Source organism: Variovorax nivicola (assembly GCF_051216475.1).
GTDB lineage: Bacteria > Pseudomonadota > Gammaproteobacteria > Burkholderiales > Burkholderiaceae_C > Variovorax.
This window is the reverse complement of sequence record NZ_JBPJZK010000001.1, coordinates 110903-559521: the sequence shown is the minus strand read 5'-3', so window position 1 is coordinate 559521 and position 448619 is coordinate 110903. Positions and strand designations below refer to the sequence as shown.

The window sequence follows — 448619 nt, the reverse complement described above, 5'->3', positions numbered from 1 at the left end:
TTCTCACCGAATTGCGGCCGACACCGCTGCCTGATCCGTACTGGGTGTGCCGCAGCGAAACCGTCGCGCGTGAGCTGGGCCTGCCGCCTGATTGGCATTCGTCGAACGCCACGCTGTCTGCCCTGACCGGCAGCCTGCCTATCACCGGCACCCGCCCCTTCGCCACGGTGTACAGCGGCCACCAGTTCGGCGTGTGGGCCGGCCAGCTCGGCGACGGGCGCGCCATCATGATCGGCGAGACCGAAGGCGGGCTCGAAGTGCAACTGAAGGGCGCGGGCCGCACGCCCTACTCGCGCGGCGGCGATGGCCGTGCGGTGCTGCGCTCCAGCATCCGCGAATTTCTTTGCAGCGAGGCCATGCACGGCCTCGGCATCCCGACCACCCGCGCGCTGTGCGTGACCGGCTCCGACGCCCGCGTGTACCGCGAGGAGCCGGAAAGTTCGGCCGTCGTGACCCGCGTGGCACCGAGCTTCATTCGATTCGGCCACTTCGAGCACTTCGCGGCCAACCAGCGCGAAGACGAGCTGCGCGCGCTGGCCGACTACGTCATCGATCACTACTACCCGGCGTGCCGCACCACCGACCGCTTCAACGGCAACGCGTACGCCGCCTTCCTCGAAGCCGTGAGCGAGCGCACCGCCGCCCTGCTCGCCCAATGGCAGGCCGTGGGCTTCTGCCACGGGGTGATGAACACCGACAACATGAGCATCCTCGGGCTCACCATCGACTACGGACCCTTCCAGTTCCTCGATGGCTTCGACCCGCGCCATATCTGCAACCACAGCGACACCAGCGGGCGCTACGCCTTCAACCAGCAGCCCAACGTCGCCTACTGGAACCTGTTCTGCCTGGCGCAGGCGCTGCTTCCGCTGATCGGCGACCAGGAAGTCGCGGTGGCCGCGCTGGAGTCGTACAAGACGGTGTTCCCGAACGAGTTCGAAGGCCGCATGCGCGCCAAGCTGGGCCTGGCCGAGGCGGCCGAAGGCGATCGCGCGCTGATCGAGGGCGTGCTCAAGCTGCTGGCCGCAGGCAAGGTCGACTACACGATCTTCTGGCGCCGGCTCTCCAACTATGTGGCCGACGGCAACGTCGAGCCGGTGCGCGATCTGTTCCTGGACCGCGAGGGTTTCGATGCGTGGCTGCTAGCGTTTTCGGAGCGCCATGCGCCCACTGGGCGCGCGCAAGCCGCCGATCTGATGCTCAAATCGAATCCCAAATTCGTGCTGCGGAACCACCTGGGACAGCAAGCCATCGAAGCAAGTCAGCAAAAGGACCACTCGGCTGTGGCAACCTTGCTGGCTGTGCTCCAGTCCCCATTTGAAGAACATTCCGACGCCGACGCACTGGCCGGCTTCCCGCCCGACTGGGCCTCCACGATCGAAATCAGCTGCTCATCATGACCACTCCCGTACAGAAAACCGACGCCGAATGGAAAGCCCTGCTCGCTGAAAAAGGCGCCGAGCCCGCCGCCTTCGAGGTAACGCGCCATGCCGCCACCGAACGCCCCTTCACCGGCAAGTACGAAGCTCACTGGGACGACGGCACGTATCACTGCGTGTGCTGCGGCGCCAAGCTGTTCGAGTCGACGACCAAGTTCGACGCGGGCTGCGGCTGGCCCAGCTTCTCGGAAGAAGCCGTGCCCGGCGCCATCCGCAACATCGTCGACCGTTCGCATGGCATGGTGCGCACCGAGAACGTCTGCGCCAATTGCGGCGCCCACCTGGGCCACGTGTTCCCCGACGGCCCCACCGAAACCGGCCTGCGCTACTGCATGAACTCGGCGTCGCTCGACTTCCAGAAAAAATGAAACTGCTCCTCGACTTCTTCCCGATCCTGCTGTTCTTCGGCGCCTACAAGCTCGGCGACATCTACACCGCCACCGGCGTGCTGATGGCCGCCACTGTCGTGCAGATGGCGATCATCTACGCCACCGAGCGCAAGCTGCAGGCCATGCAGAAGGCCACGCTGGTGCTGATCCTGCTGTTCGGCACGCTCACGCTGGCACTGCACGACGACCGCTTCATCAAGTGGAAGCCAACCGTGCTGTACGGCGCGATGGCCATTGCGCTGGCCGTGGCCCTCTGGGCGCTGAAGAAGAACTTCCTGAAGATGCTGCTGGGCTCGCAGCTCGAGCTGCCCGACCGCATCTGGAGCCGGCTCAATGTGGCGTGGATCGGTTACTGCCTGTTCATGGCCATCGTCAACGGCTACGTGGCGGCGTACTTCACGACCGAGGCCTGGGTCAACTTCAAGCTCTGGGGCTATGTGTTTCCCATCGTCTTCCTGGTGGCGCAAGGCCTGTACATCGCGCCGCACCTGAAGAACGAAGACAAGCCGACGGCATGACGGGCATGACGATGAGCACCGCACTGCTGCCCACGGCCGCCGACATCGAAGCCGCGCTGCGCGAGGCCCTTGCCCCCACGCAGCTCGAAGTGATCGACGAGAGCGCCGCCCACGCGGGCCATTCGGGTGCCAACGCGGAAGGCCGCGGCACCCATTTCCGCGTGCGCATCGCCTCCCCTCTGTTCGAAGGGAAGCCCCGCGTGGCGCGGCATCGGCTTGTGTATGATGGCCTCCAGGTTTTTATCGCACAGGGTCTGCACGCCATCGCCATCGAGGTGCTCTGAGTCGTCCACTGGATCGCACGCCGCGTTTGCACCGGCCGTTGCTCCCCTTCTTTTCTTCCCTATCCCTGCTTTCTTTCCCGCGCCTTTTCCTACACGCGCATTTCCTTTCCAGCTCGATATTCATTCCATGAAAAAACAAATCTTGCAGGCCGTCGCGGCCGCAGTGCTGCTCGGTGCCACGTCCATGGCGGCTCTGGCGCAGAACGCAGCCATCGTGAACGGCAAGCCGGTGCCCAAGGCCCGCATGGACGTTCTGGCCCAGCAACTGGCAGCCGCAGGCCGCCCGGTGACGCCTGAAATGCAGAGCCAGTTGCGCGAGGAAATCGTGGCGCGCGAAGTGTTCATGCAGGAAGCGCAAAAGCAGGGCCTGGACGCCAACGACGACTACAAGAACCAGCTCGAACTCGCCCGCCAGGCCATCCTGATCCGCGCGCTGTTCGAGAACTACCGCAAGACCAACCCGGTCTCGGACGCCGACGTGAAGGCCGAGTACGACAAGTTCGTGGCGGCCAACGGCGGCAAGGAATACAAGGCCCGCCACATCCTGGTCGAGACCGAAGACCAGGCCAAGAAGATCATGGCCGACCTGAAGAAGGGCGCCAAGTTCGAAGACATCGCCAAGAAGCAGAGCAAGGACCCGGGTTCGGGCGCCAACGGCGGCGACCTCGACTGGGCCAACCCCGCGAGCTTCGTGCCCGAGTTCTCGGAAGCGATGATCAAGCTCAAGAAGGGCGAAACCACCCCCGCCCCGGTCAAGACCCAGTTCGGTTATCACATCATCCGCGTCGACGACATCCGCCAGGCCCAACTGCCGAAGCTGGAAGAAGTGAAGCCGCAGATCACGCAGCAGCTGCAGCAGCAGCGCCTGCAAAAGTACCAAGAGGATCTGCGCGCCAAGGCCAAGGTCGAGTAACTCGATCCAGGCAAAAGAAAAGCGGCCTTCGGGCCGCTTTTTTGTGGGCGTTCAGATCGCCCAGGTGCCGAAGTTGTCGCCCGGTCCATCGAGCGCCGCGAACGCCCGCCATGCCTTCTCGGCATCCACGCCCTGCACCGCCCGGCCCAACGCGTCGAGCGTGCGGTAGATCTTCTTCGACGCGCCGAAGTGCGCAGCGTTGAGCGCCTCCAGCTGCGGAAGCAGTGTCTGCAGAATCTCCGTGCGCGCGGACGAAGCCGCCGCCTCGTCCTCGCGCCATGCGAGCAGCAGCTTTCGGATCAGGTCCTCGACACGCGACGCTTCCAGCACATGCCGGCTTCGCGGGTGATCGAGGTCGAGCACCGTTTGGTCCTCAGCCCACCCAGCGGCGCGCGTTGCGCCAGATCTGCATCCACGGGCTCAGATCGCTCTTGTCGCCCGAGGTCCAGCTCATCTGGATGTTGCGGAACACGCGCTCCGGGTGCGGCATTACCGCGGTGAAGCGGCCGTCCGGCGTGGTCACCGAAGTCAGGCCGTTGGCGCTGCCGTTGGGGTTGAACGGGTACTGCTCGGTCGGCTGGCCGAAGTTGTCCACGAAGCGCATCGCGCCGATGGCCTTGGCGGCGTCGCCGCGGTGCTTGAAGTTGGCATAGCCCTCGCCGTGCGCCACCGCGATCGGCAGGCGGCTGCCGGCCATGCCCTCGAAGAAGATGCTCGGCGACTCGAGCACCTCGACCATCGACAGCCGCGCCTCGAAGCGCTCGCTCTGGTTGGTGGTGAAGCGCGGCCAGGCTTCGGCGCCCGGGATGATGTCGGCCAGTTCGGCGAACATCTGGCAGCCGTTGCACACGCCCAGGCCGAAGGTGTCGGCGCGGCCGAAGAAAGTCTTGAACTGCTCAGCCAGCTTCGGGTTGAAGGTGATGCTGCGCGCCCAGCCGATGCCGGCGCCCAGCGTGTCGCCGTAGCTGAAGCCGCCGCAGGCGACCACGCCCTTGAAGTTGGCAAGGTCCGCCCTGCCCGCCTGCAGGTCGGTCATGTGCACGTCGAAGGCCTCGAAGCCGGCTTCGGTGAAGGCGTAGGCCATCTCGACGTGCGAGTTGACACCCTGCTCGCGCAGGATGGCGACCTTGGGGCGCGACTGCAGGATGGCCGGTGCGGCAGGCTGCGCATTCGGCAGAAACACGTGCATGCCCGGATCGTTCGGCACGCCGGCTGCGGCGTGTTCTGCGTCGGCGCAAGCGGGGTTGTCGCGCTCGCGGGCGATCTTCCAGCTGACCGCGTCCCACACCTGCTGCAGATCGTGCAGGCTCGCGCTGAACACCGACTTGGCATCGCGCCAGACTTCGACCTTGCCCTTGCCCGCATCCATGGGGGAGCTGGCGGGCCGGGTCTTGCCGACGAAGTGGCTGTGCGTGCTGAGGCCGTGGGCGCGCAGCACCTGCATGACGTCGTTGCGCTCGGCGGTGCGCACCTGCAGCACCATGCCCAGCTCTTCGTTGAACAGCGCCTTGAGCGTGAGTTCTTCGCGCCGCGCGCTGACCTGCTGCGCCCAGTTCTTGGCGTCGCCGGTTTCCATGCGGCTGTCGGAGATGCCGTCGCCTTCAGTGACGAGCATGTCGACGTTCAGCGCCACACCGACGTGGCCGGCAAAGGCCATTTCGCAGGCGGTGGCGAACAGGCCGCCGTCGCTGCGGTCGTGCATCGCGAGGATCTTGCCGTCGGCGCGCAGCGCGTTCACGGCATTGACCAGCGCGACGAGTTGCGCCGGATCGTCGAGGTCGGGCACGGTGTCGCCGCTCTGGCCCAGCGTCTGCGCCAGGATGCTGCCGGCCATGCGGTGCTTGCCCTGGCCCAGGTCGATCAGCACCAGCGTGGTGTCGGCCTCTTCGGCGTCGAGTTGCGGTGTGAGCGTGCCGCGCACGTCGGCCAGAGAGGCGAAGGCGGTAACGATCAGGCTCACGGGCGACGTGACCTTCTTGGCTTCGGCGCCGTCCTTCCATTGCGTGCGCATCGACAGCGAATCCTTGCCGACCGGAATCGACACGCCCAGCGCCGGACACAGTTCCAGGCCCACGGCCTTGACGGTTTCGTACAGCGCGGCGTCTTCGCCGGGCTCGCCGCAGGCGGCCATCCAGTTGGCCGACAGCTTGACGCGCGAGAGTTCGATCGGTGCGGCCAGCAGATTGGTGATGGCTTCAGCCACGGCCATGCGGCCCGAGGCCGGCGCGTCGAGCGCGGCCAGCGGCGTGCGCTCGCCCATGCTCATGGCTTCGCCGGCAAAGCCCTTGTAGTCGGCCAGCGTCACGGCGCAGTCGGCCACGGGCACCTGCCACGGGCCGACCATCTGGTCGCGGTGGCTCAGGCCGCCCACGGTGCGGTCGCCGATGGTGATGAGGAAGCGCTTGGAGGCCACAGTCGGATTCGCGAGCACGTCGATGGCGGCCTTCTGCAGGTCGACGCCCGTGAGGTCGAGCGGCTTGAAGCTGCGCGCCACGGTCTTCACGTCGCGGTGCATCTTCGGCGGCTTGCCGAGCAGCACGTCCATCGGCATGTCGACGGGCTGCACCTGCGCGCCCTCGTCGGCCACCAGCAGCTGGCGTTCTTCGGTCGCCACGCCGACCACCGAGAACGGGCAGCGCTCGCGCTCGCAGAAGGCCTTGAACTGGTCGAGCGATTCCGGTGCGATGGCCAGCACGTAGCGCTCCTGGCTTTCGTTGCACCAGATTTCCTTCGGCGCCATGCCCGACTCTTCGAGCGGCACTGCGCGCAGATCAAAACGCGCGCCGCGGCCGGCGTCGTTGGTCAACTCGGGGAAGGCGTTGCTCAGGCCGCCCGCGCCCACGTCGTGGATCGCCAGAATGGGGTTGGCCGCGCCCTGCTGCCAGCAGTGGTTGATGACCTCTTGCGCGCGGCGTTCGATTTCGGGGTTGCCGCGCTGCACCGAGTCGAAGTCGAGCTCGGCTGCGTTGGCGCCGGTGGCCATCGAGCTGGCGGCGCTGCCGCCCATGCCGATGCGCATGCCGGGGCCGCCGAGCTGAATCAGCAGCGAGCCGGCGGGAAAGCGGATCTTTTTGGTCTGCGTGGCGTCGATGCTGCCCAGGCCGCCCGCGATCATGATGGGCTTGTGGTAGCCGCGCTGCACGGTGTCGAGGTCGCTCGCCACGGCCTGCTCGTACTCGCGGAAGTAGCCCAGCAGGTTGGGACGGCCGAATTCGTTGTTGAACGCGGCGCCGCCCAACGGGCCCTCGGTCATGATCTGCAGCGGGCTGGCAATGTGCTCGGGCTTGCCGTAGTGGCCCTCTTCAGGCCACAGCTTGGACACGGTGAAACCGGTCAGGCCGGCCTTGGGCTTGGAGCCGCGGCCGGTTGCGCCTTCGTCGCGAATCTCGCCGCCCGCGCCGGTCGAAGCGCCCGGGAACGGCGAAATTGCGGTCGGGTGGTTGTGCGTCTCGACCTTCATCAGCACATGGCTCAGGGCGCTATCTTTTTGATAGCTCTGCGAGCCGCTGGCGGGAATGAAGCGCTCGATGGTCGCGCCTTCCATCACCGAGGCGTTGTCGGCGTAGGCGATGACCGTGTGCTGCGGGTTCTGCTTCTCGGTGTGGCGGATCATCGAGAACAGGCTCTGGGGCTGTGCCTTGCCGTCGATGGTGAAGTCGGCGTTGAAGATCTTGTGGCGGCAGTGCTCGCTGTTGGCCTGCGCGAACATCATCAGTTCGACGTCGCTGGGGTTGCGACCCAGGCGGGTGAAGGCATCCACCAGGTAGTCGATTTCGTCCTCGGCCAGCGCCAGGCCGAAGCCGGTGTTGGCTGCCACCAGCGCCGTACGGCCGCCGGCCAGCACATCGACCTGCGCCATCGGCTGGGCAGGCAGTTCGCTGAACAGGCTGGCCGCCTGATCGACGGTGGCCAGCACCGATTCGGTCATGCGGTCGTGCAGCGGGCCGGCCACGGCGGCCAGCGTGTCGCCTTCGAGCACGGGGGCCTTGCCGATCAGCGGGGCCTTGAGCTTCAGGTGGTACTGGGTGACGCGCTCGACCCGGCGCAAGGCCAGGCCGCAGTTGTGGGCAATGTCGGTGGCCTTGGAGGCCCAGGGCGACACGGTGCCCAGACGGGGCGTGACCACCACCGAGGTGCCCACCTTGGCCGGCGCCTCGAAGGGCTCGCCGTAGGTCAGCAGCGCCGCAAAGCGCTCGCGGCCGGCCGAATCCAGCGCCGCATCGGTGACCACGAGGTGCACGAAACGGGCCGAGATGCCCTCGATGCGCGGCTCGATGGCCTGGAGCTTCGGCAGCAGCTGGCGTGCGCGGAAGTCGCTGAGCGCGCTGCCGCCCTCGAACATGGTTACGACGGGAAGGGCTTGAGGTGCGGGCTGCGTCACGGTCGATGGGGCCTCGGGGGCCGCGTTGGAAATCAAGGAATCGAGGCAGATGGCCGCTGACTGGGGCCATCCGCGTTAGCCGCGAATTTTAGCTTGCCGAATGGGATAATTCGGGGATGAGCATTAACTACAAAGACGCTGCGGGCATCGAAGCCATGCGGGTCGCCTGCCGCCTGGCTTCCGAGGTGCTGGACTACCTCACGCCCCTCATCAAGCCCGGCATCACGACCAACGATGTCGACCGGCTCGCCGCCGAGTACATGGTCAAGCAGGGCACCACATCGGCCACGGTGGGCTACATGGGCGCAAGCAGCGTCCCGTACCCGAAGTCGCTCTGCACCTCGGTGAACCACGTGGTGTGCCACGGCATTCCCAATGACAAGCCCCTGAAGAAGGGCGACATCATGAACGTCGACGTGACCGTCATCAAGGACGGCTGGTTCGGCGACAACAGCCGCATGTACGTGATAGGCGACACCTCCATTGCCGCCAAGCGCCTGTGCAGCATCACCTTCGAAGCCATGTGGCACGGCATCCTGCAGGTGCGCCCCGGCGCGCACCTGGGCGACGTGGGCCACGCGATCCAGAAGTTCGCCGAGGGCCAGGGCTTCTCGGTGGTGCGCGAGTTCTGCGGCCACGGCGTGGGCCAACGCTTCCACGAAGAACCCCAGGTGCTGCACTACGGCCGCCCGGGGACCATGGAAGAACTCAAGCCCGGCATGATCTTCACCATCGAACCGATGATCAACGCCGGCAAGCGCGACGTGAAGGAAGACTTCAAGGGCGGTCAGTACGACGGCTGGACCATCGTCACGCGCGACCATTCGCTGTCGGCCCAGTGGGAGCACACGGTGCTCGTCACCGAGACCGGCTACGAGGTGCTGACGCTCTCCGCAGGCAGCCCGCCGCTGCCCTCCTTCGTCACCTCGACCAAGACCTGACGCGGCAACGCGTCTCCCCGCCGTGATCGAAGCAGCCAACATCGACGTGGCGACGCTGCGCGAAGCCTATCGCGCGAAAAAGCTCGCCCTGTTCGACACCCTGCGCTTCGCGCGCGCCCCCACCCGCAGCGTGCACACGGTGCTGCGCCAGCTCTCGGCACTGGCCGACGAAACGCTCTGCACGCTGTGGCGTGACGCCGGCTTCGGTGACTCGTTCTCGCTGGCTGCGGTGGGTGGTTTCGGGCGCGGCGAGCTGTTTCCGTATTCCGACGTCGACGTGCTGCTGCTGTTGCCGCCCGAAGGCCACGAAAGCGAAGTCGACCCGGCCCGCATCGAGGCTTTCATCGGCCATTGCTGGGACGCGGGCCTCGAAATCGGCTCCAGCGTGCGCACTGTCGATGAATGCCTGGCCGAGGCCGAGAAAGACGTCACCGTCCAGACCTCGCTGCTCGAAGCGCGGCTGATCGCAGGCGACAAGAAGCTCTTCACGGCCTTTCGCCGCCGCTTCACCCGTGCCATCGACCCGCAGGCCTTCTTCGTGGCCAAGTCGCAGGAAATGCGGCACCGCCACCAGAAGTACGACAACACGCCCTACGCGCTGGAGCCCAACTGCAAGGAATCGCCGGGCGGCCTGCGAGATCTGCAGACCATCCTCTGGATGACCAAGGCCGCCGGCTACGGCAGCCGCTGGGACGACCTCGCCAAGAACGGCCTGGCCACCTCCTTCGAGGCGCAGCAGATCAAGCGCAACGAGGCTCTGCTCTCGCTCATTCGCGCGCGGCTTCACGTGATTGCCAACCGCCGCGAAGACCGCCTGGTGTTCGACCTGCAGACCGCCGTGGCAGCCAGCTTCGGCTACGAGAGCGAATCACAACGCAAGTCGAGCGAAGCGCTGATGCGCCGCTACTACTGGGCGGCCAAGGCGGTGTCGCAGCTCAACCAGATCCTGCTGCTCAACATTTCCGAGCGCCTGCAGCCGAGCGACGAGCAGCACACGCCCGTCAACGAGCGCTTCTACGAGCGCGCCGGGCTGATCGAGATTGCGAGCGACGACCTCTACGAGCGCGAGCCGCACGCGGTGCTCGAAACCTTCCTGCTGTACCAGAAGACCATCGGCGTGAAGGGCCTGTCGGCACGCACGCTGCGCGCGCTCTACAACGCGCGCCACGTCATGGACAGCAAGTTCCGCAACGACCCGGTCAACCACGAGACCTTCATGCGGATCCTGCTGCAGCCCTACGGCATCACGCATGCCTTCAGGCTGATGAACCAGACCTCGGTGCTGGGGCGCTACCTGCGGGTGTTCCGCAGCATCGTGGGGCAGATGCAGCACGACCTGTTCCACGTGTACACGGTGGACCAGCACATCCTGATGGTGCTGCGCAACGTGCGGCGCTTCTTCATTGCCGAGCATGCGCACGAGTACCCGTTCTGCTCGCAGCTCGCGGCCGGCTGGGACAAGCCCTGGATCCTGTACGTGGCCGCCCTCTTCCACGACATTGCCAAGGGCCGCGGCGGCGACCACTCCACACTGGGCGCGCGCGACGTGCAACGCTTCTGCAAGCAGCACGGCGTTGCCCGCGAAGACGCCAAGCTCATCGAATTCCTGGTGGCCGAGCACCTGGTGATGAGCCAGGTCGCGCAGAAGCAAGACCTGAGCGATCCCGAGGTGATCGGCGCATTCGCCAAGCGCGTGGGCAACGAGCGCTACCTGACCGCGCTCTACCTGCTGACCATCGCAGACATCCGCGGCACCTCGCCGCGCGTGTGGAATGCCTGGAAGGGCAAGCTGCTCGAAGACCTGTACCGCTACACCCTGCGCGCGCTGGGCGGCCGCATGCCCGACCCGGACGCCGAGGTCGAATCGCGCAAGCGCGAAGCGCTGGTGCAACTGGCCCTGCATGCCCAGCGCTTCGAGGCACACAAGGCCCTGTGGGACACGCTCGACGTGGGCTACTTCATGCGCCACGACGCCACCGAGATCGCCTGGCACGCCAAGCAGCTCTCGCGCTTCGTGCCGCCGCCCAACGTGCCGATCGACCCGAAGGCGCCGCCCATCGTGCGCGCGCACCTGTCGCCGGTGGGCGAAGGCCTGCAGGTGGTGGTCTACACGCCAGACCAGCCCGACCTGTTCGCGCGCATCTGCGGCTACTTCGACCAGTCGTCCTTCAGCATCCTGGATGCCAAGGTGCACACCACGAGCAACGGCTACGCGCTCGACACCTTCCAGGTGGTGACCACCTTCCTGCCGGACCACTACCGCGACCTGATCAGCATGGTCGAGTCGGGCCTGGCGCAAACACTCACCGAAGCCGGCGCCCTGCCCCCGCCCAGCATGGGCCGGGTGTCGCGCCGGGTGCGCAGCTTTCCGATCAAGCCGCGCATCAGCCTGCTGCCCGACGACAAGGCGCAGCGCTGGCTGCTCAACATCTCGGCCAGCGACCGCGCCGGCCTGCTGTATTCGGTGGCCCGGGTGCTGGCGCGCCATCACCTGAACCTGCAGCTCGCCAAGGTCACGACGCTGGGCGAGCGGGTGGAAGACACCTTCCTGATCAGCGGCCCCGAACTGCAAGGCCAGAAGACGCAACTGGCCATCGAGACCGAACTCATGGAAGCCCTGGCCTCCTGAAAACAACCTATCCCCTCAGAATGTCGGCCATGGAATCCCTGATCGAACAGCTATCCGACTGCGTCTCCTCCGCCAAGACGCTGGAAGACCTCGCCCGCCCGATGCTCGAAATGCTCGAGGCGGCCACAGGGCTGGAGTCGGCCTACCTCGTGAGCGTCGACCCGGACGAGAGCCGCCAGCACATCCTCTTCGCCCACAACACCGGCGAGCTGCTGACCATTCCCGAGGGAGCATTCGTGCCCTGGGCCAACACGCTCTGCCGGCACGCCCTCGAAGAAGACCGCATCTACACCGACGACGCCGGCGGCTGCTGGGGCGACGCCGATGCCGCCCACGAGCTCGGCATCCAGACCTGCGTGAGTGCCCCGGTGAAAACCGACAGCGGCGAGCTCTTCGGCGCCCTGTGCGCCGCCAGCGCGCAGCAAATGCCCTTGCCGCCCCAGGCGGAGCCGGTGCTGCGACTGTTCGCGCGGCTGATCGGGCAGCAGGTGGAGCGCGAGCTGCTGGTGGAACAGCTCAGAACGGCCAATGCCGAACTCGCCACGCATGCCGCGATCGATGCCCTCACCGGGCTGCCCAACCGCCGCGTGCTCGTCGACGCGCTTCAGCGCATGCTGGCGCAAGGCGCGCGCAGCGGCCAGAGCGTGCTGGTCGGTTTCGTCGACCTGGACGACTTCAAGAAAATCAACGACGCGCACGGCCACGCCATCGGCGACGAGTTCCTCGCGGCCATGGCAAAGCAGCTCTCGAACTCGGTGCGCGCAAGCGACATGCTGGCGCGCTTCGGCTCCGACGAGTTCGTGGTGATCGGCCTGGGGCCTGCGCTGGGCGAATCGCCGCGCACCGGGGCGCGGGCACTGGCCGACCGCCTTGCAGAAAACACCATCGGCGAGCTGCGGCTGAAGCGCATGACGATCGACTACGCAGGGGCCAGCGTCGGCGTGGTGGCGGTCGACCCGCGCACCACCTCCGCCGAGGAAGCCCTGCGGCAGGCGGATGCCGCCATGTACGCCGTCAAGCACAGCCGCCGCGGCATGGTCCGCGACGCCGGGGAAGCCCTGTCTGACTGAACGCGACTAAACGGACGAGGCGGCGGGCAGTGCCGCCGTATCGGCGCCCCACAGGGGAGCCTGCTCGTACTTCGCCACCCATTGCACGACGTCTTTGGCCGCCATCGGCATCGCGATGCCGTAGCCCTGGCCCAGCGTGCAGCCCAGCGCAAGCAGCGCTTCGCCCTGCTTCACCGTTTCCACCCCCTCGGCCACGGCCGTGAGCCCGAGCGCGTGGAGCAGCGCGACGATGCCCTGCACGATGGCGCGGTCCTGGTCGTTGTCGAGCATGCCGCGCACGAAGGACTGGTCGATCTTCACGGTCGACACCGGCAACTGACGCAGGTAGGTGAGCGACGAGTAGCCAGTGCCGAAGTCGTCGATGGTGACGCCCACGCCCAGCATCTTGCAGGCCTCGACGAACAGCGCGACGTTCGCGAACTGGCTGATTGCCGTGGTCTCGAGGATTTCGAGCTCGAGCATGCCCTCGCCCATCTTCGGAAACTGCGCCAAGTGCCGCGCTAGCCGTTCGACGAAGTCCCAGCGCATCATGTGGCGCGGCGCCACGTTCACGCTCACCGAAATCTGCAGGCCCGCCAGGCGCCATTGGTGCGCCTGCCACAAGGCCGTGGCAATGGCCCAGTCGCCCACCTGCTCGACCAACTGGTCGTCTTCGATCAGCGGCACGAACTGGGCCGGTGGCAGCAGGCCGCGCTCGGGGTGCTGCCAGCGAATCAGCGCCTCGACGCCGACCACAACGCCGCGCTGCATGTCGACCTTGGGCTGGTAGACCAGGAAAAACTCGCCCTGCAGCAGGCCTTCCTGGATGCGCTGACGCTCGCGCACCACCTGCTCGTCGGCGCGCGCCTGGGGTGCGTCGAAGTAATGAACCTTGCCGTCGGCCGCGCGCTTGGCGAAGAAGGCCGCATGCTGTGCCTGGCGCAGCGCGATCTCGGGTGGTGGGCCGTTGCTGTCGAGCATCATGGCGCCGATGCTCGCGTCGATGCTGGCTGTCTGCTCGCGCCAGCTCCAGGGCTCGCCGAGCGAGGCCTGAATGCGCTCGAGCACCTGGGTGCACTGCGAGGTTCCGATGCCGGCGAACAGGGCTGCGAACTCGTCGCCCCCCACGCGGGCCATCACGCTCTCGCGTGGCAACTGGGCCTTGATGCGGCGGGCCACCTCTTCAAGGGCCGCATTGCCCGCGACCATGCCAAGGTGGTCGTTCAGCTCGGCAAAGCGGTCGACGTCGATGTAGCAGACGGCAGCCAGGCGCTTGCCGGCGCGGGCCCAGTCGGCCATCAACGGGCGCAGCACCTCGTCCGGCGGAAGGCGTGCCGACCCGTCGTAGTACGACGGTAAGGAGACTGTGGATTGCTGGTTCGACAAAAGACTGGGGCTCCGAAAGTCGCGGGCTATTGTTCTCCCAATTCGGGCCGTTCCACGTTTTGCAGTGAGATTTTGTTACAGGCGCGGTGTACGAACAACACTCATGCATACATTGGCTAGCCGCAATACGCACCCACCACGCGCCCGGTTGGCTCGACCTGCACGTTGAGCCGCATCATGTCTTGCGCTGGGTCGGCAACTTCGGTGGCCAGCACGGTGCGTGCCACGCGTGCACCGGCGCGCTGGCGCATTTCTTCCAGCAGCTGCTGGCTGATGCGCAACCCCAAGCCGAAACGCACGGCCGTGGCCTGGCAGGTTTCCGGCGGCGTGACGAAGCTCGGGGGTTCGGGCACTTCCGATGTCAGGGGCCGGTCGGCCGGGGGTGTCTGGCAGCCAGCCAGCAAGAGGCCCAGGGCCACAGCCGGCAAGCCGGCCCGGAGTCGACCGTTTGTGATGCGCATCTGTCTTGCTCCTTCTTCAAACTGGACGGAAGCTTATTCGACTCCGGGGGCAGTCCCGTGGCACCGATTAAGTCGATGGTCCGCAAAGCGGCAACCAATTCACGCGACGGCTGTCTGGCGTCGCATTCAGGGCGTATGCTGGCCGCGACACGCGCAGTTCGGGCCCCAGTTCAGGCACTTTGGCCGCACACCCATGACACCTCCTCCTGCCACCGTTTTCCTGATCGACGTCGACAACACCCTGCTCGACAACGACCGGGTCATTGCCGACCTTCGCGCCCATCTCGAACAGGCCTTCGGCGCCGAGAGCGCCAGCCGCTACTGGGTGGCTTTCGAGCAATTGCGCAGCGAGCTCGGCTACGTCGACTATCTTGGCGCCCTGCAGCGCTACCGCGCCGAGGAAAGCCGCCGGGGCATGAGCGATTCGCGGCTGCTGCTGATGTCGAGCTTTCTCATCGACTACCCCTTTGCCGACCGGCTCTACCCCGGCGCGCTGGAAGCCCTGAAGCACCTGCGCCGCCACGGACCCACGGTGATCCTGTCTGACGGCGACGTGGTGTTCCAGCCGCGCAAGGTGCAGCGCTCGGGCCTGTGGGACGCCACCGAAGGACGCGTGCTCATCTACGTGCATAAGGAACAGATGCTCGACACCATCGAGCAGTGCCACCCCGCGCGGCACTACGTGATGGTCGACGACAAGCTGCGCATTCTTTCGGCCATGAAGGCCATCTGGGGGCCTCGTCTGACGACGGTCTTCGTGCGGCAAGGGCACTATGCACTCGACAAGCTGGCCATTGCCGCCTACGCCCCCGCCGACATCACCATCGAACGCATCGGCGACCTGATCAACTTTGACTTTCCATCGACATGAGCCAAGCAACCAACCCTCTCGCGGGAAAGCCCGCCCCTCTCGAACTGCTGGTCAACGTGCCGCGCCTGATCTCGGCCTACTACACAGGGCGGCCCGATCCGTCGGTGCCGAGCCAGCGCGTGGCCTTCGGCACCTCGGGGCACCGCGGCTCTTCCTTCGACGATGCATTCAACGAATGGCACGTGCTGGCGATCAGCCAGGCCATCTGCGACTACCGCAAGCAGAAAGGCATCGACGGCCCGCTCTTCCTTGGTATCGACACGCATGCGCTGTCGACGCCGGCCTTCAGCAGCGCGGTGGAAGTGCTCGCGGCCAACGGCGTCGAGCTGATGATCTCGAAGGACGACGAATACACGCCGACGCCGGCCGTGTCGCACGCCATCCTGGTCTACAACCGTGGTCGCGCAAGCGGGCTGGCCGACGGCATCGTCATCACGCCCTCGCACAACCCGCCCGAGAGCGGTGGCTTCAAGTACAACCCGCCGAACGGCGGACCGGCCGGCACCGACATCACCTCGGCCGTCGAGGCGGCGGCCAACAAGATGCTGGCGAACAACCTCGAAGGCGTGAAGCGCATGCCGCTCGCGCAGGCGCTGCGCGCATCGACCACGCACCGGCACGACTACCTGAACACCTACGTCGAAGACCTGGCGCAGGTGCTCGACATGGACGCGATCCGCGACGTGAAGCTCGATCTAGGCGTCGACCCGCTGGGCGGCGCGGGCGTGCGCTACTGGCCCGCGATTGCCGAGCGCTACAAGCTCACGCGCCTGAACGTGCTGAGCCAGGAGGTCGACCCGACCTTCCGCTTCATGTCGCTCGACTGGGACGGCCGCATCCGCATGGACCCGTCGTCGCCCGACGCCATGCACAAGCTGATCGAACTGAAGGACCGCTTCGGCATCGCCTTCGCCTGCGACACCGACCACGACCGCCACGGCATCGTCTCGGGCAGCACAGGGCTGATGCAACCCAACAGCTACCTCGCGGTGATGATCGACTACCTCTACACGCACCGCCCGCAATGGCCGGCGCAGGCGGCCGTCGGCAAGACGGTGGTGAGCAGCCAGATGATCGACCGCGTCACCGCACGGCTCGGGCGCAGGCTGTACGAGGTGCCGGTGGGCTTCAAGTGGTTCGTCGATGGGCTGGTCGATGCGTCGCTGGCCTTCGGCGGCGAGGAAAGCGCGGGCGCGACCTTCCTGCGCAAGGACGGCTCGGTGTGGACCACCGACAAGGACGGCCTGGTGCCCGCCCTGCTCTCTGCCGAGATCGCCGCACGCACCGGGCGCGACCCGGGCGAGCGTTATGCCGAGCTGACACAGGCGCTGGGCAAGCCGGTGTCCGATCGCGTGGATGCGGCGGCCACCGTCGAGCAGAAGAAGCGGCTGTCCAGCCTGTCGCCGGAGCAGATTCGCTCGACCGAGCTGGCGGGCGACAAGATCTTCAATGTGCTGAGCCATGCGCCGGGCAACGGCGCGGCCATCGGCGGCGTGAAGGTCGTGACCGACAACGGCTGGTTCGCCGCACGGCCCTCGGGCACGGAGAACATCTACAAGATTTACGGCGAGAGCTTCAAGGGCAAGGAACACCTCGCGCGCATCCTCGAAGAGGCGCAGCAGGTGGTGGACGGGGCGCTCTCGGGTGCCTGAGCGCATGCAGACGCTGGTGCTGCGGCTGAACCCGGGCGACGACCTGCGCGCCTCGCTCGATGCCGCGCTGAAGCAAGGTGGCGGCGAGGCGGCCTTCGTGGTCTCGGGCATCGGCAGCCTGAGCGGGGCGAGCATCCGGTTTGCGGGCGCAGAGAGCGCGGCGCGCATCGAAGGCGACCTGGAAATCCTCACGCTCGCGGGCAGCCTCTCGCCGGACGGCTCGCACCTGCACATCAGCCTGTCGGATGCCGAGGGACGGGTCTTCGGCGGCCATGCAGCGCCCGGGTGCACGGTGCGCACCACGGCGGAAATTCTCATCGCCGTGCTGCCCGACTGGCAGTTCGCGCGCACGCACGACCCGCTCACCGGCTATGCCGAACTCAGTGCGGTTTGTCGTTCAGGTCGTACTTCATGATCCGGCCATGGCGGCCTTCGAGGTCGCGCTCGACAGCGTAGACGTCGCCGCTCGGCGCGTTGCGCTGCGAGAGCACCGTATCGAGCGACGCGAGGTCGGCCGCGTCGAGCTGCAGATCGAGCACCTTCAGGTGATCCGCCAGGTGGTCGCCGCGCCGCACGCCGACGATCACGGCCGCGACGGACGGCTGCTGCAGCACCCAGCGCATCGCCACGGTCGAAATCGACACGCCATACCGCAGCGCGATCTGCTTCAGCTGCGCCAGCAACTGCTGGAACAGGTCCCAGCCGCCGAAGTCGTCGATGATGAGCTTGTACTTGACGAGTGAGCGGTTCTCGAACGATTCACCCGGATCGCTCACGCCGAGCCAGCGCTCCGAGAGGAAGCCGCCGGCCACGCTGCCGTAGCACAGCAGCTTCATGCCTGATTGCTCGCAGTACGGCGTCATCAGCGGCAAGGGCCGCTGGTCGAGCAGCGAGTACTGCACCTGCATGCTGAACATCGGCACACCGGCGTCGGCCAGTTCGCGCACATGCGCCGTGTCGAAATTGGTGCCGCCCACGCGGTCGATCTTGCCGGCGCGCTGCAGCTCCAGGAGCCAGTGCGCAACCTCGAGGTAGCGCGGCACGCCGTAGTCCCACCAGTGGAACTGCACGAGGTCGAGCCGCTCCATGCGCAGGCGCTTGAGCGAGCGATCGATGATCTGCTCGACCTGGCGCTTGTCGATGGCCGACAGGATGGCGAGGTCGGGCACGAACTTGGTGTGCACGCGCAGCTGCGAAAGGCTGTCGCGGCCATGGCGCTGCAGGTAGTCGGTGCGGAACTCACCGATCATTTCTTCCACGCCGGTGTAGATGTCGGCGCAATCGAATGTGGTGATGCCGGCGTCGTAGTAAGCCGCCATGTCGGCGATGGCACCTGCGTGATCCACGTCGCCGTGGCCGCCCGCCAGTTGCCATCCGCCCTTCAGCAGGCGGGAAATTTCATAGCCGGGCGCAAGCTCGATGCGATGGTGCGAATGCTGCAAGGGATTCATGAAGACTCGTTCGATGGATGGACAACCGCCGTGGTGTCGGCGTGGCGAAAAGTGCGCAGCCCCATGCGGGTGATGCGAAAGCGCGAGGGGCAATTCGGATCGGGGCAGGCCACCTCGGCGTCGGTGCTCATCCAGTCGTTCGCGTCGGTGGGCCGCTGCTTGGCGGCCAGCAGCGGCAGCAAGGCGCCCAGCGAATAGATCGAAAAGCCCTGCCCCTCGGGCAGATGCAGCATCTCGCCGCGCAGCTCGAAATAGTCGCCCACCTTGGCGCCGCAGTAGATGCGGGCGCCTTCCGGTGCGACGACCTCGACGCGCAGGTCGTGGAGCGTGAAACTGGTGTCGGGGGTCATCGTGGGCCTCGCGTGTTCAGGGGTTGGGCGGCGTCACCGACAGGATGATTTCGGTCGGGGCCTGCGACTGGTTCAGGTAGCGATGCGGCAGGCGCGAGTCGAACGAGATGCTCTCGCCCGCCAGCACCGGGTAGTCGACGCCAGCGATCTGCGCCACCAGCGCGCCTGCGACCACATACACGCACTCCGTCGATGCATGGCCGCGCGGCTCGTCTGCCGACACCTGGCCCGGCTGCAGCACAGCGCGCAGCACTTCGAGCTGGCCGTTGCCGGCAGTGAGGCGCTCGTAGCCGACCTGCCCCTTGGGAGCCGTGAGCAGCGAGCGTTCGCCCGGACGGCTGATCCACACCGACGGAGGCGCGGGCTCGGAGAACAGCGACGAGACCGATTCGCCGAACACGCCGGCCAGGCGGCGCATGGTTTCGAGGCTCGGGTCGGTGACCGAGCGCTCGATCTGGCTGAGCAGCGTGGCCGACACACCGGCCTGGGCTGCGAGCTCGCGCAAGGACAAGCCGCGCACGGTCCGCAGCTCTTTCAATCGCTCGCCGATCATCCGGGCGCTCCGTTGTCTGTGCAGTGTGGCTTCATTGGGTGGCGATGGTATGTGCTGTATGGCTGCACGTCAATGGTGCATTCGAATCACATTCGTGCATTGGCATTTCTTCGAGTAATAGCTGAAATCCAGCTTGCGCTTTTTGACAATCCGATTGCACACTCCAGCCAGTTTTTGTGCAGTATCACTTTACAGGAGCAGAGAGATGGTCGACACCCCTCCCGCGCGCAGCAGCGAGCCGCCCCGCCTCGGGCATCGATGGTTGCTGGTCTTTCCCTTCGTCTGGCAGGCCTGCCTCGCGCCGGCGGTGAACGACATCGCGGCCAGGCCCTTCGGCATGCCCTTTCCCATGTTCTGGCAGATGGCGGGCATCGTGCTCACGAGCGTGGTGATCGCAATCGTCTTCGGCCTCGACGCCCGGGCCGGCGTCGAGGCCGAAGAGGCTGACTTCCTCGACAAGAGTCTGAAGGCCGAAGACGCTGGCAAGAACGACAAGGGCGGCGCGGCATGAAACTCGCAATCGTCCTCGCCATCCTGCTCGCCACCGTGGCAGGCGCCATGGCCTACGGCCGCCGCACGCGCCACGGCAAGAGCTTTGCCGACTGGGCCGTCGGCGGCCGCAGCCTCGGCACGCTCGTGTTCTGGTTCATGAATGCGGGCGAGGTCTACACGACCTTCGCCGTGCTCGGCATCTCGGGCTACGCCTGGGCGCTGGGAGCGCCCGCGTACCTCGCGTTCTGCTCCGTCTCGATGAGCTATGCGGTCGGCTACTGGCTGATGCCGAAGATCTGGCGTGCGGGCCGGTTGCGCGGGCTGCTCACGCAATCGGACTTCTTCGCCGCGCGCTACGACGCGCCCTGGCTCGGCGTGCTGACGGGCGTGGTGGGCATCGCGTCGCTGGTCGTGTATGTGCAGATCCAGCTCGTCAGCCTCGGGCTGATCGTGCAGCTCACGCTGGGCAACAGCATCTCGAGCGAAGCCGCGACCATCGGCGCGGGCGTGCTGATGATCGCCTTCGTGTTCGCGGCCGGTGTGCGCTCCGCCGCCTTCGCGGCCGGCGTGAAAGACATCCTGATGGTCGTCGTCGTAGTGCTGCTGAGCGTGACGGTGGCCAGCAAGGTTGGCGCGGCCTCGCTGATGGACCTGTTCTCGATGGCGGAAGCCAAGCACCCGGGCATCGGCAAGTTTCCGGGGCTGGACGCCACCTCGCCGACCACGGCGATCTGGCTCATGACCTCGGCCATCAACATCGCGCTCGGCAACTGGGTCTTTCCGCACCTGTTCCAGATGTCGTACACGGCGCACAGCGCCACCGCGATCCGGCGCAACGCGATCTGGCAGCCGCTGTATTCGCTGGCCTACTTTTTCATCATCCTGCTCGGCTTCGCGGCGCTTCTGGCGAACACGCAGCCGCCCGGCGGCAACCTGAACGCGGCGCTGCTGCAGTTCGTGTCGGACCGCTACCCGGCCTGGACGGTCGGGCTGCTGGCTGGCACGGGCTTTTTGCTGGCGCTGGCGCCGGGTTCGCTGCTGCTGCTGACGGCGGGCTCGATCTTCACGCGCAACGTAGTGCGGCCATTCCGCCCGGGGCTGGGCGAGCGCGGGTCATTGGCCCTCTCGCGCGGCTCGCTGGTGGTGTTCGCGGCGATTGCGGTGTGGCTGTCGATCAGCCAGAAGGGTTCGCTGGTGAAGATCTTGCTCGATGCCTATTCGGCCATCGGCATGCTCGCGCCGGGCGTGTTCCTCGGGTTCCTCTGGAAGCGCACGAGCGCAATCGGCGTGCTGGCCGGCCTGGTCGCGGGCTTCGTCGCGCTGCTGGCGCCGTTCGCGGCAAAGTTCTGGGCAACGGCGGTGCCGCAGTGGGAGGCGGGGCTGATCGCAATGGCGATCAACGCGGCCGTGGTCGTGGTGGTGAGCCTGGCCACCCGGGCGCCGCAGCGCGATGCGGTCGCGCTGGGGTTGCAGATCCGGGCGGCCTGATCAGCCTTCCAACGCTTCCACGCGCAGCGTTGCCACCAGGCCGGCCACTTCGGTGCGCGCCTGAAGCGCATGCACGGCGAGATCGAGCGTGCCCTGCACCACAGGCCCGGTCAGCACCAGCACCTGTGGTCCCGCGCTGGCGCACTCGGCCGCCAGCGCGACCTGCCGCACAGGCACCTTCTGCGCAGCGAGACAGGCCGTGACCGCCTGGATCTGGCAGACCGCGTGCACCGGCACGCGCAGGTAGTGCGAGGTATCGACGGCCGCGCGCGGCAGTACTGCCAAGGCATTCGTCGCATGCGCATGAACGCCCAGGTGTGGTACATGCTGCGCGGCGTCGACGCCGTCGAGCCGCGCCACGTCCACGAGGTCAGCGATCACGGCTGAAGCCGTCTGCTCCGAGCCTGCGCCTGCGCCGTAGTACATCGTCAGGCCGGCCGCGTCGCTCTTGACCATCACGGCGTTCATCGATCCCTTCACATGCGCCATCAGGTGGTCCGCGGGCACGAGCGCGGGTTGCACGCGAAGCTCAACGCCCGACGCCTGCCGGCGTGCCACGCCCAACAGCTTGATGCGGTAGCCGAGTTGCTCGGCGCAGGCCACGTCCAGCCCTTGCAGGGCGGTGATGCCCTCCACTTGCGCGTCGACAAAGCGCAGCGGCATGCCGAAGGCGTTGGCGGCGAGCAGCGTCAGTTTGTGGGCGGCGTCGATGCCTTCGATGTCGAAGGTCGGGTCGGCTTCCGCGTAGCCCAGCGCCTGGGCCTGCGCAAGCGCGGCGGCGAAGTCGAGGCCTTCGTCGCGCATCTTGCTCAGGATGAAGTTGGTGGTGCCGTTGATGATGCCCGCCACCCATTCGATGCGATTGGCCGCAAGGCCTTCGCGCAGCGCCTTGATGATGGGGATGCTCACGGCAACAGCCCCTTCATAGGCCACGACCACGCCTTTCTCCCGCGCGGCCGCGAAGATCTCGGTGCCATGCACGGCCAGCAGGGCCTTGTTGGCCGTGACCACATGCTTGCCGTGCGCAATGGCGGCCAGCACCCAGTCGCGCGCGGGGCCCGTGCCGCCGGCCACTTCCACGACCACGTCGACATCGGGGTGCGTGGCTACGTGCATCGCGTCGGCCGTGAGCGGAACGCCCTCTCCCACGATGCCGGCAGCCCGCGCCAGGTTGCGCGCGGCGACGATCACGAGCTCGATCGAACGGCCGGCCCGCGCCGCGATGTCGGCCCGGTTGCGCGCCAGCACGCGGAAGGTGCCGGAGCCCACGGTGCCGATGCCAATCATCCCCACGCGCAGGGTACGAATGGCCGCGGGGCGGCTGTGCAGGGGCTCGAGGGATTCAACGGGATCGCGGTACATGGACATCTCCAGACGAAAAACAAAACCCAGCTGCCAGAGCTGGGTTCATTCGTTCGGGGAGAGAGCGATACACCAGGTGGCTGCCGGAACGGCCACCTGCGCGTGTCAGGTGACCGCGGTGGTAATGGTGGTAATCATTCGAGCAACAACCATCGCCTGCGCGGAGGCAGGCGGCATCATGCAAGCCATCAGGGCTGCGTTGGATGCGGGGTGGGAGTTGTGGCTCGACATGAAGGCCAGGAGTGTACAGGAGCCCGGCGCCGCCCGGCTCAGGGCGCGGCCGACAGCCGTTTTTCGAGCCACACGCTGTAGCGCGAGAGCCCGAAGCACAGCACCCAGTACACGGCCGCGATGAAGAGATAGCCCTCGAGGTAGAACGGCCGCCACGTCGGATCGCCGCCGAGCGCCAGCCCCAGCGCGCCGGTCAGCTCGAACAGGCCGACCACGGTGACGAGCGAGGTGTCTTTCAACGTGCCGACCACGCTGTTGGTGAGCGCGGGCACGACGAGGCGCAGCGCCTGCGGCAGCACGATGTCGCGCTGCACCGGCCAGCGGCCGAAGCCCAGCGCCATGGCCACCTCGGTCTGCTCGCGCGGCACGGCCTGCAGGCCGCCGCGGATGATCTCGGCCAGATAGGCGGCCACGAACAGCACAAGGCCCGCGAGCACCCGCACCAGCACGTCGGGCTGCCATCCGGCCGGCCACAGCAGCGGCAACAGGAACGAAGCCATGAACAGCACCGAGATCAGCGGCACACCGCGCACCAGCTCGATGTAGCTCGCGCTCAGCGTGCGCACCACGGGCCAGCCCGAGCGGCGGCCCAGCGCCAGCAGCAAGGCCAGCGGAAAGGCCAGCGCCAGCCCCACGACCGCGAGCCCGATGGTCAGCGGCAGGCCGCCCCAGCGGCTCGTCGGCACATGTTCCAGGCCGAGCACGCCGCCGCGCATCAACAGCACGAACAGCAGCAATGCGACGGCCCACAGCGGCACCAGCCACCAGCGCCAGCTGCGCGGCCAGGCGCTGAGCATCGTGACGGCAGACAGCACGACCACCGCGATCGCAGGCCGCCACTGCTCTTCATACGGAAAACGTCCGAACAGCATCGGCCGCCATTTCTCGGCTACCACGCCCCAGCAAGCGCCATGTTGAACAGCACGGCAGGCCTCGGCGTCGGCCCGGAATACCGCGTGCACGACGCCCCATTCGACGGCATGGAAGCCGCCCCATGCCAGCAGCACCAGCAGCAGCACCGTGGCAAGCGAGCGCAGCGGCGAGCCCCAGAGTTCGCTGCGCCATGCGATGGGCCCTTGCGCGACGTTCCTCATCGCCAGCCTCGCAACGCGACGCGCGCGTTATAGCGATTCATGCCAAAAGAGATCAGCAGCGACAGCAGCAGGTAGACCGCCATGATGATCGCGATGCACTCGAAGGCGCGGCCGTTCGAGCCGATGGTGGTGTTGGCCACCGACACCAGTTCCGGATAGCCCACGGCCACCGCCAGCGACGAATTCTTGGTGAGGCTCAGCAGCTGGTTGGTGAGCGAAGGCACGATCACCCGCAGCGCCTGCGGCAGCACGACGATACGCAGTTGCTGCACCGGCGACAGCCCCAGCGCCTGCCCCGCGAGTACCTGCCCCTGCGATACCGACAGGATGCCCGCACGCACGATTTCCGCCACAAAGGCCGCCGAATAGAAGCTCAGGCCGGCGACGATGGTCACGTACTCCGGGCTCAGCGCAGCGCCGCCGCTCACACCGAAATCACCGCGCTCAGGAAACTCGAAGTGCAGACCGCCCTCGCCCACCATGGGCCACGGCACGCTGAGGCCACCCTTGCTGAGCCACACGCCCGGCAGCAGCCGCACCGGCTCGGTCGGGTCGGGCAGCAGGTTGGCCATGGCAAAGGCCAGCATCAGCAGCTGCACCAGCAGCGGCACGTTGCGCAGCAGTTCGACGTACGCGGTGCAGATGCCGCGCAGCAGCACATGCGGCGCGAGCCGACCAATGCCGATGAGCGTGCCGAGCACGACCGAGAAGATGGCCGCCGGCACGGCTGCGCGCACCGTGTTGATCAGCCCCGCGAGAAAGGCGCGCCAGAACGGCTGGCTGGCATCGAAGTCGAGCCAGCCTTCGCTGATGGAAAAGCCCGCGGGCTCGGTAAGAAAGTCAAAGCCCGAACGAACGCCGCGCGCGCGAAGCACCTCGAGCGCATGGTGCACCACCCAGACTGCGCCGGCCACCACGGCCAGCACCAGCAGCGCCTGGACGGCCCACGCCACCCAGACCCCGCGGCGCGAGGCCCCGCCGTTCATCGAACCGGGGGTGCGTAGATCAGACCGCCCTTGTTCCAGAGATTGTTGGAGCCGCGCGGCAGCTTCAGCACCGATTTAGGTCCAACGTTGCGCTCGAACATCTCGCCGTAGTTGCCCACAGCCTTGATCGCGCGGAACGACCAGTCCTTGTCGAGGCCCAGCAGCTTGCCGAGGTCTTCACCGGTGCCGACCAGGCGCTGCTGCGCCGGGTCCTTGCTGCTGGCCTTGAGCTCATCGGCATTGGCCTGCGTCACGCCGAATTCCTCGGCCTCGATGAGCGCATTGGGCACCCACTTGGCAATGGCGAACCACTCGTCGTCGCCGCGGCGCACCAGGGGCGCCAGGGGCTCCTTGGAGATCAGCTCGGGCAGGATGACGTAGTCGTCGGGGTTAGGTGCTTCCTTGTTGCGCAGGCCGGCCAGCGCAGAGGCGTCGGTCGTGAAGGCCTGGCAGCGACCTGAGAAGAAGGCCTTGAACGAGGCTTCGAAGCTCTCGAAGACGACTGTCTTCACCAGGATGTTCTGGGCACGGAAGTAGTCGGAGACGTTCTTCTCGTTGGTGGTGCCCGACTGCGTGCAGATGGTCGCGTTCTTGAGCTGCTTGGCGCTCGTCACCTTGAGCTTCTTCGGCACCAGGAAGCCCTGGCCGTCGTAGTAGGTGATGGTGGTGAAGTTGAAGCCCAGCGAGGCGTCGCGCGTGAGCGTCCAGGTGGTGTTGCGCGCCAGGATGTCGATTTCGCCGGCCTGCAGGGCCGAGAAGCGCTGCTGCGAGTTGAGCGGCACGAAGTCGACCTTCTTGCCGTCGCCGAGCACGGCGGCTGCGATGGCGCGGCAGGTGTCGACGTCGAGGCCCGACCAGTTGCCCTGCGTGTCCGGTGCGGAAAAGCCCGCCACGCCATTGGTCACGCCGCACTTGACGGTGCCGCGCTGCTTGACCGCGTCGAGCGTCTTGCCGGCGAAGGCCGGTGCGGCCGCGGCCAAGGCGATGACAGAGGCGGCTGCGAGCAGTGCCGGGCGGAATCGATTGTTCATTGGTGTGTTCTCCTCAAGAGTAGGCAAAAGGCAGTGTACGGGCCGACACCAGACTCTGCCAAAGAACTCCGGGTTGGATGCATATGCGCCGCAAAAGGCTGGCTCGAAGCGCCACAGGTTCACTACCATACGGCCCTCCAATCAACCACTCCAATGGAATCCACACAAATGGTCAAATCCGACGACACCGGCAAGTTCATCCTGCGCGTTTCTCTTGGCGTCCTGATCCTGCTGCATGGCATCGCCAAGCTGCAAGGCGGCGTCGGCTTCATCTCCGGCATGCTGGCCCAGCACGGGCTGCCGGGCGCGCTGGCCTATCTGGTCTATATCGGCGAGGTGGTGGCGCCCGTGCTGCTGATCATCGGCCTCTACACGCGTCCCGCCGCGTGGATCGTGGTCATCAACATGCTGGTGGCGTTCGCGCTGGTCCACATGAAGGACCTGACCTCGCTCGGCAAGCAAGGCGGCTGGGCGCTGGAACTGCAAGGCATGTTCCTGTTCGCGGCGCTTGCTCTCGCCTTCATGGGCGGTGGCCGCTTCGCGCTCAGCAGCAAATACAACTGATCGGGTTCGATCAATCGTCGTCGGCTGCGTCGAGGCCTGGGAACAGGACCTCGGTGTAACCGAAGCGCGAGAAATCGCGCACCCGCATCGGGTACAGCTTGCCCAGCAGGTGATCGACTTCATGCTGCACCACGCGCGCATGAAAGCCAGTGGCGACCCGGTCGATCGGGTCGCCGTACGGGTCGAACCCGGTATAGCGGATGTTGGCGAAGCGCGGCACCACGCCGCGCAGGCCCGGCACTGACAGGCACCCTTCCCAGCCCTCTTCCTCCTCGTCGTCCAGCGGCGTGATGACGGGATTGAGCAGCACGGTGCGGGGCACCGGCGGAGCATCGGGATAACGGGGGTTCACGACATCGGTGCCGAAGATCACGAGTTGCTGGTCTACGCCGATCTGCGGTGCGGCAAGGCCGGCGCCGTTGACCGCATGCATGGTCTCGAACATGTCGCGCACCAGCAGGTGCAACTCGTCGGTGTCGAAGGCGGCGACCGGCTGCGCGATGCGCAGCAGCCGGGGGTCGCCCATCTTGAGGATTTCGCGGATGGCCATGGCGGGATTATCGCGACAGCCTCGCGCGCTTGCCCCTGATGGGGTCAGGGAGGGGTTTGCGTCTTGGAGTCCGGAGAGGTCCACAACCGCGCAGGCCCCCGCGGCATCTGCTGCGGCTGCGTGGGCGTGATGCCCGGCACACCACCGGGCCGCGCCGGGACCACGGCGGAAGGACGACCTCCGCCGCCCCAGGCCGGCGGGGCCGTTGGACGCACGCCCGGATAGGCGGGCCGCACGGGATAGCCTGGACGACCATAGTAGGGACGCCCGCGGTCATAGTAGTACGGACGGCGACCCTCGTAGTAGCCGCCACCTTCGATGTAAACCGGCGCGGGCGCCACCACCACAGGCGAAGGCTCGCTGTAGTAAGGCCCCGACGAATAGCCTCCTCCGCCATAGTAGGGATCGCCGGGCACGCCCACGCAGCCGCTCAGCAGCGCAACGCCGCCGAGTGCGACACAGGCACCGAGAATTCGAATTTTTTGCATGAGGGACTCTCCTTGTGGCCTTCAGTTAGCTTTCAACGCCAGGTTCCAGACCCTGTTGACTGCGCTGCGATGAAGTCGCGTAACGGCCGGTAAAGAGGGTCTGCCGTCACCTTCCCGGCTCACTCGCCCGCGTCTTCTGCCGGGACACCGTTGGCGAGTATCTCCAGCATACGCGCCTCGTCGATGATCTCGACGCCGTTCTCACGTGCCTTGTCGAGCTTGCTCCCGGCCTCTTCCCCGGCCACGAGGTAATGGGTTTTCTTGCTGACGGAGCCGGAAACCTTGGCACCGGCCGCCTCCAATTTATCCTTCGCTTCGTCGCGGCTCAGCGTAGGAAGGGTGCCGGTGATGACGAAGGTCAGGCCCGCCAAAGGCTTCGGGACCCGGGCGGCGGGCTCGCCCTCTTCCCAGGTCAAGCCACAGGCACGCAGTTGCTCGACCACCTCGCGGTTGTGCGGCTGGTCGAAGAAGGTGCGCAGGCTTTGCGCCACCACCGGGCCGACGTCATTCACTTCGAGCAGTTGCTCTTCGGTCGCGTCCATGATCGCGTCCAGCTTGCCGAAGTGCTTGGCTAGGTCCTTCGCAGTGGTCTCGCCCACGTGGCGAATGCCCAGGCCGAACAGGAAGCGCGGCAGCGTGGTCTTCTTCGAGGCTTCGAGCGCATCGACGAGGTTCTTCGCCGACTTCTCGGCCATGCGCTCCAACCCGGCTAGCGTGGTGAAGCCCAGCTTGTAGAGATCGGGCAAGGTGCGGATCAGATTGGCGTCGACCAGTTGCTCGACCAGCTTGTCGCCAAGGCCGTCGACATCGACCGCGCGGCGCGCCGCGAAGTGCAGGATGGCTTCTTTGCGCTGCGCAGCGCAGAACAGGCCGCCAGTGCAGCGATAGTCGACCTCGCCCTCCTCGCGCACGGCTTCGGAGTCGCACACGGGGCATTTGTGCGGCATGGTGAATATTGGGCCCCGCTGATCGTCGGGTTTGGCCAGGCTGTCCGGCGTCACGCCGACCACTTCGGGAATCACGTCACCGGCGCGGCGCACGATCACCGTGTCGCCCACACGCACGTCCTTGCGGCGTGCTTCGTCCTCGTTGTGCAGCGTGGCGTTGGTCACGGTCACCCCGCCGACGAACACTGGCGCGAGCTTGGCCACCGGCGTGAGCTTGCCTGTGCGTCCGACCTGGATCTCGATGCCGACCACCTCGGTCAGCTGCTCCTGGGCCGGGTACTTGTGGGCCACGGCCCAACGCGGCTCGCGCGAGACAAAGCCCAGTTGCCGCTGCAGCTCGATGCTGTCGACCTTGTAGACCACACCGTCGATGTCGTAAGGCAAGGCATCGCGCTGACGGCCGATGTTTTCGTGAAACGCTATGAGTTCGATAGCACCGGTCGCCCGCGCCGTCTGCGTCGCCACGGGGAAGCCCCACACATGGAATTGCTGCAGCCAGTCGAACTGCGTCGGACAGTCGGGCCCGCCTTCGGCCGCCGGCGTGACCTCGCCCAGCCCGTAGGCAAAGAAGCTCAGGGGCCGCGCCGCGGCAATCGCCGGATCGAGCTGACGGACCGCACCGGCGGCCGCGTTGCGCGGATTGACGAACACCTTCTCGTTCTTCTGCCCGTCCGCGATCTTCTGGCGCTGACGCTCGTTGAGCGCATCGAAATCGGCGCGCTTCATGTAGACCTCGCCGCGCACCTCGACCACGGGCGGCGCCGTGCCGTTGAGCCGCAAGGGAATCTCGCGCACGGTGCGGATGTTCTGCGTGACGTCTTCACCCACCTCGCCGTCGCCGCGCGTGGCAGCCTGCACGAGCACGCCGTTCTCATAGCGCAGGTTCATGGCCAGGCCGTCGAACTTCAGCTCGCAGACATAGCTGACCTGCGGCCCGTCCTCGGCCAAGCCCAGCTCCTTGCGCACGCGTGCATCGAAAGCGCTCGCGCCGCCGGGCGTGATGTCGGTCTCGGTGCGAATCGACAGCATCGGCACCTTGTGGCGCACCTTGACGAAACCGTCGAGCACCTTGCCGCCCACGCGCTGCGTCGGCGAATCGGGTGTGCGCAGATCGGGAAACTCGGTCTCGATGGCCTGCAGGCGCTGGAAGAGCTTGTCGTACTCGGCGTCCGGCAGTTCGGGCGTGTCGAGCACGTAGTAGAGGTGGGCGTGTCGGTGGAGCTGTTCGCTCAGTGCGGCGGCTTCGCGTGCCGCTTCGTCGCGCGTCGTCATGGGGTGTCTCCCGAAGGTCGGAGTTGTTAGCTGAAGAGGCGTCGCGCCAGCGGAGAACCCGCAGCAAGGTCGCGCGCATCGAGCGTGTCGTAGAGCTGCTCGAGGTCGGCGCCGATCACGTCCATCGTCTCGTCGCGCAGCAGTTGCCCGTCGCTGTCGGTGACCACGCCGTCCATCTCGCGCGCCAGCGTTGCGGCGGCTTCGCGCATGCGGCGGAACGGCTCTTCGCCGCGGTCGACCTGCGGCACGTCGAGGCTCAGGCTGAGTTCGCGGATGGCCGATTGGGCCGGGTCGTCGGCCAGCGCGGCCTGCGTGTCGAAGGCCAGCCCGAGGACCGGCGGCAGGCCGACCTCGCTGGTCGGCAGCACCATGCGCCCCGGGATGATGCCGGCCACGAAACCGAGTCGCGCCGCGTTCTGCTGCACATAGCCCGGGCTCCAGGCCGCATGCAATGCGCGCAAAACGAAGCCCAGCTGCGCGTCGTGCGCGCTGGCGAACTGGTCGAGCTCGCGGGCGCGCGCCACTTCGTCGAGCATTTCGGGGAACTCGGGTGCGCCGTTGACCGCATCGGCAAAGGCCTGCGCCTTGACCACGAATTCGGAGTACTCGATTTCGTTGAGCGCGCCCGTGCGGTTGGCCAGCTGCACGCCGACCTGGAAGGCGCTGTAGCGCTGACCGGGCACAGGCGGCTCCCATTGGCCGTTGTGTTCGTTCAGGCCCTCTATGGCCACCGGCTTGCTGCCCGCGCGCCGCGTCGACGGCATGGCTGCAATGGCGGCGTCGCCAGACGCGAGCCCATCGAGCGAGATCGGCGCGATCACGTCGATCAGCGGATCGAGCCCGCCGCGGCGCTCGCCGGTCGGCACGGGCACGCCACTTGGCGCCGGCAGGTCGGGGTCGAACAAGGGCTCGTGGCGGTCAGCGCCCTGCACCTGGTGCGGGTCGACGTGCAGCATCGGCTCCATGCCATCGCCACTCGCCGCCAAAGCGCGCTCTGCATCGGCCAGCGCGAGGTCGACCGCATCGGGCTGGCGCGGTGCATTGCGGCGCGACATCATGGCCTCGTAGCCCACGACAGCCGCGAGAACGAGGCCGCCGAAGATTGCCAGCGCGAGAGTGAGATTGCTCATGGGTGCCGCTCGGCTTACGCGGCTTCGACCATCGAGACCGCCGACTCCATGTCGACCGCGACGATGCGCGACACGCCCTGCTCCTGCATCGTCACGCCGATCAGTTGCTCGGCCATTTCCATGGCGATCTTGTTGTGGCTGATGAAGAGGAACTGGGTTTCACGGCTCATGGCGGTGACGAGTTTGGCATAGCGCTCGGTGTTCGCGTCGTCCAGCGGCGCGTCCACTTCGTCGAGCAGACAGAAAGGCGCCGGGTTCAGCTGGAAGATGGCGAACACGAGCGCAATGGCCGTGAGCGCCTTCTCGCCGCCCGAGAGCAGGTGGATGGTCTGGTTCTTCTTGCCCGGGGGCTGGGCCATCACCTGCACGCCGGAGTCGAGAATTTCGTCGCCGGTCATCATCAGCTTGGCATTGCCGCCGCCGAACAGCTCGGGGAACATGCGGCTGAAGTGCTCGTTGACGATCTTGAAGGTGCCGCCGAGCAGGTCGCGCGTTTCGGCGTCGATCTTGCGGATGGCGTCCTCGAGCGTGCCGATGGCTTCGTTCAGGTCGGCCGACTGGGCGTCGAGGAAGGTCTTGCGCTCGCTGGCAATGGCGAGTTCGTCGAGCGCGGCCAGGTTCACCGCGCCGAGCGCGACCACTTCGCGGTTGAGGCGGTCGATTTCGCTTTGCAGGCCGGTGAGCTTGACCTTGTCGGTTTCGATCGACTGTTCGATGGCTTCGAGATCGGCGCCGGCGTCGTCCAGCAGCTGCTGGTATTGCTCGACACCCAGGCGCGCGGCCTGCTCCTTCAGCTGGAACTCGGTGATGCGCTGGCGCAGCGGGTCGAGTTCGCGTTCGAGCTGCAGGCGGCGCTCGTCGCTGGCGCGCAGCTTGAGCGTGAGGTCGTCGTACTGGCTGCGTGCCGAGCCGAGGGCAGCTTCGCGTTCGAGCTTGAGGGCCAGCGCGTCCTGCAGGCCGGCTTGTGCGGCCGCGTCGGACAGGCGGCCCAACTCGGCGCGGGCGCGCTCGTCTTCGTCGGTCAGCGCCACGGTCTGCTGCGCCGCGGTTTCGATGGAGCGGTTGAGCTCCGCGCGGCGGGCTTCGAGCGTGCGCTGCGAGAAGGTCGCTTCCTGCGCCTGACGTTCAAGGCTGCGATGCTGCTCGCGGCTCGCGGCCAGTGCGCGGCTGGCCTCGATCACGCGTTCGTCGAGCTCGGCGTGGCGCTCCTGGCTGTCGGCCAGCTGCATGTCGAGTTCTTCGAAGCGGCCTTCGGCAGCGATGCGTTTTTCCTGCAGTTCTTCGAGCTGCGCGTCGACTTCGCCAAGGTCGGCGGCCAGCTGCTGGCTGCGCGCGCGAGTCTGCTCGGCGAGCTGCGTCATGCGCAAGGTCTCGACCTGCAGTTCGTGCGCGCGCGACTGGGTTTCGGCGGCTTCGCGCCGCGCGGTCACGAGGCGCTGCGCGGCGTCGGCGTAGGCGGCTTCGGCGCGGACCAGCGCGGTGCGCGCCTCTTCGTTGATGAGCGTCTGGGCGCGCAGCTGGCGCTCCAGGTTTTCCATTTCCTGCTGGCGGGCCAGCAGGCCAGCCTGCTCGGAGTCGGGTGCGTAGAAATTGACGCTGTGCGAAGACACGGCATGGCCGCTGCGCACATAGATGACTTCGCCGGGCTGCAGCGTGGCACGCTGGGCCAGCGCCTCCTCGAAGCTCGCAGCGGTGTAGCAGCCGTGCAGCCAGTCGTTCAGCAAGGCCTGTTGCCCCGCATCGTTCAGGCGCAGCAGGCTCGACAGGCGCGGCAGCGTCGCGGTGCCTTCGGGTGCTCCGGCGGCCGGTGGGCTGTAGAAGGCGAGCTTGGCGGGCGGTGCGTCGTTGCCGAAGGCGCGCACCATCTCCAGGCGGCTGACTTCGAGCGCGCCCAGGCGCTCGCGCAACGCGGCTTCGAGCGCGCTTTCCCAGCCCTGTTCGATGTGGATGCGGCTCCACAGGCCTTGCAGGCCGTCGAGGCCGTGCTTGGCGAGCCAGGGGGCCAGCTTGCCGTCGGTCTTGACCTTTTCCTGCAGCGCTCGCAGCGCTTCGAGGCGGGCCGAGTACTCGGCGTGGCGGGCGCCTTCGGTGTTGACGGCCTGCTGCTTGGCGCGGCGGTCGTCGTCGAGCTGCGGCACAGCTTCCTGCAGTTCGTGCAGGCGCGCTTCGGCTTCGCTGGCGGCTTCCTGCGCCATGGCGTGCTGCTCTTGCATATCCAGCAGGCGGGCTTCGTCGGGCGCAGCCAGCGCGTTCTGGTCGGCGCGCAGGCGTTCGCTGCGCTGCGTGAGTTGACGGCTTTGTTCTTCGATGTTGCGCTGGTCGGCGGCCAGCACCTGGATCTGCTGCTGCACCTGCGATACGGTCGTGCGCTGGGTGTTGGCTTCGTCCTGCGCGCGCTGCACGGCCTCTTCGAGGTCGGGCATGCGCGCGTCGTGCTCTTCGAGCTGGGCAGCCAGCATGATGGCCTGCTCTTCGGCGTCCACGCCCGCGCCGGCCAGGGTTTCAATTTCGGTCTCAGCCTCTTCGCGGCGGCGGCCCCATTGGCCCATTTGCTCGCGCAGTTGCACAAGGCGCTGCTCGACACGCTGGCGGCCTTCGACCACGAAGCGGATCTCGCCTTCGAGCCGGCCGACTTCGGCGCTGGCCTCGTAGAGCTTGCCCTGCGCCTGATTGACCTGGTCGCCGGCCCCGTAGTGGGCCTGGCGCACGGTTTCGAGTTCGGCTTCGATGTGGCGCAGGTCTGCCGTGCGCGATTCGAGGTCGTTGATGGCCTTTTCGGAATCAGTCTTGATCTTCGACTGGTCGGCGTTGCTTTCGCTGCGCTTCAAGAACCACAGCTGGTGCTGCTTCTTGGTAGCGTCGCCCTGCAGCGTGTTGTAGCGCGCGGCCACCTCGGCCTGCTTTTCGAGCTTTTCGAGGTTCGCGTTGAGCTCGCGAAGAATGTCTTCGACCCGCGTGAGGTTCTCGCGCGTGTCGCCCAGTCGGTTTTCGGTTTCGCGGCGGCGCTCCTTGTACTTGGAGACACCCGCGGCTTCTTCGAGGAACAGGCGCAGTTCCTCGGGCTTGGATTCGATGATCCGGCTGATCGTGCCCTGGCCGATGATGGCGTAGGCGCGAGGGCCGAGGCCGGTGCCCAGAAACACGTCCTGCACGTCGCGGCGGCGCACCGGCTGGTTGTTGATGTAGTAGCTGCTTGTGCCGTCGCGGGTGAGCACGCGGCGCACGGCGATTTCGCCGAACTGGTTCCACTGGCCGCCGGCGCGGTGGTCGGCGTTGTCGAACACCAGTTCCACGCTCGAACGGCTGGCCTGCTTGCGCGTGGTCGTGCCGTTGAAGATCACGTCCTGCATCGACTCGCCGCGCAACTCCGACGCGCGCGACTCGCCGAGCACCCAGCGCACCGCGTCCATGATGTTCGACTTGCCGCAACCGTTGGGCCCGACGACGCCGACCAGTTGGCCCGGCAGCAGGAAGTTGGTGGGTTCGGCGAACGACTTGAAGCCCGAAAGCTTGATGGAATTAAGACGCACGACTTGTCGGCCTGCCTTGGCTGTAGCTCCAAGGTATTGATTTGTAAGGAAAATTGCACGGGCCCGCAGCTTGATGCAGGCCGCCGCCCCAGCCGTGGATGATAACGTCAGGGCATGAGCGATTCCCCGGTTTCACCCCTCGCCGTAAGACGAACCTGGCTGCTGGCGGGCACGGCCGCCCTGCTCGGTCTTACAGGCTGCTCGTCGATACGCGACACCCAGCGCGCCGAACCCTACAACAACCAGGAATGGCTGCAGTCCGGCGCCAACCGCATCGCCAACCTGTCGCTGCGCGACAACCTGCAGTCGGTGCGCCGGGTTCAGAGCACGCTGTACAAGCGCAACCCGCGCGAATGGCGCAAGTCGGCCACCAGCATGGACGAAGCCACCCAGCGCGCCTGGGACGCCGTGCTCAAGGGCCCGCCCCTGCCCGAACTGAAGGGCGCCACCGGCATCGACGCGATCCGCATGGCCTTCGACACTGGGCCGCAGGGCTACCAGGGCGACCGGGTGGCGGCGCTGGTTTACGGCTGGGCCACCATGCTCAAGCAGGCCAACGGCGACACCTGGGACCAGACCATGATCGACGGCGTCAACGCCGAGAACAGCTTCCGGGCCGCGCGCAACTTCGAAATTTCGCTCTGGCTCATTTCTTCCAAGACCGGCCCCGACGGCCAGCCGCTGCTGCTGGCCACTGAAATCAGCGACCGCGGCCGCAACCTCGTGGCCGACCGCGAACTGTCGAAGGTGGTGGCGCGGCTCGACCTGCTGGCCGCCCAGGCCGACGAAAAATACCGCCGCGCGGCGCTCGACTTCGGCCAGAACTGGGTGATGGGTGTGGTCATGCCCTTCTTCACGCTGCTGCCCAAGTGAGGTCGCGGAGAATGCAGCATAGGAAAGATATTTCCCAAAACTGCATTTACGGTAATATGTTTCCGTGAACAAGCAGGAACTCATCACCGCCCTGACTGCCCGCCGCGAGGCCGCCGGCATCTCGAATGCCGAGATCGCGCTGCGCTCGGGGCTCACCGAGCGCTCTGTGCGCAACGCCCTGAGCCTGCGTGGCAATCCGCAGTTGTCGTCCCTGCTGGCGCTGGTCGATGCGCTGGGGCTCGAGCTTCAGCTTGCACCCAAGGGCTTCGGTGAAACGACGGCAACCGATGCCGGCTACCGCCCCGTGACCACGCGCGTCGGCCACGCGGTGGCGCAGGCGCCTGCCCCGCCCTACGTCAAGCGCCGCTCATCGCCATGAACGTCAAGATCCTGGAGATCTCTCTCGGCGCACGCCGCTTCGGCAAGCTGTTCCAGTACGCCGACCTGTGCCGTTTCGTTGCGGAGCCCGAGCTGGTCGCCGGCCCGCCGCCCGAAGTGCTGTCGCTCTCGATGGTGGCGAGCGATCCGGCCACCCAGTCGGCGCTGTGGAGCGACGTCAAGAACCCGCTGTTCAACGCCCAGGGCGGCCTGCTGCCCAGCTTTTTCCAGAACCTGCTGCCCGAAGGCGTGCTGCGCAGCCACATCGCGCAGCTTCGCGGCTGCCGCGAGAACGACTATTTCGAGCTGCTTGCGGCCTGTGGCGGCGACCTGCCCGGCGCGGTGAGCGCCAGGCCGGTATCGGTAGACCGCGGCACGCTGCAGCGGCTCATCACGCAGGATCAAGATGCGCTAGAGATGTCGGTGGTCGAGCTGCCGATGCCGCAGGGCATTTCGGTCTCGGGCGTGCAACCCAAGCTGGGTCTGCGCCGCCAGGGCGGGCGATACGTCGCCCGCACGCGGGCCGGTGCGAGCACCCGGGTCATCGCCAAGCTACCGGTCGCCGGCAGGCCGCACATGCCGCAGCTCGAAATGCTGTCGCTACAGATGGCCGGCGCGGCGGGCGTCGAGGTCTGCCATGCCGAACTCGCCCCGCTCTCGGCCATTGCCGCGGAGCACAGCTATGCGCTGCCCGACGAGCCCGAGTTTCTGGCAGTGACGCGTTTCGACCGCGACGGCGCGCGCCGCATCCATTTCGAAGACTTCGCGCAGGTGCTGGCGATCGACCCGATGCGCAAGTACAGCGCGAGCTACCTCGACATGGCGCTCGCGATGCGCGCCTTTCCGTCGCTGGGCGACGAAGCGGTGCTCGAACTCGTGCGGCGCCTTGCAGTGAACGACCTGCTCGGCAACCCCGATGCACATCTGAAGAACTTCGGCGTGCTGTACCCCGACGGCATCGCGCCGCGCTTCGCCCCGGCCTACGACATCGTCGCGTACGCTGCGCTGCAGGGTGTCGATGGCCACGCGCTGCCATTGCTGCCCGCAGCCGCCGGCACGGCCAGGCGCACGGCCCTGTTCACGCCCGCCAGCGTGCGCGCCTTCTGCTTCTCGACCGGGCTGCACGAGCCGCTGGTTCGCCGTGTGATCGCCGACACCGCGCGGCTCGCCCGCGACCAATGGCCCGCAATGATCGAGACCTCGGCGCTACCGGCTCCATGGAAGAAACGGCTGCAGCAGCGCTTGCAGGCACATCCCTTGCTGCAAGCCATTTCAAAAGGTGGCAAACAGAAAGAAAAAGCAGCCCCCTAGAATGAATCCGCCCTCCACCCCTCCTCAACCCATTCGAGGCAGCATCAACTCATGAGCTCCATCAATTTCATCGGCGGCGAAAAAGGCGGTGTCGGCAAGTCGGTCACCGCGCGCGTGCTGGCGCAGTACTTCATCGACCACAGCCGCCCCTTCACCGGCTTCGACACCGACCGCTCGCACAGCTCGTTCACACGCTTCTACGAAGGCTTTGCCTCTCCCGTGGTGGTCGACAGCTTCGAAGGACTCGACACTGTCGTCAACGGCTTCGAGACCAACCCGCAGCAAAGCGTGATCGTCGACCTCGCGGCCCAGACGCTGGCGCCACTGTCGCGCTGGATCAAGGAATCGGACCTGTTCGACGTGTTCGCCGAGATCGGCGTCACGGTCAATTTCTGGCACGTGCTGGACGACGGCAAAGACTCGACCGACCTGCTCGGCTCGCTGATCGACACCTTCGGCAACCGGCCCAACTACATCGTTGTGCAGAACTACGGGCGTGGCAGCGACTTCGGGATGTTGCTGGGTTCGCAATCGCTCTCGAAGGCCACGGCCAATGGCGCTCGCGTAATTGCACTGCCGCGCCTGCACGATGCGAGCATGCGGAAGATCGATGCGCAGAACACTAGCTTCTGGAAGGCCGTGAATGACCGGGAAGGTCCGCATGCGCTGGGGCTGCTGGAGCGTCAACGCGTGAAGTCCTGGCTGGCTACGGTTTACGCCGCGTTCGATACGTTGCCGTTGTAAGTTTTATTGGGGGCGCCCGGTATGCGGTGTGGCGCGGGCTCTGCTGAGTCGTTGACGCCGCCCGCCCTCACCTCAACCCTCTCCCAGAGGGAGAGGGAGCAAAGCCGGGAACGGACTCCAAAGGGAGGGGAACAACAACCGCTCTGACTACGGCGGTGGATGCTGTGCCCTTGGGTGGCCGTTGAGGCACCGCCGAGCAGCGCAGTGTCAGGCGGATCAGGGCTCGCAGCTGTTTGAGCGAAGCGAGTTCTGCGAGACCCCGCCTGACGCGAGCAGCGCAGGGAAGCCCGAAGGGCCGGTGACGTCGGCCGCCCAAGGGCACAGCATCCACCGCCGCACCCACGAACGGCAATTCAGATCATCCCGCCATTGATCGAGATCACCTGCCCCGTGATATAGGCCGCCTCGTCGCTGGCCAGGAACGCCGCCAGCGCAGCCACTTCCTGCGGCGTCCCTGCCCGCTTCACCGGCACCATCTGGTTGATGACTGCTTGGTCGAACACCGCATCCGCCATCGGCGACGCAATGATTCCGGGCGCAATCGCATTCACCGTCACGCCACGCGACGCCACTTCGAGCGACAGCGCCTTGGTCGCACTGTTCAGCGCTCCCTTGGCTGCGGCGTAGTTGACCTGCCCCCGGTTGCCCGCAATCGCAGCCACCGACGAGATGTTCAAAATGCGCCCCCACCGCGTGCGCATCATCGGCAGCAGCAAGGGCTGCGTGACGCGGAAGAAGCCGTTGAGCGACACGTCGATCACCTTGTGCCACTGCTCGGCGCGCATGCCCGGCAGCACAGCATCGTCATGCACGCCGGCGTTGTTGACGAGGATCTGGACCGGTCCACTCTCCAGAATGCGCGCGCATGCCGCCGCCGAGGCTTCGTCGCTGCGCAGATCGAACACGTGGCATTCCGCCTTGCCGCCTGCCGCCGTGATCGATGCCGCCAGTTGCTCGACCGCTTCGGGCCGCGAATTGGCATGCAGCAGTACCGTGGCGCCGTCTCGTGCCAGACGTTCGGCCATGGCGGTGCCGAGTGCGCCGCTGGCGCCCGTGATCAGTGCGCGTTTTCCTTCGAGGCTCATGGCGATATCGTGCTTTCTTGTTGTTCTGCGGCGAGCGGCGTGTTCAGGACCACCACGGCACGGCCTTCGGCCAGCATGCGGCCGTCGTCGGCCTTCACCGTGAATTCATAGAGGATCTGGCGGTCGTCGCCCGACAGGCGCCGGGCGCCCACCTGCAAGGCACCAGGCACGTCGTCGAGGCGCGCCACCGCCAGCTTCACGTTGCGCGCGCTCGCCAAGAAACCGGCTGATGGCGTGCTGCCCTCGGCGGCCAGCAAGCCGCCGTGCAGCGCCATGGCCTGCGCCGCGTATTCGATCGCGTTCGGTGCGAGCAGGCCGCCTTCAGTGCGCAGCGGGTTGTCCGATTGCGCATGGGTCGTGGTGCTGCAGTGGATCGCGTCGGCGTCCCAACTTTCGAGCCGCTCCAGCAGGCACATGCTGCCGCTGTGCGGAATGCGCCGGGCAATGCCCGCGCGGTCGAGCGTCTGCGGCGCAGTCAAGCTGCGGTCTCCAGGTCGGCCACCAGCAGCACGTTGGCGAAGGGCGTGCCTTCGCTCATCGGAATGCTCTGCACGCGGAAGCCCAGGCGCTGCAGCAGCAGCGTCCATTCGGCCAGCGGACGGCCCCAGGTCGGCGAGACCTTGTGGCCGCGGATGCGCGTCACCGTGCGGTCGACCCACTGGCTGATTGCAAAGCCACGACGGCTCGATGCATCGCCCACGCGCAACAGCAGCCGTGCGTGCGGATTGCCGCCACGGTGCAGCGCATCGCGCACGCGCTGGAGCACGCCTTCCTGCGCTTCGAGGTTCACGTAGTGCAGCACGTCGAGGATCACGACGAGGTCGCAGTCCGGCAAGGCGGCCGAGCACATGTCGGCGCAGACGAGCCTTGGCGTGGGCTGCAGATGACCGATAGAGGCCTCGGCCCGCGCCACGTCCTTCGGCATCAGCTCGATGCCGGTGTAGTCAGCGCTGTGCGGTGTGGCGAGCCACGACGACGGCCAGCGGCCCTGCTTCTGCATCGCACTCATCGATGCCAGCAGGCTCGCGAACAGGCCCTGCCCGCAACCGATGTCGACCACGCGGCGGTGCGGCGCACCGAACAGCCCGCGCTCGAGCAGCCCGCGAAACACCGGGTCGCGCCCCAGCTTGCCGCGCGCGAAGTGCCAGGCGAAGCTGCCGCCCTTCTTGTAGGGGATGGTCGCGGCTTCGTGCAGCTCGCGCCATGCGCTATCGGTCGACAACATCACGGCGCTCATGACGTCAGCCCTTCAGGCAGGGTTACAGAGCGCAATCCATCAGCGCGCAGGCGTTCGAGCAACAAGGGCAATACCTCCAGCAAAACAGGTTGTCCCGCGACGGTGCGCGCGGCATTGCCGTCGTGCAGCAACAGGATGTCGCGCGCCTGCAGGTTGCGGCTCAGGCGCGCCATCACCTTGGCGGCGTCGCCTTCGCGCGTGTCGAAGCCGCGCCGCGTCCAGCTCACGAGCGAAAGGCCGAGGCGGTGCAGCACGGGTTCGAGAAACGGGTTGCGCAGGCCGGCCGGCGCGCGGAAACAGGTCGGGCGCTGGCCGGTGACGTCGCTCAGGATGTCCTGTGCCCGCGCGATCTCGGCGGCGAAACCGCGTGGGCCGAGAAAGGAAAAGTTGTGCTGATGCCGTGCCGTGTGGTTCTGGATGCTGTGGCCGCGCGCCACGATCTCGCGCGCCAACTCAGGGTGCGCCAGCACGCGCTCGGCGATACAGAAGAAGGTGGCGCGCTGGCCGTGCGCATCGAGCAGGTCGAGCACGCGCGGCGTTACCTGGGGCTCCGGCCCGTCGTCGATGGTGATCGCCACTTCGCGCCGCGCCGCGGCCGCTTCGGGCAGCCGCGTGACGTTGGGGCCCAGCAGGCTGCTGCGCGGCGTCAGGCCCGCACCGGTGATCAGCGCATGGTTCAGCACGATCGCGCCGATGGCCCATGGCAATGCACCCGGCACCAGCACGCCCGCGCCGATGGCAGCGACGTGCCACGCCGCGCTGGCGCGGATGGCAGGCGGCCAGGGCCAGGATTCGGTGGGTGCGGGAGCGGTAGACATGAGGCCGGATTTTCCCCCGTCAGCCGCGCGAAGCCTTCGAAGGCCCCACGCTGCGTGCGAATGCTGCCGACAGCAACAGCGCCAGCAGCGCCCCCGGCGCAACCACGCGGCCGATGGACGACAGCGCCGGAATGTCCGAAATCGCGATCAGCCCGAAAGACACCACTGTCGTCAGGTTGGCCAGCATCAGCGATGCCAGCGTGTCCTCATCGGCCCGCCCGGTGGTGCGCAGCTGGTCGAAGAACAGCGCGTAGTTGGACCCCACCGCCACGATCAGCAGCAGTCCCACCAGGTGCAGGATGCCCAGCGCCGCCTGCAGCACCGCCATGCCGCCGAGCGTGAGCACCACCGCGAACAGCAGCGGCTGGCACACGGCCAGCAGCCGGCGCCATGAACGCAGATAGATGCCGAGCAGCACCACCACCGCCAGCGCGCCGAGCAGCACCTGTACGAAAGCCTCGTGCAGGTAACGCTGGTACAGGCTCGCGAGTTCGCGGCCGACATCGACCACCTGCACTTCAGGCAGGCCGGCCAGTGCCGCTTCGAGACGGCCCTGGTCGAACTTCGCGCCGGGATGCAGCACCACCAGCGTGCCCCAGCCGCCGCCCGGGCGCTGATACATCAGCGTGTTCAGGACCGAGCCGAGCGGCCCGGCGGCCAGTTCGGCGCGCTGCACCGTTGGCAGCTTGCGCGCAGCCTCGATGTCGGCCAGGAACGGCCCGAGCCTCGAAGCCGGTAGCGGCATGCCTTTGGTTGCTTCGGCCAGGTTCGCGCGCAGCGTTTCGGCGTCCGGCAGGGCTGCGATGCGCGCCGTCTGCACCTCCACGCTGGGCAGCACGCGCGTGACCGTTTCGTAGCCGACGAGTTCGCCTTGATCCACCAGCGCATCGAGCCGCTGCGCCGCCGCCTCGGTGTTGCGCAGCGCAGCCTGTTCGTCGTCGCCATAGGCAACCACCAGCACGCCGCCGTCGCTAGCGCCGATGTCGTTGCGCAGCATCTCGTCCAGTTGCTGGGCTGCCTTCGGCACCGGGCTCATCGCGCCCAGGTCGGCACGCCACAGATGGCCACCCTGCCACAGCACCAATGCCAGCGCGGCCACGCCCAGCGCGACCAGCGGCCAGCGCAGGCGTGGCAGGCCGCGCACCAGTGCGCCGGCCATCTGCGCCATGTACTTGCGCATGCCCATGCCGGTGGCGCCGTCGGGCGCCAGCATCGGCAGCACATAGCGCGTGGCCAGCGCGGCCGCAACGAGGCCCGCGATGGAGAACACACCCAGTTGCGCGAGCCCCGGAAAACCCGAGAACACCAGCGCCGCGAAGCCGCACACCGAGGTCAGCAGCCCGAGCCGCACGGTCGGCCAGTTCAGGTCGCGCCAACGCTGCCAGCCGGTGCCGGCCACAGCGGCGCCACGCGCCTGAATGAGGTAGTAGATGGCGTAGTCGACCGTCTCCCCGATCAGTGTGCTGCCGAAGCCCAGCGTGAGGCCGTGCACCGAGCCGAACACGAGGCTCACGCTCGCGGTGCCGATCACCACGCCCGTGGCCACGGGCAGGAAGGCGATCACCAAGGCACGCGGCGAGGCGAAAGCCAGCAACAGCAGCCCGCCCATCACGATGCCGCCCACCACCGCGAGGTGGATCGCTTCGGTCTTGATCTTGTCGCGGCTCATCACCGAGAACACGGGCGGACCGCTCAGCAGCAGCTTGGGCGCCGTCGCGCCCATGTCGCGCGTCGCGGCTGCGTAGGCGGCATGCACGCGCGCTATGGCGATGGCCTGCGCGTCGAGATCGCTGCCGGCTGCGCGCGTGGTGGCGATCATCAGCGCGCGCGGCGCGGTGCGCGACATCCACACGCCGTCCTCGCTGCGCGGCGCGCTGGCGGGCACAAGCTCCATGGCAATGCGCTGCGTCTCCCCGGTCGGGTCGCGGTCGAGAAAAGGCTTGATCACGTTGCCAGCAGGCGTGCCCAGCATCGACAGCGTTTCGTTGATCGCGTCGCGCAAGCCCTCGGCAGTGAACTGCCCAGGCGTGACGCCGGGCGACAGCTGGTAGCGGTGCTGGAGCACCCAGTTTCCCGCCTCGCTCCAATCGCCGACGTCGCCGTTCTGGATCAGGTCGAAGAGCTTGCTTTCGCGCATGTCCTTTGCCACTGCACGCGACACTGCGGCGCGCTGCTCGGGGCTGCCGCCCTCGATGCCGAGCATCAGCGTGCGCGAGGCAACGCCGCTTTGCAGCTGCTCGATCAGCACGCGCTGGCGCACATCCGGGCTCTTGGGCAGGAAGGCCGAGAGGTCGGCACCGATCTGCGTGCGCGCGATGACCACGGCGCCGCAAAGCAGCACAAGGAGCCACGCCAGCAGCACAGTCGCTCTGCGCCGCCAGCCCGGCGGGCCGCCCGCCTGCTGCTGTGGCGTCACGGCGTGGTGCGTCCGGTGGCGCCGGACGGAGCCGCGTTGGCCGGCGCGGCTGCAGTCGCGCCCGGCGTGATGTTCATGGTCGAGCGGTCACCGCCGACGAACTCCATATCGAGCCCCAGCACGTCGCTCGCGCGGCCGCTGATGCGGATGCTGCGCACCTGCGCGGCCAGCCGGCTGTCCATCGGCACGAGGTCAAGCGTCCACTTGGCGGCGGAGCCCGACACGGTGCTGCGGAAATAGCGCTGCAGCGTGGCGCCGTCGCCGGTCAACGTGCCGCGCATGGCTTCGACCAGGCCTAGCAGCTCGGGCATGCTGTCGAGCGCCAGCGTGCGGTTGCGGCCACCGCGCGACAGCGTCAGCGTGTTGCCCTCGACCGCCATGGTCTCGACGCGCGGCGACAGCGTGCGGCGCACCAGCTTGTCGGGCGCGTCGAAGCTCAGCGTGCCGCTGGCGTCGAGCGGGCCTTCCAGGCCGTGCACGAAGCGCTGTTCGGTGAAGCGGGCCTCCCCGCTCTTCTGCTTGGCCAGCAGCGTCATCAGTTCGGGCAGGTCGAACGCCGCCCAGGCCGGCACGGCGCAGAAGGCCAGTGCGAGCACGCATGCCCTGCAAAGCCAGTCAAGCCGCATCTTCGAGCCAGAAATCATGGAAATTGAACCAGTTGTAGGGGTACGCGCGGCACAGCGCTTCGAGGCGTGCCACATAGGCTTCGACGGCCGCGCGAATGCGCGCTTCGCGCTCCGCGGGGCTGCAAACCGGCTCGCCGAAGTCGGCCAGCGGGTCGAACCGCACATCGTAGCGGGCACCGCCGCCGTAGAGCCCTGCCATGAAGTACACCTTGCGGCGCAGCAGGGCCGCAAGGCGGAAGGGACCATCGTTGAAGACCGCGGGCTGCCCGAGAAACGGCAGCACGATGTTGTTGCCGCGCTGATGCGCGGGCTGGTCTTCGCAGCCCGGCAGCGTGCGGTCGGCCAGCATGCCGCCCAGGCCGCCGCCGTCGAGCCAGTCGCGCAGGTCGAGCATCGAATGCGGCCGGCCCAGCGCGATGACGTGGGGCCGCAGTTCGGGCACGGCAATGGTGTTGAGGATGGCCGTGATGCGCTGCGCGTTGTCCGGATACATCAGCATCGCCAGGCGCAGGTTGTGCTGGTGCGTCTGCTGCTTGCAGGCGCCCAGCACCTCGAAACTGCCGATGTGGGCGCCGAGCAGAAAGGCGCCCCGCCCCCGTGCGATCTCGGCGTCGATTGGTGCATTGCCCTCGATGCCGACCTTGAACAGGTCCAGGCGCCCGCGCAGAAAGTACACGCGGTCGAGCACCGTCGAGGCGAAGGCATGCAGCAGGCGGAAGCCGTCGACCCAGCCCGCCTGCGGGCCGATGGCCCGGAACAGGTAGCGCTTGATATGCCGGCGCTGCGCTGGCGCGAACAGCAGGAAGTACAGAGCAATCGGCGGCAGCAGCAGGCGCGTGACGTGGCGTCCGCACACCAGCGCCATGAAAACGATGAACCGTAGCGCGAGCATGTTGCTGCGCTCGGGCGCACGGGCCCAGTCGCCGCTTTCGCCGCGCTCGCCTTTCGGTGCCGCCTGTCCTGCCCGGGTTGCCTCTTTCACGGCGCGCGCCTCGACATCGGTGTGCTTCATCACGCGGACTCTTGCACGGCTGTCCAGCGGCCGGTGACAGCCACCACGCCGTCGCAACGCACGTCGAAACGCACGCCGCGACCGGGCCCGGCCTCCGGATGCAGCTCGATGGACAGCGCGGCGCCAGGCCGCACGGGCGCCAGGAACTTGGCCGCGGCCAGCGTGGGATTGGCGCCCAGCCGCGCCGTCAGCGCCGGCACGCGCCGGATGGCTTCCATGACCTCGGCCAGCACCAGCGCGCCCGGCAGCAACGGCTGGCCGGGGAAATGCCCTGCAAACACAGGATGGTCGGCCGGCACCGCGTGAGCCATCTGCACCGGCGTGTCGTCTTCCGCGAGCTGCGCCAGCGCGAATTCGCGCAGCGCCCGCACGGTGAGCTTGCCCGTGCCCTCGCGCGGGAAGGCCTTGACCTGCACCACGCGGCGCGGCACGAACACGGGTTCGAGCCGCTGCCGCAGCGCCGCGATGATGTCGCCCGCCGACAGCGTGGGCGCGACCACGAAGGCCACCGGCCGCACGACGCCGTCGGCCACCTCGTCGGGCAGCCAGAAGGCGCCGTCGTCCACGCCGGGAATGCTGTTGAGATGAAAGTTCAGGTGCGCCAGCGAACTGCGCCGGCCCGCCACGTGAATCAGGTCGTTGGCCCGGCCGAACAGGCGAAAGCGGCGCTCGTCCAGCAGTTCGAGCACGTCGGCCATCGGCGTGGGCTCGGGGATGAAGTCGCCGCTGAAGATGAAGCGCTCGGGGCCGCCGTCCGCCGAGGGCTCGGCATGCACGCGGATTTCACCGAAGGTCTCCCAGATCTCGTTGTCGGTGGTGCGGCGCGTGGCGACCTGGCCCGACTCGGTGCTGCCGTAGATTTCGAGCAGCACGCCGCCCATCGCCTGCTCGGCCTGCTGCGCGAGCTGCGGCGACAGCGGCGCGGTGGCCGAAAGAATCAGGTCGACCGGCGGCAGCGCGATACCCGAGAGCAGCAGTGTCTTGAGGTGGAACGGCGTGGTCACCAGCGCGCGGGGCCGCGGCACCGAGGCCAGCGTCTTCGCCACGTCCGCCGGGAAGAAGGGCCGGCCGCTTTCGAAGGCCGCGCCGCCCAGCATTGCCAGCAGCACCGACGACTCCAGCCCGTAGCTGTGCTGCACAGGCACGGTCGCGACCAGCGTCAGGCCTTCCAGCGTGGGACGCTCGAGCACGCGGCACAGCCGCTTCACGGCCACCGCCACGTCGCCCACCAGCGTGCCCCAGGTCTTGGCGTGCGGCTGCGGCACGCCGGTCGAGCCGGAGGTCAGCAGGCTGGCTGCGTGCATGGCCGCGTCGATCTGCGGCACGGAGCCCTCAGAGCTCGCGCGGTTTTGGCTGTTCTCGACCAGCACGCGCTGCATGCCGGGCGTTTGCTGCTTCAGATCGTCAGTGAGCGCAAAAAGACGCGGGCCACCGGATTCGAGCAAGCGCGCGAGCGTGTCGGGCCGTGCATCGGGCGGCAGCAGGCTCGCATGGCCGCGCACCAGCGCCGCGCCCAGGCTCACGGCAAAGGCATAGCGGTCGACGCAGAGATTGACGGCGGAGCCCTCGCCCGGAAGCTCGGGCGCGAAGCGGGCCACGTCGGCCAGGAACTGCCGCGTGCTCACGGGTGCGCCGGCGCGCCAGGCCAGGATGGAATCTGGGTCTCGGTCGGTGAGCAGTGGAAGGAAGCGGGTATCTGTCGTCACGCGGGCGGCGCCTGTGTCATTGGCCGCCGGGGCTGGTGTCCACCGACGATGTGCCATAGAACGCGCGCACCGCATCCACGAGGCGCGTGCGTTCGAATTCGGGATGCAGCCGGTAGCGCACAAAGTGCTCGCCCACGAAGAGCAGCGTCACCATCACGGGCGACAGCACATTGGCGAACAGCGACCAGTCGGAGAACGGCCGTGTCAGGTAGATGAGGATCGACGCCAGCACCGTCAGCGCGAAGAAGCCGGTCCAGATGCGCGTGAGCTGCGTGGTGTAGGACAGCATGTGTCCCTTGAGCGGGTGCACCCGCTGCGCGAACTGCGTGATCAGCGGCAGGCCCTTGCCGCGCAGCGTGGAGCCGAACCAGCCGCACAGCGCGGCGTTGATGGCCACGTGCTGCAGCACATACAAGCGATTGGGATCGCCCGCCTCACCGAGGAAGACGAGCGAGAAGCCGCCAACGCCCAGAACGGCCACAGTGGCAAGGCCCCAGCGACCGAACCAGCTGGCGGCAAGGCCCATGGCAGCGAGCCAGAGCGGCCCGAGCAACACCACGACCGCCCACGGTTCCGTGGCATGGAACAGCGTCATCCAGTGGGACAGGCCGGCATACGCCACGCCTGCCACCAGAAGGAGTGCTATTCGCCATCGCGACATGGGATCAGGAAGCCACGCGATGCTGGGCGACGTGGGTCGCGAGCGTACGCAGCGACTGGAAAATCTGCTGGTTGCGTTCATCGTCCGAACGCAGTTGGAAGCCATAGCGGCGCGAGACTTCGAGCGCCACTTCGAGGATGTCGATCGAGTCGAGTCCCAGGCCTTCGCCATAGAGCGGGTCGGTCGGCACGATGTCCTCGGGGGCCACTTCGAGGTTCAGCGCGTTCACGAGCAGCACGGCCAGCTCTTTTTCGATCGGCGACTGTTCGGAGGCATCGCCAGTGGCGGGAATGGGGGGCTGAGCAGTCGATGACAAAAAAACCTCCTAAAACTTTTTCCTGAACTACCGTGCGGGCCGTGGATTATAGGAGTGCGGCTTGGGGCCTGTTCACCCTGTGCAAGGGGGTCGCGTTGCTTTGCAAAGGGGCTGGCTGCAAGGCGCCCGTGCGCAGCAAGGCGTCCGCCTTGCAAGCGCGGGCAACGCCGCAGACGGCCCCTTTGCAAAGCAACCCAGAGGGAAGCTCGCCACAACCCGCCCCTCGGCGTTGCGCTCCTTGTGCGTGCGGACGCACGCGCAGCGTCGCGCGCCTTGATGGGCGGGTTGTGGCGAGCTTCGCGACCCCCTTGCACAGGGTGTACAGGCCCTAGACTACCCGCTTCGATACGACCCGGAGCGCCCCATGGCCGACCCACTTCTGATCGCACGGCACGACACCATCGAGTGCAGTCTTCTCCCCAGCCTAGCCAACCGCCATGGCCTGATCACCGGCGCCACCGGCACCGGCAAGACAGTCACCCTGCAGACCATCGCCGAAAAGCTCTCCGCCATCGGCGTGCCGGTGTTCATGGCCGACGTCAAGGGCGACCTGACCGGTATCAGTCAAAAGGGTGCCATCGGCGGCAAACTGGCGGCCACCCTCAAGGAACGCGGCATCGAGGTGCCCGAGCCCTCCGCCTGCTCCGTCACGGTGTGGGACGTGTTCGGCGAACAGGGCCACCCGGTGCGCGCCACCGTCTCCGACATGGGCCCCCTGCTGCTGGGCCGCATGCTCGACGTGAACGAAACACAGGCCGGCGTGCTGAACCTGGTGTTCAAGATCGCCGACGACAACGGCCTGCTGCTGCTCGACCTGAAAGACCTGCGCGCCATGCTGCAGTACGTGGGCGAAAACAGCAGCCAGTTCACCACCCAGTACGGCAACATCAGCGCCGCCAGCGTGGGCGCCATCCAGCGCGGCCTGTTGCAGATCGAAACCCAGGGCGGCGACAAGTTCTTCGGCGAGCCGATGCTGAACATCGCCGACTTCATGCAGACCGTGGGCGGCAAGGGGGTCGTCAACATCCTCGCGGCCGACAAGCTCATGAACTCGCCGCGCCTGTACGCCACCTTCCTGCTGTGGATGCTGTCGGAGCTGTTCGAGCAGTTGCCCGAAATCGGCGACCCCGAACAGCCCAAGCTGGCCTTCTTCTTCGACGAGGCCCACCTGCTGTTCAACGAAGCGCCCAAGGCGCTGGTGGAACGCATCGAGCTGGTGGTGCGGCTGGTGCGCTCCAAGGGCGTGGGCGTGTATTTCGTTACGCAGAACCCGCTGGACATTCCTGATTCCGTGCTGGCCCAACTGGGCAACCGCGTGCAGCACGCGCTGCGCGCCTTCACCCCGCGCGACCAGAAGGCCGTGAAGGCGGCCGCCAGCACCATGCGCCAGAAGCCGGGCCTGGACATCGAGACGGCCATCACCGAACTCGCGGTCGGCGAGGCGCTGGTGAGCTTCCTCGACGAAAAGGGCCGCCCGAGCGTGACCGAGCGCGTCTTCGTGCTGCCGCCCGGCAGCCAGCTCGGCCCCATCACGCCCGACCAGCGCAAGGCACTGATCGCCGGCTCGCTGGTCGCTGGCGTCTACGAGAAGACGGTGGACCGCGAATCGGCCTACGAAAAGCTCAAGGGCCGCGCCGACAGCGCACCCGACGCACCTACCGCGACAGTGCCCGGCGGCAAGGATGCAGCGGCATCGTCGGGTTCCGGCATGGGCGGCGTGCTCAACGACATGCTCTTCGGCACCACCGGCCCGCGCGGCGCAAAGCACGACGGGCTGGTGCAGACCATGGCCAAGTCGGCGGTGCGCACCATGGGTACGTCTGTTGGCAAGGAGATCCTGCGCGGCGTGCTCGGCGGGATCTTCGGATCGAAGAAGCGCTAGGCCGACGGCAACCGGCCGCATACGGGGACCTGCATGTCCACCAGCAAGCTGCCGGACAAGGAGGTCTTCGAATTCTGGGAACGCTGCATCTGGCCGCGCGTGCTGACCCAGGGCGAGCGCGACGTGGTCTACAAGGCGCTCTACACGCGCGAGCACGGCCCGGGTGAATTCGTCTGCCAGCGCAATGAAATTGCCGACAGCTGGATCGGCGTGATCCGGGGTTTCCTCCGCGTGCAGGACACCTCGGCCGACGGCAAGCCGGTGATGTTCACCGGCGTGGCCACCGGCGGCTGGATTGGCGAGGGCTCGCTGCTGAAGGTCGAGCAGCGCAAGTACGAGATTGCCGCGACCCGTCCCACCACCACGCTGCACCTGCCGCGCGACACCTTCGCGTGGCTGCTGGACCGCAGCGTCCCCTTCAACCACTTCATGCTGTCGCACCTGAACGAGCGGCTGAGCCAGTTCATCGCGACCGTGATGTTCGACCGGCTGCTGGAGCCCACCGCCCGCGTGGCGCGCGGCATTGCGAGCCTCTTCCATCCGGTGCTCTATCCGAACACCGACGCCACGCTGCAGATCAGCCAGGAAGAAATCGGCTGGATGGTCGGCGTGTCGCGCCAGCGAGTGAACATGGCGCTGCACGAACTCGAAGCAGCCCAGCTCATCAAGACGGGCTACGGCTACATCAACGTGCTCGACAGGCAGCGCTTGTCGAGGTATCCGGCAAGCCAGCCCGGCTAGCCGAATACGGCGGCGCCACCGCTCAGAACGCCACGGAGGCCGGTGCGGCCGGCATGTCCTGCCCGCCGGGGCCGTTGCGGAAGGTGGTCGGCGTCCACGGCACCTGCCCCACACCCGGCTTGCTCCAGTCGCACACGCCTTCGGGGAAGGTTGCCTGCAGGCGAACCTGCTGGCCGCCCGTGAAGCCGATGCCGGCGTAGTCGGCCGATGCGAAGTCGATCGGCTTCAGCTGGCACTTGAACACGTCTTCCGACAGCGGGCCGCCGGACACGATGCGCACCGACTCGTACGGCTTCACCGGGCAGGCGACGCTCGTGAAGCCGATGTCCACCAGCTCGGCATTGGTCGTGCCCGCGGTCGCGAGGCAGAGGTCGACCGCGTCGGAGGGCTTGTTCTTCACGACCTTGGCCTCCTTTGCGCTTTGCGATTTGTCGGTCTCGATGGCGCTCAGCCAGCGGTCCATCATCAGGAAGGCCTGCCTGGTCAGCGCGATGCCCGTGCCGGCCGCGCTCGCCAGGACCACGTGGTTGTCGTGCCCGCCGTTGCCCGCATCCAGGCGCGCGCGCTGCTCGAAGGTGCGCCACGCCATGTGGATGTCGGCGCCGAGCTCGGGCCGTAGGTCGATGATCGGCACCTTCGCAAGGTTCTTCGCGTAGCTGACCAGGCCGCTGCGGTAGAGCGCGGTCATCGCGCTCGGCTGCGCCCGGGCGCGTGCCGCGGGCGTGACGGCCTTGTCGCCCGACCAGATCATGTCGGCGTCCCAGCTGCCGACGCCTTCGTTGAGCGCGACGAACTCTTCCGGCGTGATGGCGCCGGAGCGCAAGGCCTTCAGCCCGTACTGCACGCCGGTGTTGTCGTACGGCAGGTTGGGCACGGTGCGGCCGTTGAGGTCAGCGGTGCCGAGTATCGAAGTCATCACGTCGTGGATCGTGCAGCGCACGCCGTCTGGCCGCAGCACCGGGTCGTACACGAGCGCGGCCGGGAAGCCCGGTCCGCAGTTGGTGGCCAGCACCGGGTTCTGCGGTGCCAGGAAAGAATAGACCCAGCTGGTGCAGTAGTCAGCCGTCGGATGGCCCTCGATCGCTGCCCTCGCTGCGGGCGACAGGCCGGCGCCCGGGCCGGTGCCGTAGTAGCGCCAGAGGTTGCCGCAGTCGCGCGTCTCGATCCAGGTCGTCACGGCATCGGGGTAGCTGTAGCCTGTCTGCAGGCCGTCGAGCAGGCCCGGCATCACCGAGGCCGGCACGGTCTGCATCATCGAGCCGCCCGAGCCGCCGTCGGACATGGTGAAGCGGATCTCGCCGTAGGTGTCGACGATGTGTTCCTTGACCATCATGATGTTCTCGGTCGCCAGGAACTCGTTGTTGTTGTCGTTGTGGTTGGTCAGCTGCGAATTGACCGTCATGTAGCCGGCCCGCAGCGCGTTGTCGTCGAAGAGCGCGGTGCCCGGGTTCTGCTGGAAGCGGTTGCCCGAGGCCGAAGCTCCCATCTTCCAGAGCACCTTGCCGTTCCAGCCCTTCTGTGGCTCCCATGGCGTCCAGGGCTTGGCCGGGTCGAAGTACACCGCCACCTGGTATTCGCTGCGGCCCATCGTGCCGAGCTCCACCCGCAGCAGAGCCTTCACGGTGTCGCCGCGGTCGGTGGTGAAGTTCGCGATGTCGGCATCCGCCGGGCGCTTGGCCGGGTCGTACTGCACGAAGCAGGCGTAGGGGCCGAACGGCTGCTGGCCGCAGTCGGTGCCCTCCTTGGCCTTGGGCTGGTAGTAGTAGGTGTAGACGATGGGCGCGTTGCAATCGGCGTCGACGGGGTCGGCGTCGAGCCCGCTCACCTGCGTCGTCGCGGTGGCCGAGAGGCCGGTTCCGGACACAGTCACCGTTGCAACCGTGCCGGCCTTCGTTGCGCAGACCCAGGGCTGGATCGGCGTTCCCGCGAAGATGTTGCCGCCGCGGCCGAAGTTTTCGATGGCCAGCTTCGCGCCCGTCCTGGTCGACTTGAGCGTGGCGGTGAGCGTGTTGCTGCCCACGCGAAGCCCGGTGACCGTGCCGAGCACGCGGCCGTTGGCGCGCAGGGCAAACGCCGAGGACACGTCCTTGCCGTCGAGGTCCACTGCGAGGTCCAGCGCGCTCTTGCCCTCCGGCAGCACGATCTCGACGTAGGCATCGCCGTCGCTGATCATGTCGGCGCGGCTCGACAGCGTGCGAATCTTCAGTTCGCCGACCACCTGCGCTGGCGGCCCGCCAGGTGGATTGGTCGTGGGCGGCGCGTTGCCCGATGGCAGGAAGCCGCTGCCGCCTCCCCCGTCGCCGCCGCAGTTGATGAGGGAAGCCAATACACACAGGCCCAGGATCCTGAGCCCTGCTCGATAGATGTCTCGCATCGTGTCTCCTTCGTTATTTGAAGAAAAAGGCGACGCGATTCCACTACTTTCGTTTTCCGCGGACTGTTATCCGAACGACATTTCAGGTCCGACTAGGGTTTGTCCCACGGCGGGGACATCGGGTTTCTTATCGATCGAGGAGGGTTTACCAGCGCAGCAGGCGTGGCCCGAGTACGGCACCAACCAGCACCGGCACAGCAATCCCGCTCACGTACCAGACCGCGAGAAACGGCGCGGTCAACTCCATGCAGTGCAGCGCATAGACCGCCGCGCCGATGCCCCCTGCGAGCGCCCCTGCCGCAGCCCCGGCCAGCGCCGGCCGCGTGGGCGCCATCCCCTTGAGCGCCACCATCGTGGCCGCGAAAACCGGCAGCGCCATCAGCCCGATGCTCAGCGCGCAGATGCGCCACGACTGCCCCATCAGCGAAGGCATGCGTTCCTCGACCGGAACGGTGAACCAGGCGATCACCGCCAACACCCACACCCCGAGCACCGGCAGCACCGCGCCCACCCAGGTGCGCCGCGGCTCGACGCCCGGCCGCGCAAGTCGCTCCACGGCCACGAAGCCAGCCGCTGCGATGCACAAGGGGAACAGCACCTTGACCCAGAACATCGGCCAGAACATGGCCTGCACGATGTCGCGCCGCATGCCGTATTCGCCGAACAGGATCAAGAACGAGAACGGCAGGCCCAGCAGCACCGCCAGCCAGATGCGCCGGCTGGCGCGACGGCGCGGCACGGCCACATCGCCATTGGCCAGCATCGCGACCAGATCGTCGGTCTTCATGCCGCACCTCCCCAGCTGTTCCCGAACCGGGCGGCCAGCGCCTTGAGCCCCCGGTGAATGCCGACCTTCACCGCCGACTCCGACATGCCCGTCAGGCTCGCGGTCTCGGCAACGGACAGACCTTCGATCTTCACGTGCACGATCGGCAAGCGCTGGCGCTCGGGCAGGGTTTCGAGCAGGCCGCCGAGGTCGCGCTTCGCATCGCTGGCCTCTTCGGCCGATTCGGCGAACACGGCGAGATCGTCGTCCAGCGGGTCGTGCAGGTCTTCGCGGACCGACTTGGCGCGCAGCAGGTCGATCATCTTGTAGCGCGCAATCGCATGCACCCAGGCCGTCAGCGGCTGGTCGCTCTGGTAGGTGTGGCGCTGGTTGTGCATGGCGAGCAGGCATTCCTGGACGAGGTCTTCCACTTCATCGGGCCAGCCAAAGAGACGCTTGCCCAGAAAGGCGCGCAGGTGCGCGCTGAGTCGCTGCAGGAAGTCGCGGTAGGCCTTCGCGTCGCCGTCTAGGCCGCGAAGGAACAGGCTGCGCAGCGCCGCTTCCGCGTCGCTCTGGTTCGTCCTGCTGCCTACGGTGTTTCGTTCCATCGGGCTGGCTGGTTACAGCCTTGTCGAAAAAAGTTCCGGTGGATTGTGCCGCGAGCGGCCGATCGCCATGGGCTAAGCTCGCCCCGACCCTGTGGAACCCCGTGGAAGGAGTGCCCATGTTCAGCGGACTCGTCTCGCACCCCTGGGCCTATCCGGCGCTGGAGGTTGTGCACATCGTCGGCATTGCGATGCTGTTCGGCGGCCTGCTGGTGTTCGAGTTGCGCGCGTTCGGACTGGGCCGCGACCTGCCGGCACCAGTGCTCGCCCGCCTCACGCTGACGCCCGCGCTGGCCGGCTTCGGGTTGTGCGCTGCCACCGGCCTCACGATGTTCGCGGGCCAACCCGGCGAGCTGCTGGCCAATCCAGCCTTCAGGCTGAAGCTGCTGCTGATCGCGCTGGCGGGTGTCAACGCGCTGCTCTTCCATCTGCTCGGCGGCACTGCCACGCTGGAGGGCCGGCGCGGGCGGCTGCAATGCCTTCTGTCCTTGGGGTTTTGGCTCGCTGTCATCATCTGCGGTCGCTGGATCGCTTACGCCTGAACAAGGAGCCTGAAATGACGATGCAAAGACGCGCCTTCATTGCCAGTTCGCTCGCCCTGAGCCTGCCGGCCTGGGCCCATCACGGATGGAGCAGCTTCGACCAGGATCGGCCACTGTACCTCGAGGGCCGCGCCACCAAGGTCATGTGGCGCAACCCGCACGGCGAGCTGGAGCTCGAGCTACCCGAGAAGCTGGCGTTGCCGCCCGACCTGAAGCAGCGCGCGCTGCCAAAACAAAGCGCCGACGTGGACGGCACCGCCCTGCTCGCCAAGGCGCAGTTGCCCACTCGCAGCGACCGCAAGTGGCTGATCGAACTCGCGCCGCTCACGCGCCTGCAGGCGTGGAACGTGGAAGAGATCAAGCCCGGCACGCAGGTGGCCGTGCTGGGCTTCACTCATGCCGGCGAAAAGGGCGATGCGGTGTTGCGCGCCGAATACCTGTTCGTCGGCGGCAAGGCCTACGGCCTGCGTTCGTCGCCAGCCTGACGCGGAACCCTCGGAAGGTGCCTGCGGCATTGGCCGCGCCTCACATGCGGTACGCGCCCGCTTGCAAGCCATGCGGGTGATCGGTACATTGCATTTTTTGAGGGCTACCAATGTCTGCAGACAGCACAACGATCCCTTCCACCCCGGGCGGTGTCACGCCCCTCCCCCCACTCCATCCCTCGTCGTCGACCGGCCACATCCGGCTGACTTCACACGCCGGCGGCTTCGGTGCGCTGCCCATTCACTGGGGCGCGGCCACGGCAACTGAGCGCGGGCCGGTGGTCGGCACCACCACCAAGCGGGCGCATCGCAACGTGATCGGCACGCACAGCGGCTCGTACAGCGTGTACCGCGCGCTGGCAGTGGCGGCCGGGGCACTCAAGCGCGAGCACAAGGCCGACCTGACCAACACCGCGCCCACCGACGTGATCGGGCCCTACCCGCAGTGGAGCGAGCCGGGGCGCATCGTGTCGCTGGACCCGTGGGGCGCGCTGGTGGCGGATGTGTTCTCCACCGAGCTGGCGGCGGGCTACGACATCCGCCCGACCATCGCGATCACCAAGGCGCATGTGATCCTGCCGGAAGTCATCGAAGCGCTGCAGAGCGGCCGCCTCAAGGCCGACGGCCATTTCCTCACCACCGGCGGTGCCGCGATGGTGACCAAGGCCGCCATCGAACCCGTGTGGTACCTGCCCGAGGTGGCGCGCCGCTTCGGCTGCTCCGAAACCGACCTGCGCCGCACGCTCTTCGAGGAAACCGGCGGCATGTACCCCGAGCTGGTCACGCGCTCCGACCTCGAAGTGTTCCTGCCGCCCATCGGCGGGCAAACGCTCTACATCTTCGGCAACCCGCGCGACCTGGCCAACCCCGAGGTCGAGCTCACCGCGCGCATTCACGACGAGTGCAATGGCTCGGACGTGTTCGGCTCCGACATCTGCACCTGCCGGCCCTACCTCACGCACGCCATCGAGGAGTGCATTCAGGGCGCGCAACGCGGCGGCGTGGGCCTCATCGCCTACTCGCGCAAGGAAGGCCGTGCGCTCGGCGAAGTCACCAAGTTCCTGGTCTACAACGCGCGCAAGCGCCAGGTGGGCGGCGACACGGCCGACCAGTATTTCGCGCGCACCGAGTGCGTGGCCGGCGTGCAGGACATGCGCTTCCAGGAGCTGATGCCCGACGTCTTCCACTGGCTCGGCATCAAGAAGATCCATCGGCTCGTGTCGATGAGCAACATGAAGTTCGACGCGATCACCGGCTCGGGCATTGAGATCGGCGAGCGCGTGAACATTCCCGATGCGCTGATTCCGGCCGACGCCCGCGTCGAGATGGACGCCAAGATGGCCGCCGGCTATTTCACGCCCGGCCCGGTGCCGGACGCAGAGGAACTGAAGAAGGCCAAGGGCCGGGGATTGAGCGAATGAGCAACCGCAACAGCGACGACAAGAACATGCCCGTCGACGGCTCCGGCAGCCTGCCGCCGGGCGGCGCGGGCAAGGTCGATCCGTCCATCGAATTCACCGCCGACACCGCGCACCCGGCCGGCGCGGCCAGTCTGCTGCGCACTACCGCAGCCATTCGCCAGCGCGCGGGTGCCCTGCTGGCGCGCGCGCGCCGGGGCGAATCGCAGTGGTTCCGCATCGGCGGCGACAACATGCTCGAAGACGCGGCGCGCACTGTCGCCGAGGTCACGCGCGAGCGCTATCCGTGGGACACCATCCCGTACCACAGCCGCTGGCGCCATTTCGAGGCCGGCGGCGTCAATCGCCTCGAAGAACTCGACGCACTGCTCGGCGAATGCGACGCCCGCCAGCGCGCCCGCGCCCAGATCGACCTGGTGCTGGTGAGCGTGCTGCTCGACGCTGGTGCCGGCCCCGACTGGCACTACATCGAATCGGCCTCCGGCGAGCGCTTCACGCGTTCCGAAGGGTTGGGCGTGGCGAGCTATCACGCGTTCATGAGCGGGCTTTTCTCGTCCGACCCAAACCATCCCTACCAGGCCGATGCGGCCGGCCTGCGCGGCCTGGTCACCGACCGGCTCGGCGACGCCTTCCAGGTCAGCGAGGTGAATCCGCTGGTTGGCCTCGCGGGCCGCACCACGCTGCTGCGCCGGCTCGGCGAGGCCATGAGCGAGCAGCCCGAGACCTTCGGCGACGACGGCCGGCCCGGTGGCCTGTTCGACGCGCTGGTCGGACCCTACGGCCCGGCCGCGCCGCCCACTGCGGAGATCACCGCGCACCAGATCCTCTCGCTGCTGCTCGAAACGCTGTCGCGCATCTGGCCCTCGGCCAATGCCGTCGACAGCATCGCGGCCGACGGCAGCGACAGCACGGGCGGCATCGGCTCGGGCGACCCGGCGCTGGCGCTGGGCGACTGCTGGCGCCACAGCGCAGTGCGCGGCCCCGGCCTCACCAACGGCTGGATGCCGTTTCACAAGCTCTCGCAGTGGCTCACGTATTCGCTGCTCGAACCCTTCGAATGGGCCGGCGTGAAGGTGCGCCACCTCGACGCGCTCACCGCCCTGCCCGAGTACCGCAACGGCGGGCTGCTGATCGACAGCGGCGTGATCGTGCCGAAGGACCCGGCCTTTCTCACCCGTCGCTGGAAGGCGAGTGACGAATTCATCGTCGAATGGCGCGCGCTCACCGTGGCGCTGCTCGACGAAGTGGCGCCGCGCGTGCGCAAGGTGCTCGACCGCACCGAGGAAGAGCTGCCGCTGGCCTGCGTGCTCGAAGGCGGCACCTGGGCCGCGGGCCGCGCGTTGGCACAACGCTTGCGTGACGGTGCTCCGCCTCTGCTGATCGAGAGCGACGGCACCGTCTTTTAGACTCCCGGGTTCAGCAGCAACGATAGAAAAAATTCCAATGAGCAACGTCCACCTCGTCAACCACCCCCTCGTCCAGCACAAGCTCACGCTGATGCGCCGCAAGGATGCGTCCACCAACAGCTTTCGCCGGCTCCTCAACGAAATCAGCATGCTGATGGCCTATGAGGTCACGCGCGACATGCCGATGCAGGACATCGAGGTCGAAACCCCGCTGGAGACCATGCAGGCCAAGGTCATCGACGGCAAGAAGCTGGTGCTGGTGTCCATCCTGCGTGCCGGCACCGGCATCCTCGACGGCATGCTGACCGTGGTGCCCGGCGCCCGCGTCGGCCACATCGGCCTGTACCGCGACCCGAAGACACTGACGGCCGTCGAGTACTACTTCAAGATGCCCGGCGAGATGGAGAACCGCGACGTGATCGTGGTCGACCCGATGCTGGCCACCGGCAACTCGGCCGTGGCCGCGGTGGAGCGCCTGAAGGAACTCAACCCCAAGTCGATCAAGTTCGTCTGCCTGCTGACCTGCCCTGAAGGCGTGGCGACGATGCAGAAGGCCCATCCGGACGTGCCGATCTATACCGCCGCGATCGACCGCGAGCTCAATAGCCACGGCTACATCCTGCCGGGCCTCGGCGACGCAGGCGACCGCATCTTTGGCACCAAGTAAAGCCCCGGCGTCCGATTAGCCGGCTGCCGCGCTGCCCTTCGTGCAGCGACAAGAAGATTTCCATACCTCGAGGAGAAGCACCGTGACAGCACGCCGCCAGTTGATCATCCGTTCCGTCGCCATTGCCGCAGCACTTGCGGCCGGCGCACCCGGCCTTGCGCTCGCGCAGGCCAAGCTGAAGGTGGCGGCGGTGTACACCGTGCCCTTCGAGCAGCAATGGGTCGGCCGCATCCACAAGGCGCTGAAGGCTGCCGAGGCTCGCGGCGAGATCGAATACAAGGCCACCGAGAACGTCAGCAACGCCGACTACGAACGCGTGATGCGCGAGTACGCCACCGCCGGCAACCAGCTGATCCTGGGCGAGGTGTTCGGCGTGGAAGCGGCGGCGCGCAAGGTCGCGAAAGACTTTCCGAAGGTGGCCTTCCTGATGGGCTCGTCGCTCAAGCCGCAAGCGCCCAACTTCAGCGTGTTCGACAACTTCATCCAGGAGCCGGCCTACCTCAGCGGCATGGTGGCCGGCGGTATGACGAAGAGCAATCGCATCGGCATGGTCGGCGGCTTCCCGATTCCCGAGGTCAACCGGCTGATGAACGCGTTCATGGCCGGCGCGAAGGAAACGAACCCGAAGGTCGAGTTCAGCGTGAGCTTCATCAACAGCTGGTTCGATCCGCCGAAGGCCAAGGAAGCGGCCTTCGCCATGATCGACAAGGGCGCGGACGTGATGTACGCCGAACGCTTCGGTGTCTCTGACGCGGCCAAGGAAAAGGGCAAGCTCGCTATCGGCAACGTGATCGACACGCAGAGCCAGTATCCCGACACGGTGGTGGCGTCGGCCCTGTGGAACTTCGAGCCTGCAGCCGACCGCGCGATCAAGCTCGTGAAGGAAGGCAAGTTCGCGGCCGAAGACTACGGCGCGTACGCGCAGATGAAGCACAAGGGCTCCGAGCTGGCGCCGCTGGGCACCTTCGAGAAGAAGGTGCCGGCGGACATCGTCACCAAGGTGAAGGCCAGGCAGGCTGACATCCTCTCGGGTAAGTTCACCGTGAAGGTGGACGACGCGCAACCCAAGTCCACCGCCAAGTGAGCGCGCCGATGAAGATCCGCTGGAGTTCCTTTCTCGCGGCCGGCGTGCTGGCCCTCGGCCTGTCGGGCTGCGTCGGCGTCTACAAGGGCACCGGCGTCAGCATCAACAGCAGCACGCGCCTGGACGACACCCCGCGCATTGCGGTGCTCTCGGCCTTCGAGCCCGAACTGAAGCTGCTGCTGACGCGCCTGCAAGGCCCGGCGAAGCACAGCGTGAACGGCGTGGAGTTCACCACCGGCACGCTCGAAGGCAAGCCCGTGGTGCTGTTCCTGTCGGGCATCAGCATGACGAACGCGACGATGAACACGCAGCTCGTGCTCAACCGCTTTCGCATCACGAACATCGTGTTCAGCGGCATCGCGGGTGGCGTGAATCCGTCGCTGCATGTCGGCGACGTCACGGTGCCGGCGCAATGGGGCCAGTACCTCGAAGTGCTGATGGCGCGCGAAACCGCGCCGGGCAAGTACGCCGCACCGCCCTTCATCACCGACGCCACGCTGCCCAACTTCGGCATGATGTTCCCGCGCCCGGTCGAGGTGCGCTCGGCGGCGCGTCCGGAGATCCAGCGCAAGTTCTGGTTCGAGGCCGATCCGAAGATGCTCGAGGTGGCGCGCAGCATTCGCAATGTCGACCTGGCCAACTGCAGCGCCGGCAAGTGCCTGCCGCGCAAGCCCCAGCTGGTGGTTGGCGGCAACGGTGTCTCGGGCCAGGCCTTCATGGACAACAAGGCCTACCGCGAATACACCTACAAGACCTTCCAGGCCAACGTGCTCGACATGGAAACCGCAGCCGTGGGCATGGTCGCCTACAGCAACAGCGTGCCCTACATCGCCTTCCGCTCGCTCAGCGACCTTGCGGGCGGCGGTGACGGCGAGAACGAAATGGGCACCTTCATGGGCATCGCGGCGGACAACTCCGCCAAGGTCATGCTGGCTTTCCTGGCTGCATGGAAGTGACCCCGCCTTTCCTCCCTCCCTCGGAGGGAGGAAGCGACACCACCGTCCTGCGCCTCCAGGGCATCACCAAGCGCTTCGGCAGCCTCGTCGCCAACGACGCCATTTCCCTCGACTTGCAGGCCGGCGAAGTGCTCGCGCTGCTCGGCGAGAACGGCGCGGGCAAGTCGACGCTGATGTCGATCCTGTTCGGCCACTATGTCGCAGATGAAGGCGGCATCGAGGTCTTCGGCGCGCCGCTGCCGCCGGGCAACCCCAAGGCCGCGCTCGCTGCCGGCGTGGGCATGGTGCACCAGCATTTCACGCTGGCCGACAACCTCAGCGTGCTCGACAACGTGATGATGGGCACCGAGCCGCTGTGGCGCCCGATGTCGCGCCGCGCAGCTGCGCGCGCCCGGCTGCTCGATGTGGCTCAACGCTTCGGCCTGCCGGTGCAGCCCGACGCTCAAATCGGCAGCCTGTCGGTCGGCGAACGCCAGCGCGTGGAAATTCTCAAGGCGCTGTATCGCGGCGCGCGCATCCTGATCCTCGATGAGCCGACCGCCGTGCTGACGCCGCAGGAAAGCGAGGCACTGTTCTCCACGCTCGCGCAGATGGTGGCGCAGGGGCTGTCGGTGATCTTCATCAGCCACAAGCTCGGCGAGGTGCTGCGCGTGTCGCACCGCATCGCCGTGCTGCGCGGCGGCAAGCTGGTGGCCGAGGCGCGCACGGCCGACACCACGCAAGCGCAGCTTGCGCTGTGGATGGTCGGGCATGCGGTCGAGGCGCCGCAGCGGCGGCCGGCCAAGTCGGTCGGCGATGCCATCTGCGTGCTCGACCACGTGAGCACCGCATCGGACAAGAACGGTGGGCAAGACCGGCTGCGCGAGGTGTCGCTGACTCTGCGCGCCGGCGAGATCACCGCCATTGCCGGCGTCTCCGGCAACGGGCAGGTGGCGCTGGCCGAGCTGCTGTGTGGCACGCGCCGCGCCACTGCCGGCACCGCTCAGCTGATGGGCCGAGCCTTGCCGCCCTCGCCCGCCCGCCTGGTGCAGCGCGGCGTTGCGCGCATTCCGGAAGACCGCCATGCCGTTGGCGTGGTGGGCGATCTGCCGGTATGGGAGAACGCCGTGTCGGAGCGCCTGCGCAGCCCGGTGTTTTCGCGCTGGTCGTGGATCGTGAAGCGCGCGGCCGCCCGCCTGCATGCACGGCGCATCGAAAAAGCATTCGACGTGCGCGGCGCCGGGCTGATGGCGCCGGCCCGTTCGCTCTCCGGCGGGAACATGCAGAAACTGATTCTGGGGCGCGCCCTGCTGGCGCCCGAGCAGCCCGACGCGGCCAAGGGCGACGACAACAAGAAATACCCGAACCGCGCGCCGCGCCTGATCGTCGCGCACCAGCCGACCTGGGGCCTCGACATCGGCGCCGTGGCCTATGTGCAGCAGCAGCTCATCGCCGCGCGCGATGCCGGCGCGGCCGTGCTGGTGATTTCCGACGATCTCGACGAAGTGCTTGCGCTCGGCGACCGCGTGGCCGTGATGCACGGCGGCCATCTGGGCGAAGCCCGCCCGGCCGCGGCCTGGACGCGCGAAGCCATCGGGCTGGCCATGGCCGGCGCGACGGCGCCCCATTCCAAGGGAGTCGCATCATGATGCGACTCGAACGGCGCCACGAGACCTCGCGCACGGCGCTGGTGCTTGCGCCCATCGGCGCGGTCGTCTTCACCATGGCAGTCAGCGCACTGCTGGTGCTGTGGGCCGGCGCGCCGGTCGGCCGCACCTACGCGCTGCTGCTGCAGGGCGGCTTCGGCTCGGTGTTCGCGTGGAGCGAAACGCTGACGCGCGCGATCCCGCTGATCCTCACCGGGCTGGCCGCAACTGTCGCTTTCAAGGCACGGCTCTTCAACATCGGCGCCGAGGGCCAGCTCTACGCTGGCGCGTTGGCCGCCGTCGCCGTGGGTGGCATGCATGGCGGCACGGGCTTCGAGCTGTCGCCGTGGGTGCTGTTCCCGCTGATGATGCTTGCCGCCGCCGTGGCGGGTGCGCTGATGCTGCTGGGCCCGGCGCTGATGAAGAACAAGCTCGGCGTGGACGAGGTCGTCACCACGCTGCTGATCAACTTCATCGTGCTGCTGGGCGTGTCGGCGCTGCTCGACGGGCCGATGAAAGACCCGAGCGCCATGGGCTGGCCGCAGAGCGTGTCGCTCCAGCCTGACCTCGAACTCGGCAAGCTCATCGCACAGACGCGCGTGCACACCGGGCTGCTGTGGGCCGTGTCGCTCGCGGTGATGGTGTGGGCGGTCTTCAAATACACGGTGCTGGGCTTCGACATCCGCGCCGTGGGTGCGAATGCGCGCGCCGCGGCCTTCGCGGGCGTGCCGGTGACGCGCACCGTGGTGATGGTTGCGCTGCTCTCGGGCGCGCTGGCGGGGCTGGCGGGCGCCATCGAGGTGGCGGGCCGCACGAGCTACGTCACGCTCGACATGTCGCCAGGCTACGGCTACACGGGCATCGTGATTGCGATGCTGGCGGGGCTGCATCCGCTGGGCGTGATTGCGGCCGCCGTGTTCGTTGCGGGTGTGCTGGTCGGCGCCGACACCATGAGCCGCGCGGTCGGCGTGCCGACGTACATCGCGGACGTGATCGTCGCCGCATCGCTGATCGCGGTGCTGGTGGCGACGCTGCTGACGCAATACCGGGTGCGGATGAAGAAATGACGGACTTCCTCGACATCCTCGCCAACCCCGCCTTCTGGGTCGCGGTGCTGCGCATCGCCACGCCGCTGATTCTCGGCACGCTCGGCGTGCTGCTGTGCGAGCGCGCGGGCGTGCTCAACCTGGGCATCGAAGGAATCATGGTCGCGGGCGCCTTCACCGGCTGGCTCGCGGTGTATGCGGGTGCGCCGTTGTGGGTGGGCGTGGGCGTGGCCGCGCTCACGGGCATGGTGTTCGGCCTGCTGCATGCCTTTCTTACCGTCGGGCTTGCGCTGTCGCAACATGTGTCGGGGCTGGGCATCACGCTGCTGGCGACCGCGCTGAGCTACTTCGGCTACCGCGTGAGCTTTCCGAAAGTGAACACGCCGCCGACCATCACGCCGTTCGCGCCGATGGACTGGCTGCCGGTGCCGATCCTGAATGCGCAGACCGCGCTCACGCTGTTCGCTCTGCTGCTGGTGCCCGTCGTCGGCTGGGTGCTGTACCGCACGCCGCTCGGCCTTGCGCTGCGCATGGTCGGCGAGAACCCGCAGGCGGCAGAGAGCCAGGGCGTTTCGGTCGCGGCAACGCGCACCGGAGCCATCGTCGCAGGCTCGGCGCTGATGGGCGTGGCGGGCTCGTTCCTTACGTTGTCGGCCTTCAACGCCTTCTTCTTCAACATGGTGAACGGCCGCGGCTGGATCTGCGTGGCGCTGGTGGTGTTCGCTTCGTGGCGGCCGGGCAAGGCGCTGATCGGCGCGCTGCTGTTCGCATTCTTCGATGCGCTGCAGCTGCGGCTGCAACAATCGGGCGATGCCGTGCTGCCCTACCAGCTGTACCTGATGCTGCCCTACCTGCTGTCGATCCTGGCGTTGGTGCTGGTGGCGCGCAAGGCGAGCTATCCGCAGGCATTGATGAAACCGTATCGCAAAGGGGAACGTTGACGATGACGACCAAGTCCAGCGCCGCGCGCGGCGCCCTGCTCGCGGCCTTGCTGGCGCTGGGCACGCTGAGCGGCACGGGTGCGCACGCGCTGGGCATGGATGTCGGCTACGAAGCCTTCAGGACGCCCGACGCGATCAGCTGGGTGCAGATGTGTGGCACCTGGGGCAAGGACCACCAAGGCACCTACCGCGTGCTGCATGCCGACCAGTACGCGCAGTCGTTCCTCTACGTGCAATGGATGACGCGCGACGCCAACGGCAGCCTGCGCGCCGAGCACACGGTGGCCATCGCCGAGCTGGACAACGACCATGCGGAAATCGCGCTGACCGACCTCACCTGCCGCGCCACGCCGCGCGGCATCGTGGTGACGGCGCGTGCATCGTCCGGGCATGAAGAGAAGCTGCGGCGGGTGACCATCGAGGTCGGGCCGGCGCCGGGGCAGTATCGCTACCGGGCGCAGAACACGCGCTGAGACGAAGCGTGACGACGTTCAGCGCTGGAACGATGTCGCCAAGCCATCGATGAAAGTGCTGAACTTGCGACAAGGAACGCCCTTGCGAACGATGTGTTCTTGCGCCTTCTTGTCGGCCATGCCGATGACTTCGAAAAGCAAAGCGTCCTGCTCATTTTCCGTCGCGAGGCCACGCCTCTTGCCTTCCGCCCGTACGACCTCGATCGTGCGCCGGAAGAGGGGTTCGTGCTGCCCCTGCCAAGCCTTGAGAACCGGGCCAGTCGGGACCTTCTGCCGCTCGCAATGATCGGACGCTAGCGAGGCATACTCGAAGTACAGAAGATTTTCCGTCGCAGCGCCGAAAGTCAGCGCGAAGCACGGCGGAGCACTGGCAAGCAAGACGGTCAGGGCGAAAGCTGCTTTCATCGGCGTATTTGAAGTTCGAGGCCGGCATTCTCAAGGTAATTCGCGCCGCAACGTCCTCGGGACTGAAAATAGCGCCACTCGATCTCAAAGCACCCACGATGCTCGACCTCCTCATCACCAACGCCACCCTCCCCGACGGCCGCACCGGCATGTCGATTGCCGTCGAGGGCGGCCGCATCGCCGAAGTGACCGAAGGCCTCGACGCTCCGGCGCACGAGACGCTAGACGCGCAAGGCCTGCTGCTCGCGCCCCACTTCGTCGACCCGCATTTCCACATGGATGCCACGCTCAGCTACGGCCTGCCGCGCGTCAACGAAAGCGGCACGCTGCTCGAAGGCATCGCACTGTGGGGCGAGCTGAAGCCGCTGCTCACGGCCGATGCACTGATCGAACGCGCGCTCTCCTACTGCGACTGGGCCGTGGCCAAGGGGCTGCTGGCCATTCGCTCTCACGTGGACACCAGCGACCCGAGCCTGCTGGCGGTTGATGCATTGCTCGAAGTCAAGCGCCAGGTAGCGCCCTACCTCGACCTGCAGCTGGTCGCCTTCCCGCAGGACGGCGTGCTGCGCTCCCCTGGCGGCGTCGAGAACCTGGAGCGCGCGCTCGACAAGGGCGTGGACGTGGTCGGCGGCATTCCGCATTTCGAGCGCACCATGGCCGATGGCGCGGCCAGCGTGAAGCTGCTGTGCGAAATCGCGGCCGCGCGGGGCAAGCTGGTCGACATGCATTGCGACGAGTCCGACGACCCGCTCTCGCGCCACATCGAAACGCTGGCCTTCGAGGCGCAGCGCCTCGGCCTACAGGGCCGCGTGACGGGCTCGCACTGCACCTCGATGCACTCGATGGACAACTACTACGTGAGCAAGCTGCTGCCGCTGATCGCGCAGAGTGGCGTGTCCGTCATCGCAAACCCGCTCATCAACATCACGCTGCAGGGCCGCCACGACACCTACCCCAAGCGCCGCGGCATGACCCGCGTGCCCGAGCTGATGGCCGCCGGCGTGAACGTTGCCTTCGGCCACGACTGCGTGATGGACCCCTGGTACGGCATGGGCTCGGGCGACATGCTCGAAGTGGCGCACATGGGCCTGCACGTGGCGCAGATGACCAGCCAGGCCGGCATCCGCCAGTGCTTCGAGGCGGTGACGACGAATGCGGCGCGGGTGATGCATCTGCAGGGCTACGGCATCGAGGCGGGCTGCGACGCGAGCTTCGTGCTGCTGCAGGCGCGCGACCCGGTCGAGGCGATCCGCCTGCGCGCCACGCGGCTCAAGGTGTTCCGCAAGGGTCGACTGCTGGCTGAAACGCCTGCCGCCACGGCGAGCCTGCATCTCGCGGGCCGAGGCGCTGCAACGAGCTGGATGGCGCCAAAGCACAGTTCATGAAACGTCCTGCGCGGATCTGTGTGGCACGGCTGCTGGTGCTGGCCCTGTCACCGGCAATGGCGGCGCCCGGCGAACGCTAGGCCACGCGGCCGGGCTGCAACTCGGGCGCCAGTTGCTGCGCAAGCGCTTCCAGCGCCTCGCCCACCGGCCGTTCGATCTTCAGCGCCAGCAGCGCGTCCGCGCGCGTGCGCCCCAGGTTCACCGCCACCACCGGCTTGCCCGCTGCGGCAGCGGCCTGCACGAAGCGAAAGCTCGAATACACCATCAGCGAGGAACCAGCCACGAGCACCGCGTCGGCCTCTTCCAGCGCCGAGAAGGCGGCCGTGACGCGCTCCTTCGGCACGCTTTCGCCGAAGAACACCACGTCGGGCTTGAGCAGGCCGCCGCAGTGCGTGCAAGTGGGCACGTCGAAGGCGGAGAAATCATGGCCCTGGAGATCGGCGTCGCCGTCGGGTGCCGCGCGGGCTTCCAGCGCGGCCCAGTGCGGGTTGCGCTGCCGCAGTTCGAGCTGCAGCGCCGCGCGTGCCGTGCGCCGCTCGCAGGCCATGCAGCGTACCGTGTCGATGCGCCCGTGCAGGTCGATGGCGCCGCGGCTGCCGGCCGCCTCATGCAGGCCATCGACGTTCTGCGTGAGCAGCAAGCCCACGCGGCCTGCGGCCTCCAGCCGCGCTAGCGCGCGGTGCGCCGCACCCGGACGGGCGCCGGCCATGGTCGGCCAGCCGATCAGGCTGCGCGCCCAGTAGCGCTGTCGCGTCGACTCCTCGCCCATGAAGGCCTGGTAGGTGACAGGCGACGGGCGCTTCCATTCGCCCTCGACGTCCCGGTAGTCGGGAATGCCCGATTCGGTGCTGCACCCCGCGCCAGTGAGCACGAAGAGCTTGCGGTGGCGGGTGGCGAAGTCGACGAGCGCGGTGGAATTGGCGTCCATCCGGGGAGCATACGTGGCAGCGCCGGAGGCTGCGCGGTGGGGGAAATAACCGGCCATTGCGCCCGCGGGCCGCTCTTCCTACGATGCCTGCTTCTCCCGAAAAGGAATTCGCATGCAAGTCCAGGGCGCCTGCCACTGCGGCCAGATCACCTTCGAAGCCGAGCTCGACCCAGACAAAGTCTCGCTGTGCAACTGCAGCGACTGCCAGGTGCTGTCGGGCTCCGCCTACCGCGTGTCGGTACCGGTGCCGGCCTCCAGCTTCCGGCTGCTGACTGGCACGCCGAAGACCTACGTGAAGACGGCAGACAGCGGTGCGCGGCGACGGCACGGCTTCTGCGCGAACTGCGGCTCGCCAATCTGGGCGGCCGCGGACAGCGACACGCCGCCCAGCTATGCGTTGCGCGTGGGAGCGCTGGCGCAGCGCGCATTGTTGCCCCCGCGTCGCCGGATCTGGTGCCGCTCCGCGCTGGCGTGGTCGGAAGACCTGAGTGGGCTACCGGCCATCGACGGGCAGCCTTAGAACCGCACGCAGACGGATTGCCGCTCCTGCAGCACAGCCTCTTGCGCGAATCGCTGGCGGTAAGTGCCGATGATGTTGGCGATGGCAACGTCGTCCTTGTCGCTGCGCGGATGCAGCAGCACCACCAGCTTGGAGCGCTCGCGCACCACATCACCCGACACGCCGCGCCACTGGCCAGCAGCATCGATCACCGTCAGGCCCTGCGGAAAGGCCGGCGTCATGGTGGTGTCGAGAAACCCGGTCCACTCTGCATCAGACACCTGTCCGCCCGAAGGAATGGCCCGGCCGAAATAGAGCGTGTCGCGCTCGAAGGTTTCGAAACTGCTCGCGCAGGTTTTCGCAGCGCCGGGCGTTGACGGCAAGGCGCTGCATCCGGCAAGCGCCGCGGCCACCGCGACAGTCGCCAGCACGGTGCGGATAAGGGGTGAGGTGCCTGTTGTCATTCGAAATACCTCCATGCGTCGTCGTCAACCCGGGAGAAAGACCAGCGGTGTGGGCTGGCCCTCGGCGGGCGGCGTGCCGTGGTCGAGCAGCCGCCAGCCGGGACTCCAGCGCGACAGACTGCCTTCGGCAACGGCGGCCTCCAGTGTCGACTGGGCTTTTTCAGGATGCTGCCAATCGAGCGCCAACGTGCGCAAGTCCCAGTCCCACCAGGGGCAGGCCTGGATGCGTTCGATGAGCGCGTCGGGAAACCGCTGGCGGATCACCCGAGCCGGCACGCCGCCCACGACGGTGAAAGAAGCCACGTCGCGCGTCACGATGGCGCCCGCGCCGATCACTGCGCCATCGCCGATGGTGATGCCGCTCTTGAGGCTCACCCTCGAGCCGATCCATACGTCATTGCCGATCACGACTGGCGAGTGCGACGGAAACTGGCCGACTGACTGGTGCCGGTAGGGTTCAGGGAAATTCGGCGCGTAGGCCAGCATGTGCGTCGTGAGCCAGCCGGCGGGATGGTCCGACAGGGTCTGCACGCCGTCGCCGATGGAGCAATAGCGCCCCATGCGCACGTCCACGAGCAATGCGCCAGGCGAGATGCTCGAATACGCGCCCATGGAGCATCCGCCATGCATCTGCACGGCGTGCCACACGCGCACCGGCGTCTCGAAGCGGAATGGCGTCGGCAGCAGTGAGCCTTCCGACAGGAAGAGCCCGTAGCTTTCGAGGCCCTTCGAGAGTTCGGCGTTGATCGTCAGGCTCATGGAAGGCGCGGATCAGGCCTCGGGCGCAATGGCCTCGGCGTATTCGTAGAGCGCGCCGAGGATTTCCTCGCCGCGCTCGTCGGCGTTCTCGGAGAGCGCATCGACCTCGCTGAAAAGCATCTCGATGGTGCGCGCCCCACCCTCGCCCTTGAAGAGCTTCGCCACGCGCAGGGCTTCCCAGCGTTCGGCCTCGTCCTCATTGAGCAGCTCGGGCCAGTTGCGTGCGCGGTAGCGGAACAGGATCTCGTCGAGCCGGCCGTCGTCGAAGCCGGTGCGGTCCTTGGCCAGCTCTTCGGGCGACAGGCCGCGCAGCTGGTTGAGGCGCCGGCGGTCGGCATTGCCGACGAAGCCGCCGTAGAGGTCTTCGTCGACATCGGGCGTGGCCTCCTTCGGCCGGGCATACACCTGCGACCAGATGGCGCTCATGTCGGGCAGGTCGCGCGCGATGGCGGCGTGGCGCATGGCTGTGTCGAGATCGATGCCCCAGCGCTCGGCCATGGCCGGCGCGAGCGTGCGCAGGTTGCCGACCACCATCGGCGACTTGTTGAGGTGCACGCCCTTCACGGGCAGGCGCACCACGCCTTCGGGCAGGTCGGCCGTGCGGGTGAACAGACGCAGCCGCAGCGTGTCGGCGTCGATGTCGCGCAGCTCGCTCGGGTCGTACGCAAGGTCCCAGGCCAGCAGTTCGTTCTTGTTGGTGGGGTGGCTGGCCAGCGGCCACATCACGGCCAGGCAGCCACGCTCGACCGGGAACATGCCCGAGACGTGCAGGAAGGGCTTCGCGGTTTCGCGCATCGCGGGCAGGCCGAGTTCGCTGGCGACGCGGTCCTTCTTGTGCAGGCTGAATGCGAAGTCGAACAGCTTGGGCTGCTTGTCGCGGATGAGCCGGGCCAGCGCGATGGTGGCGCGCACGTCGGAGAGCGCATCGTGCGCCGACTCGTGCAGCAGGCCGTTGGCGCGCGCCAGGTCTTCGAGCTTGAAGCTGGGCTTGCCGTCTTCCTTCTTCGGCCACTCGATGCCGTCGGGGCGCAGCGCGTACGTGAGGCGCACCACGTCGAGCAGGTCCCAGCGGCCGCAATCGTTCTGCCATTCGCGCGCATACGGGTCGATCAGGTTGCGCCAGAACAGGAAGCGCGTGACCTCGTCGTCGAAGCGGATGGTGTTGTAGCCGACACCGATGGTGCCCGGCTGCGAGAAGGCGCGCTCGATGTGCGCGGCGAATTCATGCTCGGGAATGCCGCGCTCCAGGCACACCTGCGGCGTGATGCCGGTGATCAGGCAGGCCTCGGGGCTGGGCAGGTAGTCCGGCGCGGGCTTGCAATAGATCATCAGCGGCTCGCCGACTTCGTTGAGCTCGGCGTCGGTGCGGATGGCAGCGAACTGCGAGGGACGGTCGCGACGCGGCACCGCGCCGAAGGTTTCGTAGTCGTGCCAGAGAAAGGTGTGGTTCATTCAGAGCAAGGGTGAAAACAAGCGCGCAATGGCGTCGCCGAGGCGGCGCCAGAAACTCTGGTGCCGGTTGGCGCGCACCGCGCCGGAACTGTGCAGGTCGGTCTCGAACTGCGCCGCCAGCGGCCGGGCCAGTTCCGGACCATAAACCACCGCGCACACCTCGAAGTTGAGGCGGAAGCTGCGGTTGTCGAAATTCGCGGTGCCGATCATCGCGCAATGGTCGTCGACCACCAAGGTCTTGGAGTGCAGCATGCGCGCCTTGTACTCCCAGACCTTCACGCCAGCGGCAATGAGCTCGTCGAAGTACGAGCGTGCGGCGGCGCTCACGATGGCCGAATCGCTGCGACGCGGCACCAGCAGGCGCACGTCGACGCCGCGCAGCGCGGCACTGGTGAGCGCCATCAGCGCCGGCTCGCCCGGCACGAAGTACGGCGTGGTGAGCCAGGCGCGGTGCGTGGCCGAGTGAATGGCCTCGACGTGCATGCGGTGGATGGCTTCCATCGCGTTGTCGGGGCCGCTGGTGACGATCTGCACGGGGATGTCGCCGGCTTCCAGCTGCGGCAGCATGGCATTCAGGGTGTCGTCCATGCCGCGCGGGTCTTCGCCGGTGGCGTAAGTCCAGTCTTCGAGGAAAGTGGTCTGCAGCCAGCGCACCGCGCTGCCCTCGATGCGCAGGTGCACGTCGTGATAGGCGTCGGGGTTGGTGCGCTTGTCTTCCTCGTCGGTGATGTTCACGCCGCCCGTGAAGCCGACGCGGCCGTCGCACACCACGATCTTGCGGTGGGTGCGGTAGTTGGTCACCGGGCGCAGTCGGCGACCGATCTTGGTGTCATGGAACAACGCGACCTTCACGCCCGCCTCGAGCATCGGCGCCATGAAATTGCGGCCGATGCGCTTGGAGCCCAGTGCGTCGATCAGCAGGCGCACCGTCACGCCCTGCTTCGCGCGCTCAATCAGCAGGTCGCGCAAGGCGGTGCCGATCTTGTCGGGCTCAAAGATGTAGTACTCGAGGTGGATGTGGTTCTGCGCGGCGCGCACGGCCTCGAAGATCGCGTCGAAAGTGCGTGCGCCGCCCGAGAGCAGCTCGACATCAACGGCGCTCGACACCGGCAGCCCACAGGTCGCAGTGCCCAGTTTGGCCATCTGCTGCAGCGCTGGCGGGGCGTTCTGCGCCGCGTCGCGCAGCCGCGCGACATCGGCTTGGGCGGAGGCACCGGCGCGGCTGCGCAGGCGCTTGAGCCGCTGTTTTTTCAGGCGCTGCGGCCCGAGGAAGTAGTAGACGACGAAGCCCGCGAACGGCAGCAGCGCCAGCGACAAGATCCAGCTCATCGTGGACACCGGCGCGCGCTTTTGCATCACGATCCAGATCGACAACACCGCGATGTAGCCGCTCCACGCCAGGGAGAGGCCGGTTTTCCATTCGTGGCTGAGTTCGGGGAGGATCAAGGCGAGGAGGCTTCGTGATTTCGGCGGTCCAAAGAAAAAGGCCGGCAGCGTGATGCTACCGGCCTTTGGAGGCGGTTCCGCAGCCTCATCGACCGCGGACTGCCCGGTTTCTTCAACCGGTTGCGGCTTCTTCCGCTTCTGGCTTCGACTTGCCTTCCTTCTTCGAAAGCGGCTGGATGTCGAGCAGCACTTCGTCCTTGTCGTCGAGGTCGACTTCAAGGCGTCCGCCGTCGGTCAGTCGACCGAACAGCAGCTCGTCGGCCAGTGCACGACGGATCGTGTCCTGGATCAGGCGCTGCATCGGGCGTGCGCCCATCAACGGATCGAAGCCCTTCTTCGCCAGGTGCTTGCGCAGCTTGTCGCTGAAGGTGACCTCCACCTTCTTCTCGCTGAGTTGCGTTTCCAGCTGGAGCAGGAACTTGTCGACCACGCGCAGGATGATGTTTTCATCGAGCGCCTTGAAGTTGACGATGGCGTCCAGCCGGTTGCGGAACTCGGGCGAGAACAGGCGCTTGATGTCGCCCATTTCGTCGCCCGCCTGGCGCGGGTTGGTGAAGCCGATGGTCGCCTTGTTCATGGTCTCGGCACCCGCATTCGTCGTCATGATGATGATGACGTTGCGGAAGTCGGCCTTGCGTCCGTTGTTGTCCGTCAGCGTGCCGTGGTCCATGACCTGCAGCAGTACGTTGAAGATGTCCGGGTGTGCCTTCTCGATTTCGTCGAGCAGCAGCACCGCGTGCGGCTTCTTCGTGACGGCCTCAGTCAGCAGACCACCCTGGTCGAAACCGACGTAGCCAGGAGGCGCGCCGATCAGGCGGCTCACCGCGTGACGCTCCATGTACTCCGACATGTCGAAGCGGATCAACTCGATGCCCATGATGTAGGCGAGCTGCTTCGCGGCTTCGGTCTTGCCGACACCGGTGGGGCCGGAGAACAGGAACGAGCCGATCGGCTTGTCGCCCTTGCCCAGGCCCGAACGCGCCATCTTGACCGCGGAGGCGAGCACTTCGAGTGCCTTGTCCTGGCCGAACACCACGCTCTTGAGGTCGCGCTCGATGGTCTGCAGCTTGCTGCGGTCGTCGTTGCTGACATTGGCCGGGGGAATGCGCGCGATCTTCGCCACGATTTCCTCGACTTCCGTCTTGCTGATGGTCTTCTTGCGCTTGCTCGGCGGCAGGATGCGCTGGGCGGCGCCGGCTTCGTCGATGACGTCGATTGCCTTGTCGGGCAGGTGACGGTCATTGATGTACTTGGCGCTGAGCTCGGCGGCTGCCTGCAGGGCTGCCACGGCGTACTTCACGCCATGGTGTTCCTCGAAGCGCGACTTCAGGCCCTTCAGGATGTCGACGGTTTCCTGCACCGACGGCTCGACCACGTCGACCTTCTGGAAGCGACGCGACAGGGCCGCATCCTTTTCGAAGATGCCGCGGTATTCCGTGAAGGTGGTCGCGCCGATGCACTTGAGCTGGCCGCTCGAGAGCGCCGGCTTGAGCAGGTTCGACGCGTCGAGCGTGCCGCCCGAGGCTGCGCCCGCACCGATCAGGGTATGGATTTCGTCGATGAACAGAATCGCGTTCGGCTTGTCCTTGAGCGACTTGAGCACGCCCTTCAGGCGCTGTTCGAAGTCGCCGCGGTACTTGGTGCCGGCCAGCAACGCGCCCATGTCGAGCGAGAACACGCTCGACTCGGCCAGAATTTCCGGCACGTCGCCCTGGGTGATGCGCCACGCGAGGCCCTCGGCAATGGCGGTCTTGCCCACGCCAGCCTCACCGACCAGCAGCGGGTTGTTCTTGCGCCGGCGGCACAGGATCTGGATGACGCGCTCGACCTCGTACTCGCGACCGATCAGCGGATCGATCTTGCCGTCCTTGGCCATCTGGTTGAGGTTTTGCGTGAACTGCTCGAGCGGCGATGCCTTCTCGTTGCGCTCGCCGCCACCGTCTTCGCCCTCGCCCGAAGGCGCTTCGCCGCTGCCCTTGACGGATTCAGGCGGATCGCTCTTCTTGATGCCGTGGGCAATGAAATTGACCACGTCAAGGCGGGTGACGCCCTGCTGGTGCAGGTAGTACACGGCGTGCGAGTCCTTCTCGCCGAAGATCGCGACCAGCACGTTGGCGCCGGTGACTTCCTTCTTGCCGTTGCCGGTGGACTGCACGTGCATGATGGCGCGCTGAATCACGCGCTGGAAACCCAGGGTCGGCTGGGTGTCTACATCATCGGTACCCGCCACCTGAGGCGTGTTGTCCTTGATGAAGTTGGTGAGCGACGCCCGAAGGTCGTCGACGTTCGCCGAGCAGGCGCGCAGAACTTCTGCGGCGCTCGGGTTGTCCAGCAAAGCGAGCAGCAGATGCTCCACGGTGATGAACTCGTGGCGCTGCTGCCGGGCCTCGACAAAGGCCATGTGCAAGCTGACTTCCAGTTCCTGGGCAATCATGTGATTTCCTTTTGCCTTGCTGTAAATAAGTTCTCAGATGGGTTGGAGCTTGCGCAATTCAACAGGTTCACGCAACTGGCTCACTGACACATTGCAGCGGGTGCCCAGCCTGCTGCGCCGCTTCCATGACCTGATTGACCTTGGTGGCCGCCATGTCGCGGGAATAGACCCCACAGACGCCGCGGCCATCGAGGTGGATCTTCAACATGATCTGGGTCGCGGTTTCTCGGTCCTTGCTGAAATATTCCTGCAGCACGACGATCACGAACTCCATAGGGGTGTAGTCGTCGTTCAGCATGACCACCTGGTACATCTGGGGCGGCGCGGTTTTCTGCGGCCGGCGCTCCAGGACGACCGAATCTCCGTCATCCCCGGCCGGCTTTTGGGCCGGCGGAGTGCTGGGAGTTTTGGGAATTCTCGTTGCCATGAAAAAGATTCTATAGAGCGTGCAAGCACCGTGCCGGCGAAAAAAACTTGGTGGCGCGTATCCGACAATTCAAGGGCATTGCGGCGGTTGCGACAGTATTTTTGATGGAGCGCGCCTGCGAAGAGTTTTAGGCAAAAAGGGGCGGCTGCTACCCGATCGAAGAGCCAATAAAAAGCCCTTGAATTCCTTCTGGAAGTTCAAGGGCTCATTGCATTTGCAACGACGTCGCAAGACGTCGAAGCGCGCGGCAATTACATGTGGTCGATCATCACCTGGCCGAAGCCCGAGCAGCTCACCTGCGTCGCGCCGTCCATCAGGCGGGCGAAGTCATAGGTGACCTTCTTGCTGGCAATCGATTTTTCCATCGAGCTGATGATCAGGTCGGCAGCCTCTTTCCAGCCCATGTGGCGCAGCATCATTTCGGCCGAGAGGATCTCGGAACCTGGGTTCACGTAGTCCTTGCCGGCGTACTTGGGTGCTGTGCCATGGGTGGCTTCGAACATGGCGACGGTGTCGCTCAGGTTCGCGCCCGGGGCAATGCCGATGCCACCGACCTGCGCGGCCAGCGCGTCGGACACGTAGTCGCCGTTGAGGTTGAGCGTGGCAATCACGCTGTATTCGGCGGGACGCAGCAGGATTTGCTGCAGGAACGCATCGGCAATGCTGTCCTTGACGGTGATTTCCTTGCCCGTCTTCGGGTTCTTGAACTTCATCCACGGGCCGCCGTCGATCAGTTCGGCACCGAACTCCTTGGCAGCAAGGCCATAACCCCAGTCACGGAAGCCGCCTTCGGTGAACTTCATGATGTTGCCCTTGTGCACCAAGGTGACGCTGGGCTTGTCGTTGTCGATGGCGTACTGGAATGCCTTGCGCACGAGGCGCTCGGTGCCTTCCCTCGACACAGGCTTGACGCCGATGCCCGAGGTGTTGGGGAAACGGATCTTCTTGACACCCATCTCGTCCTGCAGGAACTTGATGAGCTTCTTGGCCTTGTCGCTCTCAGCTTCGAACTCGATGCCCGCGTAGATGTCTTCCGAGTTCTCGCGGAAGATCACCATGTTGGTCTTGTGCGGCTCGCGCACCGGACTCGGCACGCCTTCGAAGTACTGGATGGGGCGCAGGCAGACGTAAAGGTCGAGTTCCTGGCGCAGCGCGACGTTCAGCGAGCGGATGCCACCGCCGACGGGCGTGGTCAGTGGGCCCTTGATGGAGACAACGTAGTCGCGCACAGCGTGCAGGGTTTCCTCGGGGAGCCAGACGTCGGGACCGTAGACCTTGGTCGACTTTTCGCCGGCATAGACCTCCATCCAGTGGATCTTCTTCTTGCCGCCGTAGGCCTTGGCCACCGCTGCATCCACCACCTTCAGCATCACTGGCGTGATGTCCAGGCCGGTCCCGTCGCCTTCGATGAAGGGAATGATCGGTTGGTCAGGCACATTGAGCGAGTTGTCTGCGTTGACCGTGATCTTCTGACCTTCGGTCGGGACTTTGATGTGCTGATAACTGGTCATGAGGGGGGATGGCTCCGGGATTGACGTAATTTTGACGACTGTCAGCGAATTCAGACACGGGGTGGATTCGCTGTACAGCCCGCGAACAAATCGCTGTACATTTTAGACGCAACCCATCAGCAAGCGTTTGTCAACCGGCGAGCCAATGGGCTCGTTAGTGGCTGACCTTCTGCTCGCCGGGAGGCGTTTCCAACCAATTCTCGATAGAGGAATCATCAATGAGCAAAATTCTCGCAGTCATGATCGCTGGCCTGTTCGCCGCTGGCGCCTACGCCCAAAACCCGGCCGGTACGACGCCTGAGCAAGGTAACGCCACCAACAGCAAGTCGCAGCAACGTGCCGAAACCAAGAAGGCCGCCAAGCCCGCTGGCCAAGTCAAGGCTCCCGCTGGCGACGAAGCCAAGACGCCCGAAGGCGGCGCCATTGGTGCCGACAAGGCTGCTGCCTCTGGCGAGAAGCGTGCAAGCACCCGCGACCAGCGTCGTCGCAACAAGGACGGCAGCGTGAAGCGCAAGTCGACCCAAGGCGGTACGCCTGACATGGCAGGCGCCAAGTAAGTCGGCCCAGCCCCAGAAAAGAGCGCTCTTCGGAGCGCTTTTTTTTTCGCCTGCCGCGAGCGTTCCGTTGTCAACCGCTGGAAGTGGCCTCCGTTGAATGTCTACCTTCCGCAGGGAGGGCAATCCAGATCAACGAATTTCAAAGGATATGTTCATGAACAAGCTGCTCGCAGCCCTGGTCGCCGGTCTCTTCGCTGCCGGTGCTTTCGCTCAACAAGCCGAACCCACCACCGCTGCTCCCGCAGCCGCTCCGAAGGCCGCCAAGCACGCGCCTGCCAAGAAGCATGCTGCGGCCAAGAAGCACAAGGTCAGCCACGTGGCCAAGGCCCACGCGGCCGCTGCCAAGAAGGTGTAAGCTTTCGCGCTCACCGGCAATGCCCGCATCAGCGGGCATTTTTATTGGCGTTTTTTTGATTTAGGCCGGGCCCTGACCCCGCCCTGAAAGAGTTGTCCGATGTTTCAGCGTCTAGCCGCCCTGCTTCTCGCGTCCGCATCCTTCATGATGTCGGCGCACGCCCAGCAGCAACCCCAGACCGACCTGCCGCGCACGCAGTTGTCGGTTGGCCTGTACAAGATCGATGCGCAGATTGCGCAAACGCCCCTGCAACGCGAAATCGGCCTGATGTTCCGCAAGGAAATGCCACAGGCCGAAGGCATGATCTTCGTGTTCGAGCAGCCTGCCACGCAGTGCTTCTGGATGCGCAACACGATCCTTCCGCTGACCGCCGCTTTCGTGGCCGACGATGGCCGCATCGTGAATCTGGTCGACATGCAACCCATGACCGAAAACTCGCACTGCTCCCTCGAGCCAGTGCGCTACGTGCTCGAAATGAACCAGGGCTGGTTCGCAAAGAAGAACATCAAGAAGGGCGCGAAGCTCGGCGGCGAGCTATTCGCAGCCACCAAGCGCTGAGCTTTTGCTGCCTGAAGCCTACAAAAAAGCCGACCCTTGAGTCGGCTTTTTTGATGGGAAAACCCAGGCTCAGCCGAAGTTCTTGGCGACGAAGTCCCAGTTCACCAGCTTGGCCAGGAAGGTCTCGACGAACTTCGGGCGCAGGTTGCGGTAGTCGATGTAGTAGGCGTGTTCCCAGACGTCCACGGTCAGCAGCGCGGTGTCTGCAGTCGTCAGCGGCGTGCCGGCGGCGCCGGTGTTCACGATGTCCACCGAACCGTCGGCCTTCTTCACCAGCCAGGTCCAGCCCGAGCCGAAGTTGCCCACGGCCGACTTCACGAAGGCTTCCTTGAAGGCGTCGTAGCTGCCCCACTTGGCGTCGATGGCCTTGGCCAGTGCGCCGGTGGGAGCGCCGCCACCTTGCGGCTTCATGCAGTTCCAGAAGAAGGTGTGGTTCCAGATTTGGGCGGCGTTGTTGTAGATGCCGCCGCTGGACTTCTTGATGATTTCTTCGAGCGTCAGCGACTCGAACTCGGTGCCCTTTTGCAGGTTGTTGAGGTTCACCACGTAGGCGTTATGGTGCTTGCCGTAGTGGTACTCGAGGGTTTCCTTCGAATACTCGGGTGCCAGCGCGTCGAGGGCGTACGGCAGGGGTGGGAGCACATGTTCCATGGTTTTTTCTCGTGGGTTGGTTGTGGGAATCAGGGATTCTAGGAAGTAATTATTGAGGCAGCGTCGGACGCGTTCCCGTCGCGTCGCCCGGCGTGACGGTCAGGTCGACTTCGCCATCGGCGAGCCGCGCCTTGACGGCGTCGCCCGGCGCCAGTTGCGTTGCGCTCACGATCGCATGACCGTCTGTATCGGTCAGCCATGCATAGCCGCGTTGCAAGACCAGTGCCGGATCGAGCAGTCGCATACGCAAGGCCACGCGCTCCAGACGCTCGCGACGCTGCACCAGCGCACGCCCCAGCTTCAGTGGAAAGTCGGCAGCGATTGACCGGGGCGCCTGCGACAGGCGCTCCCGTCTCGACAGCACCGCATACCGAAGGCGCTGCACATGGTGCGCCAGGCGCAGTTGCTGGCGCGTCACAAGGTTCGAGGGTCGGCCAAGGCGCCCCGCCGCCTGGTCGACGCGCTGCCCAAGGGCGTCAAGGCGTCCGCCCAGCGCATCGCCGAGACGCTCGTCAAGCAGATCGAGCGCGCCGAGCCACATGTCGCGCGGCGCGCTCACCAATTCCGCTGCGGCCGTGGGCGTGGGCGCACGCAGGTCGGCACAGAAGTCGGCGATGGTGAAGTCGGTTTCATGCCCCACGCCACTCACCAGCGGCACCGGACTCTGCACGATGGTGCGCGCCAGGGTCTCGTCGTTGAAGGCCCAGAGGTCTTCGATGGAGCCACCGCCACGCACAAGCAGGATCACGTCGACCGCAGGCGCGAGGTCATAGAGCGATTGCAGCGCCCGCACCAGTTCGGCCGGCGCATTGGCTCCTTGCACTGCCGCTGGTGCAAGCACGACCGGAATGTGTGGAACGCGCCTTCGCAGCGCCGTCACCACGTCGTGCAAAGCCGCCGCGCCCAGCGACGTGACGACGCCGACCGCACGCGGCATGGCCGGCAGCGCCCGCTTGCGCGCCGGATCGAAGAGCCCTTCGACTTCCAGGCGTGCCTTGCGTTGCATGAATTGCTCGAACAAAGCGCCCTGCCCGGCTCGCCGCAAACTCTCGACAACCAGTTGCAGATCGCCGCGTGGCTCGTACACCGCAAGACGCCCGCGCACCTCGACCTGATCGCCATCGCGGGGCGAAAAGTCGAGCAAACCAGCAGCCCGGCGGAACATCGCGCAGCGAAGCTGGCCGGACTCGTCCTTGAGCGCGAAGTAACAATGCCCACTTGACGCCCGCGAAAAGCCGGAGATCTCGCCGCGCACGGTCACCGGATTGAAGCGCGCATCGAGCGCGTCGGCCACCGCGTGGCACAACGCGCCGACTGCCCAGACACGCGGCCCAGGCGCGGAATTCGATTCACGCAAGTTCACAAAATGCACGCTCGGCCAAATGCCACTCTTCCACAACGGGCAGCACGGCCCCCGTCTTCAGACCCCCGTGCGAGGCAGGCGCACGGTTTCTCGTGCAAGCCATTGATTTCATTGAAAAAAGTGCTGCTCAAAATTCAGTCGATCTAGCGGAAAGGCCGCCCCATGCGGGTCCGGATGAGTTGCGCAGCAGGTTAATCACAAAGTTATCCACAGAATCTGTGCGTCCTTGCCGACACAAAAACAAGGCGCGTGCCGATGGTGGGCTCAGTGGATAATCGCCGCGCATTTGCAGTCTACGGGCCGGAGGATTTTCTTGTTTTCCATCATAGTTGCCGCGGGTTGGCCAATCTGGCCCTTGCTCGCTTGTTCAGTCATTGCGCTCGCGCTGGTTATAGAACGTTTCACGAGTCTCAAGACCGTGAGGGTACTGCCGCCGAAGCTGCTCGACGAAACCATCACCGTGTCGCACGGCGCCATTCCCGGGCCGGACATCGTGACCAAACTTGAACGCAACTCGATGCTCGGCCAGGTGCTGGCTGCGGGCCTGCGCGCGCTGAACGCCAATCCGCGCTGCACCGAAGACGACCTGCGCGCCGCCATGGAGGCCTCCGGCCGCACCGTGGCGCACAAGCTGGAGCGCTACCTGCCGGCGCTGGCCACCATCGCCTCGGCCGCCCCGCTGCTGGGGCTGCTGGGCACGGTGATCGGCATGATCGAGATCTTCGGCTCGCAGTCGCCGGGCAGCGGAGCCGTCGGCTCTGGCAACCCGGCGCAGCTGGCGCACGGCATCTCGATCGCGCTCTACAACACGGCCTTCGGCCTGATCGTCGCCATTCCGACGCTGATCTTCTGGCGCTATTTCCGCAGCCGGGTCGACGAGTACCTGCTGAACCTCGAACTCTCGGGCGAGCGCTTCGCCCGCCACCTGAACGCCCTGCGCAAATGACCCGCGCCCGCATGCAGTTCCGCCACGGCGCGCGCGACGAGCCGGAGATCAACCTGATCCCGTTCATCGACGTGCTGCTGGTGATCCTGATCTTCCTGATGCTGTCGACCACCTACAGCAAGTTCACCGAGATGCAGCTGCGGCTGCCAACGGCGGACGTCGACGCGCAGCGCGACTACCCGAAGGAAGTGATCGTGGCGGTGTCGGCCGACGGCCGCTACTCGATCAACAAGAACCCGGTGGCCGACCGCAGCGTGGAGACCGTGACAGCCGCCCTCGCCGCTGCGGCCACCGGCGGCAAGGACAGCGTGGTGATCATCAGCGCCGACGCAACCAGCCCGCACCAGGCCGTGGTGACGGTGATGGAGGCCGCGCGCCGCGCCGGCCTGATGCAGATCACCTTCGCCGCCCAGTCGACGGCACAAGCCGGGCACTGAGTGCCTTCTGACGGCAGCAGCAACACGGGTTCGCCGTCGGCCTCGCGACTGCAGAACGCCTGGCTGCATCGCGGCCTCTTGGCTTGCCTGCTATGGCCGCTGTCGCTCCTCTACGCCGCGCTTTTCGCCGTGCGTGGCTGGCTGTATCGCCTGGGATGGCTGCGGACCGAACGTGTGCGCGTTCCGGTGATCGTGGTTGGCAACGTGATTGCGGGCGGGGCCGGGAAGACACCGGTCGTGATGGCCGTTGTCCGGCATCTGCAAGCACAGGGGTTGCAGGTCGGCGTGGTGTCGCGCGGCTACGGCCGCCGCACCGATGACTGCCGCGAAGTGCTCGGCGACAGCGATCCGCAGGATGTCGGCGACGAGCCTGCGTTGATTCACCATGCCACGAAGGCGCCGGTGTTCGTGGCACGCCAGCGCATCGATGCTGCGCGGGCACTGCTCGAGCGGCATCCTGCCACCCAGGTCATCGTCAGCGACGATGGCCTGCAGCATCTGGCGCTCGCGCGCGACATCGAGATCTGCGTATTCGACGACCGGGGCATCGGCAATGGCTGGCGACTACCCGCGGGCCCGTTGCGCGAGGCCTGGCCGCGCCGCTGCGATCTGCTGCTGCACAGCGGGGCACGGCCGGCCTTTGCCGGGGGCTATACGGCCACCCGGGCTCTCGCGCACGATACGTTGGGCAGTGACGGGAAGCGTGTGCCATTGGCCGCCCTTGCGGGCCAGCCCGTGACCGCACTGGCGGCCATCGCGCGGCCCGAGGCCTTCTTCGACATGCTCCGCGCGCGCGGCCTGACGCTCGCCGACACCATCGCACTGCCCGATCACTTCGATTTCGAAGATTGGCAGCGTCCCGCGGACACTGCGCACCCCCTCGTCTGCACCGAAAAAGACGCGGTCAAACTATGGCGCAAGGCGCCCGATGCGCTGGCCGTGCCGCTGGAGTTCGCGCCCTCCGCGGAATTCTTCGCCGCGCTCGACGCAAAGCTATCATCGCTCGATGGATATCAAGCTGCTTGAACTGCTCGTCTGCCCCGTCACGAAGGGTCCGCTGACCTGGAACCCCGAGAAGCAGGAGCTCTGCTCGCGCAGCGCGCGCCTCGCTTATCCGGTGCGTGACGGCATTCCAGTGCTGCTCGAGACCGAAGCACGCACGCTCTCCGACGAAGAGCTCGGACTGTGAGCTTCACCGTTCTGGTGCCGGCGCGCCTGGCGTCGACACGGCTTCCCAACAAACCGCTGGCCGACATCGCCGGCGTGCCCATGGTGGTGCGGGTAGCGCAGCGTGCCAGCGAATCTGGCGCGGCTCGCGTGGTGGTCGCCGGCGACGATCCGTCCATCATTGCGGCATGTCAGGCGCATGGCGTCGAGGCTATCCTCACTCGTCAGGACCATCCCAGCGGCACCGACCGGCTGGCCGAAGCCTGCGAACTGCTGGGCCTGGACGGCGACGACATCGTCGTCAACGTTCAAGGCGACGAGCCGCTGATCGACCCCGCGCTGATCGACGCCGTGGCATCCACGCTGGCCACCCACGCAGAGGCCGCAATGAGCACGGCGGCCCACGAAATCGACTCTGTCGGCGACTTCATGAACCCCAACGTGGTGAAGGCCGTGCTCGATGCACAGGGCAACGCCATGTACTTCAGTCGCGCACCGATCCCGTGGTGGCGCGACGGCTCCGCCAACGGCGCCGCGCCTGCGGTGTTGCCCACCCCTGCCCCGCTGCGCCACATCGGCATCTACGGCTATCGCGCGGGTTTCGTGCGGCAGTTTCCGTCGCTGCCGCCGGCTCCCGTCGAGGCGACCGAAGCGCTCGAACAGCTGCGCGCGCTGTGGCACGGCCATCGCATCGCGGTACACGTGAGCCATGTTGCGCCCGGACCGGGCATCGACACGCCCGAAGACCTGGCGCGTGTGCGCGCCGTCTTCGCCGCCGCGCCCACCGCCTGAGGTGCTCCCATGCCTGCGCGGACGGCGGGAATTCTTCGAGGGCACGCGTGCTATCCTCGACGCAACTCCGCCTTGCCCAGCCCTCGGGCCGACGCTCGGCGCGACACAAAATCTAAGAACCGTCCGAGGACACCATGAGACTAATTTTGCTGGGCGCGCCCGGGGCGGGCAAAGGCACGCAAGCGGCCTTCATTTGCCAGAAATACAGCATTCCCCAGATTTCGACCGGCGACATGCTGCGCGCCGCCGTCAAGGCCGGCACGCCGCTCGGACTACAGGCCAAGGCCGTCATGGACGCGGGTGCCCTCGTCAGCGACGACCTGATCATCAATCTCGTGAAGGAACGCATTGCGCAGCCCGATTGCGGCGCCGGCTTCCTGTTCGACGGTTTCCCGCGCACCATTCCCCAGGCCGACGCAATGAAGGCGGCTGGCGTCAAGCTCGACTACGTGCTCGAAATCGACGTGCCCTTCGGAGACATCATCGAACGCATGAGCGGCCGCCGCTCGCACCCGGCCTCGGGCCGCACCTACCACGTCAAGTTCAATCCGCCCAAGGTGGAAGGCAAGGACGACGTGACCGGTGAAGATCTGATCCAACGCGAAGACGACAAGGAAGAAACCGTGCGCAAGCGGCTCGACGTGTACAGCCAGCAGACGCGTCCGCTGGTTGACTACTACTCTGCCTGGGCCAAGACCGATCCGGCCGCCGCGCCGAAGTACCGCGCCATCAAGGGCGTGGGCACGGTCGACGAGATCACGCAGCGTGCGCTGGCTGCATTGAGCAGCTGATCCTGATCTGATCCCCCCAGACCGCCCCTTCAATGGGGCGTTTTGTTTTCACCCCAGCAGTTCCAGCATCAGCGCGATGCGCGCCTTCACGGGCGTCAGCGCGCCCGCATCGCGGAACTGGTCCCCGGCTTTCGGCAGGATGCGTCCATTCGTGCAACGCGTGGCGCGAACCACTGCGACGCCTGCGTCCTGCGCCTTGAGCGCTGACACTTCCAACGCATGATGCAGGGTGCCGTTGCCGGTGGCGGCGAGCACCAGTCCATGCACGGGATCGGCTCCTCCGGACTGCAGCAACGCATCGATCACCGCGCCGCTGGCACCTGCATGGCTCATGACGATCTCGACACGGGGCCACTGCACAGCGGTCGCCCCGAAGAGCTTTGACGCCGGCAACGCCGATCCCTCGGGCCAATTCCGGACACGGCGCACCTCTCCTTCCTCGACGTAGCCGACCGGGCCCGCATCGCCTGAAGCGAAGGCGTCGAGCCGGTATGTGTGCACCTTCTGGATGTCAACGCCGCTGTGGATTGCGCCGGCGCACACAACGGTCACGCCCCTTGCGCCCTGCGTCGCGGCGACGCTGATGGCGTCGCGCACGTTCTGTGGTCCGTCCGGCGCCAGTGCGGTGGCCGGACGCATCGCGCAGGTGAGCACCACGGGCTTGGACGGAGCCAGCACTGAGTGCAGGAAGAAAGCCGTCTCTTCGAGCGTGTCGGTGCCATGCGTGATCACCACGCCCGCCACGTCGGCCTGCGCCAGCCAATGCGCGCAGCGCCGGGCCAGCTGCTGCCAGATGTCGAACGACATGTCCTTGCTGTCGACTTGCGCCACCTGCTCTGCTTCCAGCGATACACCCTCGGGCACCTCGATCCCGCCCAGCAGATCGGCCACGCCCACCTGCCCGGCGGTGTAGCCGATGTTGTCGCCGCTGCTGGCTGCCCGGCCGGCAATGGTGCCGCCCGTTCCCAAAACCACCACACGACGGCGCACTTCAGGCGAGGAGGAATTGACCATGGCTTGTCAACTTTTAAAAACTGGTTAAAAATACAGGTACTGGATATCTAGCCAGTGCCGCAAGGAACCACATATGCAGTTCGCCGTGAAGCTTACAGCCCGCCAGCAGCAGATCCTGGATCTCATCCAGAGCGCCATCGCACGCACTGGTGCGCCACCCACGCGCGCCGAAATCGCCACCCAGCTCGGGTTCAAGTCGGCCAACGCCGCCGAAGAGCACCTGCAGGCGCTGGCACGCAAGGGCGTCATCGAGCTCGTCAGCGGCACCTCGCGCGGCATCCGCCTCAAGGGCGACGCCCTGCGCTCGCTCAACGAAACGCGCCACCGCGAGGGCGGCCAGTTCTCGCTCTCGCTGCCAGGCATGGCCCAGTTGGCGCTGCCGCTCATCGGTCGCGTCGCAGCCGGCTCGCCCATCCTGGCGCAAGAGCACGTCGACCAGACCTATTACGTCGAGAACACGCTGTTCCAGCGCCAGCCCGACTACCTGCTCAAGGTGCGCGGCATGTCGATGCGCGACGCCGGCATCATGGACGGCGACCTGCTCGCGGTGCAGGCGACCAAGGAAGCGCGCAACGGCCAGATCGTGGTCGCGCGCCTGGGCGATGAAGTGACCGTCAAGCGCCTGAAGCGCAACAAACAGGTCATCGAGTTGCACGCCGAGAACCCCGACTATCCGACCATCATCGTCCAGCCCGGCGAGCCTTTCGAAATCGAAGGCCTCGCGGTCGGGCTCATCCGCAACACCATGCTGATGTAGGCCCCAAGGCCTGCGTTCCACAGCACCCCATCCGGCAGCGACAGGTGGCGGGCGTATGGCGAAGAGTCGCCATCACCCTGTCGCGGCCGATTCAAGAAATCCTGCCTGTGTTCAACCTCATACTTTTTTGGAGTTCACATGGGAATCGCCCTCCTCGCCATCGCTGATTTCTGGATGCCGCTGCAATCGCTGGCCAGCCGCCTGATGCCGGCACGCCGCCCTCACCGCAGGGATCGCCTCGACGCCGCTGAAACCTCGGCCGGATTGCGCTATGTAGCGGTGCGCCCCGCCTGCACCGCCCGCTCCAGCGGCGCTGCAACGCCCACGGCACCGGTGCGCCCGTTGCGCGTGGTCCGTGTGGTCGACGGCAAAGGCCAGCAGCACAGCAATCGCGTCGTGATCTCGGGCCGCATGGCCGACGTCTGCGCCGAACTCGACCGGCTCGCAGCACTCGAAACCGCCGAAACCATGGCCACGGCCCCGCGCTCGACACGCCTGCATTGAGCCCGAACACCCCTGCGAGCGGCTGTGGGGGTGGGTATCCAAACGTTCACAGGCACGACATTCCAATGCTGCGAGGCACAATGGCACGCCATGAACATTGTGATCCTCGACGATTACCAGGACGCCGTGCGCAAATTGCGCTGCGCCGCCAAGCTGGACGCGTACGCGGCCAAGGTCTACACCAACACGGTGAAGGGCATCGGGCAACTATCGGTTCGCCTCAAGGACGCCGACGTGATCGTGCTGATCCGCGAGCGCACCCATATCTCGCGCCAGCTGATCGAAAAGCTGCCCAAGCTCAAGCTCATCTCGCAGACCGGGCGCGTCGCCGGGCACATCGACGTCACGGCCTGTACCGAGCGCGGCGTGGCAGTGGCGGAAGGTTCGGGTTCACCGCAAGCGCCTGCCGAGCTCACCTGGGCGCTCATCATGGCTGCGATGCGCCGGCTGCCGCAGTACATCAGCAACCTCAAGCACGGTGCGTGGCAGCAGTCTGGGCTCAAGTCGGCCTCGATGCCGCCCAACTTCGGGCTCGGCTCAGTGCTCAAGGGCAAGACTCTGTGCATCTGGGGCTATGGCCGCATAGGCCAGTTGGTCGCGCGCTACGGGCAAGCCTTCGGAATGCAGGTCGTGATCTGGGGCCGTGAAGCCAGTTGCGCCAAGGCCCGCTCCGACGGCTTTCAGGTTGCGCAGAACCGCCACGAATTCTTTGCCGCGGCCGATGTGCTGTCGGTGCACCTGCGGCTCAACGAAGAGACAAACGGCCTCATCACGCTGGAAGACCTCTCGCGCATGAAGCCGACGGCGCTGTTCGTGAACACCTCGCGCGCCGAGCTGGTCGAAGCCGACGCCCTGCTCGCCGCACTCAACCGCGGCCGTCCCGGGCTGGCCGCCGTCGACGTGTTCGAGAGCGAGCCGCCGCTGCAAGGCCACGCGCTGCTGCGCCTCGAAAACTGCATCTGCACGCCGCACATCGGCTACGTCGAGCAGGAAAGCTACGAGAGCTATTTCGGACAGGCCTTCGACAACGTCGTGAGCTACATCAACGGCAACCCCACGAACATCGTGAATCCCGGCGCGCTGCAGGTCCGCCGGTGAGCCGGCCGGCGCCACAGGGTGCGCTCTGGGCGCTGCTCGTCGGCAATTTCGTGATCGGCACGGGCGTGATGGTGGTGCCCGGCACGCTCAACGAGATCAGCGCATCGCTCTCGGTCACGGTCGCCACCGCAGGGCAGCTGATCACGGCCGCCGCGGCGGTGATGTGCATCGGCGCTCCGCTGCTGGCCGCCGCGGTCGCGGGCTGGGACCGCCGGCAGTTGCTGGCCATCACCCTCTTCTGGTACGCCGCCGGCCATGTCCTCTGCGCGCTGATGCCGAGCTTCGGCGCCCTGCTGCCGGTGCGCATGCTCACGGTGATCGCGCCGGCCATCTTCACGCCCCAAGCCGCCGCTTGCGCCGGCATGCTGGTGCCGCCCGAGCATCGGGGGCGCGCCGTCACCTTCGTCTTCCTGGGCTGGTCGATGGCCTCGGTGCTGGGCCTGCCCATCGGCGCGCTGATCGGCGGGCATCTGGGCTGGCGCATGGCCTTCATGGCGATTGCCGCGCTCAGTGTCGCGAGCGCGACATCGATCTGGCTCACCTTGCCAAGCGGCATCCGTCCCGCTGCACTGACCGCCGAAGCATGGTTGCGCGTGCTGCGCAGCCCGGTGCTGATGGGCATCGTGTCGGTCACGGCGCTGCAGGGCGCCGGCCAGTTCGTGCTGTTCAGCTATTTCGGGCCGATCCTCAAGCAGAGCTTCGGCGCCGATGCCACCACGCTGAGCGTGATGTGGGCGCTGTTCGGCGTCTGTGGGCTAGTCGGCAACATGGTGGTCAGCCGGTACATCGACCGCGTGGGTGCCGGCCGCATGGTGCTGATCACGACCGTGCTGATCGCTTCGAGCCTGCTGGTGTGGCCGCTGGCCTCCACGCTCGCCTGGCTGGCCGTGGTGCTCGTTCCCTGGGGCCTGGGTTGCTTCGCCACCAATTCGGCCCAGCAGGCCCGGCTGGTGGGCCTGGCGCCCGCGCTCGCGCCGGGCTCGGTGGCGCTCAACAGCTCCGGCATCTATACCGGCCAGGCCGTGGGCGCCGCGCTCGGCGGCTGGCTGCTCGCCAACGACGCGGGCGCCTGGATGAGCTGGACCGGTCTGGGCCTGGTGCTGATCGCCATCTCGTTGAGCGTGGCCATCGACCGCAGCCGCCGCGTGCCCTGAAAACGCCTCCGCGTAAAACCCGTCACGCCCCATCCGCGCGGGACTGCAAAATCAGGGCCTTCGACAGCAGCATCTGCGTCGACACCTACATTGGCGCCTGCACGGCAGGCCCGGATACCACCCAACCAGTGAAAATCTCCAGCAAATGACAGTGAACTACTCCCGAATCGGCGTCATCGGCGCCGGCGCCATGGGTCGCGGCATCGCGCAGATCGCCGCCCAGGCGGGCAGCGAAGTGCTGCTACTCGACAGCTTCGCGGGCGCAGCCGAACGTGGCCGCGAAGCCCTCGTCGCCCAATGGAACAAGCTACACGAGAAGAACAAGATCGACGCCGCCACGCGCGATGCCCAGATCGCCCGCGTCAAGGCCGTCGATTCGATCCAGGCGCTGGCCGGCTGCGACCTGGTGATCGAGGCCATCGTCGAAGACCTGGAAATCAAGCGCAAGCTGTTCCGCGAACTCGAAGGCGTGGTGGCCGAGACCGCGACGCTGGTCACCAATACTTCTTCGCTCTCGGTGACGGCCATCGCGGCCGGGCTCAAGCGCCCCGAGCGCATCGCAGGCTTCCACTTCTTCAACCCCGTGCCGCTGATGAAGGTGGTCGAGGTTGTCGCGGGCTTCAAGACCGCGCCCGAAGTCTGCAAGCAACTGGCCGACTATGCAGTGCAGATGGGCCACAGCGCCGTGCAGGCGCAGGACACGCCCGGCTTCATCGTCAACCACGCGGGCCGGGGCTACGGCACCGAGGCGCTGCGCATCGTCGGTGAAGGCGTGACCGACTTCGTGACCGTTGACCGCATCCTCAAGGACCAGGCGGGCTTTCGCCTCGGCCCGTTCGAGCTGCTGGACCTGACGGCGCTCGACGTGTCGCACCCGGTGATGGAGTCGATCTACCACCAGTACTTCGAGGAGCCGCGCTTCCGCCCAAGCGTGATCACCGCGCAGCGCCTGGCCGCCGGTGCCTTGGGCCGCAAGACCAACGAGGGCTTCTACCGCTACAACGACGGCGTGATGCAGCAGACGCCCGAAGCGCCGCCGCCGGTGGTCGAGGGCACGCCCTCGGTCTGGGTGTCGCCGCGCGCAGCACGCCGCGCCGAGCTGCTGCGCCTCGTGAACACGTTGGGTGCACAGATCGACAGCGGCGCCACGGCCGCGCCGCATTCGCTGATCCTGGTCGCACCGCTGGGCTTCGACGTGACCACGGTCGCCGCGGTCGAACGCCTGGACGCCACACGCACCGTCGGCATCGACATGCTGATCGACGACGCCGCCACCAAGCGCCGCGTGCTCGCCACCAACCCCGCCACGCGCCGCGACAGCCGCGACGCCGCGCACGCCCTTTTCGCGCGCGACGGCAAGGCCGTGAGCGTGATCCGCGACAGCGGAGGCTTCGTCACGCAGCGCGTGATCGGCACCATCGTCAACATCGCCACCGACATGTGCCAGCAGCGCGTGTGCACGCCGGCCGATCTCGAAACCGCAGTGCAGCTGGGCCTTGGCTATCCGCGAGGCCCGCTCGCCATGGGCAATCTCTACGGGCCGACCAACATGCTCGAAGTGCTGTTCAACCTGCAGACGGTCTATGGCGATCCGCGCTATCGCCCGAGCCCGTGGCTGCGCCGCCGCGGCGCGCTGGGCCTGAGCCTGCTGCACGAAGAAGAATAAAAACAAGCCATGACCGCTGAACTCAAGAGCACGAGCGAAGGCAGCACCATGGTGCTGACGATCGCCAACCCCACCCAGCGCAATGCACTGGGCCCCGAGATCTACGCCGCGGGCATCGAGGCGCTTAACGGCGCCGAGAACAGCGCGGAGATCCGCAGCGTCGTCATCGTGGGCGAAGGCGCATGGTTCTGCGCCGGCGGCTCGCTGCAGCGGCTGCTGGCCAACCGGCAGCTCGACCGCTCGGTGCAGGCCGAGAGCATCGAGGGCCTGCACAACTGGATCGATTCGATCCGCACCTTTCCCAAGCCGATCATCGCGGCCGTCGAAGGCGCTGCCGCTGGCGCCGGCTTCTCGCTCGCGCTGGCCTGCGACTTCGTGGTGGCGGCGCGCGATGCGGTGTTCGCGGCCTCGTACAGCAACGTGGCGCTGTCGCCCGACGGTGGCCTGAGCTGGCACCTGGGGCAGCAGTTGCCGCGCCAGCTGGCGAGCGAATGGCTGATGAACGGCGAACGCATCGGCGCGCCGCGCCTGCATGCGCTGGGCCTGGTCAACGAACTCACCGAAAACGGTCAAGCGCTCGCGGGCGCTCTGGCCCTGGCCGCCCGGCTCAACGCGCGCGCGCCGAATTCGCTGGCCAGCATCAAGGAGCTGCTCGGCGAGGCACGGGGCGCCACGCTGGCTTCGCAGCTCTCGCAGGAGCGCGACCACTTCGTGCGCAATCTGCACCACGCGAACGCGGGCATCGGCATCGCCGCGTTCCTCGAGAAGAAGCCGCCGCAGTACGAGTAACGCCAAACGGCGTCGCTCCCGTGACACCCCCCAGCTTTTCAGTCGCCGAGAGGACAGACCAATGGACGACCCCATTCTTACCATCGAAGAACGTGAAGCGATCAACAGTGGTCGCTGGTTTTCTTCTCTTTCTCCATCGCTACGGCACGACATCCTCCGATGCGCCTTCGTCAAACGCTACAAGGACGGCGACCTGATCGCTGCCCGCGGCGACCCGCCCGACCACTGGATTGCCTGCGCCAAGGGCGCGGTGCGCGTGAGTTCGACGGCCGTCTCGGGCAAGCAGGTGACGCTGACCTACGTGGAGCCGGGCATCTGGTTCGGCGACGTGGCGATGTTCGACGGGGACCGGCGCACGCACGACACCTACTCGCACGGCGACAGCACGATCCTGTGCGTGGCGCGGGCCGACTTCCAGAAGATCCTGGCGTCGCACGTGGAGCTGTACGAAGCGCTGATGCGGCTGCAGGCGCGCCGCATCCGCACGCTGTTCGGGCTGGTGGAAGACCTCAACACCCTGCCCCTGCGGGCACGGCTGGCCAAGCAGCTGATTCACCTCGTGCGCAGCTATGGCGTGCCGAACCTGGAAGACGGCAGCCAGATGCGCATCGGCCTGCAGCTGGCGCAGGAAGAACTGGCGCAGCTGCTGGGCGCGTCGCGCCAGCGGGTCAACCAGGAACTGAAGACCATGGAGCGCGAGGGCACCATCCGGATCGAGCCGGGCGGCCTTGTGGTTCTGGACCGCGCGGCCTTGATGCGCGTCTCCGAAGCAGAGCACTGAAAAACCAAAAGCAGACATGAGCCAGGACTTCTCCAACTTCATCGGCACCCGTGCCGTCTCGCAACAGCACGCTTTCGATGTCGATGCGCTCGCGGCCTGGCTCGAAAAGAACCTCGACGGCTTCAAGGGCCCGCTGACGGTCGAGATGTTCAAGGGCGGCCAGTCGAACCCGACCTACAAGCTCATCACGCCCTCGCAGAGCTATGTGATGCGCGCCAAGCCGGGCCCGGTCGCCAAGTTGCTGCCCTCGGCCCATGCGGTGGAGCGCGAGTTCAAGGTCATGAGCGGCCTGGCCGGCACCGACGTGCCCGTGCCGCGCATGTACTGCCTGTGCGAAGACGAAGCCATCATCGGCCGTGCCTTCTACGTGATGGAGTTCATGCAGGGCCGCGTGCTGTGGGACCAGTCGCTGCCGGGCTTCAGCAACGCCGAGCGCGCGGCCTACTACGACGAGATGAACCGCGTGATCGCGGCGCTGCACACGGTCGACTTCGCCGCCCGCGGCCTGGCCGACTACGGCAAGCCCGGCAACTACTTCGAGCGCCAGATCGGCCGCTGGAGCAAGCAATACAAGGCCTCGGCCGATGGCGCCGGCGAGCTCTCGCAGCCCATCGAGGCCATGGAGCGGCTGATCGACTGGCTGCCCGCCCACATGCCGGCGAGCGCGCGCGACGAAAGCAAGGTGTCGATCGTCCACGGCGACTACCGCCTCGACAACGTGATGTTCCACGCCACCGAGCCGCGCATCATCGCGGTGCTCGACTGGGAACTCTCCACGCTGGGCCATCCGCTGGCCGACTTCAGCTACCACTGCATGTCCTGGCACATGCCCCCCAGCACGGGGCGCGGCATCGGTGGTGTAGACCTCGTCTCGCTGGGCATTCCCACCGAGAGCGAATACATCCGCCGCTATTGCGAACGCACCCGCATCAGCACGCCCGAAGCACTGGCGCCCGACTGGAACTTCTACCAGGCCTACAACCTGTTTCGCATGGCCGCGATCCTGCAAGGCATTGCCAAGCGGGTCGAGGCCGGCACCGCGTCGAGCGAACAAGCCGTGGCCTCGGCCCGCGGCGCACGCCCCATGGCCGAAATGGCCTGGCAGTTTGCCCAAAAGGCATAAGCCGCCCCACACCCACCAGGAGACGAAGATGGATTTCGAATACTCGGCCAAGACCAAAGACCTGCAGAAACGCGTCCAGGCGTTCATGGACGACCACATCTATCCGGCCGAAGCCGAGTACCACGCCGAACTGGCCGCCAACACGGTCGCCGGCAAGCGCTGGTCGGCCCTCAAGACGGTCGAGAAGCTCAAGGACAAGGCCAAGGCCCAGGGCCTGTGGAACCTGTTCCTGCCGGTCGACAGCGCCGCCGCCTCGGGCTATGACGGCGCGGGCCTGACCAACCAGGAATACGCCCCGCTGGCCGAGATCATGGGCGCGGTGCCATGGGCGAGCGAAGCCTTCAACTGCTCGGCGCCCGACACCGGCAACATGGAGACCATCGCGCGCTACGGCTCGGACGAGATCAAGGCACGCTGGCTCAAGCCGCTGCTCGAAGGCCAGATCCGCTCTGCCTTCGCGATGACCGAGCCCGAAGTGGCATCGAGCGACGCCACCAACATCTCCACGCGCATCGAACGCCAGGGCGACGAGTACGTGATCAACGGCCACAAGTGGTGGATTTCCGGCGCGGCCGATCCGCGCTGTGCGGTCTTCATCACCATGGGCAAGAGCGACCCCGATGCGCCCCGCCACTCGCAGCAAAGCATGATCGTGGTGCCGGCCGACGCCAAGGGCATCCGCATCGTGCGCCCGCTGAACGTGATGGGCTACGACGACGCGCCGCATGGCCACGTCGAGATGTACTTCGAGAACGTGCGCGTGCCGGCCGGCAACATGCTGCTGGGCGAAGGCCGCGGCTTCGAGATTGCGCAAGGCCGCCTTGGCCCGGGACGTATCCACCATTGCATGCGCCTGATCGGCCTGGCCGAGCGCGCGCTCGAGCTGATGTGCAAGCGTGCCTCGTCGCGCGTGGCCTTCGGCAAGACCGTGGCCTCGCAGACCGTGACACAGGAACGCATCGCCGAAGCCCGCTGCAAGATCGACATGGCGCGCCTGCTCACGCTCAAGGCCGCATGGCTGATGGACGTGGCCGGCAACAAGGTCGCCAAGAACGAGATCGCGATGATCAAGGTCGTCGCACCGTCGATGGCCTGCCAGGTGATCGACTGGGCCATGCAGGTCCACGGTGGCGGCGGCATGTGCGACGACTTCCCACTGGCGGCCGCCTATGCCGGCGCGCGCACGCTGCGCTTTGCAGACGGTCCGGACGAAGTGCACCGCAACGCGATCGCCAAGTGGGAGCTGGGCAAGTACGCGCCGAACAAGGCTGATGCCGAGATGCCGGTAACGCGTTTCTGATCTGTCTTGCCCCCTCTCCCCTTGGGGAGAGGGTTGGGGTGAGGGCCGACGGCGATCAATGCGCCCCGGCCCTTTTCTTTTTCAGAGCTTCTTCTGCAGGAAGACAGCGCTCCCGAACGCAGGGTCGAGCTGGTAGCTCATGAACCCTTCGCGCTCGTAGGCACGCATCGCGGGCGCGTTGCCCGACAGAACTTCAAGCGTGAGCTTGCAGGCACCGCGCCTGCGCGCCTCCTGCTCCACCTGCGCGAACATCTTCTGCGCTACGCGCTGTCCACGGTGGCTGGGCAGCACGACCACGTCGTGCACGTTCACCAGCGGCTTGCAGGCGAAGGTCGAGAAGCCCTCGATGCAGTTGACCAGGCCCACGGGCTGCCCGCCGTCGTAGGCCAGCACGCTGAAGGCCTGGGGGCGCGCCGCCAGTGCCGCGGGCAGGCTCTTGCGCACATCGGCATCGAGCGGCGTTCCACCGCCAGCCGGGTCGCTGGCATAGGCGTTGAGAAGCTCTACCAGAGCGGCAGCCTGCACGGCGTCGCGGTAGTCCACCACGAAGGTTTCGATGCTCATTTCGCCGGCTCCAGCGTGGCGGCGAGGCGCCTGGCGCACGACTCGGACTGCTTCGCATCGCGCGCCTCGACCATCACACGCACCAGCGGCTCGGTGCCGCTCGCACGGATCAGCACGCGGCCGCTGTCGCCAAGTTCGGCCTCGATGCGCTTCGTTTCGCTTGCGAGTTCCTTGTTGTCTTTCCAGTCCTGGTCGGGCGCGAGGCGCACGTTGATCAGCGTCTGCGGGAACAGCGTGACGCCTTCGAGCAACTGCGCCACGGTCTTGCCGCTGCGCACGCAGGCCTGCAGCACCTGCAGTGCACTCACGATGCCGTCGCCAGTGGTGTGGCGGTCGAGTGCCAGCAGATGGCCGGAGCCCTCGCCACCCAGCAGCCAACCGCGCTTGTCGAGCTCTTCGAGCACGTAGCGGTCACCGACCTTGGCGCGCACGAACTCGATGCCATGCCCACGCAGCGCGACTTCGACGGCCTTGTTGGTCATGAGCGTGCCAACCACGCCCACCGGCTTCTCCCCGCGCGCGATGCGTTCGGCCACCATGAGGTAGAGCAGTTCGTCGCCGTTGAACAGCCGCCCGCTGGCATCGACCAGCTGCAGGCGGTCGGCGTCGCCATCGAGGGCAATGCCGTAGTCCGCTCTCTGCGCCGTCACCGCGGCCACCAACGCCTCGGGATGTGTGGCGCCGAAGCCCTTGTTGATATTGAGCCCGTCGGGCGAAACGCCGATGCTGGTCACTTCCGCGCCCAGCTCGTGGAACACATTCGGCGCCACCTGGTAGGCCGCGCCGTGCGCCGCGTCGATCACCAGCTTCATGTCGCGCAGCGTCAAGTCGTTGGCGAAGGTGCTCTTGCAGAACTCGATGTAGCGGCCCGGCGCGTCGTTGAGGCGGCGCGCCTTGCCGAGATTGGCGGAGTCCACCCACACCGGCGCTTCTTCCAGTACGGCTTCGACGGCCAGTTCCCAGGCGTCGTCGAGCTTGGTGCCCTGTGCGCTGAAGAACTTGATGCCGTTGTCAGGGTAGGCGTTGTGACTCGCACTGATCACCACGCCGAGGCTCGCGCGCTGGGCGCGCGTGAGGTAGGCCACGCCGGGCGTGGGCAGCGGGCCGAGCAACACCACGTCGACACCGGCCGAGTTGAAGCCCGATTCGAGCGCCGATTCGAGCATGTAGCCCGAGATGCGCGTGTCCTTGCCGATCAGCACCGTGGGGCGAGATTGAGTCTTCTTGAGCACGCGACCCACGGCATGCGCGAGGCGCAGTACGAAGTCGGGCGTGATGGGCGCCTGGCCCACAGTGCCGCGGATGCCGTCGGTGCCGAAATATTTGCGAGTCATGGTGTTGATGTCTGCCCTTGTGTTTGTTGTTGTGACTCTTGCGCCTTCATGGCGCGCCATACCGCGAGCGCCGCAACCGTGTCGCGCACGTCGTGCACGCGCACCACAGCCGCGCCCCGATCCACCGCCAGCACAGCAGCAGCGACGCTGGGCATGATGCGCTCGCCCGCCGCCTCGATGCCTGTAACCGCGCCGATCGACGACTTGCGCGACCAGCCCAGCAGCAGCGGATAGCCGCCGACAAGCAACTCGCGCTGGCGTGCCAGCAAGGCGAAATTCTGCGCCACCGTCTTGCCGAAGCCCACGCCGGGGTCGAGCGTGATGCGCGAATGGTCGACCCCCAGCGCGCGCAGAAGTTGCACCTGCGCCGTGAGGAAAGACAGCACCTCGGGGACCACATCGCCCGCCATGGGGACGGCCTGCATGGTCTGCGGATAGCGATGCATGTGCATCAGGCAAACGCCGCACGAAGAATGCGCCGCAACGGCCTCACGTGCGCCCGGCTGGCGCAGCGCCCAAATGTCGTTGACGATGTCAGCACCCAGGTCGAGCACGGCGCGCATGACTTCTGGCTTGTAAGTGTCGATGGAGATCGGCACGTTGAGCTTCACCGCCTCGCGCACCACGGGCAGCACGCGCGCCAGCTCGGCGTCGAGCGGCACCGCGGGGCTGCCGGGGCGGGTCGATTCGCCGCCGATGTCGAGGATGTCGGCGCCCTCTTTCAGCAACTGCTCGCAGTGCTGCAGCGCCGTCTTGGTGGAGGCATGAGCACCGCCGTCAGAGAACGAATCGGGCGTGACGTTGACGATGCCCATCACGCGCGGCTGCGCGAGGTCGATGCGAAAGCGCGAGGTTTGCCACACCCCGCCGGATGGAGCCCCATGGAAAACGGGGCCAGAGGCCCCGTTGTTGCTTGATGCCAAGTCCACCTCAGGCCGCAGTGGGCGCCGGGTCAGGGTTGACTGCCGGCGTGCCGCCGCTGCCACCACTGCCCGAAGGCGGAATGCGCGGCGTCCAGTCTTTCGGCGGGCGCGGTGCGCGGCCAGCCATGATGTCGTCGAGCTGTTCGCTGTCGATGGTTTCCCATTCGAGCAGCGCCTTGGCCATGGCGTGCATCTTGTCGCTGTTCTCTTCGATGAGGTGGCGCGCCAGGGCGTACTGCTCGTCGATGATGCGGCGCACTTCGGAGTCGACCTTTTCCATGGTCTGCTCGCTCATGTTCGTGGTCTTGGTGACCGAGCGACCCAGGAACACTTCGCCTTCGTTCTCGGCGTAGACCATCGGGCCCAGCGCGTCGGTCATGCCGTAGCGCGTGACCATGTCGCGAGCGATGGAGGTCGCACGCTCGAAGTCGTTGCTGGCACCGGTGGTCATCTGGTGCATGAACACTTCTTCGGCAATGCGGCCACCGAACAGCATGCTGATCTGATTCAGCATGTATTCGCGGTCGTAGCTGTAGCGGTCCTGCGCAGGCAGGCTCATGGTCACGCCGAGGGCGCGGCCACGCGGAATGATCGTGACCTTGTGCACCGGGTCGCACTTGGGCAGCAGCTTGCCGATGAGGGCGTGGCCGGACTCGTGGTAGGCCGTGTTGCGGCGCTCTTCCTCGGGCATGACCATGCTCTTGCGCTCGGGGCCCATGAAGATCTTGTCCTTGGCCTTCTCGAAGTCCTGCATCTCGACCACGCGCGCATTGCGGCGGGCGGCCATCAGGGCGGCTTCATTGCAGAGGTTGGCCAGGTCGGCACCCGACATGCCGGGCGTGCCGCGGGCGATCACACTCGGGTTCACGTCCTGGCCCAGCGGGACCTTGCGCATGTGCACGCCGAGGATCTGTTCGCGGCCACGGATGTCAGGCAGCGTGACGTACACCTGACGGTCGAAACGGCCGGGGCGCAGCAGTGCGGCGTCCAGGATGTCGGGGCGGTTGGTGGCGGCCACCACGATCACGCCGAGGTTGGTTTCGAAGCCGTCCATCTCGACCAGCATCTGGTTGAGCGTTTGTTCGCGTTCGTCGTTGCCGCCGCCGAGACCGGCGCCGCGCTGACGGCCCACCGCATCGATTTCGTCAATGAAGATGATGCAGGGGGCGTTCTTCTTGGCGTTTTCGAACATGTCGCGGACACGGGCCGCGCCCACGCCGACGAACATTTCAACGAAGTCGGAACCCGAGATCGAGAAGAAAGGCACCTTGGCTTCGCCAGCGATCGACTTGGCCAGCAGCGTCTTGCCGGTGCCAGGAGGGCCAACCAGCAGCAAACCGCGGGGAATGCGGCCGCCGAGCTTCTGGAAGCGTTGCGGGTCTTTCAGGAAGTCGACCACTTCACGGACTTCTTCCTTGGCCTCGTCGCAGCCCGCGACGTCGGCAAAAGTGACCGTGTTGTTGTTCTCGTCCATCATGCGGGCCTTGCTCTTGCCGAAGCTGAACGCCCCGCCCTTGCCACCGCCCTGCATCTGTCGCATGAAGTAGATCCACACGCCGATCAGCAGCAGCATCGGGCCCCAGCTGACCAGCAGCGTCATGAGCAGCGAGCTCTCTTCGCGCGGCTTGACGTCGAACTTGACGTTGTGGTCGATCAGGTCGCCCACGAGGCCGCGGTCGAGCACCGTGGCGGTTGTGCGGATCTTGCGATCGTCGTTGGTAACGGCGACGATCTCGCCGCCGGCTGCACCCTCAGGAATGACGGCGCTCTTGACTTGGTTGTTGCGGACCTGGTCCAGAAACTCGGAGTAGCTGACTGTCCCCGAGCCGACGCCACCGCGGGTGTCGAACTGCTTGAACACAGTGAACAACACCATGGCAATGACGAGCCATACGGCAACTTTGGAAAACCACTGATTGTTCAAACGAAGCTCCAGGCTAAGGCGCGTGACAGTTAAATGAAAAAACGCGCTGTGGGTACGCAATTGCGCCCCATTTTAGGCTTTTCAAGCTGCGAAAAGCGGGCATTTCCCTAATGCAGCCATAGCCTGACAAGGGTTTGCGCCACAAACGCACCCTCGGCGGCAAGGTATCAAGGCGTATCCGGGGTCTTCAGACCCATGCCGACCAGGAAGGTCTCGGCCGATTTGTCCCGCGATGCCTTGGGCTTGAAGGGCTTCACGATGCGGAAATTCGCTTTGAAGAGCTTTACCAACTCGTCGTAGCCGCTTCCGTGGAACAGCTTGGCCACCAGCGCCCCCTCGGGCTTCAGGTGGTGCTGGGCAAAGTCGATGGCAAGCTCGATCAGGTGCGCCACCCGGGCCGCGTCGGCCGAATGGATGCCCGACAGGTTGGGTGCCATGTCCGACACCACCAGATCAGCCTTGCGGCCCGCCAGGACGCCCAGCAACTGTTGCAGCAGCGCATCTTCGCGGAAATCCCCCTGCAGGAAGGTCACGCCCTCGATGGGCTCCATCGGCAGGATGTCGAGCGAAACGATGGTGCCGTTCAGCTCGCCGGCCGCGGCGCCGCCGGGCGACATGCGCCGGCGCAGGTACTGGCTCCAGGCGCCGGGGGTGGAGCCGAGGTCCACCACCAGTTGGCCCGGCTTGACGAGGCCGAGCGACTCGTCGATTTCCTTGAGCTTGTAGGCGGCGCGCGCGCGATAACCCTCCTTGGTGGCGAGCTTCACATAGGGGTCGTTGATATGGTCGTGAAGCCACGCTTTATTGACTTTTTTGCTTTTGGCTTTGGTGCTCATGAGGGTCTTCGTGTACGCGTCGATAATACGGGGATGCCCGCCATTCAACTTACCCCTGCCGAGCGCAAGGTGCACCGCGCCGAAGCTCACCACCTGGATCCGATCGTCATGGTCGGTGGAGACGGGCTCACCCCTGCCGTGAAAAAAGAAGCCGACGCGGCGCTCAAGGCCCATGGCCTGATCAAGATCCGCGTCTTCTCCGACGACCGTCTGGCCCGCGACGCCATGCTGCGCGAGCTGTCCGACGAGCTCGATGCCGCCCCCATTCAACACATCGGCAAGCTGCTGGTGCTGTGGCGCCCGAAGCCCGAAAAGGAGCGCGTGGTCGATGAAGACCGCATGCCCGGCCCGCGCGACGTGAAGATCGTCAAGTACAGCAAGCGCGGCGGCCAACGGCCTGAAATCAAGACCCTGCGCGTGCTCGGCAACCAGCGCCTGACCCCTGGCGGCACCATCAAGCGCGCCAAGGCGAAACGGCCCCTGTCGGCCAAGAAGCGTAACCAGGCAGACTGAGCTTGGTGGCAGCGCAAGGCGCCCAGCGCCATATCCTCTGCATGAAGTGGGGCACGAAATACGGCCCCGAATATGTCAACCGGCTCTACGCGATGGTCCGCCGCAATCTCAGCGGCGACTTCAAGTTCGTATGCCTGACCGACGACGGTAACGGCGTTCGCCCCGAGGTGACGTGCCTGCCGATCCCGCCGCTCAATCTGCATCTGGCCCCCGGCCAGCGCGACGGCGCCTGGAAGAAGCTCACGACCTTCGAGCAGGACCTGCACGGCCTGCGCGGTCCCGCCCTCTTCCTCGACCTCGACGTGGTCGTGGTGGGCAGCCTGGACGCCTTTTTCGAGCAGCCGGGCGAATTCCTGATCATTCACGACTACGCCCGCCCTTGGCGGCGCGAGCGGATCACGGGCAATTCGTCGGTCTACCGCTTCGAGCTCGGTGCCCACGCCGACGTGCTGGCGTATTTCCGCGCCAACATGGACAAGGTCCAAGTCGAATACCGCAACGAGCAGGCCTACCTGTCGGACGTGCTCCACAAACAGGGCAAGCTGGCCTACTGGCCCGAGGGCTGGTGCCCGAGCTTCAAGTACCACGGCATTCCGACCTGGCCAACCAACTACTGGGAAGAGCCCTTCGTGCCCGAGGGCGCACGCATCATGGTGTTCCATGGCGAGTGCAACCCGCCGGACGCGCTGGCAGGCCGTCGCAACCGGGCCTTCCGGTTCATCCGGCCGGCACGCTGGGTCGCTAAATACTGGAAAGAGTAAGAGGCACGAGGTCGGCGAAAGCCGCCTCTGCCATTCAGCTTGCCGTGCGGGCGCTCATGCGCCAGAGCAGCACCCCGGCACACAGCCACTGCACGAGGTACATGCCGCTGCCCACGGCATGCCACAGCTTGAGGTTCTCGCGCGCCAGGATGCGTGGCGCCACGGCGTACTGCTGGAGCAGCGCCAGCAGTAGCGCCCCCAGGATGAAGAAGATGGCCGTCATCGCTGGTCCGCTCATGCGATCGTCGGCCTTGGCCCTGAAGTGGATCAGCAGGATCAGCCCGCAGCCGATGGCAATCCAGCTCTGCGCCTCGAACAGTTGCGCCGCAAAATTGCCGGCCACAGACGGATTGCCGAGCCTGGCAAACAGCATCGGCACCACCAGAAAGCCGATCGTGGTGAGACTGCCCCACCAGAAGGCGGCCAGCATCAGCGCAAAGCGGTCTTTCATGGGTCGAAGAATCAGAGGTAGCGAACGGCCACGATCTCGTAGCGCTTGAGGCCGCCGGGGGCCTGCACTTCGGCAGTGTCGCCCTCTTCCTTGCCGATGAGCGCGCGCGCGATCGGGCTGGAAATGTTGATCAGGCCGAGCTTCAGATCGGCTTCGTCTTCACCGACGATCTGGTACTTCACGGCCTCGCCGGATTCTTCTTCCTCGAGTTCGACGGTCGAGCCGAACACTACCTTGCCGCCGGCATCGAGCTCGCTCGGGTCGATGATCTGCGCGGCCGACAGCTTGCCTTCGACTTCCTGGATACGGCCTTCGATGAAGCCCTGGCGGTCCTTGGCGACTTCGTATTCGGCGTTCTCGCTCAGGTCGCCCTGGGCGCGTGCTTCGGAAATCGCATTGATGACCCAGGGACGGTCCACCGTCTTGAGCTGGTGCAGTTCGGCGCGCAGTTTTTCAGCGCCGCGCTTGGTGACTGGGATGGTTGCCATGTTGTTGGTTCTCCATAAAGCGAAACCGCCGAACGCTGCCGTTCGGCGGTCGATTGAGGGAATTGATCAGACGAGTTTGCGTCCGGTCAGCCGGCTCAGGATGGCGAGCGGGCTCGATTCGGGATTGTATTGCTTCGAAGCGGCCAGATGAAGGGTCTGCTCGAGCATGTACTGGCCCGCCATCACGGCGTGCGAGGTCTGGTCCGAGAAGCACACCCACACCGAGCCCGGCGGGAATTTGGCGGTTTCCTGCGGCGAGTTTTCCTGATACGCCATGTCCGACTTCATGCCGTCGTGCAGTTGCAGCATCAGGTGGTCGTACTCGCTGCGGAACGACTTCGTCACGCGCAACGCGCGCAGCAGCTTTGCCTGCCAGCGCACATAAGGCTTGGCACGCGGCAGGAAGCGCTTGGCGATGTCCTCGAAAGGCTCGCCCACGCGCCACACGCGCGGCGCGCCTTCAGGATTGACATTGGTGAAGACGCGCAGGATGCGCTCGCCGTAGTTCGGCCGCGACGGGAATGAATCGACGTGCAAACGCCGGTCGTCGGCGCGCCACGACTGCACCCGCGTCTCGACCTTCGCTGGCCGGTAGCTGGTGGGCGCCAGCCGCAAGGCCGGCGTGTAGTGCGGCAGCAGGCCGTGAATGAGCTGCGTGGCCTGCGCCCGAAAGCGCCCCACCATCGCGGCTGCCATGCGCTGCACCGCCTCGTCGCCAACCGCACCCTTGAGCTTGCCGTTGGCATCGAGGCTGATGTTGCGCACGTCGGGCGACAGCAGGCTGGGCGTGAGCAGGCTGCGCTCTTCAGGCAGCAGCTCGAAGCCCAGACGCGGAAAGTACAGCACCTTGCCCGCTTCCAGCTCCGCGATCCACGCCTCGTTGGGCGTAGCCGCGCTCCAGTCCGTCAGATCCAGTTCGACGAGCTGCGTTTCCATGATGACGCTCAGGCCGAAGCCAGTTGCGCGTGCATCTCCTGCACAGAGATCACGCCGAGTTCGTCCATGAAGCCCATGCCCTCGACCGCGGCTTCGGCGCCGAAGATCGTGGTGAAGGTCGTCACGCGCGCCAGCAACGCCGAGGTGCGGATCTGCCGCGAGTCGGTAATCGCGTTGCGGCGCTCTTCCACCGTGTTGATGACCAGGGCAATCTCGTTGTTCTTGATCATGTCCACGATGTGGGGGCGGCCTTCGGTCACCTTGTTCACCGTCGCGCACTCGATGCCGGCAGCACTGATGGCGGCGGCCGTGCCCTTGGTGGCGATCAGCTCGAAGCCCAGCTTCGCCAGGCCGCGCGCCACTTCGACGGCACGCGCCTTGTCGTTGTTCTTCACCGAGATGAAGACCTTGCCCGACTTCGGCAGGTGCGTGCCGGCGCCCAACTGCGACTTCACGAAGGCTTCGCCGAAGGTCTTGCCCACGCCCATCACTTCGCCTGTCGACTTCATCTCGGGGCCAAGGATGGTGTCCACGCCCGGGAACTTGACGAACGGGAACACGGCTTCCTTCACGCTGAAGTACGGCGGCGTGACTTCCTTCGTCACGCCCTGCGACTTCAGCGACTGGCCTGCCATGCAGCGTGCCGCCACCTTGGCGAGCTGGATGCCGGTGGCCTTGCTCACATAGGGCACCGTACGCGAGGCACGCGGGTTCACTTCGAGCACGTAGATGACGTCCTTGCCATCCTTCTGCTGAATGGCGAACTGCACGTTCATCAGGCCGACCACGTTCAGCGCGGCGGCCATCGCGGCGCTCTGGCGCTTCAGCTCGGCCACCGTGTCGGCGTTCAGGCTGTAAGGCGGCAGCGAGCAAGCGGAGTCGCCCGAGTGCACGCCGGCCTGTTCGATGTGCTCCATCACCCCGCCGATCAGCGTGCCGCCTTCGGCGTCGCGGATGCAGTCGACGTCGCACTCGACGGCATCGTTCAGGAAGCGGTCGAGCAACACCGGCGAGTCGTTGCTGACCTTGACGGCTTCGCGCATGTAGCGCTCGAGGTCGCGCTGCTCGTGCACGATTTCCATCGCGCGGCCGCCGAGCACATAGCTCGGGCGCACCACCAGCGGATAACCGAGGGCCGCGGCCTTTTCGAGCGCTTCGGGTTCGGTGCGCGCCGTGGCGTTCGGCGGCTGGCGCAGGCCCAGCTCATGCAACAGCTTCTGGAAGCGCTCGCGGTCTTCGGCCGCGTCGATCATGTCGGGCGAGGTGCCGATGATCGGCACGCCATTCGCTTCGAGGTCGAGCGCGAGCTTCAAAGGCGTCTGGCCGCCGTACTGCACGATCACGCCAAGCGGCTTTTCTTTGTCGACGATTTCGAGCACGTCTTCGAGCGTCAGCGGCTCGAAGTACAGGCGGTCCGAGGTGTCGTAGTCGGTCGACACTGTCTCGGGGTTGCAGTTGACCATGATGGTCTCGTAACCATCCTCGCGCATGGCGAGCGCGGCGTGCACGCAGCAGTAGTCGAACTCGATGCCCTGGCCGATGCGGTTGGGACCGCCGCCGAGCACCATGATCTTCTTCTTGTCCGTCGGGTCGGCTTCGCACTCGTCCTCGTAGGTCGAGTACATGTAGGCCGTGTTAGTCGCGAACTCGGCCGCGCAGGTGTCCACGCGCTTGTAGACCGGGCGCACGCCCAGTGCGCGGCGCTTCTCGCGAATGGCCGTGTCGGTGGTCTTGAGCTGCTTGGCGAGGCGGCGGTCGGAGAAGCCCTTTTTCTTCAGCGCCAGCAGCGTGTCGCGGTCGATGTCGTCGAGCGACTTGGTTTCGAGCTCGAGTTCGATCTTCACGATCTCTTCGATCTGCACCAGGAACCACGGGTCGATCTTGGTCAGCGCGAACACTTCGTCTACGCTCAGGCCCATGGCGAAGGCATCGCCCACGTACCAGATGCGCTCGGGGCCGGGTTCGCCCAGTTCCTTTTCGAGCACTTCGCGGTCTTGCGTCTTCTCGTTGAGGCCGTCCACGCCGACTTCGAGGCCGCGCAAGGCTTTCTGGAACGACTCCTGGAAGGTACGGCCCATGGCCATCACTTCGCCCACCGACTTCATCTGCGTCGTGAGGCGCGAGTCGGCCTGCGGGAATTTCTCGAACGCGAAACGCGGGATCTTGGTGACCACGTAGTCGATCGACGGTTCGAACGACGCGGGCGTGGCACCGCCCGTGATTTCGTTGCGCAGTTCGTCGAGCGTGTAGCCCACGGCCAGCTTGGCCGCGACCTTGGCGATCGGGAAGCCCGTGGCCTTGGAGGCCAGCGCCGACGAACGCGACACGCGCGGATTCATCTCGATGACGACCATGCGGCCGTCCTTCGGGTTGATCGAGAACTGCACGTTCGAGCCGCCGGTGTCCACGCCGATCTCTCGCAGCACGGCCAGCGAGGCGTTGCGCAGGATCTGGTATTCCTTGTCGCTCAACGTCTGCGCGGGGGCCACGGTGATCGAGTCGCCGGTGTGCACGCCCATCGGGTCGAGGTTTTCAATCGAGCAGACGATGATGCAGTTGTCGGCCTTGTCGCGCACGACTTCCATCTCGTACTCTTTCCAGCCGAGCAGCGATTCTTCGATCAGCAGTTCGTTGGTCGGCGAAGCTTCGATGCCGCGCTTGCAGATGGTCTCGAATTCTTCCGGGTTGTAGGCGATGCCGCCGCCGGTGCCGCCGAGCGTGAAGCTGGGGCGGATGACCGTCGGGAAGCCGACGCTCTTCTGCACGGCCCAGGCCTCGTCCATCGAGTGCGCGATACCGGAGCGGGCCGAGCCCAGTCCGATCTTGGTCATCGCGTCCTTGAACTTCAGGCGGTCTTCGGCCTTGTCGATGGCTTCGGGCGTTGCGCCGATCAGCTCGACCGGCTTGTTGGTGGCCGCGCCGGTGTACTTGTCGAGCACGCCGTTGCGCCAGAGGTCGAGCGCGCAGTTGAGCGCGGTCTGGCCGCCCATGGTCGGCAGGATCGCGTCGGGGCGCTCCTTGGCGATGATCTTTTCAACCGTCTGCCAGGTGATGGGCTCGATGTAGGTGACGTCGGCCGTGGCCGGGTCGGTCATGATCGTCGCGGGGTTGCTGTTGATCAGGATGACCTTGTAGCCCTCTTCGCGCAGCGCCTTGCAGGCCTGCACGCCGGAGTAGTCGAACTCGCAGGCCTGGCCGATGATGATCGGGCCGGCGCCGATGATGAGGATCGATTTGAGGTCTGTGCGCTTAGGCATTCTCTTTCTCCGTCTTTTCCGTCTTGTTCTTTTCCATGAGTGCCGTGAAGCGATCGAACAGGTAGCCGATGTCGTGCGGACCCGGCGAGGCTTCAGGGTGGCCCTGGAAGCAGAACGCGGGCTTGTCGGTGCGCGCCAGGCCCTGCAGCGTGTTGTCGAACAGGCTGATGTGGGTGGGACGCAGGTTGGCCGGCAGCGACTTTTCGTCGACCGCAAAGCCGTGGTTCTGGCTGGTGATGCTCACGCGGCCGTTGTCGAGGTCTTTCACCGGATGGTTCGCGCCGTGGTGGCCGAACTTCATCTTGAAGGTCTTCGCACCGGAGGCCAGCGCCATGATCTGGTGGCCCAGGCAGATGCCGAAGGTAGGAATGCCGGTCTCGATCAGTTCCTTGACGGCATTGATCGCGTAGTCGCAGGGCTCCGGGTCGCCGGGGCCGTTGGCCAGGAAGATGCCGTCGGGCTTGAGCTTGAGCACGTCGGCCGCGGGCGTCTGCGCCGGCACCACCGTGATGCGCGCGCCGCGCTGGGCGATCATGCGCAGGATGTTCTTCTTGACGCCGTAGTCGAAGGCGACGACGTGGAACTTCGGCGTGATCTGCACGCCGTAGCCCGCGCCGAGCTTCCACTCGGTTTCGGTCCATTCGTAGGTCTGCTTGACCGACACCACCTTGGCGAGGTCGAGGCCCGACATGCTCGGCGCGGCCTTGGCGGCGGCGATGGCCTTGTCGATCAGTGCCTGCGTCACGGCTTCGCCTTCGGCTAGGCCCAGGATGCAGCCGTTCTGAGCACCGTGGGTGCGCAGGTGGCGCGTGAGCTTGCGGGTATCGATGTTCGCGATGGCCACGGTCTTGCCGGACACGAGGTACTCGGTGAGCGTGGCGGTCTTGCGGAAATTGGAGGCGACGAGGGGCAGGTCCTTGATGATCAGGCCCGCGGCATGGATCTTGTCGGCTTCGATGTCTTCCCCGTTGACGCCGTAGTTGCCGATGTGCGGATACGTGAGCGTCACGATCTGCTGGCAGTAGCTCGGGTCGGTGAGGATTTCCTGGTAACCGGTCATGGCGGTGTTGAACACCACTTCACCGGTCGTGGAGCCGGCGGCTCCGATCGAATTGCCTTGAAAGACCGTGCCGTCTGCGAGCGCCAGGATGGCGGGCGGGAAACTTCCCTTGAGAGACAAAAGCACTGGGTTCTCCGGATGGTTACGGTCGCCCGGAGCCCCAGGCGCGTTGCCTGCGGACTGCTGCTTAAGGGGATTTTGGCGTTAAAGGCGGCCGGGCGACGCTGATTTGCGAGTAAGCCCCCGATTGTAGCCCGGACTGAGTGTGTTATTTGGCCTGCAGGGCCGCTCCGCTCGCATGCAGGCAGATCGCGGCGGCGGCAGCCACGTTGAGCGACTCCTCGCCGCCCGGCTGCGCAATGCGGATATGGTGCGTCGCCCGGGCCTCCAGCGCGGGCGACACGCCCTGCCCCTCGTGCCCCATCAGCCAGGCGCAGGGATACGGCAGTTCGGCCTTGTGGAGCCACTCGCCGCGGTGCGAACTGGTCGCCACCAGCGGCACTTTCAGGCCGTCGAGCACATCGGCGTCCACGCCTTCGATCAACCGCAGGCCGAAATGGGCGCCCATGCCGGCGCGCAGCACCTTCGGCGCCCACAACGCGGCCGTGCCCTTGAGCGCGATCACCTGGGTGAAGCCGAAGGCGGCGGCACTGCGCAAGATGGAGCCGGCGTTGCCGGCGTCCTGCAGGCGGTCGAGTACGACGCTGGGGGCGTCAGGGATCAGTTCCGGGCGGGACGGCAGGTCGAGCACGAAGCCCATGGGCGCCGGCGATTCCAATCCACTGACGCCGCGCAGCAGGTCATCGCTGACCACTACGGTTTTGATAGCGCCACTCGCCCATTCAGCAGGTGCTTGGGGCCAGAAAGACTCCGAAAACACGGCAATCGCGGGCTTGACGCCTCGGGCGAGCGCCGCCCGGCACAGATGGTCGCCCTCAAGCCAGAGGCGGCCGAGCTTGCGGTAAGCGCCAGGGTCCTGCGCGAGCTTGCGCAGGTCCTTGAGTAGCGGGTTGTCGCGCGAGCTGATGTGGCTGGCGTCAGAGGTCATCGGGGGTTCAGGGCGCGGCGTGAAGATCGGGGCGCGCGGCCTCGACGGCGCCAACCAGCATCGCCGGCTGCTCGGATTCGGCGGGCAACACCACGTTCAAGACACCGCCCGTGCGGGCGAGCGCCGCGGCCACTGGGCTGAACGACCTGCGGTGGTGCACACACGCGCCATGGCGCTGCAGCGCTTCCAGGTGCTCGGGCGTGCCATAGCCCTTGTGGCCGGCAAAGCCGTAGTGCGGAAATTCGGCATGCAGTTGCTCGCACAGCCGGTCACGGTGCACTTTCGCCAGGATCGACGCGGCGGAAATGGCCTTCACCCGCGAATCGCCCTTGACGATGGCTTCGGCCAGCACGTCGAGCGTCGGCAGCCGATTGCCGTCGACCAGCACCTTGACAGGTTTGAGCCGCAGCCCTTCGACCGCGCGCCGCATCGCAAGCATGGTGGCCTGCAGGATGTTGTGGGTGTCGATCTCTTCGACGGTGGCCTGCGCAATCGAACAGCACAGCGCCTTGGCCAGAATCTGGTCGTGCAGGCGCTCGCGCTGCAGGGCCGTGAGGGTCTTGGAATCGGCCAGGCCGGGGATCGGCCGCAGGTCGTCGAGGATTACGGCAGCAGCCACCACCGGGCCAGCCAGAGGACCACGCCCCGCCTCGTCGACGCCCGCCATCAGCCCCGGTGCATCCCACACCAGCGGGGCCTGCTCAGCCTTCAAGAACTTTCTGGATCGCATCGGCGCAAAGTGTCGGCGTATCGCGCTGCAATTGCACATGCAGCTCTGAAAATCTTTGTTGCAGGGCTTGCGTTTTCGCAGGCGCGTCAAGCCAAGCCAACGTAGCCTGGGCCAGCGCTTCGGGCGAAGCCGCTTCCTGCAACAGCTCGGGCACCACAAACTCGCGGCACAGGATGTTAGGCAGGCCAACCCAGGGCTGCAGTTGCTTACGCTGCATGAAACGCCACGACAGCGCATTCATGTTGTAGGCGATGACCATCGGCCGCTTGAACAGCGCAGCCTCGAGCGTGGCGGTGCCGCTGGCGATCAGCGTGACGTCGCAGGCGGCCAGCGCGGCGTGCGACTGGCCGTCGAGCAGCCTCACGCGCCCAGTCATGCCGCTGGCCTGCAGCATCGCCTCGACCTCGGCACGCAGGCCCGGCAGGATGGGCGCAACGAACTGGAGTTCTGGCCGCACCTTCTGCATCAGTGCGGCTGCAGCGAAGAAGCGCGCAGCCAGGTAGCGAATCTCGGAGCGACGGCTGCCCGGCAGCAAGGCGACGACCTGTGCATCGGGCGTCAGGCCCAGCGCGGCGCGTGCAGCGGCGCGGTCGGGCGTCATCGGGATCACGTTGGCTATCGGGTGGCCAACATAGCTCGCGGCCACGCCGTGCTCTGCCAGCAACGCGGGCTCGAACGGGAAGATGCACAAGACATGGTCGGCCGCAGCCCGGATCTTCTCGACGCGCTCCGGCCGCCAGGCCCAGATCGACGGGCAAACGAAGTGCACCGTCTTCATGCCGTGGCTACGCAGGCCGGCCTCGAGGTCGAGGTTGAAATCGGGCGCATCGACGCCGATGAAGAGCTCAGGGCGCTCCTGCAGCAGCCGGGCCTTGAGCTTGCGGCGGATGCCGGCTATCTCGGCGTAATGCCGCAGCACCTCGATGTAGCCGCGCACCGCGAGCTTTTCCTGCGGCCACCAGCTCTGGAAGCCATGCGCCAGCATGCGAGGACCGCCGATACCGGCGGTCTGGAGATCGGGCCAGCGGGCCTGGAGGCCGTCGAGCAGCAGCCCCGCGAGCAGGTCGCCGGAGGCCTCGCCTGCGACCAGCGCGAAGCGTCGCTGTTCGTCCTTCTGCATCGCCGTCACGTCAGCGCGCGATGCCGCGCGTCGAGCTGGCGAGGAAGGCTTCCATCAGCGCGACGTCGCCTGCCGCTTCCGGCATTTCCGTCGCGAGCTCAGCAATCCCGGCGCGCGCCTCTTCGAGCGTCTTGCCCTGGCGGTACAGCAGGCGGTGCATCTGCTTCACTGCCGCGAGCCGCTGGGCGGAAAAATCTCGCCGGCGCAGGCCGACGACGTTGAAGCCGCGCACAGCCAGCGGATTGCCGTCGACCAGCATGAAGGGCGGCACGTCTTGAGACACCGCGCTTGCAAAGCCGACCATGGCGTGCGCGCCGACCGAAACGAACTGGTGGATGCCGGTCAGCCCGCCGACCGTGACCCAGTCGGCGAGGTGCACATGCCCCGCCAGCGTGGTGTTGTTGGCCAGCGTGGTGTAGTTGTCGACATGGCAGTCGTGCGCAATGTGCGTGTACGCCATGATCCAGTTGTCGCTGCCCACGCGCGTCACGCCCCCTGCCCCCGGCACGCCGAGGTTGAAAGTGCAGAACTCGCGGATCACGTTGCGGTCGCCAATGACGAGCTCCGTCGGCTCGCCGGCGTACTTCTTGTCCTGCGGTATGGCGCCGAGGGACGAGAACTGGAAGATGCGGTTGTCGCGTCCGATGGTCGTGCGCCCTTCGATCACACAGTGCGCGCCGATGGTGGTGCCCGCGCCCACCCGCACGTGCGGGCCGATCACGGTGTAGGGCCCGACCGACACCGAGGCGTCGAGTTGTGCCTGGGGGTCGACGAGTGCTGTCGAATGAACCTGGGTCATGCCTTGTGAAACGACTGTCTGCAGCCGGATCAGCTGATCTGGCGCATGGCGCACATCAGCGTTGCCTCGCAGGCGAGCTCGCTGCCCACCAGGGCCCGGCCCTTGAACTTGGAAATGCCCGCCTTCATGCGCTCGATTTCGACTTCGAGCGTCAACTGGTCGCCGGGTTCCACCGGGCGCTTGAAGCGCGCGCCATCGATGGCGGCAAAGTAGTAGACGGTGTTGTCGTCCGGCACGATGTCGAGCGAATGAAACGACAGCAGGGCCGCAGCCTGGGCCATGGCTTCGAGCATCAACACGCCCGGCATCACAGGGCGATGCGGGAAATGGCCGTTGAAGAACGGCTCGTTCATCGTCACGTTCTTGAGCGCCGTGATGCGCTTGCCCTTTTCCATGTCGAGCACGCGGTCCACCAGCAGGAACGGGTATCGGTGGGGCAGCAGCTTGAGGATTTGATGGATATCGAGCGTCGTCGTCATGATTTTCTGTTCCTGCATCGTCGTCATTTTTTCGAGGGAGCCTTTTCCAGCGCCTTCAGTCGTTCGCGCAGGCTGTGCAACTGCTTGAGCGTTGCCGCATTTTTTTCCCAGCTCGCATTGTCATCGATGGGAAACATACCGGTGTATTGGCCGGCCTTGTGGATTGAACGGGTGACCACGGTCGCAGCGGATATGTGCACGCCGTCGGCCACCGTCAGATGACCCAGCACAATGGCGCCACCGCCAAAGGTGCAATTGGCGCCGATGACGGCGCTGCCGGCCACGCCAACGCAGCCCGCCATGGCGGTGTTCTTGCCGACGCGCACGTTGTGGCCGATCTGGATCAGGTTGTCGAGCTTCACACCGTCTTCGATCACGGTGTCGTCGAGCGCGCCGCGATCGATGCAGGTGTTGGCGCCAATTTCGACGTCGTTGCCGATGCGCACCGCACCCAGCTGCTCGATCTTGACCCAACGCCCCTCGTGCGGTGCGAGGCCGAAGCCGTCGGCGCCGATGACCACGCCAGGATGCAGCAGGCAGCGCTCGCCGATGGTGCAGTCCTCGCTGACCGTCACGCGCGACTTCAGCACCGTGCCCGCGCCGATGCGCGCGCCCCGCTCCACCACGCACAGCGCGCCGATGCGCGCCGTGGCGTCGACCTGCGCCTCGGCGTGGATCACCGCGCTGGGGTGGATCCGGTCGGCCTCCGGGCGGGCGTGATGCGCCTTCCAGAGCTGCGTCAGGCGGGCAAAGTAGAAGTACGGATCGGGCGTGACGATGAAAGCGCCACGCGCTGCGGCCGCCTCGCGCATGGCGGGCGAGACGATTACGCAGGCGGCCTTCGAGGCCGCCAGTTCTTGCTGGTATTTGGGATGGCTCAGGAAGCTGAGCGCATCAGGCTGTGCATTCTGCAGCGGCGCAAGCCGCTCGATGGACAGCGCCGCATCGCCATGAAGCTCGCCCCCAAGGGCGTCAACGATGGCTCCGAGCTGCAGTGACACGCCGGTTCGCGGCGTTACTTGCCGGCCGCGGGCGCAGGAGAGCCGACCGACGCGTTCAGCGCCTTGATCACCTTGTCGGTGATGTCGTGCTTCGGATTGATGTAGATCGCTTCCTGCAGGATGGCGTCGTACTTCTCGGCCTCGGCCACCTGCTTCACCACGCGGTTGGCGCGCTCGTAGACCTGCTGGAGCTCTTCGTTCTTGCGCGCGTTCAGGTCTTCCTGGAATTCACGCCGCTTGCGCTGGAAGTCGCGGTCCTGGTCGACCAGCGCGCGCTGGCGCGTGACCCGCTGGCTTTCCGACAGGGTGGGCGCCTCGCGCTCGAACTTCTCGGAAGCCGCCTTCAGGGCGTCGCCTTGTGCGGTCAGGTCCTTCTCGCGCTTCAGGAACTCGGCTTCGAGCTTCGCCTGGGCAGTCTTGGCCGGCTGCGCCTCACGCAGCACGCGGTCCGGGTTCACGAAACCGATGCGAAAGGTTTCCTGTGCCTGCGCCTGGGCGGGCACCGCAGCGAATGCGAGAGCGGGAATCAACAACGCGCCTGCCGCAGCGCGAATCAAATGCTTCATTTAGAAAGACGTTCCGATCTGGAATTGGAGGCGCTGAATTCTATCCTTCGGGATATACCCGGCTGTAAACGGCTGCCCCACTTCCTTCTGGGACCTGACGGGGAAGGCATAAGCAAGACGCAGCGGGCCCAGCGGCGAAATCCAGCTGACGCCCAGTCCGACCGACGCGCGCAACTTCTTCTCGGCCTTCCATTGCTCGTCGGTCACACCGGCGGCACGCGTGCCGAACACGTTACCGGCATCGAAGAAGCCGTACAAACGCAGCGTGCGGTCATTGCCGGCACCCGGGAACGGCGTGCTCAATTCGGCATTGAAGACTGCCTTCTTGGTGCCGCCGAGAGCTGCACCTTCGCTCTGGAGGAACAGAGGGGCATCGCGCGGCCCCAGCGAGTTCTGCTCGAAGCCTCGGACCGAGCCCAGGCCACCGGCATAGAAGTTCTTGAAGATCGGATAGACCTTGCCGCCGAGCGCCTTCGCATAGCCGACTTCGCCGTTGATCGAGAAGGTGTACTGCTTGCTGATCGCGAAGAACTGCTGGTACTGGTAGTTCGTCTTGATGTACTTCATGTCCCCACCTGCGCCCACTTCGAGGTTGGCGCGCTGCAGACGGCCCGTGGTCGGGATCAGCGCGCTGTCGCGACTGTCACGGCCCCAGCCGATGCTCAGCGGAACACCCCAGACGCTCTTCTGGTCACAGTTGACCACCAGCAGACCCGTGGGATCCTTCTGGCACTGGAAATAGGCAAGGTAAGACGGCGGCGTGTACAGACCGGAGAATGCCGTCGAACTGTTGGGGTCGAACGCATAGCGCTCGAGACCGATGCCGAAGAAGACGGTATCGACTTCGCTGAACGGCACGCCAAAACGGATGGAAGCGCCTTGGTTCACCAGCTTGTAGTCGCCATCGGTGGAAGTCTGATACGGGCGCGTCGTGGTGTGGTAGACGCTGATCGTGCGCGAGATGCCGTCCGGCGTGAAGTACGGGTCAGTGGTCGTCACCGACAGCGTGCGGTTGTACTTGCTGGTGTTGACCTGCACGCCCAGGAAGTTACCCGAGCCGAACACGTTTTCCTGCGAGATACCGAAGGTCAGCGCAACCTTTTCGGCGCTCGAATAGCCGGCGCCAAGCTGCAGGCTGCCGGTGGGCTTTTCGGTCACGTTGACGGTCAGGTCCACCTGGTCGGGCGAACCAGGCACTTCCTGCGTATCGACGTTCACTTCGGTGAAGAAGCCCAGGCGGTCCACGCGGTCGCGCGAGAGCTTGATCTTGTCGCCGTCATACCAGGAGGCTTCGTACTGGCGGAACTCGCGGCGGATGACTTCGTCGCGGGTCTTGTTGTTGCCGCCCACCGAGACACGCCGCACGTACACGCGGCGCGAAGGTTCGGCCTGCAACGTGAGCGCCACGCGGTTGTTCGCGCGGTCGATGTCGGGGCGCGCTTGCACGCGTGCGAACGCATAGCCGAAGGTGCCGAAATAGTCGTTGAAGGCCTTGGTCGTCTCGGTAACCAGCTCACCGTTGTAGGGCTCGCCCGGCTTGATGGTGATGAGCGACTTGAACTCGTCGTCGCGGCCAAGGTAGTTGCCATCGAGCTTGACGCTCGACACCACGAACTTCTCGCCTTCGGTGATGTTCACGGTCACCGTCAGGTCCTTGCGGTCCGGCGAAATGGCAACCTGGGTCGAGTCGATGCGGAACTCGAGGTAGCCGCGGGTGATGTAGTACGAGCGCAGCGTTTCGAGGTCGGCGTTGAGCTTGGCGCGCGAATACTGGTTCGACTTGGTGTACCAGCTCATGAAGCCGCCGCTGTCCTGGTCGAACAGACTCAGCAGCGTCGATTCGCTGAAGGCCTTGCTGCCGACCACGTGCACTTCGCGGATGCGGGCCGACTCGCCTTCGGTCACGGTGAAGGTCAGGTTGACGCGGTTGCGCTCGATGGGCGTGACGGTAGTCACGACCTGCGCGTTGTAGAGGCTGCGACTCACGTACTGGCGCTTGAGCTCCTGCTCGGCGCGGTCGGCCAGTGCCTTGTCGTAGGGACGGCCATCGGTCAGCCCGACTTCGCGCAGCGCCTTCTGCAGCGCGGCCTTGTCGAATTCCTTGGTGCCGACGAAATCGACGTCTGCAATGGTCGGCCGCTCTTCGACGATCACCACCAGCACGTTGCCGTTCACGTCGATGCGCACATCCTTGAACAACCCCAGGTCGAACAGCGCGCGGATGGCGGCGGAACCGCGCTCGTCACTGTAGGTATCGCCCACGCGCAGCGACAGCGACGCGAAGATCGTGCCGGCTTCGACGCGTTGCAGACCTTCGACGCGAATGTCGCGCACCGTGAAAGGCTCTACGGCCCAGGCTGCCGTGGCGGCGAGCGCACTGGCAACCACCGCGGCAACGCTACGCAGGCGAAAGCGACTGAAGTTTTTGTTCATCTGAGAATTGAGCCGGCACGGAAAGGGCCGGGCAGAAAGTTAACCAAAGAGCCGCGTGACGTCGTTGAAGAGTGCGACCGACATCATGACCAGCAGCAGGGCCACACCCCCGCGCTGAAGCCGTTCCATCCAGGCGTCGGAGACGCTCTTGCCGGTCAGGCCCTCCCAAAGATAATACATCAGGTGTCCCCCATCGAGGACCGGCAGCGGCATGAGATTGAGGACCCCGAGGCTCACGCTGATGAGCGCCAGGAAGACCAGATACTGAGTGAAACCGAGGCTTGCAGACTTGCCAGCGTAGTCGGCGATCGTGAGCGGACCGCTCAGGTTCTTGAGCGAAGCCTCGCCGATGACCATCTTGCCCATCATGCGCACGGTCAGCGCGGACACCTCCCAGGTGCGCACTACACCACGCCAGACACCGTCGACCAGCCCTTGGCGCACCGTCACCATTTCGGGCGGCGCACCAACGTAGGCACCGATGCGCCCCACCTTGACGCCGCCCTCTTCCCGCACCTCGGGCTTCACGTCGATCGTGAGCGGCTGACCGCCGCGCTCGACCTGCCAGGCCTGGGTGCGCGGCTGGTCGCCGTCGACCGACGCCCGGATCACCTCGCGCAGCTGCTGCCCGTCGACGATGGCCGTGTCGCCAATGGCGCGCACCATGTCGCCGTTGCGCAGGCCGGCGCTTTCCGCAGCACTGCCCGCCATGACTTCGCCGATCTCGGGCCGGGTCAGGGGTGCCACCACGCCGATCTTGCGGAACATCTGCGGATCGGCGTCCTTGGTCTCCATGCGGCTCAGCGGCAGCACCAGCTGGCGCGCCGGCCGGCCGGCTTCCCCTGCGACTTCGAGCGTCAGGTCATGACCATCGAGCGCGCCACGCGTCATGCGCCAGCGCAGATCCTCGAAGGACTGAACCGGCGACAGGTCGCCATCGAAGCCCGCTTGTGTGATGTGCTCGCCGCCGCGCAGGCCCGCCGCTTCGGCCAAGGACGCTGCCACCGGCCGCGCCAGCTTGGCGACCGGCTCCTGCACGCCAATCCAGTTGACCGCCGTGTAAAGCACGACAGCCAGCAGCAGATTGGCAATCGGCCCCGCCGCGACAATGGCCGCGCGGGAACGCAAAGGCTGGGTGTTGAAGGCGCGATGGCGCTCTTCAGGCGCGACCGGCCCCTCGCGCTCGTCGAGCATCTTGACGTAGCCGCCAAACGGGAACGCACCGATGACGAACTCGGTTTGCTGCCCCGGATGCTGGCGCTTGGGTTGCCAGCGCAGCAGCGCCTTGCCGAACCCGACGGAGAAGCGCTCCACCTTGACGCCACAGGCAACGGCCACGCGGTAGTGGCCGTATTCGTGCACCGCGATCAAGACACCGAGTGCGACCACAAAGGCTATGACAGTGAGCAGCATCGGGGTCCTTGGTCTCTACGGAGGGGGCGTCAGGTCAGGCTGCGAAACGCAGCGCCGCGGCATTGGCCGCCGCGCGGGCGCTGGCATCGATCGCCAGCAGGTCGGCCAACGATGCCGGCTTGGAGGGGGCGACCCTCTCCAAAGTTTCCATGTTGACCGCATGTATGCAATCAAAACGCAGGCGTCGGTTCAGGAAGGCTTCAACTGCGACCTCGTTGGCGGCGTTGAGCACCGCCGTCGTGCCCGGCGCGGCGCGCAGTGCGTGCCATGCCAGACCCAGTCCGGGAAAGAGCGCCGCGTCAGGTGCATCGAAGGTCAGAGAGGCCATCTGGCGGAAGTCGAGCCGCGCAGCACCGCTCTCGATGCGCTCGGGCCAGGCCAGACCCACCGCGATCGGCACCCGCATGTCGGGTGTGCCGAGCTGGGCGATGACCGAGGCGTCGGTGAACTGCACCATCGAGTGCACCACGCTCTGCGGATGAATGACCACCTCGATCTGATCGGGCGCGACGCCGAACAGGTGACGCGCCTCGATCACTTCGAGGGCCTTGTTCATCATGGTGGCCGAGTCGACCGAGATCTTGCGGCCCATGACCCAGTTCGGATGGGCGCAGGCCTGTTCTGGCGTCACCGTACCCAGGGTTTCCGGCGCGCGAGTGCGGAACGGGCCGCCCGAGGCGGTCAGGATGATCTTGTCGATACGCCGTGCCCATGTAGACGGGTCTTCAGGCAGCGACTGGAAGATGGCCGAATGCTCGCTGTCGATAGGCAGCAGCGTGGCGCCGCCTTCGCGCACGGTGCGCATGAAGAGCTCGCCGCCGACGACAAGCGCTTCCTTGTTGGCCAGCAGCAACCGCTTGCCGGCGCGCGCGGCGGCCAGGCAAGGGCCAAGGCCCGCCGCACCGACGATGGCAGCCATCACGGCATCGACTTCGTCATGAGACGCTATCGTTTCGAGAGCATCATCGCCCATCAGGACAACCGTCTTCAGGCTGTTCTGCTTCAGCTTTTCAGCCAGCAACGCAGCGTGCGGCGCACTGGCCATCACGGCGAATTTCGGCGAGAACTGCGCGCACTGCGCCAGCAACTCGTCGACCTTGGTGGCCGCCGAAAGGGCAAACACCTCGAAACGCTCGGGGTGCCGCGAAATGACGTCGAGTGTGCTCACGCCGACCGAACCGGTCGAGCCGAGCACCGTAACGCGTTGTCTTTTGGGTGAGTTCACAGGAAAGCCAGCATCATGGCAATGGGAAGCGCCGGCAAGAGGGCATCCACGCGGTCGAGGACGCCGCCGTGGCCGGGCAGCAGCCGGCTGCTGTCCTTGGCGCCGGCACTGCGCTTGATGAGAGATTCGACGAGGTCGCCCACGACGCTCATGGCCGCGAGGAACAACGCGGCAAGCAGCAACAGCCACCAGCCACGCTCGTTGAGACGGGTATAGAGGCTGGCCACGGTCGCGCCTGTGGCTTTGTCGGCCCAGACCCAGGCAAAGGCCAGCACCACCACACCGATCATGCCGCCCCACACGCCTTCCCAGCTCTTGCCGGGACTGATCGCAGGCGCGAGCTTGTTGCGGGTGAACTTGAGGCCGAAGGCGCGGCCAGCGAAATAGGCGAATACGTCGGCCACCCACACCAGCACCAGGATCGACAGCAGGAAGTTGATGCCGATCATGCGCGCCTGCACTGCGGCAAGCCATGCCACCCACAGTGCCAGCAAACCGCCGACCAGCCGCAGCCCGCGCGGAATGCGGGGCCAGCCCGGCACCGCCACGCGCAGCAGCGCCGCGCCGCCCAGCACCCAGGCTGCACTGGCCAGAGTCCACATCAGGACCAACGGCTGCTCCAGCAGCCCCAGCCACCAGGACAGCGCGCACAGCACCACCGTTTCGATGCCGAGGAACACCGACAGCCGCTGGCCGTATCCGTTCAGACGCCCCCACTCCCAGGCACCAGCGCCGATCAGCACCAGCATGACGCAGGCGAAGGGGATGTAGTTTCGATAGAACAGCGCTGGCAGCAGGATCGCGAGCAGCACGATCGCCGTGAGGATGCGTTGTTTGAGCATGCGGGAGGTTGTCAGGCCCTCAGGCCGTAGCGGTCTTGACCTGTGCCGAGGTTTGGCCGAAGCGCCGCTCGCGGCCCTGGAACGCGGCAATGGCCTCGTCCAGCGCAGCCTCGTCGAATTCGGGCCACAGCTTGTCGCTGAAGAAAAGCTCGGCATAGGCACTCTGCCAGAGCAGGAAATTGGACAACCGCTGCTCGCCCCCCGTGCGGATGAACAGGTCGGGGTCGGGCACGTGGGCCAGGGCCATGGCGCGGTCGAGGCCGGCTTCGGTGATTGCCTCACCCTGCGCCGCCAGCCTGGCGGCGGCCTGCGCGATGTCCCAACGGCCGCCGTAGTTGAAGCAGACGTTGAGCACCATGCGCGTGTTGTGCGCCGTGGCCGCCTCGGCATCAACCAGGCCCTTCACCATCTTCTGCGACAGGCCGGCCCGTTCGCCGACGAAATGCAGCCGCACGCCATCCTTGCTGAGCTTCGGCACCTCGCGGGCGAGCGCACCGACCATCAGGTCCATGAGCCCGGAGACTTCCTCAACGGGACGATTCCAGTTCTCGGACGAGAACGCGAACACCGTGAGCACGCCCACGCCGCGGTCGGCGCAGGCCTTGACGCAACGGCGCAGCGATTCGACACCTTGCTTATGCCCCGCGACGCGGGGCAGGAAGCGCCGCGTGGCCCAACGGCCGTTGCCGTCCATGACGATGGCAACGTGGTGGGGAATGCGTGGCGCTGAAGAGGCCATGACAGGCCTCAAACGGCCATGATCTCCGCTTCCTTGGCCGCGACCAGGCGGTCGATTTCCGCGATATGGCGGTCGGTGACCTTCTGGATCTCGGCTTCGGCGCGCTTCTGGTCGTCTTCGGACGCCAGCTTGTCCTTGACCAGCTTCTTGACCGACTCGTTCGCATCGCGGCGCAGGTTGCGCGTGGCGATCTTGGCGGTTTCGCCTTCGTTGCGGACCAGCTTGGTCATTTCCTTGCGGCGCTCTTCGCTCATGGCGGGCAGCGGCACGCGGATCAGGTCGCCCATCGAGGCGGGGTTCAGGCCCAGGTCGCTTTCGCGAATGGCCTTCTCGATCTTGGCGCCCATGCCCTTTTCCCAGGGCTGGACACTGATGGTGCGCGAATCGAGCACCGACACGTTGGCCACCTGGCTCAGTGGCACCTGCGAGCCGTAGTACTCGACGTGAACCGAGTCGAGGAGCGCAGAGTTGGCGCGGCCGGTACGGATCTTGGTGAGGTTGTTCTGGAATGCGGCGAGCGACTGATTCATCTTCGCGTCGGTCGCATTGCGGATATCTGCAATGGTCATCTCAAATACTCCTAGGCATGCACCAGCGTGCCCTCGTCCTCGCCCATGACGACGCGCTTGAATGCGCCGTTCTTGAGAATCGAGAACACCTTGATCGGCAGCTTCTGGTCGCGGCACAGCGCGAAGGCCGTGGCGTCCATGATGCCGAGATTCTTTGCGATCGCCTCGTCGAAACTGAGCGAGACGTAGCGCGTTGCATCGGGGTTGGTCTTGGGATCGGCGGTGTAGACGCCGTCGACCTTGGTCGCCTTGAGCACCAGCTCGGCACCGATCTCGGCACCGCGCAGCGCAGCGGCCGTATCGGTGGTGAAGAACGGATTGCCGGTGCCAGCGGCGAACACCACGACCTTGCCCTCTTCGAGGTACTGCAGGGCTTTGGGGCGCACATAGGGCTCGACCACCTGCTCGATGGCAATGGCGGACATCACGCGGGCCACGAGGCCCTGTTTGTCCATTGCATCGGCCAACGCCAGCGAGTTCATGACCGTGGCCAGCATGCCCATGTAGTCGGCCGTGGCGCGGTCCATGCCGACCGAGCCGCCCGCGACGCCGCGGAAGATGTTGCCGCCACCGATCACGACCGCCACCTGCACGCCCATGTTCACGACCTCGGCCACCTCTTGCACCATGCGCACGATAGTGGCGCGGTTGATGCCGAAGGCGTCATCGCCCATCAACGCCTCTCCCGACAGCTTCAACAAGATTCGCTTGTGGGCTGGGCGGGCATCAGACATGGGCAATTTCCTTTGGTTGGACTGGGACGAGTGTAAAACGTAGCGATGAAAAAACGGCAGCGCGCGTGGGCGCACCGCCGTTGAGCCTTAAAGGCTTAAGCAGCAGCCTTGGCCGCTGCAACTTGCGCGGCCACCTCGGCTGCGAAGTCGTCAACTTTCTTCTCAATGCCTTCGCCGACCACGTACAGGGTGAAGCCCTTGATCGTGGTGCTGGCGGCCTTGAGCATCTGCTCGACGGTCTGCTTGTCGTTCTTCACGAACGGCTGGTTGTGCAGCGAGACTTCCTTGAGGAACTTCTGCACGCCGCCTTCGATGCGCTTGGCAACGATGTCGTCCGGCTGCGGCTTCTTGCCTTCGGCTTCGGCCGTCTTGCGGTCTTCGTCGGCCTTGCCCTTGGCAACTGCGCGCTCTTTTTCGATCAGATCGGCAGGCACGTCCGATGCCTGGATGGCGACCGGCTTCATGGCGGCAATGTGCATCGCCACGTCCTTGGCCGACGTGTCGTCGCCTTCGAACTCGACCATCACGCCGATGCGCGTGCCGTGCAGGTACGAAGCCAGCTTGCCGTTGCCGGCGAAGTGCTTGAAGCGACGGAAACTCATGTTCTCGCCGATCTTGCCGATCAGGCCCTTGCGCACGTCTTCGAGCGTGGGACCGAAGCCGTCTTGCTCATAGGCCAGCGCGCCCAGCGCAGCGATGTCCACGGGGTTGTTCTTCGCAACCAGCATCGCGGCAGCGTTGGCCAAGGCCAGGAAGCTGTCGTTCTTGGTGACGAAGTCGGTTTCGCAGTTGATTTCGATCATGCCGCCGGCAGCGCCGTCGACAAAAGCCGTGACCACGCCTTCAGCGGTGATGCGGCCCGATGCCTTGCCAGCCTTGTTGCCGAGCTTGATGCGCAGCAGCTCTTCGGCCTTTTCCATGTTGCCGTCGGCCTCCGTCAGGGCCTTCTTGCACTCCATCATCGGCGCGTCGGTCTTTGCGCGCAGTTCGCCGACCATGCTTGCGGTGATTGCAGCCATTTGTGGTATCTCCGTAAATCCAAAAATCAGGTTAAAAAAAAGGGGCATCAAAGCCCCTTCTTCAGGCTCGCAGGCGCGCCAATCAGGCCGAAGCGCCTTCTTCGACTTCGACGAATTCGTCGCCATTGCCTTCGGCGATGGCCTTGACCACGTCACCGGTGGCGCTGTTGCGGCCTTCGATGATCGCGTCGGCGATGCCACGGGCGTACAGCGTGACAGCCTTCGACGAGTCGTCGTTGCCGGGGATCACGTAGTCGATGCCTTCGGGCGAGTGGTTGGAGTCCACCACACCGATCAGCGGAATGCCGAGCTTCTTGGCTTCGGCCACGGCGATCTTGTGGAAGCCCACGTCGATCACGAAGATGGCGTCGGGCAGCGCGGCCATGTCCTGGATGCCGCCGATGTCCTTTTCGAGCTTCTCGATTTCGCGCGAGAAGGTCAGTTGCTCCTTCTTGCTCAGCGAGTCGAGGCCAGCTTCCTGCTGGGCCTTCATGTCCTTCAGACGCTTGATCGAGGTCTTGACGGTCTTGAAGTTGGTCAGCATGCCGCCGAGCCAGCGGGTGTCGACGAAGGGCACGCCGGCGCGACGGGCTTCTGCCGCCACGATTTCACGGGCCTGGCGCTTCGTGCCGACCATCAGGATCGTGCCGCGGTTGGCAGTGAGCTGCTTGGCGTACTTCATCGCATCCTGGAACATCGGCAGCGACTTTTCCAGGTTGATGATGTGAATCTTGTTGCGATGGCCGAAGATGTACGGGGCCATCTTGGGGTTCCAGAAGCGGGTTTGGTGACCGAAATGGACACCTGCTTCCAGCATTTCGCGCATGGTGGTAGACATTGAAATTACTCCAAAGGTTGGGTCTAAAATCCAGCCCGTTTTGTGCTCTTTTGAACTGAGTCACAACACCTTGATTGGGCCGGTTTGCGGATGTGTTTGACTGGGTGCAACGGGAGCCGTCGCTCAGCCAGCGAAACCCAAAGAGTATAGCACGACCCCCGCCCCTCTTCCCTGAACCCGAGCTGCTCGCACAGTCTCCGCCTCCACTCATGAACGACCTTCACGCCACCCGTCTCGACCTTCTGGCAGGTGGCTCCGATGCACGCACCGAAATGGAGCGCGCCATCGGCATCGCCCAGTCCCCGGTCTGCGCGCACGTCTTCACCCGCACCATGTTCGACGAGGCCCGGCAGACTGCCGCCGCGTCGAACCCCGAGAGCCGGCTTTCAGGCCTCGCCTTCACCGCCAAGGACCTGTTCGACATCGAAGGCCAGCCAACGCCCGCCGGCTCCGTAGTCCTGGCCCATGCGCCAGCCGCCAAGGCCGATGCCCTCGCCGTGGCGCGGCTGCGTGCCGCGGGCGGCGTGCTGACCGGCCGCACCAACATGACGGAGTTCGCTTTCTCCGGCGTCGGCGTCAATCCCCACCACGGCACGCCGGCCAATGTGAGCGATGCCACTACGCCGCGCATTCCAGGCGGTTCGTCGTCCGGCGCGGCGATCTCGGTGGCCAGCGGAGCCGCGTTCATCGGCCTGGGCTCCGATACCGGCGGCTCGATCCGCATTCCGGCGGCGCTGAACGGCATCGTCGGCTTCAAGAACACGGCCCGGCTGACGCCTGCAGACGGCGCACTGCCGCTTTCGACCACGCTAGACACCGTCTGCGCCATGACGCGCTCGGTTCGCGACGCCATCACCGCTCACGAAATCCTCGCAGCCCGGCGCGTGACCGCCGGCAACGCCCCTCTGGCAGCCTACAGGCTGGCCGTGGTGAAGAACATCTTCTTCGACGGCATCGAACCCGCCGTGTCCACCGCCTTCGAGCGCTCGCTGAAGGCGCTCCGCGCAGCCGGCGCCCGCATCGTGGAAATCGAACTGCCCGAGCTCGCCGAGCTGACCACCATCAATGCCACCGGTGGCTTCTCGGCAGCCGAGTCGCACGCCTGGCACCGCCTGCTACTGGAACGCAGCGGCGCAGGCTACGACCCGCGCGTGGCCCAGCGCATCCTGCGCGGCGCCACGATGAAGGCCCATGAATACATCGACCTGATCCATGCCCGCCGCGACTGGATCGCCCGCGTCGAAACCACGCTCACCCCATTCGACGCCGTGCTGTCGCCGACAGTGCCGATCACCGCGCCGTCCATCGCCAGCGTGGCGCCGGGCGCTGAGCGCGACGACGAATTCTTCCGCGTCAACGCATTGCTGCTGCGCAACCCGTCGATCATCAACATGCTCGACGGCTGCGCGATCTCGCTGCCCTGCCACGCCGCCGGCGAACTGCCGGTCGGCCTGATGCTGTGGCACGCCGCGCTGCACGACGACGCCGTGCTCGCGGTAGCGCTCCAGACCGAGCGCGCACTGCAAAATTAACAGCTGACACTGCCCACCTCACGGGCGTCAGCCATCTCTCTTATTCAGAGCATTCAATGAAAATCGCGATCGTGGGCGCCGGCATCATCGGCGTCACCACCGCCTGGGAACTGGTTTCCGACGGCCATGAAGTGACCGTGTTCGAGCGCAGGGGCGCCGCCGCAGAAGAAGCCAGCTTCGCCAACGCCGGCGTGGTCGCTCCCGGGTACGTCACGCCGTGGGCCGCCCCCGGCATGCGCGGCAAGGTGCTGCGCTCGCTGCTGTCCTCGCACGGCGCCATCAAGCTGCGCTGGCCGCTGGGTTCGCGCGACCTCGGCTGGCTTTCACGCTGGCAGAAGGCCTGCAAGCTCGAAACCTACCTGGCCAACCGCGCCCGCATGCAGCGCCTGGCCTTCTACAGCCGCAACCGGCTGCACGAAGTGACCGAGGCGCGCGAGCTCAGCTACGAACGCAGCGACGGGTATCTGGTGCTGCTGCGTTCCAAGCGCGACAAGAAGCTGGTGCAGGCCGGGCTGGAGGTGCTGCGCTCGGCCGGCAGCGTCTTCAAGGAAATCGATGCCGACGAGGCCCGACTGATCGAGCCCGCCCTCAACGCCGACACCCCGCTGGCGGGCGCCATTCACCTGCCCGAAGACGAAGTGGCCAACTGCCGCCAGTTCGCACTGCTGCTCAAGTGGGAGGCCGAGTCGTTCGGCGCGCAGTTTCATTTCAACTGCGACATCGCGCCGCTGAGCCGCGCGGCGCCCACCTCGCTGTCGTTGGCGAGCGGCTCCGACCCTGTGCGCTACGACGCGGTCGTGATGTGCGCCGGCCTGGCATCGGCCGCGCTGCTGCGGCCGCTGGGCCTGCGCATCCCGATGGCGCCGGTCTACGGCCATTCGGTGAGTGCGCCGATCCGCGAGCCGCTCAACGCGCCGCGCAGCGCGGTAATGGACGAACGCTACAAGGTCGCCATATCCCGCCTGGGCCAGCGCGTGCGGGTGGCCGGCAGTGCCGAGATCGGTGGCTCGCTCGACACGATGAACCCCGCCGCGGTTCAAACGCTCTACAAGGTGCTGCACGACTGGTTCCCGGGCGCGGCCACGCTGCAGTCCGGCGTGCAGCAATGGAAAGGCGCACGGCCGATGCTGCCGGACGGCCCGCCGGTGCTGGGTGCCAGCGGCATTCCCGGTGTGTGGCTCAACCTTGGCCATGGGTCGAGCGGCTGGGCGCTGTCGTGCGGCAGCGCGCGCGTGCTGGGCGACCTGATCGCCGGGCAGGACCCAGGCATCGACCTCGAAGGACTCGGGGTCGAGCGGCTCAGTCTTTAGGACCCCACCGGCGCAGGGCCTCGGGGCTCGCCGGCTGTTCGACAGGCAGCGCGGGTTCCGGCGGGGGGCGAAGTCTGCTGGCAATCCATCCCAACAGTCCGGGGCCGAGCAGCGCAAAGAAAATCAGGCACAGCGCGGCGGCACCCAGCAGGGCCAGACGCATCAGGCCAGAAGTAGTTTCGCCCGGGACGTCGAACCACCGGATCACGCTGCAGCCGAAGCCGACATTGGCGGCCCAGGCTACGTCCCGCAGAGACACCCATCGTTTCAGCTCGGCCAGCAGGAAGACACCCCATACGGCACACAGCAGGGCCAGGACCCATCCCAAGCCTGCAATCCACGCCATCGTCGCGATGAGGAAAAAGACAAGCGCCGCGAGAAGCAGGACAAGCAGCCAACCGACGCTCTTGAGGTTCATCCCCGGATGATAGGGAGACAGCGCGGCGGCACAATGCGCCGATGCAACGCATCACCTCCGCCATCGCTGCCGAGCTGTTCGACATCGCCGCCACGCGCCGCATCGAGCATGCCGCCGCGGCCGCCCAGCCCGCCCATGCGCTCATGCAGCGCGCCGGCCTTGCAGTGGCGCGGCTCGCGATGGCGATTGCGCCGCATGCGCGCACGATCTGGGTTGCTTGCGGGCCGGGAAACAACGGCGGTGACGGCTTCGAGGCGGCTGCGCAGTTGCGTCATCGGGGCTTCTTTCCGGTCGTCACGTTCCTGGGAGATGAAAGTCGCTTGCCGCCGGACGCCAAGGCAGCGCTGCAGCGTGCCCGCGATGCGGGCGTCACCTTTGCATCGACGCCGCCTTCGGCCTACGAACTGGCCATCGACGCATTGCTCGGCATCGGATCGACTCGGCCGCCCGAAGGCACGATGGCCGAATGGCTGGCGAAGATGCATGCGAGCGGCCAGCCCGTACTCAGCGTCGATGTGCCGTCGGGCCTGAATGCGGACACCGGCACCCTGCCCCATGGCGCCGACCACACGCAAGCATCGGCCCGCACCTGCATCACCTTTCTCACATTGAAGCCCGGCCTGTTCACAGCTCAGGGCCGCGATGCGGCGGGCACGGTGTGGTTCGACGGCCTGGGTTGCAGCGCATTCAAGGATCAACCCGTGGCCCGAATCGCCGGAGCACCCGATGCGCAGCCGCGCGCCCATGCCTCGCACAAAGGCAGCTACGGTGACGTCGCAGTGATCGGCGGAGCGTCCGGCATGGCGGGCGCCGCCCTGCTGGCCGGCTCGGCGGCATTGCACGGCGGTGCGGGACGCGTGTTCGTTGGGTTGCTCGACCCGAGCGCGGCCCCAGTCGACACCGCGCAACCCGAACTGATGCTGCACGACGCCCGAACGCTCGACCTGTCAGGCATGACGGCGGTGTGCGGCTGCGGCGGTGGAGAGGCCGTGCGCGAACTGCTGCCGCGCGTGCTATCGACGGCGGCCGCCCTGGTGCTCGATGCCGACGCGCTGAACGCAATCGCAGCCGATGGCACGTTGCAGACACAGCTGCTGTCGCGGGGAAGAAGCGGATCACCCACCGTGATCACGCCACATCCGCTGGAAGCTGCGCGCCTGCTGGGCTGTACGGTCGGCGACATCCAGGCCGACAGGCTGGCCGCGGCCCGCCAACTCGCCGCGCGCTTCGGTGTCGTGGCCGTGCTCAAGGGGTCAGGCACCGTCATTGCTGACAGCACCGACACCCCGCCGATCATCAATCTGACCGGCAACGCTCGCCTCGCGAGTGCAGGCACCGGCGACGTGCTGGCCGGCATGATCGGCGCGGCGCTGGCCATGCGCCAGCCAGCCTTCGAAGCAGCGCGCGAAGCCGTCTGGCAGCACGGCCACATCGCCGACACATGGCCGGCCGATGCGGCCCCGCTCACGGCCGGCACGCTGGCCCGCCGCGCGCCCGCCTGACACGAGCTTTTTAGCCGCGTCCGACGAAGGGCATCTTCGTCGCCATGATGGTGTGGAACAGCACGTTGGCTTCCAGCGGCAGGTTCGCCATGTAGAGCACCGACTGGCCCACGATCTTGACGTCGATCAGCGGCTCGATCGCGAGTTCGCCGTTGGCCTGCGGCACGCCCTTGGCCATGCGCGCAGCCAGCTCGGTCATGGCATTGCCCACGTCCACCTGCCCCACGGCGATGTCGTACTTGCGGCCGTCGAGCGATGCGGTCTTGGTCAGCCCTTCGACCGCGTGCTTGGTCGCCGTGTACGCGGCCGAGTTCGGCCGCGGCGCCGTGGCCGAGATGGAGCCGTTGTTGATGATGCGGCCGCCCATCGGCGTCTGCGCCTTCATCGTGCGGAATGCCTGCTGGATGCAGAAGAACATGCCGGTCAGATTGATGTCGACCACGCCTTGCCATTGTTCGGGTGTCCAGTCCTCGAACGGGCCCGGCGGGTTGCCCACGCCGGCGTTGTTGAACAGCAGGTCGACGCGGCCGAAGCGCTCGACGGTGGCGGCGAACAAGGCCTGCACCGAGTTCGCGTTGGACACATCGGTCGACACCGCGAAGGCGCGTGCACCGGCGCCCGATTCTTGCGCCACCTGCTCCAACGGCTCCAGGCGGCGCCCCGCCAGAACCACACTCCAGCCGTCGCCCAGCAATGCCAGCGCGGCGGCGCGGCCGATGCCGGAGCCCGCACCCGTGACGATGGCGATGCGGCCCTTGTTGTCTTCAGCGCTCATGCTGTCTGTCTCTTTCTCTTTTCGGTTTGTCGATGGTTCGTGCGGCGTGCGAGGCTTGCTTCAGCGGCGCGGCTTGCGCCCCTTCATCTTGTTGGCGGCCTTCTTGACCGCCGACTTGAAGGCCTGCATCGCCGACTGCGGCCCGGCCGTGGCCGAAGTGCCGCGCTCCGCGCGCGACTCTGCATTGCCAGCTTCGGCCTTGTGGCGCGTGCTGCGCTTGGCCGAGGCCTTGACCGGCACGCCAGATGATGCCGCACCCTTGTCCTTCATGGCACGGGCCGTGAGCTCTTCGCCTTCGCGCACGAGGCGGAAGTCGATCTTGCGGCCGTCCAGGTCGACACGGCTCACCTGCACTCGCACCCGCGTGCCGATGGCATAGCGGATGCCGGTGCGCTCGCCGCGCAGTTCCTGGCGCATCTCGTCGAACTTGAAGTACTCGCCGCCGAGCTCGGTGATGTGCACCAGGCCTTCGACGTACATCGCGTCGAGCGTGACGAAGATACCGAAGGTCGTGGCCGCCGTGACCACGCCGCCGTATTCCTCACCGAGGTGCTCGCGCATGTACTTGCACTTGAGCCAGGCCTCGACGTCGCGGCTGGCTTCATCGGCGCGGCGCTCGTTGGCGCTGCAATGCAGGCCTGCAGCCTCCCATGCCAGCACTTCCTTGGTAGGAGCGACAGTGGCCTTCTGCGGCTTGCTGGTTGGCGCTTTCACGCGCGACGCGAGCCGCTTGGCCAGCTTGGCATGCGCCTCGCCAGGCGTGGGCAGCATCGGCAGCTGGTAGCGCGTCTTCGAGAGGATCGCCTTGATCACGCGGTGCACCAGCAGGTCCGGATAGCGCCGGATCGGGCTCGTGAAGTGCGTGTAGGCCTCGTAGGCCAGGCCGAAGTGACCGCTGTTGATCGGCGTGTAGATCGCCTGCTGCATCGAGCGCAGCAGCATGGTGTGGATCTGCTGCGCGTCGGGGCGCTCCTTGGTTGCGTCGGCAATCGCCTGGAACTCGCCCGGCTTGGGGTCGTCGGTGATGCTCAGGCCGACACCCATGGCCTTCAGGTAGCCGCGCAGGATTTCCTTCTTCTCGGGCGTCGGGCCTTCGTGCACGCGGTACAGGCCCGGGTGCTTGCCTTCGGCGATGAAGTCGGCACTGCAGACGTTGGCTGCGAGCATCGCTTCTTCGATCAGGCGGTGCGCCTCGTTGCGCGTGCGCGGCACGATCTTTTCGATGCGGCCAGCGTCGTCGCAAATGATCTGCGTCTCGGTGGTTTCGAAGTCGACCGCGCCGCGCTTGCCGCGCTGCTTGAGCAGCGCCTTGTAGACGTCGGCGAGGTTCAGCAGGTCCTTGACGCGGTCCTTGCGCTTGGCAGCTTCGGGACCGCGCGTGTTGCCGAGGATGGCGGCCACCTCGGTGTACGTGAAGCGTGCGTGGCTGAACATTACGGCCGGGTAGAACTGGTACGCGTAGATTTCGCCGTCGGCCGCGACCAACATGTCGCACACCATGCACAGGCGCTCGACCTCGGGGTTGAGCGAGCACAGGCCGTTCGACAGCTTCTCGGGCAGCATCGGGATCACGCGGCGCGGGAAGTACACGCTGGTAGCGCGGTCGTAGGCGTCAATGTCGATGCCCGAGCCGGTCTGCACATAGGCACTGACGTCGGCGATGGCAACCAGCAGGCGCCAGCCCTTGCCGCGGCCCACCTTCGCGGGTTCGCAGTACACGGCGTCGTCGAAGTCGCGTGCGTCTTCGCCGTCAATGGTGACGAGTGGAATGTCGGTGAGGTCGACGCGCCCCTTCTTGTCGGCGGGACGAACCTTCTCGGGCAATGCCTTGGCTTCGGCCAGGCACTCCGCGGAAAACTCGTGCGGCACGCCGTACTTGCGCACGGCGATCTCGATCTCCATGCCTGGGTCGTCGATCTCGCCCAGTACTTCTTTCACGCGGCCAACGGGCTGGCCGAACAGAGCCGGCGGCTCGGTAAGCTGCACGACCACCACCTGTCCCACCTTCGCGGGGCCGGTTGCGCCCTTGGGAATCAGGACGTCCTGGCCATAGCGCTTGTCTTCCGGTGCAACGAGCCAGATGCCTCCTTCGTGCAACAGGCGGCCGATGATGGGCTGCTCGGGACGCTCGATGATTTCCACCACGCGCCCTTCGGGGCGACCGCGGCGGTCCTGGCGCACGACGCGCGCCTTGACGCGATCCTTGTGTAGCACCGCGCGCATTTCGTTCGGAGGCAGGTAGATGTCTGCTTCACCGTCGTCGCGCTGCACGAAGCCGTGCCCATCGCGATGTCCTTGAACAGTTCCTTCGAATTCATCCAGCAAGCCGCTGGAAGTGACATTATTTTTGATATGATCTCCTTCTTTCCTGAAATTCAAAACATTGCTGCTTCGGCAGCTCTGTGGGCCCAGATGGCGGAATTGGTAGACGCACTAGTTTCAGGTACTAGCGAGTAACATCGTGGAGGTTCGAGTCCTCTTCTGGGCACCAAGTTTAAACAGACCTTTACCAGGTCATTCGATTCAAGCCACCGGCCTCCGGTGGCTTTTTTCATGGCCGTTTGAATCCGCATCAAACGCCCAACGCAGCCTTCGCAAGCGAGGCCAAGCAGACGCTTGAGCTTCTCCACACGCTTCGAGACGACGGAATTGCCGGGCCAAATTGTGTATACTCGTAGTCTTTGCTGAAATGCAAAACAAGCCCAGATGGCGGAATTGGTAGACGCACTAGTTTCAGGTACTAGCGAGTAACATCGTGGAGGTTCGAGTCCTCTTCTGGGCACCAAATTCAAGCAGACCCTTACCAGGTCATTCGATTCAAGCCACCGGCCTCCGGTGGCTTTTTTCTTGTCCATTCGAATCCGCATCAAACGGGCAATGCGATCAGGTCGTGGCCCTCGGCACCCACGATGCGCGCGCGGGTGAACTCACCCACCTTCAGCGTCTTGCTGATCTTCTCGGGCGGCAGCAGGCGAACCGTGCCGTCGATCTCCGGCGCATCGGCGTACGTGCGCCCCACCCCGCCCTTGCGACCCATGCCCGGCGCTGAATCGACCAGCACCTGCATCGTCGAGCCAATGCGCCGTTGCAGCTTGGCGATCGACACGGCCTCGGCCACCTCCATGAAACGTGCGCGACGCGCCTCGCGTTCGGCTTCGGGCAGCATGCCCGGAATATCGTTGGCGGTAGCACCTGCCACCGGACTGTAGGCAAAGCAACCGGCACGGTCGATTTCGGCTTCACGGATGAAGTCGAGCAGATGCTCGAATTCCTGCTCCGTTTCACCGGGGAAGCCAGCGATGAAGGTGCTGCGGATCACGAGCTCCGGGCATACCTCACGCCAGCGCGCCAACCGCTCAAGATTCTTCTCGCCACTGGCCGGACGCTTCATGCGCTTCAGCACATCGGGATGGCTGTGCTGCAAGGGCACGTCGAGATACGGCAGCACCTGGCCGCTTGCCATCAGCGGAATGATCTCGTCGACGCTCGGGTACGGGTACACGTAGTGCAGTCGAACCCACGCGCCATACGGCTCTGCGATTTCGCCAAGCGTGCGCACCAGTTCGAGCATGCGGGTCTTGACCGGCTTGCCATCCCAGAACCCGGTGCGGTATTTCACGTCGACGCCGTAGGCCGAGGTGTCCTGGCTGATCACCAGCAGCTCTTTCACGCCGCCCTCGAACAAGGCCTTGGCTTCGCTCAACACGTCGCCCACCGGCCGCGACACAAGGTCGCCGCGCATCGAGGGAATGATGCAGAAGGTGCAGCGGTGGTTGCAGCCCTCGCTGATCTTCAGGTAGGCGTAGTGGCGCGGCGTCAGCTTGAGGCCGGCGACGCCGAAAGTGTTCGGCACCAGGTCGATGAAGGGATCGTGCGGCTTGGGCAGATTGGCGTGCACCGCATCCATCACCTCCTGCGTGGCATGCGGGCCGGTCACGGCCAACACGCTCGGGTGCATCTGGCGCACCAGATTGCCGCCCTGGTCGCCGGTCTTGGCACCCAGGCAGCCGGTGACGATCACACGGCCGTTTTCAGCCAGCGCCTCGCCAATGGTGTCCAAACTCTCCTTCACGGCATCGTCGATGAAGCCGCAGGTATTGACGATCACCAGATCGGCACCTTCGAAGGTCTTGGCGGTTTGATAACCCTCGGCACTCAGCTGGGTCAGGATCAATTCGGAATCGGTCAGGGCCTTGGGGCAGCCCAGGCTCACGAAACCGACCTTGGGGGCAGTCGGCGTGGCCGTACGTTCGGGGGAGGCAACTTCGCTCATATGCCTCTATTGTCCCAGCTATCGGTGACGGCAGGACATTCAGGGTCGCTTAATGCCAAAGGCCCCCAGTACCTGCTCGGTGTTTTTCTGCATCTGCTCCTGCATCTGCAGGAATACGTTCTTCGATTGCTCGACGTAATTGCCCATCAGCCCCTGCAGCATCGGCGACTGCATGCTCATGAAGCGCGACCACATCTCGGGCGTCAGGCCTTCGGCCTTTTCGGCGAGCTGCGCCTGCACCTCGGTCATGGCCTGAATATTCTTCTCGAGGTACGGGCCCATGTAGCCCTGCATCGCCTGCCCGTAGAAACGGATGATGTTGGCCAGCACTTGCTCGGTGAACATCGGCGCGCCACCCGCCTCTTCTTCGAGAATGATCTGCAGCAGGATGCTGCGCGTGAGGTCGTCGCCGGTCTTGGCATCGCGCACCACGAACTGAGCGCTCTGGATGACCAACTGCTTCACCTCGGTCAGCGTGATGTACGTGGATGTCTCGGTGTCGTAGAGCCTTCGGTTGGGGTACTTCTTGATCACACGCTGTACCGGCTTGACCCCGGACTTCTTGCTCTGCACTGCGGACTCCTTCACATGGACGCCCATGTCATCGGATGATTCTAGGGAGCGGTTTTGCTGCGCCGCGACAAGGTTTACCCTGACCAGACGCGGCACTTTCCTCAATCCGGCGATGTCGCGTACTCCGCGCCGCATGCATGGCAGGCGGCCGTCTCGGGTCGCTCTTCGTCGGCCTCCCGAAAGCGCAGTGGCGTTTTCTGCCCGTAGACCACCCAGCAGCGCGGGCAATGCTCTTGTCCCACGGTCGGCAGATAGGCGCGAGCGCGTTGCTCGGCGCGCTCTTCGGTCAGAGGCATGCCCTGGCGTTGTGCACGCACCACCTCGCGCGCCGCCATGGTGTCGGTGCGCCCGCCTGCGTAGTCGTTGATGCCGTAGACAGCACGCGCAAACTCGAGAGGAGCCTGCCTCAACAATGCGGCGAGGCGCTTGTCGGCATGAGCCCGATCAACCGGCGTTGATCGCGTATTCATCGGATCGCTTATCAAGAAAAATGAAATGGAATTGCAGAGCGGCCAAGGTAGCACAACAACATGGCCAAGGTCTTTGTCTGCATCACCACAAGGGACGATATGTGCACCGGGGAACCCGGTGCATGCCTGTTCAACTGGTCCGGTGGTTGGCCGGGGTTGAAACAGAAATTGGTAGGCGCGATTGGACTCGAACCAACGACCCCCACCATGTCAAGGTGGTGCTCTAACCAGCTGAGCTACGCGCCTAAGGATGTGTCCGAGAAGCAGCTATTGTAGCAGGAGAAAACGTGCTTTTCAGCGACGACGTGCAGATCGCACACCAATCACCGCCGTGACCACGCCAAGAACCTGCGTGAGCCGCGCGGCATCCGCGATTTCAACGGTGAACGTCATCCACGCCGTGCCCTTGATCGACTGCGTCTGCACGCCGATCACGTTCATCTTCTCGCGCGCGAACACGTCGGAGATATCGCGCAGCAGGCCCTGACGGTCGGCCGCTTCGACAGCCACGTCCACCGCATACACGGGCGCGTCGGCACCCTTCTTCGCAACGCCCCACTCCACGTCGATGACGCGCTCGCCATCCTTCGCGGCCATCGTGCGGAAGTTGCTGCAATCGCTGCGGTGCACGCTGACGCCATGGCCTCGCGTGACGAAGCCGCGAATGGCGTCAGGTGGCGCGGGCTTGCAGCACTTGGCAAGCTGGGTCATCAACGAAGACACGCCCACCACGAGCACGCCGCCCTTGCCCGACTTCTCGCTGCCACGCGCCTTCTTGATGAGCACGCCGTCGTCGGGCCCTGGCGCGGGCTCCGGCGGGCGCAGCAACGTCTCGATGTTGCGCAGCGAGAACTCGTCCTTGCCCACCACTTCGAACAGATGGTCCGCCGACTTGAAGCCCAGCTGCGACGCCAGGTCTTCGAGCCGCACGGCCGTCTTGCCTTCGCGCTGCAGCAGCTTCTCGACCGCTTCGCGTCCGCGCGCCACAGTCTCGTGCGTGATCTGTGCGTTGAACCATGCACGCACCTTCGCACGTGCACGATGACTGGCCAGATAGCCCAGCTCGGCATTGAGCCAGTCGCGCGAAGGCCCGCCTTCCTTGGCCGCGATGATCTCGACCGTCTGCCCGTTCGACAGCGGCGTGTTCAACGGCACCATCGCTCCGTCGACACGCGCCCCACGGCAGCGATGGCCCAGCGTGGTGTGCACGGTGTAGGCGAAGTCGACCGGCGTCGCGCCCTGCGGTAGTTCAACGATGGCGGCATCGGGCGTCAGCACATAGATGCGGTCGTCGAACAGACCCTGCCCCTGCAGGCCACCCGAGAGATCGCGCTCCCACGCCAGCAGTTGCCGCAACACCGCGATCTTCGCGTCGTACTCGCCGCTGGCCCACACGCCCGCATAGCCCTTATGGCCCGCTTCCTTGTAGGCCCAGTGCGCCGCCACGCCGTGCTCGGCGTGGTCGTGCATTTCTTCGGTGCGAATCTGGATCTCGATCGGCTTGCCCGCCTTGCCATCCACCAACTCGCGCACCACCGTGTGCAGCGACTGGTAGCCGTTGGGCTTGGGCCGCGCGATGTAGTCGTCGAACTCTTCGTCGATCGGCTGGAAGTGCGAGTGCACCCAAGCCAGGGCCGCGTAGCAATCCTTCACGTCAGGCACCACCACGCGCAGCGCGAGGATGTCGAAGACCTGCTCGAAGTCAAGCGACTTGCCGCGCATCTTCTTGACAATGCTGTAGATGTTCTTGGGCCGCCCCTGCACCGCAGCCTTGACGCCTTCGGCCTGCAGTTCGCTCTCCAGCTGCGAGCGCAGTTGCTCGACGTGCCCTTCGCGCTCGATGCGCTTTTCGTCGAGCAGGCGCGCGATCAGCTTGTAGGTTTCAGGCTCGAGGAAGCGGAACGAAAGGTCCTCGATCTCCCACTTCACCTGCCATATGCCCAGCCGGTTGGCCAGTGGCGCAAACACCTGCAGCGACTCGCGCGCCACGCCCTCGGGCGCGGGCCGCTTGCTCGCGGCCGCATGCCGCAGCGTTTGAAGGCGCGAGGCCAGCCGCAGCATCACCACGCGCAGGTCGCGCGAGAACGCCAGCAGCATCTTGCGCACGTTCTCGGTCTGCGCCCCGGCGCCTTCGACGTGATGCCCCTGCGAGGCCGAGCGGGCCTGCTCCTGCACGCGCACCAGCTTGGTCGTCTCGACCGCGAGAGCCGCGAAGTTGTCGCCGAACACCTTGGCGATCACCTCCTGCGGGCGATTCAGGTGCTGGCATGAATAGACCAGGTAGCTCGCCGCCTGCATGGCCTCGGAGCCGCCCATCTTCGCGACGATGGTGGCCACCGCGTCGGCGTGTGCGAGCGTGTTCTCGCCCGTGTCGAGTTTTTCATCGGCGATCAGCGGCTCGGCGAATGCACGCGCGCGCGCCAGCATGTTCTCCATCACCGGCGTGCGGTCGGCCGTTGCAGCGGACAACGGGTAGTCGACCATGGCCGCAGCATCGGACATGGGTGCCGTCTGGAGGCTCGAAGAATCGCGCTTCACGCTTCGTTCACTCAATCACTCAGTCGAAAAGGAAGTCGGTGACGGCAGCGATCTGTGCGGGGTCGACAAAAGTCGGGGCATGGCCCACGCCCTCGAACTCGACCAGCTTGGCATGCGGACCACGCTGCGTCATGGCCAGGGCCGTTTCGCGCGACAGCAGATCCGACACGGCACCGCGCGTGATGAGCGTGCGCGCCTCGATGGCGTCGTACAGGCTCCACATGATTGCGCCACCCTGTGCCGCAGCCTCGGGGGTGATGGCACGCAGCGCCACGCCGATCGCCGGGTCGTAGTGAAGCAGCCAGGAGCCTTCATCACCACTGCCCGCTTCGACCTTGGCCGAGCCATCGGCCGTGCGCTGAAACGCGGGCACCACCATATGCTGCGACAGTGCGAGCCACTGGGCCGGCGTATGCGGGCCGAAGGTGGTCGACAGCGCCCACATGGCATCGGCGGCCGCCTGCACGCTCTCGTAGCTGCCGTTCTTCCCCACATAGGCACCGATGCGCTGCACCGCGGCCGGCTCGATCGTCGGGCCGACATCGTTCGCGATGAAACGGCGAATGGGCCGCGCCAGCGGCAGTTCCTTGTGGCCTGCAAGCACGAAACCGATCAGGCCGCCCATGCTGGTGCCCAGGTAGTCGAGCGTGTCGATGGCCTGCTCGCGATGCAATTGCGCAATCAGCGCGACCATGTCGGCCGCATACACCGGCACTTGATAAAAGGCCGGGTCGCGCAACCAGTCGCTGCGCCCACGGCCCACCACGTCAGGACAGACCACACGCACATTGCCTTCGGCGCGCGCCACGATGGCCTGCGCCAGCGGGTCGAAATCGCGACCCTGCCGGGTCAGCCCGTGCACGCAGATCACGACATGCGCACTGCGCGCGTCGCCCCATTGCCAATAGGCCATGCGATGGCCGCCCTGGGCGTCATCGCACGCCACGTAATGAAGCGTCGGTTCGGTCATGAAAACGAAGTCGTCCTGGTGCGGATAATTGTCTCGTCGCATCCTAATTCATCCGGAGATTGATCTTCATGCTCAAAGGCAAAACCGCGCTTGTCACGGGGTCCACCAGCGGCATTGGCCTCGCCATTGCCAAGGCCCTCGCTCAACAAGGAGCAAACATCGTGCTCAACGGCTTCGGTGATGCCGAAGCCCCCAAGGCCGGGATCGAAGCGCTCGGCGTGCGCGCCGAGTACCACGGCGCCGACATGAGCAAGCCCGACCAGATCGAAGACATGATGAACTTCGCCGCGTCGAAGTTCGGCCGCGTCGACGTCCTCGTGAACAACGCCGGCATCCAGCATGTGGCCAAGGTCGAAGACTTTCCCACCGAACGTTGGGACGCCATCATTGCAATCAACCTCACCAGTGCCTTTCATACAACGCGCCTGGCAATTCCCGCGATGCGCGAAGCCAACTGGGGCCGCGTCATCAACATCGCGTCGGCCCATGGCCTCGTGGCGTCCGCGCAGAAGTCGGCCTATGTGGCGGCCAAGCACGGCATCGTCGGCCTGACCAAGTCGGTCGCGCTCGAAACCGCGACCACCGGCGTCACCGTCAATGCGATCTGCCCGGGCTGGGTGCTGACCCAATTGGTGCAGAAGCAGATCGACGACCGCGCAGCGCGAGAAGGCATCACGGCCGCACAAGCACAAAACGACCTGCTCGGCGAAAAGCAGCCTTCGCTGCAGTTCACCACGGTCGAGCAACTGGGCGGCCTCGCCGTCTTCCTGTGCTCGCCGGCGGCCGACCAGGTCCGGGGCGTTGCCTGGGCCATGGACGGCGGCTGGACTGCCCAATAAAGGGTAGCCCGCCGGTACGGGTTTCTCTTATTTGAGCTGTACCGAGCCCGACACGCTCACCACCACGCTGGTCTTGCCGGCTTCGACCGGCACTGCCGAATCAGCCGAGAACGACTTGGCCTGCACCGCCATCATGCGCGGGCGGATCGGGCCGTTGTCGCTTGCATTCACCGACACCTCGCGCAGCGTGTAGCCGCTGAAGCCGAAGCCCTTTGCCAGCTCGCCGGCCTTCTGCTTGAAGTTTTCGATGGCGATGTTCTGTGCCTCGGTCTCGGTCTTGGCACGCTGTTCGCGGCTCAGGCCGAAGCCCACGTTGCCGACGCTGAGCGTGGTGATGCGCCCGGCAGTCTGGGTGATGCGCGGGAAGTCGCGGCCTTCGAGCACCAGTTCGGTCGAGCCCTGCCAGCCGTTGATCTTGCCGTCCTTCGTATAGCGCGGCGACAGGCTGAAGTTGCCGGTGCGCACGTCGAGCTGACCCGCCTGCGCGTTCTTCTTCGCTTCGGCCAGTGCGGCGTCGAGCGCGGCCTTCAGTTGCGTCTGCACGGTGGCCGCATCGGTCGCGTCGCGGGTGGTCACGAGCGTCATGCTCAGCATGTCCTGCTGGACTTCGACCGTGCCGGAAGCGGTCAGCTGCAGCACGTTCTGCGGCGCTGGCGTGACGGCGTTCTGGGCCAGTGCGGAGCTGGCGGCAGCCAAGGCGGCGCAGGCCGCGAGCAGTTTGATTTTTTTCTTCAAGGCGAAGTACTCCCTGTTGTTGGTGTGAAAAGACAGGCCTGCATCGGCAGGCCGGCGCGTCAGCGACGCTGGCTGCGCGGCGCAGTTAACGACTGGCGGTCCGCGGCCGGAGGCACCGGCACGATCCGCTCCGCCGGCTGCGATTCTGCCGAATTGAGCAAAGCACCCGCCGCGGGCGGGGTCCATTGGCCGCGAACCTGCTGCCGCAGTTCGAACAGCTCGGCGGCGGTAAGGCGCCGGCCGGCGATCGCCTGTTCGCGGCGGACCTCCTCGCGTTGCGCGGCCCGATGGGCCGCTACCGCGTCCCGGACCTCGCTGCGACGCACCTCGCCCACCCTGAAAAAGTCGCCAGACACCGCCAGCGACGGGCCGCAGGCGAAAACGAAGATGAACGGGAGGGCTGAAAAAGGACGTCTCATTGAGCGGGAAGTCATCAGGAAGAGCGACTTTGCCACCTCCTCGCTAACGTCAGATGACCAGACGGCGAGCGTCCGCAAGTTTTGTAACTTAGTGTCAAACCATAAGTAAATCCGGCTCAACGACCACTCAACGCCTTCAGAATCGGCCCTGTTACAAATTCATCGTTGTAGAAATGACTCAAGTTCCCGCTCGCACCGACAAGATCGTGATCGTCGACGACGACGCCCGCATCCGCGACCTCCTGCGCCGCTACCTGACCCAGGAAGGTTTCGAAGTGATCGTGGCCGAGGACGGCAAGGCGCTCAACCGCATCCTGTTGCGCGACACGGTCGACCTGATCGTGCTCGACCTGATGATGCCTGGCGAAGACGGCCTCTCGGTCTGCCGCCGCCTGCGCGCCGCCAACGACCGCACGCCGATCATCATGCTCACCGCCAAGGGCGAAGACGTGGACCGCATCGTCGGCCTCGAAGTCGGCGCAGACGACTACCTCGGCAAGCCTTTCAACCCGCGCGAACTGCTGGCCCGCGTGCACGCCGTTCTGCGCCGCCGCCCGCCGCTCGAGGCGCCGGGCGCCCCCTCCACGGAGAACGAGACCGTCACTTTCGGCCCGTTCGCCTTCGATCTCGGCTCGCGCACCCTGAAGAAGGATGGCGAAGAACTCTCGCTGACCACCGGCGAGTTCGCGATGCTGAAGGCGCTGGTGCGCCATCCGCGTCAACCGCTATCGCGCGAAAAGCTGGCCCAGCTGGCGCGCGGGCGCGAGTTCGAGCCCTTCGACCGCAGCCTGGACGTTCAGATCTCGCGCCTGCGCAAGCTGGTCGAGTCCGACGCCGCAGCGCCGCGCTACATCCAGACCGTCTGGGGCGTGGGCTACGTGTTCGTGCCGGACGGCACGGCCTGACGCCACGTTGAGAGGTGGCCATCGGCCAATCCACCAGACCAGGCCCCGCTCAGGAGGACGGCGCACAGGTCACGATGCCGAGCCCGCTCGAAGCGAGCGCGCAACGTGACCGACGCCCCGGCCTCAAGCTGGGCTTCAGCCTTTTCTGGCGCACTTTCTTCCTGCTGGCGCTGCTGCTGATCGGCTGTACGGTCGCCTGGCTGCAGACCTTCCGCTCGCTCGAGTACGAGCCCCGAGCCATTCAAACCGCGCACCAGATCGCCTCGCTCGTGAACCTCACGCGCGCGGCGCTTGTGTACTCAGACGCCATCACCCGGGTGTCGCTGATCAAGACGCTGGCCGACCAGGAGGGCGTGCGCATCCTCCCGCGCGAGCCCAACGACCGCTTCCAGCCCTACACCAGCGGCGCGCTCGACCTGCGCGTGACCGAGGAGCTGATCGACCAATTGGGCGAAGGCACCACGGTCGCAAGCCGCGTGAACGACGAGGCGGGCCTGTGGATCGGCTTCACCATCGAGAGCGACACCTACTGGCTGCTGCTCGATCCCACGCGTTTCAGCCGCGTGGGTGGGCGTACCTGGCTGGTCTGGCTCAGCACCGCCATGGCGCTGTCGCTGGCTGGCGCGGCGCTGATCACCCGGCTCATCAACCTGCCGCTCAAGCAGCTGTCGCGCGCGACCATGCAGGTGCGCGAGGGCGAGTACGAGGCGCACCGGCTCGACGAGCGCGCCCGCACCAACGAGATCCGCGCGGTCAACATCGGCTTCAACCGCATGGCGGACCAGCTCGCCAAGATCGAGCAGGACCGCGCCATCATGCTGGCCGGCATCTCGCACGACCTGCGCACGCCGCTGGCACGGCTGCGGCTGGAAACCGAGATGAGCGTGGCCGACGAGGACGCCCGCGACCACATGGCCGCCGACATCGCCCAGCTCGACGCGATCATCGACAAGTTCCTCGACTACGCGCGGCCCGACCATGTGGATCCGCGCCCCGTGCTGCTGCGCGACGTGGTCGACGCCTGTACCTACGCGGTGCAGGACTACGAGGAAATGAACATCAAGGTCGAAGTGCCTCCCGACCTGCGGGTGCTGGGCGACGAGGTCGAGCTCACGCGCGTGATCTCCAATTTGGTCGAGAACGCGCGGCGCTATGGCAAGTCGCCCTCCACGGGCGTGGCCGACGTGACGATCCAGGCGCAGGCCAACAACGACGCAGTGCTGATCAAGGTGCGCGACCACGGCGCGGGCGTCGAGCCCGCCCTGCTCTCGCAGCTGACCAAGCCCTTCTTTCGTGGCGATGCGGCACGCACTTCGGCCGCCGGCGCGGGCCTGGGCCTGTCGATCGTGGCGAAGAACATCGAGCGCATGGGCGGCACCTTTGCGCTGACCAGCACGCCGGGCCGCGGCCTGGCGGCGCACATCCGGATGCCGCGCGCGATGCCGCCGGGCAGCGCCAAGCCCGGCGAGCCGCAGGGCGGCAGCAAGAAGCCGGCCTGATCCGGGGCCGCGTCAGCGGTGAAGCAGCACGGCCGCGCGAGCTTCCATCGCACGGCCCTCGCCCACCGGGCCGAGCTTCTCGGCCGTCTTGGCCTTCACGTTCACCTGTTCCAGCGCCACACCCAGCGTGTCGGCGATGCGCTGGCACATGAGCGGAATGTGCGGCGCGAGCTTGGGCGCCTGCGCGATCACGGTGCTGTCGACGTTGCCGATCTCCCAGCCCGCCGCGCGCACCCGGCGTGCCGCCTCGGCCAGCAGCACCGACGAATCGGCGCCGCGAAACTGCGGATCGGTGTCCGGAAAATGCCGGCCGATGTCGCCCAGCCCCGCGCCACCCAGCAGCGCATCGGTAATGGCGTGCAGCAGCACGTCGGCATCTGAATGCCCCAGCAGGCCGGTGGTGTGCGGCACTTCGACGCCGCCGAGGATCAGCTTGCGCCCCGCCACCAGCTGGTGAACGTCCCAGCCCTCGCCGATGCGGATGTTGAAGGCGCTCGTCATGCCAGGCCCTTCTTGCGGCCCAACAGAACCGCTTCGGCCAGCGCGAAGTCTTCGGGAAAGGTCACCTTGAAGTTCTGCGCGCTGCCCGGCACCAGCAGCGGCGACAGGCCGACCGCCTCGATGGCGCCGGCCTCGTCGGTCACGGTGTCGCCCGTGCGTTCCAGCGCATCGAGCAGCATGCCGATGCGGAACATCTGCGGCGTCTGCGCCAGCCACTTGTCGGCGCGCGGCAGGGTCTGGGCCACGCGGCTTTCGGTCGTCGACGACTTCAGCGTGTCCGCCAGCCGCTGTGCCAGCAGGCCGCCGACAGCGTCGTGCTCGCAGGCCGCGATCAGCGCCTCGATCTGACTCGATGTGACGAGGCAGCGCGCCGCATCGTGCACCAGCACCCAGTCGTGCGCGCCGGCGCCCTTCTGCCGCAGCGCCGCCAGGCCGTTGCGCACCGTGGCTGCGCGGGTCACACCGCCCACGCGCAGCAGGTATTCGTTCTCGGCTGGAAAGCGCGGCAGCACGGCATCCACATCGCGGTCGTCCGGCGACACCACCAGCGCCAGCCCGGCGAAGCGCCCCGCCAGCGCGCGGAAGGCCTCCAGCGTGTGGGCCACCATCGGCAGACCGGCCAGCCGCCGATACTGCTTGGGTTGAGTGGACTGCGCATGCCCCGCGCGATAGCCGGAGCCGGCACACGGGATCAGCACGAAAAGTCGGGAAGAGGACATGAGGGCCCGGCGCCGGCGATGGCCGACAAGCGAATAAAGGGCCGCCATTCTAGAATTGCCCGCTACGCACACCCCTCGCCAGCCGGCGCGGGGTGTTGTGCATTTCCACCAAGCGTTCCATGGACCTCCCCCACCTCACGGCGGGCAAGCGTTTCACGCTGCCGCGTCCCCCGTTGTCGGCCGATGCCTTGCTGCTGGCGCAGCTGGCCATGCGCGAGAAAGCCGCGGGGCGCGCCACGGCGATGTTCACGGCCGATGCCAACGACGCCCAACGCCTGATCGACGAAATCGCTTTCTTCGCGCCCGACCTGCGCTGCGCCCTGTTCCCCGACTGGGAGACGCTGCCCTACGACAGCTTCTCACCCCACCAGGACCTGATCAGCGAGCGCCTTGCCACCCTCTGGCGCATCAGCCAGAAAGAGGCCGACGTGGTGCTGGTGCCCGCCACCACCGCGCTCTACCGGCTGGCGCCACCGGCTTTCCTGGCCGGCTACACCTTCCAGTTCAAGGCCAAGCAGAAGCTCCAGGAATCGAAGCTCAAGGCCCAGCTCACGCTGGCCGGCTACACCCATGTGACGCAGGTGGTAAGCCCCGGCGAATACGCGGTGCGCGGCGGCCTGATCGACCTGTTCCCCATGGGCTCGCCCGTGCCGTTCCGCGTCGACCTGTTCGACGACGAGATCGACTCCATCCGCACCTTCGACCCCGATACCCAGCGCAGCCTGTACCCCGTACCTGAAGTGCGGCTGCTGCCGGGCCGCGAATTCCCGATGGACGACGATGCGCGCGGGCGCTTTCGCAGCCGCTGGCGCGAACTGCTCGAAGGCGACCCGACCAAGAGCCGCATCTACAAGGACATGGGCAACGGCGTGGCCACCGCCGGCATCGAGTACTACCTGCCGCTGTTCTTCGACGAGACGGCCACGGTGTTCGACTACCTCGGACCGGACGCTACCGTCGTGCTGCACGGCGACCTCGAACCGGCCTTCCAGCATTTCTGGCAGGACACGAACGAACGCTACCGGCTGGTGCAAGGCGACCCCGAGCGCCCCGCCCTGCCACCCGAGGCGCTGTTCCTGAACGCCGAGCAGTTCTACCAGCGCGCCAAGCCCCATGCGCAGCTTGCCATCCGCGGCGACGTGCCCACCGAAGCGCCCTACGCCGAGTTCGACAAGCTGCCGCCCTTCGCCGTGGTGCGCGGCGCCGAAGACCCGCTGGTCGGCCTCAAGGCCCACATTCGCGCCACACCGCACCGCGTGCTGCTGATCGCCGAGAGCGACGGTCGCCGCGAAAGCCTGCTCGACTTCCTGCGCGCCAGCGGCGTGAGCCCGCCGGCCTTCGACTCACTGGCCGAGTTCGAGGCCTCCGCAGACGAAAAGATCGGCATTGCCACCGCTGCGCTGGCCTCGGGCTTCGCCTGGCGCGAACAGAGCATCGACCTCGTCACCGAGACCGAGCTGTTCGCTACCGCGCCCACCACTCGCCGGCGCAACAAGAAGCAGGAACAGGTCAGCGACGTCGAGGCGCTCATCAAGGACCTGTCGGAGCTCAACGTGGGCGATCCGGTGGTCCACAGCGCGCACGGCATCGGGCGCTACCGCGGCCTGATCCACATGGACCTGGGCCAGGGCAACGGCCCCGACGGCAAGCCGCTGCTGCAGGAAATGCTGCACCTTGAGTACGCCGACAAGGCCACGCTCTACGTGCCCGTCTCGCAGTTGCACCAGATCAGCCGCTACACCGGCGTCAGCGCCGACGAGGCGCCGCTGCACAAGCTGGGCTCCGGCCAGTGGGAAAAGGCCAAGCGCAAGGCCGCCGAGCAGGTGCGCGACTCCGCCGCCGAGCTGCTCAACATCTACGCCCGCCGCGCAGCACACGAAGGCCATGCCTTCCGTTACTCGCCGGCCGACTACGAGGTGTTCTCCAACGACTTCGGCTTCCAGGAAACCGCCGACCAGAAGGCCGCCATCCACGCCGTGGTGCAGGACATGATCTCGCCCCAGCCGATGGACCGCCTTGTGTGCGGCGACGTGGGTTTCGGCAAGACCGAAGTCGCGCTGCGTGCCGCCTTCATCGCCGTCACGGGCGGCAAGCAGGTGGCCTTCCTCGCGCCCACCACGCTGCTGGCCGAGCAGCACTACCAGACGCTGGTCGATCGCTTCGCCAAATGGCCGGTGAAGGTGGCCGAGATGAGCCGCTTCCGCTCGGCCAAGGAAATCACCGCCGCCGCAAAAGGGCTGGCCGAGGGCCAGGTCGACATTGTGGTCGGCACGCACAAGCTGCTCTCGCCGTCGGTCAAGTTCAAGAACCTGGGCCTGCTCATCATCGACGAGGAGCATCGCTTCGGCGTGCGCCATAAAGAGGCGATGAAGGCGATGCGCGCCGAAGTCGACGTGCTCACGCTGACGGCCACTCCAATTCCGCGCACGCTGGGCATGGCGCTCGAAGGCCTGCGCGACCTGAGCGTGATCGCCACCGCGCCGCAGCGCCGGCTGGCCATCAAGACATTCGTGCGCAACGAAGGCACCGGCGTGATCCGCGAAGCTGTGCTGCGCGAGCTCAAGCGCGGCGGGCAGGTCTACTTCCTGCACAACGAGGTCGAGACCATCGAGAACCGCCGCCAGAAGCTCGAAGAAATATTGCCCGAGGCCCGCATCGCCGTGGCCCATGGTCAGATGCCCGAGCGCGAGTTGGAACGCGTGATGCGCGACTTCGTGGCGCAGCGCTACAACCTGCTGCTGTGCTCCACCATCATCGAGACCGGCATCGACGTGCCCACCGCCAACACCATCGTGATGAGCCGCGCCGACAAGTTCGGCCTGGCGCAGCTGCACCAGCTGCGCGGCCGCGTCGGCCGCTCTCACCACCAGGCGTATGCCTACCTCATGGTGCCCGACACCGAGGGCCTGACCAAGCACGCGGCGCAGCGGCTCGACGCCATCCAGCAGATGGAAGAGCTGGGCTCCGGCTTCTACCTGGCCATGCACGACCTGGAGATCCGCGGCACCGGCGAGGTGCTGGGCGAGAACCAGAGCGGCAACATGATGGAGATCGGCTTCCAGCTCTACAACGAGATGCTGAGCGAGGCCGTGCGCGCGCTGAAGGCCGGCCAAGAGCCCGACCTGCTGTCGCCGCTGTCGGTGACGACAGAAATCAACCTGCACGCCCCCGCCCTGCTGCCCGACGACTACTGCGGCGACGTGCACCTGCGGCTGTCGTTCTACAAGAAGCTGGCCACCGCGAAGACGCCCGACCAGATCGACACGCTGCTGGAAGAAATCGTCGACCGCTTCGGCAAGCTGCCGCCGCAGGCGCAGACGCTGATCGACACGCACCGCCTGCGCGTGCTCGCTCGGCCCTACGGCGTGGTGAAGGTCGATGCGGCGCCGGGCATCATCAACATCACATTCAAGAAGGACGCGCCGGTCGATGGCATGGCCATCATCCAGCTGATCCAGAAGAACAAGCACATCAAGCTCGCCGGCAACGAAAAACTGCGCATCGAGCGCGAGCTGAAAGAGCCGAAAGACCGGGCCCAGCTGGTGCGCGACGTGCTGCGCAGCCTGGGCCAACCCATCGTCAAGGAAACCGTCACCGCATGAGCCCCATGAGCGCCACTCAAGAAATCTCCCCCGGCCTCGTCATCCAGCGCGTGAAGCCGCCGCTCAAGCTCGCCGACTTCAAGCTGATCGCGTTCGACATGGACTCGACACTGATCAACATCGAATGCATCGACGAGATCGCCGATGCGGTCGGCAAGAAGGCCGAGGTGGCTGCCATCACCGAAGCCACGATGCGCGGCGAGATCAAGGACTTCAAGGAAAGCCTGCGCCGCCGCGTGGCGTTGCTGCAGGGCGTGCCGGTCGAGGCGCTGCAGCAGGTGTACGACGAGCGGTTGAAGCTCAACCCCGGCGCGAGCGAGCTGGTGGCGGCCTGCAAGGCGGCCGGCCTCAAGGTGCTGCTGGTGTCGGGCGGCTTCACCTTCTTCGCGAACCGCGTGAAGGACCGGCTGGGCATCGACTTCGCGCGCTCCAACCTGCTCGACGAGGCCGGCGGCAAGCTCACCGGCCAGGTCGTCACGCAAAGCTGGGGCGACATCTGCGACGGCGCAGAAAAGCGCCGCACGCTGCTCGAAGTGGCGTCGCTCATGGGCATCTCGCCGCAGGAAACCATCGCCGTGGGCGACGGCGCCAACGACCTGCCGATGATGGGAGAGGCCGGCCTCTCGGTCGCGTATCACGCCAAGCCGAAGGTGCGCGAGCAGGCCATGCTGGCCATCAACGAAGGCGGCCTCGACCGCGTGCTGGAGGTATTGAAATGACCGACACCGCTCCGCTCTACGGCGCCGACGCGCTCAGGGACTACGCCAGCGCCTTGCTGCAAAAGGCCGGGCTCGCCGCGTCGATGGCCGACAGCGTGGCCCGCACGCTGGTCGAAGGCGACCTGCTGGGCCACGACACGCACGGCCTCGCGCTGCTGGCCGGCTATGTGAAGGAAATCGAGTCGGGCGGCATGACGCGCGACGGCGCCCCCGAGGTGCTGTCGGACCGCCCCGCCGCCGTGCTGTGGGACGGCAAGCGCCTGCCCGGCCCGTGGCTCATGGACCAGGGCATGGACCTGCTCGTGCCGCGTGCGCGCGAGCTGGGCACGGCCTCGCTCGTAATCCGCCGCAGCCACCACATCGCCTGCCTCGCCGTCTACATGCTGCGCGCGCTTCAGGAAGACATGCTGATGCTGCTCGCCTGCTCCGACCCCAATGCCGCCAGCGTCGCGCCCTTCGGCGGCACGCAGGCGGTGTTCACGCCGAACCCGCTGGCCATGGGCTTTCCGCTGTCGCAGGGCGGCGTGATGGTCGACATTTCGGCCTCCATCACCACCAACGGCATGAGCAACCGCAAGCGCGCGGCCGGCGAGACCTTCGCCGAGGAATGGCTGATCGACGCCACCGGCAAGCCGTCGAACAACCCGCAGGTGCTGTTCGACCAGCCGCCCGGCACGCTGCTGCCGGTCGGCGGTCTGAGCCACGGGCACAAGGGCTACGGCATGGCGCTGCTGGTCGAGACGCTCACGGCCGGCCTCGCAGGCCATGGCCGTGCCGATCCGCCCGAGGGCTGGGGCGCGACGGTGCACATCACGCTGCACGACCTGAACGCCTTCGGCGGCAAGGACGCCTTCCTGCACCAGATGGACCATGTGGCCGCCAAGTGCCGCGACAACACGCCCATCGACCCGGCCAAGCCTGTGCGGCTGCCGGGCGAAGGCGGGTTGAAGCGTCGGGAAGCTCAGTCGAAGAACGGGGTGCGGCTGCACCCTTCGATTGCGCGCTCGCTGCACGATGCGGAGCAGCGCCACGGCCTGCGGCTGGCGCAGGCGCTGGTCTGAGCGAGGGTCAGTCTTCGGCGTCGGGGGAGGCTGCGGCTTCGCCCGCGGGGCGCGCCTTGCGCTGGCCGGGCTTGGCCAGGATCTCGACGTAGAACTGCTTGCCCGCCTCTTTCACCACACCGTCGATGAGGCCTGTGATGGCCGACAGGTGAACGACTTCGGCGTTCTCGGCCTCGGTGCCGAACTTGCAGTCGAAGTCCCAGAAGTCCGCGCCTTCGGGCAATACGCGCCGCCGCTCGCGTTTGATGTACTTGCGGATCTCGTGCTTGATGGCTTCGAGGAGACGGTCGGGGTGCTTGCCCTCGACCTGAAGCTGAAAGGTTTTTCTCATGGGTGATCGTAACCAATGTGAAAGCCACCGAATCCGGCACCGCCCGATGCCCTGGATGGGCACCGATCTTGCTCGCTACCATGGCTGCCAGGCAAATCCCGCGGCGGCCACGCCGAATCACCCATGCTGACCTTTTTTCATCCGGAGCAACTGCTGCACCATCCGCGCAGCTACCTGTCGCGCGGACAGATGCGCACGCCGCAGGAGATTCCCGAGCGCGCGCTCCGGCTCGTCGCCGCCGTGCAATCGCTCGGCTTCGACCTCCAGCGACCGGTCGATGCCGGCATGGCGCCATTGGCCGCCGTGCACAGCGGCGACTACCTGCGCTTTCTCGAAGAAGCGCACGGCGAATGGAAGCAGATGCCGCCCGACTGGGGCGACGAGGTGATGTCGAACGTCTACGTGCGTGAGCCCAACCGCCTGCGCGGCATCCTGGCCAAGGCGGCGCACTACCTTGCCGACGGCAGTTGCCCGGTTGGAGCCGAGACCTGGCGCTCCGCGTACTGGTCGGCGCAGAGCGCGGTGGCCGGCGCAGCGGCCATCACCGACGGGGCCCGCGCGGCCTATGCACTGTGCCGCCCTCCCGGCCACCATGCCCGCGTCGATGCCGCCGGGGGCTTCTGCTACCTCAACAACGCCGCCATCGCCGCCCAGGCGCTGCGCGGGCGCTTCGCCCGTGTGGCGGTGCTCGACACCGACATGCACCATGGCCAGGGCGTGCAGGAAATCTTCTATGGCCGCAGCGACGTGATGTACGTCTCGATCCACGGCGACCCGACCAATTTCTACCCGGCAGTGGCCGGCTTCGAGGACGAGCGCGGGGCCGACGAGGGCGAAGGCTTCAACGTCAACTTCCCGATGCCGCACGGCGCACCGGAAGCAGTCTTTTTCGACCGGCTCGACGACGCAACGAAGGTGCTGCGGAGCTTCGCGCCTGACGCGCTGGTGCTGGCGCTCGGCTTCGACATCTACAAGGACGATCCGCAGTCACAGGTCGCGGTGACGACCGAGGGCTTCGGGCGTCTCGGCAAGGCAGTTGGCGCGCTCGGCTTGCCGACATTGATCGTCCAGGAAGGCGGCTATCACCTCGAGAGCCTGGAAGCCAACGCAAGCGCCTTCTTCGGGGGATTCGCGGATATCGCGTGATGGTCTTGGCGGCGACAGCCGCTGCGCTGTGTACAGTCGGCGCTTCGAATGGAAGCAGGTAAAGACATGGCGCGCGCAAACGACTGGGCAAGCAAGGTGATGGCATTGATCAACGGTGGCAACCCCACCGCCGCCATCGCGCAGATCAAGGTCGCGCCCTCGGTCAAGGACCTGAAGGCGCTGCAGACCATCATGACGCTCTCGAAAATGAAAGGTCGCTATCCGAACGTGGATGCGGCCATTGCAGACAACCTGGAGCTGCTCGCGGCGCCCAGGCTGCACCGCTCGCCGTGATTTACAGCGCCTGCCCGAGGCGCTTCACGCCCTCTTCGATCTTGGCCACATCGGCCGTCGCGAAGCTCAGACGCAGCGTCGCCACATCGGGCTTCTCGGCAAAGAACGGCGCGCCGGGCACGAAGGCCACGAGCTTCTCGATCGCGCGCTTCGCCAGTTCGTTCGCATCGGCCAGCTTGCCGTTGGCGCCCGTGAGGCGCGCCCAGAAGAACAGCCCGCCGTTGGGCTGCGTGAAGCTCACCGCATCGCCCAGCTCGCGCTTCAGTGCCGCGCCCATGGCCTGCGCGCGCTGGCCGTACACCTCGCGCACATGCGCCAGCGTGGCGGGCATGCGGCCGCTCTTGAGGTACTGGGCGGCAGTGGCCTGCGAGAAGGTGCTCGTGTGCGCGTCGCTGAACTGCTTGCACATCGTCGCCTTGGTCAGCAGCTCGGGCGGCGCAATCATCCAGCCGATGCGCAGGCCGGGGCTCAGCACCTTGCTCAGGCTGCCGCAGTGCGCCAGCAGCTCGCGGCTGCCCGGCACATCTTTGCTCAGCGCCAGGATCGACGGCGGCGGGGCTTCGCCGAAGTAGAGGTCGCCGTAGGGGTCGTCCTCGACGATCAGCGTCTGGTACTTCACGGCCAGCTCGAGCACCTTCTTGCGGCGCTCCAGCGTGAGCATCGCGCCGCTGGGGTTGCCGAAGGTGGGGATCAGGTAGACGAACTTGGGCTTGTGCTCGGCGATGAGCTTCTCAAGCTCGTCGGTCTTCACGCCGTTGGCGTCGATGGGCGCGCTGATGAGCTGCGCGCCATAGAGGCGGAAGCACTGGATGGTCGCCAGGAAGGTCGGGCCCTCGACGATCACCTTGTCGCCGGGCGAGATCATGGTCTTGCCCAGCAGGTCCAGCGCCTGCTGGCTGCCGGTGGTGACGATCAGGCCGCTGGGGTCGACGTCGACGCCCTTGGTCTTCATGAAAGCACTGAGCTGGGTGCGCAGCGGCTCGTAGCCTTCGGTGGCGCCGTATTGCAGCGCGCCACCGGGTTCTTCGGTGAGTGCCTTCTGGCTCGCCTCCTTGAGGCCCTCGACGTCGAACATGGCGCTGTCGGGGAAGCCGCCCGCAAAACTGATGATGCCGGGCTTGCCCAGCAGCTTGAAGAGTTCGCGGATGGCGGATGTCTCGACGTTGTCGAGGCGGGAGGCGAATTGCATGGTCAGTCTCACTTTCTGGGTGACATTGTCACCAAAGCCGGGGCAATAAAGCTGCGTAAGGCTATCGCCTTTCAACGATATATTGCGCGAGCCGCCCTCACGAAGCCCAATGAAAAAAGACAACATCCCCCTCTTCTTCGCCACCCTGCAGGCCGCCAACCCCACACCCGAGACCGAGCTCGAATACACGACCCCCTTCGAGCTGCTGGCAGCCGTGCTGCTATCGGCGCAGGCCACCGACGTGGGCGTGAACAAGGCCACCCGCAAGCTGTTTCCGGTGGCGAACACGCCGCAGGCCATCTTCGATCTGGGTGTCGAGGGGCTGGAGGAATACATCAAGACCATCGGCCTGTACCGCAGCAAGGCCAAGCACCTGATCGAGGCCTGCCGCATGCTGGTGGAGCTGCACGGCGGCGAGGTGCCGCGCACCCGCGCCGAGCTGGAGGCGCTGCCCGGCGTCGGCCGCAAGACCGCCAACGTGGTGCTCAACGTGGCTTTCGGCGAAGCGACGATCGCGGTCGATACGCACATCTTCCGCATGGGCAACCGCACCGGGCTCGCGCCGGGCAAGACGCCGCTCGAAGTGGAGCTCAAGCTCGAGAAGCGCGTTCCGCCGGAATACCGGCTGCATGCGCACCACTGGCTGATCCTGCATGGCCGCTACATCTGCGTGGCGCGCAAGCCGCGCTGCTGGGAATGTGCGGTGGCTACTTTCTGCGCCTATAAACCAAAGACGCCCTCCCCGAAAACGGCCTGAAGAATGACGACACGGATGCACGACACCCGGGCACTGCTGGCCACCGCCCTGCTGGCAGCCCTCCTCCCGGCCGCGGCCTGGTCGCAGCAGCCGGCCGCCGGCCTGCCGCCCGACGCCATGACGCTCTACGGCGGCCGCTGGTCGACGAACTGCGCCGACGCCTCGGCGCCAACGCTGCAGGTGCTCCAGGACAGGCTGATCGCCGAGAGCGGCAAGCGCCGCGTGGTCGCCCGCGAGCCGCAGACGGCTCACAGCTTCTTCGGCAACAGCCCGCCGCCGGCAGGCTTCGACGTGGCGCTGATGAGCGACGCGGGCAAGGCCGGCTCGATGACATTCCTCGTCTACCGCGCGACGCGCGGCCAGTACATCACGCTGGACGCCGACAAGCCAGTCGCCGGCCAGTTGGGCCCCGAGTTGATGAAGCAGCGCTACTGGCGCTGCGACGGCGCTGCGCGGGCCGAGCCCCCGCCCACCGAGCCCAAGGCCAAAGTGCCTCCCCCGCCCACGGGCAGCCCTGCGGCGCTGGCGCAGGGCCCAGCGATGCAGAAGGCCTGGCGAGCCGCCCTGGGCTCACGCGAGAACGACCGCTGGCTGGTGCGCCGCGAAGGCCCGGCGCCCGAGCCGCAATGGGTGACGGTCGAGGGCACGCTCTACCTGCTGCACGCCTTCTGCAAGCCACACGACTGCTTCGACAACAACGCGATCGCGCTCTACGACCAGAGCTCCGGCCGCATCTACGGCCTGGTGCAGCGCAACGGCAGCAACCGCCTCGTGGGCTCGCCGCCGACGGCGCTGGCACCGCAGCTGGACCGGCTCTGGCGCGAACAGTGGCGGCAGAAGAACTGAGCTGACTGACCGAGTTGCCCGTCAGATGGCAGGCGAATTGTCGAAAGTCAGCCAGCTGCCGAACGCAATCTCGCCGGCAGGCCATTCCGCAGCAACCGCAGGGCAACGGATGCCACGCTGCAACAGCGTTATGGCGCGCAACACGCCGGCATGCGTGACCCACAGCGCATCGCCGTCGCCCGACAGCCATTCATCGTGCGCGGCGGCCACGCGCTGCATGAAGGCGCGCACGCTTTCGCCATGACCGCCCGCGGGCGCGTCGGCGAAGTTGCCGGTCCAGGTTTCGAAGTCGTCGCGCGGAATGGCGGACCATGGCCGCCCTTCCCAGCCGCCGAAGTTCATTTCGGCGAGCCGGGCGTCGTGCTGCACCCGGAGATCGGGCCGCAGCGAGGCGATGGCATCGGCCAGTCTGGCGCAGCGCCGCAGCGGCGAGCTGATCAACGTGATGTTTGCAGGCAGCAAGGGCGCGATGCGCTGCGCGGCGGCGAACGTGGCGTCCGCATGGGCTTCGAGGTCCGTGGCGCCGTAGCAAAGGCCGGGCTCGGCCACCACGGGCGCATGGCGCTGGAGCCAGAGGTTTCGGCTTGTGCTCATGCACGCCACGCCAGCGCGAGGTAGATCGCCAGCTCGCAGACCTGCTGCGTCGCGCCCAGGCCATCGCCGGTGAAGCCTTGCAGCCGCCGAAGAAACAGCCTCGCCATCCAGCCCGCGACCAGAACGGCCGCCAGCACGGCCGCCCCGACGTGCACGGCGTCGTGCGCACACAGCAGCAGCGCCACCGCCGGAACCGTCCACACCAGCGCAATCGCCAGCGCTCCACCGCTGATCGCATCCGCCAGCGGCTTGGCCTTGCTCGCCCCGCTGTCGCCCACATAAGGCAGCCAGCGGATCAGAAACAGCGGCATCAGCCGCGACAGCACATGCGCGCCGACGATGGCAATAGCCACGGCCTGCAGCCCACGCCCGGCCAGCACGGCGAGCAGCGCGCACTTCAGGCCCAGCGCCAGCACCAGCGCAATCGCACCGAAGGCGCCGATGCGCGAGTCCTTCATGATTTCCAGAGCCCGGTCCCGGTCAGCCGAACCGCCCAGTCCATCGGCCACGTCGGCCAAGCCGTCTTCATGGAAGGCGCCGGTCAGCATCACGGTGGCGACGGTGCTCAGCAAGGCAGCGGCCAGCGCGCCCGCGACACCGGGCAGCCCCATGCCGACGCCCGTGAACACCAGCGCCGCCACCCCACCCACCAGCCATCCGATGCCGGGCAGATGGGCCGCACTCGCGCGCAGCATCTGCGGGCTGAAGCCGACCCATGCGGCCAGCGGCCCCGTCACCGGCACGCGCGTGAAGAACTGCAGCGCGAGCAGGAAATGACGAACGCCGTTCATCCGCCTCAAGCCTCCTTGCGTGACACGCCGGCCGACTCGAAGCTCGCCATCTCGCGCAGGATGCGGCAGGCCGATTCGAGCAGCGGCCAGGCCAGCGCACCGCCCGAGCCTTCGCCCAGGCGCAGTTCGAGATTCAGCAGCGGGTCCAGCCCCAGCCGCTCCAGCAGCAGCAGATGCCCGGGCTCGGCAGAACAGTGCGCGGCCACGCAGCGCTGCACAACGCAAGGCTGCAGCGCCTGTGCCACCAGCACCGCCGCGCTGGCAATGAAGCCATCCACCACGATCACGCGCCGCTCTTCGGCTGCTTGCAGCACCGCGCCGACCAGTGTGGCGATCTCGAAACCGCCGAAAGCCGCCAGCGCGTCCAGCGGCGCCGTCACACCCGCGTGCAACGCCAGCACCTGCCGCAGCACTTCGCGCTTGCGCGCCAGCCCCGCCGCATCGAGGCCCGTGCCGACGCCGATGCAGACGTCGATGTCCAGCCCGCCCAGCCGGGACAGCAGCAGCGCGGCAGACGAGCTGTTGCCAATGCCCATTTCGCCAAGCAGCAGCGCATTGCCTGGCAGCGCACGCACCACCTCGCGCCCGTTGACGATGGCCTGGGTGCACTGCGCGGGCGTCATGGCCGGGCCCGTCGAGGCGTCGGCCGTGCCTTCGGCGATCCGGCGCGACACCAGCCCCGGGCGCGGCTGGAAGTCGCGCCGCACGCCGCAGTCGACCACCGTCAGCGCCAGCCCGTGCTGGCGCGCGAGCACGCTCACGGCCGCGCCGCCGGCGAGGAAGTTCTCAACCATCTGCCAGGTCACGTCGCTCGGAAATGCCGAGACGCCGCGTGCCGCCAGCCCGTGGTCGCCCGCGCAGACCAGCATCTGCGGCGCTTCGAGCACCGGGTTCTCGGTGCCAAGGATGCTGCCGATGCGCAAGGCCAGCGCTTCGAGCCGGCCCAGCGCGCCGAGCGGCTTGGTCTTGTTGTCGATTGCGCTGTGCAGGCGGGCGGCGAGCTGGGCGTCGGTGATGTCGGAAATGGAGGGGATGGTCTCGGTCATGCAATCAGTCCGGCGAGCACGCCGGCGTCGAAATGGGTGTCGATGAAGTCGGCCAGGCCGCCGAAGGTGGCGTCCAGCGTGGGCACGGAGGCGCCGAACAATGCATGCAGCGTGCCGGGGTCTTCGAACAGGCCATGAAGATAAATGCCGAGCACGTTGCCGCGCGCGTTCTGCCAGGCCAGCCCGTCGGGCATCACCGCCTGGCCATCCTGCGCCATCTGCGGGTGGGCGGCGGTCTGGCCGTGATGAATTTCGTAGCCGGCGACTGGCACGCCTGACAGCGGGCCCCAAGTGCCGGTCAGCTCGCCGAAGGTCGCGGCGCGATGCTGCACCGTCTTCTCGCGTGCGAACACCGTCACCAGCGGCAGCAGGCCGAGCCCCGGCGCATTGCCGTCGATGCCGTGCGGATCGACCAGCGCCTCGCCCAGCATCTGCAGCCCGCCGCAGATGCCCAGTACCGCGCCGCCGCGTTCGGCGTGCGCGGCCACGGCGCGGTCCAGCCCCTGCGCGCGCAGCCAGGTCAGGTCGCCGCTGGTGTGCTTGGAGCCGGGCAGCACGATCCAGTCGGCGCCCGCCACGTCGGCCGGCGTACGGGCCCAGACCAGCCGCACGCCCGGCACGTTCTTCAGCGCCTGAAATTCGTCGAGGTTGCTGATGCGCGGGTACGCCACGACCGCTACCGTGCGGGTGACGGTGCCGCTCGCGCGGCTGCGGTCGTCGAACACGCCGTCTTCTTCGGGCAGGCCGTGCTGCCACCACATCGGCAGCGTAGCCACGGTGGGTACGCCGGTCAGCTCTTGCAGTTGCTGCGGCGCGGGCGCGAGCAGCGAAGCATCGCCGCGGAACTTGTTGAGCACGAAGCCGCGCAGCAGCGCGCGGTCGGCCTCGGGCAGCAGCGCCCAGGTGCCGTACAGGTGAGCAAAGGCGCCGCCCCGGTCGATGTCGGTCGCCAGCAGGCAGCGCGCCTGCGCATGGCGGGCGATGCGCATGTTGACGATGTCGCTGGCCATCAGGTTGATTTCGGCCGGCGAGCCCGCGCCTTCGATCACGACCACGTCGTTCTCGTCGCGCAGTTCATCGAGTGCCTGCGCAATCTGCGGCCAGACGCGCTCGCTGCGGCCGCGCCAGGGCAAGGCCGAAAGCTCTTCGCTCACCTGCCCCATCAGCACCACCTGGCTGTGGGTGTCGCGCTCGGGCTTGAGCAGCAGCGGGTTCATGCGCACGTCGGGCAGTGCATTCGCGGCCAGGGCCTGGAAATACTGAGCGCTGCCAATTTCGCCGCCATTGACCACGCGAGCGTTGTTGCTCATGTTCTGCGCCTTGAAGGGCGCCACTTTCAGGCCTTGCCGCGCATACCAGCGGCACAGCGCCGTGGCCAGCCAGCTCTTGCCGGCGCCGCTGGTGGTGCCCAGAACCATGACGCACCGCGCCGACCCGCTTTTCGCCTTTGAACTCATCGGCGGATTGTCGTTGAGCACCGCGCCGGCCCGAAAAAGACCGAGCGAGACAGAACCAGGCCGACGAAATGAGACATTTTTCACACCTATGGCGTTGCAAATGCGTCCGGTGAATCCAACAGTCCCGTTCTTGCGTACACCCGACAACACACATCGCATTGCACCCAGGGACCCATGCCAGCCTTGAACGATTTGGCGCTCACCGTCGAGGAACGCGAACCGGGCCAGTTCTTCTGGACCCTGCTCGAAGCCCACCATGGCGACGATGCCTCCGAGACTCTCGACTACCGGGTCTACCGGAGGGCGGCCAGGCCGCAGGCCAGCTATTCCAGCGCCCTGGCCATGGGCGCGGCGGAGCTGCAAAAAATAAGCGCCGCCGCGAACCCAGCCGGCAAAACCGGCTGAACCCACGACGGCGCAAAGACCGCCTTGCGGCGTTCAGGCTGTCAATTTCAATCCTGGGTCGTCGTCATTTAGCGCGCGGCCACCGTCGTCTGTGCGCCGGCAGCCGCCACGGGCGCCGGAGCTTCCCAGCCGCCACCGATGGCGCGGATCAACCCTACGGCCGCCTGGTACTGCGCCGACTTCACCTGCAGCGCCTGCCGCCGGTTGCGCAGCTCGCTGCGGCGTGCGTCGAGCAGGTCGAGCTGGCTGATGTAGCCGTTGCGATAGCGCGTGTCTGACAGGCTGGTGGCGCGCTGGGCCGAAGTCACGGCCTGCGCCTGCACCACCGACTGCTCCTGCAGGATGCGGATGGCGGCCAGTTGGTCTTCGACCTCCTGGAATGCCACCAGCACCTGCGTGCGGTAGCTGGCCAGTGCGCCGTCGAGTTGGGCATTGGCGCCCTGCACGCCGGCCTCGCGGCGACCGCCGTCGAAGATCGGCAGCGACAGCAGCGCGCCCACGCCCCACGAGCGCGCCGACCACTTGAAGAGGTCGCCGACTTCGGGCGAGGCATAGCCGGCAGCGCCGGTCAGCGAAATGTCCGGGAACCACGCGGCCTGCGCCACGCCGACACGGGCTTGCGCGGCGAACACGGCGCTCTGCGCCGCCGACACGTCGGGCCGGCGCGTGAGCACCGTGGCCGGCACGCCCGGCGGAATCGACGGCAAGACGGTCGACCACTCGTCGGAGCGCAGGCCGAAGCTCGAAGCCGAGTCGCCCACCAGCACCGCGAGCGCATGCTCTACCTGAGCGCGCTGACGGTCGAGCGCGAGCGCGTCCGACTCGGTCGACGACACCTCGGTCTGCACGCGCGCCACGTCGAGCTCGGCGATGTCGCCGGCCTGTTCGCGGCGCTGCGACAGGCGCAGCGTGTCGCGATAAGCCTCGACCTGCTCGCGCACCAGTGCGCGTTCGGCGTCGAGCGCACGCAGTTGCAGATAGGTCTGCGCCACTTCGGCCTGCACCGCGAGCCGGGTGCTTTGCAGCAGCGCCTCGCGGCCGGCCGCATCGAGCTTGGCCGCATTGCTGGCGCCGGAGAGGCGGCCGAACAAATCGACTTCGTACGAGAACGTGGCACCGATGTTGGTCATCGTGGCCGGCGTGGTGCTGGCCGTGGCCTTGTCCAGTCCGGCGCCGCGGTTGGCGCCGGCGCTCAGGCCGATCTGCGGCAGGCGGTCGGCGTTGGCGCTGCGCGCCAGCGCGCGGGCCTCGGCCAGCCGCGCAGCCGCGGCCTGGATGTTGTTGTTGTTGACGTCGGCCTTCTCGACCAGCGCATTGAGCGTCGGGTCGTTGAACGCCAGCCACCAGGCGCCGCGTGCCTGTGCCTCGGAAGGCACGGCCCGCGTGAAGCCGGCGGGCGGCGTCGGACCCTGTTCCTTGAACTGGGCCGTGGTCGTGATCTCGGGCAGGCTCGAGGGCACGGTGGCACAGCCGGCCAGCACCAGGGCCGCCATCAGCGGCAGCAAGGCGGTGCGAAGGGGCTTCACCAAGGGTTGTACTGAGAATTTCATGATCAGCTTTCTTCTCGATCAGTCATGCGAACCGTGTGAAGGACGCGGCGAAGCAGGCACCGGGTGCAGCCCACCACCGCCCGAGCCACCGTGCGACGGCATAGCCGGATGGTCAGCCGACACGAAGTCGTCGCCATGCGGCACTTCGCCATGCAGCTTGAGCGGCCGGTTGCCCGCAAGGCGGCGCAGCAGCACGTAGAACACCGGCGTCAGGAACAGGCCGAAGGCCGTCACGCCGATCATCCCGGCGAACACCGCCACGCCCATGGCCTTGCGCATCTCCGAGCCCGCGCCGGTCGACAGCACGAGGGGCAGCACGCCCATCACGAAGGCCAGCGAGGTCATCAGAATCGGGCGCAGACGCAGGCGACTGGCTTCGATGGCGGCTTGTATGGGTGTGCGGCCGGCGAATTCGAGCTCCCGTGCGAACTCCACGATAAGAATCGCGTTCTTCGCACTCAGCCCCACCAGCACGATCAGCCCGATCTGCGTGAAGACATTGTTGTCACCCCCCGATATCCATACGCCCGCCATCGCGGCCATGATGCCCATGGGCACGATCAGAATGATCGCGATCGGCAGCGTCAGGCTTTCGTACTGCGCGGCCAGCACCAGGAACACCAGCAAGATGGCCAGCGGGAACACCAGGAACGCGGAGTTGCCGGCCAGGATTTCCTGGTACGTCAGCTCGGTCCACTCGAAGCTCACGCCCTTGGGCAGCGTCTCGGCCGCAATCTTCGTGATCGCGTCCTGCGCCTGGCCCGACGAGTAGCCCGGTGCCGGGCCGCCGTTGATGTCGGCGGCCAGGTAGCCGTTGTAGCGCATGGCGCGTTCCGGGCCGAAGGTCGAATTCACCTTCATCAGCGCGGCCAGCGGCACCATCTCGCCCGTGGTCGAGCGCACCTTCAGCAGGCCCACGTCTTCGGCACGGGCGCGGTAAGGCGCATCGGCCTGGACGCGCACGCTGTACGTGCGGCCGAACTTGTTGAAGTCGTTCGCGTACAGGCTGCCGAGGTAGATCTGCATGGTGTCGAAGATGTCCGTCACCGGCACGCCGAGCTGGCGGGCCTTGGTACGGTCGATGTCGGCATACAGCTGCGGCACGTTGACCTGCCAGCTCGTGAACATGCCGGCCAGTTCGGGCGCTTGCTGTGCCTTGGCCATGAAGGCCTTCACTGCCTGGTCCATCTGGTCGTAGCCCACCGACGCGCGGTCTTCCAGCTGCAGCTTGAAGCCGCCCGTGGTGCCCAGGCCCGCCACCGGTGGCGGCGGGAACATCACGATGAACGCGTCCTGGATACCGGCGAAGGCCCCGTTGAGCTGGCCAGCCACCGCACCGCCGCTCTGGTCGGGGCGCTTGCGCTGGTCGAAGGGCTTGAGCGTTGCGAACACGATGCCCGAGTTCGAGCTGTTGGTGAAGCCGTTGATCGACAGGCCCGGGAAGGCGATAGCGTCTTCCACGTTCGGGTTCTTCTTCATGATGTCGCCCATGCGGGTGATCACCTCTTCCGTGCGGTCGAGCGTGGCGCCGTCGGGCAGCTGGGCAAAACCGATCAGGTATTGCTTGTCCTGCGCCGGCACGAAGCCGCCGGGCACCGCCTTGAAGAGACCGAAGGTCACGGCAATGAGCGCGACGTAGATCGCCAGCATCAGCGCCTTGCGCGAGATCACGTTCTTCACGCCGCCGCTGTAGGCCTCTGCGCCGCGATGGAACAGCTTGTTGAAGCCGCGGAACAGCCAGCCGAAGGCCTTGTCCATGCCGCGCGTCAGCGCGTCCTTCGGGGCGTCGTGGCCGCGCAGCAGCAAGGCGGCGAGCGCCGGCGACAGCGTGAGCGAGTTGATCGCCGAGATCACCGTCGAGATCGCAATCGTCACCGCGAACTGGCGGTAGAACTGGCCCGTGAGACCGCTGATGAAGGCCAGCGGCACGAACACGGCCACCAGCACCAGCGCGATAGCGATGATGGGCCCCGACACTTCGCGCATCGCACGGTAGGTTGCCTCACGCGGCGTGAGCCCCGCCTCGATGTTGCGCTCGACGTTCTCCACCACCACGATGGCGTCGTCCACCACGATGCCGATGGCCAGCACCAGCCCGAACAGGCTCAGCGCGTTGATCGAGAAACCGAGGATGTGCAGCACCGCGAAGGTACCGATCACCGACACCGGCACGGCCAGCAGCGGAATGATGGAAGCGCGCCACGTCTGCAGGAACAGGATCACGACCAGCACCACCAGCATGATGGCTTCGAGCAGCGTGTGGATCACCGACTCGATCGATGCGCGCACGAACTGCGTCGGGTCGTAGGCGATGCGGTATTCCAGGCCCTCGGGCATGTTCTTGTTGAGTTCCGCCATCGTCTTGCGCACGTTCGACGAGATGTCGAGCGCGTTGGAGCCCGGCGCCTGGAACACGCCCATGCCGACGGCCGGGTCGTTGTTCAGCAGCGAACGCAGCGAGTAGTCGGCGGCGCCCATTTCGAGGCGGCCGATGTCGCGCAGGCGGGTCACGGCGCCGTCGGTGCCGCTCTTGACGATGATGTCGCCGAATTCTTCTTCGCTCTGCAAGCGCCCTTGCGCATTGATCGACAGCTGCATGTCCACGCCCGACAGGCCCGGCGAAGCGCCGACCACGCCGGCCGCGGCCTGCACGTTCTGGCCACGGATGGCAGCCACCACGTCGGAGGCCGAGAGGCCGCGCTGCGCGACCTTCTGCGGGTCGAGCCACACGCGCATGGAGTAGTCACCACCGCCGAAGATCTGGACCTGGCCCACGCCTTCGATGCGCGCCAGCGGGTCCTTCACATTCAGCACCGCGTAGTTGCGCAGGTAGTTGATGTCGTAGCGGTTGTTCGGCGAGACGAGGTGGACCACCATCGTCAGGTCGGGTGCGCTCTTGACGGTCGTGATGCCGAGCCGGCGCACTTCCTCGGGCAGGCGTGGCTCGGCTTGCGAGACGCGGTTCTGCACGAGCTGCTGTGCCTTGTCGGGATCGGTGCCGAGGCGGAACGTGACGGTGAGCGTCAGCACGCCGTCGGTGGTTGCCTGGCTGCCCATGTAGAGCATGCCTTCGACGCCGTTGATCTGCTCTTCGAGCGGGGTGGCAACGGTTTCGGCAATCACCTTCGGGTTGGCGCCGGGGTACTGGGCGCGCACCACCACCGAGGGCGGCGCGACTTCCGGGTACTCCGAGATCGGCAGCCCGCGCAGCGCGATCAGGCCGGCTATCAGCATCAGTAGCGACAGCACGCCGGCAAAGATCGGCCGGTCGATGAAGAATTTTGAGAGATTCATGATGGTTCTCCGGTGGGCGCGGGTGCGCCCTCCTCCGAAATCAGGACTTGGCCGCTTCCGCGACGCGTTCCGGTTGTTGTTGCTTGGGGTCGGCCTTGGCGTCCATGGTCACTTGCTGCGGCGCGACCAGCGCACCCGGGCGGATGTGCTGCAGGCCGTTGACGATGACGCGGTCACCCGCCTTCAGGCCCTTGCTCACGACACGCAGGCCGTTGATAGAGGCGCCCAGCGTCACTTCGCGGTAGGTGGCCTTGCTGTCTTCACCCACGACCATCACGAACTTCTTGTTCTGGTCGGTGCCGATGGCACGCTCGCTCACCAGCAGTGCTGTGTCGTTGCGAGCCTGGCCCATGCGGATGCGGGCGAACTGGCCGGGGATGAGTGCGCCGTCCTTGTTGTCGAACGAGGCACGCACACGCACCGTGCCGCTGCGGGCATCGACCTGGTTGTCGATCAGCTGCAGCTTGCCGGTGAAGGGCGTGCCGTCGAGGCCGGCGGTGCCCATCTGCACGGGAATAGTCTCGATCTGGCCGCGGGCGCTGGAGCCGCTCGGCAGGTCTTTCAGCGCACGGGTGATGACCTGTTCGTCAGCATCGAAGCTCGCGTAGATCGGGCTCACCGACACCAGCGTGGTCAGCACCGGGGCGCCCGGACCGGCCGCCACCAGGTTGCCCACCGTCACCTCGATCCTGCCGATGCGGCCAGACACCGGAGCCCGCACCTGGGTGTAGCCCAGGTTCAGGCGCGCCGACTGCAGCGAGGCTTGCGCCGCACGCAGGTTGGCGTCGGCTTCACGGCCAGCGTTCACACGCTCGTCGTATTCACGCTGGGCAATGGCCTTGTCGTCCCACAGGCGCTTGGCACGCTCCTGCTCGCTGCGGCTGAACGACTGACGGGCCTGCGCGGATGCCACCTGCGCTTCGGCACGCTCGACCTCGGCCGCGTACGGCGCGGGGTCGATGGTGACCAGCAACTCACCCTGCTTCACCAGCGCGCCTTCACGGAAGTGCAGCGACTGCACGGCGCCTGCGACGCGGGAGCGCACATCGACGCGCTCGACGGCTTCGAGCCGGCCCGAGAACTCGTCCCAGGCATTGATCTCGCTCGACGCCACGGTGGCGACAGAAACCGGCGTGGCTTGCGGCGCGGCCGGGGCGTTGTTGGCTTCGGCTTTGAAGCTGTACATGCCCACCACCGCGGCGGCCACCGCCAGCAGTGCGGTAATGCCGGTCACGGCGGGCCACAGACCCTTGCGGGCTACGGAAGACAGCTTTTTCTCGTTGTTCGACATGATGGTTCGTCCTTCTCGATGACTTTGGGGATGCAACAGGCCACCCCGGCGCTTTTGGCACCAGGAGGCGGAATTCAGGAAAAAGAGGGCCCTCGCACGCTGCCGCGCTGGCAGCGTGTCGATCAGGCAGCCGTGGCTGGCCGGGAGCTAGCTGGGGTGGTTAGGCGCCGCACCCGTGGGAACGGTGGTCGGCGGTGTGGTCGCGCTGAAGAATTCGCGGAAGTGCTGCTGCACCGTGGCCTCACAGGCCACGCAACCCGTGTTCTCGGTGTCGTACAGCGCCTTGGGCCAGTTCGAGGCGCTGGGCAACACGCTGCTCATGACCTCGATGCCGGCGGCGCGCAGGCGGCCCGCAAAGGTCAGCGCCTCGTCGCGCATGGCGTCGTCCGCACCCACCAGCACCAGCGCGGGCGCCAGTGACGACAGCCGCAGCGAACCGCTCGGCACCGCATAGGGGTGCGTGGCGTTCGACGGGCAGCTCAGGTACTTCTCCCAGCCGCTGGCCCAGCGGCACTCGGGCTCGTCGCTGGTGGCGTTGCGCAGCGAGGCGGTACCGGCGCACGGGTCAAGCATGGGCGACAGCAGGATCTGGCCTGCCACCGGCGGATGTGCCCGGTCGCGAGCGATGAGTGCTACCGCAGCCGCGAGGTTTCCACCGGCTTCTTCGCCGGCCAGGTACACCTGCGCACCCTTGCCGCCCAGCTTGGTGCGCTGCTTGTAGAGCCATTCGAGGGCGGCATAGCCCACCTCGATCGGCTCCGGGAACGGCGACTGGGGCGCCAGCGGATAAGCCACCGACACCACCACCGCACCCGCCCCGGCCAGTAGCCGGGCCACGTTGCGGCCGTTGTCGAGGTCACCGCAGACGAAGGTGCCACCGTGGAAGTGCAGCACCAGCGGTGCAACGTCACCCTTGGCGCGCTGGCCGTACACACGGGCACCGACCGGTTCACGGCCGGGCAGCTCGATCGACAGATCGGCTTCCACGCCTTGCGCCGCAGCGCGGGCGGCAGCTTCGGCAGAACGGGACGATGGAACGGGTGACATGGGCGACCTCAGGGAATTGGGCGATGGTTGAAATATAAGTCGCCCAGTGTGACGTTAAACAGGCAAGCCGCCCCTACTCTGTTTCCAAACCGACAACAATCGCGGCGCTCCGCAAGGGTTTGGTGCCTTGTGTGAGAATCCGCTCCCCCCGGTGTGGGCCGGGTACCAAGAACAGGCATTCGATGGATCAAATCCAGGCCATGCGGATCTTTGTCCGCGTCGTGGAAGCCGGCACCTTCACCCGGGCGGCAGACTCGCTCGCCCTGCCAAAGGGCACGGTCACCAAGCAGATTCAGGCGCTCGAATCGCGCCTGCGCGTGAAGCTGCTCAACCGCACCACGCGCCGCGTCACCGTCACGCCCGACGGCGCGGCCTATTACGAGCGCGCCGCGCGCCTGCTCAACGACTTCGACGACATGGAAGCCAGCATGACGAATGCGCAGGCCAACCCCACGGGGCGGCTGCGCATCGACATAGGCACCTCGGTGGCAAGGCAGATCATCTTGCCTGCCCTTGCCACCTTCTGCGACCGCTACCCCGACATCCAGGTCGACCTGGGCGTGAGCGACCGCACCGTCGACCTGATCAGCGACAACGTCGACTGCGTGATCCGCGCGGGCGACCTCAGCGACCAGTCGCTGGTGGCGCGGCGCATCGGCACCCTGCACTTCGTCACCGTGGCGTCGCCGGCGTACATCAAGCGCTACGGCGTGCCGCAGCACCCGAACGACATCGAGAAGCGCCACGTGGTGGTCAGCTATTTCTCGGGCACCACGCGCCGCGTGTACCCGCACGAGTTCAAGAAGGGCGACGAGCACATCGAACTCAACGGGCACTACCGCGTGTCGGTCAACGAGAGCAACGCGCACATCACGGCAGTGCTCGGCGGCTTCGGCATTTCGCAGTGCATCACCTTCATGGCCGAGCCGCTGCTGGAAAGCGGCGAGCTGGTCGAGGTGCTGCCCGACTGGAGTCGCGACCCGCTGCCTATTCACGTGGTGTACCCACCCAACCGGCACCTGAGCGCGAAGGTGCGGGCGTTCGTTGATTGGGCGGCGGAGCTGTTTGCCAAGAACCCGCGGCTGCAGCGCCGCTGAATCGGCCTGCGCGGGAGGCCCGAGGCGGCGAGCGCGTCAGTACACCGGCTCGCAACGCACCTCGGTCTTCACCGAATTGGCAATGAAGCACTCCTCATGCGCCCGGTGGTGCATCTGCTCGATCTGCTCGCGCGTCGGGACGCTCTCGCCCGAGAACGTCACCTCCGGTCGCAGCGTGACCACTGTCATCGCCATCTTTCCCTCAGCGTTCTTCTCCATCACGCCGGTGGCCGCGTCAAAGTAGCGGTCGACGACGAACTTGCGCTTCACGGCCATCGTGAGAAACCACAGCATGTGGCAGTTCGACAGCGAGGCGACGAACATCTCTTCCGGGTCGACCGCCGACGCATCAGACATAGGCAGCGGCACCACGTGCGGCGACGACGAGCCCGCCACTTCCGCGCCGCCGTCGAAGCGCAGCGAATGCCGTCTGCTGTAGGTGTTGCCGAGAAAGTCCTGCTCGCCGCGCAGCCAGAGGATTTCTGCGGTGTACTGGGCCATGGATTGCGCTCCAACTCGAATTGGGGGAGCGCAATTTTCCTTCAGAGATCGATGCGGTAGCGAAACTTGGTCAGGCTGCCCTGGCTCGGCAGTGTGATGAAGGTTTCGATCAGCACGCCGCCATTGGCCGCAATCACCTTCTGCGACGCGACGTTGTCCGGGCTGGTCGTGATCTCGACACGGCTCAGCCCCTCGCCCGCGGCCAGCATCAGCATGGCGCCGAGCGCACGCGTCGCATAGCCCTTGCGCTGCTTCCAGGGCACGACGTTGTAGCCGATGTGGCCCAGGCAGTAGAGCGGCAAGGTGTCGGTGCCGGGCTGCCAGCGCAGGTCGATGCTGCCGCAGAACTCGCCGTCCCACATCCAGCATTTGTAGCCCGGCAGGCGCCGCACCTTGGAGCCGTCGGGCATGACGATGCGCCCGCCGTTGGCTTCGCGGTCCACCAGGCTGGCGAGGAAGCGGTCGGCATTGGCCTTGATGGCAGCGCGCTCTTCGGAGCCCGATTCGGGTCGCGTCTCGTCACGCGCCCAGCCCCGGTTCAGGGCCGACACGTAGCTGGGCAGGTAGGCCTTGGCGGGCCAGACCAGTTCCATCGGACGGGTCTCGGCCTTGGACATGGATGGCTTCATGCGCCCATCAGCTTGACGATCAGCGGCACCAAGAGCGCCGTCGCGATGCCGTTCAGCCCCATGGCCAACGCGGAGAACGCGCCCGCCGTCTCGTTCACCTGAATGGCCCGCGCCGTGCCGATACCGTGCGCGGCCATGCCGACCGCAAAACCGCGCACCGCGGGCTCCTTGATGCGCAGCAGGTTCAGCAGCCCGGTCGCCATGATCGCGCCCGAAATGCCGGCAACGGCTGCAGCCACAGCCGCCAACGACGGCAGCCCGCCGATCTTCTCGGCCACGCCCATCGCGATGGGCATGGTGGCCGACTTTGGCGCGAGCGACATCATCAGCTCGTGCGAGCCGCCCAGCACCCACGCAATGCCGATGGCCGACACGATGGCTGCGACCGACCCCACGAGCAGCGCCACGCCGATGGGCAGCCACAGCCGCCTCAGCCGGCCGACCTGGCTGTACAGCGGCACCGCCAGTGCCACGGTGGCGGGGCCGATCAGGAAGTGCACGAACTTCGCGCCTTCGAAATACGTGTCGTAGGGCGTGCGCGTGAGCAGCAACACGCCGACGATGACGATCACCGATATCAGCACCGGGTTGACCACCGGATTTCGCCCGCTGCGGGTGTGCAGCCACAGCGCGCCAAGATAGGCCAGCAGCGTGAGCGACAGCCACAGCAGCGGCGACTGCGCGAGGAAGACCCAGATTTCAGAAAGCCTGGCCGGCGCGGTCATTGCGCGTCCTTGCCGGTGAGGCGGATCATCCAGCGGAACGTGAGCGCGGTGACCGTCATGGTGAATGCCGCGCCGACGATGCCCGCCGCGAGGAACGGCAGCCACTCGCGCCCCACCCGCTCGAAATGCAGCATGACGCCGGTCACGGCCGGAATGAACAGCAGCATCAGGTTGCGCAGCAGATGGCCCGAGGTGTCGGTCAGCACCTGAGGCACGCCGCCGCGCACCAGCAGGCCGATGAACAGCAACACCATGCCGATCAGCGGACCGGGAATGGGCAGGCCGAGCCACTGCACGAGCAGTTCGCCGGCCAGTTGGCAGAGAAAGAGCGTGGTGATGGCGTAGAGCATTTTTTCTTGTGGGTGTATGTATGTGTTCAGGACGCGCTTGTCCAGGCCTCTTTCAATGCCTGCTGGCTGGCGGGCGGCAGCACGCCGAGGCGCACGTGGCCCGGCAGGCCGAAGGGAGCGCAGTCGCGCAGCTTGATGCCTTCGGCGCGCAGGTGCTTCAGCAGACCGGCGAAGTCATTTCCGACGGGCTTGGCTACATGGAAATTGGCATCACTGGGCCAGACCTCCCAGCCCATCTCGCCGCACAGAGCCGTCTGCGATGCCTTCCACGCACGCAAGGTGCCAAGGCTTTCGCGAAGCCAGGCCTGCACGCCCGGTTGCGTCCAGGCCGAGAGCATCGCCACGCCGTGCGCGCCCACCGGCCACGAGGCGCCCAGACGCAGCAGGGCATCCACCGCCTCCTGCGCGTTCGGCGGTGCGATCGCGTAGGCCGCACGTACGCCGGTCATGCCGAGCGCCTTGTTGGGCGACCACATTTGCCACAGGCGATCCAGGCGGCTCTGGCTCAAGGCGAGACGGCCCTCCAGGCGCAAAGGCTCGTAGGCGCGGTCGAGCACGCAGGGCACGCCCTCGGGTAGCGCATCGACGGTCTCTCGAATGCCCTGCTGCGCCTGACCCAGCGGTGTCGAAGGGTCACAGCACCAGGCAAGCCGCAGCCGGTGTCCCACATGCGGTGCTCGCACTACCTGCAACCCCTGGGCTCTCGCGGCCGCCGCATAGTCACCGTAGGACATGGGCGGCAGCGCGACCTCGCCGTGACCACCGCGGTCCTCCAGGGCCACCCAGGCGGTGATGCGTCGAATGAACTCGCTGGCACCGGCTGCAGGCACGATCCGCCAGGCCTCCACGCCGTGCATGAGCGCGAGTTGCTCACGCAACGCCGTGTAAGCCGGATCGGGATACCTGGAGACGTCAGCAGCGCGGACCCGCTCCAGAGCCTCGGGGCAAGGGCCACAGGCATTGGCATTGGTCGAGAAGTCGTGCGGCGCTACGCCAGCCGCATCGGGACCGCCATGCAGAACCGTGCTCATACCCACCTCCAGCCGGCTGTCGCCACGATGGCCAGCGACGCGAACACGCCCAGCGCCAATGCGGCCCGCCCGCCCAGTTGAGCGGTGCGTTGCATGTCGGACGCGGAAGGCGCACGCCCCTCGGCATTCAGCGCATACACGCCCGGTTTCGCCAGCCGCACGCCCAGCAGCAGCGCCATCGCCGCCATCGGCCAGCCGCTGTTGGGCGACGGCGTGCGGCGCGCCTCTTCTGAGAGCCCCGTAGGCCAGCGCCACGCCGCCAGCGCCAGCAGCCCCACGGTGATGCGCGCCGGCACCCACGAGAGCACGTCGTCCGCGCGCGCGGCCCATTTGCCGATCCAGGTCCAGTCGCGGCCATTGCGCTCGCCGCGGTAGCCCCACATCGCGTCGGCGGTATTGGCAAAACGGTAGAGCGCCGCACCCGGCAGGCCGAGCAGCACGAACCAGAACACAGGCGCCACGAGTGAATCGTTGAGGTTTTCCGCGAGCGACTCGATGGCGCTCTCGCGCACTTCGCGCTCGCTGAGCCGGGAAACGTCGCGGCTCACCAGACGCGCCAGTTGCTTGCGGCCGGCTTCGAGCGAAACGGCCAGTGCGGCCTCGACCGCGAGCACTTCATCGCGCAACATGCGCCAGGCAAAGAGCGGCTTGAGCAGCAGGCCCAGCAGCAGCGCTACGGCCCACGCGGGCAGCCACAGCGCGATGAGCGTCTGCAAGCCCATGGCGACGCCCCAGACGCACACGCCCCCCACGCACCACACCAACGCGCCGATGAAGAACATCGGCAGATCCACCGGTTTCACGGGGTACGCAGGCGGCGCGATGCGCGAACCAATCCCGAGGTAGCGCCCCATCCACACGACAGGGTGCAGCGGCGCGGGCGGCTCGCCCAGCCAGCGGTCGATGGCCAGCGCGATCCACAGCGCAGCGGCTACGGCGATGGCGTATTCGAGATTCTGGAGAGGCATGGGAGCCGCCATTCTCGCGAATCAGGCAAGCGCCCTGCCCCGGCGCCACTGCATCAGCGCACCGAGTGCGACAAGCGACGCGGCCCCAAACGCCACCCAGAGCCGGAGGAAGACGGTCTCGGCCTTGGGCGATGACGTATCGGCGGGCGTGGGTTCGAGCTTGAGGCCGCTGACGGGCTGCGGGCTGTCCGGCGCCGGCTCGGCTGCCGGGGTGGGAGCCGGCGCGGGTGCTGCCGCGACCACAGGTTCGACCGACGGGCGCGGCTGGTGCGAAGGCGCAGGCGGCGACAGCTCCGCCTGCGCAAACCGCTGCACACCCGCATTCCGCTCGCGCAGCCCGGTCGCGCGCACCGCCTCCGCATAAGCCCGCGCCAGCTCGCGCCGTGTAGCCGCATCGGGCTTCCAGTAGTTCAGCCGCACCGCGTCGAGCATGCGCTCCAGCGTCTGCGCGAAGGCCGCCCGGTTGTCACCTTCCAGCCACTCGCGCGTGCCCAGCTTGTATTTGTCGCGCACATACACATCGTGCAACGACTGCCACTGATCCTGTCGCACGGCCTGCGGCGCCGTGACCTGCCAGCCCCAGAGAAACTGCGCGGTCTTCAGCACCTGCAGCGTGCCGCTGTAGCCCTCGGCCTTCTGCGCCTCGATCCACTGTGGATGCAGGTAGCGCGTCTGCATCTCGCGTGCGATGGCGCCCGCAGCGGTGTCAGTGCGCACGGCGTTGCCGTCGCGCAGGTTCTGCACGTACAGCGCCGGGTCCTTGCCCGTGAGCTGCCGCACGGCCTGCGCGATACCGCCGAGGTACTGGAACGGGTCGTCGTTGGTCAGCACGCCATACAGGTTGGAGCTGCGCGCCATCAGCGCCGCATCGACCTGCATGAGATTGCCCGCGTAGGCGCCGGGCCGCGCGGCACCGTCGAGGCCCTTGCCGTAGGCGTGGCCCATGCGGTCCATGTAGAGCTGCGCCATCTGCGCGTCGCCGCCGCCGCGTTGCTGGCTCTTCCACACATCACTCACGAGCGCGGCCTCTTCCAGCCCGGCGCCGTAGCTGCCTTGCTCGTTCGAGAACACGCGCGCCGTGGACCAGCGCTGCGCCTCTTGCATCGACGCACCTTCCGAACGCAGCTTGCGCGCCATCGCCTCGCTGTGCTGCGCAACGGCGTTGCCGGGCTCTCGCAAGGCAGCCACCTGCTGCACCGCCTCGTCGAGCCAGCGCATCACGTTGGGAAACTGGTCGCGGTAGGAGCCGGTGACGCTGATCAGCACGTCCATGCGCCGGCGCTTCAACATCGACGCGGGAATGATCTCGATGCCGGTCATGCGCCCGCCCTCGTCCCAGCGCGGCTTCACGCCCATTGCGTAGAAGGCCTGGCTTTCCAGCACGCCCTGATGGCGCGAGGCCTCGCCGGCCCAGAGCGTGAAAGCGATCTTTTCCGGCGCCTTGCCGGCATGGGTCTTCGCATGTTCGGCGATCCAGGCCTCCATCGCGGTCACGCCCGTGTCCCAGGCCGCGCGCGTAGGCACGCGGCTCGGATCGAATCCGTAGAGATTGCGGCCGGTCGGCAGACTGTCGGGGTTGCGCACCGGGTCGCCACCGTAGCTCGACTTCAGGTAGCGGCCGTCGAGCGCCGTCAGCAGTCCTTCAATTTCTTCGTTGTGGGCAAGCACGGCGTCGAGCTTTTGCGCGCGTTCAGCCAGCGACAGCAGGCTCCGCTGTTCGGCCGGGGTCTTGCCCATGGCACTCGCTGCCTGTGCATCGCTGAGCGCGAGTTCGACCCAGCGCGCAGGCCGCGAGCCGGCAACGCTCTTCGCATCGATCAGAAAGGCCTCGTCGATGTCTTCACCCAACGCTTCGACCAAAGGCTTGCCGAGGATCTGCAGGATCGTCATGCGCCGGCGCTGCACATCGGGCACCTGCCCGAAGGTCGCCAAACCCAGCGGCTGCGCGGTCTGCGCGAGTTCGTCGAGGTACGGATGCAGCACCGCGATGAAGCCTGCAAAGTCCGAGCGAATCCGAGCGGGCGTCCAGTTCAGATCGCGGTCGTAGTGCTGCTCTACGAACTCGGCCGTCAGCTGCTTTTCCATCGCGGTCTTCACCGGGCCAGGCGACAGCGTCTCCCAGTCGTGCATGCGCTCGTGCATTGCCTGCACGCCGGGTCGGAAGCCGGCTGGCGCGAACATCGGCGTCGAATGGCTCACCATGGTCGCGCGGCCGCGGCGCTTGGCGGTGGTGGCCTCGCCGAGGTTGTCCATGATGTACGGGTACACGTTGGGCAGGTCGCCGAGCACGAGCAGCGGATCGTCCTGCACCGACAGCCCTCGCTCCTTGCCCGCCGACCATTCGACCGTGCCGTGCGTGCCCACGTGCACCACCGCGCTCGCGCCGAACTGCGTGCGCAGCCAGAGGTAGGTGGCCAGGTAGCCGTGGCTCAGCGGCACGGCCGAGCGGTGGTAGACCTGCTCGGCCTTGCCAGCCACCTGCGTGCCGGGCTCGAAGCGCGGCGGCTGGCGCAGCACGACGACGTTGCCGAACTTCACGCGCGGGATCACGAAGGCAGGCTCGCCCGCGACGGGGCGCAGCATGGTCGACTTCTCAGGCGGGCCCCAATAGGTTTCGATACGGCGCTGCGTTTCCACTGGCAGCGACCGGAACCACGCGAGGTAACGCGACAGCGGCATCGCATCGGCCAGGCCCTTGTCGAGCAGCGGCTGCAGTTCGTCGCTCTGCCCCGTCGGGTAGTAGGCCCTCATCGTCGCCTGCACCTGTGCGATGAGTGCGTCAGCACCCGGCAGCTCGGTGCGGTAGCCGGCGGACTTCATTGCCGCGAGCATGTTGTTCACGCTGCGTGGCACGTTGAGGAACGACGCGCCGAAGTTGGCTTCGCCCGGCGGGTAGTTGTAGACCAGCATCGCCACGCGACGATCGGCGGCCGGCGTGCGTTGCAGGCGAAGCAATGCGGCCGCCTTGTCGGCCACGGCATCGATCTGCGCGGGCAGCGGCTGCAACGTGCCGGTCGCCGCGTCGCGCGCGCTCACGAGCATCGGGTCGGTCATGCCGGCCAGCTCACTCGGGCTGTAGTAGGCGGCGATGTCGGTCTGCGACAGGCCATCTTTGCTCAGCGCCCATTGCGTGGCGTCCATGGCCAGCGAGGGCAGCGTCTGCAACACTGGCACGCCGATGCGCTCAAGCTCGGCCTTGCGCTCGTTCGGGCTGAAGACCAGCGAGGCGTTGACGATCGCATCGGCCACGCGCTGCTCACCGGCGTGCGTCATGCGGAAGAACAGGTCTTTCTGCTGGCGCGGGCCGTAGAAGGCATAGGCGCGCAGGCCACGCCGTTCGAGCGAGGCGATCAGCGTGTCGAGCCAGCCGGTGTCGTCGCCCGTCACGGTGGCACTGTTGATGGCGATGGCGACCGTGCCGTTGCTGCCGGGCAGCCGCTCGACGGCGGCGATGTCGGTTTCGATGCGGGGCCAGCCCGGGTGATAGAGGCCGGCCAGCGGCAGCGGCACGGGGTCGGGCAGGCCGCCGAGCTTGCCGGGCTGTGCCAGGGCCTTCATCGCCGCGCCGAGGTTGGCCGCGCCAGAGAAGCGCCAGTACTCGCGCAGCCGCTGCGCCCATGCGGCATCGACGCCGCGCTCAGCCGCGAGCGGCGCGGCGGCGAAGGTTTGCCCCTTGGCCACCAGCGCGAACTCGCCGATCAGCACATACGGCGTCGTGCTGCGCGAGATCGTGTCGCCAAAGCGCGCCGCGGCAGCTTGCGCGACGCTGATGTGCGGCGCATCGATGACGAGCAAACGTGCGCCTTCGAGCGCAGCGGCCAGCGCTTCGGGCGAGTCCTGCGATGCCGACACCACCTGCAACGGCAGCCCGGCTTCACGCGCCGCAGCCTCCAATCGAACCACCCGCGCCGGCGACACCAGCGAGGTGCTCAACACAACGACGCGTCCCCCCGCAGGCTGCGCTTGTGCCGGCGCAAGAAACCCCAGCGCCGCGATCAAGAACAAGAAGAAAACCCGCGTCACTTCCCACCCTGCGCCGGAACGGCATCCGCCGGCACATAGACCATCGTGCCGTCTTTCAACCGCCAGGCAGTGCCAGCCTTCTCGCCGTCGCCCTGCCCCGTCGCGCCGCTGGCCTTGAAGCGCGTGATCTTGCGGCCCTCGCGCGTGACGATCTCCATGTTCGGCTGGCCCTCATTGCGGATGATCGTCACCTTGTCCTGCGCGAAAGGGTTCATCGGGTTGTTGATGACCGCGATCATCAGCATGCCGATCACCACCATGAACACGTCGATCAGGTTGATGGTCGAGAGCACCGGGTCGTCATCGTCGCTGTCCAGGCTGCTCAAAATGGAGAATTGGCGGCGGCTCATGACAGCCGATCCCGCGCGTCAAGCACCGTCACCAGCTCACGCATCAGCCAGCGGCGGCGCACGGTGTAGACCACGAAGGTGATCGAGGCCGAAGCCAGCGCCACGATCACGCTCGCGAACGCGGGCGCCAGGCTCTGCGCCACGCCCTGCGATTCGCCCGAGGCCACGGCCACCAGCGCGGGGCCCATCGGGATCATGGTGGCGATCAGCCCCAGCATCGGCGCCACACGGCTGCACAGGCGCACGCCTTCGAGCTGCTTGAGCACAACCAGCTCCATCTGCTCCTGGCTGGCCTGCGCATGGCCCTGCAGCACCAGCGCGCGCGACGGGTCGCGGCGGCGCTGCAGGTATTCGATGCCGAACGCACCGAGGCAATACACGGCATAGACGAAGGACAGCAGCACACCCAGCGTCACCGGCCAGAGGAACAGGCGCGCAAGCTCGAAGAGAACGGTATCGAAAGCCAGCATCAGGTGGGCTCCACGGGAGACGGATGGTCGAAAAGGTCCGAAGGCCGGCCCCAGCCTTCGTCGAACACCAGCGACGAAAGCGGTTCGCGCTTCGCCCAGCGTTCGCGCTGCAGCATCGGTTCTTCGTAAAAGCTGTGCACGGGGCCCAAACACAGCAGGGCGATGGGCTCCGCACCGTCAGGCAGACCGAGCAGCACCGACACCTCGGCCGGATCGAACAGCGACACCCAGCCCATGCCCAGCCCTTCGGCGCGCGCCGCGAGCCAGAGATTCTGGATGGCACAGGAGGCCGAGGCCAGGTCCATCTGCGGCAGCGTGCGACGGCCGAACACATGCTTCTCGCGGCCATCGGCCAGCGTCACCGCCAGCAGCTCGGCGGCGTCGAGCAGGCCCTGCACCTTGAGGCGCATGAACTCGTCCTCGCGCTCCCCGAGCGCGCGGGCGGTCAGCACGCGCTCCTGTTCGACGACGCGGTGCAGTTGCTGCCGCAGCGCCTCGCCGCGAATTCGGATGAAGCGCCACGGCTGCATGAACCCAACGCTCGGCGCATGGTGCGCCGCATCGAGCAGCCGGCGCAGCACCTCGGGCGCGACCTGTCCACCCTCGAAGTGGCGCATGTCGCGCCGCTCGTGGATGGCGCGGTAGACCGCCCTCGCTTCGTCGGCTGCGAACGCATGTGCCATCACGCTCAGTCTTCGATGCCGCGTTGCGCAGGAATGCCGGCCTTGAAGGCGTGCTTGACCAGCGTCATCTCGGTCACCGTGTCGGCCAGCTCGATGATCTCGGGCGGGCAGCGCCGGCCGGTGAGCACCACGTGCACATGCTTCGGCCGCGCGCGCAGCGTTTCGAGCACGCCTTCCAGAGGCAGCCAACCGTAGATCAGCGGATAGGTGATCTCGTCGAGCACCACCAGGAAGAACTCGCCCGACAGGATCGCGGCCTTGGCCTTCTCCCAGCCGTCACGCGCCAGTTGTCCGGAGCGTTCGAGGTCCTGGCTCTTCCAGCTGAAGCCGTCGCCGAGCCCTTCGATCGGAATGCCGATCTGCTCGAACATCCGGTGCTCGCCGAAGCGCGCGGTCGGCACCTTCATGAACTGGTAGATCTTCACGGCCTTGCCGCGGCCATGCGCACGCAGCGCCAGCCCGAAGGCGGCGGTGCTCTTGCCCTTGCCGTCGCCTGTGTTGACGATGACCAGGCCGCGGCGTTCACCTTCGGGTTTTTCGTATGGCTTTTCGCTGGGGGGTGTCTCTATTTGCATGGGGGTTCCAATTCAGTTCTCGGAGGTTGTTCTGTTGTTCGGGGTGCGTGCGAATGACACCGGGTACTCCCCTCCGCGAATGTCCCCCGGCCTTCGGCCTCCTCCTTTATTTCGCTGCGGGGAGCACCCGATGCCATTCGCACATGGGCGCAGTCGTTGTGCGGGCCGATCAAACGCTGCGCTGAACGATCACGCCGATGGGGTGCCTTGCGCAGCGAAATAAAGGAGGAGGCCGCAGGCCGGGGGACATTCGCGGAGCAAGGTACCCCGTCGGCGTGAGCGCTCCCTGAATGACGCACAACGCCTCTCATAGCGGCAACGCAATCCATTGCTCGGCCACCCGATGTACCCGGATGCGATGGTCGAACACCTGCTCCAGCGCAGCATGGGTAGCAGGGTCGCTGCAGCCGCCGTGATGCACCACCCGGCCGCGATCCATCACAACGAGTTCGTCGGCCGCCAGCGCCATCGGAAGCTCGTGCAGCACACTGACCACGGTCTTGCCATCGGCTACGAGCGCGCGGGCGGTCTGCATCCAGTCGGCCTGGTGCGGCGGGTCGAGATTGGCGAGCGGCTCGTCCATCAACAGCAGTTCGGCCTCGACGGCAAGCGCGCGCGCCAGCAGCACCCGCTGACGTTCGCCGCCGGAGAGCTGGCCCAGCGGGCGGTCGCGCCAATCCCAGGCCTGGGTGCTGCGCAGCGCACGCTCCACCGCCTCTCGGTCGGCCTCGCTGGGGGCGGCCAGCCAGCGCTGGTGCGGCAGGCGGCCGAGCATGGCGACGTCGTAGACCATCAGGTCGTCGGCACTGCCCTCGCCCGTGCCGCTCTGGCCGAGCCAGGAAAGGCGCTGGGCACGGATGCGCGCCGGCACCTTGTTCTGCGCCTCGCCGAAGAGCCGCACCTCACCTCGGTGAGCCAGCAGGCCCGCAAGCGCCTTGAGCAGCGTCGACTTGCCCGCGCCGTTCGGCCCGACGATGCTGGTCCAGCGGGCCGACGACAGCGCCAGATCGATGTCGTGCAGCACCTCGGTGACGCCGAGCGTGGCGCTGACCTTGCGCACCTCGAGAGCGGGTGTGTTCTGCCGGTTGCTCATGCCACGCCACTCCGCGCGCTGCGCCGGTGCATCAGCCACAGCAGATAGCTGCCGCCCAGCACGGCCGTGAGCACGCCCACCGGCAGTTCCTGCGGCGCAATCAGCCAGCGCGCCAGCAGGTCGGCCGCCATCAGCAGCAGCCCGCCCATCAGCGCCGACAGCAGGATCAGCCGTGCGTGCGTGGTCTTGATGGCCGAGCGCACGAGGTGCGGCGCCGCCAGGCCGACGAAGGCGATCAACCCGGTCTGCGCCACGGCCGCGCCGGTGGCCAGTGCCAGCACCACGACGAGCGCCGCGCGCATCGCGCCCAACGGCAGGCCGAGGCTGCGCGCCGTGGCCTCGCCGAGCGCAAGCCCGTCGAGCACCGGCGCCAGCGCCCAGGCCAGCAGCAGACAGACCGCGCCGACCATCGCCATCACCGCGCAGGCGCTCCAGCCGACGAGGCCGGTGCTGCCGAGGATGAATCCCTGAATGGCTTGCAGGATGTCCGCCGAGGCGATGGTGATGAGGTCTTTCGCCGCGCCGAGCACCACGCCGACGATCACGCCGGCCAGCAGCAGCCGCAGCGTCTGCTGCACGCCCCGCGCCAGCATCAGCGTGAGCATTACCGCCAGCACTGCGCCGAGAAAGGCCGCGCCGGTGAGCCCGAGCCGCATCACCCACTGCGCGCTTGCGGCGGAGCCGCCGAACATCAGCAGCGCCAGTGCCACGCCGAGCGAGGCGCCTGAGGCGCTGCCTAGCAGGTACGGGTCGGCCAGCGGATTGCGGAACAGCCCCTGCGCCACCGCGCCAGCCAGCCCCAGCAGCGCGCCTGCCAGCCATGCGCCTAGCGTGCGCGGCAGGCGGATGTCCCACACGATCTGCAGCGCCACCGGGTCGTGCCGCGCCGCGAGCAGGCTCTCGAAGCCAGTGCTGCCGATGCCCAGGCCGAGCACCATCAGCGCGGCGCCCACCACCAGCAGGCCGGCGCCGAGCAGCAAGACGCGGCGCAGGTGGACCGTGTGCCTTCGCGCTGCGTTCACCGTTTGCCGCCTTTGTCGCTCAGGCACTGCGCCATCAGGCGCGCGGCCTCGTCCATGCGCGGGCCGGGGCGCACGAGCACGTCGGACTGTTCCGCGCTGAAGCGGCAGATGCGGCCCTCGCGCACCGCGCGGATGCCCGCCCAGCCGGGGCGCTGCTCCAGCCCCTGCGCGCTGCGCACGCTGACCATGATGAGGTCGGGGTTCGCGCGCACCACGTATTCGGGGTTGAGCTTGGGGAATGGGCCCAGAGAAGCCGGCACGATGTTCTTCATGCCGAGCCGCTTGAGCGTTTCGCCGATGAACGACGACTCGCCCGCCGCGTACGGCGCGCTGTTCACTTCGAAGTACACGCGCGTGCCCTTGGCGCTCGCGGGCACCGACTGCGCGGCGGCCGACACGCTGGCATCGATCACGCGCCAGACCTTCGGCGCTTCATGCGTGCCGAGCACCTGGTCGAGCTTGTCGAGCACACGCTGCACGTCGGCATGGCTCTTGGGTTCGAGCACCAGCACCTTCAGGCCCAGCGCCTCGAGCCGTTGCGTGACGCGCGACGACTTCGCGAGCAGCACCGCGTCGGGCTTGAGCGCGACGATGGCCTCGACGTTCGGGTCGATCCCACCACCGAGCTGCGGCAGCGCCTTCACCTGTTCGGGCGAGTTGGAATAGCGGTCGACGCCTACCAGCCGGTTGCAGGCGCCGAGCGCGCAGACCGATTCGGTGAGCGACGGCAGCAGCGTGACGATGCGCTGCGGTGGTTGCGGCAGGCTCACTGTCACGCCGCGCTCGTCGACCACCTCGAAGGCGTGCGCGGCCAGCGTGAACAGGGCCAGGCCAAGTGCGGTCAGCAGAGTGCGCATCGTCTTTTTCTTCTTCATGCAGCAGGCGCTTTCAGGCTCAACGGCAGGCCTGCGGCCATCAAGGTGACGCGGTCACAGGCAGCGGCCACGTCCTGGTTCAATCGGCCGAGCGCGTCGACAAAAGCGCGCGTCTCGCGGCCCAATGGGATCACGCCCAGGCCGATCTCATTGCCGACCAGCACCACCGGCCCGCGCGCCTCGCGCAGCGCGACCAGCAGCATGGCGACGTGCGTGGCCGGGGTGCGTGTCACGGGGCGGGCGTCTTCGGAGTGCATCGGCATCAGCAGGTTCGTGAGCCACAGCGTGAGGCAATCGACCACCACCAGCGTCTCGGGCGTGCTCTGCGTGACGACGGCGCGTGCGAGTTCGATCGGCTCCTCGATGGTGCGCATGCCGGGCACGCGTTCGGCGCGGTCGGCCTGGTGGCGCACGATGCGCTCCAGCATCTCGTCGTCGTAGGCCTGCGCGGTGGCGATCAGCACCGCGCGATGCGTGCGGGGATCGGCCGCGAACCAGTCGATGGCACGCTGCTCGGCGCGGCGCGACTTGCCGCTCTTCTGCCCGCCCAGGATGAACTCGTGCTCGACGGTCTTCGGCTTACTCGATTGCGGCATGGCTCTCCAACTCGATGGGCATGGCGCCGAAAAGGCGGGCCGTGGCTTGCGGGCTGGAGGCAAACCACGCGTGGAAGTAACTCGCGCGCACCGGGCCGTGCACATACAGCGCCTCGCCGCCGCGTGCGCCCACGGGCTGCGTCGCGCCGGGCCGGGCAGTGTGGGCAGCGGGTGCGAGCGGCGTTTCGCAGCGCGAATAGTGGAAGGTGTGTCCGCGCAGGGTGTGGCTGCCGAGGGTGAGCTGTTGCGGGCCGAGGCCGGCAAGCCGCTTCTGCATGGTCACGCGGCCCGGCAGCAGGCCCCAGAGGCGGTGCACCTGCGCGTCGTCTTGCGTGGCCAGTTCGTCGAACAGCGCCATCATGCCGCCGCACTCGGCCCAGATCGGCTTGCCCGACGCGGCGTGCGCGGCAAGCGATTCGCGCATCGGCTCGCAAGCGGCCAGCGATTCTGCGTGCAGCTCTGGGTAGCCGCCGGGCAACCAGACCGCGTCGCAGGCCGGCAGGGCGTCACCTGCGAGCGGCGAGAAAAAGGACAGACGCGCTCCCAGCGCCGTGAGCACGTCGAGGTTCGCGGGGTAGATAAATGAAAAGGCCGCATCGCGCGCAATGGCGATGGTGCGGCCAGCCAGAAGCATCGGCACGGCTTCTGCCTCATCGGATGCGAGCGCCTCGAAACGCACCTGCGGCAGCTGGCTGGTCTGCATCTGCCCAAGCGGCGTGGCGGCCAGCACGTCGGCCGCCGCGTCGAGCCGGGCCATCGCATCGCCGAGTTCAGTGGCGGCGACGAGGCCCAGGTGCCGCTCGGGCAACGTGAACCCCGCATCGCGCGGCAAGGCGCCCAGCCATTGCGAGGGCTCGCGCAGCGCCTCTTTCAGCATGTCCGCGTGCCTTTCGCTGGCCACGCGGTTCGCCAGCACGCCGGCCCATGGCAACCCTGGCCGGAAGTTCTGCAGGCCGTAGGCCAGCGCGCCGAAGGTGCCCGCCATGGCGTGCGCATCGATCACCGCCAGCACCGGCAGGCCGAAGCGCTCGGCCAGGTCGGCCGCGCTGGGCGTGCCGTCGAACAGGCCCATCACGCCTTCGGCGATCACCAGGTCGCACTCGGCCGCCGCGGCGCGCAGGCGCGAGCGGCAATCGGCCTCGCCGGTCATCCAGAGGTCGAGCGAATGCACCGGCGCGCCGGTGGCCAGCGCCAGCCAGTGCGGATCGAGAAAGTCGGGCCCGCACTTGAAGGCGCGCACGCGCCGGCCCTGGCGCGCATGCAGCCGCGCGAGCGCGGCGGCGACGGTGGTCTTACCTTGCCCCGAGGCCGGGGCGGCCACCAGCACCGCGGCGCACGAGACTGCCGCGGCACCGGCGGTGTCGCCTGGTTGGGGAGCTTGGCTTAGTGAGGCGTCCACTTGAGACCGACGTACGCGGTGCGGCCTGCCGTGGCGTACAGCCGCGCGTACTGGTAGTCCTTGTTGCCTGCATTGTCGACGCGCGCCACGAGGTTGAGGTCGCGCGCGATCTGCGTGCTGGCCGACAGGTTCAGCACGGTGTAGCCGCCGAGCTTGATGGTGTTGGCCGCGTCGTCGTAGCGCTTGCTCGAAGACTGCACCTCGGCGCCCAGCGTCCAGCCGGCGATGCGCCAGTCGGCACCCAGGGTGCCATGGCGCTTGGAGCGGCGTGCGAGCAGGTTGCCGGTGTCGGCGTCCTTCGGGTCTTGCACGTCGAGCGAGGCGCGCAGCGTGACGTCGCCCAGGCGCTGGCTGGCCGACAGCGTGGCGCCTTGCAAGGTGGCACGGTTCACGTTGGTGTAGCAGCCGAAGGTCGAGGCACAGCCCGTGGCGGAGCCGACGAAATTGATCAGGTTGCGCACGCGGTTGCGGTACACCACGATGCCGGCGGTGGTGCCGTCCTTGGCGTAGTTCATGCCCAGCTCGACGTTCTGGCTGCTTTCGGGCCGCAGCGTGGACACGCCGTATTCGCTGAAGCGCTGGTACAGCGTGGGCACGCGGAAGGCGGTGCCGGCCGAGGCCGTGAAGCGCAGCGACGGGGTAATGGCGTAGCCATAGGCCGCGCTGCCGGTGGTCTTGCCGCCGAACTCGCTGTCCCTGTCGTGGCGCACGTGCAGTTGCAGCGAATGCGGGCCCTGCACGAAGCCGTAGCCGAGCGAAATCGCGTCCTGCGAACGGTCGCGCGACAGCAGCTTCGACGAGGTGGTGGGCGCATTTACGAGCGCGTCTTCGCGGCGCTCGAGCGTGGCCGTCACCAGGTGCGGGCCGAAGCGGAATTCGTTCTGGAACAGGTAGCCGCGCAGGTTGGTTTCGGTGCGGTAGAACGAAGGCTGCGTCTTGTAGACCGACTGCGAATCGGTCACCTGCACGCGGGTGCTGTAGATGTCGTTCCACTTGGCCGACCAGGTCAGGCCGGCGGTGCGCAGCGTGTTGTTCGACACGTCGTCGCGGAACAGGATCGGCGGCTTGGTCCTGTAGGAGACGGTGGCGTCGTAGCCGGCCTTGATGTCGCTGGTGAGCAGCGTGGCCTCCAGGCGTTGGTCGGGCGTGATCTGGTAACCCAGCTTCACGTTGCCCGAGGTGCTGTTGTAGCCATCGCGGTCGGGGCTGGTGTAGCCGTCTTTCACCACGTTGCGCTTGTTTGCAGGCTGCACGTTGTAGCCCTTGCTTTCCTCGTGCGCCACGCCGAACGAATAGTCGAACAGGCCCGACTTGCCACTCACGCCACCTTCGATCTTGCGCAGGCCGCGGCTGCCGAAGCCGATGCCCGCGTAAGGCGACACGCCCTCTTCGCCGCGCTTGGTGAAGAGCTGGATCACGCCGCCCACGGCGTCGGAGCCATACACCGCTGCGGCCGGGCCGCGCAGCACTTCGATGCGGTCGATCTGCGAGAGCGGAATGCCTTCCCAGCCGGCGCCGCCGGTCGATTGCGAGTCGATGCGCACGCCGTCGAGGTACACGGCGGTGAAGCGCGTTTCAGCGCCGCGGATGAACAGGCTGGTGGTGTTGCCCACGCCGCCGCTACGCGAGATCTCGATGCCGGGCAGGCGCGCCAGCACGTCGGCCACGCCGGTCGCGCCGCTGCGCTCGATGGTCTTGCGGTCGATGATGGACACGTCGCCCACCAGGTCCGACAGCGCCTGCGGCGTGCGGTTGGCCGTGACCACCGTTTCGCCCAGCGTGGGGGCCTCTTGGGCATGGGCCAGGCCACCGAAGGCGGAAGCCAGCGCCAGCGGCAGGCAGGCATGGCGGAGACGGCGCGCAGGAGCGCGGCCGCGAGAAAAGCAAACGTGGGAAATCATGAATGAGCCGAACGAACGTCAATACCCCTCGCCGGCCTCCCCGCCAGCGCCTGGGCGCCATGGCCGCCCCATGCATAGATCACGCATGCGGCAGCCGCCTTGTTGGCCGGTATCCGGGCTGGCAGAACGGCCCCTCCCCGCCTTCCCAGGCGCCTGTTTCAGGGCACCCAGTGGCTTCGATGGAAAGGGGTTGGCGCCTTGCGGCGCCGTCTGCTTGACCGTTGCGGGGGCAGCGCAGGCGGCTTCGGCCTTGTTCCGTCCTGATGAGGTCGGGGGGCTTCCACTCCTGCTTCCCGTTGAACTGCGCCGTGCGAACCACGCCGCGAGCACCAACGGGCGGGATTTTAGGCCCTGCCGGACGCCGCTTAAGTCGAAAGTTGCGGCGCAGCTAACATCGACGGCCATGATGCGGCCCGCCTCGGTATTCCTCAATCTTCGTTCGGCGCTGCAGCGTGTCTTCGGTGTCTCGGGCTGGCAGTCGATGTTGCTGTGGTCCATCGTGGCCGGTTTGCTCGGCACGCTGGCCACCGAACTCTTCCGCGCGGCGCTCTACCACTTCGAGCACTTGGTGCTCGGTCCGGGCGAAGGGCTGGTGGCGATGGCGAAGCACCTGCCGTGGTGGGCGCGCATCGCCTGCCCCACGCTGGGCGGGCTGGTGGCCGGCGGCCTGCTGGTGCTGGCGAAACGCGTCGCCTTGCGCAGCGCTGCCTCCGACTACATGGAAGCCATCGTGCTCGGCAACGGGCGCATCCCGGTGGTTCAGACACTGGTGCGCAGCGCGTCGTCGCTGGTGAGCATCGGCACCGGTGGCTCCATAGGGCGCGAGGGCTCGATGGTGCAGCTGGCGGCGCTGGCGTCGTCTCTGCTGGGGCGGGTGTTCCGCTTTCCGGTCGAGCGGCTGCGGCTGCTGGTGGCCTGCGGCGCGGCGGCCGGCCTGACCGCCGCATACAACGCGCCCATTGCCGGCGCCTTCTTCGTCGCCGAGATCGTGCTGGGCTCGATCGCGATGGAAAGCGTGGGGCCGATCATCATCGCCTCGGTGGTTGCCAATGTGGCCATGCGGGCCCTGCCCGGCTACCAGCCGCCGTACAGGATGCCGGCATTCCCGGAGATACATGGCACCGAGGTCGTGCTGTTCTGCGTGCTCGGCGTGCTGCTGGGCTTTGCTGCGGTCGGCTTCCTGCGCGCGCTGCAGGGCAGCCGTGCGCTGTTCTCGCGGTTGCCGGTGGCGCTGCCGTGGCGGCTGGCATTGGGCGGGCTCGTGATGGGTGCGGTGTCGGTGCCCATGCCCGAGGTCTGGGGCAACGGCTACAGCGTGGTCAATTCAGTGCTGCACACGCCTTGGCCGTGGACGCTGATCGCGATGGTGCTGGTCGCCAAGGCGGTCGCCACGATGGCCACGGCCGGCTCTGGCGCGGTAGGCGGCGTGTTCACGCCGGCGCTGTTCTTCGGCTGCATGGTTGGTGCGCTGTTCGGCCTTGGCGTGCAGGCGCTGTGGCCGGCGGCCACCTCGGCGCCGTTCGCCTATGCCATCGTCGGCATGGGTGCGTTCCTGGCGGGCGCGACGCAGGCGCCGCTGATGGCGATCCTGATGATCTTCGAGATGACGCTGAGCTACGAAGTCATGCTGCCGCTGATGGCGGCGAGCGTCATCGCGTATTTCGTTGCGCGCTCGGCCAACGCCGGCTCGATGTACGAGATCACCCTGCACCGCAACGAACAGCGCGACACGCAGATGCGCCTGCGCGGGCTGCACATGCGCGACCTGGTGCAGCCTGCCGAAACGGTGGTGGGCCCGGAGGCAGACCGCGAGGCGATGAGCAGGCTCTTCCTGCAGCACCCGGTGAAGTACCTGTACGTGGTGGACGCGGGCAATCGCTACCTCGGCGTGGTGCCGCTTTCGTCGCTCGGCACGGCACCTGCAGAAACGACCGCGGGCGCCCTGCTCTCGCAGGCCATCCAGCCGATCACCGCCGACACCGGGCTGGGCGAGGCGCTGCAGCGTTTTCTCGATCACCTCGGCGAGCGGCTGCCGGTGATCGAGAGCACCGACAACCCGGTGCTGCTGGGCGTGGCCGCCAAGAGCGCGCTGCTCGCCACCTACGTGCGGCTGAGCGAGTAGCGCGCAGCGCTGCCCTGCTTACTTGGCGGGGCGCACCGCCATCACCTCGATCTCGACCAGGTAGGCCGGGTTGGCGAGCGCCGTCACCTGCATCGTCGAACGCACCGGCAGCCGGGGCTGCGCGGCGGTGCCGTAGAACTGGGTGTAGCCCTCCATGAAACCGGCGAAGTCCATCTTGTTGTCCTTGGCCGGATCGCCGACAAGAAACACCTGCATCTTCACCACGTCGCCCATCGTCAGGCCCAGGCCTGTGAGGCTCTTCTCGATGGCCTTGAGCACACCGACGGTCTGGCCCTTGGTGTCGCCGCCATAGGCTGCCGCGCTGTTCTTGGGCGCAGTCGCGTCCTGCAGCGGCGGCACCTGGCCCGAGAGGTAGACGTTGGTGAACGAAGACGGCACCTCCACCGCCGCCGCGATCGGGAAGGTGGAATTCGGAATGCGGTGGCGAATGATTTCATCGGCCGCGTGGGCGGCGCCGGTGCCGGCTGCGAACAGTGCGGCGACGAGCGCCAGCTTCTTCGTGATGGAGGTCATGGTCATGCGTGTTGTCTCTCTGCTGGGATGGATGGATGAAGGAAGGGTCTGCCAGGTATCGAAAGAAGAGAGCGATCAAGGCCGCAGCTTCTTGACGCTCTCCGCCGCAATGGCGTCAGGGTACTGGTTGCCGAAATGGGTGCGCGCGTAGCCGACCACGGAAGCGATCTGCTCGTCGCTCAGCATCTTGCCAAAGGCAGGCATGCCTTTCTGCCCATTGATCACCACGTAGAGCGGGTATTCCGGGCTCGCGAGCCGCGGGTTCGAGGCGAGCGCCGGATAGGCGCCCGCACCCTTTGCCCCTTGTCCTTGCGCCATGTGGCAGCCCTGGCAGGTCGCGCGGTAGATCGCCTCGCCCGAGCTTTCCTGGAATCGGGGGCCTACTGAAAAGACAGGCTCCGGCGACTGCGCGAAAGCGGCCTGGCCGGCTACCAATGCCAGCGCGCCCAGCGAAAGGCCGAGCAGCGCGCGCTTGAAGGTCGTGATGTTGTCGTTCATGGTGGGTGTGTCCTTCACTCGGCTTTCACGCGACGGCGCGGGCATGCAGCCGCTGGATGGCGTCGAGCGACGAGAGCAGTGCGCCCTCCTGCCAGGCCGGAATGTAGGAAGCGTGCTCGCCGGCCAGCGCGATGCGGCCATCGACCTGGCACAGGTTCTTGTAGTGCTTCTGGCGCGTCTCGTCGGTCCATATGCCATAGCAGCCGTGCGTGCCGGGCACGCGGTGCCAGCCCACGGAAATGCCGTTGTCGAATTCGCTTGCGTACTGCGGATGCAACTGCGTGCCGAACTCGACCGCGCGGCGCACGCGCTCCTCGGGCGCCATGGCGGTGAATTCGTAGGAGTTCGGGCCGTCGAACACGTAGGCGCCCAGCACCACCGACTTGCCCTTGGCGCCATAGCGCGTCGAGGGGTACGAGATGCGCGAGATCGGCAGGTCGGTGTAGCTGATTCCGCCGTAGATATGTTCGTCTTCTTCCCAGAAGCGGCGCTTGAACTGCAGGCCCACCTTCACCGATGCGCCATAAGGCACGGCGTTGATGGCCTCCTGCATTGCCGAGCCCACCTGGATGTCGATCTGGCTCAGCACCGACAGCGGAATGGTGCACAGGCACCAGTCGGCCTTGGCCTGCGTGACCGCACCGCCCTTTGATGCATCGGTGTAGGTGACCGTCACGCCACGGTCGTTCTGCTCGATCTTCGTGACCTTGGCGCCGTAGCGGATCAGGCTGCCGACTTCTTTCTGGAATGCCTTGGCGATCATGTCCATGCCGCCCACGGGCTGGAAGATCGCGCTCTGGAATTCGTAGTCTTGCCCGCTGGCGATGTAACGCCAAAGGTTTGATTGCAGCAGCTCGCTCATGTCCAGCGGCTTCGATGGCTTGGCCAGTGGCATGAGGCCGCCGCCCGCATCGACCTCATAGCCGCGGCGGTCGCTGCTGATGGTGCCTTCGAGATAGCGGAACTGCGTGTCGAGCGCGCCCCAGCGGCGCAGGCCTTCGAGCAGTTTCTCCTTGTCTTCTTTCGTCAGTGCCGCATCGAGGTTGCCTTGCGTCGTGGCCTTGCCGAGCAGCTCGGCGACATAGCCCTGGTAGTCGGCCTGCACGTGCCGGTAGCGCTGAGGCTTGCCACCGTAGGCCTTGCTCGAATGCACGAGCGCGTTGTAGTTGACCTGAACGAAAGGCTCCAGCGCCACGCCCAGCCGCTTGCAGTAGCCCAGCACTGCATGGTGGTGATAGGGAATGCGCCACGGCCCCGGATTGAAGTACTCGCCCTTGGCGAAGCCACACTGCTGCACGGCGCCACCCAGCTCGGTGAAGGTGTCGCCGCCGCGCAGCGTCCAGCACCGGCCGCCCGCGCGATTGCTGAACTCGAGAACCTTGACCGAGTAGCCCGCGTTGCGCAGTTCGAGCGCGGCGGCCATGCCGGCCAGGCCTGCACCAAGAATCAGCACCGACGCACCCTTCTTTGCGCCATCGAGCTTCGGTGGTCCGCTGTAGTTGGATTCGGCGGCAAAGCCCAGCGAGGTCATCGCCTGGTACATCGCGCCGCCACCGGCGGTCTTGCCGATGAGCGTAAGCAGGTCGCGCCAACTGAATAAAGTGTTGTTCTTCGTGGTCATTGGCTTGCTGTTGGAGTTTGAAAGGCAACTGGAAGGCAGCAGAATCCATGCCACGCCCCGCCCTGACACCGTCCCGGCAGGGCCGCTTCCCCGGGAAACTACAATCGCCAACCATGCCCGCTTCCAGCCCTATCGATCAGATCGCCGAGCGTGTTGAACGACTGCTTGTGCGTCACGAAGAGGTGCAACGCACCAATGCGCTGCTGCAGGAGCAGGTCGATGCGCTCACGCGCGAACGCGACGCCCTGAAGTCGCGACTCGTTGCGGCACGCACGCGCCTGGACGCCCTGCTCGAACGGTTGCCGGCTGAACCACCCTCCGAAGATTCCCCCGCATGAAGCAGATTGAAGTACAGATCATGGGCCAGAGCTATCTGCTCGGCTGTCCCGATGGCGGCGAGGCGCAGTTGCGCGAAGCCGTCGAACGCGTGGACGCGGCCATGTGCAAGATCCGCGATGCCGGAAAAGTCAAGGCCCGTGACCGCATTGCGGTGCTGGCTTCGCTGAACCTGGCGTTCGACCTCGCCGCGCAGCAGGCCGCTGTTGCCGCAGCGCCCGCGGCACCAGTTGCCACTTCGGCTGCAGACAGTGTCGAAACCGACGCGAAGGCCACGCAGCTCATCCAGAAACTCGATCAGGCCCTGGCTGGCGATGGACATTTACTCTGAATAAGGCTCGCACGAAGACGGACGGAGCGTAAAATCCGGCCTGTCTGCAGACTGTGTCGGGCTTAATATTTCCTTGTTCCAATGCTCTCCGGAGCCGGGCTTGGTACATCGCTCGACGGGCGTGATCATCTCGCGTCAGATGAACCCGAAGTCCTGCTGCCCTCGCCCACCTGAACCCTGGTTCAGGATGCGGGTCCGGCACATCACCTGCAGACACCTTTTCCTGCCACGGCCCCCTGCATCCACTGCTCGGGGCCGTTGCTTTTTCCAGCCCCTCACTTCCCTTGCGTGACTTTCCCGTGAATATCGCTGCCCTGCTCGACCCCCTCCTGATCGCCGAACTCGCCGCTCTCGGCCTCGGCACCGGTTTCCTCGCGGGCCTGCTGGGCATCGGCGGCGGCATGCTGATGGTGCCGTTCATCACGATCATCATGGGCCATCGCGGCGTGCCGGCCGACCTCGCGGTGAAGATGGCCATCGCCACCTCGATGGCAACGATCATCTTCACTTCGGTATCGAGCGTGCGCGCGCACCACCGGCGCGGCGCTGTGCGCTGGGACATCGTGCGCAGGCTAGCGCCCGGCATCGTCATCGGCAGCCTCGCGGGCAGTCTGGGCGTGTTCTCGCTGCTCAAGGGCACAGCGCTGGCCATCTTCTTTGCGCTGTTCGTGGGCTTCTCGGCCACGCAGATGTTCCTCGACAAGAAGCCCGCGCCCACGCGGCAGATGCCGGGCACGGGCGGCCAGCTTGCAGCGGGCGGCGTGATCGGCTTCATCTCGGGCCTGGTGGGTGCGGGCGGCGGTTTCATCAGCGTGCCGTTCATGACGTGGTGCAACGTGTCCATTCACAACGCGGTGGCCACCAGCGCGGCGCTGGGCTTTCCTATCGCTGTGGCGAACGTGCTCGGCTATGCGGTCAGTGGCCAGTCGGTGCAGGGTCTGCCGGCCGGCTCCTTCGGCTACATCTGGCTTCCCGCGCTGGCGGTGATCGCGCTGTGCAGCGTGTTCACCGCACCGCTGGGCGCGAAGGCGGCGCACAGCCTGCCGGTGAAGAAGCTCAAGCGCGTGTTCGCGAGCATCCTGTACCTGCTTGCGGCCTACATGCTCTGGAAGGGCCTGCACGGCTGATCCGGCTGGGCAAGGCCCTTCAGTCATGAGGTACGCCCCGTTGCGGTGCGCGGGGCCGCGCCGTATAACGGTCTCATGAAAATCCTCATCGCCGTCGATGGCAGCGCCTACACCCGCAAGGCGCTCGACTACCTGCTTGCCAATCGCGCCATGTTCGTGGACGGGCATCAGCTGGTGGTGGTGCACGTATGCACCGGCATCTCGGGCCACGTTGCGCGCCACCTGAGCAAAGAATTGGTGACGGACTACTACGCCGAGGAAAACGCCAAGGTGCTCGATCCGGTGAAAGCGCTGTTCGCCGAGAGCGGCGTGAGCAACTACACGATCGACTCGCGCCACGGCCATGTGGCCGAGGAAATCCTCAAGTCGGCCGCGGCGGCGCAAGCGGGGCTGATCGTGCTCGGCACTCATGGCCACGGCATCTTCGGCCGCGCGCTGATGGGCTCGGTCGCGACCAAGGTCGTCGCCGAGACGAACACCACGGTGATGCTGGTCCAGTAGCAGCAGCTACTGCGCTCGCTGCTGCCGCCATTCGCGCGGCGAGCAGCCGAAGCGCTCGCGGAACGCGCGGCTGAAATGCGCCGCGTCGTTGAAGCCGCGGCCATAGGCGATCTCGGCTACCGGCCGGCCCGCGAGGCGAGGCTCCAGCAGGTCGCGGCTGCACGCCTCCAGCCTGCGCTCCCAGATGTATTGCGACGGCGTCAGCGGCTCGCTCCTGAACACGCGGTGGATGTGGCTCACCGACACGCCCAGCCCGGCCGCCAACGTGCCCACCGACAGCGACGGATCGGCCAGCTGTTCGTCGATGAGCCGCTTCACGCGCGCCAGGTGATACGCCGTGAGATTGCTGAGCGACGGCGCGCTCGCCGCGGGCAGCGTCTGCAGCCCCGCCACCAGGATGTTCTGCACACCATTGGCCACTGCGAGCGCCGATGCGGGCTGCAGCGTGTCGATGTCTTCGCGCAGCGTGTGGATCATGCCCAGCAACAGGTGCCCCGCACCCGCGCGCCCCGACACCGTGGTGGCCGTCAGCGCCTCGGTGTCGCGCAGCTCGCTGCGCAGGCGTTCGCCAGGCAGCTTGAGCACGATCTGCTCGAAGGATTCGTCGAACAGCAGCTGATAGGGCCGCGTGCTGTCGTACAGCGCGAAGTCGCCGGCCGCGAGCACCGCGTCGCGGCCGTCCTGCCGCACCACGCCACGGCCGCGCGCCTGGATGCTCACGAGAAAGTAGTCGTCGCTGGAGTGCGAGATGTGCCCCGGCGTGCGCATCACCTTCTGCGGGCCCGAGGTGACGACCGACACGTCGAGGCCGGGCAGCGTGTGCTGGCGGATGCTGCCTTCGAAATCGCAGGTATCGCCTTCGCGCACCGGATCACAGCCGAGCTGCACGTAGACGTTGCAGATCATGTCGGTCCAGTAGGCAAGCCGCTGGTCCCGCGGGACGGCGTCGGTGCTGAGCAACTGGGTCATCGGGGTTCCTCGGAAAGCCTCAACAGCAAAGGCATGCAACGCTGGAACAAGAACGCCGCCAATCCGGGTCAAGGCGTTCCGGCGGCGCGAATTTACGCTTCAAGCAACCCGCATGCCACAGCGCAAACCCGGTGCGTCGTGCGTGCGGCAGACGCTTCGTTACTTTCATTGCATCTGGAGAACCACCATGCCGACCACCGTCCACCCCAAGCTCCGCGTTGCCGCCGTACAGGCCGCCCCCGTGTTCCTCGACCTCGACGGCACCATCGACAAGACCATCGACCTGATGGCGCAGGCCGCGAAACAGGGCGTGCAGCTCGTCGCCTTTCCCGAAACCTGGGTGCCCGGCTACCCGTGGTGGATATGGCTCGATTCGCCGGCCTGGGGCATGCAGTTCGTGCAGCGCTACCACGACAACTCGCTGATCGTCGGCTCGGCCGAGTTCGATCGAATCAGGGAGGCGGCGCGCAAGCTCAAGATCTGGGTGTCGCTGGGCTACAGCGAGAAGGCGGCGGGCAGCCTCTACATTGCGCAGGCGCTCATCGACGACCAGGGCAACACCGTGCAGACGCGCCGCAAGCTCAAGCCCACGCACGTCGAGCGCACGGTTTTCGGCGAAGGCGACGGCTCGGACCTTGCCGTGGTCGAGACGGCGCTGGGCAACATCGGCTCGCTCTCGTGCTGGGAGCACTTGCAGCCGTTGAGCAAGTACGCGATGTATTCGCAGAACGAGCAGATCCACTGCGGCGCATGGCCGAGCTTCTCGCTGTACCGCGGCGCGGCCTATGCGCTGGGTCCCGAGGTCAACAACGCCGCGAGCCAGGTGTATGCGGCCGAGGGCCAGTGCTTCGTGGTCGCGCCCTGCGCCACCGTGTCGAAGGCCATGAGCGAGCTGATGTGCACCGACGCGGGCAAGCAGCAGATGCTGCGCACCGGCGGCGGCTTTGCGCGCATCTACGCGCCCGACGGCTCGCCACTGGGCACGCCGCTGGCGGAAGACGAAGAAGGCCTGGTCATCGCCGACATCGACCTCGGCATGATCTCGCTCGCCAAGGCGGCTGCCGACCCCAGCGGCCACTACTCGCGGCCCGATGTCACCCAGCTACTGCTCAACAAGACGCGCCGCGAACCCGTGGTGGTGCAGCACTCGCCAGAGCCTGAAAGCAGCGTGCCCGAGCCGGTCGCGGCCTGAACCCACGGAGGCATGCCATGGAATCAGCCATTGCCGAGCACCTGAAGTGCCCTCGCACGCGGCATCGCCGCGTGGAAGACGACTACACGCCGCCCTACCCCGTGTGGTCGGCCCGCGCCGCCACGTCGGTGACGCAGGTCGTGATGGGCTACTTCGGCGTGCAATCGCGCGGCGCCGAAATGCAGGGCCGCGCCTGTGCCGCGCTGATGAAGATCGCGCGCGACTTCGCCCTGCCCGATGGCCCGGGCCACCACGACCTGACGCACTACGTCGATGCCGACGGCTTCGACAACATGATCGCAATCGCCTACTGGAGCGACGCCGCAGCCTACGCACGCTGGTGCACCACGCCCGCCATCGATGCCTGGTGGCGCTCCGACGAACGGCTCAACGAAGGCCTCGGTTACTTCCGCGAGATCGCATCGCCGCGCGTCGAGCACTTCGAGACCATGTTCAACACGCCCGACCGCTTCGAGGGCGTCGGCGTGGTCATGGGCGAGGTCAGCGGCGAACTGCAGGAGCACGGCTACTGGGGTTCGATGCGCGACCGCATCCCGCTGTCGCAGACCGATGCGATGGCGCCCTCAGGCACGCGCGCAGTAATCGCCGGTACGCCGGCTCCAGGCCAGCGCGTGCGCATCGCGGGCCACGAGAACATCGCGATGATCCGCTCCGGCCAGGAATGGACCGAGACCACCGGCCAGGAACGCACGCTCTACCTGGAAGACATGGAGCCGGTGCTGCGCGAGGGCATGGACTTCCTGCGCGACCAAGGCCTGGGCATCGGCTGCTACAGCAACCGCTACATGCATCACCTCGACGCGCAAGGTGCTCCGCTGCAGAAGTCGTTCGGCCTGAGCTACTGGCGCTCGCTGGCCGACATGGAGCGCTGGGCCGAGTCGCACCCGACGCACGTCGCGATCTTCGGCAGTTTCATGCGCTATGTGCAGGCGCTGAACTTCCAGCTGCAGCTGCGCGTGTACCACGAGGTGTCGGTGCTGAAGGCCGACGAGCAGAGCTACGAATACATCAACTGCCACGCACGCAGCGGGCTGATGAACGGGCTCGCGCCCGTTGCCACTTAGGAAGCGGTGAACAGCGCCTTGTGCTGCGAGCGCAGCAGCGCCTTCTGCACCTTGCCCATCGTGTTGCGCGGCAGTTCCGGCACAACGAAGCAGCGCTTCGGAATCTTGAAGTTCGCGAGCTTGGCCTTCAGCTCGGCCACGATGGCGTCGCCATCGAGCGCTGCGCCCGCCTTGGGAATGACGATGGCCACGCCCACCTCGCCGAAGTCGGGGTGCGGCACGCCGACCACGGCGCTCTCGGCTACGCCGGCCATCTCATTGATGTAGCCCTCGATCTCGGCCGGGTACACGTTGTAACCGCCGCTGATGATCAGGTCCTTGCTGCGCCCGACGATGACGATGTAGCCCAGGCCGTCGATCTTGCCCACGTCGCCGGTCTTGAAGAAGCCGTCGGCGGTGAACTCTTCCTTCGTCTTCTCGGGCATGCGCCAATAGCCCGCGAACACGTTGGGGCCGCTGACCTCGATGTTGCCGATTTCGTCGGTGGTGCAGTCGCGGCCGCTGTCGTCGCGCACGCGCAGTTGCACGCCCGGCAGCGCGAAGCCGACGGTGCCGCCGCGGCGTTCGCCCTGCGCAGGGCTGTAGGGGTTGGAGGTGAGCATGACCGTCTCGCTCATGCCGTAGCGCTCGAGAATCGTGTGGCCGGTGCGCTCGCGCCATTCGTCGAAGGTCTCGATCAGCAGCGGCGCCGAGCCCGCGACAAACAGGCGCATGTTGCGCACCGCCTCGCGCGTGAGGCCCGGCTCGGCCAGCAGCCGCACGTACAGGGTGGGCACGCCCATGAACACCGTGGCTTCGGGCAGCTTCTGCACGACGCGCTTCGGGTCGAACTTCGAGAACCACAGCATCTTGCTGCCGTTGAGCAGTGCGCCGTGCAGCGCGACGAACAGGCCGTGCACGTGGAAGATGGGCAGCGCGTGGATCAGCACGTCGCCTTCGGTCCAGCCCCAGTAGTCCTTGAGCACCTGGGCATTCGACAGCAAGTTGCCGTGCGTGAGCATCGCGCCCTTGCTGCGGCCGGTGGTGCCGCTGGTGTAGAGGATGGCGGCCATGTCGTCGGCCTTGCGCTGGGCCGGCGTGTGCTGGTCGCTGCACTGCGCCGCGATTTCGAGCAGCGTGCCGGTGCGGTCGTCGTCCAGCGTGAAGACGTGCTGCGTGCCCGCCGCGTTGGCGATCGGCCCCACCCACGGCGCATTGCGGCTGGTGCACACCACCACGGCCGGCTCGGCGTTGCCGATGAAGTACTCGATCTCGGCGCTCTGGTAGGCGGTGTTCAGCGGCAGGAACACATAGCCCGCGCGCAGCGTGGCGAGGTACAGCAGCATGGCCTCGACAGATTTTTCGACCTGCACCGCGATGCGCGCGCCCTTCTCCAGCTTCAGCGCATCGAGCAGGTTGGCGATCATGGCGCTGGCGCGCTCGATGTCGCGCCAGGAATAGAACAGGCCGTTGTCGGTTTCGACGGCGATGCTGTCGAGGTCGGCGGGGAAAGCCGCGCGCAGGGCGGCGAACAGGTTGGCGTTGGCGGTCTTCTTCATCTGACGGTTTCTTATCTTCAGAAATTCGGGGTGCGCTTGGCGAGAAAGGCGGCGATGCCCTCGCGGTGTTCGGCGGAGTCGGCGTAGTCGTAGGCGGTGGCCAGCAGGTCGTGGGCCGACGGGGCTCCGGCCCGCAGCGCGGCAAAGGTCTGCTTGTGCAGGCGCGCGGCCTGCGGCGCGAGCGCGGCAATGCGCGTGGCGTGCGACTGCACGGCGGCAGCCACTTCGTTGTCGGGCAGCACCTGCAGCAGGAAGCCCGCGTCGTACAGGCGCTGCGCGCCATGCACCCCCGCGGCGAGCAGCATGTCGCGTGCGAGCACGTCGCCGATGGCGCCATGCACCAGTGCGGCTTCGCGCGGCGCCATCGGGAAGCCGAGCTTTGCGATGGGCGCGCCGAACTTCGCAGATGCGCCGGACAGGCGAATGTCGCAGCAGCTCGCAATCTCGATGCCCGCGCCCATGCAGGCGCCCTCGATCTGCGCGACCAGCGGCAACGGGCAGTCGAGCATGGCCTGCAGCGCGGCCCACACTTCGTTCTCGTGGAACTCGCGCAGGCTTGGCTCTTCGAAGCGGAACGACGGGTACTCGGAGATGTCGCCGCCCGCGCAGAAGGCCCCACCCTCGCCTCGCACGACGACGCAGCGCAGGCCAGCATCGTCGTTGCGCAGGCCGTCGAACACGGCACGCAGCTCGCGCCACATGGCGCGCGTCATGGCATTGAGGCGCCCCGCGTTCGACAACGTGACGAACGCGATGGCGCCTTCCTGGCGCAACGAGATGCCGCTGCCGTCCGTCATTCGATCTTCGCGCCCGAGGCCTTCACAACCGTGGCCCAGCGCTTGATCTCGGAACTCACGAAGCTGCCGTAGGCAGAGCCCGTGAGGGTCGGGATTTCCGAGCCGTTCTGGGCCCAGATGTTCTTGATGTCGTCGGCCGCAAGCACCTTCTGCATCTCGGCGACGATCTGCGGCTGCACGTCGGCAGGCGTGCGCCGGGGCGCCCACAGCCCGTACCAGGTGGTCACGGTGTAGTCGGGCAAGCCCACCTCGGCGGCGCATGGCACGTCGGGGAACGCGGGGTTGCGCTTGGTGCCGGCCACCATCAGTGCCTTGATGCGGCCGCTCTTGATGTACTGGGCCGAGGAGCCGAGGCCATCGAACATCAGGTCGACGTTGCCGGCGATCAGGTCCGCCAGTGCCGGCCCGGCACCACGGTAAGGAATGTGCGTGATGAAGGTGCCGGTCTGGATCTTGAACAACTCGCCGGCCAGGTGATGCGAGGTGCCAGCGCCGGCCGAGCCGTAGTTCAGCTTGCCGGGGTTGGCCTTGGCAAGCGCGATAAATTCCTTGATGTTGTTGGCCGCCACACGGCGCGGATTGACCACCACCACCTGCGGCACGTTGGCCAGCAGCATCAGCGGCGCGAAGTCTTTCTCGATGTCGTAGTCGAGCCTGGGATAGACGGACGGCGCAATGGCATGGTGCACCGCACCCATGAACAGCGAGTAGCCATCGGCTGATGCCTTCGCGGCAACGCTGGCGCCGAGCGTTCCGCCGGCACCGCCGCGGTTGTCGATGATGAGCGACTGGTTCGTCAGCCGCGAGAACTGCCCCGACAGCGGCCGCGCGAACGCGTCGGTGCCGCCACCGGCCGGGAACGGCACGATCATCGTCACGGGCTTGGCCGGCCAGTGCTGCTGGGCCCGCGCCGCGCCGCAAAGAACGGCCGCACCGGCGGCAGCCACGCGCAGGACGTCGCGGCGTTGAAAGCTTGGGTTCATGTGTCTCATCTCCTGTCTGTCGTTGTGGATCTTGCCGCACGATGCGGTTGCCGGCGCGCGAGGCGCCGGCGCTGGGACTTCCTGATACGGACTTCAGCCTTTTTTGAAGTACAGGCTTTCGACGTCTCCCGATACTGCCACCTTGCCGTCCGCCAGCCAGGTGCGATGTTTGTCCAGGCGCTTGAGGTCGTAGAGGTAGTTGACCATGAGCCCGTAAGACTGCTTCTGCCCCTTGGGCGACGGATCGCCGGCCCAGTTCAGGCGCTCCACGCGGGCGCCGTTGCCCAAGTGAAAGCGCGCGACCGGGTCGGCCGGCGTGCCGTCGACCAGCGCGCGGCCAAGGTACTCGGCAGCGGCCTGCATCAGCCATTGGCGCAGCGGCGACTTCGCGTCGAAAGTGGCGGCCGCGTCCACCGCGGCAAGCAGGCGCTCGGCGGTCGGCGGCAACGAGCCGATGAGGCGGCCGAGCTCGGCCTCGCGCTTCTCATCGAGGCGCGGCAGCAGGTCGGCTGCGTTCTTCGCCAGCCAGGTGCGAAAGCCCGGAATCGGCGAGAGCGTGGCGAAGGTCTTCAGGCGCGGCAGCTCGTCCTGCAAGGTCTCGACCACGCGCTTGATGAGCGAATCGCCAAAGCTCACACCGCGCAGGCCGTTCTGCGTGTTGCTGATCGAATAGAAGATCGCGGTGGTGGCCCTTGCCGGCAGCACGGGCACGGCAGCCTCGTCGAGCAGCGGCGTGATGCCGTCGCTGATGCGGTCGACCAGCGCCACTTCGACAAAGATGAGCGGCTCGTTGGGCAGGCGCGGATGGAAGAAGCCGTAGCAGCGGCGGTCGCTGTCGTCGAGCCGATTCTTCACGTCGGACCAGCTCTTGATGTCGTGCACCGCCTCGTAGCGGATGAGCTTCTCGATCAGCGAAGCAGGCGAATCCCAGTCGATGCGGCGCAGTTCGAGGAAGGCCACGTCGAACCAGGTGGAGAAGAGTTGCTCCAGCTCGGCGTCGAGCGCGAGCAGGCGCTTGTCGGCCTTCAGGCACGGAAGCAGGTCGGCGCGCAGGTCGACCAGGAAGCGCATGCCTTCGGGCTCGACCGCAAAGCGCTGCAGCAGGCGCATGCGCGGCGACACCAGTGCGCGGCGCAGGCGCAGCTCGGCCTGGCCTTCGTCGGGCGTACCGACGGCTGACTGGTGCTGGTCGCGGGCGGATTTGAGCTTTTGCGCATCGGCGGCGAAATGCTCGCTCATGAGCGCCCAGTAGTCGCGGCGCTCCTCGGCCGTGGCGGCGCGGTAGGCATCCGCGATGGCGTGGGCTCGGCGACCGCCCTCGACCTCGCTCACGCGCGGGTCGATCACGGCCTGCAGGTCGGCCAGCACGCGGCGCAGCGCACGCGGCGACAAGGCTTCGTCGGCCTTGCGCAGCGTGACCTGCAGGCGCTCGGCGGTCGAGCGTGCGCTGGGCTTGGGCGCATTTTTCGGCGCGCTCTTGGCAGCGGCCTCGGGCGCCACGGGCACCTTGGACTTTTCGCCAGAACGCAGCCGCGCCTGGAACCATTCGGTCGCACTCATCGGGGGACTCCAATGCTTGAGGAGGTGATCGTCACGGCATCACCCTTGATTTCTGATGGCTCATGACTTCTCGCAGCGCCTCGCGCTGGCGCGTCATGTGCGTGCGCATGGCGGCGTCGGCGCCTTCGCTGTCGCGCGCCTTGAGCGCGGCGAACACGGCCAGGTGCTCCGACAGGCTCTGGTCGAGCCGACCCGGCGCATGCAGCTGCTGCAGCCGCGCGAGCTTGAGGATCTTGCGCAGGTCGCCGATCACCTGCGCCAGCCACTTGTTGTCGGCGAGCTTGATGATCGCCTCGTGAATGATGTGATTGGTGGCGTAGTAGTCGTTGATGCGGCGCGCCTTGGCATGGCGCACCAGCCGTTCGTGCAACGCATCGAGCTCGTGCAACTCGGCGTCGCTGGCATTGCGGGCAGCCTCGTAGGCACAGCGGCCTTCGAGCAGCGCGATGACGGGAAAGATCTCGTCGAGGTCGCGCTCGGTCACCTCGTTGACGAAGCAGCCACGCCGCGGTTCGTGGCGCAGCAGGCCTTCGGCGGTGAGCACCTTGAGCGCTTCGCGCAGCGGCGTGCGGGAGATGGAAAGCCGCTCGCACAGGGCCACCTCGTCCAGGAAGCTGCCGGGGGTCAGCGTGCCGTCGAAGATCTGCTCGCGCAGCGTGGCGGCGACTTCATCGTGCAGGGAGTTGGGGACCAGGCGCATACGGATTGGGGCGGCAATTGCGGCGTAATTTCCTGTAATTACGCGTAATTCTGAGCCCGCATCCGATCCAGCGCAAGTGCCGCGCACACCGTGCGCGGCTGGTATTTACCCTGCGAACTTCCGATTGAAGAGGCTCAAGCGCGCGCGGTAGCGGTCTTGCCACCAGCGCGACCGAACCAGAACCACAGCGCGATGCCGGCGATCACCATCGGCACGCTGAGCCACTGCCCCTGGCTCAGGTTAAGCGCGCGCAGGCCGAGGAAATCGTCGGGCTCGCGGAAGTATTCGGCCACGAAGCGCAGCACGCCGTAGCCGATCAGGAACACCGAAGCCACCTGCCCCTGCTTGCGCTCCTTGCGCGCATAGAGCCACATCACAACGAAGAGCAGCAGCCCTTCGAGCAGGAACTGGTAGACCTGCGAGGGATGGCGCGGCAGCATCGATCCGCTCTGCGGAAACACCATGCCCCAAGGCAAGTCGGGGCTGCTGAAACGGCCCCACAGCTCGCCGTTGATGAAGTTGCCCACGCGGCCGGCTGCAAGACCTGTCGGCACGCAGGGTGCGACGAAGTCCATCACCTGCCAGAACGGCCGTGCGCGCGAACGCGAGAACCAGACCATCGCGCCGATCACGCCGAGCAGCCCGCCATGGAAACTCATGCCGCCCTGCCACACGTAGAGAATTTCGAGCGGATGCGTGAGATAGAACTCGGGCTTGTAGAACAGGCAGTAGCCCAGCCGCCCTCCGACGATGACGCCCATCACGCCGAGGAAAAGAATGTCCTCGATGTCCCTGCGCTGCCATGCACCCGCGCCCACCAGCGAGCGGTACGGCTCATGCCGCAGCCGGCGCGTGCCGAGAAAATAGAACAGCGCGAATGCGGCCAGGTAGGTCAGGCCGTACCAGTGAATGGCCACCGGCCCGAGTTGCAGGGCGATGGGGTTGATCTGCGGATACATGAGCATCCGCGGATTGTGCCCCGGCCGAATGTCTGGGCCGGGACGGGGATATTCAGGCCGCTACCAAAGAACTAGCGCCCGAACTTCCACCACAGCAGCCCCGCCACCACGGCCGGCACCGCGAAGATCAGCAGGAAGATCGGCAGCTCCTCGGCCACCGAGTACCCCGCCTTGATCACGCCCACGGCCATGTTGATGCCAGCGCCGATGAACCACGCCGGAATGAACCACTTTGCCGCCGCGGCCAGCGCCGCCGAAGAGCCCTCGCCCATGAAGCGCGCGGCCAGCAGGAACACCACCAGCAGCACGAAGCCGCCGCCCATCACCATGATCGTGTGCATGTCGTTTGTCCTCCAGGCGGCATCTTGCCGGATCAGTGGGTGAATCAGCGCGTGGTGTAGCCGCCGTTGGCAAAAATCGTCTGCCCAGTGATCCACCAGCCTTCGGTGACGAGGAAGCGCACGATGGGCGCGATGTCCTCGATGTCGGTGAGGCCCTTCTTCGAGAACTTACTGAGTGCGGCGGCGCTGCTGTGGTACTCGACGGCCTCCTTGCTCTCCTGCCCGTAGAAGAACGGCGTGTCCATGGGGCCGGGGCCGATCGCGTTGACCGAGATGCCGCGCTCGCCGAACTCCTTCGACGCGGCGCGCGTGTAGTGCTCCACCGCCGCCTTCGAGCCCGGATAGATCGCATAGAACGGCGTGTAGGCGGCCAGCAGCGAACTCACCAGCGTGACGATGCTGCCGCCGTCAGCCAGCGTGCGGCCGGCCTGCTGGATAAAGAAGAAGGCGGCCTTGGCGTTGGCGTCGAAGCTCTTGTCATAGTCGGCCTCGGTGACGTCGAGGATCGGCTTCTTGATGACGACGCCAGCGGTATTGATGGCGATATCGACCTGCCCGAAATGCTTCACGGCCTGGTCGAACAGCTTCACGCTGTTGTCGACCACCGAGAGATCGCCCTGCACCAGCAGCGTGTCGGCGCCCTTGGCTTTGAGCGCGGCGGCGGTCTTCTCGGCATCGGCGCGCGAGGCGTCGCTGTTGTAGTGAATAGCGACGCCTCGCGCGCCGCCGTCGACCATCTGGTGGCCGATGAGGGCTCCGAGGTTCTTGCCACCGCCGGCGATGACGACGACCTTGTTCTTGAGAGTGCGTGCGGACATGAATGGACTCCTTTGTAGAGGGTGGATGCGTGACGGGAGCATTCAGTCTATTGATCGGCACTGAGCAGATAAATAACCCAGTCGAGGCTAGACTGTTCATTAATTCACGAACAATCTCGGCAATTCCATGGACCGCATCGACCTCCTCCAGGTTTTCGTGCGCGTAGCCGAAGCCGGCAGCTTCACGCGCGCAGCCGACCGCCTGGGCCTGCCGCGCGCAACCATCTCGACGGCCGTGCAGCAACTCGAAACCCGCCTCGGCTCGCGCCTGCTGCACCGGACCACGCGCCGCGTGGGCCTCACGCCCGACGGCGAAGTGATGCTGGAGCGCGCCCGCGCGCTGGTCGCCGACATGGAAGACATGGAGCAGCAGTTCCTGCCCGCGCATGGCCAGGTGAGCGGACGGCTCAAGGTCGACGTGCCGAGCCGCATCGCGCGGCGGCTGATCGCGCCGGCGTTGCCGGGCTTCTTCGAGCGCCACCCGGCCATCGAGCTCGAACTGGGCTCCAGCGACCGCGCGGTGGACCTCGTGCTCGAAGGCGTCGACTGCGCGCTGCGCGTGGGGCCGCTGACCAGCAGCAGCCTGGTGGCGCGGCCGCTCGGGCATTTCACGCTGATCAACTGCGCGAGCCCGGCCTACCTGGCGCGACACGGCACGCCGCGCACGCCCGCCGATCTGCCGCAGCATATGGCCGTCAACTACGCCTCGCCGACCAGCGGGCGCGCGGCACCGTGGGAATGGCGGCGCGACGGGGAAACCACGAGCTTGCGCATGCGCAGCCAGGTGGCGGCAAACAACGCCGAGACCTATATCGCCTGCGCGCTGGCCGGGCTGGGCCTGATCCAGATCCCGGCGTACGACGTGCGCGAGCACCTCGCGGCCGGCGAGCTGGTCGAGGTGCTGCACGAAGCGCGCGCCGAGCCACTGCCGGTGCAGTTGGTGTACCCGCACCGGCGCAACCTGTCGCGGCGCATGCAGGCCTTCGCAGGATGGCTCGAAACCCTGCTTGCCGATTCGCTCGATCCGCCTGCGATGCCCAGGACGGGTACCGCGCGGACATCGCGCAGATAGCGGCAGAGGCAGGCGCCCCTGCCCGCTATTTCGCCTGGGCCTGCGCCGTGCGCTCGCGCACGAATGCCACGAAGCGCGCCAGCGCCGGATGCGCGGCCTGTGCGGGCCACACGAGGCTTGTCTCGCATGCCGGCAACGCCACGCGACGCCGCCCCACGCCTTTGAACTCGTCCACCTGCCGGTAGACGACGCCTGCGCGCCGGAACTGCATCACGCTGTGCGGCACCCAGGCCACGCCGATGCCGCCCGACACCAGATTGACGATGGTCTGCATCTGGATGGCCTCCTGCGCCACCTGCGGCGCGCGGCCGGCCGCGTGGTAGAGGTCGAAGACCGCGTCGTGCAGCGAGGGCACGATACGGCGCGGAAAAATCACCAGCGGCTCGGCCAGCACCTCCGCCAGCGGTACGGGCCGTGCGCGGGCGAGCCGGTGCTGCGCCGGCAGGGCCAGCACCAGCGCCTCTTCCTCCACCGGCAAGCGCGCAAGCCCCGGCGGCGCCGCACCGGGCGAATGCAGCATCAGCCCCGCGTCGATCTCACCGCGTGCGAAGGCTTCGAGCTGCACGTCGCCGGTGGCTTCGACCAGCTCCAGCGCCACCTCGGGGCACAGCACGCGAAACTCGCGCACCCAGGCCGGCAGTTGCTCGAAGCCGACGGTCGAGACGAAGGCAATGCGCACCCGGCCCACCTGCCCCGCCGCCGCCGCCCGAGCCCGTGCCGGCAGCGCCTGCGCGCGGGCCAGCAGTTCGCGCACATCGGGCAGCAGGGCCTCGCCGGCCGGTGTGAGCGCCACCCGCCGCCGGGTGCGGTCGAACAGCACCACGCCCAGCGTCTTCTCGAGCTGGGCAATGGCTTGCGTGACCGGTGGCTGCGTCATGTGCAGCCGCAGCGCGGCGCGGCCGAAGTGCAGTTCTTCGGCCACGGCGACGAACTGGCGCCAGGCCCGCAGGTCGATCAGGGCTTCATTCATATGCCGAGCATATCAATCCACGCGTGAAAATGGATTGGAAGCAATCAATCAGAAGTCCGATACTTGGGCTCCCCGATCTCCCCACGATAGAAGAGACACCATGGACACCAAGCCAATCCAGATCAACCGCCGCAGCGCCAACATCGTCGAAGGCAAGAGCCGCGCCCCCAACCGCTCGATGTTCTACGCCATGGGCTACGAAGAAGGCGACTTCAAGAAGCCGATGGTCGGCGTCGCCAATGGCCACAGCACCATCACGCCCTGCAACTCGGGCCTGCAGAAGCTGGCCGACGCGGCCATCGCGGGCATCGAGGAAGCCGGTGGCAACGCGCAGGTGTTCGGCACGCCCACCATCTCCGACGGCATGGCCATGGGCACCGAGGGCATGAAGTACTCGCTGGTCAGCCGCGAGGTCATTTCCGACTGCATCGAGACCTGCGTGGGCGGCCAGTGGATGGACGGCGTGCTGGTGGTCGGCGGCTGCGACAAGAACATGCCCGGCGGCCTGATGGGCATGCTGCGCGCCAACGTGCCGGCCATCTATGTCTACGGCGGCACCATCCTGCCGGGCCGCTACAAGGGCCAGGACCTGAACATCGTGAGCGTGTTCGAGGCCGTGGGCCAGAACGCCGCCGGCAACATGAGCGACGAAGACCTGCACGAGATCGAAAGACGCGCCATTCCCGGCACCGGCTCGTGCGGCGGCATGTACACGGCCAACACCATGTCGAGCGCATTCGAGGCGCTGGGCATCTCGCTGCCCTACTCGTCGACCATGGCCAACCCGCACGACGAAAAGGCCAACTCGGCCAAGGAATCGGCCAAGGTGCTGATCGAGGCGATCAAGAAAGACCTGAAGCCGCGCGACATCGTGACCAAGAAGGCCATCGAGAACGCGGTGGCGGTCATCATGGCCACGGGCGGCTCGACCAACGCGGTGCTGCACTTCCTGGCCATTGCGCACGCGGCCGAGGTCGAATGGACCATCGACGACTTCGAGCGCATGCGCAAGAAGGTGCCCGTCATCTGCGACCTGAAGCCCTCGGGCAAGTACCTCGCAGTCGACCTGCACCAGGCCGGCGGCATTCCCCAAGTGATGAAGGTGCTGCTGAAGGCCGGCCTGCTGCACGGCGACTGCATCACCATCAGCGGCCAGACCATCGCCGAAGTGCTGAAGGACGTGCCTGACGTGCCGCGCGCCGACCAGGACGTGATCCGCCCCATCGACAAGCCCATGTACGCGGAGGGCCACCTCGCCATCCTGAAGGGCAACCTGTCGCCCGAAGGCGCGGTCGCCAAGATCACCGGCCTGAAGAACCCGGTCATCACCGGCCCGGCGCGTGTGTTCGACGACGAGCAATCGGCGCTCAAGGCGATTCTCGACGGCAAGATCAAGGCCGGCGACGTGATGGTGCTGCGCTACCTCGGCCCCAAGGGTGGTCCGGGCATGCCCGAGATGCTGGCGCCGACCGGTGCGCTGATCGGCGCGGGCCTCGGCGAAAGCGTGGGCCTGATCACCGACGGCCGCTTCTCGGGCGGCACCTGGGGCATGGTGGTGGGCCACGTGGCGCCCGAAGCGGCTGCCGGCGGCACCATCGCCTTCGTGAACGAGGGCGACTCGATCACCATCGACGCGCACGAACTCAGGCTCGAACTGAACGTGCCCGAAGCCGAGATCGCCAAGCGCCGCGAAGGCTGGAAGGCGCCGGCACCGCGCTACACGCGCGGCGTGCAGGCGAAGTTCGCGTTCAACGCCTCGAGCGCGAGCTCGGGCGCGGTGCTCGACAAGTTCTGAAAACCGTCGATCAGGCCATCATCCACGCGCCGTAGCCGAAGGCCAAAAACCCGAGACCTACGATCGCGAGGATGCTGCGGGCCTGGAACTCCAACGCCGGCGGCAGGCTTTGCACAAGAAAGTGCAGCATGGCGCCAGTGCCGATGGTCATGAAGCCTGCGCCAAACTGCTTCATCGGTTCCGGATCGGGATAGAGAAACACCAGCGCAAAGCCGGCCAGGAAGACGATGTTGGCGAGCACGGTGCCGCGCGTGCGCCAGCGTTTCTGCACGGGCGTGGGCTCGCGCACCGGCGGTGGCCTGCTGCCGTAGCCATACCTGCTGCGCCCCTCCTTCAGCGCCATGCCAATGAAGAACAGGCCGAACATGCTCGGAAACGCACCGAAGATGCCGAGCCCCCAGACCCCGCCCCACATGTTCTGGAAGTCGGCCACCAGCGCCTTCGAGGGATCGGCCACGCTGTAGCGCACCTCCACCGCGTCGCCCCACTCCTTGCCCGACAGGCCACCGCCCAGCCCCTTGACGCGGCGCTTCTCCCCGTCGGATGCGGTGTATTCGACGACGGGCGCGCGCGACACCGTGGTGCGGCCCTTGCTGTCCTTGCTTTGCTCGTCGACGAACTCGACCAGGCTGCCCTGCACGCTGGTGGTTCCGGCAATCGACTGGTAGCGGTGCCAGCCGATGGTGGCTGCACCGTAGAGGCCGGCGAAGCCGATCAGCAATGCGCCAACTCCGACACCCCAGAAAAAGCTCTTGAGCCACCCCACGAGCCCGCCGATGGCTGGGCCGAGCAGCAGGGACAGCCCAAAGACGATCAGCGCGTGGGTGGTGGCTTCTTCGTCCATGGCACTTCTGCTTGATGCATGTGCTGGGACTTCGGCCGATGGAGCTGACTCAGCGGCGCGGGCGCTGCCCGTTGCTGGTCTTCACGCCCATGTTGGTCTTCTGGCGGTCGATGCGGTCCTGCTTGCGCCGCTCTTCCCGTTCGATGACCTTGCGCTTGGTATAGCCCGACGAATCGGCCCAGGCCCACCACGCGACCGCCATCGCGAACGGAGACAGCACGATCCACCAGCTCCAGCCGGCGACCATGCCTACTTCGAAATACTTGAGGGCCAGTCCAAGCAGGCCCAATGCCAGAAACCACATTGCGAATCCCTCCGGGTCGTACTGGCAACGCATCCGTACGCCGTGCACGGTGCTACCTACAATCGCGTTGAGTCGAATGTAACTCAGCCCTTACCAAATAGATCCCCCATGAAAAGAGTGTTGTTGTCGGCAGCTCTGGGCCTCGGCCTCGTAGCGCTCGCCGCACCCGCCTTCGCCGACCTGGCCCTGGCGACTTCGAAGAACTGCATGAGCTGCCACGCGGTCGAGCGCAAGGTGCTCGGCCCGTCGTTCAAGGACGTGGCCGCCAAGTACAAGGACGACAAGGGTGCTGTCGACACCCTTGCCAGCAAGATCATGAAGGGCGGCTCCGGCGTGTGGGGACCGGTGCCGATGCCTGCGAACAACCAGGTCAGCGAAGCCGACGCAAAGAAGCTCGCGGCCTGGGTGCTGTCTACGAAGTAGGCCCCAGGGTCATCACGCCTGCGGATTGATGTCCGCCGGCACCGGCCGGCGTTCGATGCGATCTTCGAGCTGGCCGATGTGCGCGGCCACGGTGTTGTCGGTCTGGTCTGAGCGCAGGCGGATCGCGGTTTCGAGCTGCTCCAGGCGTGCCAGCATCGCCGCCTGACGATCGGCGTTCTGCGCCATGTGCTTGTTCTCCTGCGCCTCCAGGAAGTTGCGCAGCTCGGTGAAGCGCGAGGCTTCGGCCTTGTCTGCCAGGTCGCGCTGGACCTGCATTTCCTTGGTGTGGCGCTTGGTGTCGATCAGCACCGAGCTGTGCAGGTACAGCACGTACACGAGGAAGAAGGCGGCCAGCACCACCGTCAGGCCCAGCATGATCAGGCCCAGCGGCGCCGAGACGGTCATGAAGCCCAGCCACACATCGGTGGATGCAGACAGCGTGCCCCAGTTCAGCGCGGCGAGCGCCGCGATGAGCAGCACGATGACAAAAAGAAAAGCGGATCTCACGCCCATGGGGGCCTCCTTCGGAAAGATCGAACACGTCGAAACCCGTGCACGTCGAGGCGCACGGTGGTTGCGACGGTTTTACCTCAGTGAAGAGCCCCGTTCGGCGCAGATGGCCGCATAGACGGCCATGTCCTACAGCACAACTGCTCAGTTCGTCTGCGACAACTGCTCCAGGATGGCCGGATTCTCGAGCGTCGAGGTGTCCTGCGTGATCGCCTCGCCCTTGGCGATGCTGCGCAGCAGGCGCCGCATGATCTTGCCGCTGCGGGTCTTGGGCAGGTTGTCGCCGAAGCGGATGTCCTTGGGCTTGGCGATGGGGCCGATTTCCTTCGCGACCCAGGCGCGCAGTTCGTTGGCGATCTGCTTGGCTTCCTCGCCGGTCGGACGGGCGCGCTTGAGCACCACGAAGGCGCACACCGCTTCGCCCGTCACGTCATCGGGCCGGCCCACCACGGCGGCTTCGGCCACGAGGTCGGTCTTGGACACCAGCGCCGATTCGATTTCCATCGTGCCCAGGCGGTGGCCCGAGACGTTCAGCACGTCGTCGATGCGGCCGGTGATGCGGAAGTAGCCGCGGTCGGCACTGCGCACCGCGCCGTCGCCGGCGAGGTAGATCGTGCCGCCCATCTCCTCGGGGAAGTAGCTCTTCTTGAAACGCTCGGGGTCGTTCCAGATCGTGCGGATCATCGAGGGCCACGGCCGCTTGATGACCAGCATGCCGCCCGCGCCGTTGGGCAGGTCTTTTCCGGTCTCGTCGACGATGGCGGTCATGATGCCCGGCAGCGGCAGCGTGCACGAGCCCGGCACCAGCGGCGTGGCGCCCGGCAACGGCGTGATCACGTGGCCACCGGTCTCGGTCTGCCAGAAGGTATCGACGATGGGGCAACGCTCGCCGCCGATATTGCGGTGGTACCACATCCACGCTTCGGGATTGATCGGCTCGCCGACCGAGCCGAGGATGCGCAGGCTCGTGAGGTCCCAGTTCTTCGGATGCACCTTTTCGTCGCCCTCGGCTGCCTTGATGAGCGAGCGGATCGCAGTGGGAGCGGTGTAGAACACCGACACCTTGTGCTTCTCGATCATCTGCCAGAAGCGGCCCGCGTGCGGGAAGGTCGGGATGCCCTCGAACACCACCTGCGTGGCGCCGGCCGCGAGCGGACCATAGGCAACGTAGGTGTGGCCGGTAATCCAGCCGATGTCGGCCGTGCACCAGAACACGTCTTCAGGGCGGATGTCGAAGGTCCAGTCCATCGTGAGCCTGGCCCACAGCAGGTAGCCGCCGGTGGCGTGCTGCACGCCCTTGGGCTTGCCGGTGGAGCCCGAGGTGTAGAGGATGAAGAGCGGGTGCTCGGCATTCACCGGCACGGGCGGGCAATCGGTGCTCTGGCCCTTCAGCGCTTCGGCGAATGTCTTGTCGCGGCCTTCGACGCGGTTCCAAGCGGTGGGCGTGCGCTCGTACACGAACACAGTCTTGATCGACTCGCAGCCGCCGAGCGCGATGCCGTCGTCCACGATGGCCTTGAGCGGTAGCTCCTTGCCGCCGCGCAACTGGTAGTTGGCCGTGATGACCGCCACCGCGCCCGCGTCGATGATGCGCTCCTGCAGCGCCTTGGCCGAGAAGCCGCCGAACACCACGCTGTGAGTGGCACCGATGCGCGCGCAGGCCTGCATGGCGATCACGCCTTCGACCGTCATCGGCATGTAGATAACGACGCGGTCGCCCTTCTGGATGCCCTGCGCCTTCAGCGCGTTGGCGAACTGGCTCACGCGGGCGAGCAGCTCCTTGTAGGTGACGTTGGTGACGGCGCCGTCGTCGGCTTCGAAGACGATGGCGGTCTTGTTCTCGACCGGGGTGCCGATGTGCCTGTCGAGGCAGTTGGCGCTGGCGTTGAGCTCACCGTCGCCGAACCACTCGTAGAACGGCGCCTTCGACTCGTCGAGCGTCCTGGTGAAGGGCTTGGTCCAGTCCAGGTTGTCCTTGGCCAGGCGGGTCCAGAACCCCTCGAAATCCTGCTCGGCCTCCTTGCACAGGGCCTCATAGGCGGCCATGCCGGAAATGCGGGCGCCCTGCGTGGCGCGGGCGTCGGGCGGGAACACGCGGTTCTCGACCAGGACGGATTCAATGTTCTTCGATGCGCTGCTCATGCTCTATGTCTCCTGGATAGGTGCGGCCGTAATGTCGACGGGTCCACTTACGGGTCACTGACGGGTCCGATGTTAGTTCTCGGGGTTATCACGAGTGCGTCACGGGGGCACCTCTAGAATCCCCGGTCCCCAACCACCGCCTTGCCGATGTCCGCTCCCGAACCTTTCGACACCCGGAACCCGCCCGTACCAGCCCGCGCTTCACCGCTGCGCCCCCTGCCCAAGCTGATCTTCGCGAGCCGCTGGCTGCAGCTTCCGCTGTATCTGGGGCTGATCGTGGCACAGGCGGTGTACGTGGTGCACTTCCTGGTCGAGCTGCTGCACCTGGTCGAGGCCGCGTTCGGCAGCAAAGAAGCGCTGCAGGCGCTCATCACCAGCATCGGCTACAAGACCGCGGCGCCGGTCGGCACGCTGAACGAAACGGTGATCATGCTGGTGGTGCTGGCGCTGATCGACGTGGTGATGATCTCGAATCTGCTCATCATGGTGATCGTGGGCGGCTACGAGACCTTCGTGAGCCGAATGGACCTCGAAGGCCACCGCGACCAGCCCGAATGGCTGAGCCACGTGAACGCCTCGGTACTCAAGGTGAAGCTGGCCACCGCCATCATCGGCATCAGTTCCATTCACCTGTTGAAGACCTTCATCAACGCGGACAACTACACCGACCGTGTGCTGATCGCGCAGACCGTGATCCATATCGCCTTCCTGCTCTCGGCGATGGCCATTGCCTATACCGACCGGCTGATGGCCCCGGCGCCTCACGCCGGCGACGGCCACTGAACCTTGCCTCTTAGCCTGCGTGCGGCGCGTCCCACGCAGGCACTTCGGTGAATCGCTCGGCGAGAAAGTCGAGCATCGTGCGCAGAGTGGCCGGCATGTGCTTGCGAGAGGCGTACACGGCGTACATGCCCACCACCTGCGGCTCGAAATCGCTGAAGAGCCGCACCAGTTCTCCCTTCTGCAGCAGCTCCGACGTGAGATAGGTCGGCAGCATCGCGATGCCGGCCCCTGCCCTTGCCAGGTACATCAGGCTCGCCGCGTCGTTGGCCGAGACATTGCCATCCACGGCCACGGACACCGGCTCCCCGTTGTCTTTGCGCGTGAAGTTCCAGAGGCTGCGTCCAAAGTAGGAATGCGTGAGGCAGTTGCGCTGGGCCAGTTCTTCCACGCGCAGGGGTTTTCCATGCTCCTTCAGATAGGCTGGTGAGGCGCAAACCACCGATCGGCACGTGGTGAGCCGGCGAGCGATCAGATTGGGGTCGATCTCCGCCGCCGTGCGGATGGCGAGGTCGATGCGCTCGTCCACGAGGTTGACGGTTCGGTCCAGCAACACCAGGTCAACCATCACGGCCGGATAGAGCCGCACATAGTCGGCAATCGCGTCGGCCAGTTGTGCCTGCGCAAACGAGGTTCCAGTGGTGATGCGCAATTGCCCCCGCGGCGCCTCGGCCGGATGCCGCACCGCGGCCTGCATGTCGCCCGTGAGTTCCAGCACCTGGAGGCAACGCGGCAGCAGCTCTTCGCCGGCCGCAGTGAGGCTCAGGCGGCGCGTCGTGCGGTGCAGCAGGCGCGCGCCAGTCCATTGCTCCAGTTCGGCCACGTAGCGCGTGACCACCGGGCGGGACATGTCGAGCTTGTCGGCGGCGGCCGAAAGGCTGCCCGAATCGACCACGTTCACAAACACGCGCATGGCGTTCAATCGGTCCATTCGAACGATTTTAGGAATAAACAAGCGCGCAAATCGAGGTATTTCTTTCGAAACCAGAAACCTAAGATGCGATTCATCCCATCCGATCTTTCGATCTTTCACAGGAGTCCCTCATGAGCCACATCGCCATCATCGGCGCCACCGGACGCGCCGGCGGCCGCCTTCTGGAAGAAGCCCTGCGCCGCGGCCACACCGTCACAGCCATCGCCCGCAAGGCCAGCGAGAAGCTGGCAGGCCGCGCTAACGTGAAGGCCGTCGACCTCGACGCGCTCGATGGCGCAGCGCTCGAAAAAGCGCTGGCCGGCCACGACGCCGTGTTCAGCGCCGCGCACTTCTCTACCGTGCCGCCTGCGGCCATCATCGAGCCGGTCAAGCGCGCGGGCGTGAAGCGCCTGCTGGTGGTCGGCGGCGCCGGCAGCCTGTTCGCGGCGCCCGGCCTGAAGGTGATCGACACGCCGAACTTCCCCGATGCCTACCGCGCCGAAGCCTCGGCCGGCGGCGTGTTCCTCGACACGCTGCGCAACGAGAAGGAACTCGACTGGACCTTCCTGTCGCCCTCGGCCGAATTCGTCGAAGGCGAGCGCACGGGCAAGTTCCGTCTGGGCAGCAACGACCTGCTCGTGAGCGCCGAAGGCCGCAGCTGGATCACCTTCGAGGACTACGCGATCGCGTTCATCGACGAGCTTGAAAAGCCGGCGCACTCGCGTCAGCGGTACACGATCGGCTACTGAGCTGACGGCCACAAAAAAAGGACCCTCGGGTCCTTTTTTGTTTGAGCTGGCCGAATCAACGGCCAGTCATGTTCTCCGGCACCACCCACTGGTCGAACTGCTCGGCCGTCAAGTGGCCCGACGCAATCGCCGCCTCGCGCAGGCTCGTGCCTTCCTTGTGCGCCTTCTTCGCGATGTAGGCCGACTTGTCGTAGCCGATGTGCGTGTTCAGCGCCGTCACCAGCATCAGCGAGCGCTGCACCAGCTCCGTGATGCGTTCGCGGTTCGGCTCGATACCCACGGCGCAGTGGTCGTTGAAGCTCACCATGCCGTCGGCCAGCAGGCGCACGCTCTGCAGGAAGTTGTGCGCCACCATCGGTCGGAACACGTTCAGCTCGAAGTTGCCCGAGGCGCCGCCGATGTTGATGGCCACGTCGTTGCCGAACACCTGTGCGGCCAGCATCGTGACGGCTTCGCTCTGGGTCGGGTTGACCTTGCCCGGCATGATCGACGAGCCCGGCTCGTTCTCGGGAATGCTCAGTTCGCCGATGCCGCTGCGCGGGCCGCTGGCAAGCCAGCGCACGTCATTGGCGATCTTGTTCATGCTGGCGGCCAGCGTCTTCAGCGCGCCGTGGGCATGCACCAGCGCGTCGACGCTGGCCATGGCTTCGAACTTGTTCGGTGCGGTCACGAACGGCAGGCCCGTGAGCTTCGCCAGTTCGGCCGCCACCTGCTCAGCATAGCCCTTGGGCGCGTTGAGCCCGGTGCCGACGGCCGTGCCGCCCAGCGCCAGTTCGCTCAGGTGCGGCAGCGCGGCGCGCACATGCGCCTCGCCGTGCGCGAGCTGCGCCACATAGCCCGAGAACTCCTGGCCCAGCGTGAGGGGCGTGGCGTCCTGCAGGTGGGTGCGGCCGATCTTCACGATGTCGGCGAAGTCCTTCGACTTCTGCTCCAGCGTGCCGCGCAGCTTGGCAATGGCCGGCAGCAGCTTGTGCGTGATGGCTTCGACGGCGGCCACGTGCATGGCGGTCGGGAACACGTCGTTGCTCGACTGGCTGCGGTTCACGTCGTCGTTGGGGTGCACGAGGCGGCCTTCGCCGCGCTCGCCGCCGAGGATCTCGCTGGCGCGGTTGGCCAGCACCTCGTTGACGTTCATGTTGGTCTGCGTGCCCGAGCCGGTCTGCCAGACCACCAGCGGGAACTCGCCCGGGTGCTTGCCGGCGATGACTTCGTCGGCGGCCGCCACGATGGCGTTGGTCTTCTTTTCGTCCTGCAGGCCCAGCGCGTGGTTGACCACGGCGGACGCGCGCTTGACCTGGGCCAGCGCCTTGATGATTTCGCGCGGCTGCTGCTCGCCGGAGATGTCGAAGTTCTGCAGCGAGCGCTGCGTTTGCGCACCCCACAGCTTGTCAGCCGGCACGTCGATCGGTCCGAAGGTATCGCGCTCGGCACGGGTCTTGGGGGAAGTCGTCATGAGAAAAAGCTCCGCAGGATCATGAAAGGTCGCGCCGCTCGGCGGGCGCGAGCCCGAGTATCGGCCAATAGGAATAGCTCGCATCTGACGGGGCCATTGGGTGGCCGCTGACATCACGATACGCCTCTCGCCTTGACCGCATCATGTCGAAAAGTTATGATCTAGGGCTTCTGACGACCAACAAGTCATGATGAGTTCGGATTCTCCGGCTCTGCTGAACTTGCAGGTCACCCCTTCACTACTCGCGGATCTCCGAATCCCGTCGCGGTGCAAGGTTCTCCCGCCGGGCCCAGCCCGGCAAACCGGCCGGATCTTTTCCGTCCCCATTGCCACGTCACGCTCATCCAGGCGGCGCCCCTCGACCAGGCCCGTTGCTCTGCGAATGAAGCATCCGGCGGGCACTGGCTTCGTCGCCATGTCGTCTTCAGTGCCTGTCGGCAGCCCATCCAATGGGCTGGGGGCGTGGTCGCGTCGCCCTTGCGGGGGTGGCGATCTGTCAACCCCTCACCAAAGGAGCCCCGACGTATGGCCAAAGGAATTCTCATCGACCATGTCTTCAAGGTGTTCGGCGACGAGCCCGAACAAGCCCTGGAGCTGGTCCGGCAAGGCTTTTCCAAGAAAGAGATCCTGGCACGCACCGGCCAGTCGATCGGCGTGTTCGACGCCACCTTCGAAATCCAGGCCGGAGAAATCTTCGTCATCATGGGTCTCTCGGGTTCGGGCAAGTCGACGCTGGTGCGGTTGCTGAACCGGCTGATCGAGCCGACCGCGGGCCGCATCGTGATCGACGGCGCGGACATCAACGAACACTCCGACACCAAGCTGCGCGCGCTGCGCCGCAAGGACATCAGCATGGTGTTCCAGTCGTTCGCGCTGATGCCGCACATGACGGTGCGCGAGAACACGGCCTTCGGCCTCGAACTCTCGGGCACCGGCAAAAAGGAGCGCCTTGCACAGGCCGACCTTGCGCTTGCGCAGGTGGGGCTGGCAGGCTGGGGCGACAGCTACCCCGACGAGCTCTCAGGCGGCATGCAACAGCGCGTAGGGCTGGCGCGGGCGCTGGCCTCGGACCCGTCGATCCTGCTGATGGACGAGGCCTTCTCGGCCCTCGACCCGATCATCCGCACCGAGATGCAATCGGAGCTGCTGCGGCTGCAGCAGGAACAGCGCCGCACCATCGTCTTCATTTCGCACGACCTCGACGAGGCCATGCGCATCGGCGACCGCATCGCGATCATGAAGGACGGCCAGGTGATCCAGGTCGGCACGCCCGACGAGATTTTGCGCAGCCCCGCCGATGACTACGTGCGCAGCTTCGTGCGCGGGGTGGATGCGGCGGCCGTATTCAAGGCGGCTGATATCGCGCGCAAGTCGCTCACCGTCGTCAGCGAGCACCCCGAGCGCGGTGCGCGTGCGGCGCTCAAGCTGCTGGAAGACCAGGACCGCGACTTCGCCTACGTGACGAGCCCCAACAAGCGCTTCCTCGGCGTGGTGTCGGCGGACACGCTGCGCGGCGCGCTCGACGGGCATTCGGGCCCGCTGGGGCTGCAACACGCGTTCCTCAACGAGCTGCCGCGCATCGACGCCGAAGCCCCGGTGGCAGGCCTGATCGGCCAGCTCGCGCAGGCGCCGTGCGCGCTGCCGGTGGTAGCGAGTGATGGCCGCTTCTGCGGTGCGATCAGCAAGACGACGCTGCTCAAGTTCCTCGACCGCGACACGCCGCCGATCGAGCCAGTCTTGCCCAACGCCGCCCCCGCTCTCGCCGCCGAGCCGCACTGAATTCACGAAGGACCTGAACGATGAACGACAACACACTTCCTTCCGACCTGAACACGCCCGCAGCCCCGACCTTCGTCGATCCGTGGGAAGCGCTCTCGGCCGCGCCCGACACCTCGGCCACCAGCGCCTGGCTCGACGCGCCGGTGAACGCCGCCCACCAGTTGGCCGGACAGGCCGACACCGCCACCGGCGGCTTCCAGCTGCACCGCCTCTGGGACGGCTCCCTGCCCGTCGAATCCTGGATCAACCAGGGCCTCGGCTGGGTGGTCGAGCACTTCCGCCCCTTCTTCCAGACCGTGCGCCTGCCCATCGACAGCACGCTGAACTGGGTGCAGGGCCTGCTCACCGGACTGCCGACGCTGGCGATGATCGCGCTCATCGGCCTGCTGGCCTGGCAGTTCGCCGGCCGCGCGCTGGCCATCGGCACCACGGTGGCGCTGCTGCTCGTGGCCATGCTGGGCATCTGGCCCGAGGCGATGGTGACTCTGTCGCTGGTGCTGACCTCACTCGTGTTCTGCATGGTCATCGGCCTGCCGCTGGGCGTGCTGCTGGCGAGCAGCGACCGGGCGCAGCGGATCATGCGGCCGGTGCTCGACGCGATGCAGACCACACCGGCCTTTGTTTACCTCGTGCCGGTCGTGATGCTGTTCGGCATCGGCAATGTGCCGGGCGTGATCGTGACGATCATCTTCGCGCTGGCGCCGCTGGTGCGCCTGACCAACCTCGGCCTGCGCCAAGTGCGCCCCGACCTGATCGAGGCCGCCCGCGCCTATGGCGCCTCGCCCTGGCAGATGCTGGTGAAGGTGCAGCTGCCGCTGGCCATGCCGTCGATCATGGCGGGCATCAACCAGGCGCTGATGCTGTCGCTGTCGATGGTCGTCATCGCATCGATGATCGCCGTGGGCGGCCTGGGCCAGATGGTGCTGCGCGGCATCGGCCGGCTCGACATGGGCCTGGCGACCGTGGGCGGCCTGGGCATCGTGCTGCTGGCGATCTCGCTGGACCGGCTGACGCAGGCCATGGGCAAGTCGCGCCGCAGCGCTGGCCGCCGCTGGTGGCACACCGGGCCGGTGGGCTTCGCGCTGCGAGTGCTGCAGCGCCTCGTGGGTACGCCCTCGCAACCGGGCAACCAGCCGGTTCCCGCTCTGTCCACGCAAGCGCAATAAGCCGCACGGAGGAACACAACGCATGAAGAAGACCAGTTTCATCGCACGCGGCCTGCTGGCCCTCGCCTTCGTGGCCTCGGGCATGGCCGCCCAGGCTGCCAACGACCTGCCCGGCAAGGGCATCACCGTGCAGCCGCTGAAAAGCTCGCTCGCAGAAGAAGCCTTCCAGACACTGCTCGTGATGCGCGCACTCGAAAAGCTCGGCTACACCGTCGAGCCCATGAAAGACCTGGAGCCCGCCACCGAGCACTTGGCCATTGCCAACGGTGACGCCACCTTCATGGCCAACCACTGGAGCCTGCTGCACGCCGACTTCTACAAGAACAGCGGCGGCGACGCCAAACTGTGGCGCAAGGGCGTGTACTCGGACGGCGCCGTGCAGGGCTACCTGATCGACCGCAAGACGGCCGAGCAGTACGGCATCACGAACATCGCGCAGCTGAAGGACCCGGCCGTCGCGAAGCTGTTCGACGCAGATGGAGACGGCAAGGCCGACCTCACGGGCTGCAACCCTGGCTGGGGCTGCGAGCTGGCCATCGAGAACCACCTCACGGCCTACCAACTGCGCGACACCGTCACGCACAAACAGGGCAGCTACGCCGCGCTGATGGCCGACACCATTGCCCGCTTCAAACAAGACAAGCCGGTGCTGTACTACACGTGGACGCCCTACTGGGTGAGCGCCGTGCTGCGCCCGGGGGCGGACGTGGTGTGGCTGCAGGTGCCCTTCTCGTCCTCGCAGGGCGGCAACGTCGATACCCAGTTGCCCAACGGCAAGAACTACGGCTTCCAGGCCAACCAGGAGCAGATCGTCGCCAACCGGGCCTTCGCCGAGAAGAACCCGGCCGCGGCCAAGCTCTTCGAGGTGATGAAGCTGCCGATCGGCGACATCAACGCGCAGAACCTGCGCATGAGCCAAGGCGCCAACACGCAGCAGGACGTTGAGCGGCACACCGACGGATGGATCCGGGTGCACCGCCCGCTGTTCGACGGCTGGATAGAGCAAGCCCGAGCCGCAGCGCGATAGGCGCGTCGGCTGAGATAATCGGGGGGCGTTTCACACTCCCAAAAAACTCCCCCCACCATGACGACCACGATCCAGCAGGCCGACCTGATCGAATCGATCAGCGCCGCGCTGCAGTACATCAGCTACTACCACCCCGCCGACTACATCGCCCACCTGGCCCGCGCCTATGAGCGCGAGCAGAGCCCCGCGGCCAAGGATGCCATTGCGCAGATCCTGACCAACAGCAAGATGAGCGCCACGGGCCATCGCCCGATCTGCCAGGACACCGGCATCGTCAACGTGTTCCTCAAGGTGGGCATGGACGTGCGCTGGGGCGGCTTCACCGGCAGCCTCGACGACGCCATCAACGAAGGCGTGCGCCGCGGCTACAACCACCCCGACAACACGCTGCGCGCCTCGGTCGTGGCCGATCCGCAGTTCGACCGCAAGAACACCAAGGACAACACGCCCGCGGTGATCTTCACCGAGATCGTCCCCGGCAACACCGTCGAAGTGACGGTCGCGGCCAAGGGCGGCGGCAGCGAGAACAAGAGCAAGCTGGTCATGCTGAACCCTGGCGACAGCGTGGTCGACTGGGTGCTCAAGACGGTGCCCACCATGGGCGCCGGCTGGTGCCCGCCGGGCATGCTGGGCATCGGCATCGGCGGCACGGCCGAGAAGGCCGCGCTGATGGCCAAGGAAAGCCTGATGGACGACCTCGACATGCACGAGCTGCAGGCCAAGAAGAAGTCGGGCGCGGAGCTGAGCAAGGTCGAGGCGCTGCGCATCGAGCTGTACGAGAAGGTCAACGCGCTGGGCATCGGTGCACAGGGCCTGGGAGGCCTGGCCACCGTGCTCGACGTCAAGATCCAGATGTACCCGACGCACGCGGCAAGCAAGCCCGTGGCCATGATCCCCAACTGCGCGGCCACGCGCCACGCGCACTTCACGATGGACGGCAGCGGACCGGTCTACCTCGACCCGCCGTCGCTCGACCTGTGGCCCGACGTGAACTGGGCCCCTGATGAAAAGAAGAGCAAGCGCGTCGACCTCGACAAGCTCACGCCCGCCGAAGTGGCAAGCTGGAAGCCCGGCGACACGCTGCTGCTCAACGGCAAGATGCTCACCGGCCGCGACGCCGCGCACAAGCGCATCCAGGATATGCTGGCCAAGGGCGAGAAGCTGCCGGTCGATTTCACCAACCGCGTCATCTACTACGTCGGCCCGGTCGATCCGGTCGGCGACGAAGCCGTGGGCCCCGCCGGCCCGACCACCGCCACGCGCATGGACGGCTTCACCGAGATGATGCTGGCGCAGACCGGCCTGATCGCGATGATCGGCAAGGCCGAGCGCGGCCCCGTCGCCATCGAGGCCATCAAGAAGCACAAGAGCGCCTACCTCATGGCCGTTGGCGGCGCCGCCTACCTCGTGAGCAAGGCCATCAAGACCGCCAAGGTGGTGGGCTTCGAAGACCTGGGCATGGAAGCGATCTATGAATTCGACGTGGTCGACATGCCCGTGACGGTGGCGGTCGATGCCGGCGGCACCAGCGCGCACATCACCGGCCCGGCCGAATGGCAGAAGCGCATCGCCAGCGGCGAGTTCAAGACCATCATGATGGAAGAAGCTTGAGCGCCGCCCGGCCGCCCGAAGGCGCTCGCACCGCAGTGCGCAGCACGGAGGTTTTCTAGTGCTTCCAGTAGGCGTCTTCGACAGCGGCGTCGGCGGGCTCAGCGTGCTGGCCGCGCTGCGGGCCGAGCTGCCGCACGAACGCTTCGTGTACTTCGCCGACACGGCCTATGCGCCGTACGGCGAACGCGGAGACGCCTATGTGATCGAGCGCTCGCGCACGGTGGTCGAACACCTGCGGCGCGAGCACGGCATCAAGGCGCTCGTCGTCGCGTGCAACACGGCTACCACCGCCGCCATCCACCTGATGCGCGCCGAGAATCCCGACCTGCCGATCGTCGGGCTGGAACCTGGCCTCAAGCCCGCCGTGGCTGCGAGCCGCACGGGGCGCATCTCGGTGATGGCTACGCGCGGCACGCTGGCCAGCGCCAAGTACGCCACGCTGCGCGCCTCGTTCGCCGGATCTGCCGATGTACGGCCTGTGCCCTGCGACGGGCTCGTGAAGGCCATCGAAGGCTTCGACTCGGCGGGCATCGCTGCGCTGTGCGAGCGCTACATGACAGAGGCCGGTCCCTTCGGCGATGCACCGAGTGAAGTCGACACGGTGGTGCTCGGCTGCACTCACTACCCGCTCGTGAAAGACGAGTTGCGCCGGCACGCGCCGGCCACGCTGCGCTTTATCGACACAGGCGTGCCGGTCGCACAGCAGACGCGGCGCCTGCTGGCATCGGCGGGCCAACTCGCGGACAGCGGCAGCGGTGGCCTGCTGCTGCAGAGCAGCGGCGACGTCGCTGTGCTCGAAGCCGCAGCCGCGCGATGGCTCGGACTCTCTACCGCAGCCACGACCTGATCCAAGTCATGCGTCTCCTGCGCCACGCCGCCCTCCTCCTGTGCCTCTCGGCCGCCGGCCTGAGCCACGCGGCCTGCGAGAGCGGACTGGCCGAGCGCATGCACGCCAAACTGCATCCCAACCGCCCGCTCGACGAGCGGCTCGCGGCCTGCAAGGTGTGGCCGGCCTTTCCAGGACGCAGCATCGTCGTGCTGCCGATGCCGCGCGAAACCACCGACCGGGGCGCCAAGGTCTTCGACCTGGAGATCCTGCTGATCCAGCGCCCCGACAACGGCAACACCGATCGCGACACCGTCATCGGCCGCCTCGTGCAGCCCGAAGCACTCGACGAAGACGCCACCACGTCGATCCAGGACATCCGCATCGACACCTCGCGCTACGTGCTGTCGCCCGAGGCCCGCGCCTTCGGCCTGCGCGTGCGCTACCGTGGCAGCAACGCGCCCGGCAGCCCGCTGGCCAGCGAGACCGTGCGGCTCTATGTGCACCACGGCAAGCAATTGCGCCAGGTGCTGCAGGAGATCGAGCTCGATCACGACCACGGCGGATGGGACTCCACCTGTACAGGCCACTTCGAGAAGCTGCGCACCATGCTGTCGGTCGGCAAGGCCAGCAGCAACGGCTTTGCCGATCTGCAGCTGTCCCGCACGCTGCTGCAGAGCCGCGCGCAGGAGCAGGAGGACCAGGGCTGCGTGGAAAAAGCGCTGCCCGCGAAATTCAACACCGTCACGCTGCGCTATGACGGCGAGCGGTTCAAAGTGCCGAAATCGCTGCAGCAACAGACGCCCTGACGGGCAGCTGAATTGGCGCCGTTTTTCACGGTGCCGTCACACGAAAGTAACAGCATGCGCGGTTTGTCCAAAACAACAATCGCGCACCATGAACTCTCTCGTCACTCCCCCCCGCATTCCCTTCAAGCCCATGCTGCTCGCCAGTGCCCTGTCCGTGCTGCTGGCCGCATGCGGCGGCGGTAGTGACGGAGGCGGCAGCTTCTTTCCGACCACGCCGCCAACGACAGTTGCGCCACCGGCGACTCAGCCGCCGGCCTCCGAGCCGGACCAGCTCGTTTCCAAAGCCCAGTTCACGCCCAACACAGGCACGACAGAGGGCTCGTCGGATGCATCAACCGCCTTCGCCCTGCCCGACGGCTTCATGCTTGTGGCCGACGACGAGGCCAACGTGCTGCGCGCCTATCCGCGCGCCGGCGGGGCCGCGGTAAAGGAATGGAGTTACGAACTCGAAGGGCCGAAGCTCGGCAAGGAACTCGACCTCGAAGCCGGCACGCGCATCGGAGACACGCTGTACCTCACCGGCTCCAACAGCAACAAGAAAGACGGCAGCGACGCGCCCGACCGTTCGCACCTGTTCGCAGTGAAAGTCACGGGCACGGGTGCCACCACCACCTTCACCTATGTCGGCCAGTTCTCGGCGCTCGAAGCCCAGCTCGTGGCCTGGGATGTCTCCAACGGCCACGGCCTGGGCGCCAACTACCTCGGCTTCGCCGCATCGGCCGGGGCCGGCATCGTGCCCGAGCGGGTCGACGGCTTCTCGATCGAGGGCATGACCAGCGCACCGGGCGACAGCGCCTTGTGGCTCGGCTTCCGCGCGCCCCAGACCGGCACTTCGACGCGCGCCAAGGCGCTCATCGTGCCGGTGCAGAACTACGCCGCGCTGGTCGCGGGCACGGCCACGCAGGCCACATTCGGCGCACCCATCGAACTGGAGCTCGGGGGCCGCGGCATTCGCTCGATCGACAAGGGCACTGACGGTAACTACCTGATCGTCGCCGGCCCTGCGGGCGCCGCCAGCACGGACGTCGACCGCAGCTTCGCACTCTTTGCATGGAACGGCAATCCGGGCAGCGCGCCAGTCGAGCTGTCGAACGACCTCGACAAGCTGCGCAAGGACACGGGCGGCAGCTTCGAATCGACAGTCGAAGTGCCCGGCCCGGTGACCGCAGGCACCCAGGTGCAACTGCTGCTGGACAACGGCGACACCGTCTGGCCCGGCCAGACAGACGCCTCAAAGGACCTGCCGCCGGCCGACCAGAAGTTCGACGGCTTCGTTGTGCGCCTGGGCCAGCCCTGGATCGACACCACCGGTCCGGTGCTGCGCAACGCCTCGCCCAAGGCCACGGACGGCAGCGTCGGAGCGAACGCGAAGATCACTCTGAGCTTCAACGAAGGTGTGCGCCTGGGCGCCGGCAACATCGTGCTGCACAAGGCCGACGGTACGGTGGTCGAGAGCTTCTCGGCCAGCAGCCTGGCCACGAGCGTGCAGCGCGCATTCAATACGATCACGCTGACGCCCAGCCAGCCGCTGGCATCGTCGACCGGCCACTACGTGACAGTGGATGCCAACGCGATCACCGATGCCAAGGGCAACGCCTACGCAGGCATCGCCGACGCGACCACGCTGAGTTTCACCACCAGTGCACCACCCGCGCTGGCCGCCGGCGATATCCTCTTCGTAGGCGCGAACGCCGACAAGACCGATGCATTCGCCTTCGTGCTGCTCAAGCCGATGGACACGGGCACGAACATCGTGTTCACCGACCGCGACCGCACCGCCTCCGACTTCAACGGCATCACCAACGAGAGTGCCTTCGTCTGGACTGCCGACCGCAACCTGCCGGCGGGCACCATCGTGACCATCCAGCCGGATGTGAAGAACACGAATCCGATCGCCAACATCGGCACCGTGCAAGGCGCGGGAGGCGGCATCAGTGCCAGCTACGAAACGATCTACGCCTTCGTCGGCGGCACCATCGCCGGCCTGGGCACCGGCACTGCCGGCACGATCAGCGGCGTGGGAACCTACCTGGCCAGCATTACGCTGGGACCGGTGCCCAACTCGGACGCCATTCCCAGCAGCTTGACGGCCGCGGGCGCCGCGATCAGCTTCGTGGACAAGTTCGACGTGCTCTACAACGGCCCGATGCTGCCAGCATCGCCGACGTCGACCGACATCGCGAACTTTGCCGCGAGCGTAAAGAACACTGCCAACTGGAAGTCCCAGAGCGGCACTGGCTGGCCTCTGACGAACAACAGCCTGTTCTAACTGCGTAGCGCGGCCTCCCGGCCGCGCTGCATATTGATCGGCAGCAGCAGCAACAGCCCCGCCACGAACAGCACCGCAGTCGAGAGGATCGCGATGCGCTGGTTGCCGCCGGTCATCCACGTGATGGCGCCGAAGCTCAGCGGACCGATGATGCTCGCCAGCCGTGTCGCGAAGGTCCAGAGCCCGAAGAACTCTGCGAGTTGCTGCGGCGGTGCCAGATAGCCCGTCATGGCACGGCCGGCTGACTGGCTCGATCCCATGGACAGCCCGGCGATGGCGGCGGCCCACCAGAAGCCGCCCTTGGTCGTCACCAGCGCGGCGATCACGCAGACCGCGATCCACGCGACCAGCGTGCCGGCCAGCGAGATCTTGTGGCCGATGCGGTCCTGGACGTAGCCGAAGCTGAAGGCACCCAGCGCCGCCGCGATGTTGAGCACGAAGATCAGCACCATGGTCTCGCTCGCGACGAAGCCGATCACCTGCTCCGCATATATCGCCGCAAGCGTGATGGCCACGGCCACGCCGCCCTGGTAGCAGACCGTGCACGCCAGCAGCCACATGAAGTCGCGATAGGCCCGGGCCTGCCGGTATGTGGCACGGAGCTGCTGCCATGCACCGCCCTGCTCCGCGCGGGCCGCCTGGGGCTTTGCGCGCTCGGGCAGCAACATGAAAGTGACGCAAGCGGCTCCACCGTAGATGACTGCCGTGATCAGCATCGTCACCGGCACGAAATGCGCCGCTGGCAAGCCCTTCGATTGCGACCACAGCACATAGGCCAGGCAGATGCCCAGCGCCAGCATGCCGCCGACATAGCCGAAAGCCCAGCCCCACCCGCTGACCTTGCCCATGCCCTCGGCCGTGGCAAGTTCGGGCAGGAAGGCACCCGTGAGGGACTCGCCATAGGAATAGAAGGCGTTGGAGACGATCACCAGCGCCATCGCCAGCGCGACGCCGGACGCGCCCGAAAAACCCGGTGTGATGGCAAGCGCCGCTGTCGCGAAGACGCAGCCGACAGTCGCGAAGACCAGCACCCGCTTCTTGGCCGCACGCAAATCGGCCCAGGCGCCGATGGCGGGCATGGTGAGCATCACGATCGCATAGGAGGTGCTGAGCGCCGCCGTCCACGCAAAGGCGGCCCACGGCGCACCCTTAGCAATGCCACCCACGAAGTAAGCAGCGAACACCGCGGTGATGACGACCGTGGTGTAGCCCGAGTTGGCGAAGTCGTACATCGCCCAGCCGAAGACCTCGCGCTTGCGAACACCCGGACGCAGCGCGGAGGCGGGAAACAGGGCCATGCGGCCTTGGACCGGGGCGTGGGGTTGCTTAGTGCAGGTGACGCGGACGGCGACCGCCGCCATGGCCACCACCGCTGCCCCCGCTGCCCGGACCACCGGTGCCGCGCGGGCGCTTGCCGATTTCGAGCGAGTTCACCAGCGCGTCGAAACGATCGCTGAAGAGGCGGTCGATCTCGGAGACCACGCCACCCAGCTCGGCGCCGTCGAAGTGACGTTCCATGAGGTTGACAACGTCTTCCACCAGCAGGTCGCGCTGCACCTGCATGATCGCGGCCGGGTTCGGGCCGACGAACAGCATCAGGAAGTCGTCGCGTGATTCTTCTTCGGGGTCGCCCTCTTCCTCGTCGAAGTCGGTGTCGTAGAAGGTGACCTCAATGGCCGCGCCGCGATCAGACAGCTCGTTCAGGCCCATGCACATCTCGTCGAGCGCCTGGCGGAAATCTTCGTCGCCGGGGACGGTCCAGCACATCTGCAGCGTGTGGTCCTTCTGCTCGAAGCGGATGCCGGGCTCTTCTTCGTAGGTGCTCGTGGCACCGTCGGCCAGCGACTTGGCACCGGCGTACTTCCAGAGCGGCTTGAGCGCTTCCTGGATCTGGTCGAAGGTGACGTCCGAACGCAGCGGCACGTCGCCGTGCACATGGATCTCAAATGGAGCGTTGTAGCGAGGCATCGAATGCTCCCTTGTAAGTTTGGTACCCGGAACGGGGGTCGAACCCGTATGCCCCGATTAAGGAAGCGGCGGATTTTAAGTCCGATGTGTCTACCAATTTCACCATCCGGGCGTCAGGTTGAACATCGACGATAACCCAAACAAAACAAGCCCCGGCAACGTGGGTTGGCGGGGCTTGGTAGTCGGAGTCGAATCTGGTTGAACCGAGAGAGTGGAGGCGCGACCCGGAGTCGAACCGGGCTAGACGGATTTGCAATCCGTTGCATAACCGCTTTGCTATCGCGCCACGCAGAAATACGAAATCGAACTAGCGAAAAAAAGGGAAGCTGTTGCTTCCCTTTTTCAAAACTGGAGCGGGAAAAGAGTCTCGAACTCTCGACCTCAACCTTGGCAAGGTTGCGCTCTACCAACTGAGCTATTCCCGCGTTTCGAGCCTCGAATTATATACCAGTTTTTCGAGGCTCCACAAGTTTTGCGATCAACCGGTCAGTGCTTGACCGAACCTTCCGAAGCCGGCGCTCCCGCGCGCTGCTTGGCCAATTCGGCCACGGCAGCTGCGGATGCAGCCACTTCTTCATCGGACAGCGGCTCGGGCATTTTCTCGAGAGCGATCTCGAGCACTTTGTCGATCCACTTCACAGGCACGATCTCGAGGCCGTTCTTCACGTTCTCGGGAATCTCCTGCAGGTCCTTGGCGTTCTCTTCCGGAATCAGCACGGTCTTGATGCCGCCGCGCAGCGCGGCCAGCAGCTTTTCCTTCAGGCCGCCGATGGCAGTGACTTCGCCACGCAGCGTGATTTCGCCAGTCATCGCGACGTCGCTGCGCACTGGGATGCCCGTGAGCGCCGACACGAAGGCCGTCGTCATCGCCGCGCCCGCGCTCGGGCCGTCCTTCGGCGTGGCGCCATCGGGCACGTGAATGTGGATGTCGCGCTTCTCGAACGCCTCGTCCTTGATGCCCAGGCGGCGCGAGCGGCTGCGCACCACGGTGCGCGCGGCCTCGACCGATTCCTTCATCACGTCGCCCAGCGAACCGGTGCGGCTGATCACGCCCTTGCCGGGCATGGTGACGGCTTCGATCGTCAGCAGGTCGCCGCCAACTTCGGTCCAAGCGAGGCCGACCACTTGGCCGACCTGGTTCTGCTTCTCGGCGAGGCCGAAGCTGTACTTGCGCACGCCAAGGAACTCGTTGAGGTTCGTGCCATCGACCGTGACCTTGGGCGTGAACTGCTTCAGCAGCAGGCCCTTCACCACCTTGCGGCAGATCTTGGACAGTTCGCGCTCCAGCGAACGCACACCCGCTTCACGCGTGTAGTAGCGCACGATGTCGCGCACGGCCTCTTCGGTGACGAGGAGTTCTTCTTCCTTGACGCCGTTGTTCTTCAACTGTTTCGGCAGCAGATACTTGATCGCGATGTGCGTCTTCTCGTCCTCGGTGTAACCCGAGAGGCGGATGACTTCCATGCGGTCCAGCAGCGCCGGCGGAATGTTCATCGAGTTCGAGGTTGCGACGAACATGACGTCGCTCAGGTCGAAGTCGACTTCCACATAGTGGTCGCCGAAGGTGTGGTTCTGCTCGGGGTCGAGCACTTCGAGCAGCGCGCTCGACGGATCGCCGCGGAAGTCCGTGCCCAGCTTGTCGATTTCGTCGAGCAGGAACAGCGGGTTGCGCGTGCCGATCTTGCTCAGACCCTGCAGCACCTTGCCCGGCAGTGCGCCGATGTAGGTGCGGCGATGGCCGCGAATTTCGGCTTCGTCGCGCATGCCGCCCAGCGCCATGCGGGTGTACTTGCGGCCGGTCGCCTTGGCGATCGACTGCCCCAGCGAGGTCTTGCCCACGCCCGGGGGGCCCACGAGGCACAGGATCGGCGCCTTGACCTTGTCAACGCGTTGCTGCACCGCGAGATATTCGAGGATGCGATCCTTGACCTTCTCGAGGCCGTAGTGGTCGGCATTGAGCACGGCCTCGGCATTGGCCAGGTCGTGCTTGATCTTGGTCTTCTTGCTCCAGGGCAGGCCGATCAGCACGTCGATGTAGTTGCGCACCACGGTGGCTTCGGCCGACATGGGCGACATCAGTTTGAGCTTCTTGAGCTCGCCCTCGGCCTTCTTCAGGCCTTCCTTAGACATCTTCGCGAGCTTGATCTTCTTCTCGATCTCCTCGATGTCCGCGCCCTCTTCGCCTTCGCCGAGCTCCTTCTGGATGGCCTTGACCTGCTCGTTGAGGTAGAAGTCGCGCTGGTTCTTCTCCATCTGGCGCTTCACGCGACCACGGATCTTCTTGTCGACGTTGAGGATGTCGACTTCGCGCTCGAGCTGGCCGAACAGATTCTCCAGGCGCGCCTTGACGTCGTCGAGGTCGAGCACGGCCTGCTTGTTGTCGAGCTTGAGTGGCAGGTGCGCGGCGATGGTGTCCGCCAGGCGGCCCGGATCGTCGATGCTAGAGATCGAGGTCAGGATCTCGGGCGGAATCTTCTTGTTCAGCTTGACGTACTGGTCGAACTGCTGCATTACCGCGCGGCGCAGCGCCTCGACCTCGGTGCCCTTCTCGCCGCCCTCGGGCGCCTCGACGGGCGTCACGTTGGCCGAGAAGTGCGTCTCGCCGTCGTCGATGCGGTTCACGCGTGCGCGCTGCTGGCCTTCGACCAGCACCTTCACCGTGCCGTCGGGCAGCTTGAGCATCTGCAGGATGGTCGAGACGCAGCCGACCTCGAACATGTCCTCGACCGAGGGCTCGTCCTTGGCAGCGGCCTTCTGGGCCACCAGCATGATGCGGCGCTCCGCCTCCATGGCCAGCTCGAGCGCCTTGATGCTCTTGGGGCGACCCACGAAGAGCGGGATCACCATGTGGGGAAACACCACAACGTCGCGCAGCGGCAGCAGCGGCAGGTCGAGTGCTTCGGGAGGCAGAGGGGTGTGGCCAGACATGCAGATCCTTCGCGTCTTTGGCTTTAGGCCTTTTTCGCCGCTTCGCGGTACACGAGCAGCGGGGGCTTGTTTTCGTCGATGGTCGATTCCTCGACCACCACCTTGTCGACATTGGTCGCGTTCGGCAATTCGAACATGGTGTCGATCAGCGACTGTTCAAGGATCGAGCGCAAACCGCGTGCACCAGTCTTGCGGGCCAGGGCCTTGCGTGCGATCGCCTTGAGCGCCGCAGGGCGAATCTCGAGGTCCACCCCTTCCATTTGCAGCAGCTTGGTGAACTGCTTCACCACGGCATTCTTGGGCTCGGTCAGGATCTGGACCAGCGCATCCTCGCTGAGTTCCGCGAGCGACGCGACCACGGGCATGCGGCCCACGAGTTCGGGAATCAGGCCGAACTTGATCAGGTCTTCGGGTTCGACTTCGCGGAACACCTCGGTGATGCTACGTTGGGCCTTGCTCTTGACCGCGGCGCCGAAGCCAATGCCCGAGGCCTCGGTGCGGTTTTCGATGACCTTCTCGAGGCCAGCAAAGGCGCCACCGCAGATGAACAGAATATTGGTCGTGTCGATCTGCAGGAAGTCTTGATTCGGGTGCTTGCGCCCGCCTTGCGGCGGCACGCTGGCCATCGTGCCTTCAATGAGCTTCAGCAGGGCCTGCTGCACGCCCTCGCCCGACACGTCGCGCGTAATCGAGGGGTTGTCGGACTTGCGCGAGATCTTGTCGATTTCGTCGATGTAGACGATGCCGCGCTGGGCGCGTTCGACTTCGTAGTTGCAGCTCTGCAGCAGCTTCTGGATGATGTTCTCGACGTCCTCGCCCACGTAGCCGGCTTCGGTCAGCGTGGTGGCGTCGGCCATCACGAAAGGCACGTCGAGCATGCGCGCCAGCGTTTGCGCCAGCAGCGTCTTGCCCGAACCCGTGGGGCCGATCAGCAGGATGTTGCTCTTGCTGAGCTCGACGTCGTCGCCCTTGGCCTTTTCCTTGTGGCGCAGGCGCTTGTAGTGGTTGTAGACCGCCACCGACAGCATGCGCTTGGCCGGCTCCTGGCCGATCACATAGTTGTCGAGGTTGGTCTTGATCTCCAGCGGCGTCGGCAGATCGCTGCGTGCTTCACGCGCTTCTTCGCCCGCGGGGAGCTCGTCGCGGATGATCTCGTTGCAAAGGTCGATGCACTCGTCGCAGATGAAGACCGAAGGGCCCGCGATCAGCTTCTTGACCTCGTGCTGGCTCTTGCCGCAGAACGAGCAGTAAAGCGTTTTTTCGCTGGAGGAGCCTTTTTTATCGGCCATGGACTTTTGCCTCGTGACAGGGTATGCACAATGATAACTAAACAAAAACGGCGTTTCCCGTGTGGAAAACGCCGTTTTTTGCCATTTGGCGCCATCGGCGCCCCGCAGCTTTAACCGCGCTTGGCGACGACCTGGTCAACCAGACCGTATTCCTTGGCCTCGTCGGCCGTGAGGAAATAGTCGCGCTCGGTGTCGGCCTTGACCTTTTCCAGCGGCTGGCCGGTGCGTTCGGCCAGGATGCGGTTCATCTGGTCCTTGGTGCGCAGGATGTCGCGCGCGTGGATCTCGATGTCGGTCGCCTGGCCGCGTGCGCCGCCCAGCACCTGGTGGATCATGATCTTCGAGTTGGGCAGCGAGAAGCGCTTGCCCTTCTCGCCGGCCGCCAGCAGGAAGGCGCCCATGCTGGCCGCGAAGCCCAGGCACATGGTCGACACATCGGGCTTGATGAACTGCATGGTGTCGTAGATCGCCATGCCGGCGCTCACGCTGCCGCCCGGGGAGTTGATGTAGAACGAGATGTCCTTGTCCGGGTTTTCGCTCTCGAGGAACAGCAGCTGGGCCACCACGAGGTTGGCCGTCTGGTCGTTGACCTCGCCCACCAGGAAAATGATGCGTTCCTTGAGGAGACGCGAATAGATGTCATAGGACCGCTCGCCGCGGCCCGATTGCTCGATGACCATCGGGACCATGCCGAGGCCTTGGATTTCCTGTGCGCTCATGAATTTGCTCTCCGAGAAATGGAATCGTTCGCTGTTTCTGAACTGTACGCCTGAGTGAAATGGGGCTCGTGCCGCAAAGCACAAGCCCCATTGGCGTAGCGGGCGGCAGCGGAAATCAGCCTTGCTGTTGCGCCATCAGTTCGTCGAACGACACCGACTTTTCGTTGACCTTAGCCTTGCCCAGAACGAAATCGGTCACGTTGTTCTCGATGACCACGGCTTCGACTTCGGCCAGGCGGTTGTTGTCGCTGAAGTACCAGCGCACCACGTCAGCCGGCTTTTCGTAGCTGGCGGCCAGCTCGTCGATGTGGGCCTTGATCTGCTCGGGCTTGGCCTGCAGGTTGTTGGCACGCACCAGTTCGGCCACCACCAGACCCAAGCGCACGCGGCGCTCGGCTTGCGGGCGGAACACTTCGTCGGGGATCGGGGCCTTGTCGGCGTCCTTGATGCCGCGCTGCTTGAGTTCGGCGCGGGCGCCTTCGACCATGCGGTTGACTTCCGACTGCACGCTGGCGTTCGGGAGGTCGAGCTCGGCGTTGGCCACCAGGGCGTCCATCACGGCGTTCTTGTTGCGGGCCAGCAGGCGGAACTTCACTTCGCGCTCGAGGTTGCGCTTGATGTCGGCGCGCAGGCCTTCGACCGTGGCTTCGGCGATGCCGAGCGACTTGGCGAGCTGTTCGTTGACTTCGGGCAGGTGCGAGGCTTCAATCTTCTTCAGGGTGACCATGAAGTCGGCCTGCTTGCCGGCCACGTCCTTGCCGTGGTAGTCCGCCGGGAACGACAGCGGGAAGGTGCGGCTGTCGCCGGCCTTCATGCCGCGCACGGCGTCTTCGAATTCCTTCAGCATCTGGCCTTCGCCAACGACGAACTGGAAGTCTTCGGCCTTGCCGCCCTGGAAGGGCTCGCCGTCGATCTTGCCTTCGAAGTCGACGGTCACGCGGTCGTCGTCTTGCGCAACGGCGTCTTGCGCGCGCTGGGCGAAAGTACGGCGTTGCTTGCGCAGGATGTCGAGCGTCTTGTCGATCGCGTCGTCGCCCACTTCGGCCGAGAGCTTCTCGACTTCGGCGCCGGACAGGTCGTTGATCTTGACTTCGGGGAACACTTCGAAGACCGCGTCGAAGGCCAGTTCGCCTTCGGGTGCGTCTTCCTTTTCGGTGATGCGGGGCTGGCCGGCAACGCGCAGCTTGGCTTCGTTGGCGGCCTGCGAGAAGGCTTCGCCGACCTTGTCGTTCATGACTTCGTAGTGCACCGAGTAGCCATAGCGCTGGGCCACGACGTTCATCGGCACCTTGCCGGGACGGAAGCCGTCCATCTTGACGGTGCGCGCGAGCTTCTTGAGGCGCGAATCGACTTCGGACTGGATGGTGCCGACCGGCAGGGTCAGCGTGATCTTGCGTTCGAGCTTCTCGAGAGTTTCAACGTTCACGGTCATGATGTCTTCCTTGTGAGGGGGCTGGTGCGCGGGGCCTGCATCTTTTTATCAATACAGATCAAGGACTTACACGCGCTAGCGGGATTTAAGCGGAGGCACACGCGTGCCGCGCGCAAAACTGGGCAACCCGCGATTCTAATCGGCTGGAGACACCCCTTTTGGCCAGGCCGGAGGTCTGCACGCGGAGATTTCGCCTCCATCGCCTTTACAGTGGCTGCGATCCGCCATTGCCCACAGGAATGCCCATGCTCCTACAGCGACTGTTCGCCGCCCTCGCCTTCACCCTGGTCCTCGCGTTCGGCATGCCCTCGCCCGCGCTGGCCAAGACAGCGGGCGCGCCAGCGGCGAAGGAGCCGACCATCCAGCAGATCTACGAAGCGGCGAATAGCGGCAGGATGGCGGAAGCCGACGCGATGATCGCGAAGGTGCTGAAGAACCATCCCAACAGCGCAAAGGCCCACTACGTTCACGCCGAGCTCCTCGCGATGAACGGCAAGCTCGACGACGCCAGGGACGAACTGTCCCAGGCAAAGGAACTGTCGCCGGGCCTCAAGTTCGCGAAGGCCGAATCGGTCGCCAAGCTCGAACGCAAGCTCGAGAAGCCGGTCGAGATCAAGGCCGAGCCACCGCCGCCCGTGCCCAGCCCGGTCACCGCACCCGCTCCTTCGCCCGAGAAGACAGCAGACACCGCGTCGTCATCCGGGCCGATCCCGTGGACACCGATCGGCATCGTGGCCCTTTTCATCCTCGCCTACCTCGTCTTCCAGCGGCGCAGGCGCGCCACCACGTTCGACGTGCCTGCCGCCGCCGCGGGCGCGCCTCGGGTCTCCCGGCCCACCAGCGACTCGTCCATGGGCTATGGCAGCGCGGACCAAGGCAGGGATTACTCCGCCCCGGCTCCCACAACCAGCCTGGGACCGGGTATCGGCGGCGCGCTGGCGGCCGGGGCCGTGGCAGGCGTCGGCGCAGTGGTTGCCGGTGAAGTGCTGCGCCACCTGCTAAACGACCGCTCCGACGACAACCGGGGCAGCACGATCAACATCTTCAACAACCACCGCGACAGCCACGGCAACGCCAGCATGGGCCGCAGCCTCTGGCCCTCGTCCGATCCGGAGCCCGGGCAGCAACCCGATCGCAGCTTCGTGGACAACGACTTCGGCATCAAGGACACGAGCTCGTGGGACGACTCGAGCAGCAGTAGCAGCAGCTCCGACAGCAACAGTGACAGCGGAAGCAGTGACAGCAGTAGCAGCAGCGATTGGTAGAAGGTAGAAAAGAAAAAGCCCCGTTCCTTGCGAAACGGGGCTTCTTCACTGCTCGATAGACGGGCTACATAGCAGGGCTGGTGCGCGGGGCCGGACTCGAACCGGCACGTTCTTGCGAACGTCAGGACCTAAACCTGGTGCGTCTACCAATTTCGCCACCCGCGCAGTGCCAATCTTTCAGGTGAATGCAAAAGCGGACGGCCCCTTTGCACCATGGAAGCCCATGGGCCAAAGACCATCCGCTTGAAATCGGTCAGCTTTCGATTTTAAACGCTAATCGGGACCGCTTTCGGCTCGGGCAACCCCTTGGGTTCATCCGGCTCCCGCTTCACACGAAATGCCGCTGCATACATTGCCGGCAAGGCCAGCAGCGTCAGCACCGTCGCGACGATCAGGCCGCCCATGATGGCCACCGCCATCGGCCCCCAGAACACGCTGCGCGACAGCGGGATCATGGCCAGCACCGCCGCCGCGGCCGTCAGCACGATCGGCCGCAGCCGCCGCACCGCCGACTCGACAATCGCGTCCCACGCCGGCACGCCCGCCGCGCGGTCGAGCTCGATCTGGTCGATCAGAATCACCGCATTGCGCTGGATCATGCCCATCAGCGCGATCACGCCCAGCAGCGCAACGAAGCCGAAAGGCCGGTTCAGCACCAGCAGCGCACCGGCCACGCCGGCAATGCCCATCGGGCCGGTGATGAACACCAGCAGCGAGCGGCTGAAGCTGTGCAGTTGCAGCATCAGCAGCGTGAACACCAGGAACAGCATGATCGGCACGCCAGCCACGATCGAGGCCGAGCCCTTGCTGCTCTCCTCCACCGCGCCCGCCACCTCGATGCGGTAGCCGCCCTGCCCGGCCGCCACCCAGCCTGCTTCGAGCTCGCGCAGCTTCGGCAGCAGTTGGGCCGTCACGGTCGCGCCCTGCAGGCCTTCGACCACGTCGCCCTGCACGGTGATCGCGTAGTCGCGGTTCTCGCGCCACATCACGCCCGGCTCCCAGGTGAACACCGGCTTGGCGATCTGCGTGAGCGGAATCGAACGGCCCGAGGTCGTCGGGATGTAGGCGTTGCCGATGTCCGAGATGGCCTGGCGCTCGTCGGGCGCCTGGCGCAGCACGATGTCGATCAGCAGGTCGTTCTCGCGGTACTGGCCAACGGTGGTGCCGCTGAACATGGTCTTCGAGGCCTGCGCGATGGCCTGGCTCGTCACGCCGAGCGCGCGCGCCTTGGCCTGGTCGATTTCGAGGCGGATCACCTTGACCGACTCGTTCCAGTTGTCGTTCACGCCGCGCATGTTGGCGTTGTCGCGCAGCACGGCTTTCACCTCATCGGCATGGCCGCGCAGCTGCGCCGGGTCGACGCCGATCACGCGGAACTGCACCGGATACGCCACGGGCGGTCCGTTGGGCAGCAGCTTGACGCGCCCGCGCACCTCGGGGAATTCCTGCGCCAGCAGCTGCGGCAGCTTCAGGCGCAGCGTCTCGCGCACCTTCAGGTCCTTGGCCAGCACGATGAGCTGCGACACGTTGGTCTGCGGAAAAACCTGGTCCAGCGGCAGGTAGAAGCGCGGCACGCCGGAGCCGATCCAGGTGCTGACCGTCTTCACGCCGGCCTCCTGCATCACGCGCTGCTCGACGCGCTTGGCCACTTCTTCATTGGCGGCGAACGAGGTGCCTTCTGGGAACCAGAGGTCGACCAGGATCTCTGGCCGGCTCGAATCGGGGAAGAACTGCTGCTGCACCTTGCCCATGCCGACGATACCGAGCGCAAAAATCAGAATCGTGGCGCCGATGGTCATCCAGCGGTGCTGCACGCACCAGTTCACCGTGCGGCGGAAGACGTTGTAGAACGGTGTGTCGAACAGCTCATGCGGCGGTGCATCAGGGTCGTGCGGCTTCACCTTGAGCAGCAGCGTGCCGAGGTACGGCACGAAGTACACCGAGACGATCCACGACAGCACCAGCGCGATCACCGTCACCGCGAAGATCGCGAAGGTGTACTCGCCCGTCACCGACTTGGCGATGCCGATCGGCAGGAAACCCGCCGCGGTGATGAGCGTGCCCGTGAGCATCGGCTTGGCCGTCACGTCGTAGGCGAAGGTGGCGGCGCGGACCTTGTCGTAGCCCTCTTCCATCTTCCGCACCATCATCTCGACCGCGATGATCGCGTCGTCCACCAGCAGGCCGAGCGCGATGATGAGCGACCCCAGCGATATCTTGTGCAGCCCGATGCCGAAGTAGTTCATCGCCAGGAAGGTCACGGCCAGCACCAGCGGAATGGTGATTGCCACCACCAGCCCCGGGCGCATGTCGATGTACCAGCCGAAGCGCCCGCCCTTGTGCAGGCCGAGCGAGATGATGCTCACGGCCAGCACGATGGCCACGGCCTCGATCAGCACGCCGACGAATTCGTTGACCGAGCTCGCAACCGACACCGGCTGGTCTTGCACCTGCGCCAGCTTCACGCCGGCCGGCAGGCGCTGGTCGATGGTGGCGGTGGTGGCCTTCAGTGCCTTGCCAAGCGCGATGATGTCGCCGCCCTTGGCCATCGACACGCCCAGGCCAATCACTTCCTTGCCCTGGTGGTGCATCTTGACCGACGGCGGATCGATGTAGCCACGGTGAATGTCCGCGATGTCGCCGAGCTTGATCTGGTTGCCCGAGCTGCCGCGAATGGGCATCTCGCGCAGCTGGTCGACACTGGTGAACTGGCCCCCGACGCGCACCTGCACCACGTCCTGCGGCGACTGGATCGTGCCCGCGCTCTCGATCGCGTTCTGCGAACCGAGCTGCGCCAGCACCGCGTTGAAGTCGAGCCCCAGTTGCGCCAGGCGCTTCTGCGAGATCTCGATGTAGACCTTCTCGTCCTGCACGCCGAACTGGTCGACCTTGGCAACGTCTTTCACGCGCAGCAGTTGCTGGCGCACGTCGTCGGCCAGCGTCTTGAGTTCGGCGTAGCTGAAGCCTTCGCTTTCCAGCGCGTAGATCACGCCGTAGACATCGCCGAAGTCGTCATTGAAGAACGGCCCCTGCACGCCGGCGGGCAAGGTGGCGCGCATGTCGCCGATCTTCTTGCGCACCGTGTACCAGACGTTGGCAACCTCGGTGGACTTCGACGAGTCCTTGATGTTGAAGATGATCTGTGACTCGCCAGGCTTCGAGTAGCTGCGGATCTTGTCGGCGTACGGTGCTTCCTGCAGCGTGCGCTCGAGCTTGTCGGTGACCTGCTCGGCCACCTGCTGCGCGGTGGCGCCGGGCCAGTAGGTGCGCACCACCATCGCACGGAAGGTGAACGGCGGGTCTTCGTCCTGCCCCAGCTGGAAGTACGCGAAAGCGCCCAGCACCATCAGCACCACCATCAGGTAGCGCGTGAGGGGCGCGTGGTCCAGCGCCCATTTGGAGAGGTTGAAGCCGGCGGGCTTGTCAGTGGGAGTCGCTGTGCCGTCGCTCATTTGCCGGCACCCGCTGCGATCTCCTTGTTCGTCGCAGCGACAGCCGCGACGGGCTGCGCCGACTCCTTCGCACCGGCATTGGCGGCGGCCGCGGCCGCCTCCTTGGACTGGTAGATGGTGACCTTCTGGCCCGGCGACAGCACGTGCACGCCAGCGGCCACGACCATCATGCCGGGCGCGATGCCTCCGGCGATCACGGCCTCATTGCCGTCGGCCGTGGCCACCTGCACGGTCTGCGAACGCACCGTCATGGTCGACTTGTCGAGCACCCACACGGCCGAGCCCTTGCCTTCCTGGCGCAGCGCGCTGGTCGGCAGTTTCATCACCGTGGTGGCGCCATGGGCGAGCGCCTGCGGACGCGCATAGACCGTGGCGCCGAGCGGCGGCGATGTGGCCGCGTCGATTGCGACCTTGACCGAGTACGTGCGCGTGACCGCGTCGGCACTGGCCGCTACTTCGCGCACCTGGCCCTGCAATTCGTTGCCGCCAGACCAGCCACGCACCGTGACGGGCGAGCCGGCCTTGATCAGCGTGGCACGGTCTTCGGGCACCGCGAACACCACATCGCGCGCGCCGTCTTGTGCAATGCGCACGACCGGCGTGCCGGCTTGCACCACCTGGCCCGGCTCGGCCTCGATGGCGGTGATGATGCCGGCCACGTCGGCCACCAGCGTCGTGTAGTTGGCCTGGTTGCCCTGCGAGGCGAGTTGCGCCTGCGCCTGTTCGAGCTGGGCCTGCGCGGCCTTCCAGGTGGTTTCGCGGCGCTCAAGCTCGGCGCCGCTGATGAAGTTCTGCGCCCGCAGTTCGCTGTAGCGCTTGAGGTCAGCGGCAGCCAGGTCGCGGTTGGTCAGCGCCGCGGCCTGCTGGGCGCGCGCGGCTTCAGCGGCAAGGCGGTAGTCCTGCGGATCGAGCTGGGCCAGCACCTGGCCGGCCTGCACGTGCTGGCCGAGTTCGGCTTGGCGTTTGGTGATCTTGCCCGCCACGCGGAAGCCCAGGCGCGATTCGACACGCGCGCGCACCTCGGCGGAAAACTCGGGCTGGGCATCGAATTCGCTCGCCCCCACGGTCACGAACTTGACCGCGCGAACGGGGTCCTCGGCTGCGGGTTTCGGCGAACAGCCGGCCAGGAAGATGGCGGGAAGCAACAGCCATGCGGCGCTGCGGACACGTGACGAGAGGACGGCGGAGGCGGTCATGAAACACCCTGGAAAGGACGAACCGGATCATTACTGACCCACTGGTTAGTAATTTAGGGTAAACGTGAACTACTGTCAATGACCCGCCGGTCACTAGGTGCGTTGACCCATCTCCACAAGCCGGTTGTCGGGCAGCTCGAAGTAGTCCGACGCACGCCCTGCATTGCGCTGCAGCCAGCCGAACAGCACCCTGCGGACCGGGTTCAGGCCCGGCAGATTTTCTTCGCCGACCGAAGCGCGCGAGACGAAGTACGAAGTTTTCATCGAATCGATCGCCAGCGTCTTCTGGTACGCCAGGATGCGGATGAACTCGGGCACGTCGGGCCGCTCCATGAAGCCGTGGCGCGCCGTGACCATCCAGATGCCCTCCATCAGCTGCTCGGCCTCGATGCGGATGCGTGCATCGACGCGCGGCGTGTCGCAGGGCAGCACGCGCAGCACGATCACCTGTTCATGCAGCACCTGGTTGTGCTTGAGGTTGTGCAGCAGCGCATGGGGCACTGCGGTGGCATCGGGGTTCAGGAACACAGCCGTGCCGCTCACCCGGTGCGGCATGTGCTGCGCCAGCGATTCGATGAACGGCCGCAGCGGCAGGCTCTCGGCCGCGGCGGCCTCCAGCCCCAGCCGGCGGCCCTTGGCCCAGGTGGTGAAGACCACCATCACCACGGCCGCCACCGCCAGCGTGAGCCAGCCGCCCTCGGCCACCTTCAGGCTGTTGGCGATCACGAAGGTCAGGTCGACCACCGCGAAGGCCGTCACGCCGATCACCACCGCCACCTTGTTCCAGCGCCACAGCCCCCAGGCCACGATGCCGGCCAGCAGCGTGGTCGTCACCATCGTGATCGACACCGCGATGCCATACGCGGCCGACAGCGCGCCCGAACTGCGGAAACCCAGCACCAGCAGAAGCACGCCCACCATCAGCAGCCAGTTGACGGCCGGCACGTAGATCTGCCCGATGGCCGTGCCCGAGGTCTGGATCACCCGCATGCGCGGCAGGTAGCCCATGCGCATGGCATGCGCCGTGAGCGAGAAGGCGCCCGAGATCACCGCCTGCGAAGCGATCACCGTCGCCATGGCTGCCAGCACCACCATCGGCAGCACACCCCACGCGGGAAAGAGCCGGAAGAACGGGTTGTCGATGGCGGCCGGGTTCGCCAGCACCAGCGCGCCCTGCCCGAAGTAGTTCAGCACCAGTCCCGGCAATGCGATGAACATCCACGCCAGTCGGATCGGCTTGGCGCCGAAGTGCCCCATGTCGGCATACAGCGCCTCGCCGCCCGTGAACGCCAGGAACACAGCGCCCAGCACCGCCAGCGACTGCGCCCGATGCTCGACGAGAAAACCGAGGGCGCGACGTGGGTCCAGCGCCGCCAGCACCTGGGGCTGCTGCAGCACCTGCCACAAGCCGGCTGCAGCCAGCACGATGAACCACAGCAGCATGACCGGCCCGAAGATCTTGCCGACCACGCCCGTGCCCTTCTTCTGCACCATGAAGAGCGCCACCAGGATCACCACCGTGATCGGGATCACCGCGCGCTGCAGCACCGGTGCCTGCACTTCCAGCCCTTCGACCGCCGACAGCACCGAGATGGCCGGCGTGATCAGGCTGTCGCCGTAGAACATGGCCGCACCCACCAGGCCAAGCATGCCGATGACGCTCCACACCCACGGCCTGGTCTTCGGCCCCGCAACCGCGCTGCGCGCCAGCGCCTGCAGCGCCAGGATGCCGCCCTCGCCGTCGTGGTCGGCGCGCAGCACGAACACAACGTACTTCAGCGTGACCACGAACATCAGCCCCCAGAAAATCAGCGAGAGCAGCCCCAGCACCGAATCGGGCGAGAACGGCACGCCGTGCTCGGGGTTCATCGTTTCCTTGAAGGCGTAGAGCGGCGAGGTGCCGATGTCGCCGAACACAACGCCCAGCGCCGCGATCATGAGCGTCGGCCCCTTCGGATGCGTCGCCTCGCCGTACGCTGAAACCTGGGGCCCGGGAGCCGAAGCGGATGCTTTCATGAAGCGGGAGTTCAAAGTGGCGACGCTGCGAGCATAGTGCCGGGACTTTGCATCGTCGCTGACAATCGTGGCGTGTCCGCCACTCCCCACCTCGCTGCGCCGCCGGCGCACTACGAAAATTTCCCCGTCGCCTCGTGGCTGTGCCCGCCACATCTGCGCCCGCCGATCGCTGCGATCTACCACTTCGCGCGCACCGCCGACGACATCGCCGACGAAGGCACCGCCTCGCCCGGCGAGCGCCTGGCCGAGCTGCACGCCTACCGCGAAGAACTCTCCGCCGCCGCTCGGGACGAAGTGCTCCCGTCATCGCGCTGGCCGCATGTGTTCGGCCCGCTGGCCCACAGCATCGCCAAGTACGGCCTGCCCGAAGACCTGCTCGCCGACCTGCTGAGCGCCTTCATGCAGGACATCGAGAAGACCCGCGACCGCGGCACCTACGCCGACCGCGCCGAACTGCTCGACTACTGCCGCCGCTCCGCCAACCCCGTCGGCCGGCTGCTGCTGCATCTCTACGGCGTGCACGACACCGAGGCATTGGCGCAGAGCGACGCCATCTGCACCGCGCTGCAGCTCATCAACTTCTGGCAGGACCCGAGCGTCGACCTGCCGCGCGACCGCTTCTACTTTCCGCTGACCGACTGTGCCCGCCGCAAGATGACGCGCGAGAACTTCAAGGTTTTTGCGCCTCTCTCGAACGCCCCGCCTCCGCAGGAAGCTATCAATCTGATAGCAGTGGTGTCGCACTGGGCGCGCGAGCTCATGCACGAAGGCGCCCCTCTCGTGCACCGCCTGCCCGGCCGCGCCGGCTGGGAGCTGCGCCTCGTCGTGCAGGGCGGCCTGCGCATCCTCGACAAGATCGAGGACCTGGGCTTCGACACCTTCTCGCAGCGCCCCACCATCGGCAAGACCGACGCGCCCGTGCTGCTCTGGAAGGCCATGCAGATGCGGAGACAATCACGGCCCATGAAAGCAGTGCCTCCCCGATGAATCCCGAGCAATACGTGCAAGACAAGGCCGCCGCCTCGGGCAGCAGTTTCTATTACGCCTTCCTGTTCCTTCCCAAGCCGCGCCGCGCCGCGATCACGGCCTTCTATGCCTTCTGCCGCGAGGTCGACGACGTGGTAGACGAGGTCAGCGACCCCGGCGTGGCCGCCACCAAGCTCGCCTGGTGGCGCACCGAGGTAGCCCAGTCGTTCGCGGGCACGCCGCGCCATCCGGTCATGCAGGCGCTGATGCCGCACACCGCGGCCTACGGCATCGAGGCGCGCCAACTCCACGAGGTGATCGACGGCTGCCAGATGGACCTGGACCAGACCCGCTACCTCGACTTTCCCGGCCTCGCGCGCTACTGCCACCTGGTGGCCGGCGTGGTCGGCGAAGTCGCGGCGCGCATCTTTGGCCAGACCGACCCGAAAACCACCACCTACGCCCACAAGCTGGGCTTGGCGCTGCAGCTCACCAACATCCTGCGCGACGTCGGCGAAGACGCCTTGCGCGGGCGCATCTACCTGCCGGTGAACGAGCTGCAGAAGTTCGACGTGAAGGCGCACGAAGTCCTGAACCGCGTGCACTCCGACCGCTTCGTCACGCTGATGAAGTTCCAGGCCGCGCGCGCCCACGTGGCGTATGACGAAGCGCTCGCCCTGCTCCCACTGGCCGACCGGCGCACGCAGAAGCCGGGCCTGATGATGGCCAGCATCTATCGCACGCTGCTGCGCGAGATCGAGCGCGACAACTTCCAGGTGCTGAACCAGCGGGTGAGCCTGACGCCGGTGCGCAAGTTCTGGCTGGCCTGGAAGGTTCAGGCGCTGGGGCGCATCTAGTCTTGAAGACGACGGCTGTCATCGGCGCCGGCTGGGCCGGCCTTGCCTGCGCGGTCGAGGCCACGCGCCTCGGCCATGCCGTCACGCTGTTCGAAGCGGCGCACATGCCGGGCGGCCGCGCGCGGCGGGTCGACAACATGCACGGGCTGGCGCTCGACAACGGGCAGCACATCCTGATCGGCGCGTACACCGCCACGCTGCAGCTCATGCGCGACATCGGCGTCGATGTCGACAACGCGCTGCTGCGCCTGCCGCTTTCGCTTCGCTTTGCCGATGGCGGCGGGCTCAAGCTTCCGCGGCTGCCCGCACCGCTCGATCTGCTGGCCGGAATCTTCACGGCGCGCGGCTGGACGTGGCGTGACAAGTCTTCGCTGCTGCGCACGGCGATCGGTTGGCGGCTTGCGGGCTTTCGCTGCGCCGCAAGCACCACCGTCGCCGATCTGTGCACCGGCCTCACGCCGCGCGTGATGCAGGAGCTGATCGAGCCGCTATGCGTCTCGGCCCTCAACACGCCCGTTGCGCGGTCGAGCGGTGAAGTGTTCCTACGCGTGCTCAAAGACGCCCTCTTCAGCGGCAGCGGCGGTGCCGACCTTCTGCTGCCTTGTGCCGATCTGGGCGCGCTGCTTCCTGACGCGGCAATCCGATGGCTGGCGCAGCACGGTGCCGTGACGCGCATCGGCACCCGCGTGCGCGCCATCGCGCCCAGCGGCGGGCAATGGCGCGTCGACGATGAAGTCTTCGATCAGGTCGTGCTGGCCTGCGCGCCGTGGGACGCGGCCCGACTGGTTCGCGCATCCGGCCTGCAAGCGGATGCCTGGTGCGAAACCACCGAGGCCCTGCGCTTCGAAGCCATCGCCACCATCTACGTGCGCGGCGCCTCGCCGCTCGCGGAACCGATGCTCGCGCTGCGCAGCGACCCGGCCACGGCACCAGCGCAGTTCGCGTTCGACCGCGGCCAGCTCAGCGGCCTGCAAGGCGTGCTCGCAATGGTCGTGAGCGCCAATGAAAGCTCGCGCGAGGTGCTGGAAGAACAGGTGATCGCCCAGGCGGCTGTGCAACTGGGCCAGACGAACCTGCAGCTCGTGCAGACCGTGGTCGAGAAGCGCGCCACCTTCGCATGCACGCCCGCGCTTTCAAGACCCGCGTCGGCCATCGCCCCCGGCCTGCAGGCCTGCGGCGACTACATCAAAGGCCCCTACCCGGCCACGCTCGAAGGCGCAGTCCTCAGCGGGCTGGCGGCTGCAAAGGCATTGGCAACCGCATGACGACCGAACTGCGCTACCTCGATTTCGACTACAGCGAAGACACCGAAGGCCACGGCACCTTCGATGCGATGGCATCGACCACGCCCGACAAGACGCCCGAGGTACAGGCCGAGATCACGCAAGTGCTGGCCTGGGCCGAAGCCACGTTCCCCGATGCGCGCGGCGCGCTCGAAGAAGGTGCGACGTGGGACTACGACCTGCAGCAGACGCGCGAAGACAACCCGCGCTTCGACACCGTCACCCTGTCGCTCAGCGGCACAGCCGATTTCTGCGCGGCGCTGCGCGAACAGTTCGCGCTCGACTAGGAAAGAAGCGAGTCAGGCCGTCTTGTTGGGCAAGCGCAGCAGGCTCAGCCCCAGCAGCACGAACGCGCCGCCCGACAGCTTGTTGAAGACACGCGTGCGGCGCGGGTCCGACAGCTGCTTGCGCAGCAGACGCGCCAGCAGCACGTAGAACGCATGCGACAGCACCGAGGCGGCTGCAAAGGTCGTCGTCAGCACCGCGAACTGCGTGGCGAGCGGCGCGTCTTGCGTAAGGAACTGCGGGAACAGCGCCGAGAAGAAAAGAATGCCCTTCGGGTTGGTCAGCGCCACCGTCAGGCCATGCCCGAACAAGCGCCAGCTCGAACGCGGCGAGGCTGCAGCCGACGAACCCTGCAGGTCGGCGAACACGCTGCCCTGGCTGCGCCATTGCTTGATGCCCAGGTAGATCAGGTAGGCCGCGCCGGCCAGCTTCAGCACCATGAAGGCATGGGCCGAGGTCGAGAGCACCACGCCCAGCCCGGCCATCGCAGCGGCCGACACCATGAACAGCCCCGTCGCATTGCCGAGCGAACTGATCATTGCGCGTCGCGGGCCCACGCTCATCGAGTTCGAGACCGCGAGCAGCACTGCCGGTCCAGGTGTGAAAGCGACAAGCAGCGTGACGCCGCAGAAGATGAGCCAGTTGGAGAAATGCACTTTGGGGTTCCTGCCCGGCGCGAGGCCGCAAGACGGTGAGACAGACAGGAAACTATAGTCAGCCCGGCGAATCGCTGCAGACGCCGCGCCAATACCCCTCATCAGCCCACCTCACGGAACAAGCACCCATGGTCACCTGCTACCTGCGCTACATCGTCGATCCCTACAAGCTCAAGGAATTCGAGCACTACGGCAAGCTCTGGATTCCGCTGGTCGAGAAGTTCGGCGGCCAGCACCACGGCTACTTTTTGCCGTCGGAGGGCGCGAACGATGTGGCGCTGGCGATGTTCACGTTTCCCAGCCTGGCTGAGTACGAAAAGTACCGCGCCGATTCGATGCAGGACCCGGAGTGCCAGGCCGCCTTCAAATACGCAGAAGAAACCCGCTGCATCCTCAGCTACGAGCGCAGCTTCTTCCGCCCCGTCTTCAAATAGCGCCTCAGGCGCCCAGCGCCATGCAAAGCGCGTGCAGGTTCGGCACGATCAACTGCGGCCGCGCACCGTGCACCCAGGGCCGCTCGTCGCGCACCAGCCAGGCGGCTTGCATGCCGGCGTTGAGCGCCCCAACCACGTCGAGCTCGGCGTCGTCGCCCACGTGCAGCACGTCCTTCGGCAGCAGGCCGACCGAGGCTGCGGCGGCGCGGAAGATCGGCGCGTGCGGCTTGCCGCTGCCGAAGGCGCGCGCATTGAAGGCCGTGCGGAACCAGCGGCCGACGCCGGTCTTGTGGACATCGGCATTGCCGTTCGAGATCGCCACCAGCGGATAGCGCTCGCTGAGCCACTTGAGCGCTGGCAGTGCGTCGTCGTACAGCGTCACGCGCTGGCGCTCGGCGAAGAAGGCATCGAAGGCCGGCTCGGCCAGCGCCGGATCTTCGCCCGCACGCGTGAGCGCGGTGCGAATCGATTCGCGTCGCAGCGCGCTCAGGTCGTGCGCGAGGTCTGAGCGCTCCTTTGCCGTGGCTTCACGCAGCTCGCGCAGGATGCCCGGCGTCATCAGCAGCGAAGCCGTCTTCGGTGCTTCGCGCAATAGCCAGTCATGCAGCACGGCTTCGGCGCGTTCAATGGTCGGCCAGATCGGCCACAGGGTGTCGTCGAGGTCGAGAGAGATCGCCGAGATGCGCTTGAGATCGAGAGGCGCGGCGCTTGCGGAGGCCGTGGGAGCGGAAGTCATGCCCGAGAATATCGCATGCCTCCAAGCCATGAGACCGCCTCTCCAAGTACCCCGCGCACCGCTGTGCTCTGGTGCAACCTGGGTTCACCCGATGCCCCCACCGCCGCCGCCGTTCGCCCCTATCTCGCCGACTTCCTGGGCGACCCGCGCGTGGTCGAAATCCCGAAGGCCCTCTGGGCGCTGATCCTGCACGGCATCATCCTGCGCACGCGGCCAGCCAAGTCCGCCGCCAAGTACGCGAGCATCTGGATGCCCGAAGGCTCGCCGCTCAAGGTGTGGACGCAGAAGCAGGCCACGCTGCTGGCCGGTTGGCTCGGCGAGCGCGGCCACCGCGTGACGGTGCGCGACGCGATGCGCTATGCCAGCCCATCCATCGCCTCCCGGCTCGACGCATTGCAAGCCGAAGGTGCCACGCGCGTGCTGGTGCTGCAAGCCTACCCGCAGTACTCGGCCACCACCACGGCCAGCGTGATCGACGCAGTGAACGATTGGAGCCGCAAGCAACGCCGCGTGCCGGAGTTCCGTTTCGTCAACGACTACCATGACGACCCCGCCTACATCGAGGCGCTCGCGCAAAGCATCGAGCGCCACTGGAAGACCGAAAGCCGCGGCGATGTGCTGCTGATGAGCTTCCACGGCATTCCCGCGCGCAACATCACGCTCGGCGATCCGTATCAGGCGCAGTGCCTCGAAACCGCGCGCCTGCTCGCGGCTCGGCTCGGCCTTTCGGCCGCCCAGTACCGCGTGACCTTCCAGTCGCGCTTCGGCCGCGCCAAGTGGCTGGAGCCCTACACCGAGCCGACGCTGCGCGAGCTCGGCGCATCCGGCGTGAAGCGCGTCGATGTGGTGTGCCCCGGCTTTCCAGCCGACTGCCTCGAAACGCTGGAAGAAATCGCCATGGAAGGCCGCGAAGCCTTCATGCACGCGGGCGGCAAGGCCTTCAGCTACATCCCCTGCCTCAACGACAGTCCAGCATGGATTACTGCACTCGCAGACATTGCCGAACGCAACCTGGCGGGCTGGCCCACGACAACGTCACTGCGTCCATAAAGAAAGAACTGGACGCCGCCCAGGCGTTCAGCCAGCCGACCTGCGCGCCAGCAACGCCTCGATCGCGGCCTCCATCTCGGCGTATTCCCCTTCGCCGAAATGCTGCCGCATCACCTGCCCCTTGCTGTCGACCAGGTAGAACGCGGGCCAGTACTGGTTGTTGTAGGCCTTCCAGGTGGTGAAGCTGTTGTCCTGCGCCACCGGATAGCGGATGTTGAAGCGCTCGATCGCGTCCTGCACATTGCGCGTCGACTTCTCGTACGCAAACTCGGGCGAATGCACCCCCACCACCACGAAGCCCTGGTCCTTGTACTTCTCGTACCAGCGCACCACGTGCGGCAGCGTGCGAATGCAGTTGATGCAGGAGTAGGTCCAGAAGTCGACCAGCACCACCTTGCCCGCCAGCCCCTGCATCGTGAGCGGCTGCGAGTTGAGCCACTTGTCGATGCCCGCGAACTCCGGGGCCTTGCCGTAGTCCCGCAGGCCCGGCGACGCAGCCAGCGCACTGCGCACCGGCCATCCGCCGCCCACGGCCGCCACGAACGCGGAAGCTCCCACGGCAAGCCCCGAGAACGCCCTTCTGGACAACATGTTCATGATCGCAAACCTCGCTCGAATGTCAGACCGACAGCGGTCAGGCGCGATTGTTTGCGGCGCACGCCGTGCGTGCGCATGTGTCACGGCAATTTGAAGTTTGTCCCGGTGGCGTGAAGGCCGCCGGCCTTCAATGCCTCAGAACTTGCCGAGGTAGTCCATCTTGCCCACCGGCATGCCCTTGTGGCGCAGCACGTCGTAGGCAGTGGTCACGTGGAAGAAGAAGTTGGGCAGCGCGAACTGCAGCAGGTAGCGCTGCGCGGTGAAATGCGCCTCGCCTTCGCGCGCCTTGATGGTCACGGGGCGCTCTTCCTGGCCGTCGATCTGCGCGCGGTCCACGGTCGCCAGAAAGTCCTGTGTCTTCGCGATGCGGGCGACCAGGTCGTCCCAGGTCTTTTCCTCGTCGGGAAAACTTGGCGCGGTGATACCGGCAATGCGGGCAATGCCCAGCTTCGAGGCATCGCTCGCGCGCTGGATCTGGCCGACGAGCGTGAGCATGTCGGGCGCAAGCCGGGCCTCGACCAGCGTGGCCGGGTCGATGCCGTTGGCCTTGGCGTGCGCGAGGCTCTTGTCGAGCAGATGGGTGAGTTGGCCGAGTCCGCGGGTGAAGACGGGCACGGAGATGTCGTAGAGCGAGAGCGCCATGGTGTTCGAGGCCCGTTGATCGGCCTTGTGATTGAGGTGGGCGGCGATTGTCACGCCGCCGCTCCTTCAACGACCGGCCGCCCGAATAAACCCTTCGATCGGCTCCAGTTGTCCGGGCACGTTCAGCGCGGGCGCGTGACCGCAGGCAGGCACTTCGATCACCTGCAGCCTGCCGGCCGCGCCAGGGCCGCGGCGTTTCATCTCCTCGATCACGCCGGGCAGCACCAGGTCGGACTCGGCGCCGCGCAGGCACAGCACCGGCGCCTCGATGGCGTCGTAGTGCGGCCAGATCAGGTAGTCGTTGTCGTGCGCGCTGAACTGGCGAACCATGGCCGGGTCGTAGTGCGGCGTGACGCGGCCGTCGGGCAGGCGGCGCGTGGAGCTTTCGGTCAGGCGGCGCCATTGCGCGTCGCTGAGCCAGCCATAGGGCTTGTAGACGGTGCGGAAGAAAGCCTCCAGCTCGGCCACCGTGTCGAACGCGGGCGGCTCGCCCGCATAGGCGCGGATGCGCTCGATGGCAGGCTGAGCCAGTTCGGGTGCGTTGTCGTTGAGCACCAGGCTCGCGATGCGCGCCTTCATGCGCGGCTCGAACAGGCCCGACGCGCAGACCGTGCCGATGGCGCCGCCCATCGAGGTGCCAACCCAGTGCACACGCCCCAGCCGCAGCTCGTCGCACAGCGCATTCGCGATGCGCGCGTAGAACGAGAGCTTGTATTCCTCGTCGGGCAGCGGGCTCCACTGGCTCAGGCCACGGCCGATGGTGTCGGGGCAGATCACGCGGAACCCGCGCGCCGCAAAGTGCTGCGCCAGTTCGTCCATGTCGCGGCTGGTACGCGCCAGGCCGTGCCACGCAATGACCACCGGCGCCTCCGGCGCGCCCCATTCGAGCCAGTGGAGCTCGCGGCCCGCGAGCTGTGCGTAGCGCGACAACGGCGTCATGAAGTCGTAGCTCATCGCGCTGCCCTCGCCCGCAGCTTGCCAACGATGCCGGTCGGAAAGTAATAGACCGACAGCACGAACAGCACACCAAGCCACAACAACCAGCGATCGGGCGACAACAGCGCCGCCAGCCAGGGCAACCCGCTTGCGGCCTCGTTGCCGATGCGCAGCAAGTCTTGCAGATAGCTCTGCGCCACAACGAACAGCACCGCGCCGATGGCCGCGCCGTAGATGGTGCCCATGCCGCCGATCACCACGATCAGCAGCACGTCGATCATGATCTCGAAGCTCAGCGAAGTGTCGGGCCCGTTGTAGCGCAGCCAGATCGCGAGCATCGCGCCGGCCAGCGTGGCGAACAGCGCCGACAGCACGGCGGCTGTGATGCGGTACACCACCACGCGGTAGCCGATGGCCTCCGCGCGAAACTCGTTCTCGCGAATGGCCTGCAGCACGCGGCCGAAGGGCGAATTCACGATGCGCAGCAGCGCGAGCACCAGCACCACCGCGGCCACGAACAGCAGGTAGTAGCACAGCAGTCGGCCGTCGAGCGAAACGCCGAGAAACGGCTCTTCCGAAAACTCGAAGCTCGGAGAGATCAGCTCGGGCAGCTTGAAGGTGAGGCCGTCTTCGCCGCCGGTGAAGTCCGAGAGCTGCGAGGCCAGCGTCTGGAAGGCCGAGGCCACGGCCAGCGTGATCATCGCGAAGAAGATCGCGCGTACCCGCAGCGAGAACAGGCCAATGGCGAACGAGAGCACCAGCGATATCGCCAGCGACGCCCCCAGCCCCACCAGCACCGCGCCCCAACTGGGCCCGAGCCGCGTCGCCGAAATCGCGATGCCGTAGGCCCCGATGCCGAAGAACATCGTGTGCGCGAAGCTCACGATGCCGGTGTAGCCCAGCAGCAGGTCGAAGCTGGCCACCAGCACAACGAACACCAGGATCTTGGCCGCGACGCTGAGCGCCTTCACGCCCGGGAAGATGAACGGCGCGAACGCCAGTGCGATGAACAGCGCCAGCAGCAGCACGGCCAGCAGGCGGCTCTTCGGCATGTCGTTGGAGAGAAGTCGTTTCAGGAACATGTCGTCTTCCTCCTCTTCAACGGTTCGCCACGGGGTACACACCCTGCGGACGCCACAGCAGCACGGCCACCATCAGGAAGATGCTCGCGAACTGCGTGAGCGCGGGCAGCAAAAAGCCGATGTAGTTGGTCATCAGCCCCACCAGCAGCGCGCCGATGAGCGCCCCGCCCGTCGAGCCCAGCCCGCCGATGATGATGACGATGAAGATCAGCACGTTGACCTGCGCGCCCATCTGCGGCACCAGGTTCTGCTGGAACAGCCCCCACATCACGCCGCCAAGGCCAGCCAGCGCGCTGCCCACCACGAACACACCGACGAACAGCCGGCCGATGCGATAGCCCAGCGACTCGACCATCTCGCGGTCTTGCACGCCTGCGCGAATGAGCAGGCCAATCTTGGTACGGCCCAGCGTCCATGCCAGCACGCCGAACACGACCGCGCCCACAGCCACCGCGAGCAGCCGGTATTTGCTGATGGCCGCGTCGCCGATCAGCAGCGAGCCGCGCAGCGCTTCGGGCAAGGGCAGCGGAATCTGCGCCGGGCCCCAGATCACCTTGATGAGCTCTTCGCCGATGATCATGCCGCCCATCGTGATGAGGATCTGCTTCAGGTGCTGGCCGTACACAGGCCGCACGATGAAGCGCTCGAAGGCCAGCCCCACTGCACCGGCCACAGCCATCGCAACCAGCATTGCCGGGAACACCGCGACGAGGTTGCGCCACAGCTCGCCCGAGCCCGTCCAGTCACCCATCAGGCCAAGCACGCTGCTCGCCACGAAGGCACCGAGCGCGATGAACACGCCGTGGCCGAAGTTCAGCACGTCCATCAGGCCGAACACCAGCGTGAGGCCCGAGGCGATGATGAAGATGATCATGCCCATCGCCAGCCCCGCGACCGTCAGCGTGAGCCAGGTCGAGAAAGAGCCCGTGAGCGGCAGCGCGACGAGCGCAAGAATCGGGGCCAGCAGCAGCGGCCTCCAGTCGAAGTCGAGTTTCATAGAGCCAGTCCGAGCAGCGATTGCTGCAATTGCGCGTCCGCGGAGAACGCCGCCATGGAGCCGCTGTGCACCACGCGGCCGTTGTCCATCACCGCGACGTTGTCGCCCAGCCGCTGGGCGAAGTTGATGTTCTGCTCCACCAGCAAGATCGTCACGCCGCTGCGCTTGAGCTCGGCGAAGGCGTCGATCATGTTGTTGATCATCACGGGCGCAAGGCCCTTGCTGGGCTCGTCGACGATGAGCAGCTCGCGTGGCTCCACGATGGCGCGCGACACGGCCAGCATCTGCTTTTGCCCGCCCGAGAGCTTGCCCGCAGGGTGGTTCCAGAACTTCTCGACCGCGGGAAAGAGCTTGAAGATCCACTTCAGGCGCGCGTCGTCGATCTGCGCGGCGTTCTTGGCGCCGCGCGCGGCGAGCAGCATGTTCTCCTTCACCGTGAGGTCGGAGAAGATGCCCATGTTCTCGGGCACGTAGGCAATGCCCAGGCCGGCGATCTGCGGCGTGTGCTGCGCGGTGATTTCCTTGTCACCGAAGCGCACCCTGCCCTGCGACGCATGCCACAGGCCCATGATGGTTCGCAGCGTGGTCGTCTTGCCCGCGCCGTTGCGGCCCAGCAGCATCGTGAGCTGCCCCTTGGGCACGGCAAGGTCCACGCCATGGAGAATGTGATACGCCCCGATGTGCGTATGCACGCCTTCGAGCGTCAAAAGATTCTGGGTGCTCATGCGGCCTCCTTCGCGACGCCCAGGTAGGCCTCCTGCACCACCGGCGAGGCGATCACCTCCGCCGGTTCGCCGTCGGCCACCAGCGTGCCGTTGTGCAGCACGATGATGCGGTCCGCGAGTTCGCGCACCACGTCCATCTTGTGTTCGACCAGCAGGATGGTCTTGCTCTTGTCCTGCTTGAGCTTGCGGATCAGGTCGAGGATGACGGGCGCCTCGGCCGCGTTCATGCCGGCCGTGGGCTCGTCGAACATGAAGACCTTGGGCTCCAGCGCCATCAGCAATGCCACTTCGAGCTTGCGCTGGTCGCCGTGCGGCAGGCTCGCCACCGTCGCATGCTCGCGCGATTTCAGCGCCACGTCGGCCAGGATTTGGTCGGCGCGCTCGGTCAGCGCCTTGTGGTCGCTCCAGATGCTCCACAGGTTGAGCCCGCGCCGGTGCGCACCCTCGCGCGTGGCCTGCACCGCGAGGCGCACGTTCTCCAGCACCGTGAGGTTGGGGAACAGGTTGGTCAGCTGAAAGGCCCGCCCCAACCCCGCATGCGTGCGCGCGGACGGGGACAGGCCCGACAGCAGCTTCCCGTCGAGCGACACCGTGCCCGCGCTCGCCTTGAGCTGGCCCGAGATCAAATTGAAATAGGTGGTCTTGCCCGCGCCGTTGGGGCCGACGATGGCCGTCAGCGTACCCGGCGCAAAAGCGCAGCTCACGCTGTTGACGGCCACGTGCCCACCGAAGCGGATGGTCAGATCTCGGGTCTCAAGCATCGTTGTTGGTCATTGCGAATCGAAAAGAGAAATGAAGACCGGCATGCCTCAACAGGTGCCGATCACGTAGTAGTTGGGCCCGGTCTGCTTCAGCGTGGTCGTGACGTAGATGTTCCACAGGCCCATCGACTGCCCCGAGCCGTAGGCATAGGTCAGGCCCCACAGTGCATAGGCGCGCCCGGCGACGGTGTGCGAATAGTTGCTCGCGGTGTAGCACGTTCCACCGCCACCCGGGCCTGCGGTTGTCGCACCCGTGGCGGCGGCCGACATCGCGCCCTCCACGTTGCTCGCATCCAGCGCGGCCACGGTCCAGTTGTAGGTGGTGGACGCGGCCAGGCCGGTGTCGGTGTAGCTGGTGGCGGCAACAGGCGCAGCGTTGACCTTGCTGCCGCCGCGGTACACGTTGTAGCCGCTGGCGCCGCTCACGCCGGCCCAGCCGATCACCATGCTGCTGCTGGTCGCGCCCGAGGTGCCCACGCCGGTAGGCGCCGGCAGGCCGCTCCCGCCCGAGGAGCCGGTGACGCGGTCGATCATCGCCTTCATCGCCGCCATCTGCGAGCCCGACTTCTTCGCGTAGTTGGCGCTGTCATAGCCCCACCAGTCCCAGCAGCTGTTGGTGGCGGCCGTGCTGGTCTGCGGGTAGATCAGCACGATGTTGTTCGTGTCAGCCCAGCGGTTGTAGCCAGTCTTGCGCACGTACTGGTCGCTCACGTCGGTGTAGTTCTGCTTGCAGCCGTGCAGCACCAGGTGCACGCGGCATGACGCGGTGGTGCAGGCCTGCGGCACGTAGATCCAGCCGGTGGCGGCCATGCCGTGGCCGGTGATGAACTCCGACTGGTTGAACTCGGTGAAGGTGCCGCCCAGCGTGCCGTTGTTGCGCGGGTTCAGCGGCCCGTAGAGCTGCGTGAGGATCTCGCCCGCCAGATCAAAGCCGCAGTTGTTGATGTAGGGCGCGGCGGTGGTGCTGCAGGCACTGCCGTAGTCGTCGGTGACCATCGCGTGGCCCGCGCCGATGTTGTTCTTGTAGACCGTGTTGGCGGTGGGCACGAAGCTCTGGTAGTAGGTCTTCAGGTCGTCCATCACCGCCTGCTTGACGGTGTTGTCGGACGTGCCCGAGAACAGGTAGACCTTGGAGCCGCTCATGTTCGACACCGGGTCGACGGCGCCGCTGGCCGCCCAGCTGTTGGTGGTGCTCACGAGCGTCGACACCGGAATGCTGGTGCTGTGCGTCATGCAGCGCCCGGTGGCGTTGACCACCGAGCCCTCGGCGCAATAGAACGGCCCGCCGGCCACCACGCCGGCGCCGCGCTTGAAGGTGGCCGAGTACGCCACGTGCAGTTGCACCGCCATGAAGCCGCCGGCCGACAGGCCCGACACGCTCACCTCCGCCGGGTTGGCGCCGAGCGCCGGCAGCGGCACCGCCGCCGTCGCGGCATGCGCCGCCACCGCTATTGCCGCGGCCGCGGCAAGTCCCTTCCAGTTCCATTTCATCGCTGGCATCGCTGTCTCCTTGTGTTGTGGGTATCGAACGCTTGCTTGCAGACTGACGAATCGGCCGTAGGTCGCGACAGGTTGCGCGGACGCAGGCTGGCGCTTCGCCCGGCGGCCATCCGGGGCGAAAGGGGGGCGGCGCTTCCTCGTGCGCCGCGCGGGTCAGGGGGTGATCGGCGCCGTGTTCAGCGCTTGTTCTTGATGGGGATGTCCATTTCCTCAGGCTTGATCTCGTGCACCAGCTCCGGCACGCCCCAGGCGAACGCCGGGTCGACCTTGATCTTGAAGTGGTACATCGACTGCATCGCCTGATGGTCTTCCTTGCGGAAGGTCATCTTGCCCTTGGGCGTGTCGAAGCTCATGCCTTCCATGGTGCTGATGAGCTTGTTGGTGTTGGTGTCGCCGTTGGTCTTCTTCAGCGCCGTCACCACCGCCATCGCGGCCGAGAAGCCGCCGGCCGTGAAGAAGTCCGGCGGTGTCTTGAACTGCTTGTAGTGCGCCGACACCAAGGCCTCGTTCACCGGGTTCTTCGGAATGCCGAAGTAGTAGTACGCCGCGCCTTCCATGCCCGGCAGCGACTTGTAGGCGGCCATGGCCGGCAGGATGTTGCCGCCAGTGGCAATCTCGATGCCGTAGCGCTTCAGGTCGAGGTCGACGATCTTGAACGGATTGCCCGCGCCAGCCCACACGATCCAGATGATCTTGCGGCCCGGCTGGTCCTTCAGCTTGTCGATCAGGCGCTGCGCGCCGGCCGTGAAGTCGGTCGTGGTGGGCGGCAGGTACTCCTCATGAACCAGCTTGGCTTTCTTGAGCGCGGCACCGAAGGCCTTCACGCCGTCGCGGCCGAAGGCGTTGTCCTGTGCCAGCGTGGCGACGGTAACGCCGGCCTTGTCGACGGCCACCGCGTTGGAGATCGCGTCCTGGCTCGAATTGCGGCCGGTGCGGAAGATGTACTTGTTCCACTTGTCGCCGGTGATCGAGTCGGCCACGGCGGGCTCGACCAGCAGGATCTTCTTGTATTCCTCGGCCACGGGCAGCATCGCCAGCGCCACGCCCGATGCGGTCGGGCCTACGGCCAGCGCGGCCTTGTCGTCGGAATAGGCAGCCGCCAGCAGCGACTTGCCGAGGTCGGGCTTGCCCTGGTCGTCCTTCTCGATGACCACGATCTTCTTGCCGTTGACCGTCATCGTGCCGCCGGTGGCGTAGTCCAGGCCCATCATGAAACCGGTCTGGGTCTGCTTGCCGTAGGCCTCCAACGCGCCCGTCTTGCTGTAGATGTGGGCGATGCGGATTTCGTTGGATTGGGCCCATGCGGGGGCGGCAGCGGCGCACGTGGCAAGTGCAGCCAGTGCGACGAGATGGCGACGATTCATATTCATGTCTCCTGATATTGGTGACTGAATATTGCACAGTTCGTGCCACGCTCCAACTCGTTGATAACAAAGGCTTCTTCACTCGGAAGATGTGCCTTTCGCCTGAATTCAAAACACTTGTATTGCCTGAATTTCAGACAAGTGTATTTTTTACAGTCAGGGTTTCCCAGAGGTTTGGCGCTGCGCGATCCACTGCTCGAACTGGCGCTGCGCCTGCAGCCTGAACTCGTTGCGCGTGTGGTTGCAGATTGCATGCGCGAGCCGCCGGTACTTCGGTTTCCGGACGCCGCCCAGGGTCGAGTCGAAAAGATGCTCGATGGTCGCTGAATCGGGCTTGTCGCGCGGTTCTTCGAAATCCATCGGCAGACCGCACCAGTGGCAGTTGGAACCGAAGGACGATCTGAGTGCTTGCACGCTCATGGGTGATGCGAATGGGGGTGATGCGATGCCCCCATTCTCCGATCACTCGAATCACTCAGACCGCTCGAACCATCTAGACCGCCAGGCCGATGACGGCACGCGCGGTGTAGCCCGCGCTGGCGCTGCCGGACATCGTGGGCGTCATCGCCGCGATCTGCGCGGCCGTGTTGTCGCCGAAGACGTTATCGGTGGACAACGACACAGCCGCCAGGTTGGCCACGCTCGCGCTGTAGCCGGTGACGTTCGGATAGATCGCATTGCAGACGTCGCTCGGCATGGCCAGTTGCGAGGTGAGCACGGAGTTCTTACCGGTGGTGGCGGACGACAGACTGGTGAACACCTCGAAGTGCATGTGCGGCCAGCGGCCCGAGTAGCAGGCCGGGAAGATGGTCGTGAAGCTCACCTGCCCCGCGCTGTCGGTAACCTGCACGCCGCGCAGATAGCTTTCGGCAGCGGCCGTGTACAACGAATAGTTGCCGCTGCGGTCGCAGTGCCACAGGTAGATCGCATAGCCCGCCAGTCCGGCGCAGCTGGCGTTGGTGTTCTGCAGCGTCAGCGTGATCGTCAAAGCCACGCCCTGTGCCACGGTGCTCGAACTGATGAAGCTGCTGCGGATGTCGCTTCGCACGATGCCGCTGGCGGTGAGCACGTCGGAGGTCGAACCGGAGGCGGTGTTGGTGCCGTCCGCGGGATAGGGGCCGGACGTTTCCGCGGGCAATGCGGGGCACGCGCTGCTGCTGGTCGTGGTGGTTGTGCTGGTCGACGTGCTGGAGGTCGTAGTCGTGCTGGCGGCCGTGGTGCCCGACGCCAGTGCGCTCACTGCTGCTGCGGTCAGCGCATTGGCACTGCTCGAATCGCTGCCGCCGCCTCCGCCGCAACTGGCGAGCAAGGCCGAGGAAGACAGCCAGAGCAAAGCTCGGCGGCGCTCCTGGCGTTGTGCCTCCATGAGCGGAAGGTCTTCCGCCAGGCTGTGGCCGTGGTGCTGCGATTCGGGATGGGTGCCGGAGGTTTTCATGTGGGGTTTCGTGCAGGTTAAAACCCGCAGCTTCCGCAAGCCGCTTTGCGCACAAATTTCACCGTGTTGCAGCTTTGTTGCCGAACGCGGCCGCCCCGCAGGCCCGGGCGCTTCCTCTTCAGCGATCCGGATTCGTCATGCGCTCGTACAGCGTTGCGCGCGAAATGCCGAGCAGCCGCGAGGTGGCGAGCTTGTTGCCGCCCGTGCTCGCGAGCGCGGCTGCAATGGCCTTGTGCTCCAGCTCCGCAATCTGCTGTGCCAGCGGCCGCAGCAGCGCCCCCTCTTCGTCACCCGACAACTGCATCACATCGGGCGGCGCGATCTGGTCCAGCCCCGCTTCGCGCAGGATGCGTTCGAGCTGCACGGAGTCGATGCGCTGCGAGTCACTGCGCATGGTCACCTGCTCCAGCACGTTGCGCAGCTCCCGGATGTTGCCGCGCCAGTGCTGGCCCGCGAGAAGCGCGAGCGCGTCTGGCGTGAGTTCGGGTGGCGCCTCGCCGCTGCGCAACGCCATGTCTTCGCCCAGCGCCTCGACCAGCGCGGGAATGTCCGCGCGCCGCTCGCGCAATGGCGGCACGCGCAGCGGCAGCACGTTGAGGCGGTAGTAAAGGTCTTCGCGGAACTGCCCGCGCCGCACCAGCTCGGGCAGGTCGCGTGAGGTGGCTGCGATCACGCGCGCATCGAAGGGCACGAGCTTGTTGGAGCCCAACGGCTCGATCTCGCCTTCCTGCAGTGCGCGCAGCAGCTTTGCCTGCAGGCCCAGCGGCATGTCGCCGATCTCGTCGAGAAACAGGCTGCCGCCGTCGGCCAGCTTGAACTTGCCTTCGCGGCCCTTGCGGTCGGCGCCGGTGAAGGCGCCTGGCGCGAAGCCGAAGAACTCGGCTTCGAGCAACGTGTCGGGCACGGCCGCGATGTTGACGCTGACGAACTGGCCCTTCGCGCGCGCGGACGAAGCATGAATCGCGTGCGCCAGCAGTTCCTTGCCGGTGCCGGTTTCGCCCAGCAGCAGCACCGGGCTGGCCGACTGGGCCGCGCGCCGCGCATGCCGCTTCACCTCTACCGCCGCCGGGCTGCTGCCGATGAAGCTCGCGAAGGTGTACTTGGAGCGGCGCTGGCCGTCGGGCGCATGCTGGTAGAGCGGGTTGTTGCGCTGGCTCGCAAGCTCGCGCCGCGCATCGTCGAGGTCGCGCTGCAGCAGCGCGAACTTGCTGATGAGCGGCTGCAGCGTGGTCTCGGGCTGGTCGAACAACACGATGCCTATGGCGCCGATCACGTCACCCGCCCCACCCTCACGCTCTTCGCGCAACGGGATGCGGCTGACCACGAAGGTGCCGGCCTTGTTGGTCAGCAGGTCGATCAATATGGGCTCGCCGGTTTCGAGCACGCGCCGCATCTGGGTGTTGGGAATCACGTCTTCCACCATGTGCCCCATGAACTGGTCGATGGAAGAAAAGCCCAGCGCCGGCAGGAAGCGCCGGTAGCCCTCGTTCACCCACACGATGCGCCCGCTGCTGTCCACGAGGAACATGCCCTGGCTGATGCTTGAAAACAAATGAAACATCGAGCGCGCGGCCAGCGCGAGGATCCCTTCGGCATCGAGGGGCAATGTGGGCGGTGCGGTGGGGGCGGCGGGCATGGCGCGAATCGTAGCGCGCATCAAACCGCAACAAATCGGGCATCAAATGCCTTCAGGAATTGCTCAGAATCCGGTTCGCGGGCAAAACCCTTCAGGAAGCCTTAAGTAAATCAATCGTTTGATTTCATGCGTGGTGTAATGCCGGGCATGAACGCGAGAGAACCGATTACCCAGGCCCCGCGCCGCGCACCGCGCAGCGATGGCGCCGAGGCACGCCACCGGCTGCTCCACACCGCGCTGCGGCTGTTCGCGCAAAAGGGGTTTGCCAAGACCTCCACGCGCGAGATTGCCCGCGAGGCCGAAGTCAACATCTCGGCCATCAGCTACTACTTCGGTGACAAGGAAGGGCTGTACACGGCCACCTTCTGCGAGCCGATGGGCGGCGACTCCAGCGACCTGATCGTTGCCTGCAACGCGCCCGGCCAGTCGCTCGAAACCACGCTGCGCCTGTGCATGGTGTCGATGATCGACCCGCTCAAGCAGGGCGAGATCGTGCGGCAATGCATACAGCTGCACATGCGCGAGATGCTGGAGCCGACCAGCCGCTGGGCCGAGGAGCTGGAGCGCGACATCAAGGGTCCGCACCGCGCCATTGCCGACCTGCTGTGCCGCCACCTGAAGGTCGAGCGGGCCGACGACGACATCCACCGCCTGACCTTCGCGATCACCGGGCTGTCGATGCAGCTCTACGTGAGCCAGGATTTCATCGAGGCCATCCGCCCTTCGCTGCTGCGCACGCCGCGCGCCATCGACACCTGGGCCGATCGCCTCACGGGCTATGCGCTGGCGCTGGTCGAGGCCGAAGCGACCCGCCGTCGCGCCGAGAGAAAGCTGAAGAAATGATGAGAAGACTCCGACTGAAACTGATGACAGCCCTCTGCCTGGGCATCAGCCTCGCGGGCTGTTCGCTGACGCGCCCGCCGGCGCAGGTGGAGGCACCGATCCCCGCACAATGGCATGCGCCGCTGCCCCACGGCGGCTCGCTCGCGTCGCTGGCCGACTGGTGGCGCCAGCTCGACGATCCACTGCTGGTCGAGCTGATCGCCGCGGCCGAAGCCGCGAGCCCCAACGTTGCCAGCGCCGCGGCACGCGTGGCTGAGGCGCGCTCCACGCGCGTGCAGGCCGGCGCCGCGCTGCTGCCGAGCCTGGACGGCACGGCATCGGCCAGCCGCGGCACCTCGGGCCTTTCTTCCACCAGCAGTTCGAGCAGCAGCCTCTCGGCCAGCACGCCAATCACCACGCTGCAGGCCGGCCTGCAATCGAAGTGGGAAGTCGATCTGTTCGGCCGCCTGCGCGCCGACCGCGACTCCGCCGAAGCCAAGCAGAACAGTGCCAACGCCAAGTGGCACGACGCCCGCGTGGCTGTGGCGGCCGAGACGGCCAACGCCTATTTTTCCGAGCGCGCCTGTCAGCAGCAACTGCGCGTGTCCGAGTTGGACTCGCGCTCGCGCTCTGAGAGCGCACGGCTCACCGATCTTTCCGCCAAGGCCGGCTTCACCGCGCCGGCCGATGCTGCGCTTGCCCGCGCCAGCGCCTCCGACGCCTCGGGCCGGCTCACGCAGCAGCGCGCCCAGTGCGCGGTGCAGCGCAAGGCGCTGGTGGCGCTCAGCGCCATCGATGAAACCACGCTCGAACAGAAGCTCGCCGCCGCGCCAGCACAGCGCGCATTGCCGGTCGTAAGCAGCATCGCCAGTGTGCCGGCCGAGGCGATCTCGCAGCGGCCCGATGTGTACTCGGCCGAACTGAGCGTGGCCTCGGCCAGCGCTGACGTGGGCTCGGCCGAGGCCGAGCGCTACCCCAAGCTCACGGTGTCGGGCTCCATCGGTCGCACACAGTACCGCGTCGATGGCCTGCGCCAGTCGCTCGAAACCTGGACGGTGGGCCCGATCTCGCTGACCGTGCCGTTGCTCGACGGCGGCTCGCGCAAGGCGAACATCGATGCCGCCAAGGCGCGTTACGCCGAAGCCGTGTCGATCTACCGCTCCAACGTGCGGCAGGCCGTGCGCGAAGTCGAAGAGGCGCTGGTCAATCTCGACGCCACCGACGCCCGCACCACCGATGCCGACGCCGCGGTGAAGAACTACCAGGCCTCCTTCGACGCCACGCAGGCCCGCTACAGCAGCGGCCTCGCGAGCCTGTTCGAGCTGGAAGACTCGCGCCGCACGCTGTTCACCGCGCAGACCGCGCGCGTCACGCTGCAGCGAGAGCGCACCGAGGCATGGGTTGCGCTGTACCGCTCGATGGGCGGCGGCTGGAACCGCCAGTCGGCCTCGGCCCCATCTTCCGAATCGTCCTCAATGACCTCCACCCCGGCCACCAAGGTCGCGACGTCGCCATGAAATCAATGAAGCGTTCCACCCTCGTCATCGCGCTGATTGCGCTGGTCGTCGTCATCGCGGCGATCTTCTTCATGACGGGCGGCAAGCCGTCGGACAAGGCGGCCGATACCGTCGCCGCCAAGACCAAGGACGGCGCCCCCTCGCCCAAGCCCGCGCTGACCGTCACCGTCGCCAAGCCCGAAGCGACCGAGTTGATGCTCACGCTCGCGGCCAACGGCAACGTGGCCGCCTGGCAAGAGGCCGTGGTCGGCTCCGAGTCCAACGGCCTGAAGCTGGCCGAAGTGCGCGTGAACGTGGGCGACCTGGTCAAGAAGGGCCAGGTGCTCGCCGTGTTCTCGCCCGAGACGGTGCAGGCCGACATCGCGCAGTCGCGCGCCTCGCTGGCCGAAGCCCGCGCCACTGCTGCCGATGCCGCAGGCAATGCCGCACGCGCCCGTACGCTGCAGGCCACGGGCGCACTGAGCCAGCAGCAGATCAACCAGTACCAGACCACCGAGCAGACCGCCAAGGCACGCGTCGAGGCGGCTGAAGCGGTGCTGGCCGCGCAGCAGGTGCGCGGTCGCAATACGCAGGTGCTGGCGCCCGACGACGGCGTGATCTCCGCGCGCACCGCCACGGTCGGCAGCGTGGTGTCGGCCGGCACCGAGCTGTTCCGCCTCATCCGCCAGGGCCGGCTCGAATGGCGCGCCGAAGTGACCTCGGCCGAGCTGAGCCGCGTCGCGGTCGGCACCACCGCCTTCGTGGTCAGCGCCAGCGGCGCGCAGGTGCGCGGCAAGGTGCGCAGCATCGCGCCCACGGTCGATCCGCAGACGCGTGCGGCGCTGGTGTACGTCGACCTGCCCAACGTGCAGCAGAACACCGGCATCAAGGCCGGCATGTTCGCGCGCGGCGACTTCGAACTGGGCCGCAGCACAGCGCCGACGGTGCCGCAGGCCGCCATCGTGCCGCGCGACGGCTTCAACAACGTCTTCCTGCTGAAGCCCGACAACAAGGTCGCACAGTTGAAGGTGCAGATCGGCCGGCGCCTGAACGACCGCATCGAGATCACCAGCGCGGTGCCCGATGGCGCCCAGGTGATCGTGCAAGGCGCGGGCTTCCTCAACGACGGCGACCTGGTGCGCGTGGTGGATGCGCCTGTACCGGTGCCCTCGTCCGCTGCACAGCCGGCCAGGTCGGCGGCCTCTGCCGCCGCGGCCAAGTAAGCAACTCAAAGGAACACGCCCATGAACGTTTCCGCCTGGTCCATACGCAACCCGATTCCGGCGGTGATGCTGTTCGTGCTGCTCACCTTCGGTGGGTTGCTGTCGTTCAACGCGATGAAGGTGCAGAACTTTCCGGACATCGACCTGCCGACCGTCACGGTCTCGGCATCGCTGCCCGGCGCCGCGCCTTCGCAGCTTGAGACCGACGTCGCGCGCAAGCTCGAGAACTCCATCGCCACGGTGCAGGGCCTGAAGCACATCACCACCAAGGTGCAGGACGGCGCCGCCACGCTGATCGTCGAATTCCGCCTCGAGAAGCCGGTGCAGGAGGCCGTGGACGACGTGCGCTCCGCAGTGCAGCGCGTGCGCGCCGACTTGCCGGCCGACGTGCGCGACCCGGTCGTCACCAAGCTCGACTTCGCGGCCCAGCCGGTGCTCGCCTTCACCATTGCATCGTCAGCGATGGACAGCGAGGCACTGAGCTGGTTCGTCGACAACGACGTCACCAAGAAGCTGCTCGCGCTGCCCGGCGTGGGCGCGGTGAACCGCGTGGGCGGCGTCACGCGCCAGGTGCACATCGACCTCGATCCGAGCAAGCTGCAGGCGCTGGGCGCCTCGGCGGCCGACATCTCGCGCCAGTTGCGCCAGGTGCAGACCGAAAGCGCAGGCGGCCGCTTCGACCTGGGCGGCAGCGAGCAGCCGGTGCGCACCATGGCCACCGTGAAGTCGGCCGACCAGCTTGCCGACATGCAGATCGTGCTGACCGACGGCCGTCGCATCCGACTCGACCAGGTGGCGCGCGTGAGCGACACCATCGCCGAGCCGCGTGCGGCCGCGCTGCTCAACGGCAAGCCGGTGGTGGGCTTCGAGGTGGCGCGCAGCCGCGGCGCCAGCGAGGTTGAAGTGGGCCACGCGGTGATGAAGGCGCTGGCCGACATGCGCGCGCAGCGCCCCGACATCGAACTGACCGAGGCCTTCAACTTCGTCGACCCGGTGGAAGAGGAATACAACGGCTCGCTGCACCTGCTGTACGAAGGTGCCATCCTCGCGGTGATCGTGGTGTGGCTGTTCCTGCGCGACTGGCGCGCCACTTTCGTTTCGGCCGTTGCGCTGCCGATGTCGGTGATTCCGGCCTTCATCGGCATGCACCTGCTGGGCTTCTCGGTCAACGTGATCTCGCTGCTCGCACTGTCGCTGGTGGTCGGCATATTGGTGGACGATGCGATCGTGGAGGTCGAGAACATCGTGCGCCACCTGCGCATGGGCAAGACGCCCTACCAGGCGGCCATGGAGGCGGCCGATGAAATCGGCCTGGCCGTGATCGCCACCACCTTCACGCTGATCGCGGTGTTCCTGCCCACGGCCTTCATGAGCGGCGTGGCCGGCAAGTTCTTCAAGCAGTTCGGCTGGACGGCATCGCTCGCGGTGTTCGCCTCGCTGGTGGTCGCGCGGGTACTCACGCCGATGATGGCGGCCTACATGCTCAAGCCCGTGGTCGGTGCCGAGAAGGAGCCGGGCTGGCTGCGCTGGTACATGAAAGCGGTGACGTGGAGCACACACAACCGCTTCAAGACGATGGTGCTGGCCACCCTCTTCTTCTTCGGCTCGCTGGCGATGATCCCGCTGCTCAAGACCGGCTTCATTCCGCCGGACGACAACTCGCAGACGCAGATCTACCTTTCGCTCGCACCCGGCTCCACGCTGGCGCAAACCACTGCGGCCGCCGAGGAAACCCGCAACCGCGTGATGAAGATCGAGCACGTGAAGAGCGTCTACACCACGGTGGCCGGCGGCAGTGCGGGCGGCGACCCGTTCGCGAACTTCGGCACGCCCGAGACGCGCAAAGCCACGCTCACCATCAAGCTCGACGAGCGCGGCGACCGGCCGCGCAAGCAGGTGATCGAGAACCAGATTCGCGCCGCGCTCGAAACCCTGCCCGGCGTGCGCAGCACCGTGGGCCTCGGCGGCTCGGGCGAAAAATACATCCTGGCGCTGACCGGCGAAGACCCGCTGGCGTTGGCCAGCGCCGCCAGCGCGGTCGAGAAAGACCTGCGCACCATTCCCGGCCTGGGCAACATCACCTCCACCGCGAGCCTGATCCGCCCCGAAATCGCCGTGCGCCCCGACTTCGCACGCGCCGCCGACCTGGGCGTGACCAGCTCCGCCATCGCCGAAACACTGCGCGTGGCCACGCTGGGCGACTACGACCAGTCGCTCGCCAAGCTCAATCTCGCGCAGCGGCAGGTGCCTATCGTGGTGAAGCTGGAAGACTCGGCACGAAAAGACATCGACCTGCTCGGACGCCTGGCAGTGCCGGGCACTCGCGGGCCGGTCATGCTGAACCAGGTGGCTTCGCTCACCATGGAAGGCGGCCCGGCCGTGATCGACCGCTACGACCGCTCGCGCAACGTGAACTTCGAGATCGAGCTGTCGAGCGTGGGCCTGGGCGACGCCAAGGCCGCAGTGACGAAGCTGCCGTCCATCGTGAACCTGCCGCCGGGCGTGCGCATTGCCGAGATTGGCGACGCGGAAGTCATGACCGAGCTGTTCGCCAGCTTCGGTCTGGCCATGCTCACCGGCGTGCTGTGCATCTACATCGTGCTGGTGCTGCTGTTCAAGGACTTCCTGCACCCGGTAACCATCTTGTGCGCGCTGCCGCTCGCACTGGGTGGTGCGTTCGTGGGGCTGCTGATCGGGCAGAAGGCGCTGTCGATGCCCTCGCTGATCGGACTCATCATGCTGATGGGCATTGCCACCAAGAACTCCATTCTTCTGGTGGAGTACGCCATCGTCGCGCGCCGCGACCACGGCATGAGCCGATGGGACGCGCTGCGCGACGCCTGCCACAAGCGCGCGCGGCCCATCATCATGACCACGCTCGCCATGGGCGCTGGCATGCTGCCGATCGCGGTCGGTTTCGGCGCGGCGGATTCGAGCTTCCGCTCGCCGATGGCAATGGCGGTAATCGGCGGACTGATCACCTCCACCGTGCTGAGCCTGCTGGTGGTGCCGGCCGTGTTCACCTATGTGGACGACATCGAGCACTGGATCAGACGCACCGTGCGCAAACTGCGCGGGCAGCCGGCGGACCCGCATATCGACGACGACCTGGTGGAGACGCCGCGGCCTGCGCATGCGGCAGGCCCCGCGAACTGAGCGGCGCTATCGGGCGTCGAGGTTCAGCACCACGACTCCAGCAAGAATGGCCAGCAAGCCGGCCAGACGCAAAGGCGTAGCCGGCTCGTCAAACCACCACATGCCGACGACGGCGATCAGCGCGGTGCCGCAACCTGCCCATACCGCGTAGCCGAGCCCGATGCCCAGGTGCTTCACTGCCAGCGACATGAGCCAGATGGCGGCGGCATAGCAAAGGCCGGTGATCAGGGACGGAAGCGGACGAGTGAAGCCCTCGGCAAAGCGAAGGGCCACGGTGCCTGCAACTTCCGCTGCAACGCTCGCGGCGAGCAGGAGCCAGGCAAGGATTCGGGGGCTCACGGGATACCTCACGACAACCCCAGCCGTACCGGGCTCGGAGTGCGTGTGGGGAAAAGCGGTACCCGGAAACGAAAAACCGGATGCTGGCGGCATCCGGTTTCGCAATGATGACGAAGAGCGTCAGGCGTCCAGCTGTGCCAACCGCTTCAGCTTTCGTTCGCTCATGCGCTTGGCCAAGCGCGGAAGCACCAGCACAGCCACCACGATGACGACCAGCGCGATCGACATCGGGCGCTGGAAGAACACCACTGCGCTGCCCTCGCCGATCGACATGGCGTTGCGCAGTTGCGCTTCGGCGAGCGGGCCGAGGATCATGCCGACCACCACGGGTGCGGTCGGAAAGTCGAAGCGGCGCATCACCACGCCCAGCAGGCCGATGGCATACAGCAGGAACAGGTCGAACGCGCTCTGGCGCATGCCGTAGGCACCCACGGTCGCGAAGATCAGGATGCCGGCGTAGAGCTGGGGCTTGGGAATCTTCAGCAGCTTGACCCACAGGCCGACCATCGGCAGGTTCAGCACCAGCAGCATCACGTTGCCGATATAGAGCGAGGCGATCAGCGCCCAGACCAGCGCGGCCGACGTGGTGAAGAGTTGCGGGCCCGGCTGGATGCCGTAGTTCTGGAACGCGCCAAGCAGGATGGCGGTGGTGTTCGAAGTGGGAATGCCGAGCGTGAGCAGCGGAATCAATGCGGCCGTCACCGTGGCGTTGTTCGCGGCCTCGGGGCCGGCCACGCCTTCGATGGCGCCGGTGGTGCCGAACTCGGCCTTGGCGTCCTTGTCCTTGGCGAGCTTCTTTTCCATCGCATAGCTCAGAAAGGTCGGAATCTCGGTGCCGCCCGCCGGAATGCAGCCGAAGGGCGTGCCGATGGCGGTGCCGCGCAGCCAGGCGGGAATAGATCGCTTCCAGTCGCGTTTGGTCATGTGCACGCGGCTAAGCTTGTTCTGGCCCTCGACCACCTTGCCCTCGTAGAGCACGGCGTACAGCACTTCGGCCACGGCGAACAGGCCCACGGCCACCAGCACGATCTCGATGCCGTCGAGCAGTTCAGGCACGCCGCCGGTGTAGCGGCCCTGGCCCGAGATCTGGTCGAGCCCGACGCAGCCGGCCGCCAGGCCGACGAACAGCGCCGTCATGCCGCGCAGCGTGCTCTTGCCGAGCACCGCGCTCACCGTGGTGAAGGCCAGCAGCATGAGCAGGAAGTACTCGGGCGGGCCGAGCTTGACCGCAAACTCGGCCACAAAGGGCGCGAACAGCGTGACGATGACAGTGGCAATGGTGCCGGCCACGAAAGAGCCGATGGCGGCCGTGGCGAGCGCCGCGCCCGCCCTTCCGCTCTTGGCCATCTTGTTGCCCTCCATCGCCGTCACCATGCTTGCGGTTTCGCCGGGTGTGTTCAGCAGGATGGAAGTGGTCGAGCCGCCGTACATGGCGCCGTAGTAGATGCCCGAGAAGAAGATCATCGAGGCCGTGATGTCGACCTTGCCGGTAATGGGCAGCAGCATGGCCACCGCCACGGCCGGGCCGATGCCGGGCAGCACGCCCACGGCTGTGCCCAGGGCGCAGCCGACCAGACACCAGAGCAGATTGATCGGGGTGATCGCCGTGGCGAAACCCGCCATGAGTGCGTTGAAGATGTCCATGTCAGAACCACCCGGTGGAAGTGAGGCCAGGCAGGTTGATGGCCAGGAATTGCGTGAACATCCAGAACACCGGGGCCGCAATCAGCGCGCCGGTGACGATGTCGATGAGCCAGGTGCGCGGTGAGTTGACGCCGCCCTGCCCGCTCGCGCGGCGCAGGCCCTGCACGGCCAGCAGATAGCACAGCGTGCAGCTCAGGATGAAGCCGAGCGTGGTGATGAGCGCCGCGTTGAGCAGCAGCCCCGCCGACACCCAGACGAAGCCGGGCCAGTAGGCATGCTCCGCGCCCGTGGGCGCATCGAGCTCACGGAAGCCGCCGGTGCGCGCCTCCCACAGGATCCACCCGCCGCACAGCACGAGCACGACGGACACCAGCCAGGGCAGAAAGTTGGGGCCGACGCCGCCGTAGCCGGCTTCGGAAGAAATGTCGATGGCGCCGAAGGCCAGCGCCAGGCCAGTCAGCAGCACGCCGACGCCGACCAGGGTTTGCGGCCATGTGGCCGCGGGTTGCGGGGGGGCCGAGGATTCTGGAGTTGTCATTTTTTCTCCCGGTGTGTGTGGAGCTGGATTTGAAAACGGCACGCTGTCGTCTCTTGCGAGGACAGCGCGCCGTGGGCGGGCCAGTGGTGCGCGCCGGGGATCAGACCATGCCGGATTTCGTCATGATGGCGCGCAGGCTGGCGAAGTCATCATCGACGAACTTGGCAAAAGCCTCGCCCGACAGCACGGCCGGCGTCCAGTCGTTCTTCTTGAGCGATTCGGCCCACGACGGGCTCTTCATGGCGGCCAGCACCATGTCGGTCAGCGCCTTGCGCTGCTCGGCCGAGATGCCGGGGGCGCCGTACACGCCGCGCCAGTTGCCGATTTCGACGTCGATGCCCTGCTCCTTCAGCGTGGGCACGTTGATGCCCGGCAGGCGCTGGGCGGAAGTGACGGCAATGGCCTTCATCTTGCCGGCGGCGATGTACTCGGCGAACTCGCTGTAGCCGCTGCCGCCGACGGTGACGTTGCCGCCCAAAATGGCGGCGGTGGCTTCGCCGCCCCCACGGAAGGCAACGTAGTTGATCTTGGACGGGTCGGCGCCCACCTTCTGCGCGATCATGGCCGCGGCAATGTGCTCGGTGGAGCCGCGCGAACCGCCGCCCCACTTCACGCTGCCCGGGTCCTTCTTGAGCTGGTCGACCACGTCCTTCATGGACTTCAGCGGCGAGTTGGCCGGCAGCACGAACACGTTGTATTCGGTGGTCAGGCGCGCGATGGGCGTGGCCTGCTCGAGCTTGACCGGCGGCTTGCCGGTGATGATGCCGCCCAGCATGACCGAGCCCATGACCATGAGTGCGTTGGCGTCGCCCTTGGAGCCGTTCACGAACTGGGCCAGGCCCAGCGCGCCGGCGGCGCCGCCCTTGTTGTCGTAGGTGACGGTGTCGGCCACCTTGGCGTCGCTCAATGCCTTGCCCAGCGCACGGCCGGTAGTGTCCCAGCCGCCGCCCGGGTTGGCGGGGATCATCATCTTGACGTTGGCTGCAGCACGTGCCGAGAGCGGCAGCGCCCCGGCGGCGGCCAGTGCGGCCAAAGACTTCAGAAAGGTGTCGCGACGCATGCGTGTCTCCTGGAATTGGAAGGAACTTGAAAGGAAGCTGACTTTTAGCTGAGCGCTATCATGCGCCGCCCCGCTGTCAGTTGGCTGTCCGCCAGACTGGGGAAAACACCAAAGTGCACACGCCTGCCGCCACCGTATGAAGCTGCTGCTGGTCGAAGACGACCCCTCGATGCAAATCACCCTGCAGCGCACCCTTGGGCGCCGCCGGATCGACGTGCGCGTGTGCGGCGACGGGGCCGAAGCCGTCGCCCTGTGGCGCGCCATCGAGCCCGACGTGGTCGCCCTCGACCTGAGCCTGCCCAACCTCGACGGCCTGCAGGTGCTGGCCCAGGCCCGCGCCGAAGGCCTGCGCACGCCGGTGCTGCTGCTGACGGCACGCGGCACGGTCGGCGACCGCATCGTCGGCCTGAACGCCGGCGCAGACGACTACCTGCCCAAGCCCTTCGACCTCGACGAGCTCGAAGCCCGCATCCGCGCACTGCGCCGGCGCAGCCACGGCGTTGCCGGGCCGGACGCGGGGCTCAACCCGCAGGAGATCGGCGGGCTGCGCTTCGAACCCGACAACGGTGCCATCTACAACCGAGCCGAGTTGCTCGAACTCACGCCGCGCGAGCTGGCGCTGCTGAAGGCACTGATGATGAAGCCGGGCCACGCCGTGACCAAGGAGCGCCTGTTCGAGCTGGTGTTCCCGGGTGAGACCGAAGTGCAGTACGAGGCCATCGAAGTGGTGGTGTACCGCCTGCGCAAGAAGCTCGCGGGCACCGGCGCCGTGCTGATGACCATGCGCGGCCTCGGCTATCTGCTACGCCCCGAGGCATGAAACACGTCTCTTCGCTTCGGGCGCGGCTGCTGCTCGGCATCCTCGCGCCGATTGCCGTGTTCATCGTGATCAACAGCGTGAGCCTGTACCGCCAGAGCCTCGCGGCCGCCACGACGGCCTACGACCGCACGCTGCTCGCATCGGCCAAGACCATCGGCGAACAGCTCGACGTGGAGGGCTACGACGACCTGGCGCAGCTGCGGGCCATCGTGCCCTACTCCGCGCTCGAGGCCTTCGAGGCCGACAACCGCAGCCGGCTGTTCTACCGGGTTTCGGCGCTCGACGGCGAAATGATCTCGGGCTTTGCCGAGCTGCCGTTCTGGCGTGGCCGCATTCCGGACCGCAGCGCGTATGCGGCGCTGGTCGACTTCTACGACGCGCAATTCCGCAACCAGCCGGTGCGCGTCGCGGTGCTGCTGCAGCCGGTGGCAAGCGCCAATGGCCGCGGCATGGCCGTGGTGCAGGTGGCCGAGACGCTGGAGCTGCGCGAAACGCTGGTGCGCAAGCTGCTGATCGACACGCTGTGGCGCCAGCTGCTGCTGATGGGCGTGATCGCGCTGGTCACCGTGTTCGTGGTGCAGCGCGCCACGCGGCCGGTGCGCGAGCTGGGCGAAGCCATCGAGAGGCGCCCGGCCGACGACCTCTCGCCCATCGACGCGCCCGATGCGCCGCGCGAGCTGCGCCCGCTGATCGACGCCACCACGCAGGTCATGGGCCGGCTGCAGCAGCTGCTCGACCACCAGAAACGCTTTGTGCGCGACAGCGCCCACCAGCTGCGCACGCCGCTGGCCGTGCTGAAGGCGCAGGTGCAGTCGGCGCAGCGCGGCGACGTGGCGCCCGAGCAGGCGTTGGGCGAAATCAGCCACACGGTGGAGCGCGCGACCACGCTGGCCAACCAGATGCTGTCGCTCGCCAAGGTCGAGCAACTGCGCCAGCAGCCGGAGTCGGTGACGCTCGACTTCGGCGAGGTGGTCCGGCAGATCGCGCTCGACCTGTCGCCGCTGGTGGCCGACAAGGCGCTCGACTTCGAACTCGCCATCGACGAGCCCGTGCCGGTGCAGGCTCACCACTGGATGCTGCAGGAGCTCACGCGCAACCTGCTGCACAACGCGATCAAGCAGAGCCCCGCGGGCGCTGCGCTGTCGGTCTCGGTGCGCTCCGAAGGCGGGGATGCGGTACTCACGGTGCGCGACTGCGGCCCCGGCATCTCGCCCGAACTGCGGCAGCGCCTGTTCGCGCCCTTCTCCGCCGGCAGCACGTCGAGCGGCTCGGGGCTGGGGCTGGCGATCTGCCGCGAGATCGTGCTGGCGCTCGGCGGGCGCATCAGCCTGGACAACCGCAGTGCGCCGGCCGGGCAGGACGGCGTCGAACGGGTGATCGGGCTCGACGCCGTCGTGCACCTGCCGCTGTCGTCGATGCCGCTCTCGCGGCACAATTCCTGAAATCCACTTCCAACATTCCATGGACCGTCTGCGCATCGACAAATGGCTCTGGGCCGCCCGCTTCTTCAAGACGCGCTCGCTGGCCGCCGAGGAAATCGGCAAGAACCGCGTGCAAGTGAACGGCGACGTCGCCAAGGCCTCGCGCGAGGTCAAGGCGGGCGACACCGTGGCCATGCGCATGGGCCCGCTGACGCGGACCGTGAAGGTGCTCGGCCTCAGCGGCCAGCGCGGACCGGCACCGGTCGCGCAGCAGCTCTACGAGGAAACCGCCGAAAGCGTGGCGGCACAGGCCGCGTTCCGGGAGCTGCGCCGCATGGGCAGCGAACCGGCGCTGGCCATCGAGCAGGGCCGCCCCACCAAGCGCGACCGGCGCGAGCTCGACGGCGCAGTGCGCCAGCATGCCGATTGGGACAACCGCTGGAGCGCCTCGCTGCCCCCTGAAGACAACGACCGCTGACGGCCATCCGTCGGGTCGATCGCTTACGCTGTCGGCTTCGTTGTTCTTCACGGAGTCCCGCTACATGGCCAGCTTCAAGAAATACCGCGTCGACGGCAAGTTCAAGCTCTCGCACATCAACCCCGGCGACACGCCCTTCTGCGAGGGCGACGAAGCCTCTCAGCGCGCCGAGGTCGATGCGCTGGCCATTGAGCTCGACGAGTTGCAAGACCTGCTTCACGCGGAGGGCCGGCGCAAGCTGCTGCTGGTGCTGCAGGGCATGGACACCAGCGGCAAGGACGGCACCGTGCGCTGGGTGTTCTCGCGCACCTCGCCGCTGGGCGTGCGCGTGACGGCCTTCAAGGCTCCGACCGTGGACGAACGCGCGCGCGACTACCTCTGGCGCTGCCACGCCGTCGTGCCACGCACCGGCGAGATCATGGTGTGGAACCGCAGCCACTATGAAGACGTGCTGGTGCCCGTGGTCGAAGGCTGGATCGACAAGGCCGAGGCGAAGCGCCGCTACGCGCAGATCAACGACTTCGAGCGGCTGCTCACGGAGACCGGCACGGTGGTGGTCAAGTGCATGCTGCACATCGACAAGGACGAACAACGCGAACGCCTGCAGGCCCGCATCGACACGCCCGGCAAGCAATGGAAGTTCAGCATGGACGACCTGGAGGTGCGCACCAAGTGGAGCGCCTACCAGCAGGCCTACCAGAACGCGCTGGGCGCCACCTCGACCGAGCACGCGCCGTGGTACGTGGTGCCCGCCAACAGCAAGCGGCACCGCAACGTGATGATCGCGCAGTTGCTGGTGAAGACGATGCGTCAGATGAAGCTCAAGGCTCCCCCGCCGGACCCGGCGCTCAAGGGAATGATCGTCAAGTAAGGAGCCCGCGCGAGGCCGCCGAAGCTCAGGAGCGGCGGATCAGCGCCTGCGCCAGCACGCGGCACTTGCCGAACTCACAGCGCACCGCCCAGGTTCCGCCGTTGTCGCAAGGCACGTTGTAGGTTTCGTAGCCGGGGCCCTTGGCCGTCAGCTCGGCACGCGGCTGCAGGTTGCAGCGGCCGGCCTTGGCGAGCGTTTCGACGTTGTAGGTGTCGATGCCGGTGCGGCGCGGCTTCATGACGACGCCCGGGTCGAAGGTGTTGCCGTAGAACGAGTCGCGCACGTTGGGGTCGAGGTTGCGATAGCCGCGCTTGGCCATGCAATGCACGATGGCGATCTGCTGGTGCTCGGCGATCAGCTCCGAGTCGGGGCGGCCGTTCCAGTCGATGATGGCGGCGGTGATGCCGGTGTACGACGCCGCGGCGACGATGCCCTGCCCGTGCACCGTGATCAGGCCCAGGCCCAGCGCGCCCCACATGGCGTCGCCGGTTTCGCTGCGCGCCGTGATGCGGTTCGACGCCGTGCGGCATTCGGCCACGTCGTTGTCGTAACGCACCTTGTCCACGCCCTCCATGGCGACCATGGGCACATAGGAAGTGCCCTTGCCCGTTCCGGGCTCGGTGGGTGTAGTCGGTGCACTGGCGCAACCGGCCAGGGCCACGGCAGCGAACGCAATGCTCAGCAGCAGCTTCATGCAATCCCTCGTCTTCTTCGCGATAGTTGCGGGGATTTAACCATACATATAGTTACTCTTGAACCGCATTTGTCGTGAATGCACTACGGCCGACCTGGATCAGTGGGGCCGCAATAAGAAGCCCTGGGCAAGCAACATCGCGCGCATGGTTACAGAATGAGAAAATAGGTTACATAAGCATTGCCGCGTCAGCTTTGGGCGCGGCTCATCCGAACACCCTTGAACTACCGTCCCGCACCCTTCTTCGCCAACGTGGTGCTCGTCCTGTCGATGGCACTGCTGGGCGCCATCGGGGCCTTCCTGGGTGGGACGGCCGGCTTGCAGCAGTCCGACTCGCTGCTGCACCTGACGCGCGCCGACTGGCAGGTCGATGAAGCCTCGGGCTTCAGCACTCCGCCGTTGAAGCAGGACAGCGGCGCCCTGCCAGACACCTGGAAGCGGGTCGAACTGCCCCTGGCCCTTCCCATCGCGCTGCTGCGCCAGGCGGAGGCCGCCTCCACCAAGACGACGCGCACGACCTGGATCAGGCTGTCCACCCGCGGCCTGCCGCCCGACGCCGGGCCGCTGGCGCTGTACGGCATCCGGATCAAGACCGACGGCACCATCGCGGTCTATGCCGACGGCCAACTGGTCCACCGCGCACAGCAGTCGGGCCCGCTTTGGAACAGCACCCGCACCCCGCTGTGGGTCCAGCTGGACAACAGTGCCGACAGCAAGCCGCCCAGCGAGATCCTCCTGCGCCTGGAGCACACCCGCAACGCCCAGGTGGCGCTGTCGTCGCTGTGGATCGGCCCCATCGACGCGCTCAGGGGCCGCTACGGCATGCGCCAGTGGCTGCAGCAGGAGCTGCCCGCGATGCTCGGCGCTGCGTTCATGGCCGTGGGTGTGTTCGCGCTGTTCGTGTGGTTCCGGCGCCGCGACGAAACGGGCTACCTGCTGTTCTTCAACCTCGCGGCCACCTCCTTCATGCGAGGACTGCATTTCTACGTGAGCCTGCCCGTTGCCAACGACTGGTTCGCGTGGCTGACCGTCAACTCGCTCTTCTGGCTGGTGATGGTGGTGCACTTCTTCCTGCGCCAGCTGCACGGCCTGCAGCTCAAGTGGCTGACCGTCGGCGTGGTCGTGGCGACCACCACCATCGGCATCGCCACCCTGCCCGGCTTGAACATCGTGCAGAACACGCCGCAGGTCACGCCGCTGATCTACGCTGTCGCGGCGCTGATGGGCTCCCTGGTCTGCCTGGTGGGTAGCGTCAGCGCATGGCGCCGCTCCACCGAAGGCCGGCTGGTCGCGGTCGGCATCGGCATCTGCGTGCTGCTGGGCATGACCGACTGGCTGCTGCAGAACAACTTCATCAGCCCCGAAGGCTGGTACCTGGGGGCGTACACCAACGCCGTCACCTTCAGCGTGTTCGGTGCGCTGATGTACCGCCGCTACATGCACGCTATCGGCGAGGTCGAGCAGCTCAACGCGAGCCTTGCGCAGCGCCTGCAGAAGCGCGAGGCCGAGCTCGAGCTCAGCCACCGGCGGCTGCGCGAGGTCGAGCGCCTGCAGACCATCAGCGACGAACGCCAGCGCCTGATGCAGGACATGCACGACGGCCTCGGCTCTTCGCTGATCAGCGCCATCCGCTCGGTCGAGGGCGGCGGCATGAGCGACGACAAGGTCTCGCAGATTCTCAAGAGCTGCCTCGACGACCTGAAGCTCACGCTCGACTCGCTGGAGCCCATCGAGGCCGACCTGCTGCTGCTGCTGGCCACGCTGCGCTACCGGTTGGACCCGCGGCTCGAAGGCACCGGTGTTTCGCTGCGGTGGGAAGTGCAAGAGCTGCCGGCCCTCGACTGGCTCGACCCGTCGAGCGCGCTGCACATCCTGCGCATCGTGCAGGAAAGCATTTCGAACATCCTGCGGCACACGCGCGCAACGGAGATACGCGTGGGCACCTCGCTGGAAGGCGCGGGCGTGCAGGTGACGATCGAGGACAACGGCCAGGGCTTCGACGTCCAGAAGGTGATGGGCAATCAGTCCGCGGGGGGCCGAGGCCTGCAGAACCAGCGGCGACGAGCACAGGCGATCAAGGGCGTGGTCCAGTGGGAATCGAAACCGACGGGAACGCGGTTCGTGTTGTGGCTGCCATTGCAGCGGGAACGCCAGTCGGCTTGAGACCAGCCTTCAGATGGAAGCCGACTGCGCCGCCGCAGTCACATCGGCGCGAGAGACGATTCCGCGCAGATCTGCCCCTGTAGCCAAAGTCCCCATCACACCGGCGTGCTGACCGCCCAGGCGCGACTCGACGAAGCGCTGTGCCACCGCGCCATCGCTGTGCCTGAGCATTTCGCTCGCCTGGAGCGCAAGGGCCATGCGCGTCACGATGGCGCGCGAATTGCCTTCATCGACCGCGCCTGCACTGAGTTCGTCGCGTAAACCGGCGATGAACTTCGCATACGCCGCGTTGGCAACTCCTGGCTGGGAGACTTCATCGAGAAAGACTTCGAGCGAACCCTTCTCGCGGCCAAGCGCACGCACCACGTCCATGCACATCATGTTCGTCGTGCCTTCCCAGATCGAATTGAGCGGCGCCTCGCGATACAGCCGCGCAATGGGGTTCTCCATGATGAAGCCGTTGCCACCGTGCACCTGCAATGCCTCGTAGACGAAGTACGTCGCGCGCTGGCAGTTCCAGTACTTGACCACGGGCGTTGCCACGCGGGCGAGAAGCCGCTCCCGTTCGTTCGATTCCATGCTGTCGGTTGCGCGTGCGACGCGCATCGCCGACAGCATGGCCGCTTCGCTTTCCAGCGCCAGGTCTGCCAGCACATTCGTCTGCATGGGCAGGTCGGCCATCCGGCGGCCGAAGCCGTCGCGTGTCGATGCGTGGTTGATCGCCAGCGTGAGCGCCTGGCGCATCAGGCCTGCAGAACCCACTGCAAAGTCGAGGCGGGTCAGATGTGCATGCGAGAGGATCTCGCGGATGCCGCGTCCCTCTTCGCCGACCAGCATCGCCCAGGTCTTGTTGAACTCGACCTCGCTCGATGCATTGGAACGGTTTCCGCACTTGTCCTTCAGGCGCTGTACGGCAACTCGGTTGGCACTGCCGTCCGGCAGGAAGCGCGGAACGAAAAGACAGCTCACGCCCGAACTGGTTTGAGCCAGCGTGTAGAAGCCGTCAGAAGTCGGAACCGAGAAGAACCACTTGTGGCCCGTCACGTTGTAGATGCAGGCGCCGTTCTCGGTGCCAACGAAAGTGGCGGTGGTCTGCGTCTGGCGCAGATCGGAGCCGCCCTGCTTCTCGGTCATGGCATAGCCGATCACGGCGCCCGTTTTCTGTGGGAGCGGCAAGCGGCGTGGGTCGTAGCGACCGGAAAGTGTCTTCTCCCTCCAGAGTGCAAACTCCGGCCGCCCCGAAAAACCGGCGCAGGCTGCGTATGCCATGCCGGTGGGGCAGCCGGTGCCGTTCTCGACCTGGTTCCACAGGTAGCTCAGCACCGCACGCGCAAGGTGGCCTGACGGCTCATTGGTTGTCCATGCAAGGCTCGGTACGCCGTGCGCGAAACCCAGGGCCATGAGTTGATGCCATGCGGGATGAAACTCGACCCAGTCCAGGCGGTTGCCGAAACGGTCATGCGTGCGCAGCTGCGGACTGTGTTCGTTGGCCAATCGCGCAAGGTCCTGCACCTCTTCATTGCCCGCCAATGCGCCGACCGCCGTTGCGTCGGGAATGCTCCAGGACACGTGGCGCGCTACCAGTTCTCGTAGAGCCACATCGCCTGTGAATGCGTTGTGGCCGGTGCAAGCGTTGGCCTGGTTGAATACCCTGTGCGTCTCGACGCCATCGGCCAGGGGAAACTGAAACGCCAGAGCCGTACTTTCGAGGGGCATGTTCATGAAGGTCTCCAGGAGTTCGCCGCGCTGCGGGCATAGTGAATCATTCTTCGCGATTCGTGAACCCGAATCCGTTCTTTCCCGCGCCGGGCACGCGACACACCAGGACCGCAAAATGGCACAGTCTTTGCGTGCTCAAGGTACAGCGACCTGGCGCCGCCCCGCCCGCTCCCCAGATCGCGCCGTAGTCACTGGAATAGACAGCCTTGCTCACCATTCAGGTGCCATGCAACCGGTTGGACGCTGAAAGCGTTACAACCGCTGATCCAAACGGAGGCTTCGTTGGCCAAGCTGGACCCTCTGAATACATCGCGCTACTGGCATGTGCCCGGCATGCCGGGCATGGACATGCTGCATGCGGACTTCACGACGCATGAATACGCGCCCCACGTGCACCATTCCTTCGTGATCGCGGTCACCGAGGTTGGAGGCGCCGAATTCAAGAGCCGCGGCCGCACGGGCCTTGCCAATCAGCAGGCGCTCCTCGTCTTCAACCCTGCCGAACCCCATTCGGGCCGCATGGGCGGCAGTGCCCGCTGGCGGTACCGCGCCCTCTATCTGGCCGAGCCGGGCATCAGGCATCTGATGACGACACTGGGCATCGATCAGACCCGGTACTTCGGATCGAACATCTATTGCGATCAGGATCTCATCGGCAGCTTTCTGGAGCTGCATCGCGCTTATGACGGGAACAGCGATCAATGGGACCCTCTACGGCAGCAGGAGTTGTTCGTCCATAGCTTCGGAACGCTCTTCCAGAGCCACGCGCAGCCAGGGCAACGCGTGCTCCCGGTGCCGGCAGATGCCAACGTACTCGCGCCGGTGCTGGAACTGCTGCGCGACTCCTTCGCTGAGCGATTGACCCTCGAGCAGATGGCGGCAACCGCCGACCTGACGCCCTTCCAGCTGATCGGCGCATTCAACCGCACGATCGGATTGACGCCGCACACGTACCTGACTCAGTTGCGGCTCAGGGCAGCCATCAGGCACCTCACTGCGGGCCGGCCGCTTATCGAAGCGGCCGTTGCAAGCGGCTTTTACGACCAGAGCGCGCTCACCAGGCATTTCAAGCGCACCTTCGGCATGACGCCTCTCCAGTACGTCCGCGCACGGACCTGCTGAGAGGCCGCTTCCCCGGCCCTCGAGCCATGCGCTGAGGGCCTTCCTTCTTCCGCTCCTTTGTTCCCGCCCGGCTCGCGCGGCAGGCCTCGCCGCGACCGTACCGCTCAGCTCGCGCCGAATTCCGTTTTAGTTTTTTGACGCGAGTGGTTCTGGCCGCAATTTTTACCAATACGGGTTTCTCCGCGCTGACTATCGTGCAACTAAATGGTTTCGGCCACTGCAAAGTAATCAGTTCGTTTTCAATAGTGTTTAACCCACAGGTGACCCATGCAAAATGTTGATCGCGGCATTACTGGTTCCTCCCTCGCAGGCTCTGCAATCCTGCTGGAAATAGGTGCGGAATACGGAATCATTGAATTTCTCCAGAAATCACCGATCGTGGACGCCGCAACAGCGTCCCGATCCTGCGGAATAAGGGAATCCGTGATTTCTGCCTACCTCGACTCCTTGAGCAAGGCGGGAATCATCGATGTCTTGAATGAAAAAGCACCGGCAACCTACAGGGCCGGCAGCAATTTCGACGAACTGATCAATGAGGTCGGATATCTCTCCTGGGCGCTGCGCGCTTGTGCCCCCTTGATCAACAACGCAAAAGAATTTTCCGAGCACAACGAGGAGGCGCAACTCAAATACCCCCGCAGCGGAGGTCTGGTCGCTCGCACATCGAAATGGATGGGCGAAAAATCCTTCTATCCGCAGCCGGAAAATGCCATCGTCGCGATGGCACCAAAGAAAATCGTAGATCTTGGATCAGGCTCCGGAGGGTTCCTGATTCGCATGCTCAGGAAAATTCCGGGCTCAAAAGGCGTTGGAATTGATCTGAGCGCGTCGGCCACCGAACAGGCCGTTCGCGCAGCCAGTGAAGCGGGAATGAGCGACAGGCTCCAGTTCGTGACGGCTCCCATCCAGATCCTCACGGAAGACGCGTCTCTCATCAGGGACGCGGACATCATCCACGCGGGATTTGTCATGCACGATCTTCTTCCCGCCGAAGAAGAAACGCTCGACGCATTGCTGCGTGCCTGCTGCGCCAATGCAATCAAGGGCACGCTGATCATCGTCGATGCGATTCCTGTTGCTCAATCCAGCTGGGAAAAGCCGTTCGCCGCGGCATTCAATCATCTGCACAATCATTTCATGTCCAGAAAACTCCTCAGTGAAGACGAATGGACTGAAAAATTGTTCCGCGCGGGCTTTTCCAATGTGCGGGTCGAAATACTTGATCACCCTGGAGGGCGAATGTTGATGGCAAGTAAATAATTGAGTTCCCACGGCATTTTTTAACCAACTGTAATTAGGAGCACGAAATGAGCGTTACCATTTCCGATCTGGTTGATAGAGTTAAAAGTCATCGCTGCTATTCCCACCCGATTTTCAAGAATTGGGTCAAGATCGAGCCGGAGCCTCCTGTTGTGGGCGCTCTTTTCCACCAGATCCAGAGCTTCTGCGCTTCGACGCGCCCCGGATGGAATTTTCCGGACGCGCTCAAGGAGCACGGGCTGCACAGGCAGAGCGAGTTGCTGGAAGAAATCGTCGAGAGCGAATCGGGCCACGGTCCCGAACTGGCGACGATGGCGGGATACATCGTCAATCAGTCGGCCGAAAAGCCCGTGTTTGCGGACCTGTACAACCAGGAGAAGGTCGAAGCGAAGCTCAAGGACTTTTCCAACCAGTTGCTCGGCTCCCTGCCCGGCTACGACATGGACACCGGGTTGACCGCGCAAGTCCGCAAGGCCATCGGCGTCTTCGATCACCGCAAGCTGACAGACATCGAAAACACCTACCGGAATCTCGGCACCACGCTGGCGCTGGAAATGATCTCTAACCAGCAATTGATTCCAGGCGAAAAGTATTGCCTGGTGGACAGCGGCATCTACAACGCCGACCTCGAAGTGCCTGAAATGCACTACCTGCTGGAGCACTGGGGCGAAGTCGGCGCCGAGCAGCACCACGAGCAGAACGCCCGCACCGCGGTCGAACTCGCGCTGAAAACCGAGTACGCCCACCTGGTCATCGAAGGCGCGGATGATTTTCTCGATTCGCTGACCGGCCTCTGGGACGTTCTGGATGCGGCATTGCTGCAATCCGGTGTCGCCGCGGAGCAGAGAAAAGTGGCCTACGTATAACGGCGGCCCCAAGCCTGGTTGTCATATGGTCGCCTATCTGATTGGCCGGATGTCCATTGTGGACCCGGATCAATACAACCAATACAAGCAACTCACGCCCGGGATCATAGAAAAGTTCGGAGGCAGGTTTCTGACGCGGGGAGGCGAGCGCATGCATTTGGAAGGCGCTCTGGACGATCGGCGCGTGGTTCTTGTTGAATTCCAATCCGTCGATGCGGCGAGAAAATTCTACGAATCGCCGGAATACACCTTTGCAAAGGGATTGCGAAAGGATGCTGCGGCCGATATGCAGCTCATGGTGATCGAGGGATTTGAAGAGCGTTAGCTTTTTGCCCTGACCTTTTGATTATTTAAAAACAAACTGGCTGGCACGACCGATGGAGACCCGGTCGTGCCGGAATGAAATATGACGACTATTGCCCTACCTGTTGCTTCAAAAAGCAAAAACTTCTTTTCCTTCGTTGCGCTTCTGCTTGGCGCGGCGGCGTTGGCGCTGGGCGGCGTTTTTCTTCGCCACAGCGAACTGCCTCCGACCGCGAGTGCGGTCTATCGGGTCGCGCTGGCAATTCCGATTTTCTTTCTGCTCGACATGCTTGCGGCAAGAGCCGAGCCCGCACGCACGACCGGCTCGCCCTCTGAAAAAATGCCGGCTATTCCGGTCAAGCTCATTCTTGTCGGATTCATTTTTTCCGGGAATCTGGCGCTCTATCACTGGTCAATGACGCTGACCACACTGGCCAACTCCAATCTTCTTGCCAACCTCGCCCCGATCTTCGTGGTGCTCGGGTCCAACCTGTTTTTGGGTAAGAAATTCAAGCCCGGCTTCCTGTTCGGGATGCTGTTTGCGCTGGCCGGCGCATTCATCCTGATCGGACATCGGCTGGATTTCGGGTCGACCTACATGGCGGGGAACCTGTTAGGTCTTTTGACTGCATTTTTTTATGGCTCGTATCTTCTGGCGGTCAGCCTCGTGCGCTCGAACTATCGAACGATGACCGTCATGGCATGGAGCAGCGTCGGCACGCTGATCATTCTCTTGCCCATCACGCTCTTGCGCGGCGAGTCGCTTGTTCCGCACACGATCAACGGGATGCTGATGCTGCTGGCCCTGGCTGTCGTGTCTCATGTCGGAGGTCAAGGCCTCATTGCTTATGCGCTGGCCAAGCTCCCGGCCGCGCTTTCTTCAATCACCCTGCTGATACAGCCTGTCATTGCAACCGTGCTCGGCGCCTATCTGTTCCATGAATATCTGAGCGCCACCGAATTTGCGGGGGCCGTGATCATTCTGATCGGCATCGTTACCGCACGACGATTTTCTTAAGCGCTCCGTCAACCGAGGAATTCATGTCTCCTTATCTCTGCCATATCGAACCCGATTGCTTTCAATTCGAAGCCAATGTCATAGCACGCCGCCCGAATGCGGTTCTTCTCGACCGGTCCTTCTTCTATCCGGGCGGTGGCGGGCAATTGGCGGATCGCGGCACGCTGCAATGGAATGGTGGCGAGATCAAGATCAGCCGGGTCGAAACGGAGGGCCGCAATGCGTGGCACTGCTTCGACGAAAGCGAAACCGCCACGATCCCCGGCGATAAGGTCGTCGCCAAAGTGGACCAGGATTTCCGCTTCATGATGAGCCAATTGCACACGGGCCTGCACATCCTCAATGCGCTCGTCTATCAGCGCTTCGAGGGCTCGCTGGTAACGGGTGTGCAAATGGCGGCCGACGGCACGGCCCGTATCGACTTCGACCTGCCTGCAGCCGACAACAACGAGTTGCGTAAGCTCGAGCCCGAGCTCAATACCCTCATCTCCGATGGGCTGCAGGTGAATGCGGTGTACCTCGATGCGGCCGGACTCTCGCGCGAACCCGGGGTGCTCCGCAGCCGGTCTGTTGCACCGCCGAGCCAGGACGACGGCACCACGCGCATCATCGAAATCGTAGGACTCGACCGGCAGGCCTGCGGCGGCACGCATCTTTCGAAGACTTCGCAATCGGCACCGTTGCGCATCCTGAAGATCGAGAACAAGGGACAGCACAACCGGAGGATCCGGATCGGCCTGGTCAGATAAGACGAGCGAGCCATGCCGCCCGTTGAACCGCTCCCCTCGCGCCCTCTGCCCGAGGGCTTTTTGCCTCCGAACTGCACGTTCTCCGAGCAAGACTGGCCGGTTCTGGCTAGGCAATGGTTTCCGGTCTCACGTGTCGACGAGGTGCCGACAAAACCCAGGCAGGTGATCTTGCTTAACCTGAGGTTGGCCATCTATCGCATGCCCGATGGCATTCGCATCGGCCGAGACATGTGCCCGCATCGCGGGCTGCCTTTGAGCACGGGGCGCATCGAAGACGACGAGCTGGTCTGCGCCTACCACGGCCTGCGCTATGGGTCCGATGGGCAATGCCGCAAGGCCCCCGAGAAGCTTGCACTCAAGACGGTGGAATGCTTCAGGATCACGATGTTTCCGGCTATTGAACGCCATGGCCTTGTCTGGACTTGCCTGATTCCTCAAGGCGAACCGGGAATACCGGATATTCATTCGACGATTGAAGCTTCTTACGTGGAGCGTCCGGCATCGCCAATCAAACTTCAATATGAAGATTGGATGGGCGTGGCGAAATTTGAATTCTCCAACGGTGAGATAACAATCGATCCCGAGCATCACCAATCGCTGCAGGATCTCACGCTGAACGAGTACCAAAGGCTGTTCGGAGAGATGGGATTGATCACGACGGCACCCGCATTGCAGCCGTCCCGCGCCTGATCTTGCGGCGCCAAATTTTCACCAATATCACTGCGTCCCCCGATGTCATGCTGTGCCCAACAGCGAGGCCATCACATGACGCAATCATTCCGCCAAGCAAGCCCTGAAGTTCTGTCGCTCACCGACGCGGTGCTCGACGTCCCTCCAGTAGAGCTATCGCTATATCTACACCGCTTGCTGCTGTTTCTAGCCTGCACTCCCGGGCATTGATGCGGCAGCGGCCCTGGAGCAGGCCGCGTCCGCATTCGTTCACATCGAAACTTAAAAAACAGATAAATAAATGACAGTCTTCTCTACCGAGTCTTTTGCGGACCACGAACAGGTCGTCTTCGTATCCGACGATCGGGTCGGGCTCCGGGCCATCATCGCCATCCACAGCACCCGGCTCGGGCCGGCCCTGGGCGGATGCCGCATGTATCCCTACGCCGACGAAGCCTCCGCCCTGCGCGACGTGCTTCGCCTGTCGCGTGGAATGACTTTCAAGGCCGCGGCCGCGGGACTCGGCCTGGGCGGCGGAAAGTCGGTGATCCTCGGCGACCCGCGCAAGAGCAAGACGCCCGAACTGCTGCGGGCGATGGGCGTGGCGGTCAACCGCCTGGGGGGCCGCTACATCACCGCCGAGGACGTTGGCACCACTGTCGCCGACTTCGCCTGGGTACGACAAAACACCCGGCACGTGGTCGGGTTGCCGGAAGAACTGGGCGGCACCGGAGATCCTTCGCCGACCACGGCATTAGGCGTCTATCACGGCATCGTGGCCAGCGTCGCACATCGACTGGATCGCGACCTGCGCGGGCTGACGGTGGCGGTGCAAGGCCTGGGCAACGTCGGCTGGAGCTTGTGCCGGCTGCTCGCCGGCGCAGGGGCACGCCTTACGGTATCCGACGTCGATGCAGCGCTCGCGCGCAAGGCCTGCGCCGAGTTCGATGCACGGGCGGTCGCGCCCGACGCGATCTACGCCGTTCAGGCCGACGTGTTCTCTCCATGCGCGATGGGTGCCGTCGTGAACGATCAAACCCTGCCGCAGATGAAGTTCCGGGTGATCGCCGGCGGCGCCAACAACCAGCTGGCCCGCGACGAACATGGCAGGCAGTTGCGCGACAAGGAGATCCTTTACGCACCGGACTTCGTGATCAACGCGGGCGGCCTGATCCGTGTGGCGTCGGAGCACGAGGGCTTCAATCCCCCGAAGGTGAAGTCTCAGGTGGAGGCCATCGGCGCCACGCTGCACCGGATCTTCGAACTCGCCGAACGCACGGGCACTCCGACGCAGTCCGCGGCCATGCAGCTCGTGCAGGAGCGGCTGGAAGGCGGCAACTCCGGCAAAAGCGTCAACAACAGCGCCAGCAGCGCCCTGGCCGAGCGCGTCGCATGACCACCATTGAGATCCTGAGAACCCTCGTGGCATTCGACACGACCTCGCATCGCTCGAACCTCGACCTGATCCACTGGATCGCCGACTACCTCGCGGGGCACCGGGTGAAGGTGCACCTCGTGCACAGCGAGGACAAGCGGAAGGCGAACCTGCTTGCCAGTATCGGCCCGGACACGACGGGCGGCATGGTGCTCTCGGGGCACAGCGACGTCGTGCCCGTGACCGACCAGAACTGGAGCGCCAATCCCTTCACGCTGGTCGAGCGCGACGGCCGTTTCCACGGCCGTGGCGCGGCGGACATGAAGGGCTTCATCGCCGCCTGCCTGTCGGCCGTGCCTGCGTGGCAGCGGCGGCCCTTGAGCCGTCCGATCCACCTCGCGTTCTCCTACGATGAGGAGATCGGGTGCCTCGGCGTTCCGCAGCTGGTGGAGCGCCTGAAGACGCAGGTACCCGCCCCCGCGCTGGCCATCATCGGCGAGCCGACCGAGATGCGAGTCGGCGTCAGGCACCGCGGCTTCTTCGGGCACCGGGCGCTCTTCACCGGGCTTCCCGCGCATTCGAGCGACCCATCGCTCGGCGCCAGCGCGATCGAGCCCGCCGCCTACCTGGTCACCTGCCTGGCCGGACTGCGGCGCAGCTTTGCCAGTCGGGGTGGCGAGGCCACCATCAACATCGGCCGGATCGACGGGGGCACCGCCATCAACATCGTGCCGGGCTGCTGCGAGGTCTTGTGGGAGTTTCGTCCGCAGGATGAAGCGGCCGCAGAGCTTGTGCGCGACGTGGTCCGGGATGCCTTGATGGACCTTCCCGCTGGCGTCACGGTCGAGGCCGTGCAGGTAGCGGGCGTGCCGGCGCTGTCGGCACGCGACAACGACGCGGCGGTCTCGGTCGCGCGCGAACTCGGCGCGCTCTGGCCTGAGGCGGAATTGCCGTTCGGCACCGAAGCGGGCTTCTTCCAGCAAGTCGGTATTTCAACGGTGGTATGCGGCCCCGGCTCCATCGCGCAGGCCCATCAGCCGGACGAATGGATCTCTGCAACCCAGCTGCAAGCGGCCGATCGCTTCATGCAATCGGCCGGTGCATGGGCGCTCTGCGAAGCAGATGTCTCACCCGTCCCATCTCTCAAGACAGCATGAAAAACCTCGACGCAGCCACGGTGGCTTATGCCACCAGCGCCTTCGGCACCCTCGCCTCCACCGAGCCCCACGATGCAACGCGCCGGATGATTCCCGCAGCGGTCATCGGCAACACGCTCGAGTGGTTCGACTTTGCCGTCTATGGCTTCTTCGCGATCACGATTTCCAAACTGTTCTTCCCCACGGGCGACGAAACCTCTTCGCTGTTGCTGACCGTGGCGACGTTCGGCGTGGGCTTCGTGATGCGGCCGATCGGCGCGGTGATTCTTGGTGCGCTCGGCGACACGCACGGACGAAAAGCCGCGTTGTCGACAACGATCCTCCTGATGGCGCTTGGAACGGCAATGATCGGCCTGGCGCCGACGTACGCCGATGCGGGCCTCTGGGCGCCCGCGTGGATCGTGCTGGCGAGGCTGATCCAGGGCTTCTCCGCCGGCGGCGAGGTTGGAGGGGCAACAGCGTTTCTCGTCGAGCACGCGCCGAAAGATCGCAAGGGCTATTTCGCGAGCTGGCAGCAGGCGAGCCAGGCCGGCGCACTTCTGCTCGGTTCGCTCTTCGGCGCGACGCTGACGGGGGTTCTGAGCCCCCAGCAGCTGGAAGCGTGGGGCTGGCGAATCCCATTCCTGTTCGGCCTGATCATCGGCCCGGTGGGCTGGTACATCCGCGCCAAGACGCGGGAGCCCGCGACCTTCGAGCGGGCCAGGGCCGCCAATCAGCAGGCGTCGCCGCTGAAGCAGGTGATCGGCTCGTACCGCAAGGAAATCGTTGCCGGGTTCGGCGTCACCATCGTGTGGACGGTGTGCACGTATTTCTTTCTGGTCTACATGCCGACGTATGCCGTGCGCACGCTGAAGCTGCCGCTGAGCGCATCGCTGTGGGCCAACGGCGCCGGGCTTCTGGTGCTGGTCGTGCTGGCGCCGGTTTTCGGCGGGCTGTCGGACCGGATCGGACGCCGGCCGCTGCTGATCGGGTTCGCTGCGGCGATCCTCGTGCTGGCCTATCCGGCGCTCTGGCTGCTCACAGCGTTTCCGAGTGCTGCGACCTTGACGGCGGTGCTGGTCGTCTTTGCCGTGCTGATCGCCGGGTTCACCGGCCCCGCTCCCGCCGCCATGGCCGAGCTCTATCCACCGCAGGTGAGGTCCACGGGGCTGTCCATTGCGTACAACTTTGCTGTCACGATCTTCGGAGGCTTTGCGCCATTCATTGCCACGGCGCTGATCGCCCGGACCGGGAGCCCACTTGCCCCCGCGTGGTACGTGATGTTCGCTGCGGCCGCCAGCCTGGCGGCGCTCTTGGTCGGAGGTTCGGCGCTGCGCAACAAGGCTTAGTGCCAAAGTTCTTTTCGGCCGTGTGGGCAGGAAAAGAAAAAGCCCCTGTAGCGAGGCTACAGGGGCTTTTGTCTGGCGGAACCGGAGGGATTCGAACCCTCGATGAGGCTCTACACCCCATACTCCCTTAGCAGGGGAGCACCTTCGGCCACTCGGTCACAGTTCCTGAAAGAAGCCGAGATTATGCCATCACTTAGGCGCTCGGTTGGTCGAGATCGAACGCTTTATGCAACGCTCGCACGGCCAGTTCCATATATTTTTCGTCGATCACGACCGAGGTCTTGATTTCGCTGGTCGAGATCATCTGGATGTTGATGCCCTCTTCGCTCAGCACGCGGAACATCTTGCTCGCCACGCCCACGTGGCTGCGCATGCCGATGCCGACGATGCTGACCTTGCAGATCTTCGTGTCGCCGACGATCTCGGTAGCGCCCAGCGAGGGCATGACCTTCGACTGCAGCAGGTCGATCGTCTTCGCGTACTCGTTGCGGTGCACGGTGAAGCTGAAGTCGGTCTTGCCGTCCTTGCTGAGGTTCTGGATGATCACGTCGACTTCGATGTTGGCGTCTGCCACGGCACCGAGGATGTGATACGCGATGCCGGGCTTGTCGGGCACGCCGAGCACCGAGATCTTGGCTTCGTCGCGGTTGAATGCGATGCCGGATACGACGGCTTGTTCCATGTTTTCGTCTTCCTCGAAAGTGATCAGCGTGCCGGACTTGGCCTCTTCATTGATGTCGATGTCCCACGGCGTGAAGCTCGAAAGCACACGCAGCGGCACCTTGTACTTGCCGGCGAATTCCACCGAGCGGATTTGCAGCACCTTGGAGCCAAGGCTCGCCATTTCGAGCATTTCTTCGAAGCTCACGGTCGTCAGGCGGCGCGCATCGGGCTCGACGCGCGGATCGGTCGTGTAGACACCGTCGACGTCGGTATAGATCAGGCATTCGTGCGCCTTCATGGCCGCGGCAATGGCCACAGCCGAGGTGTCGCTGCCGCCACGGCCCAGCGTGGTGATGTTGCCGTCGTCGTCCACGCCCTGGAAGCCGGTAATGACCACCACCTTGCCGGCGTTCAGGTCGGCCATCACGCGCTCGTCGTCGATGCTTTCGATGCGGGCCTTGGTGTACGAGTTGTCGGTGCGAACCGAAACCTGCCAGCCCGCATAGCTCACGGACTCAACACCCTCTGCCTGAAGTGCAATGGCCAGCAGCGCCGACGATGCCTGCTCGCCGGTCGAGGCCAGCATGTCGAGCTCGCGGTTGTGGGCCACGCCGGGTTTGCTGGGCGCCAGTTCCTTGGCCAGGCCGAGCAGACGGTTGGTCTCGCCGCTCATGGCACTCGGAACCACGATCATCTGGTGGCCTGCGCGCGCCCACTTGGCGACGCGCTTGGCGACATTCTTGATGCGCTCGGTCGAGCCCATCGACGTACCGCCGTATTTGTGAACGATCAATGCCATGGATGAAATCAGAGAAAAGGAAAGGGCCGCTTGAAAGGCGGCGCCCTGCAAGCTGTCAGAGCAAAGTCTTCGGCGAGGGCGGGGCATTGTACCAATGCAGGAAATCGCCCTGCCGCTCGGCGAAACCGGCGGCCACCTTGAGGTGGATGCGGTGGCCCCGCGTGGTGCAGGCGCGGACCTGGTCCAGCAGCTGGTCGAGCTGCGCGGCGCTGGGGGCGCAGCCGTACGACTGCATCAGCCAGTGCCGCAGCGCGTTGGCCTGGCGGGCACGCGACAGCGTCTGCAGCGCCGCGATGCGCGGCGGGCTGCCCACGGCTTCCAGGTCTTGCGCCGCCAGTTCGTTCAGCAGTTGCTGCGCCTGCGCGGCGTGGCCGGCGCTGCGCGCGAACGTGGCGCGGAACTGCGGAAAGGCCTGCTCCAGCGCGGGCAGCAGCACGGAGCGGATCCTGTTGCGGGTGTAGCGCGCGTCGTCGTTGGTCGGGTCTTCGATCCACGGCAGATCGCGGCCGGCCAGCCATTCGCGGATGTCGGCGCCGGCAACCGCAAGCAGCGGCCGGTAGATGTCGAGCCCATGGCGTTGTGCATGCGCCGGCATGGCCGCCAGCCCCGGCAGCCCCGCGCCGCGCGACAGCGCCAGCAGCAGGGTTTCGACCTGGTCGTCGGCATGATGCCCCAGCGCTATGGATTTGATAGCCGCCCTCGCCCCATCAGCGCGGGCCATATCGGCAAACGCCCCGTAGCGGGCACGCCGGGCCGCGTCTTCAGGGCTGTCGCCGGGCGCATGCCGGGCATCGACGCGATGAGCGACCAGCGGCACGGCCATGTGTTCGCACACCGCGCGGCAATGCTGCTCGAAGCCATCGGCCGCAGCCTGCAGCCCGTGATGTACATGAAAGGCAACCACCTGCCCCGGCCAGCGCGCTGCACAGGCGGCCAGCAAGGCGGTTGAATCGGCGCCGCCGCTGAACCCCACCGCCAGCGGCCAGTGCGCCGGCTCGAACGCGGCAATGGCGCGTTCGAAAGCGGAGTTCATGACAGCGCCCGCGCGTTATCTGCCGGTGTCGGCCTTGGTGTCGTTGAAGCGGCCGTAGCTCTGCAGGCGCTCGTAGCGGCGCTCCAGCAGTTCCTTCGGCTTAAGGTCACTGACCTGGCGGAAGGCATCGTTGAGCGCGCGCTTGAGAAACGCAGCCATCTGGCGATGGTCGCGGTGCGCGCCACCGACGGGCTCGTTCACGATCTTGTCGACCAGGCCCAGCGCCTTGAGACGGTGCGCGGTGATGCCCAGCGCATCGGCCGCTTCCTGCGCCTTCTCGCCGGTCTTCCACAGAATGGAAGCGCAGCCTTCGGGGCTGATCACGGAATAGATCGAGTACTGCAGCATCAGCAACTGGTCGCCGACCGAAATGGCCAGCGCGCCGCCGGAGCCGCCTTCGCCGATGATCGTGACGATGATCGGCACCTCGAGCTGCGCCATCTCGAAGATGTTGCGGCCGATGGCTTCCGACTGGCCGCGCTCTTCGGCGTCGATGCCGGGGTACGCGCCGGGGGTGTCCACGAAGGTGAACACAGGCAGCTTGAACTTCTCGGCCGTCTTCATCAGGCGCAAGGCCTTGCGATAGCCTTCGGGCTTGCTCATGCCGAAGTTGCGCGCGGTGCGCTCCTTCGTGTCGCGGCCCTTCTGGTGGCCGAGCACCATGCAGGGCACGCCGTTGAAGCGAGCAAGACCGCCCACGATCGACAGGTCGTCCGAAAAATGCCGGTCGCCGTGCAGTTCGACGAAGTCAGTGAAGATTTCGTTGACGTAGTCGAGCGTGTAAGGGCGCTCCGGATGCCGCGCGATCTTGGTGATCTGCCAGGGCGTCAGGTCGCTGTAGATGTCCTTGGTGAGCTGCTGGCTTTTCTTGCCGAGCTGATCGATTTCTTCAGAGATGTCGACCGCGGATTCGGTCTGCACATAGCGCAATTCTTCGATCTTTGTTTCGAGTTCAGCAATGGGCTGCTCGAAGTCGAGGAAGGTTCGTTTCGCCAACGTCTTCTCCTGTTGTTCAGTACGCGACTGGAACCGGGTCCAGCGATCGCCAAATATACCAAGTCGCCACGCTGCAATATGGTGCCCAGGCCACGGCGACGTCGCGGGCATCGCTTCGGCTGACTGGATCGCCCGAAAAATAATTGACGCTGATGCCGTTGAGCAGCCCCAGGTCGTCTACAGGCAGCACGTTCGGGCGCATCAGGTGAAAAATGAGGAACATCTCGGCCGTCCAGCGGCCGATGCCGCGAATGGCCACGAGCTCTTCGATGATGAGTTCGTCCGACATGTCCTTCCACGCATCGACGTGGACCATCCCCGAATCGAAATGCAGGGCCAAGTCGACCAGGTACTCGATCTTGCGCGCCGAGAGCCCTGCCCCGCGCATGTCGTCGACCTTGAGCTTGAGCACGTTGGCCGGCGTCAGCTTGCGCGGCAGCGCGGCAAACTTGTCCCAGACCGACTGCGCGGCCTTCACCGAAATCTGCTGGCCCACGACGCTGCGCGCGAGCGTGGTGAACGCATCACCGCGCGATTCGAGGCAGGCGTCGCCGAACTTCGGAATCAGCCGCTTCATGACGCGGTCTTTCCGCGAGAGGTGCTTGCATGCCTCTTCCCAATAGTCCGGCGTATAGATCTGAACGCTGGTCTTCTTGCTGGCGGGCATGGGGTTCGTCGTTCCGTTCACTGCGCGGCCGCCCAGGTCGTGCCCGTGGGCGAATCCTTGAGCACGATGCCCTGCTCGAGGAGTTCCTGGCGAATGCGATCAGCTTCGGCAAAGTTCTTCGCGGCCTTGGCGGCGGCGCGCTCCGCAATACGGGCCTGGATGGCCACGTCGTCCAGCGTGCTGCCGGCCTGCAGGAAGGCCCGCGGGTCGCCTTGCAGCAGGCCCAGCGAGCCGGCCAGCGCCTTCAGCAAGCCGGCGGTTTCCGCAGACTTGGTGCGGTTGACCTCGCCGGCCAGCTCGAACAGCACGGCAATGGCTTCGGGCGTGCCGAAGTCCTCGTCCATGGCGGCCTTGAAGCGGGCGGCATAGGGCTGGGTCCAGTCGATGGCCACGTCGGCCGGGGCGACCAGATCGAGCGCGGTGTACAGGCGCTTGAGCGAATTGCGGGCGTCGTCGAGGTGCGCATCGCTGTAGTTGAGCGCGCTGCGGTAATGCGTGCGCACCAGGAAAAAGCGCAGGCTCTCGGCGTCGTACTTCTGCAGCACTTCGCGGATGGTGAAGAAGTTGCCCAGGCTCTTGGACATCTTCTCGTTGTCCACGCGCACGAAGCCGTTGTGCACCCAGAAGCGCGACAGCGGCTTGCCGTTGGCGCCTTCGCTCTGGGCGATTTCGTTCTCGTGGTGCGGGAACTGAAGGTCCGCCCCGCCGCCGTGGATGTCGAAGGTCTCGCCCAGAGTAGCGCAGCTCATGGCCGAGCACTCGATGTGCCAGCCCGGCCGGCCTGTGCCGTAGGCGCTTTCCCACTTGGCGTCGGCGGGCTCGGTCGGTTTGGCGGCCTTCCAGAGCACGAAGTCGAGCGGATCCTGCTTGCCGTCGAGCACAGCAACGCGCTCGCCCGCATGCAGTTCGTCGAGGGACTTGCCCGACAGCTTGCCGTAGCCCGGGAACTTGCGCACCGCGTAGTTGACGTCGCCGTTGTCCGAGCGATAGGCCAGGCCTTTTTGCTCCAGCTTCTCGATGATGCCGAGCATCTGCGGCACGTATTCGGTGGCGCGCGGCTCGATGGTGGGTGGCTCGATGCCGAGCGCGCCGATGTCCTCGTGCATGGCCGCGATCACCTCGTCGGTCAGCTCGCGGATGGTGATGCCGCGCTGCACGGAGCGGGCGATGATCTTGTCGTCGATGTCGGTGATGTTGCGCACGTAGGTCACGGCGTAGCCGCTGGCGCGCAGCCAGCGCTGCACCACATCGAACGCCATCATCATGCGGGCGTGGCCGATGTGGCAGAAGTCGTAGACCGTCATGCCGCAAACGTACATGCGCACCTGTCCCGGTTGCAATGGGGAGAATTCCTCCAATTCACGCGACAGCGTGTTGTAGATGCGCAGACTCATGAGATTCGGAAAGCGTCGCTTCGCGCACGTACGGCACGGGCGAACGACGGTGTTTTTCAGGGGTGACGGGGACTGTGGTCGCGAGGGGTTGGACATGGCCCCTCGGCTACAATGAAACCAAGTATAAACGGCTGCCACCGCGCAGCGTTCGGGTGTTCCCCAAGCCCGCAAGCCTGCATCTCCCCCCAATTCCGCCGAGGCTTCATGAAGCACGCCGCATTCTCCAGACTCTCTATTGCCTTCGCACTGCTGTTCAGCCTGTGGGGCTCCGCCGTGCACGCCAACGAATACGACGACGTGAACGCGCTGCTGCGCCAGGGCAAGTCGAACGAAGCGCTCTCCAAGGCCGACACCTACATCGCCGGCAAGCCGCGCGACCCGCAAATGCGCTTCCTGCGCGGCGTGATCCTCACCGAGCAGAACAAGCAGGCCGAGGCCATCACCGCCTTCACGCAGCTCACGCAAGACTTCCCCGAGCTCTCCGAGCCCTACAACAACCTGGCCGCGTTGTACGCCTCGCAAAGCAAGTTCGACCAGGCGCGCAATGCCCTCGAGCAAGCCCTCAAGCTCAATCCGAACTACGCCACGGCGCACGAGAACCTCGGCGACGTGTACGCCCGCCTCGCGGCACAGGAATATGTGCGTGCGCAACAGTTCGCCAGCACCAACGCCAGCGTCGCGCCCAAGCTCGCGCTGATCCGCCAGATCTTCAGTTCGAAGGCCGAAGCCGAAGCAGCCGTCCTGCCCGCGCCGCCGGCGGTCATCCGCAAGCCGGTCGGCCGCACCAGCAAGTAATCGCCGCCGGCATGGGCACCGCCACGGTGCCCGCCGCGCGGCCCCGTCCCTTCATCCGCACATGGAGCCCCGTTTGACGATCCACACCCTCTCCCGTTTCAGCCGCCGCAGCGCCCTCGTCCTGGCCGCCGCACTCACGTTCGCCGCCACGGGCTACGCGCAATCGACCGCAGCACCGCGCGTCAAGCTCGCCACCTCGGCCGGCGACATCGTGGTCGAGCTCGATGCGGCCAAGGCCCCCAAGTCGGTCGAGAACTTCCTGCAATACGTCAAGGACAAGCACTACGACGGCACGGTGTTCCACCGCGTGATCGACGGCTTCATGATCCAGGGCGGCGGCTTCACGGCCGACCTGCAGCAAAAGCCCACGCGCGCGCCCATTCCGCTGGAAGCGAGCAACGGCCTGAAGAACGACAAGTACACGATCGCCATGGCTCGCACCGGCAATCCGAATTCGGCGACTTCGCAGTTCTTCATCAACGTGAAGAACAACGACTCGCTCAACGCCCCCAACCCCGACGGCTACGGCTACACCGTGTTCGGCAAGGTCGTTGCCGGTACCGACGTGGTCGACAAGATCCGCGCGGTAGCCACCGGCAACAAGGGTGGCATGCAGAACGTGCCGCTCGAAGCCGTCACCATCAAGTCCGCCACGCTGCTGGCCAAGTAAATTCCTTTCCCTTTCTCAAGCAGGAGCCCCTCATGAGCAATCCCCAAGTCGAACTGCACATCAAGAACTACGGCGTGATCACGCTCGAACTCGACGCCGCCAAGGCGCCGACGTCGGTCGAGAACTTCGTCTCGTACGTGAAGAAGGGCCACTACGACAACACGGTGTTCCACCGCGTGATCCCCGGCTTCATGGTGCAAGGCGGCGGTTTCGAGCCCGGCATGAAGCAAAAGCCCACCGACGCCGAGATCCAGAACGAAGCCAACAACGGCCTGAAGAACGACAACTACACCGTGGCAATGGCCCGCACCAGCGCGCCCCACTCGGCCACCGCGCAGTTCTTCATCAACGTGTCCGACAACGGCTTCCTGAACCACACCGCACCGTCGGCCCAGGGCTGGGGCTATGCCGTGTTCGGCAAGGTCATCAACGGTACCGACGTGGTCGACAAGATCAAGGCCGTGAAGACGGGCCGCAAGGGCTTCCACGACGACGTGCCGCTCGAAGACGTGGTGATCGAAAAGGCCGTTGTCATCGCTGAATGACGAACAGGCGCGACGCGGCATGACCACAGTGGCGAGCCCGGCTTTCACCGAGCTGGTGGCGCCACCCGCGTGGCGCACCGTCGACCTGATTTCCGACCTGCACCTGCAGGCCGGCGAGCCCGCCACCTTCGAGGCCTGGCAGGGCTATCTTCAGACCACGCCAGCCGACGCGCTGATCATCCTCGGCGATTTGTTCGAGGTGTGGGTCGGCGACGATTCGGCCACCCTCCCCGGCTTCGAGGCGCAGTGCGCCGACTTGCTGCGCCGCACCGCGCAGCGGCTGCCGGTGTTCTTCATGCACGGCAACCGCGACTTCCTCGTCGGCCCCGCGTTCGCGGCGCAGTGCGGTCTCACGCTGCTCGACGACCCGACAGTGCTCGTGCTGCACGGCCAGCGCTGGCTGCTGAGCCACGGCGACATCCTCTGCCTGGAAGACACCGAATACCTCAAGTTCCGCGCGCAGGTTCGCACGCCCGCGTGGCAGGCCGCGTTCCTCGCTCGGCCGCTGGAAGAGCGCCGCGCCCTCGCACGCTCCATGCGCGTGCAGAGCGAAGACCGCAAGCGCAATCCGTCGACCATCTGGGCCGATGTCGACACCGCAGCGGCGCGCGAGTGGCTGCAACAGGCGAACGCTCCCACGCTGGTGCACGGCCACACGCATCGCCCCGCCGATCACGACATGGGCAACGGCCTGCGCCGTGTCGTGCTGAGCGACTGGGATGCCGCCGCGCATCCACCGCGCGCGCAATTGTTGTGCCTTTCCACCGCCGGCGCGCAACGCGTCGATCTGCGCTAGCCGCGCCGCCGCCAGCAATGTTCAAGTGGCTGCGCCGCCTGCGCGCCCTGCCCCCGATCCCCGAGGCCGCCTGGCAGGCCGCGCTCAAGCGCTACGCCTTCCTGGGCGCACTGCCGGACGCCGACCGGCAACGCCTTCGCACGCTGACGGCCGAGTTCCTGCGCGACAAGGAATTCCACGGCGCCAAGGGCTTCACCATCACCAACGAAGTGGCGCTGGCCATCGCGGCCCAGGCCGTGTTGCCGGTGCTGCACCTCAAGGGCGGACTGAACTGGTACGACGATTTCGTCGGCATCGTCGTGCACCGCTCCGAGGTGGTGGCGCAGCGCAAGGTGGTCGACGAAGCCCAGGTGGTGCACGAGTACGGCGAAGTCGTGGCTGGCGAAGCCATGGAGCGCGGCCCCGTCATGCTGAGCTGGGACGACGTGCTGGCGAGCAGCGTTACCAGCGAGCGCGGCTACAACGTCGTGATCCACGAGTTCGCCCACAAGATCGATATGCGCAGCGGCGACGCCAACGGCTGCCCGCCGCTGCCTCCCGGCTTTGCGGGTCAGCGCAACGCGCGCGCGGCCCGCAAAGCCTGGCTTGCCGTGCTGCAGTCCGCCTACGACGACTTCCGCGAGCAGACCATCAAGGCGGAACGCTTCGGCACTGAGCCGCCATGGCTCGACGCCTACGGCGCCACGTCGATCAGCGAATTCTTCGCGGTGGCCTGCGAGGCCTACTTCGTGAACCGCCCGAACTTCGCTCGCGACTTCCCCAGCGTGCTCGCGCTCTTCGATGAATTCTTTCTGCCCAGAAGGCCCTGACACCTGAACAGGCGGGCAGTCAATTTGCAGCTGCCGCCCCAAAGAAAAAGGCGCCCCGCGGGGCGCCTTTTTTCATGGCCGTCGACATCTGACCGAAGGCTTTGGAGGCGGCCTCTTACTTGCGCAGCAATGCCTTCAGCGCATTCTGCAGACGGCGTGCGCTGGAAGCATCGTGCGCCGCGGCCAGCACCTTGCCCGCATCCTGGCCCCAGGTCTGGGCCGGTGCCGGATCGCCGCGCTTCGTCAGCAGCTTGAGTTGCAATGCACGGCGCGCGTCGAGTTGCTCGGCAGGCGTCGGCACTTCGGCGGCCATTTCGAGACGCAGCAGCGCTTCGGCGGCATCGTTCGCGGCGGCCGTCGGCGCAGAGCCGATGGCTTGCGACCAGCCGCTGCGCACCGCGGGCGTGACCGCACGGCCCAACTCCTGAATGCTTGGCAGGCGGCTGGCATCGCGCTGTTCCCACGCGCCCAGCACCTGGGTCAGGGCCTCGCCGTGCGCTTGTGCCGCGAGCTTGCGCAGCGCCATGTCGGCGCGCTCCAGCGCCTCGCGTTGCGCGCGGAAGGCCGCGTCGCCGAGGCGCGGGCCGCGATCTTCGAAGCGCGGCGGACGATCGCCGAAACGGCCGGCCGGTGCACCGCGATCGCCACGCGCGTCACCACGAGGTGCCCCACGGTCGCCGCGATCGCCAGGGCGACCCGGGCCACCGGCACCGGGGCGGCCAGCATCGCGGCGGTCGCCGAAACGGCCACCGGCGCCGCGGGCTGCAGGCGCTGCCTCGGCCTTCTTGCTGCTCGGGCGGTCGTCGCCACGCATGGCCACGACTGGCTTGGGCGCGGGCTTCGGTGCCGCAGCCGGCGCTTCGACAGCGGCAGCTTCGCCGGCGTCGTGTGCCTCGCCATCGGTGCGTGCCGAAGCATCTGCGCCGTCGGTGGGGGCCACGAGATCGGCTGAGGCGACGGGCGCTGCGTCGGCAGACGTGCCAGGCGAGGCTTCCGCATCGCTCGGGCTCGGTGCCTGCTCGGCGCTTTCGCCGAATTCGGCGGCAGCCTGACCCGGGGCCACGACCTCGGTCGCGCCGACCGACGGACCGTCGCTCGCGACAGCGGCCTGCTCGGCCTTCGGCGCTGGCGGCGGCGCTTCACCGCGCAGCGCGCCTTCCAGGCGCGCAATGGCGGCGCGAATCTTCTGCACGTCGCCGCCGGCATTGGCCGCGTCGAGTGCCTTGGACGCCTCGAGCACATAGCGGTCGTGCTCGCTCATCGCGGCCGATGCCTTTTCGCGCTCTGCCGTCTTGCGGTTGAAAGCTTCGTCGATGGGTGCGCGGAATGCGTCCCACAGTTTCTGTTCGTGGCGGCGGTCGAGCGGCACACCCTGCGCCTCGGCCTGCCAGCGCTGTTGCAACGCCTTGACGGCGTCGATGCGCAGCATTGGCTGGGCGCCGAGCTCGGCCGCCTCGGCGATCATGGCCTGGCGGCGTTCGACGCTGGCCTTCTGCGCCGTCTCGAACGGAGCACGGGCCGCGCCGAAGGCTTCGTTCCACAGCGGCTGCAGCTCTGCGAACACCTTCTCGCCCACATGGCCGGCATCGCGCCAGCGGTCGGCAAACTGGTGCAGCGCGCGGTTGTGCGCCTTCAGGTCGGTAGCGCCGACATGCTCGGCGGCCCAGGCCTTGACCTCTTCGATCAGCGCGACGCGGAGCGCGCGGTGCTCGGCCGCATCGGCGCGAACCTTTTCGAGCCAGGCTTCGACCACCTTGTGGGCTTCGTTGCAGGCTTCGTCGAAGCGCTTCCAGAGCGCGTGGTTCGGCACGCCGCCTTGGTCGGCCTGCTTCCATTGGTCGCGCAGGGCGCGCAGCGTTTCCTGCATCTTGCGACCGCCAAGGGCCTGGCCTTCGGGGCGCTTGAGCAGGCCTTCGGCCTTGGCGACGAGGTCTTCGCGCACCTTGTCGGCGCTCCAGCGCTGCCAGCCTTCGAGTTCGCCGGCAGCCACCAGCGCGGCATGCACGCGGGCTTCGAGCGGCGCCTCGACCAGCTTGCCGTGCTCCTTGAGCACGGCGCGCAGCGCGGCGGCTGCACCAGCGCTGGCCTTGCCATGACCTTCGGCGGTTTCCTGTTCGAGCTTGGCGAGCGCGGCCTGCACGGCGTCTTGCGCGGCAGCGCGCACGGCCGGGTCGACCTTGGGTGCGGCGGGGCGAGCGGGCGCTGCGGGCTTGGGTGCCACAACCTCGCCGCGCGCGGCACGCAGTTCGTCGGCCCACACGGGCACGGGCGGCAGCGGCGCAGCAGCATCGGCGGCAGCTGCAAGGGCTTGGGCCAGCGCGCTGTGGAAGGCGTCGGACACCACCAGCAGTTGCGACTTGGACGATTCGAGCTGCGGCGCGAACTTGGCGTCGAGGCTGGTCCAGTTGGCGTCGGTCGTGATCTCGGCTGCTTGCTGCTGCCAGTGGGTCACGTCGGCGCGCAGCGATTCTTCGGCGGCCTGGGCGTCCTGCCAGCCCTTGGTGGACAGCACTTCGAAGCGTTGCGCCAGCAGCACGGCGGCTTCGCGGTGCACCTGGGCGCGGTGTTGCAGGTCTTCGATGCCCTTGACGCGCTCGGCCAGCTTGAGCTTCAGGCCGGCCAGCGGCTCGCGCGACAGCGGCGCGCCAGCCTTGGCGGCGTCGCGCTGCCAGGCCAGCGCATCGGCGATGTTGAGCTTGGACTGGCCCAGCAGGGCTTCGGCCTTTTGCGCCCATTCGGCGGCAATGGCCTCCTGCCCCTTGGCACGCTTGAGTTCGTCGAGCTTTTCGCGCAGCAGGCGCGCGGCGCCCTTGTCACGACCGCTCAGCTCCTTGAAAACTTCCTGCATCTGCTCGGCAGAGGGGTTGCCCGCGAGCCAGTCGCGGATGCGCGCGGCGCGCTCGCCGGAAGTCGGCGCGGTGAAGGCGCCGCCGGTGAGCGTGTCGAGGGCCTGAAGGTCGTGTGGCTTGGAAGAAGTAGAGGTCACTGCGCGAAATCGTTGTCTTGGTAGAGAAAGCGAAGGCGCCGGCAAAGGCCGGCGCACATCGACATTTTCACCCACTTGCGGCTGGCCATTGAATTCCGTCCAGAAACGGTGGCGTACGCGGGGTTGTGGGCGTGGAGGTTAACGGACTACATATATAGCAAGCTGGAGAAAAAAACCAAGTCCTCAGACCGGCTCCTGATCGGGTCGTCGCTTCTTACTTCATGGTCAGGCTGAGCTCGGCGCCCGGCTTCCAGTCGCTGCCGCTGGCACTTGTGCGCACTGCCCCCAGGAAGAGGCGCTCGCTCGGCAGCTTCTTCGCGAGCAGGTAGTCGCGCACGGCCGCGCCGCGCTCGACCGCGAGCTGGCGCATCGATTCCTCGTCGACCGGCACGCTGGCGAACAACAGCTTTTCCATGTCCGGCACAGGCAGGTCTTTGGCCAGGCCGACGAGGTTGCGCGGCTTGGTGATGTCTGCGCGCTTGTACACGGCGGTCAGCAGCTCGGGGTATTCGGCGTCGGTGACGGGTGGCACGTCGGTGCCGGTCTGGCCGCCGCGCACCGCGACGCGGCGCTTCTCGGCGTAGGTGAGCTGGCGCACGCGCTGGCGCTGGTAGGCGTCGCGCTCCTTCTCGAGGCTGGAAGTGCCGACCACCGTCATTTGCAGCGTGGTCCGGTCGGTCAGCGCCTTGGCGACCTTGTCCAGGCCTTCCTTGGCGGCGGCGCTCAGCTCGGAACTTCCGGGCTCGAAGGTGATGGCGCTCGATTCACCGCTGCCGCCGCCCAGGCCGCCGGTAAGCAGGCTGAACGGTGCCGTCACGGCCTTGACGATCAGGTTGACCACGGCCTTCCAGATCAGCGGGCCGACGCTGAACTGCGGATCGTTGAGCGAGCCGCTGAGCGGCAGATCGACGTCGATCACGCCGTTGCGGTCAGCCAGCAGGGCCACAGCCAGCTTCACCGGGAGGCTGGCAGGCGCGCCCGCCACTTCGTCGCCGAACTGCAACTGGTTGAGCACCAGCTTGTTGGTGGCCGTCAGTTGGCCATCGGGCGCGATCTTGTAGTTGACGTCCATGCTCATCTTGCCGCGCTCGATGCCGTGGCCGGCGTAGCGCACCGAGTACGGCGACAGCGGCGCCAGGTCGAGGTCGCGCATCTTCGCGGTGATGTCGAGTTCGAGCGGCTTGGCCAGCGGGTTGAGCTTGCCGGTGATTTCCAGCGCCGCTGTCTGCTGCGCCTTGCCGCGCAGTTCGAGGTCGGCCAGCGCGGGCCGGCCGCTCTCGCCCTTCGGCGGGTTCGACGAGAACGAGCTGAGCTTGCCGGTCAGCTCGCTGAGGTCGGCCGAGTAGTTGGGCTTGACGAACAGGTCGGTGAAGTCGATCTTGCCGTTGACCAAGCTCATCGGACCGAAGTTGATGACGGGTGCGGGGCCGCTGTCCGCCTGCGCGGCGGCGACGGGCGCGGCGGCTGCCGCCGGCTTGGCCGGCTCAGGCGCTCCCCCGACCATGTTTTCGGCCGACACCGGCGCTCCGCCCGAAGGCCTGGTCGGCACGGCTCGTGTCGTGGTGGTCGAGCCGCCCGGGCCCTTGCGGGTGGAGGCTTCGCCCGCTGCCGCAGCGGCGGCGTTGGCTTGCGCTTCACCCTTCTTGGTCAGATTCAGCAGGTTGAGCCGGCCGGTGGGGTCAATGATCACGCGGGCAAAAAAGTCGGTCAGCGTGGTTTCGCGCACGTCCACGTTCGGCGGCGCGTTGGGCGCCATGCTGACCTGCAGGCCACGCAGGCTCAGCGTCTTCCAGCTCAGCAGCTGGTTGGTGTTGCGGTCGAAGCCGGGCGACTGGGTGAGCGAGACGCTGTTGGCACGGAAGTCGTCTAGCGCCGTGTCGCCCGACAGCTTGATACTCATGCCCGCCGGCAACGTCGCATAGCGCACCGTGCCGCGATAGCTCGCGAAGGCGCGGCGGATGTCGACATTGAGCGCGTCCGCGTAGTAGGCCTTGAAGGTATGGGCGGGGAACGACACCACTTCCAGCCGGCCTTCGGCCGCGAGCGGCTTGAGCACGACGTTGCCCTTGTAGTCGAAGCGCCCCGGGTCGGAGCGCCCTGAGCCAATGCGGCCGGAAACTTCGAGCGGCGACGTCGTATTGGTGTCGGGCGCGATCTTCTGGGCGTGGAGCTTGAAGGCGGTGACTTCCACGGTCACCGGGTTCGCGCCGGCCTTGTCCGCATAAGAGAGAGCCCCGTTGTCGACCGCCAGTGTGCCGATGGTCAGCGCCCAGGGCTTGGTGTTGGCGCCGGGCTGCGGCGTTTCGGCGGCTGCGGGCTTAGGCGCTGCGACCTTGGCTTCGGCTTCCTTGGTGCCGCCGCCGGCCGGCGTCTTGAGCCAGCGCTCGAACATCCAGCGCTTCTCGCTGTCGCGCTCGACGCGCACCTTCGGGTTGGTCGCGGTGAACGAGGCCACATTCAATGTGTGCTTCGTCATGTCGACCTCGGCGTCGACCAGCTCGAAGCGGCCGACGCTGGCCAGCGCGGTCTTGGCCTGGGTCAGCGCCAGCCCGTCGGCGGACAAGCGACGCGCCTTGAACTTGAGATCGGGCTGGGCCCAGGCAATGTCGATCTGCCCGCTGAGCTTGCCGTCCAGCGTGGGCTCCAGGCTTTGCGCCAGGTAAGGCGCGGCCAGCGACAACGGCAGCGCGTCGACCTCGGTCTGCACGTCGGCCACCTTGTCTGTGGCGCTGCCCTTGAACTTGAGCGAGGCGCCGGCAATGGCCGTACTGCCGTTGAACTCGGCCGGCTTTTCCATCGGCCAGGTGACGCCGGTGACGTCGATGCCGAGGTCGGTCACATCGACGGCCGCGGCGGGATTGACGGTTTCGTCGCGCCAGCCGATGCGCCCGCCGTTCAGGGCCACCTTATCGACCTGCACCTTCAGCACTGGCTTTTGCGCCGGCTTGCCGGCCGGTGCGCTCGCGGCCGCTGCGGGCGGTGACGCGACCTTCTCGGTCGCTCCGGTGGCCGGGTCGGTGGCCAGCAGATTGAGCTTTCCGGCCGCATCGCGCGCCACCGCCAGCTGCGGCTTGACCAGCGCGACTTCGCTCAGATGGAACACCGACTCCAGCGGGCGCACATCGGCAAGTGCCAGCTTGAGCGATTCGAAGGCCAGCAGGTCGCGGCCGCGCGCATCTGCCACCTTGGTGGCGTGCGCCTCGACCGTGCCGGTGATCTTCAGCCCGGTGGTCGCTGCTTGCTCGAAGCCGATCTTCAGGTCGGCATCGAGGCTGCCCGCCTGGAGTTTCACTGGCAGGCCGCCCGGGATGTAGCCGAGGTACGGCACGAGGTCGAGCCCCTTGAACTGCACGTGGGCGTCGGTCTTGCGGTTATCGGAGAAGGGCGTGGTGAAAGCCGCCGAGTCGAACTTGCTGCCGTTGAGCGCAAAGGCGAGCTTGGGCTCGGTGTTGATGTCGCGCTTGGAATCGAGGTTGCTCAGGAAGGGCACCTTGAGCACGAAGTCGCGCAGTTCGTGTTTGCGCTTGACGGTCTGGTCGTCGAAATCGACCGAGCCGCCATTGATCGCGATGTTGTAGATGGCAAAGCGCGCGGGCTTGGCGTTCGGGTCGGGCGGCGGGCCGGCCGAGAGCTTGGCCAGGATGTCGTCAATGTCGTATTTGCCGTCGGCCTGATGCGTGAGCAGGATGGCGGGCCCGTCGACCGTGACCGCGTCGATCACCGGTGCGAGCCGGAAGATCGACTGCAGTTCGGCATCGGCGTAGATGCGGTTGACGGCCACCTGCGACTTGCTGCCGTCGGCGGTGGCAACGCGCAGGTCGTTCAGTGTGAGTTCGAGCGTCCACGGCTTGAAGTCGATCTTGCCAACCGTTACCTGCCGCCCGAGCTTCTCGCTCGCGATCTTCTGAAGCTGGCTCTTGGCGATCGGCGGCACCGCCAGCCAGGCGATGACCCAGAAGGCCAACAGAACCAGCACCGCGACGATCCCACGTCGCACCCATTTGTTTTGTTTGATCGAAGCTACGTCCATCGCCAGAGTGTGCCGCAAACAAGCGGCAACGCTACATACGCAAAAAGGACGCAGGCAAACCCCGGAAAAAGTGCCATAAACACTGAGGAATCGGCTTCGTCGGGCCCCAAATGAAGAAAGCCCGGTGACTCGACGGAATGTCTTGTCACCGGGCTTGATGGCGGGCACAAAACCCATGCCATCGATTCGCGCGACCGGAAGTCAATGGTTCCTGCCGTGCTGGCAGCAAGAGATTGCCACCGTGGATCCTCGGACGCTGAACCCTTGACTTGCACCTCGGGCTGCCGGACCTCGGAAAAACACCTGAAAAGCTCAGGCCCGTCCAGATTAGGCGTCGCACCCTCGGATTGCAAACGCGTTTTACAAAGGGATTTCCCCTAAGCCGAAACGCCTCGAAACGGCAACTTTTTTAAACAACTATTAGCATAATGAATCAAATCCTTATGCTTGACCGGGTATTTAGCCACGCTAGAATCCGCCCTGCTCTGACCGCCCGACGCGGCAGAGCCACCCTGAATCCGCTGCCGAACTCCCCCGGCTTGATCAGGTCGCCGCGCCCCTAACCCCCTTCACTCCATGCGCGGAGCCTGATTCGTACCAATCCAAGCGCCGCTGCCTTCATCCATCGCCTTCCGTGGCGTTGCGACTCGGGTGCCGCACAGAAAGGAAGAGCGATGAACAAGGCGTTTGATGTCACGGCCCGCGGGCTAAGGACCTTTGTGTCCGATGTGGCAGACGGCTTTTTTGAAATTACCCACAACGGGTTTGCACTGGTCGGCCTGGCCATTGTGTTCGCGGCCCTCGCCCTCGTGGCGCGGCCCGACCTGCGCAAGACCGGCGAGGAGCAACTGATGGGCTGGCTGCAGTCGCGCAAGCCTGCGCCTGAAGTCACCGACCTCGAGCCCACCGCCATCGAGCGCACCACGGCTGCGAGCCCTGCCGACCTGCCCAAGCAGCAGGCCGCCGTGGCTTACTGGCTGAGCAAGAAGTACCGCGTGGCCGCCGAGCCGCTGAGCGTGCTCGTGGCCGAGGCCTATGGCATCGGCAAGCGCACGAAGATCGACCCGACCCTGATCCTCGCGATCATGGCCGTCGAGTCCAGCTTCAACCCGTTTGCCCAGAGCCAGGTCGGCGCGCAAGGCCTCATGCAGGTCATGACCCGCGTGCACGGCGACAAATACGAAAGCGCGGGCGGCACGCTCACCGCCTTCGACCCGGTGACCAACATGCGCGTCGGCGTCAAGGTGCTGCAGGAATGCATCGCCCGCGCCGGCTCCCTCGAAGGCGGCCTGCGCTACTACGTTGGCGCGGCCAACCTCGAGGACGACGGCGGCTACGCCGCCAAGGTAATGGCCGAGCACGAACGCCTGCTGCAAGTGGCCAACGGCCGCGCGCCGTCGACGATCACGCCGCCAACTGTGCGTCCGCAGCCGATCCCCGTGGCGGCACCGCCCAAGCCTGCCGAAGAACGCACCGAGCCGGCCAAGGTGGCCCTGCTTTCCTCCGTTTCCTGAAGAGGTTTCGGGCGCCGGGTGTGAGCTACACTTGGCAGGTACGCGACTGGCGATAGGCGCAGCACCCGAACAAGGTGCCACGCGCTGACGTGGAATACCACTGGGAAGCGTGCCGCCTGACCACAACAGGCGTTCAGCCGTTCGCCTGGGCAGCCCTTGTTTGGTTGAAGAACAAGGACCTCGTCTTCAAAGGACTGCCATGTACCAACGCAACATCCTGGTCGAACAGACCGATCCCGAAATCTGGGCTGCGATTCAAGCCGAAAACGCGCGCCAGGAACATCACATCGAGCTGATCGCCAGCGAGAACTACGCCTCGCCGGCCGTCATGGCCGCCCAGGGCTCGCAACTCACCAACAAGTACGCCGAAGGCTACCCGGGCAAGCGCTACTACGGCGGCTGCGAGCACGTCGACGTGGCCGAGCAGTTGGCCATCGACCGCGTCAAGCAGATCTTCGGTGCCGACGCCGCCAACGTGCAGCCGCATTGCGGCGCCTCGGCCAACGAAGCCGTGATGCTCGCCTTCCTGAAGCCCGGCGACACCATCATGGGCATGAGCCTGGCCGAAGGCGGCCACCTGACCCACGGCATGCCTCTCAATATGAGCGGCAAGTGGTTCAACGTCGTGAGCTACGGCCTGGACGCCAACGAAGCCATCGACTACGACGCCATGGAACGCAAGGCGCATGAACACATGCCCAAGCTCATCATCGCAGGCGCCTCGGCCTATTCGCTGCGCATCGATTTCGAGCGCTTCGCCAAGGTGGCCAAGGACGTCGGCGCGATCTTCATGGTCGACATCGCCCACTACGCCGGCCTCGTGGCCGCGGGCGTGTACCCCAACCCGGTGCCACACGCCGACATCGTCACCTCCACCACCCACAAGAGCCTGCGCGGCCCGCGCGGCGGCATCATCCTGATGAAGTCGCAGCACGAGAAAGCCATCAACAGCGCGATCTTCCCGGGCCTGCAAGGCGGCCCGCTGATGCACGTGATCGCCGCCAAGGCCGTCGCGTTCAAGGAAGCCATGGCGCCCGAGTTCAAGGCCTACCAGCAACAGGTGGTCAAGAACGCCCAGATCGTGGCCGACACCCTCACCCAGCGCGGCCTGCGCATCGTGAGCGGACGCACCGAAAGCCACGTGATGCTGGTCGACCTGCGCGCCAAGGGCATCACCGGCAAGGAAGCCGAAGCCGTGCTGGGCAGCGCCCACATGACGATCAACAAGAACGCGATCCCCAACGACCCGGAAAAGCCGATGGTCACCAGCGGCGTGCGCATCGGCACCCCCGCCATGACCACCCGCGGCTTCAAGGACGAAGAGGCCCGCGTCACCGCGAACCTGATCGCCGACGTGCTCGAGAACCCGCGCGACGCAGCGAACATCGACGCCGTGCGTGCCAAGGTTCACGCCCTGACGAGCCGCTTCCCTGTCTACCGCTGATTCCGCGCAAGAAGACCTGACCGCATGAAATGCCCTTTTTGCGGTCATCTTGAAACGCAGGTCGTCGAGACCCGCGTTTCGGAAGACGCCGACTTTGTCCGCAGGCGCCGCCAGTGCAGCGCCTGCGACAAGCGCTTCACCACCTACGAGCGGCCCGACGTCAATTTTCCCGTTGTCGTGAAGAAGGACGGCAGCCGCGCCGACTTCGACTCGACCAAGGTCCGCGCCTCGATGATGCTGGCGCTACGCAAGCGGCCGGTGAGCATCGAGCAGATCGACAACGCCCTGCTGCGCATCGAGCAGAAGCTGCTGGCCAGCGGCCTGCGCGAAATCGACTCGACCAAGGTTGGCGAGCTCGTGATGCGCGAACTCAAGAAGCTCGACAAGGTCGCCTACGTGCGCTTTGCCTCGGTGTACCGCAGCTTCGAGGATGTGGACGAGTTCAGGCAATTGCTGCGCGATATCTGAGCCTCATTGGCCGCCGGCCTCTCTAGACGGCATTTCAACGGTTCCAGCAAAGCTGCACCAGCGCACTCGAAGCGTCGGTGCTGCCGCCAGCCAGCTTGACGCCCTGCTGGTTGACCGTGAGCGTTCCGCATTCGTCGTTGCTCGATGCACCCTGCGGCACAGCGCTCAAGATGTAGGTAGTCGCGGCTCTTGTTGCGCCATAGCTGATGGAATAGTTCGCCGTACCGGACGACGGCGCCTGGCTCAGTCCGGTCGGCAACGCGACGGTCGCCGGGGGGTAGCGTCCGTTGGCGGTCATGTAGCGCTCGGTCCACTGCGCCGCCTGCAGCAACTGTTGCTTGGCATCGGCCCGCTTGGCTCGCAACACGTAGCGCGTGTAGCTCGGATAGGCGATGGCGGCGAGGATGGCGATCACCGCCGTCACGATCATGAGTTCGATCAGCGTGAAGCCGCGCGAGCGAATCCGCTCGCCGACCCGCGCTCCGGGATACTTGTTCTTCATGGCTTGCCTCGGCTCCATCGTCAGTTCGACGACATGAGGTTGCGCCAGCCGAAGCGGCGCACGACATCCGGCCGCTTCGGCGTATTGCATTCGCCGGCCGCGTTGCAGATCACGTCCTTGCCCTTCTCGCGGTCCTGTGGCTGCAAGGCGATGTCATCCCTGCCCGAGTTGTTGCGAAAGCCCAGATAGGCGCCCGCCGTATCCACGCTGTTGTAGGCGATGCCCTCGGGGGCGGAGCCGCTGAAGAAATCGACCACCATCGACCAGCCGTCGTCGCCGGTGCCCGCGGTGCAGGCGGTCGAATTGCTGCCGGTGCCGGGAATGGTGCTTGAGAACAGGCCGGCGCTGCTGCTCAGCGCGTCGCCCGGATAGACGATCCGCTCCCCGGTGGCCGGCAGTTGGAGGTACCAGCCACGCTTGGCCCCGGAACCGGTGTAGCTCACGCTGTTGCGCGAGACGGTGCGGAATTCGACGCCGTCCCGCACGACGGTGTCGCTGCCGGCGGTCTGCTCCACCAGGTTGGCCAGCACCGCCGTTCCAGTGCTGCCGTCGGCTCGGTCCCGGACGCCGTACAGGTACTGACTGGCGGTGCTGCCTTCGTCACCGGTCGCGAACAACCGCCCCGTGCCGAACACCACCATGTAGCCGCCGCGCGGATGACCGACGACCACCGGCGCCGCCGTGATCGGCTGGGCAGCGCCGGCCGCGAACAGCGGCACGTTGTCGAGGCTCGACGCGGTTGCGGCCGAGCCCATCGTGGCCTTCCACTTGCGGCTGTCGGCATCGCTCAGGTCGAACTTCCAGAGGTTGCCGAGCAGGTCGCCGGCATAGGCGTAGTCGATTTTTCCGTCGCCGTCGCGGTCCACCGGCCGCGGGGCGGACAGCCCGTTGCCGGTGCCGGCGCGCTGCACGGCGGGCGCGGGAATCTTGAGGATGGACTTGTCGCCGTCGAGGTACTGGATCCACAGCACGGCCTTCTCGCTCGCGCTGTTGTAGCCGTTGCCCAGGATGAGTGCCTTGCGCCCGTTGTTCAGCGGCGCCACCTGCAGCGCGCGCCCGGAGAAGGCGTCGAGCGCGGGTTGCTGGAGTTGGTGGCCCAGGTCATCGTCGGAAAGCGCGGTGGTGTCGATCAGCGCTACGTTGGCGGCCTTGCTCTCGTCGATGTTCTCGGGCTTGGTGACGTCGAGCACGAAATACCCCTTGCCGCCCGCTCCTGGCATGCCCACGAGAAGGGACTTCCACCCCGCCGCCTTTTCGGCGTTCGTGGCCTTGGCAGTGGTTGTGGCGCCGGTATTGCCCATGTGGACGTCCGCCACGAAGGCACTGCCGTCGACGTAGTACCTGTGCGAATAGGTGCCCTCGCTGAGCCGCTTGAGCCCGGGCGCTTTGGCCGTGCCGAAAAGACCTTCCGGCACATAGGCGAACTCTTCCCTGCCGGTCCCCGCGTTGAAGGCGTGCAGCATGCCGTCGTTGGCGCCCACGTAGACCATCGGCACGCGGCGGATCGAAGCGAACGTGGCGTAGGCGTCGTTGGTGAAGCCGCTCCTGGGCTTCCCCGCGTACCAGACGCTGGAGCCCACGATGTCGCCGAGCACATGGGCGCGCTTGCGCAATCCCAGGCCGGCACCCTCGTTGCTGCGGTCGCCGCGCAGGAAGTCGAGCACGCCTTGGCCGAGCGCAGTGCTTGCGGTGTCGGTGGCGGTGCTGCCCTTGAGCGCTTCTTTTTGCGCATCGCTCAGACGGCTCCACCGGAACGGCACGCCGGAGCCGCTGGTCGCGGCGCTGGTAGCCGTTGCCGCCGCGGTGCCCGAGAAGCTGAGCACCTTGCGATCGCTGCCGTGCGCCCCCGGCGTCGCCATGCGCACATCGAGCAGATCGCGCGCCGACCAGTCGGATGAGGAAGCCAGCCTGCCGTTGGCGCCAAACCTCGTGGCGGTGAGCGTGCCCGACCAGTCTGCGGTGTCGTAGCCGGCCTGGTAGACGGCCGTGCCGGTCGATACCCTGGAGGCGCTTGCGGCGATGGAGGTCAACGGGGGGCTTGTGTTGATCAGGATCTGCCCGAGGATGGATTTGAAGGCGTTGCCGAGCGCCCCAGCGTTCGAGGCCGGCGTGAAGGTGCCGCGGCTGTTCAGCGCGGCGTGCCAGAGGTCCATGCGCAAGGCGGAGCTGTTGGACCCGCTGCTATACAAATATCCGTCGCCGTCCCAGCGGTCCGGCACCGGTGAGCCTGCCAGCGGGTCCGACCAGGTGGTCGCGCCATCGACCAGCCGCTCATAGTCCCCGCTGTAGGTGGGCTGCGCCGCGCCCGCCGAAATGACCGGCGCGCCGCTCCACGATGACGCCGCACCGAAACCGATGGTGTAGGTCGTCAAGTGCTGCCACGTGGCCGGATTGTTCCTGGGATTCCAGTACTCGGGGACCGTCGCCGTACCGACTGCCACACTGCCGGGCTCGACAACGATCTTCTTCAGGTTGTTCGGCACGTCCGGCTGCAGATCGCTGGCCCAGTAGTGAAAGGCCATGTCGGCCAGGGTCGGGCGATATTCAGCCTTGGGTCTCCAGCCGCTGCTCCGGTCCCAGTTGGCAACATCATTGACGGCCCCGGCGTTGTCCTTGTAGGGCGCGCGCGGCTGGTAGACCGTGGAATCGGGCAGGACGCGGCGCGTTCCGTCTTCGTTTCCGATGGCCGGCATGTTGAGCCTCGCCGGGTCCTCGTTGAATCCGAAGAGGTTGTACTCGCCGTCCGTCATGAAGATGTGGAAGGACTTGCGGCAACCCGACTGCGCGGCCCCCTCTACGCCGGGTTCGTCCGAGTAGGGGCTGTACTGGCCGGTGGTCTTCATGTATTCGCCGGCGCGGGTCATCATGGCGTGCAGCGGCGTCCAACCCTCCGGAACCAGCGAATCGACCCAGGTCATGAAGTTGGCGCGATGCGCGCTGTCCAGCGAACGCATCAGGTTCGCGTTGGCACGGCCGCCGATCCGGCACTGGCCGGCCCGATAACTCCCCTCCGAGGTGTCGCCGAAGAAACCGACGCAGTTGTTGCCGCTTCTGTTCATCGCCTGCCAGGCGAGGCGAATCTGGTCATTGGGCATGTTCGCCTCGGAGAAGTTTGCCCTGAGCGCCGCCTTCAGGGCCAGCATGCCGTTCCCCCACATGCTGCCTGAGTTGTCGACCGACACGATCACGTTCGGCGCCGGCTCCTTGACCGCTGTGTTGCGCGGCACCTGCGCCAGCGGATACGGCGCGGCGTGGCCGACGGCCTGCGCCAGCATCAGGCCGCACACCGCGACGCTCCTCGAAATCCCGGTGATGTTCATATCCCTCCCTCTCGTCATGCTCAATTCACCCCTCTGACCGGGTCCGGGTCGAAGGACACCTGCAGTTCGATCCGCGTGCCGCCCGCCACACTCGCGCTGCGCGCGCCCATTGCGACCGCGGTGATCCGGTACAACGGGTATTTGCTGTTCCTGCGGTCGATGACCTCGATCCAGTACCTGGCGCTGGCCAGTGCCGGATTGCCGTCGCTGGGCGCTCCCGTGAACTGCCCATACGACGCGTACTTGTTGGCGTACGCGTCGCGGGCCCAGAACCTGTGGGCCTCGCTGCGGAATGCGGCAGCCACCGAATCGCTTGCAGAGAAGTAACAGATACCCCGCTCGCAGGAGTCGGCGCCGTCGGCTGCATAGGCGGTCACCCAGCCGGTGTCCCTGTCGGGGAAGACGCGACCCTCGTCGGCCTTGCGGCAGCGCGCCCCCGGGAGCGCCGAGCACGCGACATAAGTCTGGGTCGCAGAGGCGAAGGCCAGTTGCCGGATGTCGCGCTCCGCATCCAGCAGCGCGGCTTCTGCGGCCTCGAAGGCACGCTGGTGTTCGCGCTGGTTGCCGGCCACCGACTCGAGCAACTGGGCCATCCTCGCCCCGCCGATCACCAGCAGCGCCGAGAGCAGCAGCATGATCATCACGACGAAGAGCGAAAAGCCGTGCTGCGCCGCAGACGCATCAAGCCTGCCTGGGAAATTCATGGTCATAGCGCTCCCAGGTTGTTCCGCAGCGCGAACACCGCCGTGTAGACACGTCGCAACTTGCCGTCGCTGCTGGTCCGGGGCACCCCGTCGCAGTCGGTATGGCTTCCGCCCGGGTTGTTCCTGGATGTGCCAGCGAGCTGCAGGCAGACGCGCACCGTGCGAACGTCGTTGAAACTCGCGACGTCGTCGGCCGTCACGTAGCGCACCACCTGCCCGCTGCCGGCCGCCGCGCCGACGCCGTACATGACGTCGAAACGCTCGACGCCGTCGAGGATGGGCTGCGGCGTCGCATTGGCGCTCCCCTGGCACCTCAGCACGCCGTTCACCACCGAAAACTCGCTGGTGATCAGCCGCACCTTGCCCGGCGCTGCGGGATTGGTCCGGTCATATTCGCCGCCCGTCGCTCGCCCGGGCTCCTGGCCCAGGCAGTCCTTGAAGTAGTCGGGATTCGGCGCGTAGCCGACCTTCAGCTTGTCGTTCACCGAGCCGCTCGGCGACTCCACGCCCTTGATCGCGAAGAAGGCCGGCTCGCCCCGAAGGTTGGTGTCCCTGTCGACGTTGAAGTAGTACAGCGGCTCGGTGGCATCGATGGGGATGTATCCGGCCTGCCTGATCTGCCTGCCCAGCATCCCGAAAGCCAGCGCCGACGACTGGTGAAGCGCGTTGACGTCGTCGCCCGTCATGGCGGTGCTGCGCGTGCCGAGCATGCTCACGACAGCGGCCAGCACGACCAGCATGCCGATGACCATGGCGACGAGAAACTCGACCAGCGTGAAGCCCGCCTGCCGCAGCCTGAGAGCGATTGCCTTGCGGTTCATGGCTGAGGCACCGCGACGACGACTTCCATGCAGGCCTTGCCGTCGGGGCAACTCCAGTCCGGTCCGGGGCGATCGGATTGACGACTGCCGGCTCATCCCATGCGATATGCACGAACAGCAAGCCACCGGCCGCCGCCCTGCCCTGCACGTCGGCCAGTCCGCCGGGCAATGCGCTCGCCACCGCGCGCTTCCAGCTCCACAGGTCGTAGGCCGCGAGTTCGCCGGCGCTGCAACTGGCACGGGCGCTCGCGCACGAGGGCTCGGGTTCGTCCGCATCCGCCTGCGACCAGTCGGACACATAGGAGCTGCTGGCTCCGGCGCCGGGGTTGGCCCGGATGCGGTCGGCCATGTCGCCAGCCAGTTGCACGGCGACGTTCTGGTTGCTTGCGCTGACGCTGTCGGAAAGCACGCGCAGCTGAAAGCCCGCCAGCGCCAGCAGGCCGAGCGAGAGCGCGAGGACGGCCACCATGGCTTCGATCATCGAGAAGCCCGCCTGCACATCGCGCGGCTTGCGAACCGGGATGTCCAGCATCTTCAGCACGCCCCACCCCCTTTCACCAGCCGGATGCGCCCGCCGAACGACAGGCACACCGAAACGGCATTGGGCGAGTCGTCGCTACCCGCCGGACGAAAGCTGAAACTGGTGATGCCAGCCGGATGGCCCATGGCATCGAACGACATGGCGCCGGCCGCGCTCCTCTCCACCGCAACCCGGCTGTCGGGATCCTGCCGCCTGAGGGTTTCGACGGTGGTGCCCTCCGAGACGCGGGTGTCCCAGCCGCAACTCCAGTCGCCGCCACGGCATTCCGCGCGCTGCTGGATGCTCACGCCCTTTCCGCGCCGGACTGCTTCGGAGCGTGCGTGGCTCACGCTTGCGATCAGTGCCCTGGCCATGCCCTCGACCCGATACCGTTCGATCAGGCTGTTGAAGCTGGGCAGCGCGATCGCCAACAGGACGGTCATCAGCGCAATGACGACCATCATCTCGATGAGCGTGAAGCCTTGCGGCCTTTCGGCGCGGCGTGAAAGCTCCCGCTCGGACGCGCAGAATCCGTTGTTCATGTTGTACCGTCCACCGCCTTGCACCAAGGTGCCGGGCAGACGCTTCTCCCTGATTGCAATAGCCGGGAATTCTATTTTTCGATTTCTTATTGACGGCCTATTGCGCGACAAGCGGTCAAAGCAAATGGATCAGCGGCCAATTGTTTTCAATTGATTTCGAATTGCTGCCTCAAATAGATTTTATTTAACAAAAGAATGACAAAAGAAACTCCGAATTTCATGATTCACGCGCTGAATCTCGCGCATCAAGCTGGACCCGAGACCGATCCGAACCCGCGCGTCGGCTGCGTCCTTGTGGCTGCGAACGGCACGGTGATCGGCCAAGGCCACACCCAGCAGGTCGGCGGCCCGCACGCCGAGATCATGGCGCTGCGTGATGCGGCTGCGCGGGGCCATTCGGTCGTCGGCGCGACCGCGTACGTCACCCTCGAGCCCTGCTCCCACCATGGCCGCACCGGCCCATGCTGCGATGCGCTGGTCGCGGCCGGCATCGGCCGGGTGGTCGCGTCGATGGCCGACCCCAATCCGCTGGTCGCCGGCCAGGGTTTCGAGCGACTACGCGCCGCGGGCGTCGATGTCGAGGTCGGGCCGGGCGCTGAGGAGGCCCGTGAACTCAACATCGGCTTTTTCAGCCGCATGGTCCGCAAGACGCCCTGGGTCCGGATGAAGGTGGCGGCCTCGCTCGACGGCAAGACCGGCCTCGACAACGGCGTGAGCCAATGGATCACGGCCCAAGCCGCGCGCGCCGATGGTCATGCCTGGCGAGCCCGCGCCAGCGCGGTGCTGACGGGTGTCGGAACCGTGCTCGAAGACAACCCGCGCCTGGACGTGCGCCTGGTCGAGACTCCGCGCCAACCGCACCTGGTGGTCGTGGACAGCCGGCTCCAGACGCCGCCCGACGCTCACATCTTCATAGCAGGCCGCCCCGTGTGGATCTACGCGGCCAGCCGGGACGAGAAGAAAGCCGAGGCGCTGGAAGCACGCGGCGCCACCGTCACCTGCCTGCCCAACGCCGACGGCAAGGTCGACCTGGGTGCCATGTTGAAAGACTTGGCGGCCCGCGGCGTCAATGAACTACACGTCGAATCGGGCCACAAGCTCAACGGCTCGATGCTGCGCGAAGGCTGCGTAGACGAACTGCTGGTGTACCTGGCGCCCAAGCTGATCGGCAGCGGGCTAGACATTGCGAGCCACATCCACGCCAATGGCCCGCTCACCTCGCTGACGGGTGTTCTGCCCCTGGAATTCAGGTCCGTCGACATGCTCGGACCCGACCTGCGCATCGTGGCCCGGATTGCCGGAAGGGATGCCTTCTAGCGTTTAGCCCGAAGCCTCCCTCGTTCTCTGCGAAAATGCGGCGATGTTCACCGGAATCATCACCGGCGTGGGGCGCATCGCCGCCATTCACGACCTCGGCACCTCCTCCTCCTTTGGCAAAAGACTCAGCATTGCAGTGCCCGACGGGTATCTCGATGACGTCGGCCTTGGCGACAGCATCGCGCTCAACGGCGCCTGCATGACCGTCACCACGCTCGTTCCCGAGCGGCAGCAGTTCACCATCGACATTTCCGCCGAGTCCCTCGACAAGACCGCGGGCCTGACCGACGAAGGCAGCCGCATCAACCTCGAAAAGGCCCTGCGCGCCAGCGACCGCCTCGGCGGCCACATCGTGTCGGGCCATGTGGACGGCATCGGCACCGTGAGCTTCTTCGAGCCCGTCGGCGAAAGCTGGGAGCTGCGCGTGGTGGCTCCGCCCGCGCTGGCCCGCTTCCTCGCCTACAAAGGTTCGATCACCGTCAACGGCGTGAGCCTCACCGTCAACAAGGTGAACGACATCGAAGGCAGCGCCGAGATCAGCATCAACCTGATCCCGCACACCGTCGACAACACATCCCTTGGCAGCCTGAAGGCCGGCTCGAAGGTCAACCTCGAAATCGATACCGTGGCGCGCTACGTGGAGCGCATGCTTCAGACGGGCGTGCTGGTGCCCCCCTCTTCCACGTATTCCAAGGACACAGCCGAATGAACGCCTCCGTCACGCCGATCGGCGCTCCCCGCGCCGCGCGCCCCCCAGCCCCGATCTCGTCGGTCGAGGAAATCGTGGCCGAGCTTGCCGCCGGCCGCATGGTGATCCTGGTCGACGAGGAAGACCGCGAGAACGAAGGCGACATCGTCGTCGCGGCCGACCACATCACGCCCGAGGCCATCAACTTCATGGCGCGCCATGCCCGCGGCCTGATCTGCCTCACGCTGTCGCGCGAGATGTGCGAGCGGCTGCAGCTACCGCCAATGGTCCAGCGCAACGGCGCCAAGCATTCGACCGCGTTCACCGTTTCCATCGAAGCGGCCGAAGGCGTGACCACTGGCATCTCGGCCGCCGACCGCGCCCGCACCGTGCAGGCCGCCGTGGCGCCCAACGCCGTGGCTGCCGACCTGGTACAGCCCGGCCACATCTTCCCGCTGCAGGCGGTGGACGGCGGCGTTCTGATGCGCGCCGGCCATACCGAAGCCGGCTGCGACCTCGCCGCCATGGCCGGCTGCTCGCCCGCCTCGGTGATCTGCGAGGTGATGAACGAAGACGGCACCATGGCCCGCTTGCCCGACCTGCAGATCTTCGCGGCCGAGCACGGCCTCAAGATCGGCACCATCGCCGCGCTCATCGAGCATCGCAGCCGCGTCGAATCGCTGGTCGAAAAAGTCGGCTGCCGCGAAATCCAGACCAACTGGGGCGCCTTCACCGCCCACGCCTTCCGCGACAAGCCCAGCCACGGCGTGCACCTTGCGCTGGTGCGCGGCAAGTGGTCGCCCGAAGACACGGTGTCTGTGCGTGTGCATGAGCCGCTGTCGGTGCTCGATGCGCTCGAAATCAACCGCTCGCTGCATTCGTGGAGCCTGGACGCCAGCCTCTCGCACATCGCGAACGAAGGCAAGGGTGTGGCCGTGCTGCTGAACTGCGGCGAAACCGCCGGCGAGCTGCTCGCCCAGTTCGACGGCACCGCGCGCCCCGCGCAAGCGCCCGAGCGCGGCCGCATGGATCTGCGCAGCTACGGCATCGGCGCACAGATCCTGCGCGAATGCGGCGTGCACAAGATGAATCTGCTGGGCACGCCGCGTCGCATGCCGAGCATGGCGGCGGGCTACGGGCTCGAAATCGCCGGCTACCTCACGAAAGACTGAACGACCATGCAAGGTTCAAACAAGGGCGAGACAACGCTCAACGGCAAAGGCCTGCGCATCGGCATCGTGCAGGCGCGCTTCAACGCCGACATCACCGATGCGCTGGCTTCGGCCTGCCTCTCGGAGCTCGAGGCGCTGGGCGTGGCCGCCAGCGACATCCATCACCTGCAGGTGCCCGGCGCGCTCGAAGTGCCCGTGGCGCTGCAGGCGCTCGCCGAGCGCGGCGGCTACCACGCGCTGGTGGCGCTGGGCTGCATCATCCGCGGCGAAACCTATCACTTCGAACTCGTGGCCAACGAATCGGGCGCGAGCGTGAGCCGCATTGCGCTCGACTACCGCCTGCCCATCGCCAACGCGATCCTCACCACCGAAAACCTCGAGCAGGCCATCGCCCGCCAGACCGACAAGGGCCGCGACGCGGCCCGCGTGGCGGTCGAAATGGCGCAACTGCTGGCCACCCTTTCATGACCGAAGACACCTCCAAGCCCATCAAGCCCGCTGGCGCCAAGCCGCGCCAGTCGCGCGTCGGCCTCACCAGCACGGGCGCGCGCAAGGCTTCGGCCAAATCGAACCGCAGCCGTGCGCGCGAGTTCGCGCTGCAGGCGCTCTACCAGCACCTGGTGGGCCGCAACGACCCGACCGACATCGACCACTTCACGCGCGACCTCGCGGGCTTCCACAAGGCCGACGCCCTGCACTACGACGCGCTGCTGCACGGTTCGATCGAAGGCGCCGAGCAGCTCGACGCGCTGATCCGCCCGCTGCTGGACCGCAAGTTCGAAGAGATTTCGCCCATCGAACACGCCGTGATGTGGATCGGCGTGTACGAGTTCCAGAACTGCCCCGACGTGCCATGGCGCGTGGTGCTCAACGAGTGCATCGAACTCGCCAAGGAATTCGGCGGCACCGACGGCCACAAGTATGTGAACGCCGTGCTCAACGGCCTGGCGCCGCAGTTGCGCCCGCTTGAAGTGGAAGCAGACCGGGCTTCCGGCAAGGCCAAGGCATGAGGATTTCGACGCGCGCACAGCGCATCGAGCCCTTCTATGTGATGGAAGTGGCCAAAGCCGCCAGTGCATTGGCCCGCCAGGTGGCCCACACCGACCGGCCGATGATCTTCCTGAACATCGGCGAACCCGACTTCACCGCCCCGCCGCTGGTGCAGGAAGCCGCGGCCCGCGCCGTGCGCACCGGCGCCACGCAGTACACGCAGGCCACCGGCCTCGATCACCTGCGCGAACGCATCAGCGCCTGGTACCGCCAGCGCTTCAACGTCGACGTGCCGGCCCGTCGCATCGTCGTCACCGCCGGCGCTTCGGCCGCGCTGCAGCTCGCCTGCCTCGCGCTGATCGAATCCGGCGACGAGATCCTGATGCCCGACCCGAGCTATCCGTGCAACCGCCACTTCGTGAGCGCGGCGGACGGCAAGGCCGTGCTGGTGCCGACCACAGCCGAAGAGCGCTTCCAGCTCACGGCCGCCAAGGTCGAAGCCGCCTGGACCGACAAGACGCGCGGCGTGCTGCTCGCCTCGCCGTCGAACCCGACCGGCACTTCGATTGCGCCCGACGAGCTGCGCCGCATCCACGAGGTTGTGTCGCAGCGCGGCGGCATCACGCTGATCGACGAGATCTACCTCGGCTTGTCGTACGACGACGCCTTCGGGCAGACGGCGCTGGCCATCGACGACAACGTCATCAGCATCAACAGCTTCAGCAAGTACTTCAACATGACCGGCTGGCGCCTCGGCTGGCTGGTGGTGCCCGAAGTGCTGGTGCCAGTGGTCGAGCGCCTCGCTCAAAACCTCTTCATCTGTGCGAGCACGGTGTCGCAGTACGCGGCGCTGGCCTGCTTCGAGGACGAGAGCATTGCCGAGTACGAACGCCGCCGCGCTGAATTCAAGGCGCGCCGCGACTGGTTCATTCCGCAGCTCAACGCGTTGGGCCTGAGCGTGCCCGTGGTGCCCGACGGCGCCTTCTACGCTTGGGCCGACTGCACCAGCTTCGCCGAAAAGCTCGGCATCTCGGGCAGCTGGGACTTCGCCTTCGAGACCATGAAGCGCGCCCACGTCGCCGTCACGCCCGGCCGCGACTTCGGCACGGCCGAGACGGCCAAGTTCGTGCGCTTCTCCACTGCCAGTTCGATGGCGCACCTGCAGGAATCCATCGAACGCCTGCGGGCCATGGCCACGACGACCGAACACCGGGCCCAATGAGTTACGCGTTTCCGATCCGCGTCTACTGGGAAGACACCGACGCCGGCGGCATCGTGTTCTACGCCAACTACCTGAAGTTCATGGAGCGTGGCCGCACCGAATGGCTGCGCTCCCTGGGCGTCGAGCAGCGCAAGCTGCGCGAGGAAACGGGCGGCCAGTTCGTGGTGAGCGAAACGCAGCTCAAATACCATCGGCCCTCGCGGCTGGACGACGAACTGCTCGTTACAGCCGATCTTCAACAATTGGGCACTGCGTCGTTGATAATCGGTCAGCGAGTGCTATCAAAAACAGAGCAAGAGCGAACGGGGGCCCCGGCACCCGTCTTGCTGTGCGAAGGCACGATCCGCATCGGCTGGGTGGACGCCGCCACATTGCGTCCCGCACGCATTCCGAAGCAAGTGACGGGAACCCTCGAGCGCAACAGCGGCTCCATGACACAACCTTTCAAGCCATGAACCAAGACCTCTCCATCATCAATCTCCTGCTCCATGCGAGCTTCGTGGTTCAACTGGTCGTGCTGCTGCTGGTGATCGTCTCGATCGCCAGCTGGGCCGCGATCATCCGCAAGTACTTCGCACTGCGGCGCATGCGTGCCCTCAACGACGACTTCGAACGCGAGTTCTGGTCGGGCACCAGCCTCAACGAACTGTTCGCCTCGGCCGCGCAGAACGCCAAGTTCGCCGGCCCCATGGAGCGCATCTTCGCTTCGGGCATGCGCGAGTACCAGAAGCTGCGCGAACGCCACGTGACCGACGCCCCCACGCTGCTCGACGGCGCCCGCCGCGCCATGCGCGCGAGCTTCCAGCGCGAGCTGGACGCGGCTGAGCAGAACCTCTCGTTCCTGGCCACCGTGGGCTCGGTCTCTCCGTACGTCGGCCTGTTCGGCACGGTCTGGGGCATCATGCACGCCTTCACCGGCCTGGCTGCGCTCGCGCAAGTGACGCTGGCCACCGTGGCCCCCGGCATCGCCGAGGCGCTGGTGGCCACGGCCATCGGCCTGTTCGCCGCCATTCCGGCTGTTGTGGGCTACAACCGCTTCGCCCGCGAGATCGACAAGATCGCCATTGCCCTCGAAACCTACATCGAGGAGTTCTCCAACATCCTGCAGCGCAACCTGTCGGCCAATCCGACGGCTGGCGGTGCGGCATCGTCGGTGGCTCCGGCCAACCGCTGAACGGAGGCGCAGCGCATGCCCGCCGTTTCATCCCGGGGCCGTGGCCGCCGGACGATCAACGAGATCAACATGGTCCCGTTCATCGACGTGATGCTGGTGCTGCTGATCATCTTCATGGTCACCGCACCGCTCATCACGCCGAGCGTGATCAACCTGCCTTCGGTCGACCGCGCCAACAAGCAGCCCGACAAGCCCATCGAGATCGTCATCAAGAGCGAAGACGAAGTGCAGATCAAGAAAGACCCGTCCACCGGCTCGGGCGGCACCTCGATCCCCATGACCCAGATCGGCTCCGCGGCCAAGCAGGCCCAGGGCGGCGACGACCAGCGCCCGGTGGTCATCAGCGCCGACAAGTCGGTGAAGTACGAGACCGTCGTGAAGGCGATGAACCAGCTCAAGCGCAGCGGCATCGAGCGCGTGGGCCTGTCGGTCACGACCACGGGCGGCAAATAAGGCATGTCGCTCGCACTGGATCGCCCCGAGTTCGCGCCGCCGCCGCAGCGCGGCACGCCGCGTGCCGTCGTGCTGGCCCTCATTGCGCATGCGCTGCTCATTGCCGCGCTGACATGGGGCGTGCGCTGGCGCAGCGACCCCGACGAAGGTGCAGTCGATGCGGAGTTGTGGTCGTCCACGGTGCAGCAGGCGGCACCCCGTCTTCAAGCACCGCAAGCCCCCACGCCTGCTCCCGCGCCACCGCCGCCCGCACCCGCACCGCCGCCCCCACCGGTGGCGAAGGCGCCCGAGCCCGCACCTGCGCCAAAGGCGCCCGACATTGCCCTGGAGCGCGAGAAGAAGCTCAAGGAGCAGAAGGAACAGCAAGAGCGCGAACTCGAGCAGCAACAGCAGCAGAAGAAGAAAGAGCTCGAAGCCAAGCAGCGCGCCGAAGACGAGGCCCAGCGCAAGAAGGAACAGCAGCAGAAGCTCGCCGACCAGAAGAAGCAGCAGGAAGCCGACGCCAAGCAGGCCGAAGCCAAGAAGGCAGAGGCCGCCACGAAACAGGCGGCCGCCGACCGCGCCGCCGCGCTCAAGCGCATGCAGGGTCTTGCGGGTGCTAGCGGTGCCGACGACTCGAAGGGCACGGCCCAGCGTTCGTCAGGCCCTTCGAGCGGCTACGCCGGCCGCATCGCCGCAGCGGTACGCCCGAACATCACCTTCCCAGATGCAGACATGGTGAACGGCAACCCGGCTGCGGAGTTCGAAGTCAACCTGGCGCCCGACGGCACCATCGTCGGCGTCAAGCTGAGCAAGTCGAGCGGTCTGCAAGGCTGGGACGAGGCGGCCGAGCGCGGCCTGCGCAAGACCGAGAAGCTGCCGCGCGACACCGACGGGCGCATCTTCCCATCGCTGATCGTGTCGCTGCGGCCCAAGCGCTGACGACGGCACAACGTCGATTCATGCATCGATTCCGGGCGGCAATGAACAACCGCCCGGAACTCGTTCGACGCCCCGCTGTCTACACGCGGACAACAACAGCCGGGCACCACGCCCGCACAAGATGAATCCCAACGGCCGCATCCGCTACGGCAGCAGTCCACTGCTCGCCAGCCCCACTCCCGTGTGGCGCAGCAAGTTCATCGTGGCCAGCATCGCCTTCGGCTTCGTGCTGCTGGCAGGCCGGGCCGCCTATGTCCAGATCTTCAACAACGACTTCTTCCAGCACCAGGGCGAGGTGCGCTACCAGCGCACGCTGGAGCTGCCGGCCAACCGGGGCCGCATCCTCGACCGCAACGGGCTGATCCTGGCCTCTGACATCCCGGCGCCCAGCATCTGGGCCATCCCTGAAGACATCGAGCGCGACGACCCCGAGGTACAGGCCAAGCTCAAGCAGGCCGCCAAGCTGCTCGGCATGCCGCAGAAGGACTTCGACAAGAAGCTGGAGGACGAGGACAAGACCTTCGTCTGGATCAAGCGCCAGGTCGACCAGCCGGTTGCCAAGGAGGTTGCGGCGCTCAACATCAAGGGCATCTATCTGCGCCGCGACTACCGCCGCCAGTATCCCGAGGGCGAGGCGGCGGCGCACCTGGCCGGCTTCACCAACGTGGAAGACATCGGGCAGGAAGGCGTGGAGTTGGCCTTCAACCAGGAGCTGGCCGGCAAGTCGGGCTCGCGCCACGTCCTCAAGGACCGGCTCGGCCACATCGTCGAGGACACCGAAGACCAGGTGCCTCCGACCGAGGGCCACGACATCCAGCTGAGCATCGACGACCGCGTGCAGTTTGTGGCGTACGAGAAGATCCGCGACGCCGTCGTCGCCAACAAGGCGCGCGCCGGCAGCGTGGTGGTGGTCGATGCGCAGACGGGCGAGCTGCTGGCCATGGCCAACTACCCGAGCTACGACCCCAACGACCGCCGCAACCTCACCGGCGAGCAGCTGCGCAACCGTGCGATGACCGACGTGTTCGAGCCGGGCTCGACGATGAAGCCGATCACCATAGCCACCGCGCTGCAGCTGGGCCGCGTCACGCCCAAGACCATCATCGACACCAACCCCGGGCGCATCACCGTGTCGGGCGCGACCATTCACGACGACGAGAACTTCGGTGTGTTGACGGTCGAAGGCGTGATCCAGAAGTCGAGCAACGTGGGCGCCACCAAGATCTCGCAGCGCATGACGGCGCAGGAGATGTGGAACTCGCTCACGGCTGTGGGCCTCGGGCAGAAGCCGCAAACGCCCTTCCCCGGCGCGGTAACGGGACGGCTGCGGCCGTGGAAGTCGTGGCGCCCCATCGAGCAGGCCACCATGTCGTACGGCTACGGCCTCTCGGCCTCGCTGTTCCAGATCGCGCACGCCTACACCGCCTTCGCGCACAACGGCGAGGTGATCCCGGTGAGCCTGCTGAAGAACACAGGCGAAGAGCCGGCCGGCGTGCAGGTGTTCTCGCCGCTGGTGGCAAGCGAGGTGCGCCAGATGATGCACATGGCGGCCGCACCCGGCGGCACCGCGCCGCTGGCGCAGACTGTGGGCTATTCGGTGGGCGGCAAGACCGGCACCGCGCACAAGCAGGTCGGCAAGGGCTACGCCAGCAACAAGTACCGCGCCTGGTACACGGGCATGTCGCCCATCGACAAGCCGCGCATCATCGTCGCGGTGATGGTCGACGAGCCGAGCGCCGGCAAGTACTTCGGCGGGCTGGTGGCGGCACCGGTGTTCAGCCAGGTGGTGCAGCAGACGCTGCGCATCATGAACGTGGTGCCCGACCTCGCCGTGGCGCCGATGGCGCACTGAGCCCGCGAACCCGGTTCAGCGCACTACGCTGAGCCGCTTCACGTCGAGCTCGGCCTTGTTGCCAACCAGGTCCTTGTCGAACTCGCCGGAGATCTCGACGCGCACCTTGTCGTCGATCTTCACGCCGGCCGGGAAATGCTTGGCGTCGATCTCCACCTTCATGCGGCCGGTGTCATCGGCAAAGGTGTAGTGCTCGCCGCCGTCGTGCGACACGATGAAGCCACGCAGCGTGGCGTGCTGGTCGTCCTTGCCGGTGTCGAGCAGCTGCTTGACGCTCATCGTCGGCACGGTGCTGGGGCCGGCGTACTGCGCGCATGCGGCAAAGGGCAGCACCAGGGCAAGGGCATGGGCCGACACGAGGACGTGGGATGATTTCTTCATGGCGAGTTCCTCCTTGAACTGCTGGTTGGAAAAGCAGAAAGGATCGTAGCGGGCCCGTCAAAGGGCCCACGCTACCCAAGCACTTGCCTGCCGCGCCGCGATCAGTCGTAGACGATCAGCGCCTTGCCTGCTTCCGCCTGCGCGGTCCAGCTGGCCAGAGCCGCATCTGTCGGGAAGAACTTGGCGCGCTCGCCCAGTTGCAGCTCGACCTGCGCACCACCACGCGCCATCGACAGCCGCACCGGCAGGCCCTGGATCAGGTCGCCGACCTCGGTCTGCTCGGTGCGCGGCGGAAAGTCTTTCAGCAGGCGCGCGATGTCAGGCGCCTTGCCGTTCACCGCCACGCGCAGGAACTTGCCGAAGCGGCAGCGCGCCGTGGCAAGGTCCCACACCTGCTGCACCTGGAAGCGCGCCTCGAAACCGCCGCGCGCGGGCTGCAGCCGGCCGCTGACGATGACCAACTCGTCGTCTTTCAGCGTGTTGCGGTTGGCGTTGATGGTCGCCTCGTCGGCGGTGGCGTCGATCGAATCCGACTTGTCGTCGAGCTTGAAGATCGCCAGCCGGCCGCGCTGGCCGTTGATCACGCGGAAGTCGCTCACGATGCCGGCAATGACCTGCTGGTCGCGGCTGTCGAGCAGGTCGCCGATCTCGCGCTTGCAGAAGCGCCGCACCTCGTGCGAAACCTCGTCGAACAGGTGGCCCGAAAGATAGAAGCCGACGGCCGTTTTCTCCAGCGTCAGCCGCTCCTTCACGCCCCAGGGCGTGGCATCGACCAGATCTGGCTCTGCTGTGGCCGACCCGTGCTCGGAGTCACCGAAGATGTCGACCTGCGATGCGTTTGCCGCCGTGGCGTTCGCGAACTCGAAGGCGCGGTCGAGCGAGGCGCTCAGCGAGGCGCGGTTCTGCTGAATGGCGTCGAAGGCGCCGGCCTTGATCAGCGCTTCGACCGTGCGCTTGTTGATGCGCTGGCGGTCGATGCGCACGCAGAAGTCGAACAGGCTCTTGAACGGCCCGCCCTCTTCGCGCGCCCGCACCACGGCCTCGACCGCGAGCTGGCCCGTGCCCTTCACGGCGCCCAGGCCATAGCGAATGATCTTGTTGGTGACCGGCTCGAAACGGTAGTTGCCGCGGTTCACGTCCGGCGGCTCGAAGGTGATGCCGAAGTTCTTCTGGGCGTCCTCGAACAGCAGCTTGAGCTTGTCCGTGTCGTCCATTTCCACGGTCATATTCGCGCAGAAGAACTCGGCCGTGTAGTGAACCTTGAGCCAGCCCGTGTGGTACGCCAGCAGCGAATAGGCGGCAGCGTGCGACTTGTTGAAGCCGTAGCCCGCGAACTTCTCCATCAAGTCGAAGATTTCGTCGGCCTTGTCCTGGACGATGCCGTGCGTTGCGAGGGCGCCCGCGCGGAATTTCTCGCGGTGCTCGGCCATCTCCTCGAGCTTCTTCTTGCCCATTGCGCGGCGCAGCAGGTCGGCGCCGCCGAGTGAGTAACCGCCCAGGATCTGCGCGGTCTGCATCACCTGCTCCTGATAGACCATGATCCCGTAGGTCTCGGAGAGCATCTCGGCCACGGCCGGGTGCGGGTACTCCACCGTCTCGCGACCGTGCTTGCGCGCCACGAAGCTGGGAATCAGGTCCATCGGGCCCGGGCGGTACAGCGCGTTCAGCGCGATCAGGTCTTCCAGGCGCGTGGGCCGCGCATCTTTCAGCATGCCCTGCATGCCGCGCGATTCAAACTGGAACACGGCCTCTGTCTTGCCGTCGGAGAACAGCCGGTAGGTGGCCCCGTCGTTCAGCGGGATGTTCTCGAACGCGAAGTTCTCCTGGCCCTTGTGGCGCTTCATGATGAACTCGCGCGCAATCTCCAGGATGGTGAGCGTGGCAAGACCCAAGAAGTCGAACTTCACAAGGCCGATGGCTTCGACATCGTCCTTGTCGTACTGGCTCACGGCCGATTCGCTGCCGGGCTGCTGGTAGAGCGGGCAGAAGTCGGTGAGCTTGCCCGGCGCGATGAGCACGCCCCCCGCGTGCATGCCGATGTTTCGCGTCATGCCTTCGAGCTTCTGCGCGAGCTCGACCAGCATGCGAACTTCTTCTTCCTTCTCGATGCGCTCCGCCAGCTGCGGTTCCATCTCGATGGCGTAGTTGTTCTTGTCGCCCTCGATCTTCTTCTCGGGCGGGTACTGCAGCGTGACCGACATGCCGGGCTTGTTCGGAATCAGCTTGCTGATGCCGTCGCAGAACATGTAGCTCATGTCCAGCACGCGGCCCACGTCGCGGATGGCCGCGCGCGCGGCCATGGTGCCGAAGGTAGCGATCTGGCTCACGGCATTGCGGCCGTACTTGTCCTTCACGTAGTCGATCACGCGATCACGGTTGCCCTGGCAGAAGTCGATGTCGAAGTCGGGCATCGAGACGCGCTCGGGGTTCAGGAAACGTTCGAACAGCAGCTTGTATTCGAGCGGGTCGAGGTCGGTGATCTTCAGCGCATAGGCCACCAGCGAGCCCGCGCCCGAGCCCCGGCCCGGGCCCACCGGGCAACCGTTGGCCTTGGCCCACTGGATGAAGTCGCCCACGATCAGGAAGTAGCCGGGGAACCCCATGTTCAGGATCGTGTTGATCTCGAACTCCAGCCGCTCGACGTAGCGCGCGCGCTCGGCCTCACGCTTGGCCTCGTCGGGGTAGAGGTGCTTCAGGCGCACCTCCAGGCCCTCGAACGACTCCTGGCGGAAGAAGTCGTCGATCGGCATGCGCACGCCTTCGCTGACGAAGGGCGTCGGAAAGTCGGGCAACTGCGGCTTGCCCAGAACCAGCGTCAGGTTGCAGCGCTTGGCGATTTCGACCGTGTTGGCCAGCGCGCTCGGCACGTCGGCGAACAATGCCTGCATCTCGGCGGTCGACTTGAAGTACTGCTCTTCGGTGAACCGGCGCACCCGGCGCGGGTTGCCCAGGATTTCGCCTTCGGAGATGCACACGCGCGCCTCGTGCGCTTCGTAGTCTTCGCGGGCGGCGAACTGCACGGGGTGCGTGGCAACCACCGGCAGGTGCAGCCGGGCCGCCAGTTGCACCGCGGCAATGACGTGCGGCTCATCCTCGGGCCGGCCCGCGCGCTGCAGCTCGATGTAGAAGCGGTGCGGAAAAATCCCCGCCAGCCGCAATGCCAGCTCGGCCGCGCGCTCGCCCTGCCCCTGCAGCAACGGCTGGCCCAGCGGCCCGGCCTGTGCACCCGAGAGCGCAATCAGCCCACCCGCGAGCTCTTCGACCCATTCCAGCTTGCAGGCCGCCTGCGACTGGCCCCGGCCCACGTTCTGCGTCCACGCCCGCGCCAGCAGCTCGGACAGGTGCAGATAGCCTTCCATGTTCTGCACCAGCAGCACGATGCGGGTGAGCACGCCGGGTTCCTTGCCCAGCCCTTCCACGAAGACTTCCGCGCCGATGATGGGCTTGACGCCCTTGCCGCGGCCCTGCTTGTAGAACTTGACCGCCCCGAACAGGTTGTTCAGGTCGGTGATGGCCAGCGCGGGCTGCTTGTCGGCAGCGGCGGCCTTGATGACTTCGTCGATCCGGTTAGTGCCGTCGACGACGGAAAATTCGGTGTGCAGGCGCAGGTGAACAAACATCCGGCCATTGTAGTTTTCAAGGGCACTGGGCACCGCCAGGAAGACCCTCGCTCAGACTAATTCGCCGGTTTTGCGAGACGGGCCTTAAGTCTGGGATCGAGGCGGTAGGCGGCCTCCTCCTCCTCCGTGGCACGCTTCAGATCACCCTTGCTCCGCCAGATTTCGGCTCGCGAGAAATGAGCATCGACGGCGCGCCAAGTCTTGAAACTGATGACTTTGTCGAGGTCCACGAGCGCGCCGTCAAGATCGCCCTTCCCTTTGCGTGCATCCGCCCGGCCAAAATAGCCGTCGACATAGGTCGGTTGCAAACGGGTGATCTGATCAAAGTCGGCAAAAGCGCGATCAAAGTCGCGCCGCCTCAACCACTCGTTCCCGCGATGAGCGTACGCGGCGATCTGTTTCGGTTCGATCCGAATCGCTTGGTCATAATCAGCCATGGCCTTGTCGTATTCGTGCTTGTTCGACCGGGCAATGCCGCGCCCCACATATGCGCTCGTGAAGCTTGGGACACGCCGAATCGCCTCATCGAAATCCGCGATCGCAAGATCTGGATTGTTTCGATTAAGCCAGAGGTAGCCGCGGCTCATGCGCGCCATCGGAAAGCTAGGTGCGAGACGGATCGCCTCACTGAGGTCTGCCATCGCCTTGTCCATCTCATTCTTCTTTTGCCAGACCACAGCCCGATTGTTGAGGGCCTGAACATTCTGAGCATCTGTTCTGATCGCCTCGGTGTTGTCTGCAATTGCGCGGTCGTAGTCGCCCTTGTCGTACCAAATGAGGGCACGATTCTGGTACGCGCCCGAATCCTGTGGATTGATCCGCAGCGCTTGGTCGTAGTCCGCGATGGCCTTGTCGAGATCACCAAGCTTCTCCCAGGTTGCGCCACGGTTCTTGTAGATTTCGGAATACTTGGGTGCGCGACTCTCTGCTTGGTCTACTTGCTTGTATGCCTCGATCGCCTTGTCGAAATAGGGCAACGCCTTGCGCGGCTCACCCGCCATGTTCCAGAGTGCACCGCGATTGTTGTAGCCGAAAGGGTACGTCGGATCAAGGCGTGACGCCTCGGTGTATTCGGCCATTGCGCGAGGGATATCTCCTTCTTCCTTCAACGCATTGCCCAGCACCGTGCGCGCAACAGCATACTGGCGCGCCGATAGATGCTTGGCCGCAGACACTCTGTTGCATGCTGCCAGTCTGTCGACCCCAAACCCACGGCCGGTATTGCAAAGATCGTAAGCCTCTTGATCCGCATTGGCCGCCCCCCAGGCCGAAGCACACAGCACGGCCGAAGCACAGATAGTCGCGATTCTCAGCATATTTCCCCTCCTGTTAGATTTTGTGTCTCAACTTTAACCTCCTCCTAAAACGGTCCACCGTCCAACGGCTCGCGAGGTCATCCATCTGGCAATCCCTACAATCGCGCCCCGTGCAAGAGATTCTGAATATCGCGGCCTACAAGTTCGTGGCCATAGACGACAGCCCCGTGCTGCGTGAAGACCTGCGCGCCCGCACGCAGGCCCTGGGGCTCATGGGCACGATCCTGCTGGCGCCCGAGGGCATCAACCTGTTTCTGGCCGGCAGCGCCGACGGGGTGCGGGCCTTTTTGGCCCATTTGCGTGCCGACGCCCGCTTTGCCGACCTCGAGGCCAAGGAGAGTTGGTCCGCCGCGCAGCCCTTTCGCCGCATGCTGGTGAAGCTCAAGCGCGAGATCATCCGCATGGACCACCCGGCCATCCAGCCCGCCGCGGGCCGGGCGCCCGGCGTGGACGCGCCCACGCTCAAGCGCTGGCTCGACCAGGGCCATGACGACGAGGGTCGCGAAATCGCCCTGCTCGACACGCGCAATGCCTTCGAGGTCGACCACGGCAGCTTCGAAGGCGCCATCGACTGGCGCATCGGCAAGTTCACCGAATTTCCGCCTGCACTGAAGGCGCATCGCGACGAGTTCAAGGGCAAGACGGTGGTGAGCTTCTGCACCGGCGGCATCCGCTGTGAGAAGGCCGCGATCCTGATGCGCGAAGAAGGCGTGGAGCACGTGCTGCAGCTCGAAGGCGGCATCCTCAAGTATTTCGAGCAGGTCGGCGGCGCGCACTACAAGGGCGACTGCTTCGTGTTCGACGGCCGCGAAGCCCTGGCGCCCGACCTGAGCGCACGCTCGGCACGCGCCAGCGCCCGCGCCTCGGAAGACCCCGACCTCGCCATCAAGCAGTAACGGCAACAACCAAGACGTCGACAGGCCTCCCATGCGCATCCTCCTGGTGGAAGACGAACTGGACATGGCCTCGTGGCTGATCCGTGCGCTCACACAAAGCGGCTTTGTTGCCGACCACGCGCCCGACGCGCGCACTGCCGAGGCCTTCATGGCCGGCACCGAATACGACGCCATCGTGCTCGACCTGCGCCTGCCCGACAAGCACGGTCTGAGCGTGCTGGCCGACATGCGCAATGCCGACGACCGCACGCCGGTGCTGATCCTCACGGCACAGGGCGCCCTGCAAGACCGCGTGCGCGGCCTGAACCTGGGCGCCGACGATTTCCTCACCAAGCCTTTCGAGCTGGTCGAGCTCGAAGCCCGCCTGTCGGCCCTTGTGCGCCGCAGCCGCGGCAAGCAGCACCCGCGCCTGCAGTGCGCCTCGCTCTCGTACGACAGCCAGAGCCACGCCTTCACGCTGCGCGGCACGCTGCTGTCGCTCACGCCGCGCGAGCAGGCCGCGCTCACCGCCTTGCTGATGCGCAGCGGCGCGCCGGTCGGCAAGTCGCAGCTTTTCGCCAAGGTGTTCACCAACGACAGCACTGCCGGCCCCGACGCCATCGAGGTGGTGCTGCACCGGCTGCGGCGCAAGCTCGCGGACAGCGACGTGCGCATCGTCACCGTGCGCGGCCTGGGCTACATGCTGGAGAGCATTGCCGATGGATCCTCAGCCCCAGCCCAACCCGAACTCCCCGGCGAAAGCGACTGAGCCACAGGCGCTGCCGCCGCAGCGCTTCGGCATCCGCGCGCGGCTGCTCGCGCTGCTGCTGCCCGGCATCGTCGCGCTGCTGGCACTCGACAGCTGGAACGACTACAAGGCACTGACCGATTCGCTCGTGGTCGCCTACGACCAGAGCCTGCTCGAACCCGTGCAGGCGCTGGCCAACGGCATCGTGGTGGCGAGCGACGGCAGCGTGCGCGTGCAGGAGCCGTTCTCGATCCAGGCGATGTTCGAGTCCACGCACCTGCGCTACAAGTACCTGCACGTCGGCGTGCAGCGCATTCCCAAGGGCGAGACGCTGGACGTGAACTCGCCCGAGACCACGCTGATGGGCGTGCCCGGCCTGCCCCGCCCGGCACAGCAACCGCCCGACGGCACGCCGGTGTTCTACGACGCGGTGCACGAGCAGCATCCGGTGCGCGTGGCCGCACTGCGGCAGACGGTGTACGACAACGTCCACCCCGGCGCGGCCTACAGCGTGCTGATCCAGGCGGCCGAAGGCACCGGCCCGCGCACCGAGGCCCAGGCCGAGTCGCTGCGCCAGGAGCTGCTGCGCGACACGCGCATGGTGCTGGTGATGGCGCTGCTGGTGTGGCTCGGCGTGGCGTGGACGCTGCGCCCGCTGGAGCGCCTGCGCAGCTCCCTGCGCGAGCGATCGCGCGACGACCTGACGCCGCTCGACGCCAGCGGCGTGCCGCAGGAGGTCACGCCGCTGGTGGACGCGGTCAACCACCACATCGCAGGCCATCGGCGCATGGTGGCCGAGCAATCGCAGTTCCTGGCCGATGCCTCGCACCAATTGCGCACGCCGCTGAGCATTCTGTCGATCCAGGCCGGCTACGCGGTGCGCGAGATCGACCCGGCGCGCATGCGCGAGTCGCTGCACGCCATCGTCGCGCAGCTCGCGCGCACGCGCCGCCTCAGCGAACAGCTGCTGGCGCTGGCCCATGCCACCACCGAAGACGAAGTCGCACCGACAGAGCCGACGGTGGTCGACCTCAACGCCATCGCACGCGAGGTCGTGCTGCAATACCTGCCGCTGGCGCGCGAGAACGACCAGGACCTGGGCTGGGTCGATGCGCGCGGCGACAGCGCCGCCGAACGCATCGCCACCGCAGGCGACGACGGCGAAGACACGGACGGCACCGACGAAGCCGGCGATGAAGACGACCCGCCCGTGCTGCCCGTGGCAGCCAACGCCGCCGAATTGCACGAGGTGCTTGCCAACCTCGTGCACAACGCCATCAAGTACACGCCGCGCGGCGGCAACATCACGGTGACCGTGCGGCGCGAGGCCTCGTACGCGCTGGCCGAAGTGTGCGACAGCGGACCGGGCATCGCCCCTGAACGGCGCGACAGCGTGTTCGAGCGCTTCCATCGCGACCCATCCGTGGCCGCCGTTGCAACACAGGGCGCCGGCCTCGGCCTCACCATTGCGCGCAGCTATGCGCGGCGCAACGGCGGCGAGATCGAACTCGACAACGCCGACATGCCCGAGAGCCCTAACGGCGGCGGACTGCGCGCGATCCTGAGGCTGCCGCTGCGCGCCTTCTGAGGCCCTTCTTTGCAAGGGTTTCACCCGATACACCGGTACGTGATTACACGTATTTTGCGGGTCGCCGGGCCGTTTGCGCCCGCTCCGAAAGGCGATTGAAAGCCTCGATTCCTAGACTGCGCTCCTTCCAATCGAAGGAGACTCAATGCAGCACCAGCTCGGTGAAGATCCGGCCTCGCACGCGCTTCGGCCCGCTTCAAAATTCAAAAAAGATTACTACGGCGGCGCCCTGCTGATCGTCATCGGACTGGCCGCCGTCTATGCCGGCATCGGCTACCGCGTTGGCGAACTTGCGCACATGGGACCGGGCTTCTTCCCGGTCGCGCTCGGCGCGCTGCTGGCACTCACGGGGCTGCTGATCGCGGTCTCCGCGCGCGGCAACAAGCAAGCGGAAGGCGCGAGCGAAGAAGCCGCGTCGCACGGCCATCCGGGCGGCATGCCCGACATTCGCGGCGGCATCTGCATCATCCTGGGCATCCTCGCGTTCCTGCTGTTCGGCGAATACGGCGGCCTGCTGCCGGCCACCTTCGCCATCGTGTTCATCTCGGCGCTCGGCGACCGCGACAACACGCTGACTGAGGCGCTGCTGCTGTCGCTGGCGATGTGCTTCATCGCGGTGGTGATCTTCTGGTGGGCGCTCAAGCTGCAGCTGCCCCTGTTCCAGTGGGGAGGCTGACACCATGATCGGTCAATCGCTCCACGACCTCTGGTTCGGCTTCGGCGTGGCCTTCCAGGGCTCGAACCTGATGTGGTCCTTCTTCGGCGTGCTGGTGGGCAACCTGATCGGCGTGCTGCCGGGCATGGGCGCGCTGCAGGCCATCTCGATCCTGCTGCCGCTCACCTACGTTATGCATCCGGTGCCCGCCATCCTGATGCTGGCCGGCATCTTCTACGGCTCGCAGTACGGCGGCGCCATCGGCGCCATCCTGATGAACATGCCGTCGCACCCGCCGCATGCGGTGACCTGTCTGGACGGGTACCCGATGACCAAGCAGGGCAAGGGGGGCGTCGCGCTAGGGGTGACGATGATCGCCTCGTTCTTCGCGGCGTCGGTCGGCATCATCGTGATGATCTTCGCCTCGCCCCTGCTGGTGCAGATCGCGTTCAAGTTCGGCCCGACCGAGATCTTCTCGATCATGCTGCTGGGCCTGCTCGCCGGCTCCACCATGTCGCGCGGCTCGCCGCTCAAGGGCGTGGCCATGACGCTGTTCGGTCTGCTGTGCGGCGTGGTTGGCACCGACGTGAACAGCGGCAGCTTCCGCTTCGCGTTCGGCCTGCCCGAGCTGAGCGACGGCCTCGAACTGGTGGCTATCTCGATGGGCCTGTTCGGCGTGGCCGACTTCCTGCTCAACGTGAACCGCATGAAGACCATCGGCGACACCGGCACGCTCAAGCTCAGCGACATGCGCCCGAGCAAGGAAGAGCTCAAGCGCGCCTTCCCCGCGATGATCCGCGGCACCATCGTCGGCACGGTGTTCGGCGCAATGCCCGGCACGGGCCCGACCATCACCACCTTCATCGCCTACGCGCTGGAGCGCAAGGTGTCGAAGACGCCGAACAAGTTCGGCACTGGCATGATCGAAGGCGTGGCCGGCCCCGAGGCCTCGGCCCACTCGAAGACGCAGGTCGACTTCATCCCGACGATGAGCCTGGGCATCCCGGGCGACGCGGTGATGGCGCTGATCCTGGGTGCGCTGCTGATCCAGGGCATCCAGCCCGGCCCGCAGCTCATTACCGAGCATCCGGACATCTTCTGGGGCCTGATCGCCTCGTTCTGGATCGGCAACGTGATCCTCGTGATCCTGAACGTGCCGCTCATCGGCGTGTGGGTGAAGCTGCTGAAGGTGCCCTACAAGTACCTGTTCCCGGCCGCGATGTTCTTCATTGCAACGGGCGTGTACAGCACGCAGAACAGCCTGTTCCAGATCTGGGAAGTGCTGGTGTTCGGCATCGTCGGCGCCCTGCTGATGTCGCTGGAGTTCTCGGTCGCGCCGATCTTGCTGGGCTTCGTGCTCGGGCCGATGGTGGAAGAAAACTTCCGCCGCGCACTGCTGCTCTCGCGCGGTGACATGTCGGTGTTCGTGACGCGGCCGATCAGCGGCACCTTCATCGGGCTGTGCGTGCTGCTGCTGCTGGGCGTGGGCTACTCGGCTTGGCGCGGCCGTGGGGGTCGCAAGGGCGTGGTCGAGCTGCCGAAGGCACCGTCAGGCGCATTGCCGTCCGAGACTGTGGCGATCGGCAACGAGTAACTGCAAAAAACAAAAAGGGCCCGATGCGTCGGGCCCTTTTTCATTGGCGCTTCAGTTCCAGCTTCAGACCGGCGTGGTGCCCGTGTCGGGTTCGCGCACGCCGAACGGCTTGCCGGGCAGCGGAATGAATTCGGTCTCGCCGGGCACGTGGCCCATGCGCTGGGCGGCCCAGTCGGCACCAGCTTCGAGAATGCGCTCGCGCCGGCTCGACACGAAATTCCAGGTGATGTAGCGCGGGCCATCGAGCGGCTCGCCGCCGATCACCATCAGCCGTGCGGCGGTGTCCGCCGTGAGCACCGCGCCTTGCCCGTCGGGCAGCACGGCCATGGTGTGCGCCTCGACCGGCTCGCCATTCACGCTGACATCGGCATCGACCGCGTAGATGGCCAGCTCGGATGCGAGCGCGGGCAATTCGAAGCGCCCGCCCGCAGGCAAGGCGATGTCGAGGTACACGGTCTGCGAGAGCGTCTTCACCGGCGAACGGGCGCCGAAGGCTTCGCCCACCAGCACGCGCACCGCCACGCCCTGCTCCACCAGTTCGGGAATCGCATCGGCAGGCGTGTGCTCGAAGCTGGGTTCGGTTTCTTCATGCGCCTGCGGCAGCGCGGCCCACAGCTGCAGGCCGTGGTTCACGTAGGTGTCGGCCTTGAGGCGATCGGGCTTGCGCTCGGAGTGCACGATGCCCTTGCCGGCGGTCATCCAGTTGATGGCGCCGGGAAGAATCTCCTGCACGCTGCCGATGCTGTCGCGATGCATCATCGCGCCCTTGAAAAGATACGTGACCGTCGAGAGGCCGATGTGCGGATGCGGCCGCACGTCGTGCTCGGTGCCCGGCTGTTCGGTGGCCGGGCCGAAATGGTCGAAGAACACGAAGGGGCCGACCGAGCGGCGCTGCGCCGCGGGCAGCAGGCGCCGCACCTTGAAGCCACCGCCGAGGTCCTTGTCGTGCGGCTTGAGCAGTTGGGTCTCGGGGGCGGTGTCGGTCATCGTGTTCTCCGTGGGTGGCGGGTTGCCGGTTATTCGCGCGATCTTGCCACTGTGGCAATGCGCTCGCCGAATGCGCGAGCCGTGTCGAAGTCGCCCTTCAGCATTTCAGCGGGGCTGGCGTCCGACGGCGATTGCGTCAGCAGGCCGCCGTAGCCGCCCACGTAGTTCATCGAGTCGCGCGTGGCGGCCTTGCTGTTGCTCGGCAGGATGCCCATGCTGACCCAGATGCCGCTGTGCTGCATCGCGAGCGTCCACAGGTAGGTCATGGTGGTGACCTTGTCGCCGTTCATGGTGGCGCTGTTGGTGAAGCCCGCAAAAAGCTTGTCTTTCCAGCCCTGCGTGTACCAGACCTTCGACGACGCATCGGCGAACTTCTTGAACTGCCAGCTCACACCGCCCATGTAGGTCGGCGAGCCGAAGATGATGGCGTCGGCCGCGGCCAGCAGCTCCCAGCCGCCTTCGGGCAGGTTGCCGTCCGCGTCGATGGCGAGCAGTTGGGCGCCCGCGCCGTCCGCCACGGTTTGCGCCACGCGCTGGGTGTGGCCGTAGCCGGAATGGAAGACGACGACGATGTTTGCCATGTTTGGGTGCTCCTGGTGTGAACGGGTCGGTCGGGGTGATTAGCGCTTGTCGATGCTGAAGCGGCCGGCACCGAAGCCTGCGAGGGCAAGCAGGCCGCCTGCAATGGCGATGTTCTTGTTGAAGTTGATCTGCTGCATCATTTTCATGGCGTCAGGTGCGGACCAGTACTTGTGGAAGAACAGCGCGGTCGCCACGGTGAAGATCGCCATCACGATCGCGGTCCAGCGGGTCTTGAAGCCCAGCAGCAGCGCGATGCCGAGGCCCAGCTCGACGATGATCGCAATGGCCGCACCCACTTCGGGCAGCGGCAAGCCGACGGACGTGATGTAGCCAACGGTGCCGCCGAAGCCCAAGAGCTTGCCGATGCCGGCGGGAATGAACAGGTAGGCGATCAGGATGCGGCCGACCAGGGCCAGCGTGTCTTGTGCCGAATTGGGGGTGGTTGTAGTTGCCATGATTGAAAAACTCCTCGGTTGTTGAAATTGAAAAGGGGAAAAGGGAAAGAAAAAGCCGGGCGGCAAGCGCCCGGCAAGGGGGATCAGGCGGCCAGGTCGAACACCAGCACTTCGGCGTCCTTGCCGGCACCCAGCGTCAGTTGCGATTCGCCTTCCAGCATCGCGGCGTCACCGCCCACGAGCTTCTGCCCATTCACTTCGAGCTCGCCGCGCACCAGGTGCACGTAGCTCTTGCGCTTCGGGTCGAGCGCCAGGTTGGCTTTTTCTTCGCCGTCGAGCAGGCCGGCATACAGGCGCGCATCGGCATGCACCGTCACCGAGCCGTCGTTGCCGTCGGGCGAGGCCACGAGGCGCAGCTTGCCGCGCTTCTCGGCGTCGCTGAACTTCTTCTGTTCGTAGCCGGGCTCGATGCCGCGCACGTTCGGCTGGATCCAGATCTGCAGGAAGTGCGTGGTCTCGTCGGCCTTGTGGTTGAACTCGCTGTGCATCACACCGCGGCCCGCGCTCATGCGCTGCACGTCGCCGGGTGGAATGCTTTCCACGTTGCCCATGCTGTCCTTGTGCGCCAGCTCGCCCGAAAGCACGTAGCTGATGATCTCCATGTCCTTGTGGCCGTGGGTGCCGAAACCGGCGCCCGCCGCCACGCGGTCTTCGTTGATCACCCGCAGGTTGCCGAAGCCCATGTGCTCCGGGTCGTAGTAGTTGGCAAAGGAAAAGCTGTGGAACGAGCGCAGCCAGCCATGGTCGGCATAACCGCGTTCCTGTGATTTACGGACTTGCAACATCGTCTGACTCCTTCGGCCCTGCCCTGTGGGGGTTTGCGGGCCTTCTTCGTATGCCGCGCCGGATGCGCAGCGGATGTAAAGAACTTTAGGCCCGCACCCCATTCGGAAAGACGCCGCGGTTTGATGGCACCATTCAAATAATTTGATCAATGGAGCCGCCATGCCCAGCCCCAGAGACGTGCTGACCCCCGACGCCCTTTCCATGCTCCAGACCGTGGCCAGCACCGGCAGCTTTGCCGCCGCCGCCCGCGCCCTTGACCTCGTGCCCAGCGCGCTGAGCTACCGGGTGCGCCAGATCGAGGACGCGCTCGACGTGCTGCTGTTCGACCGCAGCGCCCGCCAGGCTCGCCTCACCGAGGCCGGTGCCGAGCTGCTGCGCGAGGCCGACCGGCTGCTCAACGAAATCGACGCTGTGGCCAACCGCGTCAAGCGCGTGGCGACGGGTTGGGAGCCGATGCTGACCATCGCAGTCGACAGCGTGATCGCACGCGACCCGCTGCTCGACCTGGCCACGGCCTTCTTCGCGCTGGAGCCGCCCACGCGCCTCAAGCTGCGCGACGAGACCCTGCTGGGCACCATCGAGGCGCTGACCAGCGGCGAGGCCGACCTGGCCATCGGCGCGGTGCTCGATGCCGCGAGCCTGGCGCTTACCGCCACGGGCATCCGCACCCGGCCGATCGGCGAGCTGCGCTTCGTCTATGCGGTGGCGCCGCACCATCCGCTGGCGCGCCTGCCTCAGCCGCTGAGCGACGCGGTGATGCGGCAGCACCGCGCGGTGGCCGCGGCCGATTCAGCGCGGCACGGGCCGAGCATGACGGTGAACCTCATGGGTGGGCAGGACGTGCTCACCGTGCCGAGCATGCAGGCCAAGATCGCGGCGCAATTGCACGGGCTGGGTGGCGGCTTTCTGCCCGAGCCGATGGCGCGGCCGTACATCGAGGCCGGGCACCTGGTCGAGCTGAAGACCGAGCGCATGCCGCCAATGGGAACGATGCATTGCGCATGGCGCGTGCGCAGCGCGGGCAAGCCGGGGCGGGCGCTCGAATGGTGGCTGGCGCAGTTCGAGCATGAAGGCACGCGGCGTGCGCTGCTCGAGCGGCATCGGGGTCGATGAGGGGTTGACGAGTATTGCCGAGGATTCGCGCAGCTTCGCTAAGGGTGTGTCCTCAGGCGAAGCGGCTCTCGGACCGATGTAGAGTGCAGACACATCCAACCGCATTCCATCCAGAAGAAAAGAGTTCGTCATGAGCACTCGCGCAACTGCAAAGAAGCCGGCCAAGGCCGCCGACCGTCACCGAACCCCAGCCACCCCGCGCGCGCCGCGCAATTTCGCCGTCATCGGCGCCGGCATCGCTGGGGTGGCTTGTGCACGAACGCTGGTGCAGGCCGGCCACAAGGTCACGCTGTTCGAACGCGAGGCCACGGCCGGCGGCCGCATGGCGAGCATCGACACCGCCTTCGGCCGCTTCGACAGCGGCGCCCAGTACTTCACCGTGCGCGACCCGCGCTTTGCGCTGGCGCTCGAAAGCACGCCCGGCCTGTGCAAGCGCTGGAGCGCCAACCTCGTGCGCGTGCTCGACGCCCATGGCCGCGTGGCCGAGGCGGCCTTGCCCTCGCTCGAGCCGCACTGGGTGGCGCAGCCCGGCATGGACGCGCTGGCGGCCCACTGGGCCAAGCCGTTGGGCGACAGCCTCATTACCGGCACGCAGGTCACGCAGATCGAGCCCGACGCGCTCGATGCGAAGCGCTGGCAACTGCGCACCGCAGGCGCCGACGATTCGCAGCACGTGTATTCCGGCTTCGACGCCGTGCTGCTCGCCGTGCCGCCTGCACGCACCCGCGCGCTGCTGGGCGACGGCAAGCTCTCGGCCACGCTCAGCCGCAAGATCGAACCCGTGCGCATCGCGCCCTGCTGGACGCTGATGGTCGCCTACCCCCAGGCCAACCAGCCCACCATGTCGCACCTCGGCCCGCAATGGAATGCGGCCCGCAGCACCCACCACCGCGTGGCGTGGCTGGCGCGCGAATCGTCCAAGCCTGGTCGCGAGCCCGTCGAGCGCTGGACGCTGCAGGCCAGCGCCACGTGGTCGCAAGAGCATCTGCGCGACACGCCCGCGCGCGTCGAAGCCAAGCTGCTGCGTGCCTTCGCCGAGATCACCGGCATCCATGCCACGCCCGCGCACGCCCAGGCCCTGTGCTGGAACGAAGCGCAAACGCAGGTGCCCGTGGGCACGACGCACCTCTGGGACAGCAAGGCCCGCATCGGCGTGGCCGGCGACTGGTGCACCGGCCACCGCGTCGAAGACGCATTCCTCTCGGGCCTGTCGCTCGCGCTCGACGTCATCTGATCGGGAGATGAGGGAGACCGGCCGCTTCGCGCCCTCGCCCACCGGCCCGCTGCATGCGGGCTCGCTGGTGGCCGCGCTCGCGAGCTGGCTCGACGTGCGCGCCCGCGGTCCGCAGGCGCGCTGGCTGATTCGCATCGAAGACGCCGACACCGAGCGCTGCCTGCCCGGCATGGGCGAGCACATCCTCCAGCAATTGGCTGCCTGCAGCCTGCTGCCCGACGAAGCCCCTGTGTGGCAAACGCAGCGCACCGCGCGCTACGAAGCCGCGCTGGCCAAGCTGCAGGCGCGCGGCCTCGCCTACCCCTGCGGCTGCTCGCGCAAGGACATCAACCAAGCCCTCGCCCGACTCGGCCAGCGGCACGAGCGCCACGGCGAGCGCGTCTACCCCGGCACCTGCCGCGACGGGTTGCATGGCAAGCCCGCGCGTGCCTGGCGCTTCGCCACCGAAAAGTTCGAAGCCGACCGGCCGCCCACGCCGGGCGTGCCCTGGGATGAAACAGCCGATTCCGGCACGGCCAGCGAACTCTGCTGGACCGACCGCCGCCTCGGCCGCCAGTGCCAGAACGTGAGCCGCGAGGTCGGCGACTTCGTGCTGCGCCGCGCCGACGGCCCCTGGGCCTATCAGCTTGCCGTGGTGGTCGACGACGCCGAACAGAGCGTGACCGATGTGGTCCGCGGCGAAGACCTCACCGACAACACCGCGCGCCAGATCCTGCTGCAGCGTGCGCTGGGCTTTTCCACGCCCAGCTACCTGCACACGCCGCTGGTGCGGGGCACGGACGGCGACAAGCTGTCGAAGCAGAACGGCGCCACCTCCATCGACACCGGCTCGCCCGCCGCCGCGCTGGCCGCGCTCGACAGTGCCGCGCGCGTGCTCGGCCTGCGGCCCACTACGGCCATCGGCTGCGCGGACGCACTGGCAGGTTGGGTGCCCGAATGGCGCGCTCTCTACAATTCGCGGCCGTAATGAATCTTCCCGACACCGTGCCCAACGATCTCCCGCCCGCCGACGACGAAGCGGCCAAGCCGCACCCGCTGCACCGCCGCCTCAAGAGCTTCGTGAAGCGCGCCGGCCGCACCACCGACGGCCAAGCACGCGCCTTCTCCGAACTGGGCCCGCTGTTCCTCGTGCCCTACAAGCCCGAGCCGCTCGACCTGACGGCAGCCTTCGGCGGCCGCGCCGGACCCACCGTGCTGGAAATCGGCTTCGGCATGGGCGAGGCCACCGCGCACATCGCGACCGTGCTGCCCGAGACCAATTTCCTCTGCTGCGAAGTGCACGAGCCCGGCGTAGGCGCGCTGCTCAAGCGCATCGGCGAGCAGTCGCTGTCGAACATCCGCATCTGCGCGCACGACGCGGTCGACGTGCTCGACCACATGCTGCAGCCCGGCACGCTGGCCGGCGTGCATGTGTTCTTTCCCGACCCGTGGCACAAGAAGCGCCACAACAAGCGCCGCCTGATCCAGCCCGGGTTCGTGACCAAGCTCGCGCAGCACCTGCGCCCCGGCGGCTACATCCATTGCGCCACCGACTGGCAGCCCTACGCCGAGCAGATGCTCGAAGTGCTCGCGACCGAGCCGCTGCTGCGCAACACGGCTGAGGCCTACGCGCCCAAGCCCGAATACCGCCCCCTCACCAAGTTCGAGAACCGCGGCATCAAGCTGGGGCACGGCGTGTGGGACCTGGTGTTCGAGCGCACTGCCTGAGCGACTCCCCCTTCTCCAATTCTTTCATCAGGGAATTCCGCCCCGCACCCGACTTCCCCCCTGGCCCCGTTATTGCTACACTTTTTTACTAATGTGAAAGAAGGTGTCCAATGAACACATCTCGCAGGGAATGGTTGGGCAAGGCGGCGTGGGGTGCACTGGCGCTGGGAAGCGGCATCGCCCACCCCGTCATGGCGCAGTCCACGCGCGCAGCGGGTGGCGCACCGCGCGTCGTGCTGCTCGGGCAGTCGGTGCCGCTTACCGGCAGCGCCAATGAAATCGGCACCGCCTTCGCCGCCGGCAGCCGCCTCGCGGTGAGCGACTTCAACGACAAAAACGCCGCCAACGGCCTGCAGCTGAAGTTGCTGCAGCTCGACGACGGCTACGACGCGGCCCGCGCCGCCGTCAACGCGCGCACCCTGCTCACCACCAACAAGGCCGACATGCTCTTCGGCTTCGTCGGCACGGCCAGCAGCGAAGCCGGGGCCAATGTCGCCACGCAGCAGGGCAGCCTGCTGTTCGCGCCCTTCGCTGCCTCCGACACGCTGCGCGGCGCCGACCACCCCAACGTGTTCCATGTGCGGCCCGGCATGATCGACGAGGCCCTGAAGATCGTGAAGCAGTGCGCCACCGTGGGGCAGACGCGCATCGCGCTGGTGGGCGACGACGACGCCATGGGCCGCGCCGGCCTCGCGGCCGTGGAGCAGGCCATCACCGAGCTCAGGCTCACGCCGCTGGTCGCGAGCGCGCTGGTGCCGGCCACCGGCAACAAGCTCGACGCGGCCCTGAAGACCGTGCAGCAGCAGTCGCCGCAGGCCATCGTGCTGGTGTCGCTCTCGGGCACCACGGCCAATGCCATCCGCGCACTGCGCAAGAGCGGCTACGCGGGCAGCTTCATGGCCTTTTCCATCGTCGGCATCGACCCGCTCTACGCCACGCTGGGCAAGGACATCGGCGGCATCGTCATTTCGCAGGTGGTGCCGTCGCCGCGGCCCTCGGCCATTCCCATCGTCAAGGAATACCTCGCGGCCGTGGACAACTCCGACCAGACCGCGTCGTACGAAGGCCTCGAAGGCTTCATCGCGGCCAAGGCGGCCGGCGAAGCGGTGCGCCGCGCTGGCCGCGGCTTCAACACCGCGAGCCTGCAGCGCGTGATGTCCGGCATGACGGACTACGACGTGGGCGGCTTTCGCATCAACCTGCGTCCGGGCCTGCGCGACAGCGTGCGCAACATCGACCTGATCAGCATTTCTGCCGACGGTCGGGTCTTGCGCTGACGGCGGCGCACGGGCTCAGCCCAGGCTCACCAACTTCTGCAGCGCATCGAGCGACAGCAGCTCGATGCGCCCGTAACGCAGCGCGACCACGCCCTCGCCCGCCAGCGCATTGAGCTCCTTCGACAGCGTCTGGCGCGTCACGCCGAGCATCATCGCCAGCGCCTCCTGTGGCAGTTGCAGCTCGTGGCGCAGGTGCACCGACTGCGTGGCATCGCCGCGCGCCAGCACCAGCAGCCGGTGCGCCACGCGGGCGCGCAGGCTGCGCAACGTGGCGTCTTCCGCCAGCCCGTAGAGCATGCGCACGCGCGCCGCCAGCATCGCCGCGATGGCGTTGGAGAACACCACGTCGCGCATCAGCTGCACGAAGGCCTCGGGCGGCACCATCAGCAGGTCGAGTGCCTCCAGCGCGGTGGCGTCGTGCGTGCGCGGCGAGCCGTCGATCAGCGTGATCTCGCCAAACCAGTTGCCGGGCTCCAGCACCGCGAGGATGGCCTCGCGCCCGTCCTGGCGCAGCGACGAAATCTTGATGGTGCCCGCCACCAGCCCGTAGAAGCCACCGCCCGCCGCGTGGATGGGGTCGCCCTGGCGGAACACCATCGCGCCGCGCCGCACGTGGTGGAGTTCGGCCGCGCCCAGCAGCGCCTCGCGCTGGACGCGCGGCATGCTCATGAACCACGGATTGCCCTCCAGCGCGGCGCGGTGCGCAGCGGAAAGACGCGGTCTAGGGGAGGCAGCCATGGGCATGAACCGCTGCGAGGCGGGGGTTTACCAGAACCCCACATTGTCAAATTCTTGACAGTTCAAGGTCAAGCGCAGGCATACAGTGGCCGGCACCCCACAAGAACGGAGACCCCAGCGATGAACGCACGCGCAAGTTTCAGGAGCATGCAGGAAAGCACGCGCGAAGACTGGCAATTGATCGGCGGCGAATTCATGCAGTTCACGACCGGCCTGCCCGCACGCGTGATCAAGCACCTGCAGATTCTCGAAGGCGACTACGGCGGCTTTCCGGTCGACCGCTACACCCACTCGCTGCAGACCGCCACCCGCGCTCTGCGCGACGGCCGCGACGAGGAGTACGTGGTGTGCGCGCTGCTGCACGACATCGGCGACACGCTGGGCAGCTTCAACCACCCCGATATCGCCGCCGCCATCCTGAAGCCCTTCGTGAGCGAAGCCAACCACTGGATGGTGCAGAACCACGGCATCTTCCAGGGCCACTACTTCTTTCACCACATCGGCCTGGACCGCGACATGCGCGACAACTTCAAGGGCCACCCGCACTACGAGCGTACGGCCGAGTTCTGCGCGCTCTACGACAACCCCGCCTTCGATCCCAAGGCCGAGACCTTGCCCATCGGCGAATTCGAGCCCATGCTGCGCCGCGTGATGGCGCAGCCGAAGCAAAGCATCTACAAGGCCGCGCTGACCGAACCCGCGGCCGCCTGACATCGACAAGAGGAAACCATGAACGCCTTCTCCCAACCCGAAATCCAGAAGCTCGTCTCCGCCGAGGAGTGGCAGCTTCGCGTCGACCTCGCCGCCTGCTACCGCCTGGTGGCGCTCTACGGCTGGAGCGACCTCGTGTTCACGCACATCAGCGCGCGCGTTCCCGGCCCCGAGCACCACTTCCTGATCAACCCCTACGGCCTGATGTTCGACGAGATCACCGCGTCGAGCCTGGTCAAGGTCGACCAGCAGTGCAACAAGATCATCGACTCGCCCTACCCCGTGAACCCGGCCGGCTTCGTCATTCACAGCGCGGTGCATGCCGCGCGTGAAGACATCCAGTGCGTGCTGCACACCCACACCAAGGCCGGCATCGCCGTCAGCGCGCAGAAAGGCGGCGTGCTTCCCATCAGCCAGCAATCGACCTTCGTGCTGGCCTCGCTGGCCTATCACGACTACGAAGGCGTGGCCTTCCGCGACGACGAGAAGCCGCGCCTGCAGGCCGACATGGGCAGCGCCAACTTCCTCATGCTGCGCAACCACGGCCTGCTGACCTGCGGCAAGACCATTGCCGACGCCTTTCTTTCGATGTACACCTTCGAGAACACCTGCCAAATCCAGATTGCGGCGCAATCGGGCGGCAGCGAACTCACGCAGGTGGACCCGCGCATCGTGGAAGGCGTGGGCCAGGCAATGAAGGTGCAGACCGGTGGCCTCGGCGGCCAGTTCGTGTGGCCTTCGCTGATCCGCAAGCTCGACCGCATCGACGACAGCTACAAACAATAAGACAAGCGTCGATCCCGGTTTCCACGGCTGCCAGCGCCTGCACGACAGGTGCTGGCAGCCATTTTTTTACCGCATCAAAACTACAAGAACCAACGAGGAGACAAACCCATGGACGCAACCGTCATCGTCACCCGCTTTCTGTTCGGCGCGCTCGCGCTCGTGATGTTCGGGCTCGGGCTTTCGCTTTCGCTCGACGACTTCAGGCGCCTCTTCAAGCACCCGAAGGCCGTGACCATCGCGCTCGTGCTGCAGGTCGTCGGACTGCCGCTGGCTTGCTACGCGATCATCGTGGGCTTCGGGCTGTCGCCCGTGTTCGCTGTCGGGCTGATGCTGCTCGCGGCCTCGCCCGGCGGCATTTCGGCCAACCTGTTCTCGCACCTGTTCGGCGGCAACGTGGCGATGAACATCTCGCTCACGGCCGTGAACACGCTGCTGTCCATCGTCACGCTGCCGCTCATCGCGAACTGGGCCATCGGCCATTTCGCGCAGGGCGGCCAGGTGGTGCCATTGCAAACGCGCAAGCTGGTGGAGGTGATTGCCATCGTGCTCGTGCCGGTGGCCATCGGCATGTTCGTGGCCTCGCGCGGCCCGGGCTTCGCGGCGCGCATGGAGAAGCCGACCAAGATCTTCAGCGGCGTGGTGCTCGCGGTGGTAACGGTGCTCGCCATCGCCAACGAGTGGAAGACCATGGCCGCCACCTTCGCCGAGATCGGCGTGCCGGTGCTGCTGTTCAATCTCCTGAGCCTGCTCGCGGGCTACTACCTGAGCCGCGCCGCCGGGCTCGCCAAGCCGCTGGCCACCGCCATCAGCTACGAGATAGGCATCCACAACTCCACACTGGCGATCTTCATCGCGGTGAGCGTGCTGGGCAGCTTTCAGCTGGCGCTGCCGGCGGCCATCTACTCGGTGGTGATGTACATCACCGCACCGCTGTTCGGATGGCTGCTGTTGCGCCGGCCCGCGCCGGCCACCGTGCCTGCGCGATGATCGGGCGATGGAACTCCGGCAACTGCGCTACTTCGTCAAGGTCTGCGAGCTTCGCAGCATGGGCCGCGCGGCGGTCGAGCTGGGCGTCGTCACCTCGGCGCTGAGCCAGCAGATCAGCCGGCTCGAAAGCGAGCTTTCCACCCGGCTGCTGCAGCGCAGCTCGACCGGCGTTGCGCCCACCGACGCGGGCGTGGCCTTTCTCCACCAGGCCCAGCTCACCCTGCGCCATGCCGACGACGCGGTGCGCGCCGCGCAGCAGGCGCGGCTCTCGGGCCACGTGAGCGTGGGCCTGGCGCCCACGACCGCCACGGTGCTCGGCGTGCCGCTGATGCGCGCCATGCGCGAGCGCTACCCCGAGGTGCGGCTGCACATGGTCGAGGCGCTGTCCGGCCACCTCACGACGATGCTGCAGGCGCGGCAGCTCGACCTGGCCGTGCTGTTCCAGACCGATACGCCGCGGCGCTGGAGCGTGACCCCGCTGCTGGCCGAAAAGCTCTTCGTGATCGCGTCTCCCACGCTGCCGCAGCGCCCCACCGGCGCCCGCGTGCGCCTGTCGCAGCTGGCCGAACTGCCGCTGATCCTGCCCAGCGGCAGCCACGGGCTGCGCGCCACGCTGATGGCGGCCTTCGCGCGGGCCCGCATCGCGCCGCGCATCGTGGCCGAAGTCGACGGCCTCGCGCTGCTGATGGACGCGGTGCGCGCCGGCCACGGCGCCACCATCCAGCCTGGCGCCGCCACCGCGCGGCACGATCGCGACGACTTGCAACTCACACAGATCGCCGACGCGCACGTGGGCCGCCGCAACCTGCTCGTGAGCCTGTCGGACGACGAGCTTTCCCCCGCCGCACTGGCAACGCGCGTGGTGATGGCCGACACGGCGCGCGCCCTGGTGCGCGAGGGCAACTGGACAGGCGCGAGTCTTCTCGAAAACTGAACACCCGTTGCCCGGATCGGCCTTTCGCCTGAAGGCCGGCGTGCCTAGAGTCTCCCGTATTCCAAGGAGACCCACGAGTGATAGACGTACTGGTTGTCGGTGGCGGCAATGCCGCGCTGTGCGCCGCCCTGATGGCACGCGAGGCTGGCGCCTCGGTGCTGCTGCTCGAAGCCTCGCCCAAGGCATGGCGTGGTGGCAACTCGCAGCACACGCGCAACCTGCGCTGCATGCACGACGCCCCGCAGGACGTGCTGATCGAGTCCTACCCTGAAGAGGAATACTGGCAAGACCTGCTGAAGGTGACCGGCGGCCTCACCGACGAGCACCTGGCGCGCCTCGTGATCCGCGCCTCGTCGAACTGCCGCGACTGGATGCGCAGCCACGGCGTGCACTTTCAGCCGCCGCTGTCGGGCGCACTGCACGTGGCGCGCACCAACGCCTTCTTCATGGGCGGCGGCAAGGCGCTGGTGAATGCCTATTTCCGCAGTGCGGAGCGGCTGGGCGTACAGATCCGCTACGACATTCCCGTGGCCTCGGTAGAACTCGACGGAGACCGCTTCGTGGCCGTGCGCACCGAGGCCGGCGAGCGCATCGAAGCGAAAAGCTGCGTGCTGGCCGCTGGCGGCTTCGAGTCGAACCGCGAATGGCTGCGCGAAGCCTGGGGCCAGAACGAGCGCGGCGAATGGCCGGCCGACAACTTCCTGATCCGCGGCACGCGCTTCAACCAGGGCGTGCTGCTCAAACACATGATCGAAGCGGGCGCCGACAGCATCGGCGATCCGTCGCAGGGCCACATGGTGGCCATCGACGCGCGTGCGCCGCTGTACGACGGCGGCATCTGCACGCGCATCGACTGCGTGTCGCTCGGCGTGGTCGTCAACCGCGAGGCGAAGCGCTTCTACGACGAAGGCGAAGACTTCTGGCCCAAGCGCTACGCCATCTGGGGCCGGCTCGTGGCGCAGCAGCCGGGGCAGATTGCATGGTCGGTCATCGACCAGAAGGCAGTCGGGCGCTTCATGCCGCCGGTGTTTCCCGGCACGCAGGCGGGCACGCTCGGCGAACTGGCAAGCAAGATTGGCCTCGACGAAGCCACCTTCGTGCGCACCGTGGAGGACTACAACGCCGCCTGCCGCGTGGGCCGCTTCGACCATACCGCGCTCGACGACTGCCACACCGAAGGCCTCGCGCCCGCCAAGACGCATTGGGCGCGCCCCATCGACACCGCGCCGTTCTACGCCTACCCCGTGCGCCCCGGCATCACCTTCACCTACCTGGGCCTGAAGGTGGACGAGACGGCGGCCGTGCGCTTCGGCGGACGGGCCAGCCCGAACCTGTTCGTGGCCGGCGAAATGATGGCTGGCAACGTGCTGGGCAAGGGCTACACGGCGGGCGTCGGCATGAGCATCGGCACAGCCTTCGGTCGCATTGCCGGCACGCAGGCCGCAAACGCGGCGAAGAAGTTTTCATCGAAGAATTCCCCGGAGGCCGCGCTTGCAGCAGCTCACTGATCTCGTCGCACGCGCCCGTGCGGATGCCGAGGGCATTCCCGCGCACCGCGTGATTCCGATTGCTCCCGCCTTGCCGCTGACCGCAAGCGAGGGCGAAGTCGCGCGCATCCTGCAGATCTGCAACGCCTGCCGCTACTGCGAAGGCTTCTGCGCCGTGTTTCCCGCCATGACGCGCCGCCTCGAATTCGGCAAGGCCGACACGCACTACCTTGCCAACCTGTGCCACAACTGCGGCGCCTGCCTGCATGCCTGCCAATACGCGCCGCCGCACGAGTTCGCGGTGAACGTGCCGCAGGCGATGGCGCAGGTGCGCATGCAGACGTATCACGACTACGCCTGGCCGCCTGCGATGGGCGCGCTGTACCAGCGCGCGGGCCTCACGGTTGCGCTCGCGCTGGCCGGTGGGCTCGCGCTTTTCCTGGTGCTTGCTGTGGCGATGTCGGGCTCGTTGCTGCACGAGCCGCTGGCGGGCAATTTCTACGCGATCTTTCCGCACAACTTTCTCGCGCTGGTGTTCGGCGCGGTGTTCCTCTTCGTGATGTTCGCGTTGGCCATGGGCGTGCGGCGCTTCTGGCGGGAGGTATCGCCGTCGCGCGACGACATGTCCGCCGAGGTGAGCAATGTGCGTGGTGCGGCCAGCGCAGAGGCCGCACACGACGCGCTGTGCCTGAAGTACCTGGGCGGCGGCCACGGCGAAGGCTGCAACAACGAAGATGACCGCTTCACCCTGTGGCGCCGGCGCTTTCATCACTTCACCTTCTACGGCTTCATGCTGTGCTTCGCCTCGACCTGCGTGGCCACGCTGTACCACTACCTGCTCGGCCTGCATGCGCCCTATGCGCTCACCAGCCTGCCGGTGCTGCTGGGCACCGCGGGCGGCATCGGCCTGGTGGTGGGCCCGGTCGGGCTGCTGTGGCTCAACCTGCGGCGCGACCCGGCACACGGCGACGTGGCCCAACGCCCCATGGACCGCGGCTTCATCGCGCTGCTGCTGCTCACCAGCATCACCGGCCTTGCGCTGCTGGCGTGGCGCGACACCCGCTTCATGGCGCTGCTGCTGGCGGTGCACCTGGGCGTGGTGATGGCGCTGTTTCTCACCCTGCCCTACGGCAAGTTCGCGCACGGCATCTTCCGCTCGGCCGCCTTGCTGAAGTTCGCCATCGAGAAGCGCCTGCCCAGCCGCCTGCAGCTGGGCGCCGACTGAACCCGCTCATCCGAAGGAAACATCCCCATGACACAACCCGGCGTACTCCAGATTCCCTCCATGAAGGGCCAATGCTCCGATGCCGAATGGCAGGCCCGCATCGACCTCGCAGCCTGCTACCGGCTGGTGGACCTCTACGGCATGTCCGACATGATGGCCAACCACATCTCGTCGCACGTGCCGGGCGAGAAAGGCGCCTTCCTCATCAACCCCTACGGAATGATGTACGAGGAAATCACCGCCTCCTGCCTCATCAAGGTCGACCAGGACGGCAACATCCTCTCGAAGCCCGACTTCGGCGAACTCGGCTACGGCATCAACAAGGCCGGCTATGTGATCCACAGCGCCGTGCACACCGCGCGGCCCGACGTGGCCTGCGTGATCCACACGCACAGCTGGGCGTCGATGGCGGTGTCGTCGCTCGAATGCGGCCTGCTGCCGCTCACACAGACCGCCATGCGCTTCCTGAAGATCGGCTACCACGACTACCAGGGCGTGGTGCTGAACACCGAGGAGCAGGCCTCGCTGCTGGCCGACCTGGGCGACCGCGAGGCCGTGATCTTCCGCAACCACGGTGCGCTGGTGGTGGGCCGCAGCGTGGGCGAGGCCTTCAACTGGATGCACCGGCTCGAGCTGGCCTGCCGCGCGCAGATCGGCGCGATGTCGTGCAACACGCCGCTGCAAGCGGTGCCGAAGCACGTCCTCGAAGAGACCTGGAACAACTACCAACCCGGCACGCGCCGGCCCTACGGCCTCATGGAATGGCCAGCGCTGCTGCGCAAGCTCGACCGGATGGACCCGGGCTTTCGCGACTGATCGATCACCCCCCACGAGAACATAACAATGACACGAGACAAGCCCTCCTTCTTCCGGAAACTTCTCTGCACCACGGCGCTGTTGGTCGCCGGCCTCAGTGCCACCGCGCAGACGGCCTATCCCAACAAGCCCGTGCGCGTGGTCGTCGCCTTCACGGCCGGCGGCACCACCGACATCCTCGCGCGCGCCGTCACGCAGCACATGTCGGAAAAGCTCAAGCAGTCCTTCATCATCGACAACAAGCCCGGTGGCGGCGGCAACATCGGCACGGAGTTCGTGGTGCGCGCACCGGCCGACGGCTACACGCTGATCGTCAACTCGGTCGGCCCGATGGCCGTCAACCAGACGCTCTACAAGAACCTTCCCTACGACCCGCTCACCGACCTCGTGCCGGTGGTGCAGATCGCCGACGTGCCCAACGTGCTGGTGGTGAACCCCGAAGTGCCCGCGAAGACGCTGGAAGAATTCATCGCCTACGCCAAGGCCAACCCCAACAAGCTGAACTACGGCTCCACCGGCGTCGGCACCTCGTCGCACCTGTCGAGCTACATGCTCAGCAAGCGCATCGGGGCCGAGACGCTGCACGTGCCCTACAAGGGCGCGAACGCGCTCAACGACCTGCTCGCGGGCCGTGTGCAGTTCATGTTCGCAACCATTCCCTCGGTCATCGCGCACATCAAGGCGGGCAAGCTCAGGGCCATTGCGGTGAGCAGCCAGAAACGCTCGCGCTCGCTGCCCGACGTGCCGACCGTGGCCGAGAAGGGCTTCCCCGATTTCTCCGCCGGCTCGTGGTTCGGCTTCTTCGCGCCCAAGGGCACGCCCGCCCCGGTGATCGCGCTGCTCAACAAGTCGGTGAACGAGGCGCTGCCTTCGCTCGAAGCGCAGATGATCCGCGAGGGTGCCGACCCGGTGGGCGGCACGCCCGAGCAGTTCGGCAAGTTCACTCGCCAGGAGTACGAGAAGTGGAAGGCGATCGTGCGCGAATCGGGCGCGACAGCCGAATGAGCTCGCCGCTGCGCATCTTGATGACGCCGCAAGCCGCGGCTCAGGCAGCGTCCGGCCTGCCCGCGGCGCTTGGCGAACGCACGCACGTGCTGGTGAACCCGGGCGACGACGCCGACGTGGCTTTCGTCTCGCGCGACGTCACCGGCCTGTCGACCAAGCACGAGGTGCTGCCGCACACACAGGCCTTTCACGACGCAATGCGCCACGCGCCCTCGCTGCGCTGGGTGCATGCGCATTCCGCGGGCGCCGACCGTCCGGTGTACGGCGAGCTGCGCGCGCGCGGCGTGGAGGTCACGACCTCGTCGGGCGCCAACTCCGGCGTGGTCGTGCAGACCGCGCTGGCAGGCGTGCTGATGCTGGCGCGGCAGTTTCCGCAGCTGCTGGCCGCGCAACGCGCACGCACGTGGTCGTCGCTCATGGGCAGCGGCCTGCCGCGCGACCTTGCGGGGCAGACCGCCGTGGTCGTCGGCTGGGGGCCGATCGGACAAGGGCTCGGCTCGCTGCTCGCAGCGTTGGGCCTGCGCGTCATTTCCGTGCGCGGCAGCGAGGCCCCGGCCTCAGCACCGGCCCACGAGAGCGTGAGCTACGAGCAGCTGCACGCGGTGCTGCCGCAGGCCGACTGGCTGCTGCTGGCCTGCCCGCTGAGTGACCGCACACGCGGGCTCATCGATGCGGCGGCGCTGGCGCGCATGCCCGCCGGAGCGCGGCTCGTGAACATCTCACGCGGCGAAGTGGTCGACGAGCCCGCGCTCATCGATGCATTGCGCAGCAGCGCACTGGCCGGCGCGTATCTCGACGTGTTCGCGCACGAGCCCCTGCCGGCCGACTCGCCGCTGTGGAGCTTGCCGAAGGTGATCGTCACGCCCCACAGCGCCGGCCATTCGGACGGCAACGAAGCGCGCGTGGCCGCGATCTTTCTCGACAACCTGCGGCGCTGGGTGCGCAACCAGCCGCTGCTGAACCGCGTGGCATGAAGCGCGCGCTTTCCGATAACAACAGCCCCACGGCATCCAAGACCATGAAGAAATCCGCCCTCCCACGCCCCTCGACCCTTCTGCGCGCCGGCACGGCCGCCCTGCTGCTGGCCACCGCCGCCGCTTCTTCCAGCGCGGCCGACTGGCCCGCCAAGCCCATCACCCTCGTCGTGCCCTTCGTGGCCGGCGGCACCACCGACATCGTCGCGCGCACCGTGGGCCAGAAGCTGTCGGAAGCGCTCAAGCAGCCGGTCATCATCGACAACCGCGGCGGCGCGGGCGGCACCGTGGGCGCGGCCATAGCGTCGAAGGCGCCGGCCGATGGCTACACGCTGTTCATGGCGACCATCGCGCATTCGATCGCGCCGGGCCTCTACAAGCGCCTGCCCTACGACTTCCAGCGCGACTTCGATCCGGTGGCGCTGGTGGCTTCCACGCCCAACGTGCTGATCGTGAACGAGAAGGTGCCCGTGAAATCGGTGGCAGAACTCGTCGCCTACATCAAGGCCAACCCGGGCAAGGTCAACTACGGCTCGGCGGGCAACGGCAGCACGGAGCACATCTCGGGCGAGCTGTTCCGCTCGATGACGAAGACCGACATCGTGCACGTGCCCTACAAGGGCGGCGCGCCGATGATGGCCGACCTGATGGGCGGACAGATCCAGATGGCCATCGAGACCAGCCCCTCGGCCGCGCCGCACATCCGCGCCGGCAAGGTGCAGGCACTGGCCGTGACCACGAAGACGCGCTCGCCCGCCTACCCGGGCGTGCCCACGCTCGACGAGGCCGGCCTCAAGGGCTACGACATGACCACCTGGTTCGCGCTCATGGCGCCGCACGGCACGCCGCCCGAGCTGGTGCAGCGCCTGAACACCGAGGTGTCGCGCGTGCTGCTGCAGCCCGACGTGGTCAAGCGCTTCGAGGAACAGGGCGTGACGGCCGGCAACATGAAGCCGGCCGAGCTTGCAACGTTCATCGGCAGCGAGACCACGAAATGGGTGAAGGTGGCGAAGGATTCGGGCGCTACCGCCGAATAGGCGCAGGCCCTGGCTATCGGAGAAGGCCTACGGCCAGCGCGGAAACCCGCTGAACAGGGACGGCGGCGTTATCTGGAGAATAGGAGGCCATGCGCATCAGAACCCCGGCTTCCTTTCTCGCCCCTGCTCTTCTCTCCCTCGCGCTCCTGCCTCCCTCTGTACCTGCCGCCCCTGCCGCGGCAGATGCAGCGCTGACGCCCGAGGCCCGTATCGAGGCCCTCATTGCCCGCATGACGGTGCAGGAGAAGGCCGGCCAGCTCACCCTGTACGGCCCCGCCGACATCGACACCCCCAACAACCCCCAGGCCGGCTGGCGCAATGCGCAGCAGGAGACTGCCGACGTGCGCGCCGGCCGCCTCACCGGCCTGTTCAACAACGCAGGCCTCGAAGGCAAGCGACGGCTGCAGCAGATTGCGGTGAACGAGTCGCGCCTGGGCATTCCGCTGATCTTCGGCGCGGACGTGATCCACGGCTTTCGCACCATGTTCCCGATGCCGCTGGCCGAGGCCTCCAGCTGGGAGCCCGACCTGGCCGAGCGCACCGCGCGCGCCGCGGCGGTCGAGGCCACGGCCGACGGCTTCCGCTGGACCTTCGCGCCCATGGTCGACATCGCGCGCGACGCGCGCTGGGGCCGCGGCCTCGAAGGCGCCGGCGAAGACGTGTACCTCTCGCGGCAATTCGCCGCAGCGCGCGTGCGCGGCTTCCAGGGCCCCGACCTCTCGCGGCCCGACGCGATGCTGGCCACGCCCAAGCACTTCGCGGCCTACGGCGCGGCCGAGGGCGGGCTCGACTACAACGTGAGCGACATCTCGCAGCACACGCTGCGCGAGGTGTACCTGCCGCCGTTTCGCGCGGCGCTGGACGCCGGCGCGCTGTCGGTCATGAGCGCCTTCAACGAAATCGGCGGCGTGCCTTCCACCGCCAACCACTCGCTGCTCACGGGCGTGCTGCGCGACGAATGGAAGTTCCAGGGCTTCGTGGTCTCCGACTACACGGCCGACGAAGAACTCGTGGAGCACGGCTACGCCGCCAATCCACGCGAGGCTGCCAAGCAGGCCTTCATGGCCGGCACCGACGTGAGCATGCAGAGCGGCCTGTACATGCGCTACCTGCCCGACCTCGTGGCCTCGGGCGAGGTGCCCATGGAACGGCTCGACGAGGCCGTGCGCCGCGTGCTGCGCGTCAAGCAGAAGCTGGGCCTGTTCGACGACCCGATGCACGGCCTCGACGGCCCACCCGCCTCGCAGCGCCCCGAGAACCCCGCATTCATCGAGTTGGCCCGCGAGAGCGCGCGCCGCTCCATCGTGATGCTGAAGAACGAGCGCATGCTGCTGCCGCTGCCCAAGGCCGGCACGAAGATCGCGCTGATCGGCCCCTTCGCCGAGGGCACCGTCGACCTGATGGGCGCGTGGAGCCTGTTCCCCGGACAGTCGGCACCGGTGGGCATCGACCAGGGCCTGCGCGCGGCACTGGGGCCCAACTCGTCGGTGAACGTGGTGCGCGGCTCGGGCATCGAGTCGGCGCTGCCCGGCGGTATCGACGCCGCGGTGGCCGCCGCGCGCGATGCCGACGTGGTGCTGCTGGCCATCGGCGAGAGCGAGAAGATGTCTGGCGAGGCGCGCTCGCGCAGCGACATCGGGCTGCCGCAAGCACAACAAGACCTGGCCGAGGCCGTGGCCGCCACCGGCAAGCCCGTGATCGTGCTGCTGAGCAACGGCCGCGCGATGGCGCTGAAGGGCGCGGTGCGCAATGCGCGCGCCATCCTCGTCACGTGGTTCCTCGGCGTGCAGACCGGTAACGCGATCGCCGACGTCGTGTTCGGCGACTTCAATCCCTCGGGCCGGCTGCCCGTGAGTTTTCCGCAAACGGCCGGCCAAGTGCCCTACTACTACGCCCACAAGCGCACCGGCAGGCCGTCGCCCGAGAACGCGCCGGGCACGTCATTCAAGACGCGCTACCTCGACGCGACGAACGAAGCGCTCTACCCCTTCGGCTTCGGCATCGGCTATTCGCCGGTGCGCTACGACAACGTCGAGCTGAGTACGGAGCGCTTGCCGATGTCGGGCACGCTGCGCGTGCGCGCCACAGTCACCAACACCGGCCAGCGCGACGCGGAGGAAGTGGTGCAGCTCTACATCAGCCAGCGCGCGGCCAGCGTGACGCGGCCGGTGCGCGAGCTGAAGAGCTTTCGCAAGATCGGCATCGCACCGGGAGCATCAGCGGTCGTCGAATTCACGCTCACGACCGACGACCTCGCCTTCATCGGCCGCGACATGAAGCCGACCGTCGAGCCCGGCGAGTTCGACCTGTGGGTGGCGCCTTCGGCCGCGAGCGGCATCCGCAGGCGCTTCGTGCTCACGCGCGATTGACGCCGGGCGCACGAGGCACCACGGCGGCTCAGTAGGTGGTCGCGCCAGTCGCGCTGGTGGCGTGTGTCATCGACGCATCCGGCTGGTTCGCAGAAGCCACCGGTGGCTGCACCTGCGATTCCAGAACTTCCGTCGGATGGATGCCGGTGTTCGCGCGAATCGCCTCGGCCTGCACCTGCGCACGGTCGGCGCCCGATACGGGCGCCTGCACCTGCGATTCCAGAACCTCCGTTGCGTGAATGCCGTTGTTGGCACGCATGGCGTCCTCGGCCACCGCATCACGCGACTGGGTCGAATGCGAGATCTGCGGATAGTCGGGATCAGCCAGCCCGCCAGCATGCGCGAGCGATGTCAGCACCAGCGCGGGCACGGCGGCGATGCAAAGGGTTGCGATACGAAATCTCATGGTTGTCTCCTTGAGTGATGACGATGAATTCACTCTAGGACGCAGTACTTACCAGGCCGTGAGAGGCCGCTTACACAGCAGTGAGAGTTTGCTTAGATGAGCGTGAGAAGGCGCGAAGCCGGCCAGGGCGCATACTGGCCCACCTTTGCTGCACCGGGGCCTCGCACGCGAGACCCTGCTCCTTTCGATGCCGGGCTATCTACTCAAGCTGGAGCGCATCGCCATCGCGGGTGCCGACGACCTAGTCATCCAGTCGTTGCTCGATCGCCAGCAGTTCTCCGACCCCTCGGGCGCGGCTGCCGCGCAGGGCATCTCTTCCGCGTCATGGCCAATGTTCGGGCTGCTGTGGCCCTCGGGCGCGCAACTGGCCGCGCGCATGGCGTTGCACCCCGTGGTGCTGGGCGCGCGCGTGCTCGAAATCGGCTGCGGCCTCGCGCTTGCAAGCCTCGTCGGCCACCGGCGCGGCAACGACATGACAGCGAGCGACTGTCACCCGCTCGCTGGAGGCTTCCTGCTGGAGAACCTGCGGCTCAACGCACTGCCGCCCATGAAGTACAGGCGCGGCCATTGGGGCATGCAGGAGACCGGGGCCGACGGCGACGTGCACGGCCTGTTCGACCTCGTGATCGGCAGCGACCTGCTGTACGAGCGCGATGCGGAAGGCCTGCTCGCCGCCTACATCGCCCGCCACACCAGCCCCGCCGCCGAGGTGTGGATCGTCGACCCGGACCGGGGGAACCGGTCGGCATTCAACAGGCAGATGGCGGACGAAGGCTTCGGCATGTGCGAGGAGCGGCTGGATCAGCTTGCCACCGTGAGCCGGGCGGCGTATCGGGGGCGGTTGCTGACGTACCGGCGTGCGACTGCTTGAGGCTCTATATTCGGCCGCTTCTGACTCGGAGAGCTGCCTTGTGGAAACAACGAACATCCGACGCGCCAGACCCGACGATGCCCAAGGCATCGAGGCGTTGTACGGCGAGCTGATCGGCAACACGCAGGTATGCGTGCTGCCGGAGCGCATCGCCGAACTGGCGAACGACTCTCGAACGGCGCTGCTTGTTCTGGAGCATGAGGGCGTGCTGCGGGCGACGGCCTTGCTGAGCTTCTGCGCCGATGTGATGTACAAGGCCCAGCCTTTCGCCGTGGTCGAGAACATCGTCGTCGGTGAGGCGTTTCGCGGCCAAGGCTCGGGAACGGCACTCCTGCGGCACATCGAAGACGAATGCATCGCGCGCGACTGCTCCAAGATCATGTTGCTAAGTGCGGTCGATCGTGGCGACGCCCACCGGTTCTTCGAGCACTGCGGCTTTGCCGGCTCGAAGAAGAAAGGCTTCGTCAAGTACCGCAGAGACTTCCAACGCGACGGTGCGGGCACCTGAAGGTCAGGCGTTTTCGCAGAGCCTCAATCAAGCCCGTGAAACACACTGTCGTCCGGCCCGATGTGCGAGGGCGGCGTCCAGGCAGCATCGCGCATCGAGCGGCTCACGAGTTTGTCCACGCCCAGCAGCGTGGCGAAGATCGCCATGCGCACCGGAATGCCGTTGTCGGTCTGGCGGAAGATGGCCAGGCGCGGGTCGTTGTTCAGGTCGACGCTCAGGTCGTGCGAGCCAGGGCGGCCATCGCGCGGCAGCGGGTGCATCACCACCACTTCGGGCTTGCAGGCCGATTCGATGAGCGCGCGGTTGATCTCGAACGCGTTGTCGAAGCCTTCCAGCACTTCGTCGTTCGCGAAGCGCTCTTTCTGGATGCGCGTGGCGTAGATGATGTCTGCGCCGGCCAGCGCCTGCGCGGGCGTGGCAGCGGTCTCGACCACATGGCCGTTGCGGCTCACGGCCTCCACGATTTCCGCGGGCATTGCGAGCGACGGCGGCGAGATCAGCGTGAACTTCAGGCCGCGGTACAGCGCGAGCAGCTTGATGAGCGAGTGCACGGTGCGCCCGTACTTCAGGTCGCCGACCATCGCGATGTGCGCGCCGTCGACCAGCTTGCCCAGGCGCGAGAACTCGCGCTGGATGGTGTACAGGTCGAGCAGCGCCTGACTGGGATGCTCGCCCGGGCCGTCGCCACCGTTGATGACCGGCACGTTGGTGGCGCGCGCGAATTCGGCGACCGAGCCCTGCTCCGGATGCCGCACCACGATTGCATCGGCATAGCCGCTGATGACGCGGCTGGTGTCGTAGATCGATTCGCCCTTGGCCATCGACGAGAAGGTGAAGCCGGTGGTGTCGCACACCGAGCCGCCCAGCCGGCAGAATGCCGCGCCGAAGCTCACGCGGGTGCGCGTGCTGGCCTCGAAGAACAGATTGGCCAGCACGGCACCTTCGAGCACGCGGCTGACCTTGCGGCGGCGCGCGATGGGCTGCATCACATCGGCCAGCTGGAACAGTTCGTCGATGGCGTCGCGGTTGAACTGGTTGACCGACAGCAGGTGGTGCGAGCCTTCGGTGGCCAGCGCCTGGCGCAGAGCGCCTTCATATGCGCTTTGCGTATATTCACTGCGCCGCCCGTCCGAAGCCAGGATTTCGCTCACGAAGCGTCGCGCGACTTCGGGCATGGCCCTGAATTCATTGGATTCGTCGGGCAGCAGCCAGGCGTCGAGCGCCCTTCTGCGGCTGCCAATGCGCTCTGCGAAAGCATCGCGCGTCATGTTGAGTTGACGCATCGCGTCTCGAAGAAGCACCTGTTGCGGCATGTTCATGGTCCGCAAATATATACTCAATGCGTATATTTTGACAACAACAAAAAGCGATCAGCCATGAAAAAACGGGCCCGAGGGCCCGTTCGTTCTTTGCGACACCCGAAGGTGTCGTGGTCGGTTGCTTACAGGCCAGCTTGGCGCGTGAACGACACGCTGGGCTTCTTGTACGCAGCCGGCACTTCGTCGCGGTAGAACGCGCGGCGGTCGAGGCTGGCGAACGGGTCATGGGCCTTGGCAACGGCTTCGGCTTGCACGGTCGCGCGGTTGGCGGTCGACGTGAAGGCTTGTGCGCCAGCGCCCGAGGCATCGCTGTATTCGTTGCCAGCACGAGCGGCGGCAACGGCTTGCGGTGCGACTTCAGCGCGGGTCACAGAAGAGTTCACGACGTGCACGCCGTCGTAGGTTTCTGCGTGGGCTCCGGCAGCGGCCAGGAGCGAGAGGGCAGCAGCGGCGAGGATCTTCGAGGCATTCATTTCAATCTCCTTCAAGCGGTTGGTTGGTGAGGAGAAGTTTGATCCTGAAGAGTCCTGAAAAACGCCGTCGAAATGAACCACGGCGTTCACAGGATTGAAACAATCAGGGCCTTGAAAAGAACCCGGTCAATAGGGGTTGCCCCATGAAACAGCAGCCTCAGTGGCTGATCATCCACGGCCGCCTCGAAGGCGCGGACTTGGCCCCGTTGGGCGCCGTCACCGTCGCACCCCGCTTGCCCGAACTGCAGCAGCCGCAGCCCGCCGGGTGCTTGAAGCGCGCGTAGTCACGCGAACTGCCGGGCTCATGCCGCGCGCGCTCGTTGGTTTCCATGGCGCGGCGCGTACCCGAGGCCATCAGCGCGAGCCGCGGTGCGGCCGAAAGTACACGCGGCGCGGCGCACCCGCAATCGGGGCATGCGGCGGGCTCGTCGCGCAGGCTTGAAGGCCGCAGCGCCTCGAAGCCGCCGCATTGCCCGCAGGCGTAGTCGTAGGTGGGCATGGCCAGGCCGTCTTTCAACGCAGGTCGTGCGACAGCGGCATGCTGATGCTGCCGTCGATCATCTTCACCGGGCCCGAGGCATTCGGGTTGATGTCGAAGTCGAAGATGCCCGTGGGCAGCCACAGCGTGGCGCACGAGTTCGGCACGTCGACCACGCCGCTGATGTGGCCCTGCACCGGTGCCGTGCCAAGAATCGAATAGGCCTGCGCGCCCGAGTAGCCAAACTTCTTCAAGTATTCGATGGCGTTCAGGCAGGCTTGGCGATAGGCCACGTTCACGTCGAGGTAGTGCTGCTTGCCACTCTCGTCGACCGAGATGCCTTCGAAGATCAGGTAGTCGTTGTACTGCGGCGTGATCGGGCTGGGCTTGAAGATCGGGTTCTTGATGCCGTACTTGGCCATGCCGCCCTTGATGAGCGTGACCTTCATGTGCACCCAACCGGCCATCTCGATGGCGCCGCAGAAGGTAATTTCGCCGTCGCCCTGGCTGAAGTGCAGGTCGCCCACGCTCAGGCCTGCGCCGTCAACGTACACGGGGAAGAACACCTTCGAGCCGCGCGACAGATCCTTGATGTCGCAGTTGCCGCCATGCTCGCGCGGCGGCACGGTGCGCGCACCCTCGGCAGCAGCCTTCGCCCTCGCCTCGCCGGTCATCTTGCCCATGTGAGCGGTGCCGGCGAACGGCGGATTGGCCAGGCCGGGCACGCGATCGGGGTCGGTGGCAATGAGCGCCTTCTCGCGCTCGTTCCACATGTCGAGCATGGGCTTGTCGGGCAGGCAGCCAATCAGGCCGGGGTGGATCAGGCCTGCGAAGTTCACGCCCGGCACATGGCGCGAGTTGGTGAACATGCCCTTGAAGTCCCAGATCGATTTCTGCGCTTCGGGAAAATGATCGGTCAGGAAACCGCCGCCATTCTTCTTCGAGAAAAATCCGTTGAAGCCCCAGAGGCTGTCCTGCTTGGCGCCGATGTCGAGCAGGTCGACCACCAGCAGGTCGCCGGGCTCTGCGCCTTTCACGCCCACGGGGCCCGAGAGGTAGTGCACGGTACTCAGGTCGATATCGCGCACGTCGTCGGCGCTGTCGTTGTTCTTGATGAAGCCGCCGGTCCAGTCGAAGGTCTCGAGGATGAAGTCGTCGCCCGGGTTGACCCAGCAGGCCATCGGAATGTCCGGGTGCCAGCGGTTGTGAATCAACTCGTTCTCGGTGGGCGACTTGGTCAGATCGACCTTGATCAGCGTGTCCGTCATTTGCAGTGGCTCCTGGTTGGGTTGTGGTTGAACGGAAAGATCAAACGGAGAGGTAGGCTTTGATGTGATCTACGTCGGTCTTGTCGCGCGCGGTCTCGTGCACGAGGCGGCCGCCTTCGATCACGAAGAGCCGATCAGCTACATCCATCGCGAAGCTGAGCACCTGCTCGGACACGACGATGGTGATGCCGCGCAGCTTGCGGATCTCGTTGAGCGCCTTGGCGATGTCCTTGATGATCGAAGGCTGGATACCCTCGGTGGGCTCATCGAGCAGCAGCACCTTGGGGTCGGTGACGAGGGCGCGTGCAATGGCAAGCTGCTGTTGCTGGCCACCCGAGAGGTTGCCGCCCTTGCGGCTCTTCATGTCCCACAGCACAGGGAACAGCGCGTAGATTTCTTCGGGGATGCGGCGGGTCTTCGAGTTCTCTAGGCCGGTCTGGATGTTCTCTTCCACCGTCAGCGTCGGGAAGATCATCCGGCCCTGCGGCACGTAGGCGATGCCCTTCGCCACTCGGCGAAAGCTCTCGTCGCGTGATACGTCCTGGCCCGCCACCTCGATACGCCCGCTCTTCAACGGCAGCACGCCCATGAGGCTCTTGAACAGCGTGGTCTTGCCCATGCCGTTGCGGCCCATGATGGCGATGGTTTCGTTGGCATGGCCCTCGAAGGAGATGCCGTGCAGGGCCTCGCTCTGGCCGTAGGCTACGTGCAGGTCTTCTACCTTCAGCATGATGTTGCTCATCTCATTGACTCCTGGTGTGTTCGTTCGGGGTGCGTGCGAAGAACACCGGGTACTCCCCTCCGCGAATGTCCCCCGGCCTTCGGCCTCCTCCTTTATTTCGCTGCGGGGAGCACCCGGTGCTCTTCGCACAATTGGCGCGGCGCTTGTGCGGACGGCTCAACCGCCGCGCTGAACGACAGCGCTTCATCTAGTGCCCCAGATAAACATCGATGACCTTCGGATCCGCCTGCACCTTCTCCATAGGCCCTTCGGCAAGGATCTTTCCCTGGTGCATCACCGTGACCTTGTGCGCGATCTGCTTCACGAAGGCCATGTCGTGCTCGATGACGATCACGGCGCGGTTCTGGCAGATGCGCTTGAGCAGGTCGGCCGTGAGTTCCCGTTCGCGCGCACTCATGCCGGCGATGGGCTCGTCGAGCATCAGCAGCTCGGGCTCCTGCATCAGCAGCATGCCAATCTCCAGCCACTGCTTCTGTCCGTGGCTCAGCAGACCGGCCTCTGTGTCGAGGCGATCGGCGAGGCCGATCTCCTCCGCAATCGCCTGCACCTTGGCCTTGACCTCGTCGTCGCACTTGAAAGCCAATGCGCCGAACACCGAGCGGCCCTTCGGGAACGACACCTCCAGGTTCTGGAACACGCTCAGGTTCTCGTAAATGGATGGTGTCTGGAACTTGCGGCCGATGCCCAGCCGCACGCGCTTGTGCTCGGCCATCTTCGTAAGCTCGGTGTTCTTGAACTTGATGCTGCCGGCGCTCGCGCGCGTCTTGCCGCAGATCAGGTCGAGCAGCGTGGTCTTGCCTGCCCCGTTGGGGCCGATGATCACGCGCAGCTCGTTGCGGTCGATGTACAGCGTGAGGTCGTCGATGGCCTTGAAGCCGTCGAAGGAGACGGTGAGGTCTTCCACGGCGAGCGCGAAGTCGGTGTTGCTCATGGGTGTGCTCCGTGCTCAGGCGCGCTGGCTGCCGACGCCTTCGGGCAGCGTGGGTTCGGGTTGTGATGCCGCGGTCGGCGCCATGGGTGCGGGTGCAGTTGCTGCAACTGGCGGCGGCTTGACAGCTGCATCGCGCAGCGCCTGCCGACGCGACTTCCACCACGGGCGGATCTTTTCTTCCCACACGCCCGCCAGCCCCATCGGGAACGCCATCGTCACGCCGATGAAGAGCCCGGCCATCAGGAACAGCCACAGGTCCGGGAAACTCTCCGAGAACAGCGTCTTGCCCGCATTCACCAGCAGCGCGCCGTACACCGCGCCCACCAGGCTCATGCGCCCGCCGACCGCGCAGAAGATCACCATCTCGATGGACGGCACGATGCCCACGAAACTCGGCGACATGAAGCCCACCTGCAGCGCGAACATCGCACCACCAATGCCCGAGAGCCCCGCCGCCAGGCAGAAGATGAAGACCTTGAAGTTCGACACGTCGTAGCCCGAGAAGCGCACGCGGTCTTCCTTGTCGCGCATGGCCAGCAGCAGCGTGCCCAGCTTGCTGGTCTGCACCCAGCGGCACAGCAGGATGCTCGCCACCAGCAGGCCGACGCAAACGTAATACAGCACGTACTTGGCGCCGTCGGTGCGCGTGTCCCAGCCCAGCATGGTCTTCAGGTCGGTCATGCCGTTCACGCCGCCTGTGTAGCCCTGCTGGCCGATGATGAGCACGGTGCAGATCAGCGCCACCGCCTGCGTGATGATCGCGAAATACACACCGCCCACGCGCCGCTTGAACATCGCGAAGCTCACGAGCCAGGCCAATGCCATCGGCGCCAACACCACCAGCGCAAGGCTCAGCGGCAGGCTCTTGAAGGGCAGCCACAGCGTGGGCAACTCGGTGATCTGGTTCCAGTCCATGAAGTCCGGAATGCCGGGCGTCGACTGGATCTTGGTCGTGATGGGATCAGAAGCTTCGAGCTTCAGGAACATCGCCATCGCATACCCACCGATGCCGAAGAACACGCCCTGCCCCAGGCTCAGCACGCCGCCGTAGCCCCACACCATGACGAGGCCCACGGCCACGAAGGCGTAGGTGAGGTACTTGCCCACGAGGTTGAGGCGGAAGATGTCGAGCGACAGCGGCAGCACCACCGCGAGCAGCAGCACCAGAAGCAGCAGGCTGCCGAGCTGGTAGCGCTGGATCGAGGCCTTGATGAAATTCATCGGAACGTTCTCCAGGAGGGAATCGGGTTCAACGGCGGACCTTGACTGCAAAGAGCCCCTGCGGTCGCATCATCAGAATCAGCACGATCAGCGACAGCGTCAGCACCTTGGCCATCGAGCCGGTCATGAAGAACTCAGAGATCGACTGCGTCTGCGCAATGCCGAAGGCCGAGACCACCGTGCCGAAGAGGCTGGCCGCGCCGCCGAAGGTGACGACCAGGAAGGCGTCGACGATGTAGAGCGAGCCCGAGGTCGGCCCCGTCGAGCCGATGGTGGTGAAGGCCGCGCCCGCCATGCCGGCAATGCCGCAGCCAATGGCAAAGGTCAGGCGGTCGGTCTTCTTCGTGTCGATGCCGGTGGCATTGGCCATCGTGCGGTTGGCCACGGTGGCGCGCACCCGCAGGCCCCACCGGCTCTTGTGCAGAGCGATGAGCACCCCGCCCGTGACCAGCGCGGTGAGCGCCAGCACGAACAGGCCGTTGATCGGAATATCGAGGCCTTCATGCGGCGTCCACGAGCCCATGAGCCACTCGGGCAGCGTGGGGCTCACTTCCTTAGGGCCGATGAAGGTACGAAAAATCTGCTGCAGGCCCAGGCTCACGCCCCAGGTGGCGAGCAGCGTGTCGAGCGGGCGCTTGTAGAGGTGGCGAATCAGCACCCACTCGACGATCCAGCCGACGATGAAGGCGAAGACGAAGGCCAGCCCGATGGCGATCGGGAAATAGTACGGCATGAACGCCGGCGCCAGGCTTTCGGTGACGCGCGCGGCCAGGTAGATCGAATAGGCGCCGATGGTCATGAACTCGCCATGCGCCATGTTGATCACGCCCATCTGGCCGAAGATGATCGCCAGGCCCAGCCCCATCAGCAGCAGCACCGCGAAGAGGCTCAGCCCCGCGAAGCCCTGCATGAGGCCGATGTTCATCATGTCCGACAGAGTCATGGCGAGAAGTCCGGAATGTTGGAGTTGCCCCCTCTCCCGCACGCGGGAGAGGGTTGGGGTGAGGGCCGACGGCCTGCTTACTGGCTTACTGGTAGCCCTTCGGAAACGGATCCGGCTTGATCAACTCAGCCGATTCAGCGACCACCTTGAACGTCCCATCAAGCTGCCCCTGCCCGATGCGCGCCTTGCTCCACAGGTGGTGGTTCGCATCCAGCTTCACGTAGCCTTCGGGCGCCGTCTTCAGCTCGATGCCTGGCGAACCCGCAACAACCTTGTCGACATCGAAGCTGCCGGCCTTCTCCACCGCCGCCTTCCACAGCCACGGGCCGAGATAGCCCGCCTGCGTCACGTCGCCGATCACCGCGTCCTTGCCGTACTTCGCCTTGAAGGCTTCCACGAACTTCTTGTTGTTCGGGTTGTCCAGCGTCTGGAAGTACTTCATCGACGAATAGAAGCCCGCGAAGTTCTCGCCGCCCACGCCCGTCATTTCGTCTTCCGTCACGGCCAGCGTCAGCAAGAATTGCTTGTCGCCCGTGATGCCCGCGGCCTTGAGCTGCTTGTAGAAGGCCACGTTCGAGCCACCCACCACTGCCGCAAAGATGCAGTCGGGCTTGGCCACCTTGATCTTGTTGATCAGCGAGTTGAAGTTGGTGTGGCCCAGCGGGTAGTACTCCTCGCCCTTGACCGAGCCCTTCTGGAAGTTCTCGATGTGCTTGCGCGCAATCTTCATCGAGGTGCGCGGCCAGATGTAGTCGGAGCCCACCAGGAAGAAGGTCTTGGCCTTCTTCTCCTTCGCGCCCCAGTCCAGGCCCCAGATGATCTGCTGCGTGGCTTCCTGGCCGGTGTAGATCACGTTCTTGCTCTGCTCCAGGCCTTCGTAGAAGGTCGGGTAGTACAAGAGGCCGTTCTCTTTCTCGAACACCGGCAGCACGGCCTTGCGCGAGGCGCTGGTCCAGCAGCCGAACACGGCGGCGCAGTGGTCGTTGACCAGCAGCTTCTTCGACTTCTCGGCGAAGGTCGGCCAGTCGGAGGCGCCGTCTTCCTTGATGACCTTGATCTTGCGGCCCAGGATGCCGCCCATGGCGTTGATCTGGTCGATGGCCAGTTGCTCGGCCTGGATCGAGCCGGTTTCCGAAATGGCCATGGTGCCGGTGGACGAATGCAGCTGGCCCACCGTTACTTCGGTGTCGGTCACGGCGAGCTTGGTGGTGTTGACCTTGGCCGTGGGGAACTGCCCCTGGCCGAAGCTCAGGCCGCTCAGGCCCATCACGGGCAGCGCGGCGGCGCCCTGCAGCAGACGGCGGCGGCGCAATGCCAGGGCATCGAGAGAAAGATCTGAATCACGCGACATCAGGAAACTCCAGGCAGGTTGTTGGAAAGTAGAGCCGCGCACCATCGCAGTGCATCGGACGGTGCCCCGAGCACCATGGCTGGTACTTTAGAAATCACCCGGGTTTGCGCGAATACGTCATTCAACGTAGCGGCGGGAACCCGCCCCACCCGCAGACTCCCGAGCCAGACATCGGTGGAAGAGAGTCACAGGGAGCGCTTCTTGCTGTACCTGCCCCATGCCACCGCCGCCGCGAGAACCCGCCATGCAATCCGTCTCCGGACAGAAGATCTTTCGCATCCGCCGCGACTACAACGCCTGGGTCGCGAACGAGACGCTGGAGGACTACGCGCTGCGCTACACGCCGCGCAGCTTTCGCAAGTGGTCGGAGTTCCGCGTGGCCAACGCGGCTTTCGGCGCCACCTCGTTCCTGGCGCTGGAGGCCATCGGCGGGGCCATCGCGCTGAGCTACGGCTTCTCGAACGCGCTGTGGGCGATCCTTGTCGTCGGGCTAATCACCTTCCTCACCGGCCTGCCCATCTCCTACTACGCGGCGCGCCACGGCGTGGACATGGACCTGCTCACGCGCGGCGCGGGCTTCGGCTACCTGGGCTCCACGCTCACCTCGCTGATCTACGCGAGCTTCACCTTCATCTTCTTCGCGCTGGAGGCGGCCATCCTCGCGCTGGCGCTGCAGATGTACCTCGACTGGCCGCTGTGGCTGCTGTACATGGTGTCGTCGATCGTCATCATTCCTCTGGTGGCGCGGGGCATCACGCTCATATCGGGGCTGCAGCTGTGGACGCAGCCGATCTGGATCGTGCTGTTCGTCTGCCCCTTTATCGCAGTGCTGGTGAAAAAGCCCGAGCTGTACGCCGACTTCACCAGCCTTGTCGGCCGCACCTCGGACAGCAGCGGCTTCGATCCGCTGATGTTCGGCGCCGCCGCCACGGTGGCCTTCTCGCTGGTGGTGCAGATCGGCGAGCAGGTCGACTACCTGCGCTTTTTGCCCGAGAAGACCGCCGCCAACCGCACTCGCTGGTGGACCGCGGTGCTCATTGCCGGACCGGGCTGGATCGTGCCGGGCATGCTGAAGATGATGGGCGGCGCGTTCCTGGCCTTCCTGGCGCTGCAGCACGAGATTCCGGCCAACCACGCGATCGAGCCCACGCAGATGTACCTCACGGGCTTTTCGTACGTGCTGCGCGATCCGGCCTGGGTGCTGGGCATCACGGTGCTGTTCGTGGTGATCTCGCAGATGAAGATCAACCTGACGAACGCCTATGCGGGTTCGCTCGCATGGTCGAACTTTTTCGCGCGGCTCACGCACAGCCACCCGGGGCGCGTGGTGTGGCTGGTGTTCAACGTGGTCATCGCGATATTGCTGATGGCGCTGGGCGTGTTCGCGGCGCTGGAGCACGTGCTGGGCTTCTACAGCAACATCGCCATCGCCTGGGTCGGCGCGCTGGTGGCCGACCTGGTCATCAACAAGCCGCTGGGCTGGAGCCCGAAGACCATCGAGTTCAAGCGCGCGCACCTGTACGACATCAACCCGGTGGGGCTGATGGCGATGCTGGTGGCAGCTGCGCTGGCCATGCTTGCCTACTCGGGCGTGCTGGGGCATTGGGCCCGCGCCTTCTCGCCCTTCATCGCACTGGTAACGGCCATGGCCGTGTCGCCGCTGCTGGCATGGCGTACGCGCGGGCGCTACTACCTCGCGCGCAACGACATCGACCGCTGGACGCCGGGCCAGAGCGTGAAGTGCTCGGTATGCGACAACAGCTTCGAGTCGGAAGACATGGCGCACTGCCCGGCCTACAGCGCGCCGATCTGCTCGCTGTGCTGCACGCTCGAATCGCGCTGCCACGACCGCTGCAAGACAAACTCGCGTGCGGCCGAGCAGATGAGCGGCTGGCTGCAGGCGCTGCTGCCGCCGGCGCTCTCTGCGCGGCTGAACTTCCGCGTGGCGCACTACCTGCTGATAGCCGCCTCGCTCATTGCGTTGCTGGCTACCGTGGTCGGCGTGGTCTATGCGCAGGAGGCGCTGGCGGGCACCAGCGATTCGGTCATGGCCACTGCCTTTCTCAAAGTATTCGCGCTGCTTTCCGTCGTGGCCGCGGTGGCCGCGTGGTGGGTGGTGCTGGGCAGCGAGAGCCGGCAGATGGCGCAGGAAGAATCGAACCGCCACAACAACCTGCTTGCGCTTGAGATCGAGGCACACCGCCGCACCGATGCCGCACTGCAGACCGCCAAGGAAGCCGCCGAGGCCGCGAACCAGGCCAAGACGCGCTATGTGGCGGGCATGACGCACGAGCTGCGCACGCCGCTCAACAGCATCCTGGGCTACTCGCAGATCCTGCTCAAGGGCGACGCCGTGACGCCGCCGCGCGAGGCGGTGCAGACCATTCACCGCAGCGGCGAGCACATGCTGGGCCTGATCGACGGCCTGCTCGACCTGGCGCGCATCGAGGCCGGCCGGCTGCAGCTGGAGCCCGCGCCGCTCGCGCTGCCGGCCTTTCTGGACCAACTCGTGCACATGGTGCGGCCGCAGGCAGAGAACAAGGGCCTGGCCTTCGTCTTCACGCACGCCGGGCAGTTGCCGCCATGGGTGCATGCCGATGCGAAGTGGCTGCGGCAGATTCTCATCAACCTGCTGACGAATGCAGTGCGCTTCACCGACAGCGGCACCGTCACGCTGCATGTGGATGCGCGGCGCGAGGTGCTGCGCTTCGACGTAGTCGACACCGGCATCGGCGTGGCGGCACAGGACCATCAGCGCATCTTCCTGCCCTTCGAGCGCGGTGCGGCGGGCCGCCGCCGCGGCGAGCCCGGCACGGGGCTGGGCCTCACGATCACCGGGCTGCTCACTTCGCTGATGGGCGGCGAGCTCAAGCTGGCCTCGACCTCTTCGCAAGGCAGCACATTCAGCGTGCGCGTGTACCTGCGCGAAGTGGCCGACCCCGGCCCGCAGGCCAGCAAGGCGGGCGCGCTGCGGCAGCCCGTGTCGGGCTACGTCGGCGCGCGCCGCACGCTTCTGGTGGTGGACGACCAGCCCGTGCAGCGCCAGATGCTCGCCGGCATGCTCGCCCCGCTGGGCTTCGAGGTGCGCGAGGCCGCAAGCGGCACCGAGTGCCTCGACAGCCTGCGCGAGGAGTTGCCCTCGGCCATCCTGCTCGACCTGACGATGGACGACATGGACGGCTGGCAGACCGCCGCGTCGGTGCGCGCCTCGGGCTTTCGCGACATCCCGATCATCATCGTCTCGGCCAACATGTTCGAGAACCAGAGCGAGCGGCTGCACGCGGCGGACTGCCAGGCCTTTGTGGGCAAGCCGGTGATCGAGTCGGCGTTGATCGCCACGCTGGAGCAGCACCTTGGCCTCGAATGGCTGTCGGGCAGCGACGCATTGCCGCCCACCGCTGCAGAAGACACGCCCCAGCGCCCGCGCCAGCTCGCCCTGTCGGAAGACGACCGCGCCGAACTCATGCGCCTCGTGCAGATGGGCCACGTGCGCGGCCTGCATACGGCGCTCGACCGGCTGGCAGCCGCCTCGCCCGCAGCGGCAACGACCTGCACCTGGCTGCGCGGCATGGTCACGCGCTTCGAACTCGACAACCTCCGCAACGCACTGGCCGAAGATGCAGACACCCTCGCCCCCTGAATCGTCATCATCATCCGAACGCCCCGTGGTGCTGGTAGTGGACGACGCGCCCAGCAGCCTCGGCATGCTGTGCGATACGCTGGAGGCCAGCGGCTACACCGTGCTGGTGGCGGCCGACGGCGAGGCCGCGCTGCAGCGGCTCGAACTGGTGGTGCCCGACGCAATCTTGCTCGACGGCCTGATGCCCGGCCTCTCGGGCTTCGAGACATGCAGACGCATTAAGGCCAACCCGGCGTGGGCGCACATACCGGTGCTGTTCATGACGGGACTGTCGGAAACCTCGCACGTGGTCGAGGGCTTCGAATGCGGCGGCGTCGACTACGTGGTGAAGCCGATCCGCGCGCAGGAGGTGCTGGCGCGGCTGCACACGCACGCGCGCAACGCGCGCATCACGCGCATGGCGCGCGACGCTGTCGACGTGGCCGGCATGGGCGTGGTGTTCGTCGACACGCGCGGGCGCATCGCGTGGCGCTCACCGCAGGCCGCGCTGTGGCTGCATGCGCTGGAAGACCCGGTGGCGCCGGGCCTGCTGCCCGCATCGCTGGAACCGGCGCTGGCGCCGGGCGCGGCCATTGCCATAGGCACCGCCACGGGCATGCGGCTGTCGGTGCGCAACCTCGGCGCGGCAGCGCTCGGCGAGACGATGCTGCTCTTCGCCATTCAGCGCGAAGGGCCGGCGGCCCGCCTAGCCGACGCCGCACTCACGCCGCGCGAGACCGAGGTGCTGTCATGGCTCGCCAAGGGCAAGACCAACCGCGACATCGGCGAGATCCTGGGCACCAGCCCGCGCACGGTGAACAAGCACCTGGAGCACATCTTCGAGAAGCTGGGTGTGGAAACGCGGGCCGCGGCTGCGGCGCTGGCGAGCGGTATGTAACCCCCATGGGGTAACTGCCCCAACGGCACTGGGCTATAGCTCCCGAATGCCCTGGTTGCACCCAGAATGGGCGTGCCACCGGAGAAATAGATGCTTTCAAGCCTTCTGCAGTTTCCTCCCCGCGAAAGTGCGTACAGGCGCAAGTTCCTGAACAACACGGACGAGAACCTCTTCATGGGTTCGTTCGAGAGCTTCGCAGCGGCCGAGGCCGGAGCGCCGCCCAGCAAGGCCGTTGGCTACGCCAATGCCGACGCGGGCGAGCTCTACAGCCCGCAGATCTATTTCTACGACTACCCCGGCCTCTTCTGGCTGGGCCGCTCCATCGATGCGGGCCTGACGCGCGTGTTCGACCTGGGCGGGCACGTCGGCATCAAGTACTACGCCTTCCGGCGCGTGCTGAGCTACCCCGACACGCTGCGCTGGACAGTATGCGACGTGCCCGGCGTGGTCGAGAGCGGCCGCGCGATGGCCGTCAAGCGCGAAGCGACCGAGCAGCTTGGCTTCACCACCGACTACCGCGATGCGAGCGGCTGCGACGTGCTGTATGTGTCGGGCAGCCTGCAGTATCTGCCGACCCGCATGGACGCGATTCTTTCCGCACTCGCCGTGAAGCCCAGACGCATCATCATGAACACCACGGCCGTGCACCCCGAGCGCACGATCTACACGCTCAACAGCATCGGCGTGGCCGTGTGCCCGTACCGCATCCAGCACCACGATGAGCTGCTGGCCGATCTCGCGCGCTCGGGCTACAGGAAGCGGGACGTGTGGCGCAACGAGGGCAAGCCGATCGAGGTGCCCTTCGTCGACGGCGGGGACAAGCCGTACTACGCGGGCTGCTGCTTCGACCTCATCACCTGATCGCCTGCTGATGCATAAGCCCGGTCAGGGAATGACGGCCGGCAGGTTCTGGTCGGCAATGTGGCGCTGCTCGGGCGTCATTGCGTCGTAGAGCTTCGACAGCGCATCGTTCACCGCCTGCAAGTGCCGGGCACGGTCTTGCGCCTGCGCGGCGCGCTGCTGTGCGAACTGCACGGCGGTCAGATCGTCTGGTGGCGCCGCGGCAGTCATACCGGCGCGGCTGGCCATATCCCACACCGCATCGGAGAAACGGTCCCACAGCTGGGACTGCTCGGGCGTGATCATGAGTTGCACGCGCAGGTCATAGAGCTTGTCGCGGATCTTGGCCGCAGCGGTTGCCGGCGTGGACAGGCCATCGCCTGTGCGCGGGCTCGTCGTGCTGTCGGGCCGCGTGCCGCGCCGGTTTCCACCGCCCATGCCACCGCCACCGCCGAATTGCGCAAAGCAATGGCCGCTCACGGCGACAAGGGCTGCGGCGAGCGCGAAGCGTTGCAGGGGTCGATTCATCATCATTGCGGGTTCCTTCGGATGCCAGGCCCTCGAAGGACCACCGCGCATTTCAGGCGCAGCGGCTGTCCCGGGCGTTGCGAGCCCGTAAACCCGGGGTAAAGCAGGCCGTCTTTACTTTTGGATCGAGCTTCCATCGGCGTCAAAAACATCTTGACGGCCTTCAAAAAGATATTAAAGTGATATCACTTTTAACGGAGGCTACATGCAAGAGAAGACCCCCACAACACCGCGCCAGGTCCGCAAGGAGCGCCCCTACCGGTCGATCAACGGCTACGGCGTGTCGGCCGTGGTGCTGCTGCTGATCGTCGTCGGCGCATGGGCGATCGTGCAGCGCCTGATGCCGCTGCCCATGAGCATTCTGCTGATCGTGATCGGCCTCGTGCTGATTCCGGGCCTCTACATGCTGCAGCCCAACGAGGGCATCATCCTCACGCTGTTCGGCGAGTACCAGGGCACCGACCGCACCGAGGGCCTGCGCTGGACCAACCCGCTGCAAAGCGGCCAGAAGATATCGCTGCGCGCGCGCAACCTCAACACGCCGCCGCTGAAGGTGAACGACAAGCGCGGCAACCCGGTGGAGATTGGCGCGGCGGTGGTATGGAGGGTCTACGACACGGCGCAGGCCGTGTTCGAGATCGACGACTACAACAAGTTCGTCGCCATCCAGGCCGAAGCCGCCATCCGCCACCTTGCCACGCTCTATGCCTACGACAGCGGCGACGACCTGCAGAGCGAAGAAACCACGCTGCGCGCCGGGCTCGACACGGTGGCCGACGCACTCAAGGACGAGCTGAACCAACGCTTCGCCAGCGCGGGCGTCGAAGTGCTTGACGCCAAGCTCACCCACCTCGCCTACGCCCCCGAAATCGCGCAGGTGATGCTGCGCCGCCAGCAGGCGGTGGCCATCGTCAGTGCGCGGCACCAGATCGTGGCGGGCGCGGTCGGCATGGTCGAGGCAGCGCTCAAGGGCCTGTCGGAGCGCAATCTCGTGGTGCTGGACGACGAGCGCAAGGCCTCGATGGTGTCGAACCTGCTGGTGGTGCTGTGCTCCGACCGAGAGACGCAGCCCGTGGTCAACACCGGTACGCTGTACACCTGAAGCCCGTCTCCCTATCCGCACCCGATGGCCAGTCCCGGAAAAAAATCCTACCCCCTGCGCATCGATCCGGCCCTGTGGGCCGAGATCGAACGCCTGGCGGCGCAGGAGCTGCGAAGCGCGAACGCGCAGGTGGAGTTCCTGCTGCGCGAAGGGCTGGCCAGGCGCGGACGGCTGCCCGCCACGGATGCCGGCAAGCCCGACGAGCCTGCGTCATCCCCTCAGTGATAACCCCGAATCTGCTGAAGGCCGAATGACAGCCCCAGCTTCTACGATGGTGGCAGCAGGCGACGCCCACGCCGCCGCCCTCTTTCTCCAGGAGACATCGTGAAGCCCCTTTCCTCTTTCACCCGCCGCGCAGCCCTTCCGCTGATTGCGGCCCTCGCACTCGCCGGCTGCGGCGGCCTCGGCGGCAGCAAGCCCGCCACCGGCGACATTCACGTCATGACCTCCGGCGGCTTCACCGCCGCCTACAACGACCTGCGCCCCGAGTTCGAGCGCAGCAGCGGCCGCACCGTGAAAACGGCATACGGCGCCTCGATGGGCAACGCCGACGATTCCATCCCCAGCCGCCTCGCGCGCAACGAGCCGGCCGACGTGGTGATCCTCGCGCGCCCCGCGCTCGATGCGCTCGTCGCCCAAGGCAAGGTGGTGCCCGGCAGCCAGGTCGACCTGGTGCGCTCGGCCATCGGCTTCGCGGTGCGCAAGGGTGCGCCCAAGCCCGACATCAGTTCCGTCGATGCACTGAAGCGCACGCTGCTCGCCGCGCCCTCCATCGCCTACTCGGCCAGCGCGAGCGGCACCTACTACGAGACCGAGCTGCTCAAGAAGCTCGGCATCGAAGACCAGGTCAAGCCCAAGAGCAAGCGCATCCTGAGCGAACGCGTCGGCTCGGTGGTGGCACGTGGCGACGCGGCGCTCGGCCTGCAGCAAGTGAGCGAGCTGCTGCCCATCGCAGGCATCGACTACATCGGCCCGCTGCCGGCAGAAGTTCAGCAGGTGACGGTGTTCTCTGCCGGCGTGGCCACCGCATCGAAACAACCCGATGCGGCGCGCCAGCTGATCCGCTATCTCAGTTCGCCCGCTGCCGCACCCACCATTGCCAAGACGGGGCTAGAGCCGCTGACTGCGCCGTAGACTGCCACGCATTTCCAACAACTTTCATCGACGACCCAAGCCATGACGATCTCCCCCGCCCTCGTTTTCGCTTTCGCGCCCAGCGGCACGCTGCGCGCCTCGATCAACCTCGGCAACCCGATCCTGGCCAACAAGGACGCGGCCAGCGGCCAGCCGGTCGGCGTCTCAATCGACCTGGCGCACGAGTTCGCGCGGCGGCTCGGCGTGGGTGTCGAGCTGGTGGTGTTCGAGAAGGCGGCGGCTTCGGTCGATGCGGTGAAGAACGAGAAGGCCGACATCGGCTTCTTCGCCATCGACCCGGCACGCAGCGAAGGGCTGCTGTTCACCGCGCCCTATGTGCTGATCGAGGGCAGTTACCTCGTGCCCGAAGCCTCGGCGCTGACCGACAACGCACAGATCGATGCGAAGGGCCATCGCATCTCGGTCGGTTCGGGCAGCGCCTACGACCTGTTCCTCACGCGCGAGATCAAGGCTGCCGAGATCGTGCGCCTGCAGGGCGCAGGGCCTGCACTCGCGGCGCTGCGTTCCGGAGAAGTCGAAGTGGCAGCCGGCATCCGCCAGATGCTCGAAGGCGAAGCGCAGCGCGCACCCGGCGTGCGCGTGCTGCCGGGTCGCTTCATGGTGATCCAGCAGGCCATGGGCACGCCGGCCAGCCGCGGTGCCGAAGCACAGGCACTGCTCGCTGCCTTCGTCGAAGAAATGAAGGCCAGCGGCTTCGTGGCCGATGCACTGAAGCGCCACCGCATCGAGGGCGCGAGCGTGGCGCCCGCGGCCTGACGCGCCGGCGCTTCATCCAGTCAGAGCTTGTACGCCTCCACCGGCCCCCGCGAATAGAACAGGAAGTAGCCCGTCGAGGTCTGGAAGCCGTTCTTCTGCCAGCCCGCCGGCACCTTGAAAACGCCGAGCTGCTCGCTCGCCATGCCGACGAAGGCGGTGTTCTCCTTGTCGGTGGTGATGCGAGTCCATTGCTCGCGCGTCACCGGCTTCATCTGCATCTTCGGTTCGCTCCACTCGGGCGTGCGCACCTTGTCGCGCATCACGTAGCGGTCGCCCTGCTTCTCTATCTTGATCAGCTCCTTGAGCGCGCCGTTCTGCTTGACGGCGTAGGTGCCGACCAGTTCGGCCTCGGGTCCGCTGCTGCTGCTGCTGTTGCTTGCGCCGCAGCCGGCCAGCAGCAGCAATGCCGATGCTCCGGCAGCCAGCCATTTCAATGCTGTGTTCATGATTGATCCTCGTGCGATGGGGCGCGCACCACCCGCATGCCGGACAGCGCGCGCCGGTTCAAACAACGCTCAGCGCTTGTCGTTCTCGCGCAGCTTCAGGCTGCCCTGGAAGCGCAGCGCGTGCGGGTACTCTTCCTTCTCGACCCCAGCATCGACCGCCGCCATCTTCTGCTGGCTCACCTGCGTCTTGGCCAGCAACGTTGCCGGTAGGTTGACCACGCCCTTGATCTGGTCGTACTGAGCCTGCGTGATGCGCCCCACGCTCAGCAACCGGAACGCGTCGCGCTCGATGTTCAGCAGCAGCGGCTTGTTGCTTGCAAAGCTCTGCGCCTTGGCCAGCAATGCGCTCCACGACTGCGCGCTGTAGTTGCTCACGTAGTAGTCCTGCCCGGTCGGCCCGGCCAGCACGGCCGTGCAGCCGGGCAACTCGACCTGCGTGCTGTTGTTCGACATCACGAAGGTCTGGCGCTTTTCCATCGCATCGCCGTACGCCAGCGTGACGGGAACGGTCCACGTCGAGGCCGGGTACACGTTCTGATTGGGGAACGACTCCTGCGTGATGTTCACGTAGGTGCTGTTGCCCGCGCACTGCGCATCGACCGTGAGCAGCGGAATGCCGGTCTGGCGGATGAGGCTGTCGCCGATGTCGCTCACCTTCTTGTCGGTGGCCTTCTCCAGCGAACTCCACAGGCGCGAAGGCGTGACGTTGCCGTACGCGTAGTCTTTCAGGTAGATCTGCAGGCCCTTTTGCATCGCCTCTTCGCCGATGTAGTTCTGGATGGTCTCCAGCACGTGGCTGCCCTTGTTGTAGACGAAGATCGACGGGCTGATGAAGCCGAACGAACCCGCGTCGTTGAGGTTGCGCTGCACCGGCACCGCCGTATTCTTCAGGTCTGCCACGATCACGTTGTGCTTGTCCAGCACGTAGTCGGAGAAGCTGTAGTACTCGGGGTGGAACTTGATCGTGGTGCGCCTTTCGAACCAGCGCGCGAACGACTCGTTGAGCCACACGTTGTCCCACCAGTCGAGCGTGACCAGGTCGCCGAACCACTGATGCGCCACCTCATGCGTGACCACCGTCACCGAATACAGCGTGGGCGTGTCGCCCGGCTTGGTGAGCACCGAGTCGGCAAACTCGAAGATCGAGCCCCAGTTCTCCATGCCACCGAAGCCGGTGTTGGGCTTGTTGTTGTAGCTGTCGTTGGCCGCGACGGTGTCGAACTTCTTGAAGGGCAGCGGGATGCCGGTGTACTTGTAGTAGTAGTCCATCGACACCTTGGTCCACTCCATCGCGAACTTGGCCCAGTCGGCGCGGCCCGGTGGCGTGAACCAGCGCAGCGGCATGTCGCTGCCGTCGAGCGGGTTCTTGAAGTTGTCGGCCAGTATGTCGAACTTGCCGCCACCGAAGAAGGTCAGGTACATCGGCATCGAAGGCGTCTTCTCGAAGGCCACGCGCTGGTAGCCATCGGGCAGCTTCGTTGCTTCGGTCTGCGCGCCGTTCGACACCGTCTTCCAGTCGCCCGGCACCTCGGCCGATATCTCGAAGGTGTGGCGGAAGGCCGGTTCGTCCCAGCCCGGGAACCACTGCCGCGCATAGTTGGTTTCGCCCTGCGTCACGATGGCGTCGCTGCTCACGCCCTCGGGCGTCGAGAGGCCCACCTTGAAGATGCCTGTGGCAGCAGAGCAGAACGGGTTGCGCGCCACCTCCGCGGGCGGGCAGTACTCGGCGTCGGAGAACTGGATCTTGCCGTCCCACTCCATGTGCAGCAGGTACTTGCCCTTGGCGATCTGGCCGTCGTTCAGCCGCAGCTGCACGAAGTCGCCCAGCGTCTGCGGCGTGGGGATCAACGGAATTGCCTCGCCGGGGTTCGACACCTTGCGCAGCGTGGTGCGGCCCTTCGCAAAGTTCAGGTTGTGCGCGGCAACGACGATGGCGTCGACCGGCTTGAGCACTTCGATCTCCACGTCGCCACGGCCCACGAATGTCTTGAGCGCCGCATCGGGACGGAACCACAGCTTGTAGTTGCTGGGCCAGATGGTGTCGGGCAATTCCATCGGCTTGGCCGAACGATCGACCGCTGCAACGGCAGCATTCGCCGCATTGGGCACACCGTCGTCGGGCGTCTTCGAGGTGGGGTCGGACACGGGTGCCGAAACAACGGAGTCCGACGGTGCGCTGAGGCCGGTGCCGGTGCCGCCGAGCGAAGCGCCGCCACTGTCTCCACCGCCGCCGCATGCCGTCAGAACGGCAAGGGTCACTGCGGTGATGGCAAGATGATTGACCACGGGGGTACTGAATTTTTTCATGATCGCCTCTGAGTACTCTTGGTAAGAAGAAACATGCGCCGTCCTGCATGCGCCCGGCGGATAGCCTGCGATGCGCGTAACGCGCGCGGTGATGAGATGAACAACGGGGTTATCTGGAAAGAAAAACGGGCAACACAGTGCCCTCCCGGCGAACGCTTTCGTTCGTCAGGACCGCACAGTCATGCAAGGTCACACCGCGTGCGAGGCGGTGGTCCCAGGATGCGAGGCGTAAGAGGTTCCATTCCCGTCAGACGCGGGGTGATGGGATGCAAGCGCGGGGCTTGTAGTGCGAAGGCTCGCGCTCAGTGCCGGCGCATCTGCGCGGTGCGTTTCCGCGAAGCGGAAGCGGCACGAGCCATGTCGGTTATGGCAAGACTTTCTGCGGCTCTTGTCGTTGGTTTCACGCGCATTCCCTCGTCCATTGATGTGCGCCAGTTTTAGCTGAACGAACAAGTCAGCTCAACGAATCGCGGAACTTTTCTCTCTCTAAATGTTCGCGTTCCATAGGCCGAATGGCGTCATGGCATGCAGCGCATGCCGTGCGATATGTAGATGGTTCTAGCGCCGAAACACCTGCTCACGCAGATGACAGAAATCGGCCGCATGCGCTGTGACTGCATGGCCACAGTACGAAGGTACAAGCCTTCGAAAAGCTCAGGAAAGCTGTGAACCTGAGACTGCTGCAGCGCCGTGCGTGCGGTCGCGCAGCCACAGCAAGAGGCCGCATGCGAACACCACAACCTGCGTGCCGATCAACAGCGCAAAGCCCGCGAAGAAACCGGAGGCCGAAGCCGCCGATGCAGCGGCCGTGCTCGCAGTGCCCGAGACATGCGACACCGCACTGATCACGCCGCCCATCAGCGCCGGCATGAAGCCCGCAGCGAGGCTGCCCGCGCCGTTGGTCACACCGAACGCACTGGCCGTGTGCTCGGGCCGCGAGCAGTACTGCACCGTGCTCGGAATGGCCGGGCTCTGAAGGCCCCAGAAGAAGTTGGCTGCAACAAGACAGCATGCGGCCGCGTACGGATCGCGTGCATTGATGGCCATCAGCACCGACAGCGCCACGCCCGCGCTGGCGCTCATGAAGATGAAGGGCACGCGCTCGCGCCCGACCTTGTCGATGAGCACGCCGCCCACGAACACAGCAAGCACCGTGGCGTACTGCGGCAGCGAGGCCAGCCAGCCCATCTCGCGCATCGAGAAGCCGCGCGCCTCGCGAAGATACGTCGGCAGCCAGTTGCTGCTGCCCCAGAGGTAAGCCAGCGCGGCCGATGTCAGCAGCGTGATGAGGAACAGGTGCCGCGTATGCAGCGCGCCCTTCACGATGCCGCCCACGCGCGCCATCGCCTCGCCGAACGACGAAGGCTTCACGCCATCGGCATGTGCGGGCGGCATGCGCACGAAGGCCAGCACCAGCGGAATGCCGAGCACGATGTTCAGCACACCCAGCACATGGAACGATGTGTCCCACGCAAACTGCGTGAGCAAGTAGCCGACCAGCGGATACCCGATGGCCAGCCCCAGCCCCGTGCCCATGTTCACGAAGGCATTGGGCTTGCCGTTTTCATCGCTGCGGAAATGCGCCTTGATGTACGCAGAGGCCAGCGAGAACAGCGGCCCTTCCGACACGCCCAGCAGGACGCGCGAGGCCAGCAGCATGCCGTAGCTGTGGAACATCGGCGAGGCCCACGTCACCACGCCCCAGAGGATCAGGCCAAAGACCAGGCTGCGCCGCACGCCGAAGAGCGCCGAGCAGAAAGGCGTGAGCACAAAGGCCGACACACCATAGCCCAGCATGAAGGCCGTCGCCAGGAAGCCCTGGCTCACGCGGTCGCTCGCTGCAATGCCAACATGGTCCAGGAACGCGGCATCGGTGATCAGCACTGCGATGTTGATGCGATCCACGTAGGAGATCGCGACGATCACGAACAGCGTGATGACACCGTACCAACGAAAGTTCTTGCTACTGCTGATGCTGTTGCTCTGCATGACCTGTCCTGCCGATGTGGGAGTGGTGACGCGCCCCGTGCGCCTAGAACATGTGGCGCATGCCGAACTCGGTGCCGCTGGAGGCGCGGTTCGGCGCGGTGATCGCGCCCGAGAGAGCTTGCGACGCACCATTGCTGTTGCTGATGCGCGCGATGGTGGCGTACAGCGCGGTGCGCTTCGACAGGTTGTGCACGTAGCCGATCGCCAGCTTCGACGAGGTGGGCTTCAGCACCGCACCGGTAGGCTCCAGCCGGTAGCGCGCATACGAGGCCTTGATCTCGCCGGGCCCGATGGGCAGTTGCAGGCCGATGAGCGCGCCCTTGGCATCGGTCGTGCCCTTCGACTCCTTGTACAGCTCGCTCGTGAGCTTGAGGTTCATGAGCGCGGCATCGAAGGTGTAGGACGCGCCGAGGTTCGTCACACGCAGGTCGCCGCTCGCATAGCGCGTGCGGCCGGTGGCCAAGGCGATGTTGAGCCCGCCGCTCTGGTAGCCGAAGCGTGCGCCCGTGTGGTCGCCGTCATGCTCGTTGGATACCCGCGTGCCCGGCAGCACCGAGTTGGAATCGTTCTCGCCCATCGCGTACATCACCTGCCCGTAGAAACCTCCAAGGTTGGCGGGCAGCAGGTAGCCGATGCTGTTCGAGGCGCGCGTGCCCGTGGGTGCGACGAGGCCGCCCAGGCCCGAGAAGTAGATCTGGTTGGCGCCAATGCCACCGCCCGTGCCGAAGGGGTCGAAGATGGCGGTGTTCCAGAACGCCGGCACATAGTCGCGCCCCAGCCGCACTTCACCGAACGGCCCTGCGAGGCTCACGGTAGAACGGCGGTTGAAGCTCAGCACACCCGCGGTGCCGTTGCCGCTGGCCTGGTTGTTGGAGTTCGACGGAAAGCCCGTGCCGCTGTCGTTCTGCAGGCCCATCTCGAGCCAGAAGTTGGCCGAGTAGCCACCGCCCAGGTCTTCGGTGCCGCGAAAGCCGAGGCGGCTGAACATGTTGCCGCTGTTGGTCAGCTGCGTCTTGTGGGCCGAACCATTGCCGCTGCCCTTGGTGTAGGTGACGGCTGCGTCGACCACGCCGAAGAGCGTGAGGGAAGATTGGGCCAGCGCTCCGCCAGCCGTGCTGGCCGCAGCCAGCGCGATCAAGTAGTTTTTCATTGGATTTCTAGGGGGTGGTTTTTCTCTGGCTGCGGGTCTCGCCTCAGATGTCGAGCACCAGCCTCTCGCCCTTGCAGCGGGAGACGCAGATCATCATGGTCTTGTTGGACGCACGTTCGATCTTGGTGAGGATGCCGTCGTGATGGTCGACCTCGCCTTCGAGCACGGCCGTTTCGCAGGCGCCGCACACGCCTTCCTTGCAGCTGTGGTCGGGGTTGAGTCCGGCGTCGATCAGGCTGTCGAGAATCGACTTGCCCGCCGGCACCTCGACGCTCTTGCCGCTCTTCGCGCACTGAACCACGTAGCTCTGCGTGGCGCTGGGCGCCTCCACATGCACGGCGGCGAAGCGTTCGATGTGCGCGTTGGTGTAGCCCAGTTGCTCGCAGCTCTTCTCGAAAGCATCGAGCATCGGCGTAGGGCCGCAGCAGTAGTAGTGGCTGGCAGCGCCCTTGCCCGACAGCAGCTCGGCCAGGTTGGGCGGCGCACCCTTCTCGTCGTCGAAGTGCCAGGTCAGCTGCACCGACTTTTCCTTCGCGAGCGCTTCGATGGCATCGCAGAAGGCCGCTTCCTTGCGGGTGCGCGCGCAGTACAGGATCTCGACCGGCTCGCCGATGGCCACCAGCCGCTGCAGCATGCACCAGATGGGCGTCACGCCGATGCCACCGGCCACGAGCACCGAGCGTTCGGCGCCCTCTTCCAGCTTGAAGTTGTTGCGCGGCGCCGAGATGGGCAGCGTCATGCCCACGCGCAGCTGCTGGTGCACGTAGCGCGAGCCGCCGCGACTCTTGCGGTCGTTGAGCACGCCCACCACGTAGCGCTGGCGGTCGCTCGAAGGGTTGCACAGCGAGTAGCTGCGCACCAGCCCGTTGGGCAGGTGCAGGTCGATGTGGGAGCCGGCCTCGAAGGCAGGGAAATCCACGGCTGGCGTGGCCGGCCTGAACTCGACGCTCACGATGCCGTCGGCCTCGTAGCGCATGGTGTGCACGAGGGCGTTCAGCGTTGGGGAAGACATGGCGAAGCTCGCTCCCGATCAGGCTGTTGCGGCTTCCGCCAGCTGAGCCTGCGCCAGATTGCGCATGTGGCGGCGCAGGCGAACGATGCCAAGGTCGTGCTGGTACAGGTTCTCGTGCTGGTTGGCGTCGGCTTCCATCTCTTCGAGCATCACGCGGTCTTGCTCCAGCACGTGCCAGTGGCGCGCTTCCAGCCGGTTCTTGTAGAGAAAGCGCCAGGTGTCGCGCTGCCAGCCCGGCTGCAGCTTGCGCACGCGCCAGAAGAAGGTGGCCGTCATGCCCTTCACGATCGGCGAGAACGCGCCGATGATGATGAAGTTGCCGCCGGGGCCACCGGTCTTGGGGTACGGAATCTCGAGGCGCATCCAGTGGATGCCGGTGTCGGCCCACTCGGTCCAGTCGAAGTTGACGTTGCGCTGGCCTTCCTTCTCGAACACGAAGCCGATGTCGGTCGGGCGAATGCCGAACTTCGCGCTCGAATCGCCCTCGGCCATCGAATGCGACTGCTTGTGCAGGTAGGTGCCGTGCATCGGGTCCATCACGTTGTCGAGCACGTAGCGGTAGTCGCCCTTCCACTCGGTGTAGCAGAGGAAGCTCGAATACTCGGCGTCGTCGGTCAGTTGCTCGGGCAGCAGCAGCGGCGGCGGAATGTCGACTGGCTCTTTCGAGTTGTAGAGAAACACCGCGCCCGCGCGCTCCTGCACGTGGAAGGCCCGCGTGGCCTTGGAGCCTTCGAGCTTGCAGCCGGGGCTGCCGGGCACGCGCGTGACGACGCCGTCATGCCGCACCTCAACGCCGTGATACGGACACGAGAGCCTGTCGCCCAGCACCACGCCCTGCGACAGTGGCGCGCCGCGATGCGGGCAGCGGTCTTCCAGCGCATGCAGCACGCCTTCGCCGTCGCGCCACAGCGCGATCTTGCGGCCGAGGCGGCGCAGGGAGATGGGGTTCTCCTTGATGAAGTGCGAGGGGCAGATCGGATACCAGAGGTCCTTCAGGCCGATCTCCAGAAGATGATCGACCGGATCGGCGGGAACGGGTTGGATGGCGATGGTCATGGTGGGGTCTCCTCAGGCGGCCAGCGCGGCCATTTCCTTGCGGTACAGCGCCTCGGTCCACTGTTGGCCGCCCGGCGTGGCGAGGCCGCTGTCGTTGAGCCGCTGCACAAGCCCGGCGAGGTCATGGATGCCATCGCCGAAGGCGCGCTCGATCACATCGCCCAGCAGGTCTTCGTAGGTGGTCGCGGGGCGCTGGCGCGCCTGGTGCGGTTGCAGGTATCGGTCTTGGGGTTGCATCGTGAGCCTCCGTGGGGTGAGGTGAAGCGAGGTGAAATGAATCAGGCGGCGGCCATGGCCGGGGTTGCGAGCGGCGCGGTCCAGGCGTCGTAACCGTAGACCCAGTCGGCATTGCCGCCTTCGCGCAGCCAGTTGTTGCCGCGCGAGCCGAGCTGCACCTGGCCGGCGCGTTCGATGCGCGCCTTCTCGAAGCCTTGCAGCGCAGCGGGAATGTCGGCCATGGCCACGCCTTCGAGGTGACGCGAAAGCACCACCGCGTCTTCGATGGCCATGCCCGCGCCCTGTGCCATGAAGGGCAGCATCGGGTGCGCGGCATCGCCCAGCAGCGCCATGCGGCCTTGCGCCCAGGCGGGCATCGGGTCGCGCTCGTACAGCGCGGTCTTCAGCACCGTGTCGCAGGCGTCGAGCAAGGCGCGCGCCTCGGGGTGGTAGGCCACGTACTGCTCGCGCAGCTCGTCGACGCTGCCCGGCGCGGTCCACGATTCGAGGTGCCAGGTGTCCTGCGGCGTGGTGGCGAAGATGAAGATGTCCTTGCCGCGGTTGAGCGGGAACGTGACGATCTGGCTCTGCGGGTTGGGGCCCCACCACTTGGTGAAGGCGCCGAGGTTGGGCACGCCGGCCACGCGCTCTGCAGGCACCACGGCGCGGTACGCCACGATGCCGGTGAAGCGCGGGCTCTCCGCGCCGAACATCGCGGTGCGCACGCACGAGTGGATGCCGTCGGCGCCGATCAGCGCGCCGACGCGGGCGCTGGTGCCGTCGGTGAACGAGATGCTCACGCCCTTGTCGTCCGCCGCGATGCTTTCCGCGCGCTTGCCGAGCGCGACCTGCTCCGCCGGGAACATGTCTGCCAGCGCGGCCAGCAGGTCGGCGCGGTGGATAGTGAGCTGCGGCGCGCCATAGCGCTGCTCGGCCGAGTCGGCCATTTCCAGGCGCGAGGTCTCTTCGCCCGTGTCGTAGGTGCGGCTGATGCGGTGCGACGGGCGCGCCGCCGTCACGCGGGCCGCCTCGCCCACGCCGAGGCCGTCGAGCGCGCGCACGGCATTGGGCGTGAGGTTGATGTCTGCGCCGACGCGGGCGAACTGCTTGGCCTGCTCGAACACGATCACGTCGTGGCCCGCGCGCCGCAGCGCAATGGCAGCCACGAGGCCGCCGATGCCGGCGCCGACGATGCCGATGGTGGATTCGCTTGTCTTCATGGGAGCTTCCTTGCGCGTGCGGCCGGCTTACTCGGCAACGATGTTGCGGGCCTTGATGATCCTGGCCCACGTGGCCGTCTCATCGCGGATGTAGGCAGCGAACTCGGCGGGCTTCATGGCCGCGTCGGTCATGCCCTGCACTTTCAGGCGCTCGCGCACATCGGGCTGCGACAGGATCTCGGCCGCGTCCTTCGCCAGTTGCTCGACCACGGCGGGCGGCGTGCCCTTGGGCGCCATGAGGCCGTACCACGAGGTCACGGTCACGCCCTGGATGCCCTGCTCCGCCAGCGTCGGGATGTCGGGTGCGGCGGGGCTGCGCTTGGCCTCCGTGATGCCGATGGCGACCAACTTGCCCTGCTTCAGGAAAGGCAGCGTCGCGGGCAGGTTGCTGAACATCAGCGGCACCGAGCCGCCGAGCACGTCGTTGAGCGCGGGCGGCGTGCCCTTGTAGGGCACGTGCAGCATGTCGATGCCGGCCTGCTGCTTGAACAGTTCGCCCGCCAGGTGCAAGCCGCTGCCCACGCCGGGCGAGGCATAAGACAGCGTGCCGGGCTTGGCCTTGGCCTGCGCCACCAGATCCTTCGCACTCTTGATGCCCGATGCGGGCGACGCCACCAGCACATTGGGCGCCTTGGCCAGCATGGTGATCGGCACGAAGTCCTTCGCCATGTCGAACGGGAAATTGGGCATCAGCGTCGGGTTGATGGTGACGTTGCCCGCCGGGATCACCAACAGCGTGTGGCCGTCGCCCTTGGCGCGCTTGACCTTCTCCATGCCGATGTTGCCGGCCGCGCCCACCTGGTTGTCGACCACTGCCGCCTGTCCATAGCGCTTGGCAAGACCATCGGAAAGCACGCGGGCCAGCATGTCGACCGGGCCGCCGGGCGGGAACGGCGAAATGATGGTGAAGCGCTCGCTGGCGAGCTGCTTCTGGGCCTCGCTCTGCTGCGCGTGCACGGGGGCGGCGAGCGTGAAAGCTGCCAGCGCGGCGAACAGAACGGAGAAGGAGAAACGTCGTTGCATGAGGGTCGAGGGAATCAGGGGATTCATTTCTTTTCGGTCAGGAAAGCGCCCTTCGGGCCTTCCGCGTTCTTCTGGCGGCGCGTGTTGCCATCGAGGCCCCCATCCACCGCCCATTCGGCGAACACCGTCGGGCCCGGCTCGAACTCGCGCGGCTGCCATTCGGCCGTAAGCTGGTCTTCATCGGCGTAGTACTCGATGAGGCCGCCCGCCGGGTTCTTGAAGTACCAGAAGTACGCGGACGACACCGGGTGGCGGCCCGGGCCCAGTTGCGTTTCCCAGCCGCGGCGCGAGAAGTGCAGGCCGCCGCCGAACACCTCGTGGATATCGCGCACGGTGAAGGCCACATGGTTCAGCCCGCGCTTGCCCGAGGGGATCTGCAGCAGGAACAGGTCGTGGTGGCCGCCCTCTGCTGCGCAGCGCATGAAGGCGCCGCGGTTCGGGTAGCTGTCGGACGCCACGAAGCCGAAGCGCTGTGCGTAGAACGCGCTGGTGACCTTCACGTCGCTCACGAAGAACACGACGTGGCCGACTTCGATGGGTGTCGCACGTTCGTAGATCGGTGCGGCCTGGTTGATGCGCGGCTTGGCATTCCAGGTGTTCATGGCGGCGCAATCGACTTCCACCGCGCGCCTGCGGCTGACCTGCAGGCGCACGGCCAGGCCATTGGGGTCGATGCAGCCGATGCGGCGTGCGCCGTCGATCGTGCTGTCGAAGAAGGCCGGGTCTTGCGCGATGGCGGCGGCGTAGCGGTCGAGATCCGCATCGCTGTCCACGCCCCACACCACTTCGCGCAGCGTCGGGCCCTCTTCCATCGCGGGCGGCAGGCCCGGCTTGTCCAACGCCGCGACGACTACCTTGCAGCCGTTGAGGCATTCGAAGACGAGTTCGTCGGCGGCTTCCGACTTGAGTGCGAGGCCCCAGTCCTCGAAGAACTGGCGGCATGCGGGCAGGTCGTCCGCGCCGTAGGTGATCTGGTCGATGCCAAGTACGCTCATCGTGTGCTCCTCTTCAGTTCGCCCACGGGAGCGGTTGTTCGTTGGTGCCCCAGTACATGCTCTTCTGCTCCATGTACTGGAAGATGCCTTCGCGGCCCTTCTCGCGGCCCAGGCCGCTGTCGCGCCAGCCGCCGAAGGGCGTGGACACGGAGAACTGCTTGTAGGTGTTGACCCAGACCGTGCCGGCCTGCACGGCGCGGCCGAGCTTCCAGGCGCGCTTGAAGTCGCGGCTCCACACGCCGGCAGCCAATGCGTAGATGCTGTCGTTGGCCTGCGCGATCAGCTCTTCCTCGTTGTCGAAAGGCATGGCGACCAGCACCGGGCCGAAGATTTCTTCCTGGCTGATGCGGGCGCTGTTGTCCAGGCCTTCGATGATGGTCGGCTTGTAGAAGTAGCCCCGGTCATAGCCATCACCATGCGGGCGTACGCCGCCCGTGCGAATCCTGCCGCCTTCGGACACGCCGAGGTCCACGTAGCGCTCGATGCCTTCGCGGTGCTTCGACGTAATGAGCGGGCCCATCTGAGTGCGCTCCGAAGCTGGGTCGCCCACGCGCAGGGCATTGGCGCCTTCGGCCAGGCGCGTGAGGAACTCGTCGTAGATGCCACGCGCCACGAACAACCGCGAGCCCGCAATGCACGACTCGCCCGACGAACTGAAGATGCCGTACAGCACACCGCTCACCGCATGGTCGAGGTCCGCGTCGTCGAGCACCATGGTCGGCGACTTGCCGCCGAGCTCGAGCGACACCGGCATCATCTTGTCGGCCGCGATGTGCGCGATGTGCTTGCCGGTGGTGGTGCCGCCGGTGAACGAAACGCGCTTGACCAGCGGATGCTTGGTGATCGCGTCGCCAATCACCGAGCCCTTGCCTGGCAGCACGCTGACGATGCCCTTCGGCACGCCCGCCTGCTCGCAGATGCGCGCCAGCTCCAGCGCCATCAGTGGGGTGACTTCGGCGGGCTTGACGACCACCGCGTTGCCTGCAGCCAGCGCGGGCGCGAGCTTCTGCGCCTCGCTCGCAATCGGCGAGTTCCACGGCGTGATGGCCGCGACCACGCCCATGGGCTCGTGCACGCTCATCGTGACGAAGGCGCCGCGCGACGGCGTGATGGTTTCTTCCAGCGTTTCCAGTGCGGCAGCGAAGAACTGGAAGGTGCCCGCAGCGCTGGCCACGAGGTTGCGTGTTTCGTTGATCGGCTTGCCGTTGTCCAGGCGCTGCTTCTGCGCGAGCGATTCGCTCTCTTCGCGGATCAGCTGCGCCACGCGGTGCAGCACGGCGGCGCGCTCGTGCGGCAGGCGCTGGGCCCAGCCGCTGGTGCGGAACGCGTGGTCGGCACGGGTGATGGCCTCCTCGACGTCGGCGAGGCTCGCGGCCTTCAGGCGTGCGATGGGTTCGCCCGTTGCGGGGTACAGGCTTTCGTAGACGTCGCCGCCGCCCAGGCGCCATTCGCCGGCAATGCAGATCGGAAGGAGTTCGGAAGAAATCATAGGGTGACTCAGATGGCGAGCGCCGCGACGCGGTTGCGCAGCGCACGCACGGCGCTGTACACGGTGAGCGCGGATGTCTTGGGGTTGGCCGCGAGCGGCTTGTTGCGCATGGTCAGCTCGAAGCTGCCGAAGGCGCCTTCGGCTTCGACGGTGTGCACGTTCTCGGTGGTGGTGGGGTCGGCAATCAGCCGCACCAGTGTCTTGTCGAGCCCGAGCCCCGCGAGCGAGACGGTGGCTGCGACGTTGGCGTTCTTCGGATAGAGCAAGGCCGCTTCGCGCGCGCTGCCTTCGAAGATCACGGTGGGCTGCACCAGCGCATCGAGGTCGCGGCCCTGCTCTGCCGGCGTGCGCTTCCATGCCTGCGGCGGCTTGCGGCCGGTGTAGCGCACGCTGTCGAGGCCACCGATGCGGGCTGCGGCGAGTGCATCGATGGCGCCGATGGCGCCGGGAATCAGCTGCACCTGCGTCTTGCCGGCGATGGCTGCGGCTTCGAGCTTTTCGGCGAAGCCTGCTGCCGACAATGCGCCGACCGAAGCGACCACGCAGGGCGTGCCGCGTGCCAGCGCGGGCAGCACATGCTCTTCGATGGCGGCATGGCCGGCCGTCTCGACCACGAGGTCGATGCCATCGGCAGGCACGCTGCTGGCAACCCGCACGCCCGGCGCAACCTTCTGCGCCGCTGCCACGCCTTCGGCGGGCACGACGATGGCAACCACAGCCAGGGCGGCATCGCCCTTGAGCAGTTCGAGCACCGAGGTGCCGATGGCACCGCAGCCTACGAGAGCAATACGCAATGCGGGCAACGCGCTCACGTCCTTCACTCCACCGAAGCGGCAGCAGCCTTGCCGAGCGCCGGAATCTGCGTCACGGTGTTGGTCGGCGGACCAGCAAAAGCGCTCTTGAAATCGCCGATGGAGAGCATGTCAATCTCCAGCAGGAACGGGCCCTTCTTCGCCAGCGCCTCGCCCAGCTTCGCCTTCAGCTCGTCCATGCGCTGCACGCGGGTGTGCGGCAGCGACAGCGACTTGCACAGCAGCGCGTAGTCGGGCGTGTGCAGGTCGGCATAGCAGCGGCGGCCGCCGTACTGCGCGTCCTGGATGTTCTTGATGACGCCATAGCCCTTGTCGTTCATGAGCACGATGACCATGTCGGCCTGCTCTTGCACGGCGGTTGCGAGCTCGCCGAGGTTCAGGATGAAACCGCCGTCGCCGGCCAGGCAGAAGGTCTTGCGGCCCGAGGCCGTTTCGGCCGCGCCAATGGCCGCGCCGATGGCCATGGGCATGCCCTGCCCGATGCCGCCGCCCGTGGCGTGCACGCCGGCGCTGGGTTCGAAGATGCGCAGCTCGCGGTTGCCCCAGGTGCTGTTCGACACCGTGACATCGCGCACCCAGTTGAAGTTGCGGCCGGCGGCAGATTGCAGCGCCTTCACAAGCTCGGCATACGGGCCGAGGCCGTCGGTGAGCGAGGCCACGGCCTGCTCGTGCGCGGCGCGCAGGTCGGCGAGCAGTTCGGGGTCGGCCTTGTACTTTGCGGCTTCGAGGCGGTTGGCCAGGCCTTCGAGGGCCAGCGCGGAGTCACCGCACACGAACAGGTCGGTGGCATAGCCCCGGCCTTCGGCGGCCGCATCGGCGTCGATGCGCATCAGCGGTCGCGGCAGCTTCAGTTCGTACTTGAGCGTTTCGTTGCCGCGCAGGCGCGAGCCGACGACCAGCATCGCGTCGCAACGCTGATACAGCGCCTCGACCGGCTTGTGGATGTTGTACGAGCCGAGCGAGCCAGCATCGTCTTCGGGCACCGTGCCACGGCCCTGCGTGGTGGTGACCACGCCGAAGCCGAGCTTCTGCAGGCGCTGGATGGCCGCACGGGCGTGGCGCGCGCCACCGCCGACCCACAGCATCGGGCGCTTCGCTGTCGCGAGCCGCGCAGCCAGTGCGTCGAGCGAGGCAGCCGAGGGCACGGGCCGTTCGATGGGCAGCGGCGACAGGTCGGCCGGCATGGTCGTCAGCGCGGACTGGATGTCGATCGGAATCTCCACGCTGACTGGGCCGGTTGGCGCCGTCATCGCGATCTGCACCGCGCGCTTGAGCGTGCCGAGCACCGTCTCGACGCTGCGCACGCGCAGGGCCGCCTTCGACACGGCCTTGAGCATGGTGAGCTGGTCGGGCGCCTCGTGGATGTACGACATGCCCTTGTCGAGGTACGGCGTCTCGATCTGCCCGGTGATGTGCAGCAGCGGCGCGCCGGCGGTCAGCGCCTCGACCATGCTGCCCGCGATGTTGCCGGCGGCCGGACCGGTACTGGTGAGGCACACGCCCAGGCTGGCGGTCGAACGGGCGTACGCATCGGCCATGTTGCCGGCACCGGCCTCGCCGCGCGCGGGCACGAAGCGGATCGCGCCGCGTTGCGCGAAGGCGTCGAGGATCGGCATGTTGTGGATCGAGATCACGCCGAAGGCCGCCTTGACGCCGCACTGCTCGAGGAAGGCAGCGACGACTGCGCCGACGGTGACTGTGTTGTTGTTCGTGGGGTTATGCATGGCGCGAGAGGCCTCCGGAAATGTCGATGTGGCTGCCCGTCGTGTACGACGCGAGGGGCGAAGCGAGGAAAAGAATCGCGCGCGCGGCTTCGGTCGGAAGCCCCAGGCGACCCAGCGGGATGTGTTTGTTCTTCGCGAGCTGGCCGCTCCAGGCGGCCCAGTCTTGCGACTTGTCTTCGCGCGCTTCGAAGCGGCGGCGCCACTGGCCCGACTCGACGAGGCCGATCAGGATGCCGTTGACGCGCACGCCCTGCGGCGCGAATTCGGTGGCCATGGAGCGCACGAGGTTCAGCAGGCCAGCGCGCGCGGCCGAGGTGGCGACCATGTGCGGCTCGGGCTGGCGCGCCAGCAGCGAATTGGCGCAGACGATGGAGGCATCGCCCAGCACCGTGCGCTGCGCTGCAAGCTGCGGCAGGAAGGCGCGCGTGGGGTTGATGACGGAAAAGAACTTCAGGTTGAGCTCTTCGGTCCAGGCCGCGTCGTCGGTGTCGGCGAAGGTGGAAACGCGGCCCTGCCCCGCGTTGTTGACCAACATCGAGGCCGGGCCGAGCGCGGCTTCACTGGCGGCGGCGAAGGAGCGGACCGAGGCACCGTCGAGCACGTCGCACGACTGGGCGAAGAGCCTGGCGTTCGGGTACTTCGCGTGCAGGCCAGTCACTGCGTCGTCGAGCCGCTCGGCATTGCGGCCGCACAGCGCGACCGATGCGCCGCAGCCGAGCAGCAGCTCGACGGTCGCGAGGCCAATGCCCGACGAACCGCCCGTGACCACGGCCACGCGCCCGGCCAGCGCCTTGGCTGCAAAAAAGGAGGAGGAGGAAGCCTGCTGTGCCATGACCGTCATGCGCTGCGAAGCGGTACCACCTTGGCGGCGCGCGCTGGGGAGTAGTTGAGCAGCCCCGAGATCTCGTCGGCCGTACCGCGCACGCGCTGCACCATCTCGTCCATACGGCTTTCCTCGATGTGGCCCGAGGTGATGGTGGCGCCCAGCGCCGCCACGATGTGGCCGCTGTGATCGCGCACCGGCGCGGCGATGCTGGAGATGTTCGATTCGAAGAAGCCCTCGCCCAGCACATAGCCGCGCTGGCGGTCGGCCTGCACCATGTCGAAGAGTTCGTTCACGGTCTTGGGCGTGCTCGGCGAGAAGGTTTCGAGCCTGTCTTCAGGGTAGAGCGCGCGCAGCTGCGGCAGCGTGAGGTCTTCGAGCAGGATGCGGCCGAGCACGGTGGCATGGGCCGGCAGGCGCGTGCCCACGGTGACCGAGCTGGCAAACGGCGTGGGCGGTGCAACCTTGGCGACGTAGACGATGGAGCGGCCATCGCGCACCACCAGGTTGCAGGGCGTGCGCAGTTCGTCGCACAGGCGGTTGAGCAGCGGCGTTCCCAGTTGCGTGAGCTCCAGCGAGGCGAGGTATTCGAAGCCCAGGCGCAGCACGGCCAGGCCCAGGCGGTAGTCGCGCCCGCCCTCGGCGCGTTCGAGAAAGCCCATGTTCTCCAGCGTGGTGAGCAGGCGGAAAACGGTGGAGCGCGGCAGGTCGAAGCGGCGGGCCAGTTCGGGGGCGGAGAGCGTGCGGCTTTCGCGGCTGAACTCGCACAGCACGCGCAGGCCGCGCTCCAGTGCGGGCACGTTGTAGCGGTCGGCGCCCTCTTCCATCGTCTCGTTGTCGTTGTTGGCCATGCCTCTTTTTCCTTCCTTGGATGTCTTGTGTTTGTGTTGCGGTCAGCCGGCGAGCGATTCGCGCAGCAGTGCGGCGACGGCCTGCGGTTGCTCCACATAGCCAGCGTGGCCCGCATCGTCCACCAATTCGAGCGGCACGCCGCACTGGCGCGCGACTTCTTCGCAGGCGGCCGGCGGCGTGACCACATCAAGCGCGCCGCAGGCCACGCGCACGGGCATGGGCGGTGGCAGGTCGGCCAGCAGGTCGGCGTTGCACAGCAGCTCGACGGCCTGGCGGTAGCCGCGGTCGTTCAGGCGGGCCATGTTCCATCGCACCCATTGGCGGGCGTGGTCGCTGGCCTTGTCGGAGACGAGCCGGCCGGCGCGCTTCGCGGCCATGCCGGCGATGCCGAGTTCGTCGAGCGTGGCGAGGCGTTCGGTGCGCACCTTGGCGCGAGCCTCCGCACGGGACGGGGTGCCGTAGCCGATGGCCGGGCTGACGAGCACGAGGCGGCGGATGCGCGAATCGGTGCGTGCGGCCGAGGCGGCGGTGATCGCGCCGAGCGAATGGCCGACCAGCACGCACGAGTCGATGGCCAGCGCATCGAGCAAGGCGCTCAGGCGTGTTGCGTAGTCGGCGGCAGTCGGTGCGGCGGCTTCGAGCGGCGTCGATTCGCCATAGCCCGGAGCGTCCCATGCGATCACGCGGGCTTGCGGCGCCAGCAGCGCGGCGGTGTCGATCCACGACGCAGCGCCCGAACCGATGCCATGCAGGCACACGACAACCGGGCCTTGGCCGCATTCGCGCACCGACACCACTGCACCGCCGCCGACCGCAACGCTGCGGGCCGGAAAGCTGGTGCCGAGCCGCGCCAGCTCGGAGGCCGGCAGCGTCAGCGCGTCGGTAACGATGGCGTCGTTCATGGCTTGCTCGCTCAGCGCTTGATCTTGGCCAGCGGGTGATCGGCCGGATAGGTGGGTGTCACCGGCTTCTTCGCGCCGAGCATCACGCACATCAGCGCGTCTTCGTCGCCGATGTTGATCTCTTCGCGGTACACGCCGGGAGGCACCGAGATCAGGTCGCGGTCAGTCATGATGGTCTCGAAGCGCTCGCCGTCTTTCTCGATCACCACCTTGAGCTTGCCACGGATCAGGAAGAACACTTCTTCCACGTCGGTGTGCAGGTGCGGCGGGCCTTCGTGGCCGGCGGGAATCACCATGGTGGAGAAGGTGAAGTGCTCGGCGGGCACGGTGTTGACGTCTTTCGCGACGCCTGTGCCGCCCGTGCCCACGTAGCGCATCTGCGCGCGGCGGAACTTGGGGTCGAAGTCGGACTGGAACTTCAGCGCGTCCCAGTCGTACTTGCGGGTTTCGTAGCGCGCGATGCGGGTGTTCATCCACTCCGCGAGGCTGCTGCCTTCGGGCTGCGCCAGGCTGTTGGTGCCGGCTTCGTTGATCTTCTGCTGTTCGGACAGATCGCTCATCGGGTGTACTCCTTGGTCGGAAAAATTCAGTGCATCGCAAAGCCGCCGTTGACGGCCAGCAGCTGGCCCGTCACGAAGCGCGCGAGGCTGGAAAGCAGGAACAGGGTCGCGCCGCACACGTCGGCGGCTTGCTGCTCGCGCGGGATGGCGCGGCCTTCGAGGTACTTCTGGTGGCGCGCCATCGGCACGTATTCGGTGGCTTCGACCAGCGTGAGGCCGGGCGCCACGGCGTTGACGGTGATGTTGTCGTCGCCCCACTCGCGCGCCAGCGAGCGCGTCATGGAGATGACGGCGCCCTTGCTCGATGCGTAGGCCAGCAGGTTGGGCGCGCCCCACAGCGCCGTGTCGGACGCGAGGTTGACGATGGCGCCGCGGCCGCTTTCGGCCAGCGCGCTGCGGCAGGCGCGGCCCATGAGCCAGCTGCCGCGCACGTTGACGTTCATCACGCGGTCCCACATGTCGATTTCGAGCTGGTGCGCGTCGCGGCCGCCCGAGTTGGTGATGGCGGCGTTGTTGACGAGGCCGTCGAGGCCGCCGAGCAGACGGATCGCTTCGTCGGCGCAGGCCACGATGGAGCCGGGGTTCGAGAGGTCTACAGCCAGCGCGTGTGCGGTGCGGCCCGCTTCGCGCAGCGCCTTCGCCTCGATCTCGGCCAGCTCGCCCAGAATGTCTGCCAGCACCACGCTCGCGCCCGCCGCGGCGATGCACTGCGCGAAGGCAAGGCCCAGGCCGCGCGCACCGCCGGTCACGAGGATGCGGCGACCGTTCAGTAGGTTGGCCGGCAGTTCGGCCAGCAGCGCCTGCAGGCTCGATGGATCGGGAATGGCTTTGAGTTCGGTCATGGGAATGAGCTGCGTGGATCAGTCGGCCTGGATGCCGAGCTCCTTGATGACCTTGCCGAAGCGCGTGTAGTCGGCGGCATTGGTCTTGCCGAGCACGTCGGCATCGCCGCCCACGGGCGTGGTTCCGAGCACCGCCATGCGCGCAACGATCTCGGGCATCTTCAGGATCTCGTTGAAATGGCCGTTGAGCGTCTTCACGATCTCGGGCGGGAGGTTGCGCGGGCCCCAGAGGCCGTTCCAGGCCGTCACCTCGACGTCCTTGTAGCCCTGCTCGGCGAGCGTCGGCACGTTGGGCGCGAGTGGCGAGCGCTGGGCCGAGGCCACGGCCAGCGGACGCAGCTTGCCGTTGGCGAAATACGGCGACACCGGGCCTAGCGTGATGAAGGTAACGGGCACATGGCCGCCGAGCACGTCGTTGACGGCGGGCGCCACGCCCTTGTACGGCACGTGCGCGAGGCTCGTGCCCGAGGCGCGGGCGAACATCTCGCCGAGGATGTGCATCGGCGAGCCGCTGCCCGGGCTCGCGTAGCTCAGCGACTTGCCGCCCTTCGCGGCGGCCACGGCGTCCTTCAACCCGGCAAGGCCGCTGCCACCGCTTGCCACCAGGAACAGCGGCTGGCTGCCCGTCTGCACGATGGGCGTGAAGCCGTTCAGCACGTCGTAGCCCGACGAGCCGTTGGTCTTGAGCACCAGTTGCGCGATGGAGAAGGTGCTGGGCGCGAGCAGCAGCGTGTAGCCGTCGGGCGCTGCCTTCGACACGTAGGCGCTGCCGATGATGCCGCTGGCGCCGGGGCGGTTGTCGACCACCACGGGCTGGCCGACGCGCGTCGAGAGCTTTTCGGCGAAGAGCCGCGCCAGCGCGTCGGTGTCGCCACCGGCCGGATAAGCAACGACCAACGTGATCGGCTTGCTCGGGTAGCTGTCTGCCCAGGCGAGTCCGGTGGCGCAAGCGGCGGCCAGGGAAATGGCAGCGGCGATGGCATGGCGGCGTGTCTGTTTCATCGGGTCCGTGTGATCGTGGTTTTGTTTCACTAAAGAAACAGCGATTTATTAATGGAACGCCGTGAGAATACCGAGGAAGACAACTTCGTGACTAAGTAGAAACCCTGGTTTTTGTGACCCAACGAAAACAGGGCGGCCTTTTCGGGCCGCCCTGCGGGGTGGGAGCTTCGGGCTCTTCAGCCGCCGTATCGCGCCACGGTGAGGCCTTCCATGTCGATCTCGGGCGCCTTGCCCGCGATCAGGTCGGCCATCACGCGGCCGGTGCCGGCGGCCATGGTCCAGCCGAGGGTGCCGTGGCCAGTGCTGAGCATCAGATTGGGAACGCGGGTGGCGCCGATCACCGGCGTACCGTCGGGCGTCATGGGGCGCAGGCCGGTCCAGAAGGAGGCGTCGCGCACATTGCCGCCCTTGGGGAACAGGTCGGTCACGACGTGTTCGAGCGTGTCGCGTCGGCGCTCATTGAGCTGCAGGTCGAAGCCCGAAAGCTGCGCGGTGCCGCCCACGCGGATGCGGTCGCCGAGGCGCGTGACCGCCACCTTGAAGGTCTCGTCCATCACCGTCGATTCGGGCGCGCCGCCAGCGTCGGTGATGGGCACGGTGATCGAGAAGCCCTTGACCGGATACACCGGCAGGCGAATGCCCAGCGGCCTGACCAGAGCAGGCGAATAGCTGCCGAGCGCGACCACGTAGCGCTCGGCGGTGAAGTTGCCGGCATCGGTGCGCACGGCCGTCACACCCTTGGCCGCATCGTGCTCGATGGCCTGGATGTTGATGCCAAACCTGAACTTCACGCCCTCGGCCTCTGCCAGCTTGGCCAGCGCCTGCGTGAACTTGAAGCAGTCGCCGGTCTCGTCGCCGGGCAGGCGCAGGCCGCCGACGAACTTGTCTTTCACGGCCGCGAGCGCGGGCTCGTACTGCACGCAGCCTTCACGGTCGAGCACCTGGTACGGCACGCCGGAAGCCTTGAGCACTTCAACGTCTTTCGAGGTGCCGTCGAGCTGCTGCTGTGTGCGAAAGAGTTGCAGCGTGCCCTGCATGCGCTCGTCGTAGGCAATGCCGGTGTCGGCGCGCAGGGCCTTCAGGCAATCGCGGCTGTATTCGGCGAGCCGCACCATGCGGCCCTTGTTGATCTCGTAGCGCGCCTGAGTGCAGTTGCGCAGCATCGACAGGCCCCAGCGCCACATGGCCGGATCGAGCATGGGCTTGATGACCAAGGGGCTGTGCTGCATGAGCATCCACTTGATGGCCTTGACCGGCACGCCGGGCCCGGCCCACGGCGCCGAGTAGCCGGGCGACACTTCGCCCGCATTGCCGAAGCTGGTTTCAAGCGCGGGCGCCGGCTGGCGCTCCAGCACCGTCACCTCGTGCCCGGCGCGCGCCAGGTAATACGCCACCGAGGTGCCGATGACACCGCTGCCGAGAATCAAGACCTGCATGAGAACAACCCTTTGAAAGCTGCCGTGACGCAGCCGAGGGTACAGGCTAAGCGCTACAGGCCCAGCGCATCCTGCAATTGCCGTGCCGTCCAGCGCCTGGGCTGTTGCGGCCAGGCATCGAGCAGCGCGACCATGCGGGCGTTGCGCGGTGCGCTCAGGCCATGCTCCTGCGCAAGGCGCACGACCTCGCCACTGAGCGCGTCGATCTCGGTGCGGCGGCCCAGCGCGAGGTCATCGGCCATGCTGGAGCGGGCCTTGGCATCGATGCGCAGCATGCGCCCCGCGATGATGCGAAACAGCCAGTCGGGCAGGCGCAGCAGGCTGACCAGCCGGTGCGCCGGAACGGCGGCGACCTGCGCCGGCGCGATGCCCGCGACGGTGAGGATGCCCAGTGCCTCATCGATCAGCGAGGCGAAGCAGCGGCGGTAGCCGCGCAGCATCAGCTCTTCGCGCAGGGGCAGACCCGAGAGCGCGTTCACGGGGTTGTTGAGGTTGAGCATCAGCTTGCCCCACTGCACGGGCAGCAGGTCGGCATGCAGTTCGAGCGGCACGCCGGCACGCTCGAACACTGGCAGCCATGGGCGCAGCGCCGCATCGTCTTCCGCGGCCAGCCGGCCGGGGGTGCCGCGATGGAAGGCGCCGGGGCCGATCTCGGCCACGTTGTACGGCACCATGCCGGCCCGCACGTTGAGCGAGGGGCCGGTCTGCGATGCAGCCGCGCAGTTGGAAATGCCGTTCTGCAGCGAGACCACCGTGGTGCCCGCAGGCAGCGCAAAAGCCAACTCGCCCGCCGCCGCAGCCGTGGCGCCGCTCTTCACGCACAGGAGCACCAGCGACGGCCGTGCGCCCACGGGAACCTGCTCGCACAAGCGCAGCTTTTCAGCGGGCAGCTTGTGCGTTGCCCCGTCCATGTCGGTGAGCGCCAGGCCGTGCTTCGCGAGCTTTTCGAGCACGCGTGGACGGCCGACGAAAGTAACGGGCACACCGGCCGCAGCCAGGCTGCCGCCTATGAAGCACCCGATGGTGCCTGCCCCCATCACAAGCACTTCGCCGGGGATTGCGTCTGGCATGGGTGGAGTGCTTGTTCCGGGTGTGTGTTTATCTGTCTGTCAGGCGCGTTCCGCGACCCAGGCCTGCACCGATTGCAGCGCGGCCGGTAGGCCCGCCGCGTTGGTGCCGCCGGCCATGGCCATGTCAGCCTTGCCGCCGCCCTTGCCGCCGACCTGCTGGGCCACGAAGTTGACCAGCTCGCCGGCCTTGACCTTTCCCACGCTGTCTGCCGTGACGCCGGCCGCGATCTGCACCTTGTCGCCATCGACGGCGGCCAGCACGATGGCGGCGGTCTTGAGCTTGTCCTTCAGCTTGTCCATGGTGTCGCGCAGCGTCTTGGCGTCGGCGCCGTCGAGCTTGGCGGCCAGCACCTTGATGCCCTTGACGTCCACGGCCTGCGACACGAGCTCGTCGCCCTTGGACGACGCGAGCTTGCCCTTGAGCGCACCCACTTCGCGCTCGAGCGCCCTCACCTGCTCCAGCACCTGCGTGAGCCGGCCTTGCAGCTCAGCGGCTGGCGACCTGAGCGTGGCGGCCACGCTGTGCACGGTCGATTCGAGGTCCTGCAGGTAAGACAGCGCGTTGGCGCCCGTGACCGCTTCGATGCGGCGCACGCCGGCGGCCACGCCGCCTTCGCTGACGATCTTGAAGAGGCCGATGTCGCCCGTGCGGCCCACGTGGGTGCCGCCGCACAGCTCGCGGCTGGTGCCGATGTCGAGCACGCGCACGGTTTCGCCGTACTTCTCGCCGAACAGCATCATCGCGCCGGTCTTCTGGGCCGACTCCATGTCCATCACGCGGGCCTGGGTGGCCACGTTGGCGAGGATCTCGGCGTTGACGCGCTTCTCGATCTCGAGGATCTGCGCGTGCGTGACGGGCGCGTTGTGCGCGAAGTCGAAGCGCGTCTTGTCGGCATCGACCAGCGAGCCCTTCTGCTGCACGTGATCGCCCAGCACTTCGCGCAGGGCCTTGTGCATCAGGTGGGTGACCGAGTGGTTGCGCATGGTGGCGGCGCGGCGGGCGGTGTCGACCGCAGCCTTGACCGTGTCGCCGACCTTGAGCGTGCCTTGGGTCTGCGTGCCGTGGTGGCCGAACACGTCGGCCTTGATCTTCTGCGTGTCTTCCACGCCGAACTGCACGCCTTCGCCAGCGAGCACGCCCTGGTCGCCGACCTGACCGCCGCTTTCCGAATAGAAAGGCGTGGTGTCGAGCACGACGATGCCGCTCTGGCCTTCCTTCAGCTCTTGAACGGCCGCGCCTTCGAAGTACAGCGCGACGACCTTGGCGCTTTCCTCGAGGTGGTCGTAGCCGGTGAAGGTGTTGCCCGCGCCGGCGTATTCGACGTTGCGGTCCATCTTGAACTTGCCGGCGGCACGGCCCGCGGCCTTCTGCTTTTCCATGGCGGCGTTGAAGCCGGCCTCGTCGACGCTCACGCCGCGCTCGCGGCACACGTCGGCCGACAGGTCCAGCGGAAAGCCGTAGGTGTCATGCAGCTTGAAGGCCACTTCGCCCGGCAGCACCTTGGCGTCGCCGGCCAGGGCCGCGTCGAGAATTTCCATGCCGTTGGCCAGCGTTTCGAAGAAGCGTTCTTCCTCGGCCTTCAGCGTGTCGATGATGCGCTTCTCGTCGGCCACGAGCTTCGGATATGCGTCGCCCATCAGCTTCACGAGGTCGGGCACCAGCTTGTGGAAGAACGGCTTCTTCTGGCCCAGCTTGTAGCCATGGCGAATGGCGCGACGGATGATGCGGCGCTGCACGTAGCCACGGCCTTCATTCGACGGGATCACGCCATCGGCCACCAGGAACGAGGTGGCGCGGATGTGGTCGGCGATCACCTTGAGCGAGTTGTTGCCCAGGTCTTGCGTGCCGGTCTCGCGGCCGGCGGCCTTGATGAGCGCATCGAAGATGTCGATTTCGTAGTTGCTGTGCACGTGCTGCAGGATCGCGGCCAGGCGCTCAAGGCCCATGCCGGTGTCGACGCAGGGTGCGGGCAGTTTCTTGACCGAGCCGTCGGGCTGCATGTCGAACTGCATGAACACGTTGTTCCAGATCTCGATGTAGCGGTCGCCGTCTTCGTCGGGGCTGCCGGGCGGGCCGCCGGGGATCTCGGGGCCGTGGTCGTAGAAGATCTCGGAGCACGGACCGCAGGGGCCCGTGTCGGCCATCATCCAGAAGTTGTCGGACATGTAGCGCCCGCCCTTGTTGTCGCCGATACGCACGACGCGTTCTGGCGGCAGGCCGATTTCCTTGGTCCAGATGTCGTAGGCCTCGTCGTCCTCGATGTAGACCGTGGCCCAGAGCTTCTCGGCCGGCAGCTTGTAGACCTTGGTCAGCAGCTCGAAGGCCCAGGTGAGCGATTCGCGCTTGAAGTAGTCGCCGAAGCTCCAGTTGCCGAGCATCTCGAAGAAAGTGTGGTGGCGCGCGGTGTAGCCCACGTTCTCGAGGTCGTTGTGCTTGCCGCCGGCGCGCAGACACGCCTGGACCGAGGCGGCGCGCACGTAGTTGCGTTTGTCTTCGCCGAGGAACACGTCCTTGAACTGGACCATGCCCGAGTTGGTGAACATGAGCGTCGGGTCGTTGCCCGGCACCAGCGAACTCGAGGCCACGACGGTGTGGCCCTTGGAGGCGAAGAAATCGAGAAAGGTCTTGCGGATGTCCGCGACCGTGAATGTGGGCTGGCTCATCTTTGGATTCGTCTTCTGTCGAGGGCGGCGCGGCGATGGCGACCCTCATGTCGAACCCACTGCGGCGAACCGGCCTAACTGCTTGATTTGCTTGAACAAACGATTATAGGTTTGGCCATGGCGCCCGCGCCCGGATCGGGCCGCACCGGGAAAACTGCACGATCCGGACTCCACGGCTAATATGTGTCTTGGCGCAAAAAACGAGAACCAAATACGGTCTGCGCCATCCGTACTTGTACGGACAAAAGATCAAGGAGTTCGCATGGCAAGCCAAGAGGCGGAACAACACTGGCAGATCGAAGACCTGGATTTCTCGCGCATCGCGCTCGACAAGGTACGCCCGGACGAGAATCTCTTCTACCTGGTGACGTCTGCCTCCTTCATAGAAAGCGGCTCCGACCTCTACACGCAGAACCTGGTTGACTTCTTCCGGGGCGACGACGAAGTCACCGATTGGCTGTCGAACCACTGGGAGCAGGAAGAACTGCAGCACGGCAAGGCCCTGCGCGCCTACGTTCGCCACGTGTGGCCCGAGTTCGAATGGGACACCGCCTACCAAGGCTTCCTTGAGGAATACGCGACCTACTGCAAGGTCGAACTGCTGGCCCCGACCCGCGCCCTCGAAATGACCGCCCGCTGCGTGGTCGAGACCGGCACCGCCACCTACTACCGCGCCATGGCCCGAAGCACCGACGAGCCCGTGCTGCAAGACCTGGCCACCCGCATCGCGACCGACGAGGTCAACCACTACAAGCACTTCTACCGCTTCTTCCGCCGCTACCGCGAGCAGGAAAAGCTGAGCCGCTTCCGCGTGATGGGCACCATCGGCCGCCGCACGCTCGAACTCAAGAGCGAGGACGCCGACTGCGCGATCCGCCACGTGGTGAAGGCGCGCTCGCCCGGCCGCGCCAGCGACACGGCCTATGTGCAGCAGCTGAGCGCAGACATGAACAGCACCATCCGCACGAACCTGAGCCCGGGCAACACGCTCAAGATGCTGATGCGGCCGCTGGAGCTGCCGGCGAAGGTGCAGGCGGTGATCCAGTACCCGATCAGGCAGTTCATGCAGCACGTGTTCCTGCGCTGAGGGATCGATCGACTTCGCGCGGGTCGTCTACAACGACCGCGGCGGATGCACAAGGCAGGCGGACAAAGCGAAGAACCGGAACCCTGGTTCCGTTTCGCACAACAGGCGCTTCGCTAGCATTCGCGCCCTTCCGATGTTCGATCACAAGCCCCACCGCGATCACCCCTACACAATCCAGCTGGAGGGCACGAGCATCTCCATACGGGATCTGATGGAGGTGCGCGTCATGTTCCTGCGGCTGCTCGAACAACGCATCGGCGCTTCTTCGCGCCTCGTGAAGTGCTACCGGGCGTGGTTGACACAGCTCGAGTTCGGCACCGGTTCGTTGAGCGATGCGCAGCTTGCCAACGCGCGCATCTGGCGGGAAGCCTGGGAGCACGCGATCGAGATTGCGACCCCGCTGCTCAGCCAGCCACAGACCACGACCTTCCGGTTCGAGCTTTATTGAGGGGAAAGGCGCCGCACAAAAAAAACCCAGCACAGGGCTGGGTTGAACCTCTTGAGTGCTGTCACGCACAGAGAACTCGCACTTCGAAGCGAGTCCGCAAAATCTAGGGCCTCATGCCCCGGCGCCTTGTCGGACAGGACCGACACTTCAGACCGATGGGCCCGATCAGGTGAGCGCCAGCGGTCTGCCAGTTGTACAAAACTGCCAAATAGTTCACGTTTTAATAAGTGTCCTACGGCGACTGCCTGTTTCCGGCTGACACCGGCGTCCGGGGCGACCACAGACCATACCGATGCTGTCACGCAACAGGGCCGCATAAAAGAAGAGCTCTCTGTCAGTGCTTAGAGCCGGCCCACCAGGGTCACTCGAACCCGCTTCGGCGGGTATTTTTTTGGGCGCGACGCCACACAGACCGAGCCCACACCCGGCCCCCGCTGCCTTCAGCTCGCCGAGGTCAGCCCCGGCTTGCGGGTTCCGTCCAGCGAGTACAGCTGCGGCCGGTCTTCCGCGGTGCCTTCCGCCACCAGCCCATGCGCCACCGCCTGCGGCTGGCGATAGAGCTCGTTATCGAGGCGCCTGACGCGTTCGGCGTACATCCGTGCCAGGGCGCTGTGATGCTCTGCCGCCGCCTGATGCTCGATGCGCGCCATTTGCGCCTCTTCCAGAAGTGCCGCCGCGCGCCGGAGGTACGCGGTGTGATTCGGACGAAACAAGAAGTCGAACGTCATTTCACGCTCCTTTCCGCAAGGGGTGCGGTGGAATCATGTTCCTCCGCGCCCGCCTTCAAGTCTGTCGGCGCGCGCCTACCCTCGGGCTACCTATTTCTCTCTTGACTTGCCCCTACCACACAGCCATGACACGTTGTTCCTTCTTGACGGGGACAACGTTGTGGAAAACTGTGTGCGCATCGCTCGAAACCCTTGCCTGGCGTGGCCTGCAACGCGATGCCTGCGAAAGAGGCAGTGCTCGAAAAAAATTTCGAGCGCCGCCAGCTGCTGCCGGACTACCCCATATCTGACCGCTTGCAATTGAAGACCATGCCCGGCTCGACCGCCCGCAGCACCGGCACCTTGCCAGCGAACGTCACCCCGGCACTTATCAGACGCCACTCCCCCGCCTTGAACAGCTTGAAGAGGTTCGTGACTTCATCGCCCGCGGCGGGAATGGCATTGAAGACGTAGACCGGTTCGCCGCCCTGGGTCTCATCCATGCTCAGCAACTCGGCTCGCATCTTGCCCATGGTGTCCGTGTCCTTGGTCCTCTGGCGCACGACGTCCATGTTGACGGTGCGAGAGTGCTCGTCGATCGAGATCCTGCGGATCCAGGGGGCCGGCCCTGCGCCGCTGTGGACTGGTACGCAAGCGATCGTGCCGGCTGCGGCCGAACCTGCTGCTGCAGCGAAGAACACGTGAAGGGCGAATTGAGTGGGCTTGAGTTTCATGCTCGGTTGGGGCTCCTGGGTCGAAGGACATGCATCTATACTCCCGCCTGTCGTCGCTCGCAGGCATGCAGTCGGCGACTTGCCAGACGCGGGTGTAGTTCAATGGTAGAACGGCAGCTTCCCAAGCTTCATACGAGGGTTCGATTCCCTTCACCCGCTCCAGTCCGAAAGTAGATTGACGCGCGACAGGTGCCCCCCCGAATCGAGTGGCGCCCCCTCAGCCCTCGGTACTACGAGACGTGCTCAAAATGAGCGCAGGACTTGTTCAAGTAATCGGCGCAATGCTCCAGCGCCTTGCTCAACGCATTGTCCACCCGACGCAACGACAACCCTTGGCGGATGGCGACCTCCTGGCGAGTCATTTCATGGACCCGCAGTCCCAACAAAATCTCCTGATGTCGTCGCGGCAAGCGATTCATAGCACGATCAACTGCAACAAGGTCTGAGCGCGCTTCGGCGATGAGTTCGGGGCCGGGTGAAAGATCGATGATCCGCTCGAGTTCTGTATCGGCGTCGCTTGTGTACTGCCAGGCTCGGCTGCTCCGCAGGCAATCCATCGCGAGGTTGCAAGCTGTCCGGTAGACGTAAGCCTCAGGGCTACGCATAGACGTGAAGACCGTCAGATCGCCAAGGCGCAACCAGGCGTCGTGCAGGCACTCGCTGGCCAGGTCAGGGCAACCCAGATGCCGAGTCAAGCGATGGTGCAGGACGATGTAATTCGCTACGAGCACGTCACGCAGCAAGATGCCTGAGGTGCCACTCCTGGCAGTCTCTCCAACCTGCTCGCCATCTGCACTACCAAACGCATCTACACAGATCCAGGTACTCGCGTCCAACATGGAATCCTCCGTATCAAACTGCGCCTCTCCAAAGGCCAGGCCCCTGCAAGTCGACTCACCACGATGCCGGCTGGTCCTACCGTCGGCGAGCAATGAATCGGCCCAGAAAAGGGACTGGGAACGGCCATGGCAGGACGCTCGGCAAGTCCGCTCCCGTGTAGTTCCTCAATGGTCAGGGAACCGCGAAGGAAGAGGGCCGGAAAACTACTAGGCTTTTCGCAGCTCACGCTGCTCGGCTTCGGACAGCTTCGACATCACAGCGGGATCGAACTGGTCCCCATGCGCAGCAATCTGAACGAAGTTTTCAGGGATCGGCGCCAGTGTCGCGATGCCCGCGCCCGTACCCAACACATCGGAGGACAGCCTGACGTTGCCCCATGCGTCGTAGACGCGCTTGGACGGTGTGTAGGCCACGGAGGTCTTGGAGCCTCGGCCCGCATTGATGTCGCCTTCGGCAGACCAGGCGAGGATGTTCTTCGTGTGTCCTGATCGATCGTTGCCGATGCACCCGCGTGTGCTCATGAGAGTTCCTGCCGAAGTAGATGTCGAAGCCGGGTCGATTGCACGCGGGGTTGCGTGTGCGACCGTTTTTTCTAGACGAGTACCAACCGACGGACCCGCAGTAAAAAGGCCCCATATTTTTTCGGCCCCGACTGGCCAACGGCAAATCAGCTCAACTCAGCACAAGCACGCCGGCGGGAAACGATCGCACGCTGAGATCGAAGGTGTACTGGATCTGCAGCAATGCGGTGTCGATCTCGGCGATCTTGATGCGCGCGGTGACGGTCTTGGCGCGCATCGCATCACCCATCAGCATCACGCGCCCGGGGCGGTAGCGATTGATCTCTGCGAGGACCGCAGGCAGTGGCGTCTGCTTGAACACCAGTTCACCCTGGCGCCAGGGCGACAGGTTGTCCGGATCGACGGCGCCGATCTCGCTGATGGCCCGGCTGTCATACACCGCCAGTTGCCTCGCCTGCAGCTGACGCCGTCCCGCCGGATGCTCGATGCTCACCTTGCCATGCAGGCAGGTGACGCAGATGCGTTCGTCGAGGTACCGGACCTCGAAGCCCGCCACGTCGGCGATGACCCTTCCTGCACCTGCCAGCACGCGGAAGGGCTGCGCGTCTGCGCGAACCTCCACCGCTGCCTCGCCTTCCAGCAGTTCCACTCCGACCGGCTGGTCGTGGTCGCTGACGCGGCGCAGGCTGGTGCGGGTGTTCATCGACACGGTCACCCGGTCGCCCAGCGCAAGCTCGCGCTGCTCGCCCACGGCGGTGCGGTAGTCGGCCTCCCACTGATCGGCGGCGGGCCACAGCCCCAGCGGCGAATAGGCAGCGATACCGGCGGCCGCGGCGCCACCGACCGCCACGCCCAGGAAGGCACGTCGCCCGACGCGGGGTTGATGGAGGGTCTTGTGGTGATAGCGCGCTGCTTCCGCGTTGGTGTCCAGCACGCCGCCGCTCACCGACTCCAGCAGCTGCCATTGGTGAGTCGCCTCCTGGAAGGCCGCCAGATGGGAAGTATCGGCATCGCGCCAGCGCTTGAATGCCTGTGCTTCCCATGCACTGACATGCCCCGACGTGAGCTTGCGCACCCATGCCTGCGCGTCCTTGTGCACATCGGGCAGGTTGTTGCGATCGTCGGGTTTTGTCATTGAATCGCTCTCGGGAGTCCTTGCACGGCCCCCTCGATGCCTACTAGACGTTTGCCGAGCCGCAAACCCGCTGAAAAATCTCGAAAATTCTTCATCGAAGCCTGTCATGGCCGCCGCAGGCGGGCCGCGCAATATTCCTGGGCGACCTTGAGTTCGCTCTCCACCGTGCGCAGCGAGACTCCCAGACGCTTGGCAACCTCGCGCTGCGGCCAGTGCTCCCATCGCACGAGGATCAGGATTTCGCGGCGGCGCGCCGGCATCTCGTTGACCACAGCCTTCAGCGCGTCTAGCTCCGAGCGGGATTCGGCGATTCGCGCCGGCCCTGGCGCCGGGTCCGGCACGATGTCCATCAGCTCCCGCACGTCTTCGGCCGACAGCATCCGGCTCTGGCTGCGCCGCACGTCGATGGCGAGATTGACACCCATGCGGACCAGATAGGCCTGCGGATTGGCGATCGGGCCAGCGACGTGGCTGTCCCGCTGCAGACGCAGCCAGATGTCGTGCAGGGTGTCGCCCGCCAGTTCGGGACTGCCCAACTGAATGGCGAGGCTGTTCCTGATCTGCTCATAGCGCTGCGTCAGGACGCTTCGCAGCATGGGCAGGACGTTCTCGATCATGAGCCGCCCCCCGTCGCACAGGCTCGGCCCGCCATCCTGTCGCTCGGCAGGATGACCAACGTGAGCGGCTGGCGAAGCTCCGCTGGCGGCGAATGCTCCATCCGCAAGCCATTCAACGCGGCGACCATGGCCTGGTCGCGCCTCGTGTCGCCGGTCGAACCGATCAGGCGCGGCGAGGTCAGTCGGCCCGACAGGTCGATGTTCAGGAGCAGCGATGCGCGATAGTTGCCGGGCGCTGTGCGGGGATCGGCACACAGCGCTTCCCAGACACGCACCTGAATCAATCCGTCGTAGCCGCGGTCCAGTCCGGAACTGGCCGGTGCAGCAGCGGCGGCCTCAGCCGGCTGCTGCCTGAGCACGAAAGTACCCTTGAGCCGACCGCCGGGGTCTTCCGCTATCAGGCCGGTGCCCGAGAGCAACGCCGCCAAGGCGGCCTGCGGAGCGTAGCGGCCGTTGACCGGTGCAGACATCCGCCCCGCCACCAGCGCATCGCTGAACACGACGGTCTGGTCCGTGATGACCGCGTAGCGTTCCAGCGCCGAGGCCAGCGGCTGCGCCGGGACGTCGAAGTCGAACGGCTCCCGGGGCGCCGGAACGACCGCCGGCTCATCGGCCTGCATAGCCAGAACGGGGGCTGCCGCCATCCAGAGTACGCACGCGCAAGCTGCTGCGCGGCTCAGTGTGCTGCGCACACCGACACGCACCATTGCCCACCCCCACGCAGACCCTTGTTGCAGGCCCCCTGCCGCCCGCCGTCGGGACGCGGGGTACGGGACGAGGCGGAGGGGAATCGCGTCAGCACGGCAACAAGAACCTTGTTCGAAACAAGGATCGTCTCCGTGAGAAGTTGCACACATATGACAGCCGCTGACACAGAAAACTGCGGGAACGTGCATCCGAATTCGTCTAGGAAATCAGCAGTTCGCCGCAACGGCGGCTGCAGCACCCCATCAACACCCGGAAAACAACACGCGATGACGACAAGAGCGGCTCTGCGCCGATGCCCGCCCCCGGTCGACGTGCCGTCGGCAATGCACGCATGGACGCCGCCATCGGCCCGATCGCAGCCGCAGCCTGATTCTTCTCCGAATGCCCCGAGCACCCTGCACTGGCGCGCGCCCTGGCAGACATGCCTGATGGCTTCCTGGATGCTGGGCACGGCGATGGCGCCGACCTTCTGGCTCGTCGGCCTGCTGCTGGCCATCGACTCCCACAGTGATCACCCCACGTTCTGGCCGCTGCTGATGGTCATCGTGGCGCTCGTCAACGCAACGACCATCGTGCGCATCAATCAGCGCCAGCACCGGGAGCCCTATGCCTGCCGTGAAACACTGGCGAGGCACTACCAGGGCATGAGCCAGCGCATGGGCGCGGCGATGTTCCTGGTGGCCGGCTGGGGCAGCGGCTTCCTGCCGGACATCACCTGGCCTGCCGCGCACGACCACGCCTCACTGGCCACGGCCGCAATGGCAATCATGTGGAACCTGTTGCTGGCCTGGCTCTTCGGCCGGGGCTCCTTTGGTCATGCGGGCATGGTGCTTGCGCGGCTCGGCTTTACCTACGGGAAGCGCTGCCCGCAGACCTGAAAGAGACTGACCTTTCACCCGGTCATGGTTGCTTCGCCATGTTCGCGCCGGCTCCGGTCCGCAGAGTCGTTCGTCGACAGCCCCGCCACGTCGAAGTGATGGGCCCGCAGGGTGTGCAGCAGACCACGGTTGATGCGGAACTCCTCGGAGTCCGCATTCAACAGGGCGCCATTGGTCAGGCAACGGTAGACGATGTCGACCACATGGGGATGCGCGCTGACCATGTTCACGTCCTGAATGAACGTATGCGGCTCGGGCAGGGGCTCGGACCGCAGCAGATAGCCGACGAACCAGCGCCACAGCATGTTGTAGCCCAGGCCCTCGTGCACGCGCTTGGGGTCGGGCAGCGAATAGACGATCTGCAGCAACCAGGCGCGCGTGACGATTCGGGCATCGATGCCGCTCGTGCACTGTGTCGTGAGTTCGCTCATGAAGAGCCCCTCATAGGCCAGCGTGCTGTCGATCGCCTCGCGCAACGCCACGAGCGCGTGATCTTCGGGTACGAAAGACTTCAGGTAGTCGACCTCCACCCACAGCGGATGCGACACGATCCACACCCAGGGCACGCCGTACCGGTCGATGGGCACGGGCTTGGTGCGAGCAACCTCCACATGCCTGGACAGCTCCTTGTCAAGTGTCTGCATCGACACGCTCCTGTCCAGTTCGAACAACTTGGCTCCTGACTTCTTCTTCATCCAGATTCCTCCATCCGTCCCGTGCGTGGACGATCCACGGCCACAGGGCGGTTTTCCGACCATGATTCGCGACTGATTTTTCTAGACGAGTGCCGACCGGCAAACCCGCAGGAAAAAGCCGCGAATGCTTTCCAAGCCGGTGGAGATCTGTGGTCAAGGCACCCGGACGATCCCCGCGGGTCCATGGTCGGGCCGCGGGGGAGCGGCAATGCGGGTCACGGTGCCGGCGCGATCCACTGTCACGCCGTCGGGTTCGATGGACACGAGAGTGACGTCGCGCATCAGGGCCTCGCCGGCCATGAAGGCCTTGGGCGATGCGCCGTTGATCGTCAGCACGGCCACCGCACGGTCCTGCCGGCGCATGAGGCCGATCACCGCAACATTCAGGCGCAATTGCCCCGGCCCGAGCCAGGTGGCAACCGTCTGGGCGGCAGGATCGCCAGGAAGCGCGGCGACCGCTGGCGCCTGCGACGGCGCAGGCCGGGACGAGTGCAGCCGGTCGGCCCAGAACCACACGCCAATGAGAACCGCGACCAGACCGACCGCATGCACCGCGTGCTGCGGCGAGACCGAGGGTGGCCAGTTCCATGTTCGGGTCATCGTGCAATTCCTTCAATCAATGTCTGTGGGCCGCGAGAGGCAGCGCTCTGCTGCGCTGCCTTTGGAAGAAGGCCCAGTATTAGCAGAGGCATGTTGGCGATTCATGTCAACGCCACATTCGGCGCCTACTATTTTTCGTTCCATCGCGGATGGACCTCCACGCCGCATGGAATGGCAACACGGCCCTATCTATGAACTCCCTTCGCCGCAATCTGGGCTTCTCGCTGATCGAGTTGATGATCGTGCTTGTCATCGTCGGCATCGCGACGGCCGCGATCTCCCTGAGCGCCTCTCCCGACCCGGCGGAACCGCTGCGGCTCGACGCGCGCGAACTCGCCTTGCGGCTCACCACTGCGCAACGCGAAGTGCGCATCGATGGTCGCGTCATCGCGTGGGAAGCACGTGGCGACGGCTACCAGTTCGTGCGCGGCACATGGACGAACACCCCCGGCAGCGTGGTCCCCGTGGTCTCGACCGCCGGGGAACTCGATCGCTTCGTGCAGGACGATGCACTGCGTCCTCGCCGATGGCGGGCCGGCGTGGTGGAGGTCACGCCGGCGAACCCCTTGCTGCTGACTTCCGAATGGATCGGTGCCCCCTTCTCCCTCGAGTTGCGCAACGGCCTGTACAAAGCTGTTGTCGTGCGCGACCCGACGGGCGGCTTCCGGGTGCAATGACGCATGCACGCTCGCATGCCCCATCGTCGACCGCCGATGCCCAGTGGGCCACGGGGCTTCACGCTCATCGAGGTGCTGATCGCGCTCGCCATCATCAGCATTGCCCTGGCGGCCTTTGTACGGCTCACCAGCCAGACTGCAACCAACCTGGGCCAGATCGAGCAAAGGTCGTTGGCAATGCTCTCCGCACAGAGCAGCATGGCCGAGTTGCAGATCGACACGCTGCCGCCTGCCGGACTCCGGCAGGTACCGTGTCCCCAGGCGAACCAGCCCTTTATTTGCCGGGTGCAGATCGGCCCCTCGCAAGAGGGCATGCGCGCGGTCGCAGTCGACGTCTATCTGGGCCGCAACAGTGACCAGCGACTGGCCAGCCTGCAATCGCGGCTGCCGGAGAGACGCCGATGAAAGGGCCGGGCAAATACAGGCTGCAATGCACCGCCTCGGGCTTCACCCTGATCGAGGTCATGATCGCCATCGTGATCATGGCTGTACTCAGCCTGATCGCCTGGCGAGGCCTCGACAGCATGAGCCGCGCCAACACTCAGTTGCAGGCACGCACGGAAGAAACGGCGCAGCTGATGCGTGCCTTGCAGCAGATCCAGCGTGACCTGACATGGCGCACCACGGTCGAGCTACCCTCCGGCGACATTGATGCACCGCCTCAAGAGGGCACTTCGCAGCCATCACCGGCTCCGAGCGGCGGCCGACCGCAACTGCCGGTTTTCCTGTTGCCGGCAGGGATGGAGGCGCGCCGCTTGAACCAAGCGCCGTTTCTGATCGAATTCGTGCGCGCAGCACCCGCCACGCCAGGGCGCTGGCAACGCGTGCAGTGGTGGCTCGAGCGCGGCACGCTCTACCGCGCGGCCGGCGCAGCCGCCGTCGACTATCCGTTGCCACAACCACAACCTGCCGACCGCGTCGCGGTGTTGGAGGACATTGCCTCATTCGAAGTGCGTGCGTGGGAACCCGAACAGGGCTGGCGCCAGTTGCCGGCAGCGGGTCAAGCGCGGTTCCCTGCTTCCGGTCTGGAGATCACGCTCGGCGCGCGTCGCAGCACCGGGCCCGCCCTGCAGTACCGCCAGGTGATCGCACTGGATTGACGGAGGGTCGACCAGGGGAGCCTCTCCGACATCGGCTTCACCGGCAAGTCGCCAGACAAAGCCGCCCCCGCGCAATTTCCCGATAGCGAGGAAGTTGCGCGGAAGCGGCGCCCGGAAACTGCTACTTCGCTTGTCGCAGTTCGCGCTTCTCAGCTTCCGACAGTTTCGACATCACAGCCGGGTCGAACGCATCCCCATGGGCCGCAATCTGAACGAAGTTGTTTGCGTCGTAGGGGAAGCGCGCGGTGCTGCTGCTTTGCAGACCGCCGCCTCGCGGTGCCGAAGATTGCTCGCTGCGCTCCGCTGGTTCGTTGCCGAATCCCAGCACGCGGACCGTGAAGACCGATGGCAGGTTCTGGCGGGCCGCGGCACGCTCGCGCTGCATCACGTCCTGCGCCGCGGCTGCAGCCGTGCTTGCCGCCGCGCTGGCATTGGTCAACGCGCCCACATTCACAGCCGCCACTACCGGCAACCCCGTGGCCTTGCCCTGCACCTGGATGTTCTCGGCATTCACCACATGCAGGGCAGCGATGTTGACGTTGCCCGAAACCCGGATGCCCGCTTCTCCTGCGTCGATGGTGCCTAGGGGGGCGATCAGATCGATGTCGCCAGGCTTCACTTCGGGCAGGGGGTTGAGCGTGGCGATGCCGGCGCCCGTGCTGGGCACATCCGGCGAGATCTTCATGTTGCCGACATCGTCATAGACCTGTCGTGGCGGCGTGAAGACCACTGTGGTCTTCGAACCTCGCCCTGCATTGATGTCGCCCTGGGCAGACCAGGCAACGATGTCGCCGCCGAAGGTGGTCATGACACGGCTCTGGCCCAGCAGGATGCTGTCCAGCGAGTAGAGCTGGATGTTGCCCACGCCGCGCGTGATGAGGCCCGCCGTGGCAGGCGGCGCCGCGCCTTCCACGCCGTAGGTCTGCGCACCGCCCGGCGTCAGCACCTGGATGTCGCCGCCGAGGTTGGTGTGGATGCCCGATCCGCCGTAGATCAGCAGGTCGCCCTGGTAGGCGATCTCCTTGCCTTCAGCATCCCTGTTCGGGAACATCGCGGCAATCGCGTTGCGTCCGCGCAGGTAGCTGCCGGGGCGCGGGCCGTTCTCGTCGTTGTATTCGCGCCCGCCCTCGCGCAGTTCGGTGAAGTAGATCTGGCGCGCGAAGATGCGCTGCTGCTCGGGCGCCAGGGCGTTGAAGTACGCCAGCGCCTGCTCGGCCGTGCCCTCGAAGCCATAGCGTTCGGACAGCCAGGCTGCCAGCTCGGCGCTGTAGGTCTTGACGACCTTGCCGGCCTGACCGGCCAGCGGCGTGTCGGTCGCAGCCAGATTCGCCGGGTCGAGGTACTGACGCAGCAGCCCCGAATAGTTGACGCCCTGGGCGCCCAGCCCGGCCTGGACCACGATGCCGGCACCGGGGCGGGTGTCGCTTGCGACGACCGGGCCGATGCTCGTGAGGTTGGCCTGGTCGTTCTGAATCAGATTGCGGCCGGCAGAGATCTCCAGGGTGCCAGGGCCGGCGACGTCGAAGTTGGCGTAGAGGATGTCGCGGCCCGCTTCAACCACGGAAACGTCGTTCTTGTGCGTGTGAACGATCAGATTGCCGGTCGCCTTCGCCCTTGAAGAGGCGTCCGCAAATCCGGAGATATCCGGCAAGACCTCGCTACTGCGCGTCCCTGAATACACGATGTCCCGTCCAGCCTTCACGGCGACCGGCCCGGAAGCGACATAGTCGACCTGATCGGCTCGGGCACCGGAAGAAATGAAATTCACCGTTGTGCCGGTCCGCAATCCGATGATGTCGCCATCGACTGCATAGAAGCGCGACGGGTCGGACGAACTGCCAGACACACCGTTGCTGCCGCTCACACTATTGACGCCGAAGGCAAACAATGGGTACTGCCCGACCTTGATCTGCGGACCGGTGTCGCTGGCATTGGTGACCAGCGTCGTATTTGAAGCATTGAATCCGGCGAAGCCCGGACGATGAATCGTCGCGATAGCCGATGCATCCGCGCCGGATGAGCTGATCGCGTAACCGCCGCCATACAACGAATCGCCCGCCAGAAGTTCGATGCGACGCTCGCCCAGCGGTGCCAGCAGCAAGCCGCCGTTGTTCCATTGGGTCGCATTGCCGAAGCTGTTGAGATAGGCCGCCGACTGCCCGTAGTAGATGCTGCCGGTATTCGCCACCGCACTGACGTTGCCCGGCAGCAGGAACCAGCCGCCGTTGCTGGTGTAGTCCCAGTTGGTCACCGCGGGATTCGCGATCGTTTCACTGGCACGCGTGTCGAAGGCCAGGTTGCCCCCGGCAGTCGACAGATTGACCGCTGTTCTGTCCGTCCACAGCGTGAACCAGCTCTGCCCCATCCCGCCGTTGCCGGCAGGAGAAGTGAAGCCGACGCCATTGGACGTGCCGACCAGGCCGGCATCCCCCGTGCCACCCAGCACCAGATCGCCGCGGCTGGAAATCGTCGCGCTGGTGTCTCCCTCCATCAACATGAGGCCGCCCGTGGCGCGAGACAGACTGGACGTGTAGGGATTCGATGCCCGGACCTCCTTGGCATCCTGCACCGCACCATAGAACAGCTCCACGGTGCCGATCTGACCCGCGCTCATGGAAGTAGCGCCACGAAGGTTGATCAACCCGCCGTACAGCTCATGAGTCTGGGCCACCGCAGTGTTGATCTGGTTCAGACGCGCTTCGACGCGGCTGTTCCAGCCGCCGCCGATACGCACATCCAGATCGCCGCCACCGGTGAGGACCAGGCTGCCGTCGGCCAGCACCCGTCCCGTGCTGCCGACGGCCAGCACGACACCTTGGCTGCGCGCCGCCGTCGCGTTCAAGCCGACAGGAGTAGTGGAGCGCATGTCGATCACGCCCGCGTCACCGCCGACACGGATCGTGGCATCGCCCCCGCCCAGCGCCCCGATGCCGGTGAAACCGACAGCAGCCGGCCAGGACTGGGTGCCGGCACTGCTGCCCGGCTTGCTGGCGTAGGTTCCGAAGTTGATCCACCATGCAGTGGGTACGTCGCCGACACCTGCCGTGCCCCCAGTTCCCTGTCGCCACAACCAGTTGCCGACGCTGGAGCTGGCCCAGGCCAGTCCCTCGCCGGCACTCCAGGAGTCGCCCGTCAGGTCCCCGCCGACATCGATCCGCAAGTTGCCGCCGCCGTCCGGATACCAGGCCCTGTACAAACTGTCGGAGCCAATCACCAGCTTCTCGTAGCTGGAGGCCATGTCGCCTGCGCCCGTTCCCAACACGGATGTACCGGCCAGCAGCCCCCGCGCCTGGTTGTAGCTCGCATCGAGCGAGGCACTGCCAAGGCTCTTCGGCGTCCCGGCGGTGTAGACACCGTAAGGCGACTGCATCGAGAAGTTGCCGCCGGCCGCCATGTCCAGATCGCCCGTGCCAGTGCGCAGTACGCTGAACACCGGCGACTTGGGCTTGACCCCGACCAGTACTTCTCCGCCAGGGCCACCTACGGCGACGCACTCGCCCGGCTCCGACTCGCAAAGGTTGTAGCTCGGGTCGGTCGCCCAGTCGTCGACGGGCGCACCTGGCGTGCCACCGTAGGTGTTCCCCGGGCCCCATGTCCAGGAGACCCGAACGCATTGTCCAGGCTCCGAGTCGCACAGGCTGTAGCTCGGGTCGTAGGCCCAATCGGGCGCTGGAGTTCCCGGCTCACCGCCATAGCCGTTGTCGGGGCCCCAATACCAGACGCCCCCTCGCCGGATCTCGGTCTGCTTGAAGACGGTGTAGTGGGTATCCGCGAGCACGATGCTGCCTGCGTTCAACCGCGTCAACCGGTTATCTGCCGCCTGGGTATCGGCACCAGCGACCAGCCGCAGGCTCCACGACTGCGAACCCGCTGGCAGCATCTGCGCCACCGCCCAGTTCTGTGCCTGCCGACCCGCCGAATCCGCCGGCCGCAAATTGACTGAAAGGGCATCGTCGGGCAGCGCCACGTTCGTGCCGGAAGCAATCAGCGCGCCCACCGGCAAAGTCAGAGTACCGAATTGCGTCATGGTGACCGGCAGCGCCGCGCCCTTGGGCCAGGTCAGGCGCGCCAGCGTCACCGCCACGGGCAGGCGCGCGCCGGCCAGCAGCTGTGCGCCCGTGGGCAGTGCGAGGCCACCAGCCCCAACTACCGTGCCCGCCGCCAGCAGCACCGTGCCGTCGGCCGCGCGTACGTCCGCCCCGAGCACCGTCCCGGCGGGCAGCGTCAAGGCGCTGCTCAGCGTGATGGCCGTCGGCAGCAAAGTGCCCGTAGGCAGGGTGACATCCTTCGCCGTGATGGCGTAGTTCAGTGTCTTGCCGGCCGGGTAAGTCGTGCCCTCGGCCAGCGTCACGCCGGCCACCGGCACCACCACATCACCGCCGAAGGCCTGCACGCCGCGGGTCAGGATCCAGCCGCCATCGTCCGGCGTCTCGGGCGGTGGCGCGAAGCCATCGTTGATGCTGCCGTAGATGGACAGGTCGCCACCGGCACGCAGCGTCAGCATGCCCACCTCGCCCGAGCCGTACACACCGGTCTTCGGGGTGTTCGGATTCAGGCTGGCGTAACGGTAGCCCGACAGGTCCAGGTCGCCCTGCACCACCAGGTCGCCATCGAGCGTGGCACTGACGATTTCCACCGCCGGTCGCAGATGGAGGGCTTCGCGATACGTCGCGTTGTTCAGGCCGGCCAGCTTGGTGCCGAGCAGGTTGCCGTTGCCGAGCGCGGCGTTGATGAAGGTCGTGGCCTCGTCGTTCTTGCCGTTCAGGTACGTCTGGTCGACGATCTGGTAAGGGCGGCCGCTGGCGGCCGCATCGGTGCCGTAGCGGGCATCGTTGTAGACCTGCTTGCCGTACACCGCGATCGACCTGGCACCCTGGATGTTCAGGTTGCCGCGGGCGTCGATGGCGATGTCGCCGTAGGTGGCTGCGTCGGCATCGTTCACGCTGCCGGTGCTGCCCAGGCGGGCGGCGTAGAGATCGAGCGTGCCGCGGTTCCTGCCGTCGCCGCCGCTCGACGCGGTGCCGTGGCGCAGGTCGATGCGGGCGCCGTCGGCCAGCGTCAATGTGCCTGTTCCGGCATCCAGCTCCACCATGGCCCGGTTGGGGCTGTCGATGATCTTGCCGTAGCCATCCACGCGCAGCACCGTGCCGTGAGCATCGAGCACCGCCGAATTCGCCAGGGTCAGCCCGTTGGCGGCTGCCAGGCGGATGCTGCCGACCTGTTCACCGCTGGCATCGATGGTGCCAATCACGTCCAGGTGACCACCATCCAGCGAGACGTTGATCGCCCGGGCCTTGAGTTCGTTGCCGATGCGCAGGTCGCCCTGCTTGAACTGGAAGCTGCGCTCGCCCAGGAAGCCGCCCTCGTTGAGCCGGTTGTTCAGGGCTGCGAACTCATCGGTCAGCGTGCCGCCGTTGCCCAATTGCTGGGCACGAATTTCCACGCCGCCTGCGCGGTAGGGCACCAGGGTGCCGCCCGCGTCGTAATGGCCGCTGGCACTGCCGCGGAGCGTGCCCTGCAGGTTCACGCGGCCGGCGCCCTCATCCAGCGCGATAGCACTCAGCAGACCCGCGTTGTTGTTTCTTGCCGAGAGGTCGATGGTGGAACCCGCCGCCTGAGTGATGTTGCCCGAGGCGCTGCGCAGCGTCACGTCGCCGCCCCAGGAATAGCGGCGTACATCGAACATCACGACCTCGCGGCCTGCCAGGTCCAGCCGGGCCGAATCGCCCAGCACGATATCGCCGTCGGCCGTGACAGTGAGCTTGCCGCTGGGCAATGCCACCGTGGTGTCGACTCGCACCGTGCTGCCGGTCAGGTTCAGTTCCGCGCCGGTCTGCACGTCGGCCACCGGGGTAGCGATCCCGCCGCCGGCCGGCGCCAGCACCTGCAATGTGCCGCCTGCGGTGATGCTGTTGACCGAGCCGCCCGCGCCCGTGACCAGCGGCGCCGTCAGCACCAGATTACCGCCTTCATGGCGCAACCCGTCGGTGCCCGCAACCTGCGACTGGTACACCGACAGCGAACCCTTCCGGTTGGCAGTGATGCGCTGGTTTGCGCTCAGCTGCACGTCGGCAAAGCCCAGGATGGTCCGGCCGAAGTTGTCCACACCGTTGGGTTGCGCGGTGGCGTCGTAGCCGAACTCGATCACGTCGGCGTTGATCGCCAGCTTGCCTGCACCAGTGCCGCGGCCACCGACGATCGGCGCCGGGGCATCGTTCGGGAGCCCTGCCCAGGTGAGCTTGCCGGTGGTGATGGTGGCGACGTCGCCCGCGGCGCCATGGCCATAGATGGCCGGCGTGGACAGCACCAGGTTGGCCAGAGACGACTTGCCGGTGGCGGAATTAGTGGTGTCCAGGCTGACGTTGCCGAACAGGTTGACCGATTCGGCCGCCGTCAGGACCAGCCGCTCCAGTGCCGGCGCGCCGTAGGCGGTGTCGCCGCGCAGCAGGCGGTTGAGCACGGTCTGGTTCAGGGTCAGGCCACTGGTGAGTGCGCCCCGCGATGCCGCGGCGGCAAGGTCGGCTTCGCTGCCGGCGTTGACCGCGCCCACGGCCAGCACCAGATTGCGCGTGCCATAGCGCACGCTGTCGCTCATCTCGAAGCTGGATCGCGTGGCGGCCAGCAGCGTGCCTTCCGAATACAGCTCGGTGACACCCGTGCATGTGACGCCGCAGACGCCGACAGCGATCGGCCCGGCTCCCTGCGGGCTTTCGGGGTCTTCCGGCTTCTGCGGCGCGAGCATGTTCAGCCAACCGTTGGATGCGGCCACCACGGACACCGCACCGGGCCGATAGGTGTAGCCATCGGTCGAGTCGTAGGGCGCCTTGCCCGTTCCGATGGTGTTGATGCCCGCCCCGGTTTCGATCGTGATGCCGCCGCTGGTGTTCGCTGCGACCAGGAACACTTCGGGCGCTTTCAGGATGGCGCCCTCTCGCAAGACGATGCGCCCGGTCTGCCCCGTGACATCGACGTAGTTGCTGACGTTCGTCCCGTTGGACTGCGTGCCGTAGGTCGACAACAGGTTGCCGCCCACCGTCAGGCGCGCCGCGCCGATGGCATTGAGGTCCCCGGCATGGAGCGACAAGCCGTCGAAACCCGGCGTCGGGCGAGCGGCATCGCTCAATATCTCCAGGGCGCCATCCCCGACGTTCAGACCGCTCGTCATGATGCTGGCGGTGCCGCGATAACCATTCTTCGCCGAATCGAAGTTTGCCGTCGCGTTGAAGCTGAAGTTGCTCTCGGACGACGAGGGCAGCAGGAAGATCAGGCTCTTGCCATCGGACGGCAATGCGGCACGAACGGTGCCCGCCAGGGCTGCCTGCTGCAGCACGAAGTCTGCGTAGCTGGTTTCGTTGTACTGCGAGTAACTGCGCAGCACACTGGCCGGGGTCACGACGATCTGGCTGGACAGGCTGTCCGCCAGGCCGGTGTTGGCGGTGCCCAATGTTCCGGCCGTGGTGTAGGAACCGTTGCGCATCGGCGTCGCGCGGTCGAGCGCTTTCCCTGTCGCCGACCCGTTGATCTCGACCCGGAACGCGCCGGGGAGCAGCGCATAGTTCGAGGGAAGCAGCGTGTAGGTGCCGGCGGGCAGGCCCGGAATGTCGTTGGCGCCGATGGTGACCCGTTGGCCGATCCGCGGATCGACGGCACCACCGCTATCGGCGGGCGCATAGGCCGAGGCATAGCCCGGCACGATGGCATAGACCGGGTTGCTGTCGAGTCCCGGCAGCACGAAGCCGTTGCGCCCCGTCTGCATCAACGGGTTCATCCGGGCGTCCGTGGAGCCACCGCGACCGGAGACGAAACCGGCGCCGCGCAAATCGCCGCCGCCCGACAGGTCAAGCACGGCGCCCTCTTGCGCTGCGATGCTCTTGGCGGACACCGAAATCGACCCGGCATTGCCCGCGCCGCGCAGCGAAATGGGATCGCCCAGATAGCTGTAGCTCACGCCATCCGAGGTGCCGCCATACGGCATGACGAGGCCGGCGGCCGAGATGGAAGTCACGCTGCCTGCATTCAGGCTTACCGAGCTGGTGTTCCCGACTGTGTTCGAGACGTCCATTCCGAGTGTGATCGAGCCCAGCGGCGCACGCAGGATGCCGCCTTGCTCGATGGTGGCCGCACCAAGAATCAGACTGCCGAAGACCGAGTAGGGCAATTCCGGATCCGCCGCCTGCGCGTCGTAGCGCTCTACGACCAGACGGCCTTCCGGTTTGAAAGCGCCGGCACTGGCACGCCCTGCAAGCACGCGTGCCGAAACGCCGGTTGCGGGATATACCTGCGTCGCTCGCAGAGTGATGTCGCCGGTCGAATTCAACTCGGCACCGTATGCCCCGTTGAAAACCATCCGCGTGCCCTCCACGAAACGGAGATCACCCTCGCTGATCAGATTCAGCTGATCGAAGCCCGGTCGCTCGACCAGTGTGGAGCCCACGGAAGCGTTCACTCCCAAGGTCACGGCGCCCTTGACATCGATGAGCTTGCCGCGCGCAGTCAGCACCGCATCGGAGTTCAGCGTACTGACACCGCCCTGATAGGACGGGCGCACATAGACATCGCCTGGCGCGGCGTTGTCCGTGATGCCCGCCAGCAGCACATAAGGAGCGGACAGCGACACGTTGATGCGGGGATCGACACCGCCCGCCACGGTCAGCGCGCCCGAATAGATGCGCAACTCCTTGCCCATGGCGAGATTCAGGTCTCCGCCAAAACTCACCAGGCCGTTGCTGTACAGGCTCAGCGATGAAAAGCCGCCGTCCTGCACCTGGTTGGCTCCAAGCGCGGCGTGGCCGTACTTGAGTCCCCCAGCGTCCGATGCGCCAGGCGCCCGCTGCTGGACGAGCGTCAGGTCTCGCACCGCCTGCACCGCAGCATCGACGCCCGCGCCTCTCTTGAAGTTGGGAGTCTCCAGCGCCACCACGAGGCTGCCGCCCGCGCCACCTGCGCCGCCCGCATGGGCTCGAAGGCTTCCGTCCAGATACAGGCCGCTGCCGGAGGCAATGCTGATGCTCCCCGCGTCGCTCGCGACGGTTCTTGCACCGGTTCCGTTCACGTTCAGCAGCGCCTGGCCGCCGGAGACGTCGATCACCGCGCCTTCGCGGATCACCACGAAGGCATCCGAGGCGGCGGAACGGCTCGTGGATTCCAGCAGCTCGCCGCCTATGACGATGTTCCCGCCCCCCGTCACCAGCCCAAAGGGTTGGCCCAGGATGTCGCGAGCGGTGTGGGTGTCGGCCGACGCATCGAGCATCGCGTGTTCGCCGACGAGGATCCGGCGCGCGTTGGCTCTTCCATCGGCAAGGATGCCGCCCTGCGCCAGGGTCTTGTCGGACATCTCGGTCAACGGCCCCAGCAGGCTGATGCTCCCTCCCCGCGCCTGCAGCAGGCCGTCCACGCTCAGGTCTCCCCGGCTGGACAGGGCAATCGACTGGCCCGGGTCCACCCGCACGCCAGCGCCCTTGCCCACATACAGATTGCCGGAGTCGCCGACCTGTGCTTCGATGCCGTCGCCCTTCGTCAAGCCACCCTTGACGCCCGCGGACAGCGACAGGCTGGCGCCGCCGCGCTGCCGCACTTCGCGCGTCGTCGGGTCGTCCTGGTACAGATCCGGCTGCCAGAGCTGCAGCAGACCGTCGATGCCTTCGCTCGCCGGGCGCAAAGGCCCGCTGGCGCGCAACACCGGCATCTTCACGTCCAGCATCACGCCGTCCGATACGACCAGGCCGTTGTGGGCCCGCACGTTGTATTGGGAAAAACCGCTCTGGAACAGGTTGGCGGAGAGCGTGGTGGTTGCCGCCACAGAGGCGTCTACCGCAAGCACTGACCCCGCGGCCAGATGCGAACCGGCCTCCAATTTCACCGTGACGTCGAATGGCGCACGGTCACCACGTCCAAGTTGCACCGTACGATCGACGATCGGCAGCCCATTTGGGAATACGTCTGCCGGAACGACGTAGTTAGCAAAGGCAGCAACGAACTCGGCGTTCCCAGCAGAAAACCTGACGATTGACCCGGCGGGAATCTTGTCCAGGATGAGGGGCGGCAACCCGGGCCCCTGATTCACCTCAAGGCCCTGATCGGTTCGTGTAACGGTTACTCGGTTCAGGGAAAAGCTGTATCTGAACCCCGGCTGCGTCGGGGGAAGCCAATCCTGTTCAACCACGATGTCTCTGCCAGACCTTATTCCTGTGGGTCCGACGATCTCTCCAGGACGAGCCACGGATACGACATAGCTGTACGCGACAGGCAATACACCGCCCGCCAACACGTCGACCTCGATGTCTTTGAGCAAGACCAGATCGACGAGCGACGAATCTCCTGCACGCAGAACACCATCGACCGGCACCAGCTTTCCGCCGATGGAAATCGCACTTGCCGATTCGATCTCCAGCGTGCCGCCACCTTTGACGCCATACCCGTGGATGTCGCCATCCAACGTCAGAACCGCAGCCGCGTTGCCAGCCCCCGTGCTCACCAGCCCGGAGCCCAGTTGCACGGATCCGCCCGAGCCACCCGTAATGCGTCCATCAGGCAGCACCACCGCGCCCGATGACACATCGATCAAGGCCCCCTTCTCCAGAGTCACACTCTCCGTCGAACGCACGCTGACCGTGCCGCCATCGATGTACGCCAGACTCCTCGAGCTACCGCTTTCCGATCGCAGATCGTCCATCACGCCCGTCGCATCCAGCGTGGCGCCCTCGCGAATCCGCACGCCGCCCTCGCCCCCCTCGGGCACGCCGACGCTGACATCCAATGCCGTCGAGGAGGTGGTGCCCGGAACCTGCTTCAGCACGTTGCCCAGGCGGATGGTGCCGCTGTGCGCAGTCAGGCCGGCCTCCACATCCACGGCCGGCGCATACAGCACGATCTCGCCGCCATCGGCCACCTGCAGCGCGTTGCGAACCCCGATGTCCTTCTTTGCCGCGATGCGCACCGCACCCAGACCCGAAGCACTCAGGCTGGCCGAGTCCAGCACCACGATCCCCTGGCGTTCGGCCGCAATGTTGTCGGTCAGCTGCAATCCGTCGGCAATGCTGTGCGTGATCTCGCCCAGCGTCACGCTGTCGAGCATCGGCGCCAGGTTGTAGCGAAGCTGGCCTGCAGTCGCGTCGTAGACCGGCCGGTACTGGCCCACGATGAGCTGGCCGCGCCGCGCCGCGGCGTTCTGCGACTGGTTGTAGCCGTCCAGCCCCTCCTGCGGAGCCTGCGTCTGCTGCGGCCCCTGGTAGGTCTCGCCGACGATCGTGCCTTCGAGCGCCGCGCTGGTGGTGGCCACCACCAGCTTGCCGGCGTCGCGCCCCACGGTGTAGCCGTTTTCCAGCCGGCTCTGCGGTCCGATCAGCGGGTTGTAGAAATACCCCGTGACGTTCTTGCCCCAACGCACGTGCTCATCCTCGAAGCCCCGGTACAGCCCGTTGTAGAGCAGGTCCCCCGGCGCCCTCGACACTTCGTACAGACGCCCGTCGCTGCCCTTGAGCCAGCTCTGCCGGATGATGCCGGTGGCCACGTCCAGCGTGCCGCCCGACAGGTTGATGCTGGAGCCCGATCGCGTCACCAGGTCGCCGCCCGTGACCGTGACGGTGCCGCCCTGGGCCATCCATTCGCCCACCGTGTGGCCGCCGGTCGCCAGATAGCCGCTGACCTCCAGCAGGCCACCCTCCGTGTACCAGCGGTCCGTGGCGTAGCCGTTGGTGCCCGCGGGCACCAACACCAGCCTGCGCCGATCCACCCACAGGTTCAGGTTGTTGAGATTCTTGGTGTCGCGGTTGATCGGTGCGTCGCGCTGCTCGTTGCCCTGCGCATTGATCAGGATGTTGTTGCTCTCCATCGAGACCTTGACGCCCACCGCGCCCGACACGTCGAGCTGGGCGCCGCTGGCGATGAGCGTGCGCTTCGGCGAAGACACTGCGATCTCGCCGCCGGTGGCCAGGCTCATCGAATTGCCCTGGAACTCCACCGAGCTGCCGCTCACGATCTCGATGCGCGAGAGGTCGCTGCGATCGACGACGGCGCTGAGGTTGTCGAACACACCGACGGGCAGGCCCGCAGCTGCATTGCCGACGCGCTGCAGAGCCGCGTCGCGCTGGCTGTCGAGCGCCGTGCCGTTGCCGGCTTCGAGCAGGATGGCGGTGGTGCTGCCCTCCGCCATGGTGACGGTGCCGGTCTCGTCGCTGGCGCGTGTGGACAGGTGAACGGTGCCGCGCTTGGCAGTCGAGGTGGTCGCCACGACCACGCCCGCCTGGGTGACCGAATGGCCGGTCAGCGTGACGTCGCCGGTGGTGGCGGCGATCAGGCCGGTGTTGACGACGGTGCCCGAGGTGCTGCCGGCGCTGCGCGAGGTCGAGACTTCGTTGCCCGCTGTGGTCGAGGCCTGGTTGGCCTCTGTGCCCACGCCCTTGCGGATCGTGAAGCTGTCGCCTGCAGCCAGCACGGCCTGGCCCGAGGGCGTGGTGATCTGGCCGGCGTTTCGCACCTCCTTGCCCAGCAGCAGCACGTAGCCGCCGCCCTGTGTGACCGACTGGGGCGTGTGGGTGTTGATCTGTGCGCCGGCCTGGACTTCGACCGTGCCCCCGGCATCGGTGAAGGTGGGCGCGCTGCCGTTGGTGTCGACGTACAGGCCCTTGGTGCGGAACTGCTCGTCCGAGATCTTCGCCGCGGCCGCCACGAGATTGCGCGTGTTGACCTGGCTGGTGCCGGAGAACACCACGCCGTTGCGGTTGGCAATGAGCACCGTGCCGTCGGCCTTGATCTGGCCCTGGATCTGCGAGGGGCGCGCCTGCGGATCGTTGACCTTGTTGAGCACGGCCCAGTCGGCTTGCTGCTTGAAATCGACCGTCGTGTTGCGCCCGACGTTGAAGGTCTCCCAGTTGAGGATGGCCTTGTCGCCGGTCTGCTGGATGGCGACGTTCGTGCGGCCATCGACCTGCGACTGCACCGGGGCGTTGGCGTTGTGCCAGCCGGCCGTGAGGCTGTTGGTGTCGATCTTCAGGCCACCGTCGGCCAGGCCATCGGGCACCGAGGGATCGTTCTGCGCGGCCGCGCGCGCAGCGGCCTGTGCCGCCTGCTGCGCTGCAATCGCCTGCGCCGCCAGGTTGAGGTTGTTGATCGAACGCTGCAACTGGGCATTGGCTTGCTGCTGCTGGGCCTGCGGGCTGGTCAGTGTCGAGGCCGGCATGCCGTTGGGCAGACGGCCCGTCTGCATCGCATTGCTCTGGGCCAGGTTCTTCTGCGCCATCCAGCCTGCGCTGAAGGCGCGCTGCGCATGCGCGCTGCCGACCATGCCTCCTGCCGCCAGCGCAAAGGCGATCGCTCGCGCGACCGGCTCCATTCTGAATGTCCGGCCTCCTCCGGCCATCGAGTGTCGATCCCTGCTTCTGCGCCCGCGCGTATTCATGTGAGTTTCCACTGAAAAAAGTCGAAGTCGAACCGGCCGCACGACCTTCCTCTTGCGCGCCTGATCAGGTGCACCCGGGCGTGCGCGCTCTTGTCTCGACGCGAAGGCCCGTGACTGATTCCTCTAGACGAGTCCCAGGCAGCGAACCCGCAACAAAACGATGTAAATTTTTTTCTGACGTCTGGGAGAAAGCGCCCATTGGTATTCGTGCCTGGGCGGCACTGCCTGAATCGCGATGGCAAGCGGACAACCACGGCCTCCAGGTCAAATCGGCCTTCGGCGATCCGGAGAGGGCGCCCCATGCCCCCCTGGAATGCTCTCCCTGAGAAATGGCTTTCATGTGACAACGACCACTACGGTGGCCAGTCGGCGCAAACCACCTCTCGGACTACGGATTCAGAACACAGCGTCGGAAACGCGAAAGCGAGACGAGCGCCAATGCACTCGTCTCGCTTCCGATGAGACGGATGAATCACCGGCCAGATGAAGGCCGGCGACTCATCCGAGTCGATCAACAGAACTTACGGGCGGCCGGCGATGCCGTTGCAATCGGCCGAGTTGCCGAATGCCAGACCGTTGCCATCGGCGCCGGTGAGGAAGGCGTCGGAGATGGCCGTCTTCCAAGCGGCGGGCAGTCTCACGAAGTGGCGAGACGTGATGTAGCTGTCATAGGCGCTGGTGTTGAAATTGGTCAGGAAGTCCTTGACCGCAGCGCCACGGGTACCCGAACCAAAGCCGCCGGCATAGCACTGGCCAAGCAGCAGATTGGTGGTGCCGAAGATCGGATAAGCGCCGCTGGGAATCGCGTAGGCGGGAACCCACTTCAGCGGATCCAGACGGTCAGCACCGGACGGGGGTGCCGGCAGAGCCGCCTGGACGGATGCTTCCGTCGGCAGGAGTCCGTCGATGCGCGCGACCACGTTGTTCGCGTTGCCCGTGTAGTCCACATCGGGGCTCAGGTAGCCAAAACGATGATCGGTGGCAAGAGCCGTCTTGACGCCACCGCTGCCTGCAGCGCCAACCCACACATCGGGAATGCCGTCGCCATTGGCGTCCTGCGCCGCCGTCAGCGTCGGCAGAGCCGTTGCGACCACGTTCTTGAAGACGTTCGACACGGTGAACGACTTGCCGGCCGGCAGGAACGGGCCGCAAGCCGCGTTCAGGAAGCGTGCCAGCAGCTCGGTCGTGCCGCTACCGGCGGCTTCGTTGCGGAACACCACTGCGATTGCGCTGGCGGAGCCCACGGCGCCGTCGTCAGCGGCGGTCGTGACTTGGTTCCAGGTGCGCGAAGACGGCTGGAACGAGAAGATGCGGCAGACCTGAGCGGTGGTCAGGTTGAGGGTCGTGACGTTGGTTTCCTTGTAGGGAAGCAGAACCGGGGTTGCCACGGAAGGAACCTGAAAGATCGGCCCCCAGGTTGCGCCGTTGGTGTACGTTGCGAGATCGGCGCTGGTCAGAGCGGAGTCGCTGCCGGCGTAGTTGAACGTGCTGCCGGTCAGGAAGGTCGACTTGCCCGTGCCGCTGCTGCTCGACGTGTAGGTCCAGGTTCCGAGGATCGGGCCGCCACCGATGATGTCCTGATACAGGAGAGCCGGCAGGCTCGCGCCACCGCCAGTCACGGTCTGCGCCGAAGCTGCACCGGCGATCATGGAGGCCGCAGCCACTGCAGACAGCGCCATGAGTTTGAAGTGAACGGATTTCATTGAATTGCTCCTAAGAAAGCAGAAGAAGTTTGAAAAAACCGAATCGAACTGGACAGATCTCCGGGCGCCTCTCGCTGACCATTTGCAACGCCTCGTCACCCTTCGGATCCTTGTGCCGTCATTGGTTTGACGACGTATGAAGTTTGAAGATCGACAGTGACGCAGCGTTGAACAAGAACCCCCAAGACGGCCAGAAATTCACCCGAGTTTTCGGTCGATTTCGATACGTCCGCCTCTTCTCAAGAACTACGTCGAAAGAATGCAATGTCGCGTCGAAAGGAAGAACGCAATTTGTCGATTTCCCGCTCCACTCCAATGTCGTTCGCATGAATCGGGATTGCGTGGTGCATGGACTGGTCGGGCATCGAAAACCGAGCCAGATAAACGATCCTCCCGAACTCGCCCAAAGCACTCGGGAGAACGCCTGTGAAGTGCGTCTTCGCGCAGCTTCGCAAGCGAGATCGGCATGCCGCCGATCTCCTCACTTCACCATCTGATTGATTTCCATGATCGGCAGCAACACCGCGAGCACGATCAGCATCACCACGCCGCCCATGCCCAGGATCATTAGAGGCTCGAGCACAGCTGTCAGCCGTGTGGCGCGGCGCTCGAGGTCGCGCGAGAGATTGGCCGCGGCGCGGTCGAGCATCGGCGCGAGCGCGCCGGTCTTCTCTCCGCTCGCGACGAGATGGACGAGGTTCGAGGGAAACACCTTCTGCACGCGCAACGCCGATGCGAGCGGCGCACCTTCCCGCACGCGCGCGGTGGTGTCTGCCGCGCAGGCCTTGAGCCGGTCGTTGCCCATGGTCTGGCGCGCCGCATCGAGCGAGCGCAGTAGTGGCACGCCGGCATCCATCAGGATGGACAGCGTGGAGGCGAAGCGTGCGGTGTTCACGCCCAGCACATACCTCCCCAGCATGGGAATGCGCAGCACTGTGCTGTGCCAGCGAAGCCGCACTGAATCGTCGCGCAATGACGAGCGCCACAGCGCGAAGGCGCCACCGAGCACGAGCGCGGTGAGCCATCCCCAGTCGCGCACGAAACCGCTCGCGGCCAACATGGCCTGCGTGAGCATCGGCAGCTCCTGGCGCGCCTGCGAGAAGGCACTGACCACCTGCGGCACCACATAGCCGAGCAGGAAGATCACGATGCACACCGAGACGAAGGCAACGACCGCGGGATAGATGAAGGCCGTGAGCATCTTGCTCTGCAGATGGTCACGACTCTCCAGGTAGTCGGCCAGGCGCTCCATCACACGCGCAAGGTCGCCCGAGTCTTCGCCTGCGCTCACCAGCGCGCGATAGATCGCGGGAAAGTCGCGGGGGCGCTCGCCCAATGCATCCGCCAGGCGCATGCCGCCACGCACGTGATTGCACACGGCAGTGAGCGCATCGGCGACGACCTTGTGCTCCGCCTGCTCGATGGTGGCCATCAACGCCGACTCCAGCGGCAGACGAGCGCCCAGCAGGCTCGCCAGCTCGCGCGTGGCCCAGCATAGGTCCGCGGCGCCGAGCTTGGGGCCGAGCCAGGAGAGGCTGTTGCCTGCCGCGGTCTCGTGAACATCCAGTGCCGTCAGTCCGCGCTCGCGCAGTTGCAGACGCACTGCTCGCACGGATTCGGCATCCATCATTCCGGCCTGGATCTGTCCGGCCGCGTTGGCTGCCTCAAAGTGAAATCGCGGCATTCTGCGTCCCCCTGCTACCCGTCGTCGCGCGTGACACGCAGAATTTCTTCGGAGGTGCTGACGCCTGCGGCAACCCAGCGCTGCCCATCCTCGCGCATGGTGCGCATGCCGCGCCGGCGTGCCGCCTCGCGCATCGCATGCTCGTTGCCGCCGTCGTGGATGATCCGGCGGATCTCGTCGTCGATGACGAAGAGCTCATGAATGCCGGTGCGCCCCTTGAAGCCCGACTGGTTGCAATGCGAACAGCCCATGGGCACCCAGCGCGTGCTGCCGTCGGGTTGCGTCTCTGCGCGCTTGCATTGCGGGCACAGGCATCGCACCAGCCGCTGCGCAAGCACGCCCAACAGCGACGACGACAGCAGGAAGGGCTCGATGCCCATGTCGGTCAGGCGGGTCACCGCGGAGATCGAATCGTTGGTGTGCAGCGAGGCCAGCACGCCATGCCCCGTGAGCGAAGACTGAACCGCGATCTGCGCGGTCTCGAGGTCGCGGATCTCGCCGATCATGATGTTGTCCGGGTCCTGGCGCAGTGCGGCGCGCAGCGCGGCGCCGAAGGTCATGCCGATCTTGGTGTGCACCGGAATCTGGTTGACACCGGGCAGGTCGTATTCAACCGGGTCTTCCACCGAGAGGATGTTGCTCACGCTCTTGTCGAGCTGGCCGAGCGCCGCATAAAGCGTGGTGGTCTTGCCGCTGCCGGTCGGGCCGGTCACGAGCACGATGCCGTGCGGCTGGCGGATCAGGCGCGTAAGTGCCTCCAGTGTGTCGGGCGCCAGGCCCAGGCGCTGCAACTGCAGTCGGCCCGCATCCTTTTCGAGCAGGCGCAGCACGGCGCGTTCGCCGTGCACGGTGGGCACGGTGGAAACACGCACGTCGATGGGACGCCCTCCCACGCGCAGCGTGATGCGTCCGTCCTGCGGGATGCGCTTCTCGGCAATGTCGAGTTGCGACATGATCTTGATGCGCGAGATCAGCGCGGCGTGCAGTTCCTTGCGCGGCGAGACCACGTCGCGCAGCGTTCCGTCGACGCGATAGCGCACGACCGAATGCGTCTCGAAGGCCTCGAAGTGCACGTCGCTGGCGCCGTCGCGCGCGGCCTGCGTGAGCAGCGCGTTGATCATGCGGATGACCGGCGCGTCGTCCTGCGCATCGAGCAGGTCGGTCACCGCGGGGATGTCCTGCATCAGCCGTTCCAGGTCGACCTCGGACTCGGCAGCGCCGACCACGGCGGCGGCGCTGCCCGTTTCGGCATAGCCGGCGGACAGCAGCGCGTCCATCTCCTCTTCGGACACTTCGTGCCACGCATGGATGCCGGTCTGGCGCTGTGCTTCAGCCAGCGCCCAGCCCTGCGCGCGCGCACTGATCGCCAGGGCCATGGCGGCATCGCTGCCGCCCTCCCGGCACGCGACGATGCGCTGCGCGCGAGCCCAGGCGTGCGGCAGGACCGGCGCGGGATGCAGCTCGGGGCGCAGGAGGGGTTGGGCCGCGTTCATGGCGCCACCACGATCTCCGGCTGATAGCCAAGTTCGCGCAGCACGCTGGTGGAGGTATCGACCGAGCGCGCATCGCGCGGCAGATCCACCCGCACAGCAAAGCCGGTGCCGCCCGGACCGCTCACGATGTACGCCGGCATTCCGCTGATGCGCACGCGCTTGGCAATGCGTACCGCGTCTTCCTGCCGGGGGACGTCGGCCACCTGCAGCACGCTCTTGTTGTTCTCGGTCGAGGCGTAGAGCACGGCGGGGTCGCCGGTCACGCCAAGGTTGGAGGGCAGCTGCGTGCGGACCTCGGGCTCCTTTTCGCCCTGCGCGGGCCGCTCGCGCACCTGGCTGCTTGTCTGCATGGGAGGCACCGGCTGCTCGCGCGTGGTGCTCCATTGCTCCGGCCGCATGTCCAGCTTGGGGGGCCGGCCTGCCACCGGCATGTCGGCCGGCGGCAAGATGGGCGCCGCCATGTCGGGCAGCACCAGATGCTTGCCGGGCTGCGCGCGGCTTTGCTGTGTGCGCATGAAGTTGTAGCGGTCCGCAGTCAGCCCGCGGCCGGCATTGGCATCGCGGATCACGTAGGGGCGCAGGAAGACCATCAGGTTCGTCTTCACCCGCTGCCGCTTGTCGTATCGGAACAGGTTGCCGAGCACCGGGATCGCGCCGAGCCCCGGCACCGACTCCACTGTGTTGTTGACGCTGTCTTCCAGCAGCCCGCCCAGGACCATGATCTGCCCGTCGTCGAGCAGCACACTGGTGTCGAGCGCACGCTTGTTGGTCACGATGCCCGACACGCCCGAGTTCTGGTCATCGATGCTCGAGACTTCCTGGTAGATGTCGAGCTTGACCGTCCCGCCCTCGGAAATCTGCGGCCTGATCTTCAGCTGCAGGCCGATGTCCTCACGCGTCACCGTCTGGAAGGGATTGTCGGAGCCGCCACTGCCCGAGGTGATGTACTGGCCGCTGACAAAGGGCACCGTCTTGCCGACGATGATGGAGGCCGCTTCGTTGTCGAGCGTCAGGATGTTCGGCGTCGAGAGAATGTTCGCGCCGCCCTTGGTCTGCAGGGCACGCGCCAGCAAGTTGAGATTGAGGATCTCGCCGCCACCGGGCAGCTTCACGGTGCCATCGATGATGCCCAGGTTGAGCCCGCCGGGAAGCAGGTCGATGGTGTTGGTCGCATTGTTGTTCAGGCCCGCGCCGCCGCCCAGGTTCGTGCCGCCGATGAAGCGGCCGTTGTTCTTCATCCATTGAATGCCGAGTTGCGCCGCATCCTGCTCCGTGACCTCCACGATCAGGCTTTCGACCAGCACCTGCGCGCGCCGCTGGTCGAGCATGTCGATCACGCGCCGGATGCTGCGATACATCGGCTCGGGCGCCGCGATGATGAGCGTGTTGGTGGTGGAGTCGGCCTGCACCGTCACGCCGTTGGCAGAGAACGCCGTCCCCGTGCCTCCACTGCCGGGAACGCCCTGCTGCGCACCGCCCGAGCCGCCGCCGAAGCGGCTGCTGCCGCCGGTCGAGGCACGCGTGCCCGAGCCCGACGTGGAGGACGACGATGAAGAAGAGGAACTCGTCGTCCTGCTCGCGCTGTTCGTCCCGCCCCCGCCCCCAGCGCCTGCACCGGCACCGCCCGACATGCCGCCGGCACCGAGCGCGGCCCGTGCGCTGTCGCCGCCGCCCAGCGCCGTGCTGCCCGAGTCGCCGGTGAGCAGCCCCCGGAGCACCCCTGACAGGTATGCCGCCTGTGCATTGCGCAGGTACACCACGTGCAGGTTGCCGGGGTCGTCCTGTGCGTTGTCGAGCTTGATGATGAGATCGCGCGCGAGCGAGGTGCGTGCCGGGCTGCTCGAGCGGATGACCACGGTGTTCGAACGCGGATCGGCCAGCACCACGATGTCGCGCCGCGCCTCGTTGCCGCCGCCTTGCAGCAGCTCGTTGGCCAGCGCCGCGATGTCCATCGCCACGCCGTTGCGGACCTTGACCAGATCGGTGTCGAGCGAGGCCGGCGTGTCGATGCTCTCGACGATGCGCGCAATGCGCTCCAGGTTGTCGACGTAGTCGGTGATGACCAGGGTGTTGTTCGCCGCGTAGGCAGCGATGCTGTTCTCCGGCGCGATCATCGGCTTGAGCACCGGCACCAGTGCCTCGGCGTTCTCGTAGGCCAGCCGGAAGGTCCGCGTGGCGATGCCGCCGCCGGGTGCGGCCGCGTTGACGGAACCGCCCTGCAGCTTGGCATCGGCGACCGGCACCACGCGGCTGACCTTGCCCACGTCGACGATGGTGAAGCCGCGCATGCGCAGAGCCGACACCAGCATGTCGTAGGCCGTCGCCGACGGGATCTCGCCATCGGAGACCAGCGTGATCTGGCCCTTGACGCGCGGGTCCATCAGAAAGTTGCGCCCGAGGAACCGGGACAGCGCGGAGATCACGGACTGGATGTCCGCGTCGACGAAGTTCATCACCGCCTTGCCTTCGGTTCCCGCTGCGGGCTGGCGTGCCGGCGTGGCCGTGGAGGTGGTGGCCGGACGCCGCTCCGGCGCGGCAACGACCGGGCGGACGGTGCGTCCCGCACTGGCCGGCGCGGGCGGCGTGCCCGAGACTGGCGCCGGCTGCGCGGGCGGCTTGCTGGCCTGGGCCGCGGCTTCGGCGGCGGCGCCCGAACTCGGGACATAGGTTCCGTCCCGGAACAGCGGTTGTTCCTCCGGGTTGGTCGCGGCACAGCCTGCCAACGCCAGACAGCACACCAGCGCACAGCGCATTCCCCGTCGACCCGCGTTCGCTCGCATCATGATCCGTTTCCTGTTTGCCGTTGCACCGCCACCGCCACCGCCACCGTCGCCCGAGCCCGGACCTGGCTCTTGGCGCCCGCAGAACCGCCGTCCTCGGAGCGTTGCAGCGTGACCTGCTGCACCGTCATTCCCAGCGAGCCCGGCGCACTGAGCAGCCAGGCCATCACCCGCGAAGCATCGGCGGAGCGTTCGAATTCGATTTGCCACGCGGTGTCGGCCTCGCGCAGCTGGTAGGCGCCGGCCAGGCCCGCCGCGTCGAGGCTCGCCCGCATGCGCTGGTCTGCGGATGCATCGCCGGGCCCGGCGGCCGCCGGGCCGCCGACATCGGCCAGCACATCCTTCAGCGCCGCGGCCTGCGAGCGCAGGCGGGGCAGTTCGTTGCCCCAGTGCTGGAGCGAATCCAGGGCCGGCTTGGCCATCAACAGCCAGACGGCGGCCACAACCACGACGACGACCATCCCCACAACCTGTAGACGCTCGCGCCGCGACAGTCCGCGCCAGCGATCCTGACCCTGCGCAAACACCGGCTGCAGGCGCGATCGAAGAGCCGCGCCCCATCCGTGCCAAGGCATCGGTCCGCGCAGTGCACGCAGCCGGCCGGTCATCGCGCGGCTCCCGAAGCGGCAGCCTTCGGCGCGGCCGCCGCGCGGGGCGCAAGCTCGTCGCCCTTCTCGCCCTTCTTTGTGGCGCCGACCTGTATGCGCAGCCCTTTGTCCTCGGCCTGCACCTCCAGCCCGCGCTCCTGCGCACGTCGCTGCAGGGACTTCAGTTCGTCGGGGTTCGGCGTGAAGCCTTCGCGCCACCGGATCTGCAACTGGCCGTTCTGGAAGTCGAGGCTCTGCACCTGCCCCTCGGCCTGCGTGAGAAGCCCCGCGGAAGCCCGCACGAGCGCAGCGAAGTCTGCCGACGCCACGGTACCGGCCCCTGCTCCCGTACGCCGTGCATCGCGCAGCTGCCGCGCCTGCTGCAGCGGATTGAGGATCACCGGCACTTCGGGGAATGCTGCCTTGACCTGCGCCGCCATCTGGCGCGTCAGTGCCTGCCCCTGCGCGGCGAGCTGCGATGCGTAGAGGTTCAGGCCCACCAACCACACCGCCGTGGCGGCCACAGCCCAGCCGATGGCTGGGCGCAGCCAGCGACGATCGGCACCTTCGGCACTTGTCTTGCCGGTGGGCAGCGTCCAGCTCCACCCGTCTCCGGTCCAGGGCGAAGACGCTGGCCCCTCGCCGGGCTCGAGTGTTTCGTCCAACTGCAGCCAGCGCAGTTGGAGCGAATCGGGAAGAAAGGGCTGCAGTCTTTCGCCGATCTGCGACGGGTTCGCATGCCCCGCGGGAACCGGGTGCAAAGTCCCCTCGTCGACCCCAGTCCGCACGACCGCCCAGTCGTCGACAACGATCGCGCCCGAGGTGTCGTCCACCGGGGCGGGAAGGAAGGCCGGCGGCGGGAACACGGCATGCACGGGCAGGCCCTGATCCTGCAAAGCCCGCAGGCATGTCGAAAGGGCGCCGGTGCTCATCCACGCCACCGGCACGGTGCCCTTTTCGCTGCGCGGACCGAATGCCACCGAAAGATTCTTCGGCGGGGCCAGTGTCAGCAGCTCGATGGCACCGAGCACCGCGATGCGCTGGCGCCGGGCCGGCAGGGGCGGCAGCTCGATCTGCGTCATCGACACATCGGCCGGATGCGGGCAGACCTCGACGCGCTTGGGCTGGAAGCGGGCCGCGATCGCAGCCAGCCCTTCGAATGCCGCGCCGTGCCAGACACCCTGCGGCGTGCGCCAGGCGCATCGCACGGGCGAGGCGTCCATGTTCCGCGCCGGCGGCAGCATCAGCCGCAGGAGCCCGACCGGTGTCGTCATGTCAGGCGCCCTCTCGCAGCCACATCACCTGGGGCAGCACTTCCTTGTCGTCGTGTACCAGCGCCTGCATCAGGAGCGTCGTGCGGGGCATTTCCAGGGCGCTAGAGACGCGGAACCACTGGCTGGCTATGCCGATGCGAAGGCTCCTTGCGTTGATCTCCGGCATTTGCAGCCGATTCACGAAATCCCCACGATTGATGAACCACTGGCCGTTGTCGCGCGCCTGCAGCAAGGCGCGGGCACGGTCGAGCGCCAGTCCGGGCACCCAGGCGGCCAGCACCTCGGCCTTTGCCGTGTTGGCATTGATCCAGGTCCGTTGCGGCAACACCGTGACGTATGGGCGCAGGCGCGCGACGCTATCGGCCCCCACGCCGGGCACGGCGAGCAGATCCTCGACCACACGCAGGCGTGGTGCCTGCGCGCGCGCGGGCAGGCTCGCAAGACCGAGCCGCTCCAATGTCTCCTTTGCTGCCTTGATCTCCGACGGCACAGTGGAGGCAACCGGCTGCCGATCCGCGTCCACCAGACTGACAACCACCCGGCGGGCCATGCGGTCAGCCTGGTCCGCCGAAACGCCCACCAGCGCGCACAGCCGCAGGAAGGCCGCGCTCTCGACCGGATCGATCTGGCCAGCGTTCACGAGGTTGCGCAGATTGAATTTGGACTGCTCGTCGATGATCTCGGTAAATGCCCTTGCGGACGCGCCCTCGATATGGCCAAGAACCTGTCCGTTCACGGGGCGGTTCCAAAGTCCGTCGAGGCGGGTGGCAGGTTCGCGCTGCGCCTCAGCACGTAGTACGAGTTGAGCGCGCGCAATTTCGCCGCGAAGCAGCCACCGCGCCTGCGCAAGCGTCTGCTCCGTCTGGGCGGCCCGGATCGCCGCGGTCTGCCTTCCGAGCAGCGCCGAAGCAAGCACCGCGATCACTGCGACAACCAGCAGCACGCTGATGATGGCCATGCCACGCTGCGCACTGCGACCGAACTTTGCCCAGCGTCGGCGTTGCTGGCCTGCAGGCCGCCCCCTGGTTTTAGCCATGAGCCCGCCTAAAGCTGCCAGGAACCGATGTCGGCGTTGGCTTTTTCTCCGCCAGGCTCTCCGTCGGCGCCAAGCGAGAACACGTCGATCTCGCCGTTGGTGCCGGGATTGAGGTACTGGTACGGCTTGCCCCAGGGGTCGTTAGGCAGCCGCTCGAGGTAGTTGCGCCAGTTTTGCGGGACCTTGCCCGACGTAGGCTTTTCCACCAGCGCCCGCAACCCTTGGGTTGCGCCGGGGTACTCGCCGTTGTCGAGGCGGTACAGCTTGAGCGCCTGCATGAGGGAACCCACATCCTGGCGTGCCGCCGTGGCGCGCGCCTGGTCGGGGCGACCCATCAGGTTCGGCACGATCAGCGCCGCGAGCACGCCCATGATGACAAGCACCACCATGAGCTCGATGAGCGTGAATCCCTGCTGCGGCCGCGGGCGCAGGTGCTTCTTTTCAAGGATACCTGCGGCCATGCTTTTTCTCTCCAGATCGATGCCTTTGACACCTGGAGATGATGGCAACCCGGCGTGTCAGCTTGATGGACAGAGTTCGGGAGAAATCACGCTCCCCGGCCGACGATACGAATGCTTTTGGATTTGTTTTTGGGCGTCGGACCGGCAGATTCTCCCGATCACCCCGGGTAACTTGCGAAAACAGGCCCATTCACTACGCACCAGATCGGCGCGATGTTTCGCCTGTAGCAGACACAACTTCAGCTGCATTCAAGCGCCCCCCCGCCGCAACTCATGCGCAACGCACGCGGCAGACAGTCGATGGCTTCTCAACCAACCTTGACGAAGAACACACATCATGAATCGACGCTCTTTCGCAGCCATCCTCGCAGCCGGTGCCGCCGCATCAGCTCTCTCCGGCCCAAGCATCGCGCAAGCGGCCACCAAGACTTCGAAGATCTCCGGTGCGGCCACCGCCTCGGGCATCCGGAACGTGGTGCTGGTTCACGGCGCCTATGCGGACGGCTCCTGCTGGACCGAAGTGATTGCCCGGCTGCAGAAGGCAGGGCTGAACGCCACCGCTGTCCAGAATCCCCTGACCTCGCTTGCGGACGATGTCGAGGCCACGCGCCGCATCCTCGCGCTGCAGGACGGCCCGACGGTCCTCGTCGGCCATTCGTGGGCCGGAATGGTCATCAGCGAGGCGGGAGTCGACGACAAGGTTGCCGCGCTCGTCTACGTGGCCGCGCGCGCACCCGACGCCGGCGAAGACTATGGCGCCCTGGCCGCGAAATTCCCCACGCCGCCTGCGAGCGCCGGCCTTGTCAAGGCGAACGGATTTGCCCAGTTGAGCGAAGAAGCCTTTCTTCGCGACTTCGCGGGCGACCTCGATCCGGTCAAGGCGCGCGTGCTCTACGCGGTGCAGGGGCGCATCTCCGACACGCTGTTTGCATCGCGCACGACGCAGGCCGCCTGGCGCTCCAAGCCGTCGTGGTATGCCGTGTCGACCAACGACCGGACGATCTCGCCGGACATGGAGCGATTCCTCGCGAAGCGGATGAACGCGAAGACGATCGAACTGCCCGCGAGCCACCTCTCGCTGATTTCCCATCCCGACGAGATCTCGCACCTGATCCTGGAGGCCGCGCGGAGCAATGCTTGAAGTGAAGGCGCCGGACTTCAGGAGCCGTCGCCAATCAGGCGAGACATGCATTCGGCCAGCTCCTGAAGGCCCAGCGGCTTGTGCAGCAGCACCGTCACGCCTGCGCTGCGGGCGCGCTGCTCCAGCGAGACATTGACATTGCCGCTCATCAGCGCCACCGGCAGCCCCGGGCGCTGCGCCAGCAGCAGCCGCGCGAGTTCGCTGCCCGGCATGCCCGGCAGCATCTCGTCGGTGAGCACGGCGTCGAAGCGCTGCGGATCGGCCTCGAACGCAGCCAGCGCACGCTCGCTGGTGCCGAAACCCACCGGCTCGTAGCCCAGGCTCGCAAGAATCTCTTCGGCCAGTTCCAGCAGCGGCTGCTCGTCGTCCACGACCATCACGACCTCGCCGTTGCCGCGCGGGCAGCCTTTCACGGTGTCCAGCGGCGCCTGCTCCGGCCCACCGTCCATCGCCTGGCCCTGGAGAACCGGCAGCCACACCGACACCACCGTCGACCGGCCGTTGCCGGTCGTCACGTCGATGGCGCCGCCAAGGTCGGCCACGATGCCGTGCACCACCGACAGGCCCAGCCCTGTGCCCTCGCCAACCTTCTTGGTGGTGAAGAAAGGATCGAACATGCGCGGCAACACCTCGGGCGGAATGCCGGGGCCGGTGTCGCCCACCTCCAGGCAGACATACGAACCGGCCTCGATGTCGCCGTGCAGCAGCGCGCGCTTCTGCGCGATGTCCATGCGGTCGAGCCGCAGGCTTACCACGCCCTGCTCGCTCATGGCCTGCACGGCATTCGTGCAGAGGTTCATCACCACCTGGTAGAGCTGCGTGCCGTCGCCCATCACGGCTACGCTGCCCGACTGCAGCCGCGCATCCACGCGCATACCCGGCGGCAGCGTTGGCGTGAGCATCGAGATCACCTCTTCGACCAGCGCCTGCATGTTGACCGGCACGCGCTCGGCAACGCCGCTGCGGCTGAAGTCGAGAATCCGCCGCACCAGCAACCGCGCGCGCGCACCTGCCTGCATCACGCGGTCGATGTGCCGGCGCATCGCGCTGCCGGCCGGGGCCTGCTGCTGCGCCATCTCGCCGAAGCCGAGGATCGCGCCCAGAATGTTGTTGAAGTCGTGCGCGATGCCGCCCGACAACGTGCCGAGCGCTTCGAGCCGCTGCGTCTGCTGCAGGCGTGTTTCGAGCCGGGCCTTGTCCGCCTCGGCGAGCTTGCGGGCGCTGACGTCGGTCGCTGCGCCGAACAGCCGCAGCGCCGCGCCGGCCTCGTCGCGCACGCAGCGGCCGCGGGCATGAATCCAGCGCCAGTTGCCGTCGGCATGGCGCACGCGGTATTCGAGTTCGATGGCGTGCGTGCGCCCGGCCAGGTGGTCTTCGATGGCCGCCCTGGCGTGCGGAGCGTCCTCGGGATGCAGTTGCACATGGCGCAGCACATCGGCCGGCGTGCCCAGCGGCGCTGACGCATCGACGCCGTGCAGCGCCCGCCACTTGTCGGAGACGAACACCGTGTTGTGCGCAAAATTCCATTCGGCATGGCCTTCGTTCGCAGCCTCCATGGCCATGGCGTAGCGCTCTTCGCTCTGGCGCAGCGCCTGCTCGCCGCGCTCCTGCCGGCGCAACTGACGCAGCAGGCCGACGATGGTGAGCACCACCAGCAGGATCAGCAGCACCGTGCGGATGCCGGAGCTCAACATCTCGTCGTACCAGGGGCGCAGCGCATAGTCCTCGTCGCGCATGATGGCCAGGATCAGCGGCCGCTTGCCCACGTCCACCGCCGAGATCAGCTTGCGCCGCCCGTCGATGGGGTCGACGGCGTGCGCCACCACACCCCCTTCCTTCAGCGCCGCGAGGCCGGGAAAGCTCTGCTGCCTCTTCGGGTCATCGGCGCCGGGCTGCCGCACGATCAGCGTGCCGTCGCTCAGCGTCAGCAGCAGCGAACTGCGTTCGCCGAGCCGGATGGCGGAATACATGCCTTCGAGGTGCTGCAGCGTGACGATGGCCGTGACGACACCGGCGAACGATCCGTCCGGCCGGTCGATGCGGCGCGAAACCACCAGGCCCGCCAACCCTTCGGTTCGGGTGACCATCGGCTTGCTGATGAAAAGGCCCACACCCGGCGCATCGCGCTGCACGGTGAAGTAGGGCCGGTCGGACACATCGGCGAGCGGGGTGCCCGTGTTGCGCGAGCGGTATTGCTGCATGCCTTGCGCGTCGATGACCGTCAGCACATTCACCTGCGGCACACCCACGGTGCGCGAGGCCAGCGCCGCCGACACGGCCTGCGGGTCGAGGCGCGCACCGCCCGCCTCGTACCAGCTTGCGGCGTCGCGCAGCACCACGTCGACCGCCTGCAGGCTGCGCAACGACTGCTCGGCCAGCGCCTTGGACAGGTTGCCCAGCTCGCGCTCGTTGGCCATCATGATCTGCTGGTGCAGGCGCCATCCGTCGTAGCCCGCGGAGCCGACGCAGGCGACGATCAGCAGCGCACCGACAGCGACGATGCGGTGGCGCAAGCGGTCTGCAGCCTTCATGCCGTTCAACGCACCACGCCGATCGCCGCGGCCACGGCGTCGAGCAATTCGCCACGCGCACAGGGCTTGGCGACCAGACGCCTCAGCCTCAGGGCACGCGCGGCATGGGAGTCGCCGTGCAGGCTGCGGCCCAACTGGGTGGAAAGGCCGATGAGCACGGAATGCGGGTACCGGGCGCGCACCGCGTTCACGGTCTGCGCACCGCGCGAGCGGAAATCGGGCACGTCGACGATCACGAGATCGACGCCCGAAGCCGGCGCGGCGCTCTGCAGAGAGAGGCCACGCACGGCATAGCCTTCATCCCGCAGCCACTCGCAAATCAGCGTTCGCATGGCGCTATCTTCCTCGATCACGACGACGGTCAGCATGGTCAGTCCAACACGGGCGGTTGTTGCGGGCCGCACCCATTGCGGCCATGGGTCCATTGGCGCTGCCGCGGATGCCGCCGTCATGTCGGCCGTGGGGCGAGCATTTCATCTGTAACCCGGCCGTACGCCGGACGCAGCGAAGTTGCATTACCCTTCGCCTCCATGAGCTCCAGCCACCACATCCTCGTCGTCGATGACGATCCGGCCATTCGGGAGCTGATGGCCGAGTACCTCACCGAGAACGAGCTGCGCGTGACCACAGCGGTCTCGGGCGCCGAGATGAAAAAGGCGCTGCAGGAGTCGGTCATTGACCTGGTGGTGCTCGATCTGCGGCTGGGCGGCGAAGACGGCATGCACCTGGCACGACACCTGCGCGAGACCAGCACCATTCCCGTCATCATCGTGACCGGCAAGCGCGACGAGGCCGATCGCGTGATGGGTCTGGAGATTGCGGCTGACGACTACATCACCAAGCCCTTCAGCAACCGCGAGCTGCTCGCCCGCATCCGCGCGGTGCTGCGGCGCTACCAGGTGCAGCGCGACGCCGCTGCCACCGCGCCAGTCAAGGGTACGGAGCGCCGGGCCTATCGCTTCGCGGGCTGGGAGCTCAACGTGCTGGTGCGCCGCCTCACCGCACCGGACGGCCGGCGGGTGGAGCTGAGCAACGGCGAATTCAACCTGCTGCTGGCGCTGTGCGAGGCGCCGCAGCGCGTGCTCTCGCGCGACCAGTTGCTCGAGCTCTCGCGCCTGCATGGCGCCGAGGTGTACGACCGGTCGATCGACGTGCAGATCCTGCGGCTGCGGCGCAAGATCGAAATCGATGCCTCGTCGCCACAGTTCATTCGCACCGAACGTGGGGCGGGCTACGTGTTCGATACCCAGGTCGACGCGCTGAGCTGAAGGCCGGCGCGTCGACCCTGCGCTCACTGCGCCGGAGTCTGCGGCGTGGCCATCGCGACAGCGTTGTTCGTTGCCGCGACATTCCCGCCGTGCGCAAGATAGAACGAGCCGCTGTCCTGGCCATAGAGCGCGTCGAAGTGCCCGCTCTTCTCGGCCGCAGCCAGCTCCGACTTGACCTCGTCGCGCGATTCGGTCGACTTGAAGTTGCGCGCCAGGTAGGCCGAGCCGCTGTCGGTGGCGCTCAGCACGCCGAGCGAGCCGTCGGCCTTGGCCTGTGCCAGTTCGGCCGTTACTTCCGAGCGCGATTCACTCGGCTGGAAGTGGCGCGACAGATAGGCGGAGCCGCTGTCTTCGCCCGTCAGAGCGGCGAGTTGTCCGCTGGACTGGGCAGCCTTCAGTTGAGCCACGACTTCGGCGCGGGTCAGGCTTTGTGCCGAAGCACCGCCAGCGGCGGCAAGCATCACGACCGCGGCAAGAGCAGACATGGCGGCATTGAGTTTCTTCATGATCGATTCCTTCTTGCGCATCTGAAAAAAATGGAAGAGGTCGCGCCGGCAGACACGCATCCGGCAAGCCCCGAGTCAACACCTGGTGATCCAGGCACCGGTAGCGGTGCTCGTCTCGGGTTCGACTTTGCGAGGCGTGAGTTGCGCTCGAATTACGCGCACGCCGTCCCTGATTCAGATGACGCGGGAATGATTTCAGATGAAATCACGTAGCATCCCGGCCATGAGTTACACCGTGAAACTGGTCGACTTTCCCGACGCCCCGGCCGACGTCATCGCCACTGCGGAGTCGCGCTTTCGCCGCGAACTCGACAAGCTGCTGGGCGACAGCGTCGAGGCCGCGCTGAAGGCCTTCGAGAACGCCAGCGAGTCCAGCGCCGACGAACTCAGCAAGGACGAGCTTGCGCTGGCCGCCACCTGGGCCAAGGCCTACGAAGCCGCCAAGACCGCCGGCTTTCGCGCACTCGGTGAAGCCGACGAGGCCTACTTCGAGATCCGCCTCGACTGACCTGCCTCTTATTTCTCCCCGACTCCAGGACCAGCCCATGAAACTGCTGTTCGCCCTGCTCCTCTCCGCCCTGCTCTGCGCCTGCGCGAGCGCACCGAGCACGGCGCCGGCCACAGGATCAACGGCTGCAACGCCGCCCGCCGCCGAGTCGGCGCCAACCCCGCCCACGGGCGTGCAGTGGCGCTACATCAACTCCAAGTCTTATGAGGCACTGAATGCAGGCCTCGGCAACAGCCACCGCTTCGAGAGCAGCATCGGCTGGATCGATGTCTACGTGTACGACATGAAGCGCGCCTGGCAACCGGGCGTGGACGACCCGCAATTCGACGAGCACTTCAAGAGCACCATCGCCGAGGTGCAGCGCGCCACCGCCCAGGGCGCGTACGCGAGCGCCAGGATCGGCCCCACCCGCGATGTGCGCATCGAAGGGCTGACTTTCCGCACCGTCTCGTTCCGCCTCGTGCATGCAAAGGACAGCAAGGCCTACGACTCGTTCACCTACCTCGCGGTGCGCAACGGCAGGCTGCTGAAGTACCGCATGTCCTTCAACGCGCCGGCTCCTGCCAACGTGGAAGCCATTGCGCGCGAGTTCATCGAACGCAATGTGCGCACCGGCCCCGACACGCCGGTCGGCACACGCCAGCTACGCAGCACCTGAAGGGCGCAGCGGCAGGACGCCCTGTGCCTTGTAGCCGCGCAAGCCGCCAAGGTCGAGCACCGTCAGCCCGCGCTTTTCGAGGCGGATGAGTCCCAGCGCCTGAAAGCGCTGCAGCGCAACATTCACGCGCTGCCTCGACACGTTCGCGAGCAGCCCGATCTCTGTCTGCCCCACTTCCAGGAAGCGCGGGGCATCGGGATACAGATCCGGGTTGAACAGGCTCGCCAGGCAGTTCGCAACGCGGGCGTCGGTGTCGAGCAGGCGCTCGTGCTCCAGCGCGCCGATGAAGAGGCTGAGCCGCGCGTTGAGCAGTTCCTGCAGATAGTGGTTGAACGGCACGCTGGTGCCGCGCAGCCATTCGAAGGTGCGGCGCGGCATCAGCGCCACGCGCGTGGGCCGCAGCGCGAACACGTCGTAGCGGCGTGCCTCATGCTTGAACAACGAGCCTTCGCCGAACCACACACCGGCCGACACGCCCGTGAGGGTAGAGACCCGTCCGTCTTCGGATGCGACCGACATCTTTGCGAAGCCATCGATCAGCGCCATCCAGTGCTCGACCGGCTCGCCGGCGCGCGCAATGCAGCCGCCGCTGGCGAACTGCCGTTCCTGCATGCTGCCGAGCACGTGTTCGAGGTCAGCCGGCGACAGGGCCGACGCCCATTTGGAGCGCCGCACCGTCTCCTCCAGCACCTGCGCAGCGGAGGAAGAAGAAAAAGGCTCGCTGGGTGAATCAGGGATTACCTGTAGCAATTCGCGCGTCATGTGTCGTCGCAACGACCGCGCCCCGGAACGTCCATTCGTATTCTTTCAAGACATACAACACAGGAGACGTCCATGTTCGCTACACCCCGTCGCCCGCACAAGCGGGTTTTTCCGTGGCCGCGCCGGCCCCGCGCCCTTGCCGCGGGTCTTGCAATGGCAGGAGCTCTGCTCGTCGCGGGATGCGGCGGAGGCTCCGACGGCGGATCGGGGTTTTCGTTCATTCCCGGCGCCAGCCCGCCGCCCGCGACGCAGACGCCCGCCGCGTTCCAGGTAAAGACGCTCTCGTCGTCGCCCGACATGGTCAGCGGCGGCGACTCGTTGATCGAGATCACCGCGCCCGTTGGCGTGGCGCTCGACAAGGTGCGCGTGAGCCTGAACGGCAAAGACGTGAGCTCGCAGGTGCCAGTGGCCGACAGCACGGCCCGCGTACTTCGCGGCCTCGTCACCGGGCTCACGACGGATGCTTCCAGCACCACGGGCAGCAGCAACACGCTGGTGGTCAGCAACGCCGACAACGCCGCGCAGCGCACCGAAACGAAGCTGGTCAACTACCCCATCACCGGGCCCATCCTGTCGGGCCCGCACATCTCGCCCTACGAATGCCGCACGGTGCAGAACGGCCTGGGCTCGCCGCTCGACGCCGACTGCTCGGCCGCGACGCAGGTGGTCTGGTACTACCGCACCAAGGCCAACACCTTTTTGCCGCTGACAGACCCCACGGGCCCGCGCCCGGCCGACCTGGTGAACACCACCACCAATGACGGCAACACCGTGCCCTACATCGTGCGTGTGGAGTCCGGCACCATCAACCGCGGTGTGTACCGGCTCGCGGTGCTCGACAACCCCGCCAAGGACGCGCCCGCCACCTGGAAGCCCGGCGCAGGCTGGAACAGGAAGCTCGTCGTGTACTTCGACTGCTGCGGCTCCGCCCAGTACAACCAGGGCGTGCATCCCATCGAGACGATCCTCGGCGACGTGGGCCACATCCAGCTCTCGCGCGGATTCGCCTTCATGAACTCGACCGAGCTCTGGAACAACCAGCACGCCAATCCGCACCTGCAAGGCGAAACGCTGATGATGCTGAAGGAGCACGTCATCGAGGAATTCGGCGCCGTGCCCAAGTGGACGGTCGGCTTCGGTGGCTCTGGCGGTGCCATCCAGCAATACCTGATCGCGCAGCTCTACCCGGGTCTGCTCGACGGCATCCAGCCCATCGTGTCCTTCCCCGAGACGCTGATGCCCGAGGTGATGGAGTGCCGGCTGCTCAACAACGTCTACAAGCTCGACACCGCCACCTGGACCACAGCCAAGCAGAACGCGGTGAACGGCTTCAACACCAACACCTGCACGAGCTGGGACCTGTCCTTCGCGAGCATCATCAAGTCGGACAACACGGTGGGCTGCGGCTTTCTCGAAGCGGCCAATGTGTCGAACGTGTTCAACCGCGCGACCAACCCCAACGGCATCCGCTGCGACCTGTTCCAGACCAACGTGAACCTGCTCGGCAAGCGCCCCGGCACGCAGGAGGCGCGGCGGCCGATGGACAACATCGGCGTGCAGTACGGCCTGGCTGCGCTGAACAGCGGCGCCATCTCGGTAACGGAATTCCTCGATCTGAACCAGAAGGTCGGCGGCTACGACGGCGACGGCAACACGCAGGCGGCGCGCTCCGAGGCAGACCCCGACGCGCTGAAGCTCACCTATGCGGGCGGCTTCAAGAACAGCTTCAAAGGGCCGGGCCTTGCGAACATTCCGATCATCACCCAGCGCGGCAATGCCGATGCGGTGGGCGACATCCACGACACGATGCAGGACCTGATCATCCGGGCCCGCCTGCAGCGCGCCAACGGCCGCAGCGACAACCAGATCATCTGGACGCTGGGGTCGAAGTCACCCGTCGACTACATGTCGGCCTCGCTCGACCTCATTAACAAGTGGCTGGACAACATGGCGGCCGACACGGCGGCAGCGTCCATCGACAAGGTGGTGCGCAACAAGCCCGCTGGCGCGAACGATGCCTGCTGGGACGCGAGCGGCACGCGCATCGACGAAGCCGCGTCGACCGACCCGGTGGCCAGCTGCAACGCGGTGTACCCGCGCTTCAGCACGCCGCGCCTCGTTGCCGGCACGCCGCTGGTCAACGACGTGCTCAAGTGCCAGCTCAAGCCAGTCAACGCCGCGGACTACTCGGTGACCATTGCAGGTGCCGACCTTGCGCGCCTGCAGACCATCTTCCCGAGCGGCGTGTGCGACTGGAGCAAGCCCGGCGCGGGCCAGGAGGCGCTGCGCGGCACCTTCTTGCGACTGCCGCTGAACTAGCGAGATGAAGTCGGGCGGGAGGCGCCCGGCAGCTTCGCCACCCGCTCGGCCAGGAAATCCACCAGCACGCGCACCCGCAGCGGCTGGTGGCGGCGCGGGGCATACAGCAGGTGCACCTCTTGCGCCGGACCGGTGTGACGGCCGAGCACACGCACCAGCCGGCCTTGTGCGAGCAGGTCGGCCACCATCCAGGTGGGCTGCAGCGAGATGCCGGCGCCGCCGAGCACGCTGTCGAGCAGAGCCACCGCGTTGTTCACCCGATAGCGGCTGCGCACCGGCACGGTGACGGGGCCGTCGGGGCCTTGCAGCAGCACGCCGTCGTCGCCCGCCGCATAACGCAGATAGTCGTGCGCCAGCAGGTCCTGTGGCCTGCGCGGCTTGCCGCGTGCCGCGATGTAGTCCGGTGAGGCGATCAGCACGCGCGGCCAGGAGCCAAGATGGCGGGCGACCAGGTCGGGCGGCAGGGCGCCGCCGACGCGCAGCGAGACGTCGATGCGCTCTTCTAGCGGATCGACGAAGCGGTCGTCGAGCACCAGCTCCAACTCGATGTCCGGGTACAGGCCTAGAAACTCCACGGCCATCGCGTTGAGATGCCGCTGGCCCATGGTCACCGGCGCGCTCATGCGCAGCAGGCCGCGCGGCCGCTGGATGCCTTCGCGCGCATCGGACACCGCGTCGCCGTAGTCCTCCAGCACGCGCCGTGTGCGCTCGTGAAAGCGCTGCCCTTCCTCGGTCAGGCTCAGGCCTGCAGCAGTTCGCCGCAGCAGGCGCACGCCGAGCGAACGCTCCAGCCCCGCGACCAGCTTGCTGATGGTGGGCTGCGTGGTGTCGAGTGCGCGGGCCGCGCCCGACAGGCTGCCCAGCTCCACGCTATGCACAAAGGCTTCGAGGGCGCGCAGGGTGTCCATGGTTTATTCGAATATGGAATGGTCTGGATGCCATTCTGCCGTCTACCCATCTGAATACGCATGAAAGAAAGTCGAGGCCTTGCTTCAGCTTTCATCCAAGGACCTCTCGTGACCACACCGACACTCGCCTCCATCCTGCGCAACGGCGCCCTCGCGCTCACCCTGGCCGCCGCAGCCGCAACTTCAACAGCAGAACCGACGGCCTACTGGAGCCCCAGCTGGATGGCCAGCACGCAACCTGTCTGGAACGGCGACTTCGTGCTGCCCACCGGCCTGCCCTTCCAGTTCAACCGGCAGACCGTGCGCCAGGTGGCGCGGCTGAGCATCGGCGGATCGCGGCTGCGCGTGGTGATCAGCAACGAAGGCGGGGTGGCGCCGCTGTACATCGGCGCGGCGCGCGTGGCCCGGCATGCCGAAGGCTCGGCTGTCATCGAGGGCAGCGACCGGCCGCTGCGCTTCGGCGGGCAGGCCGATGTCACCATCCCGCCCGGCGCGCGGCTGGTCAGCGACCCGGTGGACATCGCCATGCCCGCTCTCGGCGAAGTTGCTGTGTCTCTCTATCTGCCGCGGCCCAGCCAGCCTGCGGGCTTTCACTTCGATGCGCGCCAGACTGCCTACGTGGCCGATGGCGACCTGACCGGCGCCGCGCGCCTGCCGACAGCGCCAACGCAATGGAGCACCCGCGTCTACGTCAGCGGCCTGATCGTCGAGACACCCAGGCCACCGGCGACCGTCGTCACCCTCGGCGATTCGCTGACCGACGGCAACGGTTCGACGCCCGGCACCAACACCCGCTGGCCCGACGCACTGGCCGAGCGGCTGGTGGGGCGCAATGTCGCGGTGCTGAACGCCGGCATCTCCGGCGGCCGCCTGCTGAAGGACGGCATGGGCCGCGCCGGCCTGGAGCGCACGGGCCGAGACGTGTTCGCCCAGCCGGGCGTGCGCGCCATGATCGTGCTGCTGGGCACCAACGACATCGGCTGGCCCGGTGGCCCGTTCGCACCGAACGAACCCGCCGTGCGCGCGGAAGCCGTCATCCAGGGCCTGCGGCAGCTGGCGGAGATGGCTCGCGCCCACAACGTGCGCATCATGGCCGGCACCATCGCACCGACCGAACGCGCGCCGGAAGGCACGCCGCTCGAAGGCCACTACTCGCCAGAGAAGGACAAGGTGCGCCAGGCCGTGAACCGCTGGATACGCGAAGGCGGTGCATTCGACGCCGTGGTCGACTTCGACGCCGTGCTGGGCGACCCGGCCCGGCCCTCACGGCTGAAGGCATCGATGGACTCGGGCGACCACCTGCATCCGGGCGATGCTGGTCACAGGGCAATGGCGGCGGCCGTCGACCTGGATGCCCTGCTGGGCAGGCCTTCTCAGCCCTGAAAATACTGTACATAAATACAGTATTTCTTTAAAATTCGTCGTCTCCAAGAACACAATCGAGGCGACGACGATGACCACCGCCAATCCGCCTGCGCCCACTGCGCAGGCTCTTTTTTTCTCCAGGCTGCACCAGTTTCAGCCCCCCTCCCGCACAGGCCGGATCTCGACCTGGCCCTTCAAGGTGACTCGCGACAAGGACGACATTCGCGTCCAGGCAGCGCGCGTCATCCGCACGACGGCCGAGAGCTGGTGGCCGTCTGAATCCTGAAGGAGCAAGCGCCCAATGGCCGCGCGCCGAAAGCTTCTGATCGGGCTTTTTCCTGCCAGCGAAGTGCAGGCTGAAATCGAAGCGCACCGCAAAGACTGGTGGTGGCCCAGAGACTGCTCTTTTCCGCCCGAAGAGCGCCTGCACCTGACGCTCCAATACCTCGACGATCAACAGGGGTACGCCGAGCAGCGTCTGCGCGCCGCACTCGCCGAAGTGTCGATGCAGCCACTGCAACTCACGCTCGACCGCTCCTGCACATGGTCCAACGACGCCTCGGTGGTGCAGCCGTCGGAGCACGAAGGATTGCGGTGCCTTCAGCACGACATCAGCCGCGCGTTGCTCCGAGCCGGCTTTCCCCTTCGTGTCGGCATCCGCGGATGGACGCCGCACGTCACGATCGCACGAAAGGCCGAGCATGCGGCAGCCCCCTCCCTGAAGCCCATTCGCTGGACGGCAACGGAGTTCCGCCTGGTCCGCTCGCACTTCACGTATCCGTTTCACCACGAACCGCTGGTCTCCTATCCTCTGCACTGAGGTGCGGCATTCGTCCGGCGCTACAGTGGCCGCATGCTGACGCCCCCCGATCTGTCGCGCGAAACCATCGCGCAATGCCTCGCCGATGCCTACGGCCTGCACGACGCCCGCATCGAATTCCTGCCCCTCGGCGCGGATGTGAACTCCGCCGTCTTTCGCATTGATGCGAGTGACGGCGCCGCGTACTTCCTCAAGCTGCGCAGAGGCGATTTCGACCAGCCGGTCGTCGCAATCCCCGCCTTCCTTCACCACGAGAAAGGCATCGAAGCCGTGATGGCGCCGTTGCCAGCAACGAGCCACCAACTGAGTGTGCAAAGTCATGGTTTCGACTGGGCGCTCTATCCCTTCTTCGATGGCAAAAACGGTTTCGAGCGCGCATTGACGAACCGGCAATGGACCGTGCTCGGCGCCGCATTGGGCGCGATCCATCGCACCGAGCTGCCCGAAACCTTGTCAGCCAGTCTTCCCAAAGAACACTACGCCCACCACTGGCGCGAAGGCGTCCGCCGCTACCAGCGCCGGTTCATCAACGGCGTGAAGGGCGACGACATCGTCAAGCGATTCTTCGCGTTCTGGGAGGAGCATGCGGAAGAGATCGACACCGTCGTCTACCGCAGTGAGCAGCTCGCGTCCATCCTGCTCGAACGCCCGCCGCAGTTGGTGCTGTGCCACTCCGACCTGCACGCAGGCAATGTTCTCGTCGGCGACAACGACCGCATTTCCATCGTCGACTGGGACACGCTCATCCTCGCGCCGAAGGAGCGCGACCTGATGTTCATCGGCGGCGGTGTCGGTCACGTGTGGAACCAGTCGCAGGAAGAAGCGCTGTTCCACGAAGGCTACGGATCGAAAGACATCGACCTCGTCGCCCTCGCCTACTACCGCTATGAACGCATCGCGAAAGACGTACTCGAATTCTGCGACCAGATGTTCGATGCCACGGCCAGCGCGGAAGACCGTGAAGAAGGCCTGCGCCAGATGCAGAGCCAGTTCCTGCCCGGCGACGTCGTCGCCATCGCGCACCGAAGCTACGACGACATCACCTGACCCGGCCCGAGGTCGTCAGATCAGCATGTCCTGCGCGTCGTCCTCGAATCCGGCAATCGGCTGCGCCTTGGCCAGCGCGAGCCACACTGAAAACGGAATTCGATCGAATGCGCGATGCACGGCCGCACGCGCGACCACGAGGCGTTCGCCCTCGAGCACCATCACGCCACATTCGGCAGGCACCTCTTCGGGCTTGGCGATGCAGCGACCTTTTGCGTCGTTGCCCAGCACGTACCAGCACTCGCCGCCCAGATCGAGGTAGGCCGCGCGCTTGTCGGGCTTGCGCAAATCGCCCAGCAGGTCGGCGCGGCTCACCTTCACCTCGTGCACGATGGGGTGCGCATAAGCCTCGACGCTGGTATTGCGGATCGAGAACACATCGGGCCGCGCAACGCACCAGCGCGGCTTGCCGCCCTCTTCCAGCGGCGGCAGGCGGGCGCGCAGGTCCAGGCCACGCCATGCGATGCGGCCGCCGCGCGTCATCTCGCGCGCCACGCGCTCCACCAGGGCTTCGTGCGGCGACAGCGCGGCCCGATTGATGGTGAGCGTGGTGGCGATGCGTGCAATGCCAGCGTCGGTCACGCGCAACGTCTCGTGGCCATGCACCGTGCGCACGCGTTCCAGATAGCCGCCGGCGAGCAGTTCGACTTCGATGGTGTCGCAGCACGGCCAGCCGGCCGAGCGGTAGATCTCGCGCAGGCGCCGCGCATGCGGCTTGCCGAAGGGCACCGCCGTCTCGGCCTTCTGCATTGGCGGAGGCTCCACCACGGGTGGCGGAAACCCAGGATCTGTCACGGGCGGCACGACTGGTGGCGGATCGCCCTCCGGCGGTGGCATGGGCGGCGGCGGTGGAGGCACGGGCACATCGGGCGCTGGTGGCGGCGGCCCGATGGGCGTGGCGACGATGGGGGCAAGAACGGCGGATGCGGGCATGGCGGAAACAGGTTAGCGAAAAGTCGTGGAAGGCGCGAGGCATGGAACGATCGGTTGCATTCGGTTCTTCCCTTCCCGCGTCAATGAAAGTCGCGGCTCGTGTTGCTCTGCGCGAGCCGGCCCATGAGCGGCGTCAGGTCTTTGAAGCCGGCGGCGATCAGGTGCTGCACCTTGCCGCCGCTGTCGTCGTCGCGCTGCCATGTGCCCTGCACCGCGAGCAGGTGCGACTTGAGCAGCGGCTCGCGCCAGGCCTCGATGACGTGGCTCCAGACGATGACGTTGACGTTGCCCGTCTCGTCCTCCAGCGTGACGAAGATGGTGCCGTTGGCGGTCTGTGGGCGCTGCCGTCCCTTGACGATGCCGCAGGCGCGCGCGGTCTGGCCGCTGGGCAGCGAACGCAGTTCGGCCGCGCTCATGAGCTTCATGCGCGCAAGGCGCGGGCGCAGCAGTGCGAGCGGATGGCGGCGCAGCGTGAGGCCGAGCGCCGCGTAGTCGCCGACGATCTCCTCGCCCTCGGGCGCGGCCGGCAGCAGCAGCGCCTGTTCGTTGATCGGCACGCCCCGCAGCAGAGCCGGCGACCGGTGCTGCGCGGTGGCGTCCCACACCTGCTGGCGCCGATGGCCCGAGAGCGACATCAGCGCATCGGCCGCAGCCAGCGCGGCCATGTCCTTGCCGTCGAGCTCGGCGCGCAGGGCGAGGTCTTCGGTGCTCGTGAAAGGCGATTGGGCACGTGCTTCGAGCAGGCGCTCGGCGCCACCCTTGCTGAGGCTCGAGATGCGGTTCAGGCCCAGCCGCACCGCGGGCTGGTTCTCGTTGCCGAGGCGATCGACGTAGCGTGCGTCGGTGCCGCTCGGCATGCGCGGCGCATCGGGTTCGCGGGCTTCGAGCGTGGTGTCGATTTCGCTTCGCGTGACGTCGACGGGACGCACCTCGACGCCATGGCGGCGTGCGTCCTGAACGAGCTGCGATGGGCTGTAGAAGCCCATCGGTTGCGAATCGAGCAGCGCGGCGAGAAAGCAGGCCGGCTCGTAGCTCTTGAGCCAGCTGCTCACCGTTACCAGCAGCGCGAAGCTGGCGGCGTGGCTTTCGGGGAAGCCGTAGTCGCCGAAGCCCATGACCTGCTTGAAGATGGCTTCGGCGAATGCTCTGGGGTATTCGTTGTGGACCATGCCATTCACGAGCTTGTCGTGGAATTTGTCGAGGCCGCCTTTGCGCTTCCATGCCGCCATGGCGCGCCGCAGTTGATCGGCCTCGTCGGCTGTGAACTTGGCCGCGATCATCGCGATCTGCATCACCTGCTCCTGGAAGATCGGGATGCCCAGCGTGCGCTCCAGCGCGGGGCGCAGCTCTTCTTTCTCGTAGTGAATGGGCAGCTTGTTGCGCACCCGCTCCCGCTGCTTGAGATACGGATGCACCATGCCGCCCTGTATGGGCCCGGGCCGCACGATGGCAACCTCGATCACCAGGTCTTCATAGGTGCGCGGCTTCAGGCGCGGCAGCATCGACATCTGCGCCCTGCT

409 protein-coding genes, 9 tRNA genes, 1 pseudogene and 2 riboswitches (2 of these 421 running past the window's edge) are annotated in these 448619 nt (G+C 66.3%); of the genes and pseudogenes, 180 read left to right on the top strand and 239 right to left on the bottom strand.

Annotated elements, in window-relative coordinates; all coding sequences use genetic code 11:
- From ACSFBF_RS02630 to ACSFBF_RS02610, 5 genes are all read left to right on the top strand, one after another.
- Positions 1–1400, top strand: the 3' portion of a protein-coding gene (locus tag ACSFBF_RS02630) for a protein adenylyltransferase SelO (RefSeq protein ID WP_435464781.1). It extends 82 nt beyond the left edge of the window; only the last 1400 of its 1482 coding nucleotides appear in the window; its start codon lies off the left edge, out of view; its stop codon occupies positions 1398–1400.
- Entirely contained in the window at positions 1397–1807 is a 411-nt protein-coding gene (msrB, locus tag ACSFBF_RS02625; protein WP_093056901.1) for a peptide-methionine (R)-S-oxide reductase MsrB, read from the top strand. Before ACSFBF_RS02630 ends, msrB begins: the two co-directional genes overlap by 4 nt.
- A complete protein-coding gene (locus tag ACSFBF_RS02620) occupies positions 1804–2346 on the top strand; it encodes a septation protein A (protein ID WP_435464780.1) in 543 nt (180 codons plus the stop codon). The genes msrB and ACSFBF_RS02620 overlap by 4 nt, the downstream gene beginning before the upstream one ends.
- A 5-nt stretch (positions 2347–2351) precedes the next feature.
- Positions 2352–2630, top strand: a complete 279-nt coding sequence (locus tag ACSFBF_RS02615; RefSeq protein ID WP_435465892.1) for a BolA family protein — start codon at positions 2352–2354, stop codon at positions 2628–2630.
- Positions 2631–2757: 127 nt separating this feature from the next.
- Entirely contained in the window at positions 2758–3543 is a 786-nt protein-coding gene (locus ACSFBF_RS02610) for a peptidylprolyl isomerase (protein WP_435464779.1), read from the top strand.
- A 51-nt stretch (positions 3544–3594) separates the two neighbouring features.
- Here the strand turns inward: ACSFBF_RS02610 and ACSFBF_RS02605 are convergent, their stop codons facing one another.
- Both ACSFBF_RS02605 and purL read right to left on the bottom strand, forming a co-directional pair.
- Positions 3595–3906 carry a hypothetical protein gene (locus ACSFBF_RS02605; protein WP_435464778.1) on the bottom strand — a complete coding sequence of 104 codons (312 nt, stop codon included), beginning with the start codon at positions 3904–3906 and terminating at the stop codon, positions 3595–3597.
- Positions 3907–3916: 10 nt separating this feature from the next.
- Positions 3917–7885 (bottom strand): phosphoribosylformylglycinamidine synthase, encoded by a 3969-nt coding sequence (purL, locus tag ACSFBF_RS02600; protein ID WP_435465890.1) that lies wholly within the window; start codon positions 7883–7885, stop codon positions 3917–3919.
- A 155-nt stretch (positions 7886–8040) separates the two neighbouring features.
- On the opposite strand from purL, the gene map reads away from it, so the two are divergent.
- From map to ACSFBF_RS02585, 3 genes are read left to right on the top strand one after another with little or no spacing between them, the layout of a single operon-like run.
- Positions 8041–8865 carry a type I methionyl aminopeptidase gene (gene map / locus ACSFBF_RS02595; protein WP_435464777.1) on the top strand — a complete coding sequence of 275 codons (825 nt, stop codon included), beginning with the start codon at positions 8041–8043 and terminating at the stop codon, positions 8863–8865.
- Positions 8866–8887: 22 nt separating this feature from the next.
- Positions 8888–11494: a [protein-PII] uridylyltransferase gene (locus ACSFBF_RS02590; protein WP_435464776.1), complete on the top strand. Its 2607-nt coding sequence runs from the start codon at positions 8888–8890 to the stop codon at positions 11492–11494.
- Positions 11495–11523: 29 nt separating this feature from the next.
- The gene (locus ACSFBF_RS02585) at positions 11524–12564 is read left to right on the top strand and encodes a sensor domain-containing diguanylate cyclase (protein WP_435464775.1); all 1041 of its coding nucleotides are present in this window, start codon (positions 11524–11526) and stop codon (positions 12562–12564) included.
- A 6-nt stretch (positions 12565–12570) separates the two neighbouring features.
- Here the strand turns inward: ACSFBF_RS02585 and ACSFBF_RS02580 are convergent, their stop codons facing one another.
- Positions 12571–13929, bottom strand: coding sequence for a putative bifunctional diguanylate cyclase/phosphodiesterase (locus tag ACSFBF_RS02580; protein ID WP_435464774.1), 1359 nt, complete (start codon positions 13927–13929; stop codon positions 12571–12573).
- A 116-nt stretch (positions 13930–14045) separates the two neighbouring features.
- On the bottom strand, positions 14046–14390 hold the full coding sequence (locus tag ACSFBF_RS02575; RefSeq protein ID WP_435464773.1) for a hypothetical protein: 345 nt from the start codon (positions 14388–14390) through the stop codon (positions 14046–14048).
- A gap of 193 nt (positions 14391–14583) precedes the next feature.
- Here ACSFBF_RS02575 and ACSFBF_RS02570 point away from each other — a divergent pair, with 193 nt between their 5' ends.
- Genes ACSFBF_RS02570 through ACSFBF_RS02560 form a run of 3 tightly spaced genes read left to right on the top strand, consistent with a single transcriptional unit; the run spans position 14584 to position 17328 of the window.
- Positions 14584–15261: an HAD family hydrolase gene (locus ACSFBF_RS02570; RefSeq protein ID WP_435464772.1), complete on the top strand. Its 678-nt coding sequence runs from the start codon at positions 14584–14586 to the stop codon at positions 15259–15261.
- Positions 15258–16913, top strand: a complete 1656-nt coding sequence (gene pgm, locus ACSFBF_RS02565) for a phosphoglucomutase (alpha-D-glucose-1,6-bisphosphate-dependent) (RefSeq protein WP_435464771.1) — start codon at positions 15258–15260, stop codon at positions 16911–16913. The genes ACSFBF_RS02570 and pgm overlap by 4 nt, the downstream gene beginning before the upstream one ends.
- A 4-nt stretch (positions 16914–16917) precedes the next feature.
- Positions 16918–17328, top strand: a complete 411-nt coding sequence (locus ACSFBF_RS02560) for a PPC domain-containing DNA-binding protein (RefSeq protein ID WP_435465888.1) — start codon at positions 16918–16920, stop codon at positions 17326–17328.
- On the opposite strand, the gene ACSFBF_RS02555 is transcribed toward ACSFBF_RS02560, so the two are convergent.
- The 3 genes from ACSFBF_RS02555 to ACSFBF_RS02545 are packed head-to-tail and all read right to left on the bottom strand — an operon-like array spanning position 17294 to position 19267.
- The gene (locus tag ACSFBF_RS02555) at positions 17294–18364 is read right to left on the bottom strand and encodes an aldo/keto reductase (RefSeq protein WP_435464770.1); all 1071 of its coding nucleotides are present in this window, start codon (positions 18362–18364) and stop codon (positions 17294–17296) included. The two genes, ACSFBF_RS02560 and ACSFBF_RS02555, sit on opposite strands and share 35 nt — an antisense overlap.
- Entirely contained in the window at positions 18361–18714 is a 354-nt protein-coding gene (locus ACSFBF_RS02550) for a TIGR04076 family protein (protein WP_435464769.1), read from the bottom strand. The genes ACSFBF_RS02555 and ACSFBF_RS02550 overlap by 4 nt, the downstream gene beginning before the upstream one ends.
- Positions 18715–18730: 16 nt before the next feature.
- Positions 18731–19267, bottom strand: a complete 537-nt coding sequence (locus tag ACSFBF_RS02545) for a cupin domain-containing protein (RefSeq protein WP_093056923.1) — start codon at positions 19265–19267, stop codon at positions 18731–18733.
- A 205-nt stretch (positions 19268–19472) separates the two neighbouring features.
- Between ACSFBF_RS02545 and ACSFBF_RS02540 the strand changes: the two genes are divergently transcribed.
- Both ACSFBF_RS02540 and ACSFBF_RS02535 read left to right on the top strand, forming a co-directional pair.
- On the top strand, positions 19473–19778 hold the full coding sequence (locus ACSFBF_RS02540; protein ID WP_435464768.1) for a DUF3311 domain-containing protein: 306 nt from the start codon (positions 19473–19475) through the stop codon (positions 19776–19778).
- A complete protein-coding gene (locus ACSFBF_RS02535) occupies positions 19775–21247 on the top strand; it encodes a sodium:solute symporter family protein (RefSeq protein ID WP_435464767.1) in 1473 nt (490 codons plus the stop codon). Before ACSFBF_RS02540 ends, ACSFBF_RS02535 begins: the two co-directional genes overlap by 4 nt.
- On the opposite strand, the gene ACSFBF_RS02530 is transcribed toward ACSFBF_RS02535, so the two are convergent.
- The 4 genes from ACSFBF_RS02530 to ACSFBF_RS02515 all read right to left on the bottom strand — a co-directional run bounded on the left by ACSFBF_RS02530 (position 21248) and on the right by ACSFBF_RS02515 (position 25951).
- Positions 21248–22609, bottom strand: coding sequence for a homoserine dehydrogenase (locus ACSFBF_RS02530; RefSeq protein WP_435464766.1), 1362 nt, complete (start codon positions 22607–22609; stop codon positions 21248–21250).
- A 269-nt stretch (positions 22610–22878) separates the two neighbouring features.
- Entirely contained in the window at positions 22879–23934 is a 1056-nt protein-coding gene (locus tag ACSFBF_RS02525) for an amino acid ABC transporter permease (RefSeq protein ID WP_435464765.1), read from the bottom strand.
- Complete coding sequence (locus tag ACSFBF_RS02520) at positions 23931–24920, bottom strand: amino acid ABC transporter permease (RefSeq protein WP_435464764.1); 990 nt, start codon at positions 24918–24920, stop codon at positions 23931–23933. Before ACSFBF_RS02520 ends, ACSFBF_RS02525 begins: the two co-directional genes overlap by 4 nt.
- Positions 24917–25951, bottom strand: a complete 1035-nt coding sequence (locus tag ACSFBF_RS02515) for an amino acid ABC transporter substrate-binding protein (RefSeq protein WP_435464763.1) — start codon at positions 25949–25951, stop codon at positions 24917–24919. The genes ACSFBF_RS02520 and ACSFBF_RS02515 overlap by 4 nt, the downstream gene beginning before the upstream one ends.
- Before the next feature lie 168 nt (positions 25952–26119).
- Between ACSFBF_RS02515 and ACSFBF_RS02510 the strand changes: the two genes are divergently transcribed.
- On the top strand, positions 26120–26515 hold the full coding sequence (locus ACSFBF_RS02510; RefSeq protein WP_093073981.1) for a DoxX family protein: 396 nt from the start codon (positions 26120–26122) through the stop codon (positions 26513–26515).
- A gap of 10 nt (positions 26516–26525) precedes the next feature.
- Here the strand turns inward: ACSFBF_RS02510 and def are convergent, their stop codons facing one another.
- The 5 genes from def to smc form a co-directional block, all read right to left on the bottom strand.
- A complete protein-coding gene (def, locus tag ACSFBF_RS02505) occupies positions 26526–27065 on the bottom strand; it encodes a peptide deformylase (RefSeq protein ID WP_056590568.1) in 540 nt (179 codons plus the stop codon).
- Positions 27066–27109: 44 nt separating this feature from the next.
- Complete coding sequence (locus ACSFBF_RS02500) at positions 27110–27553, bottom strand: hypothetical protein (RefSeq protein ID WP_435464762.1); 444 nt, start codon at positions 27551–27553, stop codon at positions 27110–27112.
- Between the two features lie 119 nt (positions 27554–27672).
- On the bottom strand, positions 27673–29772 hold the full coding sequence (gene ligA, locus ACSFBF_RS02495; protein ID WP_435464761.1) for an NAD-dependent DNA ligase LigA: 2100 nt from the start codon (positions 29770–29772) through the stop codon (positions 27673–27675).
- A gap of 26 nt (positions 29773–29798) precedes the next feature.
- A complete protein-coding gene (locus ACSFBF_RS02490; protein ID WP_435464760.1) occupies positions 29799–30902 on the bottom strand; it encodes a cell division protein ZipA C-terminal FtsZ-binding domain-containing protein in 1104 nt (367 codons plus the stop codon).
- Positions 30903–30916: 14 nt separating this feature from the next.
- Positions 30917–34432 carry a chromosome segregation protein SMC gene (gene smc / locus ACSFBF_RS02485; RefSeq protein WP_435464759.1) on the bottom strand — a complete coding sequence of 1172 codons (3516 nt, stop codon included), beginning with the start codon at positions 34430–34432 and terminating at the stop codon, positions 30917–30919.
- Positions 34433–34546: 114 nt separating this feature from the next.
- Here smc and ACSFBF_RS02480 point away from each other — a divergent pair, with 114 nt between their 5' ends.
- From ACSFBF_RS02480 to ACSFBF_RS02465, 4 genes are all read left to right on the top strand, one after another.
- Positions 34547–35305 (top strand): hypothetical protein, encoded by a 759-nt coding sequence (locus ACSFBF_RS02480; protein ID WP_435464758.1) that lies wholly within the window; start codon positions 34547–34549, stop codon positions 35303–35305.
- A 64-nt stretch (positions 35306–35369) separates the two neighbouring features.
- Positions 35370–35684: a helix-turn-helix domain-containing protein gene (locus ACSFBF_RS02475; RefSeq protein ID WP_435464757.1), complete on the top strand. Its 315-nt coding sequence runs from the start codon at positions 35370–35372 to the stop codon at positions 35682–35684.
- A complete protein-coding gene (locus tag ACSFBF_RS02470; protein ID WP_435464756.1) occupies positions 35681–36994 on the top strand; it encodes a type II toxin-antitoxin system HipA family toxin in 1314 nt (437 codons plus the stop codon). Before ACSFBF_RS02475 ends, ACSFBF_RS02470 begins: the two co-directional genes overlap by 4 nt.
- Before the next feature lie 51 nt (positions 36995–37045).
- Positions 37046–37738, top strand: a complete 693-nt coding sequence (locus tag ACSFBF_RS02465) for a P-loop NTPase family protein (protein WP_093056939.1) — start codon at positions 37046–37048, stop codon at positions 37736–37738.
- 353 nt (positions 37739–38091) lie between these two features.
- Here the strand turns inward: ACSFBF_RS02465 and fabG are convergent, their stop codons facing one another.
- Genes fabG through ACSFBF_RS02415 form a run of 10 tightly spaced genes read right to left on the bottom strand, consistent with a single transcriptional unit; the run spans position 38092 to position 47615 of the window.
- A complete protein-coding gene (gene fabG / locus ACSFBF_RS02460) occupies positions 38092–38823 on the bottom strand; it encodes a 3-oxoacyl-ACP reductase FabG (RefSeq protein WP_435464755.1) in 732 nt (243 codons plus the stop codon).
- Positions 38820–39302 carry a hotdog family protein gene (locus ACSFBF_RS02455; protein WP_435464754.1) on the bottom strand — a complete coding sequence of 161 codons (483 nt, stop codon included), beginning with the start codon at positions 39300–39302 and terminating at the stop codon, positions 38820–38822. Before ACSFBF_RS02455 ends, fabG begins: the two co-directional genes overlap by 4 nt.
- Positions 39299–40060: a class I SAM-dependent methyltransferase gene (locus ACSFBF_RS02450; protein ID WP_435464753.1), complete on the bottom strand. Its 762-nt coding sequence runs from the start codon at positions 40058–40060 to the stop codon at positions 39299–39301. Before ACSFBF_RS02450 ends, ACSFBF_RS02455 begins: the two co-directional genes overlap by 4 nt.
- Entirely contained in the window at positions 40057–40878 is an 822-nt protein-coding gene (locus ACSFBF_RS02445) for a polysaccharide deacetylase family protein (protein WP_435464752.1), read from the bottom strand. The genes ACSFBF_RS02450 and ACSFBF_RS02445 overlap by 4 nt, the downstream gene beginning before the upstream one ends.
- Before the next feature lie 19 nt (positions 40879–40897).
- Positions 40898–43294 (bottom strand): MMPL family transporter, encoded by a 2397-nt coding sequence (locus ACSFBF_RS02440; protein WP_435464751.1) that lies wholly within the window; start codon positions 43292–43294, stop codon positions 40898–40900.
- Positions 43291–43938, bottom strand: coding sequence for a LolA-related protein (locus ACSFBF_RS02435; RefSeq protein ID WP_435464750.1), 648 nt, complete (start codon positions 43936–43938; stop codon positions 43291–43293). The genes ACSFBF_RS02440 and ACSFBF_RS02435 overlap by 4 nt, the downstream gene beginning before the upstream one ends.
- Entirely contained in the window at positions 43910–44932 is a 1023-nt protein-coding gene (locus ACSFBF_RS02430; protein WP_435464749.1) for an acyl-CoA synthetase, read from the bottom strand. Before ACSFBF_RS02430 ends, ACSFBF_RS02435 begins: the two co-directional genes overlap by 29 nt.
- Positions 44932–46638 (bottom strand): AMP-binding protein, encoded by a 1707-nt coding sequence (locus ACSFBF_RS02425; RefSeq protein ID WP_435464748.1) that lies wholly within the window; start codon positions 46636–46638, stop codon positions 44932–44934. Before ACSFBF_RS02425 ends, ACSFBF_RS02430 begins: the two co-directional genes overlap by 1 nt.
- 16 nt (positions 46639–46654) lie before the next feature.
- On the bottom strand, positions 46655–47299 hold the full coding sequence (locus ACSFBF_RS02420; RefSeq protein ID WP_435464747.1) for a COG4648 family protein: 645 nt from the start codon (positions 47297–47299) through the stop codon (positions 46655–46657).
- 4 nt (positions 47300–47303) lie between these two features.
- Positions 47304–47615 (bottom strand): phosphopantetheine-binding protein, encoded by a 312-nt coding sequence (locus tag ACSFBF_RS02415; protein ID WP_093056949.1) that lies wholly within the window; start codon positions 47613–47615, stop codon positions 47304–47306.
- A 364-nt stretch (positions 47616–47979) separates the two neighbouring features.
- On the opposite strand from ACSFBF_RS02415, the gene ACSFBF_RS02410 reads away from it, so the two are divergent.
- Positions 47980–49497 carry a helicase HerA-like domain-containing protein gene (locus ACSFBF_RS02410; protein ID WP_435464746.1) on the top strand — a complete coding sequence of 506 codons (1518 nt, stop codon included), beginning with the start codon at positions 47980–47982 and terminating at the stop codon, positions 49495–49497.
- Positions 49498–49530: 33 nt separating this feature from the next.
- Positions 49531–50238, top strand: a complete 708-nt coding sequence (locus ACSFBF_RS02405; RefSeq protein ID WP_435464745.1) for a Crp/Fnr family transcriptional regulator — start codon at positions 49531–49533, stop codon at positions 50236–50238.
- A 22-nt stretch (positions 50239–50260) separates the two neighbouring features.
- Here the strand turns inward: ACSFBF_RS02405 and ACSFBF_RS02400 are convergent, their stop codons facing one another.
- From ACSFBF_RS02400 to ACSFBF_RS02390, 3 genes are all read right to left on the bottom strand, one after another.
- The gene (locus ACSFBF_RS02400) at positions 50261–52612 is read right to left on the bottom strand and encodes a DUF6351 family protein (protein ID WP_435464744.1); all 2352 of its coding nucleotides are present in this window, start codon (positions 52610–52612) and stop codon (positions 50261–50263) included.
- Between the two features lie 145 nt (positions 52613–52757).
- Complete coding sequence (locus ACSFBF_RS02395; RefSeq protein WP_435464743.1) at positions 52758–53399, bottom strand: NrsF family protein; 642 nt, start codon at positions 53397–53399, stop codon at positions 52758–52760.
- Positions 53396–53986 carry a sigma-70 family RNA polymerase sigma factor gene (locus ACSFBF_RS02390; RefSeq protein WP_435464742.1) on the bottom strand — a complete coding sequence of 197 codons (591 nt, stop codon included), beginning with the start codon at positions 53984–53986 and terminating at the stop codon, positions 53396–53398. Before ACSFBF_RS02390 ends, ACSFBF_RS02395 begins: the two co-directional genes overlap by 4 nt.
- A gap of 116 nt (positions 53987–54102) precedes the next feature.
- Between ACSFBF_RS02390 and ACSFBF_RS02385 the strand changes: the two genes are divergently transcribed.
- The 11 genes from ACSFBF_RS02385 (at position 54103) to ACSFBF_RS02335 (ending at position 64626) form a co-directional block, all read left to right on the top strand.
- On the top strand, positions 54103–54525 hold the full coding sequence (locus ACSFBF_RS02385) for a hypothetical protein (RefSeq protein WP_435464741.1): 423 nt from the start codon (positions 54103–54105) through the stop codon (positions 54523–54525).
- 14 nt (positions 54526–54539) lie between these two features.
- Complete coding sequence (locus ACSFBF_RS02380; protein ID WP_435464740.1) at positions 54540–55010, top strand: DUF6152 family protein; 471 nt, start codon at positions 54540–54542, stop codon at positions 55008–55010.
- A gap of 110 nt (positions 55011–55120) precedes the next feature.
- Positions 55121–56431: a GTP cyclohydrolase II gene (locus ACSFBF_RS02375; protein WP_093056954.1), complete on the top strand. Its 1311-nt coding sequence runs from the start codon at positions 55121–55123 to the stop codon at positions 56429–56431.
- A complete protein-coding gene (locus ACSFBF_RS02370; RefSeq protein ID WP_435464739.1) occupies positions 56428–57834 on the top strand; it encodes a URC4/urg3 family protein in 1407 nt (468 codons plus the stop codon). Before ACSFBF_RS02375 ends, ACSFBF_RS02370 begins: the two co-directional genes overlap by 4 nt.
- A gap of 37 nt (positions 57835–57871) precedes the next feature.
- Positions 57872–58501, top strand: a complete 630-nt coding sequence (gene upp, locus ACSFBF_RS02365) for a uracil phosphoribosyltransferase (RefSeq protein ID WP_007837874.1) — start codon at positions 57872–57874, stop codon at positions 58499–58501.
- 82 nt (positions 58502–58583) lie between these two features.
- Positions 58584–59585 carry a BMP family protein gene (locus ACSFBF_RS02360; RefSeq protein ID WP_435464738.1) on the top strand — a complete coding sequence of 334 codons (1002 nt, stop codon included), beginning with the start codon at positions 58584–58586 and terminating at the stop codon, positions 59583–59585.
- 8 nt (positions 59586–59593) lie between these two features.
- A complete protein-coding gene (locus tag ACSFBF_RS02355; protein WP_435465886.1) occupies positions 59594–60541 on the top strand; it encodes a 5'-methylthioadenosine/S-adenosylhomocysteine nucleosidase in 948 nt (315 codons plus the stop codon).
- On the top strand, positions 60532–62169 hold the full coding sequence (locus tag ACSFBF_RS02350; protein ID WP_435464737.1) for an ABC transporter ATP-binding protein: 1638 nt from the start codon (positions 60532–60534) through the stop codon (positions 62167–62169). The genes ACSFBF_RS02355 and ACSFBF_RS02350 overlap by 10 nt, the downstream gene beginning before the upstream one ends.
- On the top strand, positions 62169–63233 hold the full coding sequence (locus ACSFBF_RS02345; protein ID WP_435465885.1) for an ABC transporter permease: 1065 nt from the start codon (positions 62169–62171) through the stop codon (positions 63231–63233). The genes ACSFBF_RS02350 and ACSFBF_RS02345 overlap by 1 nt, the downstream gene beginning before the upstream one ends.
- Positions 63230–64153 (top strand): ABC transporter permease, encoded by a 924-nt coding sequence (locus ACSFBF_RS02340; RefSeq protein ID WP_093073941.1) that lies wholly within the window; start codon positions 63230–63232, stop codon positions 64151–64153. The genes ACSFBF_RS02345 and ACSFBF_RS02340 overlap by 4 nt, the downstream gene beginning before the upstream one ends.
- Before the next feature lie 2 nt (positions 64154–64155).
- Positions 64156–64626: a hypothetical protein gene (locus tag ACSFBF_RS02335; RefSeq protein ID WP_435464736.1), complete on the top strand. Its 471-nt coding sequence runs from the start codon at positions 64156–64158 to the stop codon at positions 64624–64626.
- Between the two features lie 18 nt (positions 64627–64644).
- Here the strand turns inward: ACSFBF_RS02335 and ACSFBF_RS02330 are convergent, their stop codons facing one another.
- Positions 64645–65031, bottom strand: a complete 387-nt coding sequence (locus ACSFBF_RS02330) for a hypothetical protein (RefSeq protein ID WP_435464735.1) — start codon at positions 65029–65031, stop codon at positions 64645–64647.
- 98 nt (positions 65032–65129) lie between these two features.
- Here ACSFBF_RS02330 and ACSFBF_RS02325 point away from each other — a divergent pair, with 98 nt between their 5' ends.
- A complete protein-coding gene (locus ACSFBF_RS02325) occupies positions 65130–66416 on the top strand; it encodes an amidohydrolase family protein (protein WP_435464734.1) in 1287 nt (428 codons plus the stop codon).
- Between the two features lie 76 nt (positions 66417–66492).
- Here ACSFBF_RS02325 and ACSFBF_RS02320 read toward each other — a convergent pair whose 3' ends face one another.
- Positions 66493–67344 (bottom strand): NAD-dependent protein deacetylase, encoded by an 852-nt coding sequence (locus tag ACSFBF_RS02320; RefSeq protein WP_435464733.1) that lies wholly within the window; start codon positions 67342–67344, stop codon positions 66493–66495.
- A gap of 112 nt (positions 67345–67456) precedes the next feature.
- Between ACSFBF_RS02320 and ACSFBF_RS02315 the strand changes: the two genes are divergently transcribed.
- Complete coding sequence (locus ACSFBF_RS02315) at positions 67457–67864, top strand: GFA family protein (RefSeq protein ID WP_435464732.1); 408 nt, start codon at positions 67457–67459, stop codon at positions 67862–67864.
- Here ACSFBF_RS02315 and ACSFBF_RS02310 read toward each other — a convergent pair.
- The 7 genes from ACSFBF_RS02310 to icd all read right to left on the bottom strand — a co-directional run bounded on the left by ACSFBF_RS02310 (position 67861) and on the right by icd (position 76336).
- Positions 67861–68307 (bottom strand): DUF3574 domain-containing protein, encoded by a 447-nt coding sequence (locus ACSFBF_RS02310; protein WP_435464731.1) that lies wholly within the window; start codon positions 68305–68307, stop codon positions 67861–67863. The genes ACSFBF_RS02315 and ACSFBF_RS02310 overlap by 4 nt on opposite strands.
- Before the next feature lie 24 nt (positions 68308–68331).
- A complete protein-coding gene (locus ACSFBF_RS02305) occupies positions 68332–69066 on the bottom strand; it encodes a CatB-related O-acetyltransferase (RefSeq protein ID WP_435464730.1) in 735 nt (244 codons plus the stop codon).
- Positions 69067–69078: 12 nt separating this feature from the next.
- The gene (gene sbcB, locus ACSFBF_RS02300; RefSeq protein WP_435464729.1) at positions 69079–70518 is read right to left on the bottom strand and encodes an exodeoxyribonuclease I; all 1440 of its coding nucleotides are present in this window, start codon (positions 70516–70518) and stop codon (positions 69079–69081) included.
- Positions 70519–71964 carry a cardiolipin synthase gene (cls, locus tag ACSFBF_RS02295; RefSeq protein WP_435464728.1) on the bottom strand — a complete coding sequence of 482 codons (1446 nt, stop codon included), beginning with the start codon at positions 71962–71964 and terminating at the stop codon, positions 70519–70521.
- Between the two features lie 112 nt (positions 71965–72076).
- A complete protein-coding gene (gene clpA, locus ACSFBF_RS02290) occupies positions 72077–74398 on the bottom strand; it encodes an ATP-dependent Clp protease ATP-binding subunit ClpA (protein WP_435464727.1) in 2322 nt (773 codons plus the stop codon).
- A 67-nt stretch (positions 74399–74465) separates the two neighbouring features.
- On the bottom strand, positions 74466–74825 hold the full coding sequence (gene clpS / locus ACSFBF_RS02285) for an ATP-dependent Clp protease adapter ClpS (protein ID WP_042674481.1): 360 nt from the start codon (positions 74823–74825) through the stop codon (positions 74466–74468).
- 251 nt (positions 74826–75076) lie between these two features.
- A complete protein-coding gene (gene icd / locus ACSFBF_RS02280; protein ID WP_093073915.1) occupies positions 75077–76336 on the bottom strand; it encodes an NADP-dependent isocitrate dehydrogenase in 1260 nt (419 codons plus the stop codon).
- A 218-nt stretch (positions 76337–76554) separates the two neighbouring features.
- Between icd and ACSFBF_RS02275 the strand changes: the two genes are divergently transcribed.
- The 3 genes from ACSFBF_RS02275 to ACSFBF_RS02265 all read left to right on the top strand — a co-directional run bounded on the left by ACSFBF_RS02275 (position 76555) and on the right by ACSFBF_RS02265 (position 77806).
- The gene (locus tag ACSFBF_RS02275) at positions 76555–76893 is read left to right on the top strand and encodes a cell envelope biogenesis protein TolA (protein WP_435458129.1); all 339 of its coding nucleotides are present in this window, start codon (positions 76555–76557) and stop codon (positions 76891–76893) included.
- 154 nt (positions 76894–77047) lie between these two features.
- Positions 77048–77248, top strand: a complete 201-nt coding sequence (locus tag ACSFBF_RS02270) for a hypothetical protein (RefSeq protein WP_435458128.1) — start codon at positions 77048–77050, stop codon at positions 77246–77248.
- A 99-nt stretch (positions 77249–77347) separates the two neighbouring features.
- Entirely contained in the window at positions 77348–77806 is a 459-nt protein-coding gene (locus ACSFBF_RS02265; protein WP_435464726.1) for a DUF192 domain-containing protein, read from the top strand.
- A 69-nt stretch (positions 77807–77875) separates the two neighbouring features.
- On the opposite strand, the gene ACSFBF_RS02260 is transcribed toward ACSFBF_RS02265, so the two are convergent.
- Together ACSFBF_RS02260 and xseA are read right to left on the bottom strand one after the other, a co-directional pair.
- Positions 77876–78457: a superoxide dismutase gene (locus tag ACSFBF_RS02260; protein WP_426388824.1), complete on the bottom strand. Its 582-nt coding sequence runs from the start codon at positions 78455–78457 to the stop codon at positions 77876–77878.
- A 49-nt stretch (positions 78458–78506) separates the two neighbouring features.
- Positions 78507–79820: an exodeoxyribonuclease VII large subunit gene (gene xseA / locus ACSFBF_RS02255; protein ID WP_435464725.1), complete on the bottom strand. Its 1314-nt coding sequence runs from the start codon at positions 79818–79820 to the stop codon at positions 78507–78509.
- Between the two features lie 313 nt (positions 79821–80133).
- Here xseA and ACSFBF_RS02250 point away from each other — a divergent pair, with 313 nt between their 5' ends.
- From ACSFBF_RS02250 to adk, 6 genes are all read left to right on the top strand, one after another.
- Positions 80134–80766 (top strand): MotA/TolQ/ExbB proton channel family protein, encoded by a 633-nt coding sequence (locus tag ACSFBF_RS02250; protein WP_042674017.1) that lies wholly within the window; start codon positions 80134–80136, stop codon positions 80764–80766.
- Between the two features lie 11 nt (positions 80767–80777).
- On the top strand, positions 80778–81203 hold the full coding sequence (locus tag ACSFBF_RS02245) for an ExbD/TolR family protein (RefSeq protein ID WP_373423637.1): 426 nt from the start codon (positions 80778–80780) through the stop codon (positions 81201–81203).
- Positions 81204–82229, top strand: coding sequence for a tetraacyldisaccharide 4'-kinase (lpxK, locus tag ACSFBF_RS02240; RefSeq protein WP_435464724.1), 1026 nt, complete (start codon positions 81204–81206; stop codon positions 82227–82229). It abuts the gene before it with no gap.
- Entirely contained in the window at positions 82210–82392 is a 183-nt protein-coding gene (locus ACSFBF_RS02235; RefSeq protein WP_435464723.1) for a Trm112 family protein, read from the top strand. The genes lpxK and ACSFBF_RS02235 overlap by 20 nt, the downstream gene beginning before the upstream one ends.
- Positions 82389–83162 carry a 3-deoxy-manno-octulosonate cytidylyltransferase gene (kdsB, locus tag ACSFBF_RS02230; protein ID WP_435464722.1) on the top strand — a complete coding sequence of 258 codons (774 nt, stop codon included), beginning with the start codon at positions 82389–82391 and terminating at the stop codon, positions 83160–83162. The genes ACSFBF_RS02235 and kdsB overlap by 4 nt, the downstream gene beginning before the upstream one ends.
- A 134-nt stretch (positions 83163–83296) precedes the next feature.
- Complete coding sequence (gene adk, locus ACSFBF_RS02225; RefSeq protein ID WP_435464721.1) at positions 83297–83953, top strand: adenylate kinase; 657 nt, start codon at positions 83297–83299, stop codon at positions 83951–83953.
- Positions 83954–84001: 48 nt separating this feature from the next.
- Here the strand turns inward: adk and ACSFBF_RS02220 are convergent, their stop codons facing one another.
- Positions 84002–84967, bottom strand: a complete 966-nt coding sequence (locus ACSFBF_RS02220) for an asparaginase (RefSeq protein WP_435464720.1) — start codon at positions 84965–84967, stop codon at positions 84002–84004.
- A gap of 73 nt (positions 84968–85040) precedes the next feature.
- On the opposite strand from ACSFBF_RS02220, the gene lexA reads away from it, so the two are divergent.
- From lexA to ACSFBF_RS02175, 9 genes are all read left to right on the top strand, one after another.
- Positions 85041–85724, top strand: coding sequence for a transcriptional repressor LexA (gene lexA / locus ACSFBF_RS02215; RefSeq protein ID WP_435464719.1), 684 nt, complete (start codon positions 85041–85043; stop codon positions 85722–85724).
- 138 nt (positions 85725–85862) lie between these two features.
- Positions 85863–86228: a hypothetical protein gene (locus ACSFBF_RS02210; protein WP_435464718.1), complete on the top strand. Its 366-nt coding sequence runs from the start codon at positions 85863–85865 to the stop codon at positions 86226–86228.
- A gap of 90 nt (positions 86229–86318) precedes the next feature.
- Positions 86319–87326, top strand: coding sequence for a D-2-hydroxyacid dehydrogenase family protein (locus tag ACSFBF_RS02205; RefSeq protein ID WP_435464717.1), 1008 nt, complete (start codon positions 86319–86321; stop codon positions 87324–87326).
- Entirely contained in the window at positions 87323–88480 is a 1158-nt protein-coding gene (locus ACSFBF_RS02200) for an MFS transporter (protein WP_435464716.1), read from the top strand. The genes ACSFBF_RS02205 and ACSFBF_RS02200 overlap by 4 nt, the downstream gene beginning before the upstream one ends.
- 145 nt (positions 88481–88625) lie before the next feature.
- Complete coding sequence (locus ACSFBF_RS02195) at positions 88626–90146, top strand: 3-hydroxyacyl-CoA dehydrogenase (protein ID WP_435464715.1); 1521 nt, start codon at positions 88626–88628, stop codon at positions 90144–90146.
- Between the two features lie 9 nt (positions 90147–90155).
- Positions 90156–90935: an oxepin-CoA hydrolase, alternative type gene (locus ACSFBF_RS02190; protein ID WP_435464714.1), complete on the top strand. Its 780-nt coding sequence runs from the start codon at positions 90156–90158 to the stop codon at positions 90933–90935.
- A gap of 61 nt (positions 90936–90996) precedes the next feature.
- A complete protein-coding gene (locus tag ACSFBF_RS02185) occupies positions 90997–91716 on the top strand; it encodes a Crp/Fnr family transcriptional regulator (protein WP_093056566.1) in 720 nt (239 codons plus the stop codon).
- 16 nt (positions 91717–91732) lie between these two features.
- The gene (locus tag ACSFBF_RS02180) at positions 91733–92839 is read left to right on the top strand and encodes a phosphotransferase (protein ID WP_435464713.1); all 1107 of its coding nucleotides are present in this window, start codon (positions 91733–91735) and stop codon (positions 92837–92839) included.
- Positions 92840–92867: 28 nt separating this feature from the next.
- On the top strand, positions 92868–94139 hold the full coding sequence (locus ACSFBF_RS02175; protein WP_435464712.1) for an acyl-CoA dehydrogenase family protein: 1272 nt from the start codon (positions 92868–92870) through the stop codon (positions 94137–94139).
- Between the two features lie 81 nt (positions 94140–94220).
- Here ACSFBF_RS02175 and ACSFBF_RS02170 read toward each other — a convergent pair whose 3' ends face one another.
- The 5 genes from ACSFBF_RS02170 to ACSFBF_RS02150 form a co-directional block, all read right to left on the bottom strand.
- Complete coding sequence (locus ACSFBF_RS02170) at positions 94221–94703, bottom strand: GNAT family N-acetyltransferase (protein ID WP_435464711.1); 483 nt, start codon at positions 94701–94703, stop codon at positions 94221–94223.
- Positions 94700–96037, bottom strand: coding sequence for a phosphoglucosamine mutase (gene glmM / locus ACSFBF_RS02165; protein WP_435464710.1), 1338 nt, complete (start codon positions 96035–96037; stop codon positions 94700–94702). Before glmM ends, ACSFBF_RS02170 begins: the two co-directional genes overlap by 4 nt.
- The gene (gene folP / locus ACSFBF_RS02160) at positions 96034–96852 is read right to left on the bottom strand and encodes a dihydropteroate synthase (protein WP_435465882.1); all 819 of its coding nucleotides are present in this window, start codon (positions 96850–96852) and stop codon (positions 96034–96036) included. The genes glmM and folP overlap by 4 nt, the downstream gene beginning before the upstream one ends.
- Before the next feature lie 115 nt (positions 96853–96967).
- Positions 96968–98884, bottom strand: a complete 1917-nt coding sequence (gene ftsH, locus ACSFBF_RS02155; RefSeq protein WP_435464709.1) for an ATP-dependent zinc metalloprotease FtsH — start codon at positions 98882–98884, stop codon at positions 96968–96970.
- 167 nt (positions 98885–99051) lie between these two features.
- A complete protein-coding gene (locus ACSFBF_RS02150; RefSeq protein ID WP_435464708.1) occupies positions 99052–99720 on the bottom strand; it encodes an RlmE family RNA methyltransferase in 669 nt (222 codons plus the stop codon).
- A 33-nt stretch (positions 99721–99753) separates the two neighbouring features.
- On the opposite strand from ACSFBF_RS02150, the gene ACSFBF_RS02145 reads away from it, so the two are divergent.
- On the top strand, positions 99754–100233 hold the full coding sequence (locus ACSFBF_RS02145) for a YhbY family RNA-binding protein (protein ID WP_093056559.1): 480 nt from the start codon (positions 99754–99756) through the stop codon (positions 100231–100233).
- Between the two features lie 41 nt (positions 100234–100274).
- Entirely contained in the window at positions 100275–100994 is a 720-nt protein-coding gene (locus tag ACSFBF_RS02140; RefSeq protein ID WP_435464707.1) for a glycosyltransferase, read from the top strand.
- A 34-nt stretch (positions 100995–101028) separates the two neighbouring features.
- Here ACSFBF_RS02140 and ACSFBF_RS02135 read toward each other — a convergent pair whose 3' ends face one another.
- The 21 genes from ACSFBF_RS02135 to rpsB all read right to left on the bottom strand — a co-directional run bounded on the left by ACSFBF_RS02135 (position 101029) and on the right by rpsB (position 122741).
- Positions 101029–101445 (bottom strand): DUF4149 domain-containing protein, encoded by a 417-nt coding sequence (locus ACSFBF_RS02135; RefSeq protein WP_435464706.1) that lies wholly within the window; start codon positions 101443–101445, stop codon positions 101029–101031.
- An 11-nt stretch (positions 101446–101456) separates the two neighbouring features.
- Positions 101457–101933: a transcription elongation factor GreA gene (gene greA, locus ACSFBF_RS02130; protein ID WP_435464705.1), complete on the bottom strand. Its 477-nt coding sequence runs from the start codon at positions 101931–101933 to the stop codon at positions 101457–101459.
- A 66-nt stretch (positions 101934–101999) separates the two neighbouring features.
- Entirely contained in the window at positions 102000–102869 is an 870-nt protein-coding gene (locus ACSFBF_RS02125; RefSeq protein ID WP_435464704.1) for a Kdo hydroxylase KdoO, read from the bottom strand.
- An 8-nt stretch (positions 102870–102877) separates the two neighbouring features.
- Positions 102878–106126, bottom strand: a complete 3249-nt coding sequence (gene carB / locus ACSFBF_RS02120; protein ID WP_435464703.1) for a carbamoyl-phosphate synthase large subunit — start codon at positions 106124–106126, stop codon at positions 102878–102880.
- The gene (carA, locus tag ACSFBF_RS02115) at positions 106119–107312 is read right to left on the bottom strand and encodes a glutamine-hydrolyzing carbamoyl-phosphate synthase small subunit (protein ID WP_435464702.1); all 1194 of its coding nucleotides are present in this window, start codon (positions 107310–107312) and stop codon (positions 106119–106121) included. The genes carB and carA overlap by 8 nt, the downstream gene beginning before the upstream one ends.
- 142 nt (positions 107313–107454) lie before the next feature.
- Entirely contained in the window at positions 107455–108234 is a 780-nt protein-coding gene (locus ACSFBF_RS02110) for a TrmH family RNA methyltransferase (RefSeq protein WP_435464701.1), read from the bottom strand.
- 7 nt (positions 108235–108241) lie between these two features.
- Positions 108242–108964, bottom strand: a complete 723-nt coding sequence (gene rnhB, locus ACSFBF_RS02105) for a ribonuclease HII (protein WP_435464700.1) — start codon at positions 108962–108964, stop codon at positions 108242–108244.
- On the bottom strand, positions 108936–110084 hold the full coding sequence (lpxB, locus tag ACSFBF_RS02100) for a lipid-A-disaccharide synthase (RefSeq protein ID WP_435464699.1): 1149 nt from the start codon (positions 110082–110084) through the stop codon (positions 108936–108938). Before lpxB ends, rnhB begins: the two co-directional genes overlap by 29 nt.
- 10 nt (positions 110085–110094) lie before the next feature.
- Entirely contained in the window at positions 110095–110883 is a 789-nt protein-coding gene (lpxA, locus tag ACSFBF_RS02095; protein WP_435464698.1) for an acyl-ACP--UDP-N-acetylglucosamine O-acyltransferase, read from the bottom strand.
- A gap of 29 nt (positions 110884–110912) precedes the next feature.
- The gene (gene fabZ / locus ACSFBF_RS02090; RefSeq protein WP_013541729.1) at positions 110913–111362 is read right to left on the bottom strand and encodes a 3-hydroxyacyl-ACP dehydratase FabZ; all 450 of its coding nucleotides are present in this window, start codon (positions 111360–111362) and stop codon (positions 110913–110915) included.
- 23 nt (positions 111363–111385) lie between these two features.
- Positions 111386–112363, bottom strand: a complete 978-nt coding sequence (lpxD, locus tag ACSFBF_RS02085) for a UDP-3-O-(3-hydroxymyristoyl)glucosamine N-acyltransferase (protein ID WP_435464697.1) — start codon at positions 112361–112363, stop codon at positions 111386–111388.
- Between the two features lie 14 nt (positions 112364–112377).
- Positions 112378–112929: an OmpH/Skp family outer membrane protein gene (locus ACSFBF_RS02080; protein ID WP_435464696.1), complete on the bottom strand. Its 552-nt coding sequence runs from the start codon at positions 112927–112929 to the stop codon at positions 112378–112380.
- Entirely contained in the window at positions 112930–115362 is a 2433-nt protein-coding gene (bamA, locus tag ACSFBF_RS02075; protein WP_435464695.1) for an outer membrane protein assembly factor BamA, read from the bottom strand.
- Between the two features lie 39 nt (positions 115363–115401).
- On the bottom strand, positions 115402–116775 hold the full coding sequence (gene rseP / locus ACSFBF_RS02070) for an RIP metalloprotease RseP (protein ID WP_435464694.1): 1374 nt from the start codon (positions 116773–116775) through the stop codon (positions 115402–115404).
- A gap of 34 nt (positions 116776–116809) precedes the next feature.
- Entirely contained in the window at positions 116810–118000 is a 1191-nt protein-coding gene (ispC, locus tag ACSFBF_RS02065; protein ID WP_435464693.1) for a 1-deoxy-D-xylulose-5-phosphate reductoisomerase, read from the bottom strand.
- Positions 117997–118842 (bottom strand): phosphatidate cytidylyltransferase, encoded by an 846-nt coding sequence (locus ACSFBF_RS02060; protein WP_435458359.1) that lies wholly within the window; start codon positions 118840–118842, stop codon positions 117997–117999. The genes ispC and ACSFBF_RS02060 overlap by 4 nt, the downstream gene beginning before the upstream one ends.
- A 19-nt stretch (positions 118843–118861) precedes the next feature.
- Positions 118862–119581: a polyprenyl diphosphate synthase gene (uppS, locus tag ACSFBF_RS02055; protein ID WP_435464692.1), complete on the bottom strand. Its 720-nt coding sequence runs from the start codon at positions 119579–119581 to the stop codon at positions 118862–118864.
- Between the two features lie 8 nt (positions 119582–119589).
- The gene (frr, locus tag ACSFBF_RS02050) at positions 119590–120150 is read right to left on the bottom strand and encodes a ribosome recycling factor (protein WP_435464691.1); all 561 of its coding nucleotides are present in this window, start codon (positions 120148–120150) and stop codon (positions 119590–119592) included.
- 11 nt (positions 120151–120161) lie between these two features.
- Positions 120162–120884: a UMP kinase gene (pyrH, locus tag ACSFBF_RS02045; RefSeq protein WP_093056543.1), complete on the bottom strand. Its 723-nt coding sequence runs from the start codon at positions 120882–120884 to the stop codon at positions 120162–120164.
- Between the two features lie 95 nt (positions 120885–120979).
- A complete protein-coding gene (tsf, locus tag ACSFBF_RS02040) occupies positions 120980–121903 on the bottom strand; it encodes a translation elongation factor Ts (protein WP_435464690.1) in 924 nt (307 codons plus the stop codon).
- 82 nt (positions 121904–121985) lie between these two features.
- Complete coding sequence (gene rpsB, locus ACSFBF_RS02035) at positions 121986–122741, bottom strand: 30S ribosomal protein S2 (protein WP_093056541.1); 756 nt, start codon at positions 122739–122741, stop codon at positions 121986–121988.
- Between the two features lie 209 nt (positions 122742–122950).
- Here rpsB and ACSFBF_RS02030 point away from each other — a divergent pair, with 209 nt between their 5' ends.
- Together ACSFBF_RS02030 and ACSFBF_RS02025 are read left to right on the top strand one after the other, a co-directional pair.
- Complete coding sequence (locus ACSFBF_RS02030; RefSeq protein ID WP_435464689.1) at positions 122951–124273, top strand: amidase; 1323 nt, start codon at positions 122951–122953, stop codon at positions 124271–124273.
- A gap of 56 nt (positions 124274–124329) precedes the next feature.
- Positions 124330–125583, top strand: a complete 1254-nt coding sequence (locus ACSFBF_RS02025; RefSeq protein WP_435464688.1) for a D-amino acid dehydrogenase — start codon at positions 124330–124332, stop codon at positions 125581–125583.
- Here the strand turns inward: ACSFBF_RS02025 and ACSFBF_RS02020 are convergent.
- On the bottom strand, positions 125573–126001 hold the full coding sequence (locus ACSFBF_RS02020) for a hypothetical protein (RefSeq protein WP_435464687.1): 429 nt from the start codon (positions 125999–126001) through the stop codon (positions 125573–125575). The two genes, ACSFBF_RS02025 and ACSFBF_RS02020, sit on opposite strands and share 11 nt — an antisense overlap.
- 41 nt (positions 126002–126042) lie before the next feature.
- Between ACSFBF_RS02020 and ACSFBF_RS02015 the strand changes: the two genes are divergently transcribed.
- A complete protein-coding gene (locus ACSFBF_RS02015) occupies positions 126043–127503 on the top strand; it encodes an NAD(P)H-hydrate dehydratase (RefSeq protein ID WP_435464686.1) in 1461 nt (486 codons plus the stop codon).
- A gap of 10 nt (positions 127504–127513) precedes the next feature.
- Here the strand turns inward: ACSFBF_RS02015 and ACSFBF_RS02010 are convergent, their stop codons facing one another.
- Both ACSFBF_RS02010 and rnr read right to left on the bottom strand, forming a co-directional pair.
- Positions 127514–128278 carry an SDR family oxidoreductase gene (locus ACSFBF_RS02010; protein ID WP_435464685.1) on the bottom strand — a complete coding sequence of 255 codons (765 nt, stop codon included), beginning with the start codon at positions 128276–128278 and terminating at the stop codon, positions 127514–127516.
- Between the two features lie 60 nt (positions 128279–128338).
- Positions 128339–130603, bottom strand: coding sequence for a ribonuclease R (gene rnr / locus ACSFBF_RS02005; protein ID WP_435464684.1), 2265 nt, complete (start codon positions 130601–130603; stop codon positions 128339–128341).
- A gap of 81 nt (positions 130604–130684) precedes the next feature.
- Between rnr and ACSFBF_RS02000 the strand changes: the two genes are divergently transcribed.
- Positions 130685–130769 (top strand) — tRNA-Leu (locus ACSFBF_RS02000).
- Positions 130770–130978: 209 nt separating this feature from the next.
- Positions 130979–131063 (top strand) — tRNA-Leu (locus tag ACSFBF_RS01995).
- Positions 131064–131144: 81 nt separating this feature from the next.
- Here ACSFBF_RS01995 and rimO read toward each other — a convergent pair.
- From rimO to ACSFBF_RS01965, 6 genes are all read right to left on the bottom strand, one after another.
- A complete protein-coding gene (rimO, locus tag ACSFBF_RS01990; RefSeq protein WP_435464683.1) occupies positions 131145–132551 on the bottom strand; it encodes a 30S ribosomal protein S12 methylthiotransferase RimO in 1407 nt (468 codons plus the stop codon).
- Between the two features lie 39 nt (positions 132552–132590).
- Positions 132591–133151: a polyhydroxyalkanoate synthesis repressor PhaR gene (phaR, locus tag ACSFBF_RS01985; protein ID WP_435464682.1), complete on the bottom strand. Its 561-nt coding sequence runs from the start codon at positions 133149–133151 to the stop codon at positions 132591–132593.
- Between the two features lie 74 nt (positions 133152–133225).
- Positions 133226–133594 (bottom strand): hypothetical protein, encoded by a 369-nt coding sequence (locus ACSFBF_RS01980; protein WP_093056533.1) that lies wholly within the window; start codon positions 133592–133594, stop codon positions 133226–133228.
- Between the two features lie 169 nt (positions 133595–133763).
- A tRNA-Val gene (locus ACSFBF_RS01975) sits at positions 133764–133840 on the bottom strand.
- Between the two features lie 48 nt (positions 133841–133888).
- Positions 133889–136096 (bottom strand): RelA/SpoT family protein, encoded by a 2208-nt coding sequence (locus ACSFBF_RS01970; protein ID WP_435464681.1) that lies wholly within the window; start codon positions 136094–136096, stop codon positions 133889–133891.
- Positions 136097–136151: 55 nt separating this feature from the next.
- Positions 136152–137144, bottom strand: coding sequence for an alpha/beta fold hydrolase (locus ACSFBF_RS01965; RefSeq protein WP_435464680.1), 993 nt, complete (start codon positions 137142–137144; stop codon positions 136152–136154).
- A 26-nt stretch (positions 137145–137170) separates the two neighbouring features.
- Between ACSFBF_RS01965 and ACSFBF_RS01960 the strand changes: the two genes are divergently transcribed.
- The gene (locus ACSFBF_RS01960; protein ID WP_435464679.1) at positions 137171–137941 is read left to right on the top strand and encodes a 3-hydroxybutyrate dehydrogenase; all 771 of its coding nucleotides are present in this window, start codon (positions 137171–137173) and stop codon (positions 137939–137941) included.
- A gap of 27 nt (positions 137942–137968) precedes the next feature.
- Here the strand turns inward: ACSFBF_RS01960 and ACSFBF_RS01955 are convergent, their stop codons facing one another.
- Together ACSFBF_RS01955 and ACSFBF_RS01950 are read right to left on the bottom strand one after the other, a co-directional pair.
- Positions 137969–138676 (bottom strand): SIMPL domain-containing protein, encoded by a 708-nt coding sequence (locus ACSFBF_RS01955; protein WP_435464678.1) that lies wholly within the window; start codon positions 138674–138676, stop codon positions 137969–137971.
- A gap of 59 nt (positions 138677–138735) precedes the next feature.
- Positions 138736–139095 (bottom strand): hypothetical protein, encoded by a 360-nt coding sequence (locus ACSFBF_RS01950; RefSeq protein WP_435464677.1) that lies wholly within the window; start codon positions 139093–139095, stop codon positions 138736–138738.
- 173 nt (positions 139096–139268) lie between these two features.
- Between ACSFBF_RS01950 and ompR the strand changes: the two genes are divergently transcribed.
- On the top strand, positions 139269–140000 hold the full coding sequence (ompR, locus tag ACSFBF_RS01945) for an osmolarity response regulator transcription factor OmpR (RefSeq protein ID WP_007837017.1): 732 nt from the start codon (positions 139269–139271) through the stop codon (positions 139998–140000).
- 74 nt (positions 140001–140074) lie between these two features.
- Positions 140075–141499 (top strand): sensor histidine kinase, encoded by a 1425-nt coding sequence (locus ACSFBF_RS01940; RefSeq protein ID WP_435464676.1) that lies wholly within the window; start codon positions 140075–140077, stop codon positions 141497–141499.
- A 12-nt stretch (positions 141500–141511) separates the two neighbouring features.
- Here ACSFBF_RS01940 and ispF read toward each other — a convergent pair whose 3' ends face one another.
- Positions 141512–142000, bottom strand: a complete 489-nt coding sequence (gene ispF, locus ACSFBF_RS01935; RefSeq protein WP_435464675.1) for a 2-C-methyl-D-erythritol 2,4-cyclodiphosphate synthase — start codon at positions 141998–142000, stop codon at positions 141512–141514.
- Positions 141997–142719 carry a 2-C-methyl-D-erythritol 4-phosphate cytidylyltransferase gene (gene ispD, locus ACSFBF_RS01930; protein ID WP_435464674.1) on the bottom strand — a complete coding sequence of 241 codons (723 nt, stop codon included), beginning with the start codon at positions 142717–142719 and terminating at the stop codon, positions 141997–141999. Before ispD ends, ispF begins: the two co-directional genes overlap by 4 nt.
- A 119-nt stretch (positions 142720–142838) precedes the next feature.
- Between ispD and mfd the strand changes: the two genes are divergently transcribed.
- The 3 genes from mfd to ACSFBF_RS01915 are packed head-to-tail and all read left to right on the top strand — an operon-like array spanning position 142839 to position 148101.
- A complete protein-coding gene (mfd, locus tag ACSFBF_RS01925; RefSeq protein WP_435464673.1) occupies positions 142839–146321 on the top strand; it encodes a transcription-repair coupling factor in 3483 nt (1160 codons plus the stop codon).
- A 5-nt stretch (positions 146322–146326) separates the two neighbouring features.
- Positions 146327–147040, top strand: coding sequence for a phosphoserine phosphatase SerB (gene serB / locus ACSFBF_RS01920; RefSeq protein WP_435464672.1), 714 nt, complete (start codon positions 146327–146329; stop codon positions 147038–147040).
- Positions 147037–148101 carry an Ldh family oxidoreductase gene (locus tag ACSFBF_RS01915; protein ID WP_435464671.1) on the top strand — a complete coding sequence of 355 codons (1065 nt, stop codon included), beginning with the start codon at positions 147037–147039 and terminating at the stop codon, positions 148099–148101. Before serB ends, ACSFBF_RS01915 begins: the two co-directional genes overlap by 4 nt.
- 7 nt (positions 148102–148108) lie before the next feature.
- Here the strand turns inward: ACSFBF_RS01915 and ACSFBF_RS01910 are convergent, their stop codons facing one another.
- Entirely contained in the window at positions 148109–148432 is a 324-nt protein-coding gene (locus ACSFBF_RS01910; RefSeq protein ID WP_258354467.1) for a DUF6172 family protein, read from the bottom strand.
- Between the two features lie 123 nt (positions 148433–148555).
- On the opposite strand from ACSFBF_RS01910, the gene ACSFBF_RS01905 reads away from it, so the two are divergent.
- Positions 148556–149578, top strand: a complete 1023-nt coding sequence (locus ACSFBF_RS01905; RefSeq protein ID WP_435464670.1) for a histone deacetylase family protein — start codon at positions 148556–148558, stop codon at positions 149576–149578.
- Positions 149579–149644: 66 nt separating this feature from the next.
- A complete protein-coding gene (locus ACSFBF_RS01900) occupies positions 149645–149872 on the top strand; it encodes a hypothetical protein (protein ID WP_081267286.1) in 228 nt (75 codons plus the stop codon).
- Between the two features lies 1 nt (position 149873).
- On the opposite strand, the gene ACSFBF_RS01895 is transcribed toward ACSFBF_RS01900, so the two are convergent.
- On the bottom strand, positions 149874–151061 hold the full coding sequence (locus ACSFBF_RS01895; RefSeq protein WP_435464669.1) for an aminotransferase-like domain-containing protein: 1188 nt from the start codon (positions 151059–151061) through the stop codon (positions 149874–149876).
- Positions 151062–151170: 109 nt separating this feature from the next.
- Between ACSFBF_RS01895 and nth the strand changes: the two genes are divergently transcribed.
- Both nth and ACSFBF_RS01885 read left to right on the top strand, forming a co-directional pair.
- Positions 151171–151818, top strand: a complete 648-nt coding sequence (nth, locus tag ACSFBF_RS01890) for an endonuclease III (RefSeq protein WP_435464668.1) — start codon at positions 151171–151173, stop codon at positions 151816–151818.
- 15 nt (positions 151819–151833) lie between these two features.
- Positions 151834–152664 carry an Ivy family c-type lysozyme inhibitor gene (locus ACSFBF_RS01885; RefSeq protein ID WP_435464667.1) on the top strand — a complete coding sequence of 277 codons (831 nt, stop codon included), beginning with the start codon at positions 151834–151836 and terminating at the stop codon, positions 152662–152664.
- 21 nt (positions 152665–152685) lie between these two features.
- Here ACSFBF_RS01885 and ACSFBF_RS01880 read toward each other — a convergent pair whose 3' ends face one another.
- Genes ACSFBF_RS01880 through ACSFBF_RS01865 form a run of 4 tightly spaced genes read right to left on the bottom strand, consistent with a single transcriptional unit; the run spans position 152686 to position 156552 of the window.
- A complete protein-coding gene (locus tag ACSFBF_RS01880; protein WP_435464666.1) occupies positions 152686–153258 on the bottom strand; it encodes a histidine phosphatase family protein in 573 nt (190 codons plus the stop codon).
- The gene (locus ACSFBF_RS01875) at positions 153255–154049 is read right to left on the bottom strand and encodes an adenosylcobinamide-GDP ribazoletransferase (RefSeq protein ID WP_435464665.1); all 795 of its coding nucleotides are present in this window, start codon (positions 154047–154049) and stop codon (positions 153255–153257) included. The genes ACSFBF_RS01880 and ACSFBF_RS01875 overlap by 4 nt, the downstream gene beginning before the upstream one ends.
- Positions 154050–154054: 5 nt before the next feature.
- Entirely contained in the window at positions 154055–155095 is a 1041-nt protein-coding gene (gene cobT / locus ACSFBF_RS01870) for a nicotinate-nucleotide--dimethylbenzimidazole phosphoribosyltransferase (RefSeq protein WP_435464664.1), read from the bottom strand.
- Positions 155092–156552, bottom strand: a complete 1461-nt coding sequence (locus ACSFBF_RS01865; RefSeq protein WP_435464663.1) for a cobyric acid synthase — start codon at positions 156550–156552, stop codon at positions 155092–155094. The genes cobT and ACSFBF_RS01865 overlap by 4 nt, the downstream gene beginning before the upstream one ends.
- Positions 156553–156726: 174 nt before the next feature.
- Between ACSFBF_RS01865 and ACSFBF_RS01860 the strand changes: the two genes are divergently transcribed.
- A complete protein-coding gene (locus ACSFBF_RS01860) occupies positions 156727–156957 on the top strand; it encodes a hypothetical protein (protein ID WP_435464662.1) in 231 nt (76 codons plus the stop codon).
- 68 nt (positions 156958–157025) lie between these two features.
- On the opposite strand, the gene ACSFBF_RS01855 is transcribed toward ACSFBF_RS01860, so the two are convergent.
- From ACSFBF_RS01855 to ACSFBF_RS01840, 4 genes are all read right to left on the bottom strand, one after another.
- Positions 157026–158507 (bottom strand): efflux transporter outer membrane subunit, encoded by a 1482-nt coding sequence (locus ACSFBF_RS01855; RefSeq protein ID WP_435464661.1) that lies wholly within the window; start codon positions 158505–158507, stop codon positions 157026–157028.
- Positions 158508–158525: 18 nt separating this feature from the next.
- Positions 158526–161801: an efflux RND transporter permease subunit gene (locus ACSFBF_RS01850; protein ID WP_435464660.1), complete on the bottom strand. Its 3276-nt coding sequence runs from the start codon at positions 161799–161801 to the stop codon at positions 158526–158528.
- Between the two features lie 40 nt (positions 161802–161841).
- A complete protein-coding gene (locus ACSFBF_RS01845; RefSeq protein ID WP_435464659.1) occupies positions 161842–163092 on the bottom strand; it encodes an efflux RND transporter periplasmic adaptor subunit in 1251 nt (416 codons plus the stop codon).
- Between the two features lie 147 nt (positions 163093–163239).
- The gene (locus ACSFBF_RS01840; protein WP_435464658.1) at positions 163240–164139 is read right to left on the bottom strand and encodes an alpha/beta hydrolase; all 900 of its coding nucleotides are present in this window, start codon (positions 164137–164139) and stop codon (positions 163240–163242) included.
- 182 nt (positions 164140–164321) lie between these two features.
- On the opposite strand from ACSFBF_RS01840, the gene ACSFBF_RS01835 reads away from it, so the two are divergent.
- A complete protein-coding gene (locus ACSFBF_RS01835) occupies positions 164322–165236 on the top strand; it encodes a LysR family transcriptional regulator (RefSeq protein WP_093056509.1) in 915 nt (304 codons plus the stop codon).
- A 36-nt stretch (positions 165237–165272) separates the two neighbouring features.
- Here ACSFBF_RS01835 and ACSFBF_RS01830 read toward each other — a convergent pair whose 3' ends face one another.
- From ACSFBF_RS01830 to ACSFBF_RS01750, 17 genes are all read right to left on the bottom strand, one after another.
- On the bottom strand, positions 165273–165737 hold the full coding sequence (locus tag ACSFBF_RS01830) for an OsmC family protein (RefSeq protein ID WP_435464657.1): 465 nt from the start codon (positions 165735–165737) through the stop codon (positions 165273–165275).
- A gap of 41 nt (positions 165738–165778) precedes the next feature.
- Positions 165779–166354: a GNAT family N-acetyltransferase gene (locus ACSFBF_RS01825; protein WP_435464656.1), complete on the bottom strand. Its 576-nt coding sequence runs from the start codon at positions 166352–166354 to the stop codon at positions 165779–165781.
- An 8-nt stretch (positions 166355–166362) separates the two neighbouring features.
- Entirely contained in the window at positions 166363–167091 is a 729-nt protein-coding gene (locus tag ACSFBF_RS01820) for an LrgB family protein (RefSeq protein ID WP_435464655.1), read from the bottom strand.
- On the bottom strand, positions 167088–167441 hold the full coding sequence (locus tag ACSFBF_RS01815; RefSeq protein ID WP_093056505.1) for a CidA/LrgA family protein: 354 nt from the start codon (positions 167439–167441) through the stop codon (positions 167088–167090). The genes ACSFBF_RS01820 and ACSFBF_RS01815 overlap by 4 nt, the downstream gene beginning before the upstream one ends.
- Positions 167442–167467: 26 nt before the next feature.
- Positions 167468–168472: an aminotransferase class I/II-fold pyridoxal phosphate-dependent enzyme gene (locus tag ACSFBF_RS01810; protein WP_435464654.1), complete on the bottom strand. Its 1005-nt coding sequence runs from the start codon at positions 168470–168472 to the stop codon at positions 167468–167470.
- The gene (gene cbiB, locus ACSFBF_RS01805; protein ID WP_435464653.1) at positions 168469–169440 is read right to left on the bottom strand and encodes an adenosylcobinamide-phosphate synthase CbiB; all 972 of its coding nucleotides are present in this window, start codon (positions 169438–169440) and stop codon (positions 168469–168471) included. Before cbiB ends, ACSFBF_RS01810 begins: the two co-directional genes overlap by 4 nt.
- A 21-nt stretch (positions 169441–169461) precedes the next feature.
- Positions 169462–173463, bottom strand: coding sequence for a cobaltochelatase subunit CobN (cobN, locus tag ACSFBF_RS01800; RefSeq protein WP_435464652.1), 4002 nt, complete (start codon positions 173461–173463; stop codon positions 169462–169464).
- On the bottom strand, positions 173460–173813 hold the full coding sequence (locus ACSFBF_RS01795; RefSeq protein WP_093073817.1) for a DUF2149 domain-containing protein: 354 nt from the start codon (positions 173811–173813) through the stop codon (positions 173460–173462). The genes cobN and ACSFBF_RS01795 overlap by 4 nt, the downstream gene beginning before the upstream one ends.
- Positions 173810–174283 (bottom strand): MotA/TolQ/ExbB proton channel family protein, encoded by a 474-nt coding sequence (locus ACSFBF_RS01790; protein ID WP_435458390.1) that lies wholly within the window; start codon positions 174281–174283, stop codon positions 173810–173812. The genes ACSFBF_RS01795 and ACSFBF_RS01790 overlap by 4 nt, the downstream gene beginning before the upstream one ends.
- Positions 174283–174966: a 5,6-dimethylbenzimidazole synthase gene (gene bluB, locus ACSFBF_RS01785; protein WP_435464651.1), complete on the bottom strand. Its 684-nt coding sequence runs from the start codon at positions 174964–174966 to the stop codon at positions 174283–174285. Before bluB ends, ACSFBF_RS01790 begins: the two co-directional genes overlap by 1 nt.
- A gap of 5 nt (positions 174967–174971) precedes the next feature.
- The gene (gene cobO, locus ACSFBF_RS01780) at positions 174972–175541 is read right to left on the bottom strand and encodes a cob(I)yrinic acid a,c-diamide adenosyltransferase (protein ID WP_093056498.1); all 570 of its coding nucleotides are present in this window, start codon (positions 175539–175541) and stop codon (positions 174972–174974) included.
- A 307-nt stretch (positions 175542–175848) separates the two neighbouring features.
- The gene (locus ACSFBF_RS01775) at positions 175849–176634 is read right to left on the bottom strand and encodes an ABC transporter ATP-binding protein (RefSeq protein ID WP_435464650.1); all 786 of its coding nucleotides are present in this window, start codon (positions 176632–176634) and stop codon (positions 175849–175851) included.
- Positions 176631–177656, bottom strand: coding sequence for a FecCD family ABC transporter permease (locus tag ACSFBF_RS01770; RefSeq protein ID WP_435464649.1), 1026 nt, complete (start codon positions 177654–177656; stop codon positions 176631–176633). Before ACSFBF_RS01770 ends, ACSFBF_RS01775 begins: the two co-directional genes overlap by 4 nt.
- The gene (locus ACSFBF_RS01765) at positions 177653–178531 is read right to left on the bottom strand and encodes an ABC transporter substrate-binding protein (protein WP_435464648.1); all 879 of its coding nucleotides are present in this window, start codon (positions 178529–178531) and stop codon (positions 177653–177655) included. Before ACSFBF_RS01765 ends, ACSFBF_RS01770 begins: the two co-directional genes overlap by 4 nt.
- Complete coding sequence (locus ACSFBF_RS01760; RefSeq protein ID WP_435464647.1) at positions 178528–179127, bottom strand: bifunctional adenosylcobinamide kinase/adenosylcobinamide-phosphate guanylyltransferase; 600 nt, start codon at positions 179125–179127, stop codon at positions 178528–178530. Before ACSFBF_RS01760 ends, ACSFBF_RS01765 begins: the two co-directional genes overlap by 4 nt.
- Complete coding sequence (locus ACSFBF_RS01755; RefSeq protein WP_435464646.1) at positions 179111–180526, bottom strand: cobyrinic acid a,c-diamide synthase CobB; 1416 nt, start codon at positions 180524–180526, stop codon at positions 179111–179113. Before ACSFBF_RS01755 ends, ACSFBF_RS01760 begins: the two co-directional genes overlap by 17 nt.
- Positions 180511–182427 carry a TonB-dependent receptor domain-containing protein gene (locus ACSFBF_RS01750; protein WP_435464645.1) on the bottom strand — a complete coding sequence of 639 codons (1917 nt, stop codon included), beginning with the start codon at positions 182425–182427 and terminating at the stop codon, positions 180511–180513. Before ACSFBF_RS01750 ends, ACSFBF_RS01755 begins: the two co-directional genes overlap by 16 nt.
- Before the next feature lie 87 nt (positions 182428–182514).
- A riboswitch (cobalamin riboswitch) is annotated at positions 182515–182775 on the bottom strand.
- Between the two features lie 55 nt (positions 182776–182830).
- Here ACSFBF_RS01750 and ACSFBF_RS01745 point away from each other — a divergent pair.
- A complete protein-coding gene (locus ACSFBF_RS01745) occupies positions 182831–184549 on the top strand; it encodes a ClcB-like voltage-gated chloride channel protein (protein ID WP_435464644.1) in 1719 nt (572 codons plus the stop codon).
- An 18-nt stretch (positions 184550–184567) separates the two neighbouring features.
- Here the strand turns inward: ACSFBF_RS01745 and ACSFBF_RS01740 are convergent, their stop codons facing one another.
- The 3 genes from ACSFBF_RS01740 to ACSFBF_RS01730 all read right to left on the bottom strand — a co-directional run bounded on the left by ACSFBF_RS01740 (position 184568) and on the right by ACSFBF_RS01730 (position 187202).
- On the bottom strand, positions 184568–185089 hold the full coding sequence (locus tag ACSFBF_RS01740) for a RidA family protein (protein WP_435464643.1): 522 nt from the start codon (positions 185087–185089) through the stop codon (positions 184568–184570).
- 69 nt (positions 185090–185158) lie between these two features.
- Complete coding sequence (locus ACSFBF_RS01735; RefSeq protein WP_435464642.1) at positions 185159–185581, bottom strand: c-type cytochrome; 423 nt, start codon at positions 185579–185581, stop codon at positions 185159–185161.
- 25 nt (positions 185582–185606) lie between these two features.
- Complete coding sequence (locus ACSFBF_RS01730; protein ID WP_435464641.1) at positions 185607–187202, bottom strand: flavin monoamine oxidase family protein; 1596 nt, start codon at positions 187200–187202, stop codon at positions 185607–185609.
- 113 nt (positions 187203–187315) lie between these two features.
- On the opposite strand from ACSFBF_RS01730, the gene ACSFBF_RS01725 reads away from it, so the two are divergent.
- The 4 genes from ACSFBF_RS01725 to ACSFBF_RS01710 all read left to right on the top strand — a co-directional run bounded on the left by ACSFBF_RS01725 (position 187316) and on the right by ACSFBF_RS01710 (position 189497).
- Positions 187316–187540, top strand: coding sequence for a hypothetical protein (locus ACSFBF_RS01725; protein ID WP_019652365.1), 225 nt, complete (start codon positions 187316–187318; stop codon positions 187538–187540).
- A complete protein-coding gene (locus ACSFBF_RS01720) occupies positions 187537–187869 on the top strand; it encodes a cell division protein ZapA (RefSeq protein ID WP_435458400.1) in 333 nt (110 codons plus the stop codon). Before ACSFBF_RS01725 ends, ACSFBF_RS01720 begins: the two co-directional genes overlap by 4 nt.
- 305 nt (positions 187870–188174) lie before the next feature.
- The gene (locus ACSFBF_RS01715; RefSeq protein WP_435465880.1) at positions 188175–188996 is read left to right on the top strand and encodes a sulfite exporter TauE/SafE family protein; all 822 of its coding nucleotides are present in this window, start codon (positions 188175–188177) and stop codon (positions 188994–188996) included.
- Positions 188997–189071: 75 nt separating this feature from the next.
- Positions 189072–189497, top strand: a complete 426-nt coding sequence (locus ACSFBF_RS01710; protein ID WP_093056488.1) for a universal stress protein — start codon at positions 189072–189074, stop codon at positions 189495–189497.
- A 6-nt stretch (positions 189498–189503) separates the two neighbouring features.
- Here the strand turns inward: ACSFBF_RS01710 and ACSFBF_RS01705 are convergent, their stop codons facing one another.
- Positions 189504–190466 (bottom strand): AraC-like ligand-binding domain-containing protein, encoded by a 963-nt coding sequence (locus ACSFBF_RS01705; RefSeq protein WP_435464640.1) that lies wholly within the window; start codon positions 190464–190466, stop codon positions 189504–189506.
- Positions 190467–190653: 187 nt separating this feature from the next.
- Between ACSFBF_RS01705 and ACSFBF_RS01700 the strand changes: the two genes are divergently transcribed.
- Positions 190654–191658: a carbon-nitrogen hydrolase family protein gene (locus ACSFBF_RS01700; protein ID WP_435464639.1), complete on the top strand. Its 1005-nt coding sequence runs from the start codon at positions 190654–190656 to the stop codon at positions 191656–191658.
- A gap of 17 nt (positions 191659–191675) precedes the next feature.
- Positions 191676–192743, top strand: a complete 1068-nt coding sequence (locus tag ACSFBF_RS01695) for a phenylacetaldoxime dehydratase family protein (protein WP_435464638.1) — start codon at positions 191676–191678, stop codon at positions 192741–192743.
- On the opposite strand, the gene ACSFBF_RS01690 is transcribed toward ACSFBF_RS01695, so the two are convergent.
- The 8 genes from ACSFBF_RS01690 to ACSFBF_RS01655 all read right to left on the bottom strand — a co-directional run bounded on the left by ACSFBF_RS01690 (position 192740) and on the right by ACSFBF_RS01655 (position 200439).
- Positions 192740–194281, bottom strand: a complete 1542-nt coding sequence (locus tag ACSFBF_RS01690) for a malonate--CoA ligase (protein ID WP_435464637.1) — start codon at positions 194279–194281, stop codon at positions 192740–192742. The genes ACSFBF_RS01695 and ACSFBF_RS01690 overlap by 4 nt on opposite strands.
- A gap of 17 nt (positions 194282–194298) precedes the next feature.
- On the bottom strand, positions 194299–195078 hold the full coding sequence (locus ACSFBF_RS01685; protein WP_435464636.1) for an enoyl-CoA hydratase/isomerase family protein: 780 nt from the start codon (positions 195076–195078) through the stop codon (positions 194299–194301).
- A complete protein-coding gene (locus ACSFBF_RS01680) occupies positions 195075–196061 on the bottom strand; it encodes a Bug family tripartite tricarboxylate transporter substrate binding protein (protein ID WP_435464635.1) in 987 nt (328 codons plus the stop codon). The genes ACSFBF_RS01685 and ACSFBF_RS01680 overlap by 4 nt, the downstream gene beginning before the upstream one ends.
- A gap of 93 nt (positions 196062–196154) precedes the next feature.
- Positions 196155–197621 (bottom strand): malonyl-CoA decarboxylase, encoded by a 1467-nt coding sequence (locus ACSFBF_RS01675; protein WP_435464634.1) that lies wholly within the window; start codon positions 197619–197621, stop codon positions 196155–196157.
- A gap of 31 nt (positions 197622–197652) precedes the next feature.
- Positions 197653–198321: a GntR family transcriptional regulator gene (locus ACSFBF_RS01670; RefSeq protein WP_435464633.1), complete on the bottom strand. Its 669-nt coding sequence runs from the start codon at positions 198319–198321 to the stop codon at positions 197653–197655.
- Positions 198322–198455: 134 nt separating this feature from the next.
- Positions 198456–199286, bottom strand: a complete 831-nt coding sequence (gene lgt / locus ACSFBF_RS01665; protein WP_435464632.1) for a prolipoprotein diacylglyceryl transferase — start codon at positions 199284–199286, stop codon at positions 198456–198458.
- A gap of 65 nt (positions 199287–199351) precedes the next feature.
- The gene (locus ACSFBF_RS01660; protein WP_435464631.1) at positions 199352–199621 is read right to left on the bottom strand and encodes a hypothetical protein; all 270 of its coding nucleotides are present in this window, start codon (positions 199619–199621) and stop codon (positions 199352–199354) included.
- Between the two features lie 44 nt (positions 199622–199665).
- Positions 199666–200439, bottom strand: a complete 774-nt coding sequence (locus ACSFBF_RS01655) for an SDR family oxidoreductase (RefSeq protein ID WP_435464630.1) — start codon at positions 200437–200439, stop codon at positions 199666–199668.
- 127 nt (positions 200440–200566) lie between these two features.
- Here ACSFBF_RS01655 and ACSFBF_RS01650 point away from each other — a divergent pair, with 127 nt between their 5' ends.
- Positions 200567–201511, top strand: a complete 945-nt coding sequence (locus ACSFBF_RS01650) for a LysR family transcriptional regulator (RefSeq protein WP_435464629.1) — start codon at positions 200567–200569, stop codon at positions 201509–201511.
- 25 nt (positions 201512–201536) lie between these two features.
- On the opposite strand, the gene ACSFBF_RS01645 is transcribed toward ACSFBF_RS01650, so the two are convergent.
- Complete coding sequence (locus ACSFBF_RS01645; protein WP_435464628.1) at positions 201537–202481, bottom strand: LysR family transcriptional regulator; 945 nt, start codon at positions 202479–202481, stop codon at positions 201537–201539.
- A 100-nt stretch (positions 202482–202581) separates the two neighbouring features.
- Between ACSFBF_RS01645 and ilvD the strand changes: the two genes are divergently transcribed.
- Entirely contained in the window at positions 202582–204276 is a 1695-nt protein-coding gene (ilvD, locus tag ACSFBF_RS01640; protein ID WP_435464627.1) for a dihydroxy-acid dehydratase, read from the top strand.
- A gap of 10 nt (positions 204277–204286) precedes the next feature.
- On the opposite strand, the gene ACSFBF_RS01635 is transcribed toward ilvD, so the two are convergent.
- Together ACSFBF_RS01635 and ACSFBF_RS01630 are read right to left on the bottom strand one after the other, a co-directional pair.
- The gene (locus tag ACSFBF_RS01635) at positions 204287–205120 is read right to left on the bottom strand and encodes a DUF3592 domain-containing protein (protein WP_435464626.1); all 834 of its coding nucleotides are present in this window, start codon (positions 205118–205120) and stop codon (positions 204287–204289) included.
- A gap of 49 nt (positions 205121–205169) precedes the next feature.
- Positions 205170–205424, bottom strand: a complete 255-nt coding sequence (locus tag ACSFBF_RS01630) for a TIGR04438 family Trp-rich protein (protein WP_435464625.1) — start codon at positions 205422–205424, stop codon at positions 205170–205172.
- Between the two features lie 108 nt (positions 205425–205532).
- Between ACSFBF_RS01630 and ACSFBF_RS01625 the strand changes: the two genes are divergently transcribed.
- Positions 205533–205847 carry a c-type cytochrome gene (locus tag ACSFBF_RS01625; protein ID WP_435464624.1) on the top strand — a complete coding sequence of 105 codons (315 nt, stop codon included), beginning with the start codon at positions 205533–205535 and terminating at the stop codon, positions 205845–205847.
- A 12-nt stretch (positions 205848–205859) separates the two neighbouring features.
- Here the strand turns inward: ACSFBF_RS01625 and ACSFBF_RS01620 are convergent, their stop codons facing one another.
- On the bottom strand, positions 205860–206360 hold the full coding sequence (locus tag ACSFBF_RS01620; RefSeq protein ID WP_093073774.1) for an SPFH domain-containing protein: 501 nt from the start codon (positions 206358–206360) through the stop codon (positions 205860–205862).
- A gap of 141 nt (positions 206361–206501) precedes the next feature.
- A complete protein-coding gene (gene acs, locus ACSFBF_RS01615) occupies positions 206502–208499 on the bottom strand; it encodes an acetate--CoA ligase (RefSeq protein WP_435464623.1) in 1998 nt (665 codons plus the stop codon).
- Positions 208500–208646: 147 nt separating this feature from the next.
- Here acs and ACSFBF_RS01610 point away from each other — a divergent pair, with 147 nt between their 5' ends.
- Entirely contained in the window at positions 208647–209282 is a 636-nt protein-coding gene (locus ACSFBF_RS01610) for a YqhA family protein (RefSeq protein ID WP_435464622.1), read from the top strand.
- Positions 209283–209292: 10 nt separating this feature from the next.
- Here the strand turns inward: ACSFBF_RS01610 and ACSFBF_RS01605 are convergent, their stop codons facing one another.
- The gene (locus tag ACSFBF_RS01605) at positions 209293–210210 is read right to left on the bottom strand and encodes a LysR family transcriptional regulator (protein WP_435464621.1); all 918 of its coding nucleotides are present in this window, start codon (positions 210208–210210) and stop codon (positions 209293–209295) included.
- A gap of 113 nt (positions 210211–210323) precedes the next feature.
- Between ACSFBF_RS01605 and ACSFBF_RS01600 the strand changes: the two genes are divergently transcribed.
- A complete protein-coding gene (locus ACSFBF_RS01600; protein WP_435464620.1) occupies positions 210324–210941 on the top strand; it encodes an NAD(P)-dependent oxidoreductase in 618 nt (205 codons plus the stop codon).
- Between the two features lie 55 nt (positions 210942–210996).
- Here ACSFBF_RS01600 and fumC read toward each other — a convergent pair whose 3' ends face one another.
- On the bottom strand, positions 210997–212394 hold the full coding sequence (gene fumC / locus ACSFBF_RS01595) for a class II fumarate hydratase (RefSeq protein WP_435458412.1): 1398 nt from the start codon (positions 212392–212394) through the stop codon (positions 210997–210999).
- 525 nt (positions 212395–212919) lie between these two features.
- Here fumC and proV point away from each other — a divergent pair.
- The 7 genes from proV to ACSFBF_RS01560 all read left to right on the top strand — a co-directional run bounded on the left by proV (position 212920) and on the right by ACSFBF_RS01560 (position 221881).
- The gene (proV, locus tag ACSFBF_RS01590) at positions 212920–214173 is read left to right on the top strand and encodes a glycine betaine/L-proline ABC transporter ATP-binding protein ProV (RefSeq protein WP_435464619.1); all 1254 of its coding nucleotides are present in this window, start codon (positions 212920–212922) and stop codon (positions 214171–214173) included.
- A 20-nt stretch (positions 214174–214193) separates the two neighbouring features.
- Entirely contained in the window at positions 214194–215339 is a 1146-nt protein-coding gene (gene proW / locus ACSFBF_RS01585) for a glycine betaine/L-proline ABC transporter permease ProW (protein WP_435464618.1), read from the top strand.
- Positions 215340–215361: 22 nt separating this feature from the next.
- The gene (gene proX, locus ACSFBF_RS01580; protein ID WP_435464617.1) at positions 215362–216366 is read left to right on the top strand and encodes a glycine betaine/L-proline ABC transporter substrate-binding protein ProX; all 1005 of its coding nucleotides are present in this window, start codon (positions 215362–215364) and stop codon (positions 216364–216366) included.
- A 57-nt stretch (positions 216367–216423) separates the two neighbouring features.
- Positions 216424–217977 carry a fumarate hydratase gene (locus ACSFBF_RS01575; protein ID WP_435464616.1) on the top strand — a complete coding sequence of 518 codons (1554 nt, stop codon included), beginning with the start codon at positions 216424–216426 and terminating at the stop codon, positions 217975–217977.
- A gap of 58 nt (positions 217978–218035) precedes the next feature.
- Positions 218036–218824: a glutamate racemase gene (gene murI / locus ACSFBF_RS01570; RefSeq protein WP_435464615.1), complete on the top strand. Its 789-nt coding sequence runs from the start codon at positions 218036–218038 to the stop codon at positions 218822–218824.
- Between the two features lie 8 nt (positions 218825–218832).
- The gene (locus ACSFBF_RS01565; protein WP_435464614.1) at positions 218833–219612 is read left to right on the top strand and encodes a PA3715 family protein; all 780 of its coding nucleotides are present in this window, start codon (positions 218833–218835) and stop codon (positions 219610–219612) included.
- Between the two features lie 88 nt (positions 219613–219700).
- The gene (locus tag ACSFBF_RS01560) at positions 219701–221881 is read left to right on the top strand and encodes an Ig-like domain-containing domain (RefSeq protein WP_435464613.1); all 2181 of its coding nucleotides are present in this window, start codon (positions 219701–219703) and stop codon (positions 221879–221881) included.
- Here the strand turns inward: ACSFBF_RS01560 and ACSFBF_RS01555 are convergent.
- The 9 genes from ACSFBF_RS01555 to tig all read right to left on the bottom strand — a co-directional run bounded on the left by ACSFBF_RS01555 (position 221878) and on the right by tig (position 230217).
- Positions 221878–223179: an MFS transporter gene (locus tag ACSFBF_RS01555; protein WP_435464612.1), complete on the bottom strand. Its 1302-nt coding sequence runs from the start codon at positions 223177–223179 to the stop codon at positions 221878–221880. The two genes, ACSFBF_RS01560 and ACSFBF_RS01555, sit on opposite strands and share 4 nt — an antisense overlap.
- Before the next feature lie 28 nt (positions 223180–223207).
- Positions 223208–223849, bottom strand: coding sequence for a DUF6806 family protein (locus tag ACSFBF_RS01550; protein ID WP_435464611.1), 642 nt, complete (start codon positions 223847–223849; stop codon positions 223208–223210).
- Positions 223850–223869: 20 nt separating this feature from the next.
- Positions 223870–223961, bottom strand: a tRNA-Leu gene (locus ACSFBF_RS01545).
- 100 nt (positions 223962–224061) lie between these two features.
- Positions 224062–224135, bottom strand: a tRNA-Cys gene (locus tag ACSFBF_RS01540).
- A 63-nt stretch (positions 224136–224198) separates the two neighbouring features.
- Positions 224199–224274, bottom strand: a tRNA-Gly gene (locus ACSFBF_RS01535).
- Between the two features lie 61 nt (positions 224275–224335).
- Entirely contained in the window at positions 224336–226777 is a 2442-nt protein-coding gene (gene lon, locus ACSFBF_RS01530) for an endopeptidase La (RefSeq protein WP_093056455.1), read from the bottom strand.
- A 23-nt stretch (positions 226778–226800) separates the two neighbouring features.
- Positions 226801–228066, bottom strand: a complete 1266-nt coding sequence (clpX, locus tag ACSFBF_RS01525; protein ID WP_007829783.1) for an ATP-dependent Clp protease ATP-binding subunit ClpX — start codon at positions 228064–228066, stop codon at positions 226801–226803.
- A 110-nt stretch (positions 228067–228176) separates the two neighbouring features.
- A complete protein-coding gene (clpP, locus tag ACSFBF_RS01520) occupies positions 228177–228785 on the bottom strand; it encodes an ATP-dependent Clp endopeptidase proteolytic subunit ClpP (RefSeq protein ID WP_056592422.1) in 609 nt (202 codons plus the stop codon).
- 115 nt (positions 228786–228900) lie between these two features.
- Positions 228901–230217, bottom strand: coding sequence for a trigger factor (gene tig, locus ACSFBF_RS01515; RefSeq protein WP_093056453.1), 1317 nt, complete (start codon positions 230215–230217; stop codon positions 228901–228903).
- Between the two features lie 245 nt (positions 230218–230462).
- Between tig and ACSFBF_RS01510 the strand changes: the two genes are divergently transcribed.
- Positions 230463–231482 carry a tetratricopeptide repeat protein gene (locus ACSFBF_RS01510; protein ID WP_435464610.1) on the top strand — a complete coding sequence of 340 codons (1020 nt, stop codon included), beginning with the start codon at positions 230463–230465 and terminating at the stop codon, positions 231480–231482.
- Between the two features lie 78 nt (positions 231483–231560).
- On the opposite strand, the gene ACSFBF_RS01505 is transcribed toward ACSFBF_RS01510, so the two are convergent.
- From ACSFBF_RS01505 to ACSFBF_RS01490, 4 genes are all read right to left on the bottom strand, one after another.
- Positions 231561–231647: transfer RNA gene (locus tag ACSFBF_RS01505), tRNA-Leu, on the bottom strand.
- 101 nt (positions 231648–231748) lie between these two features.
- Positions 231749–234934 carry an efflux RND transporter permease subunit gene (locus tag ACSFBF_RS01500; RefSeq protein WP_435464609.1) on the bottom strand — a complete coding sequence of 1062 codons (3186 nt, stop codon included), beginning with the start codon at positions 234932–234934 and terminating at the stop codon, positions 231749–231751.
- The gene (locus ACSFBF_RS01495; RefSeq protein WP_435464608.1) at positions 234931–236130 is read right to left on the bottom strand and encodes an efflux RND transporter periplasmic adaptor subunit; all 1200 of its coding nucleotides are present in this window, start codon (positions 236128–236130) and stop codon (positions 234931–234933) included. Before ACSFBF_RS01495 ends, ACSFBF_RS01500 begins: the two co-directional genes overlap by 4 nt.
- A gap of 93 nt (positions 236131–236223) precedes the next feature.
- Positions 236224–238068 (bottom strand): potassium transporter Kup, encoded by a 1845-nt coding sequence (locus ACSFBF_RS01490; RefSeq protein ID WP_435465878.1) that lies wholly within the window; start codon positions 238066–238068, stop codon positions 236224–236226.
- Between the two features lie 150 nt (positions 238069–238218).
- Between ACSFBF_RS01490 and hpnC the strand changes: the two genes are divergently transcribed.
- From hpnC to ACSFBF_RS01470, 4 genes are read left to right on the top strand one after another with little or no spacing between them, the layout of a single operon-like run.
- Positions 238219–239133: a squalene synthase HpnC gene (hpnC, locus tag ACSFBF_RS01485; RefSeq protein ID WP_435464607.1), complete on the top strand. Its 915-nt coding sequence runs from the start codon at positions 238219–238221 to the stop codon at positions 239131–239133.
- Positions 239130–239969, top strand: coding sequence for a presqualene diphosphate synthase HpnD (gene hpnD, locus ACSFBF_RS01480; RefSeq protein WP_435464606.1), 840 nt, complete (start codon positions 239130–239132; stop codon positions 239967–239969). The genes hpnC and hpnD overlap by 4 nt, the downstream gene beginning before the upstream one ends.
- A 2-nt stretch (positions 239970–239971) precedes the next feature.
- Positions 239972–241234, top strand: coding sequence for a hydroxysqualene dehydroxylase HpnE (gene hpnE / locus ACSFBF_RS01475; protein ID WP_435464605.1), 1263 nt, complete (start codon positions 239972–239974; stop codon positions 241232–241234).
- Positions 241231–241539, top strand: a complete 309-nt coding sequence (locus ACSFBF_RS01470) for a hypothetical protein (RefSeq protein WP_435464604.1) — start codon at positions 241231–241233, stop codon at positions 241537–241539. Before hpnE ends, ACSFBF_RS01470 begins: the two co-directional genes overlap by 4 nt.
- 12 nt (positions 241540–241551) lie before the next feature.
- On the opposite strand, the gene ACSFBF_RS01465 is transcribed toward ACSFBF_RS01470, so the two are convergent.
- Positions 241552–242193 carry a LysE family translocator gene (locus ACSFBF_RS01465; RefSeq protein WP_435464603.1) on the bottom strand — a complete coding sequence of 214 codons (642 nt, stop codon included), beginning with the start codon at positions 242191–242193 and terminating at the stop codon, positions 241552–241554.
- Positions 242194–242321: 128 nt separating this feature from the next.
- Between ACSFBF_RS01465 and ACSFBF_RS01460 the strand changes: the two genes are divergently transcribed.
- The gene (locus ACSFBF_RS01460; protein WP_435464602.1) at positions 242322–242627 is read left to right on the top strand and encodes an NIPSNAP family protein; all 306 of its coding nucleotides are present in this window, start codon (positions 242322–242324) and stop codon (positions 242625–242627) included.
- A 4-nt stretch (positions 242628–242631) separates the two neighbouring features.
- Here ACSFBF_RS01460 and ACSFBF_RS01455 read toward each other — a convergent pair whose 3' ends face one another.
- Positions 242632–243363 carry an HAD family hydrolase gene (locus ACSFBF_RS01455; protein WP_435464601.1) on the bottom strand — a complete coding sequence of 244 codons (732 nt, stop codon included), beginning with the start codon at positions 243361–243363 and terminating at the stop codon, positions 242632–242634.
- A 15-nt stretch (positions 243364–243378) separates the two neighbouring features.
- On the opposite strand from ACSFBF_RS01455, the gene hemH reads away from it, so the two are divergent.
- Entirely contained in the window at positions 243379–244413 is a 1035-nt protein-coding gene (hemH, locus tag ACSFBF_RS01450; protein WP_435464600.1) for a ferrochelatase, read from the top strand.
- A 27-nt stretch (positions 244414–244440) separates the two neighbouring features.
- Here the strand turns inward: hemH and ACSFBF_RS01445 are convergent, their stop codons facing one another.
- The 12 genes from ACSFBF_RS01445 to ACSFBF_RS01390 form a co-directional block, all read right to left on the bottom strand.
- The gene (locus ACSFBF_RS01445; RefSeq protein ID WP_435465876.1) at positions 244441–245004 is read right to left on the bottom strand and encodes a thioredoxin family protein; all 564 of its coding nucleotides are present in this window, start codon (positions 245002–245004) and stop codon (positions 244441–244443) included.
- Between the two features lie 141 nt (positions 245005–245145).
- A complete protein-coding gene (locus ACSFBF_RS01440; protein WP_435465874.1) occupies positions 245146–245652 on the bottom strand; it encodes a DUF1993 domain-containing protein in 507 nt (168 codons plus the stop codon).
- A 66-nt stretch (positions 245653–245718) separates the two neighbouring features.
- Positions 245719–246591, bottom strand: a complete 873-nt coding sequence (locus tag ACSFBF_RS01435; RefSeq protein WP_435465872.1) for an alpha/beta fold hydrolase — start codon at positions 246589–246591, stop codon at positions 245719–245721.
- A gap of 11 nt (positions 246592–246602) precedes the next feature.
- Positions 246603–247670: a branched-chain amino acid ABC transporter permease gene (locus ACSFBF_RS01430; RefSeq protein ID WP_435464599.1), complete on the bottom strand. Its 1068-nt coding sequence runs from the start codon at positions 247668–247670 to the stop codon at positions 246603–246605.
- Between the two features lie 16 nt (positions 247671–247686).
- Positions 247687–248667 (bottom strand): branched-chain amino acid ABC transporter permease, encoded by a 981-nt coding sequence (locus tag ACSFBF_RS01425; protein ID WP_435464598.1) that lies wholly within the window; start codon positions 248665–248667, stop codon positions 247687–247689.
- The gene (locus tag ACSFBF_RS01420; RefSeq protein ID WP_435464597.1) at positions 248664–249392 is read right to left on the bottom strand and encodes an ABC transporter ATP-binding protein; all 729 of its coding nucleotides are present in this window, start codon (positions 249390–249392) and stop codon (positions 248664–248666) included. Before ACSFBF_RS01420 ends, ACSFBF_RS01425 begins: the two co-directional genes overlap by 4 nt.
- A complete protein-coding gene (locus ACSFBF_RS01415) occupies positions 249389–250153 on the bottom strand; it encodes an ABC transporter ATP-binding protein (protein WP_093056434.1) in 765 nt (254 codons plus the stop codon). Before ACSFBF_RS01415 ends, ACSFBF_RS01420 begins: the two co-directional genes overlap by 4 nt.
- Positions 250154–250201: 48 nt before the next feature.
- Positions 250202–251653 (bottom strand): extracellular catalytic domain type 2 short-chain-length polyhydroxyalkanoate depolymerase, encoded by a 1452-nt coding sequence (locus tag ACSFBF_RS01410; RefSeq protein WP_435464596.1) that lies wholly within the window; start codon positions 251651–251653, stop codon positions 250202–250204.
- 176 nt (positions 251654–251829) lie between these two features.
- A complete protein-coding gene (locus tag ACSFBF_RS01405; RefSeq protein ID WP_435464595.1) occupies positions 251830–253017 on the bottom strand; it encodes a substrate-binding domain-containing protein in 1188 nt (395 codons plus the stop codon).
- 156 nt (positions 253018–253173) lie between these two features.
- Positions 253174–253377, bottom strand: coding sequence for a hypothetical protein (locus ACSFBF_RS01400; RefSeq protein ID WP_435464594.1), 204 nt, complete (start codon positions 253375–253377; stop codon positions 253174–253176).
- A gap of 133 nt (positions 253378–253510) precedes the next feature.
- The gene (locus tag ACSFBF_RS01395; RefSeq protein ID WP_435464593.1) at positions 253511–254452 is read right to left on the bottom strand and encodes a dioxygenase family protein; all 942 of its coding nucleotides are present in this window, start codon (positions 254450–254452) and stop codon (positions 253511–253513) included.
- A 118-nt stretch (positions 254453–254570) separates the two neighbouring features.
- A complete protein-coding gene (locus tag ACSFBF_RS01390; protein WP_435464592.1) occupies positions 254571–256088 on the bottom strand; it encodes a sigma-54 interaction domain-containing protein in 1518 nt (505 codons plus the stop codon).
- 138 nt (positions 256089–256226) lie between these two features.
- Between ACSFBF_RS01390 and ACSFBF_RS01385 the strand changes: the two genes are divergently transcribed.
- From ACSFBF_RS01385 to ACSFBF_RS01370, 4 genes are read left to right on the top strand one after another with little or no spacing between them, the layout of a single operon-like run.
- Positions 256227–256931, top strand: coding sequence for a TetR/AcrR family transcriptional regulator (locus ACSFBF_RS01385; protein ID WP_435464591.1), 705 nt, complete (start codon positions 256227–256229; stop codon positions 256929–256931).
- Positions 256931–258427: an efflux transporter outer membrane subunit gene (locus tag ACSFBF_RS01380; protein ID WP_435465871.1), complete on the top strand. Its 1497-nt coding sequence runs from the start codon at positions 256931–256933 to the stop codon at positions 258425–258427. Before ACSFBF_RS01385 ends, ACSFBF_RS01380 begins: the two co-directional genes overlap by 1 nt.
- On the top strand, positions 258424–259629 hold the full coding sequence (locus ACSFBF_RS01375; protein ID WP_435464590.1) for an efflux RND transporter periplasmic adaptor subunit: 1206 nt from the start codon (positions 258424–258426) through the stop codon (positions 259627–259629). Before ACSFBF_RS01380 ends, ACSFBF_RS01375 begins: the two co-directional genes overlap by 4 nt.
- A 21-nt stretch (positions 259630–259650) precedes the next feature.
- A complete protein-coding gene (locus ACSFBF_RS01370; protein ID WP_435464589.1) occupies positions 259651–262785 on the top strand; it encodes an efflux RND transporter permease subunit in 3135 nt (1044 codons plus the stop codon).
- A gap of 6 nt (positions 262786–262791) precedes the next feature.
- On the opposite strand, the gene ACSFBF_RS01365 is transcribed toward ACSFBF_RS01370, so the two are convergent.
- The 4 genes from ACSFBF_RS01365 to ACSFBF_RS01350 form a co-directional block, all read right to left on the bottom strand.
- Positions 262792–263124, bottom strand: a complete 333-nt coding sequence (locus ACSFBF_RS01365; RefSeq protein ID WP_435464588.1) for a DMT family transporter — start codon at positions 263122–263124, stop codon at positions 262792–262794.
- A gap of 120 nt (positions 263125–263244) precedes the next feature.
- Positions 263245–264768 carry a tripartite tricarboxylate transporter permease gene (locus ACSFBF_RS01360; protein WP_435464587.1) on the bottom strand — a complete coding sequence of 508 codons (1524 nt, stop codon included), beginning with the start codon at positions 264766–264768 and terminating at the stop codon, positions 263245–263247.
- A gap of 1 nt (position 264769) precedes the next feature.
- On the bottom strand, positions 264770–265306 hold the full coding sequence (locus ACSFBF_RS01355) for a tripartite tricarboxylate transporter TctB family protein (protein ID WP_435464586.1): 537 nt from the start codon (positions 265304–265306) through the stop codon (positions 264770–264772).
- A gap of 100 nt (positions 265307–265406) precedes the next feature.
- Complete coding sequence (locus ACSFBF_RS01350) at positions 265407–266366, bottom strand: tripartite tricarboxylate transporter substrate binding protein (protein WP_435464585.1); 960 nt, start codon at positions 266364–266366, stop codon at positions 265407–265409.
- A 136-nt stretch (positions 266367–266502) separates the two neighbouring features.
- On the opposite strand from ACSFBF_RS01350, the gene ACSFBF_RS01345 reads away from it, so the two are divergent.
- From ACSFBF_RS01345 to ACSFBF_RS01330, 4 genes are all read left to right on the top strand, one after another.
- Positions 266503–267186, top strand: a complete 684-nt coding sequence (locus ACSFBF_RS01345; RefSeq protein ID WP_435464584.1) for a response regulator — start codon at positions 266503–266505, stop codon at positions 267184–267186.
- Entirely contained in the window at positions 267183–268628 is a 1446-nt protein-coding gene (locus ACSFBF_RS01340; RefSeq protein WP_435464583.1) for a sensor histidine kinase, read from the top strand. Before ACSFBF_RS01345 ends, ACSFBF_RS01340 begins: the two co-directional genes overlap by 4 nt.
- 19 nt (positions 268629–268647) lie before the next feature.
- On the top strand, positions 268648–269085 hold the full coding sequence (locus tag ACSFBF_RS01335; protein ID WP_435464582.1) for an RNA-binding S4 domain-containing protein: 438 nt from the start codon (positions 268648–268650) through the stop codon (positions 269083–269085).
- Between the two features lie 64 nt (positions 269086–269149).
- Complete coding sequence (locus tag ACSFBF_RS01330; RefSeq protein WP_435464581.1) at positions 269150–269956, top strand: PPK2 family polyphosphate kinase; 807 nt, start codon at positions 269150–269152, stop codon at positions 269954–269956.
- A gap of 25 nt (positions 269957–269981) precedes the next feature.
- Here ACSFBF_RS01330 and ACSFBF_RS01325 read toward each other — a convergent pair whose 3' ends face one another.
- Positions 269982–270650: a hypothetical protein gene (locus ACSFBF_RS01325; RefSeq protein ID WP_435464580.1), complete on the bottom strand. Its 669-nt coding sequence runs from the start codon at positions 270648–270650 to the stop codon at positions 269982–269984.
- A gap of 219 nt (positions 270651–270869) precedes the next feature.
- Here ACSFBF_RS01325 and ACSFBF_RS01320 point away from each other — a divergent pair, with 219 nt between their 5' ends.
- Positions 270870–272813 (top strand): sensor histidine kinase, encoded by a 1944-nt coding sequence (locus ACSFBF_RS01320; protein ID WP_435464579.1) that lies wholly within the window; start codon positions 270870–270872, stop codon positions 272811–272813.
- Positions 272814–272822: 9 nt separating this feature from the next.
- Here the strand turns inward: ACSFBF_RS01320 and ACSFBF_RS01315 are convergent, their stop codons facing one another.
- Positions 272823–274535 (bottom strand): acyl-CoA dehydrogenase family protein, encoded by a 1713-nt coding sequence (locus ACSFBF_RS01315; protein WP_435464578.1) that lies wholly within the window; start codon positions 274533–274535, stop codon positions 272823–272825.
- 279 nt (positions 274536–274814) lie between these two features.
- On the opposite strand from ACSFBF_RS01315, the gene ACSFBF_RS01310 reads away from it, so the two are divergent.
- The 10 genes from ACSFBF_RS01310 (at position 274815) to ACSFBF_RS01265 (ending at position 284379) form a co-directional block, all read left to right on the top strand.
- On the top strand, positions 274815–275654 hold the full coding sequence (locus tag ACSFBF_RS01310) for an AraC family transcriptional regulator (RefSeq protein ID WP_435464577.1): 840 nt from the start codon (positions 274815–274817) through the stop codon (positions 275652–275654).
- A gap of 267 nt (positions 275655–275921) precedes the next feature.
- A complete protein-coding gene (locus ACSFBF_RS01305) occupies positions 275922–276914 on the top strand; it encodes a class I SAM-dependent methyltransferase (RefSeq protein ID WP_435464576.1) in 993 nt (330 codons plus the stop codon).
- Between the two features lie 47 nt (positions 276915–276961).
- Positions 276962–277780 carry a hypothetical protein gene (locus tag ACSFBF_RS01300; protein ID WP_435464575.1) on the top strand — a complete coding sequence of 273 codons (819 nt, stop codon included), beginning with the start codon at positions 276962–276964 and terminating at the stop codon, positions 277778–277780.
- 25 nt (positions 277781–277805) lie between these two features.
- Positions 277806–278105, top strand: a complete 300-nt coding sequence (locus ACSFBF_RS01295; protein WP_435464574.1) for a DUF1330 domain-containing protein — start codon at positions 277806–277808, stop codon at positions 278103–278105.
- Positions 278106–278186: 81 nt separating this feature from the next.
- Positions 278187–279101 carry a DMT family transporter gene (locus ACSFBF_RS01290; protein ID WP_435464573.1) on the top strand — a complete coding sequence of 305 codons (915 nt, stop codon included), beginning with the start codon at positions 278187–278189 and terminating at the stop codon, positions 279099–279101.
- 23 nt (positions 279102–279124) lie between these two features.
- Positions 279125–279850, top strand: a complete 726-nt coding sequence (locus ACSFBF_RS01285; RefSeq protein ID WP_435464572.1) for an alanyl-tRNA editing protein — start codon at positions 279125–279127, stop codon at positions 279848–279850.
- 12 nt (positions 279851–279862) lie between these two features.
- The gene (locus ACSFBF_RS01280) at positions 279863–280540 is read left to right on the top strand and encodes a Rieske 2Fe-2S domain-containing protein (RefSeq protein WP_435464571.1); all 678 of its coding nucleotides are present in this window, start codon (positions 279863–279865) and stop codon (positions 280538–280540) included.
- Between the two features lie 280 nt (positions 280541–280820).
- Positions 280821–281915 (top strand): Leu/Phe/Val dehydrogenase, encoded by a 1095-nt coding sequence (locus ACSFBF_RS01275; RefSeq protein ID WP_435464570.1) that lies wholly within the window; start codon positions 280821–280823, stop codon positions 281913–281915.
- Entirely contained in the window at positions 281912–283051 is a 1140-nt protein-coding gene (gene argE, locus ACSFBF_RS01270) for an acetylornithine deacetylase (RefSeq protein ID WP_435464569.1), read from the top strand. Before ACSFBF_RS01275 ends, argE begins: the two co-directional genes overlap by 4 nt.
- On the top strand, positions 283048–284379 hold the full coding sequence (locus ACSFBF_RS01265; protein ID WP_435464568.1) for an MFS transporter: 1332 nt from the start codon (positions 283048–283050) through the stop codon (positions 284377–284379). Before argE ends, ACSFBF_RS01265 begins: the two co-directional genes overlap by 4 nt.
- A 73-nt stretch (positions 284380–284452) precedes the next feature.
- On the opposite strand, the gene ACSFBF_RS01260 is transcribed toward ACSFBF_RS01265, so the two are convergent.
- The 6 genes from ACSFBF_RS01260 to cysS all read right to left on the bottom strand — a co-directional run bounded on the left by ACSFBF_RS01260 (position 284453) and on the right by cysS (position 289931).
- A tRNA-Ser gene (locus tag ACSFBF_RS01260) sits at positions 284453–284545 on the bottom strand.
- A 27-nt stretch (positions 284546–284572) separates the two neighbouring features.
- Entirely contained in the window at positions 284573–285841 is a 1269-nt protein-coding gene (locus tag ACSFBF_RS01255) for an aspartate kinase (protein ID WP_093056409.1), read from the bottom strand.
- A 55-nt stretch (positions 285842–285896) separates the two neighbouring features.
- Positions 285897–286874 carry a tRNA lysidine(34) synthetase TilS gene (tilS, locus tag ACSFBF_RS01250; RefSeq protein WP_435464567.1) on the bottom strand — a complete coding sequence of 326 codons (978 nt, stop codon included), beginning with the start codon at positions 286872–286874 and terminating at the stop codon, positions 285897–285899.
- A gap of 15 nt (positions 286875–286889) precedes the next feature.
- Positions 286890–287870, bottom strand: coding sequence for an acetyl-CoA carboxylase carboxyltransferase subunit alpha (locus ACSFBF_RS01245; RefSeq protein WP_307615226.1), 981 nt, complete (start codon positions 287868–287870; stop codon positions 286890–286892).
- 16 nt (positions 287871–287886) lie between these two features.
- Positions 287887–288537 carry a DNA-3-methyladenine glycosylase family protein gene (locus ACSFBF_RS01240; protein WP_093056579.1) on the bottom strand — a complete coding sequence of 217 codons (651 nt, stop codon included), beginning with the start codon at positions 288535–288537 and terminating at the stop codon, positions 287887–287889.
- A gap of 17 nt (positions 288538–288554) precedes the next feature.
- The gene (gene cysS, locus ACSFBF_RS01235) at positions 288555–289931 is read right to left on the bottom strand and encodes a cysteine--tRNA ligase (RefSeq protein ID WP_435464566.1); all 1377 of its coding nucleotides are present in this window, start codon (positions 289929–289931) and stop codon (positions 288555–288557) included.
- A 204-nt stretch (positions 289932–290135) separates the two neighbouring features.
- Here cysS and ACSFBF_RS01230 point away from each other — a divergent pair, with 204 nt between their 5' ends.
- From ACSFBF_RS01230 to ACSFBF_RS01210, 5 genes are all read left to right on the top strand, one after another.
- Positions 290136–290726, top strand: coding sequence for a tetratricopeptide repeat protein (locus ACSFBF_RS01230; RefSeq protein ID WP_435464565.1), 591 nt, complete (start codon positions 290136–290138; stop codon positions 290724–290726).
- Between the two features lie 73 nt (positions 290727–290799).
- Positions 290800–291396 carry a peptidylprolyl isomerase gene (locus ACSFBF_RS01225; protein ID WP_435464564.1) on the top strand — a complete coding sequence of 199 codons (597 nt, stop codon included), beginning with the start codon at positions 290800–290802 and terminating at the stop codon, positions 291394–291396.
- 32 nt (positions 291397–291428) lie between these two features.
- Positions 291429–291941 carry a peptidylprolyl isomerase gene (locus ACSFBF_RS01220; RefSeq protein ID WP_435464563.1) on the top strand — a complete coding sequence of 171 codons (513 nt, stop codon included), beginning with the start codon at positions 291429–291431 and terminating at the stop codon, positions 291939–291941.
- Between the two features lie 19 nt (positions 291942–291960).
- Entirely contained in the window at positions 291961–292737 is a 777-nt protein-coding gene (locus ACSFBF_RS01215) for a UDP-2,3-diacylglucosamine diphosphatase (protein ID WP_435464562.1), read from the top strand.
- A gap of 17 nt (positions 292738–292754) precedes the next feature.
- Positions 292755–293546: a M90 family metallopeptidase gene (locus ACSFBF_RS01210; RefSeq protein ID WP_435464561.1), complete on the top strand. Its 792-nt coding sequence runs from the start codon at positions 292755–292757 to the stop codon at positions 293544–293546.
- 115 nt (positions 293547–293661) lie between these two features.
- Here the strand turns inward: ACSFBF_RS01210 and ACSFBF_RS01205 are convergent, their stop codons facing one another.
- Together ACSFBF_RS01205 and ACSFBF_RS01200 are read right to left on the bottom strand one after the other, a co-directional pair.
- Positions 293662–296532 carry a DUF349 domain-containing protein gene (locus ACSFBF_RS01205; protein WP_435464560.1) on the bottom strand — a complete coding sequence of 957 codons (2871 nt, stop codon included), beginning with the start codon at positions 296530–296532 and terminating at the stop codon, positions 293662–293664.
- Between the two features lie 214 nt (positions 296533–296746).
- Entirely contained in the window at positions 296747–300562 is a 3816-nt protein-coding gene (locus tag ACSFBF_RS01200; RefSeq protein WP_435464559.1) for a DUF748 domain-containing protein, read from the bottom strand.
- Positions 300563–301236: 674 nt separating this feature from the next.
- Here ACSFBF_RS01200 and ACSFBF_RS01195 point away from each other — a divergent pair.
- The 3 genes from ACSFBF_RS01195 to nrdR all read left to right on the top strand — a co-directional run bounded on the left by ACSFBF_RS01195 (position 301237) and on the right by nrdR (position 303988).
- Entirely contained in the window at positions 301237–302076 is an 840-nt protein-coding gene (locus tag ACSFBF_RS01195) for a lytic transglycosylase domain-containing protein (protein ID WP_435464558.1), read from the top strand.
- Positions 302077–302108: 32 nt separating this feature from the next.
- Positions 302109–302234: riboswitch (ZMP/ZTP riboswitch) on the top strand.
- A gap of 41 nt (positions 302235–302275) precedes the next feature.
- Positions 302276–303520 (top strand): serine hydroxymethyltransferase, encoded by a 1245-nt coding sequence (glyA, locus tag ACSFBF_RS01190; protein WP_435464557.1) that lies wholly within the window; start codon positions 302276–302278, stop codon positions 303518–303520.
- Between the two features lie 24 nt (positions 303521–303544).
- Positions 303545–303988: a transcriptional regulator NrdR gene (gene nrdR, locus ACSFBF_RS01185; protein WP_007836918.1), complete on the top strand. Its 444-nt coding sequence runs from the start codon at positions 303545–303547 to the stop codon at positions 303986–303988.
- 34 nt (positions 303989–304022) lie between these two features.
- Here the strand turns inward: nrdR and ACSFBF_RS01180 are convergent, their stop codons facing one another.
- The 6 genes and pseudogenes from ACSFBF_RS01180 to ACSFBF_RS01155 form a co-directional block, all read right to left on the bottom strand.
- Positions 304023–304490 (bottom strand): type IV pilin protein, encoded by a 468-nt coding sequence (locus ACSFBF_RS01180; protein ID WP_435464556.1) that lies wholly within the window; start codon positions 304488–304490, stop codon positions 304023–304025.
- 20 nt (positions 304491–304510) lie between these two features.
- The gene (locus ACSFBF_RS01175) at positions 304511–307810 is read right to left on the bottom strand and encodes a pilus assembly protein (protein ID WP_435464555.1); all 3300 of its coding nucleotides are present in this window, start codon (positions 307808–307810) and stop codon (positions 304511–304513) included.
- A 20-nt stretch (positions 307811–307830) separates the two neighbouring features.
- The gene (locus ACSFBF_RS01170) at positions 307831–308520 is read right to left on the bottom strand and encodes a pilus assembly PilX family protein (RefSeq protein WP_435464554.1); all 690 of its coding nucleotides are present in this window, start codon (positions 308518–308520) and stop codon (positions 307831–307833) included.
- Positions 308517–309335: a PilW family protein gene (locus tag ACSFBF_RS01165; RefSeq protein WP_435464553.1), complete on the bottom strand. Its 819-nt coding sequence runs from the start codon at positions 309333–309335 to the stop codon at positions 308517–308519. Before ACSFBF_RS01165 ends, ACSFBF_RS01170 begins: the two co-directional genes overlap by 4 nt.
- Positions 309336–309489: 154 nt before the next feature.
- Positions 309490–309804, bottom strand: a pseudogene (pilV, locus tag ACSFBF_RS01160) (type IV pilus modification protein PilV); the annotation flags it as partial.
- A 65-nt stretch (positions 309805–309869) separates the two neighbouring features.
- A complete protein-coding gene (locus tag ACSFBF_RS01155; protein WP_435464552.1) occupies positions 309870–310397 on the bottom strand; it encodes a GspH/FimT family pseudopilin in 528 nt (175 codons plus the stop codon).
- A 219-nt stretch (positions 310398–310616) separates the two neighbouring features.
- Between ACSFBF_RS01155 and ribD the strand changes: the two genes are divergently transcribed.
- The 11 genes from ribD to ACSFBF_RS01100 all read left to right on the top strand — a co-directional run bounded on the left by ribD (position 310617) and on the right by ACSFBF_RS01100 (position 320186).
- The gene (gene ribD / locus ACSFBF_RS01150) at positions 310617–311714 is read left to right on the top strand and encodes a bifunctional diaminohydroxyphosphoribosylaminopyrimidine deaminase/5-amino-6-(5-phosphoribosylamino)uracil reductase RibD (protein ID WP_435464551.1); all 1098 of its coding nucleotides are present in this window, start codon (positions 310617–310619) and stop codon (positions 311712–311714) included.
- A 43-nt stretch (positions 311715–311757) separates the two neighbouring features.
- A complete protein-coding gene (locus ACSFBF_RS01145; protein ID WP_435464550.1) occupies positions 311758–312423 on the top strand; it encodes a riboflavin synthase in 666 nt (221 codons plus the stop codon).
- Entirely contained in the window at positions 312420–313574 is a 1155-nt protein-coding gene (gene ribBA / locus ACSFBF_RS01140; protein WP_435464549.1) for a bifunctional 3,4-dihydroxy-2-butanone-4-phosphate synthase/GTP cyclohydrolase II, read from the top strand. The genes ACSFBF_RS01145 and ribBA overlap by 4 nt, the downstream gene beginning before the upstream one ends.
- Positions 313575–313580: 6 nt before the next feature.
- Positions 313581–314042 (top strand): 6,7-dimethyl-8-ribityllumazine synthase, encoded by a 462-nt coding sequence (gene ribH, locus ACSFBF_RS01135; protein ID WP_093055938.1) that lies wholly within the window; start codon positions 313581–313583, stop codon positions 314040–314042.
- A complete protein-coding gene (gene nusB / locus ACSFBF_RS01130) occupies positions 314039–314584 on the top strand; it encodes a transcription antitermination factor NusB (protein WP_435464548.1) in 546 nt (181 codons plus the stop codon). Before ribH ends, nusB begins: the two co-directional genes overlap by 4 nt.
- Positions 314581–315786: a pyridoxal phosphate-dependent aminotransferase gene (locus ACSFBF_RS01125; RefSeq protein ID WP_435464547.1), complete on the top strand. Its 1206-nt coding sequence runs from the start codon at positions 314581–314583 to the stop codon at positions 315784–315786. Before nusB ends, ACSFBF_RS01125 begins: the two co-directional genes overlap by 4 nt.
- Complete coding sequence (gene ybgC / locus ACSFBF_RS01120) at positions 315783–316241, top strand: tol-pal system-associated acyl-CoA thioesterase (protein ID WP_435464546.1); 459 nt, start codon at positions 315783–315785, stop codon at positions 316239–316241. The genes ACSFBF_RS01125 and ybgC overlap by 4 nt, the downstream gene beginning before the upstream one ends.
- Positions 316238–316960, top strand: a complete 723-nt coding sequence (gene tolQ / locus ACSFBF_RS01115; protein WP_093055932.1) for a protein TolQ — start codon at positions 316238–316240, stop codon at positions 316958–316960. The genes ybgC and tolQ overlap by 4 nt, the downstream gene beginning before the upstream one ends.
- 15 nt (positions 316961–316975) lie before the next feature.
- On the top strand, positions 316976–317413 hold the full coding sequence (locus ACSFBF_RS01110) for an ExbD/TolR family protein (RefSeq protein WP_093055930.1): 438 nt from the start codon (positions 316976–316978) through the stop codon (positions 317411–317413).
- Positions 317414–317416: 3 nt separating this feature from the next.
- Entirely contained in the window at positions 317417–318334 is a 918-nt protein-coding gene (gene tolA / locus ACSFBF_RS01105) for a cell envelope integrity protein TolA (RefSeq protein WP_435464545.1), read from the top strand.
- A gap of 121 nt (positions 318335–318455) precedes the next feature.
- Entirely contained in the window at positions 318456–320186 is a 1731-nt protein-coding gene (locus ACSFBF_RS01100; protein WP_435464544.1) for a peptidoglycan D,D-transpeptidase FtsI family protein, read from the top strand.
- Positions 320187–320201: 15 nt separating this feature from the next.
- On the opposite strand, the gene ACSFBF_RS01095 is transcribed toward ACSFBF_RS01100, so the two are convergent.
- The 3 genes from ACSFBF_RS01095 to ACSFBF_RS01085 all read right to left on the bottom strand — a co-directional run bounded on the left by ACSFBF_RS01095 (position 320202) and on the right by ACSFBF_RS01085 (position 325503).
- Complete coding sequence (locus ACSFBF_RS01095) at positions 320202–320567, bottom strand: YgiW/YdeI family stress tolerance OB fold protein (RefSeq protein WP_435464543.1); 366 nt, start codon at positions 320565–320567, stop codon at positions 320202–320204.
- A gap of 101 nt (positions 320568–320668) precedes the next feature.
- Complete coding sequence (dnaE, locus tag ACSFBF_RS01090) at positions 320669–324187, bottom strand: DNA polymerase III subunit alpha (RefSeq protein WP_435464542.1); 3519 nt, start codon at positions 324185–324187, stop codon at positions 320669–320671.
- 56 nt (positions 324188–324243) lie between these two features.
- Complete coding sequence (locus ACSFBF_RS01085; protein ID WP_435464541.1) at positions 324244–325503, bottom strand: tetratricopeptide repeat protein; 1260 nt, start codon at positions 325501–325503, stop codon at positions 324244–324246.
- 110 nt (positions 325504–325613) lie between these two features.
- Between ACSFBF_RS01085 and ACSFBF_RS01080 the strand changes: the two genes are divergently transcribed.
- From ACSFBF_RS01080 to ACSFBF_RS01060, 5 genes are all read left to right on the top strand, one after another.
- Positions 325614–326399 carry a sulfurtransferase gene (locus ACSFBF_RS01080; RefSeq protein WP_093073643.1) on the top strand — a complete coding sequence of 262 codons (786 nt, stop codon included), beginning with the start codon at positions 325614–325616 and terminating at the stop codon, positions 326397–326399.
- A 31-nt stretch (positions 326400–326430) separates the two neighbouring features.
- The gene (locus tag ACSFBF_RS01075; RefSeq protein ID WP_258354342.1) at positions 326431–327147 is read left to right on the top strand and encodes a response regulator; all 717 of its coding nucleotides are present in this window, start codon (positions 326431–326433) and stop codon (positions 327145–327147) included.
- Positions 327098–328714: a sensor histidine kinase gene (locus tag ACSFBF_RS01070; protein ID WP_435464539.1), complete on the top strand. Its 1617-nt coding sequence runs from the start codon at positions 327098–327100 to the stop codon at positions 328712–328714. Before ACSFBF_RS01075 ends, ACSFBF_RS01070 begins: the two co-directional genes overlap by 50 nt.
- Positions 328715–328859: 145 nt before the next feature.
- Positions 328860–329390, top strand: coding sequence for a tripartite tricarboxylate transporter TctB family protein (locus ACSFBF_RS01065; RefSeq protein WP_435458467.1), 531 nt, complete (start codon positions 328860–328862; stop codon positions 329388–329390).
- A gap of 4 nt (positions 329391–329394) precedes the next feature.
- On the top strand, positions 329395–330963 hold the full coding sequence (locus ACSFBF_RS01060) for a tripartite tricarboxylate transporter permease (RefSeq protein ID WP_435464537.1): 1569 nt from the start codon (positions 329395–329397) through the stop codon (positions 330961–330963).
- Between the two features lie 63 nt (positions 330964–331026).
- On the opposite strand, the gene ACSFBF_RS01055 is transcribed toward ACSFBF_RS01060, so the two are convergent.
- The 4 genes from ACSFBF_RS01055 to ACSFBF_RS01040 are packed head-to-tail and all read right to left on the bottom strand — an operon-like array spanning position 331027 to position 333772.
- Positions 331027–331950: a pirin family protein gene (locus ACSFBF_RS01055; RefSeq protein WP_435464536.1), complete on the bottom strand. Its 924-nt coding sequence runs from the start codon at positions 331948–331950 to the stop codon at positions 331027–331029.
- Positions 331951–331979: 29 nt separating this feature from the next.
- Positions 331980–332531: a flavodoxin family protein gene (locus tag ACSFBF_RS01050; protein ID WP_435464534.1), complete on the bottom strand. Its 552-nt coding sequence runs from the start codon at positions 332529–332531 to the stop codon at positions 331980–331982.
- Between the two features lie 39 nt (positions 332532–332570).
- Positions 332571–333053 (bottom strand): DoxX family protein, encoded by a 483-nt coding sequence (locus tag ACSFBF_RS01045; protein WP_435464533.1) that lies wholly within the window; start codon positions 333051–333053, stop codon positions 332571–332573.
- A gap of 17 nt (positions 333054–333070) precedes the next feature.
- A complete protein-coding gene (locus ACSFBF_RS01040) occupies positions 333071–333772 on the bottom strand; it encodes a pirin family protein (protein ID WP_435464531.1) in 702 nt (233 codons plus the stop codon).
- A gap of 160 nt (positions 333773–333932) precedes the next feature.
- Between ACSFBF_RS01040 and ACSFBF_RS01035 the strand changes: the two genes are divergently transcribed.
- The 5 genes from ACSFBF_RS01035 to ACSFBF_RS01015 all read left to right on the top strand — a co-directional run bounded on the left by ACSFBF_RS01035 (position 333933) and on the right by ACSFBF_RS01015 (position 339104).
- The gene (locus tag ACSFBF_RS01035) at positions 333933–334886 is read left to right on the top strand and encodes a LysR family transcriptional regulator (RefSeq protein ID WP_435464530.1); all 954 of its coding nucleotides are present in this window, start codon (positions 333933–333935) and stop codon (positions 334884–334886) included.
- A 130-nt stretch (positions 334887–335016) separates the two neighbouring features.
- Complete coding sequence (locus ACSFBF_RS01030; RefSeq protein WP_435464528.1) at positions 335017–336120, top strand: NAD(P)/FAD-dependent oxidoreductase; 1104 nt, start codon at positions 335017–335019, stop codon at positions 336118–336120.
- Positions 336121–336127: 7 nt separating this feature from the next.
- The gene (gene gluQRS / locus ACSFBF_RS01025; protein ID WP_435464526.1) at positions 336128–337087 is read left to right on the top strand and encodes a tRNA glutamyl-Q(34) synthetase GluQRS; all 960 of its coding nucleotides are present in this window, start codon (positions 336128–336130) and stop codon (positions 337085–337087) included.
- Positions 337087–337827, top strand: coding sequence for a tRNA (guanosine(46)-N7)-methyltransferase TrmB (gene trmB / locus ACSFBF_RS01020; RefSeq protein ID WP_435464524.1), 741 nt, complete (start codon positions 337087–337089; stop codon positions 337825–337827). Before gluQRS ends, trmB begins: the two co-directional genes overlap by 1 nt.
- A gap of 110 nt (positions 337828–337937) precedes the next feature.
- Positions 337938–339104: an ABC transporter substrate-binding protein gene (locus ACSFBF_RS01015; RefSeq protein WP_435464523.1), complete on the top strand. Its 1167-nt coding sequence runs from the start codon at positions 337938–337940 to the stop codon at positions 339102–339104.
- Between the two features lie 15 nt (positions 339105–339119).
- On the opposite strand, the gene ACSFBF_RS01010 is transcribed toward ACSFBF_RS01015, so the two are convergent.
- Positions 339120–339842 (bottom strand): Crp/Fnr family transcriptional regulator, encoded by a 723-nt coding sequence (locus ACSFBF_RS01010; protein ID WP_435464521.1) that lies wholly within the window; start codon positions 339840–339842, stop codon positions 339120–339122.
- A gap of 120 nt (positions 339843–339962) precedes the next feature.
- Between ACSFBF_RS01010 and ACSFBF_RS01005 the strand changes: the two genes are divergently transcribed.
- The 11 genes from ACSFBF_RS01005 (at position 339963) to bglX (ending at position 352173) form a co-directional block, all read left to right on the top strand.
- Positions 339963–340553, top strand: coding sequence for an HD domain-containing protein (locus ACSFBF_RS01005; protein ID WP_435464520.1), 591 nt, complete (start codon positions 339963–339965; stop codon positions 340551–340553).
- A gap of 18 nt (positions 340554–340571) precedes the next feature.
- Entirely contained in the window at positions 340572–341339 is a 768-nt protein-coding gene (locus ACSFBF_RS01000) for a class II aldolase/adducin family protein (protein ID WP_435464518.1), read from the top strand.
- 108 nt (positions 341340–341447) lie between these two features.
- Positions 341448–342326, top strand: coding sequence for a bile acid:sodium symporter family protein (locus tag ACSFBF_RS00995; protein WP_435464517.1), 879 nt, complete (start codon positions 341448–341450; stop codon positions 342324–342326).
- Positions 342327–342333: 7 nt separating this feature from the next.
- The gene (locus ACSFBF_RS00990; RefSeq protein ID WP_435464516.1) at positions 342334–343260 is read left to right on the top strand and encodes a LysR family transcriptional regulator; all 927 of its coding nucleotides are present in this window, start codon (positions 342334–342336) and stop codon (positions 343258–343260) included.
- A gap of 77 nt (positions 343261–343337) precedes the next feature.
- Entirely contained in the window at positions 343338–344768 is a 1431-nt protein-coding gene (gene tcuA / locus ACSFBF_RS00985; RefSeq protein ID WP_435464515.1) for an FAD-dependent tricarballylate dehydrogenase TcuA, read from the top strand.
- Entirely contained in the window at positions 344752–345972 is a 1221-nt protein-coding gene (gene tcuB / locus ACSFBF_RS00980; protein ID WP_435464514.1) for a tricarballylate utilization 4Fe-4S protein TcuB, read from the top strand. Before tcuA ends, tcuB begins: the two co-directional genes overlap by 17 nt.
- 27 nt (positions 345973–345999) lie before the next feature.
- On the top strand, positions 346000–346788 hold the full coding sequence (locus ACSFBF_RS00975; protein ID WP_435464513.1) for a class II aldolase/adducin family protein: 789 nt from the start codon (positions 346000–346002) through the stop codon (positions 346786–346788).
- Positions 346789–346815: 27 nt separating this feature from the next.
- Positions 346816–347793, top strand: a complete 978-nt coding sequence (locus ACSFBF_RS00970; protein ID WP_435464512.1) for a Bug family tripartite tricarboxylate transporter substrate binding protein — start codon at positions 346816–346818, stop codon at positions 347791–347793.
- Entirely contained in the window at positions 347790–348767 is a 978-nt protein-coding gene (locus ACSFBF_RS00965; RefSeq protein ID WP_435464510.1) for a D-2-hydroxyacid dehydrogenase, read from the top strand. The genes ACSFBF_RS00970 and ACSFBF_RS00965 overlap by 4 nt, the downstream gene beginning before the upstream one ends.
- Positions 348768–348811: 44 nt before the next feature.
- Positions 348812–349804, top strand: coding sequence for a tripartite tricarboxylate transporter substrate binding protein (locus ACSFBF_RS00960; protein ID WP_435464509.1), 993 nt, complete (start codon positions 348812–348814; stop codon positions 349802–349804).
- 89 nt (positions 349805–349893) lie between these two features.
- On the top strand, positions 349894–352173 hold the full coding sequence (gene bglX / locus ACSFBF_RS00955) for a beta-glucosidase BglX (RefSeq protein WP_435464508.1): 2280 nt from the start codon (positions 349894–349896) through the stop codon (positions 352171–352173).
- A 28-nt stretch (positions 352174–352201) separates the two neighbouring features.
- On the opposite strand, the gene ACSFBF_RS00950 is transcribed toward bglX, so the two are convergent.
- Positions 352202–352579, bottom strand: a complete 378-nt coding sequence (locus ACSFBF_RS00950; RefSeq protein ID WP_435464506.1) for a hypothetical protein — start codon at positions 352577–352579, stop codon at positions 352202–352204.
- Between the two features lie 187 nt (positions 352580–352766).
- Between ACSFBF_RS00950 and ACSFBF_RS00945 the strand changes: the two genes are divergently transcribed.
- Together ACSFBF_RS00945 and ACSFBF_RS00940 are read left to right on the top strand one after the other, a co-directional pair.
- Positions 352767–353450 (top strand): class I SAM-dependent methyltransferase, encoded by a 684-nt coding sequence (locus ACSFBF_RS00945; protein WP_435464504.1) that lies wholly within the window; start codon positions 352767–352769, stop codon positions 353448–353450.
- A 40-nt stretch (positions 353451–353490) separates the two neighbouring features.
- Positions 353491–353958 (top strand): GNAT family N-acetyltransferase, encoded by a 468-nt coding sequence (locus ACSFBF_RS00940; RefSeq protein WP_435464503.1) that lies wholly within the window; start codon positions 353491–353493, stop codon positions 353956–353958.
- Positions 353959–353981: 23 nt separating this feature from the next.
- Here ACSFBF_RS00940 and ACSFBF_RS00935 read toward each other — a convergent pair whose 3' ends face one another.
- The 9 genes from ACSFBF_RS00935 to urtA all read right to left on the bottom strand — a co-directional run bounded on the left by ACSFBF_RS00935 (position 353982) and on the right by urtA (position 362684).
- Complete coding sequence (locus tag ACSFBF_RS00935) at positions 353982–355277, bottom strand: aspartate carbamoyltransferase (protein ID WP_435464501.1); 1296 nt, start codon at positions 355275–355277, stop codon at positions 353982–353984.
- A 122-nt stretch (positions 355278–355399) separates the two neighbouring features.
- On the bottom strand, positions 355400–355750 hold the full coding sequence (locus tag ACSFBF_RS00930) for an alpha/beta hydrolase (RefSeq protein ID WP_093055861.1): 351 nt from the start codon (positions 355748–355750) through the stop codon (positions 355400–355402).
- Between the two features lie 157 nt (positions 355751–355907).
- Complete coding sequence (locus ACSFBF_RS00925; protein ID WP_435464500.1) at positions 355908–356249, bottom strand: zinc ribbon domain-containing protein; 342 nt, start codon at positions 356247–356249, stop codon at positions 355908–355910.
- A 14-nt stretch (positions 356250–356263) separates the two neighbouring features.
- Positions 356264–357496, bottom strand: a complete 1233-nt coding sequence (gene fmdA / locus ACSFBF_RS00920) for a formamidase (protein WP_435464499.1) — start codon at positions 357494–357496, stop codon at positions 356264–356266.
- A 40-nt stretch (positions 357497–357536) separates the two neighbouring features.
- Positions 357537–358226, bottom strand: a complete 690-nt coding sequence (gene urtE / locus ACSFBF_RS00915) for an urea ABC transporter ATP-binding subunit UrtE (RefSeq protein WP_093075114.1) — start codon at positions 358224–358226, stop codon at positions 357537–357539.
- Between the two features lie 199 nt (positions 358227–358425).
- Positions 358426–359169: an urea ABC transporter ATP-binding protein UrtD gene (gene urtD / locus ACSFBF_RS00910; protein ID WP_093073602.1), complete on the bottom strand. Its 744-nt coding sequence runs from the start codon at positions 359167–359169 to the stop codon at positions 358426–358428.
- Positions 359170–359184: 15 nt separating this feature from the next.
- The gene (urtC, locus tag ACSFBF_RS00905; RefSeq protein ID WP_435464497.1) at positions 359185–360390 is read right to left on the bottom strand and encodes an urea ABC transporter permease subunit UrtC; all 1206 of its coding nucleotides are present in this window, start codon (positions 360388–360390) and stop codon (positions 359185–359187) included.
- Positions 360391–360418: 28 nt separating this feature from the next.
- Positions 360419–361333, bottom strand: coding sequence for an urea ABC transporter permease subunit UrtB (gene urtB / locus ACSFBF_RS00900; RefSeq protein WP_435464495.1), 915 nt, complete (start codon positions 361331–361333; stop codon positions 360419–360421).
- 85 nt (positions 361334–361418) lie between these two features.
- Entirely contained in the window at positions 361419–362684 is a 1266-nt protein-coding gene (gene urtA / locus ACSFBF_RS00895; RefSeq protein WP_435464494.1) for an urea ABC transporter substrate-binding protein, read from the bottom strand.
- A 244-nt stretch (positions 362685–362928) separates the two neighbouring features.
- On the opposite strand from urtA, the gene ACSFBF_RS00890 reads away from it, so the two are divergent.
- The 3 genes from ACSFBF_RS00890 (at position 362929) to ACSFBF_RS00880 (ending at position 368062) form a co-directional block, all read left to right on the top strand.
- Positions 362929–366324 carry a hybrid sensor histidine kinase/response regulator gene (locus ACSFBF_RS00890; protein WP_435464492.1) on the top strand — a complete coding sequence of 1132 codons (3396 nt, stop codon included), beginning with the start codon at positions 362929–362931 and terminating at the stop codon, positions 366322–366324.
- Positions 366302–367201 carry a response regulator gene (locus tag ACSFBF_RS00885; RefSeq protein WP_435464491.1) on the top strand — a complete coding sequence of 300 codons (900 nt, stop codon included), beginning with the start codon at positions 366302–366304 and terminating at the stop codon, positions 367199–367201. Before ACSFBF_RS00890 ends, ACSFBF_RS00885 begins: the two co-directional genes overlap by 23 nt.
- A 90-nt stretch (positions 367202–367291) precedes the next feature.
- Positions 367292–368062, top strand: coding sequence for a TIGR04325 family methyltransferase (locus tag ACSFBF_RS00880; RefSeq protein WP_435464489.1), 771 nt, complete (start codon positions 367292–367294; stop codon positions 368060–368062).
- Between the two features lie 24 nt (positions 368063–368086).
- On the opposite strand, the gene ACSFBF_RS00875 is transcribed toward ACSFBF_RS00880, so the two are convergent.
- A complete protein-coding gene (locus tag ACSFBF_RS00875) occupies positions 368087–368572 on the bottom strand; it encodes a Spy/CpxP family protein refolding chaperone (protein ID WP_435464488.1) in 486 nt (161 codons plus the stop codon).
- 202 nt (positions 368573–368774) lie between these two features.
- Here ACSFBF_RS00875 and ACSFBF_RS00870 point away from each other — a divergent pair, with 202 nt between their 5' ends.
- The 4 genes from ACSFBF_RS00870 to ACSFBF_RS00855 all read left to right on the top strand — a co-directional run bounded on the left by ACSFBF_RS00870 (position 368775) and on the right by ACSFBF_RS00855 (position 371582).
- Entirely contained in the window at positions 368775–369671 is an 897-nt protein-coding gene (locus tag ACSFBF_RS00870; protein ID WP_435464486.1) for an SPFH domain-containing protein, read from the top strand.
- Between the two features lie 24 nt (positions 369672–369695).
- Complete coding sequence (locus ACSFBF_RS00865) at positions 369696–369896, top strand: type II toxin-antitoxin system antitoxin (protein ID WP_435464485.1); 201 nt, start codon at positions 369696–369698, stop codon at positions 369894–369896.
- Positions 369897–369992: 96 nt separating this feature from the next.
- Positions 369993–370805, top strand: coding sequence for a substrate-binding domain-containing protein (locus ACSFBF_RS00860; RefSeq protein WP_435465868.1), 813 nt, complete (start codon positions 369993–369995; stop codon positions 370803–370805).
- Between the two features lie 42 nt (positions 370806–370847).
- Positions 370848–371582, top strand: coding sequence for a transporter substrate-binding domain-containing protein (locus ACSFBF_RS00855; RefSeq protein ID WP_435464484.1), 735 nt, complete (start codon positions 370848–370850; stop codon positions 371580–371582).
- A 20-nt stretch (positions 371583–371602) separates the two neighbouring features.
- Here ACSFBF_RS00855 and ACSFBF_RS00850 read toward each other — a convergent pair whose 3' ends face one another.
- From ACSFBF_RS00850 to alaS, 22 genes are all read right to left on the bottom strand, one after another.
- Positions 371603–372028, bottom strand: a complete 426-nt coding sequence (locus ACSFBF_RS00850) for a hypothetical protein (protein ID WP_435464483.1) — start codon at positions 372026–372028, stop codon at positions 371603–371605.
- Positions 372029–372097: 69 nt separating this feature from the next.
- On the bottom strand, positions 372098–374335 hold the full coding sequence (locus ACSFBF_RS00845; RefSeq protein ID WP_435464482.1) for a M1 family metallopeptidase: 2238 nt from the start codon (positions 374333–374335) through the stop codon (positions 372098–372100).
- 654 nt (positions 374336–374989) lie between these two features.
- Positions 374990–376324 (bottom strand): MFS transporter, encoded by a 1335-nt coding sequence (locus tag ACSFBF_RS00840; RefSeq protein ID WP_435464480.1) that lies wholly within the window; start codon positions 376322–376324, stop codon positions 374990–374992.
- Between the two features lie 43 nt (positions 376325–376367).
- Entirely contained in the window at positions 376368–377474 is a 1107-nt protein-coding gene (locus ACSFBF_RS00835; RefSeq protein ID WP_435464479.1) for a porin, read from the bottom strand.
- Between the two features lie 43 nt (positions 377475–377517).
- On the bottom strand, positions 377518–378486 hold the full coding sequence (locus ACSFBF_RS00830; RefSeq protein WP_435464477.1) for a PDR/VanB family oxidoreductase: 969 nt from the start codon (positions 378484–378486) through the stop codon (positions 377518–377520).
- Between the two features lie 18 nt (positions 378487–378504).
- Complete coding sequence (locus ACSFBF_RS00825) at positions 378505–379542, bottom strand: Rieske 2Fe-2S domain-containing protein (protein WP_435464476.1); 1038 nt, start codon at positions 379540–379542, stop codon at positions 378505–378507.
- 12 nt (positions 379543–379554) lie between these two features.
- Positions 379555–379779 (bottom strand): recombinase-like helix-turn-helix domain-containing protein, encoded by a 225-nt coding sequence (locus ACSFBF_RS00820; RefSeq protein WP_435464475.1) that lies wholly within the window; start codon positions 379777–379779, stop codon positions 379555–379557.
- A gap of 41 nt (positions 379780–379820) precedes the next feature.
- Positions 379821–380978 (bottom strand): FAD-dependent monooxygenase, encoded by a 1158-nt coding sequence (locus tag ACSFBF_RS00815; RefSeq protein WP_435464474.1) that lies wholly within the window; start codon positions 380976–380978, stop codon positions 379821–379823.
- Between the two features lie 27 nt (positions 380979–381005).
- Entirely contained in the window at positions 381006–382001 is a 996-nt protein-coding gene (locus ACSFBF_RS00810) for a Bug family tripartite tricarboxylate transporter substrate binding protein (protein ID WP_435464472.1), read from the bottom strand.
- Positions 382002–382024: 23 nt separating this feature from the next.
- Entirely contained in the window at positions 382025–382996 is a 972-nt protein-coding gene (locus ACSFBF_RS00805) for a VOC family protein (RefSeq protein ID WP_435464470.1), read from the bottom strand.
- Positions 382997–383009: 13 nt separating this feature from the next.
- Entirely contained in the window at positions 383010–384485 is a 1476-nt protein-coding gene (locus ACSFBF_RS00800) for an aldehyde dehydrogenase (protein ID WP_435464468.1), read from the bottom strand.
- An 8-nt stretch (positions 384486–384493) separates the two neighbouring features.
- A complete protein-coding gene (locus tag ACSFBF_RS00795; RefSeq protein WP_435465866.1) occupies positions 384494–385288 on the bottom strand; it encodes an aspartate dehydrogenase in 795 nt (264 codons plus the stop codon).
- A gap of 14 nt (positions 385289–385302) precedes the next feature.
- A complete protein-coding gene (locus ACSFBF_RS00790) occupies positions 385303–387021 on the bottom strand; it encodes a thiamine pyrophosphate-binding protein (protein WP_435464467.1) in 1719 nt (572 codons plus the stop codon).
- Positions 387014–387853, bottom strand: coding sequence for an SDR family oxidoreductase (locus tag ACSFBF_RS00785; RefSeq protein ID WP_435465864.1), 840 nt, complete (start codon positions 387851–387853; stop codon positions 387014–387016). The genes ACSFBF_RS00790 and ACSFBF_RS00785 overlap by 8 nt, the downstream gene beginning before the upstream one ends.
- Before the next feature lie 5 nt (positions 387854–387858).
- Positions 387859–388695, bottom strand: a complete 837-nt coding sequence (locus ACSFBF_RS00780; protein WP_435464465.1) for an IclR family transcriptional regulator — start codon at positions 388693–388695, stop codon at positions 387859–387861.
- A gap of 42 nt (positions 388696–388737) precedes the next feature.
- Positions 388738–389598, bottom strand: coding sequence for an alpha/beta fold hydrolase (locus tag ACSFBF_RS00775; protein ID WP_435464464.1), 861 nt, complete (start codon positions 389596–389598; stop codon positions 388738–388740).
- Positions 389599–389609: 11 nt separating this feature from the next.
- Positions 389610–390158, bottom strand: coding sequence for a cupin domain-containing protein (locus ACSFBF_RS00770; protein ID WP_093073561.1), 549 nt, complete (start codon positions 390156–390158; stop codon positions 389610–389612).
- A 26-nt stretch (positions 390159–390184) separates the two neighbouring features.
- Complete coding sequence (locus ACSFBF_RS00765) at positions 390185–391000, bottom strand: SDR family oxidoreductase (RefSeq protein ID WP_435464462.1); 816 nt, start codon at positions 390998–391000, stop codon at positions 390185–390187.
- A gap of 18 nt (positions 391001–391018) precedes the next feature.
- Positions 391019–392002 carry a Bug family tripartite tricarboxylate transporter substrate binding protein gene (locus ACSFBF_RS00760; RefSeq protein ID WP_435464461.1) on the bottom strand — a complete coding sequence of 328 codons (984 nt, stop codon included), beginning with the start codon at positions 392000–392002 and terminating at the stop codon, positions 391019–391021.
- A gap of 176 nt (positions 392003–392178) precedes the next feature.
- Positions 392179–393438 (bottom strand): D-amino acid dehydrogenase, encoded by a 1260-nt coding sequence (locus ACSFBF_RS00755; protein ID WP_435464459.1) that lies wholly within the window; start codon positions 393436–393438, stop codon positions 392179–392181.
- 53 nt (positions 393439–393491) lie between these two features.
- Positions 393492–394508, bottom strand: coding sequence for a 2-dehydropantoate 2-reductase (locus tag ACSFBF_RS00750; protein ID WP_435464458.1), 1017 nt, complete (start codon positions 394506–394508; stop codon positions 393492–393494).
- A 39-nt stretch (positions 394509–394547) separates the two neighbouring features.
- Entirely contained in the window at positions 394548–397172 is a 2625-nt protein-coding gene (gene alaS, locus ACSFBF_RS00745; RefSeq protein WP_435464456.1) for an alanine--tRNA ligase, read from the bottom strand.
- Positions 397173–397434: 262 nt separating this feature from the next.
- On the opposite strand from alaS, the gene ACSFBF_RS00740 reads away from it, so the two are divergent.
- Together ACSFBF_RS00740 and ACSFBF_RS00735 are read left to right on the top strand one after the other, a co-directional pair.
- Entirely contained in the window at positions 397435–398259 is an 825-nt protein-coding gene (locus ACSFBF_RS00740) for a ferritin-like domain-containing protein (RefSeq protein WP_435464455.1), read from the top strand.
- Between the two features lie 133 nt (positions 398260–398392).
- Positions 398393–398707, top strand: a complete 315-nt coding sequence (locus ACSFBF_RS00735; protein WP_435464453.1) for a hypothetical protein — start codon at positions 398393–398395, stop codon at positions 398705–398707.
- Positions 398708–399147: 440 nt separating this feature from the next.
- Here ACSFBF_RS00735 and ACSFBF_RS00730 read toward each other — a convergent pair whose 3' ends face one another.
- Both ACSFBF_RS00730 and ACSFBF_RS00725 read right to left on the bottom strand, forming a co-directional pair.
- Positions 399148–399435, bottom strand: coding sequence for a hypothetical protein (locus tag ACSFBF_RS00730; RefSeq protein ID WP_435464451.1), 288 nt, complete (start codon positions 399433–399435; stop codon positions 399148–399150).
- A gap of 275 nt (positions 399436–399710) precedes the next feature.
- Positions 399711–400148 carry a hypothetical protein gene (locus tag ACSFBF_RS00725; RefSeq protein ID WP_435464449.1) on the bottom strand — a complete coding sequence of 146 codons (438 nt, stop codon included), beginning with the start codon at positions 400146–400148 and terminating at the stop codon, positions 399711–399713.
- An 88-nt stretch (positions 400149–400236) separates the two neighbouring features.
- Here ACSFBF_RS00725 and ACSFBF_RS00720 point away from each other — a divergent pair.
- Positions 400237–400310, top strand: a tRNA-Gly gene (locus tag ACSFBF_RS00720).
- Positions 400311–400378: 68 nt separating this feature from the next.
- Here the strand turns inward: ACSFBF_RS00720 and ACSFBF_RS00715 are convergent.
- The 5 genes from ACSFBF_RS00715 to ACSFBF_RS00695 form a co-directional block, all read right to left on the bottom strand.
- Complete coding sequence (locus ACSFBF_RS00715) at positions 400379–400987, bottom strand: RNA polymerase sigma factor (protein ID WP_435464448.1); 609 nt, start codon at positions 400985–400987, stop codon at positions 400379–400381.
- Positions 400988–401194: 207 nt separating this feature from the next.
- Positions 401195–401509, bottom strand: a complete 315-nt coding sequence (locus ACSFBF_RS00710) for a filamentous haemagglutinin family protein (RefSeq protein WP_435464447.1) — start codon at positions 401507–401509, stop codon at positions 401195–401197.
- 151 nt (positions 401510–401660) lie between these two features.
- Positions 401661–402644 carry a FecR family protein gene (locus ACSFBF_RS00705; protein WP_435464445.1) on the bottom strand — a complete coding sequence of 328 codons (984 nt, stop codon included), beginning with the start codon at positions 402642–402644 and terminating at the stop codon, positions 401661–401663.
- A gap of 104 nt (positions 402645–402748) precedes the next feature.
- Entirely contained in the window at positions 402749–403261 is a 513-nt protein-coding gene (locus ACSFBF_RS00700) for an RNA polymerase sigma factor (protein ID WP_435464444.1), read from the bottom strand.
- On the bottom strand, positions 403258–403881 hold the full coding sequence (locus ACSFBF_RS00695; protein WP_435464443.1) for a secretin and TonB N-terminal domain-containing protein: 624 nt from the start codon (positions 403879–403881) through the stop codon (positions 403258–403260). Before ACSFBF_RS00695 ends, ACSFBF_RS00700 begins: the two co-directional genes overlap by 4 nt.
- Positions 403882–404397: 516 nt before the next feature.
- On the opposite strand from ACSFBF_RS00695, the gene ACSFBF_RS00690 reads away from it, so the two are divergent.
- Positions 404398–404847, top strand: coding sequence for a hypothetical protein (locus ACSFBF_RS00690; RefSeq protein WP_435464441.1), 450 nt, complete (start codon positions 404398–404400; stop codon positions 404845–404847).
- Between the two features lie 14 nt (positions 404848–404861).
- Here the strand turns inward: ACSFBF_RS00690 and ACSFBF_RS00685 are convergent, their stop codons facing one another.
- Together ACSFBF_RS00685 and ACSFBF_RS00680 are read right to left on the bottom strand one after the other, a co-directional pair.
- On the bottom strand, positions 404862–405491 hold the full coding sequence (locus ACSFBF_RS00685; protein WP_435464439.1) for a transposase: 630 nt from the start codon (positions 405489–405491) through the stop codon (positions 404862–404864).
- 204 nt (positions 405492–405695) lie between these two features.
- Positions 405696–406142, bottom strand: coding sequence for a hypothetical protein (locus tag ACSFBF_RS00680; protein WP_435464438.1), 447 nt, complete (start codon positions 406140–406142; stop codon positions 405696–405698).
- A 191-nt stretch (positions 406143–406333) separates the two neighbouring features.
- Here ACSFBF_RS00680 and ACSFBF_RS00675 point away from each other — a divergent pair, with 191 nt between their 5' ends.
- Genes ACSFBF_RS00675 through ACSFBF_RS00665 form a run of 3 tightly spaced genes read left to right on the top strand, consistent with a single transcriptional unit; the run spans position 406334 to position 407919 of the window.
- Positions 406334–406819 carry a prepilin-type N-terminal cleavage/methylation domain-containing protein gene (locus ACSFBF_RS00675; protein WP_435464437.1) on the top strand — a complete coding sequence of 162 codons (486 nt, stop codon included), beginning with the start codon at positions 406334–406336 and terminating at the stop codon, positions 406817–406819.
- Between the two features lie 15 nt (positions 406820–406834).
- Positions 406835–407224, top strand: a complete 390-nt coding sequence (gene gspI / locus ACSFBF_RS00670; RefSeq protein ID WP_435464436.1) for a type II secretion system minor pseudopilin GspI — start codon at positions 406835–406837, stop codon at positions 407222–407224.
- The gene (locus ACSFBF_RS00665; RefSeq protein ID WP_435464435.1) at positions 407221–407919 is read left to right on the top strand and encodes a prepilin-type N-terminal cleavage/methylation domain-containing protein; all 699 of its coding nucleotides are present in this window, start codon (positions 407221–407223) and stop codon (positions 407917–407919) included. Before gspI ends, ACSFBF_RS00665 begins: the two co-directional genes overlap by 4 nt.
- 121 nt (positions 407920–408040) lie before the next feature.
- On the opposite strand, the gene ACSFBF_RS00660 is transcribed toward ACSFBF_RS00665, so the two are convergent.
- The 9 genes from ACSFBF_RS00660 to gspG form a co-directional block, all read right to left on the bottom strand.
- Entirely contained in the window at positions 408041–421249 is a 13209-nt protein-coding gene (locus tag ACSFBF_RS00660; protein ID WP_435464433.1) for a filamentous haemagglutinin family protein, read from the bottom strand.
- Positions 421250–421836: 587 nt separating this feature from the next.
- Complete coding sequence (locus ACSFBF_RS00655; RefSeq protein ID WP_435464432.1) at positions 421837–423018, bottom strand: type 2 periplasmic-binding domain-containing protein; 1182 nt, start codon at positions 423016–423018, stop codon at positions 421837–421839.
- Between the two features lie 481 nt (positions 423019–423499).
- Positions 423500–424702, bottom strand: a complete 1203-nt coding sequence (gspF, locus tag ACSFBF_RS00650; RefSeq protein ID WP_435464431.1) for a type II secretion system inner membrane protein GspF — start codon at positions 424700–424702, stop codon at positions 423500–423502.
- Between the two features lie 14 nt (positions 424703–424716).
- Positions 424717–426195: a type II secretion system ATPase GspE gene (gene gspE, locus ACSFBF_RS00645; RefSeq protein WP_435464430.1), complete on the bottom strand. Its 1479-nt coding sequence runs from the start codon at positions 426193–426195 to the stop codon at positions 424717–424719.
- Complete coding sequence (gene gspD, locus ACSFBF_RS00640) at positions 426192–428978, bottom strand: type II secretion system secretin GspD (protein WP_435464429.1); 2787 nt, start codon at positions 428976–428978, stop codon at positions 426192–426194. The genes gspE and gspD overlap by 4 nt, the downstream gene beginning before the upstream one ends.
- Positions 428975–429583, bottom strand: coding sequence for a type II secretion system protein GspM (gspM, locus tag ACSFBF_RS00635; RefSeq protein ID WP_435464428.1), 609 nt, complete (start codon positions 429581–429583; stop codon positions 428975–428977). The genes gspD and gspM overlap by 4 nt, the downstream gene beginning before the upstream one ends.
- Positions 429580–430836 (bottom strand): type II secretion system protein GspL, encoded by a 1257-nt coding sequence (gene gspL / locus ACSFBF_RS00630; RefSeq protein WP_435464427.1) that lies wholly within the window; start codon positions 430834–430836, stop codon positions 429580–429582. Before gspL ends, gspM begins: the two co-directional genes overlap by 4 nt.
- Position 430837: 1 nt before the next feature.
- Positions 430838–431794 (bottom strand): type II secretion system minor pseudopilin GspK, encoded by a 957-nt coding sequence (gspK, locus tag ACSFBF_RS00625; RefSeq protein ID WP_435464426.1) that lies wholly within the window; start codon positions 431792–431794, stop codon positions 430838–430840.
- A gap of 86 nt (positions 431795–431880) precedes the next feature.
- Positions 431881–432333, bottom strand: coding sequence for a type II secretion system major pseudopilin GspG (gene gspG / locus ACSFBF_RS00620; protein WP_435464425.1), 453 nt, complete (start codon positions 432331–432333; stop codon positions 431881–431883).
- Positions 432334–432670: 337 nt separating this feature from the next.
- Here gspG and ACSFBF_RS00615 point away from each other — a divergent pair, with 337 nt between their 5' ends.
- A complete protein-coding gene (locus ACSFBF_RS00615) occupies positions 432671–433474 on the top strand; it encodes an alpha/beta fold hydrolase (protein ID WP_435464423.1) in 804 nt (267 codons plus the stop codon).
- 17 nt (positions 433475–433491) lie between these two features.
- Here the strand turns inward: ACSFBF_RS00615 and ACSFBF_RS00610 are convergent, their stop codons facing one another.
- Positions 433492–436005 (bottom strand): ATP-binding protein, encoded by a 2514-nt coding sequence (locus ACSFBF_RS00610; protein WP_435464422.1) that lies wholly within the window; start codon positions 436003–436005, stop codon positions 433492–433494.
- Between the two features lie 5 nt (positions 436006–436010).
- Positions 436011–436373: a DNA-binding transcriptional response regulator gene (locus ACSFBF_RS00605; RefSeq protein ID WP_435464420.1), complete on the bottom strand. Its 363-nt coding sequence runs from the start codon at positions 436371–436373 to the stop codon at positions 436011–436013.
- 162 nt (positions 436374–436535) lie between these two features.
- On the opposite strand from ACSFBF_RS00605, the gene ACSFBF_RS00600 reads away from it, so the two are divergent.
- Positions 436536–437273, top strand: a complete 738-nt coding sequence (locus ACSFBF_RS00600; protein WP_435464419.1) for a response regulator — start codon at positions 436536–436538, stop codon at positions 437271–437273.
- Positions 437274–437296: 23 nt separating this feature from the next.
- On the opposite strand, the gene ACSFBF_RS00595 is transcribed toward ACSFBF_RS00600, so the two are convergent.
- Positions 437297–437779 (bottom strand): DUF4148 domain-containing protein, encoded by a 483-nt coding sequence (locus ACSFBF_RS00595; protein ID WP_435464418.1) that lies wholly within the window; start codon positions 437777–437779, stop codon positions 437297–437299.
- 223 nt (positions 437780–438002) lie between these two features.
- Here ACSFBF_RS00595 and ACSFBF_RS00590 point away from each other — a divergent pair, with 223 nt between their 5' ends.
- Positions 438003–438287: a hypothetical protein gene (locus tag ACSFBF_RS00590; RefSeq protein ID WP_435464417.1), complete on the top strand. Its 285-nt coding sequence runs from the start codon at positions 438003–438005 to the stop codon at positions 438285–438287.
- A gap of 37 nt (positions 438288–438324) precedes the next feature.
- Positions 438325–438945, top strand: coding sequence for a hypothetical protein (locus tag ACSFBF_RS00585; RefSeq protein ID WP_435464415.1), 621 nt, complete (start codon positions 438325–438327; stop codon positions 438943–438945).
- On the opposite strand, the gene ACSFBF_RS00580 is transcribed toward ACSFBF_RS00585, so the two are convergent.
- Positions 438931–439707, bottom strand: a complete 777-nt coding sequence (locus ACSFBF_RS00580) for a Crp/Fnr family transcriptional regulator (protein ID WP_435464414.1) — start codon at positions 439705–439707, stop codon at positions 438931–438933. The genes ACSFBF_RS00585 and ACSFBF_RS00580 overlap by 15 nt on opposite strands.
- A 72-nt stretch (positions 439708–439779) precedes the next feature.
- Here ACSFBF_RS00580 and ACSFBF_RS00575 point away from each other — a divergent pair, with 72 nt between their 5' ends.
- Positions 439780–442026: a DUF6351 family protein gene (locus ACSFBF_RS00575; RefSeq protein WP_435464413.1), complete on the top strand. Its 2247-nt coding sequence runs from the start codon at positions 439780–439782 to the stop codon at positions 442024–442026.
- Here ACSFBF_RS00575 and ACSFBF_RS00570 read toward each other — a convergent pair.
- Positions 442023–442934, bottom strand: a complete 912-nt coding sequence (locus ACSFBF_RS00570) for a LysR family transcriptional regulator (RefSeq protein WP_435464412.1) — start codon at positions 442932–442934, stop codon at positions 442023–442025. The genes ACSFBF_RS00575 and ACSFBF_RS00570 overlap by 4 nt on opposite strands.
- Before the next feature lie 108 nt (positions 442935–443042).
- On the opposite strand from ACSFBF_RS00570, the gene ACSFBF_RS00565 reads away from it, so the two are divergent.
- From ACSFBF_RS00565 to ACSFBF_RS00550, 4 genes are all read left to right on the top strand, one after another.
- Positions 443043–444317, top strand: a complete 1275-nt coding sequence (locus ACSFBF_RS00565; RefSeq protein ID WP_435464411.1) for an SGNH/GDSL hydrolase family protein — start codon at positions 443043–443045, stop codon at positions 444315–444317.
- A gap of 70 nt (positions 444318–444387) precedes the next feature.
- On the top strand, positions 444388–444585 hold the full coding sequence (locus tag ACSFBF_RS00560) for a hypothetical protein (protein WP_258354282.1): 198 nt from the start codon (positions 444388–444390) through the stop codon (positions 444583–444585).
- Positions 444586–444600: 15 nt separating this feature from the next.
- Positions 444601–445119 (top strand): 2'-5' RNA ligase family protein, encoded by a 519-nt coding sequence (locus tag ACSFBF_RS00555; protein WP_435464410.1) that lies wholly within the window; start codon positions 444601–444603, stop codon positions 445117–445119.
- A gap of 33 nt (positions 445120–445152) precedes the next feature.
- Positions 445153–446166, top strand: a complete 1014-nt coding sequence (locus tag ACSFBF_RS00550; protein WP_435464409.1) for a phosphotransferase enzyme family protein — start codon at positions 445153–445155, stop codon at positions 446164–446166.
- A 15-nt stretch (positions 446167–446181) separates the two neighbouring features.
- Here ACSFBF_RS00550 and ACSFBF_RS00545 read toward each other — a convergent pair whose 3' ends face one another.
- Together ACSFBF_RS00545 and ACSFBF_RS00540 are read right to left on the bottom strand one after the other, a co-directional pair.
- Complete coding sequence (locus ACSFBF_RS00545; protein ID WP_435464407.1) at positions 446182–447099, bottom strand: hypothetical protein; 918 nt, start codon at positions 447097–447099, stop codon at positions 446182–446184.
- An 80-nt stretch (positions 447100–447179) separates the two neighbouring features.
- Positions 447180–448619, bottom strand: the 3' end of a protein-coding gene (locus ACSFBF_RS00540) for an error-prone DNA polymerase (RefSeq protein ID WP_435464405.1). 1926 nt of this gene lie beyond the right edge of the window; the window shows 1440 of its 3366 coding nt (coding positions 1927–3366); the start codon falls outside the window, past its right edge; it ends in the stop codon at positions 447180–447182.

Bases quoted from the DNA above. Each gene is read 5' to 3' on its own strand.
- msrB (WP_093056901.1), top strand. From the start codon at position 1,397: ATGACCACTCCCGTACAGAAAACCGACGCCGAATGGAAAGCCCTGCTC.
- ACSFBF_RS02620 (WP_435464780.1), top strand. From the start codon at position 1,804: ATGAAACTGCTCCTCGACTTCTTCCCGATCCTGCTGTTCTTCGGCGCC.
- ACSFBF_RS02615 (WP_435465892.1), top strand. From the start codon at position 2,352: ATGACGATGAGCACCGCACTGCTGCCCACGGCCGCCGACATCGAAGCC.
- ACSFBF_RS02610 (WP_435464779.1), top strand. From the start codon at position 2,758: ATGAAAAAACAAATCTTGCAGGCCGTCGCGGCCGCAGTGCTGCTCGGT.
- purL (WP_435465890.1), bottom strand. From the start codon at position 7,885: ATGTTCGAGGGCGGCAGCGCGCTCAGCGACTTCCGCGCACGCCAGCTG.
- map (WP_435464777.1), top strand. From the start codon at position 8,041: ATGAGCATTAACTACAAAGACGCTGCGGGCATCGAAGCCATGCGGGTC.
- ACSFBF_RS02585 (WP_435464775.1), top strand. From the start codon at position 11,524: ATGGAATCCCTGATCGAACAGCTATCCGACTGCGTCTCCTCCGCCAAG.
- ACSFBF_RS02575 (WP_435464773.1), bottom strand. From the start codon at position 14,390: ATGCGCATCACAAACGGTCGACTCCGGGCCGGCTTGCCGGCTGTGGCC.
- ACSFBF_RS02570 (WP_435464772.1), top strand. From the start codon at position 14,584: ATGACACCTCCTCCTGCCACCGTTTTCCTGATCGACGTCGACAACACC.
- pgm (WP_435464771.1), top strand. From the start codon at position 15,258: ATGAGCCAAGCAACCAACCCTCTCGCGGGAAAGCCCGCCCCTCTCGAA.
- ACSFBF_RS02560 (WP_435465888.1), top strand. From the start codon at position 16,918: ATGCAGACGCTGGTGCTGCGGCTGAACCCGGGCGACGACCTGCGCGCC.
- ACSFBF_RS02555 (WP_435464770.1), bottom strand. From the start codon at position 18,364: ATGAATCCCTTGCAGCATTCGCACCATCGCATCGAGCTTGCGCCCGGC.
- ACSFBF_RS02550 (WP_435464769.1), bottom strand. From the start codon at position 18,714: ATGACCCCCGACACCAGTTTCACGCTCCACGACCTGCGCGTCGAGGTC.
- ACSFBF_RS02545 (WP_093056923.1), bottom strand. From the start codon at position 19,267: ATGATCGGCGAGCGATTGAAAGAGCTGCGGACCGTGCGCGGCTTGTCC.
- ACSFBF_RS02540 (WP_435464768.1), top strand. From the start codon at position 19,473: ATGGTCGACACCCCTCCCGCGCGCAGCAGCGAGCCGCCCCGCCTCGGG.
- ACSFBF_RS02535 (WP_435464767.1), top strand. From the start codon at position 19,775: ATGAAACTCGCAATCGTCCTCGCCATCCTGCTCGCCACCGTGGCAGGC.
- ACSFBF_RS02530 (WP_435464766.1), bottom strand. From the start codon at position 22,609: ATGTACCGCGATCCCGTTGAATCCCTCGAGCCCCTGCACAGCCGCCCC.
- ACSFBF_RS02525 (WP_435464765.1), bottom strand. From the start codon at position 23,934: ATGAGGAACGTCGCGCAAGGGCCCATCGCATGGCGCAGCGAACTCTGG.
- ACSFBF_RS02520 (WP_435464764.1), bottom strand. From the start codon at position 24,920: ATGAACGGCGGGGCCTCGCGCCGCGGGGTCTGGGTGGCGTGGGCCGTC.
- ACSFBF_RS02515 (WP_435464763.1), bottom strand. From the start codon at position 25,951: ATGAACAATCGATTCCGCCCGGCACTGCTCGCAGCCGCCTCTGTCATC.
- ACSFBF_RS02510 (WP_093073981.1), top strand. From the start codon at position 26,120: ATGGTCAAATCCGACGACACCGGCAAGTTCATCCTGCGCGTTTCTCTT.
- def (WP_056590568.1), bottom strand. From the start codon at position 27,065: ATGGCCATCCGCGAAATCCTCAAGATGGGCGACCCCCGGCTGCTGCGC.
- ACSFBF_RS02500 (WP_435464762.1), bottom strand. From the start codon at position 27,553: ATGCAAAAAATTCGAATTCTCGGTGCCTGTGTCGCACTCGGCGGCGTT.
- ligA (WP_435464761.1), bottom strand. From the start codon at position 29,772: ATGACGACGCGCGACGAAGCGGCACGCGAAGCCGCCGCACTGAGCGAA.
- ACSFBF_RS02490 (WP_435464760.1), bottom strand. From the start codon at position 30,902: ATGAGCAATCTCACTCTCGCGCTGGCAATCTTCGGCGGCCTCGTTCTC.
- ACSFBF_RS02480 (WP_435464758.1), top strand. From the start codon at position 34,547: ATGAGCGATTCCCCGGTTTCACCCCTCGCCGTAAGACGAACCTGGCTG.
- ACSFBF_RS02470 (WP_435464756.1), top strand. From the start codon at position 35,681: ATGAACGTCAAGATCCTGGAGATCTCTCTCGGCGCACGCCGCTTCGGC.
- ACSFBF_RS02465 (WP_093056939.1), top strand. From the start codon at position 37,046: ATGAGCTCCATCAATTTCATCGGCGGCGAAAAAGGCGGTGTCGGCAAG.
- fabG (WP_435464755.1), bottom strand. From the start codon at position 38,823: ATGAGCCTCGAAGGAAAACGCGCACTGATCACGGGCGCCAGCGGCGCA.
- ACSFBF_RS02450 (WP_435464753.1), bottom strand. From the start codon at position 40,060: ATGAGCGCCGTGATGTTGTCGACCGATAGCGCATGGCGCGAGCTGCAC.
- ACSFBF_RS02445 (WP_435464752.1), bottom strand. From the start codon at position 40,878: ATGTCTACCGCTCCCGCACCCACCGAATCCTGGCCCTGGCCGCCTGCC.
- ACSFBF_RS02435 (WP_435464750.1), bottom strand. From the start codon at position 43,938: ATGATTTCTGGCTCGAAGATGCGGCTTGACTGGCTTTGCAGGGCATGC.
- ACSFBF_RS02430 (WP_435464749.1), bottom strand. From the start codon at position 44,932: ATGAAGCACACCGATGTCGAGGCGCGCGCCGTGAAAGAGGCAACCCGG.
- ACSFBF_RS02420 (WP_435464747.1), bottom strand. From the start codon at position 47,299: ATGTCGCGATGGCGAATAGCACTCCTTCTGGTGGCAGGCGTGGCGTAT.
- ACSFBF_RS02410 (WP_435464746.1), top strand. From the start codon at position 47,980: ATGGCCGACCCACTTCTGATCGCACGGCACGACACCATCGAGTGCAGT.
- ACSFBF_RS02405 (WP_435464745.1), top strand. From the start codon at position 49,531: ATGTCCACCAGCAAGCTGCCGGACAAGGAGGTCTTCGAATTCTGGGAA.
- ACSFBF_RS02400 (WP_435464744.1), bottom strand. From the start codon at position 52,612: ATGCGAGACATCTATCGAGCAGGGCTCAGGATCCTGGGCCTGTGTGTA.
- ACSFBF_RS02395 (WP_435464743.1), bottom strand. From the start codon at position 53,399: ATGAAGACCGACGATCTGGTCGCGATGCTGGCCAATGGCGATGTGGCC.
- ACSFBF_RS02390 (WP_435464742.1), bottom strand. From the start codon at position 53,986: ATGGAACGAAACACCGTAGGCAGCAGGACGAACCAGAGCGACGCGGAA.
- ACSFBF_RS02385 (WP_435464741.1), top strand. From the start codon at position 54,103: ATGTTCAGCGGACTCGTCTCGCACCCCTGGGCCTATCCGGCGCTGGAG.
- ACSFBF_RS02380 (WP_435464740.1), top strand. From the start codon at position 54,540: ATGACGATGCAAAGACGCGCCTTCATTGCCAGTTCGCTCGCCCTGAGC.
- ACSFBF_RS02375 (WP_093056954.1), top strand. From the start codon at position 55,121: ATGTCTGCAGACAGCACAACGATCCCTTCCACCCCGGGCGGTGTCACG.
- ACSFBF_RS02370 (WP_435464739.1), top strand. From the start codon at position 56,428: ATGAGCAACCGCAACAGCGACGACAAGAACATGCCCGTCGACGGCTCC.
- upp (WP_007837874.1), top strand. From the start codon at position 57,872: ATGAGCAACGTCCACCTCGTCAACCACCCCCTCGTCCAGCACAAGCTC.
- ACSFBF_RS02355 (WP_435465886.1), top strand. From the start codon at position 59,594: ATGAAGATCCGCTGGAGTTCCTTTCTCGCGGCCGGCGTGCTGGCCCTC.
- ACSFBF_RS02350 (WP_435464737.1), top strand. From the start codon at position 60,532: ATGGAAGTGACCCCGCCTTTCCTCCCTCCCTCGGAGGGAGGAAGCGAC.
- ACSFBF_RS02345 (WP_435465885.1), top strand. From the start codon at position 62,169: ATGCGACTCGAACGGCGCCACGAGACCTCGCGCACGGCGCTGGTGCTT.
- ACSFBF_RS02340 (WP_093073941.1), top strand. From the start codon at position 63,230: ATGACGGACTTCCTCGACATCCTCGCCAACCCCGCCTTCTGGGTCGCG.
- ACSFBF_RS02335 (WP_435464736.1), top strand. From the start codon at position 64,156: ATGACGACCAAGTCCAGCGCCGCGCGCGGCGCCCTGCTCGCGGCCTTG.
- ACSFBF_RS02330 (WP_435464735.1), bottom strand. From the start codon at position 65,031: ATGAAAGCAGCTTTCGCCCTGACCGTCTTGCTTGCCAGTGCTCCGCCG.
- ACSFBF_RS02325 (WP_435464734.1), top strand. From the start codon at position 65,130: ATGCTCGACCTCCTCATCACCAACGCCACCCTCCCCGACGGCCGCACC.
- ACSFBF_RS02320 (WP_435464733.1), bottom strand. From the start codon at position 67,344: ATGGACGCCAATTCCACCGCGCTCGTCGACTTCGCCACCCGCCACCGC.
- ACSFBF_RS02315 (WP_435464732.1), top strand. From the start codon at position 67,457: ATGCAAGTCCAGGGCGCCTGCCACTGCGGCCAGATCACCTTCGAAGCC.
- ACSFBF_RS02310 (WP_435464731.1), bottom strand. From the start codon at position 68,307: ATGACAACAGGCACCTCACCCCTTATCCGCACCGTGCTGGCGACTGTC.
- ACSFBF_RS02305 (WP_435464730.1), bottom strand. From the start codon at position 69,066: ATGAGCCTGACGATCAACGCCGAACTCTCGAAGGGCCTCGAAAGCTAC.
- sbcB (WP_435464729.1), bottom strand. From the start codon at position 70,518: ATGAACCACACCTTTCTCTGGCACGACTACGAAACCTTCGGCGCGGTG.
- clpA (WP_435464727.1), bottom strand. From the start codon at position 74,398: ATGATTGCCCAGGAACTGGAAGTCAGCTTGCACATGGCCTTTGTCGAG.
- clpS (WP_042674481.1), bottom strand. From the start codon at position 74,825: ATGGCAACGAGAATTCCCAAAACTCCCAGCACTCCGCCGGCCCAAAAG.
- icd (WP_093073915.1), bottom strand. From the start codon at position 76,336: ATGACCAGTTATCAGCACATCAAAGTCCCGACCGAAGGTCAGAAGATC.
- ACSFBF_RS02275 (WP_435458129.1), top strand. From the start codon at position 76,555: ATGAGCAAAATTCTCGCAGTCATGATCGCTGGCCTGTTCGCCGCTGGC.
- ACSFBF_RS02270 (WP_435458128.1), top strand. From the start codon at position 77,048: ATGAACAAGCTGCTCGCAGCCCTGGTCGCCGGTCTCTTCGCTGCCGGT.
- ACSFBF_RS02265 (WP_435464726.1), top strand. From the start codon at position 77,348: ATGTTTCAGCGTCTAGCCGCCCTGCTTCTCGCGTCCGCATCCTTCATG.
- ACSFBF_RS02260 (WP_426388824.1), bottom strand. From the start codon at position 78,457: ATGGAACATGTGCTCCCACCCCTGCCGTACGCCCTCGACGCGCTGGCA.
- ACSFBF_RS02245 (WP_373423637.1), top strand. From the start codon at position 80,778: ATGCAGTTCCGCCACGGCGCGCGCGACGAGCCGGAGATCAACCTGATC.
- ACSFBF_RS02235 (WP_435464723.1), top strand. From the start codon at position 82,210: ATGGATATCAAGCTGCTTGAACTGCTCGTCTGCCCCGTCACGAAGGGT.
- adk (WP_435464721.1), top strand. From the start codon at position 83,297: ATGAGACTAATTTTGCTGGGCGCGCCCGGGGCGGGCAAAGGCACGCAA.
- ACSFBF_RS02220 (WP_435464720.1), bottom strand. From the start codon at position 84,967: ATGGTCAATTCCTCCTCGCCTGAAGTGCGCCGTCGTGTGGTGGTTTTG.
- lexA (WP_435464719.1), top strand. From the start codon at position 85,041: ATGCAGTTCGCCGTGAAGCTTACAGCCCGCCAGCAGCAGATCCTGGAT.
- ACSFBF_RS02210 (WP_435464718.1), top strand. From the start codon at position 85,863: ATGGGAATCGCCCTCCTCGCCATCGCTGATTTCTGGATGCCGCTGCAA.
- ACSFBF_RS02205 (WP_435464717.1), top strand. From the start codon at position 86,319: ATGAACATTGTGATCCTCGACGATTACCAGGACGCCGTGCGCAAATTG.
- ACSFBF_RS02195 (WP_435464715.1), top strand. From the start codon at position 88,626: ATGACAGTGAACTACTCCCGAATCGGCGTCATCGGCGCCGGCGCCATG.
- ACSFBF_RS02190 (WP_435464714.1), top strand. From the start codon at position 90,156: ATGACCGCTGAACTCAAGAGCACGAGCGAAGGCAGCACCATGGTGCTG.
- ACSFBF_RS02185 (WP_093056566.1), top strand. From the start codon at position 90,997: ATGGACGACCCCATTCTTACCATCGAAGAACGTGAAGCGATCAACAGT.
- ACSFBF_RS02180 (WP_435464713.1), top strand. From the start codon at position 91,733: ATGAGCCAGGACTTCTCCAACTTCATCGGCACCCGTGCCGTCTCGCAA.
- ACSFBF_RS02175 (WP_435464712.1), top strand. From the start codon at position 92,868: ATGGATTTCGAATACTCGGCCAAGACCAAAGACCTGCAGAAACGCGTC.
- ACSFBF_RS02170 (WP_435464711.1), bottom strand. From the start codon at position 94,703: ATGAGCATCGAAACCTTCGTGGTGGACTACCGCGACGCCGTGCAGGCT.
- glmM (WP_435464710.1), bottom strand. From the start codon at position 96,037: ATGACTCGCAAATATTTCGGCACCGACGGCATCCGCGGCACTGTGGGC.
- folP (WP_435465882.1), bottom strand. From the start codon at position 96,852: ATGGGCATCGTCAACGTCACGCCCGATTCGTTCTCTGACGGCGGTGCT.
- ACSFBF_RS02150 (WP_435464708.1), bottom strand. From the start codon at position 99,720: ATGAGCACCAAAGCCAAAAGCAAAAAAGTCAATAAAGCGTGGCTTCAC.
- ACSFBF_RS02145 (WP_093056559.1), top strand. From the start codon at position 99,754: ATGCCCGCCATTCAACTTACCCCTGCCGAGCGCAAGGTGCACCGCGCC.
- ACSFBF_RS02140 (WP_435464707.1), top strand. From the start codon at position 100,275: ATGAAGTGGGGCACGAAATACGGCCCCGAATATGTCAACCGGCTCTAC.
- ACSFBF_RS02135 (WP_435464706.1), bottom strand. From the start codon at position 101,445: ATGAAAGACCGCTTTGCGCTGATGCTGGCCGCCTTCTGGTGGGGCAGT.
- greA (WP_435464705.1), bottom strand. From the start codon at position 101,933: ATGGCAACCATCCCAGTCACCAAGCGCGGCGCTGAAAAACTGCGCGCC.
- ACSFBF_RS02125 (WP_435464704.1), bottom strand. From the start codon at position 102,869: ATGGAAACGCAGCTCGTCGAACTGGATCTGACGGACTGGAGCGCGGCT.
- carB (WP_435464703.1), bottom strand. From the start codon at position 106,126: ATGCCTAAGCGCACAGACCTCAAATCGATCCTCATCATCGGCGCCGGC.
- ACSFBF_RS02110 (WP_435464701.1), bottom strand. From the start codon at position 108,234: ATGACCTCTGACGCCAGCCACATCAGCTCGCGCGACAACCCGCTACTC.
- rnhB (WP_435464700.1), bottom strand. From the start codon at position 108,964: ATGCGATCCAGAAAGTTCTTGAAGGCTGAGCAGGCCCCGCTGGTGTGG.
- lpxB (WP_435464699.1), bottom strand. From the start codon at position 110,084: ATGCAGAAGGACGAACAGCGACGCTTCGCGCTGGTCGCAGGCGAGGCC.
- lpxA (WP_435464698.1), bottom strand. From the start codon at position 110,883: ATGACCCAGGTTCATTCGACAGCACTCGTCGACCCCCAGGCACAACTC.
- fabZ (WP_013541729.1), bottom strand. From the start codon at position 111,362: ATGACGACGACGCTCGATATCCATCAAATCCTCAAGCTGCTGCCCCAC.
- ACSFBF_RS02080 (WP_435464696.1), bottom strand. From the start codon at position 112,929: ATGAAGCATTTGATTCGCGCTGCGGCAGGCGCGTTGTTGATTCCCGCT.
- bamA (WP_435464695.1), bottom strand. From the start codon at position 115,362: ATGAACAAAAACTTCAGTCGCTTTCGCCTGCGTAGCGTTGCCGCGGTG.
- rseP (WP_435464694.1), bottom strand. From the start codon at position 116,775: ATGCTGCTCACTGTCATAGCCTTTGTGGTCGCACTCGGTGTCTTGATC.
- ACSFBF_RS02060 (WP_435458359.1), bottom strand. From the start codon at position 118,842: ATGCTCAAACAACGCATCCTCACGGCGATCGTGCTGCTCGCGATCCTG.
- uppS (WP_435464692.1), bottom strand. From the start codon at position 119,581: ATGGCCTCTTCAGCGCCACGCATTCCCCACCACGTTGCCATCGTCATG.
- frr (WP_435464691.1), bottom strand. From the start codon at position 120,150: ATGACCATTGCAGATATCCGCAATGCGACCGACGCGAAGATGAATCAG.
- pyrH (WP_093056543.1), bottom strand. From the start codon at position 120,884: ATGTCTGATGCCCGCCCAGCCCACAAGCGAATCTTGTTGAAGCTGTCG.
- tsf (WP_435464690.1), bottom strand. From the start codon at position 121,903: ATGGCTGCAATCACCGCAAGCATGGTCGGCGAACTGCGCGCAAAGACC.
- rpsB (WP_093056541.1), bottom strand. From the start codon at position 122,741: ATGTCTACCACCATGCGCGAAATGCTGGAAGCAGGTGTCCATTTCGGT.
- ACSFBF_RS02030 (WP_435464689.1), top strand. From the start codon at position 122,951: ATGAACGACCTTCACGCCACCCGTCTCGACCTTCTGGCAGGTGGCTCC.
- ACSFBF_RS02025 (WP_435464688.1), top strand. From the start codon at position 124,330: ATGAAAATCGCGATCGTGGGCGCCGGCATCATCGGCGTCACCACCGCC.
- ACSFBF_RS02020 (WP_435464687.1), bottom strand. From the start codon at position 126,001: ATGAACCTCAAGAGCGTCGGTTGGCTGCTTGTCCTGCTTCTCGCGGCG.
- ACSFBF_RS02015 (WP_435464686.1), top strand. From the start codon at position 126,043: ATGCAACGCATCACCTCCGCCATCGCTGCCGAGCTGTTCGACATCGCC.
- ACSFBF_RS02010 (WP_435464685.1), bottom strand. From the start codon at position 128,278: ATGAGCGCTGAAGACAACAAGGGCCGCATCGCCATCGTCACGGGTGCG.
- rimO (WP_435464683.1), bottom strand. From the start codon at position 132,551: ATGAGCGAAGTTGCCTCCCCCGAACGTACGGCCACGCCGACTGCCCCC.
- phaR (WP_435464682.1), bottom strand. From the start codon at position 133,151: ATGGGCGTCCATGTGAAGGAGTCCGCAGTGCAGAGCAAGAAGTCCGGG.
- ACSFBF_RS01980 (WP_093056533.1), bottom strand. From the start codon at position 133,594: ATGAATACGCGATCAACGCCGGTTGATCGGGCTCATGCCGACAAGCGC.
- ACSFBF_RS01970 (WP_435464681.1), bottom strand. From the start codon at position 136,096: ATGTCCGATGCTGCGGCCATGGTCGACTACCCGTTGTCCGCTGCAACG.
- ACSFBF_RS01965 (WP_435464680.1), bottom strand. From the start codon at position 137,144: ATGCGACGAGACAATTATCCGCACCAGGACGACTTCGTTTTCATGACC.
- ACSFBF_RS01960 (WP_435464679.1), top strand. From the start codon at position 137,171: ATGCTCAAAGGCAAAACCGCGCTTGTCACGGGGTCCACCAGCGGCATT.
- ACSFBF_RS01950 (WP_435464677.1), bottom strand. From the start codon at position 139,095: ATGAGACGTCCTTTTTCAGCCCTCCCGTTCATCTTCGTTTTCGCCTGC.
- ompR (WP_007837017.1), top strand. From the start codon at position 139,269: ATGACTCAAGTTCCCGCTCGCACCGACAAGATCGTGATCGTCGACGAC.
- ACSFBF_RS01940 (WP_435464676.1), top strand. From the start codon at position 140,075: ATGCCGAGCCCGCTCGAAGCGAGCGCGCAACGTGACCGACGCCCCGGC.
- ispF (WP_435464675.1), bottom strand. From the start codon at position 142,000: ATGACGAGCGCCTTCAACATCCGCATCGGCGAGGGCTGGGACGTTCAC.
- ispD (WP_435464674.1), bottom strand. From the start codon at position 142,719: ATGTCCTCTTCCCGACTTTTCGTGCTGATCCCGTGTGCCGGCTCCGGC.
- mfd (WP_435464673.1), top strand. From the start codon at position 142,839: ATGGACCTCCCCCACCTCACGGCGGGCAAGCGTTTCACGCTGCCGCGT.
- serB (WP_435464672.1), top strand. From the start codon at position 146,327: ATGAGCGCCACTCAAGAAATCTCCCCCGGCCTCGTCATCCAGCGCGTG.
- ACSFBF_RS01915 (WP_435464671.1), top strand. From the start codon at position 147,037: ATGACCGACACCGCTCCGCTCTACGGCGCCGACGCGCTCAGGGACTAC.
- ACSFBF_RS01910 (WP_258354467.1), bottom strand. From the start codon at position 148,432: ATGAGAAAAACCTTTCAGCTTCAGGTCGAGGGCAAGCACCCCGACCGT.
- ACSFBF_RS01905 (WP_435464670.1), top strand. From the start codon at position 148,556: ATGCTGACCTTTTTTCATCCGGAGCAACTGCTGCACCATCCGCGCAGC.
- ACSFBF_RS01900 (WP_081267286.1), top strand. From the start codon at position 149,645: ATGGCGCGCGCAAACGACTGGGCAAGCAAGGTGATGGCATTGATCAAC.
- ACSFBF_RS01895 (WP_435464669.1), bottom strand. From the start codon at position 151,061: ATGCAATTCGCCTCCCGCCTCGACAACGTCGAGACATCCGCCATCCGC.
- nth (WP_435464668.1), top strand. From the start codon at position 151,171: ATGAAAAAAGACAACATCCCCCTCTTCTTCGCCACCCTGCAGGCCGCC.
- ACSFBF_RS01885 (WP_435464667.1), top strand. From the start codon at position 151,834: ATGCACGACACCCGGGCACTGCTGGCCACCGCCCTGCTGGCAGCCCTC.
- ACSFBF_RS01880 (WP_435464666.1), bottom strand. From the start codon at position 153,258: ATGAGCACAAGCCGAAACCTCTGGCTCCAGCGCCATGCGCCCGTGGTG.
- ACSFBF_RS01875 (WP_435464665.1), bottom strand. From the start codon at position 154,049: ATGAACGGCGTTCGTCATTTCCTGCTCGCGCTGCAGTTCTTCACGCGC.
- cobT (WP_435464664.1), bottom strand. From the start codon at position 155,095: ATGACCGAGACCATCCCCTCCATTTCCGACATCACCGACGCCCAGCTC.
- ACSFBF_RS01865 (WP_435464663.1), bottom strand. From the start codon at position 156,552: ATGAGTTCAAAGGCGAAAAGCGGGTCGGCGCGGTGCGTCATGGTTCTG.
- ACSFBF_RS01860 (WP_435464662.1), top strand. From the start codon at position 156,727: ATGCCAGCCTTGAACGATTTGGCGCTCACCGTCGAGGAACGCGAACCG.
- ACSFBF_RS01855 (WP_435464661.1), bottom strand. From the start codon at position 158,507: ATGAAATTCTCAGTACAACCCTTGGTGAAGCCCCTTCGCACCGCCTTG.
- ACSFBF_RS01850 (WP_435464660.1), bottom strand. From the start codon at position 161,801: ATGAATCTCTCAAAATTCTTCATCGACCGGCCGATCTTTGCCGGCGTG.
- ACSFBF_RS01845 (WP_435464659.1), bottom strand. From the start codon at position 163,092: ATGTCGAACAACGAGAAAAAGCTGTCTTCCGTAGCCCGCAAGGGTCTG.
- ACSFBF_RS01840 (WP_435464658.1), bottom strand. From the start codon at position 164,139: ATGTCACCCGTTCCATCGTCCCGTTCTGCCGAAGCTGCCGCCCGCGCT.
- ACSFBF_RS01835 (WP_093056509.1), top strand. From the start codon at position 164,322: ATGGATCAAATCCAGGCCATGCGGATCTTTGTCCGCGTCGTGGAAGCC.
- ACSFBF_RS01830 (WP_435464657.1), bottom strand. From the start codon at position 165,737: ATGGCCCAGTACACCGCAGAAATCCTCTGGCTGCGCGGCGAGCAGGAC.
- ACSFBF_RS01825 (WP_435464656.1), bottom strand. From the start codon at position 166,354: ATGTCCAAGGCCGAGACCCGTCCGATGGAACTGGTCTGGCCCGCCAAG.
- ACSFBF_RS01820 (WP_435464655.1), bottom strand. From the start codon at position 167,091: ATGACCGCGCCGGCCAGGCTTTCTGAAATCTGGGTCTTCCTCGCGCAG.
- ACSFBF_RS01815 (WP_093056505.1), bottom strand. From the start codon at position 167,441: ATGCTCTACGCCATCACCACGCTCTTTCTCTGCCAACTGGCCGGCGAA.
- ACSFBF_RS01810 (WP_435464654.1), bottom strand. From the start codon at position 168,472: ATGAGCACGGTTCTGCATGGCGGTCCCGATGCGGCTGGCGTAGCGCCG.
- cbiB (WP_435464653.1), bottom strand. From the start codon at position 169,440: ATGCCTCTCCAGAATCTCGAATACGCCATCGCCGTAGCCGCTGCGCTG.
- ACSFBF_RS01795 (WP_093073817.1), bottom strand. From the start codon at position 173,813: ATGAGCCGCCGCCAATTCTCCATTTTGAGCAGCCTGGACAGCGACGAT.
- ACSFBF_RS01790 (WP_435458390.1), bottom strand. From the start codon at position 174,283: ATGCTGGCTTTCGATACCGTTCTCTTCGAGCTTGCGCGCCTGTTCCTC.
- bluB (WP_435464651.1), bottom strand. From the start codon at position 174,966: ATGGCACATGCGTTCGCAGCCGACGAAGCGAGGGCGGTCTACCGCGCC.
- cobO (WP_093056498.1), bottom strand. From the start codon at position 175,541: ATGCAAATAGAGACACCCCCCAGCGAAAAGCCATACGAAAAACCCGAA.
- ACSFBF_RS01775 (WP_435464650.1), bottom strand. From the start codon at position 176,634: ATGAGCAACCGGCAGAACACACCCGCTCTCGAGGTGCGCAAGGTCAGC.
- ACSFBF_RS01765 (WP_435464648.1), bottom strand. From the start codon at position 178,531: ATGAAGAAGAAAAAGACGATGCGCACTCTGCTGACCGCACTTGGCCTG.
- ACSFBF_RS01760 (WP_435464647.1), bottom strand. From the start codon at position 179,127: ATGCCGCAATCGAGTAAGCCGAAGACCGTCGAGCACGAGTTCATCCTG.
- ACSFBF_RS01750 (WP_435464645.1), bottom strand. From the start codon at position 182,427: ATGATTTCCCACGTTTGCTTTTCTCGCGGCCGCGCTCCTGCGCGCCGT.
- ACSFBF_RS01745 (WP_435464644.1), top strand. From the start codon at position 182,831: ATGATGCGGCCCGCCTCGGTATTCCTCAATCTTCGTTCGGCGCTGCAG.
- ACSFBF_RS01740 (WP_435464643.1), bottom strand. From the start codon at position 185,089: ATGACCATGACCTCCATCACGAAGAAGCTGGCGCTCGTCGCCGCACTG.
- ACSFBF_RS01735 (WP_435464642.1), bottom strand. From the start codon at position 185,581: ATGAACGACAACATCACGACCTTCAAGCGCGCGCTGCTCGGCCTTTCG.
- ACSFBF_RS01730 (WP_435464641.1), bottom strand. From the start codon at position 187,202: ATGACCACGAAGAACAACACTTTATTCAGTTGGCGCGACCTGCTTACG.
- ACSFBF_RS01725 (WP_019652365.1), top strand. From the start codon at position 187,316: ATGCCCGCTTCCAGCCCTATCGATCAGATCGCCGAGCGTGTTGAACGA.
- ACSFBF_RS01720 (WP_435458400.1), top strand. From the start codon at position 187,537: ATGAAGCAGATTGAAGTACAGATCATGGGCCAGAGCTATCTGCTCGGC.
- ACSFBF_RS01710 (WP_093056488.1), top strand. From the start codon at position 189,072: ATGAAAATCCTCATCGCCGTCGATGGCAGCGCCTACACCCGCAAGGCG.
- ACSFBF_RS01705 (WP_435464640.1), bottom strand. From the start codon at position 190,466: ATGACCCAGTTGCTCAGCACCGACGCCGTCCCGCGGGACCAGCGGCTT.
- ACSFBF_RS01700 (WP_435464639.1), top strand. From the start codon at position 190,654: ATGCCGACCACCGTCCACCCCAAGCTCCGCGTTGCCGCCGTACAGGCC.
- ACSFBF_RS01695 (WP_435464638.1), top strand. From the start codon at position 191,676: ATGGAATCAGCCATTGCCGAGCACCTGAAGTGCCCTCGCACGCGGCAT.
- ACSFBF_RS01690 (WP_435464637.1), bottom strand. From the start codon at position 194,281: ATGAAGAAGACCGCCAACGCCAACCTGTTCGCCGCCCTGCGCGCGGCT.
- ACSFBF_RS01685 (WP_435464636.1), bottom strand. From the start codon at position 195,078: ATGACGGACGGCAGCGGCATCTCGTTGCGCCAGGAAGGCGCCATCGCG.
- ACSFBF_RS01680 (WP_435464635.1), bottom strand. From the start codon at position 196,061: ATGAACCCAAGCTTTCAACGCCGCGACGTCCTGCGCGTGGCTGCCGCC.
- ACSFBF_RS01675 (WP_435464634.1), bottom strand. From the start codon at position 197,621: ATGAGTGCGACCGAATGGTTCCAGGCGCGGCTGCGTTCTGGCGAAAAG.
- ACSFBF_RS01670 (WP_435464633.1), bottom strand. From the start codon at position 198,321: ATGCGCCTGGTCCCCAACTCCCTGCACGATGAAGTCGCCGCCACGCTG.
- lgt (WP_435464632.1), bottom strand. From the start codon at position 199,286: ATGCTCATGTATCCGCAGATCAACCCCATCGCCCTGCAACTCGGGCCG.
- ACSFBF_RS01660 (WP_435464631.1), bottom strand. From the start codon at position 199,621: ATGCACACGATCATGGTGATGGGCGGCGGCTTCGTGCTGCTGGTGGTG.
- ACSFBF_RS01655 (WP_435464630.1), bottom strand. From the start codon at position 200,439: ATGTCCGCACGCACTCTCAAGAACAAGGTCGTCGTCATCGCCGGCGGT.
- ACSFBF_RS01650 (WP_435464629.1), top strand. From the start codon at position 200,567: ATGGACCGCATCGACCTCCTCCAGGTTTTCGTGCGCGTAGCCGAAGCC.
- ACSFBF_RS01645 (WP_435464628.1), bottom strand. From the start codon at position 202,481: ATGAATGAAGCCCTGATCGACCTGCGGGCCTGGCGCCAGTTCGTCGCC.
- ilvD (WP_435464627.1), top strand. From the start codon at position 202,582: ATGGACACCAAGCCAATCCAGATCAACCGCCGCAGCGCCAACATCGTC.
- ACSFBF_RS01635 (WP_435464626.1), bottom strand. From the start codon at position 205,120: ATGGACGAAGAAGCCACCACCCACGCGCTGATCGTCTTTGGGCTGTCC.
- ACSFBF_RS01630 (WP_435464625.1), bottom strand. From the start codon at position 205,424: ATGTGGTTTCTGGCATTGGGCCTGCTTGGACTGGCCCTCAAGTATTTC.
- ACSFBF_RS01625 (WP_435464624.1), top strand. From the start codon at position 205,533: ATGAAAAGAGTGTTGTTGTCGGCAGCTCTGGGCCTCGGCCTCGTAGCG.
- ACSFBF_RS01620 (WP_093073774.1), bottom strand. From the start codon at position 206,360: ATGGGCGTGAGATCCGCTTTTCTTTTTGTCATCGTGCTGCTCATCGCG.
- acs (WP_435464623.1), bottom strand. From the start codon at position 208,499: ATGAGCAGCGCATCGAAGAACATTGAATCCGTCCTGGTCGAGAACCGC.
- ACSFBF_RS01610 (WP_435464622.1), top strand. From the start codon at position 208,647: ATGTCCGCTCCCGAACCTTTCGACACCCGGAACCCGCCCGTACCAGCC.
- ACSFBF_RS01605 (WP_435464621.1), bottom strand. From the start codon at position 210,210: ATGGACCGATTGAACGCCATGCGCGTGTTTGTGAACGTGGTCGATTCG.
- ACSFBF_RS01600 (WP_435464620.1), top strand. From the start codon at position 210,324: ATGAGCCACATCGCCATCATCGGCGCCACCGGACGCGCCGGCGGCCGC.
- fumC (WP_435458412.1), bottom strand. From the start codon at position 212,394: ATGACGACTTCCCCCAAGACCCGTGCCGAGCGCGATACCTTCGGACCG.
- proV (WP_435464619.1), top strand. From the start codon at position 212,920: ATGGCCAAAGGAATTCTCATCGACCATGTCTTCAAGGTGTTCGGCGAC.
- proW (WP_435464618.1), top strand. From the start codon at position 214,194: ATGAACGACAACACACTTCCTTCCGACCTGAACACGCCCGCAGCCCCG.
- proX (WP_435464617.1), top strand. From the start codon at position 215,362: ATGAAGAAGACCAGTTTCATCGCACGCGGCCTGCTGGCCCTCGCCTTC.
- ACSFBF_RS01575 (WP_435464616.1), top strand. From the start codon at position 216,424: ATGACGACCACGATCCAGCAGGCCGACCTGATCGAATCGATCAGCGCC.
- ACSFBF_RS01565 (WP_435464614.1), top strand. From the start codon at position 218,833: ATGCGTCTCCTGCGCCACGCCGCCCTCCTCCTGTGCCTCTCGGCCGCC.
- ACSFBF_RS01560 (WP_435464613.1), top strand. From the start codon at position 219,701: ATGAACTCTCTCGTCACTCCCCCCCGCATTCCCTTCAAGCCCATGCTG.
- ACSFBF_RS01555 (WP_435464612.1), bottom strand. From the start codon at position 223,179: ATGGCCCTGTTTCCCGCCTCCGCGCTGCGTCCGGGTGTTCGCAAGCGC.
- ACSFBF_RS01550 (WP_435464611.1), bottom strand. From the start codon at position 223,849: ATGCCTCGCTACAACGCTCCATTTGAGATCCATGTGCACGGCGACGTG.
- lon (WP_093056455.1), bottom strand. From the start codon at position 226,777: ATGTCTGGCCACACCCCTCTGCCTCCCGAAGCACTCGACCTGCCGCTG.
- clpX (WP_007829783.1), bottom strand. From the start codon at position 228,066: ATGGCCGATAAAAAAGGCTCCTCCAGCGAAAAAACGCTTTACTGCTCG.
- clpP (WP_056592422.1), bottom strand. From the start codon at position 228,785: ATGAGCGCACAGGAAATCCAAGGCCTCGGCATGGTCCCGATGGTCATC.
- tig (WP_093056453.1), bottom strand. From the start codon at position 230,217: ATGACCGTGAACGTTGAAACTCTCGAGAAGCTCGAACGCAAGATCACG.
- ACSFBF_RS01510 (WP_435464610.1), top strand. From the start codon at position 230,463: ATGCTCCTACAGCGACTGTTCGCCGCCCTCGCCTTCACCCTGGTCCTC.
- ACSFBF_RS01500 (WP_435464609.1), bottom strand. From the start codon at position 234,934: ATGAGCGACGGCACAGCGACTCCCACTGACAAGCCCGCCGGCTTCAAC.
- ACSFBF_RS01495 (WP_435464608.1), bottom strand. From the start codon at position 236,130: ATGACCGCCTCCGCCGTCCTCTCGTCACGTGTCCGCAGCGCCGCATGG.
- ACSFBF_RS01490 (WP_435465878.1), bottom strand. From the start codon at position 238,068: ATGATCGCGGCGCTGGGCGTTGTGTTCGGCGACATCGGCACCTCGCCG.
- hpnD (WP_435464606.1), top strand. From the start codon at position 239,130: ATGAATCCCGAGCAATACGTGCAAGACAAGGCCGCCGCCTCGGGCAGC.
- ACSFBF_RS01470 (WP_435464604.1), top strand. From the start codon at position 241,231: ATGACGACCGAACTGCGCTACCTCGATTTCGACTACAGCGAAGACACC.
- ACSFBF_RS01460 (WP_435464602.1), top strand. From the start codon at position 242,322: ATGGTCACCTGCTACCTGCGCTACATCGTCGATCCCTACAAGCTCAAG.
- ACSFBF_RS01455 (WP_435464601.1), bottom strand. From the start codon at position 243,363: ATGACTTCCGCTCCCACGGCCTCCGCAAGCGCCGCGCCTCTCGATCTC.
- hemH (WP_435464600.1), top strand. From the start codon at position 243,379: ATGCCTCCAAGCCATGAGACCGCCTCTCCAAGTACCCCGCGCACCGCT.
- ACSFBF_RS01445 (WP_435465876.1), bottom strand. From the start codon at position 245,004: ATGTTGTCCAGAAGGGCGTTCTCGGGGCTTGCCGTGGGAGCTTCCGCG.
- ACSFBF_RS01440 (WP_435465874.1), bottom strand. From the start codon at position 245,652: ATGGCGCTCTCGCTCTACGACATCTCCGTGCCCGTCTTCACCCGCGGA.
- ACSFBF_RS01435 (WP_435465872.1), bottom strand. From the start codon at position 246,591: ATGACGCCGTTGTCGCGCTACGCACAGCTCGCGGGCCGCGAGCTCCAC.
- ACSFBF_RS01430 (WP_435464599.1), bottom strand. From the start codon at position 247,670: ATGTTCCTGAAACGACTTCTCTCCAACGACATGCCGAAGAGCCGCCTG.
- ACSFBF_RS01425 (WP_435464598.1), bottom strand. From the start codon at position 248,667: ATGAAACTCGACTTCGACTGGAGGCCGCTGCTGCTGGCCCCGATTCTT.
- ACSFBF_RS01420 (WP_435464597.1), bottom strand. From the start codon at position 249,392: ATGAGCACCCAGAATCTTTTGACGCTCGAAGGCGTGCATACGCACATC.
- ACSFBF_RS01415 (WP_093056434.1), bottom strand. From the start codon at position 250,153: ATGCTTGAGACCCGAGATCTGACCATCCGCTTCGGTGGGCACGTGGCC.
- ACSFBF_RS01410 (WP_435464596.1), bottom strand. From the start codon at position 251,653: ATGCCAGCGATGAAATGGAACTGGAAGGGACTTGCCGCGGCCGCGGCA.
- ACSFBF_RS01405 (WP_435464595.1), bottom strand. From the start codon at position 253,017: ATGAATCGTCGCCATCTCGTCGCACTGGCTGCACTTGCCACGTGCGCC.
- ACSFBF_RS01400 (WP_435464594.1), bottom strand. From the start codon at position 253,377: ATGGATTTCGAAGAACCGCGCGACAAGCCCGATTCAGCGACCATCGAG.
- ACSFBF_RS01395 (WP_435464593.1), bottom strand. From the start codon at position 254,452: ATGAAAACCTCCGGCACCCATCCCGAATCGCAGCACCACGGCCACAGC.
- ACSFBF_RS01390 (WP_435464592.1), bottom strand. From the start codon at position 256,088: ATGCCCGCCGCCCCCACCGCACCGCCCACATTGCCCCTCGATGCCGAA.
- ACSFBF_RS01385 (WP_435464591.1), top strand. From the start codon at position 256,227: ATGCCGGGCATGAACGCGAGAGAACCGATTACCCAGGCCCCGCGCCGC.
- ACSFBF_RS01380 (WP_435465871.1), top strand. From the start codon at position 256,931: ATGAGAAGACTCCGACTGAAACTGATGACAGCCCTCTGCCTGGGCATC.
- ACSFBF_RS01375 (WP_435464590.1), top strand. From the start codon at position 258,424: ATGAAATCAATGAAGCGTTCCACCCTCGTCATCGCGCTGATTGCGCTG.
- ACSFBF_RS01370 (WP_435464589.1), top strand. From the start codon at position 259,651: ATGAACGTTTCCGCCTGGTCCATACGCAACCCGATTCCGGCGGTGATG.
- ACSFBF_RS01360 (WP_435464587.1), bottom strand. From the start codon at position 264,768: ATGGACATCTTCAACGCACTCATGGCGGGTTTCGCCACGGCGATCACC.
- ACSFBF_RS01355 (WP_435464586.1), bottom strand. From the start codon at position 265,306: ATGACAACTCCAGAATCCTCGGCCCCCCCGCAACCCGCGGCCACATGG.
- ACSFBF_RS01350 (WP_435464585.1), bottom strand. From the start codon at position 266,366: ATGCGTCGCGACACCTTTCTGAAGTCTTTGGCCGCACTGGCCGCCGCC.
- ACSFBF_RS01345 (WP_435464584.1), top strand. From the start codon at position 266,503: ATGAAGCTGCTGCTGGTCGAAGACGACCCCTCGATGCAAATCACCCTG.
- ACSFBF_RS01340 (WP_435464583.1), top strand. From the start codon at position 267,183: ATGAAACACGTCTCTTCGCTTCGGGCGCGGCTGCTGCTCGGCATCCTC.
- ACSFBF_RS01335 (WP_435464582.1), top strand. From the start codon at position 268,648: ATGGACCGTCTGCGCATCGACAAATGGCTCTGGGCCGCCCGCTTCTTC.
- ACSFBF_RS01330 (WP_435464581.1), top strand. From the start codon at position 269,150: ATGGCCAGCTTCAAGAAATACCGCGTCGACGGCAAGTTCAAGCTCTCG.
- ACSFBF_RS01325 (WP_435464580.1), bottom strand. From the start codon at position 270,650: ATGAAGCTGCTGCTGAGCATTGCGTTCGCTGCCGTGGCCCTGGCCGGT.
- ACSFBF_RS01315 (WP_435464578.1), bottom strand. From the start codon at position 274,535: ATGAACATGCCCCTCGAAAGTACGGCTCTGGCGTTTCAGTTTCCCCTG.
- ACSFBF_RS01305 (WP_435464576.1), top strand. From the start codon at position 275,922: ATGCAAAATGTTGATCGCGGCATTACTGGTTCCTCCCTCGCAGGCTCT.
- ACSFBF_RS01300 (WP_435464575.1), top strand. From the start codon at position 276,962: ATGAGCGTTACCATTTCCGATCTGGTTGATAGAGTTAAAAGTCATCGC.
- ACSFBF_RS01295 (WP_435464574.1), top strand. From the start codon at position 277,806: ATGGTCGCCTATCTGATTGGCCGGATGTCCATTGTGGACCCGGATCAA.
- ACSFBF_RS01290 (WP_435464573.1), top strand. From the start codon at position 278,187: ATGACGACTATTGCCCTACCTGTTGCTTCAAAAAGCAAAAACTTCTTT.
- ACSFBF_RS01285 (WP_435464572.1), top strand. From the start codon at position 279,125: ATGTCTCCTTATCTCTGCCATATCGAACCCGATTGCTTTCAATTCGAA.
- ACSFBF_RS01280 (WP_435464571.1), top strand. From the start codon at position 279,863: ATGCCGCCCGTTGAACCGCTCCCCTCGCGCCCTCTGCCCGAGGGCTTT.
- ACSFBF_RS01275 (WP_435464570.1), top strand. From the start codon at position 280,821: ATGACAGTCTTCTCTACCGAGTCTTTTGCGGACCACGAACAGGTCGTC.
- argE (WP_435464569.1), top strand. From the start codon at position 281,912: ATGACCACCATTGAGATCCTGAGAACCCTCGTGGCATTCGACACGACC.
- ACSFBF_RS01265 (WP_435464568.1), top strand. From the start codon at position 283,048: ATGAAAAACCTCGACGCAGCCACGGTGGCTTATGCCACCAGCGCCTTC.
- ACSFBF_RS01255 (WP_093056409.1), bottom strand. From the start codon at position 285,841: ATGGCATTGATCGTTCACAAATACGGCGGTACGTCGATGGGCTCGACC.
- tilS (WP_435464567.1), bottom strand. From the start codon at position 286,874: ATGAACTCCGCTTTCGAACGCGCCATTGCCGCGTTCGAGCCGGCGCAC.
- ACSFBF_RS01240 (WP_093056579.1), bottom strand. From the start codon at position 288,537: ATGCCCGCCAGCAAGAAGACCAGCGTTCAGATCTATACGCCGGACTAT.
- cysS (WP_435464566.1), bottom strand. From the start codon at position 289,931: ATGAGTCTGCGCATCTACAACACGCTGTCGCGTGAATTGGAGGAATTC.
- ACSFBF_RS01230 (WP_435464565.1), top strand. From the start codon at position 290,136: ATGAAGCACGCCGCATTCTCCAGACTCTCTATTGCCTTCGCACTGCTG.
- ACSFBF_RS01220 (WP_435464563.1), top strand. From the start codon at position 291,429: ATGAGCAATCCCCAAGTCGAACTGCACATCAAGAACTACGGCGTGATC.
- ACSFBF_RS01215 (WP_435464562.1), top strand. From the start codon at position 291,961: ATGACCACAGTGGCGAGCCCGGCTTTCACCGAGCTGGTGGCGCCACCC.
- ACSFBF_RS01210 (WP_435464561.1), top strand. From the start codon at position 292,755: ATGTTCAAGTGGCTGCGCCGCCTGCGCGCCCTGCCCCCGATCCCCGAG.
- ACSFBF_RS01200 (WP_435464559.1), bottom strand. From the start codon at position 300,562: ATGGACGTAGCTTCGATCAAACAAAACAAATGGGTGCGACGTGGGATC.
- ACSFBF_RS01195 (WP_435464558.1), top strand. From the start codon at position 301,237: ATGAACAAGGCGTTTGATGTCACGGCCCGCGGGCTAAGGACCTTTGTG.
- glyA (WP_435464557.1), top strand. From the start codon at position 302,276: ATGTACCAACGCAACATCCTGGTCGAACAGACCGATCCCGAAATCTGG.
- nrdR (WP_007836918.1), top strand. From the start codon at position 303,545: ATGAAATGCCCTTTTTGCGGTCATCTTGAAACGCAGGTCGTCGAGACC.
- ACSFBF_RS01180 (WP_435464556.1), bottom strand. From the start codon at position 304,490: ATGAAGAACAAGTATCCCGGAGCGCGGGTCGGCGAGCGGATTCGCTCG.
- ACSFBF_RS01175 (WP_435464555.1), bottom strand. From the start codon at position 307,810: ATGAACATCACCGGGATTTCGAGGAGCGTCGCGGTGTGCGGCCTGATG.
- ACSFBF_RS01170 (WP_435464554.1), bottom strand. From the start codon at position 308,520: ATGACCATGAATTTCCCAGGCAGGCTTGATGCGTCTGCGGCGCAGCAC.
- ACSFBF_RS01165 (WP_435464553.1), bottom strand. From the start codon at position 309,335: ATGAACCGCAAGGCAATCGCTCTCAGGCTGCGGCAGGCGGGCTTCACG.
- ACSFBF_RS01155 (WP_435464552.1), bottom strand. From the start codon at position 310,397: ATGAACAACGGATTCTGCGCGTCCGAGCGGGAGCTTTCACGCCGCGCC.
- ribD (WP_435464551.1), top strand. From the start codon at position 310,617: ATGATTCACGCGCTGAATCTCGCGCATCAAGCTGGACCCGAGACCGAT.
- ACSFBF_RS01145 (WP_435464550.1), top strand. From the start codon at position 311,758: ATGTTCACCGGAATCATCACCGGCGTGGGGCGCATCGCCGCCATTCAC.
- ribBA (WP_435464549.1), top strand. From the start codon at position 312,420: ATGAACGCCTCCGTCACGCCGATCGGCGCTCCCCGCGCCGCGCGCCCC.
- ribH (WP_093055938.1), top strand. From the start codon at position 313,581: ATGCAAGGTTCAAACAAGGGCGAGACAACGCTCAACGGCAAAGGCCTG.
- nusB (WP_435464548.1), top strand. From the start codon at position 314,039: ATGACCGAAGACACCTCCAAGCCCATCAAGCCCGCTGGCGCCAAGCCG.
- ACSFBF_RS01125 (WP_435464547.1), top strand. From the start codon at position 314,581: ATGAGGATTTCGACGCGCGCACAGCGCATCGAGCCCTTCTATGTGATG.
- ybgC (WP_435464546.1), top strand. From the start codon at position 315,783: ATGAGTTACGCGTTTCCGATCCGCGTCTACTGGGAAGACACCGACGCC.
- tolQ (WP_093055932.1), top strand. From the start codon at position 316,238: ATGAACCAAGACCTCTCCATCATCAATCTCCTGCTCCATGCGAGCTTC.
- ACSFBF_RS01110 (WP_093055930.1), top strand. From the start codon at position 316,976: ATGCCCGCCGTTTCATCCCGGGGCCGTGGCCGCCGGACGATCAACGAG.
- tolA (WP_435464545.1), top strand. From the start codon at position 317,417: ATGTCGCTCGCACTGGATCGCCCCGAGTTCGCGCCGCCGCCGCAGCGC.
- ACSFBF_RS01100 (WP_435464544.1), top strand. From the start codon at position 318,456: ATGAATCCCAACGGCCGCATCCGCTACGGCAGCAGTCCACTGCTCGCC.
- ACSFBF_RS01095 (WP_435464543.1), bottom strand. From the start codon at position 320,567: ATGAAGAAATCATCCCACGTCCTCGTGTCGGCCCATGCCCTTGCCCTG.
- dnaE (WP_435464542.1), bottom strand. From the start codon at position 324,187: ATGTTTGTTCACCTGCGCCTGCACACCGAATTTTCCGTCGTCGACGGC.
- ACSFBF_RS01085 (WP_435464541.1), bottom strand. From the start codon at position 325,503: ATGCTGAGAATCGCGACTATCTGTGCTTCGGCCGTGCTGTGTGCTTCG.
- ACSFBF_RS01075 (WP_258354342.1), top strand. From the start codon at position 326,431: ATGCGCATCCTCCTGGTGGAAGACGAACTGGACATGGCCTCGTGGCTG.
- ACSFBF_RS01070 (WP_435464539.1), top strand. From the start codon at position 327,098: ATGGATCCTCAGCCCCAGCCCAACCCGAACTCCCCGGCGAAAGCGACT.
- ACSFBF_RS01065 (WP_435458467.1), top strand. From the start codon at position 328,860: ATGCAGCACCAGCTCGGTGAAGATCCGGCCTCGCACGCGCTTCGGCCC.
- ACSFBF_RS01060 (WP_435464537.1), top strand. From the start codon at position 329,395: ATGATCGGTCAATCGCTCCACGACCTCTGGTTCGGCTTCGGCGTGGCC.
- ACSFBF_RS01055 (WP_435464536.1), bottom strand. From the start codon at position 331,950: ATGACCGACACCGCCCCCGAGACCCAACTGCTCAAGCCGCACGACAAG.
- ACSFBF_RS01050 (WP_435464534.1), bottom strand. From the start codon at position 332,531: ATGGCAAACATCGTCGTCGTCTTCCATTCCGGCTACGGCCACACCCAG.
- ACSFBF_RS01040 (WP_435464531.1), bottom strand. From the start codon at position 333,772: ATGTTGCAAGTCCGTAAATCACAGGAACGCGGTTATGCCGACCATGGC.
- ACSFBF_RS01035 (WP_435464530.1), top strand. From the start codon at position 333,933: ATGCCCAGCCCCAGAGACGTGCTGACCCCCGACGCCCTTTCCATGCTC.
- ACSFBF_RS01030 (WP_435464528.1), top strand. From the start codon at position 335,017: ATGAGCACTCGCGCAACTGCAAAGAAGCCGGCCAAGGCCGCCGACCGT.
- gluQRS (WP_435464526.1), top strand. From the start codon at position 336,128: ATGAGGGAGACCGGCCGCTTCGCGCCCTCGCCCACCGGCCCGCTGCAT.
- trmB (WP_435464524.1), top strand. From the start codon at position 337,087: ATGAATCTTCCCGACACCGTGCCCAACGATCTCCCGCCCGCCGACGAC.
- ACSFBF_RS01015 (WP_435464523.1), top strand. From the start codon at position 337,938: ATGAACACATCTCGCAGGGAATGGTTGGGCAAGGCGGCGTGGGGTGCA.
- ACSFBF_RS01010 (WP_435464521.1), bottom strand. From the start codon at position 339,842: ATGGCTGCCTCCCCTAGACCGCGTCTTTCCGCTGCGCACCGCGCCGCG.
- ACSFBF_RS01005 (WP_435464520.1), top strand. From the start codon at position 339,963: ATGAACGCACGCGCAAGTTTCAGGAGCATGCAGGAAAGCACGCGCGAA.
- ACSFBF_RS01000 (WP_435464518.1), top strand. From the start codon at position 340,572: ATGAACGCCTTCTCCCAACCCGAAATCCAGAAGCTCGTCTCCGCCGAG.
- ACSFBF_RS00995 (WP_435464517.1), top strand. From the start codon at position 341,448: ATGGACGCAACCGTCATCGTCACCCGCTTTCTGTTCGGCGCGCTCGCG.
- ACSFBF_RS00990 (WP_435464516.1), top strand. From the start codon at position 342,334: ATGGAACTCCGGCAACTGCGCTACTTCGTCAAGGTCTGCGAGCTTCGC.
- ACSFBF_RS00975 (WP_435464513.1), top strand. From the start codon at position 346,000: ATGACACAACCCGGCGTACTCCAGATTCCCTCCATGAAGGGCCAATGC.
- ACSFBF_RS00970 (WP_435464512.1), top strand. From the start codon at position 346,816: ATGACACGAGACAAGCCCTCCTTCTTCCGGAAACTTCTCTGCACCACG.
- ACSFBF_RS00965 (WP_435464510.1), top strand. From the start codon at position 347,790: ATGAGCTCGCCGCTGCGCATCTTGATGACGCCGCAAGCCGCGGCTCAG.
- ACSFBF_RS00960 (WP_435464509.1), top strand. From the start codon at position 348,812: ATGAAGAAATCCGCCCTCCCACGCCCCTCGACCCTTCTGCGCGCCGGC.
- bglX (WP_435464508.1), top strand. From the start codon at position 349,894: ATGCGCATCAGAACCCCGGCTTCCTTTCTCGCCCCTGCTCTTCTCTCC.
- ACSFBF_RS00950 (WP_435464506.1), bottom strand. From the start codon at position 352,579: ATGAGATTTCGTATCGCAACCCTTTGCATCGCCGCCGTGCCCGCGCTG.
- ACSFBF_RS00945 (WP_435464504.1), top strand. From the start codon at position 352,767: ATGCCGGGCTATCTACTCAAGCTGGAGCGCATCGCCATCGCGGGTGCC.
- ACSFBF_RS00935 (WP_435464501.1), bottom strand. From the start codon at position 355,277: ATGAACATGCCGCAACAGGTGCTTCTTCGAGACGCGATGCGTCAACTC.
- ACSFBF_RS00930 (WP_093055861.1), bottom strand. From the start codon at position 355,750: ATGAATGCCTCGAAGATCCTCGCCGCTGCTGCCCTCTCGCTCCTGGCC.
- ACSFBF_RS00925 (WP_435464500.1), bottom strand. From the start codon at position 356,249: ATGCCCACCTACGACTACGCCTGCGGGCAATGCGGCGGCTTCGAGGCG.
- fmdA (WP_435464499.1), bottom strand. From the start codon at position 357,496: ATGACGGACACGCTGATCAAGGTCGATCTGACCAAGTCGCCCACCGAG.
- urtE (WP_093075114.1), bottom strand. From the start codon at position 358,226: ATGCTGAAGGTAGAAGACCTGCACGTAGCCTACGGCCAGAGCGAGGCC.
- urtD (WP_093073602.1), bottom strand. From the start codon at position 359,169: ATGAGCAACACCGACTTCGCGCTCGCCGTGGAAGACCTCACCGTCTCC.
- urtC (WP_435464497.1), bottom strand. From the start codon at position 360,390: ATGAATTTCATCAAGGCCTCGATCCAGCGCTACCAGCTCGGCAGCCTG.
- urtB (WP_435464495.1), bottom strand. From the start codon at position 361,333: ATGACTCTGTCGGACATGATGAACATCGGCCTCATGCAGGGCTTCGCG.
- urtA (WP_435464494.1), bottom strand. From the start codon at position 362,684: ATGTCGCGTGATTCAGATCTTTCTCTCGATGCCCTGGCATTGCGCCGC.
- ACSFBF_RS00890 (WP_435464492.1), top strand. From the start codon at position 362,929: ATGCAATCCGTCTCCGGACAGAAGATCTTTCGCATCCGCCGCGACTAC.
- ACSFBF_RS00885 (WP_435464491.1), top strand. From the start codon at position 366,302: ATGCAGACACCCTCGCCCCCTGAATCGTCATCATCATCCGAACGCCCC.
- ACSFBF_RS00880 (WP_435464489.1), top strand. From the start codon at position 367,292: ATGCTTTCAAGCCTTCTGCAGTTTCCTCCCCGCGAAAGTGCGTACAGG.
- ACSFBF_RS00875 (WP_435464488.1), bottom strand. From the start codon at position 368,572: ATGATGAATCGACCCCTGCAACGCTTCGCGCTCGCCGCAGCCCTTGTC.
- ACSFBF_RS00870 (WP_435464486.1), top strand. From the start codon at position 368,775: ATGCAAGAGAAGACCCCCACAACACCGCGCCAGGTCCGCAAGGAGCGC.
- ACSFBF_RS00865 (WP_435464485.1), top strand. From the start codon at position 369,696: ATGGCCAGTCCCGGAAAAAAATCCTACCCCCTGCGCATCGATCCGGCC.
- ACSFBF_RS00855 (WP_435464484.1), top strand. From the start codon at position 370,848: ATGACGATCTCCCCCGCCCTCGTTTTCGCTTTCGCGCCCAGCGGCACG.
- ACSFBF_RS00850 (WP_435464483.1), bottom strand. From the start codon at position 372,028: ATGAACACAGCATTGAAATGGCTGGCTGCCGGAGCATCGGCATTGCTG.
- ACSFBF_RS00845 (WP_435464482.1), bottom strand. From the start codon at position 374,335: ATGAAAAAATTCAGTACCCCCGTGGTCAATCATCTTGCCATCACCGCA.
- ACSFBF_RS00840 (WP_435464480.1), bottom strand. From the start codon at position 376,324: ATGCAGAGCAACAGCATCAGCAGTAGCAAGAACTTTCGTTGGTACGGT.
- ACSFBF_RS00835 (WP_435464479.1), bottom strand. From the start codon at position 377,474: ATGAAAAACTACTTGATCGCGCTGGCTGCGGCCAGCACGGCTGGCGGA.
- ACSFBF_RS00830 (WP_435464477.1), bottom strand. From the start codon at position 378,486: ATGTCTTCCCCAACGCTGAACGCCCTCGTGCACACCATGCGCTACGAG.
- ACSFBF_RS00825 (WP_435464476.1), bottom strand. From the start codon at position 379,542: ATGACCATCGCCATCCAACCCGTTCCCGCCGATCCGGTCGATCATCTT.
- ACSFBF_RS00820 (WP_435464475.1), bottom strand. From the start codon at position 379,779: ATGCAACCCCAAGACCGATACCTGCAACCGCACCAGGCGCGCCAGCGC.
- ACSFBF_RS00815 (WP_435464474.1), bottom strand. From the start codon at position 380,978: ATGAAGACAAGCGAATCCACCATCGGCATCGTCGGCGCCGGCATCGGC.
- ACSFBF_RS00810 (WP_435464472.1), bottom strand. From the start codon at position 382,001: ATGCAACGACGTTTCTCCTTCTCCGTTCTGTTCGCCGCGCTGGCAGCT.
- ACSFBF_RS00805 (WP_435464470.1), bottom strand. From the start codon at position 382,996: ATGAGCGTACTTGGCATCGACCAGATCACCTACGGCGCGGACGACCTG.
- ACSFBF_RS00800 (WP_435464468.1), bottom strand. From the start codon at position 384,485: ATGATTTCTTCCGAACTCCTTCCGATCTGCATTGCCGGCGAATGGCGC.
- ACSFBF_RS00790 (WP_435464467.1), bottom strand. From the start codon at position 387,021: ATGCATAACCCCACGAACAACAACACAGTCACCGTCGGCGCAGTCGTC.
- ACSFBF_RS00785 (WP_435465864.1), bottom strand. From the start codon at position 387,853: ATGGCACAGCAGGCTTCCTCCTCCTCCTTTTTTGCAGCCAAGGCGCTG.
- ACSFBF_RS00780 (WP_435464465.1), bottom strand. From the start codon at position 388,695: ATGGCCAACAACGACAACGAGACGATGGAAGAGGGCGCCGACCGCTAC.
- ACSFBF_RS00775 (WP_435464464.1), bottom strand. From the start codon at position 389,598: ATGAACGACGCCATCGTTACCGACGCGCTGACGCTGCCGGCCTCCGAG.
- ACSFBF_RS00770 (WP_093073561.1), bottom strand. From the start codon at position 390,158: ATGAGCGATCTGTCCGAACAGCAGAAGATCAACGAAGCCGGCACCAAC.
- ACSFBF_RS00765 (WP_435464462.1), bottom strand. From the start codon at position 391,000: ATGACCGAACTCAAAGCCATTCCCGATCCATCGAGCCTGCAGGCGCTG.
- ACSFBF_RS00760 (WP_435464461.1), bottom strand. From the start codon at position 392,002: ATGAAACAGACACGCCGCCATGCCATCGCCGCTGCCATTTCCCTGGCC.
- ACSFBF_RS00755 (WP_435464459.1), bottom strand. From the start codon at position 393,438: ATGCAGGTCTTGATTCTCGGCAGCGGTGTCATCGGCACCTCGGTGGCG.
- ACSFBF_RS00750 (WP_435464458.1), bottom strand. From the start codon at position 394,508: ATGCCAGACGCAATCCCCGGCGAAGTGCTTGTGATGGGGGCAGGCACC.
- alaS (WP_435464456.1), bottom strand. From the start codon at position 397,172: ATGAGCCAGCCCACATTCACGGTCGCGGACATCCGCAAGACCTTTCTC.
- ACSFBF_RS00740 (WP_435464455.1), top strand. From the start codon at position 397,435: ATGGCAAGCCAAGAGGCGGAACAACACTGGCAGATCGAAGACCTGGAT.
- ACSFBF_RS00735 (WP_435464453.1), top strand. From the start codon at position 398,393: ATGTTCGATCACAAGCCCCACCGCGATCACCCCTACACAATCCAGCTG.
- ACSFBF_RS00730 (WP_435464451.1), bottom strand. From the start codon at position 399,435: ATGACGTTCGACTTCTTGTTTCGTCCGAATCACACCGCGTACCTCCGG.
- ACSFBF_RS00725 (WP_435464449.1), bottom strand. From the start codon at position 400,148: ATGAAACTCAAGCCCACTCAATTCGCCCTTCACGTGTTCTTCGCTGCA.
- ACSFBF_RS00715 (WP_435464448.1), bottom strand. From the start codon at position 400,987: ATGTTGGACGCGAGTACCTGGATCTGTGTAGATGCGTTTGGTAGTGCA.
- ACSFBF_RS00710 (WP_435464447.1), bottom strand. From the start codon at position 401,509: ATGAGCACACGCGGGTGCATCGGCAACGATCGATCAGGACACACGAAG.
- ACSFBF_RS00705 (WP_435464445.1), bottom strand. From the start codon at position 402,644: ATGACAAAACCCGACGATCGCAACAACCTGCCCGATGTGCACAAGGAC.
- ACSFBF_RS00700 (WP_435464444.1), bottom strand. From the start codon at position 403,261: ATGATCGAGAACGTCCTGCCCATGCTGCGAAGCGTCCTGACGCAGCGC.
- ACSFBF_RS00695 (WP_435464443.1), bottom strand. From the start codon at position 403,881: ATGCAGGCCGATGAGCCGGCGGTCGTTCCGGCGCCCCGGGAGCCGTTC.
- ACSFBF_RS00690 (WP_435464441.1), top strand. From the start codon at position 404,398: ATGGCTTCCTGGATGCTGGGCACGGCGATGGCGCCGACCTTCTGGCTC.
- ACSFBF_RS00685 (WP_435464439.1), bottom strand. From the start codon at position 405,491: ATGCAGACACTTGACAAGGAGCTGTCCAGGCATGTGGAGGTTGCTCGC.
- ACSFBF_RS00680 (WP_435464438.1), bottom strand. From the start codon at position 406,142: ATGACCCGAACATGGAACTGGCCACCCTCGGTCTCGCCGCAGCACGCG.
- ACSFBF_RS00675 (WP_435464437.1), top strand. From the start codon at position 406,334: ATGAACTCCCTTCGCCGCAATCTGGGCTTCTCGCTGATCGAGTTGATG.
- gspI (WP_435464436.1), top strand. From the start codon at position 406,835: ATGCCCCATCGTCGACCGCCGATGCCCAGTGGGCCACGGGGCTTCACG.
- ACSFBF_RS00665 (WP_435464435.1), top strand. From the start codon at position 407,221: ATGAAAGGGCCGGGCAAATACAGGCTGCAATGCACCGCCTCGGGCTTC.
- ACSFBF_RS00660 (WP_435464433.1), bottom strand. From the start codon at position 421,249: ATGGAGCCGGTCGCGCGAGCGATCGCCTTTGCGCTGGCGGCAGGAGGC.
- ACSFBF_RS00655 (WP_435464432.1), bottom strand. From the start codon at position 423,018: ATGAAATCCGTTCACTTCAAACTCATGGCGCTGTCTGCAGTGGCTGCG.
- gspF (WP_435464431.1), bottom strand. From the start codon at position 424,702: ATGCCGCGATTTCACTTTGAGGCAGCCAACGCGGCCGGACAGATCCAG.
- gspE (WP_435464430.1), bottom strand. From the start codon at position 426,195: ATGAACGCGGCCCAACCCCTCCTGCGCCCCGAGCTGCATCCCGCGCCG.
- gspD (WP_435464429.1), bottom strand. From the start codon at position 428,978: ATGATGCGAGCGAACGCGGGTCGACGGGGAATGCGCTGTGCGCTGGTG.
- gspM (WP_435464428.1), bottom strand. From the start codon at position 429,583: ATGACCGGCCGGCTGCGTGCACTGCGCGGACCGATGCCTTGGCACGGA.
- gspL (WP_435464427.1), bottom strand. From the start codon at position 430,836: ATGACGACACCGGTCGGGCTCCTGCGGCTGATGCTGCCGCCGGCGCGG.
- gspK (WP_435464426.1), bottom strand. From the start codon at position 431,794: ATGGCCATCATCAGCGTGCTGCTGGTTGTCGCAGTGATCGCGGTGCTT.
- gspG (WP_435464425.1), bottom strand. From the start codon at position 432,333: ATGGCCGCAGGTATCCTTGAAAAGAAGCACCTGCGCCCGCGGCCGCAG.
- ACSFBF_RS00615 (WP_435464423.1), top strand. From the start codon at position 432,671: ATGAATCGACGCTCTTTCGCAGCCATCCTCGCAGCCGGTGCCGCCGCA.
- ACSFBF_RS00610 (WP_435464422.1), bottom strand. From the start codon at position 436,005: ATGAAGGCTGCAGACCGCTTGCGCCACCGCATCGTCGCTGTCGGTGCG.
- ACSFBF_RS00605 (WP_435464420.1), bottom strand. From the start codon at position 436,373: ATGCTGACCGTCGTCGTGATCGAGGAAGATAGCGCCATGCGAACGCTG.
- ACSFBF_RS00600 (WP_435464419.1), top strand. From the start codon at position 436,536: ATGAGCTCCAGCCACCACATCCTCGTCGTCGATGACGATCCGGCCATT.
- ACSFBF_RS00595 (WP_435464418.1), bottom strand. From the start codon at position 437,779: ATGAAGAAACTCAATGCCGCCATGTCTGCTCTTGCCGCGGTCGTGATG.
- ACSFBF_RS00590 (WP_435464417.1), top strand. From the start codon at position 438,003: ATGAGTTACACCGTGAAACTGGTCGACTTTCCCGACGCCCCGGCCGAC.
- ACSFBF_RS00585 (WP_435464415.1), top strand. From the start codon at position 438,325: ATGAAACTGCTGTTCGCCCTGCTCCTCTCCGCCCTGCTCTGCGCCTGC.
- ACSFBF_RS00580 (WP_435464414.1), bottom strand. From the start codon at position 439,707: ATGACGCGCGAATTGCTACAGGTAATCCCTGATTCACCCAGCGAGCCT.
- ACSFBF_RS00575 (WP_435464413.1), top strand. From the start codon at position 439,780: ATGTTCGCTACACCCCGTCGCCCGCACAAGCGGGTTTTTCCGTGGCCG.
- ACSFBF_RS00570 (WP_435464412.1), bottom strand. From the start codon at position 442,934: ATGGACACCCTGCGCGCCCTCGAAGCCTTTGTGCATAGCGTGGAGCTG.
- ACSFBF_RS00560 (WP_258354282.1), top strand. From the start codon at position 444,388: ATGACCACCGCCAATCCGCCTGCGCCCACTGCGCAGGCTCTTTTTTTC.
- ACSFBF_RS00555 (WP_435464410.1), top strand. From the start codon at position 444,601: ATGGCCGCGCGCCGAAAGCTTCTGATCGGGCTTTTTCCTGCCAGCGAA.
- ACSFBF_RS00550 (WP_435464409.1), top strand. From the start codon at position 445,153: ATGCTGACGCCCCCCGATCTGTCGCGCGAAACCATCGCGCAATGCCTC.
- ACSFBF_RS00545 (WP_435464407.1), bottom strand. From the start codon at position 447,099: ATGCCCGCATCCGCCGTTCTTGCCCCCATCGTCGCCACGCCCATCGGG.